The organism is Sphingomonas sp. Leaf407 (assembly GCF_001425385.1).
In the GTDB taxonomy this organism is placed as follows: domain Bacteria; phylum Pseudomonadota; class Alphaproteobacteria; order Sphingomonadales; family Sphingomonadaceae; genus Sphingomonas.
In genome coordinates this window covers 905,614-1,287,500 of sequence record NZ_LMQO01000001.1, presented here as the reverse complement: position 1 = coordinate 1,287,500, position 381,887 = coordinate 905,614, and the positions used below count along the sequence as shown (strand labels likewise).

The 381,887-nt window shown below is 67.7% G+C and carries 340 protein-coding genes, 8 tRNA genes, 2 rRNA genes and 1 riboswitch (2 of these 351 only partly in view); of the genes, 212 read left to right on the top strand and 138 right to left on the bottom strand.

The genetic code is table 11. From position 1 onward, the window contains the following. The 3 genes from ASG37_RS05755 to ASG37_RS05745 form a co-directional block, all read left to right on the top strand. Positions 1–2,007 (top strand): 23S ribosomal RNA (locus ASG37_RS05755) (it extends 784 nt beyond the left edge of the window). A 107-nt stretch (positions 2,008–2,114) separates the two neighbouring features. Beyond that, positions 2,115–2,229, top strand: a 5S ribosomal RNA gene (rrf, locus tag ASG37_RS05750). Positions 2,230–2,300: 71 nt separating this feature from the next. Beyond that, a tRNA-Met gene (locus ASG37_RS05745) sits at positions 2,301–2,377 on the top strand. Between the two features lie 122 nt (positions 2,378–2,499). On the opposite strand, the gene ASG37_RS05740 is transcribed toward ASG37_RS05745, so the two are convergent. From ASG37_RS05740 to ASG37_RS05715, 6 genes are read right to left on the bottom strand one after another with little or no spacing between them, the layout of a single operon-like run. Further along, the gene (locus tag ASG37_RS05740) at positions 2,500–3,675 is read right to left on the bottom strand and encodes a VWA domain-containing protein (protein ID WP_055756858.1); all 1,176 of its coding nucleotides are present in this window, start codon (positions 3,673–3,675) and stop codon (positions 2,500–2,502) included. Continuing rightward, on the bottom strand, positions 3,672–5,894 hold the full coding sequence (locus tag ASG37_RS05735; RefSeq protein WP_055756856.1) for a DUF5682 family protein: 2,223 nt from the start codon (positions 5,892–5,894) through the stop codon (positions 3,672–3,674). Before ASG37_RS05735 ends, ASG37_RS05740 begins: the two co-directional genes overlap by 4 nt. 4 nt (positions 5,895–5,898) lie before the next feature. After that, a complete protein-coding gene (locus tag ASG37_RS05730; protein ID WP_055756854.1) occupies positions 5,899–6,978 on the bottom strand; it encodes an ATP-binding protein in 1,080 nt (359 codons plus the stop codon). Further along, positions 6,975–8,348, bottom strand: a complete 1,374-nt coding sequence (locus ASG37_RS05725) for a DUF5691 domain-containing protein (protein ID WP_055756852.1) — start codon at positions 8,346–8,348, stop codon at positions 6,975–6,977. Before ASG37_RS05725 ends, ASG37_RS05730 begins: the two co-directional genes overlap by 4 nt. Then, positions 8,341–9,714 carry an SWIM zinc finger family protein gene (locus tag ASG37_RS05720; protein WP_055756850.1) on the bottom strand — a complete coding sequence of 458 codons (1,374 nt, stop codon included), beginning with the start codon at positions 9,712–9,714 and terminating at the stop codon, positions 8,341–8,343. The genes ASG37_RS05725 and ASG37_RS05720 overlap by 8 nt, the downstream gene beginning before the upstream one ends. 51 nt (positions 9,715–9,765) lie before the next feature. Continuing rightward, positions 9,766–12,498: a DUF5695 domain-containing protein gene (locus tag ASG37_RS05715; protein WP_156349178.1), complete on the bottom strand. Its 2,733-nt coding sequence runs from the start codon at positions 12,496–12,498 to the stop codon at positions 9,766–9,768. A 191-nt stretch (positions 12,499–12,689) separates the two neighbouring features. Between ASG37_RS05715 and ASG37_RS05710 the strand changes: the two genes are divergently transcribed. Further along, positions 12,690–14,216, top strand: a complete 1,527-nt coding sequence (locus ASG37_RS05710; protein WP_055756847.1) for a family 43 glycosylhydrolase — start codon at positions 12,690–12,692, stop codon at positions 14,214–14,216. A gap of 4 nt (positions 14,217–14,220) precedes the next feature. Here ASG37_RS05710 and ASG37_RS05705 read toward each other — a convergent pair whose 3' ends face one another. Beyond that, a complete protein-coding gene (locus ASG37_RS05705) occupies positions 14,221–15,126 on the bottom strand; it encodes a glycoside hydrolase (protein WP_235525227.1) in 906 nt (301 codons plus the stop codon). Between the two features lie 125 nt (positions 15,127–15,251). On the opposite strand from ASG37_RS05705, the gene ASG37_RS05700 reads away from it, so the two are divergent. Further along, a complete protein-coding gene (locus ASG37_RS05700) occupies positions 15,252–16,403 on the top strand; it encodes a glycoside hydrolase family 105 protein (RefSeq protein ID WP_055757385.1) in 1,152 nt (383 codons plus the stop codon). 11 nt (positions 16,404–16,414) lie between these two features. Continuing rightward, the gene (locus ASG37_RS05695) at positions 16,415–17,677 is read left to right on the top strand and encodes a DUF2264 domain-containing protein (protein ID WP_055756845.1); all 1,263 of its coding nucleotides are present in this window, start codon (positions 16,415–16,417) and stop codon (positions 17,675–17,677) included. On the opposite strand, the gene ASG37_RS05690 is transcribed toward ASG37_RS05695, so the two are convergent. Continuing rightward, positions 17,671–19,308, bottom strand: a complete 1,638-nt coding sequence (locus tag ASG37_RS05690; protein ID WP_055757383.1) for a M28 family peptidase — start codon at positions 19,306–19,308, stop codon at positions 17,671–17,673. The two genes, ASG37_RS05695 and ASG37_RS05690, sit on opposite strands and share 7 nt — an antisense overlap. 47 nt (positions 19,309–19,355) lie before the next feature. Next, a complete protein-coding gene (locus tag ASG37_RS05685; protein WP_235525226.1) occupies positions 19,356–20,174 on the bottom strand; it encodes a 2OG-Fe(II) oxygenase in 819 nt (272 codons plus the stop codon). A gap of 15 nt (positions 20,175–20,189) precedes the next feature. Between ASG37_RS05685 and ASG37_RS05680 the strand changes: the two genes are divergently transcribed. Both ASG37_RS05680 and ASG37_RS05675 read left to right on the top strand, forming a co-directional pair. Continuing rightward, positions 20,190–20,918, top strand: coding sequence for a 2OG-Fe(II) oxygenase (locus ASG37_RS05680; protein WP_055756843.1), 729 nt, complete (start codon positions 20,190–20,192; stop codon positions 20,916–20,918). Next, on the top strand, positions 20,915–22,567 hold the full coding sequence (locus ASG37_RS05675) for a putative 2OG-Fe(II) oxygenase (RefSeq protein WP_156349177.1): 1,653 nt from the start codon (positions 20,915–20,917) through the stop codon (positions 22,565–22,567). The genes ASG37_RS05680 and ASG37_RS05675 overlap by 4 nt, the downstream gene beginning before the upstream one ends. A gap of 64 nt (positions 22,568–22,631) precedes the next feature. Here the strand turns inward: ASG37_RS05675 and ASG37_RS05670 are convergent, their stop codons facing one another. The 3 genes from ASG37_RS05670 to recJ all read right to left on the bottom strand — a co-directional run bounded on the left by ASG37_RS05670 (position 22,632) and on the right by recJ (position 28,281). Continuing rightward, positions 22,632–25,652 carry a TonB-dependent receptor domain-containing protein gene (locus tag ASG37_RS05670; RefSeq protein ID WP_082448388.1) on the bottom strand — a complete coding sequence of 1,007 codons (3,021 nt, stop codon included), beginning with the start codon at positions 25,650–25,652 and terminating at the stop codon, positions 22,632–22,634. Positions 25,653–26,365: 713 nt separating this feature from the next. Next, positions 26,366–26,440, bottom strand: a tRNA-Glu gene (locus tag ASG37_RS05665). Between the two features lie 77 nt (positions 26,441–26,517). Continuing rightward, positions 26,518–28,281: a single-stranded-DNA-specific exonuclease RecJ gene (gene recJ, locus ASG37_RS05660; protein ID WP_055756838.1), complete on the bottom strand. Its 1,764-nt coding sequence runs from the start codon at positions 28,279–28,281 to the stop codon at positions 26,518–26,520. Between the two features lie 79 nt (positions 28,282–28,360). Here recJ and ASG37_RS05655 point away from each other — a divergent pair, with 79 nt between their 5' ends. The 33 genes from ASG37_RS05655 to tatC all read left to right on the top strand — a co-directional run bounded on the left by ASG37_RS05655 (position 28,361) and on the right by tatC (position 61,638). Further along, on the top strand, positions 28,361–29,569 hold the full coding sequence (locus ASG37_RS05655; RefSeq protein WP_055756836.1) for a trans-sulfuration enzyme family protein: 1,209 nt from the start codon (positions 28,361–28,363) through the stop codon (positions 29,567–29,569). Then, positions 29,569–29,967: a Co2+/Mg2+ efflux protein ApaG gene (gene apaG / locus ASG37_RS05650; RefSeq protein ID WP_055756834.1), complete on the top strand. Its 399-nt coding sequence runs from the start codon at positions 29,569–29,571 to the stop codon at positions 29,965–29,967. Before ASG37_RS05655 ends, apaG begins: the two co-directional genes overlap by 1 nt. After that, positions 29,964–30,755, top strand: coding sequence for a LysR family transcriptional regulator (locus ASG37_RS05645; protein ID WP_055756831.1), 792 nt, complete (start codon positions 29,964–29,966; stop codon positions 30,753–30,755). The genes apaG and ASG37_RS05645 overlap by 4 nt, the downstream gene beginning before the upstream one ends. Continuing rightward, positions 30,752–31,045 (top strand): hypothetical protein, encoded by a 294-nt coding sequence (locus tag ASG37_RS05640; protein ID WP_055756829.1) that lies wholly within the window; start codon positions 30,752–30,754, stop codon positions 31,043–31,045. Before ASG37_RS05645 ends, ASG37_RS05640 begins: the two co-directional genes overlap by 4 nt. 91 nt (positions 31,046–31,136) lie before the next feature. After that, positions 31,137–32,129 (top strand): cysteine synthase A, encoded by a 993-nt coding sequence (locus tag ASG37_RS05635; protein WP_055756827.1) that lies wholly within the window; start codon positions 31,137–31,139, stop codon positions 32,127–32,129. A 12-nt stretch (positions 32,130–32,141) separates the two neighbouring features. Further along, a complete protein-coding gene (locus ASG37_RS05630) occupies positions 32,142–32,423 on the top strand; it encodes a hypothetical protein (RefSeq protein WP_235525225.1) in 282 nt (93 codons plus the stop codon). A gap of 355 nt (positions 32,424–32,778) precedes the next feature. Continuing rightward, the gene (locus tag ASG37_RS05625; RefSeq protein ID WP_055756824.1) at positions 32,779–33,249 is read left to right on the top strand and encodes a division/cell wall cluster transcriptional repressor MraZ; all 471 of its coding nucleotides are present in this window, start codon (positions 32,779–32,781) and stop codon (positions 33,247–33,249) included. Further along, entirely contained in the window at positions 33,246–34,190 is a 945-nt protein-coding gene (gene rsmH, locus ASG37_RS05620) for a 16S rRNA (cytosine(1402)-N(4))-methyltransferase RsmH (protein ID WP_055756821.1), read from the top strand. Before ASG37_RS05625 ends, rsmH begins: the two co-directional genes overlap by 4 nt. A 6-nt stretch (positions 34,191–34,196) precedes the next feature. Continuing rightward, positions 34,197–34,811, top strand: a complete 615-nt coding sequence (locus ASG37_RS17605; RefSeq protein ID WP_055756819.1) for a hypothetical protein — start codon at positions 34,197–34,199, stop codon at positions 34,809–34,811. Further along, on the top strand, positions 34,808–36,523 hold the full coding sequence (locus ASG37_RS05610) for a peptidoglycan D,D-transpeptidase FtsI family protein (protein WP_055756817.1): 1,716 nt from the start codon (positions 34,808–34,810) through the stop codon (positions 36,521–36,523). The genes ASG37_RS17605 and ASG37_RS05610 overlap by 4 nt, the downstream gene beginning before the upstream one ends. Beyond that, positions 36,520–37,935 carry a UDP-N-acetylmuramoyl-L-alanyl-D-glutamate--2,6-diaminopimelate ligase gene (locus ASG37_RS05605; protein WP_055756815.1) on the top strand — a complete coding sequence of 472 codons (1,416 nt, stop codon included), beginning with the start codon at positions 36,520–36,522 and terminating at the stop codon, positions 37,933–37,935. Before ASG37_RS05610 ends, ASG37_RS05605 begins: the two co-directional genes overlap by 4 nt. After that, positions 37,925–39,316 carry a UDP-N-acetylmuramoyl-tripeptide--D-alanyl-D-alanine ligase gene (locus ASG37_RS05600; RefSeq protein WP_055756812.1) on the top strand — a complete coding sequence of 464 codons (1,392 nt, stop codon included), beginning with the start codon at positions 37,925–37,927 and terminating at the stop codon, positions 39,314–39,316. Before ASG37_RS05605 ends, ASG37_RS05600 begins: the two co-directional genes overlap by 11 nt. Continuing rightward, positions 39,316–40,386, top strand: a complete 1,071-nt coding sequence (gene mraY, locus ASG37_RS05595) for a phospho-N-acetylmuramoyl-pentapeptide-transferase (protein ID WP_055756809.1) — start codon at positions 39,316–39,318, stop codon at positions 40,384–40,386. Before ASG37_RS05600 ends, mraY begins: the two co-directional genes overlap by 1 nt. Then, on the top strand, positions 40,383–41,717 hold the full coding sequence (murD, locus tag ASG37_RS05590; RefSeq protein ID WP_055756808.1) for a UDP-N-acetylmuramoyl-L-alanine--D-glutamate ligase: 1,335 nt from the start codon (positions 40,383–40,385) through the stop codon (positions 41,715–41,717). Before mraY ends, murD begins: the two co-directional genes overlap by 4 nt. After that, positions 41,714–42,925, top strand: coding sequence for an FtsW/RodA/SpoVE family cell cycle protein (locus ASG37_RS05585; RefSeq protein WP_055756806.1), 1,212 nt, complete (start codon positions 41,714–41,716; stop codon positions 42,923–42,925). Before murD ends, ASG37_RS05585 begins: the two co-directional genes overlap by 4 nt. Further along, on the top strand, positions 42,922–44,067 hold the full coding sequence (gene murG / locus ASG37_RS05580; protein ID WP_055756804.1) for an undecaprenyldiphospho-muramoylpentapeptide beta-N-acetylglucosaminyltransferase: 1,146 nt from the start codon (positions 42,922–42,924) through the stop codon (positions 44,065–44,067). The genes ASG37_RS05585 and murG overlap by 4 nt, the downstream gene beginning before the upstream one ends. Beyond that, complete coding sequence (gene murC / locus ASG37_RS05575; RefSeq protein WP_055756802.1) at positions 44,064–45,470, top strand: UDP-N-acetylmuramate--L-alanine ligase; 1,407 nt, start codon at positions 44,064–44,066, stop codon at positions 45,468–45,470. The genes murG and murC overlap by 4 nt, the downstream gene beginning before the upstream one ends. Continuing rightward, a complete protein-coding gene (locus tag ASG37_RS05570; RefSeq protein ID WP_055756799.1) occupies positions 45,467–45,661 on the top strand; it encodes a hypothetical protein in 195 nt (64 codons plus the stop codon). Before murC ends, ASG37_RS05570 begins: the two co-directional genes overlap by 4 nt. After that, a complete protein-coding gene (murB, locus tag ASG37_RS05565; RefSeq protein ID WP_200909793.1) occupies positions 45,658–46,542 on the top strand; it encodes a UDP-N-acetylmuramate dehydrogenase in 885 nt (294 codons plus the stop codon). The genes ASG37_RS05570 and murB overlap by 4 nt, the downstream gene beginning before the upstream one ends. Positions 46,543–46,708: 166 nt before the next feature. Continuing rightward, positions 46,709–47,602 carry a D-alanine--D-alanine ligase gene (locus ASG37_RS05560; RefSeq protein WP_055757377.1) on the top strand — a complete coding sequence of 298 codons (894 nt, stop codon included), beginning with the start codon at positions 46,709–46,711 and terminating at the stop codon, positions 47,600–47,602. Then, positions 47,599–48,528, top strand: coding sequence for a cell division protein FtsQ/DivIB (locus tag ASG37_RS05555; RefSeq protein WP_055756797.1), 930 nt, complete (start codon positions 47,599–47,601; stop codon positions 48,526–48,528). Before ASG37_RS05560 ends, ASG37_RS05555 begins: the two co-directional genes overlap by 4 nt. A gap of 16 nt (positions 48,529–48,544) precedes the next feature. Further along, positions 48,545–49,804 (top strand): cell division protein FtsA, encoded by a 1,260-nt coding sequence (gene ftsA / locus ASG37_RS05550; RefSeq protein WP_055756795.1) that lies wholly within the window; start codon positions 48,545–48,547, stop codon positions 49,802–49,804. Positions 49,805–49,912: 108 nt separating this feature from the next. Further along, a complete protein-coding gene (gene ftsZ, locus ASG37_RS05545) occupies positions 49,913–51,400 on the top strand; it encodes a cell division protein FtsZ (RefSeq protein WP_055756793.1) in 1,488 nt (495 codons plus the stop codon). 574 nt (positions 51,401–51,974) lie between these two features. Further along, positions 51,975–53,924 carry an SPOR domain-containing protein gene (locus ASG37_RS05540; RefSeq protein ID WP_055756792.1) on the top strand — a complete coding sequence of 650 codons (1,950 nt, stop codon included), beginning with the start codon at positions 51,975–51,977 and terminating at the stop codon, positions 53,922–53,924. Then, positions 53,921–55,084 carry a deoxyguanosinetriphosphate triphosphohydrolase gene (locus ASG37_RS05535; RefSeq protein WP_055756789.1) on the top strand — a complete coding sequence of 388 codons (1,164 nt, stop codon included), beginning with the start codon at positions 53,921–53,923 and terminating at the stop codon, positions 55,082–55,084. The genes ASG37_RS05540 and ASG37_RS05535 overlap by 4 nt, the downstream gene beginning before the upstream one ends. Before the next feature lie 72 nt (positions 55,085–55,156). Further along, complete coding sequence (gene argS, locus ASG37_RS05530) at positions 55,157–56,884, top strand: arginine--tRNA ligase (RefSeq protein ID WP_055756788.1); 1,728 nt, start codon at positions 55,157–55,159, stop codon at positions 56,882–56,884. Then, complete coding sequence (locus ASG37_RS05525; RefSeq protein ID WP_055756787.1) at positions 56,884–57,612, top strand: SPOR domain-containing protein; 729 nt, start codon at positions 56,884–56,886, stop codon at positions 57,610–57,612. The genes argS and ASG37_RS05525 overlap by 1 nt, the downstream gene beginning before the upstream one ends. 158 nt (positions 57,613–57,770) lie before the next feature. Further along, positions 57,771–58,775, top strand: a complete 1,005-nt coding sequence (nagZ, locus tag ASG37_RS05520) for a beta-N-acetylhexosaminidase (RefSeq protein ID WP_055756785.1) — start codon at positions 57,771–57,773, stop codon at positions 58,773–58,775. Then, positions 58,775–59,506, top strand: a complete 732-nt coding sequence (locus ASG37_RS05515; protein ID WP_055756783.1) for a segregation and condensation protein A — start codon at positions 58,775–58,777, stop codon at positions 59,504–59,506. Before nagZ ends, ASG37_RS05515 begins: the two co-directional genes overlap by 1 nt. Then, positions 59,503–60,069, top strand: coding sequence for an SMC-Scp complex subunit ScpB (gene scpB, locus ASG37_RS05510; protein ID WP_055756780.1), 567 nt, complete (start codon positions 59,503–59,505; stop codon positions 60,067–60,069). The genes ASG37_RS05515 and scpB overlap by 4 nt, the downstream gene beginning before the upstream one ends. 37 nt (positions 60,070–60,106) lie before the next feature. After that, a complete protein-coding gene (locus ASG37_RS05505; RefSeq protein ID WP_055756778.1) occupies positions 60,107–60,385 on the top strand; it encodes a twin-arginine translocase TatA/TatE family subunit in 279 nt (92 codons plus the stop codon). Between the two features lie 60 nt (positions 60,386–60,445). After that, the gene (gene tatB / locus ASG37_RS05500; protein ID WP_082448381.1) at positions 60,446–60,868 is read left to right on the top strand and encodes a Sec-independent protein translocase protein TatB; all 423 of its coding nucleotides are present in this window, start codon (positions 60,446–60,448) and stop codon (positions 60,866–60,868) included. Further along, positions 60,865–61,638, top strand: a complete 774-nt coding sequence (gene tatC, locus ASG37_RS05495; RefSeq protein WP_055756777.1) for a twin-arginine translocase subunit TatC — start codon at positions 60,865–60,867, stop codon at positions 61,636–61,638. The genes tatB and tatC overlap by 4 nt, the downstream gene beginning before the upstream one ends. On the opposite strand, the gene ASG37_RS05490 is transcribed toward tatC, so the two are convergent. The 5 genes from ASG37_RS05490 to lipB all read right to left on the bottom strand — a co-directional run bounded on the left by ASG37_RS05490 (position 61,635) and on the right by lipB (position 65,108). Then, positions 61,635–62,513: an AraC family transcriptional regulator gene (locus ASG37_RS05490; RefSeq protein ID WP_055756774.1), complete on the bottom strand. Its 879-nt coding sequence runs from the start codon at positions 62,511–62,513 to the stop codon at positions 61,635–61,637. The two genes, tatC and ASG37_RS05490, sit on opposite strands and share 4 nt — an antisense overlap. Positions 62,514–62,668: 155 nt before the next feature. Further along, positions 62,669–62,803, bottom strand: a complete 135-nt coding sequence (locus tag ASG37_RS05485; protein WP_055756772.1) for an entericidin A/B family lipoprotein — start codon at positions 62,801–62,803, stop codon at positions 62,669–62,671. A 370-nt stretch (positions 62,804–63,173) separates the two neighbouring features. Further along, positions 63,174–63,821 carry a hypothetical protein gene (locus tag ASG37_RS05480; protein WP_321163604.1) on the bottom strand — a complete coding sequence of 216 codons (648 nt, stop codon included), beginning with the start codon at positions 63,819–63,821 and terminating at the stop codon, positions 63,174–63,176. A 236-nt stretch (positions 63,822–64,057) separates the two neighbouring features. After that, positions 64,058–64,327 (bottom strand): hypothetical protein, encoded by a 270-nt coding sequence (locus tag ASG37_RS05475; protein ID WP_055756771.1) that lies wholly within the window; start codon positions 64,325–64,327, stop codon positions 64,058–64,060. 88 nt (positions 64,328–64,415) lie between these two features. After that, positions 64,416–65,108, bottom strand: a complete 693-nt coding sequence (lipB, locus tag ASG37_RS05470; RefSeq protein WP_055757374.1) for a lipoyl(octanoyl) transferase LipB — start codon at positions 65,106–65,108, stop codon at positions 64,416–64,418. A 62-nt stretch (positions 65,109–65,170) separates the two neighbouring features. On the opposite strand from lipB, the gene ASG37_RS05465 reads away from it, so the two are divergent. Then, positions 65,171–66,007 (top strand): hypothetical protein, encoded by an 837-nt coding sequence (locus ASG37_RS05465; protein ID WP_055756769.1) that lies wholly within the window; start codon positions 65,171–65,173, stop codon positions 66,005–66,007. Continuing rightward, positions 66,004–66,738 (top strand): hypothetical protein, encoded by a 735-nt coding sequence (locus tag ASG37_RS05460; protein WP_055756767.1) that lies wholly within the window; start codon positions 66,004–66,006, stop codon positions 66,736–66,738. The genes ASG37_RS05465 and ASG37_RS05460 overlap by 4 nt, the downstream gene beginning before the upstream one ends. On the opposite strand, the gene ASG37_RS05455 is transcribed toward ASG37_RS05460, so the two are convergent. Genes ASG37_RS05455 through ASG37_RS05440 form a run of 4 tightly spaced genes read right to left on the bottom strand, consistent with a single transcriptional unit; the run spans position 66,711 to position 69,911 of the window. Continuing rightward, on the bottom strand, positions 66,711–67,304 hold the full coding sequence (locus ASG37_RS05455) for a GNAT family N-acetyltransferase (protein ID WP_055756765.1): 594 nt from the start codon (positions 67,302–67,304) through the stop codon (positions 66,711–66,713). The two genes, ASG37_RS05460 and ASG37_RS05455, sit on opposite strands and share 28 nt — an antisense overlap. Further along, entirely contained in the window at positions 67,295–68,137 is an 843-nt protein-coding gene (hemF, locus tag ASG37_RS05450; protein WP_055756763.1) for an oxygen-dependent coproporphyrinogen oxidase, read from the bottom strand. The genes ASG37_RS05455 and hemF overlap by 10 nt, the downstream gene beginning before the upstream one ends. A 32-nt stretch (positions 68,138–68,169) precedes the next feature. After that, positions 68,170–68,949, bottom strand: coding sequence for an ABC transporter ATP-binding protein (locus ASG37_RS05445; protein WP_055756761.1), 780 nt, complete (start codon positions 68,947–68,949; stop codon positions 68,170–68,172). Further along, positions 68,943–69,911, bottom strand: coding sequence for a FecCD family ABC transporter permease (locus ASG37_RS05440; RefSeq protein ID WP_055756758.1), 969 nt, complete (start codon positions 69,909–69,911; stop codon positions 68,943–68,945). Before ASG37_RS05440 ends, ASG37_RS05445 begins: the two co-directional genes overlap by 7 nt. Positions 69,912–70,333: 422 nt before the next feature. On the opposite strand from ASG37_RS05440, the gene ASG37_RS05435 reads away from it, so the two are divergent. Further along, the gene (locus tag ASG37_RS05435) at positions 70,334–71,182 is read left to right on the top strand and encodes an ABC transporter substrate-binding protein (protein WP_055756756.1); all 849 of its coding nucleotides are present in this window, start codon (positions 70,334–70,336) and stop codon (positions 71,180–71,182) included. On the opposite strand, the gene ASG37_RS05430 is transcribed toward ASG37_RS05435, so the two are convergent. Beyond that, a complete protein-coding gene (locus ASG37_RS05430) occupies positions 71,155–73,086 on the bottom strand; it encodes a TonB-dependent receptor plug domain-containing protein (RefSeq protein ID WP_235525224.1) in 1,932 nt (643 codons plus the stop codon). The genes ASG37_RS05435 and ASG37_RS05430 overlap by 28 nt on opposite strands. A gap of 187 nt (positions 73,087–73,273) precedes the next feature. Beyond that, positions 73,274–73,496: riboswitch (cobalamin riboswitch) on the bottom strand. 355 nt (positions 73,497–73,851) lie between these two features. Between ASG37_RS05430 and kduI the strand changes: the two genes are divergently transcribed. From kduI to ASG37_RS05400, 6 genes are all read left to right on the top strand, one after another. Further along, entirely contained in the window at positions 73,852–74,691 is an 840-nt protein-coding gene (kduI, locus tag ASG37_RS05425) for a 5-dehydro-4-deoxy-D-glucuronate isomerase (protein WP_055756754.1), read from the top strand. A 13-nt stretch (positions 74,692–74,704) separates the two neighbouring features. Beyond that, complete coding sequence (gene kduD / locus ASG37_RS05420) at positions 74,705–75,460, top strand: 2-dehydro-3-deoxy-D-gluconate 5-dehydrogenase KduD (RefSeq protein WP_055756752.1); 756 nt, start codon at positions 74,705–74,707, stop codon at positions 75,458–75,460. Next, on the top strand, positions 75,457–76,458 hold the full coding sequence (locus ASG37_RS05415; RefSeq protein WP_055756750.1) for a sugar kinase: 1,002 nt from the start codon (positions 75,457–75,459) through the stop codon (positions 76,456–76,458). Before kduD ends, ASG37_RS05415 begins: the two co-directional genes overlap by 4 nt. 109 nt (positions 76,459–76,567) lie before the next feature. Next, complete coding sequence (locus ASG37_RS05410; protein WP_321163603.1) at positions 76,568–79,135, top strand: PAS domain-containing protein; 2,568 nt, start codon at positions 76,568–76,570, stop codon at positions 79,133–79,135. Then, on the top strand, positions 79,132–80,325 hold the full coding sequence (locus ASG37_RS05405; RefSeq protein ID WP_055756747.1) for an MFS transporter: 1,194 nt from the start codon (positions 79,132–79,134) through the stop codon (positions 80,323–80,325). Before ASG37_RS05410 ends, ASG37_RS05405 begins: the two co-directional genes overlap by 4 nt. A 64-nt stretch (positions 80,326–80,389) precedes the next feature. After that, positions 80,390–81,142 carry a metallophosphoesterase family protein gene (locus tag ASG37_RS05400; RefSeq protein ID WP_055756744.1) on the top strand — a complete coding sequence of 251 codons (753 nt, stop codon included), beginning with the start codon at positions 80,390–80,392 and terminating at the stop codon, positions 81,140–81,142. Positions 81,143–81,175: 33 nt separating this feature from the next. Here ASG37_RS05400 and ASG37_RS05395 read toward each other — a convergent pair whose 3' ends face one another. The 4 genes from ASG37_RS05395 to ASG37_RS05380 form a co-directional block, all read right to left on the bottom strand. Further along, on the bottom strand, positions 81,176–81,925 hold the full coding sequence (locus ASG37_RS05395; protein ID WP_055756742.1) for a class I SAM-dependent methyltransferase: 750 nt from the start codon (positions 81,923–81,925) through the stop codon (positions 81,176–81,178). 262 nt (positions 81,926–82,187) lie between these two features. Further along, a complete protein-coding gene (rpsI, locus tag ASG37_RS05390; protein ID WP_082448380.1) occupies positions 82,188–82,751 on the bottom strand; it encodes a 30S ribosomal protein S9 in 564 nt (187 codons plus the stop codon). Further along, the gene (gene rplM, locus ASG37_RS05385; protein WP_082448378.1) at positions 82,751–83,230 is read right to left on the bottom strand and encodes a 50S ribosomal protein L13; all 480 of its coding nucleotides are present in this window, start codon (positions 83,228–83,230) and stop codon (positions 82,751–82,753) included. Before rplM ends, rpsI begins: the two co-directional genes overlap by 1 nt. Positions 83,231–83,358: 128 nt before the next feature. Further along, positions 83,359–84,387, bottom strand: coding sequence for a COX15/CtaA family protein (locus ASG37_RS05380; RefSeq protein ID WP_055756740.1), 1,029 nt, complete (start codon positions 84,385–84,387; stop codon positions 83,359–83,361). A 97-nt stretch (positions 84,388–84,484) separates the two neighbouring features. On the opposite strand from ASG37_RS05380, the gene ASG37_RS05375 reads away from it, so the two are divergent. Next, positions 84,485–85,069, top strand: coding sequence for a DedA family protein (locus ASG37_RS05375; RefSeq protein ID WP_055756738.1), 585 nt, complete (start codon positions 84,485–84,487; stop codon positions 85,067–85,069). Between the two features lie 108 nt (positions 85,070–85,177). Here the strand turns inward: ASG37_RS05375 and coaD are convergent, their stop codons facing one another. The 9 genes from coaD to ASG37_RS05330 all read right to left on the bottom strand — a co-directional run bounded on the left by coaD (position 85,178) and on the right by ASG37_RS05330 (position 93,365). Continuing rightward, positions 85,178–85,681 (bottom strand): pantetheine-phosphate adenylyltransferase, encoded by a 504-nt coding sequence (coaD, locus tag ASG37_RS05370; protein WP_082448376.1) that lies wholly within the window; start codon positions 85,679–85,681, stop codon positions 85,178–85,180. Beyond that, a complete protein-coding gene (locus tag ASG37_RS05365) occupies positions 85,678–86,583 on the bottom strand; it encodes a polyprenyl synthetase family protein (protein ID WP_055756736.1) in 906 nt (301 codons plus the stop codon). The genes coaD and ASG37_RS05365 overlap by 4 nt, the downstream gene beginning before the upstream one ends. Continuing rightward, the gene (locus ASG37_RS05360) at positions 86,583–86,825 is read right to left on the bottom strand and encodes an exodeoxyribonuclease VII small subunit (RefSeq protein ID WP_055756734.1); all 243 of its coding nucleotides are present in this window, start codon (positions 86,823–86,825) and stop codon (positions 86,583–86,585) included. Before ASG37_RS05360 ends, ASG37_RS05365 begins: the two co-directional genes overlap by 1 nt. 79 nt (positions 86,826–86,904) lie before the next feature. Next, entirely contained in the window at positions 86,905–87,123 is a 219-nt protein-coding gene (locus ASG37_RS05355) for a hypothetical protein (RefSeq protein WP_055756732.1), read from the bottom strand. Positions 87,124–87,145: 22 nt separating this feature from the next. Beyond that, positions 87,146–87,349 (bottom strand): hypothetical protein, encoded by a 204-nt coding sequence (locus ASG37_RS05350; RefSeq protein WP_230772144.1) that lies wholly within the window; start codon positions 87,347–87,349, stop codon positions 87,146–87,148. A gap of 221 nt (positions 87,350–87,570) precedes the next feature. After that, positions 87,571–87,996 (bottom strand): hypothetical protein, encoded by a 426-nt coding sequence (locus ASG37_RS05345; RefSeq protein WP_055756728.1) that lies wholly within the window; start codon positions 87,994–87,996, stop codon positions 87,571–87,573. Positions 87,997–88,072: 76 nt separating this feature from the next. Beyond that, a complete protein-coding gene (locus ASG37_RS05340) occupies positions 88,073–88,552 on the bottom strand; it encodes a DNA-deoxyinosine glycosylase (protein ID WP_235525223.1) in 480 nt (159 codons plus the stop codon). Then, positions 88,549–89,718 (bottom strand): NAD(P)/FAD-dependent oxidoreductase, encoded by a 1,170-nt coding sequence (locus ASG37_RS05335; protein ID WP_055756724.1) that lies wholly within the window; start codon positions 89,716–89,718, stop codon positions 88,549–88,551. The genes ASG37_RS05340 and ASG37_RS05335 overlap by 4 nt, the downstream gene beginning before the upstream one ends. 257 nt (positions 89,719–89,975) lie before the next feature. Continuing rightward, positions 89,976–93,365, bottom strand: coding sequence for a TonB-dependent receptor (locus tag ASG37_RS05330; protein ID WP_055756722.1), 3,390 nt, complete (start codon positions 93,363–93,365; stop codon positions 89,976–89,978). A 219-nt stretch (positions 93,366–93,584) separates the two neighbouring features. On the opposite strand from ASG37_RS05330, the gene ASG37_RS05325 reads away from it, so the two are divergent. The 3 genes from ASG37_RS05325 to ASG37_RS05315 are packed head-to-tail and all read left to right on the top strand — an operon-like array spanning position 93,585 to position 98,046. After that, positions 93,585–95,075 (top strand): tryptophan halogenase family protein, encoded by a 1,491-nt coding sequence (locus ASG37_RS05325; protein WP_055756721.1) that lies wholly within the window; start codon positions 93,585–93,587, stop codon positions 95,073–95,075. Next, positions 95,072–96,544, top strand: a complete 1,473-nt coding sequence (locus tag ASG37_RS05320; protein WP_055756719.1) for a tryptophan 7-halogenase — start codon at positions 95,072–95,074, stop codon at positions 96,542–96,544. The genes ASG37_RS05325 and ASG37_RS05320 overlap by 4 nt, the downstream gene beginning before the upstream one ends. Beyond that, entirely contained in the window at positions 96,541–98,046 is a 1,506-nt protein-coding gene (locus tag ASG37_RS05315) for a tryptophan halogenase family protein (protein WP_055756717.1), read from the top strand. The genes ASG37_RS05320 and ASG37_RS05315 overlap by 4 nt, the downstream gene beginning before the upstream one ends. 117 nt (positions 98,047–98,163) lie before the next feature. Here the strand turns inward: ASG37_RS05315 and ASG37_RS05310 are convergent, their stop codons facing one another. After that, complete coding sequence (locus ASG37_RS05310; RefSeq protein ID WP_055756714.1) at positions 98,164–100,563, bottom strand: glycoside hydrolase family 3 N-terminal domain-containing protein; 2,400 nt, start codon at positions 100,561–100,563, stop codon at positions 98,164–98,166. A 157-nt stretch (positions 100,564–100,720) separates the two neighbouring features. Here ASG37_RS05310 and ASG37_RS05305 point away from each other — a divergent pair, with 157 nt between their 5' ends. The 6 genes from ASG37_RS05305 (at position 100,721) to ASG37_RS05280 (ending at position 108,054) form a co-directional block, all read left to right on the top strand. Further along, positions 100,721–101,836 carry a LacI family DNA-binding transcriptional regulator gene (locus ASG37_RS05305; protein ID WP_055756712.1) on the top strand — a complete coding sequence of 372 codons (1,116 nt, stop codon included), beginning with the start codon at positions 100,721–100,723 and terminating at the stop codon, positions 101,834–101,836. An 82-nt stretch (positions 101,837–101,918) separates the two neighbouring features. Continuing rightward, positions 101,919–103,325, top strand: coding sequence for a sugar porter family MFS transporter (locus tag ASG37_RS05300; RefSeq protein ID WP_055757365.1), 1,407 nt, complete (start codon positions 101,919–101,921; stop codon positions 103,323–103,325). A 73-nt stretch (positions 103,326–103,398) separates the two neighbouring features. After that, a complete protein-coding gene (locus ASG37_RS05295; RefSeq protein ID WP_414887889.1) occupies positions 103,399–105,192 on the top strand; it encodes an IlvD/Edd family dehydratase in 1,794 nt (597 codons plus the stop codon). Positions 105,193–105,204: 12 nt separating this feature from the next. Further along, positions 105,205–106,344, top strand: a complete 1,140-nt coding sequence (locus ASG37_RS05290) for a fumarylacetoacetate hydrolase family protein (RefSeq protein WP_055756709.1) — start codon at positions 105,205–105,207, stop codon at positions 106,342–106,344. A 23-nt stretch (positions 106,345–106,367) separates the two neighbouring features. Beyond that, on the top strand, positions 106,368–107,162 hold the full coding sequence (locus ASG37_RS05285; RefSeq protein ID WP_055756707.1) for an SDR family NAD(P)-dependent oxidoreductase: 795 nt from the start codon (positions 106,368–106,370) through the stop codon (positions 107,160–107,162). Position 107,163: 1 nt separating this feature from the next. Beyond that, positions 107,164–108,054, top strand: a complete 891-nt coding sequence (locus ASG37_RS05280; protein ID WP_055756705.1) for an SMP-30/gluconolactonase/LRE family protein — start codon at positions 107,164–107,166, stop codon at positions 108,052–108,054. 21 nt (positions 108,055–108,075) lie between these two features. Here ASG37_RS05280 and ASG37_RS05275 read toward each other — a convergent pair whose 3' ends face one another. Then, a complete protein-coding gene (locus ASG37_RS05275; RefSeq protein ID WP_055756703.1) occupies positions 108,076–108,444 on the bottom strand; it encodes a MerC domain-containing protein in 369 nt (122 codons plus the stop codon). Between the two features lie 157 nt (positions 108,445–108,601). Further along, a complete protein-coding gene (locus ASG37_RS05270; RefSeq protein WP_055756700.1) occupies positions 108,602–109,624 on the bottom strand; it encodes a LacI family DNA-binding transcriptional regulator in 1,023 nt (340 codons plus the stop codon). 176 nt (positions 109,625–109,800) lie between these two features. Between ASG37_RS05270 and ASG37_RS05265 the strand changes: the two genes are divergently transcribed. Genes ASG37_RS05265 through ASG37_RS05240 form a run of 6 tightly spaced genes read left to right on the top strand, consistent with a single transcriptional unit; the run spans position 109,801 to position 121,097 of the window. Next, positions 109,801–112,548: a TonB-dependent receptor gene (locus ASG37_RS05265; protein ID WP_055756698.1), complete on the top strand. Its 2,748-nt coding sequence runs from the start codon at positions 109,801–109,803 to the stop codon at positions 112,546–112,548. A 56-nt stretch (positions 112,549–112,604) separates the two neighbouring features. Next, on the top strand, positions 112,605–114,122 hold the full coding sequence (locus ASG37_RS05260; protein WP_055756695.1) for a tryptophan halogenase family protein: 1,518 nt from the start codon (positions 112,605–112,607) through the stop codon (positions 114,120–114,122). Next, positions 114,119–115,906, top strand: coding sequence for an alpha-amylase family glycosyl hydrolase (locus ASG37_RS05255; RefSeq protein WP_055756693.1), 1,788 nt, complete (start codon positions 114,119–114,121; stop codon positions 115,904–115,906). Before ASG37_RS05260 ends, ASG37_RS05255 begins: the two co-directional genes overlap by 4 nt. Continuing rightward, positions 115,903–117,525, top strand: a complete 1,623-nt coding sequence (locus tag ASG37_RS05250; protein ID WP_055756691.1) for an alpha-glucosidase — start codon at positions 115,903–115,905, stop codon at positions 117,523–117,525. The genes ASG37_RS05255 and ASG37_RS05250 overlap by 4 nt, the downstream gene beginning before the upstream one ends. A 25-nt stretch (positions 117,526–117,550) precedes the next feature. Continuing rightward, complete coding sequence (locus ASG37_RS05245) at positions 117,551–119,596, top strand: glycoside hydrolase family 97 protein (protein ID WP_082448414.1); 2,046 nt, start codon at positions 117,551–117,553, stop codon at positions 119,594–119,596. Positions 119,597–119,600: 4 nt separating this feature from the next. Next, complete coding sequence (locus ASG37_RS05240; RefSeq protein WP_055756687.1) at positions 119,601–121,097, top strand: MFS transporter; 1,497 nt, start codon at positions 119,601–119,603, stop codon at positions 121,095–121,097. A 160-nt stretch (positions 121,098–121,257) separates the two neighbouring features. Here ASG37_RS05240 and glgX read toward each other — a convergent pair whose 3' ends face one another. The 12 genes from glgX to ASG37_RS05180 form a co-directional block, all read right to left on the bottom strand. Further along, positions 121,258–123,006 carry a glycogen debranching protein GlgX gene (glgX, locus tag ASG37_RS05235; protein ID WP_055756685.1) on the bottom strand — a complete coding sequence of 583 codons (1,749 nt, stop codon included), beginning with the start codon at positions 123,004–123,006 and terminating at the stop codon, positions 121,258–121,260. A gap of 17 nt (positions 123,007–123,023) precedes the next feature. Then, positions 123,024–124,436 (bottom strand): glycogen synthase GlgA, encoded by a 1,413-nt coding sequence (glgA, locus tag ASG37_RS05230; RefSeq protein ID WP_055756683.1) that lies wholly within the window; start codon positions 124,434–124,436, stop codon positions 123,024–123,026. A gap of 8 nt (positions 124,437–124,444) precedes the next feature. Further along, positions 124,445–125,698 carry a glucose-1-phosphate adenylyltransferase gene (gene glgC / locus ASG37_RS05225; protein ID WP_082448372.1) on the bottom strand — a complete coding sequence of 418 codons (1,254 nt, stop codon included), beginning with the start codon at positions 125,696–125,698 and terminating at the stop codon, positions 124,445–124,447. A gap of 13 nt (positions 125,699–125,711) precedes the next feature. Further along, on the bottom strand, positions 125,712–127,862 hold the full coding sequence (gene glgB, locus ASG37_RS05220) for a 1,4-alpha-glucan branching protein GlgB (protein WP_055756680.1): 2,151 nt from the start codon (positions 127,860–127,862) through the stop codon (positions 125,712–125,714). Beyond that, positions 127,859–130,288, bottom strand: a complete 2,430-nt coding sequence (locus ASG37_RS05215; RefSeq protein ID WP_082448370.1) for a glycogen/starch/alpha-glucan phosphorylase — start codon at positions 130,286–130,288, stop codon at positions 127,859–127,861. Before ASG37_RS05215 ends, glgB begins: the two co-directional genes overlap by 4 nt. 182 nt (positions 130,289–130,470) lie before the next feature. Next, entirely contained in the window at positions 130,471–131,082 is a 612-nt protein-coding gene (locus ASG37_RS05210; protein WP_055756678.1) for a LutC/YkgG family protein, read from the bottom strand. Next, positions 131,079–132,473 carry a lactate utilization protein B gene (locus tag ASG37_RS05205; RefSeq protein ID WP_055756675.1) on the bottom strand — a complete coding sequence of 465 codons (1,395 nt, stop codon included), beginning with the start codon at positions 132,471–132,473 and terminating at the stop codon, positions 131,079–131,081. The genes ASG37_RS05210 and ASG37_RS05205 overlap by 4 nt, the downstream gene beginning before the upstream one ends. Further along, complete coding sequence (locus ASG37_RS05200) at positions 132,470–133,225, bottom strand: (Fe-S)-binding protein (protein ID WP_055756673.1); 756 nt, start codon at positions 133,223–133,225, stop codon at positions 132,470–132,472. The genes ASG37_RS05205 and ASG37_RS05200 overlap by 4 nt, the downstream gene beginning before the upstream one ends. Next, positions 133,222–134,172, bottom strand: coding sequence for an alpha/beta hydrolase (locus ASG37_RS05195; protein WP_055756671.1), 951 nt, complete (start codon positions 134,170–134,172; stop codon positions 133,222–133,224). Before ASG37_RS05195 ends, ASG37_RS05200 begins: the two co-directional genes overlap by 4 nt. Beyond that, complete coding sequence (locus ASG37_RS05190; RefSeq protein ID WP_055756669.1) at positions 134,163–134,942, bottom strand: rhamnogalacturonan acetylesterase; 780 nt, start codon at positions 134,940–134,942, stop codon at positions 134,163–134,165. The genes ASG37_RS05195 and ASG37_RS05190 overlap by 10 nt, the downstream gene beginning before the upstream one ends. Beyond that, positions 134,939–135,703, bottom strand: coding sequence for an SDR family NAD(P)-dependent oxidoreductase (locus tag ASG37_RS05185; protein WP_055757361.1), 765 nt, complete (start codon positions 135,701–135,703; stop codon positions 134,939–134,941). The genes ASG37_RS05190 and ASG37_RS05185 overlap by 4 nt, the downstream gene beginning before the upstream one ends. A 13-nt stretch (positions 135,704–135,716) precedes the next feature. After that, a complete protein-coding gene (locus tag ASG37_RS05180) occupies positions 135,717–136,571 on the bottom strand; it encodes an IclR family transcriptional regulator (protein WP_055756668.1) in 855 nt (284 codons plus the stop codon). 194 nt (positions 136,572–136,765) lie between these two features. Here ASG37_RS05180 and rhmD point away from each other — a divergent pair, with 194 nt between their 5' ends. From rhmD to rhaT, 5 genes are all read left to right on the top strand, one after another. Beyond that, entirely contained in the window at positions 136,766–137,956 is a 1,191-nt protein-coding gene (gene rhmD, locus ASG37_RS05175; RefSeq protein ID WP_055756666.1) for an L-rhamnonate dehydratase, read from the top strand. Positions 137,957–137,966: 10 nt separating this feature from the next. Then, positions 137,967–138,821: a fumarylacetoacetate hydrolase family protein gene (locus tag ASG37_RS05170; protein WP_055756664.1), complete on the top strand. Its 855-nt coding sequence runs from the start codon at positions 137,967–137,969 to the stop codon at positions 138,819–138,821. Next, positions 138,818–139,570 carry an SDR family NAD(P)-dependent oxidoreductase gene (locus ASG37_RS05165; RefSeq protein WP_055756662.1) on the top strand — a complete coding sequence of 251 codons (753 nt, stop codon included), beginning with the start codon at positions 138,818–138,820 and terminating at the stop codon, positions 139,568–139,570. Before ASG37_RS05170 ends, ASG37_RS05165 begins: the two co-directional genes overlap by 4 nt. A gap of 118 nt (positions 139,571–139,688) precedes the next feature. Next, a complete protein-coding gene (locus tag ASG37_RS05160) occupies positions 139,689–140,588 on the top strand; it encodes an amidohydrolase family protein (RefSeq protein ID WP_055756660.1) in 900 nt (299 codons plus the stop codon). Next, entirely contained in the window at positions 140,585–141,643 is a 1,059-nt protein-coding gene (rhaT, locus tag ASG37_RS05155; RefSeq protein ID WP_055756658.1) for an L-rhamnose/proton symporter RhaT, read from the top strand. The genes ASG37_RS05160 and rhaT overlap by 4 nt, the downstream gene beginning before the upstream one ends. Before the next feature lies 1 nt (position 141,644). On the opposite strand, the gene ASG37_RS05150 is transcribed toward rhaT, so the two are convergent. Together ASG37_RS05150 and ASG37_RS05145 are read right to left on the bottom strand one after the other, a co-directional pair. Then, positions 141,645–142,598 carry a family 43 glycosylhydrolase gene (locus ASG37_RS05150; RefSeq protein ID WP_055757359.1) on the bottom strand — a complete coding sequence of 318 codons (954 nt, stop codon included), beginning with the start codon at positions 142,596–142,598 and terminating at the stop codon, positions 141,645–141,647. Continuing rightward, entirely contained in the window at positions 142,595–144,169 is a 1,575-nt protein-coding gene (locus ASG37_RS05145; RefSeq protein WP_082448368.1) for an MFS transporter, read from the bottom strand. Before ASG37_RS05145 ends, ASG37_RS05150 begins: the two co-directional genes overlap by 4 nt. A gap of 118 nt (positions 144,170–144,287) precedes the next feature. Here ASG37_RS05145 and ASG37_RS05140 point away from each other — a divergent pair, with 118 nt between their 5' ends. After that, the gene (locus tag ASG37_RS05140; protein ID WP_055757357.1) at positions 144,288–145,613 is read left to right on the top strand and encodes an oligogalacturonate lyase family protein; all 1,326 of its coding nucleotides are present in this window, start codon (positions 144,288–144,290) and stop codon (positions 145,611–145,613) included. 54 nt (positions 145,614–145,667) lie between these two features. Here the strand turns inward: ASG37_RS05140 and ASG37_RS05135 are convergent, their stop codons facing one another. From ASG37_RS05135 to ASG37_RS05105, 7 genes are all read right to left on the bottom strand, one after another. Beyond that, entirely contained in the window at positions 145,668–148,028 is a 2,361-nt protein-coding gene (locus tag ASG37_RS05135) for a glycosyl hydrolase 115 family protein (RefSeq protein ID WP_055756656.1), read from the bottom strand. Then, a complete protein-coding gene (locus ASG37_RS05130; protein ID WP_055756654.1) occupies positions 148,028–149,140 on the bottom strand; it encodes a glycoside hydrolase family 105 protein in 1,113 nt (370 codons plus the stop codon). The genes ASG37_RS05135 and ASG37_RS05130 overlap by 1 nt, the downstream gene beginning before the upstream one ends. A 192-nt stretch (positions 149,141–149,332) precedes the next feature. After that, positions 149,333–152,329 (bottom strand): glycoside hydrolase family 35 protein, encoded by a 2,997-nt coding sequence (locus ASG37_RS05125; protein ID WP_235525222.1) that lies wholly within the window; start codon positions 152,327–152,329, stop codon positions 149,333–149,335. 5 nt (positions 152,330–152,334) lie between these two features. Next, a complete protein-coding gene (locus tag ASG37_RS05120; protein ID WP_055757353.1) occupies positions 152,335–152,649 on the bottom strand; it encodes an L-rhamnose mutarotase in 315 nt (104 codons plus the stop codon). 69 nt (positions 152,650–152,718) lie between these two features. Continuing rightward, positions 152,719–154,209, bottom strand: a complete 1,491-nt coding sequence (locus ASG37_RS05115) for a glycoside hydrolase family 28 protein (protein WP_414887879.1) — start codon at positions 154,207–154,209, stop codon at positions 152,719–152,721. After that, on the bottom strand, positions 154,206–155,405 hold the full coding sequence (locus ASG37_RS05110) for a rhamnogalacturonan acetylesterase (RefSeq protein WP_055756651.1): 1,200 nt from the start codon (positions 155,403–155,405) through the stop codon (positions 154,206–154,208). The genes ASG37_RS05115 and ASG37_RS05110 overlap by 4 nt, the downstream gene beginning before the upstream one ends. Beyond that, the gene (locus ASG37_RS05105) at positions 155,402–157,276 is read right to left on the bottom strand and encodes a rhamnogalacturonan lyase (RefSeq protein WP_082448364.1); all 1,875 of its coding nucleotides are present in this window, start codon (positions 157,274–157,276) and stop codon (positions 155,402–155,404) included. The genes ASG37_RS05110 and ASG37_RS05105 overlap by 4 nt, the downstream gene beginning before the upstream one ends. A gap of 173 nt (positions 157,277–157,449) precedes the next feature. On the opposite strand from ASG37_RS05105, the gene ASG37_RS05100 reads away from it, so the two are divergent. From ASG37_RS05100 to ASG37_RS05075, 6 genes are all read left to right on the top strand, one after another. Beyond that, a complete protein-coding gene (locus tag ASG37_RS05100; RefSeq protein ID WP_082448362.1) occupies positions 157,450–160,680 on the top strand; it encodes a TonB-dependent receptor in 3,231 nt (1,076 codons plus the stop codon). Between the two features lie 20 nt (positions 160,681–160,700). Then, positions 160,701–161,402: a DUF6250 domain-containing protein gene (locus tag ASG37_RS05095; RefSeq protein ID WP_235525221.1), complete on the top strand. Its 702-nt coding sequence runs from the start codon at positions 160,701–160,703 to the stop codon at positions 161,400–161,402. Positions 161,403–161,419: 17 nt separating this feature from the next. After that, positions 161,420–164,119, top strand: coding sequence for a hypothetical protein (locus tag ASG37_RS05090; protein WP_055756647.1), 2,700 nt, complete (start codon positions 161,420–161,422; stop codon positions 164,117–164,119). A 234-nt stretch (positions 164,120–164,353) separates the two neighbouring features. Further along, on the top strand, positions 164,354–166,198 hold the full coding sequence (locus ASG37_RS05085) for a potassium transporter Kup (protein WP_230772179.1): 1,845 nt from the start codon (positions 164,354–164,356) through the stop codon (positions 166,196–166,198). Continuing rightward, positions 166,195–166,707 carry a 2'-5' RNA ligase family protein gene (locus ASG37_RS05080; protein ID WP_055756643.1) on the top strand — a complete coding sequence of 171 codons (513 nt, stop codon included), beginning with the start codon at positions 166,195–166,197 and terminating at the stop codon, positions 166,705–166,707. Before ASG37_RS05085 ends, ASG37_RS05080 begins: the two co-directional genes overlap by 4 nt. A 52-nt stretch (positions 166,708–166,759) precedes the next feature. Further along, positions 166,760–166,836: transfer RNA gene (locus tag ASG37_RS05075), tRNA-Met, on the top strand. Here the strand turns inward: ASG37_RS05075 and ASG37_RS17285 are convergent. The 8 genes from ASG37_RS17285 to ASG37_RS17280 all read right to left on the bottom strand — a co-directional run bounded on the left by ASG37_RS17285 (position 166,793) and on the right by ASG37_RS17280 (position 171,232). After that, positions 166,793–168,418 carry a recombinase family protein gene (locus tag ASG37_RS17285; RefSeq protein ID WP_082448412.1) on the bottom strand — a complete coding sequence of 542 codons (1,626 nt, stop codon included), beginning with the start codon at positions 168,416–168,418 and terminating at the stop codon, positions 166,793–166,795. The genes ASG37_RS05075 and ASG37_RS17285 overlap by 44 nt on opposite strands. Positions 168,419–168,536: 118 nt before the next feature. After that, positions 168,537–169,169: a hypothetical protein gene (locus ASG37_RS05065; RefSeq protein ID WP_055756639.1), complete on the bottom strand. Its 633-nt coding sequence runs from the start codon at positions 169,167–169,169 to the stop codon at positions 168,537–168,539. Then, positions 169,166–169,483: a helix-turn-helix domain-containing protein gene (locus tag ASG37_RS05060; protein WP_055756638.1), complete on the bottom strand. Its 318-nt coding sequence runs from the start codon at positions 169,481–169,483 to the stop codon at positions 169,166–169,168. The genes ASG37_RS05065 and ASG37_RS05060 overlap by 4 nt, the downstream gene beginning before the upstream one ends. A gap of 1 nt (position 169,484) precedes the next feature. Then, entirely contained in the window at positions 169,485–169,691 is a 207-nt protein-coding gene (locus tag ASG37_RS17600; RefSeq protein ID WP_156349175.1) for a hypothetical protein, read from the bottom strand. Next, positions 169,691–169,822 (bottom strand): hypothetical protein, encoded by a 132-nt coding sequence (locus ASG37_RS18130; RefSeq protein WP_268796261.1) that lies wholly within the window; start codon positions 169,820–169,822, stop codon positions 169,691–169,693. The genes ASG37_RS17600 and ASG37_RS18130 overlap by 1 nt, the downstream gene beginning before the upstream one ends. Before the next feature lie 50 nt (positions 169,823–169,872). Next, positions 169,873–170,256, bottom strand: coding sequence for a hypothetical protein (locus ASG37_RS05050; RefSeq protein WP_055756633.1), 384 nt, complete (start codon positions 170,254–170,256; stop codon positions 169,873–169,875). 105 nt (positions 170,257–170,361) lie between these two features. Continuing rightward, a complete protein-coding gene (locus ASG37_RS05045) occupies positions 170,362–170,823 on the bottom strand; it encodes a hypothetical protein (RefSeq protein WP_055756631.1) in 462 nt (153 codons plus the stop codon). 151 nt (positions 170,824–170,974) lie between these two features. Further along, positions 170,975–171,232 carry a transcriptional regulator gene (locus ASG37_RS17280; protein WP_082448360.1) on the bottom strand — a complete coding sequence of 86 codons (258 nt, stop codon included), beginning with the start codon at positions 171,230–171,232 and terminating at the stop codon, positions 170,975–170,977. Positions 171,233–171,316: 84 nt separating this feature from the next. On the opposite strand from ASG37_RS17280, the gene ASG37_RS05040 reads away from it, so the two are divergent. The 6 genes from ASG37_RS05040 to ASG37_RS05025 all read left to right on the top strand — a co-directional run bounded on the left by ASG37_RS05040 (position 171,317) and on the right by ASG37_RS05025 (position 175,433). Next, a complete protein-coding gene (locus ASG37_RS05040) occupies positions 171,317–171,697 on the top strand; it encodes a helix-turn-helix domain-containing protein (RefSeq protein ID WP_055756629.1) in 381 nt (126 codons plus the stop codon). Next, complete coding sequence (locus tag ASG37_RS05035; protein ID WP_156349174.1) at positions 171,694–172,461, top strand: hypothetical protein; 768 nt, start codon at positions 171,694–171,696, stop codon at positions 172,459–172,461. Before ASG37_RS05040 ends, ASG37_RS05035 begins: the two co-directional genes overlap by 4 nt. Next, positions 172,458–172,784 (top strand): thermonuclease family protein, encoded by a 327-nt coding sequence (locus tag ASG37_RS05030; protein WP_055756625.1) that lies wholly within the window; start codon positions 172,458–172,460, stop codon positions 172,782–172,784. The genes ASG37_RS05035 and ASG37_RS05030 overlap by 4 nt, the downstream gene beginning before the upstream one ends. Before the next feature lie 218 nt (positions 172,785–173,002). Continuing rightward, the gene (locus ASG37_RS17275) at positions 173,003–173,635 is read left to right on the top strand and encodes a hypothetical protein (protein WP_082448358.1); all 633 of its coding nucleotides are present in this window, start codon (positions 173,003–173,005) and stop codon (positions 173,633–173,635) included. Next, the gene (locus ASG37_RS17270; protein WP_082448356.1) at positions 173,635–174,702 is read left to right on the top strand and encodes a helix-turn-helix domain-containing protein; all 1,068 of its coding nucleotides are present in this window, start codon (positions 173,635–173,637) and stop codon (positions 174,700–174,702) included. The genes ASG37_RS17275 and ASG37_RS17270 overlap by 1 nt, the downstream gene beginning before the upstream one ends. Before the next feature lie 395 nt (positions 174,703–175,097). After that, positions 175,098–175,433, top strand: coding sequence for a hypothetical protein (locus ASG37_RS05025; RefSeq protein WP_055756623.1), 336 nt, complete (start codon positions 175,098–175,100; stop codon positions 175,431–175,433). Between the two features lie 155 nt (positions 175,434–175,588). Here the strand turns inward: ASG37_RS05025 and ASG37_RS05020 are convergent, their stop codons facing one another. The 3 genes from ASG37_RS05020 to ASG37_RS17265 all read right to left on the bottom strand — a co-directional run bounded on the left by ASG37_RS05020 (position 175,589) and on the right by ASG37_RS17265 (position 177,226). Beyond that, positions 175,589–176,146 carry a hypothetical protein gene (locus ASG37_RS05020; protein WP_055756622.1) on the bottom strand — a complete coding sequence of 186 codons (558 nt, stop codon included), beginning with the start codon at positions 176,144–176,146 and terminating at the stop codon, positions 175,589–175,591. 229 nt (positions 176,147–176,375) lie between these two features. After that, on the bottom strand, positions 176,376–176,774 hold the full coding sequence (locus ASG37_RS05015) for a VOC family protein (RefSeq protein WP_055756619.1): 399 nt from the start codon (positions 176,772–176,774) through the stop codon (positions 176,376–176,378). Positions 176,775–177,016: 242 nt separating this feature from the next. Beyond that, positions 177,017–177,226, bottom strand: a complete 210-nt coding sequence (locus ASG37_RS17265) for a hypothetical protein (RefSeq protein ID WP_082448354.1) — start codon at positions 177,224–177,226, stop codon at positions 177,017–177,019. A gap of 189 nt (positions 177,227–177,415) precedes the next feature. Between ASG37_RS17265 and ASG37_RS05010 the strand changes: the two genes are divergently transcribed. The 34 genes from ASG37_RS05010 to ASG37_RS04850 all read left to right on the top strand — a co-directional run bounded on the left by ASG37_RS05010 (position 177,416) and on the right by ASG37_RS04850 (position 202,952). Next, positions 177,416–177,778: a hypothetical protein gene (locus ASG37_RS05010; protein WP_156349173.1), complete on the top strand. Its 363-nt coding sequence runs from the start codon at positions 177,416–177,418 to the stop codon at positions 177,776–177,778. Positions 177,779–177,862: 84 nt separating this feature from the next. Then, positions 177,863–178,258 carry a hypothetical protein gene (locus ASG37_RS05005; RefSeq protein WP_156349172.1) on the top strand — a complete coding sequence of 132 codons (396 nt, stop codon included), beginning with the start codon at positions 177,863–177,865 and terminating at the stop codon, positions 178,256–178,258. Positions 178,259–178,268: 10 nt separating this feature from the next. Then, positions 178,269–179,021: a hypothetical protein gene (locus ASG37_RS05000; RefSeq protein ID WP_055756614.1), complete on the top strand. Its 753-nt coding sequence runs from the start codon at positions 178,269–178,271 to the stop codon at positions 179,019–179,021. A gap of 126 nt (positions 179,022–179,147) precedes the next feature. Next, a complete protein-coding gene (locus ASG37_RS04995; protein WP_055756612.1) occupies positions 179,148–179,378 on the top strand; it encodes a hypothetical protein in 231 nt (76 codons plus the stop codon). Continuing rightward, positions 179,378–179,518: a hypothetical protein gene (locus tag ASG37_RS17595; RefSeq protein WP_156349170.1), complete on the top strand. Its 141-nt coding sequence runs from the start codon at positions 179,378–179,380 to the stop codon at positions 179,516–179,518. Before ASG37_RS04995 ends, ASG37_RS17595 begins: the two co-directional genes overlap by 1 nt. Continuing rightward, the gene (locus ASG37_RS04990) at positions 179,515–180,153 is read left to right on the top strand and encodes a DUF3164 family protein (RefSeq protein WP_055756610.1); all 639 of its coding nucleotides are present in this window, start codon (positions 179,515–179,517) and stop codon (positions 180,151–180,153) included. Before ASG37_RS17595 ends, ASG37_RS04990 begins: the two co-directional genes overlap by 4 nt. A 3-nt stretch (positions 180,154–180,156) precedes the next feature. Further along, positions 180,157–180,441: an HNH endonuclease signature motif containing protein gene (locus ASG37_RS04985; protein WP_055756608.1), complete on the top strand. Its 285-nt coding sequence runs from the start codon at positions 180,157–180,159 to the stop codon at positions 180,439–180,441. Between the two features lie 232 nt (positions 180,442–180,673). After that, complete coding sequence (locus ASG37_RS04980; RefSeq protein ID WP_055757345.1) at positions 180,674–181,030, top strand: P27 family phage terminase small subunit; 357 nt, start codon at positions 180,674–180,676, stop codon at positions 181,028–181,030. Between the two features lie 4 nt (positions 181,031–181,034). Next, positions 181,035–182,813 carry a terminase large subunit gene (locus ASG37_RS04975; RefSeq protein WP_055756606.1) on the top strand — a complete coding sequence of 593 codons (1,779 nt, stop codon included), beginning with the start codon at positions 181,035–181,037 and terminating at the stop codon, positions 182,811–182,813. After that, positions 182,810–184,105, top strand: coding sequence for a phage portal protein (locus tag ASG37_RS04970; protein WP_055756605.1), 1,296 nt, complete (start codon positions 182,810–182,812; stop codon positions 184,103–184,105). Before ASG37_RS04975 ends, ASG37_RS04970 begins: the two co-directional genes overlap by 4 nt. Continuing rightward, positions 184,077–184,694, top strand: coding sequence for an HK97 family phage prohead protease (locus ASG37_RS04965; protein WP_235525219.1), 618 nt, complete (start codon positions 184,077–184,079; stop codon positions 184,692–184,694). Before ASG37_RS04970 ends, ASG37_RS04965 begins: the two co-directional genes overlap by 29 nt. Before the next feature lie 101 nt (positions 184,695–184,795). Next, the gene (locus tag ASG37_RS04960; RefSeq protein WP_055756601.1) at positions 184,796–186,076 is read left to right on the top strand and encodes a phage major capsid protein; all 1,281 of its coding nucleotides are present in this window, start codon (positions 184,796–184,798) and stop codon (positions 186,074–186,076) included. Between the two features lie 83 nt (positions 186,077–186,159). Next, a complete protein-coding gene (locus ASG37_RS04955) occupies positions 186,160–186,351 on the top strand; it encodes a hypothetical protein (protein WP_055756599.1) in 192 nt (63 codons plus the stop codon). A 3-nt stretch (positions 186,352–186,354) separates the two neighbouring features. After that, a complete protein-coding gene (locus ASG37_RS04950; protein ID WP_055756597.1) occupies positions 186,355–186,882 on the top strand; it encodes a head-tail connector protein in 528 nt (175 codons plus the stop codon). Beyond that, positions 186,879–187,223, top strand: a complete 345-nt coding sequence (locus tag ASG37_RS04945; protein WP_235525218.1) for a head-tail adaptor protein — start codon at positions 186,879–186,881, stop codon at positions 187,221–187,223. Before ASG37_RS04950 ends, ASG37_RS04945 begins: the two co-directional genes overlap by 4 nt. Beyond that, positions 187,220–187,633, top strand: coding sequence for a hypothetical protein (locus ASG37_RS04940; RefSeq protein ID WP_055756595.1), 414 nt, complete (start codon positions 187,220–187,222; stop codon positions 187,631–187,633). The genes ASG37_RS04945 and ASG37_RS04940 overlap by 4 nt, the downstream gene beginning before the upstream one ends. A 2-nt stretch (positions 187,634–187,635) precedes the next feature. Next, on the top strand, positions 187,636–188,043 hold the full coding sequence (gene gp17, locus ASG37_RS04935) for a tail completion protein gp17 (protein ID WP_055756593.1): 408 nt from the start codon (positions 187,636–187,638) through the stop codon (positions 188,041–188,043). Between the two features lie 10 nt (positions 188,044–188,053). Beyond that, positions 188,054–188,416, top strand: a complete 363-nt coding sequence (locus ASG37_RS04930; protein ID WP_055756591.1) for a hypothetical protein — start codon at positions 188,054–188,056, stop codon at positions 188,414–188,416. A 28-nt stretch (positions 188,417–188,444) separates the two neighbouring features. Next, entirely contained in the window at positions 188,445–188,873 is a 429-nt protein-coding gene (locus tag ASG37_RS04925) for a phage tail tube protein (RefSeq protein ID WP_055756589.1), read from the top strand. Positions 188,874–188,890: 17 nt separating this feature from the next. Continuing rightward, positions 188,891–189,331: a hypothetical protein gene (locus tag ASG37_RS04920; RefSeq protein WP_055757341.1), complete on the top strand. Its 441-nt coding sequence runs from the start codon at positions 188,891–188,893 to the stop codon at positions 189,329–189,331. 68 nt (positions 189,332–189,399) lie between these two features. Further along, positions 189,400–189,555: a hypothetical protein gene (locus ASG37_RS04915; protein WP_156349169.1), complete on the top strand. Its 156-nt coding sequence runs from the start codon at positions 189,400–189,402 to the stop codon at positions 189,553–189,555. A gap of 21 nt (positions 189,556–189,576) precedes the next feature. Beyond that, a complete protein-coding gene (locus tag ASG37_RS04910) occupies positions 189,577–193,020 on the top strand; it encodes a phage tail tape measure protein (protein ID WP_082448349.1) in 3,444 nt (1,147 codons plus the stop codon). Then, positions 193,017–193,616, top strand: coding sequence for a hypothetical protein (locus tag ASG37_RS04905; protein WP_055756583.1), 600 nt, complete (start codon positions 193,017–193,019; stop codon positions 193,614–193,616). Before ASG37_RS04910 ends, ASG37_RS04905 begins: the two co-directional genes overlap by 4 nt. Beyond that, complete coding sequence (locus ASG37_RS04900; RefSeq protein WP_055756581.1) at positions 193,616–194,176, top strand: hypothetical protein; 561 nt, start codon at positions 193,616–193,618, stop codon at positions 194,174–194,176. Before ASG37_RS04905 ends, ASG37_RS04900 begins: the two co-directional genes overlap by 1 nt. After that, complete coding sequence (locus tag ASG37_RS04895) at positions 194,173–194,589, top strand: DUF6950 family protein (protein ID WP_235525217.1); 417 nt, start codon at positions 194,173–194,175, stop codon at positions 194,587–194,589. The genes ASG37_RS04900 and ASG37_RS04895 overlap by 4 nt, the downstream gene beginning before the upstream one ends. Further along, positions 194,586–196,289, top strand: coding sequence for a phage tail protein (locus ASG37_RS04890; protein WP_055756579.1), 1,704 nt, complete (start codon positions 194,586–194,588; stop codon positions 196,287–196,289). The genes ASG37_RS04895 and ASG37_RS04890 overlap by 4 nt, the downstream gene beginning before the upstream one ends. A 31-nt stretch (positions 196,290–196,320) precedes the next feature. Then, a complete protein-coding gene (locus ASG37_RS04885) occupies positions 196,321–199,305 on the top strand; it encodes a right-handed parallel beta-helix repeat-containing protein (RefSeq protein ID WP_057687651.1) in 2,985 nt (994 codons plus the stop codon). A gap of 22 nt (positions 199,306–199,327) precedes the next feature. Next, positions 199,328–199,963, top strand: coding sequence for a hypothetical protein (locus ASG37_RS04880; protein ID WP_055756574.1), 636 nt, complete (start codon positions 199,328–199,330; stop codon positions 199,961–199,963). Then, positions 199,963–201,300: a hypothetical protein gene (locus ASG37_RS04875; RefSeq protein WP_055756572.1), complete on the top strand. Its 1,338-nt coding sequence runs from the start codon at positions 199,963–199,965 to the stop codon at positions 201,298–201,300. Before ASG37_RS04880 ends, ASG37_RS04875 begins: the two co-directional genes overlap by 1 nt. Further along, positions 201,297–201,581 (top strand): hypothetical protein, encoded by a 285-nt coding sequence (locus ASG37_RS04870; protein WP_055756570.1) that lies wholly within the window; start codon positions 201,297–201,299, stop codon positions 201,579–201,581. The genes ASG37_RS04875 and ASG37_RS04870 overlap by 4 nt, the downstream gene beginning before the upstream one ends. Next, a complete protein-coding gene (locus ASG37_RS04865) occupies positions 201,578–201,778 on the top strand; it encodes a hypothetical protein (protein ID WP_156349168.1) in 201 nt (66 codons plus the stop codon). The genes ASG37_RS04870 and ASG37_RS04865 overlap by 4 nt, the downstream gene beginning before the upstream one ends. A 46-nt stretch (positions 201,779–201,824) precedes the next feature. After that, complete coding sequence (locus ASG37_RS04860; protein ID WP_055756566.1) at positions 201,825–202,079, top strand: hypothetical protein; 255 nt, start codon at positions 201,825–201,827, stop codon at positions 202,077–202,079. Positions 202,080–202,089: 10 nt separating this feature from the next. Continuing rightward, positions 202,090–202,638 carry a lysozyme gene (locus tag ASG37_RS17260; protein WP_200909788.1) on the top strand — a complete coding sequence of 183 codons (549 nt, stop codon included), beginning with the start codon at positions 202,090–202,092 and terminating at the stop codon, positions 202,636–202,638. Further along, positions 202,638–202,952, top strand: coding sequence for a hypothetical protein (locus ASG37_RS04850; protein ID WP_055756564.1), 315 nt, complete (start codon positions 202,638–202,640; stop codon positions 202,950–202,952). The genes ASG37_RS17260 and ASG37_RS04850 overlap by 1 nt, the downstream gene beginning before the upstream one ends. 543 nt (positions 202,953–203,495) lie before the next feature. On the opposite strand, the gene ASG37_RS17590 is transcribed toward ASG37_RS04850, so the two are convergent. Further along, on the bottom strand, positions 203,496–203,897 hold the full coding sequence (locus ASG37_RS17590; protein ID WP_156349167.1) for a hypothetical protein: 402 nt from the start codon (positions 203,895–203,897) through the stop codon (positions 203,496–203,498). 59 nt (positions 203,898–203,956) lie between these two features. Here ASG37_RS17590 and ASG37_RS04845 point away from each other — a divergent pair, with 59 nt between their 5' ends. Further along, positions 203,957–205,210, top strand: coding sequence for a tyrosine-type recombinase/integrase (locus ASG37_RS04845; RefSeq protein WP_055756562.1), 1,254 nt, complete (start codon positions 203,957–203,959; stop codon positions 205,208–205,210). Between the two features lie 194 nt (positions 205,211–205,404). Here the strand turns inward: ASG37_RS04845 and ASG37_RS04840 are convergent, their stop codons facing one another. Continuing rightward, positions 205,405–206,178 carry a helix-turn-helix domain-containing protein gene (locus ASG37_RS04840; RefSeq protein ID WP_055756560.1) on the bottom strand — a complete coding sequence of 258 codons (774 nt, stop codon included), beginning with the start codon at positions 206,176–206,178 and terminating at the stop codon, positions 205,405–205,407. Positions 206,179–206,550: 372 nt separating this feature from the next. Between ASG37_RS04840 and ASG37_RS18125 the strand changes: the two genes are divergently transcribed. Then, a complete protein-coding gene (locus ASG37_RS18125) occupies positions 206,551–206,685 on the top strand; it encodes a hypothetical protein (RefSeq protein WP_268795683.1) in 135 nt (44 codons plus the stop codon). Between the two features lie 103 nt (positions 206,686–206,788). Next, positions 206,789–207,760, top strand: coding sequence for a thioredoxin-disulfide reductase (gene trxB / locus ASG37_RS04835; RefSeq protein ID WP_235514843.1), 972 nt, complete (start codon positions 206,789–206,791; stop codon positions 207,758–207,760). A gap of 49 nt (positions 207,761–207,809) precedes the next feature. Here trxB and ASG37_RS04830 read toward each other — a convergent pair whose 3' ends face one another. From ASG37_RS04830 to ASG37_RS04820, 3 genes are read right to left on the bottom strand one after another with little or no spacing between them, the layout of a single operon-like run. Beyond that, positions 207,810–208,586, bottom strand: a complete 777-nt coding sequence (locus tag ASG37_RS04830; RefSeq protein ID WP_055756556.1) for a hydrolase 1, exosortase A system-associated — start codon at positions 208,584–208,586, stop codon at positions 207,810–207,812. Next, positions 208,571–209,242 carry a hypothetical protein gene (locus tag ASG37_RS04825; RefSeq protein ID WP_055756554.1) on the bottom strand — a complete coding sequence of 224 codons (672 nt, stop codon included), beginning with the start codon at positions 209,240–209,242 and terminating at the stop codon, positions 208,571–208,573. Before ASG37_RS04825 ends, ASG37_RS04830 begins: the two co-directional genes overlap by 16 nt. After that, positions 209,239–209,511 (bottom strand): acyl carrier protein, encoded by a 273-nt coding sequence (locus ASG37_RS04820; RefSeq protein WP_055756552.1) that lies wholly within the window; start codon positions 209,509–209,511, stop codon positions 209,239–209,241. Before ASG37_RS04820 ends, ASG37_RS04825 begins: the two co-directional genes overlap by 4 nt. Before the next feature lie 116 nt (positions 209,512–209,627). Between ASG37_RS04820 and ASG37_RS04815 the strand changes: the two genes are divergently transcribed. The 12 genes from ASG37_RS04815 (at position 209,628) to ASG37_RS04760 (ending at position 225,121) form a co-directional block, all read left to right on the top strand. Further along, positions 209,628–211,136: an AMP-binding protein gene (locus ASG37_RS04815; RefSeq protein ID WP_055756548.1), complete on the top strand. Its 1,509-nt coding sequence runs from the start codon at positions 209,628–209,630 to the stop codon at positions 211,134–211,136. Next, entirely contained in the window at positions 211,133–212,353 is a 1,221-nt protein-coding gene (locus tag ASG37_RS04810) for a pyridoxal-dependent decarboxylase, exosortase A system-associated (protein ID WP_055756546.1), read from the top strand. The genes ASG37_RS04815 and ASG37_RS04810 overlap by 4 nt, the downstream gene beginning before the upstream one ends. Positions 212,354–212,496: 143 nt before the next feature. Next, positions 212,497–213,129 (top strand): XrtA/PEP-CTERM system exopolysaccharide export protein, encoded by a 633-nt coding sequence (locus ASG37_RS04805; RefSeq protein WP_414887866.1) that lies wholly within the window; start codon positions 212,497–212,499, stop codon positions 213,127–213,129. 1 nt (position 213,130) lies between these two features. Continuing rightward, entirely contained in the window at positions 213,131–214,654 is a 1,524-nt protein-coding gene (locus ASG37_RS04800) for an XrtA system polysaccharide chain length determinant (RefSeq protein ID WP_055756541.1), read from the top strand. A 14-nt stretch (positions 214,655–214,668) separates the two neighbouring features. Then, a complete protein-coding gene (locus ASG37_RS04795) occupies positions 214,669–215,571 on the top strand; it encodes an AAA family ATPase (protein ID WP_055756540.1) in 903 nt (300 codons plus the stop codon). Further along, a complete protein-coding gene (locus ASG37_RS04790) occupies positions 215,568–217,175 on the top strand; it encodes a hypothetical protein (protein ID WP_055756537.1) in 1,608 nt (535 codons plus the stop codon). The genes ASG37_RS04795 and ASG37_RS04790 overlap by 4 nt, the downstream gene beginning before the upstream one ends. A 38-nt stretch (positions 217,176–217,213) precedes the next feature. After that, a complete protein-coding gene (locus ASG37_RS04785; RefSeq protein WP_055757335.1) occupies positions 217,214–218,614 on the top strand; it encodes an AAA family ATPase in 1,401 nt (466 codons plus the stop codon). Between the two features lie 5 nt (positions 218,615–218,619). Next, on the top strand, positions 218,620–219,459 hold the full coding sequence (locus ASG37_RS04780) for an XrtA system polysaccharide deacetylase (RefSeq protein WP_055756535.1): 840 nt from the start codon (positions 218,620–218,622) through the stop codon (positions 219,457–219,459). Next, positions 219,456–220,529: a FemAB family XrtA/PEP-CTERM system-associated protein gene (locus tag ASG37_RS04775; protein WP_055756534.1), complete on the top strand. Its 1,074-nt coding sequence runs from the start codon at positions 219,456–219,458 to the stop codon at positions 220,527–220,529. Before ASG37_RS04780 ends, ASG37_RS04775 begins: the two co-directional genes overlap by 4 nt. Then, positions 220,526–221,710, top strand: coding sequence for a TIGR03087 family PEP-CTERM/XrtA system glycosyltransferase (locus tag ASG37_RS04770; RefSeq protein ID WP_055756531.1), 1,185 nt, complete (start codon positions 220,526–220,528; stop codon positions 221,708–221,710). Before ASG37_RS04775 ends, ASG37_RS04770 begins: the two co-directional genes overlap by 4 nt. Then, on the top strand, positions 221,707–223,233 hold the full coding sequence (xrtA, locus tag ASG37_RS04765; protein ID WP_055756529.1) for an exosortase A: 1,527 nt from the start codon (positions 221,707–221,709) through the stop codon (positions 223,231–223,233). The genes ASG37_RS04770 and xrtA overlap by 4 nt, the downstream gene beginning before the upstream one ends. A gap of 1 nt (position 223,234) precedes the next feature. After that, positions 223,235–225,121 carry an XrtA/PEP-CTERM system amidotransferase gene (locus ASG37_RS04760; RefSeq protein ID WP_055756527.1) on the top strand — a complete coding sequence of 629 codons (1,887 nt, stop codon included), beginning with the start codon at positions 223,235–223,237 and terminating at the stop codon, positions 225,119–225,121. A gap of 224 nt (positions 225,122–225,345) precedes the next feature. Here the strand turns inward: ASG37_RS04760 and ASG37_RS04755 are convergent, their stop codons facing one another. Further along, complete coding sequence (locus tag ASG37_RS04755) at positions 225,346–226,314, bottom strand: alpha/beta hydrolase (protein WP_055756525.1); 969 nt, start codon at positions 226,312–226,314, stop codon at positions 225,346–225,348. Positions 226,315–226,511: 197 nt separating this feature from the next. On the opposite strand from ASG37_RS04755, the gene ASG37_RS04750 reads away from it, so the two are divergent. Further along, on the top strand, positions 226,512–229,265 hold the full coding sequence (locus tag ASG37_RS04750) for a DUF3857 domain-containing protein (protein WP_235525215.1): 2,754 nt from the start codon (positions 226,512–226,514) through the stop codon (positions 229,263–229,265). A gap of 90 nt (positions 229,266–229,355) precedes the next feature. Here ASG37_RS04750 and ASG37_RS04745 read toward each other — a convergent pair whose 3' ends face one another. Both ASG37_RS04745 and ASG37_RS04740 read right to left on the bottom strand, forming a co-directional pair. Then, positions 229,356–230,411, bottom strand: a complete 1,056-nt coding sequence (locus ASG37_RS04745) for a 1,9-bis(guanidino)-5-aza-nonane synthase (protein ID WP_055756521.1) — start codon at positions 230,409–230,411, stop codon at positions 229,356–229,358. Positions 230,412–230,594: 183 nt separating this feature from the next. Beyond that, the gene (locus tag ASG37_RS04740) at positions 230,595–231,836 is read right to left on the bottom strand and encodes a type III PLP-dependent enzyme (RefSeq protein ID WP_082448342.1); all 1,242 of its coding nucleotides are present in this window, start codon (positions 231,834–231,836) and stop codon (positions 230,595–230,597) included. A gap of 139 nt (positions 231,837–231,975) precedes the next feature. Here ASG37_RS04740 and ASG37_RS04735 point away from each other — a divergent pair, with 139 nt between their 5' ends. Further along, the gene (locus ASG37_RS04735; protein ID WP_200909786.1) at positions 231,976–232,938 is read left to right on the top strand and encodes a threonine/serine dehydratase; all 963 of its coding nucleotides are present in this window, start codon (positions 231,976–231,978) and stop codon (positions 232,936–232,938) included. Beyond that, entirely contained in the window at positions 232,935–233,102 is a 168-nt protein-coding gene (locus ASG37_RS17880) for a hypothetical protein (RefSeq protein ID WP_200909784.1), read from the top strand. The genes ASG37_RS04735 and ASG37_RS17880 overlap by 4 nt, the downstream gene beginning before the upstream one ends. A 181-nt stretch (positions 233,103–233,283) precedes the next feature. Here ASG37_RS17880 and ASG37_RS04730 read toward each other — a convergent pair whose 3' ends face one another. Further along, a complete protein-coding gene (locus ASG37_RS04730) occupies positions 233,284–233,505 on the bottom strand; it encodes a hypothetical protein (RefSeq protein ID WP_055756514.1) in 222 nt (73 codons plus the stop codon). A gap of 174 nt (positions 233,506–233,679) precedes the next feature. Further along, a complete protein-coding gene (locus tag ASG37_RS04725) occupies positions 233,680–234,336 on the bottom strand; it encodes an alpha/beta hydrolase (protein ID WP_055756512.1) in 657 nt (218 codons plus the stop codon). Positions 234,337–234,475: 139 nt separating this feature from the next. On the opposite strand from ASG37_RS04725, the gene ASG37_RS04720 reads away from it, so the two are divergent. From ASG37_RS04720 to ASG37_RS04710, 3 genes are read left to right on the top strand one after another with little or no spacing between them, the layout of a single operon-like run. Then, positions 234,476–235,486: a cysteine desulfurase family protein gene (locus ASG37_RS04720; protein WP_055757333.1), complete on the top strand. Its 1,011-nt coding sequence runs from the start codon at positions 234,476–234,478 to the stop codon at positions 235,484–235,486. Then, positions 235,483–236,574, top strand: coding sequence for a cysteine desulfurase family protein (locus ASG37_RS04715; protein ID WP_055756511.1), 1,092 nt, complete (start codon positions 235,483–235,485; stop codon positions 236,572–236,574). The genes ASG37_RS04720 and ASG37_RS04715 overlap by 4 nt, the downstream gene beginning before the upstream one ends. Continuing rightward, positions 236,574–236,900 (top strand): 2Fe-2S iron-sulfur cluster-binding protein, encoded by a 327-nt coding sequence (locus ASG37_RS04710; protein ID WP_055756508.1) that lies wholly within the window; start codon positions 236,574–236,576, stop codon positions 236,898–236,900. The genes ASG37_RS04715 and ASG37_RS04710 overlap by 1 nt, the downstream gene beginning before the upstream one ends. Here ASG37_RS04710 and ASG37_RS04705 read toward each other — a convergent pair. Next, positions 236,825–237,247: a DUF2809 domain-containing protein gene (locus tag ASG37_RS04705; protein WP_055756507.1), complete on the bottom strand. Its 423-nt coding sequence runs from the start codon at positions 237,245–237,247 to the stop codon at positions 236,825–236,827. The two genes, ASG37_RS04710 and ASG37_RS04705, sit on opposite strands and share 76 nt — an antisense overlap. 89 nt (positions 237,248–237,336) lie before the next feature. On the opposite strand from ASG37_RS04705, the gene ASG37_RS04700 reads away from it, so the two are divergent. Further along, a complete protein-coding gene (locus ASG37_RS04700) occupies positions 237,337–238,788 on the top strand; it encodes an ATP-binding protein (RefSeq protein WP_055756504.1) in 1,452 nt (483 codons plus the stop codon). Positions 238,789–238,962: 174 nt separating this feature from the next. Here the strand turns inward: ASG37_RS04700 and ASG37_RS04695 are convergent, their stop codons facing one another. From ASG37_RS04695 to serS, 5 genes are all read right to left on the bottom strand, one after another. After that, the gene (locus ASG37_RS04695) at positions 238,963–240,345 is read right to left on the bottom strand and encodes a leucyl aminopeptidase family protein (protein WP_055756503.1); all 1,383 of its coding nucleotides are present in this window, start codon (positions 240,343–240,345) and stop codon (positions 238,963–238,965) included. Between the two features lie 388 nt (positions 240,346–240,733). Further along, on the bottom strand, positions 240,734–242,065 hold the full coding sequence (gene rimO, locus ASG37_RS04690; RefSeq protein WP_055756500.1) for a 30S ribosomal protein S12 methylthiotransferase RimO: 1,332 nt from the start codon (positions 242,063–242,065) through the stop codon (positions 240,734–240,736). Positions 242,066–242,159: 94 nt separating this feature from the next. Continuing rightward, positions 242,160–243,170: a potassium channel family protein gene (locus ASG37_RS04685; RefSeq protein ID WP_055756498.1), complete on the bottom strand. Its 1,011-nt coding sequence runs from the start codon at positions 243,168–243,170 to the stop codon at positions 242,160–242,162. Further along, positions 243,167–244,246 (bottom strand): M23 family metallopeptidase, encoded by a 1,080-nt coding sequence (locus ASG37_RS04680; RefSeq protein ID WP_082448340.1) that lies wholly within the window; start codon positions 244,244–244,246, stop codon positions 243,167–243,169. Before ASG37_RS04680 ends, ASG37_RS04685 begins: the two co-directional genes overlap by 4 nt. 35 nt (positions 244,247–244,281) lie before the next feature. Next, positions 244,282–245,559 (bottom strand): serine--tRNA ligase, encoded by a 1,278-nt coding sequence (serS, locus tag ASG37_RS04675; RefSeq protein WP_055756496.1) that lies wholly within the window; start codon positions 245,557–245,559, stop codon positions 244,282–244,284. 98 nt (positions 245,560–245,657) lie between these two features. Between serS and ASG37_RS04670 the strand changes: the two genes are divergently transcribed. The 3 genes from ASG37_RS04670 to dksA all read left to right on the top strand — a co-directional run bounded on the left by ASG37_RS04670 (position 245,658) and on the right by dksA (position 248,424). Beyond that, positions 245,658–246,110, top strand: a complete 453-nt coding sequence (locus tag ASG37_RS04670; protein WP_055756495.1) for a host attachment family protein — start codon at positions 245,658–245,660, stop codon at positions 246,108–246,110. A gap of 327 nt (positions 246,111–246,437) precedes the next feature. Then, positions 246,438–247,361 carry a hypothetical protein gene (locus ASG37_RS04665; RefSeq protein WP_200909782.1) on the top strand — a complete coding sequence of 308 codons (924 nt, stop codon included), beginning with the start codon at positions 246,438–246,440 and terminating at the stop codon, positions 247,359–247,361. A 637-nt stretch (positions 247,362–247,998) separates the two neighbouring features. Continuing rightward, positions 247,999–248,424, top strand: coding sequence for an RNA polymerase-binding protein DksA (gene dksA, locus ASG37_RS04660; RefSeq protein WP_230770007.1), 426 nt, complete (start codon positions 247,999–248,001; stop codon positions 248,422–248,424). Between the two features lie 42 nt (positions 248,425–248,466). Here the strand turns inward: dksA and ASG37_RS17255 are convergent, their stop codons facing one another. Next, positions 248,467–248,622, bottom strand: coding sequence for a YdcH family protein (locus ASG37_RS17255; protein WP_082448339.1), 156 nt, complete (start codon positions 248,620–248,622; stop codon positions 248,467–248,469). Between the two features lie 145 nt (positions 248,623–248,767). On the opposite strand from ASG37_RS17255, the gene ASG37_RS04655 reads away from it, so the two are divergent. Together ASG37_RS04655 and ASG37_RS04650 are read left to right on the top strand one after the other, a co-directional pair. Then, positions 248,768–248,965 (top strand): DUF465 domain-containing protein, encoded by a 198-nt coding sequence (locus ASG37_RS04655; protein WP_055756491.1) that lies wholly within the window; start codon positions 248,768–248,770, stop codon positions 248,963–248,965. Positions 248,966–249,049: 84 nt separating this feature from the next. Next, a complete protein-coding gene (locus ASG37_RS04650; RefSeq protein WP_082448338.1) occupies positions 249,050–249,508 on the top strand; it encodes a DUF1465 family protein in 459 nt (152 codons plus the stop codon). 138 nt (positions 249,509–249,646) lie between these two features. Here the strand turns inward: ASG37_RS04650 and ASG37_RS04645 are convergent, their stop codons facing one another. The 5 genes from ASG37_RS04645 to ASG37_RS04625 all read right to left on the bottom strand — a co-directional run bounded on the left by ASG37_RS04645 (position 249,647) and on the right by ASG37_RS04625 (position 255,462). Then, on the bottom strand, positions 249,647–250,597 hold the full coding sequence (locus tag ASG37_RS04645; RefSeq protein ID WP_055756487.1) for an NAD(P)H-dependent flavin oxidoreductase: 951 nt from the start codon (positions 250,595–250,597) through the stop codon (positions 249,647–249,649). Positions 250,598–250,762: 165 nt separating this feature from the next. Further along, entirely contained in the window at positions 250,763–252,097 is a 1,335-nt protein-coding gene (locus tag ASG37_RS04640; RefSeq protein WP_055756486.1) for an Nramp family divalent metal transporter, read from the bottom strand. A gap of 23 nt (positions 252,098–252,120) precedes the next feature. Then, positions 252,121–253,128, bottom strand: a complete 1,008-nt coding sequence (locus tag ASG37_RS04635) for a ferritin-like domain-containing protein (RefSeq protein ID WP_055756484.1) — start codon at positions 253,126–253,128, stop codon at positions 252,121–252,123. Positions 253,129–253,145: 17 nt separating this feature from the next. Next, a complete protein-coding gene (locus tag ASG37_RS04630; RefSeq protein ID WP_055756482.1) occupies positions 253,146–254,174 on the bottom strand; it encodes a ferritin-like domain-containing protein in 1,029 nt (342 codons plus the stop codon). Between the two features lie 256 nt (positions 254,175–254,430). After that, entirely contained in the window at positions 254,431–255,462 is a 1,032-nt protein-coding gene (locus ASG37_RS04625) for a LacI family DNA-binding transcriptional regulator (protein ID WP_082448406.1), read from the bottom strand. Between the two features lie 281 nt (positions 255,463–255,743). Between ASG37_RS04625 and ASG37_RS04620 the strand changes: the two genes are divergently transcribed. Genes ASG37_RS04620 through ASG37_RS04595 form a run of 6 tightly spaced genes read left to right on the top strand, consistent with a single transcriptional unit; the run spans position 255,744 to position 259,176 of the window. Further along, complete coding sequence (locus tag ASG37_RS04620) at positions 255,744–256,085, top strand: PDZ domain-containing protein (protein ID WP_055756480.1); 342 nt, start codon at positions 255,744–255,746, stop codon at positions 256,083–256,085. Further along, positions 256,082–256,765: a response regulator transcription factor gene (locus tag ASG37_RS04615; protein WP_055756478.1), complete on the top strand. Its 684-nt coding sequence runs from the start codon at positions 256,082–256,084 to the stop codon at positions 256,763–256,765. Before ASG37_RS04620 ends, ASG37_RS04615 begins: the two co-directional genes overlap by 4 nt. 11 nt (positions 256,766–256,776) lie before the next feature. Further along, complete coding sequence (locus ASG37_RS04610; RefSeq protein ID WP_235525214.1) at positions 256,777–258,111, top strand: sensor histidine kinase; 1,335 nt, start codon at positions 256,777–256,779, stop codon at positions 258,109–258,111. A 1-nt stretch (position 258,112) separates the two neighbouring features. Next, positions 258,113–258,415: a YdeI/OmpD-associated family protein gene (locus tag ASG37_RS04605; RefSeq protein ID WP_055756476.1), complete on the top strand. Its 303-nt coding sequence runs from the start codon at positions 258,113–258,115 to the stop codon at positions 258,413–258,415. A gap of 41 nt (positions 258,416–258,456) precedes the next feature. Next, positions 258,457–258,804 carry a hypothetical protein gene (locus tag ASG37_RS04600; protein WP_055756474.1) on the top strand — a complete coding sequence of 116 codons (348 nt, stop codon included), beginning with the start codon at positions 258,457–258,459 and terminating at the stop codon, positions 258,802–258,804. Between the two features lie 42 nt (positions 258,805–258,846). After that, positions 258,847–259,176, top strand: coding sequence for a hypothetical protein (locus ASG37_RS04595; RefSeq protein WP_156349164.1), 330 nt, complete (start codon positions 258,847–258,849; stop codon positions 259,174–259,176). Between the two features lie 249 nt (positions 259,177–259,425). Here the strand turns inward: ASG37_RS04595 and ASG37_RS04590 are convergent, their stop codons facing one another. From ASG37_RS04590 to ASG37_RS04580, 3 genes are all read right to left on the bottom strand, one after another. Next, positions 259,426–262,722: a glycosyltransferase gene (locus ASG37_RS04590; protein ID WP_055756470.1), complete on the bottom strand. Its 3,297-nt coding sequence runs from the start codon at positions 262,720–262,722 to the stop codon at positions 259,426–259,428. 216 nt (positions 262,723–262,938) lie between these two features. After that, positions 262,939–263,796 (bottom strand): formyltetrahydrofolate deformylase, encoded by an 858-nt coding sequence (purU, locus tag ASG37_RS04585; RefSeq protein ID WP_055756468.1) that lies wholly within the window; start codon positions 263,794–263,796, stop codon positions 262,939–262,941. Between the two features lie 40 nt (positions 263,797–263,836). Continuing rightward, positions 263,837–263,910: transfer RNA gene (locus ASG37_RS04580), tRNA-Cys, on the bottom strand. Between the two features lie 172 nt (positions 263,911–264,082). On the opposite strand from ASG37_RS04580, the gene ASG37_RS04575 reads away from it, so the two are divergent. The 4 genes from ASG37_RS04575 (at position 264,083) to ASG37_RS04560 (ending at position 270,324) form a co-directional block, all read left to right on the top strand. After that, entirely contained in the window at positions 264,083–264,748 is a 666-nt protein-coding gene (locus ASG37_RS04575) for a protein-L-isoaspartate O-methyltransferase family protein (protein ID WP_055756467.1), read from the top strand. Between the two features lie 8 nt (positions 264,749–264,756). Next, a complete protein-coding gene (locus ASG37_RS04570) occupies positions 264,757–266,328 on the top strand; it encodes a TolC family outer membrane protein (RefSeq protein WP_055756464.1) in 1,572 nt (523 codons plus the stop codon). A gap of 35 nt (positions 266,329–266,363) precedes the next feature. Continuing rightward, positions 266,364–266,936, top strand: a complete 573-nt coding sequence (locus tag ASG37_RS04565) for a DUF2497 domain-containing protein (protein WP_055756462.1) — start codon at positions 266,364–266,366, stop codon at positions 266,934–266,936. Positions 266,937–267,522: 586 nt separating this feature from the next. Next, the gene (locus ASG37_RS04560) at positions 267,523–270,324 is read left to right on the top strand and encodes a valine--tRNA ligase (protein WP_055756460.1); all 2,802 of its coding nucleotides are present in this window, start codon (positions 267,523–267,525) and stop codon (positions 270,322–270,324) included. Positions 270,325–270,439: 115 nt separating this feature from the next. Here ASG37_RS04560 and ASG37_RS04555 read toward each other — a convergent pair whose 3' ends face one another. Next, positions 270,440–271,318: a diacylglycerol/lipid kinase family protein gene (locus ASG37_RS04555; RefSeq protein WP_055756458.1), complete on the bottom strand. Its 879-nt coding sequence runs from the start codon at positions 271,316–271,318 to the stop codon at positions 270,440–270,442. A gap of 82 nt (positions 271,319–271,400) precedes the next feature. On the opposite strand from ASG37_RS04555, the gene hemB reads away from it, so the two are divergent. The 3 genes from hemB to ASG37_RS04540 are packed head-to-tail and all read left to right on the top strand — an operon-like array spanning position 271,401 to position 275,115. Next, the gene (gene hemB / locus ASG37_RS04550) at positions 271,401–272,387 is read left to right on the top strand and encodes a porphobilinogen synthase (RefSeq protein ID WP_055756456.1); all 987 of its coding nucleotides are present in this window, start codon (positions 271,401–271,403) and stop codon (positions 272,385–272,387) included. Then, entirely contained in the window at positions 272,384–272,914 is a 531-nt protein-coding gene (locus tag ASG37_RS04545; protein WP_055756454.1) for a GNAT family N-acetyltransferase, read from the top strand. Before hemB ends, ASG37_RS04545 begins: the two co-directional genes overlap by 4 nt. Beyond that, positions 272,911–275,115: a spermidine synthase gene (locus ASG37_RS04540; RefSeq protein ID WP_055757324.1), complete on the top strand. Its 2,205-nt coding sequence runs from the start codon at positions 272,911–272,913 to the stop codon at positions 275,113–275,115. Before ASG37_RS04545 ends, ASG37_RS04540 begins: the two co-directional genes overlap by 4 nt. Positions 275,116–275,254: 139 nt before the next feature. On the opposite strand, the gene ASG37_RS04535 is transcribed toward ASG37_RS04540, so the two are convergent. After that, positions 275,255–275,743, bottom strand: coding sequence for a hypothetical protein (locus tag ASG37_RS04535; protein WP_156349162.1), 489 nt, complete (start codon positions 275,741–275,743; stop codon positions 275,255–275,257). Between the two features lie 83 nt (positions 275,744–275,826). Between ASG37_RS04535 and ASG37_RS04530 the strand changes: the two genes are divergently transcribed. Continuing rightward, positions 275,827–275,903: transfer RNA gene (locus ASG37_RS04530), tRNA-Arg, on the top strand. 312 nt (positions 275,904–276,215) lie between these two features. On the opposite strand, the gene ASG37_RS04525 is transcribed toward ASG37_RS04530, so the two are convergent. Both ASG37_RS04525 and ASG37_RS04520 read right to left on the bottom strand, forming a co-directional pair. Further along, positions 276,216–277,088 carry an exonuclease domain-containing protein gene (locus tag ASG37_RS04525; protein WP_055756450.1) on the bottom strand — a complete coding sequence of 291 codons (873 nt, stop codon included), beginning with the start codon at positions 277,086–277,088 and terminating at the stop codon, positions 276,216–276,218. A 426-nt stretch (positions 277,089–277,514) separates the two neighbouring features. Beyond that, positions 277,515–277,769: a hypothetical protein gene (locus tag ASG37_RS04520; RefSeq protein ID WP_055756449.1), complete on the bottom strand. Its 255-nt coding sequence runs from the start codon at positions 277,767–277,769 to the stop codon at positions 277,515–277,517. A 341-nt stretch (positions 277,770–278,110) separates the two neighbouring features. Here ASG37_RS04520 and ASG37_RS04515 point away from each other — a divergent pair, with 341 nt between their 5' ends. From ASG37_RS04515 to bcsD, 5 genes are read left to right on the top strand one after another with little or no spacing between them, the layout of a single operon-like run. Continuing rightward, complete coding sequence (locus ASG37_RS04515) at positions 278,111–278,422, top strand: hypothetical protein (RefSeq protein WP_055756446.1); 312 nt, start codon at positions 278,111–278,113, stop codon at positions 278,420–278,422. Between the two features lies 1 nt (position 278,423). Further along, complete coding sequence (locus ASG37_RS04510) at positions 278,424–279,131, top strand: cellulose synthase operon protein YhjQ/BcsQ (protein ID WP_055756444.1); 708 nt, start codon at positions 278,424–278,426, stop codon at positions 279,129–279,131. Further along, a complete protein-coding gene (gene bcsA / locus ASG37_RS04505) occupies positions 279,128–283,474 on the top strand; it encodes a UDP-forming cellulose synthase catalytic subunit (RefSeq protein ID WP_055756442.1) in 4,347 nt (1,448 codons plus the stop codon). The genes ASG37_RS04510 and bcsA overlap by 4 nt, the downstream gene beginning before the upstream one ends. After that, positions 283,471–286,704 (top strand): cellulose biosynthesis protein BcsC, encoded by a 3,234-nt coding sequence (locus tag ASG37_RS04500; protein ID WP_055756440.1) that lies wholly within the window; start codon positions 283,471–283,473, stop codon positions 286,702–286,704. The genes bcsA and ASG37_RS04500 overlap by 4 nt, the downstream gene beginning before the upstream one ends. Then, positions 286,701–287,165: a cellulose biosynthesis protein BcsD gene (gene bcsD / locus ASG37_RS04495; RefSeq protein WP_055756438.1), complete on the top strand. Its 465-nt coding sequence runs from the start codon at positions 286,701–286,703 to the stop codon at positions 287,163–287,165. The genes ASG37_RS04500 and bcsD overlap by 4 nt, the downstream gene beginning before the upstream one ends. Before the next feature lie 40 nt (positions 287,166–287,205). Here the strand turns inward: bcsD and ASG37_RS04490 are convergent, their stop codons facing one another. From ASG37_RS04490 to ASG37_RS04470, 5 genes are read right to left on the bottom strand one after another with little or no spacing between them, the layout of a single operon-like run. After that, positions 287,206–288,531: an NAD(P)/FAD-dependent oxidoreductase gene (locus ASG37_RS04490; RefSeq protein ID WP_055756436.1), complete on the bottom strand. Its 1,326-nt coding sequence runs from the start codon at positions 288,529–288,531 to the stop codon at positions 287,206–287,208. A 43-nt stretch (positions 288,532–288,574) separates the two neighbouring features. After that, a complete protein-coding gene (locus tag ASG37_RS04485) occupies positions 288,575–289,780 on the bottom strand; it encodes a DUF1624 domain-containing protein (RefSeq protein ID WP_082448337.1) in 1,206 nt (401 codons plus the stop codon). 30 nt (positions 289,781–289,810) lie between these two features. Further along, the gene (locus tag ASG37_RS04480; RefSeq protein ID WP_055757319.1) at positions 289,811–290,209 is read right to left on the bottom strand and encodes a RidA family protein; all 399 of its coding nucleotides are present in this window, start codon (positions 290,207–290,209) and stop codon (positions 289,811–289,813) included. Next, complete coding sequence (locus tag ASG37_RS04475; RefSeq protein ID WP_055757317.1) at positions 290,209–291,375, bottom strand: DSD1 family PLP-dependent enzyme; 1,167 nt, start codon at positions 291,373–291,375, stop codon at positions 290,209–290,211. Before ASG37_RS04475 ends, ASG37_RS04480 begins: the two co-directional genes overlap by 1 nt. 40 nt (positions 291,376–291,415) lie before the next feature. Beyond that, positions 291,416–292,843 (bottom strand): aldehyde dehydrogenase family protein, encoded by a 1,428-nt coding sequence (locus ASG37_RS04470; RefSeq protein ID WP_055756434.1) that lies wholly within the window; start codon positions 292,841–292,843, stop codon positions 291,416–291,418. A gap of 357 nt (positions 292,844–293,200) precedes the next feature. Here ASG37_RS04470 and ASG37_RS04465 point away from each other — a divergent pair, with 357 nt between their 5' ends. Beyond that, positions 293,201–293,863: a haloacid dehalogenase type II gene (locus tag ASG37_RS04465; RefSeq protein WP_055756432.1), complete on the top strand. Its 663-nt coding sequence runs from the start codon at positions 293,201–293,203 to the stop codon at positions 293,861–293,863. Positions 293,864–293,865: 2 nt separating this feature from the next. Then, positions 293,866–294,570, top strand: a complete 705-nt coding sequence (locus tag ASG37_RS04460) for a cupin domain-containing protein (RefSeq protein WP_055756430.1) — start codon at positions 293,866–293,868, stop codon at positions 294,568–294,570. A gap of 242 nt (positions 294,571–294,812) precedes the next feature. On the opposite strand, the gene ASG37_RS04455 is transcribed toward ASG37_RS04460, so the two are convergent. The 5 genes from ASG37_RS04455 to ASG37_RS04435 are packed head-to-tail and all read right to left on the bottom strand — an operon-like array spanning position 294,813 to position 301,261. Beyond that, positions 294,813–296,606 (bottom strand): ABC transporter ATP-binding protein, encoded by a 1,794-nt coding sequence (locus ASG37_RS04455; RefSeq protein ID WP_055756428.1) that lies wholly within the window; start codon positions 296,604–296,606, stop codon positions 294,813–294,815. Then, the gene (locus tag ASG37_RS17830) at positions 296,603–297,400 is read right to left on the bottom strand and encodes an ABC transporter permease (protein WP_230769863.1); all 798 of its coding nucleotides are present in this window, start codon (positions 297,398–297,400) and stop codon (positions 296,603–296,605) included. The genes ASG37_RS04455 and ASG37_RS17830 overlap by 4 nt, the downstream gene beginning before the upstream one ends. Further along, positions 297,397–298,356 carry an ABC transporter permease gene (locus ASG37_RS17825; RefSeq protein WP_055756427.1) on the bottom strand — a complete coding sequence of 320 codons (960 nt, stop codon included), beginning with the start codon at positions 298,354–298,356 and terminating at the stop codon, positions 297,397–297,399. Before ASG37_RS17825 ends, ASG37_RS17830 begins: the two co-directional genes overlap by 4 nt. Then, the gene (locus tag ASG37_RS04440) at positions 298,353–299,879 is read right to left on the bottom strand and encodes an ABC transporter substrate-binding protein (RefSeq protein ID WP_235525213.1); all 1,527 of its coding nucleotides are present in this window, start codon (positions 299,877–299,879) and stop codon (positions 298,353–298,355) included. The genes ASG37_RS17825 and ASG37_RS04440 overlap by 4 nt, the downstream gene beginning before the upstream one ends. Then, entirely contained in the window at positions 299,876–301,261 is a 1,386-nt protein-coding gene (locus tag ASG37_RS04435) for an NAD(P)/FAD-dependent oxidoreductase (protein ID WP_235525212.1), read from the bottom strand. The genes ASG37_RS04440 and ASG37_RS04435 overlap by 4 nt, the downstream gene beginning before the upstream one ends. A 236-nt stretch (positions 301,262–301,497) precedes the next feature. Between ASG37_RS04435 and ASG37_RS04430 the strand changes: the two genes are divergently transcribed. The 7 genes from ASG37_RS04430 to ASG37_RS04400 all read left to right on the top strand — a co-directional run bounded on the left by ASG37_RS04430 (position 301,498) and on the right by ASG37_RS04400 (position 310,786). Continuing rightward, positions 301,498–302,409 (top strand): GNAT family N-acetyltransferase, encoded by a 912-nt coding sequence (locus ASG37_RS04430; RefSeq protein WP_162233469.1) that lies wholly within the window; start codon positions 301,498–301,500, stop codon positions 302,407–302,409. Next, positions 302,403–303,875, top strand: a complete 1,473-nt coding sequence (locus ASG37_RS04425) for an NAD-dependent succinate-semialdehyde dehydrogenase (RefSeq protein WP_055756423.1) — start codon at positions 302,403–302,405, stop codon at positions 303,873–303,875. Before ASG37_RS04430 ends, ASG37_RS04425 begins: the two co-directional genes overlap by 7 nt. Continuing rightward, positions 303,872–304,939 carry a tartrate dehydrogenase gene (locus ASG37_RS04420; RefSeq protein WP_055756421.1) on the top strand — a complete coding sequence of 356 codons (1,068 nt, stop codon included), beginning with the start codon at positions 303,872–303,874 and terminating at the stop codon, positions 304,937–304,939. The genes ASG37_RS04425 and ASG37_RS04420 overlap by 4 nt, the downstream gene beginning before the upstream one ends. A 348-nt stretch (positions 304,940–305,287) precedes the next feature. Next, positions 305,288–306,664 (top strand): aminotransferase class III-fold pyridoxal phosphate-dependent enzyme, encoded by a 1,377-nt coding sequence (locus ASG37_RS04415; protein ID WP_055756418.1) that lies wholly within the window; start codon positions 305,288–305,290, stop codon positions 306,662–306,664. A gap of 38 nt (positions 306,665–306,702) precedes the next feature. Next, a complete protein-coding gene (locus ASG37_RS04410) occupies positions 306,703–307,197 on the top strand; it encodes an Lrp/AsnC family transcriptional regulator (RefSeq protein ID WP_055756417.1) in 495 nt (164 codons plus the stop codon). 25 nt (positions 307,198–307,222) lie between these two features. Then, positions 307,223–308,377, top strand: a complete 1,155-nt coding sequence (locus tag ASG37_RS04405; RefSeq protein ID WP_055756413.1) for an amidohydrolase — start codon at positions 307,223–307,225, stop codon at positions 308,375–308,377. A 216-nt stretch (positions 308,378–308,593) separates the two neighbouring features. Beyond that, positions 308,594–310,786: a TonB-dependent siderophore receptor gene (locus ASG37_RS04400; protein WP_235525211.1), complete on the top strand. Its 2,193-nt coding sequence runs from the start codon at positions 308,594–308,596 to the stop codon at positions 310,784–310,786. 63 nt (positions 310,787–310,849) lie between these two features. On the opposite strand, the gene ASG37_RS04395 is transcribed toward ASG37_RS04400, so the two are convergent. Genes ASG37_RS04395 through ASG37_RS04385 form a run of 3 tightly spaced genes read right to left on the bottom strand, consistent with a single transcriptional unit; the run spans position 310,850 to position 315,725 of the window. Then, on the bottom strand, positions 310,850–312,484 hold the full coding sequence (locus tag ASG37_RS04395) for a glycoside hydrolase family 43 protein (RefSeq protein WP_055756412.1): 1,635 nt from the start codon (positions 312,482–312,484) through the stop codon (positions 310,850–310,852). Beyond that, the gene (locus tag ASG37_RS04390) at positions 312,484–313,827 is read right to left on the bottom strand and encodes a glycoside hydrolase family 27 protein (protein WP_055756410.1); all 1,344 of its coding nucleotides are present in this window, start codon (positions 313,825–313,827) and stop codon (positions 312,484–312,486) included. The genes ASG37_RS04395 and ASG37_RS04390 overlap by 1 nt, the downstream gene beginning before the upstream one ends. Further along, positions 313,824–315,725, bottom strand: coding sequence for an NPCBM/NEW2 domain-containing protein (locus ASG37_RS04385; protein ID WP_055756409.1), 1,902 nt, complete (start codon positions 315,723–315,725; stop codon positions 313,824–313,826). Before ASG37_RS04385 ends, ASG37_RS04390 begins: the two co-directional genes overlap by 4 nt. Before the next feature lie 196 nt (positions 315,726–315,921). Between ASG37_RS04385 and ASG37_RS04380 the strand changes: the two genes are divergently transcribed. Beyond that, a complete protein-coding gene (locus ASG37_RS04380) occupies positions 315,922–317,880 on the top strand; it encodes a sialate O-acetylesterase (protein WP_200909780.1) in 1,959 nt (652 codons plus the stop codon). Positions 317,881–318,002: 122 nt separating this feature from the next. Here the strand turns inward: ASG37_RS04380 and ASG37_RS04375 are convergent, their stop codons facing one another. Then, a complete protein-coding gene (locus ASG37_RS04375; protein WP_156349160.1) occupies positions 318,003–318,632 on the bottom strand; it encodes a DUF4198 domain-containing protein in 630 nt (209 codons plus the stop codon). Positions 318,633–318,773: 141 nt separating this feature from the next. Between ASG37_RS04375 and ASG37_RS04370 the strand changes: the two genes are divergently transcribed. The 4 genes from ASG37_RS04370 to ASG37_RS04355 are packed head-to-tail and all read left to right on the top strand — an operon-like array spanning position 318,774 to position 323,159. Beyond that, entirely contained in the window at positions 318,774–321,020 is a 2,247-nt protein-coding gene (locus ASG37_RS04370; RefSeq protein WP_055757303.1) for a TonB-dependent siderophore receptor, read from the top strand. Beyond that, complete coding sequence (locus ASG37_RS04365; RefSeq protein ID WP_055756405.1) at positions 321,017–321,331, top strand: hypothetical protein; 315 nt, start codon at positions 321,017–321,019, stop codon at positions 321,329–321,331. Before ASG37_RS04370 ends, ASG37_RS04365 begins: the two co-directional genes overlap by 4 nt. Then, positions 321,328–322,914: a PepSY-associated TM helix domain-containing protein gene (locus ASG37_RS04360; RefSeq protein ID WP_055756403.1), complete on the top strand. Its 1,587-nt coding sequence runs from the start codon at positions 321,328–321,330 to the stop codon at positions 322,912–322,914. Before ASG37_RS04365 ends, ASG37_RS04360 begins: the two co-directional genes overlap by 4 nt. Beyond that, complete coding sequence (locus ASG37_RS04355) at positions 322,911–323,159, top strand: DUF3325 family protein (protein WP_055756401.1); 249 nt, start codon at positions 322,911–322,913, stop codon at positions 323,157–323,159. The genes ASG37_RS04360 and ASG37_RS04355 overlap by 4 nt, the downstream gene beginning before the upstream one ends. Here ASG37_RS04355 and trmFO read toward each other — a convergent pair. Next, complete coding sequence (gene trmFO, locus ASG37_RS04350) at positions 323,146–324,468, bottom strand: methylenetetrahydrofolate--tRNA-(uracil(54)-C(5))-methyltransferase (FADH(2)-oxidizing) TrmFO (RefSeq protein ID WP_055756399.1); 1,323 nt, start codon at positions 324,466–324,468, stop codon at positions 323,146–323,148. The two genes, ASG37_RS04355 and trmFO, sit on opposite strands and share 14 nt — an antisense overlap. Positions 324,469–324,560: 92 nt before the next feature. Here trmFO and ASG37_RS04345 point away from each other — a divergent pair, with 92 nt between their 5' ends. Continuing rightward, on the top strand, positions 324,561–324,998 hold the full coding sequence (locus ASG37_RS04345) for a DUF488 family protein (RefSeq protein WP_055757301.1): 438 nt from the start codon (positions 324,561–324,563) through the stop codon (positions 324,996–324,998). 38 nt (positions 324,999–325,036) lie between these two features. Here the strand turns inward: ASG37_RS04345 and ASG37_RS04340 are convergent, their stop codons facing one another. Both ASG37_RS04340 and gyrA read right to left on the bottom strand, forming a co-directional pair. Beyond that, positions 325,037–325,387 (bottom strand): DUF952 domain-containing protein, encoded by a 351-nt coding sequence (locus ASG37_RS04340; RefSeq protein ID WP_055756398.1) that lies wholly within the window; start codon positions 325,385–325,387, stop codon positions 325,037–325,039. Continuing rightward, the gene (gene gyrA, locus ASG37_RS04335; RefSeq protein WP_055756395.1) at positions 325,384–328,173 is read right to left on the bottom strand and encodes a DNA gyrase subunit A; all 2,790 of its coding nucleotides are present in this window, start codon (positions 328,171–328,173) and stop codon (positions 325,384–325,386) included. The genes ASG37_RS04340 and gyrA overlap by 4 nt, the downstream gene beginning before the upstream one ends. Positions 328,174–328,289: 116 nt before the next feature. Between gyrA and ASG37_RS04330 the strand changes: the two genes are divergently transcribed. Further along, complete coding sequence (locus tag ASG37_RS04330; protein WP_055756393.1) at positions 328,290–329,366, top strand: mechanosensitive ion channel family protein; 1,077 nt, start codon at positions 328,290–328,292, stop codon at positions 329,364–329,366. 102 nt (positions 329,367–329,468) lie between these two features. Here the strand turns inward: ASG37_RS04330 and ASG37_RS04325 are convergent, their stop codons facing one another. After that, entirely contained in the window at positions 329,469–330,137 is a 669-nt protein-coding gene (locus ASG37_RS04325; protein ID WP_055756391.1) for a prolyl hydroxylase family protein, read from the bottom strand. 83 nt (positions 330,138–330,220) lie between these two features. Here ASG37_RS04325 and ASG37_RS04320 point away from each other — a divergent pair. The 9 genes from ASG37_RS04320 to ASG37_RS04285 all read left to right on the top strand — a co-directional run bounded on the left by ASG37_RS04320 (position 330,221) and on the right by ASG37_RS04285 (position 336,292). Beyond that, positions 330,221–330,297: transfer RNA gene (locus tag ASG37_RS04320), tRNA-His, on the top strand. Between the two features lie 26 nt (positions 330,298–330,323). Then, complete coding sequence (locus tag ASG37_RS04315; protein WP_055756389.1) at positions 330,324–331,373, top strand: Glu/Leu/Phe/Val family dehydrogenase; 1,050 nt, start codon at positions 330,324–330,326, stop codon at positions 331,371–331,373. Positions 331,374–331,543: 170 nt separating this feature from the next. Beyond that, complete coding sequence (gene ccmC / locus ASG37_RS04310) at positions 331,544–332,272, top strand: heme ABC transporter permease CcmC (protein ID WP_055756388.1); 729 nt, start codon at positions 331,544–331,546, stop codon at positions 332,270–332,272. Beyond that, positions 332,269–332,376, top strand: coding sequence for a heme exporter protein CcmD (gene ccmD, locus ASG37_RS17580; protein ID WP_156349158.1), 108 nt, complete (start codon positions 332,269–332,271; stop codon positions 332,374–332,376). Before ccmC ends, ccmD begins: the two co-directional genes overlap by 4 nt. Next, positions 332,373–332,801 carry a cytochrome c maturation protein CcmE gene (gene ccmE / locus ASG37_RS04305; protein ID WP_055756386.1) on the top strand — a complete coding sequence of 143 codons (429 nt, stop codon included), beginning with the start codon at positions 332,373–332,375 and terminating at the stop codon, positions 332,799–332,801. The genes ccmD and ccmE overlap by 4 nt, the downstream gene beginning before the upstream one ends. Continuing rightward, a complete protein-coding gene (locus tag ASG37_RS04300; protein WP_055756384.1) occupies positions 332,798–334,738 on the top strand; it encodes a heme lyase CcmF/NrfE family subunit in 1,941 nt (646 codons plus the stop codon). The genes ccmE and ASG37_RS04300 overlap by 4 nt, the downstream gene beginning before the upstream one ends. Next, positions 334,735–335,259 carry a redoxin family protein gene (locus tag ASG37_RS04295; RefSeq protein ID WP_055756382.1) on the top strand — a complete coding sequence of 175 codons (525 nt, stop codon included), beginning with the start codon at positions 334,735–334,737 and terminating at the stop codon, positions 335,257–335,259. The genes ASG37_RS04300 and ASG37_RS04295 overlap by 4 nt, the downstream gene beginning before the upstream one ends. Further along, positions 335,256–335,660: a cytochrome c-type biogenesis protein CcmH gene (locus tag ASG37_RS04290; protein ID WP_055756380.1), complete on the top strand. Its 405-nt coding sequence runs from the start codon at positions 335,256–335,258 to the stop codon at positions 335,658–335,660. The genes ASG37_RS04295 and ASG37_RS04290 overlap by 4 nt, the downstream gene beginning before the upstream one ends. Then, positions 335,657–336,292 (top strand): tetratricopeptide repeat protein, encoded by a 636-nt coding sequence (locus tag ASG37_RS04285; RefSeq protein WP_055756378.1) that lies wholly within the window; start codon positions 335,657–335,659, stop codon positions 336,290–336,292. Before ASG37_RS04290 ends, ASG37_RS04285 begins: the two co-directional genes overlap by 4 nt. A 337-nt stretch (positions 336,293–336,629) precedes the next feature. Here the strand turns inward: ASG37_RS04285 and ASG37_RS04280 are convergent, their stop codons facing one another. From ASG37_RS04280 to ASG37_RS04265, 4 genes are read right to left on the bottom strand one after another with little or no spacing between them, the layout of a single operon-like run. Beyond that, positions 336,630–336,851, bottom strand: a complete 222-nt coding sequence (locus tag ASG37_RS04280) for a DUF3072 domain-containing protein (RefSeq protein ID WP_055756376.1) — start codon at positions 336,849–336,851, stop codon at positions 336,630–336,632. A gap of 52 nt (positions 336,852–336,903) precedes the next feature. Continuing rightward, entirely contained in the window at positions 336,904–338,127 is a 1,224-nt protein-coding gene (gene kynU, locus ASG37_RS04275; RefSeq protein WP_055756374.1) for a kynureninase, read from the bottom strand. Beyond that, positions 338,124–338,948 (bottom strand): tryptophan 2,3-dioxygenase, encoded by an 825-nt coding sequence (locus tag ASG37_RS04270; RefSeq protein WP_055756371.1) that lies wholly within the window; start codon positions 338,946–338,948, stop codon positions 338,124–338,126. The genes kynU and ASG37_RS04270 overlap by 4 nt, the downstream gene beginning before the upstream one ends. Before the next feature lies 1 nt (position 338,949). Further along, positions 338,950–340,290 carry a dicarboxylate/amino acid:cation symporter gene (locus tag ASG37_RS04265; protein WP_055756369.1) on the bottom strand — a complete coding sequence of 447 codons (1,341 nt, stop codon included), beginning with the start codon at positions 340,288–340,290 and terminating at the stop codon, positions 338,950–338,952. Between the two features lie 103 nt (positions 340,291–340,393). Between ASG37_RS04265 and alaS the strand changes: the two genes are divergently transcribed. Both alaS and ASG37_RS17575 read left to right on the top strand, forming a co-directional pair. Then, on the top strand, positions 340,394–343,039 hold the full coding sequence (gene alaS, locus ASG37_RS04260; protein WP_055756367.1) for an alanine--tRNA ligase: 2,646 nt from the start codon (positions 340,394–340,396) through the stop codon (positions 343,037–343,039). Between the two features lie 315 nt (positions 343,040–343,354). Next, a complete protein-coding gene (locus ASG37_RS17575) occupies positions 343,355–344,014 on the top strand; it encodes a hypothetical protein (RefSeq protein WP_156349157.1) in 660 nt (219 codons plus the stop codon). Between the two features lie 379 nt (positions 344,015–344,393). On the opposite strand, the gene ASG37_RS04250 is transcribed toward ASG37_RS17575, so the two are convergent. Together ASG37_RS04250 and ASG37_RS04245 are read right to left on the bottom strand one after the other, a co-directional pair. Next, positions 344,394–346,166, bottom strand: coding sequence for a cation:proton antiporter (locus ASG37_RS04250; RefSeq protein WP_055757299.1), 1,773 nt, complete (start codon positions 346,164–346,166; stop codon positions 344,394–344,396). Positions 346,167–346,273: 107 nt separating this feature from the next. Next, positions 346,274–347,494: an NADP-dependent isocitrate dehydrogenase gene (locus ASG37_RS04245; protein WP_055756363.1), complete on the bottom strand. Its 1,221-nt coding sequence runs from the start codon at positions 347,492–347,494 to the stop codon at positions 346,274–346,276. 118 nt (positions 347,495–347,612) lie between these two features. On the opposite strand from ASG37_RS04245, the gene ASG37_RS04240 reads away from it, so the two are divergent. Both ASG37_RS04240 and ASG37_RS04235 read left to right on the top strand, forming a co-directional pair. Next, complete coding sequence (locus ASG37_RS04240; RefSeq protein ID WP_055756362.1) at positions 347,613–348,344, top strand: phosphatidylserine decarboxylase; 732 nt, start codon at positions 347,613–347,615, stop codon at positions 348,342–348,344. Positions 348,345–348,346: 2 nt separating this feature from the next. Continuing rightward, complete coding sequence (locus tag ASG37_RS04235) at positions 348,347–349,114, top strand: CDP-alcohol phosphatidyltransferase family protein (protein ID WP_055756360.1); 768 nt, start codon at positions 348,347–348,349, stop codon at positions 349,112–349,114. On the opposite strand, the gene ASG37_RS04230 is transcribed toward ASG37_RS04235, so the two are convergent. Continuing rightward, positions 349,077–349,304 carry a hypothetical protein gene (locus tag ASG37_RS04230; RefSeq protein ID WP_055756358.1) on the bottom strand — a complete coding sequence of 76 codons (228 nt, stop codon included), beginning with the start codon at positions 349,302–349,304 and terminating at the stop codon, positions 349,077–349,079. The genes ASG37_RS04235 and ASG37_RS04230 overlap by 38 nt on opposite strands. A gap of 259 nt (positions 349,305–349,563) precedes the next feature. On the opposite strand from ASG37_RS04230, the gene rpsB reads away from it, so the two are divergent. The 13 genes from rpsB (at position 349,564) to ASG37_RS04165 (ending at position 361,343) form a co-directional block, all read left to right on the top strand. Continuing rightward, entirely contained in the window at positions 349,564–350,388 is an 825-nt protein-coding gene (gene rpsB / locus ASG37_RS04225; RefSeq protein ID WP_055756355.1) for a 30S ribosomal protein S2, read from the top strand. A gap of 96 nt (positions 350,389–350,484) precedes the next feature. Beyond that, positions 350,485–351,420 (top strand): translation elongation factor Ts, encoded by a 936-nt coding sequence (tsf, locus tag ASG37_RS04220; RefSeq protein WP_055756353.1) that lies wholly within the window; start codon positions 350,485–350,487, stop codon positions 351,418–351,420. A gap of 143 nt (positions 351,421–351,563) precedes the next feature. Then, positions 351,564–352,286 (top strand): UMP kinase, encoded by a 723-nt coding sequence (pyrH, locus tag ASG37_RS04215; RefSeq protein ID WP_055756351.1) that lies wholly within the window; start codon positions 351,564–351,566, stop codon positions 352,284–352,286. Positions 352,287–352,304: 18 nt separating this feature from the next. Next, entirely contained in the window at positions 352,305–352,862 is a 558-nt protein-coding gene (frr, locus tag ASG37_RS04210; protein WP_055756349.1) for a ribosome recycling factor, read from the top strand. Then, entirely contained in the window at positions 352,859–353,611 is a 753-nt protein-coding gene (locus ASG37_RS04205; RefSeq protein ID WP_082448330.1) for an isoprenyl transferase, read from the top strand. The genes frr and ASG37_RS04205 overlap by 4 nt, the downstream gene beginning before the upstream one ends. Positions 353,612–353,661: 50 nt before the next feature. Then, positions 353,662–354,402 carry a phosphatidate cytidylyltransferase gene (locus tag ASG37_RS04200; RefSeq protein WP_268795742.1) on the top strand — a complete coding sequence of 247 codons (741 nt, stop codon included), beginning with the start codon at positions 353,662–353,664 and terminating at the stop codon, positions 354,400–354,402. Next, positions 354,399–355,556 (top strand): 1-deoxy-D-xylulose-5-phosphate reductoisomerase, encoded by a 1,158-nt coding sequence (locus ASG37_RS04195; protein ID WP_055756325.1) that lies wholly within the window; start codon positions 354,399–354,401, stop codon positions 355,554–355,556. Before ASG37_RS04200 ends, ASG37_RS04195 begins: the two co-directional genes overlap by 4 nt. Further along, complete coding sequence (locus ASG37_RS04190; RefSeq protein ID WP_200909778.1) at positions 355,553–356,686, top strand: M50 family metallopeptidase; 1,134 nt, start codon at positions 355,553–355,555, stop codon at positions 356,684–356,686. Before ASG37_RS04195 ends, ASG37_RS04190 begins: the two co-directional genes overlap by 4 nt. Before the next feature lie 61 nt (positions 356,687–356,747). Then, positions 356,748–359,510: an outer membrane protein assembly factor BamA gene (gene bamA / locus ASG37_RS04185; protein ID WP_055757296.1), complete on the top strand. Its 2,763-nt coding sequence runs from the start codon at positions 356,748–356,750 to the stop codon at positions 359,508–359,510. Further along, complete coding sequence (locus ASG37_RS04180; RefSeq protein ID WP_055756323.1) at positions 359,510–360,124, top strand: OmpH family outer membrane protein; 615 nt, start codon at positions 359,510–359,512, stop codon at positions 360,122–360,124. The genes bamA and ASG37_RS04180 overlap by 1 nt, the downstream gene beginning before the upstream one ends. A 2-nt stretch (positions 360,125–360,126) precedes the next feature. Further along, on the top strand, positions 360,127–360,597 hold the full coding sequence (gene fabZ, locus ASG37_RS04175) for a 3-hydroxyacyl-ACP dehydratase FabZ (RefSeq protein WP_414886797.1): 471 nt from the start codon (positions 360,127–360,129) through the stop codon (positions 360,595–360,597). Between the two features lie 98 nt (positions 360,598–360,695). Beyond that, positions 360,696–360,929 carry a 50S ribosomal protein L31 gene (gene rpmE, locus ASG37_RS04170; RefSeq protein ID WP_055756321.1) on the top strand — a complete coding sequence of 78 codons (234 nt, stop codon included), beginning with the start codon at positions 360,696–360,698 and terminating at the stop codon, positions 360,927–360,929. Positions 360,930–361,013: 84 nt separating this feature from the next. Next, positions 361,014–361,343 (top strand): PilZ domain-containing protein, encoded by a 330-nt coding sequence (locus tag ASG37_RS04165; RefSeq protein WP_055756320.1) that lies wholly within the window; start codon positions 361,014–361,016, stop codon positions 361,341–361,343. Positions 361,344–361,597: 254 nt separating this feature from the next. Here the strand turns inward: ASG37_RS04165 and ASG37_RS04160 are convergent. The 7 genes from ASG37_RS04160 to ASG37_RS04130 form a co-directional block, all read right to left on the bottom strand. Continuing rightward, positions 361,598–361,673 (bottom strand) — tRNA-Lys (locus ASG37_RS04160). A 14-nt stretch (positions 361,674–361,687) separates the two neighbouring features. Further along, positions 361,688–361,763 (bottom strand) — tRNA-Lys (locus tag ASG37_RS04155). 114 nt (positions 361,764–361,877) lie between these two features. Continuing rightward, positions 361,878–363,014: a rod shape-determining protein RodA gene (gene rodA, locus ASG37_RS04150; protein ID WP_055756318.1), complete on the bottom strand. Its 1,137-nt coding sequence runs from the start codon at positions 363,012–363,014 to the stop codon at positions 361,878–361,880. After that, the gene (gene mrdA, locus ASG37_RS04145) at positions 363,011–365,044 is read right to left on the bottom strand and encodes a penicillin-binding protein 2 (RefSeq protein WP_055756316.1); all 2,034 of its coding nucleotides are present in this window, start codon (positions 365,042–365,044) and stop codon (positions 363,011–363,013) included. The genes rodA and mrdA overlap by 4 nt, the downstream gene beginning before the upstream one ends. Further along, positions 365,041–365,541 (bottom strand): rod shape-determining protein MreD, encoded by a 501-nt coding sequence (gene mreD / locus ASG37_RS04140; protein WP_055756315.1) that lies wholly within the window; start codon positions 365,539–365,541, stop codon positions 365,041–365,043. The genes mrdA and mreD overlap by 4 nt, the downstream gene beginning before the upstream one ends. Then, positions 365,538–366,437, bottom strand: coding sequence for a rod shape-determining protein MreC (gene mreC, locus ASG37_RS04135; protein ID WP_055756313.1), 900 nt, complete (start codon positions 366,435–366,437; stop codon positions 365,538–365,540). Before mreC ends, mreD begins: the two co-directional genes overlap by 4 nt. A gap of 18 nt (positions 366,438–366,455) precedes the next feature. Beyond that, entirely contained in the window at positions 366,456–367,499 is a 1,044-nt protein-coding gene (locus ASG37_RS04130) for a rod shape-determining protein (RefSeq protein ID WP_055756311.1), read from the bottom strand. A gap of 140 nt (positions 367,500–367,639) precedes the next feature. On the opposite strand from ASG37_RS04130, the gene mutL reads away from it, so the two are divergent. Both mutL and paoC read left to right on the top strand, forming a co-directional pair. Next, positions 367,640–369,397 carry a DNA mismatch repair endonuclease MutL gene (gene mutL, locus ASG37_RS04125; protein ID WP_055756307.1) on the top strand — a complete coding sequence of 586 codons (1,758 nt, stop codon included), beginning with the start codon at positions 367,640–367,642 and terminating at the stop codon, positions 369,395–369,397. A gap of 12 nt (positions 369,398–369,409) precedes the next feature. Next, on the top strand, positions 369,410–371,587 hold the full coding sequence (gene paoC, locus ASG37_RS04120) for an aldehyde oxidoreductase molybdenum-binding subunit PaoC (RefSeq protein WP_055756305.1): 2,178 nt from the start codon (positions 369,410–369,412) through the stop codon (positions 371,585–371,587). Between the two features lie 232 nt (positions 371,588–371,819). Here paoC and ASG37_RS04115 read toward each other — a convergent pair whose 3' ends face one another. The 4 genes from ASG37_RS04115 to ASG37_RS17570 form a co-directional block, all read right to left on the bottom strand. Then, positions 371,820–373,190 (bottom strand): class II 3-deoxy-7-phosphoheptulonate synthase, encoded by a 1,371-nt coding sequence (locus ASG37_RS04115; RefSeq protein WP_414887844.1) that lies wholly within the window; start codon positions 373,188–373,190, stop codon positions 371,820–371,822. Positions 373,191–373,286: 96 nt separating this feature from the next. Next, positions 373,287–373,730 carry a TM2 domain-containing protein gene (locus ASG37_RS04110; protein WP_055756302.1) on the bottom strand — a complete coding sequence of 148 codons (444 nt, stop codon included), beginning with the start codon at positions 373,728–373,730 and terminating at the stop codon, positions 373,287–373,289. 184 nt (positions 373,731–373,914) lie between these two features. Further along, positions 373,915–375,354: a cysteine--tRNA ligase gene (gene cysS, locus ASG37_RS04105; RefSeq protein ID WP_055756301.1), complete on the bottom strand. Its 1,440-nt coding sequence runs from the start codon at positions 375,352–375,354 to the stop codon at positions 373,915–373,917. A gap of 39 nt (positions 375,355–375,393) precedes the next feature. Further along, the gene (locus ASG37_RS17570; protein ID WP_156349156.1) at positions 375,394–375,546 is read right to left on the bottom strand and encodes a hypothetical protein; all 153 of its coding nucleotides are present in this window, start codon (positions 375,544–375,546) and stop codon (positions 375,394–375,396) included. Between ASG37_RS17570 and ASG37_RS04100 the strand changes: the two genes are divergently transcribed. After that, entirely contained in the window at positions 375,545–376,117 is a 573-nt protein-coding gene (locus ASG37_RS04100) for an SRPBCC family protein (protein ID WP_156349155.1), read from the top strand. The genes ASG37_RS17570 and ASG37_RS04100 overlap by 2 nt on opposite strands. Positions 376,118–376,130: 13 nt before the next feature. After that, a complete protein-coding gene (locus tag ASG37_RS04095; RefSeq protein ID WP_055756299.1) occupies positions 376,131–377,324 on the top strand; it encodes a zinc-dependent alcohol dehydrogenase in 1,194 nt (397 codons plus the stop codon). Between the two features lie 29 nt (positions 377,325–377,353). Here ASG37_RS04095 and ASG37_RS04090 read toward each other — a convergent pair whose 3' ends face one another. Genes ASG37_RS04090 through ASG37_RS04080 form a run of 3 tightly spaced genes read right to left on the bottom strand, consistent with a single transcriptional unit; the run spans position 377,354 to position 380,649 of the window. Further along, positions 377,354–379,177 carry a DUF885 domain-containing protein gene (locus ASG37_RS04090; protein WP_055756297.1) on the bottom strand — a complete coding sequence of 608 codons (1,824 nt, stop codon included), beginning with the start codon at positions 379,175–379,177 and terminating at the stop codon, positions 377,354–377,356. A gap of 57 nt (positions 379,178–379,234) precedes the next feature. Next, complete coding sequence (locus ASG37_RS04085) at positions 379,235–379,669, bottom strand: NfeD family protein (protein ID WP_414887842.1); 435 nt, start codon at positions 379,667–379,669, stop codon at positions 379,235–379,237. Then, complete coding sequence (locus tag ASG37_RS04080) at positions 379,666–380,649, bottom strand: SPFH domain-containing protein (RefSeq protein WP_055756295.1); 984 nt, start codon at positions 380,647–380,649, stop codon at positions 379,666–379,668. The genes ASG37_RS04085 and ASG37_RS04080 overlap by 4 nt, the downstream gene beginning before the upstream one ends. Positions 380,650–380,700: 51 nt before the next feature. Between ASG37_RS04080 and ASG37_RS04075 the strand changes: the two genes are divergently transcribed. Both ASG37_RS04075 and ASG37_RS04070 read left to right on the top strand, forming a co-directional pair. After that, a complete protein-coding gene (locus ASG37_RS04075) occupies positions 380,701–381,504 on the top strand; it encodes an HpcH/HpaI aldolase/citrate lyase family protein (protein WP_055756293.1) in 804 nt (267 codons plus the stop codon). Positions 381,505–381,552: 48 nt separating this feature from the next. After that, positions 381,553–381,887, top strand: the 5' end (the start) of a protein-coding gene (locus tag ASG37_RS04070) for a M20/M25/M40 family metallo-hydrolase (RefSeq protein WP_055756291.1). Its footprint extends 1,141 nt past the window's final position; the window shows 335 of its 1,476 coding nt (coding positions 1–335); it begins with the start codon at positions 381,553–381,555; its stop codon lies beyond the right edge, outside the window.

The window sequence follows — 381,887 nt, the reverse complement described above, 5'->3', positions numbered from 1 at the left end:
TTACCGGATGAGTTGTGTTTAGGGGTGAAAGGCCAATCAAGCCGGGAAATAGCTGGTTCTCCGCGAAAACTATTGAGGTAGTGCCTCGGATGGACACCTTATGGGGTAGAGCACTGGATGGTTGCGGGGGTCGCGAGATCTACCAACACTAACCAAACTCCGAATACATAAGAGTGATATCCGGGAGACAGACGGCGGGTGCTAAGGTCCGTCGTCAAAAGGGAAACAGCCCTGACCTACAGCTAAGGTCCCCAAGTCGTGTCTAAGTGGGAAAGCATGTGGGAATCCCAAAACAACCAGGAGGTTGGCTTAGAAGCAGCCATCCTTTAAAGAAAGCGTAACAGCTCACTGGTCTAAACAAGGGTTCCTGCGGCGAAGATGTAACGGGGCTCAAGACACGCACCGAAGCTTAGGGTGTGGATTTATCCACGCGGTAGCGGAGCGTTCCGTACGCCTGTGAAGCGGCCTGGTAATGGGTCGTGGAGGTATCGGAAGTGCGAATGCAGACATGAGTAGCGATAAAGAGGGTGAGATGCCCTCTCGCCGAAAGACCAAGGGTTCCTGCGCAAGGCTAATCCGCGCAGGGTGAGCCGGCCCCTAAGACGAGCCCGAAGGGGGTAGTCGATGGGAACCACGTTAATATTCGTGGGCCTGGTGGTGTGTGACGGATGGCGTGTGTTGTCGGATCTTATCGGATTGATCCGGCTTCGAAGCTGTCCCGGGAAATAGCCCCACCGTATAGACCGTACCCGAAACCGACACAGGTGGTCAGGTAGAGTATACCAAGGCGCTTGAGAGAAGTGTCCTGAAGGAACTCGGCAAATTGCCTCCGTACCTTCGGAAGAAGGAGGCCCCAACTAGGCGCAAGCTCTGTTGGGGGGCACAGGCCAGGGGGTAGCGACTGTTTAGCAAAAACACAGGGCTCTGCTAAGTCGGCTTCAAGACGACGTATAGGGCCTGACGCCTGCCCGGTGCCTGAAGGTTAAGTGGAGGGGTGCAAGCTCTGAAATGAAGCCCAGGTAAACGGCGGCCGTAACTATAACGGTCCTAAGGTAGCGAAATTCCTTGTCGGGTAAGTTCCGACCTGCACGAATGGCGTAACGACTTCCCCACTGTCTCCAGGACATGCTCAGCGAAATTGAATTCTCCGTGAAGATGCGGAGTACCCGCGGTTAGACGGAAAGACCCCGTGCACCTTTACTGCAGCTTCAGAGTGGCATTAGGAAAGAACTGTGTAGCATAGGTGGGAGGCTTTGAAGCATCGTCGCCAGATGATGTGGAGCCATAGGTGAAATACCACCCTGTTGTTTTCTGATGTCTAACCTGCGCCCATGAAACTGGGCGAGGGACCCTCTGTGGCGGGTAGTTTGACTGGGGCGGTCGCCTCCTAAAGAGTAACGGAGGCGCGCGAAGGTTGGCTCAGGACGGTTGGAAACCGTCTGTTAGAGTGCAATGGCATAAGCCAGCCTGACTGCGAGACTGACAAGTCGAGCAGAGACGAAAGTCGGTCATAGTGATCCGGTGGTCCCTCGTGGAAGGGCCATCGCTCAACGGATAAAAGGTACGCCGGGGATAACAGGCTGATAACCCCCAAGAGCTCATATCGACGGGGTTGTTTGGCACCTCGATGTCGGCTCATCACATCCTGGGGCTGGAGCAGGTCCCAAGGGTTTGGCTGTTCGCCAATTAAAGTGGTACGTGAGCTGGGTTCAGAACGTCGCGAGACAGTTTGGTCCCTATCTGCCGTGGGCGTCGAAATTTGAGAGGAGTTGACCCTAGTACGAGAGGACCGGGTTGAACGTACCTCTGGTGTACCTGTCGTCGTGCCAACGGCGCAGCAGGGTAGCTATGTACGGACGGGATAACCGCTGAAAGCATCTAAGCGGGAAGCCTCCCTCAAGATAAGATTTCTTAGGACGGTCGGAGACCACGACCTTGATAGATCGGATGTGGAAGCGCGGTAACGCGTGAAGCTAACCGATACTAATTGTCCTATTCGCGCTTGTAGAGTTCACACCGCCAACGTCAGCACTGGCTAGACGTTCACGTGGTTGAAACCGCTCAAGCCTTGACACACACCGATTTGAAAAAACCAATGTGCACCGCCTTCATTGCCTGGTGGCTATAGCGTTTGTGAACCACCCGATCCCATCCCGAACTCGGCCGTGAAACCAACCTGCGCCAATGGTACTATCGCTCAAGCGATGGAAGAGTAGGTCGTCGCCAGGCATTGAAGCCGGTGCACATCACAATGTCTCAAATATCCACACCCCTTCCGCCYACAACGGCGAACAAGGTGTCGCGGGGTGGAGCAGCCCGGTAGCTCGTCAGGCTCATAACCTGAAGGTCACAGGTTCAAATCCTGTCCCCGCAACCAAAACTACAACGCCTCACAACACATAGCCCGCGTCCAACAGGACTGCGGGCCAGCTTGCGTTCGGCGTGCTTGCCAGTAAGCGAGCGTGATCGATCGTTCGGATTCACCTTCGTACTGTCCATCTAGTCTTCTGCGCGGATCGTCTTGATGTCGCTGTCCGCCGCCCAGCGGTGGACGTCCTCGCGGCGTAGCGCCGTCGCCATCAGGTCGGGAAACTGGTCTGGGGTGCAGGCGAACACCGGGATGCCGAGCGCCGCCACCCGCGCCGAAAGCTGCGGATCATAGGATGGCCGGCCGCTGCCGGTCAGCGCGAGCAGGACGACGACGTTCACTCCCGACACCGCCAGCCGCGCCAGCCGGTCGACCAGCGCATCGGCATTGCCGCCTTCGTACAGGTCGGTGATGAGTATTAGATGCGCCTTCACCGGCCGTTCGATCCGGTCCGCGCAATAGGCGACGGCACGATTGATGTCGGTGCCGCCGCCCAGTTGCACGCCGAAGAGCACCTCGACCGGATCGGCCAGTTCCTCGGTCAAATCGACGATCGCGGTGTCGAAACAGACCAGCTTGGTCGCGACCACCGGCAGCGACGCCATCACTGCTGCGAAGATCGAGGCATAGACGACCGAACTGGCCATCGATCCCGACTGGTCGACGCACAGGATCACCTCGTCCAGATCGACGATCCGCCGCTGCTGGCGCAGGAAGCCGATCAGGCGTTCGGGGACGATGGTGCGGTGCGCCGCCTGATAATGGCGCAGGTTCGCGTGGATCGTGCGGGGCCAGTCGATGTCGGCGAAGCGCGGCTGGGTGGTCCGTCGCGACCGGTCGAGCGCGCCGCGGATCGCATCGGCGGTTTTTGCCTCCAGCCGGGCCATCAGTTCCGCGACGACCTTGGCGATCACGGCGCGTGCCGTTTCCCGCGTTTTTTCGGGCATCACCCCGCGCAGCGCCACGAGGTCGGCGACGAGGTTCACGTCCGCCTCGACGGTCGCCAGAAATTCGTGTTCGAGCAGCATCTGGCGCAGGCCCTTGCGCTCGAACGCATCCTTCTGGATCACCTGCACGACCGGCGTCGGAAAGAATTCGCGAATGTCTCCCAGCCATTTGGCGACGCTCGGCGCCGACCCGCCGAGGCCGCCGCGCCCTTTCTTTCCTTCGTCGCCATCGCCGTAGAGCGCGGCGAGCGCCTGCGCCATGCGTCGGTCGCTGTCGGACAGGGGATAGCTGACGTCGTCGCTTTCCTCGACGCCCAACGCCAGCGTCCAGCGGCGGCTGCGTTCGTGGTCCTCTGTCATGCCGCCCCCGTCATCAGCGCCATGATGCGCGCTTCATGTGCCGGCCATAATGTCGCGGCGCCCGGTAACAGCCGATAGCCGCGATGGTCCTTGCCCGTGCCCCCGAGCGCCGCATCGAGCAGGCGGCGGCGTTCGTTGCGATCGAGAGCGGCGAACACCCGGCGGAACAGCGGCAGGTTGGCGACGAACGCCTCCTCGTCCAGCCCGCCGAGCCACCCGTCGACCGCATCGCGCAGCACGATGTCGTGGATCAGCCGCGCCCCGGCACCTTCCAGAAAGCCCTCGAAGAACCCTGCTGCCTGCGCGACGGGCGTGCCCGGCGACAGCATCCGGCCGAGCAACGTTGCTGCATCGGTAGCGGTCAGCCGATCGGCTTCGTAGAGCAGCCGCGCGGCGGTGCCGGCGACGAGGCGGGTCGCCTGATCGTCCTCGCCAAGCGTGGCGAGCGCGTCGTGCCAGCGGGTCACGACGTCGGCGTCGAGCTGGGCGAGCTGGATCGCGCTTTCGGCGGCGAGGATCGCCGACCGCAACGCGCCCGCCGCATCGTCGTCGAGCCCGCGCGCGGCATAGGGCAGGGCGATCGCCGCCTGCACCACGATGCGTGGCATCAGTTCGCCCAAATGCTCGACCGTTCCGGCGCGCGCCTCGCCATAGCGCAGGATGTCGGCCATCGGCGGGAGTGCCGCGAGCAGCGCGTGGCAATCGTCGGTCAGCGCCGCGCGCCGTTCGAGCAGCGCGATGCCGGTTTCGGTCGCCTGGTCGAGATCGGCGACCATCGCGCTGCGGACCAATGCGGCAAGCCTCCCCAGATCGGCCTCGGCGCGCATCGCCTCCCCTAGCCGCCCCGCCGCCGCCTTGGCGATCGTCGAGCCATGGACGAGGTTTTCGACCAGCCGGACCGCATATTCGGGCTGCCATGCCAGCAGCCAGTTTTCGCGGAACGTCCCCCGGCTGCGCCCGGCATCGGCAAGGCGGCCCCATGGCACGTCGAGCGCATTCAACCGGTGGAGCAAGGTCGAGCGAGCAAGGCCGCTGTCGCTGCGCAGGTCGAGCGTCAGCGCGCGTTCGAGCGCTTCGGGTTTCAGGCGCGTCGCCTTTTGCTGGCGTTGCAGATCTTCCAGCAGCGGCGCGAGCGGGGTGTCGGCGGGGATGACGCCGACCGCCGATCCGATCAGCAGTTCGGCGGCAATATCGTCCCACACCGCAGCTTCGCCGTTGCACAGGCAGGCGATAGCCGCTTCGCGCAGTTCCTCGAACCCGGGATGCGGGCGTTCGCGAAGGGCTGCAAGCGCATGCCCCAGCCGCTGCGCCTCGATCACCGAGGCGGTCGAGACGAAATGGCCGCGTGTCCGCATCACCCGCGCGATCCGCGCGAGCCAGATCGAGTCGCGATCCTGCGTCGCACGGGTGTGCCACAGATGGTCGCACCAGCCGGGCGCGACGACGCCGGCGCCATAGCCGCTCGACCGGGCGAGGCGCGGGGCAGTCCAGGGTGCCCATGTCGCCTTCATCTTTGCCTTCGGCCGTCCTTTCAGCAGCGCGCGGTCGGCGGCAAGGCTGTGCCGTTCGGCAAGCGCGGGGACATGCCATGCCCCGCAGACGACTGCGACCGGGCGATCGCTGTCCTTGGCGGCGCGGGCGATCTCGATCCGCATATGCGCCTCGCGTGCCGCTTCGCGGGGGCCAAGCGGGCGGGCTTCGCGGCGCAGCGCGGTCATCGCATCGGCGACGGCGGCGAACACCGTGGTCGATTCCGGATTCTCCTCGATCACGTCGCTCCACCAAGATTCGCCATCGGCATAGCCGGCGGCGGCGGCGAGGATGCCGATCGGATCGTGCGCGATCGGATCGTCGTCGGTGGTGATCGGCGCATCCCCCTCCGTCTCCCTGCCCGGCGCACCCGGCCGGTCGGCGGCGGGCAGGTCGATGAAACGTAGTTCGGCACCGTGCGCCACCGCCCAGCGTGCCGCCTGATATTCCGGCGAATAGTCGGCGAAGGGAAAAAAGCTGGCGTCGGCCGGATCGTCCTCGGCATAGGTCAGCAGCGCGACCGGGGTCGCCATCGCCGGATCGGCGAGCATCGGCAGCAGGTGCGAGGCATCGGCCGGTCCCTCGATCAGCACCGTGCCCGGTTGCAGCGTGTCCAGCGCCTCCACCAGCCGGCGCGCCGAGCCCGGACCGTGGTGGCGGATGCCGAAAAGCGAGACGTCGGCCGGCATCGCGTCAGATCAGGTCGGTGAGCGAGGCATAATAGCGTTCGAACCCGCGCCGCTTCTTGAGCACGGTTTCGAGATATTCGCCGAGCACCGCCTTGTCCTGCACCGGGTCCTTGACCACCGCGCCGATCATGTTCGCCGCCAGCGTCTCGGGCGTCAGGCGGCCATCGTTGAAGAAGGTCGCCTGGCTGATCCCGCCGACCATCACCCCGATCGCCTCGGCGGTGGACAGGCCGCCCGACGGGGTCTTGAGCGCGATCTTGCCGTCCTCGGTCGAGCCTGAGCGCAATTCGCGGAAGATCGCGACGACGCGCGCGACTTCCTCCGCAACGTTCTTCGGTTCGGGCAGGTCGAGGCTGCGCGCCATTTCGCCGACGCGCTTGACGATGATCGCCACTTCTTCCTCGGCGCTGTCGGGCAGCGGCAGGACGACGACGTTGAAGCGGCGTTTCAGCGCCGAGCTGAGGTCGTTGACGCCCTTGTCGCGGTTGTTGGCGGTGGCGATGATGTTGAACCCACGCCGGGCATAGACCGCGCCGTTCAGTTCGGGGATCGGCATCATCTTTTCCGACAGCACGGTGATGAGCGTGTCCTGCACGTCCGATCCCATCCGGGTCAGTTCTTCCATCCGGCACAGCTTGCCGGTCTCCATCGCGCGCATCAGCGGGGTCGCCACCAATGCCTCGCGGCTTGGGCCATGGGCGAGGAGCTGGGCATAGTTCCAGCCGTAGCGGACCTGATTCTCGTCGGTGCCGGCGGTGCATTGGATCACCATCGTCGAATCGCCGGTGATCGCGGCGGCCAGATGCTCCGATACCCAGGATTTGGCGGTGCCCGGCACGCCCAGCAGCAACAGCGCGCGATCGGTGGCCAGCGTCGCCACCGCCGTTTCGATCAGCCGCTGGTCGCCGACGTATTTGGGGGTGATGACCGTCCCGTCGGCGGCATGGCCGCCCATCAGATAGGTGACGACCAGTTTCGGCGAGAGTGACCAGCCGGGCGGGCGGCGATCGGTATCGCCGGCCGCCAGCGCGGCCAGCTCACCGGCATAGGTCGTCTCGGCGGGCAGGCGCAGCGTTTCGCTCATCGGGGCAGTCTCCTGTCATCGAGCGCGGCGTTCAGCCGCAGCATGTCGAGCCGGGGGTCGGACGCGATCAGCCCCGCCCGGCCCAGTCGGTCGAGCGCCCGGACCGCCCCGTCGCGCGACGCGAGCAGGCCGAGCGCCAGCAGTTCGGCGGCGGGATCGCCACCGTCGATCGCGGCAAGCAGCGCGGTGCCGGCGGGGGTGGTCATCGGATCGTCGATCGCGCCGCAGCCGCCGGCGATCGACAGCGTGGTCATGAAGCTCGTGGCCGTCGTGCGTAACCATCGCGTGGCGATGGCATGGCGTTGACGCTGGTCGAGACGCGGCAACAGCGCCGTCAGCAGATGAATATCGTCTGGCGTCGTCAGCGCGTCGACAACCGCGACGATGATCGGGTCGGGGGCGGAGCGGGCGATCATCGACGCGAAGCCATAATCGTTGCGGTGGTTGTCACGCCAGACCCATGCCGCGGCCAGTCCGTCGGCGGTCAGGGCGAGCGCATCGGCAAAGGCGTCGAATGCGACCAGATCGAACAGATTGCTCCGGCGGGTCGACTGCGCCGGGGTCTTGATCGGTTGCGGCACCACTATTCTGGTCCGACGCAGCAGCCCCTTCGTCTGGACCGAATGGAAGGCGGCCAGTTCAGCGGCATCCTCGCCACCGGTCACGCCGTGCCCCATGCGGGCGAGCAACGATGCGGCGAGCGCCTTCACGCGCGGCGCGCGGTCGGTGGCGAGGCTTTCGAGCAGCGGCCGGTCGGAATCGGACAGGCCGGTCGCCAGCGTCTCGATCAGGCGGACGCGGTGGTCGGCGATTTCCTGACCAAGCTTCTGCGCGAGCAGCGCGGTCGCGGCGGCGGGATCGCGCTGGCGCAGCGTGGTGAAGGCGGCGCGGCGTGCGGCGGGGCCGAGCCGGTCCCAGCTTGCGGCGTCCAGCCCGTCGGCGGCGGTCGTCGCGTCGGATGCCCAGTCCTGCCACGGTGCATAGACGGCGGGCACGTCGTCGCCCGGTCTGGGCAACCAGTCGCTGGGATGCAGCGTCCGGCCGCGCGCGTCGAGGAAGTCGAGCAGGTGCCGCCGCATCGGGTCGCGCAATTGCTGGAGCAGCCGCCGCGCGCGCGGCCGCAGCGAATCGGCCAGCGGTGGCTGCGCGAGTTGCGGGATGTCGCCGCGCGGTTGGACCCCGCCCACGGGTTCGGCGATGGCGAGCGTACCGAGATACTGGCCGGACAGCGCGAGCAGGCGCAATTCGGCTTCGGCCGGGTCCTGCCCGAGCAGGTCGCGCCATGCGTCCGGCGCGACCGATGCCGCGCTGCCACCCATCGTCCAGCGGGTGAGTACCGGCCCCAGCGTGTCGAGAATATCGTCAGCCATGATCGACCCGTCCCCATGGCGTCCGCGTCGCCAGCAGATCGATCCGGCTGCCCGACCATAGCGCGGCGGCACCGGTCAGGTCGGTGCCGGCGATCAGCCCGTCGGCGTCGCCGGCGAGCGGCAGGCAGAGGTCGCCATCCCGCTGTCGCCACCACGCGGTGCCGGCCCGGTCGAACCCGATGCGGCCGGGCGGGAGCAGGACCGGACGTTCGGTCGCCCATGGCTCGGCGAGCAGCGGGTCGGTCAGCGTGGCGGCGAGCGGGCCGTCGATCGCGGGCCAGTCGAGCGGCGGACCGTCGATCAGCGTGGCCTCGCGCCGGAGCAGCAGCGCGCGCAGTGGCGAGCGCGCCGGATAGAACACCAGTTCGGCGGGGAATTGCTCGCCCGGCGTGAACACCGATCCACGACGGCCGACGCTGGCCGGAAAGAAATCGAGCAGCATCGCGAAGCGCGGGCTGCCGCCAAGGTTCAGCAGCCATGTCGTCTGCGACACCAGCCCGTCGCGGCGGGTGTGGACCCGCTCGGCGAGGACTTCCCACACGCTCGACACGCGCGGCGCGGACGGGTCGGCGAGCAGCGTTTCGCGATTCTCGGCGGTGGCGACGGCACGGCGCAGTTCGGGATCGTGCGGAGCCGCGCGAGCGGCGCGGGCGAGCAGCACCAGCCGCGCAAGCTCGACCGTCGCCCCGCGCACCCGGTCGCCCGGTTGCAGCGCCAGCAGCCGCGCGGGCAGTTCGTCGATATGGCCGGCGAGCGCTGCCGCCTTGCCGTCGACCAGCCGTGCGCCGATCCGGCGACAGCGCGTCGTCACCTCATCGACGAACCCGCCCAGCCCGAGGCGCAACTGGTCGCCGACCCATCCCTCCAGCGCATCGAGCGCGTCGAGGATCGCGCGTTCGGTATCCCCGGCGCGCTTGACGGCGGCGGCCTCGCGCTTCGCATCAGCCCTGGCGTCCTCGACCGGTTCGGGGTCGACGGTGCGGGCGGCATGGAGGTCCTTGGGGGCAGCGGGTGCGGCGGTTTTTGTCGAGGGGGCGCGTCGCCGGGCCAGCCAGTCGCCGACCCAGTCGGGGGTCTCGGCGGTGGGAAAGGGGACGATCGCCTCGGCATGGAGCCACAGCAGCGCGAGGCTGTGTTTGCACGGGAATTTGCGCGACGGGCAGGTGCATTTGTTGCCGAGGTCACGCAGGTCGGCCATCACCCGGTACGGGTTCGCGCCCGATCCAGCGCATTCGCCCCAGATCAGCGCGCCATCGTCGCTTATGCCCACGCCCGACCATTTGCCGGGTTTGACGAGCCCGGCGGCGGCCTTCAGCGACGGCTGATCGGTGGCAAGCCCTTCCACCGCCTTCAAGTCGATCGCCACGCCACCCCCGGACCTTCGTGTCGCACAATGATAGGCTGGATGCCGGAAAGCTCAACGGGCTTTGCGGCGTGCCCCGGTCCGCAGTTCCACGGTCGTCGTGCCCCGGCCGAGCGCGATGGTGTAGCCGCCGCGCTCCGGCACACCGCGTACCGGGCGATAGGGCAGGGCGTCGGGTGCGGTCGCCTCCACCATCAGCCGCGCCGCCGGAGTATGGGCATCGGCCGGGTCGAGCGTCAGCGTGATCGCCCCGGTCGCGGGCACATAGCGCGCCGAGGCGATCTTGCCCGCCGCCAGCGTGATCCATGCCTTCGCCGGCGCGATGAACAACCGGCTGCGCGCGCCGTCCTTCGGCGTGACCGTCAGCGCGCCGTTTGCCTGCGCAAGATTGCCGCCATAGGCGAGCCAGCCGAAGGTCGGATCGTTGACGACATAGGTCGCCGCCGCGATCGCGTGACCATAGAGGCCCATGCCATAGTCGCCCGAATAGGCGTCCCATTTCAGCATGTCGGGTGCGGCATGGAAGGCGGCGGACGAAAAGCCGTCGCGATCGATGTTGGTGATCCCGCCCATCAACCCGCCATAGGCGACGCGCAGCAGGTGCAGGTCGGCCGGGTCCGCCCGGAACGCATCGAACAGCGGCACCGCGTTCAGCGTCGATCCGTAATGATGGATCTGTCGTTCGATCCGGGGCACCTTGCCGCCATAGAGAAAGTCCCAATAGCGCCGGGCATTGCCGTTATAGCCCCAGTGCGGGATCGTCGGATCATAACCGAGGATCACCTCGCGCGTCGTATCCGCCTGCGGCTGGTGTCCGAAATAGCGCATCCACGCATAGACTTCGGGCTGGCCGGTCGAATCCCACGCCATTTCGCTGCCAAAGGGATATTTCAGCGTTTTCCAGTGATCGGCGCGGCCCCGCATCAGCGCTTCCATCGCGGTCGCCTGAACGCTCATCCCCTCGCGCTTCAGGTCGTGGAGGATGTCGAGGAACACGTCGCCTTCCATCAGCCCGAACTGGGCGTAATGCGGCGCGTCGCGCATCATCGCCACCGTCGTCGCGTAGGCGCGCTCGAGATACCAGCGCCAGTCGTGCCGCGTCACCAGCCCCGGATGGTTGCGCGCGGTGCGATACAGCACCCAATGGCCGATCGCGACATGCGGATAATTATAGGCGCGGCCGAGGTCGTTCGCATCCTTCTTCGACCACGACGTCCACGTCGTCCAGTTCGCCGCCGGGTCATAGGCGCCGGGATGCAGCGCCGGATCATAATAGAACAGGCTCTTGCGCACCGCGCCGTCGGTCGAGCCGCCCTCGACCTGCAACCGGCCGGCCACGGTTTCGTCGACCATCCGTTCCAGCTTAGCGACCTCGGCCATGTCGGGGTGGTCGAGCTGTTTCATCATCGCCGCGACCCAGCTTCCGCCGCCGCCCTCGTCGCTCATCCCCGCGATCCAGACGCGCGGTTCCTGGCGCACGATCGCCTTGGCATCATTGTCATAGGTCAGGATCGCCGGCGATCGGCCGAACGGGTCGCCCGTGCCCTCGAACCATTGTTTCGTCGTCGCGAAGCGGCCGAGATCGGCCATCGTCCGATCCAGCGGCTTGGTGACGAAATAGCTGACCGTCTGCACCGACCCGTCGGCATAGCCGATCGACACCCGCGCCCGGCCCCAGCCGGTCCCGCGCACGGCAAGCCGTTGCCACCCGTTCACCTCGCCGGCGCGGGTGAGCGTCATCGCATCGGCCGGTTCGACCGTGATCCGCGCGATCGGCTGCGGCGCCTTCACGAACAGGCTGGCGTCGAGGTCGGTCGGCACGACATAGCCCGGCACGCCGATCGCCACCGGCCGTGCGTTGGCGGCAAGCGTCGTCTCGATCGCGCGGATCGTCGGCGACTGGACCAGCCGCACGCCGAAGCTGCGCCGTTCGCCGGGCGCAAGGGTGAAGCCGGTCGGCCGGTTCCATTGGTCGTCCGCCTTTGCCCATTCGCGGCTCGCATAGGCGGCGCTGGCGACCGTCCAGTCGTAGAAGCCTTCGGAGGTTTGCCCGCGCGGGCTGCGGTCGGTGAACGACTGGCCCTTCGCCTCCTTTTCGCTCGGGATCGGCCGCCATGCTTCCAGCGGCGTGCCGGCTTCGGGCAGGACGAGCAGAGCGGGGCCGGCACCGTTCAGCCGCGTGACCTGAAGATAGCCCGCGTCACGCCCGATATAGGGGTCGACGAAACTGGCCTGCGCATGCGCTTCGTCGAGGCTGCGATCGGTGATGATGTTGTCGAACACCATTGGCATGCCCATCGCGCCGACCTCGACCGGGACCGTGCCGGGGTTGGCGAGCGTGAAGCGCAGCACCAGCATGCCACCGGCATCGATCCACTGGCGTTCGACGGTGAGCGGGATGCCTTCGCCCATGGTCGCGGTGATGTCCGCCGCCGCGACCACGCCGGGGGCAAGGGGCAGCGCATGGATCGGCCGGCGTGCCTTGGCCGAGGCGAAATCGCGCCATTCGCCGTTTGCCGTCCGCAACCGCAGATGCAGGTCGCCGATATGGACATAGCCGTCACCCGCCCGTTCCGCCTCGCGAGCGGCGGGTACGAAGTCGAACGCCGGATCGGCGTCGGGGCGCAGGCTGGCCAGCGTCTGCGTGTCGCTGCGCAACCGCACCGCGAAGTTGCCGATGCGATAGGGGGTGGTGGCGACCGGCGGATGGACCGGCGTTGCCGCACGCTCCTGCGCCGCAACCATCGCCGCCGAACCGGGCAGGACGGCGGCGGTCAGCAGCAGCATCGCGCATGTCGATGACCGGAGCATGTTCATCGGAACCCTTTTCCCCTTGGGCCGGGGCCGAATCAACCCGCACCAGCTTTCCTTATATCGTATACAGAACTACACCGGTCTGGCGAGGGGGAGCGAACCGGGTGACACAGGCTATCGATCGAGCTGCGCCAAGGCGCGCGCACACCGGCTGGTACCGGGCCATGGCGACGGCGATGCTGCTACCGGCCGGACTGGCGGCGCAAACCGCCCGGCCGGTGGTCGCGCCGGGCAATCCGATCCTTGCCGATGGACGGACCTATTCGACCGATCCGGCGCCGCTGGTCGATGGCGACCGGTTGTGGATATGGGCCGGGCGTGATGAGGCTCCGCCCGGGGTCAATGATTTCATCATGAACGAATGGCAGGCGCTCGCCACCCGCGATCCGGCGTCGGGCCGCTGGACGCATTATCCGGCGATCGCGCGGCCCGAGGCGGTCTTCGCCTGGGCGATGCCGGGGCGGGCCTATGCCGGGCAGGTGGTGAAGGGGCGCGACGGGCGCTTCTATCTCTATGCCCCGGTCGAAACCCGCGACGCGGCGCTGCGCGACCGGTTCGCGATCGGCGTCGCGGTGGCCGATCGGATGCCGGGGCCATGGCGCGACGCACACCCGACCGGGCCGATCGTGTCGCAGGCGCTGCCGGTGGCCAATACCATCCAGAACATCGATCCGACGGTGCTGGTCGATGACGACGGGCGGGTGTTCCTGTATTGGGGGACCTTCGGCCAGTTGCGCGGCGTCGAGCTGGCGGCGGACATGGTGACGCCGATCGGCTCGCCGGTCGCGGTATCGTCGCTTACCGGCTTCTTCGAGGCGCCGTGGCTGATGAAGCGGCGCGGCACCTATTATCTGCTCTATGCGGCGAACAACGCCGGGCCGGGGTCGCCCTGCACGCCGACGCTGTATCATGCCTGCATCGCCTATGGCAGCGCGCCGACGCCGCTCGGGCCATGGACCTATCGCGGGATCGTGCTGCGCCCGGTCAGCTCGACCACCAGCCATGCCGGTGCGGTCGCGTTCAAGGGGCGATGGTATCTGACCTATCACACCGCCGATGCGGTGGGCGGCGGGCATTTCCAGCGCAGCGTCGCGATCGACCGGATGACCTGGGACGACAGCGTCACACCCGCCGCGATCCGTCCGGTCCGGCCGACCCGGCGGCCGCTCCCGCCGCCCCGGCCGACGCGCAATATCGCGGGCGGGGCGGCTCCGCATGCGTCGAACGAGCCGGTGCCGGTGCGCTACTGGCTGCGCGCGCTGAACGACGGGATCGTCCGCGCCGCGCCGTTGCCGCCCGACCTGTGGGGCAGCGCGGCCGCGGACGGCGCGCCACGGCACTGGATCGAATATCGCTGGCCACGGGCGGTGACGCTGGATGGCAGCCGCATCCGGTTCTGGGCGGATCGTCCGGCCGGCGCGGTCGAGGGGGTGGCTCCGCCGGCCGCATGGCACCTGGAATATTGGCGGGACGGCTGGCAGCGGATCGCCGCCGCCTTGCCCGCCGCCCGCGCCGGCGAATGGCAGTCGGTGCGCTTTGCGCCCGTCACCACCCGCTGCCTGCGCGCGGTGCTTGTCGCGTCGGGCACGGCGGATCGCCATGCCGGGCTGGCAGTCGAGGAATGGGAGGCGCTTGCTCCGCGCGCCGCACCGCCACCGCCGCCGGTCGGCGACAGCCCGGCGTGCGGCTGAGCGGTCAGCAGACCTCGGCGGTCGAGGCGGGGACCGGCCCCGGCGGGGTGCGCGCCGGATGCTGGTAGAACACGTCGCCGGGCAGGCGGTGGCGCGTGCCATAGACCTCGCCCAGCACGTTGAAGAGCGCCACGTCATAGGTGGCCAGATCGTCGTGTGACAGGATGCGTCGCCCGTCGATCACCGCCAGCCGGTTGGAATTGAACCAGGTCTGCGTGCCTTCCGCCCAATATTCGTCGAGCGTGACGGCGGCATATTCGCCCTTCCACATGCCCTTCGCCATCGCCGATCGATAGGCCGCCTCGACCCGCCCGTAGAACGCCGGATCGGCCGTCCGCGCGGCGGCGAGGATCGCGTGCGAGAATTCATGGACGAAGATGTTCTCGCCATAATAGCGCGTGCCGGGCGTCCCGAGCAGATTCTCGGTCGCGGCGCTGGTCAGTTGCCCGCCCATGCCGCGCGCCCGGTTGTTCCAATAGTCGCGGTCGCTCAGCCGGCCGATCCGGTCGGGGTAGAGCTTGCGTTCGCAGATCGTCAGGCGCGGATCGTCGATCGCCGGTTTCTTCCAGTCGCGCTGTTCGGGCAGGTCGAGCGTGCCTTCGTCGACGCCCATGATCGCCACGCGAAGGCCCGAGGCGATCATCGCCCGGCGCAGGTCGGGCCGGTCGGCGACCATCGCCACCGCGATGTCGCGCGCCAGCAACAGCGCCTCGTCGGGCACCGCCGCCGACGAGAGGATCGGGATGCCGCCCGCGTCGATGTGGCGGCGATAGAAGGGATCGAGGTTCAGCGCGGGCGGCGGTGCGTCGATCATCCGCGCGGCATAGCCACCGGGCGGGACCTGCGCCGATCCGCTGCCGCCGGCGACCAGCAGCGGCAGGATCGCCAGCCCGTATGTCCAATCCGCCATCCGCCCGCTCCCCGCCGTCGATCGTCCCACCGGCACGATACGCCGACATCGGGCGAATGTGCCAGCAGGGGGAGGGCGGACGCGATGCAATTGACTGCCATCCCGTCTTGTATGACAATTCCTTGATGATCGCTCTCTTCCTCGCCGCCCTCGCATCGCCCGCCGCTTCCGCCGCACCCCCGCCGGCCGTGGCGCCGGCCGACCAGCGCGCAGCCCCGCTGGCGCGGGCGGTGGCGCTGGCCGACTGGCAGCTCGCGCGGATGAACGACGCGGCGCATGTCAGCCGCGCGACCGGCGAGACGCGCAAACCGCGCGCCTGGGAACAGGCGGTGTTCTGGGTCGGGATGACCGCGCTGGTCGATGCCGGCGCGCCGCCGCGTGTCCGCGACGCGATTCTGGCGATGGGCCGCGCCAATGACTGGACGCCGGGCGAGAAGCCCTATTTCGCCGACGATCACGCCATCACCCAAAGCTATCTGTGGGCCGCGGCGCATGGCGCGGGGCCGGCGGCGCGCGGTCCCGCCACCGCGACGTTCGACCATATCGTCGATCGGCCCGCCGTCACCACGCTCGCCTTCGCGGTGCCGCCATCGGGCTATGGCGATACCGAATGCCTGACGCGCTGGTGCTGGTGCGATGCGCTGTTCATGGCGCCGCCCGCGCTGGCCGAGCTGTCGCGCCAGACCGGCAATCCCAAATATCGCGACTTCGCGTTGCGCGAGTTCTGGGCGACGACCGACTTCCTGCTCGATCCGGTCGAGCAGCTTTATTACCGCGACAGCCGCTTCTTTGAACGTCGCGACGCGAAACAGCGCAAGCAGTTTTGGAGCCGTGGCAACGGCTGGGTCTTTGCCGGCATGGCGCGGACCATTCCGCTGCTGGCGAAGGGCAGCGCCGACCGGGTGCGGATGGAAGCGCTGTTCCGCGCGATGGCGGCGAAGCTGAAGCGCGTGCAGAAGCCCGACGGCTATTGGGCGCCCTCGCTGCTCGCGCCCGAGGATTCGCCACCCGAATCGAGTGGCACCGCCTTCTACACCTATGGCATGGCATGGGGGGTCAATGCCGGGCTGCTGCCCCGCGCCGACTATGCCCCGGTCGCGCGGGCGGGCTGGGCGGCGCTCGAACGGTCGATCCGCCCCGATGGCCGCTTGGGCTGGGTACAGCAGGTCAGCGACCGGCCCGAAAGCGTGCAGGCCGACGATACGCAGTTCTACGGCGTCGGCGGCTTCCTGCTGGCGGCGACGCAGATCGCCGCGCTCGACCGCGTAACTCGCTGAGGACGGAACGCATGGAACGGCGCGGCTTTCTAGGAGCGTTGGCAGGCGGCGGGGCGGCGGCGCTGGCTCCCGGTGCCGCCGCGCAACCCGGCGGGACGCTGCCGACCGGACGCGACGACCGCGCCTGGCTGCTCGCCCTGCTCGACCGGATGGCGACGCCGATCCTCGGGCCGATGTCGCGCGGGCAACTCCAGCGGACATGGACGCCGGCGGTCAGTCCGACATGGGACGGCCGCCCGCTCAAGGTCGCCTATCTCGAAGCCTTCGCGCGGCTGGTCGACGGGATCGCCCCGTGGCTGGCGCTGCCCGACAGCGACAACGCGGAAGGGCGGTTGCGGCGGCGGCTGCGCGACCAGGCGCTCGACGCCTTTGCCCGCTCGGTCGATCCGAACAGCCCCGACCGGCTCGGCTGGGACATCGGCGGGCAGACATTGGTCGACAGCGCCTATTTCACCAGCGCGCTGCTACGCGCGCCCAGGGCATTGTGGGACCCGCTCGATACCGCCACCAAACGACGGATCGTCGAGGCGATCAAACGGCAGCGATCGGTATCGCCGCCGTACCAGAACTGGCTGTTGTTCGCCTGCATGAACGAAGCGTTCCTGTTCTCGATCGGCGAGGACTGGGACCCGATGCGAATCGACATGACGATCAAGCTGTTCGCGGGCGAATGGTATGCCGGTGACGGCTGGTACAACGACGGCGCGGGCTTCCACTTCGATTATTACAACAGCTACGTCATCCATCCGATGATGGTGCAGATACTCGACGTGCTGGCCAAAGGCGGCGCGAGTTTCAACAATCTGAAGCCGCAGGCCGAATTCGACCGGGCGCTGAAACGGATGCAGCGCTTCGGCGAACATCTCGAACGGATGATCGGACCCGACGGGGCCTATGCCGCGATCGGCCGGTCGCTGACCTATCGCATCGCCGCGCATCAGGTGCTGGGGGTGCTGGCATGGCGCGGCTGGCTGCCCGAAACGCTGCCTGGCGGGCAGGTGCGCGCGGCGACGCTCGCCGCCGCGCGGCGGGTGTTCGCCGATCCGGGTAATTTCGATGCGAACGGCTATCTGACGATCGGCTTCACCCGCGCGCAGCCGACGCTGGGCGACTGGTATTCCAATGCCGGCAGCATGTATATCGCGTCCGAAGGGCTGGTCGCGCTCGGCCTGCCGGCGAGCGACCCCTATTGGACCGCGCCGGCGCTGCCATGGACGATGCGCCGCGCCTATGCCGGGCAGGATTTCCGCAAGGACTATCCGGTGGCCTATTGAGCGCGCGACCGCCGCTGCGACGCGGTGGCATTGCGGACAGCGGCGAATTCCGATTCCCTGCGCCACTGCGGCCATGCCGCGCCGTTCGCCAGGTCGAAGCCGATCCGGCGGACGAGATCGACATCCGCCGCCGCGCCGCGCAGATCCCAGTCGGCCGACCACGCATCGCACGTCTGGTGATAGCAGCGCATATAGCCGTCGAGCCATGCCTGTCCGGCGGCGCGCCCGCCCGCGACTAGATCGGGCGCGCCGCTGATCGCCATCAGCAACAGCGTCGGCACGCCGCGCCGCGCGAGCGAGAAGTGATCGGCGCGGTAGAACAGCCCGCGCTCGGGCAAGGCCTCGGGCGTGACCACCCGGCCCTGCACCTTCGCGGCGGCGGCGAGCGACTCCTCCAGCGTGTTCTGCCCATCGCCGACCAGCAGCACGTCGCGCGCCGGTCCGGCGGTCTGGAGAATGTCGAGCGTTAGGTTCGCGACCGTCGTGGCGACCGGATAGACCGGGTTGGCGGCATAGGTTTCCGACCCCAGCAACCCACGCTCCTCGCCGGTCCACAGCGCGAACACCTGCGTCCGCGCCGCCGGTTTCCCCCGCGCGGCGGCGCGCGCGATGGCGAGGACGCCCGCCGTACCCAGCGCATCGTCGTTGGCACCGGGGCGGATACGGCGGCCCTGCGCATCGGGCGCACCTTCGCCATAGGCATCCCAATGCGCGCCGTACATCACGATCTCGTCCGGGCGGGTCCGCCCCGGCAGCTTGGCCAGCACGTTGCGGCTCGTCGCGCGCGTGACCGTGACCGGCAGGTCGGCGGAGAAGCCTTCGCCCGACAGCGCGACGGGACGGAAATCCGATCGCCGCGCCGCCGCGCGCTGCTGCGCGAGGTCGAGCCCGGCGGCGGCGAACAGGCGCGTGGCCGCGCTCCCCTCGATCCAGCCTTGCAGCATCACGCGCGGGGCGGGGGGACGGGCGACGTCGTAATTCTCGCCCGCCGGCGCGGTGACGGTCGCCCAGCCATAGCCCGCTCCCGGCGTATCATGGACGATCAGCGCCGCCACCGCACCGCGCCGGGCTGCTTCCTCGAACTTGTAGGTCCAGCGGCCATAATAGGTCATCCGCCGGTCGCCGAACCTGCCCTTGGCGTCGTCGGCTGCCGAGGCCTCGAAATCGGGATCGTTGACGAGGAACACCGCGACCTTGCCCCTAAGGTCGACGCCCTTGAAATCGTCCCAGCCGCGCTCGGGGGCATGGACGCCGTAACCGACGAACACCAGCGGAGCCTTTTGCAGGACGGCGCGGTCGACCGGCCGGACGGTCGAGAGATAGACGTCCTTGCCCGGCGTCCAGTCGACGCCGTTGGCGCGCACCGTGCCCTCACCGATCCGGGTGCGGACCAGCGGCACCGCCTGCGTCCAGCTACCCTCGGGTCCCCCCGGTTGCAGCCCGGCCGCCTTGAACTGCGCGATCAGCCAGTCGATCGTTTTCGTCTCGCCCGGCGTGCCGGGTGCGCGGCCGCCGAACGCATCGCTGGCGAGGACCTTCACATCGGCCGACAGCGCGGCGGGCGATACCGGATCGGGCGCTGGCGCGGCAGCGAGGAGCGGCAGGGCGGCGACGGTGAGCAAGGCTTTCATCGCCGGCATCCTATCCACGAAGCGTGGCCGTGGCGAGGTGCGCCGGATCAGGGCTGCTGTTCGGCGCGCAGCCAGCCCGTTATCGAATAGCGTCGCGTCGGCGCGGCGCGCGTCACTTCGCTGACACTATGGTCCTGCGGCACCGCGAACAGCGTCAGCCGGTTGAACCCCGGCGCCACCGCGCGCAGGTCGCCGTCCTTGCGATGGAACAGCAGCAACCCGCCCCATTCGGGCCGCCACTGCGGGGTCAGCCCGAACACATAGGCGGCGCGGCGGTGCTTGCCCGTCACCGCATCGTCATGGACCGTCAGGAAATCGCCCGGGGCATAGGCCGTCGCCTGCGCATCGGCGAAGCGCACATCGTCGGCGCCGGTGATCGTCCGCAACGCCGCGAGCATCGATGGCGACGACATCCAGCGCGCGAAGCCGCCGAGCGGGGTATCGTCGGCGTCACGGTCACGCCGCGCATCGGACAGGCGGATGCTGTCGAAACGGAACTGGAATCCCGCGCGGGCGGCGGCATAGACCGCGAGGTTCAGCGCTTCGGCACGGTCCGCCGGGATCGCCGCCCATCCGGCGCGGTCGAATTCGGCCACCCGCTCGCCGCTCAGCACCAGTTTTCGCCAGTCGCCGCGCTGCCGCAGATGCGCAGCAAGCAGCAGTGCGGTTTCTGCGGGCAACGGATGATCGATCACCACCCGCCCGTCGCGGCGATAGGCGTCGGCAAGCGCGGCGAGGTCGAGAGCGGGGTCGAGCGTGAACATCGGTGCCGGTGGCATGGCATCGATCGGCCCGCGAAAGAAGTCCCGTATCGGACGCTCGCGCCTTGCACCGTCGCGCCGCTTGCGCGAAACCCGGTCCACCATTACCCGTCGTTCCGCATGATCGAGCTGCTCGCGCTCAACCCCTTGCTCGACCGGCCGGCGCTGGCCGCGCAATTCGCCGCCGCCGGACGCGTGCAGATTCGCGACGTGCTGACCGACGCATCGGCGCGCGCGCTCCACCGGCTGATCGCCGAACAGACGCCATGGGGCATCGCCTATGGGGTAGGGGCGGGAAAACCGGTCGGCCTGACCGCCGCCGAATTCGCCGCGCTCGACGCGCGCGAACGCGGTGCCATCCGCGAAGCGATCGATACGGCGATGCGCGGGCGGGACTATGGCTTTTCCTATGCGCGCTACCCGGTCCTCGACGCCTATCTCGGCCAATGGGCGCCGGGCGGGGGGCACGACATCCTGCTCGAACATATCAACGATACGCCGTTCCTCGATCTGGTGCGCGGCGTCACCGGCATTCCCGAATTGCGCAAGGCCGATGCGCAGGCGACGCTGTTCGCGCCGGGCCAGTTCCTTGCCGAACACAGCGACAGCCATGTCGGCGAGGGATGGCGCATCGCCTATGTCCTGTCGTTGTGCGCGCTCGACTGGCGGCCCGACTGGGGCGGCTATCTCCAGTTCCTTGACGATGATGGCGACATCGTCGCCGGCTATCGACCACGGTTCAACGCGCTCAGCCTGTTCGCGGTGCCCAGCCCCCATGCGGTGAGCTATGTCCCGCCGTTCGCGCCGGTCGGACGCTATTCGATCACCGGCTGGTTCCGCGACCGGTGAGCGCGGCAATGCTCCGCTCGGCGGCGCTGGCGGCGGCGGCACGGGGCGACGATGCCGCCGCCGCGCGCGGCTTCGCACAGGCGGTGGCGGCGTTTCCGGGCGACGCCGCGCTGCTCAACAGCGCGGGCAATTTCCATGCCGGGGCGGGCCGCCCCGCCGAGGCGCTGGCGCTGTTCGATCGCGCGCTGGCACTCGATCCGGCGCTGGGGGAGGCGGCGATCAACCGCGCGGTGGTCCTCACCCGTCTCGGCCGGGCGGACGAGGCGGCCGCCGCGCTGACCGCGCGTCAGGCGACGCTCGCCGCCATGCCGCGTTACTGGACGACGCGGGCCGCCGCCGAAACTGCGGGCGGCAATCTTCGCGCCGCCGCCGCCAGCCATGCCGAACAATTGCGCCGCGATCCCGGCAACCGCCGTGCGCTCCACGGCCGCGCGCGCACCGCGCTCGACCGGGGGGATGACGGCGCGGTCGCATGGTATGACGCGGCGCTGGCCGTGACGCCGGGCGACCCGTGGCTGCTCCACGGACTGGCACAGGCGCTGGAGGCGGCGGGCGACCGGGCCGGCGCGCTCGCGCTGTCGGCGCAACTGGCGGGGCAGCTTCCGCAGTGGATCGACGCGCTCGAACTCCATGCCACGCTGCGCTGGGCGGCGGGCGACCGGGCGGAATTTTGCGATCATTATCCGGCAGCGGTGCCGCACCATGCCGATGGCGCAGCCGAGCGGTCGTGGGCGGCGATGCTGGCCGGCGTCGATCGCCACGCGGCGGCGGCCGAGATACTGGCGCGCAGCCGGGCACGGATCGGCGCGCGCGATCCGCTGTTGCTCGACGAGGCGGTCTATCGCGGCGAAGCGGGGGACGATGCCGGCGCGGCGGCGATCTTCGCGATCGCGCCTCCCGCCACACCCGACTGGCAGATCGCGGCGGCGCGACAGGCGCTGCGCACCGCCCGGCCCGATGTGGCCGAAGCGTTGCTGGCGCAGGCGCTTGGCGTACGCCCGGACGATGTGATGGCATGGAGCCTGCGCGACCTGGCGTGGCGGGTGATGGACGATCCGCGCCACCTCTGGCTGCACGGCGATCCGGTGCTGGTGCAGGAACGTCTGCTCGACCTGTCGCACGATGCGCACGCCGCCGCCGTTACCATGCTCGACACGCTGCACGACCGCGCGGCGATGCCGATCGGCCAGTCGGTCAAGCTCGGCAGCCAGACGCGCGGCGCCCTGTTCCAGCGGGACGAACCGGCGGTGCGGGCGGTGGCGCAAGCGGTCGACCGGGCAATCGAACGCTATCGGCATGCCCTGCCGGATGCCCATTCTGCCCATCCGCTGCTGCGATCGCGCGATGCACCGTGGCGTGTCGCCGGAAGCTGGTCGATCCGCCTGAGCGGGGCGGGGCGGCACGCGCCCCACGTCCATCCCCATGGGCTATTGTCGTCGGCGGCCTATTTCGCGGTGCCCGAGGGCGATCCCGGTGTGCTCGAACTGGGTCGGCCACCCGCCAACCTGCGGCTCGACCTGCCACCGCTGCGCACCATCGTCCCGCGTGTCGGGCATTGCGTGCTGTTTCCCAGCACCCTGTTTCATGGCACCCGCCCGATCGCGACGGGCAAGCGGATGACCGTCGCCTTCGACGTGGGCCCGCGCTGACACGAAAAAAGGGGCACCCGCGTTGCCGCGGATGCCCCCTTTTCGTTCGTCGTTGACGGCGGCGTCAGAACTGAAGCCGCGCACCCACGAAGAAGTCGCGACCCAGCACGTCATAGGTGCCGGGGAAGGTGTTCGCCTGTTCCTGAAGCGATCCGAGCACTTCGGGCTTCTGGTTGGTCAGGTTGTTGACGCCGATCGTGATCTGCAACCGGTCGGTCGCCTTGAACGCGGTCGACAGGTCGAAATAGTTCACCGCGCCGATCCGGGCGTTGGGGAACAATGCCGGGTCCTGCGGCGTGCGCACCAGTCCGACGAAGGTGTTGTCGAGGCGACGGTCCTTGACCGAACCCCGGTAGCGCCAGCGCAACGACAACACCATCGGCCCGTCCGAGACGCTCAGGCGGGCGGTATGAACCCACTTCGGCATCGGGTTGAGCGTCGGTACGTTCGGCACCGATCCTTCGCCGATCGTCTCGCGCTCCGGAATCGCCGCCACCGACGTGCTGCGGAACTTGTCGAGATAGGTGCCGAGGAACGAGACGCTGACGTTCGAGCGATCCCCGCCGGTGATCGAGAAATCGACCGGCAGCGAATAATCGGCGGCAACGTCGATGCCCGAGGTCTTGAGCGTCGCGATATTGGCCGACAGCACGTTCGGGTTACGCCCGCCCGACGTTTCGCCGATCGCCCCGGTCGTGGTGTTGCGCACGCCCTGGAAGATCGAACAGATCGGGTTGGTCAGGTTCTGCGCGACGGTGAAGCAGAGCGACAGCGCGTCGTTCAGGCCACCGCCGAAGGTCGCGATCGTATCCTCGACCTTGATGTTGAAATAATCGACCGTCACGTTCAGCCGCGGGATGAAGCTCGGACGGAACACGACACCGGCGGTGTAGGTGTCCGACGTTTCTTCCGACAGGTTGGGATCGCCGCCGAAATTGGCCTGGATCTGCGCGTTCGGCTGTACCGCGCGGGTAAAGACGTTGGCCGCCGGCACGCCGTTGGCGATGCAGAGCTGGCGGACCGCTTCGGTCCGGTTGCCGGCCGCGCCACGATCCGAACAGGGGTCCTGCGCGGCGGGGAAGCCGGTCGAGTTGCCACCGAACAGGTCCTGCACGTTCGGCGCACGCACCGCACGGGCATATTGACCGCGCAGCGTGATGTCGCGGATCGGCGAAAGCTGCGCACCGCCGGCGTAGGTCCACACGCCACCGACAGCGTCGAGCGAATAGTCCGAATAGCGCGCGTTGCCGGTCAGTTCGAGCTTGTGGATGAAGCCTTCGCTCACCAGCGGCACGCGCAGTTCGCCGAACACTTCGCGCACGTCATATTCGCCGCTGGTCGGCTGACCCGCGTTGAAGCCCGCGACATCGCCCGACGACAGGAAAGTGTCGGGACGATAGCTCGCCGACATGCCGCGATATTCGACACCGGCGGCAAAGGCGACCGGATCGACGCTGTTGCCGACTGTGAAGAGGTCGCCGTTCACCGACGCGACGAAGTTGCGGATGTCCGAACGTTCGAGGTTGGTCGAATTGACCGTGACGTAGCGGATCGCCGCCGGATCGGCGAGGCCGAGCCCGAAGACGTTGAGCGGAACGCAGCCAGCGGTCCGCGCTGCGGCGGCACGGCAGCGCAGGGTGCCGTTGACGATTTCCGTCTCGGTCGCCGCCGCGAAGCGGCTGCGCGAGATATTGCCCTGCTGATACTGCTGATTCTCGGTCCGGGCGTACATATAGTATACGTCGAAGCGCAGATTGTCGGTGATGTTGCCACGCAGGCCGCCGAGCAGGCGGAACGCGGTGCGGCTGGCATCGACGTTGCGCGGGCCGGACTGGTTGAAGCGGAAGTTGACGTTGGTGGTGACATACCCGTCGTTGTCGGTGTCGAGCGGACGCAGCAGGCCGCGCGTCTGTTCGTTGAACCACGGGCTGGCGATCTGCAGGTTCAGCGCCTGGCCGATCGGGGTCGGCGCCAGTTCCTGCGGCACCGAATTCTTGACGAAACCGACTTCGGTATAGCCGGTGATGTTGTCGGCCAGTTCATAGCTGCCATAGCCGCCGAGCAGATAGCGCTCCTGCGGCAGCATCAGATAGTTGTCGGGCGCGAAATTGTAGAGATCGGCCGGATCGTTGAACGCGCGCGTGCCGCCGCCGGTCGGATTGAACACATAGCCGAGCGACGCGCCGCCGGTGGTGATGCCGGGCAGGGTGGCAAGCGGGGTCGACGCCGAACCCTGCGGGATCAGGCCGACTTCGCCGCCGCGCGATGCGCAGGTCGCGAGCACCCCACCGAAATTGGTGCCGATGCCGGTGGTCGAATTGGTCGATCCGGGAACGATGCAGCCATCGCCCGCCGCGTTGCGCGAGAAGCCGCGCGCGTCCTGGAAAATCGGTTCGCGGCGGGTGTAGTTGGCATAGACCGTCACCGATCCCCGGCCGTCGGCGAACTTCGATCCGACCGCGAAATTGACGTCATAGCGCGCGCCGTCGCCCTGTTCGGTCAGCGCATATTGCCCGCCGATGATCGCGCCGTTCAGGTCCTGGCGAAGATTGAAGTTGACCACGCCGGCGATCGCGTCCGACCCGTAGGTCGCCGACTGGCCGCCGGTCAGCACCTCGACGTTCTGGAGCATGAACTGGGGAATGGTGTTCAGATCGACGATCTGGTTGGTGTCGTACGACATCCAGCGGCGACCGTTGACCAGCACCAGCGTGCGCGTGGCCCCCAGGTTGCGCAGGTTGAGCGTCGCTGCGCCGCTGCCGGGATTGTTCGAAAAGCCGGTGGTGCCGGGCACCGCCTGCGGCAGCGTGTTGATGACCTGTTCGACGTTGATCGCGCCGGTCAACTGGAACTCTTCGGCCGACACGACCGCGATCGGGCTGGGCGAGGTCAGGTCACGCCGCTGGATGCGCGATCCGGTGACGACGATCGTCTCGTCGCCCGATCCGTCGCCGGTGCCGGCTTCCTGTTGCAGCCCGGTGCCGACCGTCGGTTCGGCGACCTGCGCCTGTGCCGGCGACGTCAGCGCGATCGCCGCGCCGGCGAATACGGTGGTCGTCAGCAATCGCGAGCGAAATGCTACCATGTAGGATGTTCCCCTGTTGTTTTTCCGATGCGCAGCGTCTGCGCATCAAAGGGCCTGCGTGGCATTGTGCGGTCTGCCGGCCCCTGGTCGTCACTAGATCAACTACCCTGACCAATCGCAACCGGCGGAAGGGGAACAAGATGTATTCGTCACGGATTGTGTCTTTATAGTTACACAGCTAATCAAGATACAGGTTTCAGAAACATTCTGTAACAATATAAAAGTATTTATTACTGGATAAGTAAGAATAGCGGTCGGCCCTCTCGACTGCGAAGAAGACGCACTCGATAGAATTTGATCCATGAATGTCGGGTCTTTGATCCTGGCAGTTGCTGGTACAGCATCGGCGCAAGCACCAAGAATACATGATGGGACAGGTTCTACACGCGAGGACCCGGTCGACATCGGCGATCCCCGACCTTCGCCGGGCGGGCGATACGGCATAGCATCGTCAGGAGAGACCGAAGGTGCTGGTGAAGCGGCGCGGTATCAACCGGAAGGCCGTCGCCAAGGGAACTAAGCGAACGGTGGTCGAGGGATATGCCGGCCGGTCCGAAGGCCTCGCATCCGACGGTGTCGACCATTGTGGACGCGGTGGTTGCTGTCCTTCGACGGCATCGGCCGTTTGCGGACAAAGCGACCGATAACAGGGTCGCGTCAACTGATGAGAGAAAACCTCGTCACCGGCAGGCATATATGGCTGATGCTTGCGCTGGTGACCCCTACGGGAATCGAACCCGTGCTTCAGCCGTGAAAGGGCCGCGTCCTAACCGCTAGACGAAGGGGCCTTGAAGGCGTGGAGGGCCGGTTAGGGGAGGCCCGCCGATCGGTCAACCGAAAAATTGCGACTATCGCATCAATCGCATCAATCGGCCCAGGCGAGGTCGTCGATATGCAGTTCCGCCGCCGGGCGGCTGCCCCAGTCGTCGAGCTTCGCACGACCGGCGAGCCACAGGCGGCGGTGCTTGGGTGCGCCCAGCAGCGCGCGGCCGAGGTCGGTGTCGGCGGCGCGGAAGGCGACACCCTTGAACCCGCGCCCGTCGTCGCCGCTCACGATCGCGCGGACATGGCCGTTGCCGACGATGTCCGCCTTGACGATTCGCACCGGCCCCGCCGCGACGCGCGGCTGCGGCCAGCCCACGCCGTACGGCCCGCCGACCGCCAGCGCGTCGATCAGCAGCGGGTTGAGCCCGCCGGGGGCCAGCACCGCGTCGACCAGCAATGCCCGGTCCTCGCGCGCACGCTCCACCCCCGCGTGCAACCGGTCGTGCAGGAAATCGCCGAGCGCGGCGATCCCGTCCTCGGCGACGGTGACTCCGCCCGCCGCCGCATGGCCGCCGCCCGCGACGATCAGGCCGATCTCCTTGGCGGCAAGGATCGCTGCGCCGATGTCGACGCCGGGGATCGAGCGTGCCGATCCCTTGGCCACGCCGTGTTCGTCGATCGCCAGCACCAGCACCGGCCGGCCGAGCCGTTCCTTCAACCGTCCGGCGACGATGCCGATAACACCCGGATGCCAGCCCCGGCTGGCGACGACCACGCAGCCGCGCCTCTCCTGTCCGGCGGCCAGCAGGTCGGCGGTGGACTGGACGTCGCCTTCGATCAGGCGGCGCTCGTCGTTCAGCCGGTCGAGCTCGATCGCCAGCGTCCGGGCTTCGTCAGGGTCCCGCGTCGTCAGCAGCCGGACGCCCAGATCGGACTTGCCAACGCGCCCTCCTGCGTTGATCCGTGGCCCCAGCGCAAAGCCCAGATCGGTCGCGGTCGGCGCGCGGGTCAGGCGCGACGCCTCGATCAGCGCGGCGATGCCGATATTCTGCCGCCGCGCCATCACCTTCAACCCCTGCGCAACGAACGCCCGGTTCAGCCCGCGCAACTGCGCGACATCGGCGACGGTGCCGAGCGCGACGAGATCGAGCAGGTCGAGCAGTTTCGGCTCCGCTCGGTCCGCGAAATACCCCCGCGCCCGCAGCGTCCTGAGCAGCGCCGCGCCGAGCAGGAACGCCACGCCCACCGCTGCCAGATGGCCGTGTGCCGCGCCCTCGCCCTCGTCGAGCCGGTTGGGGTTCACCACCGCCAGCGCCGGGGGCAGGGCGGTGGTGCATTGGTGATGATCGACCACCAGCACCTCGACGCCTGCATCGCGCGCGGCTTCGAGCGCCTCGAACGCCTGCGCGCCGCAATCGACGGTGACGATCAGCGTCGCCCCCTCCGCCTGCAACCGCAGCATCGCGCCGGCGGTCGGGCCATAGCCTTCCAGTTGCCGGTCGGGGATATAGGCGCGGGGTGCCAGCCCCATGTCGCGCAGCAACCGCAACAGCAATGCCGCCGACGTCGCGCCGTCAACGTCATAATCGCCGAAGATCGCGACCTGTTCGCCCGAAACGACCGCCTGCGCCAGCCGGTCGGCGGCGCGGTCCATGTCGCGGAAGATCGACGGATCGGGCATGAAGCCGCGGATACTGGGGGCTTTGTGCGCCTCCAGCGCGTCGCGCGGACAGCCGCGCGCCAGCAGGATACGGGTGACGAGGTCGTCGGCGACGAACCCGTCGTCGCACACATCGCCTTCAAGGCCGCGCCAGCGCCACGGCTGGCCAAGGATCGAGCGATGCACATCGAGGACGGGACGCATCGCCCTCACCTAGGCGCACGCGGCCCCGCTGTCATCTCCCTCTGGAAATCCGGGGGCGAAGGGCGCAAAGGCGTTTCCCATGAAGCGCAAGACCGGACAAGACCGCAGCATCACCGCCCACTGGCGTCCCGCAACGCAGGCCGTGCGCGGCGGCACCGCGCGCAGCGAATATGGCGAGACGTCGGAAGCGCTGTTCCTGACCTCGGGCTATGCCTATGACTGCGCGGGCGATGCCGCCGCGCGCTTCGCCGGCGAACAGGCGGGCATGACCTATTCGCGGCTCCAGAACCCGACCGTCGAGATGCTCGAAGAGCGCATCGCGCTCCTCGAAGGAGCCGAGGCGTGCCGGACGATGGCCAGCGGCATGGCGGCGATGACCGCGTCGCTGCTGTGCCAGTTGTCGGCAGGCGATCACCTCGTCGGCGGCCGCGCCGCCTTCGGGTCGTGCCGCTGGCTGACCGACACGCTGCTCCCGAAGTTCGGGATCGAGACGACCGTCGTCGATGCGCGCGACACGCAGGCGTTCATCGACGCCAGCCGGCCCAACACGAAAGTCTGGTTCTTCGAGACGCCGGCCAATCCGACGATGGACGTGGCCGATCTGACCGCGATCTGCGCGGCGGCACGCGAACGCGGGATCACGACCGTGGTCGACAACGCCTTCGCCAGCCCCGCGCTGCAACGGCCGATGGATTTCGGTGCCGACGTGGTCGCCTATAGCGCGACCAAGCTGATGGAAGGGCAGGGCCGCGTCCTCGCCGGGGCGGTCTGCGGGACGAGCGCCTTCATCAACGATGTGCTGCTGCCGTTTACCCGCAACACCGGCCCGACGCTCAGCGCGTTCAATGCGTGGGTCGTGCTGAAGGGCTTGGAGACGCTCGACCTGCGCGTGATGCGCCAGTCGGACAATGCGCTGGAGGTCGGCCGCTTCCTCGAAGGCCGCGTGCCGAAGATCAACTTCCCCGGCCTGCCGAGCCATCCACAGCACGACCTCGCGATGCGGCAGATGAAGAAGGCCGGGCCGATCTTCTCGTTCGAGCTGGATGGCGGGCGTACCCAGACGCACGGGCTGCTCGACGCGCTGCAACTGATCGACATCTCGAACAACATCGGCGATTCGCGCTCGTTGATGACCCACCCCGCCTCGACCACCCATTCGGGGCTGGCCGAGGACAAACGGTTGGAGATGGGCATTGGCGAGGGGATGATCCGCATCAACGTCGGGCTGGAAGACCCGGCCGACCTGATCGCCGATCTCGATCAGGCGCTCCGCGCGGTGTCGCTATGATGAAGGCGCTGTTCCCGCACGAGGCGACGACGGCGGGAATCGCCGTGCGGGTATCGGCGACCTATCTGCCCGAACAGTCGCAGCCGCAATCCGGGCGCTGGTTCTGGGCGTATCACATCCGTATCGAGAACGGCTCCGACCGCACGGTGCAGTTGCTCACCCGCCACTGGATCATCACCGACGGTCGCGGCGAGCGCCACAGCGTCGAGGGCGAAGGGGTGATCGGCGAACAGCCGGTGATCGAGCCGGGCGGGAGCTTTAATTATGTATCGGGCTGTCCGCTGACGACGCCGACCGGCGCGATGCAGGGGAGCTATCATATGCTGGCGGACGACGGCACGACCTTCGACGTGGCGATCCCGCGCTTCAACCTGCTGGCCCCGGCGGTCGGCGCATGAAGCGCACGCACCTGCCGCTGAATGGCCTGCGCGTGCTCGACGCCGCCGCGCGCCACCTGTCGTTCACCCGCGCCGCCGACGAACTGGCGGTGACGCCCGCCGCCGTCGGGCAGCAGGTCCGTGCGCTCGAGGATACGCTGGGCGTCGTCCTGTTCCGCCGCACCACGCGCGGGCTGGAACTGACGCCCGAGGGCGAGGCGGGACTGGCGGCGCTGCGCGGCGGGTTCCTGCAATTCGAGGAAGCGGTCCGCGCGATGCAGGCGGGCCAGTCGTCCAAGTCGCTGACCATCGCCGCGCCGCGCGACGTGACCCAGAAGTGGCTGCTGCCGCGCCTGTCGCGCATCGCCGCTGCGGACGGCGAACTCCGCTTCGCGCTGGTCGCCGCCGACGACGCGGTCGACTTCACCGAAGCCAACCTCGACCTCGCCGTGCGTTGGGGCGAGGGGCCGGGCGCGCAGGAAGGCGAGGCGCTCGAATCGGACGGCATGGTGACGGTCGAGCGTGCCGGTGGCGGTGCGGACACCCGCATCGGCTGGCCCGGCTGCTCGCCCGAGGACGCGACGGCGCTGGTCCGCGTCGCTGATGCCGGCCTCGCGATCGACGCGGCGGCGGCGGGGCTGGGCCGCGCGACCGTCCCCGAACTCCTCGCCCGCGACGACATCGCCGCCGGCCGGCTGGTCGTGGTCGGCGAACCGAAGGCCGGGCGGCTCGGCTACTGGCTGGTCGCACCGCTGCCGCAATGGCGGCAGGCGAAGGTCAAGGCGCTGGTGGATGCGTTGGTGGGGTGATCGCCATGTGGTGGACCGGACTGGCGCTGCTGCTTGTCGCCGCCATCATCGGCATCGCCCGCTTTGGCCTTTTTGGTGCAGTTTCGACGTGGTTCGGTCTTGTACTGTTCTTTCAATACAGCTCTGCTCGCTACGCCATGCCGACGGCCTATTATAAGGACGGCGGGAACGGCGAGATCGGGCCGGATGTCGTAACATGGATGATCCACGCGGCGACATGGACACTGGCAACCGTCGCCGCCGCCTGGCCGTACCGGCGGGCGAATGCGCTGCGTCGACGCCGGGTGTGACGTACCAGCCAAAGCCCCCGTTGCACCCCGCCAACCCATTCTACCCCACGCCCGCCTTGCCGAGACGCGCCGGCTACGCCATCTGACCTTCATGCACACTGCCACCGACACGCTCGCCCTCATCGGCAATACCCCGCTCGTCCGCCTCAAGGGGCCGAGCGAGGCGGCGGGGGCGGAAATCTTCGCCAAGTGCGAATTCGCCAATCCCGGCGCCAGCGTGAAGGATCGCGCGGCGTTGTTCATCGTCGAGGATGCCGAGGCGCGCGGGGCCATCCAGCCCGGCGGCACGATCGTCGAGGGGACCGCCGGCAACACCGGTATCGGCCTGGCGCTCGTCGCCAATGCCAAGGGCTACAGGACGATCATCGTCATGCCCGAGACGCAGAGCCGCGAGAAGATGGACACGCTGCGCGCGCTGGGCGCCGAGCTGGTACTGGTGCCCGCCGCGCCCTATTCGAACCCCGGTCATTTCGTCCACACTAGCAGGCGGATCGCCGAGGAGACGCCCAACGCGATCTGGGCGAACCAGTTCGACAATATCGCCAACCGCCGCGCGCACATCGTCGGCACCGCGCCCGAAATCTGGGAACAGATGGACGGACGGATCGACGGCTTCACCTGCGCCGCCGGGACCGGGGGGACGATCGCCGGCGTCGGCCTCGGCCTCAAGGAGAAGGACGAGCGCGTCCGTATCGCGCTCACCGATCCGCATGGCGCGGCACTGTACGACTATTATGCTCATGGCGAGCTGCGCTCCGAAGGATCGTCGGTCGCGGAAGGGATCGGGCAGGGGCGGATCACCGCCAACCTCGAAGGCGCGCCGATCGATACCCAGTTCCGCGTATCGGACGCGGAAGGCATGGAATGGGTCCGCCGCCTGCTCGCCGAGGAGGGGTTGTGTCTTGGCCTGTCGTCGGGGATCAACGTCGCCGGCGCGGTGCGGCTGGCGCGGCAACTGGGGCCGGGCAGCCGGGTCGTGACGATCCTGTGCGATACCGGCTTTCGCTACCTCTCGACGCTGTACAACCCCGAATGGCTGGCGGCCAAGGGGTTGGCGGTCGACAGCGCGGCCGCTTCGGCGTAACCGTTGCGCGCGATGGTGCCGCGAACCGACCAGTCCCAGATATTGCAGCGACTGCGCGTCGGCGCGACCGGGCTCGTGCTCGTCGTGCTGCTGATCGTGCTGGCGAGCGCGCTGTTCCGCTCGGCGATCGACGAAGCCCCGATCGGCGACGACGCCGCGCTGCTCAACGAAGCCGCGAACGCGGCGGTCGTCGATGCCGCCCCGTCGGCCAACCCGGATGAGCCGCTGGCCGAACTCGGCGTGTCGCCGGGTGTCGCGCCGGGCAATGCAGCGGCACCCGCGCCCGCGCGATAACGCCGTCCCGGTCGGCCCGCCGCCCATGGGCGTTTACTGATCCAGATTATCCGCAGTTTTCCGCCAATCACGTCGTGCGTTCGGGCGGCGGTAATCGGCGGGTGGGGGCTCCTCCCATAAATACCCCCGGCAAATGATGCGACTTGCCATAGAACAAACCAAGTACATCCCATTTGTTTTCATCCTTTTGGCGCTTTCTCCCATTTCTGCCCAATTTTGCCCATTGTTGCCCAATCATGTTTTTGATACGTCCGTATGCGTCACAGGGGGCAGGTCCTGCGATCGTCATTTTCAATCGTGCGGCGTGTATTTGGTCGGACGAGACGGGTGTCCTGCGTAACCGAACAGGGGCTACGTGTCGGACAGGGAACTCTACCTGAGCTATGGGCTTCAGGCGGTCGACGCGAAGGGTCGCGTCGCGGTTCCTGCCAAGCTGCGCTCGGTGCTGGAGAAGAACGCCGACTCCCGCGAACTGCTCATCAAACGCCACGCCAAACATGCCTGCCTCAGCGCGTTCGACGCCGCCTGGCCCAAGATCCTGTATTCGCGCGCGCCGCAGGGCAGCGACGAGGACGTCGACACCGACTATAACGTCGCCGGCAAGGCGTTCGGCAATCTCGAAACCGCGCCGTTCGACAGCGCCGGGCGGTTCGTCCTGCCGACCTTCTATCGTCGCCGTTCCAACATCGACAAATGGGCGTTCTTCCACGGGCGCGGCGATACCTTCAACATCTGGGACCCGTTCACGCTGATCGCCGACGAGGGCATCGACGGCGACACGCGCGAGCTGTGCGAATTCCTGATGGAAGAAAAGGGGCTGCAATGACCGCCGCTCCGCATATCCCGGTCCTGCTGGCCGAAGCGGTCGCCGCGCTGGCGATCCAGCCGGGCGAGGTCCATGTGGACGCCACCTTCGGCGCGGGCGGCTATACCCGCACGATGCTGGCCGCCGGCGCAAACGTGATCGCGTTCGATCGCGATCCGACCGCCCATGCCGCCGCCGCGCCGCTGCTGGCGGAGGCCGGCGATCGGCTGACGCTGATCGAGGCGCCGTTCTCGGCGATGGCGGGCGAGCTGGCGGCGCGCGGGATCGACCAGGTCGACGGCGTGGTGATGGACATCGGCGTATCGTCGATGCAGCTCGACCAAGCCGATCGCGGCTTCTCGTTCCAGTATGACGGGCCGCTCGACATGCGGATGAGCCGCGAGGGGCAGACCGCCGCCGAATGGCTCAACGAGGCCGCCGAGGCCGAGATTTCCGACGTGCTCGACCGCTATGGCGAGGAACCGCGCCACCGCCGCGTCGCCAGCTTCATCGTCGGCGCGCGCCCGTTCGCGCGGACCGGCGAACTTGCCGCCGTCGTCCGCCGCGCGCTCGGCCACCGTCCGCACGAGAAGAAGGACCCGGCGACCCGCGCGTTCCAGGCGATCCGCATCCATCTGAACGACGAGCTGGGCGAACTGACCGCCGGGCTGGGCGCGGCGGAGCGGGTGTTGCGGACCGGCGGGCGGCTGTCGGTGGTCAGCTTCCACAGTCTGGAGGACCGGATCGTCAAGCGCTTCCTGCGGGAACGCGGTGGGGCGATGCCGGCCGGATCGCGCCACCGCCCGCTGGTGGTGCAGGGGCCGGATGCGACCTTCGGCCACATCGCCAAGGCGGTGCGGCCAAGCGACGAAGAAACGAGTATCAATCCGCGCGCGCGTTCAGCGACCTTGCGCGCGGCCATTCGCACGGCGGCGGCGCCGTGGAGTTCGAACGGGAGTTAGGGTGCGATGGGGACGTTCGGGTTCGGAACGCTCGGGAAACTGGTGATGGTCGGGATCATGGCCCCGGCCTTCTATCTGGTGATTTCGCAAGGGGCGGCGGAGCGCGCGCGCGTCGAGGCGGTCGAGCGATCGATCGTGCAGGCGCGCAAGGAGATTCGCGACCTAGAAACCGAGTTCGATACCCGCGCCAACCTGGCGCAGCTCGAACGCTGGAACGGCGACGTGCTGGCGCTCGCCTCGCCGCGCGCCGAACAATATGTCGGCGGCGAACATCAACTGGCGTCGCTGCCCGGCCGGACCGAAGGCGGCAATGTCGCGCTCGCCTATGTCGTGCCCGCCGCACCGATGGAATATATCCCTGCTCCGACCGAACCGGCCGCCGCCCCGGTGACGACGCCTGCCGTTGCCACGTCGGTCGCCGCTACCCCGGCCGTCAGCCCCAGGGCCACCACCCCCGCGCCCGCCGCCAGGGCCGCGCCGCGCCCGACCGGACCGGTCCAGACCGCCGCCGTCGCCCATGCCAAGGCGCGCGCGGTGGCGATGCTCGACCGCACGCTGCTGAGCGACTCCACGCTCGGCGACCTGTCCCGTTCCGCCCGCAGGGAAGCGACGCTCCGGTGATCGTTGTCGTGGCCCCGCCGCTGCACCAGCAACGTTCCGACGGCACGCGCCAGTCGCTGGTGGGCATTGCCCATTACCGGCTCATGGTGCTCATGCTGCTGTTCGCCGCCGGCGTCGCGGTGGTGCTCGGGCGTCTCGCGATGCTCGGAATCGCCGCCGAACCGCATTCGGCGATCGCCGCCGAAGCGGCGCTGGTGCCGTTGCGTGGCGATCTAGTCGATCGCAACGGCGCGCCGCTCGCCCGCACCATCGATGCGTGGTCGATCGCGGTCCGCCCCGACAAGGTGATCGGCGACAAGCGCGAGCTGGCCAATCGTCTCGCCGAACTGATGCCCGAACAGAATGCCGCCTATTATTATGCGCAGCTCATGGCGGATCGCGGCTTCGTCTATCTGAAACGCCGCGCGCTGCCGCAACTGGTGCAGGCGGTCAATGCGCTCGGCGAACCGGGCATCGCGCTCGGCCGCGAGCCCGAACGGCTCTACCCGCAAAGCGCGATGGCGGCGCATGCGCTGGGCTATCTCGACATGGATGGTCGCGGCGTGCGCGGCATGGAGAAATTCCTCAACGCCCGGTTGATGAATCCGGGCGAGCGCGGCCATGCGGTGGCGCTCAGCCTCGACCTGCGCGTGCAGGCCGCGCTGGAGAGCGAACTCGCCAATGCGATGGCGGTGTTCCAGGCGCGCGGGGCCGGCGGCGTAGTGCTCGACAGCGATACCGGCGAGGTCATCGCCATGACCTCGCTGCCGACGTTCAATCCGAACGCCGTCACCGCCAACACCGGGCAGATGAACACGGTGACGCAGGGGGTGTACGAACTCGGATCGGCGTTCAAGCCGCTGACGATGGCCGCAGCACTCGATACCGGCGTCGCCCCGTCGCTCGCCAAACGCTATGACGCGACCCAGCCCTTGTTCATCGGGGGTTTTCGCATCCGCGACGACCATGCGCAGAAGCGCTGGCTGAACATCCCCGAGACGCTGGTCCATTCGTCGAACATCGCCACCGCGCGCATCGCCGACGAAATGGGGCCGGAGCGGATGGCGAAGCTGTTCCGCTCGCTCCATTTCGATACCGCGCCCGACATCGAACTGGAAAAGGCCCGGCCGATCTGGCCGCATTTCTGGGCGCGAACCACGACGATGACGACCGCCTATGGCCATGGCATTGCCGTCACCCCGCTGCACCTCGCCAGCGCCTATGCCGCGCTGGTCAACGGCGGCATCTGGCGGCCCGCGACGATGCTGAAACTGCGGCCCGGGCAGGCGCCGGCCGGCCGCCGCGTGTTTTCGGAGGATACCAGCGCCAAGATGCGCGGGCTGCTCAGGCTGATCGTCACCGACGGCACCGGCCGCAAGGCCGAAGCGCCGGGCTTCCGCGTCGGCGGCAAGACCGGCACCGCCGAAACGGTGGGCGCGGGCGGCGGCTATTCGAAGAAGGTCAACGTCTCGACCTTCGCCGCCGTGTTCCCGATGGACCGGCCGCGCTATGTCGTGATCGCGATGCTCGACAGTCCGAAGGGCACCAAGGAAACCTTCGGCTTCACCACCGCCGCATGGACCGCCGCCCCGGTCGTCAGCCGGGTGATTTCGCGCACCGGCCCGCTGCTGGGCGTGATTCCCGATGCGAATGCCGATATCGACATGACGCCACTCCGCAGCCTGCTATGGCATGCGCCGGGTAGCAAGAAAGTGGCGGCGAACGCGGAATGAGACTGGGACAGATCACGGGTGGCGACGAAGCGGCGGTGGTGACGGGCTTTGCGATCGATCATCGCAAGGTCGCCCCCGGCACCATCTTCGGCGCGTTCGAAGGGGCGCGCGTGAACGGTGAGGACTATATCCCCGCCGCCATCGCCAGCGGCGCGATCGCGGTCGTCGCCCGGCCGGGCGCGCTGGTCGAGGGCGCGCTGCACATCGCCGCCGACGATCCGCGCGAGGCATTCGCCCGCGCCGCCGCCACCTTCTTCGCGCCGTTCCCGCCGACCTGCGTCGCCGTCACCGGCACCAACGGCAAGACCAGCACGGTCGAGATGGTCCGCCAGCTCTGGCGGATGCAGGGCCACCACGCCGCCTCGATCGGGACGCTGGGTGTCACCACCGCCGACGAGCGGGTGACGACCGGGCTGACCACGCCCGACGTCGTCACCTTCCTGTCGAACGTCGCCGGCTTGGCGCGCGAAGGCGTCAGCCATCTGGCGTTCGAGGCGTCGAGCCACGGCCTGTCGCAGTACCGCACCGAAGGGCTGCCGGTCCGCGCCGCCGCCTTCACCAACCTCAGCCGCGACCACCTCGACTATCACGGCGACATGGCGCGCTATCTGACCGCCAAGCTGCGTCTGTTCGCCGAAGTGCTGGCCGACGACGGGGTGGCGGTGGTGTGGGTCGACGATCCGCATGCCGACCGGGTGATCGATCTGGCACGGGTACGCGGCAACGCGCTCATCACCGTCGGCGAACATGGCGAGACGCTGAAACTGGTCGGCCGCGATCCCAGCCTGCTGGGCCAGACGCTGACGATCGAGGCGGAGGGCAGGGCGCACACCGTCAAGCTGCCGCTGATCGGCGCGTATCAGGCGGCGAACGCGCTCACCGCCGCCGGGCTGGTGCTCGCCACCGGCGGCGATCTTGCGGCGACGCTCGCCGGGCTCGCCCGGTTGCAACCGGTGCGCGGCCGGCTGGAACGCGCGGTGATCCTCGAAAACGGCGCGCCGGTCTATGTCGACTATGCCCATACCCCAGACGCGCTCGAAGCGGCGATCGCGGCGCTGCGGCCGCATGCCGACAACCGCCTGATCGTTGTGTTCGGCGCGGGCGGCGACCGTGACACCGGCAAGCGCGCGCCGATGGGCGAGGTAGCCGTCACCCGCGCCGACGTGGCGATCGTCACCGACGACAATCCCCGCACCGAAGACGCCGCCGCGATCCGCGCGCAGGTATTGGAAGGCGCGATCGGCGCGACCGAGATCGGCGACCGGCGCGAGGCGATCCGCGCCGCCTGCGCGATGGCACAGGCCGGCGACATCGTGCTGATCGCCGGCAAGGGGCATGAACAGGGGCAGATCGTCGGTGACATGGTCCTGCCATTCGACGACGTACAGGTGGCACGTGACTGTGCCCGCTGATCTCTGGACCGCCGCCGCCATCGCTGCGGCGACGGGCGGCACCGCCTCCGCAGACTTCGCGGTCGGCGGCGTCGCCTTCGACAGCCGCGAGGTCGGCCCCGGCGACCTGTTCGTTGCCTTGTCGGGCGAGGCGACCGACGGCCACCGTTTCGTCGAACAGGCCTATGCGCAGGGTGCCGCCGGCGCGCTGGTATCGCGCGCCGTCGACGGGCCGCACGTGCTGGTCGCCGACACCACCGTCGCGCTCGATTTGCTGGCCAAGGCGTCGCGCGCGCGCAGCCAGGCGAAGGTGATTGGCGTTACCGGATCGGTCGGCAAGACCGGGACCAAGGAAGCGCTGTTCGCCGCGCTCGACCGCGTCACTCACGGGCACGCGCACCGCTCGGTCAAGAGCTACAACAACCATACCGGCGTGCCCTTGAGCCTCGCCCGGATGCCCGCACGGGCGCAGGCGGCGGTGTTCGAAATGGGCATGAACCATGCCGGCGAACTGGCGCAACTGACCCGGCTGGTCCGCCCCGACGTCGCGATCGTCACCACCATCGCGCCGGCGCACACCGAATTCTTCACCGGCGAGGATGCCATCGCCCGCGCCAAGGGCGAGATTTTCGAGGGGCTGACCCCCGGCGGCACCGCGATCGTACCGTTCGACAGCCCGCATCTCGGCACCTTGCAGCAGGCGGCGACCGGCCATGCCGGACGGATCGTCACCTTCGGCCTGCGCGACGGCGCCGATGTGCAGGCGATCGAACATGCCCGCCTGCCCGGCGGCGGCAGCTTCGTCACCGCGCGCATCGGCACGCGCGAGATCAGTTATACGCTTGGCCCGCCGGGCGACCATTGGGTGGCCAATTCGCTCGCCGTCCTCGCGGCGGTCGATGCGATTGGCGGCGATCTTGGCGTCGCCGGCCTCGCGCTCGCCGATCTGGAGGGCCTCGCCGGACGCGGTGCCCGCACCACCATCGCGGTCACGGGCGGCGACGCGCTGCTGATCGACGAGAGCTACAATGCCAACCCCGCCTCGATGCGCGCGACGCTCAAGGTCCTCGCCGCCGAACGCGCCGATCGCCGCGTCGCCGTGCTGGGCGAAATGCGCGAGCTGGGCGAGGCGTCCGACGCCTATCATGCCGCGCTGGCGGTGCCGATCGACGAAGCGGGCGTTTCGCGCGCCGTGCTGGTGGGGCAGGGGATGCTCCCGCTCGCGAGAGCGCTTGAGGGGCGGATCGAAACCGTCCATGTGCCCGATGCCGCCGCCGCCGCCTGGGTCCTCGCCGACCTGCTGGCGCCCGGTGACGCGGTACTCGTGAAGGGATCGAACGGGGTGGGGCTGGCGCGTGTCGTCGCCTCCCTGATCGCGCAAAAGGCGCCGGGGCAGGGCTGATGTTGTACGAACTCGCGGAATATCTGGGCTTTCCGGGTGTCCTCAATCTCTTTCGCTATCTGTCGTTCCGCACAGGTGCGGCGACGGCGACCGCCTTGTTCATCGGCCTCATCATCGGGCCGAAGTTCATCGGCTGGCTGCGCGTGCGGCAGGGCAAGGGCCAGCCGATCCGCTTGGACGGTCCGCAGACCCACCTCGCCAAGCGCGGCACGCCGACGATGGGCGGGCTGATGATCCTCACCGCGCTGGCCTCGGCGGTGCTGCTGTGGATGGATCTGTCGAATCCGTTCGTCTGGGCATGCCTGTTCGTGACCTTGGGGTTCGCGGCGATCGGTTTCCTCGACGACTATGACAAGGTGCGCAAGGCCAGCACGGCGGGCGTCTCGGGCCGCACCCGGCTGCTGCTCGAATTCCTGATCGCGGGCATCGCGAGCTGGATCATCATCCGCCAGACGGGGACGATGCTCTACGTGCCGTTCTTCTCGGGCGTCGCGATCGATCTGGGGCCAGTCTATATCCTGTTCGCCGCCTTCACGATCGTGTCGTTCGGCAATGCGGTGAACCTGACCGACGGTCTGGACGGCCTCGCGACGATGCCGGTCATCATCGCCTCGGTCGCGTTCATGCTGATCGTCTATATGGTCGGCAACGCGAAGTTCGCCGCCTATCTCGGCATCCCACATGTGCCCGGTGCTGGCGACCTCGCGTTGTTCTGCGGCGCGATCGTCGGGGCGGGGCTGGCGTTCCTGTGGTACAATGCGCCGCCGGCGGCGGTGTTCATGGGCGATACCGGCAGCCTTGCCTTGGGCGGCGCGCTGGGCACGATCGCGGTGTCGTCGCATCACGAGATCGTGCTCGGCATCATCGGCGGGCTGTTCGTTGTCGAGGCGCTGAGCGTCATCATCCAGGTGTTCTGGTTCAAGCGCACCGGTCGCCGCATCTTCCGCATGGCGCCGATCCACCATCATTTCGAACAGCTCGGCTGGGCGGAGGCGACCGTCGTCATCCGTTTCTGGATCGTGGCGTTCGTACTGGCGCTGGCCGGCCTGTCGACGTTGAAGCTGCGGTGATGATGGCCACCGCCTGGGCGGGGAAGCGCTATGCAGTGCTGGGCCTCGCCCGCTCCGGCGCGGCGACGGTGCGTGCGCTGCTGGCGAGCGGCGCGGAAGTAACCGCATGGGACAACGACGAAGCCAAACGCTCTCCCTCTCTCCGCTTGCGGGGAGAGGGTCGGGGAGAGGGGCCTTCTTCTACGGCAGCGCCCGCGACTTCCCCTCTCCCAACGCTAGTTTTCGCCGATCCGTTGGCGATCGACCTCGCCGGGTTCGACGGCGTCGTCGTGTCGCCCGGTGTCCCGCTCAACCGCCACCCGATCGTCGCCCACGCCGGCAGCGTGCCGATCCTCGGCGACATCGAACTCTTCGCACAGGCCCGCGCCGATCTCCCGCCGCACAAGGTCGTCGGCATCACCGGCACCAACGGCAAGTCGACCACCACTGCGCTGATCCATCATATCCTGTGCGCCGCCGGTATTCCCGCACGGATGGGCGGCAACATCGGCCTGCCGATTCTCGAACAGGACCCGCTGCCGGCCGGCGGCGTCTACGTCCTCGAACTGTCGAGCTACCAGATCGACCTGACCTACCGCCTCGACTGCGACGTCGCGGTGCTGCTCAACATCACGCCGGACCATCTCGACCGCTATGCCGGGTTCGATGCCTATGCCGCATCGAAGGCCCGGCTGTTCGCGATGCAGTCGGCCACCCACACCGCGATCATCGGCACCGGCGACGCGCCCTCCCGCGCCATCGCCGAAACCCTCGGCAACCGCGCGATCCGCATCGCCGTGCCCGATGACCTGCCGGCGTTCGGCCCTGCACTCGCCGGCCCGCATAACGCCCAGAACGCGCTGACCGCCATCGCCACCTGCGAGGCACTTGGGCTGGACCGCGCGACCATCGACGCCGCCCTTCGGACCTATCGCGCGCTCCCGCACCGGATGGCGCATGTCGCCGACGTCGCGGGCGTGGCGTATGTCGACGACAGCAAGGCGACCAACCCCGAATCCACCGCGCCCGCGCTGAATGCCTTTGCGCGCATCCACTGGATCGTCGGCGGTCTGGCCAAGGGCGACGACCTCGACGCCTGCCGCCCCGGCTTCGGCAACGTCGTGCGCGCCTATACGATCGGCGATGCTGCCGATCGTTTCGCCGAACTGCTCGGCCCCGACATGGCGGTCGAGAACGCCGGCACGCTGGACGCGGCGGTACGATCGGCCGCGACACAGGCGCGCGCCGGCGACACCGTACTGCTGTCGCCGGCCTGCGCCTCGTTCGACCAGTTCAGCGATTACGAAGCGCGCGGCCGCGCCTTCGCCGTCGCCGTGGAGTCCTTGCGATGAGTGCACCCAGCGTCCGCCAGCGGGTCGATACGTTGCAGGGCCGCACCACCCGCTCGCCGATCGGCGCGTGGTTCCGCGAGGTCGACCGCGTGCTGCTGCTGATCGCGATGACGCTGATCGCGATCGGGCTGGTCGCGGTCGCCGCCGCCTCGCCGGCTTCGGCGGTGCGCTATTCGGGCGGCGACGTGACGGTGCCGCCGATGATGTATTTCTGGCGGCAGGCGGGATGGATCGGCCTTGCCTTTCCGGTGATGATCGTCGTGTCGATGCTGCCGGTCACGCTCGCCCGTCGCCTGTGTCTCGTCGGCTCCGCGCTGCTGATTGTCGCGCTCGCCGCGACGCCGTTCGTGGGCGTGGAGGCGAATGGCGCGCGGCGTTGGGTCAATCTCGGCGTCGGCCAGTTCCAGCCGTCCGAATTCCTGAAACCCATGTTCATCGTCACGACCGCGTGGCTGCTGTCGCTGCGCGCGAAGGACCCGCAATTGCCGATGCTGTGGGTGACGGGCGCGCTCACCGCGCTGATTGCCGCATGCCTGATGCTCCAGCCCGATTTCGGGCAGACGGTAATCTTTTGCAGCGTGTGGGCGGCCTTGCTCGTCATCTCGGGCATTCCGATCCGGGTGATGGCGCTGCTCGCTGCCGCAGGGGTCGGACTGCTCGCCGCCGCCTATACCTTTTACGGCACCGCGCGCGTGCGGATCGACGGCTTCCTGTTTCCCGATCCCGAAAAATCGGCGACCGACAGCTATCAGGTCGACATGGCGCATGCCGTGCTGACCGCTGGTGGCGTCACCGGGACGGGGCCGGGCGGCGGGCGGATCAAGTTCAAGCTGCCCGAGGCACATACCGACTATATCTTCGCCGTCGTCGGTGAGGAATTCGGCCTGATCGCCTGCGCTATCATCGCGCTCATCTTCCTCGCCATCGTCGTGCGCGTGTTCGTGCGTCTGCTGGACGAGGAGGATGCGTTCAAGCTGCTCGCCGCCGCCGGCTTGGCCGTGCAGTTCGGCGCGCAGGCGCTCATCAACATGGCGGTCAACGTCGGCATCGCGCCGTCGAAGGGGATGACGCTGCCGTTCATCTCCTATGGCGGGTCGTCGATGATCGCGCTGTCGATCGGCATGGGCCTTCTGCTCGCTTTCACCCGCCGGAACCCGTATCTGACCCGCTCTCCCTATGGACCGCAGCGCTGGAGCGGAGCGAAATGAGCAAGCATTATGTCCTGGCAGCAGGGGGTACCGGCGGCCACATGGTCCCCGCCGCCGCGCTGGCGACCGAACTCATGCGGCGCGGCCACCGCGTCGCGCTGGTCAGCGACGAACGCGGCGTGCGCTTCCCCGACCTGTTCGACGGGGTGCAGACGCACGTCCTCCCCGCCGGGCGGCTGAGCGGGGGGCCGATCGGCTGGGTGAAGGCGGCACGGCAGATGCTGGCGGGTCGTGCGATGGCGATCGAACTCTACAAGACGTTCCGACCCGCCGCCGTCATCGGCTTTGGCGGCTATCCGGCGCTCCCGGCGCTGCTCGGTGCGTTCGCGCAGAAGGTGCCGACGATCATCCACGAACAGAATGCCGTGCTCGGCCGGGTCAACCGGCTGGTCGCGGGCAGCGTCGCCGGCATCGCCACCAGCTATGAACGGGTCGAGCGGCTGAAGGACAAATACGTCCCCAGAACCCATCTGGTCGGCAATCCGGTGCGCGAGAGCGTCCTCGCCCTGCGCGACCGGCCCTATCCGGCGGCGGACGAGGATGGCATCTTCCGCGTCCTCGTCACCGGCGGCAGCCAGGGGGCGAGCATCCTGAGCCAGGTCGTTCCCGACGGCCTCGCGCTCCTGCCGCTCGCATTCCGCCGGCGGATGCAGGTGACGCATCAGGCGCGGATCGAGGACATCGATTCGGTGCGCGCCAAATATGCCGAACACGCGATTCCCGCCGAGATCGCGACCTATCTGCCCGATCTGCCCGACCGGCTGGCATGGGCGCATGTCGTGATCGCCCGCGCCGGCGCCTCGACCATCGCCGAGCTGACCGCCGCCGGCCGTCCGGCGATCCTCGTGCCGCTGCCGTCGGCGACCGACGATCACCAGACCGCGAACTGCCGCGAGATCGTGAATGCCGGCGGTGGCCGCTCGATCCCGCAAAGCGCGTTCACCGCCGCCGAACTCGCCAAGCAAATTCAGAAACTGGGGCTCGATCCGGCGGCGCTGACCAATGCGGCGGCCCGCGCGCGAAGCTGCGGCCGCCCGTTCGCGGTGCGCGACTTGGCCGATCTGGTCGAGAGCATCGACGCACCCAAGGCCAAAGTGGGCAAGACCACCCCTACTAACCGAACTCAGGAGGCTTTCGCGTGAAGGGCGTTGCGACCGACATCGGCACGATCCATTTCGTCGGCATCGGCGGCATCGGCATGTCGGGCATCGCCGAGGTGATGCACAACCTCGGCTACAAGGTGCAGGGGTCGGACGTGGCCGAGGGCTATGTCATCGACGGACTGCGCGCACGCGGCATCGACGTGCAGATCGGCCACCGCGCCGAGAATGTCGAGGGCGTGGCGGTGGTCGTCACCTCCACCGCGATCCGCCCGGGCAATCCCGAACGCGACCATGCGCTGGCCAAACGCATTCCGGTGGTGCGCCGCGCGGAAATGCTGGCCGAGCTGATGCGCCTCAAATCCACCGTCGCGGTTGCCGGCACGCATGGCAAGACCACCACGACCTCGCTGATCGCGGCGCTGCTCGATGCCGGCGGAGTCGACCCGACCGTCATCAACGGCGGCATCATCAACTCCTATGGCTCGAACGCACGATTGGGCGCGTCCGACTGGATGGTGGTCGAGGCGGATGAGAGCGACGGCAGCTTCCTGCGCCTCGACGGGACGATCGCGGTCGTCACCAATATCGATCCCGAACATCTCGACCATTATGGCAGCTTCGATCGCGCCAAGGACGCCTATGTCGAGTTCATCGAGAATGTGCCCTTCTATGGCGCGGCGGTCCTCTGCCTCGACCACCCCGAAGTGCAGGCGCTGATCCCGCGCATCCGCGACCGGCGGATCGTGACCTATGGCTTTTCCGCCCAGTCCGATATTCGCGGCGTCGACGTGGTGGCGGGGCGTGACGGCAACCGTTTCGACTGCGTGGTGCGCGACCGCGACGGCAATGCCCGCACGATCGCCGGCATCCACCTGCCGATGGCCGGACGCCACAACGTCCAGAACGCGCTGGCCGCCATCGCCGTCGCGGTCGAGCTGGGGCTGGACGATGCTACGATCGCGCAAGGGTTCGCCAAGTTCGGCGGGGTCAAGCGCCGCTTCACCAAGGTCGGCGAGGTGGCGGGCATGACCGTGATCGACGACTACGGCCACCACCCGGTCGAAATCCGCGCGGTGCTCTCCGCCGCGCGTGAGGCGACCGGCGGGCGGGTGATCGCCGTGGTCCAGCCACACCGTTTTTCACGGCTGGGCGCGCTGATGGACGAGTTCGCGCAGGCGTTCAACGATGCCGATGCGGTCCATGTCCTGCCGGTCTACGCCGCCGGTGAAACCCCGGTCGACGGCGTCAGCGCCGAGGCGCTGGTTGACGGCATCCGCCTGCGCGGCCATCGATCGGCACAGGTCGCGCCCGACAAGGAGGCGCTGGCCGCCGCGCTGGCGGCGGAGGGCCACGACGGCGACCTGATCGTCTGTCTGGGTGCGGGCGACATCACCAAGATCGCTGCCGGCCTGCCCGCCGCCATCGCGGAGCGGCTGGCATGAGCGACTGGTTCTCCACCGCCGTCGAGATGCAGCGCGAGATCCTGCGCGCGCAAAAGGCACAGATCGAAGCGGCGCAGAAGCTGCTCGACAGCGCCGAAGCGAAAGACCTGTCGGCGATCGGCAAACAGGCGGCCGACGCGCAGGCGGAAGCATGGACCGCATGGGCGCGCTTCTGGGGTGTGGGAAAATGACCGGCCTGCCGTCCGTCCGGGGTCGGCTGACCGCCAACGCGCCACTCGCGCCGCTGGTGTGGTTCAAGGCGGGCGGGGCGGCCGACTGGCTCTTCGAACCGGCCGATGTCGACGATCTGTGCGCTTTCCTGCGCGACCTCGACCCAAGCGTGCCGGTGATGGGCCTTGGCCTCGGCTCGAACCTGATCGTCCGCGATGGCGGCGTCCCCGGCGTCGTCGTCCGCCTCGGCAAGCCCTTCGCGAAGGTCGTTGCCGATGGGCTGACGCTGACCTGCGGCGGCGGGGCGAGCGGCATCCTCGTCTCCTCGACCGCGCGCGATGCCGGGGTCGCGGGCGTCGAGTTCCTGCGCTCGATCCCCGGCACGGTCGGCGGTTTCGTCCGCATGAACGGCGGCGCCTATGGCCGCGAGGTCGCCGACGTGCTGGTCACAGCGCAGGTGGTGACGCGCGACGGCACCCTCGTCACCCTGTCGAACGCCGACCTCAACTACCGCTACCGCCACAGCGACCTGCCCGACGGCGCGATCGTCGTCGCGGCGACGTTCCGTGGGCAAGCCGGCGACCCCGCCACGATCCAGACCGAAATGGACCGCATCGCTGCGGCCCGCGAAGCCTCGCAGCCCTTACGCAGCAAGACCGGCGGCTCGACCTTCAAGAACCCGGACGGCCACAAGGCATGGGCGCTGGTCGACGCGGCGGGGTGCAGAGGGTTTCGCAAGGGTGACGCGCAAGTATCAGAAAAACACTGCAACTTCCTGCTCAACACCGGTGCCGCCACCAGCGCCGAGATCGAGGCCTTGGGCGAGGAAGTCCGCACGAGGGTGCTGGCGCAATCCGGCGTGACGCTCGAATGGGAAATCCAGCGGGTGGGCCGGGCGTGAGGATTCCATGCTCCGTCGTTCCCGCGAAGGCGGGAACCCATACACGCAACCGCCGCGATCCTGCCCCGACCGTTGCGGCAATGGATTCCCGCCTGCGCGGGAATGACGAACCATTCGATACCTTGGAGACACCAGCGTGACCGACCCCCTCAACATCGTCGTCCTCATGGGGGGCTGGTCGTCCGAACGCGAAGTCTCGCTGATGTCGGGCGCGGGCGTCGCCGCCGCACTGGAATCGCTCGGCCACCGCGTTACCCGCATCGACATGGACCGCAACATCGCCGCGCGGTTGACCGAGGCGAAGCCCGACCTCGTGTTCAACGCGCTCCACGGATCGCCGGGCGAGGACGGCACGGTGCAGGGCATGATGGACCTGATGGGCATCCGCTACACCCACAGCGGCCTCGCCACTTCGGTCATCGCGATCGACAAGGTGCTGACCAAGCAGGCGCTGGTTCCCGCCGGCGTGCCGATGCCCGGCGGCCGTGTCGTCAAGTCCGAGGAACTGTTCGAGCGCGACCCGCTGCCGCGCCCCTATGTCCTCAAACCGGTCAGCGAAGGATCGTCGGTCGGCGTCGCGATCGTCACCGACGAGAGCAACTACGGCAACCCGATCGCGCGCGATGCGAAGGGGCCATGGGGCGAGTTCGACGAACTGCTTGCCGAACCGTTCATCCGTGGCCGCGAACTGACCACCGCCGTCCTCGGCGACCGCGCGCTCGGCGTCACCGAGTTGAAGCCCAAGACCGGCTTCTACGATTACGACAGCAAATATACCGACGGCATGACCGAACATGTCTGCCCCGCCGACATCCCCGACGATGTCGCGCAGGCGTGCATGGCCTATGCCGTCACCGCCCACCGTGTCCTCGGCTGCAAGGGTGCCTCGCGCACCGACTTCCGCTGGGATGACGAGCGTGGGCTGGACGGGCTGTTCGTCCTCGAAACCAATACCCAGCCGGGGATGACCCCCCTGAGCCTCGTTCCCGAACAGGCGCGCCACATCGGCATGTCGTACGAGGAACTGGTCGGCTGGATCGTCGCGGAGGCGATGCGATGACCCAGACCACGCGCCGCGTCTCGCAGACCCGCACCGTCAAGCCCAAACGTCGGGTCCAGCCCAAGCGCCCGGTCCGCGCGTCGGTGCTGGATCAGGCGGTGGCGGCGCTGCCCGGTGGCGCCGCGACCGCGCGCAGGATCGTCGGCTGGAGCCTCACCGCCGGGGCCGGCGCGATCGCGCTGGCGCTGGCCAACTGGTTCGGCCTGTTCGGCGCGATCGGCATCGGCGCGGCCGAGGCGGTCGGCGCGGCGGGCTTTCGCGTCGAACAGATCGAAGTGACCGGATTGAAGCGGATGGACGCCACCTCGGTCTATGCCGTGGCGCTCGACCAGCGCTCGCGCGCGATGCCGCTGGTCGATCTCGACGCCACGCGGCAGAAGCTGCTCGACTATGGCTGGATCGCCGACGCCCGCGTCTCGCGCCGCCTGCCCGATACGCTGGTTGTCGACGTGGTCGAACGCGATCCGGCGGCGGTGTGGCAGAACAAGGGCCGACTGATGCTGATCGATTCGGGCGGCGTGCTGCTCGACGGGGTGCAGCCGGGCCGGATGCCGCGCCTGCCGCTGGTGATCGGGGAGGGGGCCAATGCCCAGGAACCGGCTTATCGCAAGCTGATGGGCGCGGCGCCCGCGTTGAAGCCGGTGGTCAAAGCGGCGGTCTGGGTCGGGAACCGAAGATGGGATCTGGTGTTTCAGACGGGAGAACGTCTGATCCTGCCCGAAGGGGAGGATGATTCGGCGCGCGCGCTGGTCAAGTTCGCCCAGCTCGACGGAACGCTGGGACTGCTCGGCAAGGGCTATGAACGCTTCGACCTGCGCGATCCGTCCAAGCTGGTCGTGCGGATGAAGTCGGCCACCCCGAACGACGCGGGCGAAGCGGACGAGGCGACCATCAATGCGGCGGCGATCCCGCCCGACGTCGGATAACCGCCAGGGGGGACATATGGCGAAGGCAGCACCGGAAGGCGTCATCACCGCGCTCGACATCGGCACGTCGAAGGTGTCGGCGCTGATCGCCAGACCGGGCGAAGGCGGCGAATTGATCGTGCTCGGCACCGGCCAGCGCGAGAGTCGCGGCGTCAAGCGCGGCTACATCGCCGACATGAAAGCGACCGAGACGGCGGTCCGCGAAGCGGTGGAGCAGGCCGAACGCATCGCCGGCTTCAATATCGAGGATGTGTGGGTCAGTTTTTCGGCCGGCGGCCTCGTGTCCGACATCGTCAAGCTGGAAGTCGATTTGGGCGGCCACCGTGTCGAGCAATCGGATATTGATGCGTTGCTCAAGGCCGGCCGCAACGCGATCGATCCGGGGCAGCGCATGGTGCTGCACGCGCAGCCGATGCGCTACACGCTCGATGGCCTTGGTGGCGTCAAGGAACCCAAGGGCCTCCACGCCGATCGGCTGGGGGTGGAAATCCACGTCGTCGCGACCGAAGGCTCGCCGGTCCGCAACCTCGACCTGTGCGTGCGTTCCGCGCATCTCGAAACCAAATCGATCGTGGCGGCCCCGGTCGCGACCGGCCTTGCCTGTCTGTCGGAGGAAGAGCGCGAACTGGGCGTCGCGCTGGTCGAGATCGGCGCGGGGATCACCAACGTCTCGGTGTTCGCCAATGGCGTGCTGACCGGCCTCGCCTCGATCGCGATGGGCGCGAGCGACATCACCGACGACGTCGCCTCCGCCTTCGGCACCAACCGCGCGCAGGCCGAACGGCTGAAATGCTTCTTCGGCTCGGCCAACATGTCCCCGCGCGACAATCACGACATGATCGATGTCGCCCCGGTGCGCACCGACGAGGATTCGGAAGGGACCCGCATCACCCGCGCGCAACTGATCGCGGTGATTCGCCAGCGACTCGACCGGCTGGTGGCGGAGATCGGCAAGGAACTGCGCCGGCTGAATTTCGACGATCCGGTCGGGCGACAGGTGGTGCTGACCGGCGGCGGCGCGGAACTGAAGGGCATCGCCGATTACGCGCAACAGGCGCTCGGCCGCCCGGTCCGCGTCGGACGCGCGCGTGGCCTGACCGCGCTGCCCGAAGCGCATTCCGGCCCCGGATTCGCGACGCTTGCCGGGCTCGCCATGTTCGCCGCCTCCAATCCGGTCGATCTGCGCGCGCTGCCGTCGTCCGGGCAGATGGTGGCGCGGCCGACCACCGGCGCGTTGTTTCAACGACTTCTGACCGCCTTTCGCACGAACTATTGACTTTTTGCGCTGATTTGACCGGTGGGGGACTAGGATCGTCTGCCCGCTTGATGCACAACCCTTTTTTGGAATTGCGCCCGGTGCCGACCGGGACAGGGAGACCGAGTGATGAGCATCGAATTTCTGGCCCCCGACGTGGATGAGCTCACCCCCCGGATCACCGTGATCGGCGTCGGCGGGGCGGGTGGCAATGCCATCGCCAACATGATCCGCGCCGAGGTGCAGGGGGTCGAATTCCTCGTCGCCAATACCGATGCGCAGGCACTGAAACAGTCGTCCGCGCCGCAGCGGATTCAGTTGGGGGCCAAGATCACCCAGGGGCTGGGCGCCGGCAGCCGTCCCGAAATCGGCCGCGCCGCCGCCGAGGAGACGATCGAGTCGGTCCAGAAAAGCCTCGAAGGCGCGCACATGTGCTTCATCGCCGCCGGCATGGGCGGCGGCACCGGCACCGGGGCCGCCCCGGTGATCGCCAAGGCCGCGCGCGAGATGGGCATCCTGACCGTCGGCGTCGTGACGCGCCCGTTCGCGTTCGAGGGCAAGCGCCGCGCCAAATCGGCCGATGCCGGTATCGAGGAACTCCAGAAGTACGTCGATACGCTCATCGTCATTCCCAACCAGAACCTGTTCCTGATCGCCAACGCCAACACGACCTTCAAGCAGGCCTTCGAGATGGCCGATGAAGTGTTGCAGCAGGGCGTGCGCGGCATCACCGACCTGATGGTCATGCCCGGCCTCATCAACCTCGATTTCGCCGACGTGCGGTCGGTGATGCAGGAGATGGGCAAGGCGATGATGGGCACCGGCGAGGCCGAGGGCGACAATCGCGCGATCGAGGCGGCGCAGCAGGCGATCGCCAACCCGCTGCTCGACGGCGTGTCGCTGAACGGCGCCAAGGGCGTGATCGTCTCGATCACCGGCGGCGACGACATGCGCCTGCTCGAAGTCGACGAGGCGGCCAACCACATCCGCGAGCTGGTCGACGACGACGCCAACATCATCTGGGGTTCGGCGTTCAACAGCGATCTGGAAGGCAAGATCCGCGTGTCGGTCGTGGCAACGGGCATCGAGGATGAGGCCCCGTCGAAGGCGGTGCCGGCCCCGGCACAGGCCGAACCGACCCGCGCCTTCACCTTCAACGCGCCACGCCGTCCGGCCGCCGCGCCGGTCGCGCCGAGCGGTGCCGCCGCCGAGCATCTGCAGGAAGCGCCGGCCCCCGCACCGATCGAGCGGTTCCCGCAGGGCATCGTGCAGCCATCGGTGTCGGAACGGGCCGTGCCGCATTCGACCTATGACGCACCGCCGCCCCATGTCGACGAGGACGAACTGGTCCTGGGGGCAGAGGCCGCCACGCCGGTGCCCACGCCAGCTCCGGCACCCGCCAGCGACTTCGGCGCCAGCCCGAGCGAAGGCCGCCGCCGTTGGCTGAACCCGGAAACCCCGGCCGAACCGGCGCGCGAGGAGGCTCCCCCGGCGCGCAAGCCCGGCGGCACCCTGTTCGAACGCATGGCCAATGCCGGCCGCGCCCCGGCGCGCGGCGGCGACGACAAGGAACCGCTCGACATCCCGCGCTTCCTCCACCGCCAGAATAACCAGTAAGTTACGGCCGACCGGCCTCCCAAGGAGGCCGGTCGCGTCCAGTCGGGTTTCTTCGTCACCCCGGACTTGTTCCGGGGTCCACCCAGCCGCGAACGCTGCTGCCCGAAGCCTGGGCTACACCGATCGCCGCACCGTAGACCCCGGAACGAGTCCGGGGTGACCGAATGGATCGTGCGTTCAACCCCAACACAGCATCGTGCGCCGGTCAGAGCGAAATGCCGATCGGATGCGGCCGTTGGCCATCGCGATACCACCGCGTAAGTCGCGCGAATTCGCTAAAGCGGTGCGTACCCCGCCCGTGCCGGGCTACACGATGCCGCGAGATGCGGCGCCTTTTGCGACGGCGAAGTCGCCTCGGGACTTTCCTACTCGTCCCGACCTTGCAACGATCGTCGGTATTGATCGACTGCCTCGACCGACGCTGGAGCATCGGTCAGCAAACCCGCCGCTAGTGTCAACTTTGTAAACTTTGGCCCAGCCCCACGCCGTTCGTCGCCGCCACCGCTCGCTTCGTCGCCGTGTGCGCGCAACGACATTCCCCCTTCGTCCGCCGCATGGTTAAGCGACTGCGCCCATGACTCGATTTACCCCGCTGCGCGTTACCGCGTTCCTGCTCGCCGCCGCATCGCCGCTGCCCGCCGTCGCGCAGAGCGGTCCGCTCGTCCAGCCGCTCACCCCCAACGCCGATCGTCTGTCCGACGTGATGCGCACGCTCGGGCGCAGTCCCAACGACCTGTCGGCACTGGTCGAGGCGGGGCGATTGAGCGGCAAGCTCGGCGATTTCGACGCGGCGATGCAGTTGCTGGCGCGCGCCGAACGGGTATCGCCCACCGATCCGCGCATTCCGGCGGCCCGCGCCGCGACGCTGGTCAATATGGAACGGCCGGGGCAGGCGCTGGCGCTGTTCGCCACTGCCGAGCGGGCCGGACTGCCGATGGCCGACTATGCCGCCGATCGCGGTCTGGCCTATGACCTGCTCGGCTATGCGTCCAATGCGCAGCGCGACTATCGCCTTGCGCTGGCGCAGGGGGCGGACGACGAAGTGACCCGCCGCCTCGCGCTGTCGATGGGGATCGAGGGCGACGTGGCCGGGGCCACCGCGCTGCTCGACCCGCTGCTGCGGCGCAACGACCGGGCGGCATGGCGGGTGCGCGCCTGTATCCTCGCGATGGCGGGCGATGCGGCGGGGGCCGACCGGATCGCGGCGTCGATGCTGCCGGGGTTCGGGCCGAGCCTCGCGCCGTTCTTCCGCCGCCTGCCCCAGCTTTCCGCCGCCGACCGTGCGTTCGCGGTCCATTTCGGCCGGCTCGCCCCGACGCCGGACCGGATCGCCGACGCCCGCCTCGCGCCGCAGGTCATTCCCGTGCCCCGCGCCGCGCCGGTCGCGGTCGCCGCCGCATCGGCCCCCACGGCGACGACGTCCGCTCGCCGCGCACCGACTTTTGCCGAGCGCCGCGCCGAACAGCGCCGTCAGGTGGAGGTCGCCCGTCAGGCGCAACTGGCGGAGGCGAAGCGCGTCGCCGATGCCCGTGCCGCGCAACTCGCGAAGGCACAGGCCGACGAACTCGCCCGGCGCACCGCACTCGCGCAGGCACAGGCCGCCGAGGCGCAGCGGCTGCGCGACGCGCAGCAACTCGCCGCGCAGCAGGCCGAACAGGCCCGCCTCGCCGAAGCCACCCGGATTGAAGGGGAGCGCGTCGCCGCGCGTCAGGCGGAGGAACGCCGCCTCGCCGCCGCAGCGGCACCGGTCGCCGCCCCGACTCAGGTCGCCGCTGCCACCGCTCCGCCACCCGAACCGGTCGCCGCAGCACCTGTCGCCGAACCGACGGCCGCCGCCCCGCCGCCCGCCCCCGGTTTCAGCGCCGACACCGCCGTCCCCGCCGCGTCCGGCGCCGCCGCGACGGTCGCCGCCCGCGCCCCGACCAACGACGACGTCCTCGCCCGGATCATCCGCAACCTCGACGTGCCCGCCGCCGAACTGGGCGTGGCCCCGCCGACCCCGGCCCCGGCGATCCTCGACGCCGCCGCACAGGCCGCCGACGCGAAGGCCGCCCGTGACGCCGCCGCCGCGCGCGAGGCGGTGGACCGCGCCGCCGAAGCCCGCACTGCCAAGGTCGCCGCCGACAAGAAGGCAGCCGACGCGAAGAAAGCCGCCGACGTCAAAAAGGCCGCCGACGCCAAACGCCTCGCCGATGCCAAAAAGGCCGAGGAAGCCGCCGAGGCCAAGCGTGCCGCTGCACTGCTGAAGGCCGATCCCGAACGCCATTGGGTCCAGATCGCGGGCGGGGCGAACATCGCCGGCCTGCCCGCCGCATGGCGCCTGCTCTCCGCCAAGGCCCCGCCGCTGAAAGGCCGGCAGGCGTGGACCACGCCGCTGCGCTTCACCAACCGTCTGCTGACCGGCCCGTTCAAGACCGATGCCGAGGCACAGGCATTCGTCAACACGCTCGGCAAGGCCGGATTGCCCGCCTTCGCCTTCACCAGCCCGGCGGGGCAGAAGGTCGTGAAGGTCCCGACCTCGTGAGCCGCGCCGCTTATGCCGCCGATCCGCTCGCCCATGGCGGCCGGCTGCACCCCGAACCGGGCGACGCTTCGCGCGGGCCGCGCGATGCGTTTCAGCGCGACCGCGACCGGATCATCCATTCGATCAGCTTCCGCCGCCTGCGCCACAAGACGCAGGTGTTCATGGCCCCCGACGGCGACCATTTCCGCGTCCGCCTGACCCACAGCCTCGAAGTCGCGCAGATCGGTCGCGCCGTCGCACGCACGCTCGGGCTGAACGAGGATCTGACCGAAGGGCTGTGCCTCGCGCACGACATCGGCCACCCCCCGTTCGGCCATGCCGGCGAGGATGCGCTGGAAGCGGCGATGGCCGGGCAGGGCGGCTTCGACCATAATGGCCAGACGCTGCGCACGCTGACGTGGCTCGACAGCCCCTATCCGTGCTGGCGTGGCCTCAACCTGACGTGGGACATGCTGGAGGGGCTGGCCAAGCACAATGGCCCGATCGCGTCGCCCGGCTGGGCACTCGCCGCTGCCGATGCCGCGCACGCCCTGCGCCTGACCGAATGGCCCTCGCTTGAAGCACAGATCGCGGCGATCGCCGACGACATCGCCTATGACAATCACGACATTGACGATGGCCTGCGCGCCGGGCTGCTGACGCTCGACCAGTTGCTCGCCGTACCGTTCGTCGCCGCCGGTTGGGACGCGGTGCGCGCGCGTTTTCCCGACGTGCCGGTCGGACGGTTGGTCGGCGAACTCACCCGGTCGCAGATCGGGGCGATGGTCAACGACCTGATCGCCGAAACCACCGCCCGCATCGCCGATGCCCGCGTCGAAACCGTGGCCGACGTCCGCACCGCCGGCCGCTGCCTCGCGCATTTCTCACCCGAGATGGCCGAGCAGGAACGCACCCTGAAGCGCTTCATGTACGCCAACCTATATCACCACCCGCGCCAGTTGGAGGCGGCGGCAACCGCGCAGCAGGTGGTGGCCGGCCTGTTCGCCGCCTATCACGCCGATCCGGCGACGATGCACGACGGCTGGCGTGCGACGTTGCCCGAGGGCGAGCCCGAGCGCAGCCGCCACATCGCCGACTATATCGCCGGCATGACCGATCGCTACGCGGTACGCCGCTACCGCGAGGTCGTCGGCCCGATCGATCTGCCCGAAGGGTTCTGATCTTCCCAAGCTTTGCCTACCGCCTCCCTTTCGGCTAAGCGGCGCGCTTCCCATCAACCGACCGGAACCGCCATGACGCTGTATCCCCGTTTCTTCGCCCATCTCGACCGCGCGCTCGACAGCATCGTCGCGCGCGGCGACCTGCCGGCGGGACTCGAGCGACGCGCGATCACCGTCGAACCGCCGCGCGACACGACGCATGGCGACCTGTCGACCAACGCGGCGATGGTGCTGGCCAAGCCCGCCAAGACCAACCCGCGCGTGCTGGCCGAACTGCTCGTCGCCGAACTGCGCGACCTGCCCGAAGTGGCGAGCGTATCGGTCGCCGGCCCGGGCTTCATCAACCTGACGCTGACCGACGATACGTGGCGCGGCGAACTGAGCGCCATCGCCGAGGCGGGCGCTGCCTATGGCCGTTCGACCGCTGGTGAAGGATCGGTCGTAAACATCGAATATGTCTCGGCGAATCCGACGGGGCCGATGCACATGGGCCATTGCCGCGGTGCGGTGGTCGGCGATGCGCTCGCGTCGCTGCTCGAATGGAACGGCGCGAAGGTCATCCGCGAATATTACGTCAACGATGCCGGCGGGCAGGTTGCCGTGCTCGCCCGCTCGGCGCATCTGCGCTACCGCGAGGCGCTGGGCGAAGCCGTGACGATCCCCGAAGGCCTGTATCCCGGCGATTACCTCGTACCGGTGGGGCAGGCGCTCGCCGCCGAATTCGGCGACCGGTACGTCGATGCGCCCGAGAGCGAGTGGCTGGTGCTGTTCCGCACCCGTACCGTCGCGGCAATGCTCGAGATGATCCGCGCCGACCTGAAGCTGCTCGGCATCGAGCATGACATCTTCGCCTCCGAGGCTGAGTTGCAGGCGGCGGGCAAGCCCGAGGCGGCGGAAGCCTGGCTGCGCGCGCGCGACCTCGTCTACGACGGCGTCCTCGAAGCGCCGAAGGGCGAGGTGCCCGACGACTGGGAGCCGGTCGAACTGCCGCTGTTCCGCTCGACGAAATTCGGCGACGATCAGGACCGGCCGATCCGCAAGTCGAACGGAAGCTGGACCTATTTCGGCGCTGACCTCGCCTATCATTTCCAGAAGGCGCAAACCGCCGACCAGCTCATCGACATCTGGGGCGCGGACCATGGCGGCACCGTCAAGCGCATCGTCGCGGCGGTGCAGGCGCTGACCGAAGGCAAGACCCGTTTCGACGTGAAGCTGGTGCAGATGGTCCGCCTGTTGCGTGGCGGCGAGCCGGTGAAGATGTCGAAGCGCGCCGGCAATTTCGTGACGCTCGCCGATGTCGTGAACGAGGTCGGCAAGGACGTCGTCCGCTTCACCATGCTGACGCGCAAGGCCGATGCGCAGATGGATTTCGACTTCGCCAAGGTGGTCGAGGCGTCGAAGGACAATCCGGTCTTCTACGTGCAATACGCCCATGCCCGCGTTCATTCGCTGGTGCGCCGCGCCGCCGAGGCGGGAATCGCGTTCGATCCGGCGGCCGACCTGTCCCGTCTCGATACGGTCGAACTGGCGCTGGTGAAGCGCGCGGCGCAATTCCCGCGCGTGATCGAAAGCGCGGCAGTGGCGCGTGAGCCGCACCGGATCGCTTTTTATCTCTATGACTTGGCGGCGGAGTTTCACGCGGCGTGGAACCTCGGCAACGACGATCCGTCGCGCCGCTATCTCCAGATCGACGATCCGGCGCTGACGCAGGCACGGCTGTTCCTTGCGCGTGCGATCGGGCAGATTATTAACAATGGTCTGGCTATCATGGGCGTTCAGGCGGTCGAGGAGATGAAGTAATGGCCGATACGTTCGCGCCGGGGGGCGATCAGGATCAGGATCGCCTGCCATGGCTAGAAAGCGCCGATCCCGAACCGGAACCCGCCGCACCCATCTGGCGCACGGTGTTGCTGGTGCTGATCGGCCTGCTGAGCGTCGCCGCGATCGCCTTCGCGCTGCTGCGTCATCAGACGACACCGACCGCCAGCGGCACCGGTGATCTGATCGCCGCGCCCGCCGAACCGTACAAGACCCGCCCGCAGGGCACCGACGGGATGCAGGTCGCCGGCAACAGCGACACCGCCATCGCGACGAGCGAGGGAGCGACCGGCAACGCCTCGGTCAATCTCGGTGCCGTGCCCGAAACGCCGGTCGATTCGCGCCCGGCCGCCCAGCCCAAGGCGGCGACCAACGGCACCGCCCGTGTCGAAGCGGCAGTGCCGAGCGCCACCACGCGCCTCGAAGCGCGCGCACCGGCTACCGCCGCCCCCGCTGCTGCCGCCGCCGGGGCGGGGGGCTCGGTCGTTCAGCTCGGCTCCTTCCCCGCCGAGGGGGCCGCCAACGCCGCGTGGAACCAGTTGTCGCGCCGCTTCGGCTATCTCGCGCCGCTCGGCAAATCGGTGCAGGCGGCCGAAGTGAAGGGCCGCACCGTCTATCGCCTGCGCGTCAACGCCGGCAGCGCCAACCAGGCGACCGACCTGTGCGGCAAGCTGAAGCTGGCCGGCGAGAACTGCTTCATCGCCCGGTAAATCCACCACATCCTCGTCGTCCCCGCGCAGGCGGGGACCCATAGACGCTGACGCCCGCGATGGTGCCGCAACGTCAGCGCCTATGGATTCCCGCCGTCGCGGCAATGACGACGGCGGCATGGTTGTCCCGACCCACACCACGCTCTAGACCAACGGTCATGAAGCCTGTCATCTTCGGCCTGTCCGGTCCGGTCCTGACCCCGGACGAAACCGCCTTCTTCCGCGACGCCGATCCGCTCGGCTACATCCTGTTCGGCCGCAACTGCATCGACCGGGCGCAGATGCGCGCGCTCACCGATTCACTGCGTGCGCTGTCGGGGCGCGACGACCTGCCGATCCTGATCGATCAGGAAGGCGGCCGGGTCGCGCGGATGCGTCCGCCCGAGTGGCCCGCCTTTCCGCCGCCCGCCGCCTTCGCCGCGCTCTACACCCGCGCGCCGTCCTCGGCGATCGCGGCGGCAAAGGCCAATGCGCAGGCGATCGGCACCATGCTGGCGGAGGTCGGCGTCAACGTCGACGCGCTGCCGCTGCTCGACGTCGCGCAGGGCGACATGACGGCGGCGATCGGCGACCGCAGCTTCGGCAGCGATGCGATGCAGGTCGCCGCCCTCGGCCGCGCCACGCTCGACGGACTGGCGGCGGCGGGCGTGCTCGGCATCGTCAAGCATATGCCGGGGCACGGCCGCGCACGGGTCGACAGCCACCTCGAACTGCCGCGCGTCGCCGCATCCGCCGACGCGCTGGAAACCGATCTAGCCCCGTTCCGCACGCTGGCGTCCGCCCCGCTCGCCATGACCGCGCATGTCGTGTTCGAGGCATGGGACGCGGGCAACCCCGCCACCCTGTCGCCGACCGTCATCGAACACATCATCCGCACCCGCATCGGCTTCGACGGGCTGTTGATGACCGACGACATCGACATGAAGGCGCTGTCGGGCACCCCGGCGCAAAAGGCCGCCGCCGCGATCGCCGCCGGCTGCGACGTGGTGCTCGACTGCTGGGCACGCATGGACGAGATGGTCGCCATCGCCGCAGCACTGGACTCGATCGCGCCCGGTTCGCGCGACCGGCTCGACCGGGCGATGGCGACGCTCCGCCCGGCCGATGCCACCCCCTTCGCCGCGCTCGTCGCCCGGCGCGACGAACTGCTCGCGCTCACCTGATGGACGGCGATCCGCCGCCGCTGACCATCGCGCTCGACGGGTGGGAAGGGCCGCTCGACGTGCTGCTGGCGCTCGCCCGCACGCAGAAGGTCGATCTGCGCCAGCTTTCGATTCGCCAACTGACCACGCAATATCTCGCATGGATCGACCGCGCGGCAGCACTCCGGCTCGAACTCGCCGCCGACTTCCTCGTGATGGCGGCATGGCTCGCCTATCTCAAATCGGCGCTGCTGTTGCCTCGCGAACCGGAGATGGACCCCGACCCCGAAGAACTAGCGCTGCGCCTGCAACTGCGCCTCGAACGGCTGGACGCGATGCGCGAGGGCGGCGCCCGGCTGATGGCGCGCGACCGGATGGGGCGCGACGTGTTCGCGCGCGGCAACCCGGAGGGGCTGCGCACCACCCGCCATAACCGCTGGCAGGCCGATCTATACGACGTCATCGCCGCCTATGGCCGGATCAGCGCGCGGCGTCGCCCGGTGCTGCACGTCGTCGCGACCCGTCCGGTGATGACGCTGGAGGCGGCGCTCGCCCGCGTCGGCGAGCTGCTCGGCACCCGGATCGACTGGACCGCGATCGTCGAGTTCCTGCCGGTGGATCTGGACGAACGCTATCGCCGCTCGGCGCTCGCCTCCACCTTTCTCGCCACGCTCGAACTGGCGCGACAGGGGCGGATCGCGCTCCGTCAGGAACACGCATTCGGCCCGATCGAACTCCGGCGGCTGCCATGATCGATCCGCTGGTCCGCGCGGTCGAGGCGGTGCTGTTCGCCAGCGACATGCCGCTCACCCCGGCGATGATCGAAACCCATGTCGGCGACGGCGACATCCGCGCCGCCCTCCACGCGATCGAGGCGGCGTGCGCAGGCCGCGGCTTCGAACTCGTCCGGCGCGGCGACCATTGGCATTTCCAGACCGCGCCCGATCTCGCCCATCTGTTGCGCCGCGACCGCGAGGAACCCCGCCGCCTGTCGCGCGCCGCGATCGAGACGCTGGCGATCATCGCCTATCAGGAACCCGTCACCCGCGCCGACATCGAATCGATCCGCGGGGTTCAGATCGCGAAAGGCACGATCGACGTGCTGCTCGCCACCGGCTGGGTCCGCCCGGCGGGGCGGCGCGAAGTGCCCGGCCGCCCGCTGCTCTATGCCACCACCCCCGGCTTTCTCACCCATTTCGGCCTCGCCAGCCGCCGCGATCTGCCGGGGATCGACGACCTGCGCGCCGCCGGCCTGCTCGAGCTAATCGCCGATGCGCTTGCAAGCGCGCTGGAAAGCGGGAGCGATAGCGACTAGATGCACGTCGTAACGTGTTTCGCTTGGAGTCTGGTCGATGGGTGGTCTTAGCATTTGGCACTGGCTGATCGTCGGCGTCATCGTTCTGTTGCTGTTTGGCAAGGGACGGTTTTCCGACATGATGGGTGATGTGGCCAAGGGGCTGAAAAGCTTCAAGAAGGGCATGGCCGAGGATGACGACGTGCCGCCGGCGCGCCCGAACGACCGGCTGCAGCAGCGTCCGCTCGACACCGGGTACGATCGCGATCCCGCGCCGCGCGAGCCGCTGCGCGCCGAACCGCCGCGCGACGCCGATCGCCCGCACGGCGATCGTTGATCCGCACCTGTTGATGCCAGGCGCGCGTCCCGCTGGACGCGCGCCCGACCCCGAGCACCGATGTTCGATATTGCCCCTACCGAATTGATGGTCGTCGCGCTTGTCGCGCTCGTCGTCATCGGCCCCAAGGATTTGCCCAAGGCGATGCGCATCGTCGGCCATTGGGTCGGCAAGGCGCGCGGCGTCGCGCGGCAGTTCCGCTCGGGCTTCGACACCATGGTCCGTGAGGCGGAACTGGCCGAGATGGAAAAGAAATGGGCGGAGGAAAACGCCCGGATCATGCGCGAGCATCCCGCCGATGCCGACGCCCCGCCGCATGTCGAACCGGCGTTCCACCCGGTCGACGCGGCGTCCCCGCCGCCGCCCGACCTGACGCCGGCCCCGGTGCTGCTCGACAAGCCCGACGTCAGCGTCGAACACCCGCAGGTGCGCGAGAGCACCGACGACACCGGCCCCGCCGCCGATACCAAGGCCGCGTCATGAGCGAGATCGACGACAGCCAGGCTCCGCTCCTCGATCATCTGATCGAACTGCGCCGCCGCCTGCTCTATTCCGCCGCCGCGATCGCGGTCTGTTTCGCGCTGTGCTTCTATTTCTCCGAACAGATTCTCTCGTTCCTCGTCCAGCCATTGCTGGCGGCGGGACAGAAGCGCGTGATCTTCACCCAGATTTTCGAGGCGTTCTTCGTCCAGATCAAGGTGGCGTTCTTCGCCGCGATGATGCTGGCGTTCCCGGTGATCGCGAACCAGCTCTGGCAGTTCGTCGCCCCCGGCCTGTACCGTAACGAGAAGCGCGCGTTGTTCCCGTTCCTGCTCGCCACGCCGGTGCTGTTCATCGCCGGCGCGGCGCTGGCCTATTACGTCACCATCCCGGTCGCGCTGCATTTCCTGCTCGGCTATCAGGGCGATCTGGGCGGGGTCGAACAGGAAGCGCTGCCCTCGGTCGAAAATTATCTGTCGTTCGTGATGCAGTTCCTGTTCGCGTTCGGCCTCGCCTTCCTGCTGCCGGTCCTGCTGATGCTGCTCGAACTGGCGGGGATCGTCACCCGCGCGCAACTGGTCGGCGCGCGGCGTTATGCGATCGTCGGCGCGTTCGCGATCGCCGCCGTCGCCACGCCGCCCGACATCGGCTCGCAGTTCCTGTTGGCGGTGCCGCTGATCCTGCTCTACGAACTAGCGCTGATCGCGATCTGGTTCACCGAGAAGCGCCGCGTGCGGCGCGATCCGACGAGCACCGGGGAAGAAACCGCCTAGATAATCGGCAGGAACAGGTCGACGATCGCTTCCTGCGCCGGCACGTCGGGGAAGAACCGCACCCGCTGGCAATAGAGCGGGAAATCGCGGAGCTGCTCGCCACTCTGCGGCAACCATGTCCCATAGAGGAACCGCGCGGCGGGTTCGAGGTCATGGGTGTCGCCAACCACCCGCAGCACCGCGCAACGCCCGCCGGGGATCGTCCCCGCCGCCACCGGCTCGTCGGCGCCGATCGCCCGCCCGGTCGCGGCGCACAGATCCATCCGGTACGCCTCGGGCGGCGTGACCTGCGGATCGTCGTGGAACACGGTGTAGGTCGCGCTGGCCGGCGGCGTGGTGCCGGTGGCCTGCCGCCACGCGATGAAGCGCCGGATCGTGTCGCCGATCGTCGCCGGATCGCCGATATGGCGCATCATCGCGACGGCAACAGGGTCGACCGTCCGTATCGTCACGTCGTCGAGGGTGAAGGCCATGGTCATGATCTGGCTCCGGGCTTGGTGGAACGGGCGTAGCGTGGCGGCCCAGCCACGCCAGTCGGGCGCGGCGCGGAAGCCCGACGGGCTCTGGCCGAAGCGCCGGCGAAACGCGCGGGCGAACGCATCGGGCGAGTCATAGCCGGCGTCGATCGCGACATCGGTGACGCGCACGTCGCCCCGGAAGGCGAGGGCGTGCGCCGCCCGCTCCATCCGCGACAATTGCACATAGCGGTGCAGCGACAGGCCGATGGTCGCGCCGAACTGGCGATGGAAGTGACAGGGGGAGAAGGCGGCGATCGCGCTCAGCCGGTCGAGGTCGAGCGGCGCATCCGGGTGGCGGTCGATATGCGCCAGCACCCGGCGCAACCGTGCGGTATATCGTTCGACCGGGTCCGTCATCGCCGCCGCTCCTCCGCCATGCCGGAACAGCCTATGCGTCACCCGCCGGCGCGATGCGCGACCGATCTTGCGCTTGTGCGGCCAAGGTGCGCAAAAAGGGGCGGCCCGGCCATACCGAACCGCCCCTCATCGCCCGCGCATGGCGGGAGTGGGGATTACTTCGAATCCTTCGCCGCGCCGGCAACCGCATCGCCCGCCGACGACACGTCGCGACCGACGCCTTCGACGGTGTTGCAGGCGCTGATGGCCAGTGCGCCGGCCACGACGGCCAGGCTGATGATCTTGCGCATAGATGTCTCCGTTGATTGCGGTACTTTTGCTGTGCGCAAGGAATGTCCGGCCTGCGGTTTCGTTCCGGCTGCGTGTCGCATCGCCGCATCAAAAAATTGAGCCCGCCAGTTGGGGGAACTGACGGGCTCGAAAGGATGGAAACCAGAATGCGGGTCCGGTGGCGCTACCGGGGGGGGGAGGGGATCACGCCGACCGGACCCTTTGTCTTGGATAGCGAGAGCGGGGGGGCTTGAATTCGCTATCCACAGGGCACAACGGCAGGTTGGTCGGATGGTTCCCGGAAAAATCGCATATTTCTTGGAAAACGTGCGACTCGCTATCGCTGGATGCCATTGGGAAACGCGCTTCGGCGCGTTTTCAAACAGCCGTTCAGGACGGGAAGGCACCGCAGCGCTTCACCTGCCACAGGCCCTTGCGCCAGCACTTCGGGTTGCCGAACTCGTACAGCCGCACCGGGCGCATCCAGTTGACGTTGCGGCCGAACTGCTGCTCGCCATACGCCACCAGCGAATTGCGCAGCTTGCGCATCCGCATCTCGGCAAACTCACCCAGATACCCGCGCGGCACGAAGATCGCTTCCTGGCCGATCTCACCCGCCGCCTGACAGAAGCCGAGCTGCGCCGATACCGTCGAGAAGCCCGAATAGACCCGCGTCCCGAACTGGTCGAGCGCGGTCTGCCCGGCCTTTGCCGACCCGGCGGTGCGGACGAAATATTTGCCGAGCGTGTCATAGCCCTTCTTCAATTCGTCGGCATGGTTGAAGAGCAGCGCGTTGTAGTTGCCGAGCGTCAGGAGCGACGGCTCGAACTGGCACTGGAGCGCGGCGACGTTCAGCCCGGCGCGCAGGTTCCACATCAGCGCGGCGCGCAATTCCTCGGGCGTGGCGCCGGGCAGGGCCTGGGTCGCGATGCCGGGTTCGGCGCCCGTCACCCGTTCGCCGCTGGTGTCATAGGGCTTGAGAAAGAACTGGGCCGACGCCGGGGTCGCCGCGACGGCAACGGCTGTGGCAACGGCCACGGCCAGGGTACGCACTACGCTCATCATGTCCTCTCGTGGGCGCGGGCCGGCGCCTTCATGGCGTTGAGGGGTACGGAATTTTCCGCCGTGGCCCAAGCCGAATTTTACATTGCGGTAACGTTTTGCCGCATGGACCCGAAACGATCGGCGGGGGAGCGGAGCGACATCCCCCAAAAGAAAAAAGGGGCCGCCCGGTCGCCCGGACGGCCCCTTTCCCATCAACCTCGAAAGGTTGATTACATGGCGTTGGTCATGCCCATGTCGTTCGACATCATCATGTCGTTCGACATCATGGTGTCGTTCGACATCATCATGGTGTCGTTGCCCATGGCGCCGTCGACGGCGGTCATGTTGTCGGTCATCGTGCCGTCCATCATGTCGGTCGAGTTCAGGTCGGTGATGGTGGTGTTGTCGGCAGCGGTTTCGGTGGTGCCGCCGCAAGCCGACAGGGCCAGCGCGGCGCCGGCGACGATCGAACCCGTCAGAATCTTCGAGAATGCACGCATGTTAAGCTCCCTAAGCTATGGATAGGCGGCTATCTTCTACCGTTATTACCCAATCCGCGCCGGACATTAGTCGAACGACCCTCCGCCCTCAAGCCTCGTTTTTGGCGACCGTGGACAGCCGGTCGAGGAAGTCCGCAAACCCTTGCGCCAATGCGGCATCGAACGCCCCGGGCGTGACCGGTTTGCCCAGTGCGGTCGCGCTCGTCACCGGAAATTCGGCGATGCCGCATGGCACGATTCCGCCGAAGTGACTGAGATCGGGCGATAGATTGACCGAGAAGCCGTGCAGCGTGGCCCAGCGCCGCACCCGCACGCCAATCGCGCCGATCTTGGCTTCGGTGCCACCGTCGGCGGTCCAGATGCCGATGCGATCGGGCACGGCATAGGCATGGATGTCGAAGGTCCGAAGCGCACCGATCACCCAGTCCTCGACCGCGTGGACGAAGCGCCGCACGTCGCGCCCGTGCCGGGTCAGGTCGAGCATCAGATAGCCGATGCGTTGCCCCGGCCCGTGATAGGTATAGCGCCCGCCACGCCCGGCGGCATGGACCGGAAACCGCGGATCGAGCAGTTCGGCGGGATCGGCGCTGGTCCCGGCGGTATAGAGTGCGGGATGTTCGAGCAGCCAGATCAGCTCGCCCGCCTGGCCGTCGGCGATCGCCGTGGCGCGCGCCTCCATCGTCGCCAGCGCGTCGGGATATTCGACCGGGCGGGGCGCGACCCGCCACTCGATGGCGGCGGGAGGCGATTGGGGCGGTGGGGAAGGGGGATCGGTAGCCATTTTCATTCGGGTTCGACGCGGGTAGAGCACTCCAATCGGACAAACGGGGAGCGAGCGCAACGATGGTGAATATCGGCACGGTCTGGGACAGGACGGTGGATTTCGTTCGCGACCATCTGGGTTCGGTGACGGCGGTGGTGCTCGCGACGCAATTCGCGCCCTCGGTCGTCAGCGGCAGCCTCGAACGGCTGCGTGGCGAGGCGACCGGCGGCATGGCGGCGGTGTACGGGATCGTCACCTTGGCCGCGACGCTGATCGCGCTGTGGGGGGCGCTCTACCTGATCGGCTATGCCGCGCAGACCACCGGCCGCGAACAGGCGGCGGAGGCGCGGCGGATCGCGACGGGCCGGTTCCTGCCGCTGATCGGCGTGTCGCTGATCCTGCTTGTCGGCTTCTTCATCCTCGCGCTGCCCGGCATCGTGCTGGGCGCGACCAGCGGGTTCGATTTCGTCGCGGCGATGAACGGTACGACGCTCACGCCCGAGCAATACGGCGCGCTGGGTCCGGCGATCCTCTATTTTGCGCTGCTCGCGCTGGTCGCGATCTGGGTGTTCGCGCGGTTGCTGACCGTCAATGCGGTGGTCGCGATGGAACGGCGCGGGCTGGGCGCGATCGCGCGCGGCTTCGCGATGACGAAGGGCATGGCGCTGAAACTGATCGGCCTGCTGATCCTTTATGGCATCATCACCGGGGTCGCGGTGTCGGCGGCGCGCTTCGTCACCGGCGCGATCTTTGCCATCATCACCACGCCGGGCAGCGGGATCGGCATCGGCGATGTCGCCGTCGCCGTCGCGACGGCGGCGGTCAGCGCGGTGCTGGCACTCTATCAGGCAGTGTTCATCGGCAAGCTGTACCGCGCCATCGTCGGTGAGAAGGATGATGCGGACGTCTTTGCATGAAAATTGATATTGGGGCCGCGTGCCGCGAGGCGCTCGGCATCTGGCGGCGGGACCGCGACATGATCGTCGCGGTGTCGGGCGTCTTTTTCTTCCTGCCCAATTTCGCGCTCGCGCTGTTCCTGTCGCGCGGCGACGATCTGGCCGCCGCGCAGCCGGGCGACCAGCAGGCGATGGTCGATGCGTTGCAGGCCTATCTGGTCGGCAACGCCCATTGGCTGGTGTTGCAGGCGGTGGCCGAACTGGTCGGCATCGCGACGCTGCTGGCGCTGGTGCTCGATCCCGCCCGCCCAAGCGTACGCGAGGCGCTGCTGGCTGCGTTCCGCCGCCTGCCGCTGCTGATCGTCGCGATGCTGCTGATCTACGCGGCGAAGCTTGCCGGGCTGCTGCTGTTCGTCCTGCCGCTGCTCTACGTGATCGGGCGGGTGTTCGTGGTGCTGCCGGTGCTGATCGCCGAGCCGCAGCGCCGCTTCGGCGATGCGATGCAGCATGCGATCACGCTGACGGCGGGACAGGTCGTGCCGCTGCTCGCGCTGTCGGGGCTGTTGTATTTCGGTGCGCAACTGGTCGTGCTGCTGCTCAGCGGCACGGCGGGGGCGATCTCGTCGGGCGGGGGCAATCCGGTGACGCTGGCGATGCTGTCGGCGGCGGTCGCGGCGGTCGGCGCGGCGATGTCGGTCGCCTTCACCCTCGTCCGCGCGACCGTCTACCGGCGCTTGTCGAGCAAGGGATAATGCGGCGCCGCGTCGGCCGGCAGGATGCCGGTCGCGCGCGGATCGGCGAAGGTCTCGATCGTCCGCTGATAGGCCACGAACCCCGACCGCCGATAGAAGCCCAGCGCACGCGGATGGTCGAGCGTGCAGGTATGTACCCACACCCGCGTCACCCCCGGCCCCCATGCCAGCGCCAGCGCGTGCGCCATCAGCCAGCGGCCATGGCCCTGTCCGGCCAGCTCGGGGATCAGCCCGACATAGGACAGTTCGCACGCACCGGCGCTGCGATCATCGAGTTCGAGCATCCCGACCTCGAGTCCCGCCCGGTCGACCACCGCCCAGATGCGCACCCTCGCATCGGTCAGGATCGCCGTCAGCGCGTCATCGGCCATCACCAGCCGCGAAAACCACAGCCACGGCCCGCCCACCCGGCGGAACAACGCGCGGTAGCGATCGACCCCCGGCCGCTCCCACCGCACCAGTCTGAGCGGCGATTCCGGCATCGGCGCGGGGTGCGGCCGCCGCGTCATCTCCAGCGAGGTGACGATCGTCGCCACCTCGCCCGGTTCGACCGGGATCAGGCCCATGTGGCGAGCGGCGGCAGGCTCATCAGGATCGCGTCGATATTGCCGCCGGTCTTGAGCCCGAACAGCGTGCCGCGATCATAGACGAGGTTGAACTCGGCATAGCGCCCGCGCCATTCCAGTTGCCGCGCGCGATCGGCATCGTCGAACGCCCGCCCCATCCGCCGCCGCACCAGTTCGGGATAGATGCGCAGGAACGCCTCGCCCACCTCGCGGGTAAAGGCGAAGTCGCGCGCCCAGTCGTCCGACAGATGATCGTAGAAGATGCCGCCGACGCCGCGATGCTCCTGCCGGTGCGGGATGTAGAAATAGTCGTCGGCCCATTGTTTGAACCGGGGGTAATGCGCCGGGTCATGCGCGTCGCACGCCGCCTGCATCGCACCGTGGAAGTCGGCGGTATCCGCGTCATAGGGGATCGGCGGGTTGAGGTCCGCGCCGCCGCCGAACCAGCGTTTGGTGGTACACAGGAACCGCGTGTTCATATGCACGGCGGGCACATGCGGATTCGCCATGTGCGCCACCAGGCTGATGCCGGTCGCGAAGAACCGCGGATCATCGCCCGCGCCATGGATCGACTTGGCGAACTCGCCCTCGAAGGTGCCGCCGACGGTCGAGACATTCACCCCGACCTTTTCGAACACCTTGCCCTTCATCACCCCGCGCACACCGCCACCGCCGGGCTCGCCACTCGGATCGACCCGGTCCCACGGCGTATAGACGAACCCGGCGTCCGATCCCGCCTCGCGCTCGATCGCCTCGAACGCGGCGCAGATCCGGTCACGCAAGTGTTCGAACCAGCTACGGGCGGCGGCTTGCTGTTCGTCGAGCGGCTTCATGGCCAGCGCTGTGGCGGCTGGGGGCAGGGGGGTCAATGGGGCGGATCGCCCCGCACGCCCACCGGCACGATCATCGGCCCCTCCGCACTCTCCCCGAACCACGCGCGGATGCCGAACACCGCCGCCAGATTGGCCGGCGTCAACACCTCGACCGGCGACCCGTCGGCCACCAGCCGGCCCTCGTCGAGCAGCAGCAACCGGTCGCACATCCGCGCCGCCAGCCCCAGATTGTGGAGCACCGCCACTACCAGCGTGCCCGCCTCCGCCTCGGCACGCAGCAGCGCCGCGACCTCGAGCCCGTGGCGCGGATCGAGCGCCGCGAGCGGCTCGTCGACCACCAGCGCCGTGCCCCCTTGCGCCAGCGCCCGCGCCAGCAGCACCCGCGCCCGCTCGCCGCCCGACAGCGTCGTCGCATCGCGGCTCCGCAGGCGCACAACATCGACCCGCGCCATCGCCGCCTCGACCGCCGCCCGATCGTCGTCCCCCATCCGCGACAGCGGCGCCAGATGCGGCAACCGCCCCAGCGCCACCACCCGCTCGACCGACAGTGGCCAGTGCAGCACCTGCCCCTGCGGCAGATACGCCACCCGCCGCGCGATCTCCGCAGCACGCAGGTCCGCCCGCCCGTCGATCGTCACCCGCCCCTGGGTACGCACCAGCCCGAGCAACGCGCGCGCCAGCGTCGACTTGCCCGCCCCGTTCGGCCCCAGCACCCCGACGAGGCTGCCAGGCGTCAGCGTCACCGAGACGTCGTGCAACACCCGCCGCCCGCCCAGCGTCACCGACAGCTTGTCGGTCGCGATCGTCACCATTGCCGCCGGTCCCGCAACAGGTGGACGAGGAACACCGGCACCCCCAGCAGCGCGGTGACGACGCCGAGCTTCAGTTCGGTCGGCGTCGGGATCAGCCGCACCGCGCTATCCGCCAGCACCAGCAGCACCGCGCCCGCCAGCGCCGACGGCACCAATGTCGCCGAGGGCGAGCGGTCGGTGAACGGCCGCACGAAATGCGGCACGATCAGCCCGATGAAGCCGATCGCCCCCGACACCGCCACCGCGCCACCGACGCCGATCGCGATGCCGCCCAGCAACCGCAGCCGCACCCGCCCCAGATCGACTCCCAGCGCCCGCGCGCCATCCTCGCCCAGCGTCAACGCATCGAGCGCGCGCGCATCGACCAGCAGCAACCCCGCGCCGATCGCGACACAGGGCAGCACGATCCACACATGCTGCATCGAGCGATCCTCGATCGAGCCGAGCAGCCATGTCGCGATCTCCATCGCCGCGAACGGATTGGGCGACAGGTTCAGCGCCAGACTGATCCCCGCGCCCGCCAGCATCGACACCGCGATCCCGCCGAGGATCAGCGTCAGCGCACTCTCCCCCCGCCCGGCGAGCGCGAACAACAGCACCAGCGCCGCCAGCGCCCCGACGATCGCCATCCCCGGCAACGCCAGTGGCCATGCCGCAGCCCACCCGAAATACAGCGCGACGACCGCGCCCAGCGCCGCGCCGTTCGACGCACCCAGCACCGCCGGTTCGGCCAGCGGATTGCGCAGATAGCCTTGCAGCGCCGCCCCGCCGATCCCCAGCATCGCCCCCACCAGCAGCGCCACGAGGGTACGCGGCAGCCGCAACTGGAACAGGATCGTCGCGGCGGTCGCATCCTGCCCCGCCACCGCCGCCGCGACGCGATCGACGCCCAGCGCCACCGGCCCGACGCACAGCGACAGCACGGCCGCCGCGATTACCGCCAGCATGAGGACTACCCGCATCACCACATCCGACGGCCCCCGCCCTTGCCGAGGTTCCGTACCCTCAAGCCCTCACCGTATCCCCGCGCAGGCGGGGACCCAGAGCCACAACCACGGGCCGTAGTTTCCTGCGGCCCTGGACCCCCGCCTTCGCGGGGGTACGGCAGGCAGCGACGCACACCCCTCCCTCGCCCCCGGCAGGGGGAGAGGGATGCGCAGACTTGGTCCTTGCATAGCAAGGGCCTAGTCGAAGCTGGGAGAGGGGCCTGCGCTCGTACCAGCGAGCGCGCGAGCCTTCGGCTCGCCCAACCGCAGCTAGCCAGCAAGCTGGCAAGCTGCGGTATCCCTCTCCCCTTGTCAGGAGAGAGGGCAAAGCCGACGCACCTGGACGCCAGCCAACACCTACCGCTTGCCTCGAAGCCGTATTCCCCGCCAATGGCGCGATGCGTCTCGCGATCCTGCCCCTGTTGCTCACCGCCTGCACCGCCGCCCCAGCACCGCCGCGCCACGACCCGCCACGCCGCATCGTCTCGCTCAACCTGTGCGCCGACCAGCAACTCCTGGCACTCGCCGACGACGATCAGATCGCCGGTCTCACACGCCTGTCGCGCGACCCCGCCATGTCCGCCGGCGCGAAGCGCGCCGCGCACCTGCCGATCATCGACGCCACCGCCGAGGACCTGCTCGCCATCCGTCCCGACCTCGTCCTCAGCGATGCCGGCTTCCCCGCGCCCGCCCTCGCCGCGTTGCCGGACACGCCATTCCGCACCGTCCCCCTGAACTGGGTGTCGCGCTACGACGATATTGTCGCGCAACTGCGGCAGGTCGGCGACGCCATCGGCCACCGCGACCGCGCCGACGCGCTTGTCGCCCGCATGGACGCCGCGCTCGCCCAAATCGACAAGGCGGCGGGCCGGGGACAGGTCGCCGCCGACTATCAACGACGCGGGTTCCTCACCGGCAGCGGAACGTTGGTCGACGAACTGATGGGCCGCGTCGGCCTCGTCAATCTCGCCACCCGCCTCGGCAAGCCGGCCCTGTCGCAACTCTCGCTGGAAGAGATGGTCGCCGCGCACCCCGACCTCCTCCTGCGCAGCGAATCGCCGCAAGTAATCGATCGCGGGACCGAGCTGCTCGCCCATCCCGCGATCGCCGACCTCGCCCGCGTCGATCTGCCGCAGGCGTGGACCGTGTGCGGCGGTCCCGCCTATGTCCTCGCCGCCGAACGACTGGCCGATGCGGTGCGTTCGGCGGCGAGCCATCGTCAGAAGCCGGCGCGGATGCCGGCATAGGCCGCGCGGCCCGGCGTGCGATAGGTGAACACGTCCTCGTATTTCGCCGCGAACAGGTTCTCGACCCGCGCGAAGGCGCGCAGGTTGCCCGTGATCCGCGCATCGGCGGCTAGGTTCACCAGCGTATAGTCGTCCAGTCGCACGCGCGGCCCCAGCGGCAGATTGGTGAAGTTCGAATCGAAGCTCTTGCCGTTATAGCGCGCGGTCAGCGTGGCGCCGAACGCATCGCCCGCCGCTGCCCAGGTCAGGTTCGCCGATCCGATATGCGGCGGCCGGCGCACTTCCTCGCGCCCCGCTTCGATCGCGTCGAGATAGGTATAGGCGAGGTCGGCAACGAAGCCGTAGCCCAGCGGCGCATGCGCGAACAGCTCGACCCCGCGCTGGCGCGAGCGCGTCGTCCGGTTGGCGGGCGACACGACGAAGCTCGGCGAAAAGGTCGAATAGATTTCGTCGCGCAGCACCGAGCGGAACAGCGTCGCGCCGAGGCGCACGCCGGCGGCGGGGGTCAGGTCGACGCCGCCCTCGATCCCTTCGGACTTTTCGGGCTTCAGGTTCGGATTGCCGATGAAGCTGCGCGGATCGAAGCCGAACAGTTCGTAGTTGGTCGGGTTCTTGATGCCCGATCCAGCGGCGGCGCGGACGCGGACCAGCGGCGACAGCGCATAGCTGCCACGCACCCGCCACGTCGTCGCATCCTCGAACCGGTTGTTCAGGTCGCGGCGAATCGACGCGCCGAAGCCCGCCTTGTCGCCGACGCGCAGGTCATATTCGCCGACGATGCCGGTGTTGTCGGTGCTGCGGCCGAGGTTGGCGGGCGAGGGCGCGAACACCGCGACCGACCGGAACCGCTCACGCTCGAAATCGGCGGCGACGGTAAAGGCGTGGGTCAACGTGCCCGCGACCAGTCGATAGGTCGAATCATACGCCGCCTTGAACCGCTCGCCGCGATTGTCGGAGGTCAGGTCTCCATCGGTGCGGCTGTTGCGATGGGTGTCGTTCAACTGGACGGTCGCCGCCTGCGTCCACGCCCCGTCCATCAGATCGAGTTCGGCGCGGGCCAGCCCCAGGAAGCTGCGCGAGGTCGTGCTGTCGCTGCCGTCGACCACGAAGCCATAGGTCGGCGAGGTGAAGTCGAAATCCTGCGGATTGGTATCGGCCTGTACCCTTGCATAGCGGCCGGTCGCGAACAGGCGCAGATTGGGCGCGAGGTCATAGGCGAGCTTGCCCGCGAGTTGGCGGTTGCCGGCGCTCAGGTCACGGTCGCCGATGCCACGCCGCGCCGACGGCGTGCCGTCGGTGTCGAGGAACGCACCCGACAGGACATAGTCGAGGCCGCTCGCCACGCCGCCGATCCGCGCCGCGCCGCTGACCGTGCCGAACGACCCGCCCTCGATCCGTCCGCGCACGCCCGGCGCGTCGGCGCCATTGGCGGTGATGTAATGGATCACGCCGCCGATCGCGTCCGAGCCATAGGTCGCCGACTGCTGGCCGCGCAGCACCTCGATCCGCGCGACGTCGTCGGCGATCAGCGTCGCAAAATCGAACTCGCCGAGGAACGGGTCGGACGCCTCGATCCCGTCGATCAGGACCAACGTGTGGTTCGCCTCGGTCCCGCGCAGCCGGACCTGGGTGAAGCCGCCGACGCCGCCTGACCGGCTGACCGCCACGCCCGGCACGTCGCGCAAGATGTCGCTGACGACGCGGGTCTGGCGGTTCTCCAGCGCCTGCGCGTCGAGCAGCGTGTAGCTCGACCCCAGCAGGTCGGCGGGCGTGCCGTCCAGCGCGCGGGTGCCGGTGACGATGATAGGGTCGGCCTCGTCGACCGGCGTATCGCCCGGCAACGCCTGGGCAAAGGCGGACGCGCTGGCGAGCAGCGCGGTCAGGGTCAGCGTGGTCTTCAACATCTGGTCTTCCCCGGGGATGCGCAGGAGCGACACGGCGGGGCGGGCCGCATCGCTGCGGCCATGGGTGGCGCGGCCGACGGCACCCCCCTGGCGCGCGGACCCACGACCAACCCCGGTGCGGCCCCCGCCGCGCATGGGTTCGTCGCTCCACACGGAGAACCGGCCCCGGCCTCCACTGGACCAAAGGCAGAAGCGACCACGCGCCGGCAGGTCTCCTGGCTCGCGGGTCGTCGCGCGGGTCTGACGCCTTCCCGGGAAACCCCAGTGGCTGTCGATCCCTGTTCGGGGACCGACGTGCAGTCGCGCTCACCGCTCACAGTTGCAGGGACAGCCGCGGTCTTGGGGACAGGTCCCCGCACCGCATTCCCGTTTTAAGCTCCCGAAGGAGCACCGGCGTGCATCGGCCCCGGATTTTGCCGGAACCGGCGCGGCCTCTACGCGGCCGGCCCGGCCATAGCAAGCGACCGGCCGGGGGCGGTTCGGGAAACCGGTGTCAGGATTGCGAAGTTGAACACGCGCATTTCACCGGTTTTGGAATTTTCTGTTCGCATTGTGGAAGTGGAGTTCACCCATCGGAATTTATGCCGTGAAATATCACAAATCGCGGATTTCCAACGATCTCCCGGACGACGGCCGGACGCTCCGCAAAAACCGGTCGACGCGGGCGGCAGGCGGCATTAGGACAGGGTTTATCGAGTTCAACGCACAGCGCCGGCAGCGGGGAACACCCCGATTGATACCGGTTTCCCACGTCAGGAGAGAGCCATGTTCGACCGCACATATTACGCCACCCATCCCGACATGATGGAATGCGTCTCGAACGAGGAATTGCGCGACCGCTATCTGATCGAAGGCCTGTTCCGCGAGGGCGAATGCGTCCTGAACTACACCCACGCCGACCGTTTCGTGATCGGCGGCGTCGCGGTGGGCGATGCTCCCGTCAAGCTCCCGACCCAGACCGAACCGAAGTCGGCGGAGGGGCATCCGTTCCTCGAACGCCGCGAGATGGCGGTGGTAAATGTCGGCGATGCCGAGGGCACGCTGACCGTCGATGGTGAGAGCTTCACGCTCGGCAACAAGGACTGCGTCTACGTCACCATGGGTGCGACCGACGTCGAATTCGGCGGCAAGGGCGCGCGCTTCTACATCGCGTCGTGTCCGGCGCACAAAGGCTTCACCACCCGCAAGCTCGGCATCGCCGACGCCAATGCGCTGGAGCGTGGCAGCCTGGAAGAGTCGAACGAGCGGACGATCTTCCAGCTCGTCATCCCCGGCGTGTGCGATTCGGCGCAGCTCGTCATGGGCCTGACCGTGCTCAAGCCCGGCAGCGTGTGGAACACCATGCCCCCGCACATCCACGAGCGCCGCAGCGAAATCTATTTCTACTTCGAACTGCCGACCGAGAATGACAAGGTGTTCCACTACATGGGCGAGGGTGAGGCGATGCGCCACATCGTCATGGGCAACGAGGAAGCCGTGATCTCGCCGCCATGGTCGGTCCACATGGGGTCGGGCACCCGCGCCTATGCCTTCATTTGGGCGATGGCCGGCGAGAACCAGGACTATACCGACATGAAGGTCCTCGACATCTGCCAGCTCGCGTAAAGGGTTGAGAACGATGGTAAATCCCTTCGACCTCACCGGCCGCGTCGCGGCGATCACCGGAGCCAACACCGGCATCGGTCAGGCGATCGCGCTGGCGCTCGCCGCCGCCGGGGCCGATGTCGCGCTGATCGGTCGCACGCCCGCGACCGATACGGCGGACAAGGCACGCGCGCTCGGGCGCAAGGCGGAAATCGTCTCCGCCGACCTGTCGACTATCGCGCCCGTAGCGGGTGTCGTCGAGCAGACGCTCGACACGCTCGGCGGGCTCGACATCCTCGTCAACAACGCCGGCATCATCCGCCGCAACGACAGCCTCGACTTCACCGAAGAGGACTGGGACGCGGTGATCGACACCAACCTCAAATCGGTGTTCTTCCTCAGCCAAGCCGCTGGCCGTCATATGGTGGCGCAGGGCCGGGGCAAGGTCATCAACATCGCGTCGATGCTGACCTTTCAGGGCGGGGTGCGCGTACCGAGCTATACCGCATCCAAATCGGGCATCGGCGGCCTTACCAAGCTGCTGGCGAACGAATGGGCGGCCAAGGGCGTCAACGTCAACGCGATCGCGCCGGGCTACATCGCCACCAACAATACCGCCGCATTGCAGGCAGACGAGACGCGCAATCGTCAGATCCTCGAACGCATCCCGGCGGCGCGCTGGGGCGATGCCGGCGATCTCGGCGGGGCGGCGGTATTCCTTGCCTCGGCAGCCTCCGACTATGTAAACGGCCATGTCCTGGCGGTCGATGGGGGGTGGCTCGCGCGATGATCCTGTGTTTCGGGGAACTGTTGCTGCGGCTGACCGCGCCGGGCCGCGAACTGCTGATGCAGAGCGGCCGCTTCGACGTGAACGTCGGCGGGGCGGAGGCGAATGTCGCGGTCGGGCTAGCCAATCTCGGCCATGCCACCGCCTGCGCCAGCGCAGTCCCCGACAGCCCGCTCGGGCGCGGTGCCGTTGCGGCGATGCGTGCGCAGGGGGTCGATTGTTCGCGGGTGCTGACCCGCGACGGCCGGATGGGGCTGTATTTCCTGAGCGTCGGCGCCGGCTTACGCGCCTCCGACATCGTCTATGACCGCGCCGGATCGAGCTTCGCGACGACCCCGGCCTCGGCATGGGACTGGGACAAGCTGCTCGACGGCTGCACCCGGCTGCACCTGTCGGGAATCACCCCGGCGCTGGGCCATGAAACCGCCAACGCCGCCATCGCCGCCGCCGAGGCCGCGCGGGCCAAGGGGCTGACCGTCTCGTTCGATGGCAACTACCGCGCCCGGCTGTGGGACGCATGGGACAGCGATCCCCGCGCCGTGCTGACCCGGCTGGTGGGCCTCGCCGACCTGTTGTTCGGCAACCACCGTGACGTATCGCTGCTGCTCGGCGAGCAATTTTCGGGCGATGGCGAGGATCGCCGGCGCGAGGCGGCGCAGGCTGCCTTCGCGGTCTTCCCCAACCTCAAGCACATCGCGTCCACCGCGCGGCACGTCGACGACGCCGATCACCACCGGCTGTCGGCGCGGATCGACACGCCGACCCACGCCGTCCAGACCGAGGAAGTCGCGATTTCGGGCATCGTCGACCGCATCGGCGGCGGCGACGCCTTTGCCAGCGGCGTGCTCCACGCGCTGATCTCAGGGCAGGACGAGGCGACCGCCGCGAGCTGGGGCCTTGCCGTCGCCGCGCTCAAACACTCGCTACCCGGCGACGCCAGCCTGTTCCGGCAGGCGGACATCGATGCCTTCCTCGAAGGCGGCCTCGACGTCCGGCGCTAAACCGGTTTCCGGGTAAAAGCCCATCCCGAACCGACGCTTGTGCCGGGACAGGCGAACCGGCAAGGAACGGGTGGGGGAAACCCGCGTTTCTGGACCGATGCGAGGTGACGTGAGCGATAGCGAGGGCGCGACCGGACCGGCCGCACGCGAGGACCGGCGCATCGCCCGTGAGATCGCCGGACTGGCGGGGGGCACCGACCCGTTCGTCGCGGCAGTGCGCGCCACGCGCATGCCGATGATCATTACCGACCCGCGCCTGCCCGACAATCCGGTGGTGTTCGCCAACGACGCCTTTTGTCGCCTGACGCAATATACCCGCGACGAGATCATCGGCCGCAACTGCCGCTTCCTGCAAGGCCCCGACACCGATCCGGCAAGTGTCGCGCGCATTCGCGACGCCGTCGCGAACCAGACCTCGATCGAGATCGACATCCTGAACTATCGCAAGAACCGCGATCCGTTCTGGAACCGCCTGCTGCTCGCCCCGGTCGACGATGCGAACGGCGACCTCGCCTATTTCTTCGCCAGCCAGGTCGATGTGACGATCGAGCGTGAGCGACTGGAAGGACTGGAGACGAGCAACGCCGCGCTGATGGCCGAACTCGCCGGGCGGTTCCGCGAACAGGAAGAACGCGAGCGTGAGATGCACTTCGCGCTGGAGGCGGGGCGGTTCGGCACCTGGGCGCTGGAGCGCGGGACCTGCCAGCTCACCATGTCGGACATCTGCCGGGCGAACTGCGGTTTTCCGACGGACTATCCGCCGTCGCATGCCGAGGTGCTGGCGATCGTCCATGACGACGACCGCGCCGCCCTGACGGCCGCGATCGAGCGCAGCTTTGCCGGCGAAGCGTTCGAGAATGAGGCACGTATCCGCACGCCCGACGGCGAGCGTCGCTGGATCGCCAGCCGGGGGCAGCCGACGATCGGTGCCGATGGCGGCGTCACCCGCCTGACCGGCGTGTCGATCGACGTCACCGCCTACAAGCGGCTGGAGACGATGCGCGCGGCGATGGCCGAGCTGAACGACACGTTGCGCCCGCTCGACGATCCGGTCGAGATGACCGTTGCCGCAGCGCGTATCATCGCCGGGGCGCTGGCGGTCGACCGCGTGGGATATGGCGTGGTCGATCGTCAGGCGGAGACGATCACGATCGAGCGCGACTGGAACGCGCCCGGCGTCACCACCATCGCCGGGACGCTGCACTTTCGCGATTACGGCAGCTATATCGACGATCTGAAACGCGGCGAGACGGCGGTGGTCGAGGATGCCCGGCTCGATCCGCGCACCGCCGCCACCGCGGCGCAGCTCGAATCGATCAACGCGCGCGCGTTCATCAACATGCCGCTGACCGAACAGGGCGGGCTGGTGGCGCTGATCTATGCCAATCATGGCGAGGCGCGGGTGTGGCGCGACGACGAGGTCGCCTTTGTCCGCGAGGTGGCCGAGCGGACCCGCGCCGCCAGCGAACGCCGCCGGGCGGAACGCGATCTGGCGGCGCTGGCCGTCTCGCTCGAACAACAGGTCGCCGATCGTACCCACGCGCTGGTCACGGCACAGGATGCACTGCGCCAGAGCCAGAAGATGGAGGCGATCGGCCAGTTGACCGGCGGCGTCGCGCATGATTTCAACAATCTGCTGACGATCGTGCGCTCCTCGGTCGATCTGCTGCGCCAGCCGACGCTGACCGAGGCGCGGCGCGAACGCTATCTCTCGGCGATCAGCGACACCGTCGACCGCGCCGCTAGCTTGACCGGACAGTTGCTCGCCTTCGCCCGCCGATCGGCGCTGCAACCGAGCGTGTTCGACGTGAACGCCGCCATCGCCGCGCTCGGCGACATCGTCCGCACGCTGGCCGGATCGCGGATCGAGGTCGTCGTCTGCCCCAGCGGCGATCCGGCGTTCGTCGATGTCGATCCCAACCAGTTCGATACCGCGATCGTCAACATGGCCGCTAACGCGCGTGACGCGATGCAGGGCGAGGGGCGGCTGACGATCCGGATGACGAGTGTCGATGCGGTCCCCGGCATGTCCGGACCCGCCGGCGCCCATGTCGCCGTCGCGATCGAGGATAGCGGCGGCGGGATCGACGACGAGGTGCTGGCGCGCATCTTCGAGCCGTTCTTCACCACCAAGGGGCTGGGCAAGGGCACCGGGCTGGGGCTGAGCCAGGTGTTCGGTTTCGCCAAACAGTCTGGCGGCGAAATCCGTGCCGACGGCACGCCGGGCGCGACGGTGTTCACCCTGTATCTGCCGCAGGTCGATGCGCCGGCCCCGACCGGGCAAATGGTGCGCGACGATCCGGGCGATACCAGCGGGCAGGGCTTGCGCGTCCTGGTGGTCGAGGACAATCCGGTCGTCGGGACCACCACCGCGCAGGCGCTGGAAGAACATGGCTTCGTCCCGGTCCATGTCCCCGACGGGCAGGCCGCGCTCGACCGGCTGGCGGCGGAGCCGGGGGCGTTCGACATCATCTTTTCCGACGTGGTGATGCCGCGGGTCGACGGACTGGAACTGGCGCGGCGGGTGCGCGAGCGCTGGCCGGCGCTGCCGGTGCTGTTGACCAGTGGGTATAGCGACGTGATCGCGCGGCAGGGCACCAACGGGTTCGAACTGCTCCACAAACCCTATACCATCGCGCAGGTCGCCGCCGCGCTGCGCCGCGTCGCCGGACGTTGAGCTTCGCCGCGCCGGGCCGGGGCTTCGTCGCGCTCTATACGCTGGCCTATTGCGGGCTGTTCGTCGCGTTCATGCCGTTCGTCACCATCTTGTTGCAGGTGAAGGTGGCGGCGATCGACCCGGCCGGGCGGGTCGCGCTCCTGGGATGGGTGGTGCTGGGCGGGGCGGTGGTCGCCAGTATCGCCAACATCGCCGCCGGTTGGATCAGCGACATCGGCTGGCGGCGCAGCGGAACCCGCCGTCCGACGATCGCGGTCGGGCTGGTCGCGATCGTCATCGCCTTTGCCGCGATCCATGGCGCGACCACGGCGGTGACGCTGCTGGCGGCGGTCGCCTTCTGGCAGGTGGCGCTGAACCTGATGTTCGCGCCGATGGTCGCGGTGCTGGCCGACGAAGTGCCCAACCGCGCCAAGGGGCAGGTGAGCGGGCTGCTTGGCATCTCGCACCCGGTCGGCGTGCTGTCGGCATCGGTGGTGACGTTGCCGCTCTTCGCCGATGCCGCCGCGCGCTACACCGCCAATGTCGTGCTGATGGTGGCGATGATCGTGCCGTTCCTATGGGCCGCGCGCGAACGGGGAATGGGGAGCGACGCCGGGCCGGACACGGTGATCGCCACCCCGCCGGTCGGCCGGGCCGATCTGATCCGCGCTTGGGTCGCCCGGCTGGCAATGCAGGCGGCGGGCAACGGCCTGACCGCCTATGCCTTCTTCCACTTCGCCGATCGCTGGCAGGGCGGCGGTGATGCGGCGGGGCCGGTCGCGCGGGCGATGGCGGTCGTCACCGGGGTCGCGGTGGTCGCGACGATCCTTGCCGGTCGCTGGTCGGACCGCATGGGGCTGCGGCGGCCGTTCCTGGGGCTCGCGACGTTGCTGGTCGCAGGCGGGCTGATCGGCATGGCACTGTCGCAGGGGTTTGTCGGGGTTAGCGTCGCCTATGGCGTCTGCACCATCGGCCTGTCAGTGTTCCTCGCGCTCCACTCCGCGCTGGCAATGCAGTTGCTGCCGTCGCCCGCCACGCGCGGACGTGATCTGGGCGTGCTGAACCTCACCAACACGCTGCCGGCCTGTGTTCCCCCGCTGCTCGCCGCGATCGTCCCGCCGGGAAGCGGGCTGGGGCCGGTGTTCGTCGCGCTGGCCGGGGTCGCGGCGGTCGGCGGTGTGCTGGCATTGTCGATCCGCAGTCGGAATTGAGCGACGGATAAACTTCCCGCCGCCCGGTGCGTTACTGCGCGATCGACCATGGTGGGGGTGCCCGATGATCCGTCTGTTCCACGTCAGCGACGTCCATTTCGGCGCGGAGGACAGGCAAGCGATCGCGTGGTTCGATGAGGCGGTGCGCCGCGAACAGCCCGACGCGATCATCATGACCGGCGACCTGACGATGCGCGCCCGCGCCGCCGAGTTCGAGGCGGCGGCCGAATGGCTGGAAGGGCTGGGCCGTCCGGTGACGGTCGAGGTCGGCAACCATGACCTGCCGCTCTACAATCTGTTCGCCCGCTTCGTCCGGCCGTACAAACGTTACAAGCGGCTGGAGCGGATGATCGAACGGCCGCTGGAGATCAAGGGGGTGGCGATCGTGCCGCTCAAGACCACGGCGCGGTTCCAGTTCCGCTGGGATTGGTCGAAGGGCTATGTCGGTCCGAAGGCGCTGGCCCGGACGCTGAAGCTGATCGAGCGGGTGCCCAAGGGCGATCTGGTGTTCATCGCCGCGCATCACCCGCTGGTCGACGTCGGCACGCGATCGAGCGGCGAGACGCGCGGCGGGCCGGCCGCGCTGGCGGCGGTGACGGCGGCGGGCGCGCATGCCGTGCTGTCGGGCCATGTCCATGACCCGTTCGACGTGCCCTATCGCAGCGGCAAGGGGCTGTTGCGCATGGTCGGGGCGGGAACGCTGTCCTGCCGGACGCGCCAAGACCCGCCCTCGTTCAACGAGATCCGTATCGAGGGCAGAAGCTTCGAGACGATCGCGCGGAAAATGGGCGTGCCCGACGAGCCGGTGACGCAGTGATTGCTCCCCTCCCTGACAAGGGAGGGGAGGAAATCAGGAAAGCCGCTCGCCGATCAGCGTGCCCTTGGTGCCGCGGTTGACCAGTTCGAAGCGGAAATTGGGCCAGCGGCGGCGCCAGCGCTGTGCCACCACGCGCTCGCCGGGGCGGGCGCCGTCGTCGAGCATCACCACGCCGCCCACCGGCAACCGGTCGAACAGCGTTTCGGCGGCACCGCGCACATAGGGATGGATCGTCCACGGCGGGCCGTCGATCAGCAGCATGTCGACCCGGTCGGGCAGCGCGCCGATGTCGTACCACACGCCCGGCCAGTCGCCGGGTGATTCGACCAAAGGTGCGGCGCGCAGATCGGCGGCGATGCCGTGTTCGGCCAGCCATTCGCGCGTCGCATCGACGAAGCCGGCGTGCTGGTCGAAGCTGATGAGCTGTCCGCCGCCATGCTTGGCGAGCGCCGCGCCGGTCACGAGGCTCGACGCACCGGTGCCGAGTTCGACGACGGTGCGCGGGCGATCGGCGGCGATCCGGTCGACAATCAGCGAGAGATAGCCGGTATCCGCCTTCCAGCTCCCCAGATTGGGCAGCGCGTCGGGGGCGAGGCCCAGGTCGGCGATCAGCTTCGCCTTCACCGACCGCTTGCCGCCCGACAGGCTGCGCAGCAGCCACGGCCACTGGATCGCGCCGAAGGCGATGGTGAACAGCTTGTCGGAGAGCGAGCGACGCAGCTCCTCGGGCCACAGGTCGCCATCGGCAAGGGGGAGCAGCGAGGTTTTGGCACGCGAGGTCATGGCAGCTCTTTGTTTCGGTACCGCCAGCGTGCGGACGCGACTGTCGCTATACGGTTACGGATCAAACGAAAAGGGCGGCCCGATACCGGACCGCCCCAATTCGTTCGCGACTGGCCGCAAAGGAGGAACTTTTCGCACTCCCCTGCGTGCGAAAGTCTTCGCCTCCCGGCCACCCACAGCGTATCCTGATTGGGTGGCCGGGAGGGGGAGCGGGCCGGTACCGCGAAACGCGCCCAATCCGGGCGCGTTTCCAAATAGACGCTTAGCGCTTCGAGAACTGGAAGCTGCGGCGGGCCTTCGCCTTGCCGTACTTCTTGCGCTCGACCGCGCGGCTGTCGCGGGTCAGGAACCCGGCGGCCTTGACCGGTGCACGCAGGATCGGCTCGTAGCGGGTCAGCGCCTGGCTGATGCCGTGCTTGACCGCGCCGGCCTGACCCGACAGGCCGCCGCCCTTGACGGTGCAGATCACGTCATACTGACCATTGCGGTCGGCAACGCCGAACGGCTGGTTGATGACGAGACGCAGCGTCGGACGCGCGAAATAGACTTCCTGATCGCGACCGTTGATCGTGATCTTGCCCGAACCCGGCTTGATCCACACGCGGGCGACGGCGTCCTTGCGGCGGCCGGTCGCATAGGCACGGCCATAGGCGTCGATTTCCTGCGGGCGCAGCGGCATCGTCGGGCGCGGCGGCTCGACCGGGGCGGCGGGGGCATCACCCTCGAGCGCGGCGGTCTGCGGCGCCGAACCCTGCGGTGCGTCGGCCGGGGCCGGCTGACCGGTCAGACCGGCGAGGTCGGAAAGGGACTGGCGGTTGTCGGACATTATGCGCCCACCTTGTTCTTGCGGTTCATGCCCGCGATGTCGAGAACCTGCGGGTTCTGCGCTTCGTGCGGATGCTCGGTGCCCTTGAAGATGCGCAGGTTGCGCATCTGGTCACGACCCAGCGGGCCGCGCGGGATCATCCGCTCGACGGCCTTTTCCAGAACGCGCTCGGGGAAACGACCCTCGAGGACCTTCTCGGCGGTGACGGCCTTGATGCCGCCGGCATAGCCGGTGTGCTTGTAATAGGTCTTCGTCTTCGCCTTGTTGGAGGTGAAGCGAATCTTGTCGGCATTGATGACGACGACGTTGTCACCGCAATCGACGTGCGGGGTGAACGACGTCTTGTGCTTGCCGCGCAGGACGTTGGCGATGATCGACGCAGCGCGACCGACCACCAGGCCTTCGGCATCGACGATATGCCATTTCTTCTCCACCTCGTGCGGCTTCGCCGACTTGGTGGTCTTCATGAGCGCCTTCATGGGCGTTGGACCTTTCGGATATATCACGCAGCCGCACCGTGATGGCGCGCTGCGAACGCCGGCCAATTGCCCGCGCGGACGCGATAAGTCAAGCAAACCGCCCCTTTGCTGACGGGTATTGGGATACCCTATGCCCTGCGGCGGCCGATCGCGTGCAGGTTCCAGGTAACGACGACGACCAGCAGCGCGCCCACCAACTGGTGCAGCGCCGCGACTTCGATGCGAACGCCGGTCACGACGGTCGCGATGCCGAGCAGAATCTGCGTGCCGAACGCGATGTGGAGCGCGCGGGCGACCTTGGGATGGCCGGCGCGTTTGGCGGCACGGGCCAGCAGGACGAGGCACACGACCGCAACCCACGCCCACCAGCGATGGACGAAGTGGACGACATACGGATCGTTGACCAGTGCGTCGAGCGGCGCGCGCAGCGACCATTCCTGCGCCGGAAAGAAGCGCCCGTTCATCAGCGGCCATTGATCGGTGACGAGGCCGGCGTTCAGCCCGGCGACCCATGCGCCATAGAGCAACTGGACGAACAGCGCTGCGCCGGCGAGCACGCCGATCGTCCGCAACCGCGCGGGACGCGCGGTCTGGTCCTGCGCCAGTTCGCGCAGGTCGAGCGCGGTCCACACCGTGCCGGCAAGGATGAACAGCGCGGTCAGGAGATGCGCGGCAAGCCGCAGATGCGACACGTCGGTCCGCTCGACCAGCCCCGAGGCGACCATCCACCAGCCGATCGCTCCCTGCAATCCGCCGAGTGCCAGCAGCGCCAGCAACCGGCCCTTGTACCCGGCAGGAATCGCCCGGCGGACCCAGAACCACAGGAGCGGCAGGGCGAAGGCCATGCCGATCACCCGGCCCAGCAGCCGGTGGACATATTCCCAGAAGAAGATGCCTTTGAACTGCGCCAGCGTCATGCCCTGATTCAGCAACTGATATTCGGGGATGCGGCGATAGGCGGCGAATTCGGCGTCCCATGCGGCGGCGGTGAGCGGGGGCAGGGTGCCGCTGACCGGTTTCCACTCGGTGATCGAAAGCCCCGATTCGGTCAGCCGGGTGATGCCGCCGACGACGACCATCAGGACGATGAGCGCGGCGACGCTCCACAGCCAGCGGACGAGCGCGGCGGGGCGGGCGGAGGGGGCGAGAATGGCCATGGCGTCGCTGTACGCCGGTGCAGGGCGTGGCGGAAGGGCTGGCACTGGACCAAGGCGGGCGAAAGCCGCAAGGTGCGGCGATGCGGAAACCCCTGTCTTGACGATCGAAGTGCTGGTCGCGCGCTATGGCCTGATCGCGCTGTTCTTCGGCGCGGGGATCGAGGGGGAAACGGTGGTCGTGCTCGGCGGGATCATGGTCCATCGTGGTGCGCTGCCGTTTGCCGGGGCGATCGCGGCGGCGGCGATCGGATCGTTCGTCGCCGACCAGTTGTTCTTCGCCGCCGGCCGGCGGTTCCGCAACCATCCGCGCGTGCGGCGGCTGGCGGCGCGACCGGCGTTTGCCAAGGCATTGGCGGCGTTCGAGCGGCGGCCGACGCTGTTCGTCTTCGCCTTCCGCTTTCTCTACGGCCTGCGCACCGTCAGCCCGGTCGCGATCGGGACGACGCAACTGCCGACAGGGCGGTTCATGGTGCTGAATGGCGCGGCGGCGGCGGTGTGGGCGACGATCTTCGTGTCGATCGGCTACTGGTTCGGCCATGGCCTGAGCGAACTCGTCGGCCGCTGGCTGCCGTCGTGGCAGGTGCTGGCGGCGGGCGGCGGCGCGATCGTGTTGCTGGGCGGGGTCGGCTGGCTGGTTCGTCGGTCGCGTCGGGATGATCGACATTCGTCCTCCCCTCCCTGACAAGGGAGGGGTCGGGGGTGGGTCGGCCTGCGAGGAAGGGTAAGCGCGCCACAACCGGCCAACCCACCCCCAACCCCTCCCTTGTCAGGGAGGGGAGGCGCCCAGCCCTCAGGCGTCGCCCTTGCGGCCCAGCTTCTCGACGCGCGCCCCCACTTCGTCGCGGACGGTGCGGGACACGAAGCGGTCGATCGCGCCACCGTACATCGCGATTTCCTTCACCAGCCGCGACGCGATCGGTTGCAGCGAGACGTCGGCCATCAGGAAGACCGTCTCGATCCGGTCGTTCAACTGCTGGTTCATGCCCGCCATCTGATATTCATATTCGAAATCGGCGACGGCGCGCAGGCCCCGCACGATCACGCTCGCCCCCTGCCGTTCGGCGAAGGTCATCAACAGCGCGTCGAACGCCACCACCGCGATGTCGCCGTCGACATCGGCCACCTCGCGCTCGACCATCGTCAGGCGCTCGGGCAGGGTGAACATCGGCGACTTCGACGGATTGGTGGTCACGCCGATCACCAGCCGGTCGACGAGCTTCGCCCCGCGCCGGATGATGTCCATATGCCCGCGGGTGATCGGATCGAAGGTGCCGGGATAGACGCCGATCCTCACCGGTCGCGCTCCAGCACGTAGCGGGCGATGGCGCGCAGCAGGTCGGCCTCATGGCCATAGTCGCGCAGATGCTCGATCGACTGTTCGACCAGCCGCCGCGCCTGTTCGCGCGCGCGCGGCAGGCCCAGCAGCGAGAGGAAGGTTTCCTTGCCCGCCTCGCCATCCTTGCGTAGCGCCTTGCCGACCGAGCTTTCGTCACCCTCGACATCGAGAATATCGTCCGCGATCTGGAAGGCGAGGCCGATGTCGCGGGCATAGCCGCGCAGGCCGGTACGCTGGTCGGCGGGCAGGCGGCCGAGGATCGCACCTGCTTCCACGGAACAGGCGATCAGCGCGCCGGTCTTCATCGCCTGCAACCGGGTGACGGTATTCAGGTCGAAATTGGCGTCCTCCGCCTTCAGGTCCATCGCCTGACCGCCCGCCATCCCCGACGGGCCGGAGGCGCAGGCAAGATCGGCGATCAGCTCGACGCGGACGCGCGGATCGGGATGGGTCGCTTCCTCCGCCAGAATCTCGAACGCCAGCGCATGGAGGCAATCGCCGGCGAGGATCGCGGTCGCCTCGTCATACGCCTTGTGGACGGTCGGCTTGCCGCGCCGCATGTCGTCGTCGTCCATCGCCGGCAGGTCGTCGTGGACGAGGCTGTAGACATGGATGCACTCGATCGCGAGCGCGGCGCGGGCGGCCCGCGCCCGCTCGACGCCGAACAGCCGGGCGGTGGCGAACACAAGCAGCGGGCGCAGCCGCTTGCCGCCGCCGATCGCGGCGTGGCGCATCGCGCGGTACAGGTCGGCGCGCGGGTCCTGCGGCACGGGGAGCAGCGCGTCGAACTGGCGGTCCATCTCCGCCGATACTTCGCGGAGCGCGGCGGCGAGCGACACCGGCGGAGCGATCGTCGCCATTATTGCGCGTCGAACGGCTGGGTGGTGGCGCGTCCTTCGGCGTCGACACGGATCGCCTCGATCCGGGCCTGCGCCGCATCGAGCCGCGCGGCGCATTGCGCGCGCAGCAGGTCGCCGCGCGCATAGAGGTCGATCGCGGTCTGGAGGTCTTCCTGACCCGTCTCCAGCCGGCTGACGATCCCTTCGAGTTCGCGCAGCGCATCTTCAAAGGACAGGGCGGAGACTTCGGCTTCTTCGGACATGCGCGATGCTATGGGCTAAGCGGCGGGGCGATTGCAACCGGGGAGGTTGGGCAAATCCGCAGCCGGCGCCGACCGACCCTTACGACCCGGTCGGACCACCGTCGCGCCGCGTCCGCTCGGCGGCGGCCTGATGCAGTTGATCGACGATCGCGCGGTTCGTCGCCGCGCCCGCCAGATCCTGCGCCAGCGTGCCATATCCCTCGCGGCGCAGCGCCTGACGGATATGGTTCACCGAGATGAAATCACCCGACGCGGCGAGTTCGAGCGCGCGCGTCAGCGCCGGGGTGTCGCGGGTCATGGCTGTCGCTCGCGGTCGCGGTTCAGCCGTTTCGGACCCAAGGGGTGCGGACGACCTTGCCGGTCAGCAGCTTCTTGCCGAACGCCTTGCGCATCGTGTCCGCGCCCTCGCCGTTCAGCATCACGACATGGGTTCCACCGGTATGCAGCGTTTCGATCGCGCTGATCGCGGCACCATGTTTGCCGCACAGCGCAACCACATCGGCCTGCGCGATGCTGACGTTCATCGCCCGCGACGCCGATGTTCCGGCGGCGGAACCATATCGCCAATTGTCCTGCATGTATTTCCTGACGCATCGTTCGAGGTTGGCGGACCATTCCGGGCCACGCGAAAGGAAAAGACCGGCCGGTGCCGGCAGTAGCACCGCCCTTTGGCAAGGGCGGGATGTAGATCGTATATAGGTACGCCGCCGTTACAAACCAGACTGACGCGAAATTATTGGATGCGTCAGCGGAGGTGGCCGATGATCCGTAGTCCTTCCGGTGTTCGCACAATCGGCAATTGCCTGCCCAATGTCGTCAGCGCGGTGTCGACGGCATCAATATCCTGGGACTGACGGGCAGCAGCGACGCCGTCGACACGCGGGAAAATCGCAACAGCCGGGACCTCGATCCATTCGATCGTGATCAGCGGAAACGGACCGAACTCGAAACTGTCGACGGAGCCATGCGGCGCGTGAAGCCACGGCAGGCCCATCGATCGAATATCGTCGCTGTCGGTAAATTTAATCCGGATTTGTTGTAACGCGGGACGAGCCTCATCAAGCACCGTCAAGACTGCGCGCCATCTGCTGTTCGACATCAACGATGCCGCATAATCGCGCCGCGCCAGCAGGCGATCTCGGCGCAGATCGTCGGACAGGTCCGGTGCCATAGGCGGTTGTGCGATGTAGGCAGATCGATTGCAATCGAGGATGGAACGTCAACGGTCTATACGGGGCAGTCGCAAATCAAAGATGGGCAGCAACAGCATCCCACGCCACCTGCTTCGCCGCCACGCCCACGGTATGCAGCGGGCTGCTCGACGGCAGTTGCAGTGTCGCGATGTTACCCACCAGCGCGCGACCATGTTTCCATGCCGTTCCGCCATTGAACGCGACTAGCCGCAGGTCGGGCAGCGTCGCGATCAGCGCCGCGACGTCGTTCGCCGCCGCGTCGCGGATCGCCGCGTCGCTGCTGCCGGGGCGGGTGGCGCTGGCGACCACGTCCCACAGGCCGATGCCCGCGCCAAGCAGCGCCGCCAGCCGCGCCTCGTAAGGCAGGGTGGGCAGGTCGACGCCGACCACCGGCGACAGCAGCCGCCAGAACTGGTTCTGCGGATGCGCATAATAGCGTGCCGCCGCGAGTGACGCATCGCCGGGCAGGCTGCCGAGGATCAGCACGCGCGTGGTCGGTGCGACCACCGGCGGGAACGATGCCTTGCGGCTCACACCGCCTGTCCCGCCGCCCAACCGCTCGACCATGCCCATTGGAAATTATAGCCGCCAAGCCAGCCGGTCACGTCGACCGCTTCGCCGATCGCGTACAGGCCGGGCAGGTGCTTTGCCGCCATCGTCTTCTGGTTCAGCGCGTCGGTGGCGATGCCGCCGACCGTGACTTCGGCCTTGGCGAACCCTTCGGTGCCGTTGGGGAGGAACTGCCACGCCGACAGGCGGCGCTCGATCTCGCTGAGCGTCGCATCGCGCAAATTCGCCATTTCGGACGGCGCATCGATCCGCGCCGCCAGCGCCTCGGCCAGCCGGTCGGGTAGCGCCGCGCCCAGCACCGAGCGCAGCCCGGCGCGGGGCCGCGCGCGCTTGGCGGCGAGGAGCCAGCCCGGCGGCTGATCGGGCACGAAGTTGATCGTCACCGGCTGGCGATGTCGCCAATAGGACGAGGCTTGCAGGATCGCCGGGCCGGACAGGCCGCGATGGGTGAACAGCGCCGCCTCGCGAAAGCCGGGACCGTCGCCACGCGCCACGACCGTTGCCGCTACCCCGGACAGTTCGCGGAACAGCGCTTCCTCGCCGGGCAGGGTCAGCGGCACCAGCGCCGGGCGCGGCTCGACGATCTTCAGGCCGAAGCGGCGGCCGAGGTCATAGGCGAAGCCGGTCGCGCCGAGCTTGGGGATCGATGGCCCGCCGGTCGCGATCACCAGCGACGGTGCGGTGGCGTGGCGATCGCCGAATGCGACGGTGAACTGCCCGTCGGCATGGGTCACGTCGCGGATCGCGCTGCCGAGCGCGATGTCGGCGTCGGCGGCCTCGTGCAGCAGCATCGCCACGATCTGTCGCGCCGATCCGTCGCAGAACAACTGGCCGAGCGTCTTTTCATGCCACGCAATGCCATGCGCGTCGACCAGCGCGATGAAATCCTGCGCGGTGTAGCGACCGAGCGCCGACCGCGCGAAGCGCGGATTGGCCGAGACATAGCGGTCCCAGCTCGTGTCGACATTGGTGAAGTTGCAGCGCCCGCCGCCCGAAATGACGATCTTGCGCCCGGGTTCGGGAGCATGGTCGATCACCAGCACGCGCCGTCCGCGCCGCGCCGCGATACCGGCGCAGAACAGCCCCGCGCCGCCTGCGCCGAGGATGATGACATCATGGGTTTGCGCCATCGCGCGCCCATCGCACGAACCGCGCCGAAAAGCGAACGCCGCCGGGAGAGGGTCCCGGCGGCGTCGCAGAATGTTCTACACGGAGGCAGCCTTTAGGCCGGATCGATACTCGGCATTCCCTTGCGTCACCCCGGACCTGTTCCGGGGTCCACCGCTCGGCAATCGGCATAGCTTGAGCTTCGATCGATAGCATTCGCGGCCAAGTGGACCCCGGAACAAGTCCGGGGCGACGACGCGAGACTGAATGCCAATCGGCCTCAGAAGTTCATGCGCGCGACGATCGAATAGCGACGGTCGTTGACGTACCACTGGCGCGGCACGCGGCGGATCGCCTGGTTCTGGTCGACCACTGCCGCTTCGGTGACTGTCATCGAGTTGGTGAGGTTCACCCCCTGGACACCGATGCGGAACTGCGGCGTCACCTGGACGAAGGCCGATGCGTCCATCTGGCCATAGGCGCGCTGGAAGATCGGATCGAACGGGGTGATGACGTCGCGCAGCGTCAGCAGATAATCCGAGCGCCAGTTGTACGACGCACGCAGCGACAGCGGACCCACGTCGATGAACGGCGTGACGTTGAACTGGTGCTTCGAGAGCCCCTGTAGCGGGAAATTGTTGCCGGTGATCGTCGGCTGCTGCCCCGCCGCGACGGCGGGGTCGGTCGCCGAGAGCGTCGCCTGCGGCACGCCCGAGCTGCTGATGAACGTATAGTTCGCCTGAAGCCCCAGACCCTTCAGGAAGCCCGGCAGGAAGTCATAGGTCTGCTGATAGCCGACCTCGACCCCGCGGATATGGCCGACGTCGTCCGAATTGACCGGCGTGGTCACGATCGCCTCGAACGTCTGGCCGTTGTTGGTGAACGACGTGCGCTGGGTATCGTTGGTCAGCACGTTGGTCAGCCGCTTGTAGAAGCCCGACACGGTGATCGATCCGACGCGCGAGAAATACCATTCGCCGGTCAGGTCGAAGCTGTCGGCCTCGGTCGGGAGCAGATACGGGTTGCCGGCGTTGAACTGGCCGAGCACCTGCACCTGATTGGCCGGGATCGACCCGTCGGCGTTGACGACGATCGGGATCTGCTGCCCCGCGCCGTTGACCCGCGCCTGGGTGGTGAGCGCCACGACATAATAGTTGCGCACCAGACCGGGCGAGGGCGGGGCGACCCCCTTGGTATAGGCGCCGCGGAACTGGATGCCGTTACCCACTTCCAGCTTCACGTTCAGGCTGGGCAGCCAGTAGTCATAGGTGATGTCGACGTTGTTGGCGACGGTCGCACCGTTCAGGAAGCCGCGATAGCTCGTCTGTTGCGCGGTGGTGAGCGCGCAGAACGGCGACAGCGAAGCCCCGGCCACGCCGGTCACGACCTGCTGGACTTGCGTCGCGCACTGGGCGGTGGTCGGCAGTGAGGTCACGGTCGGGAACGACTGGAACCCCTGGCTGATGCGCTGGGTGTTGGTGTAGCGGACGCCGACGTTGCCGTTCAGCTTCCACCCGTTGCCGAATTCGGTGTCGAAGCGCGCCATGACATAGCCGGCCCGGTTGCGTTCGGTCTGCGGGTTGATTTCGCCGGGCAGATAGGTCGATCCCGGGATCACGTCGCAGCGTTCGGACAGCGGGTTCCAGCCGCCGTTGACGGTGCGGCCGTTGCCGTTGGCGCAGGTGATCCGTGCCTGCCATTCCTGGTTGATGCGCGACGCATAGGCGCGATACTCGGCCACATTGGCGGCGGTCATGCCCGAATAGAACAGCCGGCCCGGCCCGAACGGGCTGGCGGTGCGGCCCTGCAGGAAATTGTCGAACAACACGGGCTGATAGCCCTGCGGCGGGGTGCCGCCGTTGGTCGTCGGGCTGCCGTCGACATTGTCGCTCAGCCACACCGGACCGCCGTTGCCCCATTGTTCGGACAACACGCCCCAGTTGTAGGCCGAGAAGCGCGCCTCGGTTTCGCGCTGCGCGAAGCGGCCGCCGGCGCGGATCGCACGCAGGAACCCGGTTTCGGGGAAGCTGTATTCAAGGTCGAGGCGGACCGCATCCGAATTGCCGGTCGATTCCTCGCGGTGGTCCATCGCCGAGCGATAGAAGCTGTTGTACGGATCGAGATAGCTCTGCCGGCCGGGACCGAAATAGCCCGAATAGGTGCTGGCGGCGCCCGGCGTACCGGTGCAGATGCCGTTGCAGTTCTGCGGCGACAGGAACTGCACGTCGGGAATCTTGCTCCCGTTCATGCGGATTTGCGCGTCCTGATAGGTCGAGGTCCACAGGCCGTTGTCATCGATCTTGCTCGACGAATCGACGTGCTGATAATCGAGGTTCAGGCCCAGCCGGCTGGTGACGTCCCACTTGAAGTTGAACGAATAGTCGCTGGTGACGATCTTCGAGACCTGCTGGCGCGAGATGTTGTTCGACTGGAGGCCATATTCGGGGGTGCGGCGGTCGCCCGCCGTGTTCTGGTCGGCGCGCCAGCCGGTCGGGCCGGTGATGATGCCGTTTTCGAACAGGCCGCTGTCGTCGAAGTTCAGCGTGGTGCCGGTGCGCGCGCGCGAATCGCCGTTGGCGGTGACGTTGTCGGTCGCGATCTCGACGGTGCGCTCATCCCACGTCTGCCGCGCGTCGGAGCGCAGGAACTGCGCGGTCGCCTCCATCGATCCGTCGTTCGAGCGCCACTGCGCAGCCGCCGAATAGCCATAGCGTTCGCGGTTGAAATCCTGGCTGCCGGCGACGGCGCCGCGCGGGAACAGGCCGCTGCCCTGCCGCGTCGCGCCGGTGAAGGGCACCACATCGGTGCGCGTGCCGTTGCTGTAGAGCGGACGCACGCGGAACGACGAGATGCCGAGACGGTCGGCGCGGGTGTAGAGCTGCGAATAGCTGATCGAGCCGAGCAGGCCGAATTCGCCGATCCCGGTTTCCCAGCGGTTGCTGACCAGCGCCGAGAGCGACGGCGCGCCCTTCTTGGCGAACTCGCCATAGTTCATCTCGGCATTGGCCGAGAGGAGCAGACCCTTCTGGTCGAACGGCTTGCGCGTGCGCAGGTTGACCACGCCGGCGATGCCGCCTTCGATGCGGTCGGCCGAGGGCGACTTGAACACGTCGACGCCGCCCAGCAGTTCCGAGGGCACGTCGGAGAAGCTGAGGCCACCCGAATTGCCCGCTGAAAAGGCGTCGCGGCCGTTGAATTCGGAGCGGACATAGGTGAGGCCGCGCACGACCACGCCCGATCCCTCGACCGAGAAGTGGTCGGGATCGACGCCGGCGGCGAAACGGTTGATCGACACGCCGGGAATGCGCTGGAGCGTTTCGGTGACCGAGCGGTCGGGCAGCGCGCCGATGTCCTCGGCGGTGACCGAATCGACGATCACGTCCGAATTGCGCTTGATTCCCTGCGCGCTCGACAGCGACTGGCGAAAGCCGGTGACGACGATGTCGGGACCGGCCGCCGGGTCGGTTTCTTCCTGGACATTGTCGGTGTTGCTGGGGCCAGGCTTGGTGCCGGGCGTGTTGGTCGATTGTTCGACGTCCCCGGCGGCGGTCTGCGCCAGCGCGGGAAGCGCGGTGCCGGCAAGGCACAAGGCGGCGAGCGATGCGCCCGCCTTCAACGAAATGGCAATCGACCGGCCGAACGCGGCCGACGTGGAATTGCGGTAGAGCATCCCCCGAAACCTCCCCTGTTGTTAGCGCTATCATGTCGACGCGCCATCTGGTTGACCGGGATGTACTGTCGATTGCCCCATGAAATCAATGGCGGAATTCGGGGGCTTTGCGACTCAAGCGGCTGCCATAGACCAAAGTATGATAGGCCGTGCTTCCGATGAACGGGCAAGATAGGGCCGAAAATGTTGCGAGCGCTAACATCGCAAGATGGAGAGGATATGCAGGCCCCGCTCATTCGGCGGATCGTGATCGTCGGCGGCGGCACCGCCGGCTGGATGACCGCTGCCGCGCTGTCGGCGAAACTGGGAAACGGTGTCGCGACCACCCTGATTGAATCCGAGGCGATCGGAACGGTCGGGGTGGGCGAGGCGACCGTGCCGCACATCCGCCATTTCAACGCGGCACTCGGCATCGACGAAGCCGATTTTCTCAGCCGGACCAACGCGACCTTCAAACTCGGCATCGAGTTTCGCGACTGGGGCCGGATCGGCGACAGCTATATCCATCCCTTCGGCGCCTATGGCGCGCCGATCGGCGGGGTCGATTTCCACCAGCACTGGGTGCGGTTGCACAAGGCGGGGCGGGCGGCCCCGTTCGAGGCGTTCTCGCTGCCGATCCGGGCGGCGCGTGCCGATCGCTTCGCCCATCCCGACCCCGATCCGCACTCGCTGCTGTCGACCTATTCCTATGCCTATCAGTTCGATGCCGGGCTGTACGGCCGCTATCTGCGCGCGTTCGCCGAGGCGCGCGGCGTCGTGCGGCAGGAAGGGCGCGTGGTCGATGTCGCGCTGCGGAACGACGGTTTCGTCGAATCGGTCCGGCTGGACGATGGCCGGACGATCGCCGGCGACCTGTTCGTCGACTGTTCGGGATTTCGCGGGCTGCTGATCGAACAGGCGCTGCACGCCGGCTATGACGAATGGAGCCACTGGCTGCCGTGCGACCGGGCGATCGCCATGCCCTGCGCCACGACCGGGACGATTTCCCCCTATACCCGCGCCACCGCGCTGTCGGCCGGCTGGGCATGGCGCATTCCACTCCAGCACCGCGTCGGCAACGGCCATGTCTATTCGAGCGGGTTCCTCGACGACGAAGCCGCGCTGACGGCGTTGCTGGCGGGGCTGGACGGACCGCCGATCGCCGAGCCCAACCGGCTGCGCTTCACCACCGGGCGCAGGCGGCGACAGTGGATCGGCAATACCGTTGCGATCGGGCTGTCCGCCGGCTTCCTCGAACCGCTCGAATCGACCTCGATCCATCTGATTCAGTTGGCGATCGGCCGGCTGCTCGACCTGTTGCCGCAAGGGGACTGGGACCCGCGCGACGCCGCCGAGTTCGACCGGCTGATGGCGCGCGAATATGACCGGGTGCGCGACTTCCTGATCCTGCATTACCACGCGACCGAGCGCGACGATTCGCCCTTCTGGAATCATTGCCGGACGATGGACGTGCCCGACAGTCTGGCGACGCAACTGGCGCTGTTCCGGGAACGTGGCGTCGTCGCGCCCTATGCCGATGGCATGTTCCTCGAACCGAGCTGGCTGGCGGTCTATCTCGGCCAGCGGGTGGTGCCGCATCGGGTCGATCCGCGCGTGCTGACGACCGGGGAGGGGGAGGCCGCCGCGCTGCTGGCCGCGATGGCGGCGCGCTATGGCGCGGCGGCCGAGGGGTTGCCGGGCCATGCGGCAACACTGGGGCTGGCGGCATGAGCGGTCCGCGATCGATCGCGATCGTCGGCAACGGTCTGGGCGCGGCGCTCGCGGCGGCGATGCTCGCGGTGCGGACGAAGGACAGCGCGCGCATCATGGTCTTGCCCGGCGGGGACGACGCCCATGGGCTGGGACCGGTCGGCGCGACGATCGCGACGCGGCCGGCGTTCCGCGCGGTGCTGGCCGAACTGGGGCTGGCGGAGGACGCGGTGCTGGCCGCGACCAGCGGCGCCTTCTCGCTGGGGCAGGCGTTCAGCGGGTGGCGCGGTGCCGCCCATGGCTGGATGTTGCCGCACGGCGATATTGGCGCGCCGATCGGATCGGTGGCGTTCCATCATCTGCTGCATCGCTGGCGCAGCGAGGGACACCGCGCCACACCGGCCGACTTCGCGATCGCCGCCGTCGCTGCCCAGTCCGACCGCTTCGCCCGGCCGGACGACGATCCCGCCTCGCCGCTCTCGGCGCTCGACCATGGGCTGACGTTCGACAGCGACCGGCTGGCGACGCTGTTCCGGCGACAGGCGATGGCGCTGGGCGTGCGGTTCGATACCGTCCCGGTCGCCGAGGTCGAACGACAAGAGCGAACCCGCCTGCGGCTGAACGACGGGCGGATCGTGACCGGCGACCTGTTCGTCGATCTGACCGGCGCACAGGCGCTGCTCGCCGCCGGCCATGGCTGGCAAGACTGGCGGCGCTGGTTCCCCTGCGACCGGGCGCTGGTCGGCGTCGCGCGCGATCCGCAACCGCCGATGCCCTTCACCCATGGCGGGGCGACCGCCACCGGCTGGCGATCGAGCGTCGCGATCGATGGCGCGCGGGGCGACGTGCTGTTCGTGGCGAGCGCTTTCGGTTCACGCGATGCCGCCGCGCGCGACCTTGCGCTGCCGGTGCTCGACGAGATGCCGGTGCGCGCCGGGCGGTGCGAGCGTTTCTGGGACGGCGACGTCGTCGCGATGGGTGCGGCGGCGGCGGGGATCGATCCGCTTCACCCGGTCGCGCTCGATCTGCTGGCAGCCGGTGTTGAACGGCTGCTGGCGCTGTTTCCCGAACGGGCGCACGAGCCGTTGCTCGCCGCCGAATATGACCGCCGGATGGGAGCGATGGTCGAGCGGACCCGCGATTTCGCGTTGCTGCACTATGCGCTGGCCGATCGCCCCGAACCGATGTGGCGGGCGGTAGCGGATACGCCGTTGCCCGACGGCGCGGCATGGAAGCTCGACCAGTATCGCAGTCGCGGACGGATCAGCCGGCTGGACGACGAACGCTTCGCCGATGGCGAATGGGCGATGTTCTTCGACGCGAACGGCGTGGTCGCCGAGCGACGCGACGCGCTGAGCGATCATCTGCCGCCCGAGCGGCTGGAACGACATTTCGCGCGACTGCGCGAGGCGATCGTGCATAGCGTCCTTGCCATGCCGACGCATGGCACGGCGCTACGCGCGATCCATGACCGGAGACAGGCTTCGTGAACGACCAGGCGATCCGCCGCATCGTCATCGTCGGCGGCGGCACCGCCGGCTGGATGGCGGCTTCCACCTTCGCGCGGCTACTGGGGCCGAAGTATTGCGAGATCCACCTCGTCGAATCCGACGCGATCGGCACGGTCGGGGTGGGGGAGGCGACCATCCCGCAGATGGCGACGTTCAACCGGATGCTCGGCATCGACGAGAACGAATTCCTGCGCGAGACGAAAGGCACCTTCAAGCTCGGCATCGAATTCGTCGACTGGACGCGGATCGGCCACCGCTATTTCCATCCGTTCGGCAGCTACGGCGTCAACATGAACGGCATCTCGTTCCACGCCTATTGGCTGCGGCTCCACGCGCTGGGCGAGGCACCGGCGATCGAGCCATGGTCGTTGCAGGCAATGGCCAGCGCCGACGCCAAGTTCATGCGCGCGATCGATGCGGGCAATTCGCCGCTCAGCGACATTCCCTATGCCTTCCATTTCGATGCCGGCCTCTATGCGCGCTACCTGCGTCGCTATGCCGAGGCGCGCGGCGTGGTGCGCCACGAAGGGAAGATCGAGCGGGTCGAGCTGCGCCCCGAGAACGGCTTCATCGACGGGGTCGTGCTGGACGATGATCGCCGGATCGAGGGCGACCTGTTCATCGACTGCTCGGGGTTTCGCGGGCTGTTGATCGACCAGACGCTGGGGGCGGGGTTCGTCGACTGGTCGCACTGGCTGCCGTGCGACCGGGCGGTCGCGGTGCCGTGCGCGGGGGGCGAGAGGCTCGATCCGTTCACCCGGTCGACCGCGCGGGCAGCGGGGTGGCAATGGCGCATCCCGCTGCAACATCGCATCGGCAACGGCCATGTGTTCAGCAGCGCGCATATGAGCGACGACGAGGCGACGGCGATCCTGCTCGCCAACCTCGACGGCGAACCGCTGGCCGATCCGCGCTTCGTGCCGTTCCGCACCGGCCACCGCGATCGGGTGTGGATCAGGAACTGCGTCGCGATCGGGCTGTCGTCTGGGTTCCTCGAACCGCTCGAATCGACCAGCATCTGGCTGATCCAGTCGGGGCTGTCGCGGCTGATGGCGATGTTCCCCGACCGCCGCTGCGATCCGGCGGAGGTGGCGCGCTACAACCGCATCCTCGCCACCGAATATGCCGAGATCCGCGACTTCCTGATCCTGCATTATCACGCGACCGAGCGGAATGATTCGCCCTTCTGGGACCATTGCCGGACGATGGATATTCCCGAGCGGCTGGCCGAAAAGATGCGCGTGTTCCAGAGCCGCGGCCGCACGTTCCGCGAGAATGAGGAACTGTTCAACGACACAAGCTGGTTCGCGGTGCTGCAGGGCCAGGGGCTGCGGACGAACGGCCACGATCCGATCGCCGACACGCTGACGCTCGACGAGACGCGCGAACGGCTGGCCCATATCCGCGAGGCGATCGCGGCATCGGCGGCGTATATGCCGACGCACCGGGAGTTCATTCGTCAGCATTGCGCGGCAGAGTGAACTACTCCCCTCCCTGACCAGGGAGGGGCTGGAGGTGGGTCGACTTGCGAGGGAACGGATCGCCCGCCACCAACCCACCCACCCCCGATCCCTCCCTTTCAGGGAGGGGAGGAAGGTTTACCGCACCGTCAGCGTCGTGGCCTTCAGGCTGGTCGAGCTGTTGCCCGCGCTGATGGTGAAGGTGCCGGGTTCGACCACGCGCTGCATCGCGACGTTCCACAGCGACAGGTCGGCTGGCTTGATCTCGAACGTCACCGTCCGACGTTCGCCGGGTTTCAGCGTCACCCGCTGGAAATGCTTCAACTCCAGCACCGGCCGCGTCACGCTCGCCTCGTCGTCATGGATATAGAGCTGCACCACCTCGTCGCCCGCGCGCGCACCGGTGTTGGTGACGTCGACCGCCACCTGCACGCTCTCGCCCGACCCGATCGTCGTCTTGGCGAGACGCGGTGCGCCGACGTCGAAGCGGGTGTAGGACAGGCCATAGCCGAACGGGTAGAGCGGGGCGGTGCTGTCGAACAGATAGCCGCGCCGCGACGTCGGCTTGTGGTTGTAGAAGATCGGCAACTGCCCCTCGCTGCGCGGGACCGATACCGGCAGCTTGCCGCCGGGATTGGCGCGGCCGAGCACGACGTCTGCCACGGCGTTGCCGGTCTCCTGCCCCAGATACCAGCCTTCGAGGATCGCCGGCGCGGTCGCGTCGATATAGGTCGCCGCCAGCGGGCCGCCGTTCAGCAGCACGACCACCACCGGCTTGCCGGTGGCGAACAGCCGCCGCGCCAGTTCGTTCTGCGATCCGATCAGGTCGAGCTTCTGCCGGTCGCCCAGATGCGCGTCGGCCCATGCCTCGCGGCTCAACTGTTCGTTCTGGCCCAGCACCAGCAGGATCGTGTCGGCCACTGCCGCCTTGGTCACCGCTTCCTCGATCAGCGGCGCGTTCTCAGCTTCGGGGACCAGTTCGACCTTGTCGGCGGCCCATTGCCGGCTGCGGGTCAGGCGGACCCCCTCGGCATAGTCGACCGCGAAGCGGCCGACGGCGGCCTTCTGCATGCCCTCCAGCACGCTGACGACATGGCGCGGCACGTCCGAATAGCCGCCGATCGGGGTGTCGCGGGCATGGGTGCCGACGACCAGCATCCGGCCCACCTTCGCCGGATCGAGCGGCAACAGGTCGTTCCGGTTCTTCAGCAGTACCATCGAGCGTACCGCCGCCTCGCGCGCCAGCGCGATCGCGTCCGGCGTCGCGGTCTTCGCATCGGCGGTGCGCGCGTCGACATAGGGGTTCTCGAACAACCCCATCTGGAACTTCATCGTCAGGATGCGGCGGACGGCGGCGTCGACCTGCGCCTGCGGCACCTGCCCCAACTTCACCATCGCCGCCAGCGTCGACCAGCCATCGGCATCGGGCAGTTCCATGTCGACCCCGGCGTCGAGCGCGCGGCGGCCGGCGGCAGCCATGTCAGTGCCGTACAGCTTGTGCCGCGTATTCAGTTCCTTGATCGCGAAATAGTCGCTTACCACCGATCCCTTATAGCCCCATTCGCCACGCAGCACGTCGCCCAGCAGCCATTTGTTCGCATGGCTGGGGATGCCGTCAATCTCGTTGTACGACGCCATCACCGCCTGCACCGGCAGTTCCCTGACCGCGCGTTCGAACGGCGGGAAGAAATTCTCGCGCAGCGTCCGTTCCGAGATATTGGCCGGGCCGACGTTGGTGCCGTTCTCGGGCTGGCCGTGCCCGGTCATGTGCTTCAATGTCACCATGACCTTGGTCGGCGCGAGCGGGAGGGTGGTGCCCTGAAACCCCTTGATCGCCGCCAGCCCCATTTCGGACACGAGATGCGGGTCCTCGCCGTACGTTTCCTCGATCCGGCCCCAGCGCGGATCGCGCGCGACATCGACGACCGGGGCGAGCGCGAGATTGGCGCCGCGCGCGCGCATCTCGCGCGCCGCCACGCCGAACACCCGTTCGACCAGCGCCGGGTCCCACGACGAGGCGAGCGCGATCGACTGCGGAAAGCTGGTCGCGTCACGCGCGACATAGCCGTGCAGCGCCTCTTCGTGCAGGATGAGCGGGATGCCGAGCCGGGTCCGCTCGACCGCCCAGCGCTGCGCGGCGTTGGTGTAGTCGGCGGTTTCGCGCGCCGTGCGGTTCACCTGATTGGCGGCGACCCCGGCGGCGTTGTTGCCGGCGGTGACGCCGCGCTTGTCGGAGGGGCGGGTGATCTGGCCGACGCTGTCGGGGAAAACCCGGCTCGCCTTGGCGGGATCGAAATCGCCCGCCGCGTTCTGGATGTCGCCCTTCTTTTCCCAGATGCCGATCATCTGCGCGACCTTTTCCTCCAGCGTCATCCGCGCCAGCAGGTCCTCGACCCGGACGTCGACCGGCTGCGAGGCGTCCTTGTAGCGTGGGCGTTCACCCTGCGTCGCGCGTGGCTGGGCGACGAGTGGTACGGCGGCGGTGGTGGCGAGCAGGCAGGCGAGCGCCAGAGCGACAGGCGCGGTGCGAAGGGGCATCAACTCTCTCCCGGATCATTTCGGCGCGCAGCGTTGGTGCCGCGTCTATTGGTAGCGCTATCAACTATCTGCGCCACAACAGGGCGTCAACCGATGCCGCGATTGCAATCGGCGGCGGCAAGTCATACGCCTGACTAGGAAGGAGCCACAGCCGACCATGGACAAGCCGAGCCGCCGCAGTCGTGGGAGCGTTACCGTACAGGATGTGGCACGGGCGGCGGGCGTGTCGGCGATGACCGTGTCGCGCGTGGTCAACGGCGGCGTGAACGTCCGCGAATCGACCCGCGAGGCGGTCAACGAAGCGATCGAGCGGCTGAACTATTGGCCGAACAGCGCGGCGCGCAGCCTGGCGGCGGGCGATGCGACGCAGATCGGGCTGCTCTATGCCAACCCGTCGCTCGCCTATCTGTCGAACTTCCTGATCGGCGCGCTGGAAGGCGCGCGCAAGGTCGGCTGTCACCTCGTCCTCGAACCCTGCGAGGGCGAGAGTGCCGAGGCGCAGGCGGAGGCGACGCGGCGTTTCGCCTCGACGGCGGTGCAGGGCGTCATCCTGCCGCCGCCGCTGTCCGATTCGGCCCCGGTGCAGGCCGAACTCGATGCGGCGGGCATCCCGTCGGTTGCGGTGGCGATCGGCGTGGCGCAGCCCGGCCGGCTGGCGGTACGGATCGACGATTTCGCGGCGGCCAAGGCGATGACGCGGCACCTGCTCGACCAGGGGCATCGCCGGATCGGCTTCATTCGCGGCAATCCCAACAACGGCGCCAGCGGCGAACGCTGGCGCGGCTTCGTCGCGGCGATCGAGGCGGCGGGGCTGGACCTTGCCGACATGCCGGTCGAGCAGGGCTATTTCACCTTCCGTTCGGGGATGGTCGCGGGCGAACGGCTGATCGACCGGCCGGATCGGCCGCAGGCGATCTTCGCCAGCAACGACGACATGGCGGCGGCGGTCATCAGCGTCGCGCACCGGCGCGGGCTGCACGTTCCCGACGACCTCAGCATCGTCGGGTTCGACGACACCTCGCTCGCGACGACGACATGGCCGGAGATCACGACGGTGCGCCAGCCGATCGCGGCGATGGCCGAGGCGGCGGTCGAACTGCTGCTCGCCCGCATCCGCGACCAGCGCGCCGGCCAGTCGCGCGTCGCCGAGGAACGCATCCTCGACCATGAACTGATCGTGCGCGAGTCCGCCGGCCCCGCGCCGGTCCCGCAGGCCGACGCCGTGCCGCCCAAACGGCGGGTCGTCGCAAAGCGGATCGCCGCTGCGCGCTGACGCTTGCATTTGTCGGAATAATTCGCCACCGTTACCGCTAACACGCTGTCTTGAGCAGCGGTGATGCAGGGAGTGGATGGGGATGGTGCAGGCGAGCGGGGAGCGCGTGAATATCGCGCTCGTCATCGCGATCGTCGCGGTGGCGACGATCGGGGGGCTGTTGTTCGGCTATGACAGCGGTGCGGTCAACGGGACGCAGGAAGGGCTGAAATCGGCGTTCAACCTGACCGAGAACGGCCTTGGCCTGACCGTCGGGTCGCTGCTGGTCGGGTGTTTCGTCGGCGCGTTCCTTGCGGGCAAGCTGGCCGACACGATGGGCCGCCGCAAGGTCATGATGCTCTCGGCGATCCTGTTCCTGATCGGCGCGATCATCCAGGGGTTCAGCCACGTCCAGATGGTGTTCATCGTCGCGCGCTTCATGGGCGGCATGGCGGTCGGCGCGGCATCGGTCCTCTCGCCCGCCTATATCTCCGAAGTTGCCCCTGCCAACATCCGCGGGCGGATGACGACGATCCAGCAGATCATGATTATCACCGGCCTCACCGCCGCGTTCGTCGTGAACTATTATCTGGCGCAGGCCGCCGGTTCGTCGACCGGCATCTGGTGGGGCGGCTATGAGGCATGGCGCTGGATGTACTGGATGCAGGCGATCCCGGCGGCCGTGTTCCTCGTCGCGCTGACCTTCATTCCCGAAAGCCCGCGCTTCCTGGTGCAGAAGGGGCGGCTGGACGAGGCGCGGATCGTGCTGACCCGTCTGTTCGGCCCGGCATCGGCGCAGCACAAGCTGGGCGAGATCGCGGCGAGCTTCGACAAGGATCACCGCCCGCGCCTGTCGGACATCAAGGACGCGAAGGGCGGCATCCGCCCGATCGTATGGGCCGGGCTGTTGCTGGCGGTGTTCCAGCAGTTGGTCGGCATCAACGTCATCTTCTATTACGGCGCGACGCTGTGGCAGCTCGCCGGCTTTACCGAGGACCAGTCGCTACAGATCAACATCGTGTCGGGCCTCGTCTCGATCGCGGCGTGTTTCGTCACGGTCGGGCTGGTCGACAGGATCGGGCGCAAGCCGCTGCTGCTGATCGGGTCGGCAGGCATGGCGGTGACGCTGTTCGCGCTCGTCTATTGCTTCCACAACGGCACGCTGGACGCGGCGGGCAAGCTGCAACTCTCGGCGGGGCTGGGCACCACCGCGCTGATCGCCGCCAACCTGTATGTCGTGTTCTTCAACGTGAGCTGGGGCCCGATCATGTGGGTAATGCTCGGCGAGATGTTCCCGAACCAGATCCGCGGATCGGCGCTGGCGGTGTGCGGTTTCGCGCAGTGGTTCGCGAACTTCGTCATCACCTGGACCTTCCCGGTCATGGCGGCGGGGCTGGGCCTCACCATCACCTACGGCTTCTACGCCACCTTCGCCGCGATCAGCTTCTTCCTCGTCCTGCGCTTCATCCAGGAGACGAACGGCAAGGAACTGGAGGAAATGCGCGGCTGACGGCTCGGACCCGACCCCGTCGCTAGTGTAAACTTTGTAAACTTTGGCCCCGCTGCGGCGGGGCCACCTTCTGATGCGAGTAGCCCACATGACCCGCACTCCCGCCCGTCCGTTCCGATCGCGCGAATGGTTCGCCGCACCCGGCCGGCTCGACATGGCCGCGCTCTATCTCGAACGGTTCATGAACTATGGCATCACGCCCAAGGAACTGACGAGCGGGCGGCCGATCATCGGCATCGCCCAGTCGGGGTCGGACTTGACGCCGTGCAACCGTATCCATCTGGAGACGGTCAAGCGGGTGAAGGCGGGGATCGAGGCGGCGGGCGGCATTCCGATGGAATTCCCGACGCATCCGATCTTCGAGAACTGCCGCCGGCCGACCGCCGCGATCGACCGCAATCTCGCCTATCTGGGGCTGGTCGAGATCCTCAACGGCTATCCGATCGACGCGGTGGTGCTGACCACCGGGTGCGACAAGACCACGCCGTCGGCGATCATGGCCGCCTCGACGGTCGACATCCCGGCGATCGTGCTGTCGGGCGGGCCGATGCTCGACGGGTGGCACGACGGCGAACTGGTCGGGTCGGGCACGGTCATCTGGCGGTCGCGGCGCAAGATGGCGGCGGGCGAGATGACCGAGGAGGAATTCCTCGAAGCCGCCACCGCATCGGCGCCGTCGGCGGGGCATTGCAACACCATGGGCACCGCATCGACGATGAACGCCATCGCCGAAGGGCTGGGCATGTCGTTGCCGGGCTGCGCCGCCATCCCCGCGCCGTATCGCGAACGCGGGCAGATCGCCTATGAAACCGGCCGCCGCATCGTCGAGATGGCGTATGACGACCTGCGCCCGTCGAAGATCCTGACGCGCCAGTCGTTCCTGAACGCGATCGCGCTCATCACCGCGATCGGCGGATCGTCGAATGCCCACCCCCACCTGCACGCGATGGCGCGCCATGCCGAGATCGAGCTGAACCCGTCCGACTGGATGGACCATGGCTACGACCTGCCGCTGCTGGTCGACGTCCAGCCCGCCGGGCGCTTCCTCGGCGAACGGTTCCACCGTGCCGGCGGCGTGCCCGCCGTGCTGTCCGAACTGATCGCGGCGGGCAAGGTCGATGGCAACGTCGCGACCGTGACCGGCAAGACGCTCGGCGAGAATGTCGCGCACCGACCCGTCACCGACCGCGAGGTCATCCGCCCCTATGACCAGCCGCTCAAGGAACAGGCCGGGTTCCTCGTCCTGTCGGGCAATCTGTTCGATGTGGCGATCATGAAGACCAGTGTGATCGGCCCCGATTTTCGCGAACGCTATCTGTCGCAGCCCGGCAATGAAGGCTGTTTCGAGGGGCGCGCGATCGTGTTCGACGGGTCGGACGATTATCACCACCGGATCGACGATCCGGCGCTGGCGATCGACGAGCACTGCATCCTCGTCATTCGCGGCGCGGGTGTGATCGGCTGGCCCGGCTCTGCCGAAGTCACCAACATGCAGCCGCCCGCCGCCCTCCTGCAACGCGGCATCCAGAGCCTGCCGACGATCGGCGACGGGCGGCAATCGGGCACGTCGGACAGCCCGTCGATCCTCAACGCCTCGCCCGAAAGCGCGGTCGGCGGGGGCCTCGCGTGGCTGCGCACCGGGGATATGATCCGCATCGATTTGAACCACGGCCGCTGCGACATGCTGGTCGAGGCGGACGAGATCGAACGCCGCAAGGCCGACGGCATTCCGCCGGTTCCGCCGAGCCAGACGCCGTGGGAGGAAATCTACCGCGAGAAGGTCGGCCAACTGGGCGAAGGCGGCGTGTTCGACCTCGCGCTCAACTATCGCCGGACGTCGGAAACGACACCGCGCCACAACCACTGAGGAAGCACGACCATGAAGACCGAACATGCCGCGCGGATGCTGCCGGCCGATCATGACCAGGCGCTGCTCGTCGGGCGGATGCAACTGGCCGACGGACCGACCCCGGTCGTCGTGAAGCAGGGTAAGGTGATCGACGTGTCGGCGCACGCCGCGACCGTCGCCGACCTGCTGGAGCGCAGCGACGTCGCTTCGCTCGATGGCCCGGTGGTGTGCGACACGGCGGCGCTGGCCGACCCGGCGGGCGAGCATCCGCCGATCCTGTCGCCGATCGACCTGCAGTGCGTGAAGGCGGCGGGCGTCACCTTCGCCGTCTCCGCGCTGGAGCGGGTGATCGAGGAACGCGCGCGCGGCGACGCCGATGCGGCGCAGGGCATTCGCGGCGAGCTGGAAGCGCGCATCGGCGGCGGCATCCGCTCGGTAAAGCCGGGATCGGCCGAGGCGGCCGAACTGAAGGCCGCGCTGATCGAGGCGGGCATGTGGTCGCAATATCTGGAGGTCGCGATCGGCCCCGATGCGGAGGTGTTCACCAAGGCACCGGTGCTCTCGACGATCGGCTGGGGCGGGGACGTCGGCATCCGTTCGGATTCGTCATGGAACAACCCCGAGCCGGAGATCGTGATCGTCGCCACCAGCGACGGCAAGTCGGTCGGCGCGACGCTGGGCAACGACGTCAACCTGCGCGATTTCGAGGGGCGCTCGGCGCTGCTGCTCGGCAAGGCGAAGGACAACAACGCCTCGACCGGCATCGGCCCGTTCATCCGCCTGTTCGACGGCGATTTCACGATGGACACGGTGCGCGACGCCGTCGTCGACCTGCGTATCGACGGTCCCGAGGGCTATGTGCTGACCGGCACCAGCACGATGCGCGAGATCAGCCGCGATCCCGAAGACCTGGTGCGCCAGGCGCTGTCCGAGCATCAATATCCCGACGGTTTCGTCCTGTTCCTCGGCACGTTGTTCGCGCCGGTGCAGGACCGTGACGAGCCGGGGCGCGGCTTCACCCACAAGCCCGGCGACGTGGTGCGGATTTCCACGCCGTCGCTCGGCGAACTGGTCAACACCGTTACCACGTCGAAGGTGGCCGCGCCGTGGGGCTTCGGCATCCGCGACCTGATGCGCAATCTTGCGCGCCGTGGCCTGATCGCCGCCTGACCCCCTCTTTGCTGGAAACTTCCATGTCGCCTGACGATTTCGCCTACCCGATCGCGCCCGAAGCCCGCGCATCCTTTCCCTCGCTTGGCGGCAAGCGCGTGCTCATCACCGGCGGCGGATCGGGGATCGGGGCAGGCGTGGTCGAAGGATTCGTGCGGCAAGGCGCGCATGTCACCTTCTTCGACATCGCCGAGGAGGATTCGCGCGCGTTGATCGCGGAACTGGCCGGGGCCGGGCCGACTCCGGCGTTCAAGCGCGTCGACCTGACCGATCTTGCCGCGCTCAAGACCGCGATCGCCGATGCCATCGCCGAGGGCGGCGAGTTCGACGTGCTGGTCAACAACGCCGCCAGCGACGATCGCCACACGATCGAACAGGTCGACGAGGCCTATTGGGACAACCGGATGGGCGTGAACCTGCGCCACCTGTTCTTCGCCGCGCAGGCGGTGATCCCCGGCATGAAGGCCAAGGGTGCGGGTGTGATCGTCAACATGGGGTCGATCAGTTGGCACCTCGCGCTAGAGGAGCTGACGCTGTACCAGACCGCGAAGGCGGCGATCGAGGGGCTGACCCGGTCGTTCGCGCGCGAACTGGGCGGCGACGGCATCCGTTCGGTCTGCGTCATTCCCGGCAACGTCCGCACCCCGCGCCAGCTCAAATGGTACACGCCCGAGGGTGAGGCGGAGATCGTCAAGGCGCAATGCCTGAACGGCCGGCTGGTCGCCGGGGACATTGCTGCGATGATCCTGTTCCTTGCGTCGGACGATGCCCGGCTGATAACCGGGCACAGTTTCTTCGTGGATGCAGGATGGCGATAGGATGAGCAAGGTACAGCGCAGCGAACCGGTCAGCGTCTGGGATCTGCATGCCCCGCTGCTCGAAGGGCCGATCTGGGTCGATCGTGACGCGGCGCTGTGGTTCGGCTGCATCAAGACGCCGCGCGTCCACCGGTTCGATCCGGCAAGCGGCGAACGGCGGAGCTGGGCCGCGCCGGCGCAGTGCGGTTTCGTCCTGCCGTCGGTCGACGGCAAGTTCATCGCCGGATTGCAGACCGGGCTGCACCGCTTCGATCCGGTAACGGGCGGGTTCGAGCTGCTGGTCGATCCCGAACCCTCGCTGCCGACCAACCGGCTGAACGACGCGACGGTCGACCGGTTCGGCCGGCTGTGGTTCGGCACGATGGACGATGGCGAGAGCGCCGCGACCGGGGCGATTTATCGCCTCGGCGCCGATGGCAAGGCGGTCGCATCCACGCCGAAGGTCTCGATCACCAACGGTCCGGCGGTGTGCCCCGATGGCCGGACGCTATATCACGTCGATACGCTGGGCGGCATCGTCTATGCCTGCACCATCGCCGACGACGGGTCGCTGACCGATCGCCGGGTGTTCGTGACGATCCCGAACGAGGAAGGCTATCCCGACGGTCCGTGCGTCGATGCGGAGGGCTGCGTCTGGATCGGTCTTTACGCCGGGTGGGGCATCCGTCGCTATTCGCCCAAGGGCGAGTTGCTCGAGACGATCGCCATGCCGGTCGACGCGATCACCAAGGTTGCGTTCGGCGGGCCGGACCGCAAAACGATGTTCGCGACGACCGCCAACAAGCATCACGATGCCGATCAGGCGGCGGCGCAACCGCTGGCCGGCAATCTGTTCAGCTTCACGGTCGACGTGCCAGGCGTGCGCGGGACCGAGATTTCGGTCGGTATCTGAGGCGACACGCTGCGGACCCGATCAGGCGGTCCGCAGCCCGCGCCAGTTGCCGATATGCGCCACCGCCAGCGCGAGGCTGCCGGCGACGGTGCAGGCGGTTTCGATCGCCGGCGTGCTGGCGAGCGCCACGCCACCGGCCAGCGCCGCCAGCCCGACCGTGCCGAGCGCTACGGGCACGATCCGGCCATGCGCACGGTAGCCGCCGACCAGCGCGACGCCGCTGACGGGCAGGGCGGTGAGCAGCAGCACGACATGCAGCCCCTCGCCGACCGGCAGGACGCTGGCGAGTGCGGGCAGCAGCGCGATCAGGATTGGCAGGCCGATGCAGTGGAGGAGGCACAGCAACGAGGTGCCGACCGCGACACGGTCGAGAAACGGGCGATGGTTCATGTCGGCGTAAATGATACTTTGTATCATTGGGCGCAAGGGGCTTGAGCGGGATCGACGTTCACGCTCCCATCGTCACCCCGGAACAAGTCCGGGGTGACGATGCGGATGGCCTTTTCGGTCAAGAACAAAACCGGGAATAGCTGACGAGCGATCGGCTCTAGCTCGATTTGCGGACGACCAGATCAGGGCGCAGCAGCACCGGTTCGGTTTCGCGCCGGGCGACGCGGCGGATGAGCATGTCGACCAGCAGTTCGCCCGCCCGCGCATAATCCTGGCGGATGGTGGTCAGCGGCGGCTGGGCAAGGCTGGCGGCGGGGATGTCGTCGAAGCCGACGATCGCGACGTCGCCCGGCACGGTGCGCCCCGCTTCGCCCAGCGCGCGGACCGCGCCCAGCGCGATCATGTCCGATGCGGCGAAGATCGCATCGAAGGTGATGTCGCGTGCGATCAGCCGCCGGGCCGCGTCATAGCCCGATGCCTCGCTCGACAGCGCATCCACCTGAAGCCCCGGATCGATCGCCAGTCCCGCCTCGCGCAGCGCCGAGGCCAGCCCCCGGTAGCGATCGCGCGATTCGGGATATTGGCTCGACGCATCGCCGAGGAAGGCGATCCGCCGGCGGCCCCGCGCCAGCAGATGCGCGCCGGCATCGCGCCCGCCGGCGATATTGTCGCAGCCGACCACGCTGCCCGGATGCGCCGGATCGGGTGATCCCCAGCGGACGAAATGCGTCCCCTGCGCCACCAACTGGTCGAGCCGTCGCGAATAATCGTCGAAGTCGCCATAGCCGAGCAGGATCAGCCCATCGGCCTTGCGGCTGTCTTCGTAATCGACATGCCAGTCGGCCGACAATTGCTGGAACGAGGTCAGCAGATCATAGCCGCGCGCGCCGCAGGTGTGCAGGATCGATCCCAGCATCGACAGGAAGAACGGGTTGATCCGTGATCCATCCGGCGCCGGATCGTCGAAGAACAGCAGCGCCAGCGTCGAGGTGCTGCCACGTCGGAGCGCCGAGGCGTTCTTGTCGACCTTGTAGTTCAACTGGCGCGCGATCGCCTCGATCCGCAGGCGGGTGGCGGCGCTGACCGACCGGTCGCCGCGCAGCGCCCGGCTGACCGTCGGTTGCGACACCCCGGCCAGCGCGGCGATGTCGAACGAGGTCGGCTTGTCGCCCACCGCCATGAAGCATCCTCTCCCGTATCCCGGCCCCGTCTACCCCCGGTTCGCCCTGAGCGGAAGCGTGGATTGAATACGTATGTCATCCGCTTCCCTTTGATGGCCTGAGGTTTCAAAGGACGGGTACGGACGAACCGGACGAAAGAGCCGGGGAATCAGGCGATCATGGAGGGGAAGTAAAGATGCGGTATTCGTCGCAAGCGCCGGCGTACGCCAGGCTGGCACGCAACGTCAGCCGGGGCGCGTTGATCGCCGGTGCATGGTTCGGCGCGACGGCTGCCTTCGCGCAGACCGCGACGACCACCCCCAACCCCGATACCACGCAGACCGACGCGACCGACGAAGGCGCCGACATCGTCGTCACCGGCTTCCGCGCCAGCCTCGAGAATGCCGTCGCCGAAAAGAAGAACCGCGACATCGTCGTCGAATCGATCTCGGCGGAGGACATCGGCAAGCTGCCCGACGCATCGATCGCCGAATCGATCGCGCGCCTGCCGGGTCTGACCTCGCAGCGCGTCTCGGGCCGTTCGAACGCCATCTCGATCCGCGGTTTCGCGCCCGACTTTTCGACCACGTTGCTCAACGGCCGCGAACAGACCTCGACCGGGGACAATCGCGCGGTCGAATATGACCAGTATCCGGCTGAAATCATGAGCCAGGTGCTGGTCTACAAGACCGGTCAGGCGAACCTCGTCGGGCAGGGGCTGTCGGGGACGGTCGACCTGCGCACCGTCCGGCCGCTGGAATATGGCCGCCGCGCGATCTCGATCGGCGGGCGCGGCACCTATGCCGATATGGGCGCGCTGAACGAAGGATCGCGCGACAAGGGCTACCGCGTCTCAGGCACCTATATCGACCAGTTCGCCGACGAGACGATCGGCATCGCGCTGTCGGGCAATTATCTCGACGAGCCGTACCAGATCCAGGAGTTCAACGCCTGGGGCTATGCCGGTTTCAACGGGCAGGGCGTGATCGGCGGATCGAAGTCCTATGTCACCTCGACCCGGCTCAAGCGCCTCGGCCTGTCGGGCACGCTCCAGTACAAGCCGGTGCCGAACCTGACCGTGACGCTCGACGGCTTCTTTTCGGATTTCAACGACGACCAGTTGAAGCGCGGCATCGAACTGCCGCTGGGCTATGGCGGGCTCGACAACACGCCGACGAACCTGACGGCGGTCAAGCTGACCAACACGACCGCCAACAGCGACGGGTTCATCACCTCGGGCACGTTCGGCAATGTCGAGGGCGTGGTGCGCAACGATGCGTTCGAGCGCAAGGCCAAGCTCTATTCGTTCGGCTACAACATGGCGTGGCGCGGCGACGACGGCTGGAACGCGACGCTCGACGCCAGCTATTCCAAGACCGACCGCGAGGAGATCATCCTCGAAAGCTATGCCGGCACCGGCTATGGCCAGAATGTCGGCGCGAAGGACACGATCCGCTTCACCAGCGGCGAAACCGGCACCCGGTTTCAGCCGACGCTCAACTATTCCGATCCCAACCTGATCCTGCTCACCGATCCGCTCGGCTGGGGCGGCAGCAATTTGCAGGCGGGCTATTTCAACGACCGCGTGGTCAAGGATCGCATCGCCCAGTACCGTTTCGAGGTCGAAAAGGAACTCGACGGCTTCTTCGGCGCGGTGAAGGCCGGCCTCAACTACACCGATCGCGACAAGTCGCTGAGCCCGAACGAATCGCTGCTGGTGCTGGCCGGCGGGCAGCGCCAGTTGCGCCTGCCCGACCAGTATCGCAAGGAATCGACCAGCCTCGATTATCTGGGGCTGGGGCCGATGCTCAGCTATGATCCGCGCGACCTGCTCGGTGGCGGCATCTATTCGCTCAGCCGCAACATCAGCCCCGACGTCGCCGCCAAGGCGTTCCGCATCGCCGAGGACCTGATGACGATGTACGCCCAAGCGGACATCGATCAGGAGATCGGCGCGTCGCAACTGACCGGCAATCTCGGCGTGCAGGCGGTGGCCACCGAACAAAAGTCCTCGGGCCTCGTCGCGGCCAACGGCGCGCTGCTGCCGACCATTCGCGGGACCGATTACTGGGACGTGCTGCCGAGCCTGAACCTGTCGCTGCGGACGCCGGGTGACTGGGTGTTCCGCGCCGGTGCCGCGCGGCAGGTGCAGCGCCCCCGGCTTGACGATATGCGCGTGTCGCAGGGCTATGGCTATAACGTGGCCGAACGGATCATCACCGGCGGTGGCGGCAACCCCTATCTTCGCCCGATTCGGTCGAACTCGTTCGACTTGACGGTCGAGAAATATTTCGGCCGCGCGGGCTACATCGCGGTGCAGGGCTTTTACAAGGACCTGAAATCATTCGTCTATAACCAGACGATCCCGTTCGACTTCGGCGGGTTCCCGACGCCGACCGGCACGCCCGCCGGAACGCCCACGCTCGGCCGGTCCGACGTGCCGATCAACGGCGAGGGCGGCAGCATCTATGGCGTCGAACTGGCGACCACCCTGCCGCTCGGCACCATCATCGGCGCGCTCGACGGCTTTGGCGTCACCGGCGGCGGATCGTGGACCAAGACGCAAATCCGCCCGACCCCGACAAGCGCGGCGGAGGACATTCCCGGCTATTCGAAATGGGTCATCAACGGCACCGCCTATTTCGAGAAATGGGGGTTCAGCGCGCGCGGATCGGCGCGGTATCGTTCGACCTTCGTCGGCGAACTGTCGGGCTTCGGCGGCAACCGCCAGCGTCGCCGCGCATTGGACGAAACGATCCTCGACGCGCAGATCGGCTATGACTTCCAGAAGGGCACCGCGCTCGAAGGATTGTCGGTGTTCGTGCAGGGCCAGAACCTGACCAACGAACGCTTCGCCACCGCCGATCCGTCCTACGATCTCGCGATCATCGACTATCAGACCTATGGTCGGCGCTTCCTTGCCGGGGCATCCTTCCGGTTCTGATCGATCGCCCCGCGCGTCCGGACAAGCGGGCGGGGCAATCACCAAGGGAGGCGGCGATGACGATCGGGCAACAGGCGATAGCAACGGTCGCGATCGTCGGTGGCGGATCGGCCGGCTGGATGACGGCGGCGGCGCTGGCCCGCTTCCTGCCGCCGGGCGTCGCGGTGACGCTGATCGAATCCGACGCGATCGGCACGGTCGGGGTGGGTGAGGCGACGATCCCGCAACTGCGGCTCTTCAACCAGAATATCGGCATCGACGAGGATGATTTCGTCGCCCGGACCGGCGGCAGCTTCAAGCTAGGCATCGAATTCGCCGGATGGAACGGGGAGGGCAGCCGCTATCTCCATGCGTTCGGTACGATCGGGCGTGCGCTCGGGCTGGTGCCGTTCCATCATTACTGGCTGGCCGCCGGCGGCGCGGGCGATCCGGCGTCGCTGTGGCGGCACAGCGCCTGCGCCGCCGCCGCCCGCGCCGACCGCTTCGGGCGCGATCCCGGCAGCGCGCAGGCACCGAGCGGGCTGGCTTGGGCCTATCATTTCGATGCGGCGCGCTATGCCGCCTATCTGCGCGCGCTGGCCGAACGGGGCGGCGTCACCCGGGTCGAGGGGCGCGTCGTCGATGTCGCGCTGTCGGGCGGCGATACGATCGCCGCCGTCATGCTGGCCGACGGACGGCGGATCGCCGCCGATTTCTTTATCGACTGTTCGGGCTTCGCCGCGCTGCTGATCGGGCGGATGCCGGGCAGCGCGTGGGACGACTGGTCGTCGCTGTTGCCGTGCGACCGCGCGCTGGCGGTGCCGTGCGCCGCGACCGCGCCGATCACCCCCTATACCCGCGCCACCGCGCGTGCGGCGGGATGGCAATGGCGCATTCCGCTCCAAGGCAGGACCGGCAACGGGCTGGTCTATGCCAGCGACTATCTATCCGACGACGCGGCGCTGGCGACGCTGCTCGGCAACCTCGACGGTGCGGCGTCGGGCGATCCCCGGCCGTTGCGCTTCACGACGGGGCGCAGGCGGTCGCCGTGGATCGGCAACTGTGTCGCGCTGGGGCTGGCGGCGGGGTTTCTCGAACCGCTCGAGTCGACCTCGATCCATCTCGTCCAGTCGGGCATCGCCCGGTTGCTGGCGCTGTGGCCGAGCGCGCCGGCACGCGCCGCCGACATCGCCGCATTCAATCGCCAGTCGGAGCGCGAATGGCTGGCGGTGCGCGACTTCCTGATCGCCCATTATGTGCTGAACGGCCGCGACGAGCCGTTCTGGCGCGACCGGCGGGCGACGCCGCTGCCCGACAGCCTTGCCGAGCGGATCGAGCTGTTCCGCGGATCGGGCCGCATCCTGCGCGACGAGCATGAATTGTTCGCCGAGGTCGCGTGGCTGCAACTGCTGATCGGGCAGGGGGTGATGCCGCAGGGCCATCATCCGCTGGTCCGTTCGCTGCCGACGGCACGACTGCCCGAATTCCTGTCGCTGTCCGCCACCCATGTCGAGTCGATCGTCGCCCGCATGGCGACGCATGACGAGTTCCTCCGCGCCCATTGCCCGGCGCCGCAAGCAAAGGTTGCCGCGTGATCCGAACCCTGTTCCTGTCCCTGCTGGCCGGTGTGGCCGCGCTTCCCGCTACCGCGCAGGAGGTGCGCCAGCGGCTTCCCGAGGATGAGGTGATCTATTTCGTTCTGCCCGACCGGTTCGAGAATGGCGACCGTGCGAATGATCGCGGCGGGTTGAGCGGCGACCGGATGGTGACGGGCTATGACCCGACGTCGAAGGGGTTTTACCATGGCGGCGACCTGAAAGGCCTGACCGCGCGCCTGCCCTATATCAAGGAACTGGGCGCGACCGCGATCTGGGTCGGCCCCATTTTCAAGAACAAGCCGGTGCAGGGCGGCCCCGGACAGGAGTCGGCGGGCTATCACGGATACTGGGTGACGGACTTCACCCGCGTCGACCCGCATCTCGGCACCGATGCCGACTTCAAGACGCTGGTCGATACCGCGCATGCGATGGGCATGAAGGTCTATATGGACATCATCGCCAACCATACCGCCGACGTGATCCAGTATCGCGAATGCGTGGGCAAGACCGAATGCGTCTATCGCAGCCGGGCCGACTATCCCTATGCCGCCAGCGGCAAAAATCGCGGCTTTGCGGGCGACGGCGTCCAGACGGCGGAGAATTTCGCGAAGCTCACCGATCCGTCATTCGCCTATACCCCGTTCGTCCCGGCGGGCGAACGGTCGGTCAAGGTGCCGGCGTGGCTGAACGACGTGATGCTGTATCATAATCGCGGCGACACGACCTATCGCAACGAAAGCTCGACCATGGGCGATTTCGTCGGGCTGGACGATCTGATGACCGAACATCCGCGCGTGGTGGCGGGGATGATCGACATCTTCGGCGGATGGATCGACCGGTTCGGCATCGACGGTTTCCGCATCGATACCGCGCGGCACGTCAACCCCGAATTCTGGCAGGCGTTCGTACCCGCGATCCAGGCCCGCGCGGCGGCACGCGGCATTCCGAACTTCCACATCTTTGGCGAAGTATCGCGCCATTCGGTCGATTCGGGGTCGCTGGCACAGCATACGGTGGTCGACCGGTTCCCGGCGGTCCTCGACTTCGCGTTCCGGGAAGCGGTGGTGCAAACCGTTGCGGGGACGATGGGCACCGATGCGTTCGAGACGCTGTTCGCCGGTGATCCGCTTTATGCCAAGGGATTCGACACCGCGCGCCAGTTGCCAACCTTCACTGGCAACCATGACGACGGCCGGTTCGCCATGGTGGTTCGCAAGGCGTTTCCGCAGGCGAGTGATGCCGAAATCCTGTCGCGCGTGATGCTGTCCAACGCGATGCTGCTGAGCTTGCGTGGCGTGCCGACGATCTATTCGGGCGACGAACAGGGGTTCGTCGGCGACGGCAACGATCAGGACGCGCGCGAGGACATGTTCGCGTCGCAGGTCGCGTCGTACAATGACAACAAGCTGGTCGGGACCAGCGCGACCACCGCCACGACGAACTTCACGCCCGGTCATCCGCTGTATCGCCAGATCGCCGCACTCGCGAAGCTGCGGACGTCGACCCCGGCGCTGACTCGCGGCCGGCAGGTGCTGCGCGCGCGCGAGGAAAAGGCGGGGCTGCTCGCGATCTCGCGGTTCGATCCGACGAGCGGCGGCGAGGTGCTGCTGGCGTTCAACACGTCGGACGCACCGATCACCCGCAACGTACAGATCGATACCGCTTCCATCCGGTTTCGGGCATTGGCGGGCGAATGCGGCAGCGTGACCGCGCCCGGCGCGATCCGCCTGACCCTTCCCGCCCTTGGCTATGCGGTATGTGCCGCGGAGACTGACAAATGACCGACGCCGCCCGATCGATCCTGCCCGAACCGGCCGCCGCCCGCCCATGGTGGCACGGCGCGACTATCTACCAGATCTATCCGCGCAGTTTCGCCGACAGCAATGGCGACGGAATCGGCGATCTCGCCGGGATCACCGCGCATCTTGACCACGTGGCGTCGCTCGGCGTCGATGCGATCTGGCTGTCGCCGTTCTTCACCTCACCGATGAAGGACTTCGGCTATGACGTTGCGAATTATTGCGATGTCGATCCGATCTTCGGCACGCTGGCCGATTTCGACGCGCTGATCGCACGCGCCCATGCGCTGGGCTTGCGGATCATCATCGATCAGGTCTGGTCGCATACCAGCGACGAACATCCATGGTTCGTCGAGAGCCGGTCGAGCCGGACCAATCTCAAGGCCGACTGGTATGTCTGGGCCGATGCCAAGCCCGACGGTTCGCCGCCGAGCAACTGGCAATCGGTGTTCGGCGGCCCGGCATGGACATGGGATGCGCGGCGCGGGCAATATTATCTTCACAATTTCCTGAAGGAACAGCCGCAACTCCATGGCCACAATCCCGATTTGCAGGAAGCGCTGCTCGATATCGCGCGCTTCTGGCTGGATCGCGGGGTCGACGGTTTCCGGCTCGATGCGATCAACTTCGCGATGCACGACCCGGAATTGCGCGACAATCCGCCGATGCCCAGCAACGGCAAGACCCGTACCCGCCCGTTCGATTTCCAGCGCAAGCTCTACAACCAGAGCCATCCTGATATTCCGGCGTTCCTCCAACGGGTGCGCGCGGTGCTCGACGGCTATGACGGCGACCGTTTCACCGTGGCCGAGATCGGCGGCGACGATGCGGAGCGGGAGATGAAGCTGTTCTGCGGCGGCGGCGACAAGCTCAACACCGCCTATGGTTTCGACTTCCTCTATGCGCCGGGCTTCACCCCGCGCGTGATGCGCGACGCGCTCGATAGCTGGGGCGAGGGCGATCCGTGGCCGAGCTGGGCGTTCGAGAACCACGACGCGCCGCGCGCCATCTCGCGCTGGATGCCGCAGGGCGCCGATCCGGCGGCGTTCGGGCGGTTGAAGATGCTGCTGCTCGCCTGCCTGCGCGGCAATATCTTCCTTTATAACGGTGAGGAACTGGGGTTGCCGCAGGTCGACATCGCGTTCGAGGATCTGCAGGATCCCGAGGCGATCGCCAACTGGCCGCTCACCCTGTCGCGCGACGGCGCGCGCACGCCGATGCCATGGGCCGCCGATGCCGAGAATTTGGGCTTCGGCGTGGCCAAGCCGTGGCTGCCGACCGGCGAGGCGCATCGTGCGCTGGCGGTCGACGCGCAGGAGAGCGATCCGCAGTCGCTGCTCCACTTCACCCGCCGGGTGATCGCGCTGCGCAATGCCCATCCGGCACTGCGATCGGGGGCGATGACGATTATCGAGGCGTCGGACGCTATCCTCACCTTCGAGCGCGCGCTCGACGGCGAACGGGTCCGGTGCAGCTTCAACCTTACCAATGCGGTGCAGGCGTTCGCCCCCGAACCGGCGGCGCGCATCGTCGAAACGCTGGGCGAGGTCGGCGACGACGCGCTCGGCCCCTATGCGGCGCGTATCGCGCTGCTGTCCTGACATACGGAGCGATTTGGTCATGCGGATGATGAAACTGGCGCTGGGGCTGATGGGCATGACCGCCTTCGCCTCGCCCGCCTTTGCCGAAGTGGTGGCGCGGGCCACATCGCCCGACGGGTCGCTGACGGTAGCGATCAGCCTCGATAATGAAGGGCGGCCGAGCTATGCCGTCGCCAAGGGCGGCAAGCCGGTGCTGAACGACAGCCGGCTGGGTTTCCTGTTCACCGACGCGCCGAAGATCGAGCGCGGGCTGGTGCTGGCGACCACGAAGCGCGACCGGTCAGATGCGACGTGGACCCAGCCGTTCGGCGAGTGGAAGACCATCCGCGACAACCACACCGAACTGACGGTGACGTTCCGCGAGGCGAAGAACCTGAAGCGTGAGATGGCGGTGACGTTCCGCCTGTTCGACGACGGCGTCGGGTTTCGCTACACGCTGCCCAAGCAGGCGAACCTCACCACCGCCAACATCGCCGACGAACTGACGCAGTTCGCCTTCGCCGAACCGGGCACCGCATGGTGGAAGCCGGCGTTCGAGTGGAATCGCGAGGAATATCTCTACAACAAGACCCCGCTCGACGCGGTCGGCACCGCGCAGACGGTGATGACGGTCAAGCTGGCCAGCGGCCGCCACGTCGCGATCCACGAGGCGGCGCTGACCGATTATTCGGCGATGAACCTCGCGCGCGCCGAGGGGACGACGTTCCGCGCGGTGCTGACGCCCGGATCGAACGGCCCCAAAGTGACGCGTGCTGCCGGCTTCTCGACGCCGTGGCGCACCATCGCCATCGCCGACGATGCCGCCGGCCTCTATGCGGCCAGCCGGATCGGGCTGAACCTGAACGAGCCGAACAAGCTGGGCGATACCGCGTCGTGGATTCAGCCGGGCAAGTTCGTCGGCGTATGGTGGAACATGATCAAGGGCGACTGGAGCTGGGCGCGCGGGCCGAAGCACGGTGCGACCACCGCCAACGTCCGCCGCTATATCGATTTCGCCGCCGCCAATGGCATTGCCGGCGTGCTGGTCGAAGGGTGGAATATCGGCTGGGACGGCGACTGGCTGGGCAACGGCAACGACATGAACTTCAGCCAGCCGACCGAGGATTTCGACGCGGCAACGCTGGCCGCTTATGCCCGGTCGAAGGGCGTGCGGCTGATCGGTCATCATGAAACCGGCGGATCGGTCAGCCATTACGACGCACAGCTCGACAGCGCGTTCAAATGGGCGGCCGATCATGGCGAGCGGGTGGTCAAGACCGGCTATGTCACCGACGCCGGCCAGATCGAGCGGGTCGACGCCGATGGATCGAAGCATCGCGAATGGCACGAGGGCCAGTGGATGGTGAACCACCACCAGCGCGTCCTTGACGCCGCCGCGCGCTACCGCGTGTCGATCGACAGCCACGAGCCGGTCAAGGACACGGGGCTGCGTCGTACCTATCCCAATTGGATGAGCCGCGAGGGCGGGCGCGGCATGGAATATAACGCATGGGAAGGCGGCAAGAACCCGCCCGAGCATGAGGCGAACATGGTGTTCACCCAGTTTCTGGGCGGGCCGATGGACTTCACGCCGGGCGTGCTGAGCCTGACCGGCAGCAACGGCAGCGCGATCAAGTCGACGATCGCCAAGCAACTGGCGCTGTATGTCGTACTCTATTCGCCGGTAGTAATGGCCGCCGACACGCCGGAGAATTACGCGCGCTATCCCGCCGCCTTCAAGTTCATCCGCGACGTGCCGACCGACTGGTCCGACACCCGCGTGCTGAACGGCGAGGTCGGCGATTATGCGACGATCGCGCGCAAGGCGGCGGGCAGCAACGACTGGTATCTTGGTGCGGTCGGTGACGAGGAAGCGCGCAGCTCGACGGTGACGCTCGACTTCCTCGACGCGGGCAAGACCTATACCGCCGAAATCTATCGCGACGGACCCGGCGCCGATTACCGTACCGACGCCCGCCATTCGATCACGATCGAACAGCGGCAGGTGAAGAAGGGCGACACGCTGACGATCGCGCTGGCCCCCGGCGGCGGCGAGGCGATCCGCTTCGTCGCGCCGGGCAAGCGCAGGTAAGGCAATGCACACCCGCCCCACGCTCGGCTTCGCCAAGCTCTGGAACATCTCGTTCGGCTTCTTCGGCATCCAGATCGGCTTCGCATTGCAGAATGCGAACGCCAGCCGCATCTTCCAGTCGCTCGGCACGCCGCTCGACCAGTTGGGGCTGATGTGGATCGCCGCGCCGCTGACCGGGTTGCTGGTCCAGCCGCTGATCGGTCATTATTCGGACCGGACGTGGGGGCCGCTGGGGCGCAGGCGGCCCTATTTTCTGGTCGGCGCGATCCTGTGTACCTGCGCGCTGTTCTTCATGCCCAATTCGCCGTCGATCCTTGCGGCGGCGATCACGCTGTGGATTCTCGACGCCTCGCTCAACGTGTCGATGGAGCCGTTCCGCGCCTTCGTCGGCGACATGCTGCCCTCAAAGCAGCGGCCGGCGGGCTATGCGTTCCAGACATGGTTCATCGGCGCGGGCGCGGTCGTCGCCAGTATCGCGCCGTTCGTGCTGGAGAATGTCTTCGGCGTCAGCAACAGCGCGCCCGCCGGCAAGGTGCCCGATGCGGTCCGCTATGGCTTCTACTTCGGCGGGGCGATGTTGCTCCTCGCCGTGCTGTGGACCGTCATTACGGTGCGCGAATACAGCCCCGAGGAACTGGCGGCGTTCGGCGAGGCGTCGAGCGCGGTCGAGGACAGCACGCCGCCGGCGATGCCGCGGCATGGCCTGTGGTGGATCGTCGGCGGTGCCGTCGTCGCGCTGCTGATCGCATGGGCGGAGCGTGGCGGTGCGCTCGACAGCGGGCGCGAGGCCTATTTCGTCGCGGGCGGCGTGGCGCTCTATGGCGTGGCGCAACTGGTGTCCGCCGCGCTGATCCGCGGCGGGCGTGGCGACAATGTGCTGAGCCATATCGTCGGCGACCTCATCACCATGCCCGATACGATGCGGCGGCTGGCATGGGTGCAGTTCTTTACGTGGGGCGCGCTGATCCTGCTGTGGGTCTATACCACGCCGGTCGTCGCGCAGCAGGTGTGGGGAACGATCGATCCGGCGGCGGACGGCTATAATCAGGCGGGAAGCTGGGTCGGCGTGCTGTTCGCGATCTACTCGGGCGTCGCGGCGCTGGCGGCCTTCGCGCTGCCGGTGCTGGCGAAGGCGATCGGCGCTGCGCGGACGCATCTGCTGTGTCTCGCGATCGGGGCGGCGGCGTTCGTCGGCATCTTCGCGACGCACGACCGGCTGGGGATGATCGTGCCGATGATCGGGATCGGCATCGCGTGGGCATCGGTGCTGACCATGCCCTATGTACTGCTCGCCGATGCGCTGCCGCAGCGCAAGCTGGGCGTCTATATGGGTATCTTCAACTTCTTCATCGTGCTGCCGCAGTTGATCGTCGCCACGGTGATGGGCGGTGTCATCAAGACATGGTTCCCGGGGCAGCCGGCCTATACGATGCTGATCGCGGCGGCGGTGATGGCGTTGGCGGCGGTGGCGATGCTGCGGGTTCGGGTGCAGGCGAAGTAGAAGGTTGGTTCGCGCGGAGGCGCGGAGGCGCAGAGGGGTTGCGGCTCACGATCGTGTCGCGCCGAATGGCGCTGTCTCTCGACGCCGCGTAGCAGGAAGAGACGCTGCCGCGTTCGAACCTTCTCCGCGCCTCCGCGCCTCTGCGTGAACCAGCCTTCTTCTACTCGAGCATGACCCGCCGCGCCGAACGATCGACCCGAACCACCGCCCCGTCCAGATGCAGCTCGAAACCGGGACAGTCATAAGCTTCCCAAGCTTCTGCCGTCATCGCCCGCCCATCGAGCGTCCGCCATTCCGCAACATCGGGCACCGTGCGGTCGACCACTGCCGGCCGTGCCCGTCGCCATGCCGCGCAGTCCGCCACGAACGCCTCCAGCGCCGTGTCGCGTCCGGCCCAGTCGACCCAGGAAATCGCATTGTCCTGCGCATAGCCGTTGTTGTTGCCGCGCTGCGTCCGGCCGAACTCGTCGCCGGCGGTCAACTGGATATGCCCGCGCGTCGCGAACAACGTCGCCAGCAGCGCGCGCAGATCGGCGTCGCGTGCCGCCCGCACTGAAGGTTCGTCGCTCGGCCCCTCGACGCCATGGTTCCACGACAGGTTTTCGCCGTGTCCGTCGCGATTGTCCTCGCCATTGGCATGGTTGTGCCGATCGACATGCGACACGAGGTCGGCGAGCGTGAACCCGTCATGCGCCGCCAGGAAATTGACGCTGCGGGTCGGCGATCCGAATATGTCGCTCGAACCCATCAGCCGCGTCGCCAATGCCCCCGCGCCGCCATCGTCACGCCAGAAGCGGCGCACGTCGTCGCGGTAGCGATCGTTCCATTCCAGCCAGTCCGACGGGAAATTGCCGAGCTGATAGCCGCCCGGGCCGATGTCCCATGGCTCGGCAATCATCTGCCGCGTGGCCAATAACGGATCGGCGGCGATCGCGGCGAAGATCGGTGCCTGCGCATCGAACCCCGGCGAGCGCGCGAGCACCGGCGCCAGATCGAAGCGGAACCCGTCGACGCCGGCGCACGCGAAGTGCCACAGCGACGCGACGATCAGATCGCGCACCCCCACGTCGCCCGCGTCGAGCGTGTTGCCGGTGCCGGTATCGTTGATGAGGCTGCCATCCGGCGCATGGGCATAGCTGCGATCATCCAGCCCGCGCAGCGACAGGACCGGTCCCTCCGCGTCGCTCTCGCCAGTGTGATTGAACACGAGGTCGAGGATTACCGCGATCCCCGCGTCGTGCAGCGCGGTGATGGTGTCGCGCAGTTCGGCGATGCCGCCGGGGGCCAGCCCCGGATCGATCGCCATCGGCACGACCGGGTTGTAGCCCCACGCATTGCTCAGCCCGAGCGGGGCGAGATGCCGCTCGTCGATCCACGCGACGATCGGCATCAGCTCGATCGCGGTGACGCCGATCCGCCGCAGATGCGCGACGATCGCCGGATGGGCGAGCGCGGCGATCGTCCCGCGCTGCGGTTCGGGAATGTCGGGGTGCAGCATCGTGAAGCCGCGCACGTTGACTTCGTAGATCAGCCCCGCCGGATCGATCGGCACCGGATCGGGAATCGCGGCGGGCAGGGGGGATGGCACGATCGCACGCGGCACCAGATGCCCCGTCTCCGCGCCAAAACCGGCAAGCGCCGCATCCCACCGGAACCGGCGATCGAGTTCGACCGCATAGGGATCGACCAGCAGCTTGGCCGGATCATGCCATAGTCCGCGATCGGGTGCCCATTTGCCCTCGGCGCGATAGCCATAGCGCTGCCCCGGCCCGACGCCCGGCACCTCGGCCACGAACCAGTCGCCGTCGCGTGTCATCGCGACGCGGCGTTCGTTGTCGCCGTCGAACAGGCACAGCCACACCGCATCGGCCCGCCGCGCGCGCACCGCGAAGGCGGTGCCGCCGGGCATCGGACTTGCGCCGGGGATCACGCCGCGATCAGGCTGCGATAGAGTGCGGCATAGCGCGCGCCGCTGCGCGTCCAGCTAAAGTCGGCGCGCATCCCCTGCCGCTGGATCGCGCCCCATAGTGATGGCTGGCGATACAGGTCGATCGTCCGGCGCAGCGCGTGGACCAAGCCATCGACACTGACGTCACCGAACTGCACGCCGGTGGCGACACCCGCCGCGACCGCCGCCTCGTTGGCGTCGATCACCGTATCGGCGAGGCCACCGGTCCGCGCCACCACCGGCACGCAGCCATAGGCGAGGCCGTAGAGCTGCGTCAGCCCGCACGGCTCGAACCGCGACGGGATCAGGATCGCGTCGCCACCGCCCTGCAACAGATGCGACAATGCCTCGTCATAGCCGATCCGCACGCCGATCGCGCCGGGATGCCGCCGCGCTGCATCGAGAAACGCGGCTTCGAGCGCGGCGTCGCCCGATCCGAGCAGCGCCAGCCGCCCGCCCAAGGCCACCAGCGTGTCGAGCGTGTCGGCGAGTACGTCCATGCCCTTCTGCCATGTCAGCCGGCTGACCACGACGAAGATCGGGCCATCGCCCCGCGCCAGATCGAACGCCGCCTCAAGCGCACGCTTGTTGGTGCGACGGCGGGCGAGGGTACGGACGGAATAGGGCGCAGGCAGCGCCGTGTCGGCGTGTGGCGACCACACCGCCGGGTCGATGCCGTTGACGATGCCGCTCACCCGGTCGCGGCGGACCTCGATCAGTCCTTCCAGCCCCATGCCGAACGCGGGCCTGCGGATTTCCTCGGCATAGCTGGGCGACACGGTGGTGATCGCCGAGGCGGAGGCCAGCCCCGCCTTCAGCAGCCCGACCCCGCCATAATATTCGACGCCGTCGAGCGCGAACGCCGCGTCGGGCAGGCCAAGGTCAGCGAAGACCGCCGCGTCATAGCGACCCTGGAATGCGATATTGTGGATGGTGACGACGCTCGGCACCGCGCTGTCGGCATAGCGGAGATAGGCCGGGGTCAGCGCCGCCTGCCAGTCATGCGCATGGACCAGATCGAAACCGGTGGCGATGTCCGCCGCCGCGCGCGACAGGGCCGCGAACCGCCGCCAATTGTCCGCCCAGTCGCGTCCGGTCGCATCGGCATAGGGGCCGCCGTCCCGTGCGAACAGCGTCGGCGCGTCGAGCACCAGCAACGGATGCCCGTCGATCGTGCCACCCAGCAGCCGCGCCGGCTCGCCCAGCAGATCATCCCATGTCCGCACCACCTTGCGCGATGCGGCCTTCAGTACCGCCGGATAGCCAGGCAGCAACGTTACCGTCTCGATCCCGTGCGGGGCAAGCGCGGCGGGCAGGGCGCCGACGACATCGGCAAGGCCGCCGGTCTTGACCAGCGGATAGGCTTCGGACGCAACCGACAGAACGCGCATCGACCGCCCTACAGCCGGTCGATCATCGGCTGGGTGATAAGGCACACCCCGCGTTCGGTCCGGCGGAAACGATGGGCGTCCATCACCGGATCCTCGCCGATCACCAGTCCGTCGGGGATCGTCACCCCGGCGTCGACCACGCATTTGGTGAGCCGCGCGCCACGCCCGATCCGCGTCATCGGCAGCACCACCGATTCGTCGATACTGGCGAAGCTGTGCGCGCGTACCCCGGTGCTGAGCAGGCTGCGATGCACGCTGGCACCCGACACGATGCAGTCGCCCGCGATCAGGCTAGACACCGCGCTGCCGCGCCGCCCGTCGAGGTCATGGACGAACTTGGCGGGCGGGGTGATTTCCGAATAGGTCCACAACGGCCAGCTCCGGTCGTACAGGTCGAGCTGCGGCACCACGTCGGTCAGGTCGATGTTGGCTTCCCAATAGGCATCGACCGTCCCCACGTCGCGCCAGTAGGACCCCGGCTCGTCGGCCGAGCGGACGCAGGAGGCGGAGAAGCGATGCGCCTGCGCATGGCCATGGCGGACCAGCCACGGGATCAGGTCCTTGCCGAAATCGCGCGACGATCCTTCCTCATCGGCATCGCGGCGCAACTGTTCGAACAGCAATTCGGTGCGGAACACATAGATGCCGAGGCTGGCGAGCGCCATGTCGGGATTGTCGGGCATCGCCGGCGGATCGGCGGGCTTCTCGACGAAATCGATGATCCGGTCGGTGCCGTCGACGTGCATCACGCCGAAGCCGGACGCCTCCATCCGCGGCACTTCCATACAGGCGACCGTGACGTCGGCCCCCGTATCGCAGTGCTGCTGGAGCATCAGCTCGTAATCCATCTTGTAGATGTGATCGCCCGCGAGGATCACCATATATTCGGGGCGATAGCTCTGGATGATGTCGATGTTCTGATAGACGGCGTCGGCGGTGCCCTCATACCACTGGAACTCGCTGATCCGCTGGCTGGCGGGCAGGATGTCGAAGCTTTCGTTGCGTTCGGGACGCAGGAAGTTCCAGCCGCGTTGCAGGTGGCGGATCAGGCTGTGCGCCTTGTACTGTGTCGCCACGCCGATGCGGCGGATGCCCGAATTGATCGCGTTCGACAGCGCGAAATCGATGATCCGGCTCTTGCCGCCGAAATAGACCGCCGGCTTCGCGCGCGTATCGGTCATCTCGAACAAGCGGCTGCCGCGTCCGCCGGCCAGCACATAGGCCATGGCATCGCGTGCCAATGGTTGCCCCCTACGCTCCATACATCCTCCCCGTTTATCGTTCTAATTGAAACCACATCGTCGCGAGCGGCGGCAGCGTCAGCACGACGCCCCCGTCCTTGCCCTCGACAACGCCCAGATTGCCCAGTCCGCTCCCGCCATAGGCGGATGCATCGCTGTTCAGGATTTCGCGCCAGCGCCCGTTTTCCGACACCGGCACGCGGTAGCCGTGACGCGGCACCGGCGTCATGTTGGCGACGACCAGCACCGGCGGCTCGCCCGGGGCACGCCGCTCCCACGCGAACACCGATTGCGCGGCATCGTCGACCACCGCCCAGTGGAACCCGTCGCCCTCGCAATCGCGCGCATGCAGCGCGGGGGTGTCGCGGTAGCGATGGTTGAGATCGCGCACCAGCAACGACACGCCGGCATGGGCCGGCGCTTCGACGAGTTCCCAGTCGAGCGCGCGTTCCTCCGACCATTCGCGCGCCTGAGCGAACTCCTGCCCCATGAACAGCAGCTTCTTGCCGGGATAGCCCCACATCAACGCATAATAGGCGCGCAGATTGGCGAATTTCTGCCATTCGTCGCCCGCCATCTTCGTCAGCAGCGATCCCTTGCCATGGACGACTTCGTCATGGCTGAGCGGCAGGACGAAATTCTCGGCAAAGGCATAGGTCAGGCAGAAGGTGATGTCGTCATGGTGGTGCTGCCGGTGGACCGGTTCGCGCGCCATGTACGACAGCGTGTCGTGCATGAAGCCCATGTTCCATTTGAACCCGAAGCCCAGCCCCCCTTCATGCGCCGGGCGGCTGACGCCGGGCCACGACGTCGATTCCTCGGCGACGGTGAACACGCCGGGATGCTCGCGGTAGATCGCGCGGTTGGTGGCGCGCAGGAAATCGACCGCTTCCCAATTCTCGCGCCCGCCATCGGCGTTGGGAATCCATTCGCCCGGCTCGCGCGAATAGTCGCGGTAGAGCATCGAGGCGACCGCATCGACGCGCAGGCCATCGACATGATAATGTTCGGCCCAAAACAACGCGTTGTTGACGAGAAACTGCGACACTTCGCGCCGCCCGAAATTATAGATCGCGGTCTGCCAGTCGGGGTGGAAGCCCAGCCGGGGGTCCTCATGCTCGTAGAGTGCGGTCCCGTCGAACTGCGCGAGGCCATGCGCGTCGACCGGGAAATGTGCCGGCACCCAGTCGAGCAGCACGCCGATCCCCGCCTTGTGTGCGCCGTCGACGAAGCGCGCGAACCCCGCCGGATCGCCGAAGCGGGCGGAGGGGGCGTAGAGACCGGTCGTCTGATAGCCCCATGACGGATCATAGGGATGCTCGCTGATCGGCAGAAATTCGATATGGGTGAAGCCCATTTCGACGACATAGGGGATCAGCCGGTCGGCCATCCGGTCCCAATGCAGGAAGCCGCCATCGTCCTCGCGCTGCCAGCTTCCGGCATGGACCTCGTATATCGAGATCGGCACCCGGCGCGGATCGATCGACGCCCAATGCGCGCGGTGCGCCGCATCGTGCCAGTCGTGATCGATCGGCGCGGCGGTGCGCGACGCGGTGGCGGGGCGCAACTCGCTGGCGAAGGCGAACGGATCAGCCTTCAGCGGCAGCAATTGCCCGTCCGGCCCGCGGATGGCGAATTTATACGCCTGCCCCGGTCCGACGTCGGGCAGGAAGATTTCCCATACCCCCACGTCGCCGCGCCGGCGCATCGGGTGGCGCTTCGCGTCCCACCCGTTCCAGTCGCCGACGACGCTCACCACCTGCGCATTGGGAGCCCAGACGGCGAAGTGCATGCCATCGGCGCCTTCGTGGCGGATCGGATGCGCGCCGAGCTTGTCGTGGAGGCGCAGGTGCGTCCCCTCGGCGATCAGGAAATCGTCGGTGGGGCCAAGGACGGGGCCGAAGCTGTACGGGTCCTTCACCCACCATTCGCCGCCGCCGCCGCGCGCGTAATACCACAAAGGCCGGGGCGGGCCGGTGACGATCCCCTCGACGATGCCGTCGCCGACCGGCTTCAACTCGCCGAGCACCGTGCCCGAAAGGTCGTGCGCCAGCACCTTCTGCGCACCGGGCAGCCATGCGCGCACGAAGGTGCCGGCGGGGCCGGCATGCGGCCCCAACAGGGCGAACGGATCGGCTTGCCTGCCTTCAAGGAGCGCGGCGATCGCGTCCGCCGGAGGCGTCACATCACGCCCCAGATGTCGCGGGCATATTCGCCGATCGTGCGGTCGGACGAGAACCAGCCGACGCCGGCCACGTTGCGGATCGCGCTGGCATTCCACCCGGCACGGTCCTGCCAGCGCCGGTCAACGTCGCGCTGCGCGGCGGCATAGCTGTCGAAGTCGGCGGCACACAGGAACCAGTCGCTGTTCTCGATCCCCTCGATCAGCCCGACATAGCGGGTCGGATCGTCATGGCTGAACACCCCGCCCTTGATCGCCGCCAGCGCCTGCGCCAGTTCGGGCGACGCGGCGATCGCCTCGCGCGGGTCGTATCCGGCGGCGCGCTTCGCCGCGACCTCGTCGGCGGTCATGCCGAAGATGATGATGTCCTCTGCGCCGACATGGTCGCGGATTTCGACGTTCGCCCCGTCCAGGGTGCCGATGGTCAGCGCGCCGTTCAGCGCCAGCTTCATGTTGCCGGTGCCCGATGCCTCCATCCCCGCCGTGCTGATCTGTTCGGACAGGTCGGCCGCCGGCATGATCTTCTCCGCCAGCGACACATTGTAGTTGGGGATGAACGCGACGCGCAGCAGATTGCCGACCGCCGGATCGGCGTTCACCCGCCGCGCGACGTCGCCCGCCAGTTTGATGATCTGCTTGGCGTTGTGATAGCTCGGCGCCGCCTTGCCGGCGAACAGCTTCACGCGCGGGGTCCAGTCGCGTTCGGGATGGCTGCGGATCTGGTCGTACAGCGCCACCGTCTCGAGGATGTTCAGCAACTGGCGCTTGTATTCGTGGATGCGCTTCACCTGCACGTCGAACATCGCCTGCGGATCGAGCCGGACGCCCATCGTCTCGCGCAGGTGCTGCGCCAGCCGCGCCTTGTTCGCGCGCTTCACGCTCTCGAACTTCTCACGGAACGCGGTGTCGTCGGCGAAGGGGCGCAGGTCGGCCAGTTTCGCCGCGTCGTCGAGGAAGCCGTCGCCGATCGCCTCGCGAATCAAGGCGGTGAGCGCCGGGTTGCTCTCGAACAGCCAACGCCGGGGCGTGATGCCGTTGGTCTTGTTGTTGATCCGGGTGGGATAGAGCCGGTGGAGATCGGCGAAGACCGTCTGCTTCATCAGGTCGGTATGCAGCGCCGCGACGCCATTGACGCTGTGGCTGCCGACGAACGCTAGGTTCGCCATCCGCACCCGCCGCTCGCCGCCCTCGTCGATCAGGCTGATCGACGAGATCGCGCCGTCGTCGATCCCCTTGGCGCGTGCCTCGCGCAGCACTTTCGCGTTGATCGCATAGACGATCTGCATGTGCCGGGGCAGCAGCCGCTCGAAGAGAGGGAGGGGCCAGCTTTCCAGCGCCTCGGGCAGCAGCGTGTGGTTGGTATAGCCGAACGTCGCCTTGGTGATCGTCCATGCCTCGTCCAGATCGAGCGCGTGTTCGTCGATCAGCAGCCGCATCAGCTCGGCGACCGACACCGCCGGATGCGTGTCGTTCAACTGGATCGCCGCCTTGTCCGCCAGCGTGCGGATGTCGCCGGAATACTGGACGTGGCGGCGCACAATGTCCTGGATCGAGGCGGAGGAGAAGAAATACTCCTGCCGCAGCCGCAGCTCCTGTCCGGCCGGGGTCGCATCGGCCGGATAGAGGACGCGGACCAGCGTTTCGGCACGCACCTGTCCGGCCAGCGCGCCTTCATGGTCGCCGGCGTTGAACCGGTCGAGCCGGATCGGGTCATAGGCGCGCGCGGTCCACAGCCGCAGCGTGTTCACCCGGGCCCCGCGCCAGCCGATCACCGGCGTGTCGACCGCCATCGCCTCGACCATCTCGGCCGGGTGCCAGTGGACCGCGCCATTCTCGTCGCCCGTCACCTCGCCGCCGAAGCCGACCGGATAGGCGCTCTCGCGCCGCTCGAACTCCCACGGATTGCCGTGGCGCAACCACGTTTCGGGCAGCTCCACCTGCCAGCCATTGTCGATCCGCTGGCGGAACATGCCATTCACATAGCGGATGCCATAGCCATAGGCGGGCAGATCGAGCGTCGCGAGGCTTTCCATGAAGCACGCCGCCAACCGGCCGAGGCCACCGTTGCCGAGTGCGGCATCGGGTTCCTCGTCCTCCAGCGTCGACAGGTCGACGCCGAGCGAGGCCAGCGCCGCGCGCACCTCGTCGCTGCGCGACAGATTGGCGATCGCGTCGCGCAGCAGCCGCCCGATCAGGAATTCGAGGCTGAGATAATAGACCCGCTTCGCGCCATCGGCATGCGCCTGCTTGCTCGACGTCATCCAGCGTTCGATCACGTCGTTGCGGACGGTCAGGATCGTGGCTGCCAGCCAGTCGTGTGGCAGCGCGGCCTGCGCGTCCTTGCCGATCCGGTGGATCAGCGTGTCGAGAATGGCATCGGCGAGCGGTGGCGTGGGCGAAGCGACGGCGGCAAGGGCAGGCTGGGTCACGCGGGCTCCTGAATCGGACAAGACGACAGTATCGATTGCGAAACGCTTGTCACGCGCAATACGTATGCGTGATGACGCTCGTTCCGACCGCAGAACAAAATATGCGGCGGTGCAACGATATTGGCGGTTTTCAGCCGATCGTAATGCTATCCGGCGTTGCTGGGCCGCACTCCTGCCATCGACTATCCGACCAGCACGACATGCAGGAACCGCGGTCCATGCGCGCCGCGGACATATTGCCCTTCAATATCGGTTGTCCCCGACACGCCCGTCACCCAGTAATGCGCGCGATGCCCGGCCAGACCGGCGGGAATATCCTCCAGCCGGTCGACCAGCGTGTCGGCCGCCAGCACGACGATGTGGTGCAGCGTCAGGAAGTTGGGCAGCATCGGTGCATCGGGCGCGGTTTCGAACACCAGCGACCCGCTTTCGGCAACGCCCGCCTTCGCCACCGCCAGCGCCGCCGGCTGATCGGGCAGCGCGGTATCGGTGATCGCGAAGCCCGACCAGTCGAGCCCGAGCACCGCCGGATCGGGCGGCAGGTAGAGCGCCGGCCCGAGGCCCGCCTCGCCCAGATAGCGCCCGACCGCCGCCGGCAGCGCGTCCAGCGCCCCGATCCGCTCGATCGTCGCCGACACGCTCGGTGCCGCCAGCCGGCCGGCGAATCGTTCGGCGAGCGTGCCCGCCGGTTCGGGTGGCCGCTCGTTGCCGCGCACCAGCGCTGCCGCCTGTTCGGCGAGGTCCGCCGGCACCGCGCGGCGCAGCTTGTCGAGGATCGCGTCGCGCGCGCTCATCGCCGCTTGCCCCTGGCATATTGCGCCATGAACGTGCCGCCTTCCGGTGCCGGCATGTCGCGGTGCGCGGTCCATGCCCCGGCCAGCGGCAATCTGGCGATCCAGCCGCGCTTCGCCAGCAACCGCATCGACTGCACCGCCGCCGCGCTCGCCAGCCGGTAGAGCCTGGGCCGCAGCACCAGCCGTCGCCACCAGCCCAGCCCCTGCCGCATCGTCACCGGCTCCAGCCCCTCGCGCCAGCTCTTCTCGCGCCAGCCGCGCAACAGGGTGGGGAGGGGGATGTTGACCGGGCATACCTCCTGACACCGTCCGTTCATCGTGCAGGCGTGCGCCAGATCGCGGTTGGCCGACAGCCCGTCGAGCGCCGGGGTCAGCACCGCGCCCATCGGCCCGGGATAGGTGCCGCCATAGGCATGGCCGCCGACCTGCCGGAACACGACGCAGTGGTTCATGCACGCCCCGCAACGTATGCAGCGCAGCATGTCTTTCAGCGCCGCATCGTCGCGCATCGCGCTGCGGCCGTTGTCGACCAGCACGATGTGCATTTCCGCCGGTCCGTCGCGGTCGTCGCCACGTTTCGGCCCGGTGTAGAAGCTGGTATATTGCGTCAGCGCCGCACCGGTCGCCGATCGCGCCAGCATCCTGAGCATATGGATCGCATGCGGCATCGACGGCACCAGCTTTTCGATCCCCGCCGTCACGATATGGACACGCGGCGGCACGATCGACAGTTCGGCATTGCCTTCGTTGGTGACGGTGCAGATGCTTCCCGTATCGGCGATCAGGAAATTGGCGCCCGAGATGCCGACATCGGCGCCCAGCATCCCCACGCGCAAATGTCGCCGGGCGCTCTCCGCCATCGCGGCGATGCTTTCCTCGACATGCGGGTCGGCGTGCTTCGCGCGGAACAGCTCGGACACCTGTTCGCGGGTCTTGTGCATCGCCGGCCAGACGATGTGCGACGGCCGTTCGCCCGCCAACTGGATGATATGTTCGGCCAGATCGGTTTCGATCCGCTCGATTCCCGCCTCGGCCAGCGCGTGGGGCAGGCCGATCTCCTCTCCCAGCATCGATTTCGACCGCGCGACCGATTTCGCCCCCGCCTTGCGGCAGAGATCGACGACGATCTTGGCGGCCTCGTCGGCGGTCTGCGCCCAATGGACCTGCGCGCCCGCCGCAATCGCGTTCGCCTCGAACTGTTCCAGATAATGGCCGAGATTGGCGATCGTGTGATCCTTGATCGCCGCCGCCCGCGCACGGGCATCCTCGAACGCCGGAAACGCCGCCACCGCCGCCGCGCGCTTGGCCTCGGCGGTGCCGGCGGTGCGTTCGACCGCGATCTTCAGGATCGGATCGGCCAGCGCCAGCTCGACCCGTTGTCCAAAGCTCATCGCGTTTCCCCGATCGCCGGGCCATCGCCCATGCCCGCCAGCACCTCGACGGTGTGGAACGCGCGCACCCCGCTGCCGCGCCGGTGCAGCTTACCCGCCATGTTCATCAGGCAGCCGAGATCGCCCGCCAGCAGCAGCGCCGCGCCACTGTCCTCGATCGCCTGCGCCTTTTCCTCGACCACCGCGTTCGAGATGGCGGGATATTTGACGCAGAAGGTGCCGCCGAACCCGCAGCAGGTTTCCGCGCCTTTCAGCGCCACCTGCTCCAGCCCGGCGACCGCGCCGAGCAGCGCGCGCGGCTGACGTTTGACGCCCAGTTCGCGCAAGCCGGAACAACTGTCGTGATAGGCCGCGCTCGTCGCAAGCACGACGCCGGCGGGCCGCCAGCCCTGTGCGTCGAGGAACGAAAGGATCTCATGCGTTTTGGCCGACACCGCTTCCGCCCGCGCCAGCCATGCCGGATCGTCGGCGAACAATTCGGGATAATGGGCCTTGATCGTGCCGCCACACGATCCGCTCGGCACCACGATCGTGTCGTACGGTTCGAGGACCGCGATCGTCGCCCTGGCGATTTCCACCGCGCCCGCCCGGTCGCCCGAATTGAACGCCGGCTGCCCGCAACAGGTCTGCCCCTGTGGTACGACGACGTCGAACCCGGCTTCTTCCAGCACCTTGATGCTGGCGAAGCCGATCGACGGCCGCATCGCATCGACCAGACAGGTGACGAACAGGGCGACGGTCGGTCGGGTCACAGTCCGTGCCGCTTCGCCCAGGCGAAGAACAACCGCGTCCACGGGGCCGGTTGTCCGTCGATCGTGACCCCAAAGCCATGGCCACCGATTTCGGGCAGATAGGCTTCGGCCGGTACCTTCGCCCGGCGCAGCGCGGCGAGCAGCGCGATGCCGTTGTCGACCGACACGACCCGGTCATCGATCGCATGGGCGATGAACGTCGGCGGGCTCGCCGTCGTGATCCGCGCGTCGGTGCGATAACGCAGCGCGACGTCGGGCGCGGGGGTCTTGCCCAGCAACTGGTCCTGCGATCCCCGGTGGGTGCCCGGCACCCCCATCAACGCGACCGGATACAGCAGCCCCGCCGCGCGCACACCCAGCGGCTGGGCATCGGCGGCATCGACCGCGCGGTACGTCTCGTCACCGCGATACGCCAGCATCGCCGCCAGATGCCCGCCGGCGGAAAAGCCCATCACCCCGATCCGGTCGATCGCGACGCCATTGGCCTTCGCCTCGGCCTTGACGAGCCGCAGCGCGCGCTGCGCGTCCTGCAACGGTGCATCGGGTCCCGCCGCCCACGGATCGCCCGGCAGGCGATATTTGAGCAGATAGGCGTGATAGCCCTGATCGGCGAAGAATTGCAGCAACGCCCGGCCACCATTGCCGATCGCGACGCGCAGATAGCCGCCGCCGGGGATCAGCAGGATCGCCGCGCCATTGGGTTTGGCCGGGGCGACATGCGCCATCGTCGGCGTGGTGACATGGAGGAAGGCGGTGTCGTCCTTCGGACCGGTCGGCGAGCGCGGGATTTCCTGCTCGACCTCGGTCACTTTCTCGCCGCCGGGTGCCTTGCCCGGCCAGATCGGACGATAGGTCAGGGGGGCAGGGGCCTGCGCCGGCAGCGCGGCGGCAAGCCCCAGCGCCACCGTACCGCCCAGCAGCGTCCGCCGTGCGAGGATCACCGACATGCCGTGCTTCCGAGCGGCGTCGTCCGCGTCAGGTCGGGGCGATCCTTCGCCACCTTCGCCGCCACTGGCAGCCCGGTGCGCGCCAGATCGGCGGCGATCAGTTCGGCGATGCCGCGTGCGCCCAGTTCGCTGAAATGGGTGTCGTCGGCGATGCCGTCCTTGAACCCCGGCCAGCGTCCCGCCGGATAATGGAGGAACAACGCCTTCGACGGCTCGATCCCCTTGCCGTCGACCCAGCCGCGCGACGACGCTTCGAGGTCGATCAACTGCGTGCCCGTCGTCGCCGCGATGTCGCGCACCACCGCAGACCATGGGGCGAAGTCCGCCTTGGTCCTGCCGTCCGGCCCGAACGAGCGCCGCGTGACCGGGGTGATGAGGATCGGCGTCGCCCCGCGCCCCTTCGTCTCCCACACCATCCGCAGCAGATTGTCGTGATACAGCGTCGCCGCCGGAGCATAGCGTTCGGGCTTGTTCTGGCTGGCGTCGTTGTGGCCGAACTGGATCAGCACCACGTCGCCGGGCTTCAGGTCGGCCATGATCTTGTCCCACCGCCCCTCGGCGATGAAGCTCTTGGTCGAACGGCCACCCATCGCCCGGTTCTCGACCTTCACGTCGCCGGTGAGGCCGCACGGCAGCATCTGTCCCCAGCCGGTCTGCGGATAGCGATCCTGCTTGTAGGTCTGCGCGGTCGAATCCCCGGCGATGAAGATCGTCTCGGCGGTGGCCGGCGCGGCGGCCAGCAGCGCGAGGGCGAGTGCGAGCGGCCTCACTGGAGGTTCACGAACATGCCGCCGTCGACCAGCAGCGCCGCGCCGGTGACATAGGCTGCCATATCGGAGGCGAGGAACACGATCGGCCCGACCATGTCCTCAGGACTTCCCAGCCGGCCGAGCGGCACGCGGCTTTCCATATACTTGCGCTTGCCCTCGTCGGCGAGGTCGTCCTTGTTGATCTCGGTCAGGATCGTGCCCGGCAGCACCGAATTGCAGCGGATGCCGTGGCGGCCCAGCGCTATGGCGGTCGACTGCATCAGCGAATGGACCCCCGCCTTGGTCGGCGTATAATGCGTCTGATATTCGCCGCCGACCAGCGCCGAGATCGAGGAAACGGCGACGATCGCGCCGCCTTCGCCCTGCTCGACCATCGCCCGCGCCGCCGCCTGGCACATGTAATAGGCACCGTGCAGGTTGACGCGCAGCGTCCGCTCCAGCGTTTCCGCGGGCATTTCGAGGAAGCTGTGGAACGGGCAGATGCCGGCGTTCGACACCATCACGTCGACCCGACCGAACTCGGCCACTGCCTTCGCGACGAAATCGGTCGCGGTCGCGGCCTCGGCCACGTCGCCCTTGATCGCGAAGCCGCGCTGACCCGTAGCCTCGATCGCGGCGATACAGGCATCGGCGTCGGCATCGCGGCTGTGATAGTTGATGACGACGTTCGCGCCAGCTTGCGCCGCGCCGATCGCCGCCGCGCGACCGATGCCGGTCGACGCCCCCGTTACCAATACCGTCTTGCCTTCCAACAGCTTCATCATGCTCTCCACATCATTTCCGGCGTCGCTTCTGCAATGCCTGGGTTTCGGGGGACCAGCCGAGATCGCGGCTGATCCGCTCGGCGGTGCCGCGCACCTCGACGCTCAGCGTCGCCATGCGGGCATCGTCCATATATTGCGCGGCGCTCGACACGCTGATCGCGCCCGCGATCCGCCCCGACGCATCGCGCACGGGGGCGGCAACGCAGCGGATCAGATCCTCGTTTTCTTCCAAGTCATAGGCATGGCCGCTGGCGACATAGCCGCGCATCCGCTCCAGCCACACCGCGAAGTCGGGGCGGCGCGTGCCCGGCGGATGTTCCGCCTCGAACACCCGGGTCCAGTGCGCCTCGTCGTCGTCGAGCAGCAGCGCCTTGCCCAGACCGGTCGAGGTCAACGGCTGGCGATCGCCGATCCGGCTGGAGATGTCGACGCGCCGCCGCCCCGGTATCTTGTCGAGATACAGCGCCAGATTATCGTCCAGCCGCCCGAAATGGACGGTATCCTCGCTCTGCGCGGCCAGTTCCTCGATCCGCGGCCGGGCGATCTGCACGATGTCGGCCTGTCCCTGCGCCAGAAAACCGAGCTGCAACAGCTTCGGCCCCAACAGATAGCCCTCGCGCGGCAGGAAGGTGAGGAAACCCCGGTCGATCAACGCATTGGCAAGGCGGTGCGTCGTCGAGCGCGTCAGCCCCATGCGCTGCGACAGTTCGGCCAGCTTCACCGGCCCGTCGATCACCTGATCGAGCAGGTCGAGCCCGCGCACCAGCGTCTGGCTGCCTTGCGTCTTGTTCTCTGGCCTGGCCCCCGTTTCCAGCGGAACGGCGGCGTCGGACGGCGATTCTTCGTTTGACGGGTTCTGTCTCATCTAGTAGCACCCTATCCCATAAAGTGAGAAAGTAAACCAGCCGGAGCGGATGTTTCGCGGCACTCGCCGCAAAAAGGGTTCCAACTATTCGACCATATGCCGACATCGTACCACATGATGGTACGGCTTGGCGTGTGGTTTTCCAGTTCAGTCGGCGGCGGGCAAGTGCGCGCGCCCAAGGATAAGGTGTGGCAATGAAGGCGGCGCTTCCCAGGATCAAACACGTCCGCGCGTTCACCGTACGTGGCGGCGGTGCGGATTATCACGACCAGCAGGGCTATCACTGGATCGACGATCACATCGCGACGCCGATGAGCCGCTATCCCGAATATCGCCAGTCGCGCCAGAGCTTCGGTATCAACGTGCTCGGCACGCTGATCGTCGAGATCGAGGCGGAGGACGGCACGATCGGCTTCGCGGTCACGACCGGCGGCGAACCCGCCTGCTTCATCGTGGAAAAGCATCTCGCCCGCTTCCTCGAAGGCCGCAGCCCGACCGAATATGAGAAGATCTGGGACCAGATGTACTTCTCGACCCAATATTACGGGCGCAAGGGACTGGTGGTGAACGCCATTTCCGGCGTCGACCTCGCGCTGTGGGACCTGCTCGGCAAGCTGCGCGACGAGCCGGTGTACCAGATGCTGGGCGGTGCGGTGCGCGACGAGCTGCAATTCTACGCGACTGGCGCGCGGCCCGATCTGGCGAAGGAAATGGGCTTCATCGGCGGCAAGATGCCGCTGCACCACGGCCCCGCCGAGGGCGTCGAGGGGCTCAAGAAGAATATCGCCGAACTGGCCGAGATGCGTAGCCGCGTCGGCCCGGACTTCTGGCTGATGTGGGATTGCTGGATGGCGCTCGACGTCGACTATGCCACCCGCCTCGCCCATGCCGCGCACGAACACGGCCTGAAGTGGATCGAGGAGGCGATCAGCCCCGACGATTACTGGGGCTATGCTGAACTCAAGCGCAATGCGCCCAAGGGAATGCTGGTGACGACCGGCGAGCATGAGGCGACCCGCTGGGGCTTCCGCATGCTGCTGGAGATGGACTGTTGCGACATCATCCAGCCCGATGTGGGCTGGTGCGGCGGCGTGACCGAACTGCTCAAGATCAGCGCGCTGGCCGATGCGCGCGGCAAGCTGGTCGTGCCGCATGGATCATCGGTCTACAGCTATCATTTCGTCGTCACCCGGCATAATTCGCCGTTCGCCGAATATCTGATGATGGCGCCGGAGGCCGATCATGTGCAGCCGATGTTCCACCCGCAGTTGATCGGCGAACCCATCCCCGAAAACGGCCGGATGCGGACCAGCAATCTCGACGCGCCCGGCTTCGGGGTCGAACTGAACCGCGACCTGCCGATGCACCGCCCCTTCGAGCACTGAGAGACAGCCCATGAAATTCTGCCGCTACGGAACCCAGGGTAACGAGAAGCCTGGCGTCGTCGATAACGACGGCAACATCCGCGACCTGTCGGGCGTGGTGTCCGACATCACCGTCGATGCCATCGCCGGGCTGGACGTCGACATCGACAGCCTGCCCGTCGTCGACGGAACGCCGCGCTACGGCGTGCCGGTGAAGGGCATCGGTAAGATCGTCGCGATCGGGCTGAACTATGCCGATCATGCCGCCGAATCGAACCTGCCGGTGCCGGCCGAACCGATGATGTTCATGAAGGCGCTGTCGTCGCTGACCGGCCCGAACGACGAGGTGATGATCCCCAAGGATTCGACCCATACCGACTGGGAGGTCGAACTGGCGGTCGTGATCGGCAAGACCGCGCGCTACGTGTCGAAGGAGGACGCGCTCTCCCACGTCGCCGGCTTCGCCATCGCCAATGACGTGTCGGAACGCTTCAACCAGAAGCAGCGCGGCAGCCAGTGGTCAAAGGGCAAGGGCCACGACAGCTTCTGTCCCGTAGGCCCGTGGCTGGTGACGCCCGACGAGGTCGGCGACCATCAGGATCTCGCCATGTTCCTCGACGTGAACGGCGAGCGGATGCAGACCGGCAACACGAAGACGATGATCTTCGACGTCGCCGAACTGATTGCCTACGTCAGCGAATATATCACGCTGTATCCGGGCGACCTGATGATTACCGGCACGCCGCCGGGCGTGGGCGAGGGCAAGAAGCCGAACGCCATCTATCTGAAGGCGGGCGACACGATGAAGCTCGGCATCGCAGGGCTTGGCGAACAGAACCAGCAGGTCGTCGAATGGCGCAACCTTGGCGACGCGGTGCTCGGATGACCATCTACGAAGGGCGCTTCGCCGGCCGCACCGCCGTCGTCACCGGCGGAGCCTCCGGCCTCGGCCGGGCGACCGCCAGGCGCATCGTCGCGGAGGGCGGACAGGTCGCGCTATGGGACCTGAACGAAGCCGCGCTGGCGCAGGCGAAAGAGGATGTCGGCGCGACCCACGTCGTGGCACTCGACATTTCGGACGCCGCCGCGGTCGCGCGGGCCGCGACCGACAGCCATGCCGCGCTCGGCGGCCGGATCGACGTGCTCGTCTGTTCGGCCGGGATCACCGGGGCGACCGTCCCGTTGCACGAATTTCCGATCGATAGCTGGCTGCACGTCGTCAACGTCAATCTGAACGGGCTGTTCTACTGCAACCGCGCGGTCGTGCCGCTGATGCTGGCGGGCGGCTATGGCCGGATCGTCAACGTCGCTTCGGTGGCGGGCAAGGAAGGCAATCCCAATGCCAGCGCCTATTCGGCGACCAAGGCGGGGGTGATCGGCCTCACCAAGTCGCTTGGCAAGGAACTGGCGGGCAAGGGCGTCATCGCCAACGCGCTGACCCCGGCGACGTTCGAAAGCCCGATCCTCGCGCAATTGCCGCAGAGCCAAGTCGATTACATGCGCTCGAAAATCCCGATGGGGCGGCTGGGCGAAGTCGACGAAAGCGCGGCGATGGTCTGTTTCATGGCCAGCGAGGAATGCAGCTTCACCACCGCCTCGACCTTCGACACCTCGGGCGGACGGACGACGTTCTGACGACCGACCGTACCTCCGCGCAGGCGGGGGTCCAGCGCCAAGCCGAACAACGGCTGGCGATCGTTACCCTGGACCCCCGCCTGCGCGGGGGTACGGGATGCAAAGGAGAGCGAACGCCATGGCCGGGCTGCCCTTCATCGATGCCCATGTCCATCTGTGGGACCTCGATCATCTCCGCTATCCGTGGCTGACGCCGCCGTTCGCCGACGATGGCCCCAACGGCTCGGTCGAACCGATCGCGCGCACCTATCTCCTCGACGATTACCGTGCAGATGCGGGTGCATGGGACGTGCGCGGCATCGTCCATGTCGATGCCGGTGCTGAGGCGAGCGCAGCGCTCGACGAGACTCGCTGGTTGCAGGGAATGGCAGATACGGCGGGAATGCCGAATGCGATCGTCGCCTTCGCCGACCTGTCGCACCCCGACGTCGACACGTTGCTGGCCGCCCACGCCGCGCATGCCAACGTCCGCGGCATCCGCCACATCGTCAACTGGCACGCCGACCCGCGCCGCACCTACACCCCGCGCGATGTGACGCACGACGACGCATGGGCGGCCGGCTATGCCCGGCTGGCGGCACACGGGTTGAGCTTCGACCTGCAAGCCTATCCCGGCCAGTTTCCTCACCTCGCGCGGCTGATCGAGCGCCATCCCGAAACGCCGGTGATGGTCAACCACATGGGCATGTGCGTGCCCGGCGAGGAAGCCGAATGGCGCGCCGGGCTGACCGCGCTCGCCGCCCTGCCGCATGTTGCGATCAAGCTGTCGGGCATCGGCTTCACCTACCGGTCATGGACGCTTGAGCAGGCGAGGGGCCTCGTCCTCACCGCGATCGACCGGTTCGGCACCGACCGGGCGATGGTCGCCAGCGACTTCCCGACCGACAAGCTCTTCGGCAGCTTCGCCGCCACGCTTGGCGCGTACGACACGATCACCGCCGATTTCGGCGACGCCGAACGCCGCGCGCTGTTCGCCGGCAATGCCAACCGCCTCTATCGACTGGGCCTGACGCTATGACCCCCAACCCGTTGACCGGCGTGCTCTATCACTGGCTGGGCGGTTTCGCCTCGGCCAGCTTCTACGTGCCCTATCGCGGCGTGAAGCGCTGGTCGTGGGAGATCTACTGGCTGACCGGCGGCATTTTTTCGTGGGTGCTGGCACCGTGGTTTTTCGCATCGATCCAGACCAACGACCTGCTCGGCGTGTTCGCTGCGACGCCGACCAGCACATTGTTGTGGCCGGTGTTCTTCGGCATCCTGTGGGGGTTCGGCGGGCTCGGCTATGGTCTGGTGATGCGTTACCTCGGCCTGTCGCTCGGCATGGCGGTGGTGCTGGGGCTATGCACCGTGTTCGGCACGCTGATCCCGCCGCTATTCACCGGCGAGTTCGCCGCCAAGCTGCTCGACACGCCCTCGGGCAACATCATCCTGCTGGGGCTCGGGCTGACGATCGCCGGCATCGTCGTGGTCGCGCTGGCGGGGGCGAAGAAGGATCAGGCGCTGTCGCCCGAACAAAAGGCCGCCGCCGTTGCCGAATTCGATTTCCGCAAAGGCATCGTCGTCGCGATCTTCGCCGGGATCATGTCCGCCTGCTTCGCCTTCGGTCTTGCCGCGGGCGAGCCGATCAAGGCGCTGTCGGCGGCAGCGGGCACCGGACCGTTGTGGACCGGGCTGCCGGTGCTGTGCCTCGTCATGTTCGGCGGCCTGTTGACCAACGCGGTGTGGTGTACGATCCTGATCGCGCGCAACCGCAGTGCCGGGCAATGGCTGGGGCGGGGCGAGGCGAAGGGCGCGCCGATGGCGCTCAACTTCGCGCTGTGCGCGCTGGCCGGCACCGCCTGGTATTTCCAGTTCTTCTTCTACACCATGGGCGAAAGCCAGATGGGGCGGTACGGCTTTTCGAGCTGGACGCTGCACATGGCGTCGATCATCATCTTCGGCACGCTCTGGGGCTTCGCGCTGCGCGAGTGGAAGGACGCCGCCCCCAGGACCCGCGCGCTGGTGTGGGCCGGGGTCGGCCTGCTGATCCTCGCGACGATCGTCATCGGCTACGGCAACATGATCGGGGGGTGAGTCAGCGCAACGGCCGCACCACTGACGTCTCGCGATCCACCGACAACACCCCGCCGTCCTCGCGCAACTCGGCGATCTGGAGCACGCTGCGCCGGTGCCAACGCGGGTCGCGCGCCGCCTCCGCCTCGCCCGACTGGTGGACGAAATAGACGATGAACGCCCGGTCGCCGACCACGACGATGTCGGGATGCTGCCCTTTTGCCCGGTCGGTCGGCCGCATACCCGTCCCGGCCAGAAGATAGCCCGGCTGCCGGGTCCAGTGCGTCGCATCGCGTGAGGATTGCACCAGCAACCCCCGCCACGCATCGCTCACCAGCCACCATTTTCCACGCCAGCGCACCACCTTCGGCCCTTCGCCCGGCGTGTCGGTCACGGTGCCCTTCACCACCCAGCGCTTCAGGTCGCGGCTGTCGGCGTATTTGATCGCCTTGCCCGCACGTTCGTCGTTGAACCACAGCCGGTAGCGCCCGCGCCCCAGCACCGCGACGCTGGCGTCGATCACCCGATCCGATCCCAGATCGAGCCGCTCGCCACAGTCCCAGCGTTTCAGGTCCGGGCTGGTCAGGTGGACGAGGAAGCGGGCTGCGTTCCAGTCGCGGAACACGCCGGGCACCACCGTCAGCCACATATGCCACCGCCCGCCGATCCGCTGTACCTCGGGCGCCCATAAGGTGGCGCCGGTGCAGGCCTTCGGGATCGCCGCCGTGCCGCCGTAGCGCCAGCGCACCCCGTCCATTGACCGGGCGACGCCGATCGCGGTGCCATGCACCCACGATACGTCCTTCTCATCCGCGAGCGGCAAATCGGCGCGACGGTTGGTGTAGAACATCACCCATTCACCGGTCCGCGCATCGCGCACCGTCGAGGCATCCGCCGCGCCGTCGTGCACCGGATCGCGCCACAGCGGCACCGGCGCGACCATGGCCGCCTGCGCCAGCACCGCTGCCCAGATCATCGCGGCGGCTTCGTCACGTCGACGCCGTCCCACACGTCGACGTCAGGGTCGAACGGTTCGACATAGTCCGGGTTGGCGACCCGATTTTTGCCCCATAGCTGATGGTGTCGCCAGCCCGACAGATCCTCGACCACTGCCTTGTGCAGCGGATCGGGCGGGGTCGGATCGCCCGAGCGCAGCCGTTCGATCTCTTCCATCAAGATACCGTGCGTCGCCGGCGTCAGCCTGAAGCGTAGCGAGACGATAATGCCCAGCACCAGCACGCCGAGCGTTCCCACACCCAGCAGGACGGCAATGGTGTGAATTGCCTGCGGGGTCTGCACCTGCGCGCCCGACACGAAGCCGCCGGCCTGGATGATGAGGCCGACGCCCGCCACCGCCACCGCCTGCGTGAATTTGCGTACGAAGGTCATGACCCCGGCGAAGCTGCCCTCGCGCCGCTGGCCGGTCACGATCTCGTCCACGTCGGCCATGTAGTTGTACGTCGCCCACGGGATATAGTTGAGCGCGCCGCGCCCCAGGCCCGCCAGACCGATCGCCAGATAGATCAGCGGGCTGGTCGCGGTGGTGCCGCCCGCCCACAGCGACAGCAGCACGATCACGCCGAGCCCGAACGTCACCGCCGCCAGCCGATAGGCGAAGGCGGGCGAGGCGCGCAGCGCGAGGTTGATCGCGATCACCACCGCGACGAACTGCACGATATACATGGTGCCGAGCAGCCCGGATGCCATCGCCGTGGTTCCGGCCAGCGCGAAGATCACGAAGAAGGTGAAGGCCGCGTTGAAGATGTCCTGGCTGATATAGCCGCCGAGATACATGCCGAGGTGCAGCCGGAATGCGCGGATGCGCATCGTCGAGAACAGGTTGCGGTACAGCGCCTTGAACGCCGATCCGATGCCGCCCTCCTTGCGCGCGCTGGGCAGCGCGTCGAGGGGCAACGGCCGCTCCCAACTGAAGCGATACAGAAACGCCGCCGTCGCCATGAACAGCACGGCGAAGATGATCCCCATGTAGAAGAAGGTCGAGGCGCTGTCGCGGCCGAGATAATTGATGAGCCACAGCGGCAGGAACCCGGCAAGGATCGCCGCCGTCTGCCCGAACAGGATGCGGAAGCCCGCGAACTTCGCCTTGGTCTTGTAATCGGTCGACATTTCCGCCGCGAGCGTCTCGTACGGGATGATAACCATCGCATAGACCAGCTCGAAGCCGACATAGCTGACGAGATAATACCAGAAGCTCATCCCCGGCAGCCACATCAGCGCGAAGCTGGGCAGCAGCGGGATCGCCGCGAGGATGAAGAACCGCCGCCGCCCGAACCGGCGGCCGAGCGCGGTGGTGCCGAAATGGTCGGAGACATAGCCGATGACCGGCGACGCGATCGCATCGAGGATGCGCGCGACCGCGAAGATCAGCGCCGCCTGTCCGGCGGTGAGGCCGCAGAACTGGGTGTAGAATATCAGCACCCAGCCTGAGATGACCGCCATCGATCCCGCGCCAAGCACGTCGTTCGATCCATAGGCGAGGTAGTTTATCAGCCGGACGGGGCGTTTGGCCGGGGGGGCGGAAATCACGCGCGCACTCTCCTATGCACATCCCGGACTTGCGCATCCGGCGTCATCATGCTCATAATGTGAAGCGCTATCATACTATGTGGAACATCTACAAGCGCGAATGGAGAGTGACATGGCGGTGCGATCCTTGTTCGCCGGCGCGGCGATGCTGGCGATGGCGTGGCTGCCGATGGTGCCGGCGGTGGCGAAGCCAGCGGCCGATTGGGTCGATGCGACCACCGGCCACCGCGTGATCCGCATCAGCCGCGTGCCCGACAGCACCAGCCTGTATTTCCACCAGAACAGCTATACGCCGCAGGGCGACCGCATGGTCGTGAGCGTCCCCGGCGGGATCGCGACGATCGATCTCGCGACATGGGAGATGAAGCCGCTCGTCTCCGGTCCTGGCATCACCCTGTTGTTCACCGGGCGGCGCACTCGCACCGCCTATTACGCCACGCAGCTTCGCAACGACGCCAGCGGCCCCTCGACCATTCACGCGGTCGATATTGACACGGGCAGGACGCGCAAGGTCGCCGACGTGCCCGGCGGGTCGATCGGCTCGATCAACGCCGACGAGACGCTGTTGCTGGGGCAGGTCGCGCTGGGGGAAGGCGGCCTGCGCCCCGACGGCACGCGGCAGGACGGCCGCCACACCCCCGGCCGCGTCGTGGGGCCGGGTGAGGCCGATTACCGGGCGACGCGCGCCGACGGCACGCCCTACAGCTTCGCCGAGGCCAAGGAACGCCGGCTGAACGAACGGCTGGAGGCGCGCATCCCGATGGAAATCTTCACCATCGATCTACGCACCGGGCAGCGCCACGTCGTCACCGCCTCGACCGACTGGCTGAACCATATCCAGTTCTCGCCGACCGACCCGCAGCAGATCATGTATTGCCACGAAGGACCGTGGCACAAGGTCGACCGCATCTGGACGATCCGCGCCGACGGATCGGGGAAGAGGCTGATCCACACCCGCACGATGAACATGGAGATCGCCGGCCACGAGTTCTTCTCCGCCGACGGCAAGAGCATCTGGTACGATCTGCAAACCCCGCGCGGCGAGGTGTTCTGGCTGGCGGGCTATGACCTGACCTCGGGCAAGCGCCGCTGGTACAAGGTCGACCGCAACCAGTGGTCGGTCCATTACAACCAGATGCCCGGCGGCCGGCGTTTCTCAGGCGACGGTGGGGACGCCGAAATGGTCGCGCACGCGCCCGACGGCAAATATCTATATCTCTTTACGCCCAAAGCCATTCCCGACGTCGCCGACATCCACGCGGCCAACGCCGACCGCCTGATCGTGCCCGGCACACTGGAGGTCGAGAAGCTGGTCGACATGCGTCGCCACGACTATCGGCTCGAACCCAACATGACCTTCACCCCCGACGCGAAATGGGTCATCTTCCGCGGCAATTTCGAAGGTGCCACCCACATCTACGCGGTCGAGGTGGCGAAGAAATAGTGGTTCGGGGTGGGCAGTTGCACCCACAACGCTCCCCGGAAAAGCGCCGACGCGCTACCTCCGCCGGGCAACCACCCGATCGACCAGCACGCCGCCCCCTGTCGCCGCCAACGTCAACGAATGTCGTCCACCGCCGACGCTGCCCGGCACCGCCACCACGATCCGGTTGTCGAGTACCGCCTGCGCCCACGCCGCATCTCCGGTCGTCCGCGCGACGACGAGCCGCTCGTCGCGCCCGTCGACCCCGACCTCGACCACCAGCGGCGCACCATCGGCATCCGGGTAGGTTGGCAGCACCTCGACCGAAAGCACCCATTCGCCCGCCGGCAGTTCGACCGGGACCGTTCCCGTCACCCGCCTGCCCGGCGTCGAGGCGAACACCGTTCCGCCGCGTCCCAGCCCGGCAACCTGCCGCCAGCCGCCCCGCATCGTCGACAGATCGACGGCTACATCCCCCGATGCCGCCACAGCAGGCGCGGGGACCAGCGGCCCGCCCAGCGCCGGCACCACCGGCGGCACGGTGCGATAGGATCGCCACTGGCCGTCCGCCGGCTCGACCGCCATGAACCCGCGCCACTTGCCGCTGTTGTACCGATCGGTCAGCGCCGCGATCCGCCGGTCGGCCGCCTGCGCCCGCGTTGCCTCGGCCAGCGCGGCGGGCAGGTCGCGGTCGCGCAGCCGGTCGTGCGCTTCGCCGGCGAACACCCGCTCGTTCGCCATCGCCGCCGCCTCGACTGGATAGCGCACCAGTTGGAAGAACGCCTCGCGCCGTTCGGCCGGAACCTGCAGCTCGATCGCGTCGACCCGCGCCACCAGCGCGGCGAACGCCGCCCGCCTTGCCGCCACCTCGTTCGGCGGCATCGCTCTCGCGCGCGCCTTCTGCCCCGGCAGCCACCATTGCAGATGCTCGGGCCGCCGCGCGAAGTTCAGCCGGTGATACTCGTCCATCACCGCCGCGATCACATCGGCCAGTCCGGGCGCGACAATCTCCGCCGCCCAGTCGCGCACGAAGCCGGCACGCGCCCGTACGCCGATGTCCCAGCCGAGCGACAGGAAATAGTCGGTCGCTAGCTCGGCGGGTTTCAGGTCGCCGACATTGGCGATCCACATCTCGCGCGCGCCCAGATCATAGGCCCGCCCCATCTCCTCGCCGATCAGCGCGGGCGGGGTGGTCGACAGCCACAGATAGCTGAGCGGCGCGCCCAGATACGACAAGTGATAATAGATGCCATGCCCACCTTGCCGCGCGCGTTCGGCCGGCTGGGGCAGGCGGCGGATATAGCCGAAATTGTCGTCGGGCCACATCAGCGTCACATCGCCCGGCACCTTCAACCCGGCGCGGTAGATGTCGAGCACCTCCTTGTACGGCGTGAACACCTGCGGCCCCTTCACCCCGTTCAGCATCGCGCGCTGGTCGGTCAGGATGCGCGTCACCAGCGCCTGTTTCTCCGCCATCGTCGCCGCACCGACGATCCCGCTGTCATGGATGCCGCGCATCCCCAGCGTCCACGCACTCTCATAGCCGCCGTTGGTCGCCACCCGTTCGCGCCAATAGGCGGCGACCCCGGCCGGGTTGCGCGCATAGTCGAAGTCCGCCGCCGGCGCGGTCCATTCGCCGACGTTGTTGCGCAGCATTGGCTCGGCATGGCTCGACCCCATGACGATCGCATAGCGATCGGCCAGCGCGGCATTGGCCGGGTTCGCGTTGAACGCCGGCGTCACCTTGTGCATCGCCGGCCACAGCATGTTCGCCTTCAGCCGCAGCAGCAGCCCGAACAGCTTGCCATAGGTTTTGGGGCCGATCCCCTTCGCCTCGGGCTCGAAGTTGGTCGCAGCCCATGGGTGCAGCCCCCAATCCTCGTCGTTGAGGAAGATGCCGCGATATTTGACCGACGGCCCGGCGAAGCGATGCGTGCCCTTCGCGACATACAGCGCCGCGCGCCGCTGTGGCGTGACGTCCGCCCACCAGTTCCACGGGCTGACCCCGATCGCGCGCGACAGGTGATAGGCGCCGAACGCCGTGCCCCGCCGGTCGCTGCCGACGATCACCAGCGCCTGCGCGACTCCCGGTGCCGGCCGGTCGACCGTGGCGATGCGGAACTGCTCCCACGCGCCGGTCAACCCGCGCGTATCGATCCGGCGCTTGGCCGCCAGCCGGTCGATCGCGGCATTGTGTCCCAACGTCCCGATCCAGATCTGCCGCCCGCCCGCCGCCGGCTGCGTACCCAGCACGCTGACGAGGTCGCCGCGAAGATCGGCGGCGGCGATGCCCACTACCGCCGCGTCACCCGGATCGCTTACGACCTGCGCCCCGGCCAGCGCGAAGCCGCCCGGCGTCTCGCCCACCAGATCGCGGGCAGGGGCGGCGACCGGCAGCAGCACGCCGGCCACCACCATGATCGCCGCCCGTCGCATCAGATGTACGTCCGCAGGAATTCGGCCAGCGCGCAGACGGCAAGGCTCTGGCCGTATGGCATCGAGGTCAGCGCAATATCCTTGTAGAACTGCTGGGTATCGCCCATCGCCGTGCCGAAGCTGACTTGGCGCAACTCGCCCTTGTCGTCGATATTGGCCAGCACGCCACGCACCGCCTTGATGCCGACCGCCTCGTAATGGCGCGGCAGATAGCCCTTCCGCACCGCCTTCAGGATGCCATAGGCGAAACCGGCGGCGGCCGATGCTTCCAGATAGCTCGTCGGATCGACGATCAGCGTATGCCACAGCCCGCTCTCGTCCTGCGTCTCGGCCAACGTCTTCACCTGCGCGGCCAGCGTATCGATCAGGAAGGTGCGGAACGCATCGCCGACCGGCAGATCGAGGATCTCGATAATCTCGGGGATTGCAATCGTGACCCAGCAATTGCCGCGCGCCCACAGCGCCTCGGCGAAATTGTGCCGCCCGTTGAAGTCCCAGCCGTGGAACCAGAGCCCGGTCTTCTTGTCGAACAGATATTTGATGTGGACGAGGAACTGGCGCTTCGCCTCCTCGACATAGTGCGGGCGACCCAGCAGCAGGCCGATCTTGGCGAGCGGCAACACGCTCATCATCAGCGTGTCGTCCCACATCTCGCCCGGGTTCTCGTCGTTGTAGACGATGTGCTGGAACCCGCCCTCTTCGGTCTTCGGCAAGCCGTCGGGAGCCATCAGCCATTCGGCCCAGGTGTCGAGATAGGGGATGTAACGCGGATCGGGCTCATGCTCGTAGAGATAGGCAAGCGTGATGAACGGCGCGACCGTGTTGATGTTCTTGGTCGGCGTGCCTTCGGCGAAGCGATCCTCGAACCACTGCTTGATGATCGCCAGCGCGGCCTTGTCGCCGGTCTGCTCATAATAGCGCCACATGCCGAACAGGCCGACGCCGTGGGTCCATTCCCAGCCGGCCCAGCCCTTGGTGTCGATGATCCGTCCGTCGTCGAGGTGGAGGAGGAATTCGCCCGTCTCGTCCTTGATGTTGACGAGGTTGTCCATCAGCAGGACGATGGCATCGTTCACCTGTTGGCGGGGAATGTCGTGGGTCAGCGCGGCCATGATTGCTCCGGTAGAAAAAGGTTGGTTCGTGGATCTTTGGTGCGGAGCAGATACCCCGCAGGATTCGTCACCCCGGACTTGTTCCGGGGTCCACCGCGCGGCGGGCGGTGCCGCCCGAGACGGGAACGCCAGCGCAAGCGGTGAAGTGGGCCCCGGAACAAGTCCGGGGTGACGGGGAGGGCGAAGGCATCATCACTTCGCCAATACCGCAGGCGCCTCAACCATCCGCACCGGCAATCCGCCGCGCACGTTGCGCATCGTCACTAGCTTGACCGTTTCAAGGGCATTGCCCGGCTGACCGTCGCTCGTGACGACGAGCGACAGCACGTTGCGCCCGCGATGGTTCAGGATGCCCTCGGGGATCACGAAGGTCCGCTGCGGCCCGACATGGGCGATGAACTGCCCCATATGCCATCCGTTGACGAAGATCAGCACGCGGTAGTCGACCGGCGAACGCGGAACCGACGCATCGCCGAACGACACGCCGATCGTCGCATCCTGCCCCTTGGGTACGTTCAGGTCGAAGCTCGTGCGATACCAGCTCGTCCCCGCCGGCGCGGCACTCGCCGGTACCGTCGCCTTTACCCAGCGCGTATCGTCGAAGCCCGGCAGGTGCCAGCCCATCCGCTCGCCATATTGGCCGCCGTTGTTGGGCACACCGCGTACGGGATCGACGATATCCTCGCCGCCCTGTCGCCCCTGGATCTTCCATGCGATCGGGATCGCGAACGATGCGCCCGACTGCTTCTCGACCGATGCCGATACCAGCCCGCGGGCTTCCTTGTGGAAATCGTCGGCGTCGAGGTCCCAGTTATGGCCGTTGTTGCGCACCATGATCGACAGGACATGCTCGCCGGGCGTCCGCGCCTGCGCCGGCAGCGCGATCGTCGCCGCACCGGTCGTGACCGGTCGCGGCAGCCCGCCGGGCAATTCGTCCTGCCCGATCAGCTTGCCGTCGAGAAACACCTGCGCTAGCCCCGAACCACCCGCGCCATAATAGATGCGCAGCCGCTCGGCATCGGCGGTGCCGGTGAAGCGCCCGCGATACCATACGTCGCCCTCGTGAAAGCCGTATGCGTCCATCAGCATGTTGGGCTGCCCGTCGGGCCGCGCGGTGATGCTGGCATAGGCGCGGCTGTCGATTGCCTGCCAAGTGCCGTCGTCGAAACCGGGTTCGGCCTCGGGTGTGCCCGGCGCCATCCGCCAGTCGGCCAGCACCGGCAACGTCACCGCCGCCGGACCTGCCAGCGCCGCGCGCGCGACGATGCTGCCGGCGGTGCCCGCCGTCGTCGCCACCCGCTGCCCGTTCCACGTCACCGCCCGCGCGCGCTTCGGCCCCCAGACTTCCAGCGGCGTCGCCTCGCGCGTGTCGCCGGTCAGCGCCAGCGTGGCCCCGGTCGCCCTAACCGATCGCACCAGCGCCGGCCCGCGCACCAGCACGTCGCCATGCTCCCAGAATTTCGCCGCCTCGCCCTCGTCGCCGATCAGCAGCGTCAGCGGCGGCCGTCCGCCGCCCGACACCGCGACCCGCGCCAGCGTGCCATGGATATAGTCGAGCCGCAGATCGCCCTTCGCCGCATCGAACGACGACCGCACGTCACCGTCGATCACCCGCACGGTCGGCGCGCTTGTATAGCGCAGCACGGTCGTCCCGGTTTCCTGTGCCCGCCCGTACAGCAGCGCCACGTCGCCGCCATCGATCGCCACATGGCTCTGCAATTCCGACGTGGCATACACCAGCCGCTGCCCGCCGAGATTGACCCCGGCGACCAGCCACTTCGCATCGAACCCGTTTAGCCGCATCTCGGGAAACGCATAGCGCCCGTCGGGCAGGTCGGCGGTGATCGTGAACCGGTCGTCGCTCGCCTTGTTGGACGGATTATGCGTCACCAGCAGGAAACGCGCATCGGTTTCGGGCGACTTGTTATGATAGACCTGGATATTGGGCGACGAGATCGTCACCGGCCCCGCCGGGACCATGCCCGCCAGATCGGGCACCGACCGGATCAGCCCGGCCAGCGCCTTCAGCTCCTCGGCCTTCTCGCGCACTTCGCGCGTCTCGCTGAACGCAGCGCCATAATCATAGCTGGTGAAGACTACGGGGGCGGGTAGCCAGCCCCAGCTCGTGCCGCCGAACCCCATGTAGAAGCTCTGGATCGCGATGCCGTTCGCCAGGTTGGTGCCATAGAACACGCGCTGGAACCGCTTGCCACGCTGGATCGCGTTGCACTCGTATCCGCCGTTCGATCCCCAGTAATCGAACCAGCCGCCGCCGAACTCGGCAGCGAAGCCGGGCGTGTTCGGACTGGCCGACGCGCCACCACGCGCGCCGCCCGGGCCATAAAAGCCCCAGTCGGGCGCGGCCGATCCGCGTGTCGTCTTGCCGCCCACGGTGCAGGTGCCGCCGGGATAGCCGTCGAACGCATACAGGTCGGGCGATCCCTCGACCGTCTTGGCCACGTTCGATCCGCGCGGCACCCAATATCCGTTGCGCCCCTGATCGTTGTGGAACAGCGGAACGGTGATGCCATCGGCGCGCGCCTTGGCGTACAGATGGTCCATATACCGCCCCTGCGCCGGGGTGGTCAGCGCCAGTTCGTTCTCGATCTGGTGCAGGATGACGGTGCCGCCCTTTTCACCCTTTGGGCCGCCGTTGATCTGGTGGCGGGCGATGATCGGGTTGATCTGCGACAGCCATTCGTCGGCGGCGGCGAGATAGTCGGGATCGTCGGTCCGCGCGCGGGCGCGCTGGTTCTGCAACCATCCCGGAAAGCCGCCGCGCGTCAGTTCGGCATTCACATACGGCCCGGCGCGAGTGATGACGTACAGCCCTTCCTCGGCGGCGATGGTAAGTAGCCGGTCGATGTCGCGAATGCCGTTGAAGTCGTACTGCCCACGCTTCGGGCTGTGGAAGCCCCAGTCGAAATAGAAGGCGACGGTGTTGAATCCGCTCGCCTTCATCTTCTGCAACACGTCGCGCCACAGATCGGGGGAGGGCAGGCGGAACGCATGGACCTCGGCCGACCAGATCGTCAGCCGCTTGCCATCGATCATCAGCGAGCGCGCGTCATAGGATACGCGACCGAACTGCTTGGCCGGAGCACCGAAATTTGCGGTCGGCTTCGCGGTCTGCGCGGCGGCGGGAACCGCCGCCAGCGCGGACGCGGCGAGCAGGAAAGGGCGCAACATCGATATCATGCCATGTGAAACATGGGCGTCAGCGGCCATTCGAGCGGCCGGTTGTCGGCCTGCGTCTCCATCAGCGGTGCCATCGACTGCCACCAGCGCTGCATGATCGCGTTTTCCGGCAGGGTTTCGCGCCGGTTCTCGTCGGCGAGTTCCAGCGTCGCGAACAACGCGCCGGTCGCTTCGTCGAGGAAGATCCAGTAATCGGAAATGCCCGCCTCACGCAATAAATCGGCCAATTCCGGCCAGATAGCGTCGTGGCGCGCACGATATTCCGCCGCCATGCCGGCCTTGAGCTGCATCCGAAACGCCTGACGCGCCATCGATCCCTCCCGATACACGTCCACTATATGGACTCTATATCCAAATGATAGAATTGCGATCGGCAAACGTCAAACATTCTGTGTAAGCTTCGTCACCTTCGCCCCCGGACAATCGCTGAGCCGGATCGCCGCCCGCCGGTCCCCCGCCGTGGACAGATGCAGCCCCTCGACCCGCAACCCGCGGACATGCCGGCACCACAGCCCCCATGCCGGCGTCGGCCCGAACATGCTGGGTTCGGGATAGGCATCGGCGAGTTCCCCCGGCTCCGCCACCGCCTCGCCACCGCCCAGATAGCGCAGCCGCAGGTCGCGAAGCGTCACATCCTCGATGCTATGCCCCGGCAACCCCGCCAGCGTCGCGGCAAAGTGATGGTCGATCCCCCGCGCATCCAGCCCCTCGATCACCACGCCCCGGATCGCGCCGACCCCGGTTCCCGCCGGCCCGCGCCGCCGGTCGCCGATTCGCAGGAACAGCGGCGCGGTCGTCACCTCGGTCATCGCAATATCGCGCACCGTCACCTCCTCCAGCACGCCGCCGTCGACCGTCTCCAGCGCCACCCCGCGCGACCGGGTGAAGCGGCACCGCTCGATCCGGATCCGTCGAAACCCGCCATTGCTCTCGGTGCCGAGCTTGATCCGTCCCGTAACCCGGTCACGATCGGGCGCCAGCGCCTGCGTGCGCCGCCGCGTCCCGTCGATCAGCGTACCGCCGTCGAAGCCGGACACCTCGCAATCGCGGATCGTCACATCCTCGCACGGGAGGACACGGCCGAGGGCGAAACTGCTCTTCAGGACGATGGCATCGTCGTTGGGCGTGTTCACCCGGCACCGCTCGACCAGCACGTCGGACACGCCGTCGAGGTCGATCCCGTCACGGTTGCTGTCGATCGTCAGGTCGCGCAGCACCATGTTCCGGCACCCGGTCGCGAGGATCGCGAAATGCCCGCCGCGCGCGATCGTCAGCCCCTCGACCCGCACGTCGCGCGCCGCGACCAGCGCGATCGCCTTGTTGCCCAGCCCCGCCATCGCTCGCGCATCGGGTTCCAGCTCGGCGATCTGCGCCGCGCTCATCCCCTGCATCGACAGTGGCCGTTCGCCGGCCTGCTTGCGCCAGCGTGCGCCGGGACCGTCGCGGGTCAGTCCCTCACCATCGATTCCGCCGGGGCCGAGGATCGCCACCCGCGCCACGCCGTCACCGACGATCAGGCTGTTGTGCCAATGGCTGTGCCCGAAGTCCTGATAAAGCTGTTCGCCCCGATCCTCGGGCAGCGCATAGCGGCCGCCGCCCTGCGCCGGATCGGCGGCGATGATCGTTGCCCCCCGCTCCAGCACGATCGTTATGTCGCTCTTCAGGAACAGCGTGAAGCAGCGATAGCGCCCGCGCGGCACGATCACCGTGCCGCCGCCGGCCGCCGCGTCGATCGCGCGCTGCACCGCCGCCGTGTCGATCGCCCGCCCGTCGCCCACCGCGCCGAACGTCCGCACGTCGTGCGTCTGCGCGCCATGCGCCGGAAAGGGCAGGGCGAACATCGCCGCCAGCATGGTTCGCCGGGCGATCAATTGCCGTCCGGCCGTTCGTCGCTGCGCGCGCTGCTCGGCACGATCGCGACCTCGGCCGGCAGCGGCGGTCTGGCAGGGTCGAAGCGCGGCGCGGTCACATGCCCGGCCAGACCGGGCAGCGCCCGGATACCCTCCACCACCCCGCGCGCCAGCAGCCATGCGCCATAGTTGTTGTGATGCGTCCGGTCCTTGCCACCGTCGTTGAACGCCAGCGGGCTGCGCTCCGGTCCCAGCGCCTCGTAAATCGCGACGCTCATTCGGTTGAGGTCGATCACCGGCACCCCCGCCTCCTGCGCCGCCGCCCGCACCGCCGCCGGATAGTCGCCCAGACTCGGCTTGATCCGGCCGTTACCATCGAAATTGCGTCGCTCGGGACTGGTGACGAGCACCGGCTTCGCGCCGCGCCGCTTCGCCTCGGCGATATAGGCGTTCAGATAGGCGCGGTAGGTTGTGTTCGCCTCGACATAGGTCTGCGGCCACTGTGCTTTCTGGTCGTTATGGCCGAACTGGATGAACAGCCAGTCACCGGGCTTGATCGTCGACAGCACCTTATCGAGTCGCAGCTCGGTCACGAACGATTTCAGCGTCTCACCTGACTCGGCATGGTTCGCCACCGCGACCTTGTCGTCGAGGAAGGCGGGCAGCATCTGTCCCCAGCTCGCCGCCGGCTCGGCCTGCTGGTCAGTCACGGTGGAGTCGCCGACCAGATACAGCGTCGGGACGCTCGCCGGCTCGATCCGGAGCGTCGACACCGCGCCGTCGCCAAGCAGTTCCAGCGTCAGTCGGTCGTCCCAAGTCGGGCTGGCCATCTCGCGCGGTTTCAACCGGACGATCGTGCCGCCCGGTGCATTCTCGGGCGGCGGGGCGAGCCGCGCGGTGCGCGTGTTGACGACGAAACTGCGGGTGACGCGCTTGCCGCCGCCGGTCGCCACCCGGTCGAGCATCAGCCGCCGCGCCTCGGCCTTCACCGTCGTCGTCGCGGCGCGCCGGTCGCCCAGCGTCACCGTCACCTGCCAGTTGCCTTCGGGCAGCGCGACCGAGAAGCGCCGCCCGCCGCCCGGTTCATAGCCATAGCCGTCGCGGTAGCCGCGATCGCGCTCGACCCGCGTCTCGCCCGGCTGCGCCCGGCCATCGTCCAGCCGATAGGTGACGGGAGTCGCCGGCCCGGCGAGCAGCATTGCCAGCGCGACGATCATTTCGGCACGTCCAGCGCATGCGGTGGCTGGTTATAGGCGGTGTTCTGCCACGCGACGCCCAGACGATAGACCGGATCGTGCATCAGCGTCACCCGCCGGATCATGGTGGGGAAGGGGGTGGCATAGACGCGCAGCTCGCTGCTGTCCTCGCTGCGCAGGATCACTTCCTCGCGCCAGTCGCCGAGGATGTCGGCGCTGAGCGCGGGCGTCGACTTGGTGCCGTTGTTCGACGTCGCGCCCTGTGCGTCCAGCAACAGCGTCTCGGTCCCGGTCTTCCAGTCCCATTTGGTGATGCGGTTCCTGTCGAGCAGTTCGCGCAGGGCATCGCCGTCCCAATAGATTGCGAAATTGGCGACGCGCGGCTTGGCGCCGGGGATCACCTGTCCCTTGGCGGTGTAGAGATACGGCGTGCTGGAGTTCCAGTTCTCCTCCCCCGGATAGCGCGGGTCGATGTCGGCCGACAGGCCGCGCCCGGTGTCCTTGGTCGCCGGCGTCGTCCACAGGATTTCGCCGGTCCGCGCGTCGAGCATCGCCGACCCGAAGCCGCCATTGCCCGGCACCTCCTCATGCACCCCGAATTTCTCAAGGCCCGGCCGACCCGGGTCGAGATCGCCGAGGTGCATCGTGTCGCCATGGCCAAGCCCGGCGCTCCACAGCCCCTTGCCATCGTCGTCGATCGCCATCGATCCATAGACGATCTCGTCGCGGCCATCGCCGTCGACGTCGGCCACCGACAGATTGTGATTGCCCTGTCCGCCGAACCTCGCATTGCCCGGTGCGGCACTGTCGAACAGCCAGCGCTGCGTCAGCTTGCCGTTCCGCCAGTCCCATGCCGCGACCGTCGAACGGGCATAATAGCCGCGCCCGAACACGCCGCTGGGCCGCTGGCCGTCGAGATAGGCGACCCCGGCGAGGAACCGGTCCGACCGGTTGCCATAGCCGTCGCCCCAGATCGCGGCGCGCGCCTCGGGCGTGTCGCCGCCGCGCGGCGGCGAATAGGGTGCACTCGCCAGCGCCGCACCGGTACGGCCGTCGAACACGGTGATATACTCGGGGCCGGACAGGATGCGCCCCTGCGTCCGCGCGATCCGGCGGCCGTCGGGCAGGACGGTCGATCCGGTGCGGTCGGCCTGCGGCAGTTCGCCGCCCGTCTCGCGCCAGTCGGCCTTTGCGTCGCCCAGCACCTTGCCGGTGCCGTCGATGGTCCCGTCGGCGGTCTTGACCATGATCTCCGCCCGCCCGTCGCCGTCGAAGTCATAGACCATGAACTGGGTATAGTGCGCGCCCGAGCGGATGTTGCGACCAAGGTCGATCCGCCACAACCGCTTGCCCTCCAGCGTATAGGCGTCGAGGATCGTCTCGCCGCTATAACCGCCAAAGGCGTTGTCCTTGGAAATGGTCGGGTCCCACTTCAATATGATCTCGTAGCGCCCGTCGCCGTCCAAGTCGCCGACGCTCGCGTCGTTGGCGGTATAGCCATAGCGCTCGCCGGCGGGCGTCGTCCGGTCGGCTGGCTTGTCGAGCGGGATCGGCAGATAGCCCTTGGCCCATACGCCGACGCTGACTGCGCGTTCGCGCCCGCCGATCGTCTCCAGCGTGTAGCGTGCGCCAGGCGTGCCTTGCCGGTCGTGAAAGCTCGATGCGCCGGTCAGGCGCGCGGCGATCGCCCGTCCGTCACGCAGCAGCCGGAATGCGACACCCGGCCGGTCGGTGGCGAGCAGCCGCCAGCTCACGTGATTGCCGCCATCCGGTGCCGGAACCGCCACCAGCGCCCTGTCGAGTCGTTCGTATTGGCGGCTGGGCTTCACCGGGGCCGCACCCAGCGGCAACGCCACGGTGGCGGCCAGCAGTGCCAGCAATTTGCTACGCATCCTCATCTCTCCCGGTCCTAATGATTTTCCATCATGTGGACATACATATCATATTGCGAAGATTTAGCTTTGCAACGCAAGGATTCGACGTTACCCCTAATGAAGAAATTTGTGTTCGTTCGGCGGTGACGGGGAATACCCACGCACCGGATGGGAATTAAGGAGGGGATTGCATGGCATCGTTCGTCAATATTCGCAGGGCCGGTATTTGCAGCGCAGCTTCCGGCCTCGCGCTGATCGTCGCGCTCGGCAGCGCACCCGCGTGGGCGCAAACGACGTCGCAGGTCGATAATGCGGTAGCGTCGGACGATGTCCGCCAGTCGCCGACCGACGAATTGTCGCAGGAAGCGAGCGAGGCCGAGATCATCGTCACCGGCACCCGCGCCTCGCTACAATCGGCGAACGCCCGCAAGAAAAACGCCGACACCGTCGTCGACTCGATCGTGGCGGAGGACATCGCCAGCTTCCCCGACAAGAACGTCGGCGAGGCACTCGCCCGGGTAACGGGTGTCCAGTTGCAGCGCGACTTCGGTGAAGGCTCGCAGATTTCGATCCGCGGCGTCGAGCCCGACCTCAACCGTATCGAGATCAACGGCGTCAGCCAGCAATCGCCCGGTGGCGGGCGCAGCGGCGACTTCCGCGAACTGGCGGTCGAACTGGTCAAGTCGATCGACGTGTACAAGGGCTATACCGTCGACCTGACCGAAGGTGGCATCGGCGGCACCGTGCGCGTCGAGACGCGCCGTCCGCTCGAACTCACCAAGCCGCTGTTCAGCGTGAAGGGCGAGGCGCAGCGCCTCAACCTCACCCAGAAATGGCGTCCGCGCTTCAACCTGACGGCCGGTCGCTCGGACCTGCTCGACGGGCGGCTGGGCGTGCTGTTCAACGTCACGCACAGCGTCGTCGACACGCGCGGCGATTCGGTCGCCAACACCAACTGGCAGCGGTATCTGGATTTCGACCGGTCGACCGAAAAGACCGTCGCCGATCCGGCCTATGCCAATTTCGGCAGCTATGAGAGCTGTGCCGGTACGACCGGCACGACGGCGGCGCTGGCGACCGCCAACCGGCTCGCCTGCGAAACCCAGTTCTTCGACTGGTCGCCGGGGTCGGTCCGCTATCGCAACAACGAACGCACCGATGCGCGCACCACGCTCGACTTCCAGGCGCAGGTGCAGTTAGCCGACAATTTCTCGGCATGGGGTCAGGTCACGCTCAACTACCGTAACCAGAACCTGCGCGACACCAACTATGCGGTGAACATGGGCGGTGGTCTGGGCACCAACGGCCTGCAAGGCAGCACGCCCGACCTCACCCGCTACAACCTCGACGCCGCCCTTGCCAACAATGCCGCCGGCGGCGTTTCGCGCGCACGTCCCACCCAGTCGTTCGTGACGACCGAGGGACACGTGCTGACGAGCTGGACGACCGCGCTGAACGCGGGAACGCCGCCTGGCAGCGGTGTCGTCGTCAACTCGGGTGGTGCCAGCAACATCGTCGGCGTTCAGCGCCGCGACTTCAGCTACGACGAAAATACGCGCTATTACCAGACCGGGTTCAAATGGGACCTCGACCGGATGAAGATGGTGTTCCTCGCCTCGCGCGCCGAGGGCAACCGGGTGAACGAAACCAATCTCGTGTCGATCACCACCGGCGTTTCCGGGATTTCGGTCGACCGTCGCAATTCGGAAGGTCTGCCGATCCTGTCGTTCCCCACCGGGTTCGATCCGGCCAATATCGCGTCCTATGCCGATGCCACGCGGCGCGGCGCCAACGGCCAGTTGCTCGTCCAGTCGGGGCCGAACGTCCAGTATCGCCCCAGCCAGAACGACTCGTCCGAAGACCAGTTGAAGCTTGACGTCGACTATGATCTCGACTGGGGTTTCCTGAAGAGCATCAAGTTCGGCGGCCAGTATCGCAGCCAGGACCTCGTCGCCTACAATGCCGGCGGCGCGCGTCTGCTCTCGCCGGCGGTCATCGCCGTTCCGGCGGCCGGCATCGTCGCGCGGCCTGCGGTGTTCCAGTATAACAACAACGTGTCGCTCACCACGGTGATCGGTTCGCCGCCGGCGACCGGTCCCGCAGCCGGCGTCACCTACTTCACCCCGGCGCAGTATCAGGAGTTCCTGGCGGTCAATGGTGGCGTCACCGGTGGCGCCCCGCTGTTCGGCGGGATCAAGGCGGTCGATGGCGCACCGACCCGCCTGGCGCAGCCGTTGTTCGATTTCGCGAACCTGTCGCGCTATTATGACCTGTCGGGGTTCAATCAGGACCGGGTGCGTGAGGCGAATGGCCTGCCGCAGATTCCGGGCTACATCATCAACGAAAAGATCGTGGCCGGGTATCTACGCGCCAATTTCGGGACCGAGGTGTTCGGCATGAACCTGACCGGCAACGCCGGCATGCGCTACACCTACACCCGCGACGATTCGACCAGCAGCAACACACGGCGCGAGAGCCGGGTGCGGCCGGGCACCGGCGTCCCCGGCATCCCGGCGGTGATCGAGATCGCGACGGTCGCGGTGCAGGAAGTCACTCTATCCAACGACTATCACGACTGGTTGCCGGCCGCGAACCTGTCGCTGGAAGTGCAGCCCAACCTGTTCGTCCGCGCGACCTATGCCAAGAACCTCGCGCGGCCCCGGCCGAGCGACCTGTCGCCGACGGTCAACTGCGTGATCGACATTGCCGACACCATCGCCGGCGAAGATACCTGTTCGGCGGGCAACCCGAACCTCAAGCCGTATCGCGCCGATCAGTACGACCTGAACGCTGCATGGTATCCCAACGCCGACACCGTCGTCAGCATTGGTTACTACTATAAGGACATCAAGAGCTTCGTCCTGCCCGCGTCGGTCATCGCCGGTGTCGACCTGTTCGGTGACGGCGTGCTGTATACCGTTCGCCAGCCGACCAACGGCTTCGGTGCGAAGCTGGACGGGTTCGAGGTCAGCGCCTCGACCGCGTTCACGTTCCTGCCGGCACCGTTCGACGGCTTCGGCATCAACGGCAACTTCACCTACAGCCGTGCCCTGAACAGTTCGCTGACCAACGTGGCGACCGGCGAACCGCTCGACGCATTCCCCGGCCTGTCGAAGTATACGTACAATGGCAGTGTCTTCTACGACAAGGACTGGCTGAACGCGCGCGTCAGCTACAACAAGCGCAGCGACTATCTGCTGGTCGCCGCCGATGCGTCGGTCAGCAACAACCCGGTGTTCCGTCGCGGCGAAACCTATGTCGATGCGAAGGTGCAGTTCCGCATTACGCCACAGTACAGCATCTTCTTCGAAGCGCTGAACCTGACCAACGAACTTGCCCGCTCGTACATCGATGACGCACGGTCTATCGAATACAGCGACTTTGGCCGCCGTATCTTCGTCGGCGCGCAGTTCAAGCTGTGATGCGGCGGACCGGTTGCCCCGTGCCACGGCGCGGCCGGTCCCCGTCACGATCCACTCCCCCCTGTGCCCGGCTGCCGCAATGGTGGCCGGGCATCATTTTATTCGCGCTCGGCGGCTGTATCCATGCGCCCGCCGCAAGCGACTGGACGGTCGAGGCGCAGGATCCCGCCGCCCGTGTCGGTTTTGCGTCCGGCACGATCGACATCGATACCGCCCGGGGGCTGACGCTATGGTACGACCGGCGGCTGGATGCGCCGGTACGGATCACGTTCGAGGCGATGGCGGTGTCGGCCGGCGGACCGAACGATCAGGTGAGCGACCTCAATGCCTTCTGGATGGCGAGCGACCCGGCGGTGCCCGACGGATCGGTGTTCGCCGCGAAGCGCAGCGGGAAGTTCGAGGACTATGACACGCTCGCGACCTATTATGTCGGGATCGGCGGCAACCGCAACACGACGACGCGAATGCGCCGCTATACCGCACGCGCCGGGGACCGGCCGCTGTTGCCTGAACACGACCGCGCCGATCCCGCCGCGTTGCTCGTGGCCAACCGCTGGACGCGCATCGCCCTGATCGCGCGCGACGGACAGGTAGCTGTCGAACGCGACGGCAAGCGGCTGTTCGCCATGACCGACGCCGAACCTTACCGATCGGGCTGGTTCGGCATCCGCACCACCCAGAGCCATTTGCGCATCCGCCGGTTGCGCATCACCCGATTCTGACCATCAGGAGAACCGCGATGCGGATGACCCGCCGTAGCCTGCTCGGGGCCACGATCCTTGCCGCCGCCACCGCCCGCAGCCTGCCGGCATTCGCCGTGCCGCGCACGGTTTCCCGTCCGGTCGGCGCGCATTGGGTGGAGGGTGGCGCACCCGCCACCCACGCCGGCCAGACGTTCGGGCTGGCGTGGCCCCAGGGGACGCTGAACCGCCGTCGATCGCTGGCGGTGCGCGATGCCGGCGGTCGGGCCGTTCCGGCGCAAAGCTGGGTGACGGCGACGTGGCCCGATGGCTCGATCAAATGGACCGCGCACGCGCTGCCCGCCGACGTCATGCCGGGCGCGACGCTGACCGTGGCCCCCGGCACCGCGCCGGCGCCGGCCGCCCCGCTCCGCGTCGAGGAACGCGCCGACGTAGTCGTCATCATCAGCGGCGATCTTCGTTGGCACATTCCGCGCAGCGGCGACGCCGTCGTTCGGCAGGCCGCCTATGGTGAGCGTGTCGTCCTGCGCGACGTGTCGCTGGTGGGTGAGGTGCGGCAGGGTTCACCCGACGGCCCGCGTATCGCGCTGAACGGCCGGATCGAGCGCATCACCGTCGAGCAGCACGGTCCGGTCCGCGCGGTCGTGAAGGTCGAGGGACGACATGTTGCGGGCGACCGGATGATGCTGCCGTTCGTCGTGCGACTGTACGCCTATGCCGGATCGCCAGGCCTGCGGATCGTCCACAGCTTCATTCATGACGTCGACCCGGCGCAATGGTTCGTCTCGGGGTTGGGCGTTCGTGGCAGCGTGCCGATGGCCGCACCGCTCCACGACCGCCATATCCGCCTCGCGCTGGCCGAAGATGCGATGTTCGTCGAGGCGGTCCGCCCGCTGACCGGCCTGCGCCGCGATCCGGGCGAGGCGACCCGTAGCGCGCAGATCGCGGGGCGGGCGACGCCGCCGCTGGCCGACATGGCCAAACCGGTCGGCGAGTTGATCGAGCGTATTCCGGCATGGGGCGACCTGTCGCTGGCGCAATTGTCCGCTGGCGGCTTCACGCTGCGCAAGCGCACCGCGCCCGGCCATGCGTGGATCGATGCCGCAGAAGGGACTCGCGCGCCGGGCTTCGGCTATGTCGGCAGTCCGGCGGGCGGGGCGGCGATCGCCTCGCGCTGGTTCTGGGAACGGCATCCGAGCGAGATCGCGATCGGCGGCGCGGCCGGCGATGCCGCCGACCTGACATTGTGGCTCTGGTCGCCGCAGGCTCCGGCGATGGACTTGCGCCCCTATCGCGGGGTGATGGGCATGGAGGCGTTCGCCGCCCAGAACGAGGGGCTGGCCGTTACATATGAGGATTACGAACCCGGCTGGGACAGCGCGACCGGCATCGCCCGCACTAGCGAGCTGATGCTCTGGGCCTTTCCCGAAACGCCCGCGACCGATCGGTTGCAGGCGCTCGCCAATCTCGCTTCCAGCCCGCCGCAACTCGTGGCCGACGCGGATGGCCTTCACGACGCCCGGGTGTTCGGCCACTGGAGCCTGCCCGATCGCTCGACGCCCAACCGGGTTGCGATCGAGGACCAGCTCACCAACCTCGTCGATTTCTATGCCGGCGAGGTCGAGCGGCGCCATTGGTACGGCTTCTGGAATCACGGCGACGTGATGCACAGCTATGACGCCGACCGGCATCAGTGGCGCTATGACATCGGCGGTTTCGCATGGGCCAACAGCGAATTGTCGCCCGACCTGTGGCTGTGGATGCAGGCGCTGCGTACCGGCGGCGGGCAGGCGTACCGGCTGGCCGAGGCGATGACGCGCCACACCGGCGAGGTCGACGTCTATCACACCGGCCGCTTCAAGGGGATGGGCACGCGCCACGGCGTCCAGCATTGGAGCGACAGTTCCAAACAGCCGCGGGTTAGCAACGCCGCCTATCGCCGCATCTATTACTACCTGACCGCCGACGAGCGCGTGGGTGACCTGATGCGTGACCTGCTCGAATCGGACCGGACGCTCACCAATGTCGAGATCGGCCGCAAGGTGCCGGGCGGTGTGAAGCAGGTCCTGCCCGCCGGAACGATCGAGATGTCGTTCGGCACCGTCTGGTGTTCGCTTGCCGCCGCCTGGCTGACCGAATGGGAGCGCACCGGCGAGCGACGCTGGCGCGACCGGTTGACCGCCGGCATGGACAGCATCGGCCGGTTGAAGAATGGCTGGATCGCCGGCAGCGCCCCCTATGACCTCGCCAGCGGTCGCTTCGTCGGGCCGGGCGACAAAGTGTCGCTGTCGCACCTCAATTCGGTGTTCGGCGCGGTCGAGATCAATGCCGAACTGCTGCAACTGCTAGACGTGCCGCGGTATCGCGCGGCGTGGCTGGACTATTGCCGCTATTACAATGCGCCGCGTGCGGAGTTCGAGGCACGCTATGGCCCGCGCCGGGGTTCGGAGAATCTGGGCGAGGCGCATTCCCGGCTGACCGCGTTCGTCGCGCACGAAACCGGCGATGCGGGTCTGGCGAGTCGTGCCGCGAGCGAATTCTATGCCGGTCGCGCCGGGCTCGGCGTGGCACCCGGCGATCCCCGGCGGACGCTGCCCGGCGGAATCGTCGAATGGCCCGGAGTCAGCACCAACGCCGCGTCGCAATGGGGGTTGGCCGCGATCGAGAACCTCGCGCTGATCCCCGCGGCGATCGACGCCGGGCGGCTGCGGGGCCGGCGGGGCGGGGTGGCGGAATAGCTGGAGCGTGCCGTTCAGCCTGCGTCCATCGACGCCGCTGCATTCAGGCCCGTTGCAGCGGCGTTGTGCGCATGCTAACGGCCCGCCCCTGAACCATTGGGACGCGGTCGCCATGACCAATATCGTTGCCACTCCGGCGCGGTCCCCGCGCTCGTGAACTCTACCGCAGAGGCTTCGCCGCAAGCCGTCGATCTCACCGCCGAACCGGTCGGCCACCATGGCCCGCGCCAGTCGATCACGAAGCTTGCCTTCGGGGCGATCGGTGTCGTCTATGGCGACATCGGCACCTCGCCGCTGTACGCGATGAAGGAGACGTTCGTCGGCCATCACCGGTTGCCGGTCGATCAGATCAACATCTTCGGCGTCGTCAGCCTTGTCTTCTGGTCGTTGATGCTGATCGTGACGTTGAAATACGTCTTCGTCATCATGCGCGCTGACAACAACGGCGAGGGCGGCAGTCTCGCGCTGCTCGCGCTGATCCAGCGCAAGAGCGGCGGCGGGCGTTGGACCGCCAGCCTGATCGTGCTGGGCGTGCTGGCGACCGCGCTGTTCTTCGGCGACTGCATGATTACGCCCGCCATGTCGGTGCTGTCGGCGGTCGAGGGGCTGGCGACCGTCGACCAGCGCTTCGATGCGTTCGTCATTCCGATCGCGGTGGTCATCATGATCGGGCTGTTCTGGTTGCAGTCGGTCGGCACCGCCAGCGTCGGTCGGCTGTTCGGGCCGATCATGGTCGTCTATTTCGCGACGCTGACCGGGCTTGGCATCCTCAACATCCTCGAACGGCCCGAAGTGTTCCAGGCGCTGAACCCGATCTGGGCGATCCGCTTTTTCCAGCAGGATGGCGTCCTCGCCTTTCTGGCGCTGGGCTCGGTCGTGCTGGCGGTGACGGGGGCGGAGGCGCTCTATGCCGACATGGGCCATTTCGGTCGGCGGCCGATCCAGGTCGCGTGGTTCTACCTCGTGTTCCCCGCACTGATGATTAACTATCTGGGGCAGGGGGCGCTGCTGCTCAACAACCCGAGTGCTGCCGAAAATCCGTTCTTCTTCATGGCGTCTGAGGATTTCCGCCTGCCGCTCGTCATTCTCGCCACGCTGGCGACGGTCATCGCCAGCCAGGCGGTGATTACCGGCGCATTCTCGGTGGTGCAGCAGGCGGTGCAACTCGGGCTGATGCCCCGGCTGCGCATCGAACATACCAGCGCCGATGCGGCGGGGCAGATCTACATCCCGTCGGTCAACTGGGCGCTGCTCGTCATGGTGCTGCTGCTGATCTTCGGCTTTCAGGAATCGTCGAACCTCGCCGCTGCGTATGGCATCGCCGTCACCGGCACGATGTTCATCAGCACCTGCATGATCGGCGTCCTGTTCCGCCGTGTGTGGAACTGGCCGGCGGTGGCGGCGGGGGCGTTCGTGTTCCTGTTCCTGTGCATCGATGGTGCCTATTTCGCGTCGAACCTGACCAAGGTGCCCGATGGCGGCTGGTTCCCGCTGCTGGTCGGCATCATCGTGTTCGTGCTGCTGACGACCTGGGCCAAGGGCCGCAAGCTGATGATCGAGCGGATGCGCGAGGCGGCGATGCCGATCAAGGTGTTCATCCAGTCGGCCGCCAATTCCGCCACCCGCGTTCCCGGTACGGCGGTGTTCATGACGTCGACGCCCGAAGGCGTGCCGCACGCGCTGCTCCACAATCTGAAGCACAACAAGGTACTGCACGACCGGGTCGTTCTGCTGACCGTCAAGATTGCCGATACCCCCTATGTCGACCCGGTCGTGCGGACCAAGAACGAGGATCTGGGGCAGGGTTTCCACCGCATGATCCTGAAGTTCGGCTTCATGCAGGACCCCGACGTGCCGGGCGCGCTCAAGGAAGTCGGCTGTTGCGGCGGCGATTTCCGGATGATGGACACCAGCTTCTTCCTCGCGCGGCAGACGTTGCTCCCCTCGTCGCGGCCGGGGATGATGATCTGGCGCGAGAAGCTGTTCGCGTGGATGCTCCAGAATTCGGAAAGCGCGATGGAGTTCTTCCGCCTGCCGACCAACCGCGTCGTCGAACTCGGCAGTCAGGTGGAGATTTGACCGACGGTCCGGCCCCGATCATCGTCACCGCGCTGTTCGCGCCCGAGGATCAGGCATGGTTCGACACGCAGCGCCGCGCGTATTTTCCCCCCGAGCGCAACGTGCTCGCCGCGCACTGCACGATGTTCCATCACCTCGCCCCCGAACTTGGAGCCGAGCTGAAACAGCGGCTCAATGCGGCGACACGGGGGCAGGGGGCACCGCAGGCACGGGTCGGCGGACTCCTGAACCTTGGTCGTGGCGTCGCCTATCGCATCGAAGCACCCGAACTGGAGGCGATCCGTGCGGACATCGCCGATGCGTTCGCGACGATGCTGGTGCCGCAGGACAAGGCCGGCTGGCGGCCGCATGTCACCATCCAGAACAAGGTCGAACCGGCCGAGGCCAAGGCGCTCCTTGCCCGTCTGAACGCCGGTTTCGCGCCCCGTCCGGTTCGGATCGCCGGTCTGGCAAGCTGGTGGTATCGTGGCGGACCATGGGAAGCGCTTTCCCGGCATATGTTCGCTTGACGGCCACGATTCGCGTTCGTATAGGGCCGCCTCCCCGAACGGGGATGCGTGGGGCGAAGTAGCTCAGTTGGTTAGAGCACGGGAATCATAATCCTGGGGTCGGGGGTTCAAATCCCTCCTTCGCTACCATCATAACCGAGCGGGACGTACGGTCCCGCCGGTTCTGATCAGTCGCTAGCGCCACAACGGCGCCGAACGACGATAGAACCTCGATATCAAATCCACCATGATTGTCGGGCATGACTTTCACACGCTCGATCAGGTCGCGCAGGCGGCTTTTCACTTCGTCCCCGGACGGTGTTCCGGCATCGAGCGTTGCGGCTAAGCCGCGCACCCGGCGCCGATACGAATCAACGATGCCTGGGTTCAGCGCGATTACCGGTATCGCTTCGACCTCGGACTTTTCGCGACGATAACGTTCGACGTCGGCCTTTCGGGCGGTCAGCGCTTCGCGGACATCGCTGAAGTCGGCCGCGCCGTCCGCGATCGCCGCGATCAGGCGCTGGACCTGTGCCTCCGCCTTGCCGATCTGCCGATCGAGATCGGCGGCGTCGCGCGTTCGGTCCTTGCGCTTCGTCTCGATCTCGCTGTGGTACTCCTGCACCAAGACCGATACCGCTTCCGGCTGTAGCAGGTGCTCGGCAACGCCCTTCAGGACGCGGGCCTCCAGCATCGAGCGGGCGACGGTCCGCGTGACGTCGCAGGTTCCCGCTTCCCGCGCGCGGGTGCAGGCCATCCGGCCGCCGCCAATCATCGCGTATGCGCCGCCGCACGCCCCGCACATGACGATGCCGGACAGCAGGTGCTTCGGGCGCTTGCGCTGGACGAGCGGTCCAGTCGAGCGTTCCGCCGCCTGGTCCTGGACAAGCTGCCACAGATCCTGCGGCACGATCCGCAGCTCGGGCATCTCGACCAGCACCCGTTCGGACGCTGGGTTGACCCGCGATACCCGGCGGCGGGTCTCGGGGTCGCGGCGCATATGCAGCCGGTTGTAGAGGTACTGGCCGGCGTAGATCGGGTTGTGCAGCACGCCCAAGCCTCGCGCGCGCGACCCGGCGATCGCCGATGCACGCCAGTCGCCGCCACGCGGGGCCGGGATGCCGTCCTCGTTCAGCCCGCGCGCGATCGCCTTCGGCCCCCGGCCGGTCGAATATTCGCGGTAGATGCGAAGAACGACCGCCGCCTGCTCGGGATTGATCCGGCGCAGGCCGCGATCAAGCTCGCCATCGGGCCGGATCGCCGGCACCACATCATAGCCATAGGCGAGGCCGCCGGGCACGCGGCCACGCGAGACGGTGCCCCGCTGGCCGCGGCGGATCTTGTCGGCAAGGTCTTTCAGGAACAGTGCCGACATCGTGCCTTTCAGGCCGATGTGCAGCTCGCTGACGTCACCCTCGCTCAGCGTGTGGATGCGGACGTTGGCGAATTCCAGCCGTTGGTAGATCGTCGCGATGTCGGCCTGGTTGCGGGCGATCCGATCGATTGCCTCGGAGCAGACGATCTCGAACGATCCGGTTCCGGCGTCGGTTAGCATTGCGGTCATGCCGGGCCGCCGGTTGGATGCTCCCGATATGGCGATGTCGGTATAGACGCCGGCGACTTCCCAACCTTCGCGTTCGGCGCGAGCCGAGCACATGGCGATCTGATCCTCCGCAGAGTTGGCGGATTGCAGGTCGGACGAGAAGCGGGCGTAGATGGCGCAGCGAGGCATTGAGGGCTCCGAGGGGGGTAGGCGCGCGCAACATCCTCTGCGGCCATGTCACGGGCAATGGCGGCTACCAGCGCCGCGATTGCCGGGCTGAGCGACGAGCCGTCAGGACGGGGGCGGATCATGCCATCACCTCGTCTGCTAGTTCGCGCAATTGCCATTCGTCGAGCACCTGCAACCCGCGAACCGGCGCGAACCACGCGGGCGTTGCTGGATCTGCCAGATTGGTGGCCGGATGAACCACGATACGCCGGGCCTTCAGCGCGTTGATCGCCGCATCGACCGAAGGCCAGCGTTCGCGCAGATCGTGAAGGCGTAGCTCCGCCCGATCCGGCAGATCGCTGGCGCGTCGGCCGGCGGCACTATCGCGTTCGGCAGCGGCGGCCGTCGCTTCATTGAACGCGCGGCGCTTGGCATCGTAGATCGATTCGTCGTCGCCGACGCGCAGTTCCTCGGCCCATCTGCGCCGGGTATCGGCCGCTTCCCGAATGGCTTCCCGAAAGTCGCTTTCAGATCCGCGCATGCGCTCGGCGATGCCGGGTCGGTTGGCTGTCGTCGACGACGCCGTTTGGCGCTGGCGGACGCGGCCGGGGATGTCGAAGCCATCCAGCGACAGCCCGGCTTTCTCGGCCATGAGGATACCGCGCGCGATCGCGGCGTCGCGTTCACCGGCAAAGGTGCTGGATCGGGCCAAGGTGAAGCATGACCGGGCGCGCCGGGCGGCACGCTGCACGTCGAGTGTCGCGACGGTCATATCGAAACCTTCCGTCGCGAGCGGATGCGCTTGGCTGGCACGATCACGGCCGTCGATTTCCCGCTTGCTACGATCGTAACGCGCCGCTGGGTACGCGCTGGCTCCACCGCAATCAGCGCCTGCTCGCGCAATTCCGTGAAGGCTCGGGCCACCGCGCGAGGATCGCAGCCGAGGCGTTCCGCCAAGCCGTCGTTCGTCGGGCAAGGTTCCCCGGCCTCGGCAATGCTGGAGAGCGTATTGAAGAGGCGGCATTGCACCAGATTCCGATGGTAGGTCATCACCGGCGCTTCACGAAAAGACTCTGCAATCCTCATGTCAGTACCCGAACATGATCTGGATACCGGGTCCGTCGAGCAAGCGGTCGACGACCCATGCGTTGAACAAGCCGAATGACAGCGCCGCGACCATCTCGATGACGGTGCGCAGCGGCGATGGTTCGACGATGCTGGGGGCAGGAGGATTGCATCCTGAACAGCGGCAAGACTGGCCATGCCAGACGGTGGGGCGGGAAGGATGATGCATCAGCGATTTCCCTTCGGTTGGCGAACGAGGTGCAGGACAAGGGTGAGGAGCAGCACGAAGGCAGCACAGGCGGCGACGGCGGCGATCGCGGCGCGATCGAGCAGGACCGCGCCGATCGCGAAGCCAGCCAAGGCCGCGCTGGCGCGTGCAAGTCGGCGGCCGGTGCTGTGAGAAAGCATGGTCATGCGTGGCCGGCGATCGGCAGGCCAAGCGGCGCGCAGCCCAAACAAAGATCGGTGGCGATCCAGCCAGCAACGGCAATGCCGGGCGGTCCGACGTCGCCCGCGGCGCACATCCGGCATAGCCGGGGCGGACGCAGGTCGATGCCACCGGCGATGAGCGACAGCCGCTCGAGCACGCTCAGATCGAACGGTACGAACCGGCGTAGCGCGACGATCGTCGACCAGTTGGCCGGGACGGCGTCCGCCTCGATCAGCAACAGCCATTCGCCGCGGCGGTGCTCGGCGATCTTGGGATCGGTGGCGATCACCTGCGCGACGTCTGCGATGGCAAGGCCGGCGGCGGTGCGGCGGTAGCGCAGATAGGCACCGGGGGTCAGGATCACGGCGGCGAAGTCCTCGGGCAGCAGAAATCCGCTTCGCGAACCGGGTGGTCGCGAACCGGGGGTGGGTGGCGGTGGGCAGGGGTCCGGGAGGACGGCGGCGTCAGGTCACGGCGACTGCTGCTTCAGCATCGCGCGCAGGACCGGGGTGAGGCGTGCCTGCGCGCCGAGCGCCTGGAGATGCTCGCGCATCGCCTTGCGCCAGACCGCCGGTGTGGCGTCGGGACAGGTCGCCTCGATCAGCGCGGCATGCGCCTCGCTCGATTCGCGCATCGATTCGATCGTCGCGCCGAGGAGCTGTTCGGCACCGAGCCGGGAATCCTTGCACCGCGCGCTGATCTTGCGGCGCATCATGGCGGTGATCGGGCGACCGCCGATCATCCGGTCGTGCGCCGCGTCCAGCTCGATCGCGTCGGCGCAGGACAGCAGCTCGCGGCTGTCGGGATCGGACGCGCGCTTGAAATAGCCCTTCGGCCGACCGGTCGCGGCAATCGCATTGTCTTCGCCGATCGCGCCGACGACGTCGTCGAGCGCCTGCTCGACCGACAGGGGATCGCGGGCCTTCGTCATGCGGCCGTCCCGAAACCCGGTGCCGATCGTGACAGACGACCGGCACCGGGGGCGCTTAGTGAGGCGCACAGGGTCCGCGCCCGGCCTGATCCAACCCGGGCCGGGCGCGGTTTCCGGCCGATACGCTGGCCGAAAGGGGGAAAGGGGGACGTCATGCGCGAGCGCCGACCTGTTGCGTATCAGCAGCGGCGTTGTCGCGGGGATAGATATCGGGACGTAGGTCGTGCCGGGAAATTCCAGTGCCGGCTTCGACCAAAAGCACATGCTCCGGCGGAAGCGCTTTCTTCCGCACCAGCCAACTTGCGACTGTTGACTGGCGGGTGCCGATGAGCCGGGCGAGCGCAGACTGCGATCCTGCCGCACGAATAGCGCGTTCTAACGCTGATTCTGTTTGGATAGGTAGCGCCATTGCGTTGGGCTATCGCAATCGCGATACTTGCGCAATCGGAAAATGCTGGTCGCTCATTATCGCGATCGCGTTAGTTAGTTAGGCATGACAGTAGGTGACAGAATCGCTGAGCGGTTAGCAGCGACCGGCCTGTCTCAGTCAGAGCTGGCTCGTCGCCTTCACGTTCGGCAATCCACCATAAGTGGTCTGATCCGCGGTGAGCAGCGAAGCTCGACCAAACTTCATCAGATTGCGCGCGAGTTGGGGACGACGCCGAGCTACCTGAGCGGCGAAATTGACGATCCCGAACTAGACGCTTCAGAAGCTCCGACGCTCACTTCGCAGCAGTCCGAGTGGCTGAAACTATTTGACGCGCTCGACGTGCCGAACCGCGCTGCGCTGATGCAGATCGCGCGGACGATGGTGACGGGAATGAACCAGCCAACCGTCAATTCACCGAAGCCTGCATACCAGGGGGAAGAATGAACGGCGTCCAGACGGCGGCGGTAATTCGCCAGATCATTGCGGAGGTAGCGGCGGAAAGTCGCGTTGTGCCGGGTTGGCCGGAAGGCCGCTGGACCGAAGCAGAACGAGGTTCGATCGGTCCGCGCACCGGTGCCTCGCGTCGTGGTGACGCGGCCGGCTGGTCGGTCTTGATCGAATATGAGGACGCTTCTGGCGCACGAAGCCATCGTCGAGTTTCGTTGATTCGAGAAGAGGCGCTGTGCGCCGGGCATTCGGCGATCGCCGCGTTCTGTCACGAGGCGAGCGCCTATCGGCTGTTCCGCGTCGATCGCATCGTGGCGATGGCGACGATCGACGACGGTGAGTTGATCGATCCCTTCGAGCATATAGCTGCGCTGCGGCGGGACGGTCTGCCCTTCGTGCATAAGGGGATGGGTACCTTTGCAAAGGCGCTCGTTTTCTTGGCGCGCTGCGACGGCCACGATCACGCCATGGAATGGGTCGCGATCGAAGACGCGCTGGCACATTATGCTATGCGCTTTGGCGGGGACGATGACGACATCCGGGCTGCGATATGTGCTTGTCGAAAGCTCGCCCCCGATAGCGGCGACTTCGCGAATAGCTTGGTTGAATTCTACAGGACGCCGCAGCACCAGCGCCGAAAGGTCGGTGATCTGATTCTTCATAGCTGCGCCGCGATCGTCGATGCCGACGGGCGGCATACCGATGAAGAGATCGCTTGGGGGACTGGGATTGGTCGCGCGGTCAAGCTGCTGTGCCAATGATCGCGTTCGTTGCGCTGACCTGCGCGTTGGTCGCGATCGATGGCGACACGCTGCGCTGTGGGCGGGAGCGCATCCGGCTCCTCGGCATCGATGCGCCCGAGCTGCCCGGCCATTGCCGGCGCGGCCGCCAGTGCGTCGAGGGCGACCCTGTCGCGTCGAAGGCCGCGCTGGCGGCGGCGATCGCGCGCGGGCCGGCGACAATCGTGCGCCGCGGCCGTGATCGGTACGGCCGGACGCTGGCGCGGGTGCGCGTGAATGGCGTGGACCTGTCGGCTGCGCAGGTGCGCAGCGGCATGGCGGTGCGGGTGGCACGGTGGGAATAGGCGGGTATCGACCGGGTATCGGTGTGAGAATTCGCACGATGACCGGCCGTTTTCCGCTGATCTGACGTGCCGACGACGGAGGGCGGCTCCGCCGCCTGCGGTCTGGGCCACGGCGGAGGGAGCCTCCGGCGTCATAACGGAACGTAGCGTGATCATCCCCCTTGCGTTTAATTTTCGCTCCCTCTACCGTGGGGGTGATAATTAAACGGAGTGTGTGGATGCCGACGTTTGCCACCGCAATCGTACAGGGCGATTGGGATGTCCGAAAGCGCTTAGAGGACTTCGGTCTCGTTCCAAATCAGCTGTTACTGGTCGCAACGGCAGCCCGGGCTTGGGCTGACGACGCTAGCCCTTTGATGCCCATTAACGCCCCGGGCACGTTGGCATATATCTACGGCGTCATGGAGCTCCGCCAGCAACTTCTCGACGGTTCCTGGCGCGTCGACCGAACCTGCGGGATCGAAGCGGTTTCGAACCGAGAGCGCCGCGTTCGAATTGCCTTCCAGAACGTGGACCGAGCGTGTGATCCGATCTTCCCTCCGAACCCGCGTTCTGCGAAAGGCTCCGCCTCCGAATCATTGTGTGGCCCTACGCTCTTTCAATTTGCCGGGGTAGATTCAGGACCTTTGACAAATGTTCGCCAGGATGGCGTTCCGACATACTATTTGATGGTGGGTGAGGACGGTAGTGTAGAGCTGTCACAGCCGGTCATCAGTAACGGGTCATATGCTGACTTTGTCGAACGTATCCTTATCACCACTCCCGACAACGACTGGACAGACGAAATCAGTCCGGAAACCGGACCCATTGACGATTTCGATGTCGAAGTTCGATTTAAAGATGCGATCTAATGTTTTGCTCAGAGCGCTTGATTATAGCTAGGCAGCGGAGAAAGTTGTCCGGCAGGGAATTGGCTGATCGTGCCGGTGTAACTCCGGTAACGGTTTCAAAGGCAGAAAATGGACATCAAGTAGAAACGTCGACGGTTGAAAAATTCGCGGATGCGTTGGATTATCCTGTATGTTTTTTTTATAAAAATGGCTTGGAAGTCGTCGACGCTGAAACCGTAAGCTTTAGAAGCCTCAAGAAGATGAGTGCAGCGGAGCGCGATGCTTCCATTGCTGCCGGGGCCTTAGGTATTGAGCTGTACGACTGGATTGATAAGCGGTTCGATCTTCCGAAACCAGATCTAATCGACTTGAACAAGGAGCGTAGCCGTCCGCATGTTGCTGCCCGTTTGCTGCGTCAGCATTGGGGACTCGGAGACCGGCCGATCGGAAACGTCCTAAAACTACTGGAGTCAAAGGGCGTTCGTGTCTTATCGCTGTCAGAAAATACTAAGAATGTTGACGCCTACTCTTTCTGGCGAAGTGATCGGCCCTACGTTTTTCTGAACCAAGAGAAAACAGCCGAGCGATCAATCTTCGATAGCGTACACGAACTGGGGCATTTGGTGTTGCACCATCACGCTGGTGCTCGGAATGATAAGGGCTCTGAGTTTCAAGCTGACCAATTTGCATCATCATTTCTAATGCCGGAGCACGACGTTAAAAATGAAATGTCTGATGTGATATCGCCGCAGCAAATCATACGCGCGAAGAAGCGGTGGAAAGTTTCTGCCATGGCTTTGGCGTATAGGCTCCACGGTTTGAATCTAATTTCGGACTGGAATTATCGATCGTTTTGTATCCACCTTGGTTCTTTAGGGTACAGGAGCGGAGAGCCAGACGGGGTGCCTAGGGAAACCTCTGTAGCGCTAAGCAAGGTTTTGACCGCGCTTTGGACTAAGCGTTTGACTAAAGTGGAAATAGCGAAAGATCTATCTGTTCCGATTGAGGAAATAGAGAGCCTGATATTCGGGCTTGCTGGGCCAGTTACTAGTACCGCCATCAGCGGCCGTACCCTATCCTTAGTATAGCTGGACCTATGGGTCGTGTTTCCCCGTCATCCGCTTTGGCGGATGATGGGGTTTCGCTACTGGTGAGACTATACAGAGACGATTACCAAAGCCGGGTCCGCGAATGGTGCAGCAGCGTGCGTAAACGTCGAACCTGATCCCGTTTGCAGTGCCTGCCAGCTCCTAGCGTCGTCTGGGTATTCCAGGCAGGATAGCGGGTATCACGTCGCGTCTCATGGCCGGTTTTCTGCCGCTGCGGCGGAGGGGTTCTCCGCCGCGCGACCGACGGGTGTGGTCGGCAGCGGACGTTCCTCGCGACGGCAGCGAGTGTGGTGCCCGTACCTTCTGCGCCCGAAGATTGTGCGCTGGATGCGCATCGGATAGCGTCGGGCGATACGACGGGGGGATAGGGCGTCATGGAGGACGACACGCAGCCTGCTGGAGACGGCGACGCGCTGCTCTACGATTATCTGAAGCACGTCACTTCGCTCTGCCTCTTCGCGCTAGGTGGCGTCCTTGCGCTCGCCGAGAAAGTCCAAGGGAAGTCGGCGCGTGCTGTGGTTGTCGCGGCGAGTGTGATTGCGCTCGCGGCTTTCTGTTCGTTTATCGCTAGCGGATTGGTGGTGGAAGCGCGGCGATCCGGCAGGCCGCTCACGGGCAACATTAATCTCTATCGTCACGCATCGCCCCTCCTTCTCTCGGTGGGCGTGGGAATGTTCATCTATCTTTTTGCCAAGTCGCGCGGCGGTTGATTCCGCTGCCTTCCGGCAGTCGAGTCACCACAATTCCGCGCTGAGGTCACGGGTACTGGCTTCATAATATGCGGGTGCCATAGTCGCTGTAACCCGCAGATTTGCGTTGGATCGACGGAGGGCACCTCCGCCGCATGAACGTCCGGGTTTGGTGGTTAGCCGCCGTTCCATGAGAGAAAAGCGTTGACCAAGTAGACGGCGATCAGCCCACCCAGCGCAACGACATTCACGACTTTAGACCGGCTGATGAAGGCAGTTCCGACCAGCACCCAATACAGGCCTATCAGAGAAATGCCGGACATCGACATGGGCTGTGCAGCTTGCCACGCCAGTAGCGAGAACGGGATCGCGTTGCAGGCCCAAATGCCTGGCAAGACTATCCTTCGATGATCGAGATAATGAGCATCAAGGTCCGTTCCGTCTTCCCAGGACTGCGGGAAAATCCACGACGCGGCAAGATAGTAGACGCCGGTGATGACAAGCCCGGCCAATAATGTCCCGTAAGATACCGGGATAAGCGCGCGAGCCGCCCAAGCACCATCCCAGAACGACAAAACGTCGAGCATCACAAAGATCGCGAGCAAGGGTGTCAACCAGCCGGCGCGGATACGACCATGAAATTGCAGGGTCTTGGCCAGCCCGGAAAGAACCTCGACAAGCGTGAATCCAAGCAGGAGGCCAAAAAGCGTGAAGGCGAAATTGAAAGCGTCCATCGGCCTTGTCTAGCGAGATGGCGCATCTCCGCAATTGGGCGTGAGCAGACATCGCGGGTATCGTACCGCGGATCTAAGGGTATCAGCGGTGCGCTTCCCCGCAGAAAAGCGTGGGCATGGCGGAGGGTGCCTCCGCCGCACGAACGTCCGAATCTGGTCAGAAACGGACATTCGTGGGATCGCCCGAGCTAGGTCCGGTTAGGTTAGAAGCGGACAGGTGCCGGACGGATCAGGCAGGAAAGTAAATACCACACAGTTTGTTACCGTCGGGGTCACGAAAATAGGCCAGTTCGATGGTACCCATCGAGGCCGTTTCGCGCGGTCCGGGCGGAGCTTCGATCGAGGTTCCGCCAGCGGCGACGGCGGTGTCGTGAAGCTGCTTCACCTGCTCGGGCGAGTTGCAGGAAAAGGCGACGGTGCTGCCGTTGGCGACACTTGCCGGTTCGTCGTTGATTGGCTGGCTGACGATGAAGTTGGTCCCGTTGCCATTGTTGTAGATTAGACGTGTATGGCCGCTATCGGCGATGTTCCGCGTCCCTTCCCCAGCACCCAAGGTGCCGAGCACCGTGTCGTAGAAGCGCTTGGACCGTTCAATGTCGTTCGATCCGACCATGGTGTGAAAAAGCACACATACTCTCCTAGAGCCCGATCGATTGCCGATCAGTCTTTCCCGTCTTACGTAACCGACACATGACCCGCAGTCATCCCTGCGCCTTCGGAATGCCCGCTACTGGGTGTTCGCGGACAGTAAGGGTACCGCGCCGTCCGTTTGCGGGTATCGGGGCTTGGCTAACCCGCGGGAAACGGCGCGCACGGCGGAGGGATCCTCCGTCGCGGTAATGTCCGGTAGTGGTGGCTAACTGCCGTTCGCTACGACGACGATAACAGCGCTTTACCTGCCTCTGTCCATGCACCGCCCCGGCCCGAGCATGAGACAAGCCCATATTTCGCGAGCAGGGCAATAGCGTCTTCGCCAGCACCCATAGCCTCATGATCCAGCCAATCAGCTTTCCCGCTGCCAAGATACTGCTCGCACATCCAAGCAAGGGCGGTCAGCAGGTGGCGTTCCTCGTTGGTCACCCAGAACTTTTATAGCAGCGAGGCACAATTGCAATGTCCGCAACTGGGCGGAAGTGGACGTCGCGGGTATCAGATCATCCCCTTGCGGGTATCAAGCTTCTATCAGGCCGCAGAAACGCTGATGTCGGGCGGAGGGTAGCTCCGCCCCGCGCGCTTGCAATGTTGGATTTGGTTCGCTTCATGTTCCACATGGAGCCGACCCGTAGCATCCTGATCGGTCTTGCCGTGCTGCATCGAAAGTTTGTCGGTGCGACCGCGGATCCGTACCCGAAGGCGGCAGAACTGCGGGCTATCCTCGCGCTGCTACACGCTCTGTCCGACGGGGAGCGACATCCGTTCGACGGCTTCTGGAAAGCGGCGACCAGCCCGCGTCTGCCGATCGAGAATGAGACGACGTGCCTTGTGATCCGGCGAAATGACATGCTTGCCCATTGGCACGGCATCCTTCGCGCGTTCGGGTGGGAAGCGTCCATTCCGCTGATGGAAGCGATCCACCGCGCCGAGGCCCCCGATCGCCCACCGGTGCCGCCGGCCCAGCAGGAGCGGCTGTGACGACCGGCGGAGCCGTCGGTCAGACGAGCCGTGGCAATTGGGACGATTTTGCTTATATTGATCCGGGGGTTGGCTAATACTGGAATGGACACGCACGATCGTCTGAGTGCTGAAATGGTGAGCCGGCGACAATTGGCGCTCCGGTTCATCAAAAGCTATTGGTCGACCAACAATTGCTCGCCGAGCTACGGTGAAATTGCTGCCGGCATCGGCGCGGATCATGGTCGAGCGCGCGAAGCGGTAAAAAGCCTGGTCAAGGCGGGCATCGTCAACCAGCAGCGTGGCGTCCCTCGCTCGATCACGCTGCCGACCGAGGAGGAAGCCGTGCTGGCTGCGCTTCGCCAAGTCGGATGGCGGATCAACGCAGAGATTCGCGAGCTGATACCACCCACATTATCGCCACTGCCTATTCCTGCCGCGCTGGACCACATCGCGGATGTCGAGGGGTGGGATAGCGATGCAGCAGGAATCAGCGGTTGAGGCAAAGGTGATGCGGGCGATCGTTGCGCGCGAGCACCGCACCGCGCTTGCCGAACGCCGCGACGCGCAGGCCGCGCACGCTGCGGCGACCGCACCGACGCCGTCGACGGTGAGCTGGTCCACGAAAGCCCCGAAGCGGCGCAAGCCATCACCGGTCGAGGCAGCGCTGGCGGCGCGCGCGCTGGACCACAAGCGCGATTGGGCCGCCCGGCATCCCGAGGCAGCGCGCGCCGAGCGGGCGTTCCGCAAGGAGCGCGCGGTGATGATTGATCGGTGGGCCAAGCGTGGCGACGGCACCGCCGAGACGCACGAGCGCGCCGGCCGCGTTCACCAGGGCGCGCTTGCCCGGCTCTATGCGAGTGGCGGCATCACGGCGGACCAGCTTGCCTATGCCGTCGAGATCGCGACGGTTTCCGAGCGCATCGGCGCCGACGTCACCGTGAAGACCGCCAGCCTCGAGACACGCATCGATTCCGGGCGGCGCGGGGACGGGACGTTCTATGAAGCGCTTTCCCGCGTGCAGCACGAAGTCGCCTATACCTATTGGCGCGAGGCGATCGAGGGACCGGTGCAGGCCGTGCTCGATATGATTGTGGGCGATACGATCGGCTTCACCGTCGTCGCCAAACGGTACAATATGCACAATCGTCGCGCGAAGCGGCTGCTGATCGCGGCGCTGGACGCATGGCCGCGCTTCCTGAGCCACGGCCGGCACGTCGTGACCGAGGAGACGCTGACGCTCTTCCACGCTGCGATTTCCTGACGCGCCCACATTTTCGCCACTGCCAAAGTGGCCACGAAACGGCCAAATCCGACCCCGCGATACTTGCGTCCGCCGCCCGCCGCCCATCCCCGGGCAGGCGGGCGTCGTCGTTTTCGGGAGGATGCCATGGCCGATACCGTGCCGCTCCTCGACGCCCTTGAGCGTCTGTCCGACGACCTGGACCGGACCATCGCGCGCGGTCGCACCGCCACCCCGAGCCAAGGGCTGTACGAGGTGCTTGCGGACGAAGCGCGTGGGATCGCCCGTCGGCTCGATGAAGCCGCCCGGGGCAAGTGTCGCACCCCTTCCAATCCGCCGCGCTATGTCAGCCCGGACGGCAGCAAGGCAGCATGGTGATGATGCAGCAGCGGGTCGATCTTCAGAAGGTGCGGGCAGCAGCACAGGGCAAACCCGAGGAGGTCGTGCCGGTGACGCGCGGGTTTCTTGACCTCGTCGAGCGTGAGCTGGCGTTCTATCGCGGCCGGGTGGCGGCATGACCGAGAAGCGCCCCCCCGCCGCGATCGACGTCGGCGGCCGCCTGTACCTGCGGGACGCCAAGGGCAATTTGGTCCCGTTGGAGGCGGTCAAAGCGGCCGACCTGCTGATCGACGAGACAGTGCGGTGTGTTTTGGTCCGGGCACGCGAGCTGTCGGCCGCGATCGCCGCGTTTAAGGCCGATACCTCCGATCAGGTGCAGGCCCTGCTAGAGCTGCTGGCGCAGCAGTATGGCGCGCCAATGGGTGGCAAGAAGGGCAATCTGACGCTCACCACCTTCGATGGGTGTGAACAGTTGAAGGTGCAGGTGTCGGACCAGTTCGAGTTTGGTCCCGAGCTACAGGCGGCAAAGGCGCTGATCGACGAATGCCTGAAAGAATGGGCGAGCGACGGCCGCCCGGAGATCCGCGCAATCGTCAACCGCGCGTTCTCCGTCGAAAAGGAAGGCCATATCGATCGCGCGGCGATGTTCCTGCTGCTGCGCGTCGAGATCACCGACGCACGGTGGCGGCGGGCGATGGACGCGATCCGCGACAGTATGCGTGTCACCGGGTCGAAGGTGTACACGCGGCTCTATGAACGTCCGACGGGCGATGGCGCGTGGAAGGGCGTCACGCTCGACATGGCATCGGCCTGAGCGATGCCGATGCAGCCGCCCCGCTTCGGTGCCCGACCGGGCGCGAAGCAGTACGTCGGCGGCTACAAACACAAGCGCATTCGCGGCCGCGCTGGCGTCAAACTGCGGACGCAGGTGCGGATGGAAGAGCCGATGTGCCGGGTCTGCCTCGCTGCCGGCCGGACGCGGGCGACCGAGGAAGTCGACCACATCAAGCCGTTGAGCGCGGGCGGATCGAACGATCGGTCCAACTTTCAGGGTCTGTGCAAGCCCTGTCACTTCGAGAAATCAGCGCGCGAGAAGCGCTGATCCGCCGCCCCGGGCCGGGGGGGGTGGGTCAATCTCTAGGCAGGCCGGACCCCGGACACCGGCGGTCAGGGAAACTTTTGAATAGGGCTATTCAAAACTTTTTTGTTGGAGGCTTCCGATGGGCAGCGGTGGTGCGCGGCCCGGGACGGGGCCGAAAAGACGGTCGCCCCTCTTAGGGCTGACGGCGGCCGAACGGACGCAGGTGCCGGCCACGCCGGGTGCCGCGATCAAGATGCTGCCGCCGATCCACCTCTCCGATCTGGCGCAGCTCCTGTTCAACCAGATCGTCGACCAGCTCGAGATCGAGGGGCGGGCTGACGCGAGGTATGTGCAACAGGTCGCGCTCCTCGCGATCCGGCTCGAGCAGATCCAGCGATGGCAAGCGGTGCTGGAGACGTGCGGCGACACCTACGAGCAGATTTCTGCCACCGGCAGCGTGACATACCGTCCGCGTCCCGAAGTGCGGATGCTGTCCGACGCCATGCGCCAGTCGCAGTCGCTGTTGGGTGAGCTGATGCTCAACCCGGTTGCCGCGCTCAGGATCGCGGCCGGCAAGAACGACGCGCCGGGCGACTGGGACGACTTCTGAGCGCGTGGTTCGCGCGCCGGGGGCGGTGCGGGATTACCCCGCGATCGCCAAGCAGTATGCCGCCGACGTCGTGTCGGGGAAGATCGCGGCCGGCAAGTCGATCCGCCTGCAATGCAAGCGGTTCCTCGACGAGCTGACCAAGGCCGGTATGGGGCTTTTCCCATACCGGTTCGACGACGATCGCGCGGCCCGGCCGTGCCGGTTCATCGAGAAGCTGCCGCATACGAAGGGGGAGTGGGCACGGCAGAAGAAGCGGCTGTCGCTGGAGCCGTGGCAGATCTGGAACATCGCCGTTGTCTTCGGGTGGCTCCACCGCGACGGACCGCAGAAGGATACCCGGCGCTTCCGGCGCTGGTTCCTGATCGTGCCGCGCAAGAACGGCAAGAGCGCAATCGCCGCCGGCGTCGGGCTGTACATGCTGTGCGCCGACCAGGAATTCGGTGCCGAGGTCTATTCGGGTGCGACGAATGAGAAACAGGCGGGCGAGGTCTTCCGGCCCGCGCGGCTGATCGTCGATCGCACCAAGCCGCTGCGCGATCGGTTCCGCATCCAGTTGCTGGCGAAGACGCTGTTGCGGCCGGACGATGGGTCGAAATTCGAGACGATCGTTGGCGATCCGGGTGACGGCCAGTCGCCGAGCTGCTCGATCCACGACGAGTATCACGAGCACAGCGACGACGGGCAGGTCGATACGATGCTGACGGGCATGGGCGCGCGCACGCAGCCCCTGCAATTCCTCATCACCACCGCCGGTGAGAACCTCGCAGGTCCTTGCTATGCGATGATCCTCGAGCAGCGCGAGCGCCTCGCCGGCATCGGTCACAACGGCGGCCCACCGCTCGATGACGACACGTTCTTCGCCGAATACACGCTGGACGAGGACGACGACTGGCGGACCGAGAAGGCGCTGCGCAAGGCCAACCCCAATATCGGGATCTCGGTCAGCCTTGAATATCTGCTGGCCCGCCAGCGCGATGCGATTTCGACGCCCCGGAAGCGGGGCATCTTCAAGACCAAGCACCTCAATATGTGGGTCGCGGCCAAGGCCGCGTTCTTCGATATTGAGAAGTGGCGGAAGTGCGTCGACCGGACGATCCCAGTCCGCTTTGCCGAGGCGGCCGAGCTGGAGCGGTTCGTCGGCCGACGGTGCATCATCGGCCTCGATCTGGCGTCGAAGATCGACATCGCTGCGATGGAGTTTCTGTTCCCGCCGATCGGCAGCAAGGCGACGGTCGACGATCCGTACATCCGGCTCGGCCGGTACTTCCTGCCGTCCAAGGCCGTCGAGGATGTCAGCGCTTACCAGGGCTGGGATGCCGATGGTCTGCTGGACGTCAGCGCGTCGAGCGACATCATCGACTTCGAAGAGATCGAGATCGCGCTCGACCAGGCGCGTGATCTCTTCGACGTCCAGACGATCGCCTATGATCCGGCGCAGGCGACCATGCTGGTCAACAGGATGGTCAAGAAGGGCGCGCCGATGCTGGAGTTCCGGCAGAGCGTGTTCACGCTGTCCGAACCGATGAAGCAGCTCGATGCCTTCACCCGCGCCGGACATATCGCCCATGCCGGGTGCCCGGTGATGGAATGGGAAATGAACAACGTGATCGCGTCGCCCGACGCAATGGACAACGTTCGCCCGCGCAAACCGCGCAACGAAGCCAAGATCGATAACCCCGTCGCGCTCATCATCGCGGTCGGGGTCGCGCTGTCCGGCGAAGAGGAGGAAGCCATGACCACTTCGCCTTACGACGATCCCGAATTCAGCATGGCTTCGGCATGAGGTGGTGGCCCTTCGGCCGCGCGGCCGAGACGCGATCGTTAGAGCGCGCGCCGATCGCGATCTCGTCCGCCAGCCCGGAAGAGCTGCTTCAGCTATTCGGCAGCACCGGGGACGGCGGGCCGGTCGCGATGCCGATCGTCACCATCGAGTCCGCGCTGGAGGTGCCGGCCGTATTCGACGCGGTCAGTTTCCTGTCGCGCACCATGGCAGCGCTGCCGTTCCACGCCTTCGCCACTATCGACGGCAAGCCGAAGCGTAGCGACGGCGATCTTCAGATGCTGCTGAACGAGGCACCGAACCCGGAGTGGTCGAGCTTCGCTGCCCGTCAGTATTTCTGGCAGCAGGTGTTCACCAGTGGACGCGGGCTGTTCTGGATCGAGCGTGTCGGCACCAAGCCGGTGGCGCTGTGGCCGATGAACCCGCGCGCGACGACCGTCCGTCGGCGCAAGGGTCGCAAGATCTATACCTGCGAGGGTAACGACTATCCCGCCGGCGACGTGATCGACGTCCCATTCATGCTGAAGCCGGACCAGCTCAACGTCTATTCGCCGATAGTGAAGGGCCGCGACGCGATCGGGCTGATGATCGCGATGAACCGCTACGCCGCGGGCTTCTTTGCCAGTGGTGGCACGCCGCCGCTCGCGCTCGAGGGGCCGATGCCGAGCGGCCCAGATGGCTTCAAGCGCGCAATGGCGGACATCAAGCGCGCGATCGACGCCGCCCGGGCGGCGGCCGCGCCGTTCTTCGGTATCCCGCCGGGCTATTCGCTGAAGGCGTTGTCGATCGACCCCTCCAAGGGTCAGATGACCGAAGCGCGGCTGTTCCAGTTGCAGGAGATCGCGCGGCTCTACGGCCTGCCGCCGGTGTTCCTGCAAGATCTGTCGAAGGGCACCTTCAGCAATACCGAGCAGCAGGACATCCAGCTCGTAAAGCACCTGATCGCTCATTGGGCGAAGGCGCTGGAGGACGAGTGCAACCTCAAGCTCTTCGGGCAGCGCCGCCGGTCGCGGTACGTGCAGCACATCCTAGACGGGCTCCAGCGCGGCGACTTCAAGGCGCGCACCGAGGCGTTGGCGCGGGCGATCATGACCGGCCAGCTTACCCCCGACGAGGCGCGGGCGCTGGAGGACCGGCCGCCCGATCCGTCAGGCGCGGGTGCCAAGCTTTACATGCAGGGCGCGACCGTGGTGCTCGGCACCACGCCGGCCGCGCCGATCGGACACAATGGCGGTCCGCCGCTCGACAAAGACGAGGAGAAATCGGATGCCGATGCCGACGCCATCGCGGACTGACGGGCGCGAGACGCGCGCGATCGCCGTGCCGCTCGAGATGCGTGCGGCGGCCGAGGGCGATACCGGCCGCACCGCGACCGGCTATGCCGCCGTGTTCGGTGTCGAGACCAGTGTGGGTGGATACTGGAACGAGGTGATCGCCCCCGGTGCCTTCGCGGCCTCGCTGACGAAGCGCGACGTAATCGCGATCCATACCCACAATACCGGCCGGGTGCTGGGGCGGATGCGCGCCGGCACGCTGTCGCTTCGCGAGGATGCCAAGGGGCTGGCGTTCGAGAACCTGTTGCCAGACACAACCGACGGGCGCGATCTGGCAGTGCAGATCGACCGCGGCGACATCGCCGGCATGTCGTTCGGGTTCATCGCCACGCGCGAGGAATGGGACGACCGGGTCGAACCGCCGAAGCGGACCATCCTCGAATGCGACCTCTATGAGATCACCTATACGCCGCTGCCGCAATATCCCGATACCGAGGTCGGGATGCGGTCGCTGGACGCCGCGCGGAACGAGCGGCGATCGTCGCCGCCCGTACCGACCACGACGATCGCCCGCCGCGCCCGGCAGGCACAGGCCGAACGCGGCCTCTGATCCGCCTCCCGGCGCAAGCCGGCACCGGGCTGCGCGTGTCCCGCGTGCCGCCCCCGTCACCCGCCCACCGGCGGGTTTTTTTGTGTCTGGAGACCATCCCCATGCCGACCCTTACCGAATACCACGACCAGCGCGGCCAGCTCGTGACCGAAGCGCGCAGCGCACTGAACGAGATCGAGTCGAACACCGACGACGCGCGGACCGTCGAGCTGGAACAGCGCCACGACCGGATCATGGCCGATCTCGACAAGCTCGACATCAAGATCAAGCGCGAGGAGCGCACCAAGGCGCTGGAGGCGCAGCAGGAGGAGCGCAGCGAGCGCCTGCGCCCGCGTGGTGGCGATCTCAACGCCGACGACCCGGAAGGTCAGGGCGGCACCCGCACGACCGAGCAGCGCCAGGCCGAGTATCGCTCGGCGTTCTGCGACTGGATGCGCGCCGGGTGCGACGCCGGCGAGCTGACGACCGAACAGCGCACGCTGCTTCGCGCCGGTTTCGTCGAGCAGCGCACGCAGCTCGCCGGTACCGCCGTATCGGGCGGCTATACCGTGCCGCGCGAGCTGGCGAGCGAGATCGTCAGCACGATGCGCGATTGGGGACCGATGTACGACGGTGACGTCGTGCGGACGATTACCACCGGGTCGGGCAATGAGTTCGACATCCCCACCAACGACGACACCGGCAAATCGGCCAAGGATATGGCCGAGGACGACGACGTCGCCGATGACGGCGCCGACGACATGGTGTTCGGGCAGAAGCGCCTCGATGCGTTCATGGACGTGACGAGCTGGATCAAGCTCAGCTTCGTGCTGATGCAGGATTCGGCGTTCGATCTGGAGGCGTTCATTGCCGAGGCGATCGGCGAACGGCTCGGCCGCAAGGCGAACCGCCGCCTGACGCTCGGTACCGGCAACAATCAGCCGAACGGCATCGTCACCGCCTCGACGCTCGGCCATACCGCCGCTGCGGCCGCGGCGATCACCGCCGACGAAATGATGGTCCACCAGCATTCGGTGAACGCGGCATACCGCCGTTCCCCGAAATGCGCGTGGATGTTCGCCGACACCACGCTGCTCGCCCTGCGCCGGCTGAAGAATGGTCAGGGCAACTTCCTGTGGCAGATGGGCGACATCCGCGCCGCACAGCCCGCGCTGCTGCTCGACAAGCCGTACCACATCAACGACGATATGCCGGCGATGACGACCGGTCAGAAGCCGATCATCTTCGGCGATCTCAACCGCTACTGGGTCCGCAAGGTCGGTGCGCCGCTGGTCGGGACCGTCCGCGAGAAGTTCTGGCCGAAGGTCGGTCTCGCCGGCCTCATCCGGTACGACGGCGAGTTGATGGACGACGCGGCCGTCAAGCATCTGAAGATGGCGTGACGGTCCGGCGGGCGGGGCATTCGTCCCGCCCGCCGTTTCCCCGACCGGCGCGTATCGCCGGTTCGGCAAGCGAAAGGATCGCCATGCAGATCAAGATGACCGCCGGCCTCTCCGGTCCCGATTATTCGTTGTCGCCGGGCGACAGCGTGCCTTTCGATGATGTCGAAGGGCAGCGCCTGATCGACGCCGGCTTTGCCGAGCTGGATGCCGACAAGGCGGTGGTGGGTGAAACCACGACCCCCGTGCCGGTCGATCTGGCGAAGGCAAAGGCATAGCCGATGTTAGGTGCACCGCGCCTGATCGCCGCCGCCGGCGACGTGCTGGTCCCGATCGAGGAGCTGCGCGACTTCCTGCGGATCGATGATGCTGCGGCCGACGTCGAGATCGTGGGATACCTTGTCGCAAGTCAGACCGAGATCGAGCGCCGTACCGGCTACCGGCTCGGCCGGCAGACCGTCGAGGTTCTTGGCGATAGCTGGGCGGATTTCCAACACCTGCTCGTCGGGCCCGTCCGGTCCATCGTATCGGCCCGGTACCAGGACCGCGCCGGCGTATGGACGGACTTGGCCGCAGACCGGCTCGAGCTGTTTGGTGCCGAGCTGGAGCAGGGCGTTCGCGCTGCGCCGGGCAAGGCGCTGCCGCAAGTCCGCCTCGATCGCGCGGTGATCGCGGTCCGCCTCGATGTCGGTAGCGAGGCGATCGACAAGCTGCTGCGCTGGGCGCTGCTCCTGTTGTGTCGGGGCAAGCTCGACGATGCGCCGGCGGACGTCGACCACCTGTTGTTCGACTTCCGAATCAATCCGTGAAGATCGCTACCGCCGCCTTGGACCGGCGCATTGTCATTCTGCGGCCATCGCTGGTCGACGACGGTACGGCGACGATCGCCGGTCCGCCCGCCGAGGTGGGCAAGCGCTGGGCGAAGAAGACCGACGTCAGCGATGGCGAGCGGATGCGCGCGGCACAGGAGGGGCAGACATTGACCACCCGCTTCCTCGTGCGCGCCGATGCGCTGACCAAGACAATCGACGGCACCTATGCCCTGACCTGCGCCGGCGTCACCTATCAGGTGACGGGCACGAAGGAATGGGGCGGTCGGAACATCGGCGTCGAGATCACGGCCACCGCGCAGCCGGCCCAGCTCGCATGAAGATGAAGATCCGCCTCGAGGGTGGCGACCAGGTCGCCCGCAAGATCAAGGCAATGGGCAAGGCCCTGACCCGCAAGACGCTGGTGCCGATCATCGCCGAGGAGCTGGAGCCGATGGCGCAGCAGATGCGCGACACCGCCGCGCGGCGCAGCGGCGAGATGGCGGACAGCGTGACGGTCAGCACCAGGCTGTCGCCGGCGCAGGCATCGGCCAACGTGCCGATCGCGCCAGTCGAGGTGTTCGCTGGCCCGGGGCCGCTACCGCAGGCGGTGCAGGAAGAATTCGGGAACGTCGACCAGACGCCGTCGCCGTTCATCCGGCCGGCGTTCGATTCACAGGTCAACCGCGCGATGCGGCAGGTCGCGGAGCGCGGTATCGACGTGATCCTCGCAGCCGGAAAGAAGGGCTGACGATGGAAGAGGCGTTTCGCTCGCTGCTGCTGTCGACGGTGCCGCTGTCGGCGCTGGTCGCGCGGCGGATCGATTGGGGGCTGCGACCGCAAGGCGACGCGCTCCCCGGGCTGACGCTTCAGCGGATCAGCGGCGCGCCGATCATGAATCTATCCGGACCGAGTGGCTGGTCGCGCGACCGTATCCAGCTCGACGCATGGGGCCGCACCTTCAAGGACGCGCGCGACATCGGCGACCTGCTGGCAGGGCACGCTGGCCGTGGCGGGCTGCTGGTCGGGCTGCGGCGCGACGTCGCCGGCATCCGCATGCGTGGCTTCGTCGTCGCCCGCCGCAGCGGCACCGACAGCGACAAGATCGGCCCGATCCACCGCGACAGCATCGATCTGATGCTGACCTACACCGCCCTCTAGGAGACCCCTTATGGATGTTCGTACCACGAAGCGTTTCGTGGATCGGGAGGCGCTTGCCGCCAATCCCGCCAATCCCGATGCCGCCGACACCCCCGCCGGCACCATCCTGAGCGTTAGTGCCGGCCGCGCGCTGCACCTGCTCGAAACCGGCTTCGGTCAGCCGATCGGCGTCGACCGCGCCACGCTGGAACGTCTGGCGCTGGCCGAGAGCGAGGCGGCGCTGCTGGCCAGCGTCGTGCCACTCGCGCCGATCGCGGTACCGCCTGCCGATCCCGCACCTGTCGCGGATGGCACGAGCGCGCCCGTCGCGTCGTCCAGCGAGCACGCCCCGGCCGACCCGTCCGACGGCGGCCCCGTCGACCTGACCAAGTAACCCGGCTCGGCCGGACAAGGAGACACCCATGGCTGCAACCGCTGCTGCGACCGACATCGGCTACATGATCACCTTCGGCAAGGTGGTCGGAAGCGTATTCACCGCCCTCGCCGAAGTCGCCGAGCTGACACTGCCCGAGCTGTCGCGTGATGCCGTCGATTTCACCCATATGACCAGCCCGGACGCGCACCGCGAGTTTAAGCCGGGTCTGTCGGATGCCGGTGAAGCCGGCATCGTCTACAACCTCATCCCGGGCGTGGCCGACGACGCAGTAATCCGCACCCACCTCGGAACGCGGGCCGTCGAAGCTTGGCGCATCGTCTTTCCGAACGGTGCAAAACTTGATTTCCGCGGCTTCGCCACCGCCCATGGCGGCGCGGTGCCGATGGAAGACAAGATGACCGGCACCGCGACCTTCAAGGTCAGCGGCAAGCCGACCATGACGCCGGCGGTCTGATCATGGCGGGGCATACCATGGCGGCTCGCAATCCGCATCGCGGCCAGCTCGGCATCGAAGTCGGCGATCTGGCGCTCACCTTCGCCTTCACCACCAACGCCTTGTGCGAGGTGGAGGAGGCGTTCGGCCTGGACGACATCACCCAGATCGAGCGGGTGCTGGGCGACAAGCCGTCGCTGCGTACCATCCGCACCCTCTTCCGCATCGGGCTGACCGACTGCCAGCCCGGGATGACCGATCAGCAGGCTGGCACGATCATGGAAGAGGTCGGCGGCCTCGAGCCGTCGCTCGAACTGATCCTGCGCGCGATCAACGTCGCGTTCCCGGATGCGGAGGCCAAGCCGGGAAACGGCGGCGCAAACCCTCCGGTGCCGGCGAAAGCCGGCCCTGGGACTGGCCGGCGCTCGCCATCGACTGGTGTTCGACGCAGCGGTGCGCGGAGCAATACTGGCGGCTGACGCCGCGCGAGATCGCCCTCGTGTTCGAAGGCGAAGCCAAGGCCGCTGCTGCCCGACATGACGCTGCCATGCAGGCGGCGTGGACGGCGGCGGCCTGCGGCCGAACGAAAAAACTGCCCAAGCTCAGCGATCTGCTGAGCGACAAGCCGCGCCCGAAGAAGGCGGCGACGTCGTGGCAGGCGATGCTGGCCAACGCCTCCGCATGGGTGGCGAGCGTCGGCTGATCCAGACCGAAGGAGACGCGGATGTCATCTGCTGTAGTGGGTGCCGCCCGCGTCGTCTTCGGCGCGGATGCGAGCGAATTCGATGCAACCGCCGCCGGCGTCGAGGGCGTGCTGGGTCGGCTGATCCAGAAATTCCATGACGTCGAGGCGAAGCTGAAGGCGGTCGGCACCGCCGCGACGATCGGCATCACGCTGCCCTTCGCCGGCATGGTCGCGGCGATCGACGAGGGGGCTGGCTCCTACGAATCGGCGATGAACCGCGTTGCCGCCGCGCTGCCCGACGCGTCGGCCGAGCAGTTGGACGCGCTGAGCGATGCCGCGCGCAAGCTGGGCCCGGCGGTCGGCAAGAACGCGACCGAAGCCGTCGATGCGGTAGATTCGCTTGCGCGTGCTGGCGTGAACGCCGGAGAGATTCTCGGCGGGGCGCTGGAAAGCACGCTGAAGCTGTCAGCCGCTGGCATGACCGACACCGGCAGTGCGGCGGGCCTCCTCACGGACGTGATGGGCCAGTTCGACAAGACTGCTGCCGATCTGCCCGACGTGATGACCAATATCGTCGGTGTCCTCGATGCGACCAAGCTCGGCTTCGACGACCTTCGTCTGGGGATTGGTCAGGGTGGCGCGATCGCAGCGGCCGCCGGCGTGAGCTTCCTCGATTTCGGGACCAGCATAGCGGCGACGGCGACGCAGTTCGCGTCCGGCGCCGACGCCGGGACCAGCTTCAAGACCTACATCCAGAGCCTCGTGCCCAAGAGCAAAGAGGCCGAGGTGGCGATGAAACGGCTCGGTTTGTCGTTCTTCGACGCCAAGGGCCAGATGAAGCCGATGGGCGAGCAGGCCGAGATGCTGCGCAAGCAGATGGCGGGCCTCAACGACAAGGACCGCACGGACTCGCTCAATACGATCTTCGGCGCGGACGCGGCGCGCACCGCGATCGGGCTGATGAAGCAAGGGCGGGAGGGGTTCGAGAAATACCGGGCGCTGGTCGCAAATGGGGACGTGAACGCCAAGGTCGCCAAAGCGATGGAGGGCACCGAACAGGCCGGCAAGAACATCGCGGCGGCGTGGCTGGAGCTGAAGATCGCCTTCGGCATCGACACCGGCCTCGTCGACGTCATCGCGCGGATCAAGAACGGCTTTGCCCAATTCCTGCTGGCGATCGCGCATCTGCCGGTCGGTGTGCGCAAGGCGATGGTGGTGATCGGCGCGATGGGTGCGGCGCTGGGTCCGCTGATTTGGGCGTTCACGCATGTCGGAGCGGCGATCATTGCCAATTTTGCGGCGGCGCGCTTCGGGATGATCGGTCAGGTCCTGCGTCTGCTGATCTCGCCGGTCAGCGCCATCCTCTCGCTGATCGGACAGGCTGGCCTGCGTGGCGCGCTCATGATGCTCGGGCAGCGGCTGCTGGCGCTGACCGGACCGGTCGGCGCGGTAATATCGCTGATGCTGCTGTTTAAGGACAACATCATCGCCGGGTTGAAGGCGGTGTGGACCGAGATCAGCGCTACGCTGGGACCGCCATTGTCGGCGCTGTTCGACAAGGTCCGGGCCCTGTTCGCCAAGCTGACCGGCGGCGAGATTGGCAGCTCGATCAGCGGCCTGATCGATATGTTGTCGGGGCTGAAGGACTTCATCGGCAACATCCTGACGGGTGCCATCCTGATCGCCGGCGAGATCATCGAGCGCGTCCTGTCCGGCATCATCGCTGCGATCAGTGGCATGGTCGACATCGTCAGCGGCGTCGTCGACGTCGTCAGCGCGCTGCTGCGCGGCGACTTCGCCGGGGCGTGGGAAGCGGTGAGCGGTATCGTCGAGACGGCGATCGACACCGTCATCGACATCCTGGCGGCGATGGCACCCGAGATCGGGGATTCGCTGAACGCAGTCTATCAGGCGGTCAAGACGTGGCTGGTCGACGGGTTTGCAGAGATCTCGGGATCGGTCGGCGCGGTCGTCCAGTCGATGGTCGACTATGTGCTGGGCGCGTTCCCCGGCGTCGTGTCGGCGGCGAAGGCGGTCTACACCGGCGTCAAGGCATGGCTGGTCGATGCCTTGGGCGGCGTGGTGAAGTGGGTGCGCGGCGCAGTCGCCGAGATCGTCGGCATGTTCCAGTGGATGTCGAAGGCGATCGGGCTCGACGTCGTGATCGCGCCGAAGGCCCCTGAGGTAAAGGCACCGCCGAAGGCGGAGGCGGCCAAGCCTGCGCCGGTCGCCCCGCGCACGCTTGCGCCCGAGGAGGGCAAGAAGAAAAAGGAGAAGAAGGAGCGCAAGAAGAAGGAGCGCGACCCGGCCGAGGACGCCGCCGATCGTGCACGCATGGCGACGCAGCTCGAGATCGAGGCCGCCCGCCTGCGCGGCGATCGCGAGGCCGAGGCGGCGCTGAAGCGCAAGCTGGATCTGGAACAGCAGATCGATGCGTACAAGCGCACCGGCCTGTCGCTCGCCGCTGCGACTGCGGCTGCCACCAAGGACATGGCGATCCTGGACGAAGCGCGCCGGATCGGCATGGCCAAGGAGCTGGCCGAGGACGAGGCAGCGCACCGGCTCGAGGTCGCCAAGCTGTCGGGCAATCGCTCGCTCACCGAGACGCTGGAACGGCAGGCCGAGATCGCCGATCGCATCCGTGCGTTCCAGCGTGAAGGGCTGACGCTGACCGAGGCGACGGCGCGAGCGACGCAGCAGCAGCTCGAGATCGATGAGGCGCGGGCGCAGGTGCGTGCCCGGCTGCTCGCCGACGAGGCGCAGGATCGCGAGCTGGAGCTGGCGCGCACGCGCGGCGATAGCGAGGAGCGCATCCGCCAGCTTCAGCGGGAGATCGACATCCGCAAGCGTGCCCGCGAGATCGAGGAGCGCGACCGCCTCGAGCCCGGGCAGGGCATCGAGCAGGCGACTACCGAATGGGATGAGAGCGACCGCGCCCGGCAGACCGGTGAATTCCGCGCGACCTTCAAGGACGGCATCCGCGCCGCGCTCGACGGCGATCTGAAGGGCTTCATCTCGGGCTGGTGGAAGGACCGCGTCGCCAAGGGGATGGAGGACGCGCTCAATAGCCTCGCCGACCTGTTCGGCGACCTGCTCGGCAAGCTGAGCGGTGGCGATGGTGGTGGGGACATTCTCGGCTCGATCGGTAACGCGCTGACCGGGCTTTTCGGCGGCAAGTCGGGCGGCGGTGCCGCCGCGCCGAAACTGCCTGGGTTCAAGACCGGTGGCGGCTTCAAGGTCGGCGGTCGCTCCGGGATTGATGCGAATATCGTCGCGTTCCGCGCCACCAAGGGTGAGATGGTCGACATCCGCCACGGCAATGACAATGGGCCGGCCGGCGCTCCAGCAGTCGTGCATCTGGTGATGGACGAGGGCGCGATGTTCGAACCGCGCGTGACCGGGATCAGCGGGGCGGTGACGACCCACCGCGTGCGCCAGAACAATGCGCGCGCGGCGATGACCGCACGGCAGACAGTTCGATGACGATGATCGAGCTGCCGCCGCGCCCGTCGCCGAACGCTGCGACCCCGGCGCTGGTCGACCGGGGCGGGGTGATGCGCGGGGCAAGCGCGATCCGGGTCAATCGCTTGGGCAACCACTACCGGATCTCGATCACCTATCCGCCGCTCGATGACGAGGACCGCGCCCGGGTGTTCGTCTCTCGCCTGATCCGCGCCAAGCGGATGGGGCTGCGCATGCCGTATCCGTTGCTCGGCGTCGACCAAGGCCGATGTGGGTGGGGCGTCGTCGTCGACGGCGGCGGACAGGCGGGCGATAAGCTGAAGGTGCGTGGCCTGCCGCGAGGTGGCGTGGTGCGCGAAGGTTTCTGGATGTCGATCGAGGACGCCAGCGGCCAGCACTATCTGCACAATGTTGGTGCCGAGGTGATGGCCGACGCGGCGGGCAAGGCGACGCTGTCGGTGGCCGACACCTTGCTGCGCCGTCCGTTCGCCGATGGATGCCGCGTCCATATCGCGCGGCCGATGATCGAGGGCGTGATCGATGGCGACGAGCTGTCGTGGGAGCTCGCGATCGATCACAATACCGGCATCAGCTTCGTGCTGGAGGAGGCGGCCTGATGCAGACTGTCACCCTGGCCGGGCTGGTGAAGATCTCGCTGCCGACGCGCGACGTGCTGCTGTGCGACGGAGGCTATGTCCGCTGGGGTGACGAGGAATATCTCTCGCTCGATCCGGTGTTCGGCACGATCGGTGTCCTCGAGGCGCTGACCGAAGGAACCGGGGACGAGCTGCCCGCCGGCAAGATCACCTTCCTGCCGCCCGAGCTGGCCGCCGCGATCGATCTGTCGCGGCCGGGGTTTCAGGGGTCGCGCGTCCAGATGTGGATCGCCGAGATCGACGAGGCGACCGGCGCGCCGATCGGCGCGCCCGACAAGATGGCCGACTGGCAGAGCGACCGCACCATCCTGCGCCGGGGTGGCGAGGTGCCGCGCTCGCTCGAGATGGTGTGCGTGTCGCGCTCGCAGCGGCTGCTGGTGCGCAACGATGGCAACGCGATGTCGACGACCGGCCATCAGCGCCTGTTCCCCGGCGAACGCGGGCACGACAATGCCTTGGGTATGGAGATCGAGGTGGCATGGGGTGTCGCCTCGCCGCCGCGCGGGGTGCAGGCGGCATGATGCGCGATCTGGCGCAGCGTGCCGAGGCGACGCAGTCTGTCGTCGATCGGTTCCGCGCGCGTCCGTTCGGATGGGCGACGGCGGGCACCTGCATCCACCTCGCGCGCGCACAGATGCGGGCGCTGGGCCACCGGCCGCCGCCGATCCCGCGGTTCCGTTCGGCGATCGGCGCGCGTCGGGCGCTGATGGCGACGGGTCACGCGGATCTCGCCGGCCTGCTCGATTCGATGCTGCCGCGCATTGCGCCGGCGGCGATGTGGGTCGGTGATCTGGCGCTGATGCGGGGCGACGGTGAATTCGACGCGATCGTCGTGTCGGCCGGCCGGCTGATGGCCGGCTATCATTCCGACGAGCGGCACCGCGGCGTCGTCAATATCGAGGCTCACGACTTCATCGGGGCGTGGCGGTTGTGAGCGGTGTCCTGCGCGTCGTCGGTGCGGTCGCTGGCATCGTCGCCATGGTGCCGAGCCCGATCCAGCCAATCGCCGCCGCCGTCGCCGTCGCGGCGAATATCGGGGGGGCGCTGCTCGCCAAGAAGCCGGCGCCGGTCGCGACCGGGTCCGTCAACAAGACGACCATCGGCGCGAACCAGCCCCGGCCGTACATCATCGGCGAGACCTACTATGCCGGCAATCGGCGGCACTGGACTGGCTATGGCGGGAAGGTCGGGGGCGTCGAGAACCCCTATTTGCTGATGGTCGACGTCTATTCCGGCGCGGGACCGGTCGAGGGGCTGGTGGCGCGCTATCTCGACTATGTCGAGCTGACGATGTCCAGCAATGCCGCGACCGGCTATGCCGCCGCCCATCTCTACAGCTACGACCAGCTCGGTCATACGCCCGAGCCGGCGGCGCTGGCGGTCCACTGGACGACCGCCCCAGGGTGGGGGGCGGACTACAAGCTTTCGAGCTACGCGGCGATCTCGTGGTGCCTGCGCTTCGACGAGGATGCCAAGATCTTCTCTGCCGGCGTGCCCGCGACCGGGGCAGTCTGGCGCGGGGTCAAGGCATATGACCCGCGCAAGGATTCGACCTACCCGGGCGGGGTCGGGTCGCACCGCTGGGCCGACCCGTCCGACAAGGTCGCGTTCGCCGCTGCGAAGGCGACATGGGAATGGACGCGCTGCCCGGGGCTGCACGGCCTGCGCTACGCGCTGGGGACGTGGGAGCGGGACGAGACCAGAACCGACGACCCGTATCTCAAGACCTTCGGCATCGGTATTCCGATGGACGGAATCCGTGTAGCCGACTTCGTCGCCTTGGCGAATGTCTGCGATGCCAATGGCTGGCATGTCGACGGGACGATCTTCGAGCCGGGCAGCCGCAATGAGAACCTGAACAATATTTTGGCCGCCGGCGGGGCCGAGCGCTGTTGGGTCGGCGGCCGCCTCGCGCTGAAGCTCAGCGCGCCGCGTGTCGCCGTCGATACGATCACCGAGGATGATCTGGCGACCGACGACGTCGAGGTAGGTGCGATGCAGGGGTGGGAGCAGCGGATCAACACGCTGACCCCGAAATTCCGCTCGGCTGCGCACAAATGGGAATATGTCCCGACGAAGCCGGTGCAGGTGGCGACGTTTCTTGCCGAGGATGGCGAGGAGAAGGGCGACGAGCGCCAATACAATCTCGTCCAGAGCGCGGACCAGGTGGCGCAGCTCGCTGCCTATGAGCTGTGGGACGCGCGCGAGCTGGGCGAGATCGTCATCACCTGCAAGCCGCGCCTGCGCCGCTATGGCCCGGGCGATCTGGTCATCGTCGACCTGCCCGACGACGGCCTGCCGGCGACGCCGTGCGTGATCCTGCGCCGGACGCTCGATCCGGCCACGATGACGGTGCAATTCGTGCTGATCGGCGAGACGGCCGCGAAGCATGCCTTCGCGCTCAGCCAGACCGGCACCGTGCCGCCGACGCCGGCGCTGGGCGGCACGCAAGCCTATGACGACGCGGTGCCGCAGCCGGTCGCTGCCCTGACCGAGACGGTCGCGGCACAGGCCGAGCTGATCGAGGCGCAGCAGCAGACGCTGACCGAACAGGCAACGCTCGTCGCGGCGCAGGCCGTGACGATCGAAGCGGTCAGCGGCCGCGTGAAAAAGCTCGAGGAAGCCGACCAGTAGGTCCGGCCCTCGCCAATCCAAGGAAATCGCCATGGCCACTACCGCCTCGCTGCCCATTACGGTGTGGCGCAATGACGACGTGTACGAGCTGCCGCTGCGCGTGCGCGGGCTCGATCTCACGACCGTCGCGCTGGCCATGCAAATCCGCATGCACGGCGACGCCTCGGGTCCCGCGCTGATCGATCTCGCCAAGGTGACGAATGGCAATGCCGAGGGCCTGCGCGTCGCCGGCGTCGTGATGGAGAACGGCCTGCCGGTCAGCGACGTGCGGATTCGCATCAACAAATCATCGCGCCAGGCGCTGCCCTACATGGGTGAGGCGGGCGATGCGTGCCGGCTCGAATATGCCCTGCTGATTGGGGGGCGCACCCGCCTGATCGGGCCGGTCATCCTGCCGGCGCACGCCTTCGGATCGGATGCCGCGCCAGCGTCGCGGCCGGCGAGCTGGGGCCGGGCGGCGAATGACGAGCTGCCGATCGCCGGCGCGACGCTGACGATCGCGGCCGACCAGCGTGTCGAACTGGTGATCGATGGCGCCGGCGAGACGGGCGCGCTGATCGAGGCAGGGCGGGCTGCTGCTGCTGAAGCGCAAGGCTGGGCCGAGGGTGAGAACCTCGCGAGCGGCCGATCGGCGCGTGCGTGGTCGCGCGAGGCGGAGCGGCAGGCGGGGGCGTCGTCGGTCGCGGCGGCGATCGCCGCCGGCTTCGTCGGGGGCGTGCTGTATCCGACGATCGCCGCCGGCCTCGCAGCGGCGCCGCCCGACGGCTTCTTTGCGGTGCGCGGTGAGAATGCCGCCATTTATGCCCGCCTCTACAAAAAGGTGAACGGGCAGGCTGTCGAGCAGACATATCTCGCCGGCGGCCTCGGCCTCGCGATGGTCGGCCAGCGCGCCGACAAGGGGCGGACGTTCGACGTGACCGACTATGGCGCGGTCGGCGACGGCGTCACCAACGATAGCCCGGCGTTCAAGCTCGCCAATCGCATGTGCGCACTGGCGGGCGGGGGCACGGTCTTCGTGCCCAAGACCAGCGCCTTCTACCTGATGGGCGATCCGTATCGTGTCGTCGGGACGGTCGGCGGCGGACCGAATGACCCGCCGTTCAATCGCGGCATTATCTCGCTGCTGCCGGGGGTGAGTTGGGCGTCCGATGGTGCCGAGGTGCGCGTGTCGGGTGGCAGGGCCTATTCCGGCTCGCTGTTCTATCACGACTTCTACGACGCCGGATCGCCCGACATCGTCGATGTCAGCTTCACCGGCCTGTTCCTGAACGGGAACATCGAGAACCAACTCCAGCCCTTCTATCCCAAGGGCACGACCGACGACGGTCGCATCTGGCAGCACGGACATGGTATCGCGATCTACCGTGGGCGCGGTCTGCGCGTTACCGGCTGCAAAATCCGGGGCTTCTGGGGCAATGGCGTCCACGTCCAGACCGAGCCATTCCCGGCCTATACCGACCTGAAGACGATCCCGCAGGTCAGCGTCGACACGAAGATCATGTTCAACGAATTCGTGGACATCTTCGGCATCGCGGTCTGCGGCTGCAACACACAGGCGATGGAGATCGCGTACAATTACATCCATGGCGATGGCTATTGGGTGGGCGCGATCACGCCCGAGGTCGCCTATGAAGAGGGCGTGATGATGGACTGGAACATCCATCACAATCTCATCGACTTCCGCGACGGCAAGCTACCGATCGAGAGCGTCCTCGCACTGACCAGCAGCACCGATCCAGCGGGCCAGCAATATCGCAGGCGCACGCGCCGCGCACTTTGCGCGATCCTCGCCTACAATCAGTACACCAACGGGAAGTATAACGACCACCTTCGTGGTATCCGTTTCACCGACAACGTCGTGTATCAGGGCTTCGTCCAGATCTACAATTTCGCCGACGTCGACGTATCGCGCAACAGCTTCTACGGCGCGTATGAGGATATGACCGGGGTCTTCCTGAGCGGCGGCGCGGTGATCGAGATCGGATCGTACAGCGATACGACGGGCCTCCATAACGCCCGCGTTGCCGACAATACGATCAACTGGGACATCGAAGGCTTCGGCATCAATGTCATGCGGACCGACGACATTCAGGTCAGCGGCAATCTCGTGAAGAAATGCCGCTGGGGCGGCATTCGGATTGCCACCTGTTCCGGGACCGTATCGCATAATCGCATCATCAATGTCGGCATGCCGGTATCCGACACGGAATTCGCGGCCAACCCGAGCTTGTCGCCCGGCTGCGTCGTGTACGGCACCTATTCGCGTCCGCTCTCCTTCTTCCACGAGGAGTATATCGAAAATCGTACCGGCGCGGCGCGGGCGATGCGGCATGGACTGGTGGTCAACGCCGGCCTCGATCCCGCCAAGGGCATCTACGCCCGCCTGTGCACCAGCACCGGCATCCTCGGCGATACCGTCAAGGATACCGGCGGCGAGGGCGGCGGGCCGGTGCGCGCGTGGGGCAATACCAAGGACGGCGACGATACCTTCCGCGTCAATCGCGGCCTTGCCGCGCGCAATGTCGAGACGTCGGGCAGCATCGTCAGCCGGGTCGGCCTCGTCCGCGCGCCGTATCTGGAAGCGACCGCCCCGGCCGGTGGCAAGGCGACCGTCTCTTTCCTCACCAACGATTACCTCGCTCTCCAATTCCATGCGAGTGAGGACGGCACCTTCGTCGCGCAGAAATTTGACGGGACGACGACGGGCAAGGGGGCTTTCCAGAGCAATATCTGGCACGTCACCGCCGGCGGCAATCTCGCGCTGGGGACCGATTGGCGGCGGCCGATGTTGCTGAACGGCACGCTGCGCTGCTGGTCGGTCGGCGGGCGCGTCTACACCAAGCCCGGAGCCGATCCGACGACCGAAACGGATGGCAGCCTGCTAATCCAGCGCGTCGCCGTGCCGGAGACAGCGACGTCGCCCGGCATCGAGGGCCAGAGCGCCTGGGACGCCTCCTATCATTACCTCTGCACCGGCGCGAACCAGTGGCGACGCACGCCGATCGCTACCTGGTAACGCATTCCCGAAAGGATCTGACATGCCCAACATTCTGGCACCCGCTGGCTTCGTGCCGGCGTCGGCGATCACGTTTGGCCCGATCGGTGGGGAAGCGACCGCGGTGTCGCCGGCGACGCCGCTGCCGGCGTACATGCCCGGCGGGCTGACCGTCGTGTCCGCCTCACTGACGCGGCCGGCCGACACCACCGCCTATGCCGCCGGCGACCTGGTCGCGAATGCGGTGGCCGCCAGCGCGGTCGTGCCGATCGAGCTGACCGAGGTGACGCGCGCCGGCGTCGAGGCGATCCGCATCGAGCGCGTCCGGCTGCGCAAGACCAGCCCGGCGCTGGTGGGCGCGGCGTTCCGCGTCCACCTGTTCCGCCGGCCGCCCACCGTCACCGCCGGGGATAATGGCGTCTTCGACAACGGCACCGGCCTGCTCTCGCTTGCCGACATCACCGGCTATGTCGGGTCGGCCGACATCATCATGGACCGCGCGGCGGCGATCGGCGCGATCGGCGTGGGGCTGGTCAATGGCGGCGGCGGGATCACCTGCGAGACGGGCGCGGTCGTCGGCAAGGAGCGCAGCCTGTGGGCGCTGATCGAGGCGCGGGGGGCGTACACGCCGATCGCTGGCGAGACCTTCGCGCTGATGATCGAGGGGGCGCGGAGCTGATGCACGCTGGACTTCGCAGCGCGCTTTTCGGCAGCGCGCTTCCGCTCGCCGGCTTCGAGCTGGGCATGGACTTCCGCGCCGGGTGGTATCGATCGGGCGCGATCGTCACGCGCGATCCGGCTGCGCTGCCGGGGCAGGCATTTACGCGGCCCGACCTGAAATTCGAGGAAGTGGGCGGCGTATTGGTGCGGGTCGCTCCAAGCGCGCCCCTCATTGTCCCCGGTCTTGGGTTCCTTGCCCGAACTTCGTACCGAAATTTCATGCCGAACAGCAGTTGGTCGGGGGCGGCGCCCAATAGCCAAGTCCCGCAGATTGGGATTGCCACCGCCGCACAGAATGGAATTACCCGCCGTGTCGAGGCATTGGGCAGCATAGATTTTGGCAACGGGACCGTACTGCCATACATAGACTTGCGCGTATTTGGGACCGCGACGGCGAACACCAGCACTTATCCAGTGCTAAGTGGCACGAATAACGCCTCGATGCCTGACGCGGCCGTAGATGAGCGGTGGACGGCGTCGATAGGCGCGCGGCTCCTTCCCGGTGGCGTCATGCCGGGCTGCAACATCGGCCTGACCGCCAGTGCGCGAAGCCGGGATGGAAGTACCATTTACGGCACATACAGTAATGACCTGATGACGCTGGGCGAATGGAAAGTCGCAGGTGACTGGGCCATCACCACGACCCCGGCGCTACCTGCAAATACCGGTAGCATGTGGATGTTTCTTTCAATGTTCATCCCGTCTGGGGCGACCGTGGATTATACCATCCGCCTGTTCGCGCCGAGCCTTGTGAAAGCCGCGATCCGTGGGCCGTACATTCCGACCGGTGGCGCGTCCGTCGGCATCAACACCGATAACATGCGTCTGGGGCAACCGATCCCTGCTGACGATAACTGGGTGATTTTGCACTCCGCCGTCATGCAGCGGACGACGGCGCAGCAGAATGGGAACGATCGCCTCTGGAACCTCGCGCATGGTGCGGTGGAGCGCTTTGCCGTTTACCGAAGTGGTCCTGCCGATGGTGCGCCTGGTCGGATCAATGCCCTGTCCACCATTGCTGATGGCACGCGGACGGGATCGGGGACGGCCACTATCCTGCCTGCTGGGCGGATCGTCACCGCGCTTGTGAAGACGGGCGGAAGCTACCGTCTCGTTGTGCGGGGGCCGGACGGCGCGATCTCCTACTCGCCGCAATGGACGCCAAGCGCCTATCCGTCGCCTATCGACTATTTCTACCTGTCACCGGCCATCGACGGCTACCACGAATTCTTCGGCTATCGACGGGGCACCTTCAGCGATGCGCAGGTCGCCGGCATGCTGGCGGCGCTGGCATGAGCGCCGCCGCCCGGCCGCCGTTCGGGTGGAAGGAGGCGCTGATGCTCGCCTGCACGATGGTCGGCCCGGCGGCGGTCGTCGCCGGCGTCATCCGGTCGGACGGCAAGAGCGAGGCGCTGATCGAGGACACCGCGCGCCGCGTCGTCCAGCTCGAGGTCGACGGCCGGGCTGAGCGCGAGCGGCGCGAAGCCGATCGCGAAGCGTACCGGGCACTGGCGGCACAGAATGCCGAGCGGTTGGCGCGGATCGAGACGCTTCAGATGCGTGGAGCCGCGCGATGATGCCCGATCCCGCCGCCCTGATCCTCGCCGGATCGGCTATCTCCGCCGTGCCGCCGCTCGGCCGCCTGCTCTCCACGCTGCGCCCCCGCCGGCCGGACATCGCCGCCGCCGCGGCGCTGCTCGCCTCGACGCCGCTCCACCATATCGACCCGGCGCTGATCGGCGCGCCACCGCGCGCGATCGTCACCCGGGCATAAACCGCCGGCGGCCGGACGCCGCCACCTCCATCGGAGACATCACCCAATGAAGCTCACCCCTGACTGGCGTCAGGCGTGGCGCTGGTGGTCCGTGCGCCTGTCGGCGCTCGGCTCGCTGCTCTGCGCCTTCGCCCTGGCGTCGCCCGACACGCTGTTGACGGTTTGGCAGGCGCTGCCGGCCGACGTCGTCGCCCTGCTGCCCGAGCGCCTCGCGGCGGTCGTGCCGCTGATCCTCTTCACGCTGACGATCGGCGCGCGCCTCGTCCAGCAGCAGCCCGCCGAGGTGCCCGATGACCAGTAAAGCGCAAGGTGTGCAGAAGCCCCGCAAAGGCCTGCTGGTCGCGCTGGTCGGGGCGATCGCCGCGACCGGCCTGTTCGTCTCGGTCCCGCTCGAGGAAAGCGGCCGCGTCCAGCGCGCCGAGGTGACGGCCGCCGGCGACGTCGTCACGACGCACGTCAGCGGTCCCGAGCATCGCACCGCGTACCGCGACATCGTCGGCATCCTGACGATCTGCGACGGCGATACCGCCAATGTGAAGGCGGGGCAGGTCGAGACGCGGGCCGGGTGCCAGGCGCGGCTCGAGCGTCAGATCCTCGCCCACGCCCAGCCGGTGATGGCGTGCATTCCGCAGCTTGCGGCACCGGGGATTGATTACCAGCGATGGGCAGCAATCAGCCTTGCTTACAATGTCGGCACGTCGGCTGTTTGCAAATCGTCGATGGCCCGGCATTTCCGCGCCGGGCGCTGGCGGCAGGGGTGCAATGCTATCCTGATGTGGAACCGCGCCGGCGGCCGCGTCGTGCGCGGCCTGACGTTGCGGCGGGAACGGGAGCGGGCGATCTGCCTGCGGGGACTGTGATGGTGCGGCCCTTCGCCCCCGTCGCAATCGCGATGCTGCTGGCGACCAGCGGCTGTGCCGGCGGCGTCCGCCTTGACACCGCTGGTGCCGCGATCGATGTCGTGCAGCAGCAGCTCGATCGGCTCGAGACGATCCGCACCAGGATCCTGCCGGCGATCGCGCCGGACCGGGCGGCGCGGATCGAGCGCGCGATCGTCGCGGCCGAGGAGCTGCTGCGCATCGCGCGCGTCGCCGTCGACGTCGCCACCCGGGCGGCCGCGCTTCGCCAGGCGGACCGGACCGTCGCGGTGATCGAAAAGGCATCGGCGCGATAGACGGCCGCAGTCCGACGTGTAGCATTTAGCATCCGACATGGATCGAATTCATTCCACTATGGCGATATTTGGAACGGTTGCGAAACCTACGTATTTTCGGGGGGTCGGTCGCCTGCCTGTAGGAGTGATTATAGGGTACCCAGGGGTCGTCGGAAGGGAATACGTCGACTTCTATCTGCCGCCGCACGGACCTGGAATTCCGTGCCGCCCTACGCCCAAAGCCCCAGGTCCGAAAGTCCCAGGCGCAGGCAGGTCCAGGCCACCGCACGTGCTTGGGGCGCTCGGGCTTCCCTGATCCGTACCCTTGGGCGGTATTTTCCAACCATCGCACAGGACTGCGGGTATCGTGTGGGTACTGCCGGTTTGCGCAGGATCGAAAACCGGCGGTTTTCCACGTGTTTCCATGATGCGCAGGCGGACGGATTGTCCGCCGCGACGATCCAAAAATGTCATCGCAAAATGGAAGCCGCCAGCAGGCGACAAGGGAATGTACACTGCTGGCGGGCAGCCGAAGCAACCATCACTGTGAAGGGAGCGGTTGCTTCAAACTGCGTCGTTGCTCTGCCGTTCGAGTATGCCTGCCGCAAGGGCGGATACCGTACACGCAATGGGCTCCTTCGAAACATCTGCCTTGATGAAGGCTGCTTCAGAATAATTGCACAGTGCATTCTGCCTTTTGACAGACAACGCGCGCCGCCACTTAACTTTTTCCAAAATTGAACCGGTCGCCCGTGCGCTGTGCATTTCCAACCGCGAGCTTTGGAAAATAAGGGTACGCCCAGTACCAAACTCGACGGCGAACACTGTTCCCGATTTCCCAACAACGATCGCCTCTTCGATCCTCGTGAGCAGGTCCGGCCCTTCGGAACCGAGGAACACGGCGTGCCCTGTTCGAAGAAATCCATTTGCGGCCGTCATAGCTTCCTCGGCCTCTCCCTCTTCCATTGTCGCCACCCCCTTTTCCGAAGCGTGGCAGGCACTTAGTTCGGGATTATGAACATTTTATGCTTACAAACGTCGCGGTACGAGCCGCGCGGGTAAAGCCGCGCGCTTATAAACTATCGGATGGTCTCGGCCTGCACCTTTATATTGCGCCGTCCAGCCTTCGGTCCTGGCGCTGGCGCTTTCGCCTCAATGGCCGGGAGTTGCTGCTGACGCTCGGTCAGTATCCCGACATGGATCTGATCGCTGCGCGCGCTGCGGCCGACCACGCCCGGGAGGCGCTGCGCGCCGGGCGCGATCCGCGCGAGGAGCGCGCAGTGCGTTCCGCGATCGATCGTAGCTTCGCCGGCGTCGCCCGCCAGTGGCACGCCCACTACCGCGACCGGTGGACCGAGGTTCACGCGGTCGACGTGATCCGCAGCCTTGAGCGCGACGTCTTTCCCGCGATCGGCGCACTCGATCTCGACGACATCGGCGTGGCCGACATCCGTGACTTGCTGCGCGCGATCGAGGCGCGCGAAGCGATCGAGACCGCCCGGCGTATCCGGCAGCGGATCTCCAAGGTGTTCGCCTTCGGCATCGCCAATGACTGGGGCTCGACCGATCCGGCGATGCAGGTGCGCATCGCGCTCGCGGCCGCGCCGATCGGCGGCGAACAGCTCGCCCTCGTGACGCTCGACGATGCGCGCGACCTGCTGGCGGCATCGGCCGCCGCTGGCGGCCCGGCGATCGTCGAACTGGCGTCGCGCTTTCTGGCGTTGACCGGCGTGCGCCAAGGCACGCTGCGCGGCATGCGCTGGGACGAGGTCGAGGGCGTCGACTGGACCGGCGAAGCGATCGGCCCGGTCGCGCCGGTGTGGCGCGTGCCGGCCGCGCGCATGAAGCTGGCCAAGGCGAAGAAGGCCGATCCGCGCAATGACCATGTGGTGCCGCTGTCGCGCCAGGCGGTGGAGATCCTGCGCGCGGTCCGCGCGCTGCCGGGCAGCAACGTCGTGCTGGTGTTCGGGCGGGGCGACTGTGGCGCGCCGATCGCCGAGAGCGCGATCGGCGCGCTGTACCGTCGCGCCGGCTTCGCCGGTCGGCATGTGCCCCACGGATGGCGCGCGACCTTCTCGACGATCCTGAACGAGCGGTTCCCGGCAGAGCGGGTGACGATCGATCGCGCCCTGGGCCACGCCCCGCGCAAAGAGGTCGAGGTGAATATCAAAGTGGAGCGGGCCTACAACCGATCGATCCAGTATGGACCCCGACGCCGGCTGATGCAGGTGTGGGCCGACCTTCTCATGCCCGATGCGATGGCGGTGCCCCGGCGGTGACGAGGCGGCTTTTCGGCACGGATTGTGCTCGTCCCCGCCGCCGAGCCAAGCTGAGCTGACGGGGCTTCAGCGCGCGACGGTGCAATGGCCGGGCGGGTGCGGCATCGGGGACTAGCACATGGCGGGACGGATGGGCTGGGTGCGGTGGCCTATGGCTACGTGTCGCGGGAGCGACGCCTTATAATTCCATGATATCAGAGAATATTCGGTAGCGGTGCAGTGCCTATCTGGCACTCGCGCTCATCTACAAGCCGAGCAAGGCTGCGGAGCTGGCGCGCCAGCGGGCTGTCGGTGCCGGCGGTGAAGGCGACGTACTGCTCGCAGGTCGCGTCCTTCAGCATGCGTGTCGTCTCGGTCGCATCCTCGCGCCTCCGGTGGGCTGCGTCGGCGGGGATCGGGATCGGCCGGAGCGACTTCGGGAGATACCGGCGAATGATGTCGGGCAGAAAGGTCCGGTATGCATTCGATGTCTGTCGATATGCCTTGCGGTCGCCATCATCGGCTACGCGCTTGAATCGGCGCTGGTGGTCCAGCAGGCCGACCTCTTCCAACAGGACGACCGCCCGCGCAATCGTGCGCCGCCCCAGCCCGGTCCCGGCCGCGAGGCGATCGTAGGATGGGAACACCTTGCCGGCGTTCAGCCGCGCGAAGGTCAGTATCTCCTCGAGGACGCGGACGGCGCCAGCCGTCAGGCGCGCGATGAGGCGCTCCGAAGCCGACAGCGTGGCTCCCTTCGTCCGTACGCTGGTTTTTAGCCGGCGGCCGGCGTCCAGTGCGCGTCGCGCGGCATGCAGTATCCGGTCCGTCTCACCTTTGCCTGGCGCACGGAAATACAGATGCTCGAATGACCCCTCCTCCTTGCTGGAGCGGTGGATTGGCCGACCGGTAATGTGGGGCGAGCCGGAGTGGGAAGAGCGCGCCAGTCCCCCGGCGATCGATGCGAGGGACTGGAATGACGTAGCAGGCATTTCGGCCTCCGAGACGGAAGGTCGATGGGCGCACGAAAGCGCCGCCGGAATGAGGGTCCGACGTGCGCTGGTCGTGGTGGGTGGGTCAGCAGCTAGTCGCTGCCGACGGCGGGCCTCGTGCCGGCTGGGGATATTGGGGGCCGTGGATACCGGCCCGGCGGGTCAAACCTTGACGGTACGACCCGCTCGGTTATGCGGGGAGCGATCCTTCGCTACCACCCGCGACAGTCCGATAGCCGACGTCGTCATGCGCCAAGCGCCATCCACATCCTCCGCTGATTAATGTGACGTTCACCGATTTTTTGGTAGAACATAATCCTCTGTCGTTCGTTGGCTTGAAAACAGAATAATATAACGAGAGGATGGACTGTCATGGCCAAAGTCGCTGGCGCCTCCGCCCGTCATCGCCTGTCGGGTATCGATCGGGTTCCCAATCCCACAGGCCTGCTGCTTTGCATGGCGGTCGCGGTGCCGATCTGGGTGGGAATCCTCGCGCTGATCTTCTGATGCGTCGGGCACGACGCCTTGCTGCGACGGCTCGATCCCCCATGTTGCGTTCGACAGCGCGTTCGTCCTAGACGGCGCGATCAATCGAACGGAACAGAACGTCATGGCCGCTACCCACACCACCCGTATGCTCGTCCTCGGATCGGGACCGGCAGGGCTTTCCGCCGCCATCTATGGCGCGCGCGCGGGGATGGAGCCGATCGTGGTGCAGGGCATCCAGCCTGGCGGCCAGTTGATGACGACCACCGACGTCGAGAACTACCCCGGCTTTCGCGAGGTGGTGCAGGGGCCGTGGCTGATGGGCGAAATGCAGGCACAGGCTGAGCATGTCGGCACGCGCATGATGTGGGACACGATCGTCGATGTCGACGTGACCAACCGTCCGTTTCGCCTGACCGGCGACAGCGGCGATGTATATGAGGGCGAGGTCTTGGTGATCGCCACCGGCGCACAGGCGCGCTGGCTGGGCCTCGACAGCGAGGAGTTGTTGAAAGGCAAGGGCGTGTCGGCCTGCGCGACCTGCGACGGCTTCTTCTATCGCGGCAAGAAGGTGGCGGTGATCGGCGGCGGCAATACGGCGGTCGAGGAAGCGCTCTATCTCACCAACCACAGCGACGACGTGACGATCATCCATCGCCGTGACAGTTTCCGCGCCGAACGCATCCTGCAACAGCGTCTGTTCGCCAGCGACAAGATCAGCGTGTTGTGGAACAAGCAGGTCGAGCGGTTCGTCGGCGGCGGCACCCCGCACGGTCTCGTCGCGATCGAACTGAAGGACACTGTGACCGGTGAGTTATCGACGCTGGAGGTCGACGGCGGCTTCGTCGCGATCGGTCACCATCCGGCGACCGAACTGTTCCGGGGTCATATCGCACTGGACGACGATGGCTATATCGCGGTCGAAACTGGATCGACCCGCACCAGCGTGCCCGGCGTCTTCGCCTGCGGCGACGTGATGGACAAGGTCTATCGTCAGGCGGTGACGGCGGCCGGGACCGGCTGCATGGCCGCGCTCGACGCCGAACGCTTCCTGCAGGCCGCCGAATTCGCCGATCTGGCCGAAGCCGCCGAGTAACCGCCGCCCATTTTGCCCTTGCGTCGTTACAGACGCAAGGGCGACGGGCTCAGCGTAGCGCCGCCAGCATCTGCTCGCGCAACCATGCTGCGTCACCGTCGCGTCCGAAGCTGTGGCTGGCGGTCGGCCGCGATACGACCGGTACTTGCCGCGACAGGCGTTCGCCGCGCCATTCGCTGGCAAAGGCGATGGCGGTATTGTCGCCCTCGGCCAGCAGGATGCGCGTCGGCGTTCCCTGCTCCAGCCCGGCGACGAACGCGGCCATCAGCGGCGACCGCTCGTGCTTCGCGGCGATGATCTTGCGAACCCCGCCGATGACTCCGCGCAGGTCGACCCCGCCGCGGACCAGCCGTAACCATTCGGCGGGCGAACGCAGCCGCTCGCCATAGCGTGCCCGGATCGCGGCGGCGGGCGGCAGCTCGTCGAGCGGCTCGATGATCCACGGGTTCGCGAGCAGCAACGCATCGATCCCCGCGGCCTCATGGAACAGCGCCAGCGCGGTCGCCGCATCGCAATTGCCGAAGGCGACGATCCGCCCGACCCCCGCCTGCGTACGAAAGGCAGCGGCGGCAGCGGCAATATCGGGTCCGCTCGACCGGAAGCCGAGGTTGATCCCGCCCGACTCCCCGATCCCGCGCCGGTCGAAGCGAAATACCGGAAAGCCCTGCGCGGCGATCGCGGCGGCGGCGAGCGCCATGCCGCGATGCGCGCCAATGCGCAGTTCGTTGCCGCCCGAGACGATCAGCAGCCCGGTGTCGCCCGCCGCCTCGTCCAGCGTCGCGGCCAGCGTCTCGCCCATGCAGGGGAACGTCAGATGCCGGCGCATGCACGGCTCCATGCGGCAAGGTCTTCGGCAAGTTCCTCGGCCAGCACCCGGTCGTCGCCGGGTTCGGCCCGCCGCCACAACGGCGCGGCGTCGATCCGCAGGTCGGCAGGCGCCGGATCGGTGCCCAGCCTGACTATCCGTACCGGATGCGTCACGGCCGGCACGGCGGCGCCCAGTGCGTCGAGCAGGGGCCGGGCGATGCGGTTGCCGCTCAGCATCGCCACCGCCTCGCCGCTGTCGGCCTCGCCCGCCGCCTTCGCTACGCGGTGCAATTCGCGGACCAGCCGCGCGCCGGGCTGTGGGCTCAACTGCCACCGCCCGGCGACGTCGGCCTCGCCATCGATCAGCGCGCCGCCCCGGATCGATGCGGCGATCACCGGTCGCCCGGACGTCGCGCAGGCGGCGGCGAAGGCGGCGCGCCAGTCCGACAGGCTCGCCGCCTCGGTCGGGATCAGGCTATCGCCCTGTCCGGGCAGATCGGGCAGCATCGATCCGACGCCACGCTCGGCCAGCGCGCGCAGCAGACCGACCGCGAAGGTCCGCGTCCGGTTCGCTTCCTCGAACGGGGGCAGCGCCAGCGCCACGACCGGGCCGTCCGCCGGGCCGAAGCGCCACAGCGCTTCCTGCCCCCCGGCCCAGTCGTAGCGGTCGATCAAACGAGCGCCTTGCCGCTGGCGAAATGGACCAGCGAGCCGAAGCTTTCCATCGTGTCACCGTCGATGTCGTCGTCTTCGATCAGGATGCCGAGCCGGTCTTCCAGTTCGGTGAGCACACCCGCCACCGCCATCGAATCCAGTTCGGGCAGCGCGCCGAACAACGGCGTATCGTCGCGGAACGCGGCGACCCGATCGTCCGACAGGCCCAGCACGTCGCGCAATACCGCCCGCACGGTGGTCTCGATCTCGGTCTTGCCCTCTGGAACCACGCATACCCCCTGTCGCCGGCCTATCCGCCGGACCGTTTCGGCGGATGTACGCGCAAGCCCGTGCGCTGCCAAGCCACGCGCTGGTACAGCCTGTCCCGAACGGGTAAAGGCGGGCGATGCCGTCGCCCGATCCCGTCCCGCTGCCGATCGACATGCTGCCGTCGCGCGGGCAGCCGGACGCGGCCGCGATCCGCGACCGGGACGGGACGCTCGATTATGCCGCGCTGGAGGACCGCGTCGCCCGCATCGCCGGCGGGCTGCGGGCACGGGGCCTGCGTCCCGGCGACCGGGTCGCGACGTGGCTTCCCAAGACGCGGCTGGCCTGCGTCCTGCCGCTGGCGGTGGCACGGGCCGGACTGGTCCACGTACCCATCAATCCTGCGCTCAAACGGGCGCAGGTCGCGCATATCCTTGGCGACAGCGGCGCGGCGCTGCTGCTGACCCAGCCGGGGCGCGCGGCGACGCTGGCCGATGGCGACGTGCCCGATGGTTGCGCGGTCATCGTCGAGCCGCCCGAGGGCGATGCGATCGGTGCCGATCCGACGCGCGATTGTCATGCGCTGGCCGCGATCCTCTATACCTCGGGCTCGACCGGGCGGCCCAAGGGGGTGATGCTCAGCCATGCGAATCTGTGGCTCGGCGCGATCTCGGTCGCGCACTATCTGCGGCTGACGCCGGACGACCGGGTGCTGGCGGTGCTGCCGCTCAGCTTCGACTATGGCCAGAACCAGTTGCTCTCGACATGGGCGGCGGGCGGCAGCGTCGTCCCGCTCGATTATCTGACCGCGCGGGATGTGGTGAAGGCGGTCGAGCGCTTCGACATCACCACGCTGGCCGGCGTGCCGCCGCTATGGACGCAGTTGATCGAGACGGGGTGGGACGACGCGGTCGCCGGCCGGCTGCGACGGCTGACCAATTCGGGGGGGGCGCTGACCGTGCCGCTCATCCGGGCGTTGCGCGGGCGGTTCCCGGTGGCCGATCTCTACGCGATGTACGGCCTGACCGAAGCATTTCGTTCGACTTGGCTCGATCCGGCGCTGATCGATGCCAACCCCGACGCGATCGGCCGCGCGATCCCGTTCGCCGAGGTCGCCGTCGTCCGCCGCGACGGCAGCCGCGCCGCGACGGGGGAGGCGGGCGAGCTGGTTCATGCCGGGCCGCTGGTCGCACAGGGATATTGGCGGGATGCGCCACGCACCGCGCAGCGCTTCCGCCCCGCGCCCGACTGGATGGAAAGCGGCGGCACCGCGGTCTGGTCGGGGGATAGCGTGGCCCAAGGGAGCGACGGCCTGCTGCGCTTCGTCGGTCGCGCCGACGAGATGATAAAGGTCGCCGGCAACCGCATCAGCCCGACCGAGATCGAGGAAGCGGTGCTGGCAGGCGGCGAGGTGGCGGAAGCCGTCGCGATCGGCGTGCCCGATCCCCGGCAGGGGCAGGCGATCACCGTCGTCGCCCGCGCGCTGGTCGCCGATGCCGAGGACCGCGTCCGCGCCCGCCTGCGCCGCGACCTGCCGATGTTCCAGCAGCCGACACGCTATATCTGGGTCGATACCATGCCGCGCAACGCCAATGGCAAGCTCGATCGCTCGGGCCTGCGCGCGCTGGCGCTGGAGCGCGACGCATGAAGCCTGTCGGACCGATCCCGCCGGCCTTTGCCGGACAACGCCGGTTGCAGGTCGGCGGGGTCGACTTCGCCGAGTTGCTGGCGCGGGCCGGCGACACGCCCGCGTTCCTGTACGACGGTGCGGTGATCGCCGGTCGGGTCGCGGCCTTGCGCGCCGCGCTGCCGCCGTCGGTCGGCATTCATTATGCGATCAAGGCCAATCCGCATGCCGATGTGCTGGCGCTGATCGCGCCGCTGGTCGACGGTCTCGATGTCGCCTCGGGCGGTGAACTGGCCAAGGCGATTGCGGTCAAGCCGGCGCGGGCGATCAGCTTCGCAGGACCCGGCAAGCGCGACGACGAACTGACCTCGACATTGCGGGCTGGGGCCACGCTCCACGCGGAATCGGAAGGCGAGGTGGAGCGCACGCTGGCCATCGCCGATCGCCTGGGGCTGACCCCGCGCATCGCGGTGCGGGTGAACCCCGATTTCGAACTGCGCGGATCGGGCATGCGGATGGGCGGACGCGCCTCGCCCTTCGGCGTCGATGCCGCGCGCGTGCCGGCACTCGTCCGCCATATCGTCGCGGCCGGCGCGGACTGGCACGGCTTCCACATCTTCGCCGGATCGCAGACGCTCGACACCGCCGCGCTGATCGAGACGCAGGCGGCGACCGTCACGCTCGCCGCGCGCCTGTCGGACGAGGCCGGCCATGCCCCGGCGTTCGTCAATCTGGGCGGCGGGTTCGGCATCCCCTATTTTCCAGGCGATACGCCGATCGACGTCACCGCGATCGGTGCCGCGCTGGGCGATACGCTCGCCGCTCGCGACCCGGTCCTTTCGCAAACCGGCTTCGCGATCGAACTCGGCCGGTATCTGGTGGGCGAGGCAGGGGTCTACTGTACGCGCGTCGTCGACGTGAAACGCAGCGGCGATGAATGGTTCGTCATCATCGATGGCGGATTGCATCACCAACTGGCCGCCAGCGGCAATTTCGGCACGGTGGTGCGCCGAAATTATCCGGTCGCGCTGGCCGACCGGATGAATGCCGACCCGGCAATCACCGCGTCGGTCGTGGGTTGCCTTTGCACCCCGCTCGACCGCCTTGCCGACCGGATCGCCTTGCCTGCGGTATCGGTCGGCGACACCATCGCGATCTTTCAGGCGGGAGCCTATGGCGCGACCGCCAGCCCGCAGGCGTTTCTCGGCCACCCCCCGGCGCGCGAACTGCTGGTCTGAACGTACCCAACCGTCCCGATCCGGGGCAGGGCGGTTGCGGCGCTACGCAAGGCAACCCTATCTTTACCCCTTAACCTTCATGGTCGTTGGCAGTCCCGCGTCAGGTCGCTCCTGCGGTCGCGCTTGTTTGGATGAGGTATGGTATGCGCGGTAAGCGGCAATTGGGGTTTGGGGTCTGCGTCGCGGCGCTGCTGGGTGGCTGCTCCGGCGGCGCCCGTCCCGAACTGCCCCCGGCACCGTTCGTTCAGGCGCGCGAGGCGCCAGGCGAGGATTATGTCATCGGTCCGCTCGACCAGCTCAACATCTTCGTGTGGCGCAATCCCGAATTGTCGGCCAAGGTGCAGGTCCGCCCCGACGGCCGGATCACCACGCCGCTCATCAACGACATGCCCGCCACCGGCAAGACGCCGGCGATGCTGGCCGACGACCTGAAGCTGGCACTGGGCGAATATATCAAGGACCCGCTCGTCTCGGTCATCGTCGAGAATTTCTCGGGCACGTTCAGCCAGCAGGTGCGCGTGGTCGGTGCGACCGAAAAGCCCGCCTCGATCCCGTATCGTGCGAACATGACGCTGCTCGACGCGATGATCTCGGTCGGGGGCCTGAGCGAATTCGCCGCCGGCAACCGCGCGCGTCTCGTGCGCTACGATCGCGCATCGGGCCAGCAGTCGGAATTCGGCCTGCGCATTTCAAGCCTGCTCAAGAACGGCGATTCGAGTGCGAACGTGCGGTTGCAGCCGGGCGACGTCATCATCATCCCCGAGAGCATGTTCTGAGATGGAAGGGCTGTACGACGAACTGCGGCTGTCGCTGCACGCGATCTGGCAGCGACGCTGGATCGCGCTGGCCATCGCGTGGGTGGTGTGCCTAGGCGGCTGGCTGGCGGTCAGCCAGATCCCAAACAGCTATCAATCGACCGCGCGCGTGCTGGTGCAGATGCGCCAGGTGCTGCCCGGTGCCGAGGCGCAGGTCGCGCAGAACGAACAGGCCAAGGACATCGACCGCGTTCGCCAGACGCTGACCTCGGCGGTCAATCTCGAAAAGGTCGTACGCGGCACGTCGATGGCCGACAGCGTGTCGAGCGACGCCGACGTCGCCGATCGCGTCGCCTCGCTCCAGAACGCGATCAAGCTGACCGCGCAGCAGGACAATCTGTTCGAGATTTCGGCGACCTCGGGCAGCCCGAAGCTGGCGCGCGAGATCGTTCAGAAGATGATCGACATCTTCGTCGAGGATAATCTGAGCAGCGATCGCGACGCGACCAGCCAGTCGCTCCGCTTCCTCGACCAGCAGATCGCGCAGCGCCAGAAGCAGCTTGCCGATGCGGAAAGCCGGCGGCAGGCGTTCGAGCAGCAATATATGGCGCTGCTGCCCGGCACCGGATCGGTCGACGACCGCATGTCGGGGGCGCGCGAGCAACTGGCGCAGATCGAGGGCGATCTTGCCGCCGCGCAATCGAGCCTGAACGCCGCCAATGCCCAGATGGCGGGCACGGCGGCGACGCTGCCGGGCACGGCGGGTTCGGCCATCGCCGGGCCGGCGCGCGCGCGGCTGAGCGCGATCGAAGGGCAGATCGCCGAGGGGCGCAGCCGTGGCTGGACCGACTCGCACCCCGACATGGTCGCGCTCAACCGCCAGCTCGCCAGCGCGCGTGGCGCCGCGCGGAGCGAGGGCACCAGCGTCAGCGGCGGGACGGCGGCATCGCCCAACCCGCTCTACCTGCAACTGCGCGCCGCACAGGCCGAACGACAGGCGCGCGTCGCCGAACTCAACCAGCGCAAGAGCCTGATCGATGGACAGTTGAACGCGCTGCAATCGCGCATCGCCGCCGATCCGCAGGCAGCGGCGCAGCAGTCGCAGCTCGATCGCGACATCGCCTCGCTCAAGACGCAGTATGACACACTGTTCCAGAACCGCGAACAGGTCCGCCTGCAAAGCAGCGTGCAGACCGATACCGATGCGGTGAAGTTCAGCGTGATCGATCCGCCGACGCAGCCGCGCGCGCCGACCGCGCCCAACCGGCCGCTGTTGCTGCTGGGCGTGCTGATCGTCGGGCTGGGGGCGGGGGTGGCGGCCGCCTTCGCGCTCAGCCGGCTCAGGACCAGCTTTGCGACGGCGGGCAAGCTGGAGAAGGTCAGCGGCATGCCGGTGCTCGGATCGATCGGCGAGGTCGTGACCGATGCGGTGAAGACCGGGCGGGCGCGGCGGCTGAAACTGTTCGCGGGCGGGGCCGGCGCGCTCGGGGTCGCGTTCGTGTTCTTGCTGGGGCTTGAATTCGCCCAGCGCGGGCTGGTTGCGTGACGGAGAAGGACCCGATGAACTATTCTCCTCGACCGGTGCGGCCGTCGCTGCTGGAACGTGCCGCCGACCGCTGGACGTTCGCGCCGGCTGTACCGGCGGATGCGATTGCTCCTGAACCGGTGCCCGCACCGGCGCCCACAGCGCCATCGCGCAAGCCAGTGGTGCCCTCGGCACGCCGTCGCCCTGTCGACATCGTGCCGATCGATCGTACCTTGCTGGCCGATCGCGGCATGCTGGTTCCCGGCGGACCGGTGACGGCGCTTGCCGAGGAGTTCCGGCTGGTGAAGCGCCAGTTGCTCGCAACCGCCGATCGTGTCGCGAAGCGCGATGCCGATGCCGCGCGGATGATCCTCGTCTGTTCGGCGCAGCCGGGGGACGGCAAGACTTTTTGCGCCATCAATCTGGCGCTCTCGCTCTCGGCCGAACGTGATGTCGAAATCCTGCTGGTCGATGCGGACTTTGCCAAGCCCGACATTCTCGGGCGATTGGGGCTGCAGGGGGAACGCGGGTTGCTCGATGCGCTGGCCGATCCGGCGGTGGATGCGGAGGCGTTGGTGATCGCGACCGACGTGCCGCAACTGTCGATCCTGCCTGCGGGAACCCGCAGCCATGCCGACACCGAACTGCTGCGCAGCGACCGGGCACGGCAGGTGGTGGCATCGTTGCTGGCCGCCGATCCGAACCGCATCGTCATCTTCGATTCGCCGCCGGCGCTGGCGGCGTCGCCCGCCGCCGTGCTGGCGACGCTGGTCGGGCAGACGATGCTGGTCGTGCGCGCCGACAAGAGCAGCGAGAGCGACCTGCGCGAAGCGGTCACGCTGCTCGACGGTTGCGAGGAAATCCAGTTGTTGCTGAACGCCACCACCTACCGCGCCGATGGCGCGCGCTTTGGCTATTACGGACAGGAGCAGGCATGATGCGCTGGATCGCGCTTCCGATGACATTGGGCATAGGGGCGACCGCCGCCAATGCCCAGCGCGTCGATGTCTCGCCCTATCTGGAGGCCGGACAGGTTGTCGCTGCCGATCTGACCAACGGTGACGTCGTCACCTTTACCCAGTTGACGGCGGGCGTCGATGCGACCGTCACGACGCAGCGGGTGCAGGTGCAGGCCAATTACCAGTATCAGCGCTTCTTCGAATGGGAACGCGGCGTCGGTGACAGCGATGTCCATTCCGGCCTCGCGCGCGCCAACGTGAATCTGTTGCGCGGGTTGAGCCTCGAGGGCGGGGCGATCGCCACCCGCTCGCGCTCGGACATCCGTGGCGGGGGCTTCGGCCCGTTCGTCAACCGCAGCGACGTGAACAGTTCGCAGGTCTATGGCCTGTATGCCGGACCGACGCTCGCCACCCGCGCCGGGCCGTTCGCGGTCAACGCGACCTATCAGTTCGGCTATACCAAGGCCGAGGTGCCCGGCTTCGTCGATCTGCCCGCCGGCCAGCGCCGGCTGGATTATTATGACGAGGCGACCAGCCATCTGGTGTTCGGCAGCATCGGCACGCGCGCCGGCACCCTCCTGCCGATCGGCTTCACCGTGTCGGGCGCATGGACCCGCGAGGACGCCGGCCAGCTCGACCAGCAGTTCGAGGGGACCTATGGCCGGGTCGACGCGGTGCTGCCGGTCACGCCGACGCTCGCGGTCATCGGCGGTGTCGGCTATGAAAAGATCGAGGCGACGCAGCGCGATCCCCTGCTCGACGCGACCGGCGCCCCGGTGCTCGACGGGGCGGGGCGCTATGTCACCGATCCGGCGTCTGCGCCCCGCCTCGCCTATGATACCGACGGCATCATCTGGGATGCGGGTGTGCTGTGGCGGCCGTCGCCGCGCACCACGCTGGAGGCGCGGATCGGGCGGCGCTACGGCACGATGAGCTATATCGGCTCCTTCTCATGGGCCAGCGGCCCGGGGGCGGGGGTGCAGGTCGGCGTGTATGACAGCGTCACCACCTTTGGCCGGCAGTTGACCGGATCGCTGGCGCAACTGCCGACCAGCTTTTTCGGCGGCAACGATCCGTTCGGGTCGCGCTATGGCGGCTGTACCTTTGGCGGCGGCAGTTCGCCCGATGGCGCGCCTGCCCCCGGCGGGTGCCTGACGCCGGTGTTCCAGTCGATCAGCAGCGCGACCTATCGTGCGCGCGGGGTTGATGCGGTCTATTCGGTTACGCATGGCGGCACCCGGCTGGGTGTCGGCGCGGGCTATGCCAACCGCCGCTATTACCTGCCGCCGGTGCCCGGCGCGGTCGTCTATCGTGCGAACGACCAGAGCTATTACGTTCAGGGCTTCGGGCAATGGGCGCTCGACAGCCGGTCGGGGCTGACCGCCGATCTCTATGGCAATTATTTCAGCAGCGGGATCGAGGGTGCGCCCGATGCGTGGGGCGGCGGGGCGCAGGGGTCCTATTACCGGACGTTCGGGCGCGCCTATGGCAGCCTGTCGGCCGGCGTCTACGGCTTCGACGTCGAAGGGGGCGACGCCGATGTGATCGCCCAGGCGTTGCTGGCGATGGGTATCCGGTTCTGAACCGTGTGAGCGGGGCGATGCGCCCCACGGAGACGATGATGTACGACGATCATTATGGCCTGAGCGGACGCCCGTTCCAATTGACGCCCGACCCGGCGTTCTGGTTCGATACCGCGACGCATCGCAAAGCCATGGCCTATCTCGGCTATGGGCTGAGCCAGGGCGAAGGGTTCATCGTCATCACCGGCAATCCGGGCACCGGCAAGACGACGCTGGTCGGCCATCTGATGGCGACGATCGATGCCGAGCGGCTGAACGTGATCCGCATCGTCACGACCCAGATCGAGGCGGACGACCTGCTGCGGCTGGTCGCGGCGGGGCTCGACGTCGACCATGGCGGGCTGACCAAGGCGCAGTTGCTCTCGGCGATCGAGCGCGGGCTGCACACTGTCGCGCGGTCGGGGCGGCGGACGCTGCTGGTGATCGACGAGGCGCAGTCGCTGCCGGTCGCGTCGATCGAAGAGCTGCGCATGCTGTCGAACTTTCAGGCGGGCGGCTATGCGCTGCTCCAGATTTTCCTGCTCGGCCAGCCCGAGTTTCGCCAGCGGCTTCACGGATCGGACCGGCTGGAACAGTTGCGCCAGCGGGTGATCGCGATGCACCACCTCGACCCGATGGGCGTCGAGGAGGTCGGGCCGTATCTCGAACACCGGCTGCGCATCGTCGGCTGGACCGGCCGGCCGAGTTTCGCGGAAGACGCGATCGCGGCGCTGCACCGCTGGTCGGGCGGTATCCCGCGCCGGCTGAACCAGTTGGCCGGACGGGTGATGCTGTTCGGCGCGATCGAGGGGGTCGATGACTTCGTCGGCCGCCATGTCGAACAGGTGATCGACGATCTCGATGGCGACGGCCTTGGCAGCGTGACGCGCGATGCCGTGCCGCGTGTCGCACCGGAACCCGAGATCGTCGTGCCACCGATCGCCGAACCCGTTGCCGAACTGCCGCCCGAACCGGTCGCCTCGCCGGCACCGGTGATCGAGCCTGCCACGATCGAACCGGAAGCGGTCGAACCGGAACCGCTGCCGATGACCCCGCCGCCGCCGCCGATGCCGCCGCGTCCGATCCACCTGTCGGTCGTGCCGGCGCAGGCATGGGACACGCCGCTGCTGCTCGATCGCGACGACGAGGATTTCGATGCGCTGCCCGACGCCCGCGACAGTTGGTACGACGGCGACGCCCCGGCGGCGGCGCGTGCCGAGTATCGCGCGCCGCCGGTCGAACCGGTGGTAACGATCGACATGCCGGTTGCGCCTCCGCCTGCCCCCATGGCCGATGCACCGGGCGAGGACGCTGCGCCGCTGCAGGAGCGTATCGCCATGCTCGAAGCCCGGCTGGAGGAACAGGAAGCGGCGCTGCGCCGGGTACTGACGCTGCTGGTCGACTGGGTCGAGAGCGATCAGCGCCGGCCCGACCTGTCCGGCCTGCGCGCGGCGAGCTGACCTCGATGCGCAACGCCATGTCGGTCGACGTCGAGGACTGGTTTCAGGTCGGGGCGTTCGAAACCGTGATCGACCGTCGCGACTGGAACGGCCTCGAACACCGGGTCGAGGCGAACACCGACGCGGTGCTCGACCTGTTCGCTGAGGCAGGTGTGCAGGCGACGTTCTTCACGCTCGGCTGGGTCGCCGATCGCTTTCCCGCGCTGATGCGGCGGATCGTCGCGGGCGGGCACGAAGTGGCGAGCCATGGCTATGACCATGCGCGGGTGTTCACTTTTACGCCCGACCAGTTCCGTGCCGATCTGGCGAAGGCGCGTACCGCGCTGGAGGATGCCTCGGGGCAGGCGGTGACGGGCTATCGCGCGCCGAGCTTCTCGATCGATACGCGCACGCCTTGGGCGCATTCGGTTCTGGCGGAGGCGGGCTATGCCTATTCGTCGTCGGTCGCGCCGGTCCGGCATGACCATTATGGCTGGCAGGGCAGCCCGCGCGCGATCCATCGCCCGCTGGCCGACGCCGAGCTGATCGAATGGCCGATCACGCTCGCGCGCGTCGCCGGGCGCGACGTGCCGGCGGGGGGCGGCTTCTTTCGCCTGTTGCCCAACCGGGTCGTCGAACGCGCGGTCGAGCGGAGCAATGGCGACGATCGCCACCCGGCAATGTTCTATTTCCATCCATGGGAAATCGATCCCGGCCAGCCGCGCGTGGCGCGCGCGCCGCTCCGGTCGCGCATCCGCCATTATTCGCGGCTGGGCGCGATGGCGGGAAAACTGCGGCGATTGCTGGCGGAGCATCAATGGGATCGCAGCGACCGGATCGTCGCCGCGCATGCGGCCGGCCTGTGAACGCGCCCGTCACCATCATCCAGTCGGTTCGCACCGCTGCGCTGGGCGACCCGGCCGAGCGGGCGCGGATCGATGCGTTCGTGATGGCGCATCCCGACGGCACACCGTTCCACCTGCCCGAATGGGGCGAGGCGACGGCGGCGGGCTGCGGCCAGTCGTTCCGCACGCTGCTGGTCGAGGGTGGTGACGGTGCCTTGCTGGGGCTGCTGCCGCTGACGCATGTCCGATCGCCGTTGTTCGGTGCGGCACTGGTATCGACCGGGTTCGCGGTCGGTGGCGGCGTGCTTGCGATCGATCCGGCGGCGGCGCAGGTGCTGGCCGATGCCGCGATGTCGCTCGCGGCCGAGCTGACCGTGCCGACGATCGAGCTGCGCGGCGGGCCGGCACCGGCGGGAGCGGGATGGAGCTTCGACGATACGCGCTACCTCGGCTTCGTCCGCGATCTTGCCGCCGATGACGATGCCGAACTGCTCGCCGTCCCCCGCAAACAGCGTGCCGATGTGCGCAAGGCGCTGGCGATGCCGTTCGCGGTCGCGATCGGTCGCGATGCGACGGCGCGGTCCGATCATTTCCATGTCTATGCCACCTCGGTCCGCAACCTCGGCACGCCGGTATTCCCCAAACGCCTGTTCGCCGAAGTGCTCGACCGCTTCGGCGAGCGTGCCGACATCCTGACCATCGCTCATAAGGGCCAGCCGGTCGCCAGCGTCCTGTCGCTTTACTGGCGCGGCATGGTCTATCCCTATTGGGGCGGCGGTACGGCGGCGGCGCGGGGATTGCGCGCGAACGAGCGGATGTATTTCGAACTGATGCGCCATGCCCGTGCCAAGGGGTGTACCCGGTTCGACTTCGGCCGGTCGAAGGTCGGCACCGGGCCGGCGGCCTACAAGAAGAACTGGGGCTTCGTGGGCGAGCCGCTCGGCTATCCGACATGGACGGCTTCGGGGGCGGCACCGCGCGATGCCAGCCCGCTCAACCCGCGCTACCGGGCCAAGATCGCGGCGTGGCAGAAGCTGCCGCTGCCGATCGCCAACCGCATCGGGCCGTGGATCGCAAAGGGGCTGGGGTGAGCGACATCCTGTTCCTCACCCATCGCACGCCCTATCCCCCCGATCGCGGCGACAAGGTACGCAGCCACCATGTCCTGAAACATCTGTCGACTCTCGGCCGGGTGCATCTGGCGACCTTTGCCGACGACGACCGCGACCTCGGTCATGAGGCGGCGCTCGGGACATGGTGCGCGAGCGCGCAGGTGATCCGCCGGACCAAAGGCAATCCGCGTGCCGCGCTCGAGGCGCTGGCGACCGGCCGCCCGGTGTCGCTGACCGCGTTCGATGCGGCGGCGATGCGGCGCGCCGTCGCCGGGCTGCTGGCCGCCCGGCGCTATGCAGGCATCTATGTCTATTCGGGGCAGATGGCGCAGTATCTGCCGGGCGACGCGCGCTTCGTCATGGATTTCGTCGACGTCGATTCGGCCAAGTTCGCCGGCTATGCCGACAGCGCCCGGCCGCCGCTGCGCTGGATGCTCGCCCGCGAGGCGCGGTTGCTGGGACGGTTTGAGCAGACGGTTGCCGAGCGGGCGATGGCGACGCTGCTGGTCAGCCGGGCCGAGGCCGACCTGTTCGGCGCAGGCGAGCGTGTCGTCACGATCGAGAACGGGATCGACACCGGCTTCTTCGATCCGGCGATCGTCGAGCTGGTCGCGAGCGATACGCCGCTGATCGTCTTTACCGGGCAGATGGACTATCGCCCGAATATCGATGCCGTCCGCTGGTTCGCGCAGGACGTGTTGCCGATCATCCGCCGGACGCATTCGACGGCCCGCTTCGCCATCGTCGGTCGCAAGCCGACGGCGGCGGTGCAGGCGCTGGCCGGCGACGCGGTGATCGTGACCGGCGAGGTCGCCGATGTGCGCGGCTGGATCGCCGCCGCCCGTGTCGTCGTCGCGCCGCTGCTGCTGGCGCGGGGCATCCAGAACAAGGTGCTCGAAGCGATGGCGATGGCGCGCCCGGTCGTCGCGTCGACGGCGGCGGCCGAAGGGATCGACCATGGCGGCACGCTGCGCGTCGCGGCCGATGCCGCCGCTCATGCCGGCGAGGTCGTACATCTCCTTGACGATCGGAGCGCGGCCGATGCGCTCGGCGCGGCGGCGCGGGCGCGGGTGATCGCGCGCTATGGCTGGGATACGTGTCTTGCACCGCTTGGCGGCTTGATGGGGTTGCCGTCGGCTGGCAACCGGATCGCGGCATGACGATCGCGCTTTCCTCTGGCCCGGCCAAACCGCGCACCGCCGATGCGGCGTGGCGGGCGAGCCTGCTGGCGCTCGCCGGGCTGTGGGTGGCGTTGTTGCTGCTGTTCCGCCGCGATGTCGGCGATGTCGTCGGCATCTGGTGGAATTCGACGACCTATGGCCATTGCCTGTTCGTACCGCCGATCCTCGGCTGGCTGGTGTGGCAACGCCGCGCCGATCTTGCGCAGGTGCGGCCCGCCGCATGGGCGCCGGGACTGTTATGGGTCGCGGCGGGCGGAGTCGTCTGGCTGATCGGTGAGGCGGCGGCGGTCGCGTTGTTCCGTCATGCCGGGCTGGTCCTGCTGCTGCAGGGCGCGGCGATCACCCTGCTCGGGCGGCGGGTCGCGCAGGGGCTGGCGTTCCCGCTGGCCTATATGGCGTTCCTCGTGCCGTTCGGCGACTTTCTCGAACCGAGGTTGCAGGCAGCGACGGTCGATATGACGATGCCGCTACTGCATTTGCTGGGTGTGCCGGCGCGGGTCGACGGGGTGCTCATCACTATTCCGGGGGGCTACTTCGAAGTCGCGGAGGCGTGTTCCGGGGCCAAGTTCCTGATCGCGATGGTGGCCTATGGTGCGCTGGTCGCCAACGTCTGCTATGTCGGCTGGCGGCGGCGGGCGGGGTTCATGGCGATGGCGATCGTCGTGCCGATCCTCGCCAACGGCCTGCGCGCGGCGGGGACGATCTATGCCGCGCATCTGACCTCGGTCGAGGCGGCGACCGGGTTCGACCATATCGTCTATGGCTGGGTGTTCTTCGCGCTGACGATGGCGGCGGTGCTGGCGCTTGGCTGGCGCTGGTTCGATCGCGATCCCGACGCGCCGTGGTTCGATGCCGCGCGGCTGGCCGGCCTGCCGATGCGGTCGACCGACCGGTCGCTGGCGGCCGGCGCAGTGCTGGGCATCGCGGTGGCCTTTGCCGCATGGGGGCATGTGATCGACACGCGGGCGCAGCCGCTGCCGCAGCGGATCGACCTGCCCGCCGTACCCGGCTGGCAGCGGGTGGCGATCACCGGCGAGCCATGGGTGCCCCATTATCCCGGTGCGGACCATTTCCTGATCGGGCGCTATGGCGATGGGCAAGGGCGGCAGGTCGACATGGCGATTGCGGTTTATGGATCGCAGGGCGAGGGGCATGAACTGGTGGGTTTCGGACAGGGTGCGATCCGCGAGAACGACCGCTGGGTCCGTGTTGCCGATACCGCGCCGATCGCGGGCGGTGCGGCGCTCAGGATGGCTGCGCCGGGGCCGGTCGAGCGTGAGACAGCGACATGGTATCGCGTGGGCGACGTCGTCACCGGCGATCCCGACCGAGTGAAGCTGGAGACGTTGAAGGTGCGATTGCTGGGCGGGCCACAGCGCGGCGTCGCGATACTGCTGTCGGCGCAGAAGGATGCGCACGAGCCACGCGCCGCGATCTCCGCGTTTCTGAAAGCGGCAGGGCCGGTCGCGGCGATTGCCGATCACGCGGCGGGGATGCGCTGAGATGTGCGGTATCGCCGGGCTGTTCTATCCCGTCACTCCCAAGCCGGTCGATCCCGCCCGGATCGCGGCGATGTGCGAGGTGCAGGCGCATCGTGGCCCCGACGGGTCGGGGGTGTGGACCGATGCCGGCGTCGGGCTCGGCCATCGGCGGCTGTCGATCATCGATGTCGCGGGCAGTCCGCAGCCGATGGCGTTGCCCGACCGGTCGGCGGTCGTGACCTTCAACGGCGAGATCTACAATTTCGCCGAGGTCCGCACCGAACTGCGGGCGAAGGGGGCGGTGTTCGTCACGCAGGGTGATACCGAGGTGCTGCTCCACGCCTGGGCGGCGTGGGGGCCGGACATGCTGGCGCGGCTGAACGGCATGTTCGCCTTCGCGCTCTATGATGCGCGCTCGCGGTCGCTGTTTCTTGCCCGCGACCGGATGGGGGTGAAGCCGCTCCATTATGTCGAGTTGAGCGACGGGGCGGTGGCGTTCGCTTCCGAGCTTAAGGGGCTGCTCGCGCATCCGCTGGTGCGGCGGACGCCGCATGTCGCGGCGATCGAGGATTATATGGCGTTCGGCTATGTCCCCGACGACACCAGCATCGTTGCCGGGGTGCGCAAGCTGCCCGCCGGGCATTTCCTGCTGTTCGAACGCGGGCGGGCGGTGCCGGCCCCCACACGCTGGTGGGACATCGATTTCTCGAACCGGGCGAAGGGCAGCGCGCGCGACCTGTCGGCCGAACTGACCGAATTGATGCGGCAGGCGGTGCGGTCGCGGATGGTCGCCGACGTGCCGCTCGGCGCGTTCCTGTCGGGCGGGGTCGATAGTTCGGCGGTGGTCGCGCTGATGGCCGAGGCGAGCCGGCAACCGGTCAAGACCTGCACCATCGGCTTCGACGAGGCGGGGCATGACGAGCGCGGGCCGGCCGAACTGGTCGCGCGGCGCTTCGCGACCGAGCACCGCGTCCGCACCGTCGCGTCGGACGACTTCGCGCTGATCGACCCGCTGGTCGCGGCGTTCGACGAGCCGTTCGCCGATGCCTCGGCACTCGCGACCTACCGCGTGTGTGCGCTGGCGCGGGAGAATGTGACCGTCGCGCTGTCGGGTGACGGGGCGGACGAGGCGCTGGCGGGGTATCGGCGGTATCGATTCCATGCCGTCGAGGAGCGCGTCCGCGCGCTGTTGCCCGAAGGCGTGCGCGGATCGGTGTTCGGTACGCTCGGCCGGATGTGGCCCAAGGCGGACTGGGCACCGCGCCCGCTGCGCGCCAGGACGACGCTGCTGGCGCTGGCCGAGGGGGGCGAGGCAGCCTATGCCCGGGCGGTCGGGGTGACGACGCCGGCGGTGCGCCAGCGGCTGTACAACGCCGCCACCGCGCAGGCGATCGGCGGGTATCGCGCCGAGGAACGCTATGTCGCGGCGATGCGCGAGGCACCGGCGCGCGACGGGCTGGACCGGGCGCAATATGCCGATTTCCGCCACTGGCTGCCCGGTGACATTCTGACCAAGGTCGACCGGACCAGCATGGCGGTGGGGCTGGAAGCACGCGAGCCGCTGCTCGACCACCGGCTGGTCGAGTTCTGCGCCACGCTGCCTTCCGCGATGCGGTTGCGTGGTGGCGAGGGCAAGTGGCTGATGAAGAAGGCGCTGGAGCCATGGTTGCCGCGCGAGATCCTCTATCGACCGAAGATGGGGTTCGTGACGCCGATCAGCGCGTGGTTCCGGGGGCCGCTGGTCGACGAGGCGGCGGGGCTGGCGCGCTCGCCGGTGCTGGCGGCGTGGTTCGATCCGCATATGATCGAGCGGCTGGCGGCCGACCATCGCAGCGGGCGCGCCGAACACGGCCGGACACTGTGGCAGTTGGTGATGCTGGAGCGGAGCGCGAGGCGGCTTTTCGTTTGAAAACAGGGGGTTACAGGCGGATGATTGCATGATCTGTCAGCTTTAATTCCCTCCAAAGTTTACGAAGTTTACACTAACGGCGTGTTCGCAGCAGGTGTTGCGCTTGCCATCGACCCACTCATTTCGGGTGAACAGTGCTTCGCACTGTTCACCCGAAACTCTTGTCAGGGAGGGGAGAGGGTTGCGATCCTACTCAGGTGGCGTGGTGTAGGACAGCGGGGGCGTCAGCGGCGTTCGCTGATCCAGCGGATGAAGCTGTCGGTCCAGGTGCGGCGCGAACTGTCGGCCGGGCTGTGCAGCGCGCCCCAGCCATGGCCACCGTTCTCGAACAGATGCGCTTCCACCGGCACTTTCGCGCGGCGACAGGCGGCGATCATGTCGAGCGACTGGTCGACCGGCACGGTGCCGTCGTCGATCGAATGGGCGAGGAACACCGGCGGGGTCTGCGTGGTCACGCGCGCAGGGATGTCATAGCGGGCATAGACCGCGTCCTCCGCGTTCGGCCCGGCGAGATTGTCGCGCGATCCACGGTGCGACATGGTGCCGATGTTCGTCACCGGATAGACGAGGCCGGTGAAGGCGGGGCGCGCCGACTGGCGGTCCGCTGTGTCGAGGGGCGCATAGACCCGGTCGTCGTGCGCCACCGTGACCGACCCGGCGAGGTGCCCGCCCGCCGAGAAACCGCAGACGCCGAGCTTGGCCGGATCGATGCCATAGCGGGCGGCATTGGCACGGATCAGCCGCATCGCGCGCTGCGCATCCTGTAGCGGCACGTCCTGCCGCTGTGCCCAGCCTTCGCCGGGCAGGCGATAGGCGAGCGCGAACACGGTGATTCCGGCCGGGTTCAGTGCCTTGGCGACATCGATCCCCTCATTCTCGATCGAGACGAAGCCATAGCCGCCACCGGGGATCGAGAGGACGGCGATGCCATTGGGCCGGGCGGGGCGGAACACGCCGACGACCGGTTCGGCGACGCCGCGCAGCCACAGTTCGCGCGTGCCCGGCCGGCCGTGCATCGACGGGGCATAGGCGGGCAGCGTCGCCGGGCTGCCCGGCGGGCGGCCGGGCCACAGCCGGAAATGTTCGCGCGGCGGCCACGCGGTCGGTGTCTCGCCACCCTGCACCGTGGCGGCACGGGCGGCGACGGGCAGGGCGATGGCCGCCCCCAAGATGGTGCGCCGGTCGATCGTCATGGCATGGTCCCTCTCGCTGTGTCGCTTTGCCGCCGATTGTATCGGTTGCGGCGCGGGGGTCAAAGCGTCTCGATCGCTCTCGACAATCGCCGTGGGTGCGATAGACCTTTGGCACATGCCGGTGGGGACCGGCGACACGGGGGGATGGTTCGGTGCGGCGGATGCTATGGGCGGGGTGCGCCCTGACGGTTTTGACGATGGCGGCGACGGCACGGGCGAGCGAGACGCCGCTGTATCAGCCCGCGCCGGCATGGATCGCGGCGGCGCCGGCCGCCCCGACCGGCGAGGGCAGCCCGCCGGTCATGCTGGTCGATATGCAGCACCGGATCGAGGACGGGCGGCTGTGGAGCTATGCCCGTCAGCAGACCCGGATTGCCACCAGCGAGATGCTGTCGCAGGCGGCGACGCTGACGCTGCCATGGGCGCCGGACAAGGGCGACCTGATCGTCCACGACCTTGCTATCCTGCGCGACGGCAAGCGGATCGACCTGTTGGCGCAGGGGCAGAAATTCACCGTGCTGCGCCGCGAGGAATCGCTCGAACAGCGCGAATTGACCGGCATCCTGACCGCGACGATGGCGGTCGAGGGGTTGCAGGTCGGCGATGTGCTCGATCTGGGCTTCTCGACGACCGAGCGCGACGGTGCTCTCGGCGGGCGGGTGCAGGACGTGACCCCGCTGATTGCGGCGCCGGCGCGGATCGGCGCGGGGCGGGTGCGGTTTTCGTGGCCGACCGCCGCCGCGCCGAAATGGAAGCTGCTTGCCGATGGCGTGACCGCCACCCCGGTGAAGAACGGTGCCTATACCGAGCTGACCATCGCGCTGCCGCTGGCGAAGCCCAAGGAGATGCCCGACGATGCGCCGAGCCGCTATCGCCATCCGCCGCTGATCGAGCTGGCGACCTTTGCCGACTGGGCCGATGTGTCGCGGACGTTCGCGTCGCTCTATGCCTCCGACGGGCTGATCGCGCCGGGCAGCGCGCTTGCCGGAGAGGTGGCGGCGATCCAGACGGCGGAGGCGACGCCGATCCGCCGGGCGCAACGCGCGCTGGAGGTGGTGCAGGACAAGATCCGCTATCTCGCGGTCGGCATGGACGGCGGCAATTACGTGCCGCAGAAGCCAGCGCGGACGTGGGACGTGCGCTATGGCGACTGCAAGGCCAAGACGCTGCTGCTGCTGGCGATGCTCAAGGCGATGGGGATCGAGGCGGAGGCGGTGGTCGCCAATGTCGGCGAGGGCGACTTCGTCCCCGAACGCCTGCCGAGTGCCGCCGCGTTCAACCATGTGTTCGTGCGCGCGACGATCGACGGGCAGTCGCTGTGGCTCGACGGGACCGGCAGCAACGCGCGGATGGCCGACATCCGCGATACCCCGCCGGCCGGTTATGTCCTGCCGCTTCGCGCCGGTGGGGCGACGCCCGAGCGGATCGTGACCCGCGCCAATGCCCGGCCGATGATCGACCTGACGATCGATGCCGACGAGAGCGGCGCGGTCGACCTGCCGAGCCCGTTGGCGATCACCGCCACGATCCACGGGCAACTGGCCAGCATGTTGCGGATGGCGAAATCGCAACTGGGCGCCGAGGAGCAGCGCGACCTGCTGAACGGGATGTTGCAGCAATGGATCGGCGAGGGGCAGTTCGCCGACGTGACGCTGACCGCCGACGGGCCGAGCGGCGACATGGTGGTCAGGGCGACCGGCGTCACGACCACGCCGTGGCGCAGCGAGGACCGACGGCGCAAGCGTTCGCTCACCTATCGCTACGCGAATTTCGGCTTCGCGCCCGATCGGAGCCGGCCGGAATGGACCGGCATCCCGGTGGTGGTGCCCGCCCCGACCGGCATCCACAGCCTGCTGCGCGTGAAACTGCCCGAGGGTGGGCGCGGCATGACGCTGGAGGGGACGGGCGACGCCGACCTGCGCGTCGCGGGGTTCGTGGTGAAGCGCACCACGCGGCTGTCGAACGGCGTGCTGACGATCGACGAGCGGGTCGATTCGACCGGCGGTGAAATTCCCGCCGCGCAGGTCGCCGCCGAGCGCGACGCGGTGGCGACGATGCGCGCGCAACTGCCGCAGCTGGTGGCCCCGGCCGATACGCCGCGCCGCTGGACGCTGACCCCGGCGGCGATCGCGGGATCGGGGCAGGTCAAGGCGATCCGCGCGGTGTTCGCCAAGGCGATCGCCGACGATGTCGAGGAACCGAGCGGCTATACCAGCCGGGCGACGTTCGAGAGCGCGATCGGCGACCGCCGCGCGGCGCTGGCCGATCTGACGAAGGTGATCGGCATCCAGCCGTCGGTCGACCTGTATCTGCAACGCTCGCAGGTCCATGCCAGGCTGGGCGATCCGGTACAGGCGCTGGCCGATGCCGAACGGGCGCGGGCGATTGACCCCGCGTCGTTCACCGCGATCGGGCAGGTCGCGCAGATGAAGGCGGAGTCGGGCGACCTTGCCGGCGGGCTGGCGCTGCTCGACCAGCGGATTGCGCTGGGCGGTGAATCACGCGTTCCGCTGCGCCGGATGAAGGCGACGCTGCTCGGGGATTTCGGCGCGGCGGCGGAGGCGGTCGCGCTCTATGACACGTTGATCGGCGAGAAGCCGGGGTCGCCGCTGCTGCTCAACGGCCGCTGCTGGGTGAAGGGCACGCGCGCGGTGATGCTCGATACCGCGCTGAAGGACTGCACCGCCGCGATCGAGCTGAGCGACGACACCGCCGCCGCGCTCGATAGCCGGGCGATGGTCTGGTATCGGCTCGGCCGTTATGCCGAGGCGATGACCGATGTCGACACGGTGCTGGCCGATCATCCCGATCATGCGTCGACCCGCTATCTGCGCGCCGCGATCCTGAAAGCGACGAAGCGCGACGGCGAGGCGGCGGGGGAACTGGCGATCGCCCGGCGGCTTTCGCCGACAATCGACCGTGAATATGCACGCTACGGGTTCAAGCTGTGACTTCACCCCACCCTTCCGGGGAGGGGTGAAAAGGAAAACGGCGGGGGATCGCTCCCCCGCCGTTTCCTTGGTCCAGACTTCTTCGACGGATCAGTCGTTGAAGATCTTGCCCCATGCGCGCTTCGGACGGTCCTTCCACGCGCCGCGATGATAGGCGTCCGAGGCGAGGAGCGGCATGACCGATCCGGCTTCGGCGAACACCATCTGTTCGAGCGTGGTGTCGACCTTGCCCCAGCTCGCCGCTTCCTTCAGCGTCGACGACGAGCAGGCGCCGTCGCGCACGTCGGCGACGGTGATCTGCACCGCGTACTTGTGCATCTCGACATCGTCGTGACCGAGGATTTCGGCGCAGACGACGGTGTCCTGGATGAAGTTCTTCGGCACACCGCCGCCGATCATCAGCAGGCCGGTGGTGCCCGCCTTGATCTTGATGTCGGTCAGTTCGCGGAAGTCGGCGATGGCGTCGAGCACCATGTACGGCTTGCCTTCCTTGGCGCGCTCGACCTGATGCTTGACCAGACCGAACCCGGCCGAGCTGTCGACGAACGCCGGGCAGAAGATTGGCACGTCATGCTCATAGGCGAGCTTGACGAGGCTGTTGTCCTTCTTGCCATGCTCGACGAGATACTTGCCCATCTCGCGGATGAACGCGCGCGACGAATAGGGCTTGGGTTCGAGCGAATTGGCGATTTCACCGATGGTGTGATCGCAATCCTGGAGCTGTTCCTCGTCGATGTAGGTGTCGTAGATGCGGTCGATGTAGAGCGACCGCAGCACGTTGTCGTCGGGGATTTCCAGCGCCTGATAGTGCTTGTGGCCGAGGCCTTCGAAGAAATCCATGTCGACGATCGACGCGCCGGTGGCGACGATGCCGTCGATCATGTTCGAGCGCAGCAGTTCGGCGTACAGGTCCATGCAGCCGCCCGCCGAGGTGGAGCCGGCGATGACAAGAAAGATCGAGCAGTCCTTGTCCTCCAGCATCTGGTTGTAGATGCCGGTGGCGCGCGCGAGGTCGCGGCTGGTGAAGCTCATCTTGCCCATGGCGTCGATGATCGGGCGCGCGTCGAACGTGGTGATGTCGATATGTTCGACGGTGGTCGAGAGCAGCTCGGCCTTGCGGGTGTCGTTGATCGTCGTGTCGGTCATGATGGTCCCATCATCATCGATAAGCCGTCGTCGTTAAGGGGACGCGGAAACCCGGGTGGCCTCCTGCCCGCGCATGGGGAAGGAGCCAGAGCGGGCCGCATAGCGCCAATGCCATGCAAAGCCCAGCCCCGGCCCCTCCCGCACGGCGCGGGAAGGGGGAGGCATCTGGTTAGAACGAAGCGGTTACAGCTTGACGACGTTGTTCGCGACGAACGCCGGCATCGCTTCGAGTTCGATGTACATCGACTCCATCGGCTCGTCGTCGGTCACGACCGTCTCGCCGTTGCCAAAGCCGTTGAACGCGGTACGCATCGCCGAGCCATAGGCGCCGAGCATGCCGATCTCGAAATAATCGCCGCTGCGGGTATCGGCCGGAAGCGGGAACGGACCCTTCATCTGGTCGATGTCGTCGCAGGTCGGACCCCAGAAGCTGAAGTCCATGTCGCGCGCGTCCGATTCCGGCTGGCGGAGCAGTTGCACCGGATATTTCCAGCCGATGTGCGCCGCATCGAACAACGAACCATAGGCACCGTCGTTGATGAACAGCTCGTTGCCACGACGATGTTCGACGCGGACGACGACCGAGGCATATTCGGCGCACAGCGAGCGGCCCGGTTCGGCCCAGAGTTCGGCCGAATAGCTGACCGGCAGGCTTTCGAACGCGCGGTGGATCGTCTCGAAGAAACGCTCCAGCGGCGGCGGGGTCATGCCGGGATAGCGCGACGGGAAGCCGCCACCGACATCGATCACGTCGACGGTGACGCCGGCATCGACGATAGCGGCGCGGACGCGCTCCATCGCGTTGCTGTAGGCGTCAGGTGACATCGTCTGGCTGCCGACGTGGAAGCAGATGCCGAGCGCGTCGGCGACCTGACGGGTCGCCATCAGCAGCTCGCGCGCCTCGCCTGGCCCCACGCCGAACTTCGAGCCGAGCGACAGCTTGGCATATTCGGACGACACGCGCATCCGCACGCACAGCGTCAGATCGGTCGCGCCGTTGGTGGCGGCCACGATCTTGTGCAGTTCGTCCATGCTGTCGAGCGAGAAGGTGCGCACGCCATGCTCGAAATAGGCTTCGGCAATCGCTTCCGGGGCCTTGATCGGGTGCATGAAGTGACAGGTCGCGTCCGGCAGCGTCGACTTCACCAGTCGCACTTCGCCGATCGACGCGGTGTCGTAATGTTCGATGCCGTTGTCCCACAGGACCACGAGCAGATCGGGCGACGGGTTCGCCTTCACCGCATACATCGAGCGGCCCGGAAACTTCTCGACGAAGAATCGGGCGGCACGCGCGGCGGCGTGGGGGCGAACGAGCGTGACCGGTTCGACCGGTCGGCGCTCTGCGATGTCGATCCCGCGCTCGAACGAGGAGTCACGGGCGATAAAGGGGGCAGCTAGCCCCAGCGCGCTATAGTGCTTGGCCAATTCAAGGGACCTCCAATTGCCTTTCGGCATACGGTGACAAAAGCTGCCTTGCGGTTGGAAGTCCCATGGGGCAGCGGAGGCGCGATCTATGACCCCGGTCCCATGATGTAAAGTGGTTCTGCGACGGAAAGAGCAGTTTATGACGATTTTACGACAGCCGACCCGCGCCGGGGTGCGCGACGCCGCCGCGAAGATCGCGGCGATTCTGCCGCAGTCGCCGCTTTTTGCGATCGAAATCAACGGGGTATCGGTTGCGTTCAAGGCGGAATCCTTGCAGCCCGTCGGCGCGTTCAAGCTGCGCGGGGCGTGGCATCGGTTGACCGCTTTGAGCGACGAAACGAGGGCGCGCGGCGTCGTCGCCTTCTCCTCTGGCAATCATGCGCAGGGGATCGCCTGGGCGGCGAAGCGGCTGGGGATGCCCGCCACGATCGTGATGCCGGCGGATGCGCCGCGCGTGAAGCTGGAGGCGACGATGGCATTGGGCGCGGAGGTGGTCCGCTACGACCGGGCGAGCGAGAGTCGCGAGAAGATCGCGGCACATCTGGCGCATGCGCGCGGCGCGGTGCTGGTGCCGAGCTTCGACGACCCGTGGGTGATCGAGGGGCAGGGATCGGCGGGGATCGAGGCGGCGCAACAGATGGCCGCCGCCGGTCTGCCCGCGCCGGGCCGGGTGGTCGTGCCGTGCGGCGGCGGCGGGCTGGCGGCGGGCATCGCACTGGCGCTGCCCGATGCCCGGATCACCGTCGCCGAGCCGGAGGGGTGGGACGATATGCGCCGTAGTCTGGCGGGCGGGGCGATCGAACCGGTCGGTGCCAATCCACCGCCGACCGCGTGCGATGCGCTCCAGACGACACGGGTGGCCGAGCGGACGTTCGAGGTGCTGGCGGCGCGCGGCGCGACCGGGGTGGCCGTCAGCGAGGCAGCGATCGCCGAGGCGCAACGCTGGGCGGCGCGACGGTTGCGGCTGGTGGTCGAGCCGGGCGGGGCGGTGGCGCTGGCGGCGATCCTGACCGGGCAGGTGGCGGTGGAACCGGGCATGCTGGTGCTGCTGTCGGGCGGCAACGTCGACATGGCCGATTATGCGAAGGTGCTGGCGGCATGAGCGGGGGGCAGGCGGGCACGCTGCTGTCGATCGTGATGATCGCGGCGCTGCTGCTGTGCGTCGGGGCGTTCAAGCTGTGGCGGCGCGGCGAACGGGGCAAGGGCGCGCTGATGTTCACCTGCGCGCTGGTGATGGTGGCGAATGTGGCGATCTGGACGGTGTAGGGTTCGATCGACGGTTACGTCGAACCGACAGCGACATTGCTCCCCTCCCTGACGAGGGAGGGGCTGGGGGTGGGTCGGCTCGCGAGAAAAGGGGTGCGTTCCACAACCGGCCAACCCACCCCCGCCCCTGTCAGGGAGGGGAGAAGTCGAGCGCTTCGCATCAGGCTGATACGATTTGGTTTCAATACTCGCGTAGCGCGCTCGGCTGGGCGGCGCGTTGGCGCATCGTCTGGTCAGTCAGGTTCGCGGTCGCCGCGTCGATCTGTGCCCATTCCGCGCGGGTGCGGCAGGTGCGCCTGGGCATGATCGTGCCGGTCGCGACATCGCGGCGACAGATTTTCTTTTCCGGCGGCGGCGCGGGCGCGGTCTGGAGGGCGGCGGCGAGGAACAGGGCGGTCAGCATGGCGGGTTCCTGTAACGGAATGTTGCCGGCTACCGTAGGGCGTTCAAAGAATATGGCAAGATTGATAGCGGGTGGCGGCGCGGCGAAGCCGCGCCGTCGGTCGGCACGGTCGTGCCGCCGGCCGGGCTCGCCGCTGGCGCGCGGATTAGCAACGCTAATCCGCTGCGGCGAGCCTCACTTGATCGGCGAGTTCGGGTCCAGCCGCATGTCCAGATACCGGTCCACGCTGCCCATCAGTTCGGGCATCTCGTTCTGGAAGAAGTGGTTGGCGCCCGGGATCGTGTCGTGATGGATCGTGATGTGGCGCTGGGTGCGCAGCTTGTCGACCAGCTTCTGGGTGGCGGCGGGAGTCACCACCTCGTCGGCATCGCCCTGGATGATGATGCCTGACGACGGGCAGGGGGCGAGGAAGGTGAAGTCGTACATGTTCGCCGGCGGCGCGATCGAGATGAAACCGCGGATTTCGGGGCGGCGCATCAGCAACTGCATGCCGATCCACGCGCCGAAGCTGACGCCCGCGATCCACGTCGTCTGCGCTTCGGGGTGGAAGCTCTGCACCCAGTCGAGCGCCGAGGCTGCGTCCGACAGTTCGCCGACGCCGTTGTCGAACGTGCCCTGGCTCTTGCCGACGCCACGGAAGTTGAAGCGCAGCGTGGCGAAGCCGCGCCGCTGGAACGTCTTGTAGAGTTCCTGCACCATGCGGTTGTTCATCGTGCCGCCCGACGAGGGGTGCGGGTGGAGGATCATCGCCACCGGCGCGCGCGGGCGCGGCGCGGGAGCGAAACGGCCTTCCAGTCGACCTTCGGGACCGGGGAAGATGACTTCGGGCATGGGACGTCCTGTAGATGCGGGGGCGCGGCAATGGCGCAAAGATGGTTGGCGGCTATATAGGACCAACGATCCCACAAGCAATCGGAACGGCCCCGTTTTGACGAAGCGCATCTATCTCGATCATGCCGCGACCACGCCGATGCGCCCGGAGGCGGTGGCGGCGGTGATCGACGGCATGGCGCGCTGGGCCAATCCGTCCAGCCCGCATGCCGAAGGGCGCGCCGCCCGGCGGGCGCTGGAGGAGGCGCGGGCGCGGATCGCGACGGCGCTGGGGTGGGACGGCGAGGTGATCCTGACCGGCGGGGCGAGCGAGGCACTCTCGATCGCGCTGCGCGGTGCCGGCCGGACCGGGACGATCGTGACGAGCGTCGAGCACGACGCGGTGTTGCGCGTGGCGGAGGGGCATGGCCGGATGCCGGTCGGTGCCGACGGGCTGGTCGACCTGCGCGACGGGTCATGGCTGTCGCATGCCACCGACCGGTTCGTCATCCAGTCGGCGAACAGCGAGACGGGCGTGCTGCAACCGCTGGACGTGATCGACGCGCGGCGGCGCGAGGACTGGATCGGGCGGCGCATCACGTTGCTGGCCGATTGTTCGCAAAGCGCGGGCAAGCTCCCGCTGCCGCCCGCCGACCTGATCGTGGTGTCGGCGCACAAGCTGGGCGGGCCGCCGGGCATCGGCGCGCTGCTGGTACGCGACCTGTCGCTGCTAACCCCGACCGGCGGGCAGGAACAGGGCTATCGCGGCGGGACCGAGAATCTGCCCGCCGCGCTGGGCTTTGCCGCCGCGCTGGAGGCGCCGCGCGACTGGTTCGACCGGGCGGTAGCGCTGCGACGCGATCTCGACGCGGTGGTGCGGGGCAACGGCGGCGAGGTGATTGCCGACGCATCGCCCCGCATCGCGACGATCGCCGCCTATCGCCTGCCCGGACGGTCGGCGGCGGCGCAGTTGATGCGGCTCGATTCGGCGGGGTTCGCGGTGTCGGCGGGGAGCGCGTGTTCGTCGGGGACGCTCAAGACCAGCCATGTGCTGGGCGCGATGGGTATCGACGCGAAGGCGGCGAGCGAGGTGATCCGCGTCAGTTTCGGCTGGACGACGACCGCCGACGAGGTCGAGCGGTTCGCGGCGGCGTGGAAAGCGATGGCATGACCTATCTCGATTATCAGGCAACGACGCCGCTCGCGCCGGAAGCGTTCGAGGCGATGGTGCCGTGGCTGCGTGATTTCCACGCCAACCCGCATTCGCCGCACCGCGAGGGCCGGCGGGCGAAGGCGGCGGTCGAGGTGGCGCGCGATCAGGTGCTGGGTGCGCTGGGCGGGGATGCGGCGGCGGGGCGGCTGTTCTTCACCGGTGGTGCTACCGAGGCGGCGAACTGGGCGATCGCTGGGACCTTCGCGAAGGCCGGGCGGCCGAAGGTGGTGATGATCGCGACCGAACATGCCTGTGTCCTCGATAGTTGCCGGGCGGTGGGCGCGGAGGTCGTGGTGCTGCCGGTGGGACGCGACGGGCTGGTCGACCGCGCGGCGGCGCTGGCGGCGATCGACGGGCGGACCGCGCTGGTCGCGGCGATGCTGGTCAATAACGAGATCGGCGTGGTCCAGCCGATCGCGTGGCTGGGCGGACTGGCGCGCGCGGCCGGCGCGGTGATGGTCTGCGATGCGGTGCAGGGGTTCGGGCGGGTGCCGCTGCCGGTCGATGCCTGCGACCTGATCGCGGTGTCGGCGCACAAGGTTCATGGTCCGAAGGGGATCGGTGCGCTGTGGGTGCGGGCAGGGGCGGAGCCGGCGGCGATCCTGCATGGCGGGGGGCAGGAGGGCGGTTTGCGATCGGGCACGCTCAGCCCGGCGCTGTGCGCGGGGTTCGGCGCGGCGGCGGCGCTGCTGAAGGACGACGATCCGGCGCAGGTCGAGGGATTGTGGCGCGCGGCGCGGGATGTGCTGGGGCCGGAGTGGGTGCTGAACGGTGCGGCCAATGCGCGCTATCGCGGCAATCTGAACGTGCGGATGGAGGGGCTCGATGTGGCGCGGTTGATGAGCGAGTGCCGCACGCTGGCGTTTTCGGCCGGATCGGCCTGTGCCAGCGGATCGGGGCGCAGTAGCCATGTGCTGCGCGCAATGGGGCTGACCGAGCGCGAGGCGCGATCGTCGATCCGCATCGGCTTCGGCCGCTATACGAGTGAAGAGGAACTGGTGATGGCGCTGGAAACCATCGACCTAGCAGCGCGGAGCCAGTGGTGATGATCGTCCATCTGACCGGGCCGGACGGGCGGAGCGAGGCGGTACGCGGGGCGGCGGGCGACCGGCTGCTCGATTTGGCGCAGGCGTATGATTTTCCGCTGGAGGGGACGTGCGGCGGGCAGATGGCGTGTTCGACCTGCCACGTCATCGTCGATCCGGCGGATCATGCGCGACTGCCCGCACCCAGCGAGGAGGAGGAGGACATGCTCGATTTCGCCGCGAACGCGGTCGCGACCAGCCGGCTGGCGTGTCAGATCGTGCTCGACGAGTCGCTCGATGGCCTGCGCGTGCGGGTGCCGGCGGGGGCACGCGACGCGCGGCGGTAGTCGACGGCATAGGCGATCAGCGCGCCGGCGGCGTAGGCGATGAAGTCGTGGGTATCGAAACCGCTGCCCAGCACGGTGCGCGCCAGCCGGTTTTCGCCGAGGCCGATGTGGTCGAGGACGTGGAAATACTGGCCGAATTCGATCACGACCGCGATGGCGAACGCGGTCAGCGCGGCAGCGGGCACCGATAGCCGGGTGACGGCGCGCAGGGCCGTATAAACGAGGATCACCGCTAGCGTATCGCCGACATAGGGGCGGACGATCCGGTCGCGGACGAACAGCGCGATTCCGATCTCGACGATCAGCAGCACGATCGTTGCCAGCGCATATCCCCGGTGCAGTCGCATCGCTCGTTCCCCTCGACGCCGTCCTGCCGTGCGGCGGGCCGCGACGCAACTGCTTGCCCCGAAGCGCCGCGCGCGCGTAAGGACCCGCGATGACCGTGAACGTCGATATGGGGACGGACCCGGCGGGCAAGACCGTTCCCCTTGATCTGGAAGAACTCCTCGCGACGCGCCTGCTGGTGCAGGGCAATTCGGGCTCGGGCAAGTCGCACCTGTTGCGCCGCCTGCTCGAACGCAGCGCCGGCCATGTCCAGCAGGTGGTGATCGACCCCGAAGGCGATTTCGTGACGCTGGCGGGCACCTACGGCCATGTCGTGATCGAGGCCGCCGACCATAGCGAGCGCGAGGTTGCCCGATTCGCCACGCGCGTGCGCGAACATCGCGCCTCGGTCGTCCTCAGCCTCGAAGGGCTGGAGGCCGAGGGGCAGATGAAATGCGCCGCCGCGTTCCTGAACGCGCTGTTCGATGCGCCGCGTGAACACTGGTATCCCGCGCTGGTAGTGGTCGACGAGGCGCAGTTGTTCGCCCCCGCCGGTGGTGGCGAGGTGGCGGAGGACGTCCGCCGTGCCTCGCTGTCGGCGATGACCAACCTGATGTGTCGCGGGCGCAAGCGCGGCCTGGCCGGCGTGATCGCGACGCAGCGGCTGGCGAAGCTGGCCAAGAACGTCGCGGCCGAGGCGTCGAATTTCCTGATGGGGCGCACCTTCCTCGACATCGACATGGCGCGCGCCGCCGACCTGCTGGGGATGGAGCGGCGGCAGGCGGAGGCGATCCGCGACTTGCAGCGCGGGCATTTCCTGGCGCTGGGGCCGGCAGTGTCCAGGCGTCCGCTGTCGATCAAAATCGGCGCGGTGCAGACCTCGGCACGCAGCGGCAGCCCCAAGCTGACCCCGCTGCCCAGCAGCCCGGTGGCGGACATCAAGGACCTGTTGATGGCCCCGGTCGAGGCGATGCTGCCGCTCGGGCCGCCGATCCGCCATGTCGCCCCGCCCGAGGACGTGATCGCGGCGATCGCCACGCCGCCACGGCCGGTGGTCGCGCCCGACCTGCCCGAGCGATCGACCGACGAAACCGACACGATCGTCGCCGAGGTATTGAAGGCGCTGGTCGAGGACGAGGGCGATCAGCCGCGCGCGGCGGCGGTGCTGTATCAGGATTTCGACGTGCGCTGCCGGATGGTCGGGCTGGCCAGGCCGCCGCTCGACCTGCCCGGATTTACCCGTCGGCTGGCGTGCGCGCGCGCGGGCATCTTCGCCGCGCCCGAGGACGAATGGGCGCAGGCGCTGGCGATCGCCGAGGTGCTGCCCGACGACATGCTCGGCGCGTTCATGCTGATCGCCCGCGCCGCGCGCGAGGGGCGGCCGTGCCCGAGCGACATGGAGATCGCGCGGACCTATGGCACCAGTTCGATGGGGCGGGTGAAGCGGCTGCTCGCCTATATCGAAGGGCGCGAGCTGATGGTCAGCCGGATCGATCTGGCGGGGAAGCGATCGATCGCGTTGCCGCATCTGGGCTGGACGACGGAGGCGGCGGAGGCGGCGTAGGGAAGCGCGGCCTTCGCCTCTGGTTCAGTTCGAGGCCGACGACACGCCACTCTTCGTCATTCCCGCGAAGGCGGGAATCCATATACGCAACGGTCTTGCATACACCGAAACGTTGGCGGCTATGGATTCCCGCCTTCGCGGGAATGACGAGAAATGCGGTACAATCCGTTCAGATTACGTCCTCGCGTAGCGATCCTTCAACAACCGCCATGCCGCGCGCAGGCCGCAGGCTTCGCCGCCCTTCGCGCGGCCCGGTTTGGCGGCGGCGCGCCATGCGAAGGTGTCGAGATGCGCCCAGGCCACGCCCGGGTCCACGAACCGGCGGAGGAACAGCGCCGCCGTCACCGCGCCGGCCATGCCGCCCTCGGGGGCGTTGACCATGTCGGCGATGTCCGACTTGAGCATGTCGTCATAGCCGTCCCACAGCGGCATCCGCCACAACGGGTCGTGCTCGGCGGTGCCGGCCGCCAGCAGGTCGGCGGCGAGCGAGTCGTCGTTGACGAAGGTGGCGGGCAGGTCGGGGCCGAGCGCCACCCGCGCCGCGCCGGTCAGTGTGGCGAAATCGATCAGCAGGTCGGGTGCGGCCTCGCATGCCTTGGTGAGCGTATCGCCGAGGATCAGCCGCCCTTCGGCATCGGTATTGGTATTTTCGACGGTCAGCCCCTGGCGACTGTTCAGCACGTCGCCGGGGCGGAAGCTGTCGGCCGACACGCTGTTCTCGACCGCCGGGACCAGCAGGTGCAGCCGGACCGGCAGGCGCGTCTCCATGACCAGCGAGGCGAGCGCCAGTGCGTGCGCCGCGCCGCCCATGTCCTTTTTCATCAGCCGCATGCCGGCCGAGGGCTTGATGTCGAGGCCGCCGCTGTCGAAACACACGCCCTTGCCGACGATCGCGACACGGGGATGCGCCGGATTGCCCCATGTGAGTTCGATCAGGCGGGGCTCGCGGCCCTTCGCCGCCGCCTTGCCGACGGCGTGGATCATCGGATAGCCGGTTTCCAGCTCGTGGCCCTGCGTGACGGTGAGCGTCGCGCCGTGGCGGTCGGCAAATTGCCGGGCGTGGGCGGCGAGTTCGGCGGGGCCGAGATCGGCGGCGGCGGTGTTGACGAGATCGCGGACCAGCGCGGTCGCCCGTGCCTGTCGCAGCGCTTCGTCGATATGCGCGGGTTCGCTCGACAGCAGGATGCGCGGGGCGTCGTCCTCGGCCTTGCGGTAGCGGGTGAAACGGTATTGCGCGGTCGCCCAGCCGAGCTTCGCCGCGCCGGGGTTGCCACCGGCGAGGCGGTAGTGGCCGGCGGGCAGCAGCGCGGGCAGGTGGGCGAGGCACCATGGCGACAGCGCCGTGCCGTCGGCGACGATGGTCGCGACCGACCAGTCGTCGGGCTGTTCGCCGGGCAGGATCGCGACCCTGCCCGGCTTGGCGACCAGTCGCTGCGCGGTGGCGGCGGCGCGGACACGCGACGGTTGCCCGGCAAACCAGGTGTCGAAGCCGCTACGGTCGATCAGATGGATGGCGCGGGCGTCCTGCCCCCGGTCGGCGATGATCGTCGGTGTCATCGCCGCGATGTAGGGCGGGGGTGCCCTCGCGCGCAAGCTTGGGACGGATCGATACTGGGCGCGGCGTTGGACATCTCCCCTCCTTGAAAGGGAGGGGCGGGGGTAGGTCGGGCGGTTGTGGGGCGCATGCTCTCCCTCGCGGGCCGACCCACCCCCGGCCCTTCCCTGTCAGGGAGGGGAGCCATTCTGGTCGAGGCCGGAAGCGATGTTCGGCGATGCCGGTGCAGCGCCTGATCGAAAGGGCTGGCTTTCTTCGTCACCCCGGACTTGTTCCGGGGTCCACGGCTCGGCAATCGATGCGCCTTAAGGCTTTATCAACAGCGTTTGCGGCCAGGTGGACCCCGGAACAAGTCCGGGGTGACGACCCGCGAAGGACTGTCGATCGGCCCTAGCTCGTTACCGGCACGCCATAGAGATCGTGATCGTCGGCGTCCTCGATCTCGACCTTCACGATGTCACCTTGGGTCAGATGCGCGGCGTCGCGCAGGAAGACCTCGCCGTCGATGCCCGGCGCGTCGGCGGTGCTGCGGCCGGTGGCGCCCTCGTCGCCGACCTCGTCGATGATGACGTCGATCGTCCGGCCGATCTTGGCGGCGAGTTTCGCGGCGGAGATGGCGGCGGTCCGCTCCATGATCCGGGCGTAGCGTTCTTCCTTCACTTCCTCGGGCACGGGATCGGGCAGCGCGTTGGCGGCGGCCCCTTCCACCGGTTCGAAGCGGAACGCGCCGACGCGGTCGAGCTGCGCCTCGTCGAGCCAGTCGAGCAGATACTGGAAGTCCGCCTCGGTCTCGCCCGGAAAGCCGACGACGAACGACGAGCGGATCGCGATGTCGGGGCAGACCTCACGCCAGCCGCGCAGCCGTTCGAGCACCTTGGCGTCGTTCGCCGGGCGCTTCATCGCGCGCAGGACGTTCGGCGCGGCATGCTGGAACGGAATGTCGAGATAGGGGAGGACCAGCCCCTCAGCCATCAGCGGAATGACCTGATCGACGTGGGGGTAGGGGTAGACATAGTGCAGCCGCACCCACGGTGCGATCTGGCCCAGTTCGCGCGCCAGATCGGTCATGTGCGGCACGACCTCGCGCCCCTTCCACGCGCGCGGCGTCCGGCGGATGTCGATGCCGTAGGCCGAGGTATCCTGGCTGATGACCAGCAGTTCCTTCGTGCCGGCGGCGACCAGCTTTTCGGCTTCGCGCAGGATCGCGTCGGGGCGGCGGCTGACGAGGTCGCCGCGGATCGACGGGATGATGCAGAACGAGCAGCGGTGGTTGCAGCCCTCCGAAATCTTCAGATAGCTGTAGTGGCGCGGCGTCAGCTTCAGCCCGCTTTCGGGGACGAGGTCGACGAAGGGCGACGGGATCGGCGGGGCGGCTTCATGCACCGCCTCGACCACCTGTTCATATTGGTGCGCGCCGGTGACGGCAAGGACCTGCGGGAAGCGGGCGCGGATCGTGTCGGCTTCCTGCCCCATGCAGCCGGTAACGATGACCCGGCCGTTCTCGGCGATCGCCTCGCCGATCGCCTCGAGCGATTCTTCCTTGGCCGAATCGAGGAAGCCGCAGGTGTTGACCAGCACGACGTCCGCCCCGGCATAGTCGGGCGACATCGCATAGCCGTCGCTACGCAGTTTCGTCAGGATGCGTTCGCTGTCGACGAGGTTTTTCGGACAGCCGAGCGAAACCATCCCGACACGGGGGGGCGAGGGAAGTCGAGTTGCCATGATCGCATGGGCACATAAGCGTTTCGCCGAAAAATAATAGGGGGCGGCGGAACCTCTCGCCCCGACGGGAAGAACGTGCGCCCGGCGGCGGGGATTATCGCTTCACGACTTCGACGATCATGTCGCCGCGTTCGAGGTGCCGTGCCTCGACGCTGTCGAGCGGCGCCGCGCCCCCGCCCCGATAGACGCGCAGGCCGATGCCGGTGGTGATTGCAGACAGCGGCTGGCCGATCTCATGCTCGGCGACGGGGCGCTGCGCCAGCGCGACCGTGCCGCCGATCGAGGCGAGGTCGAGCAGATAATCGGCGATGTGCGGCCCGCGGCACGATCCGGCGAGCAGCAGCCCAGCAAAGCTGACCGGGTTGATGACCGTGGTCGCCCCGGCGGCGCGCGCCGGAAACTCATTGTCCTCGGTCTTCACGATCACACTGATCGGCACGTCGGGGGCGAGGTGGCGGGCGGTGAGCGTCACCAGGATCGAGGTATCGTCGCGGCCGGTGGCGACGATCAGCGCGCGGGCGGTGGCGATCCGCACGTCGGTGAGCGTCGCGTCGCGCGTCGCATCGGCCTCCAGCACGATGCAGCCGAGTTTCTGCGCGCGTGCGATGTTCGCGGCCAGCGGATCGATGACGACGATGCGGCGCGGCTCCTCGCCGCGCGCGATCAGTTCGTCGACCGCTTCCGCGCCGGTCCGGCCGAAGCCGGCGACGATGATGTGGCCGGTCAGTTTCTGTTGCAGAAGGGCCATGCGCCAACGCTCCCAGCTACGTCGCAGGACGAATTGATAGGTGGTGCCGATGAACAGCAGCACGACGAACACCCGGATCGGCGTGACGATCAGCGCGTCGAACAACCGGGCGCGTTCGCTCACGGGTGCGATGTCGCCATAGCCGGTGGTCGTGATCGAGATCATCGTGAAATAGATGACGTCGACGAAGCTGACCTGTCCGTCGTACGTGTCGCGCAAGCCGGCGCGATCGAACCAGTGGACGCCGACCGCGATGCCGACCAGCGTCAGCACCGCGACGACCCGCCACAGGATCGATGCCCAGACCGGGAGCGGCGAGGACTGGCGCAGGATCGCCTTTCCCCGGGGGCGGGTCATCGCCGGGGCAGTCGCGCCAGCGGGTCGACGGGGGTGCGGCCGTTGCGGATCTCGAAATGCACCTGCGGCCGGTCGGCATAGCCCGAATCGCCCGACAGCGCGATCTTCTGCCCGCGCTTCACCGCCTGTCCGCGCTGGACCAGCAACTGGCTGGCATGGCCGTAGACGGTGGCGAGGTTGCCGCCGTGGCGGATGATGACGACGCCGCCCAGACCGGGCACGCCGGTGCCGACATAGGCGACGGTGCCGTCCGCCGCCGCCGTGACCGGGGTGTCGAGCGGCACGCCGATCTTGATGCCGTTGGTCCGCTCGCCGCTGTCGCCCGCACCGAAGCGTTTGAGGACGCGCCCGTCGACCGGCCATGCGAAAGCGCCCGGCGTGATGCTCGGCGCGGCGACGACGGCGGTGGAGGGCAGGACGCGGCGTGGCGAGGTGACGGGGCGGGCCGGACGCTCGCCCGCCTCGATCGCGGGTTCGCCGCCGGTCAGGATGTCGTCGATGTCGAGCCGGAAGGCGGCGGCACGTTCGGCGGCGGAGCGCGGCGCGGCATCCCCGGGGATCAGGATGCGCTGGCCGGTGCGCAGGATATAGGGTTCGGCAAGGCCGTTGGCGGTGACGATCCGCGACCAGTCGACGCCGTAGGCGCGGGCGATGGCGATGCCCGTCTCGCCTTCGCGGACGCCGTGATAGCGGCCGCCGGGGATCGTCAGCCGCTGGCCGACGCGGATGGTGAACGGCGGTGGCAGATTGTTGGCGCGGGCGATCGCTTCCGATCCGGCCCCCGTCGTGTTGGCGACACCGCGCAGCGTATCGCCCGGCTGCACGACATAGCTGCCATTCGCGACGGTGCGCGCGCTGGCGACGACACGGCGTGCCTCCCATGCCGGTGGCGGCGAGGGGAGCGCGGTGACGCCATCGCCCTTCGATTCGGTGGCGGGCGGGGTGCCGGGCGCGGCGAGGGGGCCGCGCTGCGGTGGCGGCGTGCCGGGGTCCATTCGGTCGGGGCCGGGCGGGATGCAGCCGGCGAGCACGGCTGCCAGCGACAGCGCGGCGATGCGTTTGGTGACTGGCTGCATTGGTCCCCCCATGACCCCTCCGGTTCGCGTCGGCGTCAGCCGGCCGGCGTCAGAACCTCGCTCCCGACATAGCGCCGCAGCGCGTCGGGCACCACGACCGACCCGTCGGCCTGCTGGTAATTTTCGAGCACCGCCACCAGCGTGCGGCCGACCGCCAGCCCCGAGCCGTTGAGGGTATGGACGAAGCGTGTCGCCTTCTCCCCCTCGGGCCGGTAGCGCGCGTTCATCCGCCGCGCCTGGAAATCGGTGCAGGTCGAACAGCTCGAAATCTCGCGGTAGCGGTTCTGCCCCGGCAGCCAGACTTCGAGATCATAGGTCCGCGCCGCCGAAAAGCCCATGTCGCCGGTACACAGTTTCATCCGCCGGAACGGGAGGGCGAGTTGGTTCAGGACATCCTCGGCCGCCTGCGTCATCCGCTCATGCTCGGCCTCCGACTGGTCGGGGGTGGTGATCGACACCATCTCGGCCTTTTCGAACTGGTGCTGGCGGATGAAGCCGCGCGTGTCGCGGCCCGCCGCCCCTGCTTCGGAACGGAAGCACATCGTCAGCGCGGTGAAGCGCAGCGGCAGTTCCTTTTCGGCAAGGATCTGGCCGGCGACGATGTTGGTCAGCGATACCTCGGCGGTGGGGATCAGCCAGCGGTCGTCGGTGGTGCGGAACAGGTCGTCGGCGAATTTCGGCAACTGTCCGGTGCCATAGAGCGCTGGCTCGCGCACCAGCACCGGCGGCACGACCTCTTCATAGCCATGGATGCCGGTCAGCGTGTCGAGCATGAACTGGCCGAGCGCGCGGTGGAGCTTCGCAGCGGCGCCGCGCACCAGCGTGAAGCGCGCGCCCGACAGTCGCGCGCCGGTTTCGAAGTCGAGGCCGATCGCCGGGCCGATCGCGTCATGCTCGCGCGGCGTGAAGGCGAAGCTCGCCGGATCGCCGACGGTCTTTTCGACGACATTGTCGTCCTCGTCCGCGCCCTGCGGCACGTCGGCGAGGGCGAGGTTGGGGATGGTTTCGAGCGCGTGCGTCAGCTCCTGCGCGAGTGCCGCTTCCTCGGCCTCGATCGCGGGCATGCGGTCCTTGAGCGCGGCGACCTCGCCCATCAACGCGGCGGCGGCTTCCTCGTCACGGCGGGCCTTGGCCGCGCCGATCGCCTTCGACGCCTCGTTGCGGCGCGCCTGTCCGGTCTGAAGTTCGGTCTGGAGCGCGCGGCGTCGCTCGTCGATCGCCGCCAGCTCGCCCGATCGGCCGGCAAGGCCACGGCGGGCGAGGGCGGCGTCGAAGGCGGCGGGATCGTCGCGGATCAGGCGAATGTCGTGCATGCGCCGGGCTATGGCTGGCGATCCCCACCCATGCAAGCCGCAACCGGTATCGCCCCCGGCGCGTTCCCCCACCCGAAGCCACAAGAGGAGCGAGAGTGATGCGTATTCCCCATGACGCCTGCGTGCTGGTCGCCGACGGGCGCAAGATGCTGTTCTTCCGCAACAAGGGCGATGCCGATGCGCCGAACCTGATCGTCGAGGATCAGCAGCAGCAGGCCAATCCCGCCGACCGTCATCAAAAGACCGACGCCGCCGGACAGGGATCGTCGATCCGCGGCGGCAATTTCGCCAGCGGCGGCGGCAGCATCGGCGAGACCGACTATCACCAGCAGGCCGAGGACCGTTTCGCGGCGCAGGCCGCCGAGGAACTCAAGCGCCGCGCGCTTGCCAACGAGTTCGAGACGCTGATCGTCGTCGCGCCGCCCAAGACGCTGGGCGAGATGCGCAAACATTATCACCAGAGCGTCAGCGCCCGGCTGGCGGGCGAGCTGGATAAGGACCTGACCGGCCATCCGGTCGATCAGATCGAGAAGCTGCTCACCAACGCCTAGGGCCGATCGACATTTAGCCAGACGATGGCTCCTGGCGGCTCCCCTCCCTTGTCAGGGAGGGGAGCAGATTGGGAAGCCATTCCGCTTCGACAGGGGAAATTTGCCCTCGAACCTTCTCGTCATTCCCGCGCAGGCGGGAATCCATACACGCCGACGGCGGTGATCGAATCTAAGCCGATGCGTTGATGGGTGCCCGCCTGCGCCGGAACGACGGCCAAGGCTTGGTATTGGCCGATACGACACGGGCCGCGCGATCACTCGCGCGGCCCGTTCGATCCCGTTGCCGGTGCGGCTCAGGCGGTCGACGTCTTCGACTTCGCGAGACGCTTGCGCGCGACCAGCGCGGCGGCGGCGGCACCGAACAGCAGCAGCATCGGGGGAGCAGGAACCGGGGTCGGCCCGCCCGAGCTCGTCGAGCTGCCACCGTGCGACGAACTGCCGCCATTCGAGCTCCACCCGCCGTTCGAGCTCCAGCCCTTGCTCGACGATCCATTCGAGGACGAGGACGTGCTGGTCGAGGTCGACGAGCCGTTCGACGAGGACGAGGTGCTGGTCGACGATCCATTCGACGAGCTGGAGGTCGAGGACGACACGTCGCCGCTGGACGAGGCCGACGACGATACGTCGCCGCTCGAGGAAGCCGACGAGGAAACGTTGCCGCTCGACGAGGATGAGACATTGCCGCTGGACGAGGACGAGACGTTCCCGCTGCTCCCGCCCGATGCCGAGGACACGTTGCCGCTGCTGCCGCCCGACGCGGACGACACATTGCCGCTGCTGCTGCTGCCACCCGATGCGGACGATATGTTGCCGCTGCTCCCGCCGGAAGCGGACGACGTGCTGCTGGTGCTCGATACGCCGCCGGTGCTGGTCGACGAACCGCCGGAGCCGCCCGATCCGCCCGATGCGGAGGAGGTCGACGATCCGCCCGACCCACCCGACGAGGTTGAACTGGACGAGCCACCCGAGGAGGTCGAGGATGACCCGCCGCTGGTGCTCGACGTCGAGGAGACGACGATGCCGCTCGACCCGCCGCCCGACGATCCGCCGCCGAAGAACCCGCCCGCGAAGAAGCCGCCACCGCCGAAGCCACCGCCGCCGGTGCCGCCGACCAGCACCGGGCCGGCCCCGCCGAAGCCGCCACCGCCGCCCGACAGCATCGGCATTTCCGCACCGAGGAAGGCGGGGGGCAGCGGCACGGGCGCGCCCTGGCTGGCGACGGTCACGACCGCCGGGGCGCAGGTCGTCTGAGTCCGGGTGACGACGCGGCGGACCACGCGCTGGCGGGCCTGACGCTGCGCCACTGCCCGTTTGGTCACGACGCGCTTGGTGATCGCCCGCTTGGTAATCTCGCGATGGGGGGAGGATTCGGCGACATGCACCGCACCGCCGCCGATGACGGCGCCACCGCAAGCGCAAGCGCAGAGCTTTGCCAATGCCATCTTAACCGACATGCCGTTCCACTCTTTCCCTACCCGCCCCGTGACCGCGGCGATTCCATGACCCTTGCGGCCATGGCTCACCAAGACGAAACAAAGCGTAAAGTTCAACACCCTTAACCACGATCAGGCGTCGTTAGTATGGACGTCCCCGCCTTGCCAGCGGGTTGTAATGGTTAACGTACCGTAAAGAGACATGGGAATAGAGCGGTTTTCATACCGCCGCTTCGACTCGGGGTGATCGACCACGACAAACGGTGGGCCAAGCGGCGACGAGTCGGCCGGCGATCATTCCCGTGCGTTCTGCGCGGCTTGTGGTCGAACGCCCCGCCCGATATAGGCCCGCGGGAAAAGACGGGTCGGGACCTTCGCCGGTGGCGTTCGGCGGCATACCGGAGCGGAGACTGGGGATGGCAACGGCTTTGAGCGATACGACACAACCACTCGATATGCCGCCGCCGGTGAACGACGACGGCAGCGGTTATCGTCCGCATAACGACGAACCGTTCATGAACCCGCGGCAGCAGGCCTATTTCCGGGCCAAGCTGCTGGCGTGGAAGGACGCGATCCACCGCGAGGCGCAGGGAACGCTGGCGCATCTCCAGAACGAATCGCTGCGCGAGGCGGACCTGACCGACCGTGCGTCGAGCGAAACCGACTGGTCGATCGAACTGCGCACCCGCGACCGGCAGCGCAAGCTGATCTCCAAGATCGAGGCGGCGATCCGCCGGATCGACGATGGCGAATATGGCTATTGCGAAGTCACCGGCGAGCCGATCGCGCTGGCCCGGCTGGAGGCCCGTCCGATCGCAACCATGACCGTGGAGGCGCAGAGCCGCCACGAACGGCAGGAAAAGGTTTCGCGGGAAGAATAGGGAGTATGGACGCGGGACCGGGGCGGTCCCGCGCCGATGGCGTCAGATGGACGTCATCTCCTGCTTTACCATCAGCTTGCGCTTCTTGAGCGACGACAACAGGCTCTGGTCCGGCGAGGGGCGCTGGGTTTCCATTGCGATCTGGCGGTCGAGCGTGGCGTGCTTCGCTTCGAGAGCGTTGAGGTGGCCGGTCTGCATCGATCCATTCTCCTGCTTGCTTGATGGGGCATGGAGTAAAACACACGAGTTGACGATTGTCGCCATCGTAGGTGCCATTTTCGGTGCGACGTGCAGGAATCGCGGATAGAGCGTTGCGCGGGGCCAATGGAGTGACGGATCGGCAATGGACGAATCGGACCTTGAACAGCGGCTGGCGGTGCTGCGTGTCGAGCATCGCGACCTGGACGATGCCATCGCCGCGCTGGCGGGGGCGGGGGCGGCCGATCAGTTGCAGCTCGCCCGGCTGAAACGGCGCAAGCTGCGGCTGCGTGACGAGATCGCGGCGATCGAGGACCAGTTGATTCCCGACATCATCGCCTGATCGTCACGTTCGGGGACAGTTGGTGCCGACGGTCCACCGATCGAATCGTTTCGTGGCGGGGGACGGCATGCCATCCTTCGCCCCATGGAAACGCACAGCAGCTCGGCCGTCGTTCAGCGGCATCTGGTCGATTCGCTCTATGTCGAGGCGATGGTGCTGGCCGACGAGGCGCGCGCCTATTTCGACGATGGCGGGCGGGGCGAGCGGGCGATGCTCGATCCGATGACGCGGGTGGTGTTTTCGTGCGAGTCGCTCAAGATCACGACGCGGCTGATGCACGTCATCGCATGGCTGTTGACGCAGCGGGCGGTGGCGGCGGGCGAGATCAGCGCGGTCGCGGCACGCGATCCGGCGCGGCTGCTGGGGCCGGCACCCCGGACCGAGGAGCGGGTGTTGCAGGCGATGCCGAACGGCACCCGGACGCTGGTGGCCGCCAGCATCGACCTGTACCGCCGGGTCGAGCGGATCGAGCGGGCGCATGAGGGGCCGCCGCCGGCCAGTCCGGCACGAGCGATGTTTGACCGGCTGGCGCTGGCGCTGTAGTCGATCCATCTGGCCGGAAACGTCGCCCCAGCGAAGGCTGGGGCCTCAAGCGGCTCTTGTACTGCGCCACCCGCGAGAGATCCCAGCCTTCGCTGGGATGACGTCTGTTTTGAGGTGGCTGGATTGTTCTCAAGCGGATCAAACAGCCAAGCGCATCCTTGCAGCCTGATATTCCGCCGCCAGTTGCGCGATACGGGTCGCGGCGGGGAGCACCGCGTCGACCGCGCCGATGCCCTGGCCAGCACCCCAGATGTCTTTCCATGCCTTGGCCGTGCTGGCGGCAAAGTCCATCGTCGTGGCGTCGCGTTCGGGCAGGGCGTCGGGATCGAGCCCGGCGGCGAGGATCGAGCCGCGCAGGTAATTGCCATGCACCCCGGTGAAGGCGCTGGTGTAGACGATGTCGGCGGCGTGGCCGGCGACGATCGCATCCTTGTAGGCGGGCACGGCGCGGGCTTCGGCGGTGGCGATGAAGGGTGATCCGATATAGGCGAGATCGGCCCCAGCGGCCTGGGCGGCGAGGATCGCGCCGCCGTTGGCGATCGCGCCCGACAGCAGCAGCGGCCCGTCGAACCAGCGGCGGACTTCCTGGGTGAAGGCGAAGGGGTTCAGCCGGCCGGCATGGCCGCCGGCACCGGCGCAGACGAGGATCAGCCCGTCGGCGCCCTTTTCCACCGCCTTGTGGGCGAAGCGGTCGTCGATCACGTCATGCAGGGTGATGCCGCCCCAGCCATGGACGGCGGTATTCAGTTCCTCGCGCGCACCCAGCGAGGTGATGACGATCGGCACCTGCCATTTGGCGCAGGTCGCGACATCGGCGTCGAGGCGATCGTTCGAGCGGTGGACGATCTGGTTGACGGCATAGGGCGCGGACGGGCGGTCGGGGTGGGCGCGATCATGCGCGGCGAGCGCTTCGGTGATCTGGTGGAGCCATTCGTCGAGCTGGCCCTGCGGCCGGGCGTTCAGCGCCGGGAAGGAGCCGACGATGCCGGCGGTACACTGGGCGATGACCAGTTCGGGGCCGGACAGGATGAACATCGGCGATGCCACGACGGGCAGGGCCAACCGGTCGAACAAGGAAGGAAACGCCATATACGTTGCATAGCGCAACCCGAATTGCTGTCCATGGCGAAGTTTACAAAGTTTACACTACGCACAATGCTACGGGAACGGGCCGGTCGTTGTTCTACAAGGGCTTGGCGGCATTCTCTCGACAGCGCCCGTGCGTTCTACCCCGATCGCCCGCTGTAGGACAGGTCAGCCGGTCATGACCTGATAGAGCAGGATCGAGTTCAGGGTGATGACCGCCGCGCAGATCGTCCATGCCGCCACCGCGAGAACGGGCCGATTGGCGAACGGCCCCATCTTGCCCTTGTCACCGGTGAACTGGACCAGCGGATAGACCGCGAAGGGCAGTTGCAGGCTGAGCACCACCTGGCTGCCGACCAGCAGTTGCGCGGTGCCGCTTTCGCCATACAGGCTGGCGACGACGACGGCGGGGACGATCGCGATCAGCCGGGTGACGATCCGCCGCAGCCATGCCGGGAAGCGCAGGTTGAGGAAGCCCTCCATCACGATCTGCCCTGCGAGCGTGCCGGTGATCGTCGAATTCTGACCCGAGGCGAGCAGCGCCACCGCGAACAGGATGCTGGCCGCCCCGGCGCCGAGCATCGGCGTCAGCAGTTGATAGGCGTCCTGAATCTCCGCCACATCGGTCCGCCCGGCGGTGTGGAACGCGGCGGCGGCCAGCACGAGGATCGCGCCGTTGATGAACAGCGCCAGCATCAGCGCGATCGAACTGTCGATCGTCGCCAGCTTCACCGCCTCGCGCCGCCCTTCCGGCGATCGGTCGAAGCTGCGCGTCTGGACGATCGAGGAATGGAGATAAAGGTTGTGCGGCATCACGGTCGCGCCGAGGATGCCGATCGCGAGATAGAGCATCGCCGGATTGGTAACGATCTCGGTCGTGGGGATCAGCCCGCGCGCGATGCCGGCGAGCGAAGGCTGCGCGAGGAACAGCTCCACCGCGAAACAGCCGGCGATGATGAGCAGCAGCGCGACGATGAACGCTTCCAGCTTGCGGAAGCCATATTGTTGCAACAGCAGGATCAGCATCACGTCGAGCGCGGTGATGCACACGCCCCACACCAGCGGAATGCCGAACAGCAGTTGCAGCGCGATGGCGGTGCCGATCACCTCGGCCAGATCGCAGGCAATGATCGCGAATTCGCACAAGCCCCACAGCATCCAGCGGACAGGCCTGGGGTAATATTCGCGGCACGCCTGCGCGAGATCGAGCCCGGTAACGATGCCGAGCTTCGCCGAGAGCGATTGCAGCACCATCGCCATGATGTTCGACAGCAGGACGACCGAGAGGAGGGTATAGCCGAACGCCGACCCGCCGGCGATGTCGGTCGCCCAGTTACCCGGGTCCATATAGCCGACCGCGACGAGATAGCCGGGGCCGGCGAAGGCCCCGAGCTTGCGCCAGAACTGCCCGGCCCCTTCCGGCACGGCGACCGTGCGGAAGGAACCGGGGAGGCTGGGCCGGCGATCGGGCACGGCATCGTTCGCGGCGGGCGGCGGTGCCATCGTCGGTCCCTCCGGATGATCGGTCAGTTCGCGCCGCTCGTCTTGAGCAGACCGTTGACCCCGGCGGGGAAGAACCCGCCCTGTGCGACCGACTGGTTGGTCAGATAGACCACGTTCAGCACCTGCGCCGGCGTGCGGGTGAAGGTGAGGCCGGTGCCGTCGGTCGGCACGATGTTCGAGGCGTTGTTGACCGCGCGGACCCCTTGATCGAGATCAAGCGCGCCGTCGAGCGCATCGCGGGCGTTCGAAATCTGTTCGGTGCGCTCGATCAGCGTCGGGGCGGCGATGCCCTTGCGGTACAGCACCGAGCGGACGAGGCCGGCATGATACGCCTCCGCCGCGTGGATGCCCGCCGCTGCGTCGATATAGGTCTTGTTGGTCAGGAAGGCGATCGCGCCCTTGTAGGCGGTGACGCCGACGTCTTCGAACAGGAACGCGCCGAGCAGGAAGGATTCGTCGTTCTCATAGACGTCGAACGCCGCGTTCGCGCCGATGATGCCCGCCGCGCGGGCGGCGGCCGAAAAGGCGCTGGCGGCGGTCACGCCGATGTCGATCGCCGGCTGCGCGACCGTCGCCGAGCCGATCGCCGAGCGCAGGAAGGCAACATGGGCGCGTTCGTCGGCAGCGATCTCGCGCGCATATTGCGCGACGAGCGGGTCGGTGAAATTCACCTGCCGCCCGCCGCTGACCGCGCCTTGCGTGCCGGTGCCGGTCAACAACGTGTTGGGCAGGCCGGCACCGGTCGCGGCGAACGAATAGAATTGCGCTTCGAGATATTCGAGGTTCAGCGCGAAGTTCAACACGTCGGCATCGGTCGCCGGGGTCGCGGTGGCGGTTGCCGTGGGGGTCGGCGACGGCGTCGGTGTGGGGGTGGGCGTGGACGAACTGTCGTTGCCGCCACCACAGGCGGCGAGCAGCGAGGCCCCGGCGACGGCAGCGGAGACGCCGCCTGCGGCGCGCAGGAAATCGCGGCGATGGGCACGGCGCACGTCGGCGGCTTCGAGCACCTGAAGGATGGGATCGTTGGTCATCGTGAAATACTCCGGGCTCAGTTCGCGGCGCTGGTCTTGACGGTGCCGTTGACCCCGGCGGGGAAGAAGCCGCCGAGGCTGACCGAAGCCTTGTTGAGATAGACGATATTGAGCACCTGCTGCGGGGTGCGGCCAAAGGCGAGGCCGTTTGCGTCGAGCGGCACGATGTTCGACACGTTGCCGATCGCGCGGACGCCCTGATCGAGATCGGTCGCCCCGTCGAGCGAATCGCGCGCGTCCGAAATCTTTTCGGTCGCGTCGATCAGCGACGGCGTGGTCAGCCCCTTGGTATAGAGCGTCGTGCGGATCATCGCCGCGTGATACGCCTCCGCCGCGAGGATGCCGGCCGCTGCCTGCAATACCACCGCGCTGGAAAGCTGCGCCGCCGCGCCCTTGTAGGCGGTGACGCCCACGTCTTCGAACAGATAGGCGGCGAGGAGGAAATCATTCTCGTTCGCATAGGGGTCGAATGCCTGGCCCGCGCCGATCAGCCCGGCGGCGCGCGCCGCGTTGGAGAAGGCGCTGGTCGCGGTCGCCGACAGGTCGAGCGCGGGCATGGCGATGGCGGTGGCGCCGATCGCGGCGCGCAGGAACTGGACGTGGGCGCGTTCGTCCGCCGCGATCTCGCGCGCGAAATTGGCGACGACGGGATCGGTGAACGTCACCTGCCGGCCGCCGGTAACGGCGCCGGGGGTGGTGCCGGTGGGACCGGTCAGCAGCGTCGCGTCGAGCCCGGTGCCGGTGGTGGCATAGGCATAGAATTGCGCTTCGAGATATTCGAGGTTGAGCGCGAAATTGAGCAGATCGCCATCGGTCAGCCCGCTGCTGGACGTCGCGGTGGGCGTCGGCGTGGGGGTCGCGGTGGCGGTGGCGGTCGGCGAGGGGGTGGGCGATCCGCCCGAATCATCGTTGCCGCCGCACGAGGTGAGCGCCATGCCGCCGCCGATCGCAGCGGCGGCCCCCATGGTGCGGAAGAAGTCGCGGCGCCCTTCGCGGCGGCGCACCCGCGCCTCGAGTGCTTCCATCATCTGCGTATCGTCGGTCATTCGCCGCATTCCTTACCCTGTGGCCCCGACCGCGCGGTGGCGGGCGACGCGGGCCGATCCCTGGCTGTCGGTCATGGGCCGGGGGCCGGACCATGGTTCAGACAAGCCGCTGTATTGACTGTATCGCGTGCGCGCTAGGGTCTGATCCACTTACGTGGATGCGGTGCCGGCCCGCTCCCCCTCCCGACCACCCATTCAGGATACGCTGTGGGTGGCCGGGAGGGGGAGCGGGCCGGCACCGCCTTCGAGACAAGCGTCATCCAAGTTTTCGCACCGAGTCCCGTTCGATCAGGCGGTGGTCGTGCGGCAGGACGTCGGGCACCGCCACGCCGGCGAACTGGTCGAGCAGCAGGCCGGTGGCGCTGACCGCCATTTCGAACACCGGCTGGCGCACGGTGGTGACGCGCGGCCATGCGATGCGGCCGATTTCCGAATCATCGAAGCCGACGATCGAGAGCTGGGCGGGCACTTCGATGCCGACCTCGCGCGCGGCCATCAGTGCGCCGACTGCCATGTCGTCGTTCTGGGCGAGGATCGCGGTCGGCGGCTGATCCATCGCCAGCAGCGCGCGCGCGGCGGTGAAACCCGAATCGAAGGTGAAGCGGCCGTCGAGCACCAGCGCGGGATCGATCGCGACGCCCGCGGCGGCGAACGCCTGTTCGTATCCCGTCATCCGCGCATCGCTGGCGGTATGGGTCGGATCGCCCTTGATGATCGCGATGCGGCGGTGGCCGTGGTCCAGCACATGCGCCGCGATGTCGCGCGCGGCGGCAATATCGTCGAGCGTGACGCCCGGCACTATATCGTCCCAGCGGGTCGGCGCGATCCGGGCGAAGGGCATCCCGATGCCGACCAGTTCGTCGAGAATGCGGCGGTCGTTCGACGCCGGCGGGGCGAGGACGACGCCGTCGACCGCCGCCGAGCGGAGCAGGCCCACGACCTCGTCGGCATGGTCGGCGATCGAGCGGACGGGCAACACGACCAGCCGGTACGGCTCGCCGCGCAGCCGGTCGAGCACGCCCATCTGCAATTCGACGGTGTAGCTGGGCGAGGGGTTTTCATACACCAGCCCGATCAGGTGCGAGCGTTGCCGCGCGAGGCCTTGGGCCATGACGTTGGGGTGATAGTCGAGGGCGCGGACCGCGTCGCGCACCTTGTCGCGCACCGCTTCCTTCACATGCGGTTCGCCGTTCAGCACGCGCGAGACGGTTTTGGTGGATACGCCCGCGCGCGCGGCGACGTCGACGATGGTAATGCGCTTGGGGCCGCGCGACCGGGGTGGCTGCATGCGCGGCATCTCGGCCATGGCCGGGCGTGCGTGTCAACCTTGGCGGGGTCGTTTGGAACCGCGCGGTTGCGCGTTTCGCGGTGCCGGCCCGCCGCTCCTCCCGACCATCGATCAGGATACTGGCGTGGGTGGCCGGGAGGGGGAGCGGGCCGGCACCGCCTCGAAACTCGCGCTTTCGCGAATTTCAAACGGGTTTCCGGGCCGGTTACAGGATCGTCATGTGTCCGCCATGCCGTCGCAAAGCGCCGTGGGCCATGGTAGTGGCGAAAGGAAATGTTTCGATGTCGATCGCGCGGATACTGGGCGTCGCCGTGGTTGCCGTGGCCGGCGTGGCAGCGGCGATGGCCGACGGGCCGCGATCGGTCGCGATCGGCGGGGCGACCTTTGCGGGGCAGGTCGATGCGGCGGGCCTGGTCGTCACCAGCCTGCGCAGCGGCGGCGCGGCGCAAGGGGCGGGCCTGCGCGTCGGCGACGTGGTCGATGTGGTCGACGGTGTGGCGCATCCCGGCGTCGCGCGGCTGGCGGCGGCGGCGCATGGGAGCCATGCGGTGCTGCACGTCAGGCCGAGGGGTGACGGGCAGGCCCGCACGCTGCTACTGCACGGCGGCGGAGGTGGTGCGTGAAACTATTGGTGGTCGAGGACGACGACGATACCGCCGGCTATATCGCCAAGGGGCTCACCGAGGCGGGCCATGTGGTCGATCGCGCCGGCACCGGGCGTGACGGGTTGTTCCATGCGATCGACGGCGGCTACGACTGCATCGTCATGGACCGGATGCTGCCGCAGATGGACGGCATGGCGGCGATCGCGGCAATGCGCGCGGGCGGCGTGACGACGCCCGTTCTGATCCTGTCGGCGATGGGATCGCCCGACGACCGGGTCGCCGGGCTGACGTCGGGCGCCGACGATTATCTGACCAAGCCGTTCGTCTTCGCCGAATTGCTGGCGCGGGTGACGCTGCTCGCGCGCCGCGCCGCGCCGGGCACCCCGGTCGCCGAGACGAAGCTGACGTGCGACGACCTCGAGATGGACCTGCTCGCGCGGCGGGTGAAGCGTGGCGGCGTGGGCATCGACCTGCAACCGCGCGAATTCCGGCTGCTCGAATATCTGCTGCGCCATGCCGGACAGGTGGTGACGCGCACGATGTTGCTGGAGGGGGTGTGGGATTATCACTTCGATCCGGGCAGCAACGTGACCGACGTGCATATCAGCCGGCTGCGCCGCAAGATCGACGACGGGCAGGCCCGCCGGCTGCTGCATACGGTGCGCGGATCGGGCTACAAGCTGGGGATCGAGCCCTGACGCGCCGCTGGGTGCGATCGGCCACGCTGCGCTTCGCCGCGCTGGTCTTCGCGCTGCAACTGGCCGGGGCCGGGGTCACGCTGCTGGTGGTGCGGCAGATCACCGCCGACCGGTTGACGCAGGCCGCGACCGGGGAGGCCGAACGGCTGCGCGGGCAGTTGCTCGACGCATGGGCGGCGGGGGGACAGGCCGGGGTGGCGCGCGCGGCGCTGGCACGGCTCGACCGGAGCGACCGGCCGCAGTCGGTGGTGCTGCTGACCGCGCCCGGCGGACGGGTGCTGGCCGGCAATGTCGCGGCATGGCCGCCCGATGTGGTGGCGGGGCCGCCGACCACGATCGAGATTTTCCGCGTCGACCGCGACCGGCCCGAACGGATGCGGGTGATCGGCACTGACCTGTCCGATGGCACGCGGCTGCTGACCGGCCATGTGATCGAGGGCGAGCTGGCGTTCGTCGGCGCGCTGGAGGCGGCGATGGGCGCGGCGATGGCGGTCGCGCTGCTGCTGGCGGGGCTTGCCGGATGGGTCGCGGCGCGGATCATCGCCCAGCGGCTGGTGCGGACGGTCGATACGGTGGCGGCGGTGGCGGCGGGCGACCTGAACCGGCGGGTGGCCTTGAGCGGTGGCCACGATGCGTTCGAGGCGCTGGCGCGGTCGGTCAACGCGATGCTCGACCGGATCGCCGCGCTGGTCGGCGAACTGAAGCTGGCGACCGATGCGCTGGCGCACGACCTGCGCTCGCCGCTCACCCGGCTGCGCGCGACGCTGGAACGCGCGCTGGCCGCCGCCGACAGCGAGGAGGGGCGGCTGGCGGTGCTGCGCGCGATGGACGAGGGCGAGCGGTTGCTTGGCATGCTCGACACCGCGCTTCGGATCACGCGGGCGGAGGCGGGGATCGGGCGCGAGGCGTTCGTCGCTACCGATCTGGCTGCGATGTTGGAGGAACTTGCCGAACTGTTCGAGCCGCTGGCCGAGGATCGGGGGATGGCGATTGCCGTCACCCCGTCGCCGGCCGTGGTGGTGCCGGCGCATCGCGAGATGATCGGACAGGCAGTAGCAAATATGATCGATAATGCCTTGAAATATGGTGCGGGAACGATCCGGTTGTCGGTCGAGGAAACGGCTGCGACGGTCGCGATCGTCGTGCGCGACGAAGGGCCGGGGATTGCGCCCGACCGCCGGGTGGAGGCGCTGCGCCGGTTCGGGCGGCTGGATGCGGCGCGGCACGAAAGCGGGGCGGGGCTGGGACTGTCGCTGGTGGCGGCGGTGGCGCATTTGCATGGTGGCGCGCTGGAACTGGCGGATGCCGCGCCGGGGCTGGCGGTGCGCTTGACGATCGGACGATAGCATGAGCGAAGGCTTCGCGCAGGGAATGGTACATGACGCGGCAGCGGACGTGCGGACCGCGATCGAGGGCGACCCGGCGGTGCTCGCACGGTGGCAGGCGCTGACACCGATCGGGCGCAACGAGTTTCTGTGCTGGATCGAGGATGCCAAGCAGACCGCGACCCGTCAGCGGCGGATCGGACGGACGGTCGAGTCGTTGCTGGAGGGCAAGCAGCGGCCGTGTTGCTGGCCGGGCTGTATCCACCGCACCGACAAGGCACCGGGCAAGTGGCAGCAAGCGGTGCTGATCGACGGGAAACGGTAGCGGCGGTTGCCGGCCCCGCTGCCGCGCGGTACGACCCGGCCATGGCCAAAGCACAACGTCTCGCCCGGCTCGACGATCGCCGCATCGAACTCGAAGCCGACTATGCAGCGGCGTTGATCGCGGCGCTGCGGGTGACGGCCGCCGGGAAAGCGGGGCTGTTCGATCATCAGGCGGATCGCCGGGTGCGGGCGGCGACCGCCCCCGTCATCGACCATCTGGCCGAGATCGGCGACGCGATCGACGCGGCGCGCGAGCAACTGGGCCTGCCGGCGTTCGAGCTGCAACAACAGTTCCTGCGGTCGCGCGGACCGGTCGGCCCGCAGGCGGTGGGCGAGCCGAAGCAGGCGCAGGCGTGGCTCGACCGGTTGGGGGCCGAGCCTTTGCGCTGAAGCGGCCCTGCCGTCGTTGCGCCGCAATCCGCCGGCATCGTCTTGGGCGACGGGGAGGCGGGGCGGATGTTCTGGGCATGGTCGCTGGTTCAGGCGGTGGCGGTGCCGCCCGCGCGGATCGAGCTGACGCCGTTGTTGCCGCCGGCGCGCTGCCGGGGGGCTGCATCGGAGGACGAGATCCTCGTGTGCGGCGACGTGCGGCAGGAACGCTACCGGTTGCGCCCCGTCGATCGCACCCGCTTTGACGACACGGTGAAGGCGGAGACGGGGGTGGTCGGCGACCTGCGTGCCGCCGCCGAGGTGGAACAGGCGACGGTGGCGCCCGGCGTGGTCAGCAACCGGATGATGGTGCGGCTGAAACTGCCGTTTTGAAATTCTGTCTGGAAACGCGCCAACGTGTGAGATTTGGGGCTGATCGACATTCAGTTCGCTGGCACGGGACGACCGCTCCTCCCCTGTCGTCACTCCCGCGAAGGCGGGAGTCCATATGCGCCATTGTCGCAACTCCAGCCGAAACGTTGGCGGCTATGGATTCCCGCCTGCGCGGGAATGACGGAAGTCCTTGGTTCCGACTGAACGTCGATCCGCCAAACCCGCAACCGCGCGTTTTCACACCCGCCCTCACGCCGTTGCCACCCGGCCGCTGCGCTCCAGCTTGCCCCAGCCGACGACGAACCCGCCGATCGCCGAGGCGATGGCGCGCAGCACGACCCAGTACATGATCTGGCGGTACACCAGGCGCTGCGCGACGAGCAGGTGTGCGGGGTAGCGCGCGCGGTTGCCGTCGAGGCGGTAGGCGATCCAGCCGCACGCCACGTCGATCGCGGTGAATGCCAGCCAGTACAGCCCCATCGTGCCGACATCGCCGCTGGTCTGCGCCCAGCCATGCTGGACGACGCGGACGATGGTGCCGGTGATCGAGAGCAGCAGCGCGAGGTCGATCAGCGGCGAGATGGCGGCAAACGCGATCTGGAACAGCCATGCCTGTGGCAGACCGATGCGGGCGAGGCCGGCGGGCTTGCCGGTACGCAGGATAGCGCGGTGCTTCCACAGGCATTGCAGCGTGCCGAACGCCCAGCGATAGCGCTGCTTGGCGAGCGCCCTGAAGCTTTCGGGCGCTTCGGTCCACGCGACGGCACGCGGATCATAGGTGACGCGCCAGCCGGCACGCTGGATCGCGATGGTCAGGTCCTGATCCTCCGCCAGCGTATCCTCCGGATAGCCGCCGACCGCATCGAGCGCCGCACGCCGCCATGCGCCGACCGCGCCCGGCACCACCGTCATCGCGTCGAAGCCGGCCAGCGCGCGACGTTCGAGGTTCTGCGCGGTGATATATTCGACCGCCTGCCAGCGGGTGACGAGGTTCACCCGGTTGCCGACGCGCGCATCGCCGGCGACCGCGCCGAGCCTGGGATCGGCGAACCAGCGGGCGAGGCGGGCGATCGTCTCGGCCTCGAACTGGGTATCGGCGTCGAGCGCGATGATGACCTCTCCGGTCGCATCCTGCAACGCGCGGTTGAGCGCCGCCGCCTTGCCGCCGTTGACCAGCGTCAGCAGCGTGACGCGGGGATCGCCGGCGAAACGGTCGCGCACCACCGCGCTGGTCGCGTCCTTCGACCCGTCGTCGACGACGATGACCTGTAGCCCCGGATAGTCGCTGGCCAGCACGCGAGCGACCGAATCGGCGATCACCCGTTCCTCGTTATAGGCGGGGATGATGACCGAGACGGTGGGTCGATACACCGGCGGCACTGGCCGTTCGCGCCGCGCCTGGAACCAGGCGAGGCCGGCGAGCAGCACCGCGCGGGCGATGCCGAGCGCGATGGCGAGATAGAACAGCCATGCCAGCACGATCGAGAGGATCGCCAGCACGATGAAGATCGCGACATCGGTGCGCACCGCCAGCAGGTCGCGGCCCTGTACCTTGGGCATCGCCACCGCTTGCGGCACGCCAACCAGTTGCGAGGCGGTGACGAAGTGATAGCCGCGTGCCTTCAGCGTGGCGATGATCTGCGGGAGCGCCGCCACCGTCTGCGCGCGGTCGCCGCCGCCGTCATGGAGCAGCACGACGTTGCCCGAATTTTCCGCCGTGGCGGCGGCGATCTGGTTCACCACCTGGGTGACGATCGCGTCGGTGCCGGGCCGCTGCCAGTCGTTGGGATCGATATGCAGCCCGACCACGGTATAGCCCAGATCCTGCGCCAGCAGCGCGGGCGCGATCTCGTCCATGGTCGTCGGTTCGGCGTCGCCGAAATAGGGCGCGCGGAACAGCGTGGTCGAGCGGCCGGTATAGGCCTCGATCAGCCGCTGGGTGGCGTTCAGCTCCAGCTTCGTCGTGCGCTCGCCGGTGGTGGCGAGATTGGGGTGGGTGTAGCTGTGGTTGCCGATCTCGTCGCCGTCGCGGACCATCCGTTGCAGAAGGCCGGGATGTTCGAGCGCATTCTCACCAACCACGAAGAAACTGCCGGGAATCTTGGCTTTTTCCAGAACGTCGAGGATCGGCGGGGTCCAGGTGGGATCGGGGCCGTCGTCGAAGGTCAGCGCGATCGCCTTCGGGTCGGCGGCACCGGCGCGCTGCACGACATAGGGGGCCGGCAGGCGGCGATACTGTTCGTCGGCGATGACGCCCTGCGGGGTGAAGGTCAGCGCGCGTTGCCCTTCGGTCGGGCGGGCGGTGATCTTCAGGATTTCGCCGCTGCCCTCGACATCGACGTTGAGCGCGGTGCGCGGGGTTTCGAGCCGGGGGACTTTGGCCGGGGTGCGGAAGGCGGCGAGATCGTTCCAGAAGCCGGCATCCTCGCTGCCCAGCCGCCAGAGCGCGACATCGTCGATGCCGAGGCGGCGCAGCGCCGCGAGTTCGTTCCAGCTCGTCACCGCGTCGAGCATCCAAATCTGGTGATGCGCGCCATCCTCGTCGTCATAGGCGAAGCCGGCGTTGCCGCTGGTGCGGTCGAAGCCGACGGCCGCGCCGGCATCGTGCGCGGCGAGCCATGCTTCCTCGATCGACAGTGCGTCGGCCGCTCGCCCGTGCCAGTCATAGGCATAGCTGCCGAGCGCCACGGTCAGCTTGTCGCGGCCGACCTTGGCGATGGCCGCTTCGACCTGAGCCAGAAACCATGGCTGCGAGGCGATCGGCCCGGCGCTGCCGCTTTCCCAATGCTCGTCATAGGCCATTAGCATCACCCGGTCGCTGACCTTGGCCAGCGCGGCGAGGTTCCAGTCGGCGTCGCCCGCGGGCGCGGTGACGGCGAGTTCGGCGCCCTTGGGCAACGCCGCATGCAGCCGGGCGAGGAACGCGGGATAGCGCGCGACGGCGGCGGCGGGCATGCTCTCGTAATCCATCACGAGGCCGCCGGCGTGCTGCTGCCGGACATAGGTGGCGAGCGCGGCGATGAGCGTCTGTTGCTTTGCCCGGTCGGCGAGCATCGTGGCGGCACCGGTGCCGTCCCAGCCGTCGCTGACGATGTTCTGGACCATCGGCACCAGCTTCGGTGCATGGGGGGTGGTGGCGAGGAACTGGTCGAGCTGGCGGTCGTCGATCGGGTGGGGCTGGGTGCCGTCGACCGTGACCAGCGCGGGCACGACCCAGTCGAGCTGGCGGGCATGGGCGCGCAGCGACGCGATGCCGCCGTCGGTGTCGGGCGCGTAGAAGCCGATCGTCTGCGGCGTGTCGGGCGAGGGCACGGCGCGGCGCGGCAACCAGCGGTCGGGGCGCGCAAGCCGGTCATCGCGCGGCGCGAACGCCTCGCCATGCCGCCTGGCGAACGGCAGCGGCAGCCCGAGCGAGCGCGGCGTCACGACGAGCGTGGTGGCGAACGCGATCGCCGCCAGCACCACGGCGAGGATCAGCAGCGCGACGCCGCGCCGTGCCCGGACGCCACGCCGCCCGGTCGGATCGAAGAAGATGGGTTTGCTCAACGCCGGTGTCCCTGTTGCATCGGATCGGCGCTTAGGGGGCGGCGGGCGGCGGGGCGGTGAGCGCCGCATGAACTTTTCGTCACGGCGGCGGCGGGGCATACTCCCCTCCCTGACAAGGGAGGGGGCGGGGGTGGGTCGGCCCGTGGCAGGCGTCACCGTTCCCCGCAGGCCAACCCACCCCCAGCCCCTCCCTTGTCAGGGAGGGGAGATTTTGCGCTACCGAAACACCACCGTCCGGTGGCCGTTCAGGAACACGCGGCGTTCGGCGGCCCAGCGGACGGCGCGGGCCAGCACCTGCGCCTCGACATCGCGGCCGATGCGGATCAGGTCGGCTTCGGTGTCGCGGTGGTCGACGCGCTCGACCGCCTGTTCGATGATCGGGCCTTCGTCGAGATCGCCGGTGACGTAATGCGCGGTCGCGCCGATCAGCTTGACGCCGCGATCATGCGCGCGGGCATAGGGGCGGGCACCCTTGAAGCTCGGCAGGAAGCTGTGATGGATGTTGATGCAGCGCCCGGCGAGCGCCGCCGACAGATCGGGTCCCAGCACCTGCATGTAGCGGGCGAGGACCAGCAGGTCGGCTTGCCCGTCGCGCACGACGGCAAGCATCGCCGCTTCCTGCGCGGCGCGGTCGCCGTCCACGATCGGCAGGTGATGGAACGGCACGCCATGCCATTCGGTCAGCGCGCGCAGGGTCTCGTGGTTGGAGACGACGCCGACGATCTCGACCGGCAGATCGCCGGTCTTCCAGCGGTGGAGCAGGTCGTTGAGGCAATGGCTGCCCTTCGACACCGCGATGACGATCCGCATCCGCGCGTCGCGCGGCGTGATCGACCAGTCGCACCCGAACCGCCCGGCGACGGGCGCGAAGCCGGCGCGCAAGGCATCGGCCGCGGCGGGGAAGGCGGGGCCTGCGCCGCGAAACTCGACGCGCAGGAAGAAGCGGCCGGCATCCAGATCGGCATATTGCTGGCTGTCGAGGATGAAGCCGTCGATCCCGGCCAGATGCCCGCTGACGGCGGCGACGATGCCGATCCGGTCGGCGCAGGACAGCGTCAGGACGTGCGCGGTCATCGGCTGCACCCTCAGAAATCAAAAATGTCGGGAAACCGACTGGAGGCGCGACCGGGAATCGAACCCGGGTGCAAGGATTTGCAGTCCTCTGCGTCACCACTCCGCCATCGCGCCTCGATGTCGTGGGAGGCGGGCCAATGCGGGGGGAACGGCGCGGTGTCAACCGTCCCCGGGCAAAATATACGTTTCTGCTCGCTTGGCGGCGGTGCGCCGGCGCGATAGACAGCCGGCGAATTCGCGCGATGTGTATTGCGCCCCTAAAACAGTTGTGCGACAGGACTCCGCCATGACCGACACGACCCGTTCCCCGTCCGATTTCGACGCCATGCGCCATGCGATGGTCGTCAGCCAGCTTCGCACCAGCGCGGTGAGCGATCCGCGCGTCGTGGAGGCGATGGGCGACGTGCCGCGCGAGGCGTTCGTCCCCGCCGCGCAGGCGGGCGTCGCCTATCGCGATGCCGCGCTGCCGCTGGGCGGGGGCCGGGCGATCAACGCGCCGCTGATCCTCGGCCGGCTGCTGACCGCCGCCGAGGTCCTGGCCGACGACCGGGTGCTGATTATCGGTGCCGCCACCGGCTATTCGGCCGCCGTCACCGCGCGGATCGCCGGATCGGTCGTGGCGCTGGAGGAGGATGCGGCGATGGTCGCGACCGCGCGCGGCGCCGTCGCCGGTGCCGAGGTGGTCGAGGGGCCGTTGACGCAGGGCTGGGCCGCCGCCGCGCCCTATGACGTCATCCTCATCGACGGCGCGGTCGAGCAGGTGCCCGACGCGATCGTCGCGCAACTGGCACCGGGCGGGCGGCTGACCACCGGAATCGTCGATCGCGGCGTCACCCGGTTGGCGCTCGGTCGCAAGACCGGCGGCGGCTTTGGCCTGACCGAGTTCGCCGATCTCGATTGCGTCGTGCTGCCGGGCTTCGCCCGTCCCAAGACGTTCCAGTTCGCAAGGTAGGGAAGACGATGCGGGGGGGGAAGTTTGCCGCGGGAGCCGCGTTCGTCGCGCTCCTCGCCGGGCCGGCGGGGGCCGAAACGCTGCGCGAGGCGCTGGTGCGCGCCTATGCGACGAACCCGCAGTTGACCGGCGCGCGCGCCAATCTGCGCGCCACCGACGAAACCGTGCCGATCGCCCGGTCGCAGGGGCTGCCGCAGGTCACGACGCAGGGCACCGTCACCGAACAGGTGCTGAACACCCAGACGCGCGGCGTGACCCAGGCACCGCGCATCGGCCAGGCGCAGGCGACCGCGTCGTTGCCGCTCTATGCCGGGGGCGCGGTGAAGAACGGCGTGCGTGCCGCCGATGCGCGGGTGCTGGCGGGTCGCGCCAGCCTGCGCAGCACCGAGGCCAATGTCTTCACCCTCGTCGTCGCCGCCTATAACGACGTGCTGCGCGACGAGGCGATCGTCCGGCTCAACCAGCAGAACGTCAGCGTGTTGCAGGTGAACCTGCGCGCGTCGGGCGATCGGTTCCAGGTCGGCGACCTGACCCGCACCGACGTCGCCCAGTCCGAGGCGCGGCTGGCGCAGGCACAGGCGCAGTTGCAGCAGGCCGAGGCGAATCTCGTCACCAGCCGCGAGAATTATGTCGAGGTCACGGGTGCCCCGGCCGGCCGGCTCGATCCACCGCCGGGCCTGCCCAACCTCCCCGCCGATCCCAATGGCGCGGTGCGGGTCGCGGTCGCCAACAATCCGGCACTGGTCGCGGCGCAGCGGGCGAGCGACGCCGCCGGGTTCGATGTCCGCGTTGCGCGGGCGGACCGGCTGCCGCAGGTCGGCGCGTTCCTGACCGGCAGCTATACCAGCTTCCTCGGATCGGCGCAGTCGATCGACGGCATCGTGCTGCAACAGGACGGTGGACAGGCGCAGGCCGGCGTGCGGGTGACGATGCCCTTCTATCAGGGCGGCCGCCCCGCCGCGCAGATCCGCCGGGCGCAGGCGCTGGAGGGCGTCGCGATCGAACAGGTGACGCAGACCGAGCGCGCCGTCGTGTCCGACGCGCGCTCCGCCTATGCCGCATGGCAATCGGCGTTGCGGGTGATCCAGTCGTCGGAAGTACAGATCACCGCGAACAAGCTGTCGCTGGAGGGCGTTCGCGCCGAGAACAGCGTCGGCACGCGCACCATCCTCGACATTCTCGATGCCGAACAGGAACTGCTCAATTCGCAGGTGCAGTTGGTGACGGCGCGGCGCGACGCCTATGTCGCGGGCTTCGCGCTTTTGGCGGCGATGGGCCGGGCGGAGGCGCGCGACCTCGGGCTCGACGGCGGCGCGCTGTATGATCCGGTGGCCAATTACGACCGGGTACGGGGCAAGAGCTGGGACTGGAGCGACGACCCCGCGCCGAAACCGGTCGCGCCGGGCACGGTGAACACGCCCGCGCAGACGCCGGCGGTGACACGCGAGCTTGATCCGAAGTTGCAGCGCAGCGCCAATCCCTATACCCCGACCGACGGGCTCGACGCGCCGGACCGGCGTCGTGGCGGCGATGGCGTGACACCGGGCGTTGACAGCCCGGCCGCCAGACCCGACAACTGAGCGATTACAGGGACGTTTTGCACATGAGGGTGGCGATGGGGGATGTCGGAGCCGATACGTCGATGGAGGACATCCTGTCCTCGATCAAACGGATCATCGCCGAGGAAGGCGAAGGATCGGCACAGGCCATCCGTGGCCGCAAGTCGATCCGCACCGCGCAGCCGCGCGAGCTGGACGACCGGGACGACATCCTCGAACTGAACCACAGCGTCGCGGCGCCACCGCCGCCGCGGATCGAACAGGCCAAGGTCGAATCGATCCGTGTCGAACCGATCCGGGCCGAAGCGCCCGAACCCGTCGCCGAGGCCCCCCGCCTCGTCGCCGAACCCGAACCCCCCGTGCAGGAGCCTGCGCCGATGCCTGCCGCCGCTGCCGCACCCTCGATCGATCCGGCGATCGTTTCCGACCGCGCGGCCGAGGCGAGCCGTGGTTCGCTCGACCAGTTGTCGCGGATGCTGGTGAAGCCCGAGACGCCGGGCACCGATTCGCTCGAAGGGCTGGTGCGCGAGATGCTCCGCCCGATGTTGCGCGAATGGCTCGACGCCAAGCTGCCCGGCATCGTCGAGACGATGGTCGCCAAGGAAATCGCCCGGATCAGCGGGCGGTAGAAGCAGGACCGGTTCACGCGGAGACGCGGAAGAAGTAGAAGGGTTGGTCGCGCAGAGGCGCGGAGGCGCAGAGGTGGGTGCGAGCGCAACCTCCGTCGGCGTTCCGGCGAAGCCTCTTTCCTGCCCCCGGTGAAGTTGAAGCGCTGCTGTCGCGGCAGGCGTGACATTCTCCGCGCCTCCGCGCCTCCGCGCGAAAATCCTCTTTCCCTTTTTGAAATTTGATCCGCCCGCCCGGAACCGTCGCCCCGGCGAAGGCCGGGGCCTCAAGCGGCTCCTGTCGCGCGCACTCCCCGGGAGATCCCAGCCTTCGCCGGGATGACGTTTGTTTCGGGATGGGTGGATCAGCCCTGGGGCCGATCGACACTCAGCTATTCCGGTGCAGTTCGTAGTCGAAAATGCCACCCTCCTTCGTCACCCCGGAACCAGTCCGGGGTGACGGAAATGGTCTTTGCTGGCGTCACGGCCGACGGAATGTCGATCAGCCCCAGGCGTAACCCCTTCGCGTGAACCAATCTTCCCTTCCCGGCAGCAGCACCGGGCGACCCGCCCCTTGCAACCCCGCCGGTTCCGCGCCATTCGCCACAGCATGAGCGAACTGCCCAAGACCTTCGACCCCGCCGCCATCGAGGCCCGCTGGTATCCGCACTGGGAACAGGCCGGCCTGTTCCGCCCCGAACGGCCGGGCGCGCAGCCGTGGACGATCGTCAACCCGCCGCCCAACGTCACCGGCAGCCTGCACATCGGTCACGCGCTCGACAACACGTTGCAGGACATCCTTGTTCGTCATGCGCGGTTGCAGGGCAAGGACGCGCGCTGGGTGGTCGGGACCGATCATGCCGGCATCGCGACGCAGATGGTGGTCGAGCGGCAGATGGCGCAGGCCGGGCAGAAGCGCACCGACTTCACCCGCGACGATTTCGTGGGCAAGGTGTGGGAATGGAAGGCGGAGAGCGGCGGTACGATCACCGGGCAGCTCCGCCGGCTGGGTTGTTCGATGGACTGGTCGAACGAACGCTTCACGATGGACGAGGGATTTTCAGCCGCCGTGCTGAAGGTCTTCGTGCAACTCTACCGCGAAGGGTTGCTCTACCGCGACAAGCGGCTGGTGAACTGGGACCCGGGCCTCGGCACCGCGATCAGCGATCTGGAGGTCGAGACGCGCGAGGTCCAGGGCAGTTTCTGGCATCTGCGCTACCCGCTGGCCGATGGCAGCGGCTTCATCCACGTCGCGACGACCCGGCCGGAGACGATGCTGGCCGACATGGCGGTGGCGGTGAACCCGGCGGACGAACGCTATACCGCGCTGATCGGACAGATGATCCGCCTGCCGATCACCGGCCGGCTGATCCCGATCGTGGCGGACGAGCATGCCGATCCCGAACTGGGGTCGGGTGCGGTCAAGATCACGCCGGGGCATGACTTCAACGACTTCGAGGTCGGCAAGCGCGCCGGGTTCAAGGCCGCCGACATGCTCAACATGCTCGATGCACAAGCGCGGGTCGTGCAGTGCGGTGGCATTCCTGCCGAGTATCTCGGGCTGCCGGGCAATGACCCGAAGGCTCCGGCCGACGTTCGCCGTCTCGTCGTTGCCGCGCTCAAGGAACAGGGCTTCCTCGTCCCGCACGTCGACAAGGACGGGGTGGAGCATGACGCCGAGCCGCGTCGCATCCAGACGCCCTATGGCGATCGATCGGGGGTGGTGATCGAGCCGTGGCTGACCGACCAATGGTATGTCGACGCCGCGACGCTGGCGCAGCCGGCGATCGAGGCGGTGCGATCGGGCGCGGTCAAGATCGTGCCCAAGTCGTGGGAAAAGACCTATTTCAACTGGATGGAGAACATCCAGCCGTGGTGCGTATCGCGGCAGTTGTGGTGGGGGCATCGCATCCCGGCGTGGTTTGGACCAGTCGTCACCGATGGAAAGCTCGATGTTTCTCACGGTGAGCGCGCATTCGTTGCCGAGACGTGGGAAGAAGCGTTAGCGGAAGCGGAAGGCTATTATAGTTCGTTGGATCGAACCACTCACGAATACTGGGTGGAGATCGAAGAAGGGCCAATTCATAGTCGGTCGGGCACGACAATCCGGCTCCAACGCGATCAAGACGTTCTCGACACCTGGTTCTCCTCCGCCCTGTGGCCGTTCGCGACCCTGGGCTGGCCGGAGAACACCGATCCGACGCTGGGCGGGCGCTACAGCAACGACGTGCTGATTTCCGGCTTCGACATCCTGTTCTTCTGGGATGCGCGGATGCTGATGCAGGGCATCCACTTCATGAACGAAGTGCCCTTCAAGACGCTGTATCTCCACGGCCTCGTCCGCGCCGCCGATGGCGCGAAGATGTCGAAATCGAAGGGCAATACCGTCGATCCGCTCGGGCTGATCGATGCGTATGGCGCCGATGCGCTGCGCTTCTTCATGGCGGCGATGGAGAGCCAGGGCCGCGACATCAAGATGGATGAGAAGCGGGTCGAGGGCTATCGCAACTTCGCGACCAAGCTGTGGAACGCGACCCGCTTCGCGCAGGCCAACGGCATCGGCGCGTCGCAGGCGCTGGAGGCACCCGCCGCCGACCTCGCGGTCAACCGCTGGATTATCGCCGAGACGATCGAGACAGTACAGGCGCTCGACCTGGCACTTGCCGACCTGCGCTTCGACGGGGCGGCCAATACCATCTACCAGTTCACGTGGAGCCGGTTCTGCGACTGGTATCTCGAACTCATCAAGCCGGTGTTGCAGGGCGGCGGCGAGGGCGCGGAGGAAACCCGCGCGGTGGCGGGATGGGTCCTCGACCAGATCCTCGTGATGCTCCACCCGTTCATGCCGTTCATCACCGAGGAACTGTGGCATGCGCTTGGGGAACGCGACAACGACCTGATCGTCGCGCGCTGGCCGATGGCGGATGCGCGCGCGATCGATCCGGGTGCGCGCGCCGAGATCGACTGGCTGATCCGGCTGGTGAGCGAAGTGCGCGCCGCGCGGACCGAGCTGAACGTGCCGCCGGGCGCGCGGCTGCCGCTGCATGTTCGCGATGCCTCGGCGCTGACCGGCGAACGGCTGGCCGCCCAAGCGGCGGTGCTGGCGCGGCTCGCGCGGGTCGATCGGGTCGAGGGCGAGGCACCGGCGGGCGGCGCGCTCCAGATCGTGGTGGACGAGGCGACGTTCGTCCTGCCGCTGGGCGAGGTGATCGACCTCGACGCGGAGCGCGCGCGGCTGACCAAGGCGATCGCGGCGGCGGAGAAGGAACGCGATGCGCTGGCCGGGCGGCTGGGCAACGCCAGTTTCGTCGAACGCGCGAAGCCCGAGGCGGTGGATAAGGCGCGCGCCGATCACGCCGACAAGATGGCCGAGGCGGCGCGGCTGCACGCGGCGCTGGGGCGGTTGGGCTGACGTTCGTCATTCCGGCGAAGGCCGGAATCCACGGTCACGAGCGGTATCGATGGAGTCGCTACCGTTCCCTTATCCGTGGATTCCGGCCTTCGCCGGAATGACGAGTGGGGGTGGCTTACGCCGGTGCCATTACTTCGATGATGCCGGCGGCGATCTTCGCCGTGACCGGGGTTTTCGCCAGTACCTCGCCGTCGATTGAGATAGGGAGCGGGGGCACGGTTTCGATGCGGAGCGACTGGCCGTGGAACGACACGGTATCGACCCGGCGCGAGTCGAGGCGGAAGAACCCCGCTGCCCAGTTGCGGACTAGCGAACGCTTGCCCTTGCCGCACACGACCTGAACGACGATCTCGCCGCTGTCGACCTGCGCCTCTTCGACCAGTTCGGTGCCGCCATGATAGGGGCCGTTGGAGATGCGGACCTCGGTCGCGGTCAGTCGCTGGACATGGCTGCCGTTGGTGACGGTCAGCTCGAACGGCTGGAACCGCGCGAACTGGAGCGCCGCCCAACTGAGATAACCCGCGCGCCCGAACAATTTCTTGACGCCGTGCGGAATGGTCTGCGCGATCAGCGGCGAGATGCCGATCGCGGCGCAATTGGCGTAATAGTCGCCATCGACCATGCCGAGGTCGATCCGCCTTGGGCGCCCGGTGCGCAACACATCGACCGCGCCGGGAATGTCGAGCGGGATGCCGAGCGTGCGGCAGAAGCTGTTGGCGGTGCCGAACGGCAGCACGCCGAGGATCACGTCATGCCCCAGTAGATGGTCGACCAGGCTGCTGATCGTCCCGTCGCCGCCGCCCAGCACCACCAGATCGGGCTTGGCGGCCAGCACCTGTTTTAACCGCGGGACAAGATCGTCGGGGTCCTCCACCGCATGCGCGTCCACCTTGTACGGCAGGCCCTGCATCGCCTTGCACGCCTCGGCGAACTGGGCCTGACCGCGCCGTGACCGGGCGTTGACGATCATGGCGGCGGATCGGATGTGGATCATGCGGTCGGTAACGCTCCGTAACGAAAATCGCCGCACGACTTTCGGTTGATCCGATACGGTGCATGGCCCACAAGTCCGGCCCATGTCCGCCGCTTACCCCGCGCTGCGCCTTCGCCGCACCCGCGCGTCCGCCTGGAGCCGCCGTCTGCATGCCGAAACGCTGCTGACGCCCGCCGATCTGATCTGGCCGCTGTTCGTGACCGAGGGCGAGGATACGCCGGTCAAGCAACTGCCCGGCGTCACCCGCTGGACGCTGCCCTCGCTGGTCGAGCGGGTGCGTGAGGCGCGCGACCTGGGTATTCCGGTCGTCGCGCTGTTCCCCAATACGCCGCAAGCGCTGCGCAGCGACGACGGCAAGGAGGCGTATAATCCCGACAATCTGATGTGCCGCGCGATCCGCGCGATCAAGGATGCGGTGCCCGACATCGGCGTGCTGACCGACGTCGCGCTCGACCCCTATACCAGCCATGGTCACGACGGGATCGTCGATGCGGCGGGCTATGTGCTGAACGACGTGACGGCGCAGGCACTGGTACGGCAGGCACGGGTGCAGGCGGCGGCGGGCAGCGACATCATCGCGCCGTCGGACATGATGGACGGCCGTATCGGCATCATCCGCGCCGCATTGGAGGCGGACGGGCATCACAATGTCCAGATCATGGCCTATGCCGCCAAATATGCCAGCGCCTTCTACGGCCCGTTCCGCGATGCGGTGGGTTCTCGCGGGCTGCTGAAGGGCGACAAGAAGACCTATCAGATGGACCCCGCCAACCATGAGGAAGCGCTGCGCGAGGTCGCGCTCGATCTGGCCGAGGGCGCGGACAGCGTGATGGTGAAGCCGGGGCTGCCATATCTCGACATCGTGACGCGGGTGAAGGCCGAGTTCCGCGTGCCGGTGTTCGCCTATCAGGTGTCGGGCGAATATGCGATGATCGAGGCGGCGGTCGCGGTGGGTGCGGGGGACCGCGACGCGCTGGTCCTTGAAACGCTGCTGGCGTTCAAGCGGGCGGGGGCGAGCGGGGTGCTGACCTATCACGCGGTCCATGCGGCGCGGTTGCTGGGAGCATGATCGCCACCGACCGGCTGGTGCTGCGCCGCTGGGAAGATCGCGACCGGCCGATATTCTACGCGCATTGCGCCGACCCGGAGGTGATGCGCTATTTCCCGGCGCCGATGACCCCGGCCGAAGTCGATGCCGCGATCGACCGGCAGGACGGCTATCAGGCGACGCACGGCTATTGTTTCTGGGTCGTCGAGGCGCGGGCGACCGCGACGATGATCGGTTTCTGCGGGTTGAAGCCGGGTGCCGAGGGTACGCCGCTGGAAGGCGGAGTCGAGATCGGCTGGCGCTTCGGCAAGGAATATTGGGGGCAGGGATTGGCGCGCGAGGCGGCGATGGCCAGTCTCGACTGGGGGTTCGTCAATCTGGGCGTCGATCGCATCGGGGCGATCACCGCCGCGACCAATATACGCAGTTGGGGATTGATGGAGCGGATCGGCATGGTCCGCAGCATGGGTGAGGATTTCGATCATCCGGCGGTGCCCGATGACAGCCCGCTCCAGCGTCATGTCACCTATTGGAAGACGCGCCCGTGAACGATGGCGAAGGCGAGGGGCGGGGCGGTGGCCTGCCGATCCGGCTGACCTATGTCGCGGCGATCCTGACCGGATCGTTCCTGCTGTTCCTCGTCCAGCCGATGGTCGCGCGCATGGCGTTGCCGCAACTGGGCGGCGCGCCAGCGGTGTGGAATTCGGCGATGCTGGTGTATCAGGCGCTGCTGCTCGGCGGCTATGCCTATGCCCATCTGCTCGGCAAGCTGGTGCCCAAGGCGCAGGCGACGGTGCATCTGCTCCTGCTGTTGCTCGCCGCCGCATGGCTGCCGATCGGCGTGTTGGCGGGGCAGGTGCCCGCCGGGGCCGAACCGGTGCTGTGGACGCCGTGGCTGCTGGCGGCATCGATCGGGCCGTTGTTCTTCGCGGTGTCGGCGCAGGCACCGCTGCTGCAACGCTGGTTCGCCTTCGCCTGTCCGGGGCGCGATCCCTATGCGCTCTATGCCGCGTCGAACGTCGGCAGTTTTGCCGGGCTGATCGCGTATCCGTTGCTGGTCGAACCGCTCCTGTCGCTCAAGGGGCAGAGCTGGGGCTGGAGCATCGGCTATGGCGTGCTGTTGCTGCTGGTCGTCGCGTGCGGCTGGCTGTTGCCGCTGCGGCGCGATGCCGTCGTCGTCGGTGATCCGGGGCCGGCACCGGGTATGCGGCGGGTGGCGCACTGGATCGTGCTGGCGCTCGTGCCCTCGGGGCTGATGCTGGCGACGACGACGTTCCTGACGACCGACATCGTCGCGGTGCCGCTGCTGTGGGTGTTGCCGCTCGGCCTGTATCTATTGAGCTTCACCGTCGCCTTTGCCGACCGGCGGGGGATGGCCGAGGCGATCACCCGTTACGCGCCGATCACGATCCTGGTGTTCGGCGGCATGATGATCGCCGGGCATCATGATTTTCCGCTGCTCAACGCGCTGGCGGCGCTGCTGCTGCTGTTCGCGGTGTCGGTGTCGCTGCATACCCGGATGCACGCGCTGCGCCCCGCCCCGGCGCGGTTGACCGGCTTTTATCTGGCGATGTCGGTCGGCGGCGCGCTGGGCGGGGTGTTTGCCGGGCTGGTCGCGCCGGTGGTGTTCGACTGGACCTATGAATATCCGCTGCTGATCCTCGCCGCCGGGCTGCTCGCGCCGCTGCCGTTCCTGCTGCCGATGACCGAGCGGCTGTGGCGCGCGCGGGCGACGGTGTTGTCGGTCGTGGCGATCGGCGGAGTCGTCGTGCTGGTGGTGCTGGGGCTGACCAATCCGGCCGGGATGCTGGGCACGAAGGCCGATGCCGTCGCCTTCTTCGGGATCGTCGCGATCGGGCTGTTCGCAATCGGCGCGCGGCTGCCCTATGTCGTGGCGCTGGCCGGGGCGCTTTACCTGTTCGGCGGCTATCGCGCGATCGAACTGTCGCTGGAGCCGGGGGCGAGGACCCGCAGCTATTTCGGCGTCTATACCGTGGCGCATGGCAATGGCGTGCGTGAGTTGCAGCATGGCACGACGCTGCACGGCATCCAGTTGACCGGATCGCCGGCACGCGAACGGACGCCGACGACCTATTACGTACCGCAATCGGGCGTCGGCGAAGCGTTGCGCGCTGCCCCCGTGATCTATGGTCCGAAAGCGCGCATCGGCGTCGTCGGACTGGGGACGGGGACGCTGTCGTGCTACGCCCGGCCGGGGCAGCAATGGCGCTTCTACGAGATCGACCCGACGGTGGTGCGGATCGCGCGCGATTCGGGCGCGTTTACTTTCCTGCGCAACTGCCTGCCCGATGCCCGGATCGTGATGGGCGATGCGCGACTCTCACTGACCGATCAGCCGGCGAACAGCCTCGACCTGCTGGTGCTCGATGCCTTTTCGTCGGACGCGGTGCCGATGCACCTGATGACGCGCGAGGCGTTCGCGACCTATCGTCGGGTACTGGGGCGTAAGGGGCTGCTGCTGGTGCATATCTCCAACCGCTACCTCGATCTGGGGCCGGTGGTCGCGGCGACGGCGGGCGGGTGGATGGCGGCCGGACTGTCGTACCAGCCGGCGAGCGAGGCGAACGGCGAAACCGGGTCCGAATGGATCGCGCTTACCCCCGACCCGGAGGTGCTCGCCGAATTGCTGGCGAGCGGTGGCGACTGGGTGCCGCTGCCACCGTCCGATGCCTCGCCATGGACCGACGATTATGCGTCGATCCTGCCCGTTCTGCGGGCATTGCAGTAACGTCCGATCCGCTCACGCGGATGCGGCACCGGCCCGCTCCCCCACCCGGCCACCCACAGCGTATTCTTGATGGGTGGCCGGGTGGGGGAGCGGGCCGGTGCCGTACTGATCCAACCCCGTTGGATCAGTCCTCACAACATCAGCGCAGCGCCGCCGTCAGCGCTGCGATCGTTGCGCGCTGGGCGGTGGCGGTGCGGGTCGCGCGCTCCAGCGCGGCGTCGAGCGCGGGATAGGGCGGCTGCCCGGCGGCGGCACGATCGATCGCGAGGCGTTCGAGATCGGCGACCGGCGCATCGATCCCGGTCCGCGCCACGTCCAGCCCGGCCAGCGCGACCTGTGCGCCGAGCCATGGCTCGCTGCCTTCGGCCTTGCCGGTGCCGCTGCGTACCGCCGGGCGGGCGCGGGCGACGGCGGTGTCGAACCTGCCGCTGGCGGTGGCGACCGCTGCGGTGAGCGCGGCGATCCGGGAATCGAGCGCCGCATCGGGCGTGGCGACCGCGACCGGGCGGACCGGTTCAGCGAGGCTGATCCGCTCGATCGGGCGCGGCAATAGCGAGGGATAGTCCCCCGATGGCGCGGCGCAGGCGCTGAGGGCAAGAAAGGCGGACAGGATGCGGGCTCGGGTCATGGATATTCGATAGTAAGCATAAAAAAATGACACAACGGGGTTGCCAGCATGAATTTCCCCATCTAACAGGCGGCCTCCACCGGGCACCCATAGCTCAGCTGGATAGAGCATCAGACTACGAATCTGAGGGTCGGGCGTTCGAATCGCTCTGGGTGCACCATGGAAAACCCCGCCAAGTCACTGACTTGGCGGGGTTTTCTTTGTCCAGGGTATCATACCCCATATTCTGAAATCGGCGCGATCCAGGTCGTCAACGGGTGCGGTCGGCCATCCGATGAGCCCCTGCACGTCCCGGCAGGCCCATCGTAAGGACGGCCGGTCTTCCGGCAGTTTTCCGGGGCGATCGGCTTCGGCTCGACGCGCCGCCCGTTATCTCGCCTTTGACCGGTTCGACGGAATCCTCGATAGGGCGCGCCATGGTCCGGGCGCAATCCGCTTGGACATCGCGCCCGGCGTCGTAACCACGGGGCGGTCAGGTGCCGAGGAAATCGAGGAGCTGGCGTTCGGACAGGATTCTGATCGCGCCGCCGGACTGCCGCAGCGCCTCCGCTTTGCGATAGTGCGCGTCGAAGCGAATATAGCCGAACGGCTCGTCCCCGGTCACGACGAGGATCGTGGTCGTGGTGCCCACCCCGGACATGACGCGACCGCCGCTCGCCGCGATCCGCCGGGCGAGCGGACCGTTGCGGGGCTGGCCGAGGATCGCCACCCGCTCGCCCGCGAGCGGTCCCGTCGCGGCCGGCGGCGGGGCAGCGGGAATGCGCGACCGCACCGGCGGCGCCATCCAGTCCGCCAGCGGCACTCCGGTATGTTCGATGGCTTTCACGACGATCATGCCGGCGGCGCGCGCATCGCTGAGCGCGTCGTGGTGCTTCAGCGGGATGCCGAGGTGGCGGGACACGATATTGAGCTTGTGGCTCGGCAGGTCCGGCCACGCCCGTTTCGCCACCCCCACGCTGTCGAGCCATGTCGTATCGACCATCGTCCGGTCGTGAACACGACACGCGGCGGCCATCGCGCCCTTGTCGAAATAGGAATGCGCGACGGTGATCCGCCCGCCCAGGTGGCGGGTGACGACGTCATGCACATCCGCGAAACTCGGTTTCCCCCGCACATGCTCTGCGGTGATGCCGTGAATCCGCGTGTTGAAGCTGCTGAACTGGTCCTGCGGATCGACCAGCGTTTCATATTCGAACGCGATCCCCCCGTCGCGAAAACCGACGATGCCGATCTGGCAGATGCTGCTGACCCGCGAGCAGGCGGTTTCGACGTCGATGACGACGAAGTCGGGCGCGTCCGCGATCCGATCAACGCCGACACCGTGCTTCTTGGGAGACAACGACATGGCGACAGCGCATACAGGCCGGCGACGGACCTGTTCAAGCCGCCGGCCCGCACCGATACGACGTTCGACGGATGATGACGTCGTTCCCGTACCCGCCACCCAGGGACATGCGTGAGCAGCGATCCGCCGGGCGACACCGGACGGAGCCGGAGGCAGGCAAGCATCGCGGTCTGGCCGGTCATTATCCTCTGTCGGAGTGATAAAGACGGGATCGGAACTGCTGCTGCGTCCCGACGAACGTTTCGCGCGACTGGCAGGCGGGGGGCGATGGCGGGTCGACGGCGGTACGGCCGTCCTCGACCGCCGGGAGCGGCGCCGGCGTTCCGCCAGTTGCGCTTGCCGATCGATGGCCGGGGGCTCGTGCCGAATGATATTGCCAACGGTCGATGGGAGCGTTGTCCGTACCAGCGACGAAGCGGTGCGCGCTCAGCCTTCGGTGAGTTCGACCACCTCGAAATCGAATCCTTTCCATCCGTGCCGCTTCGCCGCCTGTCGGGTCAGCGCTTCCTTGGCCACGGCGTCCTTCGCGGAGGTGGCATGCCCCCAGAACACCTCGGTCTTGCCGTTGTGCAGATGGGCGACGATGCGCCAGTAATGGGTGAACGGCGCGGCGGTGGGGCCGATCGTCTTCACATAGCCATCGGCCATCGTCGCGGTCAGGTAGCGTTTCTTCCTCGCCATCGCCCGGCAATAGCGCAGCAGTGACGGATGCGGGAGAGGGGGCTGGCTCAATCGTCGCGGCAATGGCCGAGGGCGTCGGATGGTCACGACGGCGGCGCGCCGTCCGCGCGCGGACGGTCTTCGACCTGCTGGTCATGGGGCACAGCAACAAGGCGGTGGCCGGCATCCTCGGCCTGTAGCCCCAAGACCGGTGCCAACGGTCTTGCCTGACTGATCGCGCTGTCCCGCTGGACGGTTGCCCGGTATTCGGCGGGGTAAGGGACTGTTTTTGCTGGAACAGAAGCGCGTTAACCATCTGTAAGCGCTATCCGGTGCATAGCATGTCCCCGGAAGGATCCGATATGCGACGCGACGTTACCGCGCTTCTCGAAAAGCTGGGCCGGCGGGATTTCCGCTACGAGGCTTTTGCCGATCCGATCTCGGACCTCGAACCATGGCCGCTGTTCGCGGCGCTGCTCGAGGACCCGCGGGTCGTCGGCCGGCCGCAGCGAATTCCCGATCGCGCGGCCCCGCCGCCGGGCGCGCCGATGTTCGCACGCTACGGGGGAGCGACCCCGTCCGAACGCGGGGCGACGTCGGACGAACCGGCGGCGTCGCGCAATCTTCGCGCCTTCCTGTCGGGCCTGTCCGACGATCACCGGGGTAGCCGCTGATATGCCGCTGATCTTGTGCCATGCGCCCACCGGCGGCGTGGGGACGAGCTTCGTCGCCGCGCATCTCGCACTTGCTCTTGCCGCGCGGGGGCATCCGGTCGCGGCGGTGGACTTCACCCATGCCGATGCGCTCAAGCTGTTCTTCGGCATGTTGCCGACTCAGCCGGTGCCCGACATCGGCGAGGCCGACGACGAAGGCATCATCGTCGACGGCGTCGAGCTGCTCCAGGGCCATGGCTTCGTCCATGGCGGGCGGATGCGGCACGGCGGGCGCGGCGAGGGGGCGCTGCTGGGCGACCGGGTGGTGGTGGCCGATGTCGCCGCCGCCGATCTGACGGCGCGCGACGCGCTGCTGCCGCTGGCGGCGTTGCACCTGTGCGTGCTTATGCCGCAGCCGGTATCGCTCGCCGGACTGGCGCAGGTGCGGCCGGGAACGGCGGCGATCGACGTCGAATCGACTGGTTTCGTGCTCAACGGCGTCGACGATACCCGCAAATTGTCACGCCACAGCCAGCTTTTCCTGCGCGAACTGTTCGGCGACCGGATGATCGGCGCGATCCGCCGCGACGAGGCGGTGAACGAGGCGCTGGCATCGTTCCAGCCGATTGCCCGCTATGCGCCGCAGAGCGTCGTGCTGCCCGACCTCGCGGCACTGGCGATCGCGGTCGAGGCGCGGTGCGGATTGCAGGCGCGGGAGGACGCGGCGTGAAGCTCGCGGCGATCCCGCACCTGTTGCTGTTCGCGCTCGTCGCCCTGCTGGCGCTGATCGTGGTGACGGTGCCGCTCGACCTGCAGTCGCAATGGATTTTCGCCGGCGTCACCATCGTCGGCGCGATCGTGCTGGGGCGGATGCGGTCGCGCCGCGCGACATTGGTGCTGGCGCTGCTGTCGCTGATCGCGTCCACCCGCTATCTGTTCTGGCGGACGACGACGACGCTGTCGTTCGACGATCCGATCGGCGCGGTGCTGGGCATCGGCCTGTATCTTGCCGAGCTGTACGCCTGGGTCATCCTCGCGATCGGCATCGCCCAGACCGCATGGCCGATGGAACGCCAGGCGGTGGAACTACAGGGCGCCCCGGACGAGTGGCCGACCGTCGACGTCTATGTCCCGACCTATAACGAGGGCCTCGACATCGTGCGCAACACGGTGCTGGCGGCGATGGACATGGATTATCCGCGTGACCGGTTCCGCGTCTATCTGCTCGACGACGGGCGGCGGGCCGAGTTTCGCGCCTTCGCCCGGTCGGTCGGCTGCGGCTACATCACCCGGTCGGACAACAACCATGCCAAGGCGGGCAACCTGAATGCCGCGATGTCGCGCACCGACGGGTCGCTGATCGCGATCTTCGATTGCGACCATGTGCCGACGCGCGCCTTTCTCCAGATGACGGTCGGCTGGTTCCAGCGTGAGGCCAAGCTGGCGCTAGTCCAGACGCCGCATCATTTCTATTCGCCCGATCCGGTGCAGCGCAACCTGGGGTCGGTGAAGAACCTGCCGGGCGAGGGCGACCTGTTCTACGGCGCGGTGCAGCGCGGTAACGACCTGTGGAACGCCGCCTTCTTCTGCGGATCGTGCGCGATCATCCGCCGCGCGGCGCTGGCCGACACCGGCGGCTTCGCGTTCGAGACGGTGACGGAAGACGCGCACACCGCGCTGAAATTGCAGCGCAAGGGCTGGTCGACCGCCTATCTCGGCCTGCGGCTGTCGGCGGGGCTCGCGACCGAGCGGCTGGTGCTGCACATCGGCCAGCGCATCCGCTGGGCGCGCGGCATGACCCAGATCCTGCGGATCGACAATCCGCTATTCGGGCCGGGGCTGAGCGTGGCGCAGCGGCTTTGTTACCTGAACGCGATGCTGCATTTCCAGTTTCCGCTGCCGCGCATCGCCTTCCTCACCAGCCCGCTCGCCTATCTAATCCTCGGCGAGAACATCATCCATGCGTCAGCCTCGATGATCTTCGCCTATGCCGCCGCGCATCTCTATTGCTCGCAGGTGTCGGGCGCGCGGTTGCAGGGCGGCGACCGCCGGCCGCTGTGGGGCGAGGTGTACGAGACGATCCTCGCCTTCCACCTCGCCAAGCCGACGGTGTGGACGATGTTCAAACCGCGCGGCGGCAAGTTCAACGTGACCGACAAGGGGTCGCTGCTCGACCGCACCCATTTCGACACCGCGACGGTCCGGCCGCATCTGATCTGCATCGGCCTCGTCCTGTTCGGCATCGCCTTCGGCGTGGTGAAATGGTGGTTCTTCCCGCATTTGTTCAACATTCAGGGCGATACCTTGCTGCTCAACACCGTCTGGGCGGTCTTCAGCCTCGTCATCCTGCTGGCGGCGGTGTCGGTCGCGCGTGAGACGCGGCAGGTGCGCGAGCACATCCGCATCCCGGTCGAACTGCCGGGCACGCTCTATTTCGCCGACGGCCATGTCGTCGAGGCGCAGACCATCGACCTGTCGATGGGCGGCATCGCGATCGCCGCGCCCGAGGGCGTGGCGCTGCGCGAACGCGAAGTCACCCATGTCGCGCTGCCGATGGGGGACGAGATGCTGACGCTGCCGGTCCGGTTGCAGCGGATCGGCGGGCAGGTGGCCAACCTGCAATTCCAGGGACTCGACATGCTCCAGCAACGCCAACTGGTCCGCGCGGTGATGGGGCGCAGCGACGCCTGGGCCGAAGCCGCGCCACGGGCACCCGTGTCCACGCTCCAATCGCTGGGGGATATTGTGAAGGTCGATCTGCTGACGCTCAAGCGCCTGCTGGGCTTCAACCGTGCCGAACGGCGGCGCGAGCGTACCCGGCTGGCCACGTCGGCGAAGGCGGCGGCGATTGCCGTGCTGCTCGCGCTCGGCGCGACGATCGCTACGCCGCGCGCGGCGATCGCGCAGACGGTCGAGACGACCGAGGCACAGCCCGGCGTGCGCGGCGTGCGCGGCGTGCGGCAGGAGCGGCTGACCTTCCGCGACCTGCGCGTGCGCAGCGCGATCCGGCTGGCGGGCACGCGCGGCGAGATCGCCATCCCGTTCGGCCTGCGCGCCAACGAGGTCGTGACCGGCGCCAATCTGACGCTGACCTTCGCATGGTCGTCCGCGCTACTCGCCGATCTCAGCCAGTTGGTCGTGATCCTGAACGGCGAGGTCGTGCGGACCTTCCGCCTGTCGCCCGATGGTGCCGGCGGACAGCAGGTGACGATCCCGGTCAACCCCGCGCTGTTCCTGCCCGGCGACAACCAGTTGAACCTGCGGATGCTAGGCCATTACGCGCGCGACTGCGAGGACCCGTTCCACAGCTCGCTGTGGGCGAACGTCAGCAATACGCGATCGGCCTTCGACCTGACGATCCAGACGCTGCCGCTCGCCCCCGATCTGGCGCGGCTGCCCGCCCCGTTCTTCGACCGGGCGGACAATCTGCCGCTCAGCCTGCCGTTCGTGTTCGCCGGGCAACCGACCGACGGCGAGCTGGAGGCCGCGGCGAGCATGGCGTCGTGGTTCGGCCGCCTTGCCAGCTATCGCGGCTTCACCTTCAAGCCCAGCTTCGGCAGCGTGCCGCGCGGCAACGCGATCGTGTTCATGCGACCGGGGATGCGGATCGGCGGCTTTGTGCCGACCATCGCCGGTCCGTCGGCGATCGTCATCCGCAACCCGTATGATCCGTTCGGCGAGCTGTTGCTGGTGATGGGCCGTGACGCGCGCGAGCTGAAACAGGCCGCCGCCGCGCTGGCGGTGGGACGTGGCACGATCGGCGGCACGACCGCGCGGTTCGACGGCGTGCGCATCCCCACCTGGGAACGGTACGGCGCGCCGCGCTGGCTGCGCTCCGACCGGCCGGTGAAGCTGGGCGAACTGGTCGATCCGCGGACGCTTCAGGGCGTGGGTCTGCCGCCGGGGCCACTGACGGCGGGATTCCGCGCCGCGCCCGACCTGTTCTTCTGGCCGCGATCGGGCGCCCGGCTCGACCTCAACTATCGCTATCCGTCGGCGTCGTGGCTCGACCGGCGCGGCTCGCGGCTCGACGTGTCGATCAACAACCAGTATCTGCGCACCCTCCCGCTCGGCGGGGCGGGCTGGTGGCAGCGGCTGCTGGGGCAGGGCGACGGCGCGACGAGCAACGTCACCCGCGCGCAGGTCGACCTGCCGAGCTACAATCTGTTCGGCCAGAACGAACTGATCTTCGACTATAATCTGATCCTCGCCAACAAAAAGCGCTGCGAGGGGACGCTGCCCGACAATGTCCGGGTGGCGATCGACCCCGACAGCGCGATCGACCTGACCCATGCCTATCATGCGGCGCGGATGCCCTCGCTCGCGACCTTCGCCAATGCCGGCTATCCCTTCACGGTCAGCCCCGATCTGGCGGAAACGACGGTGTTGTTGCCCGCCAATGTCGATGCGGCGACGGTCGAGGCCTATCTGGTGCTGATGGGCCGGTTCGGCGATGCGACCGGTGCGGCGACGACGGCGGTATCGGTCGCGCGCGCCGGCTCGGCCGATACGCTGGCCGGGCGCGACGTGCTGGTCGTGGGGACGCCCGGCAACAATTTGTCGGACCTGTTCGCCGGTGCGCCGGTCGGCTTGCAGAACGGCCGCATCCGCGTGACCGAGCGCAATCTGGTCGAGCGGATCTTCGGGCTGATCTCGCCGTACGGCGATGCCGATGTCGATGCGACCAACGCCTATCTGACGACCGCCGATCGCTTCACCGGCTTCGTCAGCTTCCGCTCGCCCTATGATGCGGGGCGGACGGTGGTGGCGATGCTCGCGACCGATCCGACCGATCTGCCCGGGCTGGTGCAGGGGCTGGCCGACCAGCGCGTCAATGCGCAGGTGCAGGGCGACCTGTCGATCGCGACCGGGGATACGATGCGCAGCTTCGCGGTCGGCCAGAGCTATTGGAGCGGATCGCTGCCGGCATGGATGCGTGTCGCATGGTGGTTCAGCGAACGGCCGCTGCTGATGGGGCTGAGCGGGTTGCTGGTCGCGATCCTGCTCGCCGGGCCGCTCTACCTGCTGCTCAAGCGGCAACAGGCCAAGCGACTGGGGGAGAACAAGGCATGATCCGCCGCGCGACCATCGGCCTGCTGCTGGCGCAGGCGGCGCTGTGCATGCCCGCCATCGCCCAGCCCGGCGTCGCCCCGTTGTTGCAGCAGGGCCGCTATTGGCAGGGCAAGGGGCGTGCCGATCTCGCGCGCACCGCCTATCGCCGGGTGCTGGCGCTCGATCCGGGTAACGAGGAGGCACGGCGCGCGCTGCGCGGGCCGACGACACCCACACCCGCGCCGGCACCGGTGCAGAACGTCGTCGTGCCACAGGTCCGCCTGCAACCGGCCACCGCGCCGGTCGCCGTGTCTGAACCCGCGCCGCGCCGGGCCGCGCCGGCTCCCGTCGATCGCGGCGGCGATGCGCGCGCTGCCGGGTTCCGCGCGCTCGATGCCGGGCAATTGGGGCAGGCCGAACGGCTGTTCGAACGCGCGCTGGCGGCCAATGGCAATGACGGCGATGCGTCGGGCGGGCTGGGTATCGTCCGGCTGCGCCAGTCGCGCTTCGCCGATGCCGCACGGTTGCTGGGGCGCGCATCGTCGCGCGGCAACGCGGCGCGCTGGTCGGAGGCGCTCGATTCGGCACGGTTCTTCGCCGGGCTGGCCGATGCGCGCGGCAAGCTGGAGCGTGGCGATGTGACCGGCGCGCAAGCCGATGCCGAACAGCTCGCCCGCCTGCCGGTGCGCGACCGGGGGCCGGCGCTGGCACTGCTCGCCGACATCTACGAACGGCAGGGGCGCTATGCCGATGCCGCCGACCTCGCGCGCCAGGCGGGTGCAGCCGGCGGCAGCGAGACGCAGTTGCAGGTGCGCGTCGCCCGCGATCAGGCGTTGCAGGCGGCACAGCGCGGCGACACGCAGCAGGCGGAGGCGCAGTTCCAGCGCGGGCTGCAGGTCGACCAGAGCGATCCGTGGATCCGCTATGAATTCGCCCGCTACCTGCTGGCGCGCGGCCGCGTACCCGAGGCCGATTCGCTGATCCAGTCGCTCCAGACGATCGGGTCGGGCGATGCCAATTACGCGGCGGCGATGCTCCACGCGCAACTGGGCCGCCAGACCCAGGCGAACGCGCTGCTCGCCCGCATTCCCGAAGGGCAGCGCACCGCCGCGATCCGCCGGTTCGCGGGGCAGTTGACCGTCGACGCCGCCATCGCCCGCGCCCGCACGATCGCAGGCCAGGGACGGAATGGCGAGGCGGTGGCGGCGCTGCGCGGCATCGGCGAGACGCCGGGGCTGTCGGCGGCATCGCTCTCCGGGGTGGCGGGCGCACTCGACGAACTAGGCGACAGCGCGGGGGCGATGCCGCTGGCGCAGCGCGCGCTGGCCGCCACGCCCGCCAGTCCCGCCGAATATGAACCGATCGTCCGTATCTTCGCGCGTGGTGGGGCGGATGCCTCGGTCGCCGACGCCATCGCCCGCGCGCGCAGCGCCGCCACCGGATCGGCCGGCGGCGAGGCGGAAGTCGCCCGGCTACAGGCGATCGCGGCGGCGGGACAGGCCGACCGGCTGCGCCTCGCCGGGCAATATGCCCCGGCGTTCGACCTGTTGCAGCAGGCATGGACCGCCGCCCCCAACGAACCGGAGGTGCTCGGAGCGCTCGCCCGACTGTACCAGTCGGGCAACATGGCATCGCAGGCGGCACAGACCTATCAACTGGTGCTGGCACGCAATCCGCGCGACAAGGGTGCGCTCACCGGGCTGATCGGCGCGGCCGGGGCGGCGGGCGATCACGACCTCGCGGTCGCGACCGTCGAGCGGGCATTGCAGGCCTATCCCGACGATCCGCAAATCTATGCGGCGGCGGGCCAGATGGAACAGGCGCGCGGCGACAGCGGCGCGGCACGACGCTATCTGCGGCGTGGCGAGGCGGCCTATGCCACGCGCGGCGGGGCGGGGCAGGCGGTGAATGGGGGCAATCCGTTCGCGGGCGGCCCGGCCAGCAGCAACCCGTTCCGGGCGATGGAAGCGGCGGCGGCCCCGGCGGCCGCGACCAATCCGTTCACGCTGAGCGGCGGCAGGATCCCCGCCGCCCCGCGTGGCGGCATGGCGACCCCGGCGGCCATCGTCCCGGCGGCGGCGATCGGCGATCCCGAACTCGCCCGGCTGCGCGCGCAGATCGCCAGCCAGGTCGGCGACAGCGGTCCGCGTGCGGAAATGACGCTCGGCTACCGCGAACGATCGGGCGAGACGGGGCTGAGCGGCCTGCGCGAACTGTCGGGCACCGCGCGGGTTTCGACCAGCGTCGGCGGCGGGCGCATCGCCCTGTCGGCCACGCCGGTGGTGATCGATTCGGGGCGGCCGACCGGGTCGGCGCTGGCCCGCTTCGGCCGCAATGCCACCGCCGAGGCCGAGGCGATCGTCGCCGAGGAACTCTCGCGGCTCGCGCAGGCGGAGACGCAACATGCCTCGGGCGTGGCGGTGCAGGCGAGCTACGACAGCCCCGCCATCCGGATCGAGATTGGCACGACCCCCCTCGGCTTCGACGATACCAAGGTGACATGGGGTTTCACCGCCCGCCCGCGCCTGTCGAACACCGTGTCGGCGCAAGGCTGGGTCCGCAGCGAGGCGGTGGGCGACAGTATCGTCTCCTATGCCGGCACGCGCGATCCGGTGACGGGCGCGCGCTGGGGACAGGTGATGCGCACCGGCGGCGGCGCGTCGCTGTCGTGGGACCGCGAGGGCACCGGCATCTACGGCGACATCTCGGGCTTTCGCTATGCCGGCGACAATGTGCGCGACAATCGCGGCTATCAGGCGAATGTCGGCGGCTATCTCCCGCTTTACCGCGACGGCAGCTCGACGTTCACCGGCGGCGTCAACATCAACTGGCAGGCATTCGACAACAACCAGAATTTCTTCACCTTCGGCCATGGCGGCTATTTCAGCCCGCAGAGTTTCCTGAGCATGAGCCTGCCGCTGCGCTACACCTATTCGGACAATCGCTGGGAGGCGCGGCTGGGCGGCGCGCCGGGCTATCAGAGCTTCGAACAGGACCGTGCGCCGATCTATCCGACCGATCCGACGGCGCAGGCGGCACTCGATGCGCTGAAGGCGAGCAACAGCGACGTGCGCTCCTATTACGACAGCCTGAGCGTCACCGGTTTCGCCTTTGCAGCCGACGGTTCGCTCTATTACCGTATCACGCCGAACACGCGGGTGGGGGCTACCGCCAGCGTCAATACGTTCGGAACCTATGACGAATATCGCTCGACCTTCGAGCTGCGTCAGTCGCTGGGAAGGGACAGATGACCGCCATGCCGCTGTGGGCGACCGAAACCGCCACCGAAACCTGTGCTTCCGCGCTGCTGCTCGGCGGGATCGCCGCCGAGATCGGCGCCACCGCGCCGCGCGGGCAGCAGGCCGCTTTCTACCGCGCGGTCGGCGCGCGCATCGCCGCGATCCATCCGGTCGACATGGTCGACGACCTGTCGGGGCTGGCGACGGTCGTGAACCGGGTGTGGCTCGAATATAATTGCGGGCAGGCGCAGTTCGACATGGCGGCGGACGGCATCCTCATCACCCACAGCGGCGCGGTCCGCAACCTCGCGCCGGTGCTGGGCCATGCGACCGAAGCGGTGATGCGCCCGGTGTTGGAGGGCGTGTACGACGGCTGGCTGCGCTCGCTGGGCAGCGGACGCGGCGTCGCGACATGGACCTTGTCGTGGAGCGAGGGCGAGGTGCGGCTGAAACACGGATTGCGCGGGGCATAGCGCCGGTCCGGAAATGCGTCTCAACGCATTTTCAGACCGTTTAGAAATCCGCGACCTTGCCCCATGCCGACGCGCGGAACCGATCGGGGTGATAGGGGCGCGGATCGACGATCGGGGTGGCGCCGCTCACAATATCGGCGATCAGATGTCCCGCCCCCGGACCGATGCCAAAGCCGTGCCCGCTGAACCCGGCGGCCAGCACCAGCCCGGGCAGCGTATCGACCTCGCCGATGCCCGGCACGCCATCGGGCGTGCTGTCGACATAGCCCGCCCACGCCCCCGTCACCGCACGGTCGGCAAGGCGCGGCATCACCGCCAGCGCCCGGGCGTGAGTGCGCGCCACCGTCGCCTTGTCGGGCGCGGGATCGAGGATGCGCATCGCCTCCATCGGCGTCGGCCGGTCGAGCTTCCAGCGCGCGACCCGCTCGTGGCCCGACTTCATCCCTTCCAGCCCGCCGGGCGACAGCTTGCGCCAGCGTCGCAGGAACATCGGCACGAACTGGGTCGAGAAGCGCAGGAACTGCGGCGTCGGATCGACCTTGCCGCTGCCGCTGATCGACAGCGTGTAGCCGCCATCGCCCCGCCTGGTCATCGACACGAAGTCGCTGTGCATCGCCGGCGGAAACACGTCCTCGCCCGGGCCGACCGCCATCACCGTCTGACGGATCGTCGCCTGCGGAAAGCGGATGCCATATTGATAGCAGAACGACGATGCCCATGCGCCCGCCGACAGGACCGCGACCTTGGTGCGGATCACGCCGCGTTCGGTGACGACGCCCGAAAGCCGTCCGCCCTCGGTCTCCAGCCCGCGCACCGCGCACCCCTGATGCACCGTCCCGCCCAGCGCCATGATCGCACGCGCGACCGCAGGCGCAGCGCGCGACGGATCGGCGGTGCCGTCGGTGGGGGAGAAGACCCCGCCTTTCCACGGCTTGTTGCCGAAACGCCCGCGTTCGCTCGCTTCCGCCGACGACAGCATGTGGGTGGCGACGCCGACGGTCTGCGCGAAATCGCGCCACCGCGCCCAGCCCTCGATCTCCGCCTCGTTGTCGCTGAGATACAGGAGGCCGCAGCGGCTGAACCCCGTCGCCTCGCCGGTGTCGGCGCCGAACTGCTCCCACAGGTCGAGCGCCTTGGTCGCCATCGGCAGTTCGCGCGCGTCGCGGTTCTGCTGGCGGCACCAGCCCCAGTTGCGGCTCGACTGTTCGGCGCCGATTCGGCCCTTTTCGACCAGTGCGACCTTCAACCCGCGTTTGGCCAGGTAATAAGCGGTGAAGCTGCCGACGATGCCCCCGCCGATCACCACCACATCGGCGGTCTCGGGCAGGTCGGGGGTCGAATCGACGAACGTCAGCGGTGCGGGCATTCGAACGGGCTCCAGCGGCAGAGAACGGGGATGGGGGGCAGGCTCAGAGATATTTGAGCCAGCGAATGTCCTTGCGACGCTTCTTGAGGTTCGCGAACCAGCGCGTCGGGAAATAGAGCGGCACGATCATCGCGATCCACAACAGCCAGATCCACCCGAGCGATGGCAGGCCGAAAACCTCGCCGTGGTTCGTGCCCCAGATCGCGCGCGCGCCCAGATACATCGCGCGCAGGACATAGAGGTGGAACAGGTAGAAGAACATCGGTGCGCCGCCCAGCACCGCCAGCCATCCGGTCACCCGCGCATCGGCGATCCGGTCGAACAGCGCGAGCAGCAGCAGGCCGAAGCCGAGCGTCGCCAGAACGTACAGCAGCGACGGCGGATATTTGGTCAGCGCGAGGAAGCTCATCACGGTGCGCAGCGACGAATCCGGCACCACGAACCACGGCGTGTCGCCATAGACATTCGCGAAGCGCAGCGCGACGCAGGCCGCCAGCATGGCGAAGCCGGCGCGCGCCAGCGTCCGCCCCCGTGCCGCGACGTCGCCGCGCGCGAACCATGGCCCGGCGGTCCAGCCGAGGCAGATGACACCGATCCACGGCAGCACCGGATAGCTGAACCGGATCGGCAGTCCGCCGATGGTGATCGTGCCGCGTTCGTGCAGCAGCGACCAGATGGCGTAGAAGGGATGTTCGGGCGGCGGCACGATCGGATCGAGCAGGTTGTGCCCGGCGACGATCGCCACGCCGATCGCGGCGATCACGATATGCGGCAGGCGGATCAGCCCGGCCAGCACGATCATGCTGAGGCCGATCGCCCAGATGACCTGCAGATAGACGATCGTCGGCGGAAATTCCGCGCGCCACTGAAAATTGACGACGGTCAGTTCGAGCAGGACGAGGAAGAACCCGCGCTTGAGCAGGAAGGCGGTCGTCTGCGACGTGCTGTGCTTCTGCGCATAGAGATAGGCGCCCAGCCCGGTGAGGGCGACGAAGACCGGCGCACAGATCTGGCTGGTCAGGCGGCTGAAGAAGCTGGCGGGCGAGACGGTCAGCGCGTCGACCGGATCGCCGATCGGCACCCACAGGAAAAACCCCTCGCGCACATGGTCGAGCAGCATCAGCACCATGACGAACCCGCGCAGCGCGTCGATGCCGAGCAGTCGCGCTCCTGCCGCCGGCTTCGCGATCGCGAAGCGGTGGCTGGTAGTGCCGGAGGAAGGGAGGCCGTCGGTCGGGATGCTCGCCATGGCGGGGTCCATCGTTACAAGAGTTGGCATTCAGGCGTCGGCCAGCCACGCGACCGCGTCGACCTCGACCAGATAGCCATAGTGGAGTTCGGGCACCGGCACGACGCTCCGCGCCGGGCGGGCATCGCCCAATCGCGCGGCATAGACCGCGTTGAACCGCGGCCAATGCTCGACGCCGACGATATAGGCGGTGACGCGGACCAGATGCGCGGGCGTCCCCCCGGCGGCGGTCAGGATCGCCAGCAGGTTGTCGATCGCCTGCGCCGCCTGCGTCTCGAACGTCATGTCGTCCAGCGGCGCTCCGTCGGCGCGGATCGGCAACTGGCCCGAGATATGGAGCAGATCGCCCGCGCGGACGGCCTGCGCATAATGGCCGGCGGGCAAGGGGGCGTCGGCGGTCAGCACCGGATGGATCACAGGGTCGGCCATCACCATCCTCCGAAGCGCGACCATGTCGCGACGACCGCCGGATCGTCGCCGTGGACGACATGATAGCCGGGATGCTGCGCGGCGGTCGAACAGGCGTGGTTGGGCAACACCCGCACCCGGTCGCCGATCGCCAGCGGCGGCAGGGTGCCGTTCGATCCCGGGCGCACGGTGATGATGCCGTGTTCCTGGTTCGCATCGGCGAGGATCAGGTCGGGAAAGGGGGTGCCGTCCACCATGCAGACGACGCCATAGCCCTGATCGACCGGCTGTTTCGCAGTGCCGCGATCGCGCGACATCGCCATCCAGCCCGCGTCGATCAGGATCCAGCCCTTTTCCTTCTGGAAGCCGATGACCGTGCCGAGCACCGACAGCGCAATGTCGTCGATCGCGCACAGGCCGATGCCGTGCATCACGAGGTCGAAGAACACGAACACGCCCGCCCGCACCTCGGTCACGCCGGTCAGGTCGGTGGCGAAATGCGCGGTCGGGGTCGATCCGATGCTGACGACCGGGCAGGAAAAGCCGGCCGCGCGCAGCGTCGCCGCCGCATCGACAACGCTCCGGCGCTCCGCTTCGGCAAGGCGGCGCAGCTCGTCATGGCCGCGCGCGGCATAGCTGCCGCCGGCATGGGTCATCACCCCGCGCAGGTCGCCACCCTCGACCAGTGCGCCCGCGATCGCCAGCAGCGCGGAACTGTCGCCCGGCAACACGCCCGAGCGATGCCCGTCGCAGTCGATCTCGATCAGCGCGGGGATCGCCACGCCCGCCGCGCGCGATGCCGCCGCGACGGCGCGGGCCTGTTCGACCGTGTCGAGTACCACCGCGACATCGACGCCGCGCGCGCGCAGCGCCAGCACGCGCGGCAGTTTGTCGGGGGCGATGCCGACCGCATAGATCAGGTCGCGCACCCCGGCGTCGGCGAACTGCTCTGCCTCTTTGAGCGTCGAGACGGTGGCCGGTCCCTCGGGCGTCTCCATCACCCGGCCTGCGACCTCGACCGACTTGCCGGTCTTGAGGTGCGGGCGCAACGTCACGCCCAGCGTCGCCAGATGCGCCTTCAGCCGGGCGATGTTGCGGTCCATGCGATCGCTGTCGAGGACGAGACACGGCGTCTCGACCGTCGCCAGCGTCGGGCCGGTATCGGTGGTGGGGGCGGGGGCAACCATGGGTTCGTCCTGTATCACGCGGTCTCTTTCCTTTGTCGGATCAGGCAAGGATCGCCTTGGTTTCGAGATATTCCTCGAATCCGTGGACGCCGTATTCACGGCCGTTGCCCGATTGCTTGTAGCCGCCGAACGGCGCGTGCGCGGTCCATGCGGGGGAATTGATATGCACCTGTCCCGCGCGGATGCGCCGGGCCACCGCCTGCGCGCGCGCCGGGTCGCCCGACTGGACGTGCGCGCCAAGGCCATAGACGGTGTCGTTCGCGATCCCGATCGCTGCTTCCTCGTCGGCATAGGGCAGGATGCACAGGACGGGTCCGAAAATCTCCTCGCGCGCGATCGTCATCGTAGGGGTCACGTTGGAAAAGATCGTCGGCCGGGCATAATAGCCGCGGTTGAGATCGGCGGGGCGGCCGGGACCGCCGCAGATCAGCCGTGCGCCTTCGGCCATGCCGGTTTCGATCATCGCCTGAACCCGGCGATGCTGTGCGGCGTTGGCGATCGGTCCCATCGTCGTCGTATCGTCGAGCGGCGCGCCGACGCGCCATTGCCCCGCCGCTTCGATCGCCAGCGCCTCGACCTCGGCCAGCCGGTGGGCGGGCACCAGCAGCCGGGTCGGCGCGCTGCACGACTGGCCGACGTTGCGCATCCCCGCCATCACCCCGCGCGGCACGGCGGCGGCGAAATCGGCATCGTCGAGGAAGAGGTTGGGCGACTTGCCGCCCAGTTCCTGCACTACGCGCTTGACGCTGACCGCCGCCGCCTGCGCCACCAGCACGCCCGCGCGGGTCGATCCGGTGATCGAGATCATCGCGACGTCGGGATGCGCCGACAGCGCCGCACCGACGACCTCGCCGGTGCCGTTGACCAGGTTGAACACGCCCGCCGGGCACCCCGCATCGTGCATCACCTGCGCGAACAACAGCGCGCTGTACGGCGACAATTCGCTGGGTTTGAGCACTACCGGGCAGCCGGCGGCGAGCGCGGGGGCGACCTTGGCGGTGATCTGGTACAGTGGCCAGTTCCACGGGGTGATGAGCGCGGCGACGCCGATCGCTTCCTTGACCGTCGTGAAGCCTTCGTCTGGCCGTTCGAAACGATACTGCTCCAGCACCTCGATCTGCGCGCGGACATGCGCGATGGCGAAGGGCACCTGCGACGCGCGGGCGAAGCTGATCGCCGCGCCCATCTCGGTCGCGATCGCGCGTGCGAAACTCTCGGCGCGTTCCTCCAGCAAGGCGGCGATCCGGCCAAGCAGCGCGATCCGGTCGGCAACCGGCGATGCGGCGAAGGCGGGAAAGGCACGCACCCCGGCGGCGATCGCGCGGTCGACGTCGGCGGCGGACCCGGCGGCGATCGCGCCGATCGACGTTTCGGTCGCCGGATCGACCACCGCGATCGGCGTGGCCGGCGCGATCGGCTCCCGCCAGTCGCCGTCGATGTAGAAGTATCCGGTCCTGTCCTCGGTCATGCCCACCCCACCCGGAACCGTGCCGCCCCACCGACGGCAACGGGTCCATTGTCCGCTTCAGTCTATGCGCAATATCCGGCAGACGCTTCCGAAATGGCCGGGGCAAACGGCATTCCTGCCCCGCCGCGCGGCCCGGCACGGTGCAATCGGTTCGCAGCGACGCGGCCGGTCACATCCGACATTCCGGACGGTACTGTTATATCGCCGCCCGGCGCGGCACCGCACGGCAGATTATGCCGGAGCGGGCGGATCGTCGTGGCGACCACGCTTTCGATTCCGGCGAATCAAGTGCTTCTGCCGCCCGGACGGCGCCAATATCGCGGTCGTTGTTCAACATCATGGCAAGGGGGGCCGACGGTGCTTCGTCCAAAATACATCACTTTCGATTGCTACGGCACGCTGATCTATTTTGAGATGGCGCCGGTCGCCCGGCGACTCTACGCCGATCGTATCGCGCCGGAAGCGATGGACCAGTTCTGCGCCGATTTCTCCGCCTATCGGCTCGACGAGGTGCTGGGCGCATGGAAGCCGTATCGCGACGTCGTCGAAGGGTCGCTGCGCCGCACCTGCAAACGCTGGGGCATCGAATATCGCGATACGGACACGGCCGACGTCTATGCCGCCGTGCCGACATGGGGTCCGCACCCGGACGTGATCGAACCGCTCAAGCGCGTCGCCGCCGAATATCCGCTGGTCATCCTGTCCAATTCGATGATCGACCTGATCCCGGCCAGCGTAGAGCGGCTGGAGGCGCCGTTCCACGCGGTCTACACCGCCGAGGAAGCACAGGCGTACAAGCCGCGGATGCAGGCGTTCGAATATATGTTCGACCGGCTCGGCTGTGGACCCGAGGACATCCTGCATGTCTCGTCCAGCTTTCGCTACGACCTGATGACCGCGTACGACCTGGGGATCAAGGACAAGGCGTTCGTCAACCGCGGCCACGAACCGCTCAACAGCTATTATCAGGTAAACGACATTCCGAGCATCGCCGGACTGCCGGGACTGGTCGGGCTGTGAGCGTGGAGGGCGACACCCGGGTCCGGTCGTTCGTCGACCTGCGCGCCTTCGCCGATACCGCGCACCCCCCCGCCACCGGCGACTACCGCACTGCCCGTGCAGCACTGCCGCTGGCCGGGGGGCCGTGCGGCGTCGACCTGCTCGCGCTCGACGGTGGCACGGGAACGGTCGACGGGCTGCCGGGCGACGAGTTCGTGATCGTGCTGGCGGGATCGCTGCGGCTGGGCGGGGTGACGCTGGCGGCGGATGCCTGCGCGGTGGTTCCCGCCGGGGTCGCCTTCGACTGGCAGGCCGCGCCCGGAACCCGCGCGCTGACGATGCGCCATGCGATCGGCACCGCCGCCGCCGACACGGTCGTGCCGATCGATACGGCGGCGGCGCTCACCCCCTCCAACCCGCCGCTCGCCGAGCTGCTGGTCGGACCGACGCCGTCGTGCCGCAACCATACCGATTATCTGTCGAGCGACGGCGTGTTCATCTGCGGCACGTGGGATTCGACCCCCTATCACCGCACGACGATGCGCTATCGTCATCACGAACTGATGTACCTGCTGCAAGGCAGCGTCACCTTCGTCGACGAGAGCGGGGCGAGCGCGACCTTTTCGACGGGCGACATTTTCCTGCTCGAACATGGTGCGCAGTGTTCGTGGGACAGCAAGGTGGACGTGAAGAAGGTCTATGCGATCTGGCGGCCGGCGGTCGCCTGAACCCGGGCCGGACCGACAGTCAGCGAAATGCCACTCCAAGATGCTCCCCTCCCTGGAAGGGAGGGGTTGGGGGGTGGGTTGGCCGGTTGTGGAGCGCTTACGTTTCCTCTCGGGCCGACCCACCCCCGGCCCCTCCCTTGTCAGGGAGGGGAGGTGCATGTGCCGGCGTCTGGTCGAATGTCGATCTATCCCCGCCAGCCGGAAAGGGGGTGTCGGTGGTTCCGGCACCCCCGTTCCGGTGGTCAGGCGGGCGTCAGCATCTCCACTGACCGGTGGCAGAAGACACGCCGGTCGTCCTCGATCAGCATCGGCGGCATTTCGGCGGCACAGGCGTCGATCGCCATCGGGCAGCGCGGCTGAAAACTGCACCCTTGCGCGCGCATGCGTGCTCCGCCGGCGGCACCCGCGTCGCGCGCGGGCGTTTCCTCCAGCCAGCCGGGGCGGAGTTCGGGCACCGACGCGGTCAGCAACCGTGTATAGGGATGGTGGGCACCATGCCCCAGTCCGTCCCGCGTCACCCGTTCGGCGACGCGCCCGGCATAGAGCACCAGCACGTCGTCGCTGATCGCGCGCACGATCTCCAGGTCATGGGTGATGAACATATAGGCGAGGCCGAGTTCGCGGCGCAATTCGATCAGCAGGTCGAGCACCGCTTCGGCGACCACCGGGTCCAGCGCCGAGGTCACTTCGTCGCACAGTAGCAGGTCGGGCCGCGCGGCAAGCGCCCGGGCAAGGTTCACGCGCTGTTTCTGGCCGCCCGACAACTCGCCCGGCAGCCGCCCCGCCAGCGCGGCGGGCAGGCGGACGAGGTCGAGCAGTCGCGCGACTTCCGCCCGCGCCGACCGGCGGTCCAGCCCGTGATAGAAGGCGAGGGGGCGGGCGATCGCCGCGCCCACCCTGACCGCCGGGTTCAGCGCGGTGTCGGCGCTCTGGAACACCATCTGCACCCGGCGCAGCTCGTCGCGCGACCGCCGCCGCACGATCGGCGAGAGCGGTCGCCCGTCGAGCAGGATGCGCCCGGCGGTCGGCGGATGCAGCCCGGCGGCGACCCGCGCCAGCGTGCTTTTGCCGCACCCCGATTCGCCGATCACGCCCAGCACCTGTCCGCGCCGAATCGACACGTCGATCCCGTCGAGGATGCGGGTGCGCGGAGTGCCGTCGTGGTTGGTGCCGCCATAGCCCGCGACCACGCCCCACAGTTCGAGCAGCGGGCGGTCGTCGACCAACGCCGGCGCCACGGCGGGCGCGCGCGGCGCGGCGGCGGCGACCAGTGCGCGGCTATAGTCGTGGCGTGGCGCGAACAGTATCTGGTCGGTCGGTCCTAGTTCCTGCACCTCGCCGCCGCGCAGCACCGCGATGCGATCGGCGATCTGCGCCACTACCGACAGGTCGTGGGTGACATAGACGGCGGTGGTGCCAAGATCGCGCACCGCATCCTTGAACGCTTTCAGCACCTCGATCTGGGTCGTCACGTCGAGCGCGGTGGTCGGCTCGTCGAAGATCACCAGCTTGGGATCGGTGATGAGCGCCATCGCCGCCATCAGCCGCTGGAGCTGTCCGCCCGAGACCTGGTGCGGATAGCGCGCGCCGACGCCGTCGGGATCGGGCAGCGCGAGGCGGCGGAACAACGCCTTCGCCTTTTCCTCGGCGGCAGCACGGTCGAGCGTGCCGTGGATCAGCGCGGGTTCGATCACCTGCGCCATGATCGTCAGCGACGGGTTGAACGCTGCGGCCGCACTCTGCGCGACATAGGCGACGGTGCGCCCGCGCAACCCCCGCAGCGTATCGGCATCGGCGCCGTCGAGCCGTATCCCCGCGACCTCGATCTCGCCGCCCGCGATGTGGCAGCCGGGGCGGGCATAGCCCATCAGCGACAGCGCGATCGTCGTCTTGCCCGACCCCGACTCACCGATCAGCGCCAGCACCTCGCCCGGTGCCACCGACAGGGTGGCGTCGGGAACGATCACGATCTCGCGCCCGTCGTCGCCGGTGGCGGTGATGCGCAGATGCTCGATACGCGCGAGTGGCGCGGTCATCGCCGCCGCCGTCCGGGAAGGGAATCGATCAACAGGTTCATCCCGATGGTAAGAGAGGCGATCGCCACCGCCGGAAACAGCACGGCGGCCGCGCCGAACCCCAGCCCGGCGATATTCTCGCGGACCAGCGCGCCCAGATCGGCCTGCGGCGGCTGCACGCCCAGCCCCAGGAACGACAGTCCGCTGAGCAGCAGCACGACGAAGACGAAGCGCAACCCGAAATCGGCGGCGAGCGGCCCGGTGACGTTGGGCAGCACCTCGCGCACCACGATATAGGGCAGGCGTTCGCCGCGCGCGCGCGCGGCGGCGACGAAGTCGAGCGCCATGACCCCCATCGCCAGCGACCGCGCGGTGCGGAACGCGCCGGGGGTATAGATCACCGCCAGCGTGCCGATCAGCACCGGGATCGACGCGCCGGTGGCGGCGATCACCACCAATGCGAACATCAGGCTGGGGATCGCGATCACGATGTCGAACGCCCGCGACAGCAGCACGTCGATCCACCCGCCCGCCGCCGCCGCGAGGCCCAGCAGGATGCCGGTCGCCGCCGCGATGGCGGTCGCGACGAACGCGACGAACACCGTGTAGCGCGCGCCGACCAGCAACCGGCTGAGCATGTCGCGACCGAGATAGTCGGTCCCCAGCGGAAAGGCGCGGCTGATCCCGCCGAACACGTCGAGATCGACGACCTCACCCACGCCATGCGGCGCGATGGCCGGGCCGACCAGCGCCACCGCCAGCCACAGCGCCACCAGCACCAGCCCGATCCGGCCGCTTGGTCCCAGCCCCCTCACCGGTGGCGCAATCGTGGATTGGCGAGGATCGCGACGACGTCGGCGGTCGTGACCAGTAGCAGATAGGCGATGCAGAAGATGATCGCCACCGTCTGCACCAGCGGCAGGTCGCGGGTGGCCACCGCATCGACCATCAGTCGCGCGACCCCCGGATAGTTGAAGATGATTTCGACCACGATCACGCCCCCCAGCAAGGTCGACAGGCTGAGCGCGATCGCATTGGCGATCGGCCCGACGGCATTGGGCAACGCATGGCGCAGCACGACGCGGGCGGGCGAACACCCCTTCAGCCGCGCCGCTTCGGCATAGGAGGTGTCGAGCGCGTCGATCACCGCCGCGCGGGTCATCCGCACCATCTGCGCCATCACGAAACACGCAAGGCTGAACACCGGCAGCGCGAACACCCGCAGCAGATCCCACATCGAATGCACGTCGCGCGTCGACGATAGCGCGGGCAGCCAGCGCAGCGTGACCGCGAACAGCATCACCGCCAGTGTCGCGATCAGGAATTCGGGGACCGACACGACGCCGATCGTCGCGATGCTGATCGCGCGGTCGAACGCGGTCCCGCGCTTCACCGCCGCGACGATGCCGAGCAGCAGCGCGAGCGGCACCGATACCAGCGCGGTCAGCCCGGCGAGCGTCAGCGAATTGCCGAGCCGCGCCGCGATCATCTCCCAGACCGGCAGTCCGGTGATGAGCGACCGCCCCGGATCGCCGACGAGCACGCCACCCGCCCAGTCGAGGTAGCGCGCCCATGCCGGCTGGTCGAGGTGCATCGCGGCGCGAAGCCCCGCCAGCGCCTCGGGCGTGGCGCTCTGCCCCAGAATGGCTTCGGCCACGTCGCCTTCCATGAGCTGGGCGATACCGAACACCGCCAGCGACACGAAGAACAGCGTTATCAGCGACGCACCGATCCGGCGCGCGGTCAGCGATACGAGCGGCGGCACGGTCATGCGCCTTCCAGCCAGACATGCGCGGCGAAATCGAACCCCATCAATCCCCCCTGCGGCATCGGGCGCAGCCCCTTCACGCGCGGGCTGTGCGCGTCGAGCAGGCTGAGGAACAGCGGAATGCCGACCCCCGCATGGTCGTGGACCAGATGCTGCATCTCGCCGTACAGCGACTTGCGGCGCGCCTCGTCGGTTTCACCACGCGCTTCGACCAGCAGGCGGTCGAACCGCGCATTGCGCCACCCGCTTTCGTTCCACGCGGCGTCGGACGCGAAGAACTGGGTGAAGCTGATGTCGGCGGTCGGGCGCGGGTTGGTGTTGCCGAACCCCAGCGGGACCTTCATCCAACTGTTGGTCCAATAGCCGTCGGACGGCACCCGGCGTATGTCGAAGTCGATGCCCGCGCGGCGGCCCGCGTCCTGGATCAGCACCGCCATGTCGTCCGATTTGTCGGCGGCGGTCGAGGTGACGATCGGCACCTGCGCGCCGATCAGCCCGGCCCGGCGGAAATGGAACCGGGCGCGCTCGGGATCGAACGGGCGTTGCGGCACGCTGGGGTCGTAATAGGGATTGGTCGGGGCGATCGGCTGATCGTTGCCGATCGTCGCATAGCCGCGAAAGATCGCGGTGCGCATCGTCTCGCGGTCGAGCAGCAGTTTCATCCCTGCGACGAAATCGGGGTTGTTGCCCGGTGCCCGGTCGACCCGGACGATCAGGTTGGTGTAGCCGCTCGACTTGGTTTCCAGAAGCTCGAACCCCGCGCCGGTCAGATGGCGCGCCATGCGCGGGTTGATCGCGTGGATCAGGTCGACGTCGCCCGACAGCAGCGCGTTGATTCGCGCGCTGTCGTCGGGGATCGCGAACAGCTCGACCTCACCCAGCCGGACCGGGCCGCGCCAATAGTCGTCGAACCGCGCCGCGATCGAGCGGACGCCGGGGGCGAATTCGATCATCCGCATCGGCCCGGTGCCGATCGGGCGGTGAAATTCGCGCGTGCCGTCGCGGATGATCTGAAACTGCTGGATGCCGAGGATCGTCGGCAGGTCGGCGTTGGGGCTTTTCAACACCACGCGCACCCGGTCGGGACCGTCGGCGACGACCGAGGCGAACTGTTCGGCGAACACCCGCGCCTTCGATCCGACACCGGGGTCGAGGTGACGGCGCAGCGAATAGACGACATCGGCGACGGTGAGCGGCGACCCGTCGTGGAAGCGCACGCCCTTGCGCAACCGGATCGACCAGTCGCGCGCGTCGGCCGTCTCGATCGCCTCGGCCAGTGCCGGTTCCGGGCGGAACTGCGCGTCGAGCCGGGTCAGCCCGTCATAGACCATCGCGCAGCGGCAGAAATCGGTGACGACCGTCTGGCGCGCCGGGTCCATCGTGTCGGCGGTCGAGCTGACCGCGACGGCGACGCGCAGCCGCCCGCCGGCAGGTTCGGGTTTCGCCGGTTCGAATCCGCACGCGCCGAGGCCGAGCGACAGCCCGCCGCCGCCGAGCAGGCGGATCGCGTCACGCCGCCCGATCAATGCCGCCAGTCCTGATACCGGTAATAGGCACCGACCGCGGGCAGGAACCATGGCGGTCCGAAATGCCCCGGCACGGCGGGCCATGGCAGGGCATGGAACGGATTTTCGTCCACGGAGCGCGCGCCGCCGATGATCCGCGCCATGGTTTCGCCCATCAGCAACGACATCTGCGTGCCGTGCCCGCTATAGCCCAGCGCATAGAATACGCCGTCGCGTTCCCCGGCGCGCGGCAACCGGTCGGCGGTCAGGTCGACGATACCGCCCCAGGTGTGGGTGATGCGGGTATCGGCCAGTTGCGGAAAGATGCGCCGCATCCCGGCTTGCAGGACTTCGCCGCTGCGCAGGTCGCTGCGCGGGCTGGACAGGGCGAAGCGCGCCCGCCCGCCGAAGATCAGCCGATCGTCGGCGGTCAGCCGGAAATAATTGCCGATGTTGCGGGTCGTCGTCCCGTTGCGCCGCCCCGGCAGGATGGTGCGAGCCAACGCGCCCAGCGGCTCGGTCGCGACGATGAAGCTACCGATCGGGACGATCCGCCGGCGCAGCCACGCGAACGGCCCGGCCATCGACGCGCCGGTCGCCAGCAGCACCGCGTCCGCCTCGATCGTGCCGCGCGGGGTCGTCAGCCGGTGGCGGCCGCTGGGCAGCCGCGTCATCGCGGTCAGCGGCGCATCCTCGAACAGTCTCGCGCCGTGGCGCACCGCCGCGTCGGCCAGTCCGGCGGCGAACCGTCCCATGTGGAGCGACGCGCTGCGCGGGAATACCAGCCCCCCGTGAAAGGCGTCCGATCCGATCTCGCCGGCAAGCTCCGCGCGCGACAGCAGTCGCAGGTCGGGTTCGACCGTCTGCGCCAGCACCTCGGCGGCGCGGGCCAGCTTGGCGGCGTGTTCGGGCTTGTCGGCCAGCTTCAGCTTGCCGTTGCGGGTGAAGTCGCAGGCGATGTGCTCTTCGGTCACGATCGCCTCGACCCGGTCGACCCCGGCGTCGAACGCGCGGTAGAGCGCGGTGGCGCGCTCGATCCCGAACCGGGCGATCAGCGCCGCCATGTCGCCGGCGATGCCGTTGTTGCACTGCCCGCCGTTGCGCCCCGAAGCCTCGCCCGCGATGCGGCCCGCCTCGATCACCACGACGTCGGTCCCCGCCAGCGCCAGCGTTCGCGCCGCCGCCAGCCCGGTGAAGCCGCCGCCCACGACCACCACCGACGCGCGCGTCGGCAGCGGGCCCGGTTCGGCCCGTGCGAAGCGCTCGCCGCTGTCCAGCCAATAGGATTCCAGCTTCATCGCGTGTCCGGCTTCCCCCGCCGGGGCACCAGCACCCCGTTGCGGCATAATCTGCTCGAACCGCACCGGCATCGATAGGGGATAGTTGCGCCGGTCGTCGGTCATCTATGCTGAACCTTCCCCACGGGACCGCACAGCGTACCGCGCCCTGCGGGTTCGCGACCCGTTCGCGGATCGGGGCAGCATCGGCCTGCAATGGTGATGAAACCACTGGCGCAGCCGGACGTGCGGCAGGATATTCCGGGCGGAGCGGCGTTTCCGCGCGATATGATGCCGTCGCTTCCCTCGCGCGGCACCTCCTGCGCCGGGGCACGGGCTATAGCAGGGCGAGAGAGACAGCGATGGAACGCGAGACGATGCAGACAAGTGCCGCCCCCGAGCCCGCCCCCGCGGAGAGCCGCACCATGCGGTTGCGCCCGATGACGCAGGAGGACATCGACGGCGTCCACCGGTTGTCGAAGGGCGAGCAATGGCCGCACCGCGTCGAGGATCTGGCCGACATGCTGGCGGTCGGCACCGGCACCGTCGCCGAACTGAACGGCGAGGTCGTCGCCACGACGATGTGGTGGCGCGCGGGACCGGCGATCGCGACGCTGGGCATGGTGATCGTGTCGCGTCGGCACCGGGGCGCGGGAATCGGGCGGATCATGATGGACGCGGTGCTCGACCAGATCGCCGCCGCGCTCGGCCCCGATGCCGCGATCCAGCTCAACGCGACCGAGGACGGGTTGCCGCTCTATCGCAAGCTGGGCTTTTCGGGGGTGGGGGAAATCCTCCAGCATCAAGGCGCGGCGTTTCAGGCGCCGCTGGTCCCGCTGGGGCCGGGCGAGCGGCTGCGCCCGATGGGCGAGCGCGACGGCGCGGTGGTCGATGCGCTGGTCCGCGCGGGCAGCGGGCTGGACCGTCCGGCGGTGATGACCGTGCTGCGCGACAAGGCGCATGGCGTGGTGCTGACGCACGGTGACGAGGTAAGCGGGGTCGCGCTGTTCCGCCGGTTCGGCCGGGGCTATGTCGTGGGGCCGGTGATCGCGCCTGACGTGACCCGCGCCAAGGCGCTGATCGCCCAGTGGATCGGGTCGCGCAGCGGCGAGTTCATCCGCCTCGACATCCATGGCGACAGCGGGCTGGGGCCGTGGCTGGAGGAACTGGGGCTGGTTCGGGTCGGGCGCGTGGTGACGATGGTCCGGGGTGGCGAGCCGGTCGCCGCCGCGCCCGCCACGTCGTTCGCGATCGTGAGCCAGGCGCTATGCTGAGCATCGCAGACCTGCGCGCGAGCGGGCTGCTGGTCGAGGCGATGCGGATCGGCGATCGCTGGTGCGGCGCGGCGGACGGCGGCACGCTCGACGTCACCGATCCCGCGACCGGCGCGACGATCGGCACCGTTCCGGCGGCGGGCACGGTCGATACCGATGCGGCGATCGCCGCCGCCGCCGCCGCGCTGCCGGCATGGCGGCGACGCACCGCCGACGACCGCGCGACGCTGCTCGAAGCATGGCATGCGGCGATCCTCGCCCATGCCGATGGGCTGGCGGCGATCATGACCGCCGAACAGGGTAAGCCGATCGCCGAGGCCAAGGGCGAGATCGGCTATGCCGCCAGTTTCGTCAAATGGTTCGCGGGCGAAGGCCGGCGGATCGCGGGGCACATGATCCCGGCGCCGAGCGGCGACCGCCGTATCCTCGCGACGCGCGAACCGGTCGGCGTCTGTGCGGCGATCACCCCGTGGAATTTCCCGGCGGCGATGATTACCCGCAAGGTAGCGCCCGCGCTGGCGGCGGGCTGCACCGTCGTCATCAAGCCTTCCGAACTGACCCCGTTCACTGCGCTGGCGCTGGTCCGGCTGGCCGAACGTGCGGGGATGCCGCCGGGCGTCGTCAACATCGTCACCGGATTGCCGCAAGCGATCGGCGCGGCACTGACCGCCTCGCCGGTCGTGCGCAAGCTGTCGTTCACCGGATCGACGCGGGTCGGATCGCTGCTGATGCGGCAGTCGGCCGATACGCTCAAGCGGCTCAGCCTCGAACTGGGCGGCAACGCGCCGTTCATCGTGTTCGACGACGCCGATGTCGATGCGGCGGTGGCGGGCGCGATGCTCAGCAAGTTCCGCAACGCCGGGCAGACCTGCGTCTGCGCCAACCGCCTGCTGGTGCAGAACGGCATCCACGACGCCTTCGTCGCGAAGCTGGGCGAGGCGGTGCGCGCGCTCACGGTCGGCGACGGGCGGACGGCGGGGGTGACGATCGGACCGCTCATCAACGCCGCCGCCTGTGCCAAGGTCGCCGATCATGTCGCCGACGCGCTGGACAAGGGCGCGCGGATCGCCGCCGCGCCCGACGATGCGCGCGACGACGATCGCTTCGCGCGTCCGGTCGTGCTGACCGGGGCCACCGCCGACATGCGGCTGGCGTCGGAGGAGACGTTCGGCCCGGTCGCCCCGGTGTTCCGCTTCACTCACGAAGCGGAGGCGGTGGCGCTGGCCAATGCCACGCCGTTCGGCCTCGCCAGCTATTTCTACACCAACGACCTGCACCGCGCATGGCGCGTCGGCGAGGCGCTGGAGTTCGGCATGGTCGGGCTGAACACCGGCACGCTGGCGATGGAAATGGCCCCGTTCGGCGGGATCAAGGCCTCGGGTCTCGGCCGCGAGGGCGGGCGCGAAGGCATCGACGAATATCTGGAAACCAAGGCGTTTCACTGGGGAGGGTTGCAAGGCTCGTGAAAAACTATCGGATCGCGGTGATTCCCGGCGACGGGATCGGCAAGGAAGTCGTGCCCGAGGGGATTCGCGCGCTCGAAGCCGCTGCCGCCGCGTACGGGTTCACCGTCGAGCAGCAATGGCATGATTTCGCGAGCTGCGACTATTACGTCCGCCACGGACGAATGATGCCCGAGGACTGGAAGGCGCGGATCGGCGATGTCGATGCGATCTTCTTCGGCGCGGTCGGCTGGCCCGATACGGTGCCCGACCATATCTCGCTGTGGGATTCGCTGATCCAGTTCCGTCGCGAATATGACCAGTACGTCAATCTGCGCCCCGCGCGGCTGATGCCCGGCGTGCCGTGTCCGCTGGCCGGGCGCAAGCCGGGCGACATCGACATGATGATCGTGCGCGAGAATACCGAGGGCGAATATTCCGCGATCGGCGGCACCGCCTTTCCCGGCACCGACCGCGAGGTGGTGTTGCAGGAAACGATCATGACCCGCACCGGCACCGACCGCATCCTGCGCTATGCCTTCGACCTCGCGCAGCAGCGGCCCGCCAAACATCTGACGTCGGCGACCAAATCCAACGGCATCGCCATCACCATGCCGTGGTGGGACAGCCGCGTGGTGGAGATGGCGGCACGCTACCCGGACGTGCGGACCGACAAATATCATATCGACATCCTTGCCGCGCAGTTCGTGATGAACCCCGACCGGTTCGACGTGGTGGTCGCATCCAACCTGTTCGGCGACATCCTCTCCGACCTTGGCCCCGCATGTACCGGCACCATCGGCATCGCGCCGTGCGGCAACATCAACCCCGACCGGTCGGTCCCCTCGCTGTTCGAGCCGGTCCACGGGTCCGCTCCCGACATAGCCGGGCAGGGGATCGCCAACCCGATCGGCCAGATCTGGTGCGCGGCGATGCTGCTCGACCACGTCGGCGAACATACCGCCGCCGCGTCGATCGTCACCGCGATCGAAACCGTGCTGGCGAGCGAAACCGGCCGGACCCGCGACCTGAAGGGCACCGCCTCGACCATCGATTGCGGCAAGGCGGTGGCGGCGGCGATCGGCTAGGGCCGATCGACATTCAGCTATTCCGGTGCAGTTCGTAGTCGAAAATACCACCATCCTTTGTCACCCCGGACTTGTTCCGGGGTCCACAGTGCAGCGATCGATGCCGCTCGAGGCATCTGCGACAGCGTTCGCGGCCAAGTGGACCCCGGAACAAGTCCGGGGTAACGGAAATGGTCTTTGCTGGCGTTATGGCCGACTGAATGTCGATCGGCCCTATACGGCGGCTACGGCATAATCTGCCGCAGGATCGCCAACTTCGGCAGTCGGCGGCGGCGGCGGTGGCTGGTTGATCGTCCCGCCGCCGCCCGCCGCGCGGTAGGATGCGGCATCACTACCAACGGGGCTGCCATGTTCTCCAATTCGCTGATCGAGGCCGACCGCCGTCACCTCATCCATCCCGTCACCGCATGGCGCGGGCACGAGGCACGCGGCGCGACCGTGCTGACGCGCGCGCAGGGTATGTATCTGACCGACGGCGACGGTCGCGACCTGCTCGATGCCTTTTCCGGGCTGTGGTGCGTCAACATCGGCTATGGTCACGAGAACGTGGTCGAGGCGGCGGCCGAACAGATGCGGCGGCTGCCCTATGCCACCGGCTATTTCTCCTATGCCAGCGAACCGGCGATCCGGCTGGCCGAGCGGCTGGCCACGCTGGCCCCCGCCGGGCTGGACCGGGTCTATTTCACCCAGGGCGGATCGGATTCGATCGATTCCGCGCTGCGCTTCATCGTCCATTACTGGAACGCCAAGGGGCAGCCGACCCGGAAACACGTCATCGCGCTCGACAAGGGCTATCACGGGTCGTCGTCGAACGGCGCGGGGATCACCGGGCTGCCCGCGTTCCACCGGCTGTTCGATCTGCCGCATGGCTGGCAGCACCATATTCCGGTGCCCTATGGCTATCGCCACGCGGCGGGTGACGATCCGCAGGCGGTGATCGCCGCCAGCGTCGCGTCGCTGCGCGACAAGGTCGCGGCGCTGGGCGCCGAAAATGTCGCGGCGTTCTTTGCCGAGCCGGTGCAGGGATCGGCCGGCGTCCTCGTGCCGCCGAAAGGCTGGCTGGCGGCGATGCGCGCCACCTGCACCGAGTTGGGCATCCTGCTGGTCGTCGACGAGGTCATCACCGGGTTCGGGCGGACGGGGCCGATGTTCGCGTGCGAGCATGAAGGCGTCTCGCCCGACCTGATGACGCTGGCCAAGGGGCTGACCGCCGGATACGCGCCGATGGGGGCGCTGCTCCTGTCCGAAGAAATCTATGCCGGGATCGCCGACGGGCCGGACAACCACCTGCCGATCGGGCATGGCGCGACCTATTCGGGGCATCCGGTGTCGGCGGCGGTCGGCATGGCGGTGCTCGACCTGTACGAAGGCGGCATCCTCACCAACGGCATCGCCCGCGCGCCGCAACTGGCGGCGGGGCTGGCGACGATCGCCGATCATCCGCTGGTCGGCGACGTGCGACAGGCGGGGATGCTGGCGGGGATCGAACTGGTCGCCGATCGCGCGACCAAGGCGCGGTTCGACCCCGCGCTGGGCCTTCCCGACCTGCTGACCCGCGCGGCACACGCCAACCGGATCATCTTCCGCGCCTTTGCCGACGGCACGATCGGCCTTGCGCCCGCGATCAGTTGCGACGAAGCCGACATGGACGAACTGCTCGCACGGCTCACCGCCACGCTTGACGACGTGCTGGACCGGCCGGATGTTCGTGCGGCATTGCGATAGACGCCATCAATCCGGCAGGACGGGATAGACTTGCGACCATGACCCCATCGCCCAAACTCGACCGACTGGATTTCCGCATCCTCGCGCAGTTGCAGCGCAACGGGCGGATCACCAACGTCGATCTGGCCGATGCGGTCGGCCTGTCGCCCAGCCCGTGCCTGTCGCGGGTCAAGAGGCTGGAAAAGGCCGGGTATATCACCGGTTATGGCGCGCATGTCGCGCTTGCCAAGCTGGGCGAGACGCTGACCGTCTTTACCGAGGTGACGCTGAAGGACCATCGCACCGGCGATTTTTCCCGGTTCGAACAGCGCGCGCGCAACCTGCCCGAGATCGTCGAATGCCACCTCGTCAGCGGCGGCTACGACTATCTGGTGAAGTTCATCACCCGCAACGTGTCGCAATATCAGGAACTGATCGAATCGATCCTCGAAAGCGATTTCGGGATCGAGAAATATTTCAGCTACATCGTCCTGAAGTCGCCGATCGTGAAACGCTACGACCCGATCGAGGCGCTGTTCGAGGATCGCGGCTGAACCCCTAGCCCGGAAGGCCCCGCCGATGCGTATCGATGCCCACGACCTCGCCGACCTTGCCACATTGCGTCGCGACCTGCACGCTCATCCCGAACTGGGCTTCGCCGAGCATCGTACTGCCGGGATCATCGCCGCCGCGCTGCGCGATGCCGGGCTGGAGGTGACGACCGGCATCGGCGGGACCGGGGTGGTCGGCACGCTGCGCAATGGCCCCGGCAACGGCGCGATCGGATTTCGCGCCGACATGGACGCGCTGCCCTTTGCCGAGGAAACCGGGCTGGAATATGCCAGCACGACGCCCGGCGTGTTCCATGGCTGCGGTCATGACGGGCATAGCGCGACGCTGATCGGCGCGGCGCGGCATCTCGCGCGCACCTGCGAGTTTTCGGGCACGATCCATTTCATCTTCCAGCCTGCCGAGGAAGGGCAGGGCGGCGCGGACGCGATGGTGCGCGACGGATTGTTCGATCGCTTTCCCTGCGACCGGGTGTTCGCGCTGCACAACTGGCCCGACCTGCCGCTGGGCAGTGCGCGGACCCGGCCGGGTCCGATCATGGCGGCGGCCGACCGGTTCGACATCACCATCACCGGGCGCGGCGGCCATGCGGCGATGCCGCACCAGACCCCGGACGCGATCCTCGCCGCCGCGACGCTGATCGCACAGCTCAACACCATCGTCGCCCGGCGCATCCCCCCGACCGAGAGCGCGGTACTCTCGGTCACGAAGGTCGCCGGGGGCGATTCGCACAACGTGCTGCCCGCCAAGGTCACGCTGACCGGCACGGTCCGCACCTTTTCGGGCGCGGTGCAGGACCGCATCGAACAATCGGTGCGCGCGATCTGCGACGGGGTGGCACAGGCGAGCGAAACCGTGATCGCCATCGACTATGTCCGCTATTATCCCGCGACCGTGAACGATCCCGCTAGCGCCGCGATCGCGCTGGCCGCCGCGCAGGCGGTGTGCCACGACGCCGGCGAAGCGCCAGCACCCGCATTCACCTCGGAGGATTTCGCCTTCATGCTGCGCGCGCGGCCCGGCGCCTATCTGTGGCTCGGCCAGCGCGACGAATCGCACACCGCGCCGCTGCATCACCCCGCCTATGACTTCAACGATGCCGCGACCCCGATCGGCATCGCGTGGTTCGCCGAACTGGCCCGGCGGGAGCTTCCTGCCGGCTGACGGCATGATCGCGTGGCAACGCCACGCACAACGCTGCATTTCGTTCCGATCCTGTCACGGCTTCGCAACAAAATGCTTGAACCCCTCGCCCATTATCCAGGTGCCGCAGAGGCGGCGCTACACCGGTCCGCCGGTCCGCAAAGGACCGGAAGCGAAGATCGGGACGCCGCCAGGTTGAGGACGATGCGACAGCCGTTTCATGCTTGGGGGGTTCTTATGCGCAACCGACAACTGCTTTTCCTCAGTGCCGCCGCTCTGGCGTTCACCATGCCCGTCGCCGCCACCGCACAGGATGTCGCCGCGACCGCCGGTGTTGCTGCCGCCGCGACGGCCGACGCCGAACCCGACCAGCAGGCCGACATCGTGGTGCAGGGTCAGCGTCAGCAATATGTCGCCAACGTCCCCACCATCGAAGTGCCGCAGAGCATCCAGATCCTGTCCGCCGCGACGCTGAAGGATGCCGGGATCACCCGGCTGGACAACGCCCTCGACTTCGCGACCGGAATCGCGCGGCAGAATAATTTCGGCGGGCTGTTCGACGTGTTCGCCTGTCGCGGCTTCACCGGCGATGAGGGAACGGCCAGCAACTATCTGGTGAACGGGTTCAACGGCGCGCGCGGCTATGGCGGATCGCGCGACATGTCGAACGTCGAACAGGTACAGGTGCTCAAAGGCCCCAACTCGTCGCTGTTCGGGCGGGGCGAACCGGGCTGTACCGTCAACATCATCACCAAGAAGCCGGGGTTCGACCTGCACGGCGGCGCGATCCTGTCGGCGGGCAGCTTCAACAACTATCGCAGCGAGGGCGATGTGAACGTGCCGCTGTCGAGCAAGATCGCGGTGCGCGTGACCGGTGCCGCCGAATCCGCCGACAGCTTCCGCGATTTCATATCGAGCCAGAAGGTGACGGTGACGCCGTCGGTACTGGTGAAGCTCGGGCGCGACAGCTCGGCCAGCTATGAATTCGAATATATCGACCAGAAGGTGATGTTCGATCGCGGCATCGTCGCGCCGGGCGGCAATCTGTCGCTGGTTCCGCGCGAACGGTTCTTCGGCGAACCGGGCGACGGTCCGGTCCATGTCCGCGCCAAGGGGCATCAGGCGCAGTTGCAGCATGATTTCAGTTCCGACTGGTCGCTGGTGCTGGGCGTCGGCTATCGCGACACCTTCTTCAAGGGCACCTCGACCGAGGCGGAACTGGCCGCCGGTCGCCAGCGGCTCTACACCGACGGCACCACCCTGTCGCGCCAGCGCCGCGCCCGCGACTATTCGACCACCGACCTTACGTTCCGCGGCGAGCTGAGCGGCGAATTCTCCACCGGATCGCTCACCCACCACATGATCGTCGGTGCCGACTGGGACCAGTATGAGCTGGACGTGATCCAGAACCGTTATCGTCCGCCGCTGGTCGCGTCGCAGGCGGCGGGCAATCTGGTGGCGGGCAACCGCGTCGACATCTTCAACCCGGTCTATGGCAAGCAGCCCGCGACCGGCACCTTCCAGAGCTATCTGGAACGGCAGTTCAGTTGGGGTGGCTATCTTCAGGATCAGGTCGATGTGACCGATGCGCTGAAGGTCCGCTTCGGCGGGCGGTACGACGAATTCGAACAGGTGATCGACGAGCGTGTCGGCGGGCGCCGGACCCAGCAGTTCAAGACCGCGTTCAGCCCCTCGGTCGGCGCGACCTATCTGATCGGCGACGCGCTCTCGATCTATGCCAATTACGGGCGCGGCTTCCGCCCGAACAACGGCACCGATGCGAACAACAACCCGTTCCTTCCCGAACGCACCGAATCCTACGAGGCCGGGGCCAAGGTCGCGCTGTTCCACAACCGGCTGACCGGGACGGTCGCGCTGTTCCGCACGACCAAGAGCAACGTGCTGACCGCCGACCCGGTCAACGCCAACTTCTCGCTGGCGGTGGGCAGGGCGCAGAGCAAGGGCGTCGAGGCCGAACTGTCGGGCAATCTACCCGCCGGGTTCCGCGTCCAGTTCAATTACGCCTATATCGACGCGACGGTGGCGCAGGACGCGCTCGACCCCAATTTCGGGTTCGGGCTGCGCAAGGGCGATCCGCTGCTCAACATCGCCAAGAACAGCGGCAGCGCGCTGATCTTCAAGGATTTCGACATCGGCAGCAGCCGGCTGACGCTGGGCGCGGGGGTGAATTATGTCGGGCGACGGCTGGGCGAAACCGGCTATCGCTTCCCGAACGGCGACTTCTACTATCTGCCGGGCTATACGCTGACCCGGCTGACCGCCGCGTTCGAACCGACCGACCGCATCCGCGTGTCGGGCGAAGTCACCAATCTGTTCGACAAGCAGTATTTCCCCAGCTCCTATTCGCGGCTGTGGACGCTGCCGGGCGCACCGCGCCAGTTCATGGTGCGCGTCGGCTACAGCTACTGAGCGCGGAACGCCGTCCGTAACGCCTGTCCCCGGGCCAGTGCTATGGCACTGGTCCGGGGACACCTATTTGCGCCAGGCATAGGGGCCGATGACCGTGCCGGTGAAGCCGCCCGCCGTCGCCGTGCTCAGGAACCGGGCGTCGAGCCCGGTTTTCAGCGTCGCGGCCCTGCCACCGGCGCGATAGTCGACCGCGATCGTGCCGCCGTCGATCCGCAGCGTCAGCGTGACCGGGCCGGTGCCGTTCCATGGCGCGGAGGCGATGAGGCGTTCGTCGCCCTTGTCGCGGGTGAACAGCGCGATCGCCGGTCGGCCGGCGATCCGCGTGGCGCCGAAGAACAGATAGCTCCGGTCGCTCTGCAACGCGACCAGCCCGGCGCGATCACCGTCGCCGGTCGGGACGAAGCGCACCGTCGTCGACACCGTCGCCGTGGCATGCTGCTGCCGCCGGCCGACGAAGCCCGGCACGCCGTTCTGGTCGCCAAGCGCCGCTCCGCCGGGAACGATCAACTCGCCGCCCGCGATGCTGTACACCGGCGTGCGCGGCGTGCGGATGCCGACCCACGACAGGCCCAGCCTCGGCGTGTCGAACCGGTCGACATAGGCGAAGTCGCCGGTCGTCGGCCGCGCCGGCGCGGGCTGGCGCGGCAGCGCGGGGCGGCTGGCGACATGCGGGATCGGCTGGCCATTGGGCAGGATTACCGGCCAGCCGTCGACCCATGTCACCGGCAGCAGGAACGTCTCGCGCCCGGTGTTGTAGTAATCACCGGCATAGGGCTGCACGGCGAGGAAGGTCGCCCACCAGTCGCCGCGCTGCGTCTGGACGAACTTGGCATGGCCGGCCGAGGTGATCGGGTTCGCCCGCCCGGCGGGCAAATCACGCTGCGTCAGGATCGGGTTGCCGGCGAACGGCACATACGGCCCGCGTATTTCGCGCGATCGGAACACGACCTGCGAATGATTGACCTCGGTCCCGCCCTCGGCGGCGGTCAGATAATAATAGCCGTCTTTCCGCAGGATATGCGGCCCTTCGATCCACACCGGCTGCCTGGTGATGTCGACCCCGCCGTCGACGATCTGGGTCGATGGCCCGATCATCCTGCCCGCGCGCCAGTCGAATTCTTGCACCCACAGCGCGCGGTGCCCTTCGTACCGGGCAGGTCCAGCGGGGGCGCGGTTGTTGACGATCCATGCGCGCTCGCCCTCCCAGTGGATCGACGGATCGATCCCCTCGAACGGCAGCCACACCGGGTCCGACCACGGCCCCTTCGGATCGCGCGCGGTGATGACGAAATTGCCGCCGCATTCGACACAGGTGTTGACGATGTAGAAGGTGCCGGCGTGATAGGAAATATCGGGCGCGAACACCGCTTCGGACACGCGCCGCCTGCTGAAATCGAGCTGGATCGGCCGGTCGATCGCGTTGGCGATCTGCGTCCAGTGGACCAGATCGCGCGAATGGAAGATCGGGATGCCGGGGAAATGCGCGAACGACGAATTGGCGAGGTAATACTCCTCGCCGACGCGCACGATCGACGGATCGGGATAATAGCCCGCCACGATCGGGTTGCGATACTGGTCGGGGCCGGGCACCGCGCGATCGATCGTGCGACCGGTATAGCGGAATTCGCTGAAGCGCGCCGGTTCGCTGGCGACAACAGCCGTCCCGAACAGCGCGAGCGTGGCGAACAGCATCCGCATCACGCTGCCGCCAGCCGATAGAGCGCGGCACCGTGCGATGGCAGGTCGGCCTCGATCCGGCCGGTTACGGGTGGCAGGTCGGCACGCGCCCACAGGTCGCGGACGCGCAGCCGCCCGGCAAGGTTCAGCCAGCGCGGATCGATCCCGATCCGGGCCGCCTTGGGTGTCGGGTTGAACAGCGCGAGATAGGTGTCGCCGTTCGCCGCACGCGCTTCCCACGCGCGCATCCCGTCCTGAACATGGAGCGGGCGGTTGCGCGAACTCGCCTGATTGACCGCGATCACCTCCGGATTGGTCAGCAACGCCAGCGTCGCCGCGTCGAGATGGCGCAGGTCGCCGCCCATGATGAGCGGCGATCGGGCGATCGACCACAAGGTCATCAGCGTGCGCTGTTCGGGTGCGGTGAACTTCGTATCGCGCTGCCCCAGCGCCAGCCGGCCGAGCGGCAGCATGTCGGCATCGGGCCAGCCGCCCGGCCCCGCATACCGCTGCCAGTTTTCCAGCCGGGTGAACTGTGCGTCGAGCAGCGCCCATTCGTCCCAGAAATCGTCGCTGATCCGCCACATCTGCGCATGCGCGCGGACATGGTCGGCCGAGGACAACGGCGTTTCGCCCGGCGACAGGCTCAGCAGGATCGCCCGGCCCGAACGGCGGATCGCGGCGGCGGCCGCCTCGATCTCGGGCGCATGCGAGTCATACGGGCGGCTCATGTCGTCCATCTTGACAAGGTCGACGCCCCAGTCGGCATATTGCGCGAACACGCTGTCGTAATAGGCCTGCGCACCGGGCCGGCGCATGTCGACGCCGACCATGTCGCTGTTCCACGAACAGATGCTGGTCGGGTCGGCGATGTCCTGCGCGCGATACCGGGTGCCGAGGATCGGCAGGTTGCGTCGCACCGCCTCGCGCGGGATGCCGCGCATCAGGTGGATGCCGAATTTCAGACCCATCGCATGGACCCGGTCGGCGATGCTGCGAAAACCGCGACCATCGGCGGCGGAAGGAAAGCGCTTCGGATCGGGCTGCAACCGGCCGTGCCCGTCGAGCACCGGCACCGCATCGGCGCGATATTCGTATCCGGTCGCGCCGGGTTCGTACCATTGTATGTCGATGGTGAAGATCGAATAGCCCGCCGGCAGCAGCCGGTCGCGCTGGATCGTCGCGGTTTCCAGCGCCTGCGCCTCGGTAATCGTGGTGGCGAAGCTGTTCCAGCTATTCCAGCCCATCGGCGGGGTGGGGGCGAGCGGCGCGCCCTTGCGCGGGGCGGCACGGGCGATGCCGGCGGCGGCGGCAGGCGCGATGCCGCCGGCGGCGATCAGCGTGCGGCGCGACAGGCGGGTCACTGCGTCACCAGCGCGGCATCGGCCCACACTACCGGATCGGGGAATCGTTCGCCCCGTTTCCCCTCCGCGACCAGCTCGACCAGCTTCACCCCGGCGACATCGGCGGCGATCGGGACCGCCGCCTCGCCGAAACGCATCGGTTTCGACCGGGCAAGCAGCCGGCCGTCGCCATAGACGGCGAAGCGGACCGGATGGCTGCGGTCGCGCGCGCTGTCGTCTACCCCGACCGAGGCGGTGAAGCGCTTCGCATCGCCCGCGCGAACCTCCAGCCGCGAATTGGCGAGCACGCCCAGACCGGTCGCATAACGCTTGCCGGCGATACCCAGCGTCTCGCCATAGGGCGTGGCGTCGACCTGCGCGCCGCCCCAGCCGGCATAGCGCGGCCGCTCGCCGCCGCCGCGCGTGCTGTTCCAATGGAGGATGCCACGGTGGATCATCGGTTCGTTCTCCGGCACCGTGATGCCATCGACCGCCGGGTTCACCCGCCCGGGCAGCTCGGAGAGATACAGTCCGTTCGGCAACTGCCGGCCGCCCCGCGCGCGGAATACCAGCGCCTGATGCGCGGCGAGCGTGAATGTCCGTTCGTCGCGGAAGCTGGTCCGCGTGCCGGTCCACAGATCGTCGAGGCTGATGTCGGCATCGGCGCGCAGTTTCAGGTGGTCGGCGGTCAGTGTCGCGTCGAACGGCTTGTCGCGACGGTTGAGGATCGCCACCGCCTTGGTCCCGTCGGCCAGCGCCTTGACGTAGATCTGCACGTCCTCGCTGTCGTACGCCAGCGTCGCCTGATTGCCGGCCGGGTCCTGGTTGAGCGCGATGATCCGCTCGTTGCCGAGGATCGCCATCAGCTCCGGCCCCGCCTTGCGCAGATCATAGCCGATCAGCAGCGGCGCGTTGACCATCGCCCACAGCGAGAAATGCGCGCGCGCTTCGGTCAGGTGATCCTTGTCGAAATCGCCGGTGCCGACGAACAGCATGTCGGGATCGTTCCACGAACCGGGATGGCCATAGAGCGCGCGGCGCGACGTGCTGTCGAGATTGTGGAGCATCCGCGTCCACGACGCGGTGATGTCCTCGCTGGTGCGCGAGGTGCCGCCGATGAACCGCCCCCACGAGCGCACATCGGCCGATCCCCACAGGCAGACCGAAAAGATATAGTCGCCATCGGGATTGTGGCGCTTCAGCGCGTCGGCGACCTGCTGGTACAGCCCGCGCACCGCCGCAACATCGGTCCGGCCGAGCGAATCGACGTCGACGATCGGCCCCAGCGCACGGTAGCGGCCGCCCTGCACCATCTTGCTGTCGGGGCCGAGCGCGCGGATGCCGCAGCCGTCGACCTTGATGTAATCGAAGCCCCATTCGGCGAAATAGGCGCGAATATCGCCATCGACATGGTCGTACAGCCCTATCTCGCGCTCGGCCATGCTGCCTTCGGGCTGGTTCGGGCCGTTGGCGGTATAGGCCTGCCCGCACGAATTGCGGCCGATGTCGGTATAGATGCCGGCCTTCAGCCCCATGGCGTGCAGCCGGCCGGTCAGCGGGCGAAAGCTGGTGGCGCCGTCGGCGGTCCGCGCCGAGGGGAAGGTGGCGGTGCGGATCAGCACCCGCCCGTCGCGCTGGCGGCGTTGCAGCCACCAGCCGTCGTCGATGTTGACGTAGCGATAGCCTTTGGCGGCAAGACCGGAATCGACGATGATCTTCGCCGAGGCGAGCACCTTCTCCTCGTCGACATCGGTGTAGAAGGCGTTCCAGCTATTCCAGCCCATCGGCGGCAAACTGGCGCGGCCGGCGGTGTTGGCGCTCCAGCGACCAGTGGGGGCAAGCGCCTGTCCCGCCGCGACGGCGGGCAGGGCGGCGGCGGCGAGCAACAGCCCTCCGGTCCAGCGTCTCCACGATGCCATGCTACTCTCCCCGTTCGATCCCGGCCTTTGCGGCGTTCGGATCGGCGTATTTGTCTGACCAGGGAGCGTCAACGCGCTTTTTACATCCGCGCCGCTAAAGGATCGGCCGTGGCGCGGGCCGATGACCTGCGCCATGATAGCGATGTCAATTTGTGAGTCGGGGAGTGGGATGCGGATGATGGCCAGACGGCGGGCGATGCAATGGTTGGCGGGCGCGGCGATGCTGGGGGCGGCCGTGCCGGCCTTCGGCCAAGCGACGGCGGTGCCGCCGACAGGCGCGCAGTTCGCGAACATCTTTGCCGATCATGCGGTGGTGCAGCGCGACCGGCCGATCGCTGTCTGGGGCACCGGCACACCCGGCGGTACGGTCAGCGTGCAACTGGGCGATCGTCGGGTAAGCGCGAAGGTCGGCAGCGACGGTAGCTGGCGCGTGATGCTGCCGGCGATGCCGGCGGGCGGGCCGTACACGCTGTCGGTCGGCAGCGCTGGCGCGGCCGCGCAGACGCTGTCGGACATCATGGTCGGCGACGTGTTCCTGTGCGGCGGCCAGTCGAACATGGAGTTCAAGGTGTCGGCCTCGACCAACGCCTGGGGCACGACCCGTTCGTCGGCCGATACCGGGCTGCGCTTCGTCGTGATCGACGACGCCAACCGGCCGAACGTCGCCAAGGACTTGGACAAGCGCGCGAAGTGGGCGCAGGTCTCGCCCGAGACGGTCGGCGATGCCTCGGCGGTCTGCTATTACATGGCCCGCTCGCTTCGTCAGTCGGAGAAGGTGCCGATCGGCTTCATCTCGTCCGAATGGGGCGGCACGCGGATCGAAAGCTGGATCAGCGCGCCCGCGCTGTCGACCGTTCCCGACCTGCGCGCCGGCGTGGCGGCGGTGGCGCAATATGGGCGCGATCCGGCGGCGGCGATCCTCGCCGATGGCGAACGACGCGAGGCATGGTGGCAGGCGAACGATCCCGCCGCGACCAGCCAGCGCGCATGGCGGACCGAGGGCTTCGACGACGCGGCTTGGGGCACGATCAACGAAGCGGCATGGCGGCAGGCGGGAATCCCCGCGCTGGCCGATTTCGAGGGCGCGGTGTGGCTGCGCACCACGATCGAGCTGACCCCCGAACAGGCCGCCGCCGCCAGGACGCTGCGGCTGGGGCCGATCGACAAGTTCGACGAAAGCTATGTCAACGGCACCTATGTCGGCGGTGGCAGCATCGAATGGGCATGGCGCGGCTATGCGATCCCGGCGGGCAGGCTTCATGCCGGGCGCAACGTTGTGGCGATCCGCGTGCTGGGCGGCGCCAACGGCGGCGGCTTCGCCAGCCCCGCGCCGCGCGGGGTCGAGCTGGCCGATGGCACGCTCGTTCCGTTCAAGGGGCCGTGGCGCTATGCGAAGGGTACGCCGCTCAAGGACAAGTGGATCGCCCCGCCGCCATGGGATACGCCCAACAGCCTGACCACGCTCTACAACGGCATGATCGCGCCGTTCGCCGGCTACGGGCTGAAACTGGCGGCATGGTATCAGGGGGAATCGAACGCGGCGGAAGCCGGCGCCTATCGCCGGTTGCTGCCGCTGCTGATGGCCGACTGGCGGCGGGCGTTCGATGCGCCGAAACTGCCGTTCTTCGTCGTGCAGCTCACCTCCTATGGCAAGCCGATGACGACGCCCGGCCAGTCGAGCTGGGCCGAATTGCGCCAGGCGCAGGCCGAAGCGGTCGCGGCCGATGCCGATGCGGGGCTGGCGGTGACGATCGACGTCGGCGACCGGTTCGACATCCATCCGACGCAGAAGACGCTGGTCGGCGAGCGGCTGGCCCGGCTGGCGAGCGTCATCGCCTATGGCAAACCGGGCACGCGATCGGGGCCGGAAGCGGTCGACGTGACCCGCGCCGGGGCCGATCTGGTCGTGCGCTATCGCAACGCACTGGGCGGATTGCAAAGCTACAGCGGCGCGCAGGCGATCGGGTTCGAAACGTGCGCGGGCGAGACGTGCAGCTATGCCACTGCCGTGCCGCGCGGCGAGACGGTGGTGCTGCCCGGCGCCAACAGGCCGGGGGTGACGCGGGTGCGCTATGCGTGGGCCGACGCGCCGTTCGTCAACCTGTTCGACAAGGCCGACCTGCCCGCCGCACCGTTCGTGTTGCCGGTGAAGTAACCTTCCCTACATCGTCATTCCCGCGAAGGCGGGAATCCATAGACGCCGGTGTTTCGATGGAAGCACCGGCGTCGGCGTATATGGGTCCCCGCCTGCGCGGGGACGACGATCGGAGAGTATCCCTATTTCGCCACGAAGGTCGTGGTGGCGGTGTGATAGATTTTGGCGACCGGTCCTGCGGGCACCGCCAACTGGCCGGTTTCCTCCTTGGTCGCGCTCAACAGATAGCGGCCTCCCCCACGCAGCGGCACGGTGACGATACCGTTCGCGTCGGCGCTCAGCACCTTCGTCCATTTATCGGGCGACACCACCGTCACCTTGGCATCGGCGACCGGCTTGCCGCCCTGCATCAGCGCGAAGCGATTGCCATTGGCGGTGAGCGGCGCGATCTCGTACGGCATGGCGGTGGCGGTATCGCTGCGCCCGGCGCGCGCGTAATAGATCACCGCCTCCTTCGCACCCTCCGCCCCCCATGGCGCGAACACCGTATCGTCGGTCACGCGCAGGTCACCCTTCGCCGGCACTATCGCCTCGATATAGCCCGCGCGGCGATCGCTGCGGGTGGCGGCGGTGCCGACGAACTTCGGTGCCACCAGCCGCTTGAATTCGGGATCGCCGCCCGCCGGCATCGGCTCGGCCGGTTCGCCAAGGTAGATGCGTGCCGGCCCCGCGCCGTCGCGCTCGATCCAGACTTCGTGCGCCTGCGCAACGGCGGGCAGGGTAAAGGCAAGGATAAGCGCCAGCGATCGCATGATAATCTCCCGGGGCGGACAAGGACGTCCACGATTGTCACGGCATAGTAAGAATGCGAATAGGTCGCAATAGCGTTGCATTGTCCGAATTGTGCCGATAGATGCGCTTCATATTGAGAGTGAATCGCATAAGGGGGAATGATGGCGCGTTGGAACCGATCGACGGCATGGGCCGCGAGTGTGGCCACGCTGGCGCTGGCGGCCCCGGCATGGGCCGAACCGGTGGTCGAAGCCACGGCGGACGCGGAAACCGATGAGGAAGCGGCACAGCGCGGCGACGATATTATCGTCCTGGGCAAGAGCTATGGCCAGGCGGTCGGGAAAACGGTCACGCCGCTCAAGGACGTGCCCAACACCATCACCGTGATCGATCAGGAACAGTTGCAGCAGCGCAACCTGTTCACCCTTGAGGACGCGCTGACCGTCACCAACGGCGTGACGATCACCGGCGTCGGCAGCGAGGACCCGTCGTTCCTGTCGCGCGGCTTCACCATCAACAATTATCTGGTCGACGGCGTGCCGACGCTCGGCTTCGGTTTTCCGGCGGTAGTCCCCGACCTGTTCCTGTACGACCGGGTCGAGGTGCTGCGCGGGCCGGCCGGGCTGTTCAGCGGTGCCGGCAATCCGGCGGGCAGCATCAATCTGGTGCGCAAGCGACCGTTCGACGATCTGCGCGTCAATGCGCTCGCGGGATACGGCAGCTACGATAACTTCCGGGGCGAGGTGGACGTGTCCGTGCCGCTCGACGACCGGTCGGGCATGCGGCTGGGTGCCTTCGTCCACGATCAGGATCAGTTCTTCGACGTCGCCCACCGCTATCGCGTCGGCGCCTTCGGCGTGGCCGATACGCGGATCGGCGAGAATACGACGATCACCGTCGGCGGCAATTACGAACTGTTCAAACCGGCGATCCAGTCGGGCCTGCCCGGCATCATCGGCGGGCTGGACGGCAGCGACGGGCGGCTGCTCGACATCGACCGCTCGACCTATCTCGGCGCCGACTGGAACCGCTTCCGTTCGGAAAGCTGGTCTGGCTTCGTCGAGGTCGCGCACCGGGTCAGCGACCGCTGGACGCTGCGCGCCACCGGCCTGCTCACCGACGTCGATCGCATCGACATCTACAGCTATATCGGCAACCAGCCGATCACCGCGACGAGCGGCGTCACCAGCCACATCGCCTATCGCGGCGACAGCACGATGCAGACCCGCGCGTTCGACTTCAATGGCGTCGGCAACTTCCCGGCCTTCGGGCGCGAGCATACGCTGATCCTCGGCACCGACTATCAAGCGAGTTCGGCGACGTCGGACTTCACCCGCCTGTCCAACTATGCGCGGATCGACGTCTATAACCCGGTGTCGCCGGCCGAACCGCCGCTCAACCCCTATGGTCCGCTACCGGCGTTTCAGGGCCCGGCCGGCCCGGTGACCCAGGTCTATGGCGGGTCGGAAACCGAGATCGAGCAATATGGGCTGTACGGCCAGTTGCGCTTCCGCCCGCTCGACGGGCTGACATTGGTCGGCGGCGGGCGGATGACGTGGTGGGACACCACGCTGACCACGACGCGCGTCGCTACCGGCACGATCGGCCTGCCGACGCGCTACAGCTTCGACGGGCGTTTCACCCCCTATGCCGGGGTGGTGTGGGACGTGACGCCGCAATTGAACGTCTATGCCAGCTACGCCGACAGCTTCACGCCGCAGGCCCCGCCGGTCGGCCGCGTTCGCAATGACGGGCAGGCGGTACAGCCGCTGCTGGGCCAGCAATATGAGGCCGGCACCAAGCTGTCGCTGATGAACGACCGGCTGCTGCTCTCGGCCGCTGTCTATCAGATCACTCAGAGCAACCGCCTCATCAACGATCCCAACGAACCGACAATCGTGTTCCAGACCGGCAAGGTCCGCGCACGCGGCATTGAAGCGGAAGCGAGCGGCGAGATATTGCCGGGCTGGCGGATCAACGGCGGCTACAGCTATACCAAGACCGAATATCTGGAAGATGCCAATCCGGTGCTGGAAGGCCTGAGCCTCCTGCCGGTGATCCCGGAACATATGGTCAAGCTGTTCACCAACTACGCGCCCAAGGACGGCCCGCTCGCCGGGTTCAGCGCGGGCGCGGGCGTGACATGGTTCGACGGGACGTGGAGCGGCAGTCCGGCGGCGTTCAACGCCAACGGCACCCTGCGTACCCGCTCGACGATCGTGCGACAGGGGGCCTATGCCGTCGCCGACCTGCGCGCCGGCTATGCGATCAACGACAAGGTGACGCTGGCGGTGAACGTCAACAACCTGTTCGATCGTGAGTATTACGCGCGCATCTCGTCGACCGGGCGTGGCAATTATTACGGGACGCCGCGCACCGTGTTCGCCAGCGTGCGCGTCGGCCTGTGACGAGCGCCGGGCAGGCACGCCACATCCTGTGGCGGCGGGGGATCGACAATCTGCTGCGGATCGTCGCGGCGATGCCGGTCGGCTACGGCGTTGCCAGCCTGTGGGCGATGGCGCTCGCCCGCATCCTGCCCGGTGAACGATCGGCGGCGACCATCACCGCGACGCTGATCGCGTTCGTGCTGTGCGCGGCGGCGGTGATGTGGGCCTATGCCGCGCGCAGCGGCTGGCGGGCGTTGTGGACGCTGTGCGTGGCGGGCGCGGTCGCGGCGGCGATCGCGTGGGGTTCGATCGCGATCGGAGGACGGCTGTGAGCAAGGGGTTCCGCCAGTCGCAATCGACGCTCCATACCTGGTCGGGGCTGTTGCTCGGCTGGGTATTGTTCGCGGTGTTCGTGGCCGGCACCTCGGCCTATTGGCGCGAGGCGCTCAACCGCTGGGCCCGGCCCGAACTGACGCAGATCGCCGATCCGGCGCGGGTCGTGGGCAGCGCGGCCGCCGTACTTCGCGCCAAGGCCCCCGACGCACAAAGCTGGTTCATCACCGTGCCGACCCGCGACAGCGCCGGGGCGAGCGTGTTCTGGGTGCCCGCCGCCAAGGAAGGCGAGGGCAAGCAACGCCGCCGCGGCCGGCGCGACACCAGCGCCTTCATCGGGGCCGACGGCCGCGAGGGCACCGCGCGCGAGACGCGCGGCGGCGACTTCTTCTACCGCTTCCATTTCGACCTGCACTATATGCCGGTGTTCTGGGCGCGCTGGATCGTCGGCATCGCCGCGATGTTCATGCTGGTCGCGATCCTGACCGGCATCGTGACGCATAAAAAGATCTTCAAGGATTTCTTCACGCTGCGACGCGGCAAGGGGCAGCGATCGTGGCTCGACGGCCATAACGCCAGCGCGGTGCTGGCGCTGCCGTTCCACCTGATGATTACCTATACCGGCCTCGTCACGCTGATGGCGATGCTGATGCCATGGGCCGTCACCGCCAACTATAGCGACGAGGTCAAGCTGTTCGCCGACGTATTCCCGCAGGCCCCCGTCGCCGAACGGGCGAAGGTCGCAAAACCGCTGGTCGATCTGGCGGTGTTGCTCAAGGACGGCGAGCGGCGGCTGGGCGGCGAGGTCGGCTATATCACCGTGTTCAACCCCGGCGACGCGGCGGCGCGGGTGACGATGACGCGCGGCGGCACGTCGATGCTGTCAGCGCGCGCCCCGGCGATCGGCTATGACGGGACGACCGGCCGGCTGTTGTGGCAGGCCCCGGCCCCCAATGGCGCGGTGGTGACGCAGGGGGCGATGGTCGGCCTCCACGCCGGGCGGTTCGGCGATTATCCGCTGCGCTGGCTGTATTTCCTGTGTGGGATCGCGGGGTCGCTGATGGTCGCCAGCGGGCTCGTCCTGTGGACGGTCAAGCGGCGCGAGCGGCTGCCCGATTCCGCCCGCGCCCCGTTCGGCTTCCGGCTGGTCGAGCGGCTGAACATCGGCTTCGTCGCCGGTTTCCCCATCGCGATGACGCTGTATCTATGGGCCAACCGGCTGCTGCCGGTCGACATGGCCAAGCGCGCCGACGGTGAGATCAACGCGATGTTCGCCGGCTGGGCGATCCTGTTCGCCTATGCGCTCACCCGGCGGCCGGCGCGGGCGTGGGTCGAACTGCTGGCGCTACAGGCGGGATTGCTGATCGCGCTGCCGCTGTACAATATCGCCCTGCTGCCGACCGGCCTGTTCGCCAGCATCGCGCGCAGCGACTGGGTGCTGGCGGGGGCCGACCTGACGTTCGTGACGCTGGGCGCAGGGTTCGGCTTCGCCGCATGGCAGGTGCATCGCTTCCGCCCGAAACCGAAACGGGTGCGTAGCGCGCCTGCCATTTCCTCCGACGCATGGGCAGCGGCCGAATGATGATCGTCGCATTGCTCGCCGCACTCGCCGGCTTCGCGCTGCTGGCGCTTGCCACCCATCGTCACGGCGACCGGCTGCCGGGTACGCGCCAGTGGCGGCGGCCGGCGGGCTGGGCGCTGATAGCCCTATCGGTCGCCGCCGCGTTCGGCGCATGGGGGCCGGTCTATGGCGCTATCGGCGGCATGGGGCTGCTGATGCTTGCGGCAGGCGCGAACCTGCTCGCACTCAACCTCACGCGGCGGTGAGCGCCCGCCAGTCGGCAAAGGCATCGCGCGCACGGGCGGTGTACAGCTTCTTGCGATCGGCCTTCTTGGTGCGGCCGGGGATCGGCGGCATCAGCCCGAAATTGACGTTCATCGGCTGATACGTCTCCGCCACCGCCGCGCCGGTGATGTGATGCAGCAGCGCGCCCAATGCCGTCTCGACCGGCGGGCTCCCAAGCGTCCGCCCGGCCAGTTCGGCGGCGGCGAACCGCCCGGCCATCAGCCCGACCGCCGCGCTCTCGACATAGCCCTCGCACCCGGTCATCTGCCCGGCGAAGCGCAGATGCGGCCGCGCCTTCAACCGCAGTGTCGGATCAAGCAGTTCGGGCGAGCGTATGAAGGTGTTGCGGTGCAAGCCCCCCAGCCGCGCGAACTCGGCATTCTCCAAGCCCGGAATGGTGCGGAACAGCCGTACCTGCTCGCCATGTTTCAGCTTGGTCTGGAAACCGACGATGTTCCACAAGGTCCCGGTGGCATTGTCCTGCCGCAACTGCACGACCGCGTGCGGCCAGCGCCCGGTGCGCGGATCGTCGAGCCCCACAGGCTTCATCGGCCCGAAGCGCAGCGTGTCGAGCCCGCGCTCGGCCATCACCTCGATCGGCATGCAGCCCTCGAAATAGGGGACGTTCTCCCATTCGCGGAACTCGGCTTTCTCTCCGGCCATCAGTCCGGCGTGGAAGGCCTCATACTGTTCGCGGTTCATCGCGCAGTTGATGTAGTCCTTGCCGTCGCCCTTGTTCCAGCGGCTCTGGAACCATGCCTGTTCCATGTCGATAGACTCGAAATGGACGATCGGCGCGATGGCGTCGAAGAAGGCGAGCGCCTCGGCGCCGGTCGCCCCGCCGATGTCACCGGCAAGGGCAGGGGCGGTCAGCGGCCCGGTGGCGACGATCGTCATGCCCTGTTCGGGCAGCGTGTCGACCCGTTCGCGCACGATGGTGATGTTGGGATGTGCGTCGAGCGCCGCCGTCACCCCGGCGGAAAACCCGTCGCGGTCGACTGCCAGCGCCGATCCGGCGGGCACCTTGTGTTCGTCGCCCTTGGCCATGATGAGCGACCCCAGCGCGCGCATCTCCGCATGGAGCAGCCCGACCGCGTTCGATTCGGCATCGTCCGACCGGAAGCTGTTCGAACACACCAGCTCGGCCAGCGAATCCCCCTGATGCGCGGGCGTGGTATCGCCGCCACCACGCATTTCCGACAGGCGGACCTTCGCCCCGGCCTGCGCCAACTGCCACGCCGCTTCGGACCCGGCGAGGCCGCCGCCGATGATATGTACGTCATATTGCATGGCAATGCGCTTAGGGCGTCGGACCGTAACGGGCAATGAACGATCGGCCGGCCGGACTGGATTACCGTGGCCACGCGCCCATATCCTCGGCGATGACGACCCGCATCTACACCATCGGCTATGAAGCCGTGACCGTCGCCAAATTCGTTGCGGCGTTGCAAGCCGCCGGCGTGCGGCGGGTGATCGACGTGCGTGCGCTGCCGCTGTCGCGGCGACCGGGGTTTTCCAAATCGGCGCTGGCCGCCGAACTCGCGGGCCACGACATCGATTACATCCATCTGAAAGCGCTCGGCACGCCCAAGCGCGGTCGCGATGCTGCCAAGAAGGGTGATGTCGCCACGCTGCGCGCGGTGTACGACCAACAATTGGGCCTGCCCGAAGCACAGGCGCAGGCGGCGATCATGTTGGGCCTCGTGGCGGAACTGCCCTCGGCATTGCTGTGCTTCGAACGCGACCCGGCACATTGCCACCGCACGCTGCTGCTCGACGCGGTGGGCGAGGGGGCGGAGGTGGTGGCGCTCTATCCGTAGCCGGCTTTCTCCCCTCCCTGACAAGGGAGGGGAGAAAGTCAGCCCGTCACCGGCCGCTGCACCCGCCCATCGTCATTGCGGTGCAGCGGCCCATAGGCCACCACGCTATCCAGCGGCAGCGGCGCATAGAGGTGCGGAAACAACTGCCCGCCGCGCGACGACTCCCACTTCACCGCGTCACCCAGCGCGTCGAGATCGACCTCGGCGACATGCAACGCCTCCTGCCCCGCGAAGTGCTTGTCGACCGTCTCGGTCAACTGGTCGAACGTCGACAGGTGGATATAGCCATCGGCCAGATCGACCGGCGCCCCGGCAAAGCTGCCGTCGGCCTCCAGCGCCGCCATCTGGCCGGCGGTCAGCACCTTGTAGGCGGTGGCGGGGTGGCTCATTCCTCGACATCGCCTTCGCTGATCGTGTCCGGGCCGGTGCCGTCGTCGAGCAGGATGCCGTCCCCGGGCGCGATGCCCGGCGCGGCGGCCACTTCCTCGGCGATCATCGCTTCCGCCGGATTCTCCGGGGTTTCGCCCTCGTCGATCTTGGCGGCGGAGACGACCTGTTCGCCCATGCCGACGCGGAAGATCGTGATCCCCTGCGTATTGCGCCCCGCCACGCGGATGTCGCCGACGGTGGTGCGGATCAGCTTGGCCTGATCGGTCACGAGCATCAGTTGCTCGCCGTTATGCGCCGGGAAGCTCGCCACCACCGGACCGTTGCGGTCGGAGGTGACGATGTTGGTGATCCCCTGACCCCCGCGATTGGTCCGGCGATATTCATAGGCCGAGGTGCGCTTGCCGAAGCCGTTGGCGGTGACGGTGAGGATGAACTCCTCCGCCGTCTCGAACGCCGCCATGCGGTCGGCGTCGAGCGTGACCTCGCGGTCGCCCTCCTTCCACGGAGCGGCCTTCAGATACGCCTCGCGCTCTTCGGACGTCGCGTCGAACCCGCCGAGGATCGACAGCGAGATTACCTCGTCCCCGGTGGCGAGATTGATGCCGCGCACGCCCGTAGAGGTGCGGCTCTGGAACTCGCGCACATCGGTCGCGGCGAAGCGGATCGCCTTGCCCGCCCGCGTCGCCAGCAGCACGTCGTCGGTCTCGGTCAGCAGCGCGACGCCGATCAGCCGGTCTGGGCTGTCGTCCTCGAACCGCATCGCGATCTTGCCCGCCGTGGGGATGTTGGCGAAGGCATCCATCGAATTGCGCCGCACCGTGCCGTTGGCAGTCGCGAACATGACGTGCAGGTCGGCCCAGCGCTCCTCGTCCTCGGGCAGCGGCAACACGGTCGAGATCGTCTCGCCGGTCGCCAGCGGCAGCAGGTTGACCATCGGCCGCCCGCGCGTCGCCGGTCCGCCTTCGGGCAGACGCCACACCTTCATGCGATACACCTTGCCGGCGGTCGAAAAGAACAGGACCGGCGTGTGGGTGCTGGTCACGAACAGGTTCGTGATCGCATCCTCGTCCTTGGTCGCCATGCCGGCACGGCCCTTGCCGCCACGCTTCTGCGCGCGGAAGGCGTCGAGCGGCGTGCGCTTGATATAGCCCTGCACCGTGACGGTGACGACCATCTCCTCGCGCTCGATCAGGTCCTCGTCATCGATCCCGTCGGCCGCGCCGGCGATCTCGGTCCGCCGCGGCGTCGCGAATTCGGCGCGAACCTCGACCAGTTCCTGCCGCATGACCGCGTACAGCTTGGCGCGGTCGCCGAGGATGTCGAGCAGATGGGTGATCGATCCGGCCAGTTCCTTCAGCTCGTCGCCGATCTCGTCGCGGCCGAGCGCGGTGAGACGGTGGAGCCGCAGGTCGAGGATCGCACGGACCTGAAGGTCGGACAGCCGGTAATAGTCGCCGACATGATCGGCCTCGACCGCCTCGACCAGCTTGAGATAGGGCGCGATCTCGGCGACCGGCCATTCGCGCATCAACAATGCGGCGCGGGCGGCGGCGGGGCTGTCCGATCCCCGGATCATCCGCACCACTTCGTCGAGGTTGGTGACGGCGATGACGAGGCCGAGCAACAGATGCGCCCGGTCGCGCGCCTTGGCCAGTTCGTACTTCGACCGGCGGGTGATGACCTCTTCGCGGAAGCCCACGAAGGAATCGATGATCTGGCTGAGGTTGAGCAGTTCGGGCCGCCCGCCGCGAATGGCGAGCATGTTGGCGGCGAAGCTCGACTGCGCCGGGGTGTGCCGCCACAACTGGTTGAGCACCACATCGGGGGTCGCGTCGCGCTTCAGGTCGATGACGATCCGCACGCCTTCACGGTTCGATTCGTCGCGAATGTCGCTGACGCCCTCGATCCGCTTGTCCTTGGCGGCCTCGGCGATCTTTTCGACCAGCCCCGACTTGCCGACCTGGAACGGGATTTCGGTCAGCACGATCGACCGCCGCTCGCCACGCGCCTCGACCATGTGGCGCGAGCGCAGGATCACCGATCCGCGCCCGCCGGCATAGGCCGCACGCGCCCCCGCCCGGCCGAGCATCAGCGCGCCGGTGGGGAAGTCCGGCCCGGGCACGATCTCGCACAATTCCTCATGGGTCAGCGGCTCGCCGCCCTCCACGCGCCGGTCGATCGTCGCGAGACAGGCATCGACCACCTCGCCCAGATTATGCGGCGGAATGTTGGTCGCCATGCCGACGGCGATGCCGCCCGCGCCGTTGACCAGCAAATTGGGGAAGCGCGCCGGCAGCACGGCGGGTTCGCGTTCCGACCCGTCGTAGTTCGGCACGAAATCGACGGTATCCTTGTCGAGATCGTCGAGCAGCGCCATCGCCGACTTGGCGAGGCGCGCCTCGGTATAGCGCATCGCGGCGGGCGGATCGGGGTCCATCGATCCGAAATTGCCCTGACCGTCGATCAGCGGCAGCCGCATCGACCATGGCTGCGCCATGCGGGCGAGGGCCTCATAGATCGCGCTGTCGCCGTGCGGGTGATATTTACCCATCACGTCGCCGACGATGCGCGCCGATTTGCGGTATGCCTTGCCCGGCACGAAGCCGCTTTCCTGCGCGGAGAACAGGATGCGGCGGTGAACGGGCTTCAACCCGTCGCGCACGTCGGGCAGCGCCCGCGCCACGATCACGCTCATGGCATAGTCGAGATAGCTCGACCGCATCTCCTCGACGATCGAAATGGGAGCAATATCGGAGGGGTCGGCGAGCAGCGTCGCTTCGGTCAATTTACAAGCTTTCGGGGAATGTTTCGATTGCATGGCAGCCTAGCCGGTCAGCCAGCGAAAGCCAAGCATCACGGGCGAAACCGGGAACATGGCGCGGCGCGGGCGGTTGGCGGGGGATGCGCGATTTCCAACGCCTGCTGCGCGACCTGCCGCCCGCCGCCGTCGATCTGACGACGATCGCCGTCGCGGTGATCGCCGCGTTGCTGCTCCACGCCGTCGCCTTTCGCGTGCTGCGGCGCTTCGCCGCGCGCACGCCGGGGTCGGTCGACGACACCTATGTCGACCATGCGTGGCGGCCGATGCGCTGGATCCTCGTCGCGATGGCGCTGGCCAGCGTGCGGCGTCCGCTGCGCCTGCCCGACCGGTGGGACGATCTGTGGACGCAGGGCGCGGGGCTGATCGTGCCGCTGCTGATGGGCTGGTTCGCCATCGCGATGATCCGCGCCTCGGTCACGGCGATCGAGATCGCGACCGACATCACCGTCGCCGACAATCTGCGCGCAAGGCGGCGGCGGACGCGCAGCGCGATCCTCGGCCGGATCGCGATCATCGCGATCGGCTTCATCACCGTCTGCCTGATGCTGTTGTCGATCCCCAGCATCCGCTCGATCGGCGTTACGCTGATGGCGTCGGCGGGTCTGGCAGGCCTTGCGGTCGGCGCCGCCGCGCAGCCCGCGCTCAAGAACATCATCGCCGGCGTGCAGATGGCGTTCACCGAACCGATCCGCATCGACGACGTGGTCATCATCGAAAACGAATGGGGCCGGATTGAGGAAATCCGCCTGACCTATGTCGTCGTCCGGCTGTGGGACGAACGGCGGCTGGTGGTACCGGTGTCGAAATTCCTCGAATCGAGTTTCCAGAACTGGACGCGCACCACCAGCGGGTTACTAGGATCGGCGTTCTTCTGGCTCGACCCGACCGTCAACATCCCCCGCCTGCGCGCAAAGTTCGAGGAACTGGTGCAAGCCGATCCGCTGTGGGACGGCCGCGCCCACGTCCTGCAAGTGACCGATACCAAGCCCGACGCGATCGAGGTCCGCATCCTCGCCACCGCATCGGACGCCGCCCGCGCCTTCGACCTGCGCTGTTCGCTGCGCGAGGGGATGTTGGCCTATATCCGGGACGAAATGCCCGAGGCGCTGCCCAAGCGGCGGCTGGTGATGGAGGACGCAACCAACTCCCCTCCCTGACAAGGGAGGGGGCGGGGGTGGGTAGGGTCGTGGCGGACGTTCCGTTCCCGCGCAGGCCGACCCACCCCAACCCCTCCCTGTCAGGGAGGGGTTAGAGGCACCTCACCCCCAAACCCGCTCGCGAAACCACTTCGTCAGCACATATTTCGCGCCCTCGCGCACCTTCATGCCGTGATGCAGCGTCGCCGGGTTCGGCGTCCCGTCGCTGCGCAGGTTGTTCCATGCCAGCAGCTTGCCCGTCTCGGGCTGGACGATCTTGTCGATCCCCTTGAACCGCGTGGCGCCGCCCGCGCCGGGCTCGTTCAGATAGAGCATCACCGTCCACGTCCGCTGCCCCGCGACCGAGCAGTAGCGCGCGAAGTCGCGCCCCTGCGGATCGAAATAATCGGTATGTGCCTTGAACTCCTGCCCCACCGCATAGCGTTGCCCCTGGAGCGGCTCGCCATGCGCCGGGTCGAGCCCGCTGAACCCGTGGATCAGCGCCTCGGCCGCCGCGACCACCGGATCGCTCGAATCGAGATCGCAGGTTTCGCTGGTGCGAAACGTCGGGTCGCCGTTCGCGTCGGCGATGGTCGAGGGGCGGCGCTTCGCATCGATTCGCTCGATCAGTGCGGCACATAGCTCGGGCGGCACCATCGCCCGGCGGATGAACAGCGTCAGCTTGGGGCTTGGCACACGCTGCACGCCGCCTTGCGCCAGCATATGATCGATCACCGGTTCGGCCGGGAAACCCGAACCGAAGCCGGGGCGGGGGGCGGGATGTGCTTCCATCGCCGCCGCTCCTGCCAGATCGTTTCGTCGCACGCCACCGCTTGACCGCCGCGTTTCCCCCCGCTAAGCGCGCCCTTCTCACGGCGACCGTAGTTCAATTGGTTAGAGCGCCGGCTTGTGATGCCGGAAGTTGCGGGTTCAAGTCCCGTCGGTCGCCCCATCCTTTCTCAGAGCTGGAACCGCGCCGTGCAGACCGATTGGGGCTATCCCGACTTCGACGACCACGAGGGCGTTCATCTCTTCTCCGATCATGTCACCGGCCTGCGCTGCGTCATCGCGGTGCATTCGACCGCGCTCGGCCCGGCGGCGGGCGGCGTGCGCTTCTGGCGCTATGCCGACAGTGGTGCGGCGATCACCGACGCGCTGCGCCTGTCGCGCGGCATGAGCTTCAAGAATGCGATGGCCGGGCTGCCGATGGGCGGCGGCAAGGGCGTGGTGCTGGCCCCCGAGGGTGCGGCCAAGACCCCCGAACTGCTCGCCGCCTTCGGCCGCGCCGTCGAATCGCTCGGTGGGCGCTACGTCACCGCCGAGGACGTCGGCATGTCCGAAGCCGACATGATTACCATTTCGGGTGCCACCAAGTACGTCTCCGGCCTGCCGGTCGCGGCGGGCAATGCCGGCGGCGATCCGGGGCCGTTCACCGCCATGGGCGTGTATCTCGGCGTCCGCGCGGCGGCCAAGCGTGCGCTGGGCAGCGACGAGATGCGCGGCGTGCGAGTCGCGATCCAGGGCGTCGGTTCGGTCGGCGGCGGGCTCGCCCGGCTGCTGGCGAAGGATGGTGCAGTGCTGACGCTGGCCGACGTGAACGAGGCGAAGGCCGAGGCGCTGGCGAGCGAACTGGGTGCGGCGACCGCCGATCCGGCGGGCGTGCTGACGATGGACGCCGACATCGTCAGCCCCAATGCGCTGGGCGCGGTGCTCGACGCCGCGACGATCGCGTCGCTGAAGGCGAAGGCGGTGGCCGGCGGCGCCAACAACCAGCTCGCGACGGCGGCGGACGGCGCGCGGTTGCAGGAGCGCGGCATCCTCTACGCGCCCGATTACGTCATCAACGCCGGCGGCATCATCAACGTCGCGCTCGAATATCTCGGCCACGGCGACCGTGCCGAGGTCGAGGCGCGCATCGCCCGCATCCCCGACCGGCTGGTCGAGGTATGGGACGAAAGCGACGCCACCGGCCGCTCTAACGCCGAAGTCGCCGACAGCATCGCCAAGCGCCTGATCGGGCGGGGCTGAGCCCCCCCCTTCGTCATTCCCGCGCAGGCGGGAATCCATACACGCAGCGCATTCGATAGAAGCGCAACGTCGGCGTCTATGGATTCCCGCCTGCGCGGGAATGACGAGTGAGAGGCAAGCAACTTGCCGCATTGCCCTCCACGCCCCCGCGCCCTAGACAGGCGGCGACCGTGTCCAGCCTCCACGCCCTTGCCAATCCCCGACGGTTCCTGTCGATCGCGAAGCCGCTGACGCCGCTGCTGCTGTGGGGCGGGGCGGTGCTGTTCGCGATCGGTTGCTGGGCGGGGCTGACGCAGACGCCGCCCGATTATCTGCAGGGCGAGAGCGTCCGCATCCTCTACATCCATGTGCCCGCCGCATGGCTCGGCATGGGAGGCTGGTCGGGCCTCGCCATCGCCAGTGTCGTCTATCTGGTGTGGCGCCATCCGCTGGCCAATGTCGCCGCGCGCGCCATCGCGCTGCCCGGCGCGGTATTCGCCGCCGTCTGCCTCGCCACCGGATCGATCTGGGGCCGGCCGACATGGGGGACGTGGTGGCAATGGGACGGGCGGCTGACCTCGATGCTGCTGCTGTTCTTCGTCTATCTCGCCTATCTGGCGCTCGCCCGTGCCGATGCCGAGCGTGACGGCGACGGCCGCATCCCCGCGCTGTTCGGCATCGCCGGCACCGCGCTGCTGCCGGTCATCCGCTATTCGGTGCTATGGTGGAACACGCTGCACCAGGGGCCGAGCATTACGCTCACCAAATCGACGATCGATCCGGCGATCCTGTGGCCTTTGGGCTTCACCGCCGGCGGGGCGAGCCTGTTGTTCGGCGCGATCGTGCTGATGCGGATGCGCACCGACCTCGCCCGGATCAAGGCCGAGGCGCGGCTGCGCCGGCGGGCGGCGATGCCGTGAACCACTGGCCGTTCATCCTCGCCGCCTATGGGCTGGGCGTCGGCGCGCTGGCCGTGCTCGCCATCACCTCGTGGATCGCGATGCGCCGCGCGGAGCGGCCGTGAGGGCCAAGAATCAGCGGCTGATGCTGATCGTCCTCGCTATCGTCGCGGTCGTCGGCGCGGTGCTGCTCGCCATGTCGGCGCTGGGTGACGAAGCCGCGTTCTTCTACGCGCCCGCCGATGCGAAGGCCGCGCCGATCGACAAGCCGGTGCGGCTGGGCGGCATGGTCGCCGCCGGATCGGTCGCCCATGCCGCCGACGGCGTCACGATCACCTTCACCGTCACCGACGGCACGGCATCGGTCCCGGTCCGCTTCGCCGGCATCGCACCGGACCTGTTCCGCGAAGGATCGGGCGTGGTCGCCGAGGGGCGCTTCGTGAAGGGTGGCGGTTTCGTCGCCGACAATCTGCTGGCCAAGCATGACGAACGCTACATGCCGCCGCAAGCCGCCGGCACGATGCACAAGACCGAGAGCCTGAAACCATGATCGCCGAGGCCGGCCTCGCCGCGCTGTGGCTGGCGGCGGCGATGGCGCTGCTGCAACTGGCGATGGCGGCGATCGGCCTATCGGCGCGTCATGACGATCCGCCACCGATCGCGGCGCAACTCCTCGCCGCCGTCCGCCCGGTGGCGATGGTGCAGGCGCTGCTCGCCGCCGGCGCCTTCGCCGCGCTGCTCGCCGTCTTCGCGCGCACCGACCTGTCGGTCCTGCTGGTCGCCGAGAACAGCCACACCGCCAAGCCGATGCTCTACAAGATCGCCGCGACCTGGGGCAATCACGAAGGGTCGATGCTGCTGTGGGTGACGGTGCTGGCGCTGGCGGGCGGCGGCATCGCGCTGTTCGAACGGCTGCTGGCGGTCCGCACCCATGTCGCGACCTTGGGGGGGCAGGCGGCGATCGCGCTCGGCTTCTATGCGTTCCTGCTGTTCGCCTCCAACCCGTTCGCCCGGCTGTCGCCCGCAGCGCCCGAGGGGCTGGGGCTCAACCCGCTGTTGCAGGACCCCGGCCTCGCCTTCCACCCGCCGACGCTCTATCTCGGCTATGTCGGGCTGTCGGTCGCCTTCTCGTTCGCGATCGGCGCGCTGGTGACGCGCGACGTCGGCCGCGATTTCGCGCGCGCGATGCGGCCGTGGGTGCTCGGCGCATGGGTGTTCCTGACGATCGGTATCACCGCGGGCAGCTACTGGGCCTATTACGAACTGGGCTGGGGTGGCTGGTGGTTCTGGGACCCGGTCGAGAACGCCTCGCTGATGCCATGGCTCGCCGCCACCGCGCTGCTCCATTCGGTGACAGTGCTGGCGACTCGCGATGGCCTGCGCGCATGGACGATCATGCTGGCGGTCGTCGCCTTCTCGATGTCGATGGTCGGCACCTTCCTCGTCCGCTCCGGCATCCTGACCAGCGTCCACGCCTTTGCCGTCGACCCCAGCCGGGGCAGCTTCATCCTCGCGCTGCTGCTGCTTTATATCGGCGGCGCTCTCGCGCTGTTCGGGGCACGCATCGGCACGGTGCGGCAGGGGACGCTGTTCGACCCCGTCAGCCGCGAAGGCGCACTCGTCCTCAACAACCTGCTGCTGTCGGTCATCCTCGGCATCGTGCTGATCGGGACGCTCTATCCACTGGTGGCGCAGGCGTTCGGCGTGCAATTGTCGGTCGGCCCGCCGTTCTTCAACAAGGCGGCGGGGCCGGTCGCGCTGGCGCTGGTCGCCGCCACCGCGCTCGGCCCGAGTCTCCGCTGGCGACACGACAAGGGCCGCGCGGTCGCCCGGCGGATGGCGCTGCCCGGTGGTGCCGCGCTGCTGGCGCTGCTCGTCCTGATCGCGCTGACCGACGCCGGCGTGCTGCCGGTGCTCGGCCTGTCGCTCGCCGCCGGCCTTGCCGTCGCCAGTATCCTGCCGATCGCCGCCCGCGCGCCGTGGCGCACGCCGCTGTTCACCTGGGGCATGGTCGTCGCGCATTTCGGCGTCGCGGTCTCGCTCGCCGGCATGGCCGCCGACAGCGCGTTCACCGCCGAACGCCTCGTCGCCGCCAGCCCCGGCACCACCACCGCGATCGGTCCGTTCGCGGTCCGCTTCGACGGGATCAAGCCGGTCGTCGGCCCCAACTGGTCGGCGGTGCAGGGGCGGCTGGTCGCGACGCGCGGGGACGGGGCGCCGTTCGTGCTGCGCCCCGAACAGCGCTTCTTCGCCAATCCCCCGACCGAGACGAGCGAGGCGGCGATCACCACCTTCGCCGACGGCCAGCTCTATGTCGTACTGGGGCGCGGCGACGGGGCGGGGCGGCGACAGCTCCGGCTGTGGTGGAAGCCGTTCGTGACGCTCATCTGGGCCGGCGGCGGGCTGATCGCATTGGGCGGGCTGCTCTCACTGGTCGGCCGCGTCCGTCGCCGCCGCCGCCCGGTCCCGCGCGAGCGCTACGCATGACCCGCCGCATTCTTTGGGTGCCGCTGTTGGCGTTCGTCGTGCTGGCCGCGCTGTTCGCGTGGGCGCTGCCGCACGGACCGCAGGGCCAGGTCCGCTCGCGCCTGATCGGCAAGCCCTTGCCCGCCTTCACCCTCGCCCCCGCCGTTCCCGCCAAGCCCGGCCTGTCGAACACCGGTTTGCAGGGGAAGCCCCGCTTGCTCAACGTGTTCGGAAGCTGGTGCGTGCCCTGCGCCGCCGAAGCCCCGCAACTGGCGAAACTGCGCGCCGCCGGGGCGACGATCGACGCTATCGCCATCCGCGACACGCCCGCCGACATCGCCCGCTTCCTCGCCGACTATGGTGATCCCTATGCCGCGATCGGCGACGACAAGGCGAGTGCGGTCCAGCTCGCACTCGGATCGTCGGGCGTCCCCGAAACCTTCGTGATCGACGGGCAGGGGCGCATCGCCCATCAGCATATCGGCGCGATCCGCGACGAGGATGTACCGGTCCTGCTTGCGAAACTGAAGGAAGCCGAATGATCCGCTTCCTCGCCCCCGTCGCGCTGCTCATCGCCGGCCCCGCCGCCGCCCAGTCGCGCGTGCCGCCCCCCGCGCTCGCCGACACGCAACTGCCCGATCCGGCGCGCGAGGCGGAGGCGAAGGCGCTGATGGAAACGCTGCGCTGCCTCGTCTGTCAGGGCCAGTCGATCGCCGACAGCGATGCCGACATGGCCGCCGACATGCGCGCGCTGGTCCGTGGGCGCATCGCGGCGGGCGACCGCCCGGTCGCGGTGCGCGACTGGCTGATCGAGCGCTATGGCGACTATGTGAGCTACGACCCGCCGCTGTCGTCCGCCACCGGGCCGCTGTGGATCGCGCCGCTGCTGCTGGTGGCGCTCGGCGGCTGGCTCGCCTCGCGCAGTTTCCGGCGGCGGCGATGAGCGGCTGGCTGATCCTTGCGCTGCTTGGCGGCGGCGTCTTCGCCATCCTCGCCATTTTGCGCGTCGGCCGTCCGCTGTGGAGCTTCGTCGGCGCGGCGCTGATGCTGGGCGCGGCGGGCTATGCGTGGCAGGGGCGTCCGTCGCTCGCCGGCGCCCCGCGCGAAACGGCACGCGCGCGCCTGCCCGACGATCTCGCCGCCGACGATCTGCGCGACGCGATGTGGGGCCGCTTCACCTACGACTATGCCTATGCCGTTGCCGCCGATGGCCTTGCCAAATCGGGTGCGAACGAGGCGGCGGTCGGCGCGCTGCTCGGCGGCCTGCAAGGCGCACCGCAGAGCGCGCGGCTGTGGACCCGGCTCGGCAGCGCGATCCTCGCGCACGACGGCGGCCGGGTCCTGTCACCCGCCGCCCGCCTCGCGTTCGATCGGGGGCTGACGCTCGCCCCGGATCATCCCGCGCCCTATTTCTATTATGGCATGGCGCTGGTGCAGACCGGCGACCTGCCCGGCGCGAAGCGTGCATGGCTGGCGTCACTGGCGCGAACCCGGCGCGATGCCAGCTATCTTGAAGATCTGGCGATGCGGCTGGTGTTGCTCGACCGGCTGATGGCGATGCAGGCGGGGCGGTAGATCAAAGCCTGATTCATCCACCCTGCAACAAACGTCATCCCAGCGAAGGCTGGGATCTCATGGAGCAAGCATGCGACGGTAGCCGCGAGAGACTTCGGCCTTCGCCGGGGTAACGGTTCGGGGCGGATGGCGGAGCGTTCAGAAGAAAATTGGTTCACGCGAAGGCGCGGAGGCGCGGAGAGGTTGTGCTTGATGCCACGTCACCTGCGCCAGCGGCCTGTCATTTTCGGCAACCGCGAGCGCTGGTGTCTCCCGAACGCGAAGGTGGTGCCGCATATCCAACCCCTCCGCGCCTCCGCGCCTCCGCGCGAACTCTTCTTCCTCTACCGACCCAGCCTCATTCCTTCCCGCGCCCGGTCTTCTCCTGCAACGCATCGATCCGCTTCGACGCATCGGCCTTGGTCAGCGAATCATCGAACGGCTCGCCGGCTTCCTCGCTCAGCGTTTTCAGGTACGACGCCTGCGCCCCGGTCATCGCCTCGTCACCGGTGGTCCAGTCGTCGGGGTCCTTTTCCGCGTTCGAAAAGGGTTCGCTCTTGGGGTTCTGTTGCTCGGACATGGGCAGGTTCCTTTCGCCATGCCCAACCCCGGACGTTCGGTTTTCGTTCCCGTCACGTCACCGCGTTGCGCACCCGGTACGCCGGGTCGTCATAGCGCCGCTCGGCCATGATCGCCGCCAGCACATCCACCGCGCGCCACAGGTCGCCGAAACTGTTGTAGAGCGGCGCGAAGCCCAGCCGGATCACGTCGGGCGCGCGGAAATCCACGATCACCTGTTCGGCGATCAACGCCTGCGCGATACCGTAGGCGGCCGGATGCCGGAACGACACATGGCTCCCCCGCGCCTCCGCCGCGCGCGGCGACACGAGCTCCAGTTCCGGGCACCGCGCCTCGACCAGTTCGATACACGCATCGCCGAGCGCGCGCGATTTGGCGACCAGCGCGGCGAAATCGACCGTGCCGAACACGTCGACCCCGCTCTCCAGCGCGGCCAGCCCGAGGATCGACGGCGTCCCGCACTGGAAGCGTCCGATGTTGCCCGCCGGGCGATAGTCGTCGTCGAACGCGAACGGCGCGGCATGCCCCATCCACCCCGACAAGGGCGACTGCAACGCCGCCTGATGCCGCCCAGCGACATACAGGAACGCCGGCGCGCCGGGTCCGCCGTTCAGATATTTATAGCCGCACCCGACGGCCAGATCGGCGTTGCACCCGTTCAGATCGACCGGCACCCCGCCGACGCTATGGCTCAGATCCCACAGCACCAGCGCGCCCTTGGCCTGCGCAGCGGCGGTGATCGCCGCCATGTCGAGCATCCGGCCGGTCTTGTAATGGACATGGGTCAGCATCACCACCGCGACCCGCTCGTCAATCGCCGCGACGATCTGATCCGCCGGCACGGTGCGCAGTTCGGCGTCGCCCACGCTCCACGCCGCCCCTTCGGCAACATACAGGTCGGTCGGGAAATTGCCCGGTTCGGACAGGATGACGTTGCGGCCGGCCTGCACCTTCAGTCCCGCGACCAGCAGCTTGTAGAGGTTCACCGAGGTCGAATCGGCCACCAGCACCTCGTCGGCCTTCGCGCCGATCAGCGGCGCGATCTTCGCCCCCACCCGCTTCGCCGCGCCGATCCAGTCGTGGCTGTTCCAGCTTCGGATCAGCCCTTCGCCCCATTCGCGCGTCACTACTGCCTGCATCCGCTCCGGCGTCGCGGTGGGCAGCGCGCCGAGCGAATTGCCGTTGAGATACACCAGCCCATCGGGAAGGGCGAACCGCGCCCGCATCGCCCGCAACGGATCGGCGGCATCGCGCGCAAGGAAATCGTCGTAGGTCACAATGCCTGCCTGACACTCAAGAGTTCGGGGAAAAACACCTCGCCGACCACCTTCGCCAGATAGGGGACGCCCGCGCTCCCGCCGGTGCCGCGCTTGAAGCCGATGATCCGCTCGATCGTCTTCAAATGCCCGAAGCGCCACAATTGCACCCGGTATTCGAGGTCGACCAGCTTCTCGGCCAGCTCGTACAGGTCCCAATAGCGTTCCGACTGGCCATAGACCTGCGCCCACGCCGCCTCGACCTCGGCCGATGCCTGATAGGGCAGGGTGAAGTCGCGCTCCAGCCGGTCGGCCGGAACCCCGAGCCCCCGCCGCGCGAGCAGCCGCAATGCCTCGTCATACAGGCTGGTCCGCGTGAGCGCCTCCCGCAACACCTCCTGCGCGGGGACGTCGCCGTCATGTGCCGCCAGCATCGCTGCGTTCTTGGCCCCCAGCATATATTCGAGCAGCCGGTACTGCACCGACTGGAACCCCGAACTGCCGCCCAGTCGCCCGCGCATCGCCGAATAATCCGCCGGGGTGATCGTGGCCAGCACGTCCCAGCTCTGGATCAACTGCTGCTGCACCCGCGCCACCCGCGCCATCATCTTGAACGCCGCGCCCAGCCGGTCCTGCATCAACGCCTGCCGCGCCGCCTCCAGCTCGTGCAGGCACAGCTTGATCCACAGTTCGGACGTCTGATGGATAACGATGAACAGCAGTTCGTCATGCGTTTCCGACAGCGGCTCCTGCGCATCCAGCACCTTGTCGAGCCGCAGATAGCTCGAATAGGTCGGGCCTTGCCGGGGCGGGGCAGGGCGGTCGGTTTCGCGCGTCTCCATCTCAGTGGCCGGTCGGCCCGCCGATGTCGCGGAAGCTGTCGGGCACGTCGGTGCGCGGATGGCCCGAGGGGGTCGGCAGTGGCTCGATCACCGCGCTCTCGGGCTTATCGAACCCGCCCTCCCATTTCGCGACGACGCTGGCGGCGATCGCGTTGCCGATCACGTTGGTCGCGGTGCGCCCCATGTCGAGGAAGTGATCGACCGCGAGGATCAGCAGCAACCCCGCCTCGGGGATATTGAACATGCCCAGGGTCGCGGCGATCACCACCAGGCTGGCGCGCGGCACGCCGGCGATCCCCTTCGACGTCACCATCAGCACCAGCAGCATGGTAATCATCTGCGTCCAGCTCAGGTCGATGCCATAGGCCTGCGCGATGAAGATCGACGCGAACGTCATGTACATCATCGACCCGTCGAGGTTGAACGAATAGCCCAGCGGCAGCACGAAGCTGGCGATGCGCGGCGGCACCCCGAACCGGTCGAGCGCCTCCAGCGTACGCGGATAGGCGGCCTCCGACGACGCGGTCGAAAAGCCGAGCAGGATCGGATCGCGCAGATAGCGCAGCAACATCCCCGTGCGCGGCCCGATGATGAGGAACGCGACGCCGATCAGCGCCGCCCACAACACCGCAAGGCCAAGGTAGAAGCTGCCCATGAAATAGGCGAGGTCGCCGATCACCCCCGGCCCGCGCTCGGCCAGCGTGCCCGCCACCGCCGCGAACACCGCCAGCGGCGCGACGCGCATCACATAGTCGGTGATCTGGAGCATCACCGCCACCAGCCCCTCCAATGCGCGGACCAGCGGCGCGCCCTTGTCGCCCACCGCCGTCAGCGCGACGCCGACGAACACCGAAAAGACGACGATCTGCAAAATCTCGTTGGTCGCCATCGCCTCGAAGCTCGACGCGGGCACCAGATGTGCGACGAAGTCCTTGAGATTGAACGCCGCCTTCGCCACCCCGGCATCCGCCGCCACCGGCGGCAACGGCAACCCCAGTCCCACGCCCGGCTGCAACAGATTGACCAGCAACAGGCCCAGCGTCAGCGACACGAGGCTCGCACCGATGAACCACGTCAGCGACCGCAGCCCCACGCGGCCCAGCGCCGAACTGTCGCCCATATGCGCGATGCCGACGACCAAGGTCGAGAACACCAGCGGCGCGATAATCATCTTGATGAGCCGCAGGAACAGCGTCGTCACGATCGAGAAATAGCCCGCGATCTCCTTCAACCGAGCGCTGCCCGCGCCGCCGCCGTCGTCGATCCCGGCGTTCAGCGCCCAGCCGAGCACGAGGCCCGCCACCAGCGCGATGAGGATATAGGTCGTGAGCCGCTTGGCCATTCAAAGGTTTCCCGGTCGATGTCGCGCGCAAAGGGACGGGATTGCGGCTCCAAGGTCAACCCCCGCTTGGCAAGTCGCCCGCCGCTGCGTATCGAGCGTGGTCATGACCTCCACCAACGATGTCCGCCGCTCGTTCCTCGACTTCTTTGCCAGCGAAGGCCATGCCCGCGTGCCCTCGGCGCCGCTGGTGCCGCAGAACGATCCGACGCTGATGTTCGTCAACGCCGGCATGGTGCCGTTCAAGAACGTGTTCACCGGCCTCGAAAGCCGGCCCTACACCACCGCCACCTCGTCGCAGAAATGCGTCCGCGCCGGCGGCAAGCACAACGACCTCGACAACGTCGGCTATACCGCGCGGCATCACACTTTCTTCGAGATGCTCGGCAATTTCTCGTTCGGCGACTATTTCAAGGAACAGGCGATCCTGAATGCCTGGACGCTGCTGACCCGCGACTGGGGCCTGTCGCCCGACAAGCTGACCGCCACCGTCTATCACACCGACGACGAAGCCTTCGCGCTGTGGCAGAAGATCGCCGGGCTACCCGATCACCGCATCATCCGCATCCCGACCAAGGATAATTTCTGGGCGATGGGCGACAGCGGCCCGTGCGGCCCGTGTTCGGAAATCTTCTACGATCACGGCGACCATATCCCCGGCGGTCCTCCGGGCAGCCCCGACGAGGACGGCGACCGTTTCGTCGAAATCTGGAACCTCGTGTTCATGCAGTTCGAGCAGGACGCCAACGAGATCATCGGCGAACTGCCCAAGAAGTCGATCGACACCGGCATGGGGCTTGAGCGCATCGCCGCCGTCATGCAGGGCGTCTCGGACAATTACGATACCGACACGTTCAAGGCGCTGATCGCCGCGTCGTGCGAGCTGACCGGCACCCGCGCCGAGGGGGCAACCCAGGCCAGCCACCGCGTCATCGCTGACCACCTGCGCGCCTCGGGCTTCCTGATCGCCGACGGCGTCCTGCCCGCCGCCGATGGCCGGGGCTATGTGCTCCGCCGCATCATGCGCCGCGCGATGCGCCATGCCCATCTGCTCGGCGCCAAGGACCCGTTGATGCACCGCCTCGTCGGGTCGCTGGTGTCGGAAATGGGCGCGGCCTATCCCGAGCTGGTCCGCGCGCAGCCGCTGATCGAAGCGACGCTGAACCAGGAGGAAACCCAGTTCCGCCGCACGCTCGACAAGGGGCTGAAACTGCTCGACGAGGTGACCACCGGCTTCGCGCCCGGTGCGACGCTGGCCGGCGAAACCGCGTTCAAGCTCTACGACACCTTCGGCTTCCCCTATGATCTGACCGAGGATGCGCTGCGCGCGCAAGGGTTCGCGGTCGATCGTGCCGGCTTCGACGCGGCGATGGCCGAACAGAAGCGCGCCGCCCGTGCCGCATGGAAGGGATCGGGAGCCAAGGCATCCGATGAAGTCTGGTTCGACGTGCTCGAAACCGCCGGCCCCACCGAATTCATCGGCTATTCGGTCGAGGCGGGCGAGGGGCAGGTCGTCGCGATCCTCAAGGACGGCGAACGTGTCGAGCATGCGGCTGCGGGCGACGAGGTCCTGATCCTCACCAACCAGACGCCGTTCTATGCCGAAAGCGGCGGTCAGGTCGGCGATGCCGGCACGATGACCACCGACGCCGGCTTGCAGGCGACCGTCACCGACACCGCCAAGCAGCTCGGCAAGCTCCACGCCCATGTCGTGACGATCGACGCCGGCAGCGTGAAGCTCGGCGACAGCGTCGCGCTGACCATCGACACCCAGCGGCGTGCCGCGATCCGCGCCAATCACTCGGCGACGCACCTGCTGCACGAGGCGCTGCGCCAGCGGCTCGGCACCCATGTCGCGCAGAAGGGGTCGATGGTCGCCCCCGAACGCCTACGTTTCGACTTTTCGCAGCCTTCGCCGATCGCCGCCGACGCGCTCGCGCTGGTCGAAACCGATGTCAATGCGCAGGTGCGCGGCAACGGTAGCGTCACCACCCGGCTGATGACCCCCGACGACGCGATCGCGATGGGCGCGATGGCGCTGTTCGGCGAGAAATATGGCGACGAAGTCCGCGTCGTCGCGATGGGCGAGGATGCCGACGGCACCTATTCGATCGAACTGTGCGGCGGCACCCACGTCAAGGCATTGGGCGAAATCGGCGTTTTCAAGATCGTGTCCGAAGGCGCGGTGTCCTCGGGCATCCGCCGCGTCGAGGCGCTGACCGGCGAAGCCGCGCGCCAGTGGCTCGGCAACCGCGACGCGAAGCTGCGCGAAGCCGCCGCTGCCTTGAAGGCCACCCCCGACGAAGTCCCCGCGCGCGTCGCGCAACTCGTCGAGGACCGCCGCCGCCTCGAACGCGAACTCGCCGACGCCAAGAAGGCGCTGGCGATGGGCGGCGGCGCTGGCGCGGCGCCCGCCGGCCCCGAACAGATCGGCGACGTCGCGTTCCTCGGCCAAGTCATCGACGGCCTCGATGCGAAGGCGCTGCGCGGCACGATCGACGAAGCCCGCACCCGCGTGCCCTCGGGCGTCGTCGCGCTGGTCGCGGTCAACGACGGCCGCGCCTCGGTCGGCGTCGGCGTGTCGAGCAACCTCACCGCCCGCATCAGCGCGGTCGATCTGGTCAAGGCGGCGGTGGCGGCACTCGGCGGACAGGGCGGCGGCGGCCGCCCCGACATGGCGCAGGGCGGCGGGCCCGACGGGTCGAAGGCGGACGACGCCATCGCCGCGATCAAGGGGCTGATCGCGGGGTGAGGTGACAGCGGGGGCGGAAAAACCTCCCCTCTTATATCGCTTGCGGCCGTTCCATACCGGCTCACGCCGGAACGGCATTCAACGAAACGTTCGGTTTCTCCCCTCCCTTTCAGGAAGGGGAGCAGGTTACAAAGATACTTCCTCGAACGTCGATCGCCCCTGGCGCTGCAGAAGTAACGTCTGCCGTCCCGCTCCGGGCCGGCACGCCGCGGACCGACCCGGTCGGGAACGCAACGTACCCCATCGACACCGGCCCGAACTACCGGCTTGAAGCCATCTGCGAAATACGATCCTGTGCGCCGGGGAGAATGTCATATGGTCCGGTTTCGTCACGTCTGTGCCGTTCTGTGCTTTCCCGCCATCGCTGCATTCGCGCACCAGTCCGCCGATCGACAGCCGTCCGGCGGACCCCCACCCGCCGCCGCCCCGCAGGCCGACACCGCAACCCAGCCGCTCGACATCGTCGTCGTGGGACGACGGCCAGCCGGGAACGGTGCGTCGCCCAAGGCGCCGCCCCGCTGCGTGAAGCGATCCGGCGACCCGGCCGATCTGATCCGGGTAACCACCGCAAGAACCTCCCAGCGCGTGATCGTGCCCGATCGCAACGGTATCCTGCGTCTCCGGGAAGACCGGGAACAGATCTCCGGGCCTGACTGGCAGCGTGCGGGCACAGGGCTCGGCCAATATGTTTTCCGGGTGCCCGAGGACGGCGGGCTGATGTGCATCGGTGCGGCGAAGCGCAAGCCCGATGGCTGGGGGCAACTCCGCCGGATCGTCAAAACGACGAAGGACATGCGCGGCCGCTACGTGCATTTCTCGACCCTCGTCGCCGCGCGGGACACGAAGCTCATCCGTTTCTGGGCGGCGATCGGCGCGTCCGGTGCGCGGGTGACGGGCGGCGACACCAATCAGGCCCCGCTCGGCGGAACGTTCGGCTGGCGTCAGGCGGATGTCATCGTCGGCCCCGTTCCCTAAGAAGCCACCCACATCAGCTTCGGCTTCCTGCTGTGGGGAGCAGGCGACGTCTGGGTTCTGGAACCGCATATCGACATCAAAAGCCGCGCCGAAGTGCAGGGGATTCCAGCGCTTCCTGTGACGTTGCGGGCGCCGCCCGGCGAACAGACGCACGATCCCTTCTGACCGACGCCGCCGCCGGATCGATCGATGCGGAGCGCCAAACGGTGGCCGAGGGGTGCTCGGGCACCTGCTGTCCTACATTCGCCAGCGCGGCTATCGTATGATCCGCTCTTTCCCACCGTCGAATATGGCAGCCGCGAAATCTGCCCCAATTTCGCCCCAAATCGTGCCGCTAGTGTAAACTTTGTAAACTTTGGACCGTCAGCACAGGGTATCCTTAGCTTTCCCCAACCCGCCGCAACCGCCGAATCCGCGGTTCGCGCTCCAGACTGGCCTGCGCGCGGATCGACTGGCGCAGTTCGTCGCGCTTTTCGTGGATCGAGGCGATCACCGGCCCCATCGCCACGCCCAGATCGACCAGCACCGCCTCCGACAGTTGCAGCGACGATTCGAGCGTCTCGGGCACCGCGTCGCTGACCCCGGCGGCGTAGAGTTCCGCCGCATGCGCCGCGTCGCGCGCGCGGGCGAGGATCGTCAGCCCCGGCACCCATCCGCGCACCCGCCGCGTCAGCCGCACGGTCAGCACCGGATCGTCCATCGTCAGCACCAGCGCGGTCGCCCGCCCCAGATCGAGCCGGTCGACCAACTCGGATCGCGACACGTCGCCGAACAGGATCGGATGCCCCTCGGCCCGCGCCTGCGCGACATTGTCGATGTCCGAATCGACCGCGATATACGGCTTGCCGTGGGTCTTGAGCATCTCGGCCACCAGCCGTCCGACCCGGCCGAAGCCGATGATGACCACGCCCGATCCGGCAGTTTCCGGGGCAGGGGGCTCCTCGCCACCGGTGCGCGTCTCGATCCGCCGCGACGCGCGCTTGCCGATCATCGCCAGCAGCGGGGTGATCGTCAGGCCGATCGCCGTGACGGTCTGCCAGAAGGCGGCGGTCGAGGGCAGGATGAGCTGCGCCTGTGTCGCCGCCGCCAGCACGATCAGCGTGGTTTCCGACGGGCTGGCCATCAGCAGCCCGGTTTCGGTCGCGGTGCCCGGCCGCACGCCGTTCAGCCACAACAGCCCGCTCGTCACCAGCGCCTTGACCACCACCACCCCGGCGATCGCGCCGAGCAGCGATCCCCAATTGTCGATGATCGTCGCGATGTCGAGGCTCATGCCGATGGTGATGAGGAACACGCCCAGCGCCAGTCCCTTGAACGGCGCGGTGATGACCTCGACCTCGCTGTGATATTCGGTCTCGGCGATCAGCAGGCCGGCGAGCAGCGCGCCGACGATCGGCGACAGCCCGGCGGCGGTCGTCACCAGACTGGCGACGATCACCACCAGCAGGCTGGCGGAAAGGAACAGCTCGGGACTCTTGGTCCGCGCCGCCTGCGCGAACAGCTTGGGCAGCACCAGCCGCCCCGCCACATACAGGCCGACGACGCTCAAACCGCCCCACATCGCGGTCGTGGCAAGGTTGGTCCAGCCATCCTCGCTCGCGGTGGGGGCCAGCGCGCCCAAGGCGAAGATGATCGGCACCAGCGCCAGATCCTCGAACAACAGCATTGCGAAGGCGGTCCGCCCGACCGGCCCGGTCGTCCCCGCCATCGGCAGCACCAGCGCGGTCGACGACAAGGCGAGCGCAAGGCCGAGGCCGATCGCCCCGGCGGTCCCCTGACCCAGCAGCATCAGCGCGATGCCGATCAGCAGCCCCGACCCGATCAGCTCGGCCGCGCCCAGCCCGAACACCAGCCGCCGCATCGCGAACAGCCGCTTGAACGAAAGCTCTAGGCCGATGGAGAACAACAACAATATGATGCCGAACTCGGCGAACGGCTCGATCGAATGGCGATCGGTGATGGTGACGTGATACAGCCACGGCAGCCGCTGCACCAACGCGCCCAGCCCGAACGGCCCGACCAGTACGCCGACCAGAATGAACCCGATGACCGGATTGACTCGGAACCGCGCGAAAGCGGGGATGACGAGGCCGGCGGCCCCCAGGATGACCAGCGAATCGCTGAACGGCGTCGAATCGATCGGAAGCGGCATGGGCGCATTGTTGCGGATGCGGCACGGCCGCGGCAACCGCCCAAACGCAGGAACGGCGCCCACCCTGTCGGAGTGGACGCCGCTCTTTCACGATTAAAGCGCGGGGATCAGCCCTGCGACCCCATCGCCGCTTCGAGGTTCAGGCGAACCTGCTCGAAGAACTGCTCGGTCGTCATCCACGGCTGGTTCGGCCCGATCAGGATCGCGAGATCCTTGGTCATGTGGCCGGCCTCGACCGTCTCGATGCAGACCCGCTCCAGCGTCTCGGCGAACTTCGTCACTTCGGGCGTGTCGTCGAACTTGCCGCGATACTTCAGGCCGCCGGTCCATGCGAAGATCGACGCGATCGGGTTGGTCGACGTCGCCTTGCCCTGCTGGTGCTGGCGATAATGGCGGGTGACGGTGCCGTGCGCCGCTTCGGCCTCGATCGTCTTGCCGTCCGGCGACATCAGCACCGAAGTCATGAGGCCGAGCGAACCGAAGCCCTGCGCGACCTGATCCGACTGCACGTCGCCGTCATAGTTCTTGCAGGCCCAGACGAACTCGCCATGCCACTTGAGCGCCGATGCGACCATGTCGTCGATCAGGCGGTGCTGATATTCGATGCCGGCAGTCTGGAACTTGTCCTTGAACTCGGCGGCGAACACTTCCTCGAAAATGTCCTTGAAGCGGCCGTCATAGGCCTTGAGGATCGTGTTCTTGGTCGACAGATACACCGGCCAGCCGCGACCGAGGCCATAGTTCATCGACGCACGCGCGAAGTCGCGGATCGATTCGTCGAGATTGTACATGCCCATGGCGACGCCGGCGGCGGGGAAGTCGAACACTTCCTCCTCGATGACCTGTCCGTCGGTGCCTTCCCACTTCATGGTCAGCTTGCCGGCACCGGGCACCTTGAAATCGGTCGCCTTATACTGGTCGCCGAACGCATGACGGCCGACAACGATCGGCTTGGTCCAGCCGGGGATCAGGCGCGGCACGTTCGAGATCACGATCGGCTCGCGGAACACCACGCCGCCGAGGATGTTGCGGATCGTCCCGTTGGGCGAACGCCACATCTTCTTCAGGCCGAATTCCTCGACGCGCTGCTCGTCGGGGGTGATGGTGGCGCACTTCACGCCCACGCCATACTTCTGGATCGCCTTGGCGCTGTCGACAGTGATCTTGTCGTCGGTCTCGTCGCGCTTCTCGATGCCGAGATCATAATAGTCGAGGTCGATCTCGAGATAGGGCTGGATCAGGCGTTCGCGAATCCATGCCCAGATGATGCGGGTCATCTCGTCGCCGTCGATCTCGACGACGGGGGTTTTGACCTTGATCTTCGCCATATAGCTCTCTCGATTTCGTTGGAGTTGGACGGGCCTTACGGACTGGATCGGCTTCGATCAACCGCATCGCGCCATGCGGCGGTTGTCAGCACGGCTTGCCTTGGGTACACCACGGTTCATGGCATCGCTCGAAAAGCCCGCGGTCGGCACCACGACCGTCAAGTGGCGCTGGCCCTCGGTTCATCCCGAAGGGTACAAATACGTCCTCATCGCCGCCGGCATCACCGCCTTCTTCGCCGCCATGGCGTGGGAAACGCTGGCATGGCCGATGGGCCTCGTGACGCTGTGGGTCGCATCATTCTTCCGCGATCCCGTTCGCACCACCCCGCAGGGTGAGGGACTGATCGTCGCCCCGGCCGACGGCCTCGTCACCATGATCCAGCGGGTCGAACTACCGCCCGAGCTGCGCGGGGCCAATGGCCTTGGCGATGCGCCGCTAATGCGCGTGTCGATCTTCATGTCGGTGTTCGACGTCCATATCAACCGCACCCCGATCGCCGGCACGATCCGGCAGGTCGTCTATATCTCGGGCAAGTTCCTCAACGCCGATCTCGACAAGGCGAGCGACGAGAATGAACGCCAGCATATCGTGGTCGAGGGGCTGAACGGCCAGCGGGTCGGCTTCACCCAGATCGCGGGCCTCGTCGCCCGGCGGATCGTGGGTTTCGTGAAGCCCGGAGACATCGTCGCGGCGGGTCAGCGGATCGGCCTGATCCGCTTCGGCAGCCGGGTCGACGTCTATCTGCCCGATGGGATCGAGCCGCAGGTGGCGCTCGGCCAGCGCAGCGTCGCCGGGGAAACCGTGCTCGGACGGCCCGGCATCGCCGCCGCGATCGGTATCGCGCAATAACCATGCGACCACCGCTTCCCGGCCGGGGTATCCCGCTGCGCGCGATCGCGCCCAATGCCGTCACCGCACTCGCGCTGTGTTCCGGCCTGACCGGCATCCGCTTCGCGATCGGGCAGGACTGGGAGCGCGCCGTCCTGATGGTGCTACTGGCCGGCGTCCTCGACGGGATCGATGGGCGGGTGGCACGAATGGTGCGCGGCGAGAGCCGCTTCGGTGCCGAGCTCGATTCGCTGTCCGACGCGATTTCGTTCGGGGTGTCGCCGGCGCTCATCATCTATTTATGGGCGTTGCTGGCCGAACCCCGCATCGGCTGGATCGTCTGCCTCGTCTATGCGGTCTTCACCGCGCTGCGACTCGCCCGGTTCAACGCGCGGATCGACATCGCGGACCAGCCGCACAAGTCGGCGGGGTTCCTGACCGGCATTCCGGCACCGGCGGGCGCGGGTCTGGCGATGCTGCCGCTCTATGTCTGGATCTGGAGTGGCGAGGAACTGTTCCGTTCGCCGTGGATCGTCGCGCCATGGATCGCGCTGATCGCGTTCCTGATGGTGTCCAGCGTGGCGACCTATAGTTGGTCGTCGCTGAAACTGCGCCGGAACATCCGGTTCGAGGCGATCGGTCTGGTCGTCGTCGTCGCGGCAGCACTGGTATCGGCGCCATGGCAGACGTTGACGCTGGTGTGCGTCGCCTATCTGGCGACGATCCCCCTGAGCATCCGCAGCTTCGCCAAGGTCAGGCGGCAGCGCGAAGCCGCATTGCCGCAGGCGTAACCGCGCGCTGGCGGATAACGCCGCGCCGTGAGGTCAGCCGTACCGAGGGAAGCGGGTCGACCATCGTCTGCCCCGATCCCTGACGCAGCAGATCGATGATGCGCCCGCGAACGGGAAGGATCGTGCCGACGATCGCGCCAATGGCGATAAAGAAGGCGATGGCGAAAACCAGCGAGGCAAACAGGGCCATCTCGTAACTCCCCGAGTTGCGGGCTGACGATCATACCCGCGGCGGATTGAACCACCGGGTTCTGCCCGGGTTCCGCAATCCGCTTCCGATCGCTTTATGTTCTCATATCGTTCCATCGGTCAAGACTTGATCGGTACGGCAGCGTGCGCTAAGGGCGCTCCCCTCAACCCCACATGGGAAGCGCACATACCGGTGCCCGGACCTTCGGTCCAATCAAGGGTTCCTGCTTCCCAGAGGATCAACCGGAAGGAATTATCCTATGGCGGCACCTGTCGTCACCATGCAGGCCCTGCTCGAATCGGGCGCGCACTTCGGCCACCAGACCCACCGCTGGAACCCGAAGATGAAGCCGTATATCTTCGGCGACCGCAACGGCGTTCACATCCTCGACCTGTCGCAGACCGTGCCGCTGTTCGCGCGCGCACTGGAATTCGTGTCGTCGACCGTGGCGTCGGGCGGCAAGGTCCTGTTCGTCGGCACCAAGCGTCAGGCTCAGGAGCCGATCGCCGAGTCCGCGCGCAAGTCGGGCCAGCATTTCGTCAACCACCGCTGGCTGGGCGGCATGCTCACCAACTGGAAGACGATCAGCAACTCGATCAAGCGTCTCAAGGCGCTCGAAGAGCAGCTCTCGGGCGACACGCACGGCCTGACCAAGAAGGAAGTGCTGAACCTGACGCGCGAGAAGGACAAGCTCGAGATGTCGCTCGGCGGCATCCGTGATCTGGGCGGCATTCCCGACATCATGTTCGTGATCGACGCGAACAAGGAAGAGCTGGCGATCAAGGAAGCCAACACGCTCGGTATCCCGGTCGTCGCGATCCTCGATTCGAATGTGTCGCCGGACGGCATCGCCTTCCCGGTTCCCGCGAACGACGACGCAAGCCGTGCGATCCGCCTGTATTGCGAAGCGATCGCGATCGCCGCGACCCGTGGCGGCCAGCAGGCGATGGCGCATTCGGGCCGTGACCTCGGTGCGATGGACGAACCGCCGGCGGAAGAGGCGCTGACCGCCGAGCCGGAACATCCGGCCGCCGCGACCACCCCGGAAACCGCGGGTGAGGGCGAGCGTCAGATCGACGCCTGACCTGTCACGGAACTGACGTGCGGGCGGGGCAGGGCGGGACACGCACTGCCTCGCCCGCAACTATATTCAACACCTGATATTCCTAGGAGCCAAGCCATGGCAGAAGTTACCGCCGCCGCCGTCAAGGAACTGCGTGAGCGCTCGGGCGCCGGCATGATGGACTGCAAGAAGGCGCTGTCCGAGAACAACGGTGACATGGAAGCCGCCGTCGACTGGCTGCGTACCAAGGGCCTCGCCGCCGTCGCCAAGAAGTCGAGCCGCACCGCCGCTGAAGGTCTCGTCGGCCTCGCCGTTGCCGGCACCAAGGGTGTCGCGGTCGAAGTGAACAGCCAGACCGATTTCGTCGCCAAGAACGAGCAGTTCCAGGGCTTCGTGCGCAGCGTCGTCGCGATCGCGCTCGAATCGGGCGACGATATTGAAGCGCTGAAGGCGCAGCCGATGCCGAACGGCGGCACCGTCGAGGACGCGCTGGTCGCGAGCATCTCGACGATCGGTGAGAACCAGGTGCTGCGCCGCGCGAAGGCGGTCGAAGTGTCGCAGGGCGCGGTGATCCCGTACGTCCACAACGCCGCCGCCCCGGGCCTCGGCAAGATCGGCGTGCTCGTCGCACTCGAATCGGATGCGGGCGTCGACGTGCTCGAACCGCTCGGCAAGCAGATCGCGATGCATATCGCCGCCGCCTTCCCGCTGGCGCTGTCGGTCGAGGCGCTCGACCCCGAGGTCGTGGAACGCGAAGCCGCGATCCTGCGCGAGAAGAACGCCGAAAAGATCGTCGGCAAGTCGGCCGAGGTCGCCGAGAAGATTCTCAACGGCCCGATCGAGAAGTTCAAGAAAGAGAACGCGCTGCTGACGCAGGCGTTCGTCATGGACGGCAAGACGCCGGTCGCCGACGTGGTCGCCAGCGCCGCCAAGGACGCCGGCACGACGATCGTGCTCAAGGACTATGTCCGCTTCCAGCTCGGCGAAGGCATCGAGAAGGAAGAGAGCGACTTCGCCGCCGAAGTCGCCGCGACGGCCGGCCTGACCAAATAAGGTCCGGGCTTTTCGTGCGCGTCGCGGGCCGTGGGGACAGACCGTCCCTGCGGCCCGTTTCGCATCGGCATAACGTCGCTTGGCTTTGTGGGCGGCCCCGTCTAGGGTCCGCCGCGCTCCCGACAGATCATCTTGCAGGTTCCATGACCCGTCCCCGTTTCAATCGCATCCTCCTGAAATTGTCGGGCGAAGTCCTGATGGGATCGCAACAGTTCGGCATCGATCCGGCGATGTGCGACCGTGTCGCGCGCGAGATTCAGGCGGCCCGCAGCGAGGGGCACGAGGTCTGCATCGTCGTCGGCGGCGGCAACATCTTCCGCGGTGTCGCGGGCGCGGCGCAGGGCTTCGAGCGCGCCAGCGCCGATTACATGGGCATGCTGGCGACCGTGATGAACGCGCTCGCCATGCAGAACGCGCTCGAACAGATCGGCGTCGAGACCCGCGTGCAGTCCGCGATCCCGATGGCGTCGGTGTGCGAGCCGTACATCCGCCGTCGTGCGGTGCGGCATATGGAAAAGGGCCGCGTCGTGATCTTCGCCGCCGGCACCGGCAGTCCGTTCTTCACCACCGACACCACCGCCGCGCTGCGCGCCGCCGAAATGGGCTGCGAAGCGCTGTTCAAGGGTACCAGCGTCGACGGCGTGTACGATGCCGATCCCAAGAAGGTGCCGACCGCGACCCGCTACGACACGCTCGGCTTCGGCCAGGTGCTGGCCGACGACCTGAAGGTCATGGACGCATCGGCGGTCGCGTTGTGCCGCGATAACAATATTCCGATCGTCGTTTTCAACATCCGTGACGAGGGCAACCTTGCCGCCGTCTTGGCGGGCGATGGCACGTCGACGATCGTTCAGAACAACGCTTGATAGATAAGGAAGATCGTTATGGCCGCCTATAACAAGGCCGATCTGGAGCGCCGCATGGCCGGTGCCGTCGAATCGCTGAAGGGCGATCTGGGCGGCCTGCGCACCGGTCGCGCCTCGGTGTCGCTGCTCGATCCGGTGACGGTCGAGGTCTATGGCTCGCACATGCCGCTCAACACCATCGCCACCGTCTCGGTGCCCGAGCCGCGCATGTTGTCGGTGCAGGTGTGGGACAAGTCTAACGTCGGCCCGGCCGACAAGGCGATCCGCTCAGCCGGTCTCGGCCTCAACCCTATCGTCGACGGACAGACGCTGCGCCTGCCGATCCCCGATCTGACCGAGGACCGGCGCAAGGAACTGGCCAAGCTTGCCGGCAAATATGCCGAATCCGCGCGGATCGCGGTGCGCAACGTGCGCCGCGATGGCATGGAAAGCCTGAAGACCGACGAGAAGAAGGGCGTCTATTCGGAAGACGAGCGCAAGCGCTTGGAGACCGAAGTGCAGAAGATGACCGACGCGACCATCGCCGACCTCGATGCGGCGGCGAGCGCGAAGGAAAAGGAAATCCTCGGCAAGTGACGCCGTTCGCCGCGCGCGCCTCGGCTTCCTCGGTCCAGCGCCCGGAGCCGGGCCTGCCCGTTCCCCGCCACGTCGCGATCATCATGGACGGCAACGGCCGCTGGGCGAAGGCCCGGCGACTGCCGCGCATCGCCGGCCATCGCCAGGGGGTGGAGGCGGTCCGCCGCATCACCCGCGCCGCGCGCGAGCAGGGGATCGAGGCGCTGACCCTCTACGCCTTCTCCTCGGAGAACTGGCGTCGCCCGGAGGAAGAGATCGGCGACCTGATGGGGTTGCTGCGCCACTTCCTGCGCAACGAACTCGCCGAATTGGTGCGCGAGGGGGTGCGGCTGCGCATCCTCGGCAACTACCGTGCGCTGAAGGGCGATCTGGTCGAACTGATCGACGACGCGGTCGCACGGACCGCCGAGAACACCGGCCCGATCCTTGCCATCGCGCTCAACTACGGCGCGCAGGCCGAACTCGCCGCCGCCGCGCGGCGACTGGCGGAAAAAGTCGCGGCGGGGATGCCGGTCGGCGCGATCGACGAAGCGGCGATCGAGCGCGAACTCGACACGCACGACCTGCCGCCGCTCGACCTGATGATCCGCACCTCGGGCGAACAGCGGCTGTCGAACTTCCTGCTGTGGCAGGCGGCCTATTCCGAACTGCTGTTCGTCGATACGCTGTGGCCCGATTTCGATGGCGAGGCGCTTGCCGATGCCATCGCCGCCTATGGTCAGCGGCAGCGGCGCTTCGGGGGCCTGTGAGCGAACAGGACCCTGTCAAACGCCGCAAGTCGGACCTTGCCGTCCGTACGGTGGCGAGTATCGGCATGATCGGCGTCGCCGCGCTGGCATTGTGGTTCGGGCAATTCGCCTTCTGGCTGCTGGTCGCGATCGGCAGCCTGTTCATGATGGCGGAATGGGCCGACCTGTACCGCGTGTCGCGCCAGCACAAGCGGCTGGCGCAATATGCGTTGATGGTGCCGCTGGCGATCCTGTCGCCGCTGGCGGCGGGGGCGGGGTTCCTCACGCTGGGGCTGATCGCCGGTGCGGCGTTCTTCATCGTCATCGTCACGCGCCAGCCCGGTCTGGCGCGCGGCATCGTCTATTGCGGATTGCCCGCGCTCGCGATCGTGCTGCTGCGCGACCGGCCCGACGGGCTGTTGCTGGCGTTCTGGGCGATGGCGCTGGTGTGGGCATGCGACATCGGTGCCTATTTCGCCGGGCGGTCGATCGGCGGACCGAAGCTTGCGCCGACGATCAGCCCGAACAAGACATGGGCGGGCCTGATCGGCGGGGTGATCGCGGCCAGCGCGTTCGCGAGCGTGCTCTATGAGGTCGGCCTGCCGTTCCATCTGGTGGTGGCCACGCCGCTGCTGGCGGTGCTGGCGCAGATGGGCGACCTGTATGAAAGCCAGCTCAAGCGGAAGGCCGGGGTCAAGGATTCGGGCAACGTCCTGCCGGGGCATGGCGGGGTGATGGACCGGCTCGACGGGCTGGTCCCGGTGGCGCCGGCCGCGGCGTTGATGGTGTTGTTGGCAGGTCGGTTGGCATGAAGCGCGTTACCATTTTGGGTGCGACCGGATCGGTCGGCACCTCCACGCTCGACCTGATCGAACGCAACCCGGACGACTATGCCATCGAGGCGCTGACCGCGCACCGCGACGTGGCGAAGCTGGCCGCCGCCGCACGGCGGGTCGGGGCGCGACTGGCGGTGGTCGGTGACGAGGGCTGCCTGCCCGCCTTGCGCGATGCGTTGGCAGGCAGCGGGATCGAGACGGCGGGCGGGGCGCGTGCCGTGGCGGAAGCGGCGGCACGGCCGGTCGACTGGACGATGGCGGCGATCGTCGGCACCGCCGGGCTGGAGCCGGTGATGGCCGCGCTGGCACGCGGCGGCGCGGTGGCGCTGGCCAACAAGGAAGCGCTGGTATCGGCGGGCGAGGTCATGATGGCGGCGGCGCGTCAGGCCGGCACGAAGCTGTTGCCGGTCGACAGCGAGCATAACGCGATCTTCCAGTGCCTCGACGATTGTCCGCCCGAGCGGATCCGCCGCATCGTCCTGACCGCCAGCGGCGGCCCGTTTCGCGAACGATCGCTGGCGGAGATGCGCGGCATCACCCCCGAACAGGCGGTGGCGCATCCCAACTGGTCGATGGGCGCCAAGATCTCGGTCGATTCGGCAACGATGATGAACAAGGGGCTGGAACTGGTCGAGGCGTTCCACCTCTTCCCGGTGTCGGTCGAGCAGCTCGACGTGCTGGTCCACCGCCAGTCGGTGATCCATTCGATGGTCGATTATGTCGACGGGTCGACGCTGGCGCAGCTCGGATCGCCCGACATGCGCGTGCCGATCGCACACGCGCTGGCATGGCCCGACCGGATGGTGACGCCCTGCACCCCGCTCGATCTGGCGACGATCGGCCGGCTGGATTTCGAAGCGCCCGACATGGAACGGTTTCCGGCGCTGGCGCTGGCGCGGGCCGCGCTGGCGGCGGGTGGCGGGCGGCCGGCGATCCTCAACGCCGCCAATGAAATCGCGGTCGCCGCGTTTCTCGACCGGCGGATCGGCTTCCTCGAAATTGCCGCAATCGTCGGCGATGTCCTTGACCGCTTCGACCCGCCGGGTCCGTCGACGCTCGATGCGGTGTTCGCGATCGATGCCGAGGCGCGTGCGCTGGCGCGGGAGCGGGTAAAGGATTACGCGGCTTGATCGACTCTCCGGGCATGCTGATGACGGTCCTCGCGTTCCTGCTGGTGCTGGGTCCGCTCGTCTTCGTGCATGAGCTTGGCCATTATCTCGCCGGGCGCTGGTTCGGCGTCGGCGTGGAGGCGTTCTCGATCGGCTTCGGTCATGAGGTCGCCGGGTTCACCGACAAGCGAGGCACGCGGTGGAAGTTCGGCTGGCTGCCGCTTGGCGGTTATGTCCGCTTCGCCGGCGACATGAACCCGGCGTCGCAGCCCGATGCGGCGTGGCTGCAATTGCCCGCGAAGGAGCGGGCGCGCACGTTTCAGGCCAAGCCGCTGTGGCAGCGCGCGATCATCGTCGCCGCTGGCCCTGCGATCAATTTCGTGCTGGCGGTGGCGATCCTCGGTGGCCTCGCCGCGACCTACGGTATCGACCGGACCCCGGCGCAGGTCGGATCGATCGTCGCCGGCAGCCCGGCCGAGCGCGCCGGATTGTTGCCGGGCGATACCGTCACCGCGCTCGGCGGTCGGTCGGTCGATACCTATCGCGACATGCTGCTCTTCACGCTGATCCGCGCGAACGAGCCGGTGCGGATCGACTATGAACGTGGCGGCATCGCGCGCAGCACCGACGCGACGATCGGCGCCGTCACCGAACGCGACCGGTTCGGCAATATCCACCGCATCGGTCGATTGGGAATCGGGCCGCCACAACCGGTCTTCGCGCCAGTGCCCTTGTGGCAGGCACCGGTCGAAGGCGTGGTGATGACCGGCAACATCCTGCGCAGCACCGTCGACGGGCTGGTACGGATCGTGACCGGCAGGATTCCGGCGAGCGAGATGGGCGGGCCGCTGCGCATCGCCAAGGCATCGGGCGAGCAATTGTCGCTGGGGCTGCCAGCGCTGATTACCTTCATCGCCTTCGTGTCGATTAATCTGGGATTCATCAACCTGTTGCCAGTTCCGATGCTGGATGGCGGACATTTGATGTTCTATGCGATCGAGGGCGTGAAGCGTGGCCCGGTGCGCCCGCAAACGATGGAATGGGCGTTTCGCGGCGGATTGGCGCTGCTGCTGGCATTGATGGTGTTCGTGACGATGAACGATCTGGGGGCGTTCGGCGTGTGGCGTGGGTTGGCCGGCTTGATCGGTTGACCCGCATAGGGCAGGGCGCGATGCGTCCTGTAGGAAAGTTCCTCCGGTTGGGGTGGGTTTGGTGAGCGCAAGCAAGTTTTCTATTCATGGCGCGGGCGGTATCGCGCTGCTGGCCGGCACGATGCTGTCGAGCACCGCGGCGTTCGCCCAGGCGCGCCAGCCGGTGCCGGCCCCGCCGGTCGCCGCGCCCGCACCGGCCGCTCCGGCAGTCGCCCCCGCGCCGGTCCGCACCATCCGGTCGCTCCGCGTCGAGGGTTCGCAGCGGATCGAGCCCGACACGGTGCTGTCGTACACCAAGCTGCGCGTCGGCGCGGCCTATACCGCCGAGACGCTCGATCAGGCGATCAAGGACCTGTATGCGTCCGACCTGCTGGCTGACGTCGCGATCGAAGGTGCCGAAACCGGCGACGTCATCGTCCGGGTGCGCGAGAATCCGATCATCAACCGCGTGGTGCTGGAAGGCAACAAGCGGCTGAAGGACGACAAGATCACCAAGGAGATCAAGCTCGCCCCGCGGCAGATCTTCACGCGCACCGCCGTCCGCGCCGACGTCGCCCGGATCGTCGAGCTGTATCGCCGGCAGGGCCGCTTCGCCGCCAACGTGCAGCCGAAAATGGTCATGCTCGACCAGAACCGCGTCGACGTGATCTTCGAGATTTCGGAAGGGGCCAAGTCCAAGGTCCGCCAGATCAACATCCTCGGCAACGAGGTGTTCGGCGACAGCGCGCTGCGCAGCGAGATGGCGACCAAGGAGTCGCGGCCGTGGCGCATCTTCAGCTCGAACACCAGCTATGACCAGGACCGGCTGGCCTATGACCAGCAGAAGCTGCGCCAGTTCTACCTGACCAACGGCTATGCCGACTTCCGCGTCATTTCGGCGGTGGCCGAACTGACGCCGGACAAGGAAGACTTCATCATCACCTATGTGGTGGAGGAAGGGCAGCGCTATAAATTCGGCGACGTGAGCGTCGAGAGCGCGATCCGCGATTTCGACAATGCGACGCTGACCAAGACGCTGCCGATGAAGAAGGGCGACTGGTACAACGCCAAGCAGGTCGAGGACACCGTCGACCAGTTGAGCGAATATGCCGGCCTGTTCGGCTATGCGTTCACCGACGTGCGGCCCGAGTTCAAGCCCGATCGTGAAAACCACGTCATGGGCATCGAGTTCTTCCTCGCCGAAGCGAACCGGACCTATGTCGAGAAGATCGACATCACCGGCAACACGCAGACGCAGGACCGTGTCATCCGCCGCGAGTTCCGCGTGGCCGAGGGCGATGCGTTCAACGCCTTCCTCATCAAGCGGTCGCAGGACCGGATTAACTCGCTCGGCTATTTCCAGGACAAGTTCGAGATCGAGCGCAAGGAAGGCTCGGCGCCCGACCGCATCGTGCTGGCGGCGAACGTGGAAGAGAAATCGACCGGCGAACTGACGCTGTCGGCCGGTTTCTCCAGCCTCGAACGCTTCATCATCCAGGCGTCGATCCGCCAGCGCAACTTCCGCGGCAAGGGGCAGGATCTTCAGGCCAGCGTCAATTATTCGACCTACCAGAAGTCGGTCGAGCTGGGCTTTACCGAACCCTATCTGTTCGACAAGAACATCGCGCTCGGCGGTACGCTGTTCCGGCGCGACTTCAACTCGTTCAACTATCTTGGGTCGGACCGCAACACGACCTATACCAACACCTCGACCGGCGGGCAGATCGTGGCGAGCGTGCCGCTGACCGAATTCTGGACGCTGTCGGGCCGGTATCAGCTCAGCCAGGACAATGTCGGGCTGGACGAGAACACCTTCTACACCAACGGCGAGTGCGATCCGACCAAGGCCGGGCGCTATCTGTGCGAGGCGATCGGTAACCGGCTGACCAGCATGGTAGGCCTCAACCTGATCTTCGACAACCTCAACAACCGCATCCGCCCATCGCGCGGCCAGCGGCTGGTGACGGGGCTCGATTTCGCGGGGCTCGGCGGCGATGTGCGCTATGCCCGCGTGCGCGGCGACTTCGACAAATACTGGAACGTGGGTGGCTTCATCCTCTCGGCGGGGGTCGAGGGCGGCTATATCCATGCGTTGCAGAAGAGTTCGGGCGAGGGGATCGACGCGGTCCGGATCGTCGACCGTTTCTACCTCGGCGAACCGCAGTTTCGTGGTTTCGACATTCGCGGCGTCGGTCCGCGTGTCCAGCGGCTGCAATATACCGGGTCGGTCGCCGGCGGCGACCAGACGCTCGTCACCGATCGCCAGCAGGTCATCGACGATCCGCTGGGCGGCAAGGGCTATTATCTCGGCAAGATCGAACTCGAACCGCCGCTGGGGTCGGGCATCGCCGAGCTGGGCCTCAGGCCGTCGATCTTCATTCAGGCCGGCGCGCTGTTCGGCGTGACCCGCCCGCTGCCGACCATCGCATTCCAGCAGGCGACCAACGCCGACGGATCGCTGCGCACCAACGCCGACGGGTCGCCCTCGCTGCTGCCGTCGACGACGCTCAGCAAGACGACCGATGGCCTGCAGATCTACAACAACCAGTTCACCGACGCGACCGGTTCGACGGCGTTCCGTCAGACGACGTGCGTCACCGGCTTCTCCTCGACGGTCGGCGGCACCTGCGTCGGCGGCGAGACGAACACGATCGCCACATCGACCACCACGCCGTTCCTCGAACGCTTCCTCGGCGATTCGGCGCGTCCGCGCCTGTCGGTCGGCATCGGCGTGAACTGGAATTCGCCGTTCGGGCCGCTGCGCATCGACGTGGCAAAGGCGCTGCTCAGCCAGCCCGGCGACGACAAGAAACTCATCACCTTCAACGTAGGAACCCAATTCTGATGCGTACGCTCACCCACGCGGCGGTCGCCGCTCTCGCCCTCACCGCCGCCGCCCCGGCATTCGCGCAGGCGCTGCCCGATGCCAAGATCGCGGTCGTCGATTCGGACCGCATCCTGCGCGACTGCACCGCCTGCCGCGCCGCCAACACGCAGTTGCAGGCGCAGCAGACCCAGCTCGAAACCCAGGCGCGTAACGCGGTCGGCCCGCTCCAGACCGAGGAAGCCGCGCTGCGTACCGCCGTGCAGGCCGCCAACGGCAACCCGGACGCCGCGCTGCAGGGTCGCATCCGTACCTTCCAGCAGAAGCAGCAGCAGATCCAGCAACAGCTTCAGCCGCAGGAGCAGCAGCTTCAGCGCAACGCGCAATATGTGCAGCAGCAGATCGGCCAGCGGCTGGTGCAGGTGATCCAGACCGTCGCGCAGCAGCGTGGCGCGACTCTCGCCGTGTCGAAGGGCAGCACCTTCTACAATGCGCCCGCCGTCGAGATCACTGATGCGGTGCTGACCGCGCTCAACGCCGCGCTGCCGAGCGTCAGCGTGACCGCGCCGGCACAGGCCGCCCCGGCCGCCCCGGCACCTGCCGCCGGCACCCGTCCGGCCCCGACGGGCCGCTGATCGTGGAGGGGGAAGCGACGTCGATCGGACCGTTCGACATCACCCGGGTGATGGCGGCGATCCCGCATCGCTACCCCATGCTGCTGGTCGACCGGGTGGCGGAGTTGATCCCCGACCGGTCGATCAAGGCGATCAAGGCGGTGACGATCAACGAAGGCTTTTTCCAGGGCCATTTCCCCGGACGGCCGATCATGCCGGGCGTACTGATCGTCGAGGCGCTGGCGCAGGCCGCCGGCATCCTCGCGGTCGAGAGCCTCGGCCTCGCTGGCTCTGGCAAGCTGGTGTATTTCATGTCGATCGATGGCGTGAAGTTCCGCAAGCCGGTGGAGCCGGGCGTGCTGCTGACGCTGGAGGCCGAGTTCCTCCAGAAGCGCGCGCGGGTGTGCAAGTTCGCCGGCAAGGCGCGCATCGATGGCGAGCTTGCCGCCGAATGCGAGTTCACCGCGATGATCGCCGACCCGCCCAAGGCCTGAGATACAGCAGCGATGGTTGCCAAGGAAGGCGCGTCCGTGTACGGGCGCGCCTTCGCTTACAGGGCTGGTCGGAACCAGCCATTTTCGGAGACAAGCGCATGAAGAAAGATACCCACCCCGAGTATCACACCATCAAGGTGCAAATGACCGACGGGACCGTGTTCGAGACGCGCTCGACGTGGGGCAAGGAAGGCGATCTGATGACGCTCGACATCGATCCGCTGGCGCACCCGGCGTGGACCGGTGGTCGCGGCCAGATGCTGGATGCGGGCGGCCAGGTGGCTCGCTTCAACAAGCGCTTCGGTGGCCTGTCGCTCGGCACCAAGAAATAATATACTCGTATTGACGCGCCGTGGTGGACAAGGGTTTGTTTACCACGGCGCGTTAGGCTCCGTTCCCTAGGAGGAATGGGAAGCATGTTCGCTGCCGAATATGAACCGGCCCAGCTCGACGGACGCCGTCGCAGCCCGCGCGCACCGGTTTCGCTGGATGCCAAGCTGGGGCGCGGCGGCCTCGACCGGACCTTGTGCAAGGTCGTCGACATCTCGATCCATGGCGTTCGCCTGCAAACCTATTCGGCGCTGGCCAAGGGCGCCACGCTGTGGCTGACGCTGCCGGGGCTGGCCGCACCGCGTGCGGTGCGGGTGATGCGCGCCACCGATTACGAAGCCGGCTGCGAATTCATCGAGACGCTGGAGATGGCCGATTTCGAGCATCTGCTGGAAGTGAACGCCCGCCGCCATTGAGCGGGCGGGGTGCCCCCCGAAATTTACACGGAACGCTGCCGAAGTTTGCGTCGGGCCGTTGCCGTTGGATACCGCTTCGTGGAGATGTCGCCCCCGCACATTATGCGGTTTCTGTCGCGCGCCATCACCGGAAGATTCCAGCTTTCGCTGGGGGTAACGTTTGACGGCGAACGCCGCCAGACTTGTCAAAGAGCGCATACGACGCTCTTCTGTCACGATGAACCGGTGCAGGATAGCCGCGCTTGGGGCGGCAGTGGTGGACGCACTTGGGCTCGAACCAAGGACCCGCTGATTAAGAGTCAGCTGCTCTACCAACTGAGCTATGCGTCCATGCGCTGGACAGGTGGTGGACGCACTTGGGCTCGAACCAAGGACCCGCTGATTAAGAGTCAGCTGCTCTACCAACTGAGCTATGCGTCCGTCGCCTGGGCGATGGGGCGGACCGGTTTGGGGCCGTTCCGCCGTTGGAGCGCGGCCTTTAGCGAACCTTGTCCCCGATGCAAACCCTATTTTTCGGCATGCCGGAAATTAGCGTCAGAAGCGCACCCGGTCGCGGTTCTGGCGGTCGATCGCCATCAGGATGCCGATGCAGCCCAGCACCGTCATCTGCGCCGATCCGCCATAGCTGACGAGCGGCAGCGGGATGCCGACGACCGGCGCCAAGCCCATGACCATCATCAGGTTGATCGCGACATAGAAGAAGATGGTGGTGGCAAGGCCGCCGGCGACCAGCTTGGCGAAGCGGCCCTCGGCGCGCACGCCGACGTTCACGCCCCAGCGCACCAGCAGGATGAACGCCACGATCAGGAAGATGCCGCCCATCAGTCCCCATTCCTCCGCCATGGTCGCGAACACGAAGTCGGTATGGCCTTCGGGGAGATAGTCGAGATGGCTCTGGGTGCCGTTCAGGAACCCCTTGCCGAAGATGCCGCCCGATCCGATCGCGATCTTCGACTGGCTGATGTGATAGCCAGTGCCCAGCGGATCGCTTTCGGGATCGAGGAAGATCAGCACGCGATTGCGCTGATAGTCATGCAGCAGGAACTGGAAGGCAAGCGGTGCGGCGATTGCCACTGCCAGCGCGCCGCCGACGAACAGCCGGATCGGCAGACCGGCAAGGAACATGACGGTCAGGCCACCGCTGGTAATCATCAGCGCGGTGCCAAGATCGGGTTGCAGCATCACTAGCCCGGCGGGCAGCCCCAGCATGATCGCAGCGGGCCAGACCGCCCCGAAGCGGCGGATTTCGCCGGCAGGCAGCAGGTCGTAGAAGCGCGCCAGTGCCAGCACCATCACCGGCTTCATGAATTCGGACGGCTGCACCCGGATGATGCCCAGATCGAGCCAGCGCTGCGACCCGCCCTTCACCGCGCCGAGCAGCTCGACGAGGATCAGGCTGACGGTGATGACGGCATAGGCGGGGAGCGCCATGTTCTGCCAGAACGACACCCGGACCCGCGACAGCGCAATCGCGCCGGCGAGGAAGATGAAGAACGCCATCCCCTGTCGTTCGGCCCATGGCGACGGGCTGCCGCCGGCGGCGGAGAACAGGACGACGATGCCGAAGCCGCTGATCGCCAGCAGCAGGAACAGCACCCGCCATGGCAATTGCGCGAGCGGGGCGGGGACGAAGCCGAGGCCGTGCGACGTCGTCTGGTTGATGCGTTTCATTCGGTCCGTTCGGTCACGTTCGATTGGGCGACGGCGGTGTCGGGCTGGCTCTGGTTCACCGCGCTGTCGACGACGTTGGTGGTGGCCCCCTCGACATCCGCCGGGGTGGCGGGAACGGTGAGGACGGGGGCGGCCTGTGCCGCCTGAAACGCGCGCCACTGGCTGTCCATGCGGGTCTTTACATCGCCGCCCCATTCGCGCTCCAACGGTTCGAGGCGCTTCATCGCCTTTTCCCGGTCGAACAGCCATGACAGGATGTCGCTGGCGATCGGCGCGGCGGTGTAGATATGCCCTGAGTGTTCGAGGACGACCGAGACGGCATAGCGCGGCTTGTCGGCCGGGGCATAGCCGATGAAGAGCGAGTGGTCGCGCATGCGGAACGGCAGCGCGCCGTCGCCGAGCACGCCGGTGCGGCGTTCGGCCATGGTGATGCGGCGGACCTGCGCGGTGCCGGTCTTGCCCGCCAGTTCGATGCCGGGCAGCCCCTGAAACCGCGAGCGGCCGCCGGTCCCGCCGCCGTTGATGACCGCCCATGTCGCCTTGTGGACTGTCGCCAGCATCTCTGGATCGATGTTCATCGATTGCGCCGGGCGGTGCGGGGTGTCGAGCAACAGCCGGGGAACGACGTGGCGCCCCTGCGCGATGCGCGCCGCCATCACCGCCAGTTGCAGCGGATTGGTAAGGACATAGCCCTGACCGATCGAGGCGTTGACCGAGTCCGCCACGGTCCATTTCTGTTTGTATTTGCGTAGCTTCCACGCGCTATCTGGCACGGTGCCATAGCGTTGCGACTGGAAGGGAAGCTCGAATTCCTGCCCCAGCCCCATCGAGCGGACGACCGGGGCGAACCGGTCGTAGCCGAGCTCGCGGGCCATGGTGTAGAAATAGATGTCGCAGCTTTGCGCGACCGCGCCGACCATGTCGAGCGGGCCGTGGCCGCCGCGCTTGTGACAGTGGAAGCGGCCGGTGCCGACCTGTAGCACGCCCGAGCAATTGACCCGGCGATGCGGGTCGATCCCGGCTTGCAGGATGGCCAGCGCGTGCATCGGCTTGACCGTAGAACCGGGGGGATAAAGACCCTGCAAGGTCTTGTTCATCAACGGAATATGGTCATCATCCGACAGCATTTTCCACTCCAGCCGGCCGATGCCGTCGGAAAAGCTGTTGGGGTCATAGGCCGGCATCGACACCATCGCCAGCACGTCGCCGGTGATCGCGTCCATCACCACCGCCGAGCCCGAATTGGGGCCGAGGCGACGGGCGGCATATTCCTGTAGCCCGAGGTCGATCGTCAGCCGGGCGTTCTGCCCCTGCCGGTCGGGCCGGGTTTCGAGTTCGCGCACGACCTGACCGCGCGCGGTGACTTCGACCCGCTTGGCCCCGGCAATACCACGCAGCCGGGGTTCCAGCGCCTTTTCCAGTCCGTCCTTGCCGAGCTTGAAGCCGGGCGTGTTCATCAGCGGATCGCGGCTTTCCTTGTACTGCTCGCGGGTCGCCGCGCCGACATAGCCGGTCAGATGCGCGACCGAGGCACCGCCCGGATAGTTACGCGAGAAGCCGCGCGTCGGCTGAACGCCGGGCAGTTCGGGCAGGCGGACGCTGACGGCGGCGAAACGTTCCCAGTCGAGGTTCTCCGCCACCTGTACCGGCTGCGAGCGGCGGGCGCGTTCCAGATCGGTCTGGATGCGCGCCATGTCTTCGGGGGTGAGCGCCAGCAACTGGCGCAGCTCGCCCAGCACGCGGTCGCGGTCCTCCATCCGGTCGGGGATCAGGTCGACGCGGAAGTCGGTGCGGTTGTTGGCGATCGGCGCGCCGTGCCGGTCGATGATCCACCCGCGCCGCGGCGGAATCATCGTCAGATTGACGCGGTTGCTTTCGGCGAGAAGGTTATAGCGCTCGTTCTCGGCGACCGAGAGCCACGTCATCCGCCCGGCGAGGACGAGGCCGACCGCCGCCTGCGCGCCGCCCAGCACCATCGCACGCCTGGAAAAGCTGAATGCCTGTTGGGCTTCGGTGACGATCCTGCTCATTCATCCTCACGGCCACCCAGCGCCGTACATAGCCGCGTCGCCAGTGGAAACAACGCCACGGAAACGATGATCTGAAACAACAAGGCGGTATCGACATGCGCGCCAAGGCTGGTGGCAAAGGCGCGGCCGAGCACGAGCGACAGCGCGATCGACCCGCCGGCGAGGAGCCAGTCCTGCCAGAAGTCGCGCGTCATCATGCGGGTATCGACGAAGTCGAGCATCAGCATGCACAATTGCCACAACAGCATCGCGCTGCCCAGCGGCTGACCGCTCACCAGATCGTCGAACAAGCCGAGTGGTGCCGCCGCCCAGATGGGCAGGGTGTGCGGGCGCAGCAGCCGCCAGCCGAGCAGCATCATCAGCCCGAACGGCGGCAGGAACGGCACCTTGGCCACCACCGGGATCAGCGTGACGAGCGATCCGGCGAGGATGCTCAGCACGGCACGCCTGGCGATGATGCGGTCGGTGCCGTCGTCGACAGGCCCTAGCAGCTTCATTCGGCGGCGGGCCGCGGCGTCGGCGTGGCGCTGGGCGTCGGACGGGGCACCGGCGCGGGAAGATAGGTGCGTTCGACCAGCGCGAAGTCGAGCCCGTCGGGGTTGGCGAGCGCGCGGGCCGGGGCCACGTCGCGCGCGCTCTTGACCACGCGCGCCACCGGCACGCCCGGCGGATAGATGCCGCCGGTGCCCGAGGTCACGAACAGGTCGCCGGCCAGCAACGGCACGTTGACGATGCCGGCCGAGCGGACCTCGACCATGCCGTTGCCTTGCCCTGCGACGATCGCCGACAGCCCGTCCCGGGTGCGCAGCACCGGCACGATGCTTTCGGGATCGATCACCAGCAGGACGCTGGCGGTGTTGGGGCTGGTTTCGACGACGCGGCCGATCAGCCCGTTGGGGCCGCGCACCGGCTGACCGCGCAGCACGCCCTGCCGCGATCCGGCGTTCAGCGTGGCGTAGCGCCGCGTACTGCCGGCCGAGCTGTTGACCAGTCGCGCGGTGACGACCGGCATCGGCGAGCGATCGCGCAAGGCGAGCAGGGCGCGTAAGCGCTGGTTCTCGCGGTTGAGCAGGCGGGCCTGCATCAGATAGCGGCGGGTCGCTTCCTCGCGGGCGCGTAGCGCGCGGTTCTCACTGACCGTGCCGAAATGATCGCCAATGCCGCGCGGGATCGACCCCAGCCCGTCGAGCGTCCAGTCCATCGCGGCGGACACCGGCGTCGTCGCCTCGCGCAGCGCGCCGCGCAGCGAGGCGAAGGCGCGCGGATCGATGATCGAGATCGTCAGCAGGATCGCGCCGAGCAGCGCGCCGGTCGCCGCCATGACATAGGCGGCGAACACGGTATATTGCGCCCGACGTGAAAATCCCGGCCGCAGATTGCGTGGCGGCGCCATTGCCCCCGGTCCTTACGCTTAGACGGCGAGCAACACGCCTTTGTAGATCGGATCCTCGAGCGCGCGGCCGGTGCCAAGCGCGACGCAGGTCAGCGGGTCCTCGGCGACCGTCACCGGCAGGCCGGTTTCGTCGCGCAGCACCTCGTCGATGCCTTGGAGCAGCGCGCCGCCGCCGGTGAGGACGATGCCCTGATCGACGATGTCGGCGGCCAGTTCGGGCGCGGTATTCTCGAGCGCGATCCGCACGCCCTCGACGATCGCGGCGACGGGTTCGGACAGCGCCTCGGCGATCTGGCCCTGGTTGATCTGGATTTCCTTGGGCACCCCGTTCACGAGGTCGCGGCCCTTGATGTAGATGAGCGTGCCGATGCCGTCGGCGGGCGGCTTGGCGGTGCCGACTTCCTGCTTGATCCGCTCGGCGGTGGCTTCGCCGATCAGCAGGTTGTGGTTGCGGCGGACATAGCTGACGATCGCCTCGTCCATCTTGTCGCCGCCGACGCGCACCGAGGTGGAATAGGCGAGGCCGCGCAGCGACAACACGGCGACTTCGGTGGTGCCGCCGCCGATGTCGACGACCATCGACCCGATCGGCTCGGTGACGGGCATGTCGGCCCCGATCGCGGCGGCCATCGGCTCCTCGATCAGCCAGACCTGCGACGCGCCGGCGTTCGACGCGGCATCGCGGATCGCGCGGCGCTCGACGCTGGTCGAGCCCGACGGTACGCAGATCACGATCTGCGGCCAGCGGATGAAGCGGCGCTGGCCATGCACCTTCTGGATGAAGTGCTTGATCATCTGTTCGGCGACGTCGATGTCGGCGATGACCCCGTCGCGAAGCGGGCGGATCGCCTCGATCGAGCCGGGGGTCTTGCCCATCATCAGCTTGGCGTCGTCACCGACCGCCTTGACCCGCTTGACACCGTTCAGCGTCTCGACCGCCACGACCGACGGCTCGTTCAGCACGACGCCGCGACCGCGCAGATACACCACCGTATTAGCGGTGCCGAGATCGATCGCCATATCGTGCGACATGAACTTGAAGAAACGCGAGAAGAAGGCCATCGATACTTCCGTCGTTGCCCGCGTGTCCCGACGCGGCGGTTCGCAGCTTGTACCTCGACCCGTCCGATCGGTTATCCGATCGGTTGCACGATGGCAGTTCCAGGTCGCGGGATGAGGCCGCTTGGGCTAGAGCGATCTCCATGTCAATACGCCGTCTCCCCGAGCATCTCGTCAACCGTATCGCGGCGGGCGAAGTGGTGGAACGCCCTGCTTCCGCGTTGAAAGAACTGGTCGAGAACGCGATCGACGCCGGGGCCAGCCGGATCGCCGTGAAAATCGCCGGTGGCGGCATCGATCTGATCGAGGTGAGCGACGACGGGTGCGGCATGACCCCTCCCGAAATGGCACTTTCGCTCGAACGCCATGCCACATCGAAGCTGCCCGACGACCGGATCGAGGCGGTGACGACGCTGGGATTCCGGGGCGAGGCGCTGCCTTCGATCGCCAGCGTGGCGCGACTCGCGATCGAGAGCCGGCCGGTGGGCGCGGAAGGCTGGCTGCGCACGGTGGACAATGGCGAGGTGGTCGAGGACCGGCCCGCCGCCGTGCCGCCGGGCACGCGCATCCGCGTCGAGGGGCTGTTCGCGCGGGTGCCGGCGCGGCGCAAGTTCCTGCGATCGGCGCGCGCCGAATTCGGCGCCTGCGTCGATCAGGTGAAGCGCCTCGCCATGGCACGCAGCGACATCGCCTTCTCGCTCGATCATGACGGGCGGCGGGTGTTGAGCGTGCAGGGGGCTGAGTCACGGCCCGAGCGGGTCGCGGGCCTGATCGACCGGGCGCTGGCTGCCAATTCGATCGGGCTGGACTGGGCGCGCGAGGGGATGCGGCTGGGCGGGGTCGCCGGGCTGCCGACGTTCCACCGGGGGGTGGCCGATCATCAGTATCTGTTCGTCAACGGTCGGCCGGTGCGCGACCGGTTGCTGGCGGGCGCGGTGCGCGGGGCTTATGCCGAGATGCTGGCGCGTGATCGCCATGCGGTGGTGGCGCTGTTCCTCGACGTCGATCCCGACCTGATCGACGTGAACGTCCATCCGGCCAAGACCGAGGTGCGGTTTCACGATCCCGCCGCCGCGCGCGGGCTGATCGTGGGCGGTCTGCGCCGCGCGCTCGACGAAGCCGGGTTCCGCGCGGCGCAGCGGCCGGCCGACGTGGCGATGACGGCATGGACCAGCGAGCCCGTTGCCGCGCCGCTGCCGCCGCTGGCCGAGGCCGCACCGTCGCCGGGCTTCGCGTTTCACGAACGCCGCCCGACGTTCTTCGCGCCGCCACCACAGGCACGCGCCGAGCCGGCGGTCGAACCGGTGCCGGCGTCGACGCAATTCCCGCTGGGCGCGGCGCGCGGACAGGTCGCGCGAACCTATATCGTCGCCGAAGCCGAGGACGGGCTGGTGCTGGTCGACCAGCATGCCGCGCACGAACGGTTGGTGCTGGAACGGATGCGCAAGGGGCTGGCGACCGGCGGGGTCAAAACCCAGGCGCTGCTGATCCCCGAAGTGGTCGAGCTGGACGAGGTGGCGTGCGACGCGCTGGAGGACCGCGCTGCCGAGCTGGCCGAGTTCGGGCTGGAGCTGGAACGGTTCGGGCCGCGTGCGATGCTGGTACGCGCCACCCCGGCGGTGCTGGGGCAGGGCGATGTCGTCGGCCTTGTCACCGATCTGGCCGACGAGATCCGGGCGCACGATGCCGCGCTGTCGCTCAAGGAACGGATCGATCATGTCGCCGCGACGATGGCGTGCCATGGATCGGTTCGTGCGGGGCGGGTGTTGTCGGTGGCGGAGATGAACGCGCTGCTGCGCGAAATGGAAGTGACGCCGCATTCGGGCCAGTGCAACCATGGTCGCCCGACGTGGATCAAGCTGGCGCATGGCGACATTGAACGGCTGTTCGGCCGGAAATAGGAAGTCAGGATCATGAAGTTCACCGATATCGCAGGCCCGAACGCGATCGACGCGATGCGCGTGCTCGGCCGCCCGACCGACCGGATCGAGGGGCCGCTCAAGGTATCGGGCTGGGCGACCTATGCCGCCGAGTTCGATGTGCCGGGGCAGATGTACGGCGTGATCGTCGGCGCGACGATCGCGCGCGGGCGGATCGTGGCGATCGATTGCAACGAAGCGCTGGCGGCGCCGGGGGTACGGCATGTCGTCACCCATGAGAATGCGGGCGAACTGGCGCTGGGAGACGATCACAAGGTGCCGATGCTGGCCGGGCCGCAGGTCGACCAGTTCGGGCAGGCGGTGGCGCTGGTCGTCGCCGACGGGTTCGAGGCGGCGCGGGCGGCGGCGCGGCTGGTGCGGGTCGACTATGCGGCGGACGAGGGCCGCTTCGATCTGGCGCAGGCGCGTGACGATGCCGCCAAGCCGCACTCGGCGAAACGGCACGGCGATTTCGATACCGCCTTTGCCGAAGCCGAGGTCCGTATCGATGCAACCTACACCACCCCCGACCATGCCCATGCGATGATGGAGCCGCATGCGTCGATCGCCGCGTGGGAGGGCGATACGCTGACGCTGTGGACCGCGAACCAGATGGTCGACTGGGCCGCGCGCGACATGGCGAAGGTGCTCGGCATTCCCAAGGACAAGGTGCGGATCGTCGCGCATCATGTCGGTGGCGGTTTCGGCGGGAAACTGTGGGTGCGCGCCGATGCGGTGCTGGCGGCGGTGGCGGCGAAGGCGGTGGGCAGGCCGGTCAAGGTGGTGCTCGCGCGCCCGCAGGTGTTCAACAACACCACGCATCGCTCGGCCACGATCCAGCGGATACGGCTGGGCGCGACCCGTGACGGCCGGCTGACCGCGATCGGCCATGATAGCTGGTCGGGCGACCTGCCCGGCGGCAGCCCTGAAGGGGCGGGCGCGCAGACCCGGCAGTTGTACGCCGCGCCGAACCGGCTGGTGGTAGAGCGGCTGGCCGAACTGCATCTGCCCGAGAGCAATGCGATGCGTGCGCCGGGCGAAGCGGTGGGGATGATGGCGCTGGAAGGCGCGATGGACGAGCTGGCCGAAACGCTGGGTGTCGATCCGGTCGAGCTGCGCATCCTGAACGATACGCAGGTTGATCCTGAGAAGCCCGAGCGGCGCTTTTCGCACCGCGACCTGATCGGGTGTCTGCGCGAAGGCGCGGCGCGGTTCGGCTGGGAACGGCGGGTGGCCACGCCGGGGCGGGTACGCGACGGGCGCTGGCGGATCGGCATGGGGATGGCGGCGGCGTATCGCGGCAACATCGTGGTCAAATCGGCGGCGCGGGTCGGGATTGGCGCGGACGGCCGTGTCACCGTCACCACCGACATGACCGACATCGGCACCGGCAGCTACACGATCCTCGCGCAGACCGCCGCCGAGATGCTCGGCGTCGAGCTGGATCAGGTGACGGTACGGCTGGGGGAGTCGGGCTTTCCGGTGTCGGCCGGGTCGGGCGGGCAGTTCGGCGCGAACAGCTCGACCGCCGGGGTCTATGCCGCGTGCGTTGGCTTACGCGACCGGATCGCCGAGGCGGTCGGCTTCGATGCCGCCACGGCGCGCTTCGCCGAGGGGCGGGTGTGGTCGGGCAACCGGTCGGTGCCGCTCGGCGAAGCGGCGGGGGCCGACGGGATCGAGGTCGAGGACCGGATCGAGTTCGGCGACCTGACCAAGAAGTTCGTGCAGGCGACGTTCGGCGCGCATTTCGTCGAAGTCGGCGTCGACGACGAAACGTGCGAAATCCGCGTGCGGCGGATGACCGGCGTGTTCGCCGCCGGGCGCATCCTGAACCCCAAGGCGGCACGCAACCAGATATTGGGGGCGATGACGATGGGCGTCGGCGCGGCGCTGACCGAGGAACTGGTGGTCGACGCGCGGCTGGGCGGGTTCATCAACCACGACATGGCCGAATATCATGTGCCGACCCATGCCGACATTCCGCATCAGGAAGTCGTGTTTCTGGAGGAGGAGGACCCGTATTCGTCGCCGATGAAGGCGAAGGGGGTCGGGGAGCTGGGCATCTGTGGCGTCGGCGCGGCGGTGGCCAATGCGGTGTACAATGCCACCGGGGTGCGGGTGCGCGAGTATCCGATCACGCTGGACAAGGTGTTGGCGGGGTTGGACCGGTAAACCCATTCGTCACTCCCGCGCAGGCGGGAGTCCATAGGCGCTGACGGTACGGGAGGGTCGCGACCGCTGGCGGCAATGGATTCCCGCTTTCGCGGGAATGACGCTTGGTGGTGGTGGCGCTACTGGGCCACGTTCGTCATTCCGGCGGAGGCCGGAATCCATGGATACGGGCGTTCTCGCAGGGGCTGCGACCTTGCCTGTCCATGGATCCCGGCCTTCGCCGGGATGACGATCAGGCCGCGACCCGGCGGCGCTCCGCCATTTCGGTGTTGAGCATCTCCGCCAGCAGGAACGCCAGTTCGAGGCTCTGCCCGGCGTTGAGGCGCGGGTCGCAGTGGGTGTGGTAGCGGTCGGCCAGTGCCTGCTCGGTCACCGCGATCGCGCCGCCGGTGCATTCGGTGACGTTCTGCCCTGTCATCTCGGCATGGATGCCACCGGCGTGGCTGCCCTCGGCGCGGTGGACCGCGAAGAAGCCGCGTACTTCCGCGAGGATACGCTCGAACGGCCGCGTCTTGTAGCCGGTCGTCGCCTTGATCGTGTTGCCGTGCATCGGGTCGCACGACCACACCACCGGATGGCCTTCGCGCTGCACCGCGCGGATGAGTTTCGGCAGGCCGCTCTCGATCTTGTCGTGGCCATAGCGGGTGATGAGCGTCATCCGCCCCGGCACACGCTTGGGGTTCAGCGTGTCGAGCATGCGCAGCAGCGCGTCGGGTTCGAGGCTCGGCCCGCATTTGATGCCGATCGGGTTGCCGATGCCGCGCAGGAACTCGACATGCGCCGATCCGTCGAAGCGGGTGCGGTCGCCGATCCACAGGAAATGCGCCGAGGTGTCGTACCAGTCGCCGGTCAGCGAATCCTGCCGGGTCAGCGCCTGTTCGTAGGGCAGCAGCAGCGCTTCGTGGCTGGTGTAGAAGCTGGTCGCCTTCAACTGCGGCACGCTGTCGGCGTCGATGCCGCAGGCCGCCATGAAGTCGAGCGCCTCGCCGATGCGGTCGGCGACGGCGGCGTATTTCTTGGCCCACGGGCTGCGGCCCATGAAGTCGTGGGTCCAGCGATGCACCTGATGCAGATTGGCATAGCCGCCAGTCGCGAACGCGCGCAGCAGGTTGAGCGTCGCCGCCGCCTGCGAATAGCTGCGGATCATGCGCTGCGGATCGGGGATGCGGCCTTCGGGAGTGAAGGCGATGTCGTTGATGTTGTCGCCGCGATAGCTTGGCAGTTCGACGCCGTCGATCACCTCGGTATCGGCCGAGCGCGGCTTGGCGAACTGCCCCGCCATCCGCCCGACCTTCACCGTCGGCAGCTTGGAGGCGAAGGTCAATACCACCGCCATCTGGAGGATGACGCGGAAGGTGTCGCGGATGTTGTTCGGATGGAATTCGGCGAAGCTTTCAGCGCAGTCGCCGCCCTGCAGCAGAAACGCCTTCCCCTGCGCCACCTGCGCCAGTTCGGCGGTCAGGTTGCGCGCTTCGCCGGCGAACACCAGCGGGGGATAGGACGCCAGTGCCTGGGTGGTGGCGTCCAGTGCCGCGCGGTCGGGATAGGTGGGCATCTGGCGCGCTTGCGCGTTGGTCCAGCTATCGGGTGCCCAATTGGCCATGACGAAATCCATGCTACGAAAACGGGTAATTCCCATGCGCGAAACGGCCGCCACGCGCAATGAAGGAAAGCTTTGCCCGCCGGTCGTACGGATCGATCAGCCGTAGCGTTCGGTGAATTCTTCCTGATCCATCACCAGATAGCGGACGAAATCGACCAGTGCCCAGATGCTGGTGACGGCGAGGCCGAACAAGGTGCAGGTCAGCACCAGCATGGCCACCGCCGACGCGGTGCGCCGCAGATAGAAGCGATGGATGCCGAAAATGCCGAGGAAAAAGGCGAGCAGCGCGGCGGCCAGCTTGTCCTTGCGTCCCCGCCGGCGCTGGCTCGGCGCTTCGGCCGGGCGCGGTACGATCGTGCCGGGGACGTGATAGATGCGCAGCGCGCGGCCGTTCGAACTCTCGAAGTCCACATGCGCGCCGACCGCCGGGCCGATGCGGTCGCTCCAGTCGTCGGGCTCGAACCAGTAGCGCTGGCCATCGTCGCCGGCGATCCGCCCCTCGCGTCCGTCCCGATCGACGCCCAGTACCTGTCCCCGCATATCGTCCCCCGATGATTCGTGGGCGGATATGACGGGGAAGGGGTGGGGGGTGCAAGGGGTTAGCGTTGCTTGCCTGCCCCTCCCTGGAAGGGAGGAGTCGGGGTGGGTCGGCCCGCGAGAGAAGGTTGCGCGTACCTCGGGCCTACCCACCCCCAGCCCCTCCCTTGTCAGGGAGGGGAGCGAGTTACGGCAACGTCGGCCGCCAGTCCCAGGCCAAGGGATCGCCGTCCATCACCTCGATTCCCGCGCCCGTCAGTTCGTCGCGGATTGCGTCGCTGGCGGCGAAATCTTTCGCGGCGCGGGCCTCACGCCTTGCGGCGAGGCGAACCTCGACCGTGTCGGCATCGATCATCGCTCTGGCCGGGCGCAGGCGCAGTTCGGCGCGGTCGAGCGACCCCAGCCGCAGCCCGAGCACTTCGTCGAAATCGGCGAGCGCCGCGATCCGGTCGGCGGGCGACAGCTTCTTGTCGGCGAGCATCTCGTCGAGCACCGGCAGCGCGCGCGGCGTGCCCAGATCGTCGGACACCGCCGTGTCGAGGCGTTCCCGATAGGCGGCGGCCTTGCCCGCATCGCCCTCGCCCGATGCACGCGCTTTGAGCGCGGTGACGGTCATCACCAGCCGCTTCAACCGGGTCAGCGCCGCCAGCAGATTGTCGGGCGAGAATTCCAGTTCGGAGCGATACTGCGCCGACAGGCACATCAACCGATAGGCGAGCGGATGCACCCCGGCGTCGATCAGCGTCCGGAGCGTGGTGAAGCCGCCCTTCGACTTCGACATCTTGCCTGACCGATCGACGAGGAAGTTGTTGTGCAGCCAGAACGCCGCACCACTGTCGCCGCAGCCGCACCATGCCTGGTTCTGCGCGATCTCGTTGGGGTGATGCACCTCGCGGTGGTCGATGCCGCCGGTGTGGATGTCGAACGGGGCACCCAGATATTTCAGGCTCATCACCGAGCATTCGAGATGCCAGCCCGGCGCGCCCTTGCCCCAAGGGGAATCCCATTCCATCTGGCGGCTCTCACCGGCCGGGGTCTTGCGCCAGATCGCGAAGTCCTGCGGATGGCGCTTGCCCGCCACCGGATCGATCCGGCCCTCGGCGGCATCGTCCTGTCCGCCAGCCAGCGCGCCATAGTCGGGCACGGTCGAACTGTCGAAATACAGGCCGCTGTCGAGTTCGTAGCAATGGCCCGGCGCGATCTTTTCGGCGAAGGCGATCATCTCGGCGATGTGGTCGGTCGCGACCGACCAGCGGGTCGGATCGTCGATGTTGAGGTCGCGCAGGTTGGTCTTGAACGCCTGCGTATAATGCGCGGCGATTTCCCAGATCGATTGCGCGTGTGCCTTGGCGGCCGCTTCCATCTTGTCGTCGCCGGCATCGGCGTCGGAGGTCAGATGGCCGACGTCGGTGATGTTGATGACGTGCGTCAGGGCATAGCCCTTCCAACGCAGCACGCGGCTGAGCGTATCGGTGAACACATAGGCGCGCAGATTGCCGATGTGGGCATAGTTATAGACCGTCGGCCCACACGAATACATGCGCACCCCCCGGGCGGGATCGAGCGGCTGGAACGGCTGAAGCGTGCGCGTCAGCGAATTATGGAGCGAAAGCGGGGCACCGTGCATGGGCGGGCGTGTAGCGCGCCGCGTCCCGTCTGCAAATCGCTACCGTTCGGCGGGTAAATCGGCCGCGTGGCGGAACGCCCGCCGATACGGACGGTTGGTCCCGTCGTGATCGAAAAATGATTGCCGATCAATAACTTGATTCACATCAACCACCGGATGCCCTGTATCCGGCCAGCGGGAGAGCATGGCCATGGCCGAACCCGATTATCCCGGCGACATCGTTCACGACGATGCGCCCGCCTTTACCGCCAAGGACAAGGCCGAGCGCAGGACAGCCGCCCCACACGGCGAATCGTCGGTGTCGGGCGTCGCGGTGACGATCAATCGTCCGGCACGCGAGCTTTATGCCTATTGGCGCGACTTCGCGAACCTCGCGACCTTCATGCTGAACATCGAAGCGATCGACGTGATCGACCGGGAGCGGTCGCACTGGGTCGTGAAGGGACCGAACGGTCCGTATGAATGGGACGCGGTCGTCACCGAGGATGTCGAGGGCGAGCGGATCGGCTGGAAGGCCGAGAACGCCGATGTTGCCAACAGTGGGCAGGTGTCGTTCACTGAAGCCGCGCCCGGACGCGGCACCGTCGTCACCGCGACGATCGCCTATGATCCACCCGGCGGCATCGTCGGCAAGATCGTCGCCAAGGTGACGCAGCAGGAACCGGCGATCCAGGCGCGTCGCGACCTGCGCCGTTTCAAGCAACTGATGGAGACGGGCGAGATCGCGACGACGACTCCCCCCAACCGCGAACCCAAATCGTAAAGGAGCGGCCGCCATGCGCGCACTTACCTGGCACGGCAAGCACGACGTCCGCGTCGACAACGTTCCCGATCCCGAGATCATCAATCCGCGCGACGCGATCATCAAGATCACCTCGACCGCGATCTGCGGGTCGGACCTGCACCTGTACGACGGCTATATCCCGACGATGCAGGCGGGCGACATTCTCGGCCATGAATTCATGGGCGAGGTGGTCGAGACGGGTTCCAGGTCCACGCTGAAGAAGGGGCAGCGCGTCGTCGTGCCCTTCGTTATCGCCTGCGGAAGCTGCTACCATTGTTCCAAGCAGCAATATTCGGGCTGCGACAACGGCAACCCGGCCGACAATCAGGATATTGCGCAGGAACTGTGGGGGCAGGTCGCCCCCGGCCTGTTCGGCTACAGCCACATGACCGGCGGCTATCCCGGCGGGCAGGCGGAATATGTCCGCGTGCCGTTCAGCGATGTCGGGCCGATCGTAATCCCCGACGGGATCGACGACGACAAGGTGCTGTTCCTGTCCGACATCCTCCCCACCGGATGGATGGCGGCCGAGAATGCCGACATCGAGGACGGCGATATTGTCGCGATATGGGGCTGTGGTCCGGTCGGGCTGTTCGCGATCCAGTCGGCGTTGCTGATGGGCGCGCACCGCGTGATCGCGATCGATCATTTCCCGCACCGGCTGACGCTGGCCAAGGGACTGGGGGCAGAAGTCCTCAATTTCGAGGAAACCGACATCTACGACGCGCTGATGACGATGACCGGCGGGATCGGACCCGATGCGGTGATCGACAGCGTCGGGTTGGAGAGTCACGGGTTGTTCGTGGACAATATCGTCGATCAGATCAAGGCGTCGACCTTCCTTGGCACCGATCGGCCGCATGCGCTTCGGCAGGCGATCGTCGCGTGTCGCAAGGGGGGCCGCGTTTCGGTGCCCGGCGTCTATGGCGGGATGATCGACAAATTCCCGTTCGGCGCGCTGATGGAAAAGGGGCTGACGCTCAAGACCGGGCAGACGCATGTCCAGCGCTATCTGCCCGGCTTGTTGGCGGCGATCATGGAGGACAAGATCGACACGACCTTCCTGATTTCCGACCGGATGGCGCTGGAGGATGCGCCCGAGGGTTACCGGAAATTCCACGACGAACAAAATGTCTGCACCAAGGTCGTGCTGAAGCCCGATTGGGCAAAAGCGGCGACCGGTTGATCGACGGTTCCGCCCGGCGGCGGGGGACGCTACCCCCGCCGCGCCTTCACGAACGCATCGACGTTGCGCGCCAGCACCGTCATCGGTACGCCGCCGCCCTGCACGACCGCGTCGTTGAACGCCTTGAAGTCATAGCGCGGCCCCAGTGCTTGCTCGGCAACCCCGCGCAGGCGGACGATTTCGGAATGGCCGACCTTGTAGCCGCACGCCTGCCCCGGCCACGAGCAATAGCGATCGACCTCGCCCGATACCTCGTCGACGCTCGATCCGTTGGTGGTGGCGAACCAGTCGATCGCTTGGGCCCGCGTCCAGCGCTTGGCGTGCAGCCCGGTATCGACCACCATCCGGCAGGCGCGGAACGCCAGCGACTGGAGATAGCCGAGCCGTCCGACGGGATCGCCGTCATATACGCCCAATTCATCGCCCAGTTGCTCGGCATACAGCGCCCAGCCTTCGGAAAAGGCGTTGAACTGGAGCAGCGAGCGGACCAGCGGCAGGCGGAAGGTATATTCGCCCTGCCACACATGGCCGGGGATCGCTTCGTGATACACCAAGGTCGGCAGCGAATAGCGCGTCCAGATGCCGGTGGTGCGCAGGTTGATCCATATGCGCCCGGGCGTCTTGCCGTCGATCGATCCCGCCCCGCCATAGGCGCCGGGTGCGCCGGCCTCCTCGACCGGCGGGATGCGCTTCACCTCGACATTGCCCGGCGCCAGCGTGTTGAACGCGCGCGGCATCCGGCCGCGAATATCGCTCAGGCGGTTCTGGACCAGCGCCATGATCTGCGCGCGACCGGGATCGCCTTCGGGAAAGACGAAGCGCGGGTCCTTGCCGAGCGCAGTCATTCGCTCGCCGACCGATCCTTGCGTATAGCCGAGCTTGCGCAGGATCGGGTCCATCTGCCCCTGCAACCGCGCCAGTTCGTCGCGGCCCTGCGCATGGACCTCGTCCGGGGTCATCGTCGTGGTGGTCGAGGCGCGCAGGGCCCATGCGTACCAGCGATCACCCTGCGGCCGTGCCCATAGCCCGGCGTTCGACGTCGCCTTCGCCCGATCGGCGCGGACCGCCGCGATCTGTCGGTCGAGCGCGGGGCCGCCCTTGTCGCGGGCGATTGCGGTGGCGCGGGCGGCCCAGTCGCCCGGAATGTCCTTCGTCCGCCACGCAAGCGAAGTGACGATGTCCCAGCCTGCCGGATCGCCGCTACGCGCCTTGCCCAGTTGCAGCAGCGTCTTGTCGAGCAGGAAGTCGGGCGCGACCACCCCCATCGCCGAGGCCGCGCGCATCCGGTCGGTTTCGCCGTCCAGTTGCGTGGCATAGCTCTCCAGCCGGGCCAGATAGGCGTCGGCATCGGCGCGGGTCGCGATGGTATGATCGCTGTCGAGGAAACGCGGCACGTCGAGATATGCGCCGACGTTCTGGATCACGACATAGGGCGTGTTGCGCCAGCCACCGACCGCGACGTCGCCATAGGGCAGCGCGAACCCGTCGAGCGCGGTTTCGAACGCGGTGCGCACCACGTCGACATCGGTGCGGGTGGCGGGCGACAGTTTCGTCGTGTCGATGGCCTTGAGCGTCGCGACATGCCGGCGCAGATGGTCGGCGACCTTGCGCTGCCCCGCCGCCGATCGGTCGCCAAGCTGCGACTTGAGTGCCGCCCGCGCGCCGGTATCGATGCCCAGCCCGGTCGCGCCCTCGGGATTGTCGGCGAGCAGCGCCTCGGCGATGCGCGACAGCGTCGCTTCGGCCGATGCGTCCGCCGTGCTTTTGGCAGGGGCCTGCGCGCGGGCGGGGAGGGCGGTGACGAGCGTCGAGGCGGCGGCACCCGCGATCCAGTCGCGGCGGGTGAGGTCCATGGGCGTTCCTTCGGGCAAGATCGTTCGCGCCGATACTTGTCCGCCCGTTCGGCGACGTCAATCGGCGGCGGTGACGTTCAGCACCGATCCCGACACCCCGACGATGCGAACGCGGGTGCCGATCGCCTGATCGGTGCCGCGCGCGATCCAGTCGCTGTCGCCGACGCGCACCCGGCCGGTGCCCCCGGCGATCGGTTCGATCACCACCACCTCCTGCCCGATCAGCCGCGCAGCCCGATCGTTGAGCAACGGATCGGCGCTGTCGACCGGATAGTCGGCGTACCAGCGTCGCCCGACCAGTACCGTCACTACGCTCCACGCGCCGAACACGACCAGTTCGGCGGGCAACGTCAGCGGCGGGAACAACAGCGCGAGCAGTCCGGTGATCGCGGCGGCGAGCGCCACGAACACGAGGAACACGCCCGGCACCGCCAGTTCGGCGACGCCCAGCGCCACCGCCAGCATCAGCCAGAGATAGCCGCTGTCGATCACCGCTGGTACGGGTCCGCCGCCGCATGTTCGGCGGTCAGCGGCACGCTCGGTTTGGCCGGGGCAGCGGCCTTGACCTCGCCCAGCGCTTCCTTGGCAAGTTGGCCGATGCCGCCCAGCGTCCCGATCAACTGCGTCGCCTCGACCGGGAACAGGATCGTCTTGGCATTGGGGCTAGTGGCGAATTTGCCGACCGCCTCGACATATTTCTGCGCGATGAAATAGTTGATCGCCTGCGTGCCCCCCGCCTCGATCGCGTCGCTGACCACGCGCGTCGCCATCGCCTCGGCCTCGGCGGCGCGTTCGCGTGCTTCGGAATCGCGGAACGCCGATTCGCGCCGGCCCTCGGCTTCGAGGATGCGCGCCTGTTTCTGTCCTTCGGCGCGCAGGATTTCGGAAGCGCGGGTGCCCTCGGCTTCGAGGATGTTGGCGCGCTTCTCGCGCTCGGCCTTCATCTGGCGGCCCATCGCGTTGACGATGTCGGCGGGCGGGCGGATGTCCTTGATCTCGACGCGGGTGATCTTCACCCCCCATGGATTGGTCGCATGGTCGACGACGCCCAGCAGCCGCGCGTTAATCTCGTCGCGCTTCGACAGCGTCTCGTCGAGGTCCATCGATCCCATGACGGTGCGCAGGTTGGTGGTCGTGATCTGCTGGAGCGCGATATACAGGTCGGATACCTCATAGGCCGCCTTGGCGGGATCGAGCACCTGGAAGAACACGACGCCGTCGGTCGACACCATCGCATTGTCGCGGGTGATGATCTCCTGCCCCGGAATGTCGATGACCTGTTCCATCATGTTGATCTTGTGCCCGACGCGGTAGAAGAACGCGGGGTAGAAATTGAACCCCGGCCGGGCGACGGCGGTGAAGCGGCCGAAATGTTCGATGGTATATTGATAGCCCTGCGTGACGATCTTCACGCTGGCGAACAGATAGAGCAGCACCAGCAGGACCAGCCCTGCGATCACGCCCAATATCATCGCGTCTCTCCCTGCTTGCCTGCAACCGCCATACCCTAGCATAGCGGCGCGATGGACCAAGCCCGAACCCTGCCGCCGCGATCGTTGCTGTTCGTTCCCGCGTCGCGCCCGCGCATGATCGCCAAGGCGGCGAGCCTCGCGGCGGACTGGATCATCCTCGATCTGGAGGATGCGGTGCGCGAGGACGAGAAGGATACCGCGCGCGCCGGCCTTGCCGAAGCATTGGCGACGCTGGGCGACCGGCCGGTCGGGGTGCGGATCAACCCGCTCGACGGCGTGCATGCCGCCGCCGACCTCGCGGTACTGGCGACAATCGATCCGGCGCTGGTCGTCGTGCCCAAGGTGGAAGATGCCGCCGGCCTCGCGCCGCTTGGGGGCCGGGCTTTGCTGCCGATGATCGAGACGCCGGGGGGTGTGCTGGCCGCCGCGTCGATCGCTGCCGCGCCGGGCGTCGTCGGGCTGATGGTCGGCACCAACGATCTGGCGGCGACGCTGCGCCTGCCGCCGCACGCGCCGCGATCGTCGCTGGCGCATGCGTTGCAGGCGGTGGTGCTGGCGGCGCGGGCGGCGGGCGGCTGGGCGATCGACGGGGTGTTCAACGCGCTCGCCGACGCGCAGGGCCTCGCCGCCGAATGTGCCGAGGGGCGGCTGCTCGGCTTCGACGGCAAGTCGCTGATCCACCCCGATCAGGTCGCGCTCGCCAACGCCGCCTTCGCGCCGTCCGACGCCGAACTGGCCGACGCGCACGCGCTGATCGCGGCGGCGCGCGGCGGGGCGGAGCGGTTCCGCGACCGGATGGTCGAGGATCTGCATGTCGAAACCGCCCGCGCGCTGATCGCCCGTTCGCGACGATAACTGCGCGTTGACGCTTGCCCGTCACGTTTCGGATCGATAGTGGGGCGCATGTCGCTCCGCCCGATCCTCGGACTCGCCGCCGGCCTGCTCGCCGCGACGTCCGCCTTCGCCCAAACGATCACCCCGCAGATGCTGCGCGATCATGTCGCGGTGCTCGCCAGCGACGAGTATGAAGGGCGCGAACCCGGCACCGCCGGAGGCGAGCGCGCCGAAGCCTATGTGACGCAGGCGTTTGCCGCCGCCGGCCTCAAACCCGGCGCGCCCGATGGCCGCTGGCGGCAGGAAGTGGCAATGACCGATGTTCGCGCCGCGACGATCGCCGGCACGGTGACGCGCGGCGGCAAGCAGGTGGCGCTCGGGGCGAACCAGATCGCGGGACTTGG

Excerpts from the sequence above, each read along its gene's own strand:
- ASG37_RS04950 (WP_055756597.1), top strand. The coding sequence starts at position 186,355 with ATGTTAGGTGCACCGCGCCTGATCGCCGCCGCCGGCGACGTGCTGGTC.
- ASG37_RS04600 (WP_055756474.1), top strand. The coding sequence starts at position 258,457 with ATGGCCAAAGCACAACGTCTCGCCCGGCTCGACGATCGCCGCATCGAA.
- ASG37_RS04130 (WP_055756311.1), bottom strand. The coding sequence starts at position 367,499 with ATGGCCTTCTTCTCGCGTTTCTTCAAGTTCATGTCGCACGATATGGCG.
- ASG37_RS05435 (WP_055756756.1), top strand. The coding sequence starts at position 70,334 with ATGCGTCTCGCGATCCTGCCCCTGTTGCTCACCGCCTGCACCGCCGCC.
- ASG37_RS04490 (WP_055756436.1), bottom strand. The coding sequence starts at position 288,531 with ATGCCCGCACCGCTGACGTTCGTCGATTCGACCCCCGACCTGCCCGAG.
- rpmE (WP_055756321.1), top strand. The coding sequence starts at position 360,696 with ATGAAGAAAGATACCCACCCCGAGTATCACACCATCAAGGTGCAAATG.
- bcsD (WP_055756438.1), top strand. The coding sequence starts at position 286,701 with ATGACCGCCATGCCGCTGTGGGCGACCGAAACCGCCACCGAAACCTGT.
- ASG37_RS05320 (WP_055756719.1), top strand. The coding sequence starts at position 95,072 with ATGAGCGGTCCGCGATCGATCGCGATCGTCGGCAACGGTCTGGGCGCG.
- gp17 (WP_055756593.1), top strand. The coding sequence starts at position 187,636 with ATGGAAGAGGCGTTTCGCTCGCTGCTGCTGTCGACGGTGCCGCTGTCG.
- ASG37_RS05400 (WP_055756744.1), top strand. The coding sequence starts at position 80,390 with ATGATCCGTCTGTTCCACGTCAGCGACGTCCATTTCGGCGCGGAGGAC.
- ASG37_RS05045 (WP_055756631.1), bottom strand. The coding sequence starts at position 170,823 with ATGACGAAGGCCCGCGATCCCCTGTCGGTCGAGCAGGCGCTCGACGAC.
- ASG37_RS04075 (WP_055756293.1), top strand. The coding sequence starts at position 380,701 with ATGGACCAAGCCCGAACCCTGCCGCCGCGATCGTTGCTGTTCGTTCCC.
- ASG37_RS05290 (WP_055756709.1), top strand. The coding sequence starts at position 105,205 with ATGAAGACCGAACATGCCGCGCGGATGCTGCCGGCCGATCATGACCAG.
- rpsB (WP_055756355.1), top strand. The coding sequence starts at position 349,564 with ATGGCGGCACCTGTCGTCACCATGCAGGCCCTGCTCGAATCGGGCGCG.
- ASG37_RS05240 (WP_055756687.1), top strand. The coding sequence starts at position 119,601 with ATGCACACCCGCCCCACGCTCGGCTTCGCCAAGCTCTGGAACATCTCG.
- ASG37_RS05010 (WP_156349173.1), top strand. The coding sequence starts at position 177,416 with ATGGAGCCGACCCGTAGCATCCTGATCGGTCTTGCCGTGCTGCATCGA.
- ASG37_RS05170 (WP_055756664.1), top strand. The coding sequence starts at position 137,967 with ATGAAATTCTGCCGCTACGGAACCCAGGGTAACGAGAAGCCTGGCGTC.
- ASG37_RS04785 (WP_055757335.1), top strand. The coding sequence starts at position 217,214 with ATGTACGACGATCATTATGGCCTGAGCGGACGCCCGTTCCAATTGACG.
- ASG37_RS05270 (WP_055756700.1), bottom strand. The coding sequence starts at position 109,624 with ATGGCGGTGGGCGACAAGCCGACCTCGTTCGACATCGCCGCGCTGGCC.
- ASG37_RS04090 (WP_055756297.1), bottom strand. The coding sequence starts at position 379,177 with ATGGACCTCACCCGCCGCGACTGGATCGCGGGTGCCGCCGCCTCGACG.
- xrtA (WP_055756529.1), top strand. The coding sequence starts at position 221,707 with ATGACGATCGCGCTTTCCTCTGGCCCGGCCAAACCGCGCACCGCCGAT.
- rpsI (WP_082448380.1), bottom strand. The coding sequence starts at position 82,751 with ATGTCCGACAACCGCCAGTCCCTTTCCGACCTCGCCGGTCTGACCGGT.
- ASG37_RS04700 (WP_055756504.1), top strand. The coding sequence starts at position 237,337 with ATGACCGTGAACGTCGATATGGGGACGGACCCGGCGGGCAAGACCGTT.
- ASG37_RS04605 (WP_055756476.1), top strand. The coding sequence starts at position 258,113 with ATGAGCGAAGGCTTCGCGCAGGGAATGGTACATGACGCGGCAGCGGAC.
- ASG37_RS05670 (WP_082448388.1), bottom strand. The coding sequence starts at position 25,652 with ATGGTAGCATTTCGCTCGCGATTGCTGACGACCACCGTATTCGCCGGC.
- ASG37_RS05560 (WP_055757377.1), top strand. The coding sequence starts at position 46,709 with ATGGGGGGCTGGTCGTCCGAACGCGAAGTCTCGCTGATGTCGGGCGCG.
- ASG37_RS04470 (WP_055756434.1), bottom strand. The coding sequence starts at position 292,843 with ATGACCGAGGACAGGACCGGATACTTCTACATCGACGGCGACTGGCGG.
- ASG37_RS05180 (WP_055756668.1), bottom strand. The coding sequence starts at position 136,571 with ATGAGACAGAACCCGTCAAACGAAGAATCGCCGTCCGACGCCGCCGTT.
- ASG37_RS04435 (WP_235525212.1), bottom strand. The coding sequence starts at position 301,261 with ATGACCGACGACCGGCGCAACTATCCCCTATCGATGCCGGTGCGGTTC.
- ASG37_RS04395 (WP_055756412.1), bottom strand. The coding sequence starts at position 312,484 with ATGCGGATGCTGTTCGCCACGCTCGCGCTGTTCGGGACGGCTGTTGTC.
- ASG37_RS04795 (WP_055756540.1), top strand. The coding sequence starts at position 214,669 with ATGAACTATTCTCCTCGACCGGTGCGGCCGTCGCTGCTGGAACGTGCC.
- ASG37_RS05165 (WP_055756662.1), top strand. The coding sequence starts at position 138,818 with ATGACCATCTACGAAGGGCGCTTCGCCGGCCGCACCGCCGTCGTCACC.
- ASG37_RS04910 (WP_082448349.1), top strand. The coding sequence starts at position 189,577 with ATGTCATCTGCTGTAGTGGGTGCCGCCCGCGTCGTCTTCGGCGCGGAT.
- ASG37_RS04830 (WP_055756556.1), bottom strand. The coding sequence starts at position 208,586 with ATGCGCCGGCATCTGACGTTCCCCTGCATGGGCGAGACGCTGGCCGCG.
- ASG37_RS05350 (WP_230772144.1), bottom strand. The coding sequence starts at position 87,349 with ATGAACGTCAGCATCGCGCAGGCCGATGTGGTTGCGCTGTGCGGCAAA.
- ASG37_RS05735 (WP_055756856.1), bottom strand. The coding sequence starts at position 5,894 with ATGCCGGCCGACGTCTCGCTTTTCGGCATCCGCCACCACGGTCCGGGC.
- ASG37_RS04410 (WP_055756417.1), top strand. The coding sequence starts at position 306,703 with ATGACCCCATCGCCCAAACTCGACCGACTGGATTTCCGCATCCTCGCG.
- glgX (WP_055756685.1), bottom strand. The coding sequence starts at position 123,006 with ATGCCCGGCGGCACCGCCTTCGCGGTGCGCGCGCGGCGGGCCGATGCG.
- ASG37_RS05485 (WP_055756772.1), bottom strand. The coding sequence starts at position 62,803 with ATGCGCAAGATCATCAGCCTGGCCGTCGTGGCCGGCGCACTGGCCATC.
- ASG37_RS05135 (WP_055756656.1), bottom strand. The coding sequence starts at position 148,028 with ATGCGACGGGCGGCGATCATGGTGGTGGCCGGCGTGCTGCTGCCGGTC.
- ASG37_RS04570 (WP_055756464.1), top strand. The coding sequence starts at position 264,757 with ATGCGGGGGGGGAAGTTTGCCGCGGGAGCCGCGTTCGTCGCGCTCCTC.
- ASG37_RS05380 (WP_055756740.1), bottom strand. The coding sequence starts at position 84,387 with ATGGCCATTCTCGCCCCCTCCGCCCGCCCCGCCGCGCTCGTCCGCTGG.
- ASG37_RS17570 (WP_156349156.1), bottom strand. The coding sequence starts at position 375,546 with ATGGCCATGCTCTCCCGCTGGCCGGATACAGGGCATCCGGTGGTTGAT.
- rsmH (WP_055756821.1), top strand. The coding sequence starts at position 33,246 with ATGACCGCCGCTCCGCATATCCCGGTCCTGCTGGCCGAAGCGGTCGCC.
- ASG37_RS04485 (WP_082448337.1), bottom strand. The coding sequence starts at position 289,780 with ATGGCGAGCATCCCGACCGACGGCCTCCCTTCCTCCGGCACTACCAGC.
- apaG (WP_055756834.1), top strand. The coding sequence starts at position 29,569 with ATGAAGGCGCTGTTCCCGCACGAGGCGACGACGGCGGGAATCGCCGTG.
- ASG37_RS04565 (WP_055756462.1), top strand. The coding sequence starts at position 266,364 with ATGGGGGATGTCGGAGCCGATACGTCGATGGAGGACATCCTGTCCTCG.
- ASG37_RS04245 (WP_055756363.1), bottom strand. The coding sequence starts at position 347,494 with ATGGCGAAGATCAAGGTCAAAACCCCCGTCGTCGAGATCGACGGCGAC.
- ASG37_RS17590 (WP_156349167.1), bottom strand. The coding sequence starts at position 203,897 with ATGGAAGAGGGAGAGGCCGAGGAAGCTATGACGGCCGCAAATGGATTT.
- ASG37_RS04845 (WP_055756562.1), top strand. The coding sequence starts at position 203,957 with ATGCTTACAAACGTCGCGGTACGAGCCGCGCGGGTAAAGCCGCGCGCT.
- ASG37_RS05605 (WP_055756815.1), top strand. The coding sequence starts at position 36,520 with ATGAGACTGGGACAGATCACGGGTGGCGACGAAGCGGCGGTGGTGACG.
- ASG37_RS05685 (WP_235525226.1), bottom strand. The coding sequence starts at position 20,174 with ATGGTGGACCGGGTTTCGCGCAAGCGGCGCGACGGTGCAAGGCGCGAG.
- ASG37_RS04735 (WP_200909786.1), top strand. The coding sequence starts at position 231,976 with ATGACGATTTTACGACAGCCGACCCGCGCCGGGGTGCGCGACGCCGCC.
- ASG37_RS05245 (WP_082448414.1), top strand. The coding sequence starts at position 117,551 with ATGATGAAACTGGCGCTGGGGCTGATGGGCATGACCGCCTTCGCCTCG.
- ASG37_RS04905 (WP_055756583.1), top strand. The coding sequence starts at position 193,017 with ATGACGATGATCGAGCTGCCGCCGCGCCCGTCGCCGAACGCTGCGACC.
- ASG37_RS04710 (WP_055756508.1), top strand. The coding sequence starts at position 236,574 with ATGATCGTCCATCTGACCGGGCCGGACGGGCGGAGCGAGGCGGTACGC.
- ASG37_RS05005 (WP_156349172.1), top strand. The coding sequence starts at position 177,863 with ATGGACACGCACGATCGTCTGAGTGCTGAAATGGTGAGCCGGCGACAA.
- ASG37_RS17270 (WP_082448356.1), top strand. The coding sequence starts at position 173,635 with ATGTTTTGCTCAGAGCGCTTGATTATAGCTAGGCAGCGGAGAAAGTTG.
- ASG37_RS04280 (WP_055756376.1), bottom strand. The coding sequence starts at position 336,851 with ATGTCCGAGCAACAGAACCCCAAGAGCGAACCCTTTTCGAACGCGGAA.
- ASG37_RS04510 (WP_055756444.1), top strand. The coding sequence starts at position 278,424 with ATGCCGCTGATCTTGTGCCATGCGCCCACCGGCGGCGTGGGGACGAGC.
- ASG37_RS05125 (WP_235525222.1), bottom strand. The coding sequence starts at position 152,329 with ATGTTGCGCCCTTTCCTGCTCGCCGCGTCCGCGCTGGCGGCGGTTCCC.
- ASG37_RS05730 (WP_055756854.1), bottom strand. The coding sequence starts at position 6,978 with ATGAGCGAAACGCTGCGCCTGCCCGCCGAGACGACCTATGCCGGTGAG.
- ASG37_RS04780 (WP_055756535.1), top strand. The coding sequence starts at position 218,620 with ATGCGCAACGCCATGTCGGTCGACGTCGAGGACTGGTTTCAGGTCGGG.
- ASG37_RS04560 (WP_055756460.1), top strand. The coding sequence starts at position 267,523 with ATGAGCGAACTGCCCAAGACCTTCGACCCCGCCGCCATCGAGGCCCGC.
- ASG37_RS04715 (WP_055756511.1), top strand. The coding sequence starts at position 235,483 with ATGACCTATCTCGATTATCAGGCAACGACGCCGCTCGCGCCGGAAGCG.
- ASG37_RS04355 (WP_055756401.1), top strand. The coding sequence starts at position 322,911 with ATGATGATCGTCGCATTGCTCGCCGCACTCGCCGGCTTCGCGCTGCTG.
- ASG37_RS04680 (WP_082448340.1), bottom strand. The coding sequence starts at position 244,246 with ATGCAGCCAGTCACCAAACGCATCGCCGCGCTGTCGCTGGCAGCCGTG.
- ASG37_RS04625 (WP_082448406.1), bottom strand. The coding sequence starts at position 255,462 with ATGCAGCCACCCCGGTCGCGCGGCCCCAAGCGCATTACCATCGTCGAC.
- ASG37_RS04870 (WP_055756570.1), top strand. The coding sequence starts at position 201,297 with ATGAGCGCCGCCGCCCGGCCGCCGTTCGGGTGGAAGGAGGCGCTGATG.
- ASG37_RS04620 (WP_055756480.1), top strand. The coding sequence starts at position 255,744 with ATGTCGATCGCGCGGATACTGGGCGTCGCCGTGGTTGCCGTGGCCGGC.
- ASG37_RS04325 (WP_055756391.1), bottom strand. The coding sequence starts at position 330,137 with ATGGAAGCACATCCCGCCCCCCGCCCCGGCTTCGGTTCGGGTTTCCCG.
- ASG37_RS05265 (WP_055756698.1), top strand. The coding sequence starts at position 109,801 with ATGCGGTATTCGTCGCAAGCGCCGGCGTACGCCAGGCTGGCACGCAAC.
- ASG37_RS04955 (WP_055756599.1), top strand. The coding sequence starts at position 186,160 with ATGCAGATCAAGATGACCGCCGGCCTCTCCGGTCCCGATTATTCGTTG.
- ASG37_RS04165 (WP_055756320.1), top strand. The coding sequence starts at position 361,014 with ATGTTCGCTGCCGAATATGAACCGGCCCAGCTCGACGGACGCCGTCGC.
- ASG37_RS05395 (WP_055756742.1), bottom strand. The coding sequence starts at position 81,925 with ATGACCTCGCGTGCCAAAACCTCGCTGCTCCCCCTTGCCGATGGCGAC.
- ASG37_RS05105 (WP_082448364.1), bottom strand. The coding sequence starts at position 157,276 with ATGCGTAGCAAATTGCTGGCACTGCTGGCCGCCACCGTGGCGTTGCCG.
- ASG37_RS05525 (WP_055756787.1), top strand. The coding sequence starts at position 56,884 with ATGGCCGATACGTTCGCGCCGGGGGGCGATCAGGATCAGGATCGCCTG.
- ASG37_RS04815 (WP_055756548.1), top strand. The coding sequence starts at position 209,628 with ATGCCGTCGCCCGATCCCGTCCCGCTGCCGATCGACATGCTGCCGTCG.
- ASG37_RS05020 (WP_055756622.1), bottom strand. The coding sequence starts at position 176,146 with ATGGACGCTTTCAATTTCGCCTTCACGCTTTTTGGCCTCCTGCTTGGA.
- ASG37_RS04240 (WP_055756362.1), top strand. The coding sequence starts at position 347,613 with ATGGCATCGCTCGAAAAGCCCGCGGTCGGCACCACGACCGTCAAGTGG.
- trmFO (WP_055756399.1), bottom strand. The coding sequence starts at position 324,468 with ATGCAATATGACGTACATATCATCGGCGGCGGCCTCGCCGGGTCCGAA.
- ASG37_RS04575 (WP_055756467.1), top strand. The coding sequence starts at position 264,083 with ATGACCGACACGACCCGTTCCCCGTCCGATTTCGACGCCATGCGCCAT.
- ASG37_RS04650 (WP_082448338.1), top strand. The coding sequence starts at position 249,050 with ATGGAAACGCACAGCAGCTCGGCCGTCGTTCAGCGGCATCTGGTCGAT.
- mutL (WP_055756307.1), top strand. The coding sequence starts at position 367,640 with ATGTCAATACGCCGTCTCCCCGAGCATCTCGTCAACCGTATCGCGGCG.
- ASG37_RS04960 (WP_055756601.1), top strand. The coding sequence starts at position 184,796 with ATGCCGACCCTTACCGAATACCACGACCAGCGCGGCCAGCTCGTGACC.
- ASG37_RS05035 (WP_156349174.1), top strand. The coding sequence starts at position 171,694 with ATGAACGGCGTCCAGACGGCGGCGGTAATTCGCCAGATCATTGCGGAG.
- ASG37_RS04800 (WP_055756541.1), top strand. The coding sequence starts at position 213,131 with ATGGAAGGGCTGTACGACGAACTGCGGCTGTCGCTGCACGCGATCTGG.
- ASG37_RS05695 (WP_055756845.1), top strand. The coding sequence starts at position 16,415 with ATGGAACGGCGCGGCTTTCTAGGAGCGTTGGCAGGCGGCGGGGCGGCG.
- ASG37_RS05065 (WP_055756639.1), bottom strand. The coding sequence starts at position 169,169 with ATGACCGTCGCGACACTCGACGTGCAGCGTGCCGCCCGGCGCGCCCGG.
- glgA (WP_055756683.1), bottom strand. The coding sequence starts at position 124,436 with ATGCGCGTTCTGTCGGTTGCGTCCGAAGCCTATCCGCTGGTCAAGACC.
- trxB (WP_235514843.1), top strand. The coding sequence starts at position 206,789 with ATGGCCGCTACCCACACCACCCGTATGCTCGTCCTCGGATCGGGACCG.
- ASG37_RS04900 (WP_055756581.1), top strand. The coding sequence starts at position 193,616 with ATGCAGACTGTCACCCTGGCCGGGCTGGTGAAGATCTCGCTGCCGACG.
- ASG37_RS05195 (WP_055756671.1), bottom strand. The coding sequence starts at position 134,172 with ATGTCGGTGATCCTCGCACGGCGGACGCTGCTGGGCGGTACGGTGGCG.
- ASG37_RS05205 (WP_055756675.1), bottom strand. The coding sequence starts at position 132,473 with ATGAGCTTTGGACAACGGGTCGAGCTGGCGCTGGCCGATCCGATCCTG.
- ASG37_RS17825 (WP_055756427.1), bottom strand. The coding sequence starts at position 298,356 with ATGACCGTGCCGCCGCTCGTATCGCTGACCGCGCGCCGGATCGGTGCG.
- ASG37_RS04880 (WP_055756574.1), top strand. The coding sequence starts at position 199,328 with ATGCCCAACATTCTGGCACCCGCTGGCTTCGTGCCGGCGTCGGCGATC.
- ASG37_RS04295 (WP_055756382.1), top strand. The coding sequence starts at position 334,735 with ATGACCCGCCGCATTCTTTGGGTGCCGCTGTTGGCGTTCGTCGTGCTG.
- ASG37_RS04970 (WP_055756605.1), top strand. The coding sequence starts at position 182,810 with ATGAGGTGGTGGCCCTTCGGCCGCGCGGCCGAGACGCGATCGTTAGAG.
- ASG37_RS04685 (WP_055756498.1), bottom strand. The coding sequence starts at position 243,170 with ATGACCCGCCCCCGGGGAAAGGCGATCCTGCGCCAGTCCTCGCCGCTC.
- ASG37_RS04080 (WP_055756295.1), bottom strand. The coding sequence starts at position 380,649 with ATGATATTGGGCGTGATCGCAGGGCTGGTCCTGCTGGTGCTGCTCTAT.
- ASG37_RS05645 (WP_055756831.1), top strand. The coding sequence starts at position 29,964 with ATGAAGCGCACGCACCTGCCGCTGAATGGCCTGCGCGTGCTCGACGCC.
- ftsA (WP_055756795.1), top strand. The coding sequence starts at position 48,545 with ATGGCGAAGGCAGCACCGGAAGGCGTCATCACCGCGCTCGACATCGGC.
- ASG37_RS05090 (WP_055756647.1), top strand. The coding sequence starts at position 161,420 with ATGCGGATGACCCGCCGTAGCCTGCTCGGGGCCACGATCCTTGCCGCC.
- ASG37_RS05130 (WP_055756654.1), bottom strand. The coding sequence starts at position 149,140 with ATGGCCGCGCTGACCCACGACATTCCCCGCCAACAGGTGAACGATGCC.
- ASG37_RS05445 (WP_055756761.1), bottom strand. The coding sequence starts at position 68,949 with ATGGTGACGATCGCGACCGACAAGCTGTCGGTGACGCTGGGCGGGCGG.
- ASG37_RS05355 (WP_055756732.1), bottom strand. The coding sequence starts at position 87,123 with ATGACCCGCGACACCCCGGCGCTGACGCGCGCGCTCGAACTCGCCGCG.
- tsf (WP_055756353.1), top strand. The coding sequence starts at position 350,485 with ATGGCAGAAGTTACCGCCGCCGCCGTCAAGGAACTGCGTGAGCGCTCG.
- ASG37_RS04985 (WP_055756608.1), top strand. The coding sequence starts at position 180,157 with ATGCCGATGCAGCCGCCCCGCTTCGGTGCCCGACCGGGCGCGAAGCAG.
- ASG37_RS04745 (WP_055756521.1), bottom strand. The coding sequence starts at position 230,411 with ATGACCGACACGACGATCAACGACACCCGCAAGGCCGAGCTGCTCTCG.
- ASG37_RS04725 (WP_055756512.1), bottom strand. The coding sequence starts at position 234,336 with ATGCCCGAAGTCATCTTCCCCGGTCCCGAAGGTCGACTGGAAGGCCGT.
- ASG37_RS05040 (WP_055756629.1), top strand. The coding sequence starts at position 171,317 with ATGACAGTAGGTGACAGAATCGCTGAGCGGTTAGCAGCGACCGGCCTG.
- ftsZ (WP_055756793.1), top strand. The coding sequence starts at position 49,913 with ATGAGCATCGAATTTCTGGCCCCCGACGTGGATGAGCTCACCCCCCGG.
- ASG37_RS05465 (WP_055756769.1), top strand. The coding sequence starts at position 65,171 with ATGGTGAATATCGGCACGGTCTGGGACAGGACGGTGGATTTCGTTCGC.
- ASG37_RS04860 (WP_055756566.1), top strand. The coding sequence starts at position 201,825 with ATGAAGCTCACCCCTGACTGGCGTCAGGCGTGGCGCTGGTGGTCCGTG.
- mreC (WP_055756313.1), bottom strand. The coding sequence starts at position 366,437 with ATGGCGCCGCCACGCAATCTGCGGCCGGGATTTTCACGTCGGGCGCAA.
- ASG37_RS04340 (WP_055756398.1), bottom strand. The coding sequence starts at position 325,387 with ATGAGCCACCCCGCCACCGCCTACAAGGTGCTGACCGCCGGCCAGATG.
- ASG37_RS04760 (WP_055756527.1), top strand. The coding sequence starts at position 223,235 with ATGTGCGGTATCGCCGGGCTGTTCTATCCCGTCACTCCCAAGCCGGTC.
- ASG37_RS05000 (WP_055756614.1), top strand. The coding sequence starts at position 178,269 with ATGCGGGCGATCGTTGCGCGCGAGCACCGCACCGCGCTTGCCGAACGC.
- ASG37_RS04980 (WP_055757345.1), top strand. The coding sequence starts at position 180,674 with ATGCTGCCGCCGATCCACCTCTCCGATCTGGCGCAGCTCCTGTTCAAC.
- ASG37_RS05475 (WP_055756771.1), bottom strand. The coding sequence starts at position 64,327 with ATGCGTGCATTCTCGAAGATTCTGACGGGTTCGATCGTCGCCGGCGCC.
- nagZ (WP_055756785.1), top strand. The coding sequence starts at position 57,771 with ATGAAGCCTGTCATCTTCGGCCTGTCCGGTCCGGTCCTGACCCCGGAC.
- ASG37_RS04630 (WP_055756482.1), bottom strand. The coding sequence starts at position 254,174 with ATGACCGACGATACGCAGATGATGGAAGCACTCGAGGCGCGGGTGCGC.
- ASG37_RS05285 (WP_055756707.1), top strand. The coding sequence starts at position 106,368 with ATGTCGCCTGACGATTTCGCCTACCCGATCGCGCCCGAAGCCCGCGCA.
- ASG37_RS05740 (WP_055756858.1), bottom strand. The coding sequence starts at position 3,675 with ATGACAGAGGACCACGAACGCAGCCGCCGCTGGACGCTGGCGTTGGGC.
- hemF (WP_055756763.1), bottom strand. The coding sequence starts at position 68,137 with ATGAAGCCGCTCGACGAACAGCAAGCCGCCGCCCGTAGCTGGTTCGAA.
- ASG37_RS04915 (WP_156349169.1), top strand. The coding sequence starts at position 189,400 with ATGCAGGCGGCGTGGACGGCGGCGGCCTGCGGCCGAACGAAAAAACTG.
- ASG37_RS04965 (WP_235525219.1), top strand. The coding sequence starts at position 184,077 with ATGCCGATGCCGACGCCATCGCGGACTGACGGGCGCGAGACGCGCGCG.
- mraY (WP_055756809.1), top strand. The coding sequence starts at position 39,316 with ATGTTGTACGAACTCGCGGAATATCTGGGCTTTCCGGGTGTCCTCAAT.
- paoC (WP_055756305.1), top strand. The coding sequence starts at position 369,410 with ATGAAGTTCACCGATATCGCAGGCCCGAACGCGATCGACGCGATGCGC.
- recJ (WP_055756838.1), bottom strand. The coding sequence starts at position 28,281 with ATGCGTCCCGTCCTCGATGTGCATCGCTCGATCCTTGGCCAGCCGTGG.
- ASG37_RS04755 (WP_055756525.1), bottom strand. The coding sequence starts at position 226,314 with ATGACGATCGACCGGCGCACCATCTTGGGGGCGGCCATCGCCCTGCCC.
- ASG37_RS05360 (WP_055756734.1), bottom strand. The coding sequence starts at position 86,825 with ATGTCCGAAGAAGCCGAAGTCTCCGCCCTGTCCTTTGAAGATGCGCTG.
- ASG37_RS04180 (WP_055756323.1), top strand. The coding sequence starts at position 359,510 with ATGCGTACGCTCACCCACGCGGCGGTCGCCGCTCTCGCCCTCACCGCC.
- ASG37_RS04750 (WP_235525215.1), top strand. The coding sequence starts at position 226,512 with ATGGCGGCGACGGCACGGGCGAGCGAGACGCCGCTGTATCAGCCCGCG.
- ASG37_RS04790 (WP_055756537.1), top strand. The coding sequence starts at position 215,568 with ATGATGCGCTGGATCGCGCTTCCGATGACATTGGGCATAGGGGCGACC.
- ASG37_RS05655 (WP_055756836.1), top strand. The coding sequence starts at position 28,361 with ATGAAGCGCAAGACCGGACAAGACCGCAGCATCACCGCCCACTGGCGT.
- murG (WP_055756804.1), top strand. The coding sequence starts at position 42,922 with ATGAGCAAGCATTATGTCCTGGCAGCAGGGGGTACCGGCGGCCACATG.
- ASG37_RS04415 (WP_055756418.1), top strand. The coding sequence starts at position 305,288 with ATGTTCTCCAATTCGCTGATCGAGGCCGACCGCCGTCACCTCATCCAT.
- ASG37_RS04875 (WP_055756572.1), top strand. The coding sequence starts at position 199,963 with ATGCACGCTGGACTTCGCAGCGCGCTTTTCGGCAGCGCGCTTCCGCTC.
- mreD (WP_055756315.1), bottom strand. The coding sequence starts at position 365,541 with ATGAAGCTGCTAGGGCCTGTCGACGACGGCACCGACCGCATCATCGCC.
- ASG37_RS04730 (WP_055756514.1), bottom strand. The coding sequence starts at position 233,505 with ATGCTGACCGCCCTGTTCCTCGCCGCCGCCCTCCAGACCGCGCCCGCG.
- ASG37_RS05490 (WP_055756774.1), bottom strand. The coding sequence starts at position 62,513 with ATGACGGACCCGGTCGAACGATATACCGCACGGTTGCGCCGGGTGCTG.
- ASG37_RS04555 (WP_055756458.1), bottom strand. The coding sequence starts at position 271,318 with ATGATCCACATCCGATCCGCCGCCATGATCGTCAACGCCCGGTCACGG.
- ASG37_RS05310 (WP_055756714.1), bottom strand. The coding sequence starts at position 100,563 with ATGCCCCTTCGCACCGCGCCTGTCGCTCTGGCGCTCGCCTGCCTGCTC.
- ASG37_RS05160 (WP_055756660.1), top strand. The coding sequence starts at position 139,689 with ATGGCCGGGCTGCCCTTCATCGATGCCCATGTCCATCTGTGGGACCTC.
- ASG37_RS05060 (WP_055756638.1), bottom strand. The coding sequence starts at position 169,483 with ATGAGGATTGCAGAGTCTTTTCGTGAAGCGCCGGTGATGACCTACCAT.
- ASG37_RS05635 (WP_055756827.1), top strand. The coding sequence starts at position 31,137 with ATGCACACTGCCACCGACACGCTCGCCCTCATCGGCAATACCCCGCTC.
- ASG37_RS04705 (WP_055756507.1), bottom strand. The coding sequence starts at position 237,247 with ATGCGACTGCACCGGGGATATGCGCTGGCAACGATCGTGCTGCTGATC.
- rimO (WP_055756500.1), bottom strand. The coding sequence starts at position 242,065 with ATGGCAACTCGACTTCCCTCGCCCCCCCGTGTCGGGATGGTTTCGCTC.
- ASG37_RS04270 (WP_055756371.1), bottom strand. The coding sequence starts at position 338,948 with ATGGAGACGCGCGAAACCGACCGCCCTGCCCCGCCCCGGCAAGGCCCG.
- ASG37_RS05335 (WP_055756724.1), bottom strand. The coding sequence starts at position 89,718 with ATGGCGCAAACCCATGATGTCATCATCCTCGGCGCAGGCGGCGCGGGG.
- ASG37_RS04265 (WP_055756369.1), bottom strand. The coding sequence starts at position 340,290 with ATGGCCAAGCGGCTCACGACCTATATCCTCATCGCGCTGGTGGCGGGC.
- ASG37_RS17575 (WP_156349157.1), top strand. The coding sequence starts at position 343,355 with ATGGTCCGGTTTCGTCACGTCTGTGCCGTTCTGTGCTTTCCCGCCATC.
- ASG37_RS17605 (WP_055756819.1), top strand. The coding sequence starts at position 34,197 with ATGGGGACGTTCGGGTTCGGAACGCTCGGGAAACTGGTGATGGTCGGG.
- ASG37_RS04930 (WP_055756591.1), top strand. The coding sequence starts at position 188,054 with ATGGATGTTCGTACCACGAAGCGTTTCGTGGATCGGGAGGCGCTTGCC.
- hemB (WP_055756456.1), top strand. The coding sequence starts at position 271,401 with ATGTCCGCCGCTTACCCCGCGCTGCGCCTTCGCCGCACCCGCGCGTCC.
- ASG37_RS17255 (WP_082448339.1), bottom strand. The coding sequence starts at position 248,622 with ATGCAGACCGGCCACCTCAACGCTCTCGAAGCGAAGCACGCCACGCTC.
- ASG37_RS05570 (WP_055756799.1), top strand. The coding sequence starts at position 45,467 with ATGAGCGACTGGTTCTCCACCGCCGTCGAGATGCAGCGCGAGATCCTG.
- ASG37_RS04300 (WP_055756384.1), top strand. The coding sequence starts at position 332,798 with ATGATCGCCGAGGCCGGCCTCGCCGCGCTGTGGCTGGCGGCGGCGATG.
- ASG37_RS05460 (WP_055756767.1), top strand. The coding sequence starts at position 66,004 with ATGAAAATTGATATTGGGGCCGCGTGCCGCGAGGCGCTCGGCATCTGG.
- ASG37_RS17285 (WP_082448412.1), bottom strand. The coding sequence starts at position 168,418 with ATGCCTCGCTGCGCCATCTACGCCCGCTTCTCGTCCGACCTGCAATCC.
- ASG37_RS04885 (WP_057687651.1), top strand. The coding sequence starts at position 196,321 with ATGGCCACTACCGCCTCGCTGCCCATTACGGTGTGGCGCAATGACGAC.
- murB (WP_200909793.1), top strand. The coding sequence starts at position 45,658 with ATGACCGGCCTGCCGTCCGTCCGGGGTCGGCTGACCGCCAACGCGCCA.
- ASG37_RS05365 (WP_055756736.1), bottom strand. The coding sequence starts at position 86,583 with ATGGCGACGATCGCTCCGCCGGTGTCGCTCGCCGCCGCGCTCCGCGAA.
- ASG37_RS04525 (WP_055756450.1), bottom strand. The coding sequence starts at position 277,088 with ATGTCGTTGTCTCCCAAGAAGCACGGTGTCGGCGTTGATCGGATCGCG.
- ASG37_RS04455 (WP_055756428.1), bottom strand. The coding sequence starts at position 296,606 with ATGACCGCGCCACTCGCGCGTATCGAGCATCTGCGCATCACCGCCACC.
- alaS (WP_055756367.1), top strand. The coding sequence starts at position 340,394 with ATGACCTCCACCAACGATGTCCGCCGCTCGTTCCTCGACTTCTTTGCC.
- rplM (WP_082448378.1), bottom strand. The coding sequence starts at position 83,230 with ATGAAGGCGCTCATGAAGACCACCAAGTCGGCGAAGCCGCACGAGGTG.
- ASG37_RS04940 (WP_055756595.1), top strand. The coding sequence starts at position 187,220 with ATGAAGATGAAGATCCGCCTCGAGGGTGGCGACCAGGTCGCCCGCAAG.
- ASG37_RS05325 (WP_055756721.1), top strand. The coding sequence starts at position 93,585 with ATGCAGGCCCCGCTCATTCGGCGGATCGTGATCGTCGGCGGCGGCACC.
- ASG37_RS04195 (WP_055756325.1), top strand. The coding sequence starts at position 354,399 with ATGAAGCGCGTTACCATTTTGGGTGCGACCGGATCGGTCGGCACCTCC.
- ASG37_RS04810 (WP_055756546.1), top strand. The coding sequence starts at position 211,133 with ATGAAGCCTGTCGGACCGATCCCGCCGGCCTTTGCCGGACAACGCCGG.
- ASG37_RS05515 (WP_055756783.1), top strand. The coding sequence starts at position 58,775 with ATGGACGGCGATCCGCCGCCGCTGACCATCGCGCTCGACGGGTGGGAA.
- ASG37_RS04520 (WP_055756449.1), bottom strand. The coding sequence starts at position 277,769 with ATGGCGAGGAAGAAACGCTACCTGACCGCGACGATGGCCGATGGCTAT.
- ASG37_RS05295 (WP_414887889.1), top strand. The coding sequence starts at position 103,399 with ATGCGAGTAGCCCACATGACCCGCACTCCCGCCCGTCCGTTCCGATCG.
- ASG37_RS05030 (WP_055756625.1), top strand. The coding sequence starts at position 172,458 with ATGATCGCGTTCGTTGCGCTGACCTGCGCGTTGGTCGCGATCGATGGC.
- ASG37_RS04370 (WP_055757303.1), top strand. The coding sequence starts at position 318,774 with ATGGCGCGTTGGAACCGATCGACGGCATGGGCCGCGAGTGTGGCCACG.
- ASG37_RS04480 (WP_055757319.1), bottom strand. The coding sequence starts at position 290,209 with ATGGCCGACCCTGTGATCCATCCGGTGCTGACCGCCGACGCCCCCTTG.
- ASG37_RS04515 (WP_055756446.1), top strand. The coding sequence starts at position 278,111 with ATGCGACGCGACGTTACCGCGCTTCTCGAAAAGCTGGGCCGGCGGGAT.
- ASG37_RS04805 (WP_414887866.1), top strand. The coding sequence starts at position 212,497 with ATGCGCGGTAAGCGGCAATTGGGGTTTGGGGTCTGCGTCGCGGCGCTG.
- ASG37_RS04380 (WP_200909780.1), top strand. The coding sequence starts at position 315,922 with ATGCAATGGTTGGCGGGCGCGGCGATGCTGGGGGCGGCCGTGCCGGCC.
- ASG37_RS04645 (WP_055756487.1), bottom strand. The coding sequence starts at position 250,597 with ATGGCGTTTCCTTCCTTGTTCGACCGGTTGGCCCTGCCCGTCGTGGCA.
- dksA (WP_230770007.1), top strand. The coding sequence starts at position 247,999 with ATGCCGCCGCCGGTGAACGACGACGGCAGCGGTTATCGTCCGCATAAC.
- ASG37_RS05110 (WP_055756651.1), bottom strand. The coding sequence starts at position 155,405 with ATGATCGTCGCGCTGGCAATGCTGCTCGCCGGGCCGGCGACTCCCGTC.
- ASG37_RS04840 (WP_055756560.1), bottom strand. The coding sequence starts at position 206,178 with ATGCCTGCTACGTCATTCCAGTCCCTCGCATCGATCGCCGGGGGACTG.
- ASG37_RS05185 (WP_055757361.1), bottom strand. The coding sequence starts at position 135,703 with ATGAAGCTGTTGGAAGGCAAGACGGTATTGGTAACGGGGGCGTCGACC.
- ASG37_RS04330 (WP_055756393.1), top strand. The coding sequence starts at position 328,290 with ATGCGCGATTTCCAACGCCTGCTGCGCGACCTGCCGCCCGCCGCCGTC.
- ASG37_RS17600 (WP_156349175.1), bottom strand. The coding sequence starts at position 169,691 with ATGCATCATCCTTCCCGCCCCACCGTCTGGCATGGCCAGTCTTGCCGC.
- ASG37_RS04110 (WP_055756302.1), bottom strand. The coding sequence starts at position 373,730 with ATGCGGGGACAGGTACTGGGCGTCGATCGGGACGGACGCGAGGGGCGG.
- ASG37_RS05540 (WP_055756792.1), top strand. The coding sequence starts at position 51,975 with ATGACTCGATTTACCCCGCTGCGCGTTACCGCGTTCCTGCTCGCCGCC.
- rhmD (WP_055756666.1), top strand. The coding sequence starts at position 136,766 with ATGAAGGCGGCGCTTCCCAGGATCAAACACGTCCGCGCGTTCACCGTA.
- ASG37_RS05025 (WP_055756623.1), top strand. The coding sequence starts at position 175,098 with ATGGAGGACGACACGCAGCCTGCTGGAGACGGCGACGCGCTGCTCTAC.
- tatC (WP_055756777.1), top strand. The coding sequence starts at position 60,865 with ATGAGCGAGATCGACGACAGCCAGGCTCCGCTCCTCGATCATCTGATC.
- ASG37_RS04640 (WP_055756486.1), bottom strand. The coding sequence starts at position 252,097 with ATGGCACCGCCGCCCGCCGCGAACGATGCCGTGCCCGATCGCCGGCCC.
- ASG37_RS05430 (WP_235525224.1), bottom strand. The coding sequence starts at position 73,086 with ATGTTGAAGACCACGCTGACCCTGACCGCGCTGCTCGCCAGCGCGTCC.
- glgC (WP_082448372.1), bottom strand. The coding sequence starts at position 125,698 with ATGGAGCGTAGGGGGCAACCATTGGCACGCGATGCCATGGCCTATGTG.
- ASG37_RS05700 (WP_055757385.1), top strand. The coding sequence starts at position 15,252 with ATGATCGCTCTCTTCCTCGCCGCCCTCGCATCGCCCGCCGCTTCCGCC.
- rhaT (WP_055756658.1), top strand. The coding sequence starts at position 140,585 with ATGACCCCCAACCCGTTGACCGGCGTGCTCTATCACTGGCTGGGCGGT.
- ASG37_RS04995 (WP_055756612.1), top strand. The coding sequence starts at position 179,148 with ATGGCCGATACCGTGCCGCTCCTCGACGCCCTTGAGCGTCTGTCCGAC.
- ASG37_RS05250 (WP_055756691.1), top strand. The coding sequence starts at position 115,903 with ATGACCGACGCCGCCCGATCGATCCTGCCCGAACCGGCCGCCGCCCGC.
- ASG37_RS17595 (WP_156349170.1), top strand. The coding sequence starts at position 179,378 with ATGATGCAGCAGCGGGTCGATCTTCAGAAGGTGCGGGCAGCAGCACAG.
- ASG37_RS05345 (WP_055756728.1), bottom strand. The coding sequence starts at position 87,996 with ATGGCACCGGACCTGTCCGACGATCTGCGCCGAGATCGCCTGCTGGCG.
- ASG37_RS04535 (WP_156349162.1), bottom strand. The coding sequence starts at position 275,743 with ATGACCCGAGCCCGCATCCTGTCCGCCTTTCTTGCCCTCAGCGCCTGC.
- ASG37_RS05690 (WP_055757383.1), bottom strand. The coding sequence starts at position 19,308 with ATGAAAGCCTTGCTCACCGTCGCCGCCCTGCCGCTCCTCGCTGCCGCG.
- mrdA (WP_055756316.1), bottom strand. The coding sequence starts at position 365,044 with ATGAGCAGGATCGTCACCGAAGCCCAACAGGCATTCAGCTTTTCCAGG.
- ASG37_RS04425 (WP_055756423.1), top strand. The coding sequence starts at position 302,403 with ATGCTGAGCATCGCAGACCTGCGCGCGAGCGGGCTGCTGGTCGAGGCG.
- ASG37_RS04990 (WP_055756610.1), top strand. The coding sequence starts at position 179,515 with ATGACCGAGAAGCGCCCCCCCGCCGCGATCGACGTCGGCGGCCGCCTG.
- ASG37_RS05415 (WP_055756750.1), top strand. The coding sequence starts at position 75,457 with ATGATCCTGTGTTTCGGGGAACTGTTGCTGCGGCTGACCGCGCCGGGC.
- ASG37_RS05715 (WP_156349178.1), bottom strand. The coding sequence starts at position 12,498 with ATGCTGCTGCTGACCGCCGCCGTCCTGCCCGGTTCGGCGGCGATGGTT.
- ASG37_RS04655 (WP_055756491.1), top strand. The coding sequence starts at position 248,768 with ATGGACGAATCGGACCTTGAACAGCGGCTGGCGGTGCTGCGTGTCGAG.
- ASG37_RS04500 (WP_055756440.1), top strand. The coding sequence starts at position 283,471 with ATGATCCGCCGCGCGACCATCGGCCTGCTGCTGGCGCAGGCGGCGCTG.
- ASG37_RS04865 (WP_156349168.1), top strand. The coding sequence starts at position 201,578 with ATGATGCCCGATCCCGCCGCCCTGATCCTCGCCGGATCGGCTATCTCC.
- ASG37_RS05330 (WP_055756722.1), bottom strand. The coding sequence starts at position 93,365 with ATGCTCTACCGCAATTCCACGTCGGCCGCGTTCGGCCGGTCGATTGCC.
- ASG37_RS05725 (WP_055756852.1), bottom strand. The coding sequence starts at position 8,348 with ATGGCTGACGATATTCTCGACACGCTGGGGCCGGTACTCACCCGCTGG.
- ASG37_RS04345 (WP_055757301.1), top strand. The coding sequence starts at position 324,561 with ATGACGACCCGCATCTACACCATCGGCTATGAAGCCGTGACCGTCGCC.
- ASG37_RS04400 (WP_235525211.1), top strand. The coding sequence starts at position 308,594 with ATGCGCAACCGACAACTGCTTTTCCTCAGTGCCGCCGCTCTGGCGTTC.
- ASG37_RS05680 (WP_055756843.1), top strand. The coding sequence starts at position 20,190 with ATGATCGAGCTGCTCGCGCTCAACCCCTTGCTCGACCGGCCGGCGCTG.
- scpB (WP_055756780.1), top strand. The coding sequence starts at position 59,503 with ATGATCGATCCGCTGGTCCGCGCGGTCGAGGCGGTGCTGTTCGCCAGC.
- ASG37_RS04095 (WP_055756299.1), top strand. The coding sequence starts at position 376,131 with ATGCGCGCACTTACCTGGCACGGCAAGCACGACGTCCGCGTCGACAAC.
- tatB (WP_082448381.1), top strand. The coding sequence starts at position 60,446 with ATGTTCGATATTGCCCCTACCGAATTGATGGTCGTCGCGCTTGTCGCG.
- ASG37_RS04850 (WP_055756564.1), top strand. The coding sequence starts at position 202,638 with ATGGTGCGGCCCTTCGCCCCCGTCGCAATCGCGATGCTGCTGGCGACC.
- kduI (WP_055756754.1), top strand. The coding sequence starts at position 73,852 with ATGTTCGACCGCACATATTACGCCACCCATCCCGACATGATGGAATGC.
- kduD (WP_055756752.1), top strand. The coding sequence starts at position 74,705 with ATGGTAAATCCCTTCGACCTCACCGGCCGCGTCGCGGCGATCACCGGA.
- ASG37_RS18125 (WP_268795683.1), top strand. The coding sequence starts at position 206,551 with ATGGCCAAAGTCGCTGGCGCCTCCGCCCGTCATCGCCTGTCGGGTATC.
- ASG37_RS05150 (WP_055757359.1), bottom strand. The coding sequence starts at position 142,598 with ATGATCTGGGCAGCGGTGCTGGCGCAGGCGGCCATGGTCGCGCCGGTG.
- lipB (WP_055757374.1), bottom strand. The coding sequence starts at position 65,108 with ATGGCTACCGATCCCCCTTCCCCACCGCCCCAATCGCCTCCCGCCGCC.
- ASG37_RS05630 (WP_235525225.1), top strand. The coding sequence starts at position 32,142 with ATGGTGCCGCGAACCGACCAGTCCCAGATATTGCAGCGACTGCGCGTC.
- ASG37_RS05705 (WP_235525227.1), bottom strand. The coding sequence starts at position 15,126 with ATGGCGGATTGGACATACGGGCTGGCGATCCTGCCGCTGCTGGTCGCC.
- ASG37_RS04925 (WP_055756589.1), top strand. The coding sequence starts at position 188,445 with ATGGCTGCAACCGCTGCTGCGACCGACATCGGCTACATGATCACCTTC.
- ASG37_RS04545 (WP_055756454.1), top strand. The coding sequence starts at position 272,384 with ATGATCGCCACCGACCGGCTGGTGCTGCGCCGCTGGGAAGATCGCGAC.
- ASG37_RS05275 (WP_055756703.1), bottom strand. The coding sequence starts at position 108,444 with ATGAACCATCGCCCGTTTCTCGACCGTGTCGCGGTCGGCACCTCGTTG.
- ASG37_RS05280 (WP_055756705.1), top strand. The coding sequence starts at position 107,164 with ATGAGCAAGGTACAGCGCAGCGAACCGGTCAGCGTCTGGGATCTGCAT.
- ASG37_RS04115 (WP_414887844.1), bottom strand. The coding sequence starts at position 373,190 with ATGGCCAATTGGGCACCCGATAGCTGGACCAACGCGCAAGCGCGCCAG.
- ASG37_RS04430 (WP_162233469.1), top strand. The coding sequence starts at position 301,498 with ATGGAACGCGAGACGATGCAGACAAGTGCCGCCCCCGAGCCCGCCCCC.
- ASG37_RS05555 (WP_055756797.1), top strand. The coding sequence starts at position 47,599 with ATGACCCAGACCACGCGCCGCGTCTCGCAGACCCGCACCGTCAAGCCC.
- ASG37_RS04385 (WP_055756409.1), bottom strand. The coding sequence starts at position 315,725 with ATGGCATCGTGGAGACGCTGGACCGGAGGGCTGTTGCTCGCCGCCGCC.
- ASG37_RS17880 (WP_200909784.1), top strand. The coding sequence starts at position 232,935 with ATGAGCGGGGGGCAGGCGGGCACGCTGCTGTCGATCGTGATGATCGCG.
- ASG37_RS05210 (WP_055756678.1), bottom strand. The coding sequence starts at position 131,082 with ATGAGCGCGCGCGACGCGATCCTCGACAAGCTGCGCCGCGCGGTGCCG.
- ASG37_RS04285 (WP_055756378.1), top strand. The coding sequence starts at position 335,657 with ATGAGCGGCTGGCTGATCCTTGCGCTGCTTGGCGGCGGCGTCTTCGCC.
- ASG37_RS04695 (WP_055756503.1), bottom strand. The coding sequence starts at position 240,345 with ATGACACCGACGATCATCGCCGACCGGGGGCAGGACGCCCGCGCCATC.
- ASG37_RS04235 (WP_055756360.1), top strand. The coding sequence starts at position 348,347 with ATGCGACCACCGCTTCCCGGCCGGGGTATCCCGCTGCGCGCGATCGCG.
- ASG37_RS05505 (WP_055756778.1), top strand. The coding sequence starts at position 60,107 with ATGGGTGGTCTTAGCATTTGGCACTGGCTGATCGTCGGCGTCATCGTT.
- serS (WP_055756496.1), bottom strand. The coding sequence starts at position 245,559 with ATGCACGACATTCGCCTGATCCGCGACGATCCCGCCGCCTTCGACGCC.
- purU (WP_055756468.1), bottom strand. The coding sequence starts at position 263,796 with ATGACCGCGCACGTCCTGACGCTGTCCTGCGCCGACCGGATCGGCATC.
- ASG37_RS04635 (WP_055756484.1), bottom strand. The coding sequence starts at position 253,128 with ATGACCAACGATCCCATCCTTCAGGTGCTCGAAGCCGCCGACGTGCGC.
- pyrH (WP_055756351.1), top strand. The coding sequence starts at position 351,564 with ATGACCCGTCCCCGTTTCAATCGCATCCTCCTGAAATTGTCGGGCGAA.
- ASG37_RS04475 (WP_055757317.1), bottom strand. The coding sequence starts at position 291,375 with ATGGTTGCCCCCGCCCCCACCACCGATACCGGCCCGACGCTGGCGACG.
- ASG37_RS04895 (WP_235525217.1), top strand. The coding sequence starts at position 194,173 with ATGATGCGCGATCTGGCGCAGCGTGCCGAGGCGACGCAGTCTGTCGTC.
- ASG37_RS04100 (WP_156349155.1), top strand. The coding sequence starts at position 375,545 with ATGGCCGAACCCGATTATCCCGGCGACATCGTTCACGACGATGCGCCC.
- ASG37_RS04250 (WP_055757299.1), bottom strand. The coding sequence starts at position 346,166 with ATGCCGCTTCCGATCGATTCGACGCCGTTCAGCGATTCGCTGGTCATC.
- ASG37_RS05440 (WP_055756758.1), bottom strand. The coding sequence starts at position 69,911 with ATGCGGGTAGTCCTCATGCTGGCGGTAATCGCGGCGGCCGTGCTGTCG.
- ASG37_RS05585 (WP_055756806.1), top strand. The coding sequence starts at position 41,714 with ATGAGTGCACCCAGCGTCCGCCAGCGGGTCGATACGTTGCAGGGCCGC.
- ASG37_RS05710 (WP_055756847.1), top strand. The coding sequence starts at position 12,690 with ATGGCGACGGCGATGCTGCTACCGGCCGGACTGGCGGCGCAAACCGCC.
- ASG37_RS04290 (WP_055756380.1), top strand. The coding sequence starts at position 335,256 with ATGATCCGCTTCCTCGCCCCCGTCGCGCTGCTCATCGCCGGCCCCGCC.
- argS (WP_055756788.1), top strand. The coding sequence starts at position 55,157 with ATGACGCTGTATCCCCGTTTCTTCGCCCATCTCGACCGCGCGCTCGAC.
- ASG37_RS05455 (WP_055756765.1), bottom strand. The coding sequence starts at position 67,304 with ATGGGCCTGATCCCGGTCGAACCGGGCGAGGTGGCGACGATCGTCACC.
- cysS (WP_055756301.1), bottom strand. The coding sequence starts at position 375,354 with ATGCACGGTGCCCCGCTTTCGCTCCATAATTCGCTGACGCGCACGCTT.
- ASG37_RS04405 (WP_055756413.1), top strand. The coding sequence starts at position 307,223 with ATGCGTATCGATGCCCACGACCTCGCCGACCTTGCCACATTGCGTCGC.
- ASG37_RS05300 (WP_055757365.1), top strand. The coding sequence starts at position 101,919 with ATGGTGCAGGCGAGCGGGGAGCGCGTGAATATCGCGCTCGTCATCGCG.
- ASG37_RS04230 (WP_055756358.1), bottom strand. The coding sequence starts at position 349,304 with ATGGCCCTGTTTGCCTCGCTGGTTTTCGCCATCGCCTTCTTTATCGCC.
- ASG37_RS04670 (WP_055756495.1), top strand. The coding sequence starts at position 245,658 with ATGCGTATTCCCCATGACGCCTGCGTGCTGGTCGCCGACGGGCGCAAG.
- ASG37_RS05305 (WP_055756712.1), top strand. The coding sequence starts at position 100,721 with ATGGACAAGCCGAGCCGCCGCAGTCGTGGGAGCGTTACCGTACAGGAT.
- ASG37_RS04920 (WP_055757341.1), top strand. The coding sequence starts at position 188,891 with ATGGCGGCTCGCAATCCGCATCGCGGCCAGCTCGGCATCGAAGTCGGC.
- ASG37_RS05120 (WP_055757353.1), bottom strand. The coding sequence starts at position 152,649 with ATGGCGCGTCAGGCGTTTCGGATGCAGCTCAAGGCCGGCATGGCGGCG.
- ASG37_RS05260 (WP_055756695.1), top strand. The coding sequence starts at position 112,605 with ATGACGATCGGGCAACAGGCGATAGCAACGGTCGCGATCGTCGGTGGC.
- rodA (WP_055756318.1), bottom strand. The coding sequence starts at position 363,014 with ATGAAACGCATCAACCAGACGACGTCGCACGGCCTCGGCTTCGTCCCC.
- frr (WP_055756349.1), top strand. The coding sequence starts at position 352,305 with ATGGCCGCCTATAACAAGGCCGATCTGGAGCGCCGCATGGCCGGTGCC.
- ASG37_RS04720 (WP_055757333.1), top strand. The coding sequence starts at position 234,476 with ATGCGCCCGGAGGCGGTGGCGGCGGTGATCGACGGCATGGCGCGCTGG.
- ASG37_RS04375 (WP_156349160.1), bottom strand. The coding sequence starts at position 318,632 with ATGCGATCGCTGGCGCTTATCCTTGCCTTTACCCTGCCCGCCGTTGCG.
- ASG37_RS17275 (WP_082448358.1), top strand. The coding sequence starts at position 173,003 with ATGCCGACGTTTGCCACCGCAATCGTACAGGGCGATTGGGATGTCCGA.
- ASG37_RS05100 (WP_082448362.1), top strand. The coding sequence starts at position 157,450 with ATGGCATCGTTCGTCAATATTCGCAGGGCCGGTATTTGCAGCGCAGCT.
- ASG37_RS17280 (WP_082448360.1), bottom strand. The coding sequence starts at position 171,232 with ATGGCGCTACCTATCCAAACAGAATCAGCGTTAGAACGCGCTATTCGT.